The sequence below is a fragment of the Pseudomonas sp. 5Vm1k genome (assembly GCF_056161485.1).
In genome coordinates this window covers 1-455242 of the sequence record NZ_JBSPCZ010000001.1, presented here as the reverse complement: position 1 = coordinate 455242, position 455242 = coordinate 1, and the positions used below count along the sequence as shown (strand labels likewise).

412 protein-coding genes, 1 tRNA gene, 1 other RNA gene, 1 pseudogene and 1 riboswitch are annotated in these 455242 nt (G+C 59.9%); of the genes and pseudogenes, 218 read left to right on the top strand and 197 right to left on the bottom strand.

Going from position 1 to position 455242, the window contains the following annotated elements:
• Positions 1–223 precede the first annotated feature (223 nt).
• The 6 genes from ACWIKB_RS02075 to ACWIKB_RS02050 all read right to left on the bottom strand — a co-directional run bounded on the left by ACWIKB_RS02075 (position 224) and on the right by ACWIKB_RS02050 (position 4916).
• The gene (locus ACWIKB_RS02075; RefSeq protein WP_475265118.1) at positions 224–802 is read right to left on the bottom strand and encodes a hypothetical protein; all 579 of its coding nucleotides are present in this window, start codon (positions 800–802) and stop codon (positions 224–226) included.
• Positions 803–863: 61 nt separating this feature from the next.
• Complete coding sequence (locus tag ACWIKB_RS02070; protein WP_475265117.1) at positions 864–2357, bottom strand: YifB family Mg chelatase-like AAA ATPase; 1494 nt, start codon at positions 2355–2357, stop codon at positions 864–866.
• A gap of 374 nt (positions 2358–2731) precedes the next feature.
• Positions 2732–2902 (bottom strand): hypothetical protein, encoded by a 171-nt coding sequence (locus tag ACWIKB_RS02065; protein ID WP_475265116.1) that lies wholly within the window; start codon positions 2900–2902, stop codon positions 2732–2734.
• 33 nt (positions 2903–2935) lie between these two features.
• Positions 2936–3472: an N-acetyltransferase gene (locus ACWIKB_RS02060; protein WP_475265115.1), complete on the bottom strand. Its 537-nt coding sequence runs from the start codon at positions 3470–3472 to the stop codon at positions 2936–2938.
• Between the two features lie 211 nt (positions 3473–3683).
• Positions 3684–4211, bottom strand: a complete 528-nt coding sequence (locus tag ACWIKB_RS02055) for a BRO-N domain-containing protein (protein WP_475265114.1) — start codon at positions 4209–4211, stop codon at positions 3684–3686.
• Between the two features lie 444 nt (positions 4212–4655).
• Complete coding sequence (locus ACWIKB_RS02050; RefSeq protein ID WP_054048512.1) at positions 4656–4916, bottom strand: accessory factor UbiK family protein; 261 nt, start codon at positions 4914–4916, stop codon at positions 4656–4658.
• Between the two features lie 415 nt (positions 4917–5331).
• On the opposite strand from ACWIKB_RS02050, the gene glnK reads away from it, so the two are divergent.
• The 4 genes from glnK (at position 5332) to sutA (ending at position 8110) form a co-directional block, all read left to right on the top strand.
• A complete protein-coding gene (gene glnK, locus ACWIKB_RS02045; RefSeq protein WP_002555808.1) occupies positions 5332–5670 on the top strand; it encodes a P-II family nitrogen regulator in 339 nt (112 codons plus the stop codon).
• 35 nt (positions 5671–5705) lie between these two features.
• Positions 5706–7043 (top strand): ammonium transporter, encoded by a 1338-nt coding sequence (locus tag ACWIKB_RS02040; RefSeq protein WP_475265113.1) that lies wholly within the window; start codon positions 5706–5708, stop codon positions 7041–7043.
• A 215-nt stretch (positions 7044–7258) separates the two neighbouring features.
• A complete protein-coding gene (locus ACWIKB_RS02035; protein WP_033060691.1) occupies positions 7259–7684 on the top strand; it encodes a secondary thiamine-phosphate synthase enzyme YjbQ in 426 nt (141 codons plus the stop codon).
• A gap of 102 nt (positions 7685–7786) precedes the next feature.
• Positions 7787–8110 (top strand): transcriptional regulator SutA, encoded by a 324-nt coding sequence (sutA, locus tag ACWIKB_RS02030; RefSeq protein WP_475265112.1) that lies wholly within the window; start codon positions 7787–7789, stop codon positions 8108–8110.
• Between the two features lie 478 nt (positions 8111–8588).
• Here the strand turns inward: sutA and ACWIKB_RS02025 are convergent, their stop codons facing one another.
• The 6 genes from ACWIKB_RS02025 to lptM are packed head-to-tail and all read right to left on the bottom strand — an operon-like array spanning position 8589 to position 13205.
• A complete protein-coding gene (locus ACWIKB_RS02025) occupies positions 8589–9296 on the bottom strand; it encodes an HAD family hydrolase (protein WP_475265111.1) in 708 nt (235 codons plus the stop codon).
• Positions 9293–10192, bottom strand: coding sequence for a tyrosine recombinase XerC (xerC, locus tag ACWIKB_RS02020; RefSeq protein ID WP_054048521.1), 900 nt, complete (start codon positions 10190–10192; stop codon positions 9293–9295). Before xerC ends, ACWIKB_RS02025 begins: the two co-directional genes overlap by 4 nt.
• 2 nt (positions 10193–10194) lie before the next feature.
• Complete coding sequence (locus ACWIKB_RS02015) at positions 10195–10920, bottom strand: DUF484 family protein (protein WP_475265110.1); 726 nt, start codon at positions 10918–10920, stop codon at positions 10195–10197.
• A gap of 13 nt (positions 10921–10933) precedes the next feature.
• On the bottom strand, positions 10934–11764 hold the full coding sequence (gene dapF, locus ACWIKB_RS02010) for a diaminopimelate epimerase (RefSeq protein ID WP_475265109.1): 831 nt from the start codon (positions 11762–11764) through the stop codon (positions 10934–10936).
• A 4-nt stretch (positions 11765–11768) separates the two neighbouring features.
• The gene (lysA, locus tag ACWIKB_RS02005; protein WP_475265108.1) at positions 11769–13016 is read right to left on the bottom strand and encodes a diaminopimelate decarboxylase; all 1248 of its coding nucleotides are present in this window, start codon (positions 13014–13016) and stop codon (positions 11769–11771) included.
• A gap of 12 nt (positions 13017–13028) precedes the next feature.
• A complete protein-coding gene (lptM, locus tag ACWIKB_RS02000) occupies positions 13029–13205 on the bottom strand; it encodes an LPS translocon maturation chaperone LptM (RefSeq protein WP_475265107.1) in 177 nt (58 codons plus the stop codon).
• Between the two features lie 329 nt (positions 13206–13534).
• Between lptM and cyaY the strand changes: the two genes are divergently transcribed.
• From cyaY to rnk, 3 genes are all read left to right on the top strand, one after another.
• Positions 13535–13867: an iron donor protein CyaY gene (gene cyaY, locus ACWIKB_RS01995; RefSeq protein WP_017341439.1), complete on the top strand. Its 333-nt coding sequence runs from the start codon at positions 13535–13537 to the stop codon at positions 13865–13867.
• Between the two features lie 4 nt (positions 13868–13871).
• Positions 13872–14090 carry a DUF1289 domain-containing protein gene (locus ACWIKB_RS01990; RefSeq protein WP_475265106.1) on the top strand — a complete coding sequence of 73 codons (219 nt, stop codon included), beginning with the start codon at positions 13872–13874 and terminating at the stop codon, positions 14088–14090.
• 293 nt (positions 14091–14383) lie between these two features.
• Complete coding sequence (gene rnk / locus ACWIKB_RS01985; RefSeq protein ID WP_475265105.1) at positions 14384–14794, top strand: nucleoside diphosphate kinase regulator; 411 nt, start codon at positions 14384–14386, stop codon at positions 14792–14794.
• Between the two features lie 6 nt (positions 14795–14800).
• On the opposite strand, the gene ACWIKB_RS01980 is transcribed toward rnk, so the two are convergent.
• The 3 genes from ACWIKB_RS01980 to ACWIKB_RS01970 all read right to left on the bottom strand — a co-directional run bounded on the left by ACWIKB_RS01980 (position 14801) and on the right by ACWIKB_RS01970 (position 18673).
• A complete protein-coding gene (locus ACWIKB_RS01980) occupies positions 14801–17647 on the bottom strand; it encodes a class I adenylate cyclase (RefSeq protein WP_475265104.1) in 2847 nt (948 codons plus the stop codon).
• A gap of 182 nt (positions 17648–17829) precedes the next feature.
• Positions 17830–18075, bottom strand: coding sequence for a TIGR02647 family protein (locus tag ACWIKB_RS01975; RefSeq protein ID WP_475265103.1), 246 nt, complete (start codon positions 18073–18075; stop codon positions 17830–17832).
• A gap of 313 nt (positions 18076–18388) precedes the next feature.
• The gene (locus tag ACWIKB_RS01970) at positions 18389–18673 is read right to left on the bottom strand and encodes a hypothetical protein (protein WP_007894899.1); all 285 of its coding nucleotides are present in this window, start codon (positions 18671–18673) and stop codon (positions 18389–18391) included.
• Positions 18674–18797: 124 nt separating this feature from the next.
• Between ACWIKB_RS01970 and ACWIKB_RS01965 the strand changes: the two genes are divergently transcribed.
• Positions 18798–19457 carry a glutathione S-transferase family protein gene (locus ACWIKB_RS01965; protein WP_475265102.1) on the top strand — a complete coding sequence of 220 codons (660 nt, stop codon included), beginning with the start codon at positions 18798–18800 and terminating at the stop codon, positions 19455–19457.
• A 124-nt stretch (positions 19458–19581) separates the two neighbouring features.
• On the opposite strand, the gene argH is transcribed toward ACWIKB_RS01965, so the two are convergent.
• Positions 19582–20976, bottom strand: a complete 1395-nt coding sequence (argH, locus tag ACWIKB_RS01960) for an argininosuccinate lyase (protein ID WP_123509691.1) — start codon at positions 20974–20976, stop codon at positions 19582–19584.
• A gap of 460 nt (positions 20977–21436) precedes the next feature.
• Between argH and ACWIKB_RS01955 the strand changes: the two genes are divergently transcribed.
• The 7 genes from ACWIKB_RS01955 to ACWIKB_RS01925 all read left to right on the top strand — a co-directional run bounded on the left by ACWIKB_RS01955 (position 21437) and on the right by ACWIKB_RS01925 (position 27954).
• Positions 21437–22183, top strand: a complete 747-nt coding sequence (locus tag ACWIKB_RS01955) for a LytR/AlgR family response regulator transcription factor (RefSeq protein WP_475265101.1) — start codon at positions 21437–21439, stop codon at positions 22181–22183.
• A 138-nt stretch (positions 22184–22321) separates the two neighbouring features.
• The gene (gene hemC, locus ACWIKB_RS01950; RefSeq protein ID WP_475265100.1) at positions 22322–23263 is read left to right on the top strand and encodes a hydroxymethylbilane synthase; all 942 of its coding nucleotides are present in this window, start codon (positions 22322–22324) and stop codon (positions 23261–23263) included.
• Entirely contained in the window at positions 23260–24027 is a 768-nt protein-coding gene (locus tag ACWIKB_RS01945; RefSeq protein ID WP_475265099.1) for a uroporphyrinogen-III synthase, read from the top strand. Before hemC ends, ACWIKB_RS01945 begins: the two co-directional genes overlap by 4 nt.
• A 16-nt stretch (positions 24028–24043) precedes the next feature.
• On the top strand, positions 24044–25186 hold the full coding sequence (locus tag ACWIKB_RS01940) for a uroporphyrinogen-III C-methyltransferase (protein WP_475265098.1): 1143 nt from the start codon (positions 24044–24046) through the stop codon (positions 25184–25186).
• Positions 25183–26421, top strand: a complete 1239-nt coding sequence (locus ACWIKB_RS01935; protein ID WP_475265097.1) for a heme biosynthesis HemY N-terminal domain-containing protein — start codon at positions 25183–25185, stop codon at positions 26419–26421. Before ACWIKB_RS01940 ends, ACWIKB_RS01935 begins: the two co-directional genes overlap by 4 nt.
• 345 nt (positions 26422–26766) lie before the next feature.
• Positions 26767–27318 (top strand): disulfide bond formation protein B, encoded by a 552-nt coding sequence (locus ACWIKB_RS01930; protein WP_475265096.1) that lies wholly within the window; start codon positions 26767–26769, stop codon positions 27316–27318.
• Between the two features lie 177 nt (positions 27319–27495).
• Entirely contained in the window at positions 27496–27954 is a 459-nt protein-coding gene (locus tag ACWIKB_RS01925; RefSeq protein ID WP_007899333.1) for an Rsd/AlgQ family anti-sigma factor, read from the top strand.
• A 62-nt stretch (positions 27955–28016) separates the two neighbouring features.
• Here ACWIKB_RS01925 and ACWIKB_RS01920 read toward each other — a convergent pair whose 3' ends face one another.
• Positions 28017–28682, bottom strand: coding sequence for an FKBP-type peptidyl-prolyl cis-trans isomerase (locus ACWIKB_RS01920; protein ID WP_475265095.1), 666 nt, complete (start codon positions 28680–28682; stop codon positions 28017–28019).
• Between the two features lie 192 nt (positions 28683–28874).
• On the opposite strand from ACWIKB_RS01920, the gene ACWIKB_RS01915 reads away from it, so the two are divergent.
• Positions 28875–30044, top strand: coding sequence for an AlgP family protein (locus ACWIKB_RS01915; RefSeq protein WP_475265094.1), 1170 nt, complete (start codon positions 28875–28877; stop codon positions 30042–30044).
• Here ACWIKB_RS01915 and ACWIKB_RS01910 read toward each other — a convergent pair.
• Complete coding sequence (locus ACWIKB_RS01910) at positions 30041–30505, bottom strand: TIGR02444 family protein (RefSeq protein WP_475265093.1); 465 nt, start codon at positions 30503–30505, stop codon at positions 30041–30043. The genes ACWIKB_RS01915 and ACWIKB_RS01910 overlap by 4 nt on opposite strands.
• Before the next feature lie 50 nt (positions 30506–30555).
• On the opposite strand from ACWIKB_RS01910, the gene ACWIKB_RS01905 reads away from it, so the two are divergent.
• The 3 genes from ACWIKB_RS01905 to ACWIKB_RS01895 all read left to right on the top strand — a co-directional run bounded on the left by ACWIKB_RS01905 (position 30556) and on the right by ACWIKB_RS01895 (position 33918).
• On the top strand, positions 30556–32466 hold the full coding sequence (locus ACWIKB_RS01905; protein WP_475265092.1) for an ATP-binding cassette domain-containing protein: 1911 nt from the start codon (positions 30556–30558) through the stop codon (positions 32464–32466).
• Positions 32466–33047 (top strand): mechanosensitive ion channel domain-containing protein, encoded by a 582-nt coding sequence (locus ACWIKB_RS01900; protein ID WP_475265091.1) that lies wholly within the window; start codon positions 32466–32468, stop codon positions 33045–33047. Before ACWIKB_RS01905 ends, ACWIKB_RS01900 begins: the two co-directional genes overlap by 1 nt.
• A 238-nt stretch (positions 33048–33285) precedes the next feature.
• Positions 33286–33918: a LysE family transporter gene (locus ACWIKB_RS01895; protein ID WP_475265090.1), complete on the top strand. Its 633-nt coding sequence runs from the start codon at positions 33286–33288 to the stop codon at positions 33916–33918.
• Positions 33919–34109: 191 nt separating this feature from the next.
• Here the strand turns inward: ACWIKB_RS01895 and ACWIKB_RS01890 are convergent, their stop codons facing one another.
• From ACWIKB_RS01890 to ACWIKB_RS01870, 5 genes are all read right to left on the bottom strand, one after another.
• A complete protein-coding gene (locus ACWIKB_RS01890) occupies positions 34110–34853 on the bottom strand; it encodes a penicillin-binding protein activator LpoB (protein WP_475265089.1) in 744 nt (247 codons plus the stop codon).
• A gap of 3 nt (positions 34854–34856) precedes the next feature.
• Complete coding sequence (gene lpoB, locus ACWIKB_RS01885) at positions 34857–35444, bottom strand: penicillin-binding protein activator LpoB (protein WP_475265088.1); 588 nt, start codon at positions 35442–35444, stop codon at positions 34857–34859.
• Between the two features lie 36 nt (positions 35445–35480).
• Entirely contained in the window at positions 35481–35852 is a 372-nt protein-coding gene (locus ACWIKB_RS01880; RefSeq protein WP_475265087.1) for a YcfL family putative periplasmic lipoprotein, read from the bottom strand.
• A gap of 15 nt (positions 35853–35867) precedes the next feature.
• Positions 35868–37262, bottom strand: a complete 1395-nt coding sequence (locus tag ACWIKB_RS01875) for a COG3014 family protein (protein ID WP_475265086.1) — start codon at positions 37260–37262, stop codon at positions 35868–35870.
• A gap of 206 nt (positions 37263–37468) precedes the next feature.
• Entirely contained in the window at positions 37469–38869 is a 1401-nt protein-coding gene (locus tag ACWIKB_RS01870) for a COG3014 family protein (protein WP_475265085.1), read from the bottom strand.
• Positions 38870–39022: 153 nt separating this feature from the next.
• Between ACWIKB_RS01870 and ACWIKB_RS01865 the strand changes: the two genes are divergently transcribed.
• Positions 39023–40921 (top strand): FTR1 family protein, encoded by a 1899-nt coding sequence (locus ACWIKB_RS01865; protein ID WP_475265084.1) that lies wholly within the window; start codon positions 39023–39025, stop codon positions 40919–40921.
• 115 nt (positions 40922–41036) lie between these two features.
• On the top strand, positions 41037–41492 hold the full coding sequence (locus ACWIKB_RS01860; RefSeq protein WP_163910725.1) for a YaiI/YqxD family protein: 456 nt from the start codon (positions 41037–41039) through the stop codon (positions 41490–41492).
• Between the two features lie 119 nt (positions 41493–41611).
• Here ACWIKB_RS01860 and elbB read toward each other — a convergent pair whose 3' ends face one another.
• Complete coding sequence (gene elbB, locus ACWIKB_RS01855; RefSeq protein ID WP_475265083.1) at positions 41612–42280, bottom strand: isoprenoid biosynthesis glyoxalase ElbB; 669 nt, start codon at positions 42278–42280, stop codon at positions 41612–41614.
• 115 nt (positions 42281–42395) lie between these two features.
• On the opposite strand from elbB, the gene ACWIKB_RS01850 reads away from it, so the two are divergent.
• Positions 42396–43631: a sterol desaturase family protein gene (locus ACWIKB_RS01850; RefSeq protein WP_475265082.1), complete on the top strand. Its 1236-nt coding sequence runs from the start codon at positions 42396–42398 to the stop codon at positions 43629–43631.
• On the opposite strand, the gene ACWIKB_RS01845 is transcribed toward ACWIKB_RS01850, so the two are convergent.
• On the bottom strand, positions 43612–44244 hold the full coding sequence (locus ACWIKB_RS01845; RefSeq protein ID WP_123509711.1) for a DedA family protein: 633 nt from the start codon (positions 44242–44244) through the stop codon (positions 43612–43614). The two genes, ACWIKB_RS01850 and ACWIKB_RS01845, sit on opposite strands and share 20 nt — an antisense overlap.
• A gap of 208 nt (positions 44245–44452) precedes the next feature.
• Between ACWIKB_RS01845 and hemB the strand changes: the two genes are divergently transcribed.
• On the top strand, positions 44453–45466 hold the full coding sequence (gene hemB, locus ACWIKB_RS01840) for a porphobilinogen synthase (protein WP_201198791.1): 1014 nt from the start codon (positions 44453–44455) through the stop codon (positions 45464–45466).
• Between the two features lie 18 nt (positions 45467–45484).
• Positions 45485–47707, top strand: a complete 2223-nt coding sequence (gene ppk1 / locus ACWIKB_RS01835; protein WP_475265081.1) for a polyphosphate kinase 1 — start codon at positions 45485–45487, stop codon at positions 47705–47707.
• Positions 47708–47878: 171 nt separating this feature from the next.
• Here ppk1 and ppx read toward each other — a convergent pair whose 3' ends face one another.
• The 5 genes from ppx to ACWIKB_RS01810 form a co-directional block, all read right to left on the bottom strand.
• Positions 47879–49381, bottom strand: a complete 1503-nt coding sequence (gene ppx, locus ACWIKB_RS01830) for an exopolyphosphatase (protein WP_475265080.1) — start codon at positions 49379–49381, stop codon at positions 47879–47881.
• A gap of 235 nt (positions 49382–49616) precedes the next feature.
• The gene (locus ACWIKB_RS01825) at positions 49617–50354 is read right to left on the bottom strand and encodes an amino acid ABC transporter ATP-binding protein (protein WP_475265079.1); all 738 of its coding nucleotides are present in this window, start codon (positions 50352–50354) and stop codon (positions 49617–49619) included.
• Entirely contained in the window at positions 50341–50991 is a 651-nt protein-coding gene (locus ACWIKB_RS01820; protein ID WP_475265078.1) for an amino acid ABC transporter permease, read from the bottom strand. The genes ACWIKB_RS01825 and ACWIKB_RS01820 overlap by 14 nt, the downstream gene beginning before the upstream one ends.
• Positions 50988–51656: an amino acid ABC transporter permease gene (locus ACWIKB_RS01815; RefSeq protein WP_213937898.1), complete on the bottom strand. Its 669-nt coding sequence runs from the start codon at positions 51654–51656 to the stop codon at positions 50988–50990. The genes ACWIKB_RS01820 and ACWIKB_RS01815 overlap by 4 nt, the downstream gene beginning before the upstream one ends.
• Positions 51657–51677: 21 nt before the next feature.
• Entirely contained in the window at positions 51678–52463 is a 786-nt protein-coding gene (locus ACWIKB_RS01810; protein WP_475265077.1) for a transporter substrate-binding domain-containing protein, read from the bottom strand.
• 255 nt (positions 52464–52718) lie between these two features.
• Here ACWIKB_RS01810 and ACWIKB_RS01805 point away from each other — a divergent pair, with 255 nt between their 5' ends.
• The 7 genes from ACWIKB_RS01805 to ACWIKB_RS01775 all read left to right on the top strand — a co-directional run bounded on the left by ACWIKB_RS01805 (position 52719) and on the right by ACWIKB_RS01775 (position 60924).
• Complete coding sequence (locus ACWIKB_RS01805) at positions 52719–53426, top strand: FadR/GntR family transcriptional regulator (RefSeq protein ID WP_475265076.1); 708 nt, start codon at positions 52719–52721, stop codon at positions 53424–53426.
• 120 nt (positions 53427–53546) lie between these two features.
• Positions 53547–53876 carry a thioredoxin TrxA gene (trxA, locus tag ACWIKB_RS01800; protein WP_003206727.1) on the top strand — a complete coding sequence of 110 codons (330 nt, stop codon included), beginning with the start codon at positions 53547–53549 and terminating at the stop codon, positions 53874–53876.
• A 243-nt stretch (positions 53877–54119) separates the two neighbouring features.
• Positions 54120–55379, top strand: coding sequence for a transcription termination factor Rho (rho, locus tag ACWIKB_RS01795; RefSeq protein ID WP_007942421.1), 1260 nt, complete (start codon positions 54120–54122; stop codon positions 55377–55379).
• Positions 55380–55525: 146 nt separating this feature from the next.
• Positions 55526–57529, top strand: coding sequence for an acyltransferase family protein (locus tag ACWIKB_RS01790; RefSeq protein ID WP_475265075.1), 2004 nt, complete (start codon positions 55526–55528; stop codon positions 57527–57529).
• Positions 57530–57598: 69 nt separating this feature from the next.
• Positions 57599–59065: a 4-hydroxy-3-polyprenylbenzoate decarboxylase gene (ubiD, locus tag ACWIKB_RS01785; RefSeq protein WP_475265074.1), complete on the top strand. Its 1467-nt coding sequence runs from the start codon at positions 57599–57601 to the stop codon at positions 59063–59065.
• Positions 59065–60033 (top strand): CDP-6-deoxy-delta-3,4-glucoseen reductase, encoded by a 969-nt coding sequence (locus ACWIKB_RS01780; protein ID WP_475265073.1) that lies wholly within the window; start codon positions 59065–59067, stop codon positions 60031–60033. The genes ubiD and ACWIKB_RS01780 overlap by 1 nt, the downstream gene beginning before the upstream one ends.
• Positions 60034–60255: 222 nt before the next feature.
• Entirely contained in the window at positions 60256–60924 is a 669-nt protein-coding gene (locus ACWIKB_RS01775; RefSeq protein WP_475265072.1) for a gamma-glutamylcyclotransferase, read from the top strand.
• Here the strand turns inward: ACWIKB_RS01775 and glpT are convergent.
• Together glpT and ACWIKB_RS01765 are read right to left on the bottom strand one after the other, a co-directional pair.
• Positions 60900–62249: a glycerol-3-phosphate transporter gene (gene glpT / locus ACWIKB_RS01770; protein ID WP_475265071.1), complete on the bottom strand. Its 1350-nt coding sequence runs from the start codon at positions 62247–62249 to the stop codon at positions 60900–60902. The genes ACWIKB_RS01775 and glpT overlap by 25 nt on opposite strands.
• Positions 62250–62530: 281 nt before the next feature.
• Entirely contained in the window at positions 62531–63508 is a 978-nt protein-coding gene (locus tag ACWIKB_RS01765) for an NADPH:quinone oxidoreductase family protein (RefSeq protein WP_054044635.1), read from the bottom strand.
• 150 nt (positions 63509–63658) lie between these two features.
• Here ACWIKB_RS01765 and ACWIKB_RS01760 point away from each other — a divergent pair, with 150 nt between their 5' ends.
• A complete protein-coding gene (locus tag ACWIKB_RS01760) occupies positions 63659–64069 on the top strand; it encodes a flagellar basal body-associated protein FliL (protein ID WP_475265070.1) in 411 nt (136 codons plus the stop codon).
• 115 nt (positions 64070–64184) lie between these two features.
• Here the strand turns inward: ACWIKB_RS01760 and ACWIKB_RS01755 are convergent, their stop codons facing one another.
• The gene (locus tag ACWIKB_RS01755) at positions 64185–64637 is read right to left on the bottom strand and encodes an EVE domain-containing protein (RefSeq protein ID WP_475265069.1); all 453 of its coding nucleotides are present in this window, start codon (positions 64635–64637) and stop codon (positions 64185–64187) included.
• A 195-nt stretch (positions 64638–64832) separates the two neighbouring features.
• On the opposite strand from ACWIKB_RS01755, the gene ACWIKB_RS01750 reads away from it, so the two are divergent.
• Complete coding sequence (locus ACWIKB_RS01750; RefSeq protein ID WP_007942433.1) at positions 64833–64985, top strand: hypothetical protein; 153 nt, start codon at positions 64833–64835, stop codon at positions 64983–64985.
• A 35-nt stretch (positions 64986–65020) separates the two neighbouring features.
• Here the strand turns inward: ACWIKB_RS01750 and ACWIKB_RS01745 are convergent, their stop codons facing one another.
• From ACWIKB_RS01745 to ACWIKB_RS01730, 4 genes are all read right to left on the bottom strand, one after another.
• The gene (locus ACWIKB_RS01745; protein WP_475265068.1) at positions 65021–65626 is read right to left on the bottom strand and encodes a 5-formyltetrahydrofolate cyclo-ligase; all 606 of its coding nucleotides are present in this window, start codon (positions 65624–65626) and stop codon (positions 65021–65023) included.
• An 86-nt stretch (positions 65627–65712) separates the two neighbouring features.
• Positions 65713–65891, bottom strand: a non-coding RNA gene (ssrS, locus tag ACWIKB_RS01740) — 6S RNA.
• Positions 65892–65921: 30 nt separating this feature from the next.
• Positions 65922–66239, bottom strand: a complete 318-nt coding sequence (locus tag ACWIKB_RS01735; RefSeq protein ID WP_007942435.1) for a cell division protein ZapA — start codon at positions 66237–66239, stop codon at positions 65922–65924.
• Entirely contained in the window at positions 66236–66445 is a 210-nt protein-coding gene (locus tag ACWIKB_RS01730; protein ID WP_007942437.1) for a TIGR02449 family protein, read from the bottom strand. The genes ACWIKB_RS01735 and ACWIKB_RS01730 overlap by 4 nt, the downstream gene beginning before the upstream one ends.
• A gap of 128 nt (positions 66446–66573) precedes the next feature.
• On the opposite strand from ACWIKB_RS01730, the gene ACWIKB_RS01725 reads away from it, so the two are divergent.
• The 9 genes from ACWIKB_RS01725 (at position 66574) to gcvH (ending at position 76168) form a co-directional block, all read left to right on the top strand.
• Positions 66574–67131, top strand: coding sequence for a YecA/YgfB family protein (locus ACWIKB_RS01725; protein WP_163910752.1), 558 nt, complete (start codon positions 66574–66576; stop codon positions 67129–67131).
• Positions 67132–67158: 27 nt separating this feature from the next.
• Positions 67159–68493 (top strand): Xaa-Pro aminopeptidase, encoded by a 1335-nt coding sequence (gene pepP / locus ACWIKB_RS01720; protein WP_475265067.1) that lies wholly within the window; start codon positions 67159–67161, stop codon positions 68491–68493.
• Positions 68490–69677 carry a 2-octaprenyl-6-methoxyphenyl hydroxylase gene (gene ubiH, locus ACWIKB_RS01715; RefSeq protein WP_475265066.1) on the top strand — a complete coding sequence of 396 codons (1188 nt, stop codon included), beginning with the start codon at positions 68490–68492 and terminating at the stop codon, positions 69675–69677. The genes pepP and ubiH overlap by 4 nt, the downstream gene beginning before the upstream one ends.
• Entirely contained in the window at positions 69670–70155 is a 486-nt protein-coding gene (locus ACWIKB_RS01710) for a DUF4442 domain-containing protein (RefSeq protein ID WP_054616997.1), read from the top strand. The genes ubiH and ACWIKB_RS01710 overlap by 8 nt, the downstream gene beginning before the upstream one ends.
• Positions 70156–70164: 9 nt before the next feature.
• Positions 70165–71382 (top strand): 2-octaprenyl-3-methyl-6-methoxy-1,4-benzoquinol hydroxylase, encoded by a 1218-nt coding sequence (locus ACWIKB_RS01705; RefSeq protein ID WP_475265386.1) that lies wholly within the window; start codon positions 70165–70167, stop codon positions 71380–71382.
• Between the two features lie 217 nt (positions 71383–71599).
• Positions 71600–72604 (top strand): extracellular solute-binding protein, encoded by a 1005-nt coding sequence (locus tag ACWIKB_RS01700; protein ID WP_475265065.1) that lies wholly within the window; start codon positions 71600–71602, stop codon positions 72602–72604.
• Positions 72605–72877: 273 nt separating this feature from the next.
• Positions 72878–74494 (top strand): ABC transporter permease, encoded by a 1617-nt coding sequence (locus ACWIKB_RS01695; RefSeq protein ID WP_475265064.1) that lies wholly within the window; start codon positions 72878–72880, stop codon positions 74492–74494.
• Between the two features lie 156 nt (positions 74495–74650).
• Complete coding sequence (gene gcvT / locus ACWIKB_RS01690) at positions 74651–75733, top strand: glycine cleavage system aminomethyltransferase GcvT (RefSeq protein WP_475265063.1); 1083 nt, start codon at positions 74651–74653, stop codon at positions 75731–75733.
• 51 nt (positions 75734–75784) lie between these two features.
• On the top strand, positions 75785–76168 hold the full coding sequence (gene gcvH, locus ACWIKB_RS01685; RefSeq protein WP_475265062.1) for a glycine cleavage system protein GcvH: 384 nt from the start codon (positions 75785–75787) through the stop codon (positions 76166–76168).
• Between the two features lie 116 nt (positions 76169–76284).
• On the opposite strand, the gene ACWIKB_RS01680 is transcribed toward gcvH, so the two are convergent.
• The gene (locus tag ACWIKB_RS01680; protein WP_475265061.1) at positions 76285–77424 is read right to left on the bottom strand and encodes a DegT/DnrJ/EryC1/StrS family aminotransferase; all 1140 of its coding nucleotides are present in this window, start codon (positions 77422–77424) and stop codon (positions 76285–76287) included.
• 154 nt (positions 77425–77578) lie between these two features.
• Here ACWIKB_RS01680 and gcvP point away from each other — a divergent pair, with 154 nt between their 5' ends.
• Positions 77579–80452, top strand: a complete 2874-nt coding sequence (gene gcvP / locus ACWIKB_RS01675; RefSeq protein ID WP_475265060.1) for an aminomethyl-transferring glycine dehydrogenase — start codon at positions 77579–77581, stop codon at positions 80450–80452.
• A 163-nt stretch (positions 80453–80615) separates the two neighbouring features.
• Here the strand turns inward: gcvP and ACWIKB_RS01670 are convergent, their stop codons facing one another.
• From ACWIKB_RS01670 to ACWIKB_RS01650, 5 genes are all read right to left on the bottom strand, one after another.
• The gene (locus tag ACWIKB_RS01670) at positions 80616–80933 is read right to left on the bottom strand and encodes a DUF2388 domain-containing protein (RefSeq protein WP_123403978.1); all 318 of its coding nucleotides are present in this window, start codon (positions 80931–80933) and stop codon (positions 80616–80618) included.
• 68 nt (positions 80934–81001) lie between these two features.
• On the bottom strand, positions 81002–81451 hold the full coding sequence (locus ACWIKB_RS01665; RefSeq protein WP_475265059.1) for an NfeD family protein: 450 nt from the start codon (positions 81449–81451) through the stop codon (positions 81002–81004).
• Positions 81452–81459: 8 nt separating this feature from the next.
• The gene (locus ACWIKB_RS01660; protein WP_054044604.1) at positions 81460–82380 is read right to left on the bottom strand and encodes an SPFH domain-containing protein; all 921 of its coding nucleotides are present in this window, start codon (positions 82378–82380) and stop codon (positions 81460–81462) included.
• Positions 82381–82485: 105 nt separating this feature from the next.
• Complete coding sequence (tfpB, locus tag ACWIKB_RS01655) at positions 82486–84270, bottom strand: type IV pilus assembly ATPase TfpB (RefSeq protein WP_475265058.1); 1785 nt, start codon at positions 84268–84270, stop codon at positions 82486–82488.
• Between the two features lie 114 nt (positions 84271–84384).
• Positions 84385–84723 carry a hypothetical protein gene (locus ACWIKB_RS01650; RefSeq protein ID WP_475265057.1) on the bottom strand — a complete coding sequence of 113 codons (339 nt, stop codon included), beginning with the start codon at positions 84721–84723 and terminating at the stop codon, positions 84385–84387.
• Positions 84724–84849: 126 nt separating this feature from the next.
• Between ACWIKB_RS01650 and ACWIKB_RS01645 the strand changes: the two genes are divergently transcribed.
• Positions 84850–85314, top strand: a complete 465-nt coding sequence (locus tag ACWIKB_RS01645) for an Lrp/AsnC family transcriptional regulator (RefSeq protein ID WP_121733342.1) — start codon at positions 84850–84852, stop codon at positions 85312–85314.
• A 97-nt stretch (positions 85315–85411) separates the two neighbouring features.
• On the opposite strand, the gene ACWIKB_RS01640 is transcribed toward ACWIKB_RS01645, so the two are convergent.
• On the bottom strand, positions 85412–86779 hold the full coding sequence (locus ACWIKB_RS01640) for a CYTH domain-containing protein (protein WP_475265056.1): 1368 nt from the start codon (positions 86777–86779) through the stop codon (positions 85412–85414).
• A 316-nt stretch (positions 86780–87095) separates the two neighbouring features.
• Here ACWIKB_RS01640 and argE point away from each other — a divergent pair, with 316 nt between their 5' ends.
• A complete protein-coding gene (argE, locus tag ACWIKB_RS01635; protein ID WP_475265055.1) occupies positions 87096–88265 on the top strand; it encodes an acetylornithine deacetylase in 1170 nt (389 codons plus the stop codon).
• Positions 88266–88534: 269 nt separating this feature from the next.
• On the top strand, positions 88535–89833 hold the full coding sequence (gene argA / locus ACWIKB_RS01630) for an amino-acid N-acetyltransferase (RefSeq protein ID WP_201198711.1): 1299 nt from the start codon (positions 88535–88537) through the stop codon (positions 89831–89833).
• Between the two features lie 168 nt (positions 89834–90001).
• Here the strand turns inward: argA and tauA are convergent, their stop codons facing one another.
• The gene (gene tauA / locus ACWIKB_RS01625) at positions 90002–90988 is read right to left on the bottom strand and encodes a taurine ABC transporter substrate-binding protein (protein ID WP_475265054.1); all 987 of its coding nucleotides are present in this window, start codon (positions 90986–90988) and stop codon (positions 90002–90004) included.
• A gap of 367 nt (positions 90989–91355) precedes the next feature.
• On the opposite strand from tauA, the gene ACWIKB_RS01620 reads away from it, so the two are divergent.
• From ACWIKB_RS01620 to ACWIKB_RS01585, 8 genes are all read left to right on the top strand, one after another.
• The gene (locus ACWIKB_RS01620; RefSeq protein WP_475265053.1) at positions 91356–92705 is read left to right on the top strand and encodes an OprD family porin; all 1350 of its coding nucleotides are present in this window, start codon (positions 91356–91358) and stop codon (positions 92703–92705) included.
• Positions 92706–93004: 299 nt separating this feature from the next.
• On the top strand, positions 93005–93643 hold the full coding sequence (locus tag ACWIKB_RS01615) for a peroxiredoxin (protein WP_475265052.1): 639 nt from the start codon (positions 93005–93007) through the stop codon (positions 93641–93643).
• Between the two features lie 330 nt (positions 93644–93973).
• Positions 93974–94567: an NADPH-dependent FMN reductase gene (gene ssuE, locus ACWIKB_RS01610; protein WP_475265051.1), complete on the top strand. Its 594-nt coding sequence runs from the start codon at positions 93974–93976 to the stop codon at positions 94565–94567.
• Positions 94568–94668: 101 nt separating this feature from the next.
• On the top strand, positions 94669–95634 hold the full coding sequence (locus tag ACWIKB_RS01605) for a sulfonate ABC transporter substrate-binding protein (protein ID WP_054044583.1): 966 nt from the start codon (positions 94669–94671) through the stop codon (positions 95632–95634).
• 25 nt (positions 95635–95659) lie between these two features.
• The gene (gene ssuD, locus ACWIKB_RS01600) at positions 95660–96808 is read left to right on the top strand and encodes an FMNH2-dependent alkanesulfonate monooxygenase (protein ID WP_054044581.1); all 1149 of its coding nucleotides are present in this window, start codon (positions 95660–95662) and stop codon (positions 96806–96808) included.
• A gap of 9 nt (positions 96809–96817) precedes the next feature.
• Positions 96818–97600: an aliphatic sulfonate ABC transporter permease SsuC gene (ssuC, locus tag ACWIKB_RS01595; protein WP_054044580.1), complete on the top strand. Its 783-nt coding sequence runs from the start codon at positions 96818–96820 to the stop codon at positions 97598–97600.
• Positions 97597–98400, top strand: coding sequence for an aliphatic sulfonates ABC transporter ATP-binding protein (gene ssuB, locus ACWIKB_RS01590; RefSeq protein WP_475265050.1), 804 nt, complete (start codon positions 97597–97599; stop codon positions 98398–98400). Before ssuC ends, ssuB begins: the two co-directional genes overlap by 4 nt.
• Before the next feature lie 35 nt (positions 98401–98435).
• Positions 98436–98651 (top strand): TOBE domain-containing protein, encoded by a 216-nt coding sequence (locus ACWIKB_RS01585; RefSeq protein ID WP_003229256.1) that lies wholly within the window; start codon positions 98436–98438, stop codon positions 98649–98651.
• Positions 98652–98827: 176 nt separating this feature from the next.
• Here ACWIKB_RS01585 and ACWIKB_RS01580 read toward each other — a convergent pair whose 3' ends face one another.
• Entirely contained in the window at positions 98828–99466 is a 639-nt protein-coding gene (locus tag ACWIKB_RS01580; protein WP_475265049.1) for a TetR/AcrR family transcriptional regulator, read from the bottom strand.
• Positions 99467–99685: 219 nt separating this feature from the next.
• Positions 99686–101062, bottom strand: a complete 1377-nt coding sequence (locus ACWIKB_RS01575) for a glutamine synthetase family protein (protein ID WP_123404014.1) — start codon at positions 101060–101062, stop codon at positions 99686–99688.
• A 278-nt stretch (positions 101063–101340) separates the two neighbouring features.
• On the opposite strand from ACWIKB_RS01575, the pseudogene ACWIKB_RS01570 reads away from it, so the two are divergent.
• From ACWIKB_RS01570 to ACWIKB_RS01535, 8 genes and pseudogenes are all read left to right on the top strand, one after another.
• Positions 101341–101658, top strand: a pseudogene (locus tag ACWIKB_RS01570) (gamma-glutamyl-gamma-aminobutyrate hydrolase family protein); the annotation flags it as partial.
• A gap of 99 nt (positions 101659–101757) precedes the next feature.
• Complete coding sequence (locus ACWIKB_RS01565) at positions 101758–103116, top strand: glutamine synthetase family protein (protein ID WP_475265048.1); 1359 nt, start codon at positions 101758–101760, stop codon at positions 103114–103116.
• Between the two features lie 58 nt (positions 103117–103174).
• Complete coding sequence (locus ACWIKB_RS01560; protein WP_475265047.1) at positions 103175–104539, top strand: aspartate aminotransferase family protein; 1365 nt, start codon at positions 103175–103177, stop codon at positions 104537–104539.
• Positions 104540–104723: 184 nt separating this feature from the next.
• Positions 104724–105818, top strand: a complete 1095-nt coding sequence (locus ACWIKB_RS01555; protein WP_475265385.1) for a polyamine ABC transporter substrate-binding protein — start codon at positions 104724–104726, stop codon at positions 105816–105818.
• Between the two features lie 188 nt (positions 105819–106006).
• On the top strand, positions 106007–107104 hold the full coding sequence (locus tag ACWIKB_RS01550; protein ID WP_475265046.1) for a polyamine ABC transporter substrate-binding protein: 1098 nt from the start codon (positions 106007–106009) through the stop codon (positions 107102–107104).
• A 74-nt stretch (positions 107105–107178) separates the two neighbouring features.
• Positions 107179–108321, top strand: a complete 1143-nt coding sequence (locus tag ACWIKB_RS01545; RefSeq protein ID WP_123404026.1) for an ABC transporter ATP-binding protein — start codon at positions 107179–107181, stop codon at positions 108319–108321.
• A gap of 35 nt (positions 108322–108356) precedes the next feature.
• Entirely contained in the window at positions 108357–109238 is an 882-nt protein-coding gene (locus tag ACWIKB_RS01540; protein WP_475265384.1) for an ABC transporter permease subunit, read from the top strand.
• The gene (locus ACWIKB_RS01535; RefSeq protein WP_123597445.1) at positions 109235–110125 is read left to right on the top strand and encodes an ABC transporter permease subunit; all 891 of its coding nucleotides are present in this window, start codon (positions 109235–109237) and stop codon (positions 110123–110125) included. The genes ACWIKB_RS01540 and ACWIKB_RS01535 overlap by 4 nt, the downstream gene beginning before the upstream one ends.
• A gap of 138 nt (positions 110126–110263) precedes the next feature.
• On the opposite strand, the gene ACWIKB_RS01530 is transcribed toward ACWIKB_RS01535, so the two are convergent.
• Positions 110264–110905 carry an HD domain-containing protein gene (locus tag ACWIKB_RS01530; RefSeq protein WP_475265045.1) on the bottom strand — a complete coding sequence of 214 codons (642 nt, stop codon included), beginning with the start codon at positions 110903–110905 and terminating at the stop codon, positions 110264–110266.
• A gap of 305 nt (positions 110906–111210) precedes the next feature.
• Between ACWIKB_RS01530 and ACWIKB_RS01525 the strand changes: the two genes are divergently transcribed.
• Entirely contained in the window at positions 111211–112176 is a 966-nt protein-coding gene (locus ACWIKB_RS01525; protein WP_475265044.1) for a GlxA family transcriptional regulator, read from the top strand.
• 137 nt (positions 112177–112313) lie between these two features.
• On the opposite strand, the gene ACWIKB_RS01520 is transcribed toward ACWIKB_RS01525, so the two are convergent.
• The gene (locus ACWIKB_RS01520) at positions 112314–112655 is read right to left on the bottom strand and encodes a carboxymuconolactone decarboxylase family protein (protein ID WP_475265043.1); all 342 of its coding nucleotides are present in this window, start codon (positions 112653–112655) and stop codon (positions 112314–112316) included.
• 110 nt (positions 112656–112765) lie between these two features.
• Here ACWIKB_RS01520 and ACWIKB_RS01515 point away from each other — a divergent pair, with 110 nt between their 5' ends.
• A complete protein-coding gene (locus tag ACWIKB_RS01515; protein WP_475265042.1) occupies positions 112766–113671 on the top strand; it encodes an AraC family transcriptional regulator in 906 nt (301 codons plus the stop codon).
• A 113-nt stretch (positions 113672–113784) separates the two neighbouring features.
• Here ACWIKB_RS01515 and ACWIKB_RS01510 read toward each other — a convergent pair whose 3' ends face one another.
• Together ACWIKB_RS01510 and ACWIKB_RS01505 are read right to left on the bottom strand one after the other, a co-directional pair.
• Positions 113785–116196: a penicillin acylase family protein gene (locus ACWIKB_RS01510; protein ID WP_475265041.1), complete on the bottom strand. Its 2412-nt coding sequence runs from the start codon at positions 116194–116196 to the stop codon at positions 113785–113787.
• Between the two features lie 103 nt (positions 116197–116299).
• Entirely contained in the window at positions 116300–116878 is a 579-nt protein-coding gene (locus ACWIKB_RS01505; RefSeq protein WP_475265040.1) for a DUF6436 domain-containing protein, read from the bottom strand.
• A 96-nt stretch (positions 116879–116974) separates the two neighbouring features.
• Here ACWIKB_RS01505 and bipL point away from each other — a divergent pair, with 96 nt between their 5' ends.
• Positions 116975–117922, top strand: a complete 948-nt coding sequence (gene bipL / locus ACWIKB_RS01500) for a phospholipase BipL (protein WP_475265039.1) — start codon at positions 116975–116977, stop codon at positions 117920–117922.
• A 105-nt stretch (positions 117923–118027) separates the two neighbouring features.
• Here the strand turns inward: bipL and ACWIKB_RS01495 are convergent, their stop codons facing one another.
• On the bottom strand, positions 118028–118774 hold the full coding sequence (locus ACWIKB_RS01495; RefSeq protein ID WP_475265038.1) for a DUF2059 domain-containing protein: 747 nt from the start codon (positions 118772–118774) through the stop codon (positions 118028–118030).
• Positions 118775–118882: 108 nt separating this feature from the next.
• Between ACWIKB_RS01495 and ACWIKB_RS01490 the strand changes: the two genes are divergently transcribed.
• Together ACWIKB_RS01490 and ACWIKB_RS01485 are read left to right on the top strand one after the other, a co-directional pair.
• Positions 118883–119515 carry a 2OG-Fe(II) oxygenase gene (locus ACWIKB_RS01490; RefSeq protein WP_475265037.1) on the top strand — a complete coding sequence of 211 codons (633 nt, stop codon included), beginning with the start codon at positions 118883–118885 and terminating at the stop codon, positions 119513–119515.
• A 2-nt stretch (positions 119516–119517) separates the two neighbouring features.
• A complete protein-coding gene (locus tag ACWIKB_RS01485) occupies positions 119518–120024 on the top strand; it encodes a 2-thiouracil desulfurase family protein (RefSeq protein ID WP_475265036.1) in 507 nt (168 codons plus the stop codon).
• A gap of 119 nt (positions 120025–120143) precedes the next feature.
• Here ACWIKB_RS01485 and ACWIKB_RS01480 read toward each other — a convergent pair whose 3' ends face one another.
• Positions 120144–120731, bottom strand: a complete 588-nt coding sequence (locus ACWIKB_RS01480) for a transporter substrate-binding domain-containing protein (protein ID WP_475265035.1) — start codon at positions 120729–120731, stop codon at positions 120144–120146.
• Positions 120732–120866: 135 nt separating this feature from the next.
• Here ACWIKB_RS01480 and ACWIKB_RS01475 point away from each other — a divergent pair, with 135 nt between their 5' ends.
• Positions 120867–121292 carry a DUF4399 domain-containing protein gene (locus ACWIKB_RS01475; RefSeq protein WP_475265034.1) on the top strand — a complete coding sequence of 142 codons (426 nt, stop codon included), beginning with the start codon at positions 120867–120869 and terminating at the stop codon, positions 121290–121292.
• A gap of 75 nt (positions 121293–121367) precedes the next feature.
• On the opposite strand, the gene serA is transcribed toward ACWIKB_RS01475, so the two are convergent.
• Positions 121368–122597, bottom strand: a complete 1230-nt coding sequence (gene serA, locus ACWIKB_RS01470) for a phosphoglycerate dehydrogenase (RefSeq protein ID WP_475265033.1) — start codon at positions 122595–122597, stop codon at positions 121368–121370.
• 206 nt (positions 122598–122803) lie between these two features.
• Between serA and ACWIKB_RS01465 the strand changes: the two genes are divergently transcribed.
• The 4 genes from ACWIKB_RS01465 to ACWIKB_RS01450 all read left to right on the top strand — a co-directional run bounded on the left by ACWIKB_RS01465 (position 122804) and on the right by ACWIKB_RS01450 (position 127197).
• A complete protein-coding gene (locus tag ACWIKB_RS01465; RefSeq protein WP_475265032.1) occupies positions 122804–124198 on the top strand; it encodes an FAD-binding oxidoreductase in 1395 nt (464 codons plus the stop codon).
• A 38-nt stretch (positions 124199–124236) separates the two neighbouring features.
• On the top strand, positions 124237–124902 hold the full coding sequence (locus ACWIKB_RS01460; protein ID WP_475265031.1) for a fumarylacetoacetate hydrolase family protein: 666 nt from the start codon (positions 124237–124239) through the stop codon (positions 124900–124902).
• A gap of 270 nt (positions 124903–125172) precedes the next feature.
• Positions 125173–126102 carry an SdiA-regulated domain-containing protein gene (locus tag ACWIKB_RS01455; RefSeq protein ID WP_475265030.1) on the top strand — a complete coding sequence of 310 codons (930 nt, stop codon included), beginning with the start codon at positions 125173–125175 and terminating at the stop codon, positions 126100–126102.
• A 177-nt stretch (positions 126103–126279) separates the two neighbouring features.
• Complete coding sequence (locus ACWIKB_RS01450; RefSeq protein WP_475265029.1) at positions 126280–127197, top strand: SdiA-regulated domain-containing protein; 918 nt, start codon at positions 126280–126282, stop codon at positions 127195–127197.
• A 119-nt stretch (positions 127198–127316) separates the two neighbouring features.
• On the opposite strand, the gene rpiA is transcribed toward ACWIKB_RS01450, so the two are convergent.
• Positions 127317–127988 (bottom strand): ribose-5-phosphate isomerase RpiA, encoded by a 672-nt coding sequence (gene rpiA / locus ACWIKB_RS01445; RefSeq protein ID WP_123509777.1) that lies wholly within the window; start codon positions 127986–127988, stop codon positions 127317–127319.
• A gap of 302 nt (positions 127989–128290) precedes the next feature.
• Here rpiA and ilvA point away from each other — a divergent pair, with 302 nt between their 5' ends.
• Both ilvA and ACWIKB_RS01435 read left to right on the top strand, forming a co-directional pair.
• The gene (ilvA, locus tag ACWIKB_RS01440) at positions 128291–129805 is read left to right on the top strand and encodes a threonine ammonia-lyase, biosynthetic (protein ID WP_475265028.1); all 1515 of its coding nucleotides are present in this window, start codon (positions 128291–128293) and stop codon (positions 129803–129805) included.
• A gap of 39 nt (positions 129806–129844) precedes the next feature.
• Positions 129845–130270, top strand: coding sequence for a DUF2269 domain-containing protein (locus ACWIKB_RS01435; protein ID WP_475265027.1), 426 nt, complete (start codon positions 129845–129847; stop codon positions 130268–130270).
• 85 nt (positions 130271–130355) lie between these two features.
• On the opposite strand, the gene ACWIKB_RS01430 is transcribed toward ACWIKB_RS01435, so the two are convergent.
• Positions 130356–131012: a histidinol-phosphatase gene (locus tag ACWIKB_RS01430; protein ID WP_475265026.1), complete on the bottom strand. Its 657-nt coding sequence runs from the start codon at positions 131010–131012 to the stop codon at positions 130356–130358.
• A gap of 143 nt (positions 131013–131155) precedes the next feature.
• On the opposite strand from ACWIKB_RS01430, the gene ACWIKB_RS01425 reads away from it, so the two are divergent.
• Together ACWIKB_RS01425 and ptsP are read left to right on the top strand one after the other, a co-directional pair.
• A complete protein-coding gene (locus tag ACWIKB_RS01425; protein WP_007897732.1) occupies positions 131156–131635 on the top strand; it encodes an RNA pyrophosphohydrolase in 480 nt (159 codons plus the stop codon).
• A 22-nt stretch (positions 131636–131657) separates the two neighbouring features.
• A complete protein-coding gene (gene ptsP, locus ACWIKB_RS01420) occupies positions 131658–133937 on the top strand; it encodes a phosphoenolpyruvate--protein phosphotransferase (RefSeq protein ID WP_475265025.1) in 2280 nt (759 codons plus the stop codon).
• A gap of 161 nt (positions 133938–134098) precedes the next feature.
• Here ptsP and ACWIKB_RS01415 read toward each other — a convergent pair whose 3' ends face one another.
• Entirely contained in the window at positions 134099–134845 is a 747-nt protein-coding gene (locus ACWIKB_RS01415) for an NRDE family protein (RefSeq protein WP_475265024.1), read from the bottom strand.
• Between the two features lie 133 nt (positions 134846–134978).
• Between ACWIKB_RS01415 and ACWIKB_RS01410 the strand changes: the two genes are divergently transcribed.
• From ACWIKB_RS01410 to ACWIKB_RS01400, 3 genes are all read left to right on the top strand, one after another.
• Positions 134979–135761, top strand: coding sequence for a sulfite exporter TauE/SafE family protein (locus ACWIKB_RS01410; RefSeq protein ID WP_054044506.1), 783 nt, complete (start codon positions 134979–134981; stop codon positions 135759–135761).
• Positions 135762–135844: 83 nt separating this feature from the next.
• Entirely contained in the window at positions 135845–136657 is an 813-nt protein-coding gene (lgt, locus tag ACWIKB_RS01405; protein ID WP_123509784.1) for a prolipoprotein diacylglyceryl transferase, read from the top strand.
• A 50-nt stretch (positions 136658–136707) separates the two neighbouring features.
• A complete protein-coding gene (locus tag ACWIKB_RS01400) occupies positions 136708–137679 on the top strand; it encodes a thymidylate synthase (RefSeq protein ID WP_121733222.1) in 972 nt (323 codons plus the stop codon).
• A 126-nt stretch (positions 137680–137805) separates the two neighbouring features.
• Here the strand turns inward: ACWIKB_RS01400 and cadR are convergent, their stop codons facing one another.
• Entirely contained in the window at positions 137806–138255 is a 450-nt protein-coding gene (cadR, locus tag ACWIKB_RS01395; RefSeq protein WP_475265023.1) for a Cd(II)/Pb(II)-responsive transcriptional regulator, read from the bottom strand.
• A gap of 85 nt (positions 138256–138340) precedes the next feature.
• Between cadR and ACWIKB_RS01390 the strand changes: the two genes are divergently transcribed.
• From ACWIKB_RS01390 to ACWIKB_RS01355, 8 genes are all read left to right on the top strand, one after another.
• Complete coding sequence (locus ACWIKB_RS01390; protein WP_475265022.1) at positions 138341–140629, top strand: heavy metal translocating P-type ATPase; 2289 nt, start codon at positions 138341–138343, stop codon at positions 140627–140629.
• 16 nt (positions 140630–140645) lie between these two features.
• Positions 140646–141509, top strand: a complete 864-nt coding sequence (locus tag ACWIKB_RS01385) for a LysR family transcriptional regulator (protein WP_008026094.1) — start codon at positions 140646–140648, stop codon at positions 141507–141509.
• Between the two features lie 275 nt (positions 141510–141784).
• Entirely contained in the window at positions 141785–142861 is a 1077-nt protein-coding gene (locus tag ACWIKB_RS01380) for a putative 2-aminoethylphosphonate ABC transporter ATP-binding protein (protein ID WP_475265021.1), read from the top strand.
• Positions 142861–144585, top strand: coding sequence for a putative 2-aminoethylphosphonate ABC transporter permease subunit (locus ACWIKB_RS01375; RefSeq protein WP_475265020.1), 1725 nt, complete (start codon positions 142861–142863; stop codon positions 144583–144585). The genes ACWIKB_RS01380 and ACWIKB_RS01375 overlap by 1 nt, the downstream gene beginning before the upstream one ends.
• Before the next feature lie 51 nt (positions 144586–144636).
• Positions 144637–145662 carry a putative 2-aminoethylphosphonate ABC transporter substrate-binding protein gene (locus ACWIKB_RS01370; protein ID WP_475265019.1) on the top strand — a complete coding sequence of 342 codons (1026 nt, stop codon included), beginning with the start codon at positions 144637–144639 and terminating at the stop codon, positions 145660–145662.
• Between the two features lie 127 nt (positions 145663–145789).
• On the top strand, positions 145790–146923 hold the full coding sequence (locus ACWIKB_RS01365; protein ID WP_475265018.1) for a TIGR03364 family FAD-dependent oxidoreductase: 1134 nt from the start codon (positions 145790–145792) through the stop codon (positions 146921–146923).
• Positions 146923–147489, top strand: a complete 567-nt coding sequence (locus tag ACWIKB_RS01360; protein WP_475265017.1) for a phosphonate degradation HD-domain oxygenase — start codon at positions 146923–146925, stop codon at positions 147487–147489. Before ACWIKB_RS01365 ends, ACWIKB_RS01360 begins: the two co-directional genes overlap by 1 nt.
• 85 nt (positions 147490–147574) lie before the next feature.
• Complete coding sequence (locus ACWIKB_RS01355) at positions 147575–147997, top strand: hypothetical protein (protein ID WP_475265016.1); 423 nt, start codon at positions 147575–147577, stop codon at positions 147995–147997.
• 144 nt (positions 147998–148141) lie between these two features.
• On the opposite strand, the gene ACWIKB_RS01350 is transcribed toward ACWIKB_RS01355, so the two are convergent.
• Together ACWIKB_RS01350 and ACWIKB_RS01345 are read right to left on the bottom strand one after the other, a co-directional pair.
• Entirely contained in the window at positions 148142–149506 is a 1365-nt protein-coding gene (locus tag ACWIKB_RS01350; RefSeq protein WP_475265015.1) for a GTPase/DUF3482 domain-containing protein, read from the bottom strand.
• Entirely contained in the window at positions 149499–150869 is a 1371-nt protein-coding gene (locus tag ACWIKB_RS01345; protein ID WP_475265014.1) for a DUF2868 domain-containing protein, read from the bottom strand. Before ACWIKB_RS01345 ends, ACWIKB_RS01350 begins: the two co-directional genes overlap by 8 nt.
• An 85-nt stretch (positions 150870–150954) precedes the next feature.
• Between ACWIKB_RS01345 and ACWIKB_RS01340 the strand changes: the two genes are divergently transcribed.
• On the top strand, positions 150955–151467 hold the full coding sequence (locus tag ACWIKB_RS01340) for a dihydrofolate reductase (RefSeq protein WP_475265013.1): 513 nt from the start codon (positions 150955–150957) through the stop codon (positions 151465–151467).
• Between the two features lie 94 nt (positions 151468–151561).
• Here ACWIKB_RS01340 and ACWIKB_RS01335 read toward each other — a convergent pair whose 3' ends face one another.
• Positions 151562–152953 (bottom strand): L-cystine transporter, encoded by a 1392-nt coding sequence (locus ACWIKB_RS01335; RefSeq protein WP_475265012.1) that lies wholly within the window; start codon positions 152951–152953, stop codon positions 151562–151564.
• A 237-nt stretch (positions 152954–153190) separates the two neighbouring features.
• Here ACWIKB_RS01335 and ACWIKB_RS01330 point away from each other — a divergent pair, with 237 nt between their 5' ends.
• The 4 genes from ACWIKB_RS01330 (at position 153191) to ACWIKB_RS01315 (ending at position 158617) form a co-directional block, all read left to right on the top strand.
• Positions 153191–154258 (top strand): HAD family hydrolase, encoded by a 1068-nt coding sequence (locus ACWIKB_RS01330; RefSeq protein WP_475265011.1) that lies wholly within the window; start codon positions 153191–153193, stop codon positions 154256–154258.
• Between the two features lie 208 nt (positions 154259–154466).
• The gene (locus ACWIKB_RS01325) at positions 154467–155000 is read left to right on the top strand and encodes an RNA polymerase sigma factor (protein WP_475265010.1); all 534 of its coding nucleotides are present in this window, start codon (positions 154467–154469) and stop codon (positions 154998–155000) included.
• Positions 154997–155989, top strand: coding sequence for a FecR family protein (locus ACWIKB_RS01320; RefSeq protein WP_475265009.1), 993 nt, complete (start codon positions 154997–154999; stop codon positions 155987–155989). Before ACWIKB_RS01325 ends, ACWIKB_RS01320 begins: the two co-directional genes overlap by 4 nt.
• A gap of 150 nt (positions 155990–156139) precedes the next feature.
• The gene (locus ACWIKB_RS01315; protein WP_475265008.1) at positions 156140–158617 is read left to right on the top strand and encodes a TonB-dependent siderophore receptor; all 2478 of its coding nucleotides are present in this window, start codon (positions 156140–156142) and stop codon (positions 158615–158617) included.
• A gap of 212 nt (positions 158618–158829) precedes the next feature.
• On the opposite strand, the gene ilvD is transcribed toward ACWIKB_RS01315, so the two are convergent.
• The 5 genes from ilvD to ACWIKB_RS01290 form a co-directional block, all read right to left on the bottom strand.
• Entirely contained in the window at positions 158830–160671 is a 1842-nt protein-coding gene (ilvD, locus tag ACWIKB_RS01310; protein ID WP_123404122.1) for a dihydroxy-acid dehydratase, read from the bottom strand.
• A 257-nt stretch (positions 160672–160928) separates the two neighbouring features.
• Positions 160929–162134 (bottom strand): MFS transporter, encoded by a 1206-nt coding sequence (locus tag ACWIKB_RS01305; RefSeq protein ID WP_475265007.1) that lies wholly within the window; start codon positions 162132–162134, stop codon positions 160929–160931.
• A complete protein-coding gene (locus ACWIKB_RS01300; RefSeq protein WP_475265006.1) occupies positions 162127–163092 on the bottom strand; it encodes a diiron oxygenase in 966 nt (321 codons plus the stop codon). The genes ACWIKB_RS01305 and ACWIKB_RS01300 overlap by 8 nt, the downstream gene beginning before the upstream one ends.
• Positions 163089–164165 carry a SagB family peptide dehydrogenase gene (locus ACWIKB_RS01295; RefSeq protein ID WP_475265005.1) on the bottom strand — a complete coding sequence of 359 codons (1077 nt, stop codon included), beginning with the start codon at positions 164163–164165 and terminating at the stop codon, positions 163089–163091. The genes ACWIKB_RS01300 and ACWIKB_RS01295 overlap by 4 nt, the downstream gene beginning before the upstream one ends.
• Before the next feature lie 436 nt (positions 164166–164601).
• Positions 164602–165798 (bottom strand): class I SAM-dependent rRNA methyltransferase, encoded by a 1197-nt coding sequence (locus ACWIKB_RS01290; protein WP_475265004.1) that lies wholly within the window; start codon positions 165796–165798, stop codon positions 164602–164604.
• A gap of 339 nt (positions 165799–166137) precedes the next feature.
• On the opposite strand from ACWIKB_RS01290, the gene ACWIKB_RS01285 reads away from it, so the two are divergent.
• The 3 genes from ACWIKB_RS01285 to ACWIKB_RS01275 are packed head-to-tail and all read left to right on the top strand — an operon-like array spanning position 166138 to position 168169.
• Entirely contained in the window at positions 166138–166953 is an 816-nt protein-coding gene (locus ACWIKB_RS01285; RefSeq protein ID WP_475265383.1) for an HDOD domain-containing protein, read from the top strand.
• 25 nt (positions 166954–166978) lie between these two features.
• Entirely contained in the window at positions 166979–167791 is an 813-nt protein-coding gene (mutM, locus tag ACWIKB_RS01280; RefSeq protein ID WP_475265003.1) for a bifunctional DNA-formamidopyrimidine glycosylase/DNA-(apurinic or apyrimidinic site) lyase, read from the top strand.
• Between the two features lie 54 nt (positions 167792–167845).
• A complete protein-coding gene (locus ACWIKB_RS01275; protein WP_475265002.1) occupies positions 167846–168169 on the top strand; it encodes a multidrug transporter in 324 nt (107 codons plus the stop codon).
• A 153-nt stretch (positions 168170–168322) separates the two neighbouring features.
• Here ACWIKB_RS01275 and ACWIKB_RS01270 read toward each other — a convergent pair whose 3' ends face one another.
• The 5 genes from ACWIKB_RS01270 to ACWIKB_RS01250 all read right to left on the bottom strand — a co-directional run bounded on the left by ACWIKB_RS01270 (position 168323) and on the right by ACWIKB_RS01250 (position 173036).
• A complete protein-coding gene (locus ACWIKB_RS01270) occupies positions 168323–168574 on the bottom strand; it encodes a YfhL family 4Fe-4S dicluster ferredoxin (RefSeq protein ID WP_038358877.1) in 252 nt (83 codons plus the stop codon).
• A gap of 170 nt (positions 168575–168744) precedes the next feature.
• Positions 168745–169224, bottom strand: a complete 480-nt coding sequence (gene coaD / locus ACWIKB_RS01265) for a pantetheine-phosphate adenylyltransferase (protein WP_007945531.1) — start codon at positions 169222–169224, stop codon at positions 168745–168747.
• Positions 169225–169339: 115 nt separating this feature from the next.
• Positions 169340–170935: a GMC family oxidoreductase gene (locus tag ACWIKB_RS01260; protein ID WP_475265001.1), complete on the bottom strand. Its 1596-nt coding sequence runs from the start codon at positions 170933–170935 to the stop codon at positions 169340–169342.
• Between the two features lie 96 nt (positions 170936–171031).
• Complete coding sequence (locus ACWIKB_RS01255; RefSeq protein WP_475265000.1) at positions 171032–171577, bottom strand: twin-arginine translocation pathway signal protein; 546 nt, start codon at positions 171575–171577, stop codon at positions 171032–171034.
• A gap of 28 nt (positions 171578–171605) precedes the next feature.
• Entirely contained in the window at positions 171606–173036 is a 1431-nt protein-coding gene (locus ACWIKB_RS01250; protein WP_475264999.1) for a coniferyl aldehyde dehydrogenase, read from the bottom strand.
• A gap of 146 nt (positions 173037–173182) precedes the next feature.
• Here ACWIKB_RS01250 and ACWIKB_RS01245 point away from each other — a divergent pair, with 146 nt between their 5' ends.
• Together ACWIKB_RS01245 and ACWIKB_RS01240 are read left to right on the top strand one after the other, a co-directional pair.
• Complete coding sequence (locus tag ACWIKB_RS01245) at positions 173183–173854, top strand: TetR/AcrR family transcriptional regulator (protein WP_475264998.1); 672 nt, start codon at positions 173183–173185, stop codon at positions 173852–173854.
• Positions 173855–173887: 33 nt separating this feature from the next.
• Entirely contained in the window at positions 173888–174742 is an 855-nt protein-coding gene (locus ACWIKB_RS01240; RefSeq protein WP_475264997.1) for a sulfurtransferase, read from the top strand.
• A gap of 129 nt (positions 174743–174871) precedes the next feature.
• On the opposite strand, the gene ACWIKB_RS01235 is transcribed toward ACWIKB_RS01240, so the two are convergent.
• The 7 genes from ACWIKB_RS01235 to ACWIKB_RS01205 all read right to left on the bottom strand — a co-directional run bounded on the left by ACWIKB_RS01235 (position 174872) and on the right by ACWIKB_RS01205 (position 183177).
• Complete coding sequence (locus ACWIKB_RS01235) at positions 174872–175711, bottom strand: AraC family transcriptional regulator (RefSeq protein ID WP_475264996.1); 840 nt, start codon at positions 175709–175711, stop codon at positions 174872–174874.
• A 3-nt stretch (positions 175712–175714) separates the two neighbouring features.
• Entirely contained in the window at positions 175715–176713 is a 999-nt protein-coding gene (locus ACWIKB_RS01230) for a hydrolase (protein WP_475264995.1), read from the bottom strand.
• Between the two features lie 74 nt (positions 176714–176787).
• On the bottom strand, positions 176788–178266 hold the full coding sequence (locus tag ACWIKB_RS01225; protein WP_475264994.1) for a M16 family metallopeptidase: 1479 nt from the start codon (positions 178264–178266) through the stop codon (positions 176788–176790).
• Positions 178259–179602 carry a M16 family metallopeptidase gene (locus ACWIKB_RS01220; protein WP_475264993.1) on the bottom strand — a complete coding sequence of 448 codons (1344 nt, stop codon included), beginning with the start codon at positions 179600–179602 and terminating at the stop codon, positions 178259–178261. The genes ACWIKB_RS01225 and ACWIKB_RS01220 overlap by 8 nt, the downstream gene beginning before the upstream one ends.
• Positions 179603–179724: 122 nt before the next feature.
• Positions 179725–180339 (bottom strand): 16S rRNA (guanine(966)-N(2))-methyltransferase RsmD, encoded by a 615-nt coding sequence (rsmD, locus tag ACWIKB_RS01215; protein ID WP_163910917.1) that lies wholly within the window; start codon positions 180337–180339, stop codon positions 179725–179727.
• On the bottom strand, positions 180339–181829 hold the full coding sequence (locus tag ACWIKB_RS01210) for a M16 family metallopeptidase (protein ID WP_475264992.1): 1491 nt from the start codon (positions 181827–181829) through the stop codon (positions 180339–180341). Before ACWIKB_RS01210 ends, rsmD begins: the two co-directional genes overlap by 1 nt.
• Positions 181822–183177 (bottom strand): M16 family metallopeptidase, encoded by a 1356-nt coding sequence (locus ACWIKB_RS01205; RefSeq protein WP_475264991.1) that lies wholly within the window; start codon positions 183175–183177, stop codon positions 181822–181824. Before ACWIKB_RS01205 ends, ACWIKB_RS01210 begins: the two co-directional genes overlap by 8 nt.
• A gap of 344 nt (positions 183178–183521) precedes the next feature.
• Here ACWIKB_RS01205 and ftsY point away from each other — a divergent pair, with 344 nt between their 5' ends.
• The 4 genes from ftsY (at position 183522) to rpoH (ending at position 187712) form a co-directional block, all read left to right on the top strand.
• On the top strand, positions 183522–185057 hold the full coding sequence (gene ftsY / locus ACWIKB_RS01200) for a signal recognition particle-docking protein FtsY (RefSeq protein ID WP_475264990.1): 1536 nt from the start codon (positions 183522–183524) through the stop codon (positions 185055–185057).
• A complete protein-coding gene (gene ftsE, locus ACWIKB_RS01195) occupies positions 185054–185725 on the top strand; it encodes a cell division ATP-binding protein FtsE (protein ID WP_201190075.1) in 672 nt (223 codons plus the stop codon). The genes ftsY and ftsE overlap by 4 nt, the downstream gene beginning before the upstream one ends.
• Positions 185722–186744 (top strand): permease-like cell division protein FtsX, encoded by a 1023-nt coding sequence (gene ftsX / locus ACWIKB_RS01190; protein ID WP_475264989.1) that lies wholly within the window; start codon positions 185722–185724, stop codon positions 186742–186744. Before ftsE ends, ftsX begins: the two co-directional genes overlap by 4 nt.
• 113 nt (positions 186745–186857) lie before the next feature.
• Positions 186858–187712, top strand: a complete 855-nt coding sequence (gene rpoH, locus ACWIKB_RS01185) for an RNA polymerase sigma factor RpoH (protein ID WP_003176698.1) — start codon at positions 186858–186860, stop codon at positions 187710–187712.
• Positions 187713–187910: 198 nt separating this feature from the next.
• On the opposite strand, the gene mtgA is transcribed toward rpoH, so the two are convergent.
• Positions 187911–188633, bottom strand: coding sequence for a monofunctional biosynthetic peptidoglycan transglycosylase (gene mtgA, locus ACWIKB_RS01180; RefSeq protein ID WP_475264988.1), 723 nt, complete (start codon positions 188631–188633; stop codon positions 187911–187913).
• Positions 188634–188707: 74 nt separating this feature from the next.
• Here mtgA and ACWIKB_RS01175 point away from each other — a divergent pair, with 74 nt between their 5' ends.
• The 4 genes from ACWIKB_RS01175 to trmB all read left to right on the top strand — a co-directional run bounded on the left by ACWIKB_RS01175 (position 188708) and on the right by trmB (position 191203).
• Complete coding sequence (locus ACWIKB_RS01175; RefSeq protein WP_475264987.1) at positions 188708–189079, top strand: DUF423 domain-containing protein; 372 nt, start codon at positions 188708–188710, stop codon at positions 189077–189079.
• Between the two features lie 181 nt (positions 189080–189260).
• Complete coding sequence (thiS, locus tag ACWIKB_RS01170; protein ID WP_165557463.1) at positions 189261–189461, top strand: sulfur carrier protein ThiS; 201 nt, start codon at positions 189261–189263, stop codon at positions 189459–189461.
• Between the two features lie 212 nt (positions 189462–189673).
• On the top strand, positions 189674–190468 hold the full coding sequence (locus tag ACWIKB_RS01165) for a thiazole synthase (RefSeq protein ID WP_008068101.1): 795 nt from the start codon (positions 189674–189676) through the stop codon (positions 190466–190468).
• 9 nt (positions 190469–190477) lie between these two features.
• On the top strand, positions 190478–191203 hold the full coding sequence (gene trmB / locus ACWIKB_RS01160; protein WP_475264986.1) for a tRNA (guanosine(46)-N7)-methyltransferase TrmB: 726 nt from the start codon (positions 190478–190480) through the stop codon (positions 191201–191203).
• Between the two features lie 132 nt (positions 191204–191335).
• Here trmB and ACWIKB_RS01155 read toward each other — a convergent pair whose 3' ends face one another.
• The 10 genes from ACWIKB_RS01155 to ACWIKB_RS01110 all read right to left on the bottom strand — a co-directional run bounded on the left by ACWIKB_RS01155 (position 191336) and on the right by ACWIKB_RS01110 (position 198347).
• Positions 191336–191659, bottom strand: a complete 324-nt coding sequence (locus tag ACWIKB_RS01155) for a DUF3392 domain-containing protein (RefSeq protein WP_475264985.1) — start codon at positions 191657–191659, stop codon at positions 191336–191338.
• Positions 191660–191681: 22 nt separating this feature from the next.
• Positions 191682–192887, bottom strand: a complete 1206-nt coding sequence (gene hemW, locus ACWIKB_RS01150; protein WP_475264984.1) for a radical SAM family heme chaperone HemW — start codon at positions 192885–192887, stop codon at positions 191682–191684.
• On the bottom strand, positions 192884–193480 hold the full coding sequence (rdgB, locus tag ACWIKB_RS01145) for an RdgB/HAM1 family non-canonical purine NTP pyrophosphatase (RefSeq protein ID WP_475264983.1): 597 nt from the start codon (positions 193478–193480) through the stop codon (positions 192884–192886). The genes hemW and rdgB overlap by 4 nt, the downstream gene beginning before the upstream one ends.
• Entirely contained in the window at positions 193477–193911 is a 435-nt protein-coding gene (locus ACWIKB_RS01140) for a DUF4426 domain-containing protein (protein WP_475264982.1), read from the bottom strand. Before ACWIKB_RS01140 ends, rdgB begins: the two co-directional genes overlap by 4 nt.
• Positions 193912–193937: 26 nt before the next feature.
• Complete coding sequence (metW, locus tag ACWIKB_RS01135; RefSeq protein ID WP_403023057.1) at positions 193938–194558, bottom strand: methionine biosynthesis protein MetW; 621 nt, start codon at positions 194556–194558, stop codon at positions 193938–193940.
• A 7-nt stretch (positions 194559–194565) separates the two neighbouring features.
• Positions 194566–195705, bottom strand: coding sequence for a homoserine O-succinyltransferase MetX (metX, locus tag ACWIKB_RS01130; RefSeq protein WP_475264981.1), 1140 nt, complete (start codon positions 195703–195705; stop codon positions 194566–194568).
• Between the two features lie 181 nt (positions 195706–195886).
• Positions 195887–196183, bottom strand: a complete 297-nt coding sequence (locus tag ACWIKB_RS01125; protein ID WP_475264980.1) for a DUF167 domain-containing protein — start codon at positions 196181–196183, stop codon at positions 195887–195889.
• Entirely contained in the window at positions 196183–196770 is a 588-nt protein-coding gene (locus tag ACWIKB_RS01120; protein ID WP_475264979.1) for a YggT family protein, read from the bottom strand. The genes ACWIKB_RS01125 and ACWIKB_RS01120 overlap by 1 nt, the downstream gene beginning before the upstream one ends.
• A 24-nt stretch (positions 196771–196794) precedes the next feature.
• The gene (proC, locus tag ACWIKB_RS01115; protein WP_475264978.1) at positions 196795–197613 is read right to left on the bottom strand and encodes a pyrroline-5-carboxylate reductase; all 819 of its coding nucleotides are present in this window, start codon (positions 197611–197613) and stop codon (positions 196795–196797) included.
• Positions 197614–197648: 35 nt separating this feature from the next.
• A complete protein-coding gene (locus ACWIKB_RS01110) occupies positions 197649–198347 on the bottom strand; it encodes a YggS family pyridoxal phosphate-dependent enzyme (protein WP_475264977.1) in 699 nt (232 codons plus the stop codon).
• A 56-nt stretch (positions 198348–198403) separates the two neighbouring features.
• Here ACWIKB_RS01110 and ACWIKB_RS01105 point away from each other — a divergent pair, with 56 nt between their 5' ends.
• Entirely contained in the window at positions 198404–199438 is a 1035-nt protein-coding gene (locus tag ACWIKB_RS01105) for a type IV pilus twitching motility protein PilT (RefSeq protein ID WP_427631106.1), read from the top strand.
• 109 nt (positions 199439–199547) lie between these two features.
• On the opposite strand, the gene ACWIKB_RS01100 is transcribed toward ACWIKB_RS01105, so the two are convergent.
• Positions 199548–200168: a C40 family peptidase gene (locus ACWIKB_RS01100; RefSeq protein WP_475264976.1), complete on the bottom strand. Its 621-nt coding sequence runs from the start codon at positions 200166–200168 to the stop codon at positions 199548–199550.
• A 250-nt stretch (positions 200169–200418) separates the two neighbouring features.
• On the opposite strand from ACWIKB_RS01100, the gene ACWIKB_RS01095 reads away from it, so the two are divergent.
• Positions 200419–200853 (top strand): NINE protein, encoded by a 435-nt coding sequence (locus tag ACWIKB_RS01095; RefSeq protein ID WP_475264975.1) that lies wholly within the window; start codon positions 200419–200421, stop codon positions 200851–200853.
• A gap of 141 nt (positions 200854–200994) precedes the next feature.
• On the opposite strand, the gene ACWIKB_RS01090 is transcribed toward ACWIKB_RS01095, so the two are convergent.
• The 7 genes from ACWIKB_RS01090 to gshB form a co-directional block, all read right to left on the bottom strand.
• Entirely contained in the window at positions 200995–202266 is a 1272-nt protein-coding gene (locus ACWIKB_RS01090) for a dihydroorotase (RefSeq protein ID WP_475264974.1), read from the bottom strand.
• Positions 202263–203267, bottom strand: a complete 1005-nt coding sequence (locus ACWIKB_RS01085; protein ID WP_253433241.1) for an aspartate carbamoyltransferase catalytic subunit — start codon at positions 203265–203267, stop codon at positions 202263–202265. The genes ACWIKB_RS01090 and ACWIKB_RS01085 overlap by 4 nt, the downstream gene beginning before the upstream one ends.
• Positions 203268–203294: 27 nt before the next feature.
• Entirely contained in the window at positions 203295–203798 is a 504-nt protein-coding gene (pyrR, locus tag ACWIKB_RS01080) for a bifunctional pyr operon transcriptional regulator/uracil phosphoribosyltransferase PyrR (protein WP_475264973.1), read from the bottom strand.
• A gap of 81 nt (positions 203799–203879) precedes the next feature.
• Complete coding sequence (gene ruvX / locus ACWIKB_RS01075; protein ID WP_005792259.1) at positions 203880–204317, bottom strand: Holliday junction resolvase RuvX; 438 nt, start codon at positions 204315–204317, stop codon at positions 203880–203882.
• On the bottom strand, positions 204317–204889 hold the full coding sequence (locus tag ACWIKB_RS01070) for a YqgE/AlgH family protein (protein WP_475264972.1): 573 nt from the start codon (positions 204887–204889) through the stop codon (positions 204317–204319). Before ACWIKB_RS01070 ends, ruvX begins: the two co-directional genes overlap by 1 nt.
• 181 nt (positions 204890–205070) lie before the next feature.
• Positions 205071–205970: a TonB family protein gene (locus tag ACWIKB_RS01065; RefSeq protein WP_475264971.1), complete on the bottom strand. Its 900-nt coding sequence runs from the start codon at positions 205968–205970 to the stop codon at positions 205071–205073.
• Between the two features lie 77 nt (positions 205971–206047).
• Positions 206048–207001, bottom strand: a complete 954-nt coding sequence (gshB, locus tag ACWIKB_RS01060) for a glutathione synthase (protein ID WP_054044396.1) — start codon at positions 206999–207001, stop codon at positions 206048–206050.
• Between the two features lie 225 nt (positions 207002–207226).
• Here gshB and pilG point away from each other — a divergent pair, with 225 nt between their 5' ends.
• The 6 genes from pilG (at position 207227) to ACWIKB_RS01030 (ending at position 217218) form a co-directional block, all read left to right on the top strand.
• The gene (gene pilG / locus ACWIKB_RS01055) at positions 207227–207631 is read left to right on the top strand and encodes a twitching motility response regulator PilG (RefSeq protein WP_008152601.1); all 405 of its coding nucleotides are present in this window, start codon (positions 207227–207229) and stop codon (positions 207629–207631) included.
• A 57-nt stretch (positions 207632–207688) separates the two neighbouring features.
• Positions 207689–208054, top strand: coding sequence for a twitching motility response regulator PilH (gene pilH / locus ACWIKB_RS01050; protein ID WP_007897961.1), 366 nt, complete (start codon positions 207689–207691; stop codon positions 208052–208054).
• A gap of 10 nt (positions 208055–208064) precedes the next feature.
• Positions 208065–208619, top strand: coding sequence for a chemotaxis protein CheW (locus ACWIKB_RS01045; protein WP_475264970.1), 555 nt, complete (start codon positions 208065–208067; stop codon positions 208617–208619).
• A gap of 146 nt (positions 208620–208765) precedes the next feature.
• A complete protein-coding gene (locus ACWIKB_RS01040; protein ID WP_475264969.1) occupies positions 208766–210823 on the top strand; it encodes a methyl-accepting chemotaxis protein in 2058 nt (685 codons plus the stop codon).
• Between the two features lie 52 nt (positions 210824–210875).
• A complete protein-coding gene (locus ACWIKB_RS01035; protein WP_475264968.1) occupies positions 210876–216770 on the top strand; it encodes an Hpt domain-containing protein in 5895 nt (1964 codons plus the stop codon).
• Complete coding sequence (locus tag ACWIKB_RS01030) at positions 216763–217218, top strand: chemotaxis protein CheW (protein WP_475264967.1); 456 nt, start codon at positions 216763–216765, stop codon at positions 217216–217218. The genes ACWIKB_RS01035 and ACWIKB_RS01030 overlap by 8 nt, the downstream gene beginning before the upstream one ends.
• A gap of 237 nt (positions 217219–217455) precedes the next feature.
• Here ACWIKB_RS01030 and ACWIKB_RS01025 read toward each other — a convergent pair whose 3' ends face one another.
• Positions 217456–217827 carry a DUF6124 family protein gene (locus tag ACWIKB_RS01025; protein ID WP_475264966.1) on the bottom strand — a complete coding sequence of 124 codons (372 nt, stop codon included), beginning with the start codon at positions 217825–217827 and terminating at the stop codon, positions 217456–217458.
• A 444-nt stretch (positions 217828–218271) separates the two neighbouring features.
• On the opposite strand from ACWIKB_RS01025, the gene ACWIKB_RS01020 reads away from it, so the two are divergent.
• The 11 genes from ACWIKB_RS01020 (at position 218272) to madM (ending at position 226751) form a co-directional block, all read left to right on the top strand.
• Complete coding sequence (locus tag ACWIKB_RS01020; protein WP_475264965.1) at positions 218272–218901, top strand: transcriptional regulator; 630 nt, start codon at positions 218272–218274, stop codon at positions 218899–218901.
• Positions 218864–219289, top strand: a complete 426-nt coding sequence (locus tag ACWIKB_RS01015) for a hypothetical protein (RefSeq protein WP_475264964.1) — start codon at positions 218864–218866, stop codon at positions 219287–219289. Before ACWIKB_RS01020 ends, ACWIKB_RS01015 begins: the two co-directional genes overlap by 38 nt.
• 236 nt (positions 219290–219525) lie before the next feature.
• Positions 219526–221196 carry a malonate decarboxylase subunit alpha gene (gene mdcA / locus ACWIKB_RS01010; protein ID WP_123514700.1) on the top strand — a complete coding sequence of 557 codons (1671 nt, stop codon included), beginning with the start codon at positions 219526–219528 and terminating at the stop codon, positions 221194–221196.
• On the top strand, positions 221197–222048 hold the full coding sequence (locus ACWIKB_RS01005; protein ID WP_475264963.1) for a triphosphoribosyl-dephospho-CoA synthase: 852 nt from the start codon (positions 221197–221199) through the stop codon (positions 222046–222048).
• On the top strand, positions 222048–222347 hold the full coding sequence (locus tag ACWIKB_RS01000) for a malonate decarboxylase subunit delta (protein WP_475264962.1): 300 nt from the start codon (positions 222048–222050) through the stop codon (positions 222345–222347). The genes ACWIKB_RS01005 and ACWIKB_RS01000 overlap by 1 nt, the downstream gene beginning before the upstream one ends.
• Entirely contained in the window at positions 222340–223194 is an 855-nt protein-coding gene (locus ACWIKB_RS00995; protein WP_475264961.1) for a biotin-independent malonate decarboxylase subunit beta, read from the top strand. The genes ACWIKB_RS01000 and ACWIKB_RS00995 overlap by 8 nt, the downstream gene beginning before the upstream one ends.
• Positions 223191–223979: a biotin-independent malonate decarboxylase subunit gamma gene (mdcE, locus tag ACWIKB_RS00990; RefSeq protein ID WP_475264960.1), complete on the top strand. Its 789-nt coding sequence runs from the start codon at positions 223191–223193 to the stop codon at positions 223977–223979. Before ACWIKB_RS00995 ends, mdcE begins: the two co-directional genes overlap by 4 nt.
• Positions 223973–224593 (top strand): malonate decarboxylase holo-ACP synthase, encoded by a 621-nt coding sequence (locus tag ACWIKB_RS00985; protein WP_475264959.1) that lies wholly within the window; start codon positions 223973–223975, stop codon positions 224591–224593. Before mdcE ends, ACWIKB_RS00985 begins: the two co-directional genes overlap by 7 nt.
• Entirely contained in the window at positions 224590–225501 is a 912-nt protein-coding gene (mdcH, locus tag ACWIKB_RS00980; RefSeq protein ID WP_475264958.1) for a malonate decarboxylase subunit epsilon, read from the top strand. The genes ACWIKB_RS00985 and mdcH overlap by 4 nt, the downstream gene beginning before the upstream one ends.
• Before the next feature lie 67 nt (positions 225502–225568).
• Complete coding sequence (madL, locus tag ACWIKB_RS00975; RefSeq protein ID WP_475264957.1) at positions 225569–225985, top strand: malonate transporter subunit MadL; 417 nt, start codon at positions 225569–225571, stop codon at positions 225983–225985.
• Between the two features lies 1 nt (position 225986).
• The gene (gene madM, locus ACWIKB_RS00970; protein WP_054616914.1) at positions 225987–226751 is read left to right on the top strand and encodes a malonate transporter subunit MadM; all 765 of its coding nucleotides are present in this window, start codon (positions 225987–225989) and stop codon (positions 226749–226751) included.
• A 187-nt stretch (positions 226752–226938) separates the two neighbouring features.
• Here madM and ACWIKB_RS00965 read toward each other — a convergent pair whose 3' ends face one another.
• Complete coding sequence (locus ACWIKB_RS00965) at positions 226939–227859, bottom strand: LysR family transcriptional regulator (RefSeq protein WP_475264956.1); 921 nt, start codon at positions 227857–227859, stop codon at positions 226939–226941.
• Positions 227860–227934: 75 nt separating this feature from the next.
• Here ACWIKB_RS00965 and ACWIKB_RS00960 point away from each other — a divergent pair, with 75 nt between their 5' ends.
• Both ACWIKB_RS00960 and trhA read left to right on the top strand, forming a co-directional pair.
• On the top strand, positions 227935–228336 hold the full coding sequence (locus ACWIKB_RS00960; protein WP_475264955.1) for a hypothetical protein: 402 nt from the start codon (positions 227935–227937) through the stop codon (positions 228334–228336).
• A gap of 54 nt (positions 228337–228390) precedes the next feature.
• Positions 228391–229008: a PAQR family membrane homeostasis protein TrhA gene (gene trhA, locus ACWIKB_RS00955; protein ID WP_054044362.1), complete on the top strand. Its 618-nt coding sequence runs from the start codon at positions 228391–228393 to the stop codon at positions 229006–229008.
• A gap of 128 nt (positions 229009–229136) precedes the next feature.
• On the opposite strand, the gene ACWIKB_RS00950 is transcribed toward trhA, so the two are convergent.
• Together ACWIKB_RS00950 and ACWIKB_RS00945 are read right to left on the bottom strand one after the other, a co-directional pair.
• Complete coding sequence (locus ACWIKB_RS00950) at positions 229137–229856, bottom strand: 16S rRNA (uracil(1498)-N(3))-methyltransferase (protein ID WP_475264954.1); 720 nt, start codon at positions 229854–229856, stop codon at positions 229137–229139.
• Positions 229857–230008: 152 nt separating this feature from the next.
• Positions 230009–231415, bottom strand: coding sequence for an adenosylmethionine--8-amino-7-oxononanoate transaminase (locus tag ACWIKB_RS00945; RefSeq protein ID WP_149659701.1), 1407 nt, complete (start codon positions 231413–231415; stop codon positions 230009–230011).
• 221 nt (positions 231416–231636) lie between these two features.
• On the opposite strand from ACWIKB_RS00945, the gene ACWIKB_RS00940 reads away from it, so the two are divergent.
• The 3 genes from ACWIKB_RS00940 to ACWIKB_RS00930 all read left to right on the top strand — a co-directional run bounded on the left by ACWIKB_RS00940 (position 231637) and on the right by ACWIKB_RS00930 (position 234846).
• Complete coding sequence (locus ACWIKB_RS00940; protein ID WP_475264953.1) at positions 231637–233400, top strand: flavin monoamine oxidase family protein; 1764 nt, start codon at positions 231637–231639, stop codon at positions 233398–233400.
• 268 nt (positions 233401–233668) lie between these two features.
• A complete protein-coding gene (locus ACWIKB_RS00935) occupies positions 233669–234220 on the top strand; it encodes a cytochrome b (protein WP_475264952.1) in 552 nt (183 codons plus the stop codon).
• A gap of 32 nt (positions 234221–234252) precedes the next feature.
• Positions 234253–234846, top strand: coding sequence for a YceI family protein (locus ACWIKB_RS00930; RefSeq protein WP_407010199.1), 594 nt, complete (start codon positions 234253–234255; stop codon positions 234844–234846).
• Positions 234847–235103: 257 nt separating this feature from the next.
• On the opposite strand, the gene ACWIKB_RS00925 is transcribed toward ACWIKB_RS00930, so the two are convergent.
• The 4 genes from ACWIKB_RS00925 to ahcY all read right to left on the bottom strand — a co-directional run bounded on the left by ACWIKB_RS00925 (position 235104) and on the right by ahcY (position 240673).
• The gene (locus tag ACWIKB_RS00925; protein WP_475264951.1) at positions 235104–236990 is read right to left on the bottom strand and encodes a DEAD/DEAH box helicase; all 1887 of its coding nucleotides are present in this window, start codon (positions 236988–236990) and stop codon (positions 235104–235106) included.
• Positions 236991–237213: 223 nt separating this feature from the next.
• The gene (locus ACWIKB_RS00920) at positions 237214–238029 is read right to left on the bottom strand and encodes a substrate-binding periplasmic protein (protein WP_475264950.1); all 816 of its coding nucleotides are present in this window, start codon (positions 238027–238029) and stop codon (positions 237214–237216) included.
• 207 nt (positions 238030–238236) lie between these two features.
• Positions 238237–239082 (bottom strand): methylenetetrahydrofolate reductase [NAD(P)H], encoded by an 846-nt coding sequence (gene metF, locus ACWIKB_RS00915; RefSeq protein WP_475264949.1) that lies wholly within the window; start codon positions 239080–239082, stop codon positions 238237–238239.
• 181 nt (positions 239083–239263) lie between these two features.
• Complete coding sequence (gene ahcY / locus ACWIKB_RS00910) at positions 239264–240673, bottom strand: adenosylhomocysteinase (RefSeq protein WP_401327723.1); 1410 nt, start codon at positions 240671–240673, stop codon at positions 239264–239266.
• Positions 240674–240696: 23 nt separating this feature from the next.
• Positions 240697–240799, bottom strand: a riboswitch (S-adenosyl-L-homocysteine riboswitch).
• Positions 240800–240997: 198 nt separating this feature from the next.
• Between ahcY and ACWIKB_RS00905 the strand changes: the two genes are divergently transcribed.
• Positions 240998–241402 (top strand): acyl-CoA thioesterase, encoded by a 405-nt coding sequence (locus tag ACWIKB_RS00905; RefSeq protein WP_403022924.1) that lies wholly within the window; start codon positions 240998–241000, stop codon positions 241400–241402.
• A gap of 177 nt (positions 241403–241579) precedes the next feature.
• Positions 241580–242461: a formate/nitrite transporter family protein gene (locus tag ACWIKB_RS00900; protein ID WP_475264948.1), complete on the top strand. Its 882-nt coding sequence runs from the start codon at positions 241580–241582 to the stop codon at positions 242459–242461.
• Here ACWIKB_RS00900 and ACWIKB_RS00895 read toward each other — a convergent pair whose 3' ends face one another.
• Both ACWIKB_RS00895 and ACWIKB_RS00890 read right to left on the bottom strand, forming a co-directional pair.
• On the bottom strand, positions 242462–243727 hold the full coding sequence (locus ACWIKB_RS00895) for a cation:proton antiporter (protein ID WP_475264947.1): 1266 nt from the start codon (positions 243725–243727) through the stop codon (positions 242462–242464).
• 180 nt (positions 243728–243907) lie between these two features.
• The gene (locus ACWIKB_RS00890) at positions 243908–245077 is read right to left on the bottom strand and encodes an MFS transporter (protein ID WP_475264946.1); all 1170 of its coding nucleotides are present in this window, start codon (positions 245075–245077) and stop codon (positions 243908–243910) included.
• Between the two features lie 285 nt (positions 245078–245362).
• Between ACWIKB_RS00890 and ACWIKB_RS00885 the strand changes: the two genes are divergently transcribed.
• The gene (locus tag ACWIKB_RS00885) at positions 245363–246196 is read left to right on the top strand and encodes an EamA family transporter (protein ID WP_348122430.1); all 834 of its coding nucleotides are present in this window, start codon (positions 245363–245365) and stop codon (positions 246194–246196) included.
• Between the two features lie 40 nt (positions 246197–246236).
• A complete protein-coding gene (locus tag ACWIKB_RS00880) occupies positions 246237–246620 on the top strand; it encodes an MAPEG family protein (RefSeq protein WP_475264945.1) in 384 nt (127 codons plus the stop codon).
• Between the two features lie 128 nt (positions 246621–246748).
• Here ACWIKB_RS00880 and mltA read toward each other — a convergent pair whose 3' ends face one another.
• On the bottom strand, positions 246749–247927 hold the full coding sequence (gene mltA, locus ACWIKB_RS00875; RefSeq protein WP_475264944.1) for a murein transglycosylase A: 1179 nt from the start codon (positions 247925–247927) through the stop codon (positions 246749–246751).
• A 128-nt stretch (positions 247928–248055) separates the two neighbouring features.
• Between mltA and ACWIKB_RS00870 the strand changes: the two genes are divergently transcribed.
• Entirely contained in the window at positions 248056–248505 is a 450-nt protein-coding gene (locus ACWIKB_RS00870) for a c-type cytochrome (protein WP_475264943.1), read from the top strand.
• A 130-nt stretch (positions 248506–248635) separates the two neighbouring features.
• Here the strand turns inward: ACWIKB_RS00870 and ACWIKB_RS00865 are convergent, their stop codons facing one another.
• The 4 genes from ACWIKB_RS00865 to ACWIKB_RS00850 form a co-directional block, all read right to left on the bottom strand.
• Positions 248636–249031 carry a DUF1090 domain-containing protein gene (locus ACWIKB_RS00865; protein WP_475264942.1) on the bottom strand — a complete coding sequence of 132 codons (396 nt, stop codon included), beginning with the start codon at positions 249029–249031 and terminating at the stop codon, positions 248636–248638.
• 99 nt (positions 249032–249130) lie between these two features.
• Positions 249131–250804, bottom strand: coding sequence for an NAD-dependent DNA ligase LigB (gene ligB, locus ACWIKB_RS00860; protein WP_475264941.1), 1674 nt, complete (start codon positions 250802–250804; stop codon positions 249131–249133).
• Between the two features lie 244 nt (positions 250805–251048).
• Positions 251049–252239, bottom strand: coding sequence for a methionine adenosyltransferase (metK, locus tag ACWIKB_RS00855; protein ID WP_475264940.1), 1191 nt, complete (start codon positions 252237–252239; stop codon positions 251049–251051).
• 18 nt (positions 252240–252257) lie between these two features.
• A complete protein-coding gene (locus ACWIKB_RS00850; protein ID WP_475264939.1) occupies positions 252258–253253 on the bottom strand; it encodes an ArsR/SmtB family transcription factor in 996 nt (331 codons plus the stop codon).
• A gap of 273 nt (positions 253254–253526) precedes the next feature.
• Between ACWIKB_RS00850 and tkt the strand changes: the two genes are divergently transcribed.
• The 7 genes from tkt (at position 253527) to ACWIKB_RS00815 (ending at position 260690) form a co-directional block, all read left to right on the top strand.
• Positions 253527–255524 (top strand): transketolase, encoded by a 1998-nt coding sequence (gene tkt / locus ACWIKB_RS00845; RefSeq protein ID WP_475264938.1) that lies wholly within the window; start codon positions 253527–253529, stop codon positions 255522–255524.
• A 187-nt stretch (positions 255525–255711) separates the two neighbouring features.
• Positions 255712–256776, top strand: coding sequence for an erythrose-4-phosphate dehydrogenase (gene epd / locus ACWIKB_RS00840; protein ID WP_475264937.1), 1065 nt, complete (start codon positions 255712–255714; stop codon positions 256774–256776).
• Positions 256777–256793: 17 nt separating this feature from the next.
• Entirely contained in the window at positions 256794–257957 is a 1164-nt protein-coding gene (locus tag ACWIKB_RS00835) for a phosphoglycerate kinase (protein WP_475264936.1), read from the top strand.
• A gap of 34 nt (positions 257958–257991) precedes the next feature.
• The gene (locus tag ACWIKB_RS00830) at positions 257992–258216 is read left to right on the top strand and encodes a hypothetical protein (protein ID WP_475264935.1); all 225 of its coding nucleotides are present in this window, start codon (positions 257992–257994) and stop codon (positions 258214–258216) included.
• Positions 258217–258272: 56 nt separating this feature from the next.
• The gene (locus tag ACWIKB_RS00825) at positions 258273–258605 is read left to right on the top strand and encodes an MliC family protein (RefSeq protein WP_123514773.1); all 333 of its coding nucleotides are present in this window, start codon (positions 258273–258275) and stop codon (positions 258603–258605) included.
• Positions 258606–258875: 270 nt separating this feature from the next.
• Positions 258876–259940: a class II fructose-bisphosphate aldolase gene (gene fba, locus ACWIKB_RS00820; protein WP_054044249.1), complete on the top strand. Its 1065-nt coding sequence runs from the start codon at positions 258876–258878 to the stop codon at positions 259938–259940.
• Between the two features lie 246 nt (positions 259941–260186).
• On the top strand, positions 260187–260690 hold the full coding sequence (locus ACWIKB_RS00815; RefSeq protein ID WP_475264934.1) for a hypothetical protein: 504 nt from the start codon (positions 260187–260189) through the stop codon (positions 260688–260690).
• A 222-nt stretch (positions 260691–260912) separates the two neighbouring features.
• On the opposite strand, the gene ACWIKB_RS00810 is transcribed toward ACWIKB_RS00815, so the two are convergent.
• Positions 260913–261266: a hypothetical protein gene (locus ACWIKB_RS00810; protein WP_475264933.1), complete on the bottom strand. Its 354-nt coding sequence runs from the start codon at positions 261264–261266 to the stop codon at positions 260913–260915.
• 178 nt (positions 261267–261444) lie between these two features.
• On the bottom strand, positions 261445–262113 hold the full coding sequence (locus tag ACWIKB_RS00805; protein WP_475264932.1) for a polysaccharide lyase family 7 protein: 669 nt from the start codon (positions 262111–262113) through the stop codon (positions 261445–261447).
• 322 nt (positions 262114–262435) lie between these two features.
• Here ACWIKB_RS00805 and ACWIKB_RS00800 point away from each other — a divergent pair, with 322 nt between their 5' ends.
• The 3 genes from ACWIKB_RS00800 (at position 262436) to ACWIKB_RS00790 (ending at position 265477) form a co-directional block, all read left to right on the top strand.
• Positions 262436–264559, top strand: coding sequence for a putative bifunctional diguanylate cyclase/phosphodiesterase (locus ACWIKB_RS00800; protein WP_475264931.1), 2124 nt, complete (start codon positions 262436–262438; stop codon positions 264557–264559).
• Positions 264560–264604: 45 nt separating this feature from the next.
• Entirely contained in the window at positions 264605–265096 is a 492-nt protein-coding gene (locus ACWIKB_RS00795) for a M48 metallopeptidase family protein (protein ID WP_475265382.1), read from the top strand.
• A gap of 84 nt (positions 265097–265180) precedes the next feature.
• On the top strand, positions 265181–265477 hold the full coding sequence (locus ACWIKB_RS00790; RefSeq protein ID WP_123404302.1) for a winged helix-turn-helix domain-containing protein: 297 nt from the start codon (positions 265181–265183) through the stop codon (positions 265475–265477).
• Positions 265478–265599: 122 nt separating this feature from the next.
• On the opposite strand, the gene ACWIKB_RS00785 is transcribed toward ACWIKB_RS00790, so the two are convergent.
• A complete protein-coding gene (locus tag ACWIKB_RS00785; protein WP_475264930.1) occupies positions 265600–266052 on the bottom strand; it encodes a GNAT family N-acetyltransferase in 453 nt (150 codons plus the stop codon).
• A gap of 257 nt (positions 266053–266309) precedes the next feature.
• On the opposite strand from ACWIKB_RS00785, the gene ACWIKB_RS00780 reads away from it, so the two are divergent.
• On the top strand, positions 266310–267047 hold the full coding sequence (locus ACWIKB_RS00780) for a substrate-binding periplasmic protein (RefSeq protein ID WP_475264929.1): 738 nt from the start codon (positions 266310–266312) through the stop codon (positions 267045–267047).
• 158 nt (positions 267048–267205) lie between these two features.
• On the opposite strand, the gene yccS is transcribed toward ACWIKB_RS00780, so the two are convergent.
• The 9 genes from yccS to betI form a co-directional block, all read right to left on the bottom strand.
• Complete coding sequence (gene yccS, locus ACWIKB_RS00775) at positions 267206–269389, bottom strand: YccS family putative transporter (protein ID WP_475264928.1); 2184 nt, start codon at positions 269387–269389, stop codon at positions 267206–267208.
• Between the two features lie 234 nt (positions 269390–269623).
• Complete coding sequence (locus tag ACWIKB_RS00770; RefSeq protein WP_054044241.1) at positions 269624–270802, bottom strand: BaiN/RdsA family NAD(P)/FAD-dependent oxidoreductase; 1179 nt, start codon at positions 270800–270802, stop codon at positions 269624–269626.
• Between the two features lie 158 nt (positions 270803–270960).
• Positions 270961–272346: an ATP-dependent RNA helicase DbpA gene (gene dbpA / locus ACWIKB_RS00765; protein ID WP_054044240.1), complete on the bottom strand. Its 1386-nt coding sequence runs from the start codon at positions 272344–272346 to the stop codon at positions 270961–270963.
• 57 nt (positions 272347–272403) lie between these two features.
• Positions 272404–273831, bottom strand: coding sequence for a multidrug transporter subunit MdtD (gene mdtD, locus ACWIKB_RS00760; RefSeq protein ID WP_475264927.1), 1428 nt, complete (start codon positions 273829–273831; stop codon positions 272404–272406).
• A 155-nt stretch (positions 273832–273986) separates the two neighbouring features.
• Positions 273987–275336, bottom strand: a complete 1350-nt coding sequence (locus tag ACWIKB_RS00755; protein ID WP_475264926.1) for a TldD/PmbA family protein — start codon at positions 275334–275336, stop codon at positions 273987–273989.
• Positions 275336–276778 (bottom strand): TldD/PmbA family protein, encoded by a 1443-nt coding sequence (locus ACWIKB_RS00750; RefSeq protein WP_475264925.1) that lies wholly within the window; start codon positions 276776–276778, stop codon positions 275336–275338. The genes ACWIKB_RS00755 and ACWIKB_RS00750 overlap by 1 nt, the downstream gene beginning before the upstream one ends.
• 266 nt (positions 276779–277044) lie before the next feature.
• A complete protein-coding gene (gene betA / locus ACWIKB_RS00745; RefSeq protein ID WP_475264924.1) occupies positions 277045–278748 on the bottom strand; it encodes a choline dehydrogenase in 1704 nt (567 codons plus the stop codon).
• 216 nt (positions 278749–278964) lie between these two features.
• Positions 278965–280437: a betaine-aldehyde dehydrogenase gene (betB, locus tag ACWIKB_RS00740; RefSeq protein WP_475264923.1), complete on the bottom strand. Its 1473-nt coding sequence runs from the start codon at positions 280435–280437 to the stop codon at positions 278965–278967.
• Between the two features lie 111 nt (positions 280438–280548).
• Positions 280549–281142 carry a transcriptional regulator BetI gene (betI, locus tag ACWIKB_RS00735; RefSeq protein ID WP_475264922.1) on the bottom strand — a complete coding sequence of 198 codons (594 nt, stop codon included), beginning with the start codon at positions 281140–281142 and terminating at the stop codon, positions 280549–280551.
• Positions 281143–281521: 379 nt separating this feature from the next.
• Here betI and ACWIKB_RS00730 point away from each other — a divergent pair, with 379 nt between their 5' ends.
• Complete coding sequence (locus ACWIKB_RS00730; RefSeq protein WP_475265381.1) at positions 281522–283471, top strand: BCCT family transporter; 1950 nt, start codon at positions 281522–281524, stop codon at positions 283469–283471.
• Positions 283472–283672: 201 nt separating this feature from the next.
• Here ACWIKB_RS00730 and choV read toward each other — a convergent pair whose 3' ends face one another.
• The 3 genes from choV to ACWIKB_RS00715 all read right to left on the bottom strand — a co-directional run bounded on the left by choV (position 283673) and on the right by ACWIKB_RS00715 (position 286707).
• Positions 283673–284851 (bottom strand): choline ABC transporter ATP-binding protein, encoded by a 1179-nt coding sequence (choV, locus tag ACWIKB_RS00725; protein WP_054044233.1) that lies wholly within the window; start codon positions 284849–284851, stop codon positions 283673–283675.
• A complete protein-coding gene (gene choW / locus ACWIKB_RS00720; RefSeq protein ID WP_475264921.1) occupies positions 284848–285693 on the bottom strand; it encodes a choline ABC transporter permease subunit in 846 nt (281 codons plus the stop codon). The genes choV and choW overlap by 4 nt, the downstream gene beginning before the upstream one ends.
• A gap of 66 nt (positions 285694–285759) precedes the next feature.
• Entirely contained in the window at positions 285760–286707 is a 948-nt protein-coding gene (locus tag ACWIKB_RS00715) for a choline ABC transporter substrate-binding protein (protein WP_475264920.1), read from the bottom strand.
• 435 nt (positions 286708–287142) lie between these two features.
• Between ACWIKB_RS00715 and ACWIKB_RS00710 the strand changes: the two genes are divergently transcribed.
• Both ACWIKB_RS00710 and gbdR read left to right on the top strand, forming a co-directional pair.
• The gene (locus ACWIKB_RS00710; protein ID WP_475264919.1) at positions 287143–288519 is read left to right on the top strand and encodes an L-serine ammonia-lyase; all 1377 of its coding nucleotides are present in this window, start codon (positions 287143–287145) and stop codon (positions 288517–288519) included.
• A gap of 518 nt (positions 288520–289037) precedes the next feature.
• The gene (gbdR, locus tag ACWIKB_RS00705) at positions 289038–290141 is read left to right on the top strand and encodes a choline metabolism transcriptional regulator GbdR (protein ID WP_017341204.1); all 1104 of its coding nucleotides are present in this window, start codon (positions 289038–289040) and stop codon (positions 290139–290141) included.
• A 100-nt stretch (positions 290142–290241) separates the two neighbouring features.
• On the opposite strand, the gene ACWIKB_RS00700 is transcribed toward gbdR, so the two are convergent.
• From ACWIKB_RS00700 to choX, 6 genes are all read right to left on the bottom strand, one after another.
• Complete coding sequence (locus tag ACWIKB_RS00700) at positions 290242–290505, bottom strand: hypothetical protein (RefSeq protein WP_415771914.1); 264 nt, start codon at positions 290503–290505, stop codon at positions 290242–290244.
• 372 nt (positions 290506–290877) lie between these two features.
• Entirely contained in the window at positions 290878–292041 is a 1164-nt protein-coding gene (locus ACWIKB_RS00695) for a gamma-butyrobetaine dioxygenase (protein WP_475264918.1), read from the bottom strand.
• Positions 292042–292054: 13 nt separating this feature from the next.
• Positions 292055–292531 (bottom strand): thioesterase family protein, encoded by a 477-nt coding sequence (locus ACWIKB_RS00690; protein ID WP_475264917.1) that lies wholly within the window; start codon positions 292529–292531, stop codon positions 292055–292057.
• 235 nt (positions 292532–292766) lie between these two features.
• A complete protein-coding gene (locus ACWIKB_RS00685) occupies positions 292767–293732 on the bottom strand; it encodes an L-carnitine dehydrogenase (protein WP_133835668.1) in 966 nt (321 codons plus the stop codon).
• Between the two features lie 213 nt (positions 293733–293945).
• A complete protein-coding gene (cdhC, locus tag ACWIKB_RS00680) occupies positions 293946–294833 on the bottom strand; it encodes a 3-dehydrocarnitine:acetyl-CoA trimethylamine transferase CdhC (protein WP_223485444.1) in 888 nt (295 codons plus the stop codon).
• An 89-nt stretch (positions 294834–294922) separates the two neighbouring features.
• Positions 294923–295867 (bottom strand): choline ABC transporter substrate-binding protein, encoded by a 945-nt coding sequence (choX, locus tag ACWIKB_RS00675; RefSeq protein ID WP_475264916.1) that lies wholly within the window; start codon positions 295865–295867, stop codon positions 294923–294925.
• A gap of 209 nt (positions 295868–296076) precedes the next feature.
• Between choX and ACWIKB_RS00670 the strand changes: the two genes are divergently transcribed.
• Complete coding sequence (locus ACWIKB_RS00670) at positions 296077–297021, top strand: GlxA family transcriptional regulator (RefSeq protein ID WP_475265380.1); 945 nt, start codon at positions 296077–296079, stop codon at positions 297019–297021.
• A gap of 127 nt (positions 297022–297148) precedes the next feature.
• Here ACWIKB_RS00670 and ACWIKB_RS00665 read toward each other — a convergent pair whose 3' ends face one another.
• A complete protein-coding gene (locus tag ACWIKB_RS00665) occupies positions 297149–297565 on the bottom strand; it encodes a DUF3010 family protein (RefSeq protein WP_475264915.1) in 417 nt (138 codons plus the stop codon).
• Between the two features lie 251 nt (positions 297566–297816).
• The gene (locus tag ACWIKB_RS00660; protein ID WP_475264914.1) at positions 297817–298218 is read right to left on the bottom strand and encodes a lysozyme inhibitor LprI family protein; all 402 of its coding nucleotides are present in this window, start codon (positions 298216–298218) and stop codon (positions 297817–297819) included.
• Positions 298219–298449: 231 nt separating this feature from the next.
• On the opposite strand from ACWIKB_RS00660, the gene ACWIKB_RS00655 reads away from it, so the two are divergent.
• The 12 genes from ACWIKB_RS00655 (at position 298450) to ACWIKB_RS00600 (ending at position 317013) form a co-directional block, all read left to right on the top strand.
• Positions 298450–299427 (top strand): dipeptidase, encoded by a 978-nt coding sequence (locus ACWIKB_RS00655; protein WP_008033250.1) that lies wholly within the window; start codon positions 298450–298452, stop codon positions 299425–299427.
• A gap of 78 nt (positions 299428–299505) precedes the next feature.
• Positions 299506–300036: a DUF5943 domain-containing protein gene (locus ACWIKB_RS00650; protein WP_475264913.1), complete on the top strand. Its 531-nt coding sequence runs from the start codon at positions 299506–299508 to the stop codon at positions 300034–300036.
• A 15-nt stretch (positions 300037–300051) separates the two neighbouring features.
• A complete protein-coding gene (gene dgcA / locus ACWIKB_RS00645; protein WP_475264912.1) occupies positions 300052–302112 on the top strand; it encodes a dimethylglycine demethylation protein DgcA in 2061 nt (686 codons plus the stop codon).
• 163 nt (positions 302113–302275) lie between these two features.
• Complete coding sequence (gene dgcB, locus ACWIKB_RS00640; RefSeq protein WP_475264911.1) at positions 302276–304225, top strand: dimethylglycine demethylation protein DgcB; 1950 nt, start codon at positions 302276–302278, stop codon at positions 304223–304225.
• On the top strand, positions 304225–305445 hold the full coding sequence (gene etfA / locus ACWIKB_RS00635; RefSeq protein ID WP_475264910.1) for an electron transfer flavoprotein subunit alpha: 1221 nt from the start codon (positions 304225–304227) through the stop codon (positions 305443–305445). Before dgcB ends, etfA begins: the two co-directional genes overlap by 1 nt.
• 15 nt (positions 305446–305460) lie before the next feature.
• On the top strand, positions 305461–306231 hold the full coding sequence (gene etfB / locus ACWIKB_RS00630; protein ID WP_403022794.1) for an electron transfer flavoprotein subunit beta: 771 nt from the start codon (positions 305461–305463) through the stop codon (positions 306229–306231).
• Positions 306232–306356: 125 nt separating this feature from the next.
• Positions 306357–306923, top strand: a complete 567-nt coding sequence (locus ACWIKB_RS00625) for an N-acetyltransferase family protein (RefSeq protein WP_475264909.1) — start codon at positions 306357–306359, stop codon at positions 306921–306923.
• A gap of 1246 nt (positions 306924–308169) precedes the next feature.
• A complete protein-coding gene (locus ACWIKB_RS00620; RefSeq protein WP_475264908.1) occupies positions 308170–311622 on the top strand; it encodes a GMC family oxidoreductase N-terminal domain-containing protein in 3453 nt (1150 codons plus the stop codon).
• A gap of 158 nt (positions 311623–311780) precedes the next feature.
• Entirely contained in the window at positions 311781–313649 is a 1869-nt protein-coding gene (locus tag ACWIKB_RS00615) for a c-type cytochrome (RefSeq protein ID WP_475264907.1), read from the top strand.
• Positions 313650–313676: 27 nt separating this feature from the next.
• Positions 313677–314924 (top strand): metallophosphoesterase family protein, encoded by a 1248-nt coding sequence (locus ACWIKB_RS00610; RefSeq protein WP_475264906.1) that lies wholly within the window; start codon positions 313677–313679, stop codon positions 314922–314924.
• A gap of 464 nt (positions 314925–315388) precedes the next feature.
• Complete coding sequence (locus ACWIKB_RS00605) at positions 315389–316159, top strand: hypothetical protein (protein ID WP_475264905.1); 771 nt, start codon at positions 315389–315391, stop codon at positions 316157–316159.
• A 77-nt stretch (positions 316160–316236) separates the two neighbouring features.
• Positions 316237–317013, top strand: a complete 777-nt coding sequence (locus ACWIKB_RS00600; protein ID WP_475264904.1) for a hypothetical protein — start codon at positions 316237–316239, stop codon at positions 317011–317013.
• A 68-nt stretch (positions 317014–317081) separates the two neighbouring features.
• Here ACWIKB_RS00600 and gbcA read toward each other — a convergent pair whose 3' ends face one another.
• On the bottom strand, positions 317082–318377 hold the full coding sequence (gbcA, locus tag ACWIKB_RS00595; protein WP_475264903.1) for a glycine-betaine demethylase subunit GbcA: 1296 nt from the start codon (positions 318375–318377) through the stop codon (positions 317082–317084).
• Between the two features lie 284 nt (positions 318378–318661).
• Here gbcA and gbcB point away from each other — a divergent pair, with 284 nt between their 5' ends.
• A complete protein-coding gene (gbcB, locus tag ACWIKB_RS00590; protein ID WP_475264902.1) occupies positions 318662–319762 on the top strand; it encodes a glycine-betaine demethylase subunit GbcB in 1101 nt (366 codons plus the stop codon).
• Positions 319763–319908: 146 nt separating this feature from the next.
• Here the strand turns inward: gbcB and ACWIKB_RS00585 are convergent, their stop codons facing one another.
• Positions 319909–320733, bottom strand: coding sequence for an SDR family oxidoreductase (locus ACWIKB_RS00585; protein ID WP_475264901.1), 825 nt, complete (start codon positions 320731–320733; stop codon positions 319909–319911).
• Positions 320734–320968: 235 nt separating this feature from the next.
• The gene (locus ACWIKB_RS00580) at positions 320969–322009 is read right to left on the bottom strand and encodes a threonine aldolase family protein (protein WP_475264900.1); all 1041 of its coding nucleotides are present in this window, start codon (positions 322007–322009) and stop codon (positions 320969–320971) included.
• A 131-nt stretch (positions 322010–322140) separates the two neighbouring features.
• Here ACWIKB_RS00580 and ACWIKB_RS00575 point away from each other — a divergent pair, with 131 nt between their 5' ends.
• The 8 genes from ACWIKB_RS00575 (at position 322141) to fdhA (ending at position 332419) form a co-directional block, all read left to right on the top strand.
• Positions 322141–322857, top strand: a complete 717-nt coding sequence (locus ACWIKB_RS00575; RefSeq protein WP_475264899.1) for a TraX family protein — start codon at positions 322141–322143, stop codon at positions 322855–322857.
• Between the two features lie 276 nt (positions 322858–323133).
• Positions 323134–324387: a serine hydroxymethyltransferase gene (gene glyA / locus ACWIKB_RS00570; protein ID WP_054044206.1), complete on the top strand. Its 1254-nt coding sequence runs from the start codon at positions 323134–323136 to the stop codon at positions 324385–324387.
• A gap of 23 nt (positions 324388–324410) precedes the next feature.
• Positions 324411–325661 (top strand): sarcosine oxidase subunit beta, encoded by a 1251-nt coding sequence (locus ACWIKB_RS00565; protein ID WP_007947735.1) that lies wholly within the window; start codon positions 324411–324413, stop codon positions 325659–325661.
• A gap of 14 nt (positions 325662–325675) precedes the next feature.
• Positions 325676–326005 carry a sarcosine oxidase subunit delta gene (locus ACWIKB_RS00560; RefSeq protein WP_054044205.1) on the top strand — a complete coding sequence of 110 codons (330 nt, stop codon included), beginning with the start codon at positions 325676–325678 and terminating at the stop codon, positions 326003–326005.
• On the top strand, positions 326002–329019 hold the full coding sequence (locus tag ACWIKB_RS00555; protein ID WP_475264898.1) for a sarcosine oxidase subunit alpha: 3018 nt from the start codon (positions 326002–326004) through the stop codon (positions 329017–329019). Before ACWIKB_RS00560 ends, ACWIKB_RS00555 begins: the two co-directional genes overlap by 4 nt.
• Positions 329020–329223: 204 nt before the next feature.
• Positions 329224–329856 carry a sarcosine oxidase subunit gamma gene (locus tag ACWIKB_RS00550; RefSeq protein WP_290026588.1) on the top strand — a complete coding sequence of 211 codons (633 nt, stop codon included), beginning with the start codon at positions 329224–329226 and terminating at the stop codon, positions 329854–329856.
• A 296-nt stretch (positions 329857–330152) separates the two neighbouring features.
• The gene (gene purU, locus ACWIKB_RS00545; protein WP_054044202.1) at positions 330153–331010 is read left to right on the top strand and encodes a formyltetrahydrofolate deformylase; all 858 of its coding nucleotides are present in this window, start codon (positions 330153–330155) and stop codon (positions 331008–331010) included.
• A gap of 209 nt (positions 331011–331219) precedes the next feature.
• Positions 331220–332419, top strand: coding sequence for a formaldehyde dehydrogenase, glutathione-independent (fdhA, locus tag ACWIKB_RS00540; protein ID WP_007947729.1), 1200 nt, complete (start codon positions 331220–331222; stop codon positions 332417–332419).
• A gap of 214 nt (positions 332420–332633) precedes the next feature.
• Here the strand turns inward: fdhA and ACWIKB_RS00535 are convergent, their stop codons facing one another.
• From ACWIKB_RS00535 to ACWIKB_RS00525, 3 genes are read right to left on the bottom strand one after another with little or no spacing between them, the layout of a single operon-like run.
• Positions 332634–333308: an anti-sigma factor gene (locus ACWIKB_RS00535; RefSeq protein ID WP_475264897.1), complete on the bottom strand. Its 675-nt coding sequence runs from the start codon at positions 333306–333308 to the stop codon at positions 332634–332636.
• Positions 333305–333949, bottom strand: a complete 645-nt coding sequence (locus ACWIKB_RS00530; RefSeq protein WP_475264896.1) for a sigma-70 family RNA polymerase sigma factor — start codon at positions 333947–333949, stop codon at positions 333305–333307. The genes ACWIKB_RS00535 and ACWIKB_RS00530 overlap by 4 nt, the downstream gene beginning before the upstream one ends.
• 55 nt (positions 333950–334004) lie before the next feature.
• Positions 334005–334598, bottom strand: a complete 594-nt coding sequence (locus ACWIKB_RS00525; protein ID WP_475264895.1) for a fasciclin domain-containing protein — start codon at positions 334596–334598, stop codon at positions 334005–334007.
• A gap of 336 nt (positions 334599–334934) precedes the next feature.
• Between ACWIKB_RS00525 and ACWIKB_RS00520 the strand changes: the two genes are divergently transcribed.
• Positions 334935–335492 carry a DUF2780 domain-containing protein gene (locus ACWIKB_RS00520; RefSeq protein ID WP_475264894.1) on the top strand — a complete coding sequence of 186 codons (558 nt, stop codon included), beginning with the start codon at positions 334935–334937 and terminating at the stop codon, positions 335490–335492.
• Position 335493: 1 nt separating this feature from the next.
• On the opposite strand, the gene ACWIKB_RS00515 is transcribed toward ACWIKB_RS00520, so the two are convergent.
• Positions 335494–336381, bottom strand: coding sequence for an acyltransferase (locus tag ACWIKB_RS00515; RefSeq protein WP_475264893.1), 888 nt, complete (start codon positions 336379–336381; stop codon positions 335494–335496).
• Between the two features lie 298 nt (positions 336382–336679).
• Here ACWIKB_RS00515 and rloA2 point away from each other — a divergent pair, with 298 nt between their 5' ends.
• Genes rloA2 through creC form a run of 3 tightly spaced genes read left to right on the top strand, consistent with a single transcriptional unit; the run spans position 336680 to position 339353 of the window.
• The gene (gene rloA2 / locus ACWIKB_RS00510) at positions 336680–337186 is read left to right on the top strand and encodes a retropepsin-like aspartic peptidase RloA2 (RefSeq protein ID WP_475264892.1); all 507 of its coding nucleotides are present in this window, start codon (positions 336680–336682) and stop codon (positions 337184–337186) included.
• 59 nt (positions 337187–337245) lie between these two features.
• Positions 337246–337926 (top strand): two-component system response regulator CreB, encoded by a 681-nt coding sequence (gene creB, locus ACWIKB_RS00505; protein WP_475264891.1) that lies wholly within the window; start codon positions 337246–337248, stop codon positions 337924–337926.
• The gene (gene creC, locus ACWIKB_RS00500; protein WP_475264890.1) at positions 337926–339353 is read left to right on the top strand and encodes a two-component system sensor histidine kinase CreC; all 1428 of its coding nucleotides are present in this window, start codon (positions 337926–337928) and stop codon (positions 339351–339353) included. The genes creB and creC overlap by 1 nt, the downstream gene beginning before the upstream one ends.
• On the opposite strand, the gene ACWIKB_RS00495 is transcribed toward creC, so the two are convergent.
• Positions 339341–340369: an acyltransferase family protein gene (locus ACWIKB_RS00495; RefSeq protein WP_475264889.1), complete on the bottom strand. Its 1029-nt coding sequence runs from the start codon at positions 340367–340369 to the stop codon at positions 339341–339343. The genes creC and ACWIKB_RS00495 overlap by 13 nt on opposite strands.
• Before the next feature lie 238 nt (positions 340370–340607).
• On the opposite strand from ACWIKB_RS00495, the gene creD reads away from it, so the two are divergent.
• Entirely contained in the window at positions 340608–341978 is a 1371-nt protein-coding gene (gene creD, locus ACWIKB_RS00490) for a cell envelope integrity protein CreD (protein WP_475264888.1), read from the top strand.
• Entirely contained in the window at positions 341975–342175 is a 201-nt protein-coding gene (locus ACWIKB_RS00485) for a hypothetical protein (RefSeq protein ID WP_475264887.1), read from the top strand. Before creD ends, ACWIKB_RS00485 begins: the two co-directional genes overlap by 4 nt.
• Here ACWIKB_RS00485 and ACWIKB_RS00480 read toward each other — a convergent pair.
• From ACWIKB_RS00480 to ACWIKB_RS00445, 8 genes are all read right to left on the bottom strand, one after another.
• Entirely contained in the window at positions 342172–342801 is a 630-nt protein-coding gene (locus ACWIKB_RS00480) for a glutathione S-transferase (RefSeq protein ID WP_475264886.1), read from the bottom strand. The two genes, ACWIKB_RS00485 and ACWIKB_RS00480, sit on opposite strands and share 4 nt — an antisense overlap.
• Before the next feature lie 178 nt (positions 342802–342979).
• Positions 342980–343159 (bottom strand): hypothetical protein, encoded by a 180-nt coding sequence (locus ACWIKB_RS00475; protein ID WP_475264885.1) that lies wholly within the window; start codon positions 343157–343159, stop codon positions 342980–342982.
• The gene (locus ACWIKB_RS00470; RefSeq protein WP_475264884.1) at positions 343156–344286 is read right to left on the bottom strand and encodes a PepSY-associated TM helix domain-containing protein; all 1131 of its coding nucleotides are present in this window, start codon (positions 344284–344286) and stop codon (positions 343156–343158) included. The genes ACWIKB_RS00475 and ACWIKB_RS00470 overlap by 4 nt, the downstream gene beginning before the upstream one ends.
• A 72-nt stretch (positions 344287–344358) precedes the next feature.
• A complete protein-coding gene (locus tag ACWIKB_RS00465) occupies positions 344359–346785 on the bottom strand; it encodes a TonB-dependent siderophore receptor (protein WP_475264883.1) in 2427 nt (808 codons plus the stop codon).
• A 217-nt stretch (positions 346786–347002) separates the two neighbouring features.
• Positions 347003–347974 carry a FecR domain-containing protein gene (locus tag ACWIKB_RS00460; RefSeq protein ID WP_475264882.1) on the bottom strand — a complete coding sequence of 324 codons (972 nt, stop codon included), beginning with the start codon at positions 347972–347974 and terminating at the stop codon, positions 347003–347005.
• Positions 347971–348489 carry an RNA polymerase sigma factor gene (locus ACWIKB_RS00455; protein WP_475264881.1) on the bottom strand — a complete coding sequence of 173 codons (519 nt, stop codon included), beginning with the start codon at positions 348487–348489 and terminating at the stop codon, positions 347971–347973. Before ACWIKB_RS00455 ends, ACWIKB_RS00460 begins: the two co-directional genes overlap by 4 nt.
• Before the next feature lie 222 nt (positions 348490–348711).
• Entirely contained in the window at positions 348712–349419 is a 708-nt protein-coding gene (locus ACWIKB_RS00450; protein WP_475264880.1) for a 3'-5' exonuclease, read from the bottom strand.
• Positions 349416–351350: a putative nucleotidyltransferase substrate binding domain-containing protein gene (locus tag ACWIKB_RS00445; RefSeq protein ID WP_475265379.1), complete on the bottom strand. Its 1935-nt coding sequence runs from the start codon at positions 351348–351350 to the stop codon at positions 349416–349418. Before ACWIKB_RS00445 ends, ACWIKB_RS00450 begins: the two co-directional genes overlap by 4 nt.
• Positions 351351–351609: 259 nt before the next feature.
• Between ACWIKB_RS00445 and ACWIKB_RS00440 the strand changes: the two genes are divergently transcribed.
• On the top strand, positions 351610–352056 hold the full coding sequence (locus ACWIKB_RS00440; protein ID WP_475264879.1) for a response regulator: 447 nt from the start codon (positions 351610–351612) through the stop codon (positions 352054–352056).
• A 182-nt stretch (positions 352057–352238) separates the two neighbouring features.
• Here the strand turns inward: ACWIKB_RS00440 and ACWIKB_RS00435 are convergent, their stop codons facing one another.
• A complete protein-coding gene (locus ACWIKB_RS00435) occupies positions 352239–354416 on the bottom strand; it encodes a malate synthase G (RefSeq protein WP_475264878.1) in 2178 nt (725 codons plus the stop codon).
• A gap of 591 nt (positions 354417–355007) precedes the next feature.
• Here ACWIKB_RS00435 and ACWIKB_RS00430 point away from each other — a divergent pair.
• Positions 355008–355526 (top strand): glycine cleavage system transcriptional repressor, encoded by a 519-nt coding sequence (locus ACWIKB_RS00430; RefSeq protein WP_192416792.1) that lies wholly within the window; start codon positions 355008–355010, stop codon positions 355524–355526.
• A 231-nt stretch (positions 355527–355757) separates the two neighbouring features.
• Here ACWIKB_RS00430 and rarD read toward each other — a convergent pair whose 3' ends face one another.
• From rarD to ACWIKB_RS00405, 5 genes are all read right to left on the bottom strand, one after another.
• Positions 355758–356645, bottom strand: a complete 888-nt coding sequence (rarD, locus tag ACWIKB_RS00425; protein WP_475264877.1) for an EamA family transporter RarD — start codon at positions 356643–356645, stop codon at positions 355758–355760.
• Positions 356646–356823: 178 nt separating this feature from the next.
• Entirely contained in the window at positions 356824–357798 is a 975-nt protein-coding gene (locus ACWIKB_RS00420; protein ID WP_213940244.1) for a serine/threonine protein kinase, read from the bottom strand.
• 148 nt (positions 357799–357946) lie between these two features.
• Complete coding sequence (locus ACWIKB_RS00415; protein WP_475264876.1) at positions 357947–359848, bottom strand: PhoX family protein; 1902 nt, start codon at positions 359846–359848, stop codon at positions 357947–357949.
• 58 nt (positions 359849–359906) lie between these two features.
• Positions 359907–360671, bottom strand: a complete 765-nt coding sequence (locus ACWIKB_RS00410) for a TOBE domain-containing protein (protein WP_475264875.1) — start codon at positions 360669–360671, stop codon at positions 359907–359909.
• A 183-nt stretch (positions 360672–360854) separates the two neighbouring features.
• Positions 360855–361595, bottom strand: coding sequence for a double zinc ribbon domain-containing protein (locus ACWIKB_RS00405; protein ID WP_475264874.1), 741 nt, complete (start codon positions 361593–361595; stop codon positions 360855–360857).
• A gap of 91 nt (positions 361596–361686) precedes the next feature.
• On the opposite strand from ACWIKB_RS00405, the gene bioB reads away from it, so the two are divergent.
• The 7 genes from bioB (at position 361687) to ACWIKB_RS00370 (ending at position 368763) form a co-directional block, all read left to right on the top strand.
• Positions 361687–362742, top strand: coding sequence for a biotin synthase BioB (gene bioB / locus ACWIKB_RS00400; RefSeq protein WP_054044178.1), 1056 nt, complete (start codon positions 361687–361689; stop codon positions 362740–362742).
• A gap of 147 nt (positions 362743–362889) precedes the next feature.
• Entirely contained in the window at positions 362890–364068 is a 1179-nt protein-coding gene (bioF, locus tag ACWIKB_RS00395) for an 8-amino-7-oxononanoate synthase (RefSeq protein ID WP_475264873.1), read from the top strand.
• Complete coding sequence (locus ACWIKB_RS00390) at positions 364061–364792, top strand: alpha/beta fold hydrolase (RefSeq protein WP_475264872.1); 732 nt, start codon at positions 364061–364063, stop codon at positions 364790–364792. Before bioF ends, ACWIKB_RS00390 begins: the two co-directional genes overlap by 8 nt.
• Positions 364785–365597: a malonyl-ACP O-methyltransferase BioC gene (gene bioC, locus ACWIKB_RS00385; RefSeq protein ID WP_475264871.1), complete on the top strand. Its 813-nt coding sequence runs from the start codon at positions 364785–364787 to the stop codon at positions 365595–365597. The genes ACWIKB_RS00390 and bioC overlap by 8 nt, the downstream gene beginning before the upstream one ends.
• Complete coding sequence (gene bioD, locus ACWIKB_RS00380; protein ID WP_475264870.1) at positions 365594–366274, top strand: dethiobiotin synthase; 681 nt, start codon at positions 365594–365596, stop codon at positions 366272–366274. Before bioC ends, bioD begins: the two co-directional genes overlap by 4 nt.
• A gap of 109 nt (positions 366275–366383) precedes the next feature.
• Positions 366384–366680: a pyrroloquinoline quinone biosynthesis protein PqqE gene (locus tag ACWIKB_RS00375; RefSeq protein WP_475264869.1), complete on the top strand. Its 297-nt coding sequence runs from the start codon at positions 366384–366386 to the stop codon at positions 366678–366680.
• A gap of 277 nt (positions 366681–366957) precedes the next feature.
• On the top strand, positions 366958–368763 hold the full coding sequence (locus ACWIKB_RS00370) for a phenylacyl-CoA dehydrogenase (protein WP_475264868.1): 1806 nt from the start codon (positions 366958–366960) through the stop codon (positions 368761–368763).
• Positions 368764–368779: 16 nt separating this feature from the next.
• On the opposite strand, the gene ACWIKB_RS00365 is transcribed toward ACWIKB_RS00370, so the two are convergent.
• Complete coding sequence (locus ACWIKB_RS00365; protein WP_475264867.1) at positions 368780–368995, bottom strand: hypothetical protein; 216 nt, start codon at positions 368993–368995, stop codon at positions 368780–368782.
• Between ACWIKB_RS00365 and ACWIKB_RS00360 the strand changes: the two genes are divergently transcribed.
• From ACWIKB_RS00360 to ACWIKB_RS00345, 4 genes are all read left to right on the top strand, one after another.
• On the top strand, positions 368994–371102 hold the full coding sequence (locus ACWIKB_RS00360) for a cytochrome-c peroxidase (RefSeq protein WP_475264866.1): 2109 nt from the start codon (positions 368994–368996) through the stop codon (positions 371100–371102). The genes ACWIKB_RS00365 and ACWIKB_RS00360 overlap by 2 nt on opposite strands.
• Before the next feature lie 326 nt (positions 371103–371428).
• Positions 371429–372715, top strand: a complete 1287-nt coding sequence (locus ACWIKB_RS00355) for a GGDEF domain-containing protein (RefSeq protein WP_475264865.1) — start codon at positions 371429–371431, stop codon at positions 372713–372715.
• Positions 372716–372805: 90 nt separating this feature from the next.
• A complete protein-coding gene (locus ACWIKB_RS00350) occupies positions 372806–374602 on the top strand; it encodes an acyl-CoA dehydrogenase C-terminal domain-containing protein (protein WP_475264864.1) in 1797 nt (598 codons plus the stop codon).
• A gap of 254 nt (positions 374603–374856) precedes the next feature.
• Positions 374857–376635 carry an acyl-CoA dehydrogenase C-terminal domain-containing protein gene (locus tag ACWIKB_RS00345; RefSeq protein WP_475264863.1) on the top strand — a complete coding sequence of 593 codons (1779 nt, stop codon included), beginning with the start codon at positions 374857–374859 and terminating at the stop codon, positions 376633–376635.
• Positions 376636–376862: 227 nt separating this feature from the next.
• Here ACWIKB_RS00345 and ACWIKB_RS00340 read toward each other — a convergent pair whose 3' ends face one another.
• Positions 376863–377783, bottom strand: coding sequence for a LysR family transcriptional regulator (locus ACWIKB_RS00340; protein WP_475264862.1), 921 nt, complete (start codon positions 377781–377783; stop codon positions 376863–376865).
• A gap of 169 nt (positions 377784–377952) precedes the next feature.
• On the opposite strand from ACWIKB_RS00340, the gene ACWIKB_RS00335 reads away from it, so the two are divergent.
• Positions 377953–379236 (top strand): aspartate aminotransferase family protein, encoded by a 1284-nt coding sequence (locus ACWIKB_RS00335; RefSeq protein ID WP_475264861.1) that lies wholly within the window; start codon positions 377953–377955, stop codon positions 379234–379236.
• 207 nt (positions 379237–379443) lie between these two features.
• Positions 379444–379602 carry a YqaE/Pmp3 family membrane protein gene (locus tag ACWIKB_RS00330; protein WP_007904205.1) on the top strand — a complete coding sequence of 53 codons (159 nt, stop codon included), beginning with the start codon at positions 379444–379446 and terminating at the stop codon, positions 379600–379602.
• Between the two features lie 123 nt (positions 379603–379725).
• Here the strand turns inward: ACWIKB_RS00330 and ACWIKB_RS00325 are convergent, their stop codons facing one another.
• From ACWIKB_RS00325 to ACWIKB_RS00280, 10 genes are all read right to left on the bottom strand, one after another.
• The gene (locus tag ACWIKB_RS00325) at positions 379726–381552 is read right to left on the bottom strand and encodes a S9 family peptidase (RefSeq protein WP_475264860.1); all 1827 of its coding nucleotides are present in this window, start codon (positions 381550–381552) and stop codon (positions 379726–379728) included.
• Entirely contained in the window at positions 381518–382672 is a 1155-nt protein-coding gene (gene pqqE, locus ACWIKB_RS00320) for a pyrroloquinoline quinone biosynthesis protein PqqE (protein ID WP_475265378.1), read from the bottom strand. Before pqqE ends, ACWIKB_RS00325 begins: the two co-directional genes overlap by 35 nt.
• 4 nt (positions 382673–382676) lie before the next feature.
• Positions 382677–382952, bottom strand: coding sequence for a pyrroloquinoline quinone biosynthesis peptide chaperone PqqD (pqqD, locus tag ACWIKB_RS00315; protein WP_475264859.1), 276 nt, complete (start codon positions 382950–382952; stop codon positions 382677–382679).
• On the bottom strand, positions 382949–383701 hold the full coding sequence (gene pqqC, locus ACWIKB_RS00310; protein ID WP_475264858.1) for a pyrroloquinoline-quinone synthase PqqC: 753 nt from the start codon (positions 383699–383701) through the stop codon (positions 382949–382951). Before pqqC ends, pqqD begins: the two co-directional genes overlap by 4 nt.
• Positions 383702–383829: 128 nt before the next feature.
• Complete coding sequence (gene pqqB, locus ACWIKB_RS00305; RefSeq protein ID WP_054044159.1) at positions 383830–384741, bottom strand: pyrroloquinoline quinone biosynthesis protein PqqB; 912 nt, start codon at positions 384739–384741, stop codon at positions 383830–383832.
• Positions 384742–384814: 73 nt separating this feature from the next.
• Entirely contained in the window at positions 384815–384889 is a 75-nt protein-coding gene (gene pqqA / locus ACWIKB_RS00300; protein ID WP_009045898.1) for a pyrroloquinoline quinone precursor peptide PqqA, read from the bottom strand.
• 157 nt (positions 384890–385046) lie between these two features.
• Complete coding sequence (gene pqqF / locus ACWIKB_RS00295) at positions 385047–387479, bottom strand: pyrroloquinoline quinone biosynthesis protein PqqF (protein ID WP_475264857.1); 2433 nt, start codon at positions 387477–387479, stop codon at positions 385047–385049.
• A 48-nt stretch (positions 387480–387527) separates the two neighbouring features.
• Positions 387528–388322: a carbon-nitrogen hydrolase family protein gene (locus ACWIKB_RS00290; RefSeq protein ID WP_475264856.1), complete on the bottom strand. Its 795-nt coding sequence runs from the start codon at positions 388320–388322 to the stop codon at positions 387528–387530.
• 12 nt (positions 388323–388334) lie between these two features.
• Complete coding sequence (locus ACWIKB_RS00285; protein ID WP_401326162.1) at positions 388335–390017, bottom strand: flavin monoamine oxidase family protein; 1683 nt, start codon at positions 390015–390017, stop codon at positions 388335–388337.
• A 259-nt stretch (positions 390018–390276) separates the two neighbouring features.
• The gene (locus tag ACWIKB_RS00280) at positions 390277–390738 is read right to left on the bottom strand and encodes an Lrp/AsnC family transcriptional regulator (protein ID WP_475264855.1); all 462 of its coding nucleotides are present in this window, start codon (positions 390736–390738) and stop codon (positions 390277–390279) included.
• Between the two features lie 182 nt (positions 390739–390920).
• Between ACWIKB_RS00280 and ACWIKB_RS00275 the strand changes: the two genes are divergently transcribed.
• Both ACWIKB_RS00275 and ACWIKB_RS00270 read left to right on the top strand, forming a co-directional pair.
• Positions 390921–393272: a glucose/quinate/shikimate family membrane-bound PQQ-dependent dehydrogenase gene (locus ACWIKB_RS00275; protein WP_475264854.1), complete on the top strand. Its 2352-nt coding sequence runs from the start codon at positions 390921–390923 to the stop codon at positions 393270–393272.
• Between the two features lie 200 nt (positions 393273–393472).
• On the top strand, positions 393473–394018 hold the full coding sequence (locus tag ACWIKB_RS00270; protein WP_475264853.1) for a hypothetical protein: 546 nt from the start codon (positions 393473–393475) through the stop codon (positions 394016–394018).
• 221 nt (positions 394019–394239) lie between these two features.
• Here ACWIKB_RS00270 and ACWIKB_RS00265 read toward each other — a convergent pair.
• The 5 genes from ACWIKB_RS00265 to rpsU form a co-directional block, all read right to left on the bottom strand.
• Positions 394240–394316, bottom strand: a tRNA-Ile gene (locus tag ACWIKB_RS00265).
• Positions 394317–394331: 15 nt separating this feature from the next.
• The gene (locus tag ACWIKB_RS00260; protein WP_475264852.1) at positions 394332–398078 is read right to left on the bottom strand and encodes a bifunctional diguanylate cyclase/phosphodiesterase; all 3747 of its coding nucleotides are present in this window, start codon (positions 398076–398078) and stop codon (positions 394332–394334) included.
• Between the two features lie 122 nt (positions 398079–398200).
• Complete coding sequence (gene rpoD, locus ACWIKB_RS00255) at positions 398201–400051, bottom strand: RNA polymerase sigma factor RpoD (RefSeq protein ID WP_123410550.1); 1851 nt, start codon at positions 400049–400051, stop codon at positions 398201–398203.
• Between the two features lie 67 nt (positions 400052–400118).
• Positions 400119–402098, bottom strand: a complete 1980-nt coding sequence (gene dnaG, locus ACWIKB_RS00250; RefSeq protein ID WP_475264851.1) for a DNA primase — start codon at positions 402096–402098, stop codon at positions 400119–400121.
• Between the two features lie 483 nt (positions 402099–402581).
• The gene (gene rpsU / locus ACWIKB_RS00245; protein ID WP_002551877.1) at positions 402582–402797 is read right to left on the bottom strand and encodes a 30S ribosomal protein S21; all 216 of its coding nucleotides are present in this window, start codon (positions 402795–402797) and stop codon (positions 402582–402584) included.
• Positions 402798–402996: 199 nt separating this feature from the next.
• On the opposite strand from rpsU, the gene tsaD reads away from it, so the two are divergent.
• Positions 402997–404022 (top strand): tRNA (adenosine(37)-N6)-threonylcarbamoyltransferase complex transferase subunit TsaD, encoded by a 1026-nt coding sequence (tsaD, locus tag ACWIKB_RS00240; protein WP_475264850.1) that lies wholly within the window; start codon positions 402997–402999, stop codon positions 404020–404022.
• Between the two features lie 35 nt (positions 404023–404057).
• Here the strand turns inward: tsaD and plsY are convergent, their stop codons facing one another.
• Positions 404058–404627: a glycerol-3-phosphate 1-O-acyltransferase PlsY gene (gene plsY, locus ACWIKB_RS00235; RefSeq protein ID WP_475264849.1), complete on the bottom strand. Its 570-nt coding sequence runs from the start codon at positions 404625–404627 to the stop codon at positions 404058–404060.
• A gap of 74 nt (positions 404628–404701) precedes the next feature.
• Between plsY and folB the strand changes: the two genes are divergently transcribed.
• Together folB and folK are read left to right on the top strand one after the other, a co-directional pair.
• On the top strand, positions 404702–405058 hold the full coding sequence (gene folB, locus ACWIKB_RS00230; RefSeq protein ID WP_008051601.1) for a dihydroneopterin aldolase: 357 nt from the start codon (positions 404702–404704) through the stop codon (positions 405056–405058).
• Entirely contained in the window at positions 405049–405567 is a 519-nt protein-coding gene (gene folK / locus ACWIKB_RS00225; RefSeq protein ID WP_475264848.1) for a 2-amino-4-hydroxy-6-hydroxymethyldihydropteridine diphosphokinase, read from the top strand. The genes folB and folK overlap by 10 nt, the downstream gene beginning before the upstream one ends.
• Positions 405568–405675: 108 nt before the next feature.
• Here folK and ACWIKB_RS00220 read toward each other — a convergent pair whose 3' ends face one another.
• The 11 genes from ACWIKB_RS00220 to ACWIKB_RS00170 all read right to left on the bottom strand — a co-directional run bounded on the left by ACWIKB_RS00220 (position 405676) and on the right by ACWIKB_RS00170 (position 419845).
• Positions 405676–406905 carry a multifunctional CCA addition/repair protein gene (locus tag ACWIKB_RS00220; RefSeq protein ID WP_475264847.1) on the bottom strand — a complete coding sequence of 410 codons (1230 nt, stop codon included), beginning with the start codon at positions 406903–406905 and terminating at the stop codon, positions 405676–405678.
• A 63-nt stretch (positions 406906–406968) separates the two neighbouring features.
• The gene (locus ACWIKB_RS00215) at positions 406969–408531 is read right to left on the bottom strand and encodes a SpoVR family protein (RefSeq protein WP_054044145.1); all 1563 of its coding nucleotides are present in this window, start codon (positions 408529–408531) and stop codon (positions 406969–406971) included.
• A complete protein-coding gene (locus tag ACWIKB_RS00210; RefSeq protein WP_475264846.1) occupies positions 408528–409799 on the bottom strand; it encodes a YeaH/YhbH family protein in 1272 nt (423 codons plus the stop codon). The genes ACWIKB_RS00215 and ACWIKB_RS00210 overlap by 4 nt, the downstream gene beginning before the upstream one ends.
• A gap of 204 nt (positions 409800–410003) precedes the next feature.
• Entirely contained in the window at positions 410004–411926 is a 1923-nt protein-coding gene (locus ACWIKB_RS00205; protein ID WP_054044143.1) for a PrkA family serine protein kinase, read from the bottom strand.
• 296 nt (positions 411927–412222) lie between these two features.
• Positions 412223–412552, bottom strand: coding sequence for a thiosulfate sulfurtransferase GlpE (glpE, locus tag ACWIKB_RS00200; protein ID WP_475264845.1), 330 nt, complete (start codon positions 412550–412552; stop codon positions 412223–412225).
• Positions 412553–412585: 33 nt separating this feature from the next.
• Positions 412586–413467: a symmetrical bis(5'-nucleosyl)-tetraphosphatase gene (locus tag ACWIKB_RS00195; protein WP_475264844.1), complete on the bottom strand. Its 882-nt coding sequence runs from the start codon at positions 413465–413467 to the stop codon at positions 412586–412588.
• Complete coding sequence (apaG, locus tag ACWIKB_RS00190; protein ID WP_054044140.1) at positions 413467–413847, bottom strand: Co2+/Mg2+ efflux protein ApaG; 381 nt, start codon at positions 413845–413847, stop codon at positions 413467–413469. The genes ACWIKB_RS00195 and apaG overlap by 1 nt, the downstream gene beginning before the upstream one ends.
• A gap of 122 nt (positions 413848–413969) precedes the next feature.
• Entirely contained in the window at positions 413970–414788 is an 819-nt protein-coding gene (gene rsmA, locus ACWIKB_RS00185; RefSeq protein WP_054044139.1) for a 16S rRNA (adenine(1518)-N(6)/adenine(1519)-N(6))-dimethyltransferase RsmA, read from the bottom strand.
• The gene (gene pdxA / locus ACWIKB_RS00180; RefSeq protein ID WP_475264843.1) at positions 414785–415774 is read right to left on the bottom strand and encodes a 4-hydroxythreonine-4-phosphate dehydrogenase PdxA; all 990 of its coding nucleotides are present in this window, start codon (positions 415772–415774) and stop codon (positions 414785–414787) included. The genes rsmA and pdxA overlap by 4 nt, the downstream gene beginning before the upstream one ends.
• Positions 415771–417093: a peptidylprolyl isomerase SurA gene (gene surA, locus ACWIKB_RS00175; RefSeq protein ID WP_475264842.1), complete on the bottom strand. Its 1323-nt coding sequence runs from the start codon at positions 417091–417093 to the stop codon at positions 415771–415773. Before surA ends, pdxA begins: the two co-directional genes overlap by 4 nt.
• Positions 417068–419845, bottom strand: a complete 2778-nt coding sequence (locus ACWIKB_RS00170; protein ID WP_475264841.1) for an LPS-assembly protein LptD — start codon at positions 419843–419845, stop codon at positions 417068–417070. Before ACWIKB_RS00170 ends, surA begins: the two co-directional genes overlap by 26 nt.
• A gap of 130 nt (positions 419846–419975) precedes the next feature.
• On the opposite strand from ACWIKB_RS00170, the gene ACWIKB_RS00165 reads away from it, so the two are divergent.
• The 3 genes from ACWIKB_RS00165 to ACWIKB_RS00155 are packed head-to-tail and all read left to right on the top strand — an operon-like array spanning position 419976 to position 422432.
• Complete coding sequence (locus ACWIKB_RS00165) at positions 419976–420995, top strand: aminoglycoside phosphotransferase family protein (protein WP_475264840.1); 1020 nt, start codon at positions 419976–419978, stop codon at positions 420993–420995.
• Entirely contained in the window at positions 420992–421663 is a 672-nt protein-coding gene (gene murU, locus ACWIKB_RS00160) for an N-acetylmuramate alpha-1-phosphate uridylyltransferase MurU (RefSeq protein ID WP_475264839.1), read from the top strand. The genes ACWIKB_RS00165 and murU overlap by 4 nt, the downstream gene beginning before the upstream one ends.
• Before the next feature lies 1 nt (position 421664).
• On the top strand, positions 421665–422432 hold the full coding sequence (locus tag ACWIKB_RS00155; RefSeq protein ID WP_475264838.1) for a TerB family tellurite resistance protein: 768 nt from the start codon (positions 421665–421667) through the stop codon (positions 422430–422432).
• Positions 422433–422550: 118 nt separating this feature from the next.
• Here the strand turns inward: ACWIKB_RS00155 and ACWIKB_RS00150 are convergent, their stop codons facing one another.
• Positions 422551–423543, bottom strand: coding sequence for an alpha/beta hydrolase family protein (locus ACWIKB_RS00150; protein WP_475264837.1), 993 nt, complete (start codon positions 423541–423543; stop codon positions 422551–422553).
• A gap of 73 nt (positions 423544–423616) precedes the next feature.
• Between ACWIKB_RS00150 and ACWIKB_RS00145 the strand changes: the two genes are divergently transcribed.
• The 10 genes from ACWIKB_RS00145 (at position 423617) to trpE (ending at position 436309) form a co-directional block, all read left to right on the top strand.
• Positions 423617–426013: a PAS domain-containing sensor histidine kinase gene (locus ACWIKB_RS00145; RefSeq protein WP_475264836.1), complete on the top strand. Its 2397-nt coding sequence runs from the start codon at positions 423617–423619 to the stop codon at positions 426011–426013.
• 142 nt (positions 426014–426155) lie between these two features.
• Positions 426156–426785, top strand: a complete 630-nt coding sequence (locus tag ACWIKB_RS00140) for a response regulator (protein ID WP_003210977.1) — start codon at positions 426156–426158, stop codon at positions 426783–426785.
• Between the two features lie 431 nt (positions 426786–427216).
• Positions 427217–428341, top strand: a complete 1125-nt coding sequence (locus tag ACWIKB_RS00135; protein WP_054044130.1) for an ABC transporter ATP-binding protein — start codon at positions 427217–427219, stop codon at positions 428339–428341.
• 49 nt (positions 428342–428390) lie between these two features.
• The gene (locus ACWIKB_RS00130) at positions 428391–429434 is read left to right on the top strand and encodes an ABC transporter substrate-binding protein (protein WP_475264835.1); all 1044 of its coding nucleotides are present in this window, start codon (positions 428391–428393) and stop codon (positions 429432–429434) included.
• A 263-nt stretch (positions 429435–429697) separates the two neighbouring features.
• A complete protein-coding gene (locus ACWIKB_RS00125) occupies positions 429698–430945 on the top strand; it encodes an ABC transporter permease (protein ID WP_475264834.1) in 1248 nt (415 codons plus the stop codon).
• A gap of 12 nt (positions 430946–430957) precedes the next feature.
• Positions 430958–431782 carry an ABC transporter permease gene (locus ACWIKB_RS00120; RefSeq protein ID WP_133835769.1) on the top strand — a complete coding sequence of 275 codons (825 nt, stop codon included), beginning with the start codon at positions 430958–430960 and terminating at the stop codon, positions 431780–431782.
• 219 nt (positions 431783–432001) lie between these two features.
• Positions 432002–433150, top strand: coding sequence for an iron-containing alcohol dehydrogenase (locus ACWIKB_RS00115; protein WP_475264833.1), 1149 nt, complete (start codon positions 432002–432004; stop codon positions 433148–433150).
• Between the two features lie 116 nt (positions 433151–433266).
• On the top strand, positions 433267–433941 hold the full coding sequence (gene rpe, locus ACWIKB_RS00110; RefSeq protein ID WP_475264832.1) for a ribulose-phosphate 3-epimerase: 675 nt from the start codon (positions 433267–433269) through the stop codon (positions 433939–433941).
• Complete coding sequence (locus ACWIKB_RS00105; protein WP_475264831.1) at positions 433938–434756, top strand: phosphoglycolate phosphatase; 819 nt, start codon at positions 433938–433940, stop codon at positions 434754–434756. Before rpe ends, ACWIKB_RS00105 begins: the two co-directional genes overlap by 4 nt.
• 71 nt (positions 434757–434827) lie before the next feature.
• Positions 434828–436309 carry an anthranilate synthase component I gene (gene trpE, locus ACWIKB_RS00100; RefSeq protein WP_475264830.1) on the top strand — a complete coding sequence of 494 codons (1482 nt, stop codon included), beginning with the start codon at positions 434828–434830 and terminating at the stop codon, positions 436307–436309.
• A 196-nt stretch (positions 436310–436505) separates the two neighbouring features.
• Here the strand turns inward: trpE and estP are convergent, their stop codons facing one another.
• Complete coding sequence (gene estP / locus ACWIKB_RS00095) at positions 436506–438416, bottom strand: esterase EstP (protein WP_475264829.1); 1911 nt, start codon at positions 438414–438416, stop codon at positions 436506–436508.
• A 407-nt stretch (positions 438417–438823) separates the two neighbouring features.
• Here estP and ACWIKB_RS00090 point away from each other — a divergent pair, with 407 nt between their 5' ends.
• The 4 genes from ACWIKB_RS00090 to ACWIKB_RS00075 all read left to right on the top strand — a co-directional run bounded on the left by ACWIKB_RS00090 (position 438824) and on the right by ACWIKB_RS00075 (position 442156).
• Positions 438824–439417 (top strand): aminodeoxychorismate/anthranilate synthase component II, encoded by a 594-nt coding sequence (locus tag ACWIKB_RS00090; protein ID WP_007906885.1) that lies wholly within the window; start codon positions 438824–438826, stop codon positions 439415–439417.
• A 9-nt stretch (positions 439418–439426) separates the two neighbouring features.
• Entirely contained in the window at positions 439427–440476 is a 1050-nt protein-coding gene (trpD, locus tag ACWIKB_RS00085; RefSeq protein WP_054044121.1) for an anthranilate phosphoribosyltransferase, read from the top strand.
• Positions 440473–441309 (top strand): indole-3-glycerol phosphate synthase TrpC, encoded by an 837-nt coding sequence (gene trpC, locus ACWIKB_RS00080; protein WP_475264828.1) that lies wholly within the window; start codon positions 440473–440475, stop codon positions 441307–441309. Before trpD ends, trpC begins: the two co-directional genes overlap by 4 nt.
• 145 nt (positions 441310–441454) lie before the next feature.
• Positions 441455–442156 carry a lipoate--protein ligase family protein gene (locus ACWIKB_RS00075; RefSeq protein ID WP_475264827.1) on the top strand — a complete coding sequence of 234 codons (702 nt, stop codon included), beginning with the start codon at positions 441455–441457 and terminating at the stop codon, positions 442154–442156.
• On the opposite strand, the gene crp is transcribed toward ACWIKB_RS00075, so the two are convergent.
• A complete protein-coding gene (crp, locus tag ACWIKB_RS00070) occupies positions 442153–442797 on the bottom strand; it encodes a cAMP-activated global transcriptional regulator CRP (RefSeq protein ID WP_054044118.1) in 645 nt (214 codons plus the stop codon). The two genes, ACWIKB_RS00075 and crp, sit on opposite strands and share 4 nt — an antisense overlap.
• Positions 442798–443044: 247 nt before the next feature.
• Here crp and ACWIKB_RS00065 point away from each other — a divergent pair, with 247 nt between their 5' ends.
• Positions 443045–443467, top strand: a complete 423-nt coding sequence (locus ACWIKB_RS00065; protein WP_007941657.1) for an OsmC family protein — start codon at positions 443045–443047, stop codon at positions 443465–443467.
• A 239-nt stretch (positions 443468–443706) separates the two neighbouring features.
• Positions 443707–444501, top strand: a complete 795-nt coding sequence (gene speD, locus ACWIKB_RS00060; protein WP_475264826.1) for an adenosylmethionine decarboxylase — start codon at positions 443707–443709, stop codon at positions 444499–444501.
• Positions 444502–444663: 162 nt separating this feature from the next.
• Here speD and coq7 read toward each other — a convergent pair whose 3' ends face one another.
• The 6 genes from coq7 to hemJ form a co-directional block, all read right to left on the bottom strand.
• Entirely contained in the window at positions 444664–445311 is a 648-nt protein-coding gene (gene coq7 / locus ACWIKB_RS00055; RefSeq protein ID WP_475264825.1) for a 2-polyprenyl-3-methyl-6-methoxy-1,4-benzoquinone monooxygenase, read from the bottom strand.
• A 208-nt stretch (positions 445312–445519) separates the two neighbouring features.
• Positions 445520–445858 carry a histidine triad nucleotide-binding protein gene (locus tag ACWIKB_RS00050; RefSeq protein ID WP_007947975.1) on the bottom strand — a complete coding sequence of 113 codons (339 nt, stop codon included), beginning with the start codon at positions 445856–445858 and terminating at the stop codon, positions 445520–445522.
• 81 nt (positions 445859–445939) lie between these two features.
• Positions 445940–446728, bottom strand: coding sequence for an SDR family NAD(P)-dependent oxidoreductase (locus ACWIKB_RS00045; RefSeq protein ID WP_475264824.1), 789 nt, complete (start codon positions 446726–446728; stop codon positions 445940–445942).
• Between the two features lie 62 nt (positions 446729–446790).
• The gene (locus ACWIKB_RS00040) at positions 446791–447777 is read right to left on the bottom strand and encodes a DUF805 domain-containing protein (RefSeq protein WP_475264823.1); all 987 of its coding nucleotides are present in this window, start codon (positions 447775–447777) and stop codon (positions 446791–446793) included.
• 92 nt (positions 447778–447869) lie between these two features.
• Entirely contained in the window at positions 447870–448838 is a 969-nt protein-coding gene (locus tag ACWIKB_RS00035; protein ID WP_475264822.1) for an NAD(P)H-dependent flavin oxidoreductase, read from the bottom strand.
• 34 nt (positions 448839–448872) lie between these two features.
• Entirely contained in the window at positions 448873–449301 is a 429-nt protein-coding gene (hemJ, locus tag ACWIKB_RS00030) for a protoporphyrinogen oxidase HemJ (protein WP_475264821.1), read from the bottom strand.
• Between the two features lie 135 nt (positions 449302–449436).
• Between hemJ and argC the strand changes: the two genes are divergently transcribed.
• The gene (gene argC, locus ACWIKB_RS00025; RefSeq protein WP_475264820.1) at positions 449437–450471 is read left to right on the top strand and encodes an N-acetyl-gamma-glutamyl-phosphate reductase; all 1035 of its coding nucleotides are present in this window, start codon (positions 449437–449439) and stop codon (positions 450469–450471) included.
• A 167-nt stretch (positions 450472–450638) separates the two neighbouring features.
• Entirely contained in the window at positions 450639–450989 is a 351-nt protein-coding gene (gene erpA / locus ACWIKB_RS00020) for an iron-sulfur cluster insertion protein ErpA (RefSeq protein ID WP_007947969.1), read from the top strand.
• Positions 450990–451056: 67 nt separating this feature from the next.
• Here erpA and ACWIKB_RS00015 read toward each other — a convergent pair whose 3' ends face one another.
• On the bottom strand, positions 451057–452148 hold the full coding sequence (locus ACWIKB_RS00015) for an anhydro-N-acetylmuramic acid kinase (RefSeq protein WP_475264819.1): 1092 nt from the start codon (positions 452146–452148) through the stop codon (positions 451057–451059).
• A 3-nt stretch (positions 452149–452151) separates the two neighbouring features.
• A complete protein-coding gene (locus ACWIKB_RS00010; protein WP_475264818.1) occupies positions 452152–453570 on the bottom strand; it encodes a peptidoglycan DD-metalloendopeptidase family protein in 1419 nt (472 codons plus the stop codon).
• 211 nt (positions 453571–453781) lie between these two features.
• Here ACWIKB_RS00010 and tyrS point away from each other — a divergent pair, with 211 nt between their 5' ends.
• Entirely contained in the window at positions 453782–454981 is a 1200-nt protein-coding gene (gene tyrS, locus ACWIKB_RS00005; protein WP_475264817.1) for a tyrosine--tRNA ligase, read from the top strand.
• Positions 454982–455242 lie beyond the last annotated feature (261 nt).

The window sequence follows — 455242 nt, the reverse complement described above, 5'->3', positions numbered from 1 at the left end:
ATTTCAGGTTTGGTTGGTATAAAACCGATGTTCCTTATTTCCGATCTAATCTATGTAATAGATGACGTACTCCGCGTATTTCTCATCGGCGTTGAAGCTGTAACGCAATGAAAGAGAAAACTCCTTCTCCTTGAGTTTCACAAACGAATTATTGTCGTCGTAACTCCAGGAAAATTCACCCCGCTCGGTTCTCGCGGTGAGTGCTTTGATGAAATCGAAAAATCTAGGCGGCAGCATATTGGCGCCCTCTGGCTGGGTTAACCTTTTCTAGGTTTTCTTTGATGTTTTCAAGATTGTGGTGAAGATGGATTCTGACCGGCTTTTCGAGCGGAGAGTTTGCTGTCGCGAAAACTCCTTTTCTGATACTGATTTCAGTTTCTCCAAGGATAGTGTCAATCCTCTCGAACTCCTGACCTGTACCGGGTATTTTGGCAAACAGAATCCTGAAATGCTGATAGCACTTCAGCGCCAATGGATAGTTTTCGGTGTCTACATAACCTGCTGTTTCATTGAGCGTCGCAATGCATTCACTGACGGCTGAGGCGCCCTCTACGGCTTTTGCATCCTTAAGTATTCTGTCCGCTTCTGCACTGATACTGCGTGAGTAACGAACAGTGTGCAGAACTTCGGATATTGAAATGATGAGTGCGACGATCGTAATTACAGTGCCAATGTAGGAAAAGTTGTTCAGGGTCGTCGGGGAGCCAACAACTATTTCCTGCTGTAATAGCGCCGCCCATACGATAGCAATGCTTATCAGGCAATAGACGAATCTTATCCAATGACTTCTTAGTAACTCCATGTATTACTGACGCTCTCTCTGATAGTGATCTGTATGAATTATTTATGGTGATGCCCACCGGTTAAGCTGAAGTGGGTCGATATTGCAACGCCTCTGCCAGATGCTCGCGAGTAATCCCGTCGACCTGTTCAAGATCCGCCAAGGTGCGAGCGACCTTGAGCAGTCGGTGGGCCGCTCGCAGCGACAAAGTCAGTCGTTCACAAGCGGATTCCAGCCAATTTTCATCGGCTGTGGATAACTTGCAGTGCCGACGCAGGCCCGGCAGATCCAGGAATGCGTTGGCGCAGCCTTGGCGTTTGTGTTGCCGCTCCCTTGCGTCGGCAACCAGTGCTGCGGCGGTGGTTGTGTCGTCGCCGGGTTTGGGCAATGGATTCAACGCCGTGGCTTCCCGGGCGACGGTCAGGTGCAGGTCGATGCGATCCAGCAGCGGCCCGGAGAGTTTGTTGCGGTAGCGCTGGACCATGTCCGGCGTACAACTGCATTTGCCGCTGGGTTCGCCAAGATATCCACAGGGGCACGGGTTCATCGCTGCGACCAGTTGGAAGCGTGCCGGGAAACGCACGCGGTCCTTGGCGCGGGATATCACGATGTGCCCGGACTCCATGGGCTCCCTTAAAACTTCCAGGACCTTGCGATCAAACTCCGGCAGTTCATCAAGGAACAGCACGCCGTGGTGGGCGAGGGTGATTTCTCCGGGTTGCGGTCGTGATCCGCCACCGACCAGTGCAGGCCCGGAAGCTGAGTGGTGGGGTTGGCGAAACGGTCGTTGCGGCCAATGACTCAGCGGCACGCAACTGGAGACCGATTGAATCGCCGCTACTTCCAGTGCCTCATTCTCGGCCAGCGGTGGCAAGAGCCCGGGCAATCGGCTCGCCAGCAGGGTTTTCCCCGTCCCGGGCGGTCCGCTGAACAACAAGTTATGCGCGCCTGCCGCCGCAATTAGCAGCGCACGCTTGGCTGACATTTGGCCCTGCACCTCATTCAAATCGGGATAAGGCATGCTGGCGTACAGCAAGCCATTGGATACGTAGGGCTCAATCGGTGTGTGTCCGTTGAAGTGCGCAACCGCTTGAAGCAAATGATCCACCGCGATCACCTTCAACCCCGACGCGAGGCACGCCTCCTCGGCATTCTCTCGCGGCACCACCAGTATCCGACCGGCCTTGCGTGCTGCCAGCGCTGCGGGGAGCACACCGCGAACGGCCCGAACCGCGCCGGATAACGCCAATTCACCAAGGCACTCCACGTCATCCAGGGTCAACGTCGGCACCTGCACGCTGGCGGACAAAATCCCCAGGGCAATCGCCAGATCGAACCGTCCGCCGTCCTTCGGCAAATCCGCAGGCGCGAGATTCAATGTGATGCGCCGCGCCGGAAATTGCAGCCCCGAATTGATGATCGCGCTGCGTACCCGGTCCTTGCTTTCTTTCACCGCAGCCTCCGGCAAACCGACCATGGTCAGTGATGGCAGACCGTTGGCCAGATGGACTTCGACGGTAACGGCGGGCGCATCTACACCAATCTGGGCGCGGCTATGGACGATGGAGAGGGACATGGTCGTTCCTTGAGCTTCACGGGAACCGCTTCCTGCGGTTTGTGAAGGGTAGCCGGGTCGTGCGGCGGCGCAGGTGCCAAACTTTCGCAGGATGTTGCGAGTGTCTTTCTGGTGGGGAAAGCTTAGGGCGTGGGGAGTGCGGACGTAATCAGTCGCGGGATGAGGTTGTTGTAGGACGTTGCCTAGAGTGATGAAGGATGTCGGCGAAAGCTGAATCGGAGGCGAAAAAAAACCGCCTTGAGTTGGCGGTTTTTTTATTTGCAGGCTTCGGTGAGGCCGAGGCCTGCGTATCCTCAACAGATACACCCACGACGGGAAGCCTATTCAAATTTGATCAGCCAGGCAAGCGTGGACTCTGCCCGGCGCAGCGAAGCTCAGGCTCTCACACCGGCAAGCAAGCCCGGAGGCTCAAGTTCTTTGCCGCGAGCTGCGCCTACTTCAAGAAAGCGCCGTTGATTCGCAGACACGTTACCGGCTAAACGGAGCGCCTCGGTATGAAATTCATAAGCTAACAACAGCTTGGCTTTTCGTTTTTTTTGGTTCATAGACACCTCGTGTGTCTTGATCATGAGTTGATGTTATTGGCCATCCACGTAAATGACAAGGCGGTTGGTATCGTCAAAATTGAATCCGAGCTCCTGATAGTAAGAGACAACGTTAGGGTCAGGATCCTGTATCTCTATCTCTTTGCAGCCCAGCATCCGTGCATAAAATTCTGTTGCCAATAAGGCCATTGGGGCGACCCAGCCGCGAAGTGGATGGGTTTCATCCGGGTGCCCCTGTAAAAGGATGATCTTTATGCGGACAGTGCTTCTTCTTGGGGTCGCATAGCACAGGCCACATAGTTTCTGTGCATGCCAGATCGCCAAATCGAAACCCTTGGCATCCTTACACTTCCAGTCCTGGACGCTATCCCATGGATACAGTACTGCTTCTGTCCACAGATGAGAGGCATCAATCGCAGCAGGGGTAATAGGATCAAACCTGATTACTGACGGATCTATCTCTAGACTTTGGGCTACACAGTTTATGAGGAAGGTTTTGTGCGCCAGTTTTCGTGCATTCGATTTATGAGTTTGGTCGCGGAGTTCCGTAGCCTTTCCTTTTCTTCTCATCGCTCGTGTTCTGTCGGAAGCAGGGCGATGAAGATAGAGGGCTGGAGTGTGGTCACGTAATCAGGCGCGGGAGCCGCGTCCTGTAGGACCGTACTTAGATCATCGAAGGGCTTTAGATGAAAAGTGCTCAGATGTAGGAAATGGCAGCGTTAGCAGTGGGCTAATGCTGCCAGAAGACATACTCCTGCAGTTTGTATTGTGCTGTTTGTTCTTAAAGCGATTGCAACACTCGCGAAGCACGCTTCCACCAAGGCGCACTCACCGCACGCCGTGGCTGTTCACCCTCCAGCAGCATATGCGGAACATCCTGCAACCGAATCCACGGCTGGTTATTCCAGTGCAGCAAACTCAGTGACATCTCTGGCCAATTCAGCAGGCTCAATATCGGGCGTTCGGTTGAGGTCGGTTGCTGGGCGTCTCTGAGGGCTGGCACCACGTCGTGGGTCAGCCATTCGCGCAGGCCTCGGTATTCGGGGCAGTAGTGGTAGACCAACAGGGCGTAGACGCCGGATTCGCTGATGAGCAGGGTGTTTTCGACGGTGCCGTGGATGAGCATCTGCGCAGTTTGATGTTGGTCGGGGTCGAGTTTGCGGACGGCGCGTTCGTCGAGGAACAGGCGCAGGAGTCGGCCCTGGTCACGGGCGCTGAACCAGGGTTGGTTCTCGAGGAGGAGGGCGTGGAGGTAGAGTTTGTGGCGGGTGAAGACGTGTGGAATTAGATATGTGTCATCGCTATTCATTGATACAGCTCCTTTTGCTAAAGAGGCTGCCGTCAATCGTCGCCAAACAATTGGGTGGCAGCTGTACGCGGGTTGGCGAACCGGAGCAAAAGGAACCCGGCAGACCCGAAGGTCTCCCACGCACAGCCGCCATGATTCGATGTGGCGGAGGTGAACCCGCCGTCGATGGTCGTCGTACGCCTTAAGCTTCCAGGTCGCCAAACCCAGTGCTGAACATTCAGCAGAAGGTGAGCTTAGGAGTCTGGATTTCACGGCGCTATCGGACGGCGGTGGTGATCTTTGTAGGACGTTGCCGAGATGTTTGCAGGGCTGAGGATCAAAAGATCGCAGCCTTCGGCAGCTCCTACAGGGGGGTGGTCTTTACAGTGTGGGAGGGCTGGTTTACCGAGGCGACTCATTCGCGGGCAAGCCTTGCTCCTACAGGGGAACGCATCTTTAGCTGGGTTACTCGGTCGGCGGGTTGAGCTTTGCTTCCAGCTCCGCGACCTTCGCCTCAAGGCTTTCCAAGCGTGCTCGAGTGCGGGCGAGTACGACCATCTGGCTATCAAACTCTTCCCGGCTTACCAGATCCAGTTTGCTGAAGCCGCTCTGCAGCAAAGCCTTGAACTGGCTTTCGATTTCGCTTTTCGGCAGCGGGGTTTCGCCGCTGAAGAGGCGGGAGGCGGTGCCGCTCAGGGCGTCGAGGAAGTCTTTGGGCGCGAGCATGGGAAAGGTCCTGGAAACAATGGCGGGCAGTGTATCACGCAGTGTCTATAGTCAAATCCGACGGCTGCGATGCACGCTTTTCGCGCAGGCGGACGGACGGCAACGCACTGTTGTTGTGCGTAATGTCATCGGCAGATGTGGGAAGTGGCTTGCAGCAGCGGCCAAAGGATTGAATTCAGTAGGTTTTGGCGAGATGGCAAGCTTTCTGCTTAGTCGCTAGTGACCCATGCACTGATGCAGTCGCTGTGACGAATGCAGTGCGCCACGCGGAACGGGGAAGTTTCGCACGGAGTGGTTAGCTGGCGTCGGACGGGCAGGTTGGGCCGACGATGCGTTACAAAGCCAGGCACTGCGCTTAGACTTGAGTCGGGTTTGTTTTCCTGGGGCAAGTCCACCAATTCGGGAGAGAGTTTTCATGAAGCTAGTCACTGCCATCATCAAGCCGTTCAAACTGGACGATGTACGCGAGTCGTTGTCCGAGATCGGCGTGCAGGGCATTACCGTTACTGAGGTCAAAGGCTTCGGTCGGCAGAAGGGTCACACCGAGCTGTATCGCGGCGCGGAGTACGTGGTCGATTTTCTGCCCAAGGTGAAGATTGATGTCGCCATTGACGACAAGGATCTTGACCGGGTTATCGAGGCGATAACCAAGGCAGCCAACACCGGCAAGATCGGTGACGGCAAGATCTTCGTGGTCAATCTGGAACAGGCGATTCGCATCCGTACCGGCGAAACCGATACCGACGCAATCTAAGCCGCCACAAACCCAACGCCCCAGGAGAAAACAATATGACTCTGCGTAAATTCGCAGGGCTAGGAGCCCTGTTGTCCATCGTAATGCCCGGCCTGGCTTTGGCGGCAGATCCGGTGGCGCCTCCAGTCCTCAATTCCGGCGATACCGCCTGGATGTTGACCTCGACTGCCCTTGTGCTGTTCATGACCATTCCTGGCCTCGCGCTGTTCTACGGCGGCATGGTTCGGTCCAAAAACATTCTTTCCGTGATGATGCAGTGCTTCGCCATTACCGGTCTGATCACCATCCTGTGGTTCATTTATGGCTACAGCATGGCGTTCGATACCACGGGGATGGAAGCCAACGTCGTCAACCTCAACTCCTTTGTCGGCAGCTTTGCCAAGGCCTTCCTCGCAGGCATCACGCCTGCCAGCATTACTGGCCCGGCGGCGCTGTTCCCTGAGGCAGTGTTTGTTACCTATCAGATGACCTTTGCGATCATCACCCCGGCGCTGATCGTCGGTGCGTTCGCAGAGCGGATGAAGTTCTCCGCGATGCTGGTGTTCATGGGCGTCTGGTTCACCCTGGTTTACGCGCCAATCGCGCACATGGTCTGGAGCGGTCCGGGTTCGCTGTTGGGCGACTGGGGCGTGCTCGACTTCGCGGGCGGCACCGTGGTTCACATCAACGCCGGTGTGGCGGGTCTGATTGCCTGCCTGGTGCTGGGCAAGCGTAAAGGCTTCCCGACCACCCCGATGGCTCCGCACAACCTCGGTTACACCCTGATGGGCGCGGCGATGCTGTGGGTTGGCTGGTTTGGCTTCAACGCCGGTTCCGCTGCTGCGGCCAACGGCACTGCCGGTATGGCGATGCTGGTCACCCAGATCGCAACCGCTGCCGCTGCACTGGGCTGGATGTTCGCCGAGTGGATCACTCACGGCAAACCAAGTGCACTGGGTATCGCGTCTGGTGTGGTCGCCGGTCTGGTCGCCATTACACCGGCTGCTGGCACCGTGGGCCCGATGGGCTCGCTGATCATCGGTCTGGCGGCAGGCGTGGTGTGCTTCTTCTGCGCCACCACCCTGAAACGCAAACTCGGCTATGACGACTCCCTGGACGCCTTCGGCGTGCACGGTATCGGCGGTATCCTCGGCGCAATCCTCACTGGTGTGTTCGCTGCTCCGTCCCTGGGTGGCTTCGGCACCGTCACCGACATCGCCGCACAAGTCTGGATTCAAACCAAAGGCGTGGGCTTCACGGTGATCTACACCGCGATCGTCACCTTCATCATCCTCAAGGTCCTGGACGCCGTCATGGGTCTGCGTGCCACCGACGAAGAAGAAGCGGTTGGCCTCGATCTGGCACAACACAACGAACGCGGCTACAACTTGTAAGACGCGCACGAAAAAAACTTGCCCGGCTTGCCGGGCATTTTTTTGTCCGGGATTTGTCATTAAGGAGGTAGCTGAAAGGTTTTTTCCTACGGCTTATGTCGTGTTTACGGCGAGCGTTTTTCTGAGGCGAAAAACTTACAGCAATGCAGGAATATTAGGGCCTTTGTTTTTTCCCAGAGCGCGCTAGAATGCGCCCCGAACGTGCGGAGAACTGTATGTGGCAACAGACTCTGATTACCCTGCGGGCAAGGCCCCGGGGCTTTCATCTGGTAACGGACGAGTTACTCGCCGGCTTGCCTGAACTCAAGGCGTGCCGGGTCGGTCTGTTGCATTTGTGGCTGCAGCATACCTCGGCGTCGTTGACCATCAACGAAAACGCCGATCCGGCGGTACGTCGCGACTTCGAACGATTTTTCAATCGTCTGATCCCACAAGGAACAGACGGCTATGAGCATAACGACGAAGGCCTGGACGACCTCCCGGCGCACTTCAAGGCCAGCGTGCTTGGCTGTCAGCTCAGTTTGCCGATATCGGCAGGCCGACTGGCGTTGGGGACCTGGCAAGGCGTTTATCTGGGCGAGCACCGTGATTTTGGCGGTGCCCGTAAAGTCCTCGCCACCGTGCACGGTGAAGGGGCATAAGTCGCTGGTTGCCAGCGGCTGTTGATTTTTTTCCGGCGGCCTTCGACAGATGGCGAAGCTGGGCTATAACTAATCTGCTTTTCGCAAGTCATGAGGTAGAACATGAGCGACGATGATCTGGAAAACGACGACCTCGAAGTAGGCGACGAAGACGAGGCCGAAGAAGGCCTGGAAGCAGCAGCGGAAGACGTTGCTGACGACGACGGCGGTGATACGCCGGTTCCGACCGCCAAAGGCAAGGCCAAGGCTGCTGTGTCAGTCGATGAGCTGCCAAGCGTCGAAGCCAAAAACAAGGAACGCGACGCCCTGGCCAAGGCCATGGAAGAGTTCCTGGCCAAAGGTGGCAAGGTGCAGGAAGTGGAGGCCAATGTGGTCGCCGATCCGCCCAAGAAGCCTGACAACAAGTACGGCAGCCGGCCTATCTAAGCGCCTGCTACTTGCTTGCTGAAAAAGCCCGCCGTCGCTGCGGGCTTTTTCATGGGCAAAATAAAAGTCGCCTGCGCAACACAACCCCTGTGGGAGCGGGCTTGCTCGCGAAAGCGGTGTGTGAGTCGATATCAATGTTGACGGATAGGGCCTCTTCGCGAGCAAGCCCGCTCCCACATTTGATTGTTGGCGTTCACAAAATCTGTGTTCGAAACAGGTCCCCTGCAGGAGCGAGGCTTGCCCGCGAAGGGGCCGCCGTATTCAGCATATGTGGTGGCTGATACTCCGCTTTCGCGAGCAAGCCCGCTCCCACATTTGATTGTTGGCGTTCACAAAGTCTGTGTTCGAAACAGGTCCCCTGTAGGAGCGAGGCTTGCCCGCGAAGAGGCCATCACATTCAGCAGCTGTGGTGGCTGATCCACCGCTTTCGCGAGCAAGCCCGCTCCCACAGGGTGTTACACACCCACAGGGGTTTGTGTCAGGCCGAGGCTGCGTTCCAACGGGCTAAAAGCGCCGGCAGATCGGTCAGGCTACGAATCTCCGCATCCGGCAAACGATCCGCTTCCCAGGCCTTGCCCGTCGGGTTGAACCAGATTGCGCGCAAGCCTGCCTGTTGGGCGCCAGCGATGTCATCGCCGGGATGATCACCAATGTGCGCCGCCGTCTCGGCCGTCGCACCACCACGCTGCAATGCCTCATGAAACAGGCGCGCATCGGGTTTGGCGATGCCGATGTCTTCGGCGCACAACGCAAATTTGAAGTAATCCGCCAGGCCCAAACGACGGACATCGGCGTTGCCATTGGTGACCACGCCGAGGGCGTAGTGGTTGGCCAGGGTCTCCAGGGTCGGCTGCACTTCCGGGAAAATTTGCAACTGATGGCGGGCGTGCAAAAACACTTCGAAGCTCTGATCCGCCAGGTCCGAAGCCTGGTCGTGATCGTAGCCAGCCTCTTCCAGTGCATGGAATAGCACGCGCCGGCGCAGGGCGCTGATGCGGTGCTTGAGGCCCGGTTCGTTGCCCAGCACCCGCTCACGAATGGCCCACAAATGCTCCACCGGCACCGCGCCCAGGTTCGGTGCGTGCTCGGTCAGCCATTCACGCAAGGTGGCTTCGGCGCTGACGATCACCGGGGCGGTGTCCCACAGGGTGTCGTCGAGGTCGAAGGTGATCAACTGGATTCTCATGACTCATCGCCTTTGATTCGTTTGGCCCGCGGATGGGCGCTGTCGTAGACCGTTGCCAGGTGCTGGAAATCCAGGTGGGTGTAGATCTGGGTGGTCTTGATGTCCGAGTGGCCGAGCAGTTCCTGCACCGCGCGCAGGTCCTGGGAGGACTCCAGCAAGTGGCTGGCGAAGGAGTGCCGCAGCATGTGCGGATGCAGGTTTTGTCCCAGTTCGCGTTCGCCGGCGGCTTTTACCCGCACCTGAATCGCCCGTGGGCCGAGGCGCCGGCCTTGCTGGCTGACGAAGACCGCGTCGTCTGCCGGGTTGGTCATGGCGCGCATAGGCAGCCACAGTTCCAGCGCTTCACGCGCTTTTTTGCCCACTGGCAGCAGCCGGGTCTTGCTGCCCTTGCCGAGCACCTGAACCATGCCGTCGGCCAGATCGAGTTGATCCAGATTCAGCCCGGTCAGCTCCGAAAGCCGCAAGCCCGAGGAATAAAACAGCTCCAGAATTGCCTGATCTCGACGCGCCAGGAAGTCATCCTCAACCGCGCCTTCCAACAGTTGCAATGCGCGGTCAGTGTCGAGGGTTTTCGGCAGGCGCCGTTCACCCTTGGGCGGCGCCAGGCCGTTGGCCGGGTCGTGATCGCACAGGCCTTCGCGATTCAGGTAGTGATAGAGCCCGCGCACCGCCGACAACAAACGCGCCAGGCTGCGGGACGATTGGCCTTGTGAATGCAGGCGCGCGATCAGGCTGCGCAAGCGCTGAATATCGAGCGCGGCCCAACTGCTGATGTTTTGTTTGACGCACCAGCCCAGCACTTTGTCGAGGTCGCGACGGTAGGCGTACAGCGTGTGGGGCGACACCTGCCGCTCACTGCGCAGGTGTTCGCAGTAAGCGTCCAGTTGTCGTTCCACGGTCAGCGTACCGAGCGCAGGGAGTTGTTGACCCGTGGCAACACGCGGCCCATGACTTCGGCGATGTAGCTCAAGAACAGCGTGCCCACCGAGCTTTTGTAGTGCTGGGGATCGCGGCTGGCGATGGCCAGAACGCCATGGATGCCTTGATGGCTGATGGCGACGACGGCGGTGGAGCCGATCTGCTTGCGTTGTTCTTCGCCGAACAGGAAGTCCAGCTCGTGTTCACGCAGGCTGCCACTGACGCTTTTGTCTTCCGAGAGCAGGCCACCGATAGCCGTTTGCGCTTCGGCGTGCGTGGCCCAGCGACCCACCGGCATGGGGTTGTCGCCCAGCAGGATGAGGCTGACGAAAGGCACCTGGAAGTCCTGGCGCAGGCTGTCTTCGACGCTGATCACCACGTCTTCCAGGCTGGCGGCATCCATCAGCGCGAGAATCAGGCGGCGGGTCTTGTCGAAGAGGCGATCGTTGTCGCGGGCCACATCCATCAAGTGCGACAGGCGATGACGCAACTCGATGTTACGGTCGCGCAGAATGGTCATCTGGCGTTCGACCAGCGAAATGGTGTCGCCGCGCTGGTGCGGAATACGCAAGGCCGGGAGCAGTTCTTCGTGCTCGATGAAGAAATCCGGATGAGCCTCCAGGTACGCGGCAATCGCCGCCGCCTCAAGGCTTTCGGAAGGAGATTCGTCGGGCTGTAGGGCGGGGACCTGGGGCTTATCTTTCATGGATTTGGCTCTCTCAAAGACGCACTTGTCCTTCATATACGCGCACTGCCGGGCCGGTCATCATGACCGGTTGGCCTGGGCCTGCCCATTCAATGGACAGACGCCCGCCGGGCAGGTCGATCAATAGCGGTGAATCCATCCACCCCTGGCTGATCGCGGCCACTGCAGCAGCACAGGCGCCGGTGCCGCAGGCCTGGGTTTCCCCGGCTCCGCGTTCCCAGACGCGCAACTGCGCACGGTTCCGGTCGATGACCTGGAGAAAACCGACATTGACCCGCGCGGGGAAGCGCGGATGGTGTTCGATTTTCGGACCCAGTTCATGCACCGGTGCGTTGTTGATGTCGCTGACTCGCAGCACGGCATGGGGGTTGCCCATGGACACTGCCGCCAGTTCCACCGTAGCGCCGTCGACTTCGAGCTGATAGCTCAAGGCCTGACCTTCGGCTTCGAACGGGATGTCGGCCGGCACCAGACGCGGTGCGCCCATGTCGACGCTGATCTGGCCGTCGCTGCGGATATCCAGCTCGATGATGCCGCTTTTGGTCTCGACGCGAATCTGCCGCTTGGCGGTCAGGCGCTTGTCGAGCACGAAGCGGGCGAAGCAGCGCGCACCGTTGCCGCACTGTTCCACTTCGGAACCGTCGGAGTTGAAGATCCGGTAACGGAAATCCACGTCCGGGTTGCTTGGCGCTTCGACGATCAGCAACTGGTCGAAACCGATACCGGTATGCCGATCGCCCCATTGCTTGGCGTGCTTGGGCAGAATGTGCGCGTGCTGGCTGACCAGGTCGAGGACCATGAAGTCATTGCCCAGGCCGTGCATCTTGGTAAAACGCAGCAGCATGGTTTTACTCCGGCAGCAGGCTTTCGCCAGCAAACAACTCGGCTACCGTCTCACGGCGACGCACTTCAAATGCCTGATCACCGTCCACCAACACTTCGGCGGTACGCCCGCGGGTGTTGTAGTTGGAGCTCATGACAAACCCGTAGGCACCGGCCGAATGCACGGCCAGCAAGTCGCCTTCTTCCAGGGCCAGCTCACGCTCCTTGGCCAGGAAGTCGCCGGTCTCGCAGATCGGCCCGACGATGTCGTAGGCGCGCGCCGCGGTATCGCGAGGGCGCACGGCGGTGACGTCCATCCAGGCCTGGTACAGCGCCGGGCGGATCAGGTCGTTCATGGCTGCATCGACAATGGCGAAGTCTTTGTGTTCGGTGTGCTTGAGGTACTCGACCTGAGTCAGCAGCACGCCGGCGTTGGCGACGATGTAGCGGCCCGGCTCGAACACCAGCGCCAGCTCGCGACCTTCGCAGCGCTCGCGCACGGCTTTGATGTAGTCGGCCGCCAGCGGCGGCTCTTCATCGCGATAACGTACGCCGACGCCACCACCGAGGTCGATGTGCCGCAGGTAAATGCCGCACTCGCCGAGACGATCGATCAAGCCCAGCAGGCGATCGAGAGCGTCGAGGAACGGTGGCAGGCTGGTCAGTTGCGAACCGATGTGGCAATCGACGCCAAGCACTTCCAGGTTAGGCAGTTGCGCGGCGCGGATGTACACGTCTTCGGCATCAGCAATGGCGATGCCGAACTTGTTTTCTTTAAGGCCGGTGGAAATGTACGGGTGGGTGCCGGCATCGACGTCCGGGTTCACGCGCAGCGAGATTGGTGCGCGAACACCCAGCTCGGCGGCGACAACCTGCAGGCGTTCCAGCTCATCGGTGGATTCGACGTTGAAGCAATGCACGCCGACTTCCAGGGCGCGACGCATGTCTTCACGGGTCTTGCCGACACCGGAGAACACGATCTTGTCAGGGCTGCCGCCAGCGGCCAGCACACGTTCCAGTTCACCACGGGAGACGATGTCGAAACCGGCGCCGAGACGGGCCAGGACATTCAGTACACCGAGGTTGGAGTTGGCCTTGACCGCAAAACATACCAGGTGCGGCACACCGGCCAGTGCATCGGCATACGCCAGGTACTGGGCTTCGATGTGGGCGCGGGAGTAGACATAGGTCGGCGTGCCGAAGCGTTCGGCGATGGCGGACAGGGCCACGCCTTCCGCGAACAGCTCACCGTCACGGTAATTAAAAGCGTCCATGGCGTTCCCTTATTATTGGTAGACGTCGTGCTTGTGTGCTTTGGAAGCAGGCTGCTGTTGCGACGACTTGGCCTGCTCGGCAGGATCCTGGTTGTCGTCAGGCAGGTACAGCGGGCCTTTTTGACCACAGGCCGACACAAGGCAGGCAACCGCGAGGAGCGCGGCAAGGGAAGAGATCAGGCGCTTCATGGCGAAATCCTTGAAAATGCGTTAATTGCGCCGGAGTATACCGGCCACCCGGCAGCTTGCCTATGTAACGCGGCTCCCGTCCGGCGGGCCTTGGCCCGATGTCGACAGTTATGTGCAATCCATTGTGGGAGCGGGCTTGCCCGCGAATGCGGCGGTTCAGTCAACAAAGATGTCGGATGTGCCGGCCCCTTCGCGAGCAAGCCCGCTCCCACAGGGACCGCGTTTGATGTATCGATATCGACGCTTGGTCGTTATCCTTTGCAATCACCGGGGCTCGCCCGTATCTTGCGGCGCTTGAGCGTGATCAGACACTTTTTGAGGTTCCTGCAATGAGTTTGACCGAAGCCCGTTTCCACGACCTGGTCGATGCCACCCAGCAATCGCTGGAAGATATTTTCGACGAGAGTGACCTGGATATCGATCTGGAGAGCTCGGCCGGTGTGCTCACCGTCAAGTTCGAAAACGGCAGCCAGTTGATCTTCAGCCGCCAGGAACCGCTGCGCCAGCTGTGGCTGGCCGCAGTGTCCGGCGGGTTCCACTTCGACTATGACGAAGAGAGCGAACGCTGGATGTGCGACAAGAGCGAAGAGCAGCTGGGTGAAATGCTTGAGCGCATCGTCAAGCAGCAAGCCGGCGCCGAATTTGATTTCGAAGGTCTATAGGACTGTGACCGAGCCTGCACCTGTTCGTCCGCCCAAGCCGCTTTACAGCAACGTCAGCGCGGCGGTGCCTTCGCCGTGCAGCGGTGTGTGCCGGCTGGATGAACAGAAGGTCTGCCTGGGGTGTTTTCGCCATGTCGAAGACATCCGCGAATGGCGCTCGGCGGATGATGATCGGCGTCGGGTCATTTGTGCCCAGGCTGCTGACCGCAAGAGTAACGGTTAACTTCCCTCCCCGGGCTGTACGCTATTTTCCTCGGAGCTGCCGAAGGCTGCGATCTTTTGATCTTCCTTCGGCGCCCCCCGAAAGATCAAAAGATCGCCGCCTTCGGCAGCTCCTACAGGGGCATGCGCAGATTGCGGATAGCGATTGCGCAGGCCGTCCGGTGCCGGCTTGTATATTTATTGAGCTGTGATAGTGTCCGGAAACGCCTCAACCCATCGAGGCTCGTGAAAACCCCGCCTTTTTCTGGCGGGGTTTTGCTTTTTTTGTGCAGAAGAAAGGAGTCTGCCCGGATCATGACCGTACCTTCCATCACCCTTACTCGTCTGGACGTACAACGTCTGGAGCGCCTGATCGACAGCCTGGATGACACGCTGCCAGGCGTTATCGCGCTGCAAACCGAACTGGATCGCGCCGATACACTGGTCGGTCACGATGAAGTGCCCGCCGATGTCGTGACCATGAACTCGCGCGTGCATTGCCGCGAAGAAATCAGTGGCAAGGACTATCACCTGACGCTGGTTTATCCCAAGGATGCCAATGCCGACGAAGGCAAGATTTCCATTCTGGCGCCGATGGGCAGCGCCCTGCTGGGCTTGAAAGTCGGTCAACACATCGACTGGCCCGCGCCGGGCGGCAAGACGTTGAAACTGACCCTGCTGGAAGTTGAATCGCAGCCGGCCCATGGCGGCGACTTCCCGGAATAACTCCCCTCAGACCTGCTCGAGCGCTTCGTTCAACGCGCGCTCCAGGTCAGCCTTGTAGCGCAGATACAGATTGCTTGAACTCTGCCCATCACCGAGCAGGCCCGAGAGGTCCAGGTCGGTGATGTAGCAGCGGTAGCGTTCAGTTTCGCGACGCTGATCGATGATCTCCCGGGCGACGACCGTAAACAGCTGATCGCCAAACTCCAGTTCCGAAAACTCCCGTTGATTGCAATACAACGTGACCTGCACCTGGCCCGGTGCGGCTTTGCCGATGATCGCCTGGACGTCGTAGAACGGTTTGTTGACCGGGGTTTGCGGCGCCGGCCGCGCCTCGACCCGACGTGCTCGCCCGGGGCCGGACGGCAATAGTTGGTAATACAACGTGTCGAGGCTCAACGGCTGGGCGGCGTCCATCGGTAGCAAGGCGTCCCGGCGATACAGGATCGATTGCAGAAAACGTTGCAGTGGCACCAGCAGGCTTTGCTCGTCGTGATAGGGCAGGCGCTGCTGCCACAGCGCGTTGAACTCATCCAGCACATACAGATCGGCCTGTTGCTCGTTGATCCGGTAGAACACCTGAATGCACTCGGGCTGGCCCATCGGCAACAGCAGCGCGAGGTCTTGCTCTTCGAGCGCCATTGGGTCCAGGTGCAGCGGGCTGTAGCTCGCGAGCTCCTCACCCAAATAGTCGAACAGGGCTGGCAGGGTGGCGAGGGCGATATGGTTGACCTGGCCGGGCACCAGTTCCAGTACGTGGTAATGCTGCTGGACCTGAATCAGGTAGCGATGATTGAGTTTGCTCAACAGCAGGTTTTGCGCGGTATCGAGGATTTCTTCGACCCGCCGTGCAATGAACTGCGCGCGGTTGTGGCAGAAGCAGCGCACCCGCAAGCGCGGCTGATCCAAGCCTTTTGGAAGGTTGTTGAGGTAATCGCGCAGGCAATCGAGCAACGCGTGAGGGCCGTCGTAGCGGCTGACCAGCACTTCATTCCAGCTGTTAAGCGTGACCTGGTCCAGGGTCAGCACCAGGTTTTCCCGTACACCGGCGTAACTCAGGGAGTCGGTGCGCTCGGTGGTCATCAGGATATTCAGGTCGCGATGGTGCTTGAGCGGATCGACGCCAACGTTCACCAGGATCAACACTTCGCTCGGTACAGCCGCGCGCAGCAACGGTTCCTCGGCAACGGTGGTCAGGGGCAGGGCGACGCTTTGTTGCAGGCTGCCGAGCAGGTTGAACAATTCGAACTCGCTCAAATCGCTGCTGCCCGGGTGCAAGGCCAGGCGGGTGCTGCTGTCGATCACGCCATTGCGATGGCTCCAGGTCAGCAATTCGAGCAATTCGCGGCTGCGCTTGATCGGGGCGAAATGCTCCCACTCGTGGGCGGCGAGGCTGCCGTTGTACAACCCCCATTGGGTTTGTCCCGGTTCTTTCTTGTTCGGGGCCTGCACCAGGGTCAGGGTGTCTTCGGCCAGGTCCGGGGCGATGCCCGGGTTGATGAACTCGACCTTGTCGGCTTTGCGCTCGAACGCCGCGTACAGCCGTCGGCCGAGTACGTTGAGGTCGCGCTTGTTGATCAGGCTGACGGTTTGCTCGGTACGCGCAAACTGGGTCAGAAAGCGGTAGCTGTAATTCAGTTCGTTGACCAAGGCCCGGCGTTCGGCGCTGACCTGGCGGACTTTCCACTGGCTACGGCTATCGAGCAGCGCCAGTTGTCGTTGATCCCAATGCCATTCGCTGGCCAGGCGCTCCAGCAACGAGCGCTGCCAGCTCTGGGTGCGACTGCTGCTGCCAGTGAGTTTGCGATTAACCTTGAGGTACAGCGCGCGGCGCACCAGTTCCAGGCGTTCGGGTTCGCCACGGGCGGTCAGGTATTCCTCGATGCGCCGGTAGACGACGATGTACGGGTCCAGCTCATCAAGGTCCAGCCGATTGGCAAATACTGCCTGTTTGAAGCGCAGGCTCAGGCAATGAACCTTGGGGTGTTCGCTGGCATAAACCTCGATCAACAACAGCTTGAGCACCGATTTGTAGGGCGACTCGATGCCCTTGAACAATTGCCAGAGCCCGGCGCCGATGAACTCTCCCGGTGGAATGTGCGCAAGATGCCCCAGGTCGAGGGTTTCGTCGGCGCGAATGAAACGCTTGGAAATCAGCGTGTGGGTGTATTGGTGGTAGCCCGACTCTTCGTAGACCGGCACCAGCCACCAGATCGGCGTGCGCCCGGCCAGCCAGATCGCGGTGCGGTAGAACTCGTCCAGCAGCAAGTAGTGCTGGGTGGTCCCACAGTCTTCAGAACTCAGTTGTGTATCGCGCTCGCCGCGCATGAAACGGGTCGGGTCAATCAGGAAGAAATGCGCCTCGGCACCCTGGCTGGCTGCCCAGGTTTCGAGCAACTGGCACTTTTTGCGTAGTTCCGTCAGTTCGCTTTCGCTCAAGTCCGGGCCGTGGCACACCCACACGTCCATGTCGCTCTGATCGGCTTGGGCCAGGGTGCCGAGGCTGCCCATCAGAAACAGGCCATGAATCGGTCGCGGCGGATTGCTGCCGTGGCGTGGCTTGTAGGAAAACGAACGGGTCAGGCGCTGGGCTTCGGCGAGGGTGCTGGTATCGGGCTCGTAATTCGACAGCCCGGCCGGCGTGCTGCCGGAAACGTAACCTGGCAACAACGGGTGATTGACGTGGAAAAACAGCGGCAGCAGGGTCAACACCCCTTGCTGGCGCGTCGACAACCCTTCCATGGCCCGGGCCATGCGGCCCTCGTTGAGCTTGAGAAAACGTGCGCGCAACTGGCTGAGGACCTTGCGGTCGATTCCCTCGTCCAGATCGGGGCGGATTTCGTGGGTGCGGGTCATGTCAGCTCAAACCGGCTCGCGAAGCTCGGACGTTGGGGTCTGCGGATGAGGGGCAGTTTAGCGCCTCGGCCCCGGGACTTTTAAGCTGAATTTGTGTTTCTGGCGTCAGATTTCTATCGCCAGGCGACAGACTGCCCGCGGAAATCCCATGGCAGGGGTTCCCGTGGGCAATGTGGGGATGCTCAGGCTGTTTCCTGGACGCTCAGAATAGTCAGAACGGTTTGTACATTTTGCGCTGCGTCACGACCCAGGCTGGTCAGGTAACCGCCATCGGGCTGGTCGATCAGATCTTTTTCGTACAGGCGGCGGGCGGCGGCAATAGCCTTAGGGGCAGCGGTCTGATGAATTTTCAAACCTTCCTGGGAACTGTCCAGGTTGAAGAGGGCAAGGATTTCCAGTTCGGCAACCAACTCAGGGGTAAGCGACATAAGGACTCCAGACTTTCTAGGAATTAGACGATAGCGCCCCTAAGGTGAGCCCACTCGCGCGGCATGTCCAGTGCTTGCATCAGGGTTTTTTCGCCTCGGGAAACATTCCCCGGCGGGTGGTGCGGCGGCGGGGTGTTACCAGTGTAGACAGGGTCTGGAGAAAGGCAGGAAGGATGGGTGACAAATTGTGTTTGTGGCGAGGGAGCTTGCTCCCGTTCGGCTGCGAAGCAGTCGCAAAGTTTTTGGGGCCGCTGCGCGACCCAGCGGGAGCAAGCTCCCTCGCCACAGAAGCCCGCGCCCATCGGGTTTGTCCTTACTTCTTTTCTGGCGGCAGCTCTGGCAACGCGCGCAGGGCGGTTTCGTACCATTCGGTATTGAACGCGCGGTCTTCTTCGAGGATCGCGTCGATTTCCACTGCCAGCACGTGGGCCATCAGGTTGAGGATTTCTTCACGCTCGTATCCCACCAGGGTCAGCTTGTTGAAGGTCGCCTTGGCGGCTGGCGGGTTGTCGCTTTCGATCTGGTTTTCGATCGCTTCGATCAGGGTGTTCTCGGCGAACTCTTCTTCGTCGATCTCGATATCAGTTGGCTCGCTCATGGCAGGCTCCTCAAGTTAAGGCGGCCAGTTTACCTGCATTCAGCGCTGTGATGCTGCTGGCAAGAAATGCCCCGGCGTTCTATAAACAGACACTGCCAACCCCGCACGGCCTGGAGGCTTTGTGATGCTCAAGCTTTATGGATTTTCCGTCAGCAACTACTACAACATGGTCAAACTGGCGCTGCTGGAGAAGGGACTGCCGTTCGAAGAAGTGCTGTTTTTCCCAGGGCCGAGCCCTGAGGCATTGGCCATCAGCCCGCGCGGCAAGGTGCCGGTGTTGGGCGTTGACCAAGGTTTCATCAACGAAACCAGCGTAATCCTCGAATACCTCGAACAAAGCCAGAAAGGCACGCCGCTGCTGTCGAGCGAGCCCTTTGAGCGAGCGCAAGCTCTGGCGCTGGCCAAGGAAATCGAGCTGTACATCGAATTGCCGGGCCGCGCCTGTTATGGCGAAGCCTTTTTCGGCTCGCCCGTGCCGGACGCGATCAAGGACAAGTCTAAAGTCGAATTGCTGCTGGGCTTTGCCTCGCTGGGCAGGCACGGCAAGTTCGCCCCTTATGTCGCGGGTGACAGCCTGAGCATTGCGGATTTGTATTTCCTCTACAGCGTGCCCCTGGCCTGTGCGGTCGGGCAGAAGCTGTTCGGGATCGACCTGTTGGCCGAGATGCCGGCGGCCAAGGCGTTGCTGGAACGTCTGGAGCAGAATCCGCATGTGCAGCGGATTGCAGCGGACAAGGAAGCGGCGATGCCAGCGTTTTTGGCGATGGTCGCGTCCAAGAAGTAGGTTTTTGGGGGCGTCTTTTAAACCGCATTCGCGAGCAAGCCCGCTCCCACAGTGGATCTTTGGTGTTCACATACTCTGTGTTCACCATCAGTCTAATGTGGGAGCGGGCTTGCTCGCGAAGCTTTTAGCGGCTGGCGAGCAGCGCCTGACCGCGAACTACAGCCTTCTTGACCTGTGCCGGCGCAGTCCCACCAATATGGTCACGGGCATTCACCGAGCCTTCCAGGGTCAGCACGGCAAACACGTCCTGATCGATCTGGTCGCTGAACTTGCGCAGTTCTTCCAGGCTCATTTCCGCCAGGTCCTTGCCGCTCTCTACGCCGTACTTCACCGCATGGCCGACGATTTCGTGGCAGTCACGGAACGGCAGGCCACGGCGCACCAGGTAGTCCGCCAGGTCGGTGGCGGTGGAGAAACCGCGCAGCGCCGCTTCACGCATCATCGCGTGCTTGGGCTTGATCGCCGGGATCATGTCGGCAAAGGCCCGCAGCGAGTCGCGCAGGGTGTCGGCGGCGTCGAACAGCGGCTCTTTGTCTTCCTGGTTGTCCTTGTTGTAGGCCAGCGGTTGGCCCTTCATCAAGGTCAGCAGGCCCATCAGTGCGCCGAATACGCGACCGGTCTTGCCGCGAACCAGCTCCGGCACGTCCGGGTTTTTCTTTTGCGGCATGATCGAGCTGCCGGTGCAGAAGCGGTCCGGCAGATCGATGAACTGGAATTGCGCGCTGGTCCACAGCACCAGCTCTTCGGAGAACCGCGACAAGTGCATCATCGCGATGCTCGCGGCCGAGCAGAATTCGATAGCGAAGTCACGATCGGAAACGTTGTCCAGAGAGTTGCCGCCGACGGCGTCGAAGCCCAGCAATTGAGCCGTGAATTCACGGTCGATCGGGTAAGTCGTGCCCGCCAGCGCGGCGCTGCCCAGCGGCATGCGATTGGTACGCTTGCGGCAGTCGACCAGGCGCTCGTAGTCGCGGCTGAGCATCTCGAACCAGGCCAGCATGTGGTGCCCGAAGGTCACCGGCTGCGCGGTTTGCAGGTGGGTGAAGCCCGGCATGATGCTGCCGGCTTCGCGCTCGGCCTGTTCCAGCAAACCTTTTTGCAGGCGGGTGATTTCGGCCAGGATCAGGTCGATCTCGTCACGCAGCCACAGGCGGATGTCGGTGGCGACCTGGTCGTTACGGCTGCGGCCGGTGTGCAGCTTTTTACCGGTCACGCCGATGCGGTCGGTCAGGCGCGCCTCGATGTTCATGTGCACGTCTTCGAGGTCGATGCGCCAGTCGAACTGGCCGGCCTCGATTTCACCCTGGATGGTCTTCAGGCCATCGGTGATGCTGTCGCGCTCGGCATCGGTCAGCACGCCGACCTTGGCCAACATGGTGGCGTGGGCGATCGAGCCCATGATGTCGTGGCGATACAGGCGCTGGTCGAAAGTGACGGAGGCGGTGAAGCGGGCGACGAAGGCGTCGACGGGTTCACTGAAGCGGCCGCCCCAGGACTGATTGGTCTTGTCAGTGCTCATGAATTCGCTCGTATCGGCTTGAAGAAAGTTGGCGTTGAACGCTGGGGCGGATAATAACAGGGTTGCCAATCCTGTCGCTGACACTGGTCGATACGTTTTTTTCTCATGCGTCGGCCCATACTCGGGGTAATGCCAGAAGGAATTACGCAACGATATTTTTCATTTGAGCAATATCGCGCCGGCAACCGTCTACAGTTGGACAGTAGGAACAGCGCACTTCTGTGCGTTGCCGCTGCCTATAAAAAGAGGGGGTGTTCGTATTGTGTATCAGCAAACCCTACGGCGATGCCTCGCCAACGCGGGCCTGGGCCACCAATCGCCCGGCAGATGAAAATTTAGCCGCCGGTCTCGCGGCACTTTTTGGCCCTCGCGCCAGTCTTAGCGTGGATCGCGGTGACGGATGTCACTTCACCTGTCTACGCTATCCTTGTGCGAGACTCACGCAGGAATCCAGCGCAATATGAATGTCCTGATCGTTGATGACGAACCCCTAGCCCGCGAGCGCCTGAGCCGAATGGTCGGCGAACTCGAGGGATACAGTGTCATGGAGCCCGGCGCCACGAACGGCGAAGAGGCGCTGGCGCTGATCGACAGCCACAAGCCGGATATCGTCTTGCTCGATATCCGCATGCCGGGCCTTGATGGCCTGCAAGTGGCTGCACGGTTGTGCGAGCGCGAAACCCCGCCCGCTGTGGTGTTTTGCACCGGCCCTGATGATTTCGCCGTAGAAGCCTTGCAGGCCAGCGGCGTTGGATATCTGGTCAAGCCAGTGCGAACCGAGTTGTTGCTCGAGGCCTTGAAGAAGGCCGAGCGGCCCAATCGGATCCAGCTCGCCGCCCTGACTCGCCCGGCTGCCGAAACCGGCAGCGGCCCCCGCAGCCACATCAGTGCCCGTACCCGTAAAGGCATTGAACTGATCCCGTTGGGTCAGGTGGTCTACTTCATTGCCGACCACAAATACGTGACCTTGCGCCACGAAGGCGGCGAAGTGCTGCTGGACGAACCGCTCAAGGCCCTTGAAGACGAATTCGGCGACCGTTTCGTGCGGATCCACCGCAACGCCCTGGTCGCCCGCGAACGCATCGAACGCCTGCAACGCACACCCCTGGGGCACTTCCAGTTGTTCCTCAAGGGCCTGAATGGCGATGCGCTGATTGTCAGCCGGCGTCACGTGGCGGGCGTGCGCAAGATGATGCAACAGCTTTAATCCGCCATTTACAGGCGGATCCCACACCCGATTGCCGGACGTTGAGGGCCAGGGAGGCCGAGCAGTTCCTGATACAAGTCAAAGTGGATTTGGCTGAGCTGTTATTATCTGCCGTATCTATTCAGTACGGATTGATCCATGTCCTCTCGCGAAATCCGCATCGCCACCCGTAAAAGTGCGCTGGCCCTCTGGCAGGCCGAATACGTCAAAGCTCGCCTGGAACAGGCCCATCCGGGTTTGCTGGTGACGCTGGTGCCCATGGTCAGTCGCGGCGACAAGCTGCTCGACTCGCCACTGTCGAAAATCGGCGGCAAGGGCCTGTTCGTCAAAGAACTGGAAACCGCACTGCTGGAAAACGAAGCCGACATCGCCGTGCACTCGATGAAAGACGTGCCGATGGACTTCCCTGAAGGTCTCGGTCTGTTCTGCATCTGCGAACGCGAAGACCCGCGCGATGCCTTCGTTTCCAACACCTACGCCAGCCTGGATGAGTTGCCGCAAGGCAGCATCGTCGGCACGTCGAGCCTGCGCCGCCAGGCTCAGCTTTTGACCCGTCGCCCGGACCTGGAAATCCGCTTCCTGCGCGGCAACGTCAATACGCGCCTGGCCAAGCTTGATGCCGGCGAATACGACGCCATCATCCTCGCTGCCGCCGGTTTGATTCGCCTGGGTTTCGAAGACCGCATCACCTCGGCCATCAGCGTCGATGACAGCCTGCCGGCCGGTGGCCAGGGCGCGGTCGGGATCGAGTGCCGCAGCGTCGACAGCGAAATTCACGCCTTGCTGGCGCCGCTGCATCACCAGGACACCGCCACCCGTGTTACCGCCGAACGTGCCCTCAACAAGCATCTGAATGGTGGCTGCCAAGTGCCGATCGCCTGCTACGCCGTGCTTGAAGGCGAGCAGATCTGGTTGCGTGGTTTGGTGGGTGATCCGAGCGGTGGCCTGCTGCTCAACGCCGAAGCCCGTGCGCCGCGTGGTGACGCCGAATCCTTGGGTGTGCAAGTCGCCGAAGACCTGCTGAACCAGGGCGCTGGTGACATTCTGAAAGCGGTCTACGGCGAGGCAGGTCACGAGTGACTGGCTGGCGACTGCTGCTGACGCGCCCCGCGGATGAGTCGGCAGCGCTGAGCAGTGTGTTGGCCGAGAGCGGGATTTTCAGCAGTTGTCTGCCGCTTTTGGAGATAGAACCGATTGCCACCTCTGACACAATGCGCGGGGTGATCCGGGAGCTGGATCATTACTGTGCAGTGATTGTGGTGAGCAAACCGGCTGCCAGGCTCGGCATCGATCTGCTCCGCCAGCAATGGCCACAGCCACCGCAGTTGAAGTGGTTCAGTGTGGGCGCCGCGACGGCACAAATCCTCGAGGATTTCGGGCTCGATGTGAGCTGTCCGGTCGATGGCGATGACAGCGAAGCCTTGCTTGATCTTCCCGTGTTGCGCGAGGCTATTGCCCGGCCCGATCCGCGCGTGCTGATCATGCGCGGGGAGGGCGGCCGCGAGTTGCTGGCTGAGCGTTTGCGTGAGCTTGGTGCTAGTGTCGAGTATCTGGAGTTATACCGTCGTGGCCTGCCGCAGTACGCGACGACTGCACTGCCGGACCGGATCGAAGCGGAACGCTTGAACGGGCTGGTGGTCAGCAGTGGACAGGGTTTCGAGCACCTGCACCAGTTGGCCGGCGATGCCTGGCCGCGTTTGGCGCAGTTGCCGTTGTTTGTTCCAAGCCCAAGGGTCGCCGAGCTGGCACGTGCTGCCGGGGCTCAAACAGTTGTGGATTGTCGTGGCGCGAGTGCCACGGCTTTGCTGACGGCGTTACGGGAGCAACCCGTACCCGTTCTCTAATGCAAAGGATGGATACGTGAGCGAAACAGTCTTGCCTAAAGATGATGTGCAACCGGTGCTTGATGCCCCCGTTGAAACTCCACCACCTGCTGCGGTGCAGCGTAGAGGCAATGGACTCGCAATCGTCGCCCTGTTGCTGGGCGCGGCCGGTGTGGCCGTCGGCGGTTGGGGAGTGTGGCAAGTGCGCCACCTGCAAGCCAATACTCAGCAGCAGTTAAGTGAAGTCCAGGCGCTGAATGATCAGGCCCAGAGCCTCAAGCTCAATGATCAACGCCTGACCGCACGCCTCGAACAACTGCCAGCCGCCGATGAGCTGGAAGACCGCCGCCGTCTGGTGACGCAGTTGCAGGGCGATCAGCAACGCTTGAATCAGAAGCTGGAAACCGTCCTGGGCGCCAGCCGCAAGGATTGGCGTCTGGCCGAGGCCGAGCACTTGCTGCGTTTGGCCAGCCTGCGTCTTTCGGCGTTGCAGGACATCAGCAGCGCTCAAGCGTTGGTGCAAGGCGCCGATGAAATTCTCCGCGAACAGAACGATCCCGGCGCTTTCGCCGCTCGTGAGCAAGTGGCCAAGACCCTGCTGGCCTTGCGCAGCACCGAGCAGCCAGACCGCACCGGGTTGTTCCTGAAACTGGGTGCCTTGCGCGATCAGGTGATCAACCTCACCGAACTGGCGCCGGAGTACAAGGACCGTGGCGAATCCCTATTGGGCCTGACCGCCGATGGCGACGGTGCCAGTCGTTGGGCGCAATGGTGGGACGAGGTCTCGCGCTACATCCGCATCGACTTCAATGCCGACAAAAATGTTCGCCCGTTGCTGGCTGGGCAGAGCCTGAGCCAGGTGCGTCTGGCCTTGAGTCTGTCGCTGGAGCAGGCGCAGTGGGCCGCGCTCAATGGCCAGGCGGCGGTGTATACCCAGGCGCTGACTGAGGCGCGGGATGTGCTCAAGGGTAATTTCAACCCGGACAATCCACAGAGCAAAGTGATGCTTGAGCAGGTTGCTGATCTGAGCACACAACCGGTCACCGTCATCACGCCGGACCTGACCGGCACGTTGAGCGCAGTCCAGGCGTACCTGGAGCGGCGCAATGTCAGTGCCGAGGATTCGATCAAACCGCTGGCCAAACCTACCGCGAACACTGCGCAGGAGGCCACGCCATGAAACGCCTCTATGTGATCCTGTTCCTGGTCATCGCTGCCGCCGCAGTGCTGGGGCTGGCGATTGCCGAGCATTCCGGTTACGTGCTGATCGCCTACAAGAGCTTCCGCTACGAGTCGAGCCTGTGGGCGACCCTGGCTTTGGTGGCGGTGCTGTGGCTGGTGTTCTGGGGTATCAAGGCGTTGGTCGAACTGGTAACGACGTCCGGTGGCGTGGTCAATCCCTGGTCGCGGCGTAATCGCAGTCGCCGGGTGCAAGTGGCGATTGAGCATGGTCAGCTGGATTTGGCCGAGGGTCGTTGGGCCAGTGCCCAGCGCCATCTGCATCGGGCCGCGGAAGCCGAGCGTCAGCCACTGCTGTATTACCTCGGTGCGGCCCGCGCCGCCAACGAACAAGGTCATTACGAGGAATGCGACAAGCTGCTGGAGCGCGCCCTTGATCGCCAACCCCAGGCCGAGTTGGCGATTGCCTTGAGTCACGCGCAATTGCAGACCGATCGCGGCGATACCGACGGCGCTCTGGCGACCCTGGAAGCCATGCACGAGCGTCATCCGCATAACGTGCAGACCCTGCGTCAGTTGCAGCGCCTGCATCAGCAGCGGGGCGACTGGTCGGCGGTGATTCGCCTGCTGCCGGAACTGCGCAAGGACAAGGTGCTGCCCCCGGCGGAACTGGTTGAACTGGAACGTCGCGCCTGGGGCGAAAACCTCAACCTGGCGGCCCATCGCGAAGAAGACGGCTCGGTCGGGTTGCAGTCGCTCACCCGTGCCTGGCAACAGCTCAGCAATGCGCAGCGCCAGGAACCGCAACTGGTACTGGCTTATGCCGAACAACTGCGGCAGTTGGGAGCACAGGTCGAAGCCGAAGAGATTCTGCGTGCAGCGCTCAAGCGCAAGTACGACAGTCACCTGGCACGCCTCTACGGTCTGGTACGCGGCAGCGATCCGGCGCGGCAGTTGCAAACCGCCGAGGGCTGGCTCAAGGATCATCCGGCTGATCCGAGCCTGCTACTGACTTTGGGTCGCCTGTGTCTGCAAAGCAGTCTGTGGGGCAAGGCCCGGGATTATCTGGAAAGCAGCCTGCGCATGCAGCGCAACCCGGAAGCCTGTGCGGAACTGGCCAGGCTGCTGGCGCAACTGGGCGATACCGAGCGCAGTAACCAGTTGTTCCAGGAAGGCCTTGGCCTGCTGGACGAACGTCTGTTGGCGGCGCCGTTGCCGATACCCGCACGAGTCTGATCACCGCAACCCTGTGGGAGCGAGCTTGCTCGCGATAGCAATCTTACATTCAACATGTGTGTCGCCTGTTGATCCGCTATCGCGAGCAAGCTCGCTCCCACAGGTTCGGCGCCTTGTCTGACTCATTTAGGGCAAGCCCCTCGCCACAAAAATCGCATCCCCATCCCTCGCGTTTAGCTGATGTAGTCCACGGTCGGCATAGTCCTACAAGGGGTTACATCAAATCCTCTCGCTCCTGTCGGGAATTCCCTACACCTCTGGTGAAGTGTCCGTGGTGGCCTGCCTTGAAAGGCTGACGCGCTTTCCTCTACCGTAACCGCCTGTCTCTACTGTTACGGATTAGCCATGTCTTTGGCCTGCTCACGCTCCTTGTTTTTCATGGCTTTCACCGCAGGTGCCCTGGTCTTGGGCGTTTCCTATTACCTGGAATATGTCGTCGGGCTCAAACCGTGCGGGTTGTGTTTGTTGCAACGGGCTTGCCTGTCGCTGCTCATGGTTGTTTGCCTGGTGGCTTCAGTGCATGGCCCACGGCGATTCGGTTCTTTCGTCTACTGGCTGTTGGGATTGGCCGCCAGCCTGGGTGGAACTGTGGCGGCGTGGCGGCAGGTGTTGTTGCAGAGTGATCCGCAGCAGCAACTGTCGGTCTGTTCGCCCAATCTGGACGACGTGTTCGGGAACTTGCCCTGGATGTGCATCGTAAAACGGCTGTTCAAGGGCGTCACCGATTGCACCGAGATCTCATGGACCTTGTTTGATCTGAGCATTCCGGAATGGAGTCTGCTGTTCTTCGTCGCGATGCTGATCCTGGCGATTTATCAGTTGCTGCGCCATGTCTGGATCGCCTGTCTGCGACCGCCCAGCGGCGAGTCGTCGCACCGGCCTATGGCGGGTGATTAAACACTTGTATGAACTTTATCTCCTGCGTACCTTGAAGCCATTGTCGTGCGGGCATAATCTGGCCCGCACGTGTCATTGGAATTATGTTGCTCGATGACGCTCTGCCTGGCCGATTCTTGACCTTCAAGAGTGCGACAGGTGTAGAGCAGCATGACCCACAAGGGAAGAGAGATCACCATGCTCGAAAGTTGTCAGAATGCTCAGGAACGCTGGGGTGGAGTGCATCTGCTGATCGACCGCTGGTTGCAGGAGCGTCACGAACTGGTTCGGGCCTATGATGCTCTCGGCGCCAAGCCTGAGGCTCTGGGCGAAAATCGCAAACCGTTGCAGGAATTCTGCGGCGTGCTGGTCGACTACGTATCGGCGGGGCATTTCGAAATCTACGAACAGCTCACGGGTGAAGCCAAGGCGTTCGGTGATACTCGTGGTCTTGAGCTGGCCGAGACGATCTACCCGCGCATCGACGTCATCACCGAGAAGCTGCTCGCGTTCAACGACCTGTGCGATGCAGGCAAATGCGTCGCGGAAAAATTCAAGGAGCTGGGTGGCCTGTTGCATGAACGCTTCGAGTTGGAAGATTGCCTGATCGAAGTACTGCACACCGCTCACAAGGAAGAGGATTCGGTTCAGGCCTGAACCTCTTCTGTGCAAGACCCAAAAAACGGTGCGCTATGCGCGCCGTTTTTCGTTTCCGCGATTCAGCTTGTGGCGCCGCGCAATTCAACTTCGAACACCAGCGGTGTGAACGGCGCGATCAGGTCGCCGGCCCCGTCGGCACCATAGGCCTGGGCTGATGGAATCACCAGACGCCACTTCGCGCCCACTGGCATGTTTTGCAGCGCACTGCGCCAGCCCGTAATCACGCTGTCGAGACTGAACCACTGCGGCTGGCTGTTCTGATCGAACACCGTGCCGTCGGGCAAGCGACCGATGTACAACACCTGAACCTTGCCGTTAGGTCCCGCCTTGGCACCGGTGCCAGGCGTCAGCTCGGTCATCAACACGCCATCGGCCAATTCACGAACGCCGGGCCGGGCTTTTTCCTCGGTAAGAAAACGTTGTTCTTTTTCCAGGGCTTCTTCGGTTTGCGGCGCCGGTGTTTGCAAGGCGACCTGGGCTTCGTGGTCGGCAAGGATCTGCTCGATCTGCGCGTCTTTCAGCGCCAGGGGTTTGCCTTGATAAGCTTGCTGCAAACCTTCGACCAGCGCTTGAAGCTGCAAGTCCGGAACCTCCTGGCGCAAGCGTTCACCCAAGCTTGCGCCGAGGCTGTAAGCGAGATCGTGAGCGTCATTTTCGGCGGTTTTTTCCGCGGCTTGAACGACGGAAAAACACACCAGCAGGGATAAAAAAAGGTAACGCGACATGGGCACTCTCCGACCTGAGATGCGGAGGATTATGCCAGTGAGAATGCGTTGAACGGTGAACTGCTTTTGCGCAGACGCAGAACATTTTCGATCCGTTGCAACGCAACGCTTTGGATAGTGTCAACATGACCTAGCGGCGGTGTCAGCAGAGGTCTAGTATGAGCCGCATTCACGTCAGCCAGGAGGTAAACCATGTCGGCCACCAAGAAGCCTGTAAATACTCCGTTGCACTTACTCCAACAACTCTCGGGCAGCCTGCTCGAACATTTGGAAACCGCTTGTTCCCAAGCCTTGGCTGATGCTGAAAAACTGCTCGCCAAGCTGGAAAAGCAGCGCGGAAAAGCGCAAGAAAAACTGCACAAATCCCGTACCAAATTGCAGGACGCTGCGGCGGCCGGCAAAGCCAAGGCACAAGCCAAGGCGAAGGACGGCGTCAAGCAACTCGAAGACCTGCTCGATGCCCTCAAGGATCGTCAGTCCGAGACTCGCTCCTACATTCTGCAACTCAAGCGTGATGCTCAAGAAAGCCTGAAACTGGCCCAGGGCGTCGGTCGCGTACAAGAGGCTGTCAGCAAGGCGTTGTCCCTGCGTTCGGCCAAGCCAGCTGCGGCACCTGCCAAGAAAGCCGCTGCCAAACCGGTTGCTGCAAAAGCAGCCGCCAAGCCTGCTGCCAAACCGGCCGCTAAAGCGCCGGCCAAAGCCGCAGCAAAACCTGCAGCGAAAAAACCAGTCGCGGCCAGTGCTGCGAAACCAGCTGCTAAAACGACTGCTGCCAAGCCAGCTGCCGCCAAACCAGCCGCTGCAAAAACTGCTGCTGCCAAACCGGCTGCAGCGAAAACCGCAGCTGCTAAACCCGCTGCAAAAGCCGCCGCTAAACCAGCCGCCAAACCGGCTGCTAAACCAGCTACCAAAACCGCAGCAGCGAAACCGGCCGCCAAACCAGCCGCGAAGCCAGTAGCTGCAAAAGCCGCTGCAAAACCAGCAGCTAATCCAGCGGCAAAACCTGCTGCTAAAACTGCAGCCGCTAAGCCAGCTGCCAAGCCTGCCGCCGCAAAACCTGCTGCTGCAAAACCAGCTGCCAAGCCAGTCGCTGCTAAACCAGCTGCCGCCAGCGCTGCCAAACCGGCTGCCGCGAAACCGGCTGCCAAGCCAGCCGCTAAGCCTACTGCTGCGAAACCTGCTGCAAAACCAGCGGTGAAAAAACCAGTCGCCGCCAAACCGGCTACCGCGCCAGTCGCCAAGCCTGCCACCCCGGCTCCAGCAGCATCGCCTGCTCCAGCCGCTACTACCTCGACAGCGACCGCAGCACCAACCCCGGCTGCCGCGTCGAGCACTGCCAACACCCCAACCAGCGCTTCCTAAGTGCCGGTTACCGCGACGCGCAGCTGATGCAGCGCGTCGCGGTCCAGGTTGGCGGCGCCTGCCGCCACACCTTCCAGCCAGGCCGATGGTTCGGTCGTCTCACTTTGCGGCCAACTTTGGGCCGTACGCTCCAGTTGCAACAGCAGATGCCGTTCCGATTCCAACTCCAGTGTCTTGATTTGTTCGCGTAATGCGTTGAGCCCAACGTCATCAGCGGCAGCGGCTTTCCATTGCGTGCGTAAAGCCCGTAACGGTTGCACGACATTCACTTCCCAAGGCCCGGCTACCTGATACAACGCCTGCAAGCGTTGCTCGGTGCAGCCCACGCCGCGTTGCTCCAGCCACAGCCCACACAGCAAAAGGCAGACATTCGCCCCCGCCGACTGTAATTGCAGGCACAGCTCTTCAACGCCAGGACGGGCGTAAGTGCCAAGGGAAAAGCTCCACAGGTCAGAGGACATAGTGCTACTCGCGCCAGTTGCGAGCGAAGCTGGTAGACTCCGCCGCCATTATGATTCGACTTCAGAACCTGACTTTACAGCGTGGCCCGCAACGTCTGCTAGAAGACGCCGAGCTGACCCTGCACGCCGGCCACAAAGCCGGCCTCATCGGTGCCAACGGCGCCGGCAAATCGAGCCTGTTCGCCTTGCTCCTGGGCGACCTGCACCCGGATTCGGGTGATTGCTTGCTGCCGGGCGACTGGCGCATCGCCCACATGCGCCAGGAGATCGACACCCTCGATCGCATCGCGGTCGACTACGTGCTCGATGGCGACCTGCGCCTGCGCGAGGTGCAACGCGACCTCGCCGCGGCCGAAGCGGCCCACGACGGTGCCGCTCAGGCCCGCCTGCACGCCGAACTCGACAGCGCCGACGGTTACACCGCCGACGCCCGGGCCCGCAAGTTGCTTGCCGGTCTTGGGTTCACCAACGATCAGATGGATCGCCAGGTCGGAGATTTCTCCGGTGGCTGGCGGATGCGTCTGAACCTGGCGCAGGCATTGATGTGCCCCTCGGACCTGTTGCTGCTCGATGAGCCGACCAACCACTTGGACCTCGACGCCATCATCTGGCTTGAGGAGTGGCTCAAGAGCTATCCCGGCACCTTGATGCTGATTTCCCACGACCGGGACTTCCTCGATGCCGTGGTCGATCACGTGGCCCACGTCGATCAGCGCAAGATCACTCTGTACCGTGGCGGCTACAGCGCCTTCGAGCGCGCCCGTGCCGAACGTCTGGCCCAGCAACAGCAGGCTTACGAGAAGCAGCAGGCGCAACGTGCGCACATGGAAAGCTACATCGCCCGCTTCAAGGCCCAGGCCACCAAGGCCCGTCAGGCCCAGAGCCGGATCAAGGCGCTGGAGCGGATGGAAGAGTTGTCCGCCGCCCACGTCGATTCGCCGTTCGACTTCGTGTTCCGCGAATCGCACAAAATCTCCAGCCCGTTGATTGATATCTCCGACGCTCGACTGGGTTACGGCGAGCGTGCGGTGCTGGAGAAGGTCAAGCTGCAACTGACCCCCGGCGCACGCATCGGTTTGCTCGGCCCTAACGGTGCCGGTAAATCGACGCTGATCAAAAACCTCGCCGGTGAACTCGAGCCGTTGTCCGGTCGCCTGACCCGTGGCGAGAACACCGTGGTTGGCTATTTTGCCCAGCATCAACTGGATTCGCTCGACTCCAAGGCCAGCCCGTTGTTGCACATGCAACGCCTGGCGCCGACCGAGCGCGAGCAGACCCTGCGCGACTTCCTCGGTGGTTTCGACTTCCGCGGTGCGCGTATCGATGAACCGGTGCTGAATTTCTCCGGTGGCGAAAAGGCTCGTCTGGCGCTGGCGTTGATCGCCTGGGGCCGGCCGAACCTGCTGCTGCTCGACGAACCGACCAACCACCTGGACCTGGAAATGCGCCTGGCGCTGACCATGGCGTTGCAGGAATTCAGTGGTGCGGTATTGGTGGTCTCCCACGATCGCCATTTGCTCAAAAGCACTACCGACAATTTCTATCTGGTGGCGGACGGCAAGGTCGAAGAGTTCGACGGCGACCTGGAAGACTACACCCGCTGGCTGGTGGACTATCGCCAGCGCAACGCGCCGGTCAGCAACACGCCGGTGAACCCGGACAAGACCGACAAGAAGGCCCAGCGCCAGGCCGCTGCTGCGTTGCGTCAGCAACTGGCACCGCACAAGCGCGAAGCCGACAAGCTCGAAGCCGAGTTGGGCAAGCTGCACGAGAAACTGGCGAAGATCGATGCCAGCCTCGGCGACAGCGATATCTATGAACCGGCGCGCAAGAATGAACTGCGTGATCTGCTGGCCGAACAAGCCAAGCTGAAGGTGCGTGAAGCGGAGCTGGAAGAGTCCTGGATGGAAGCCCTCGAACTGCTGGAAAGCATGCAGGCGGAGCTGGAGGCGCTGTCCTGATGGACGCCTTCAAGCTGCCACTGCCTGCGATGTGGGTCGAGCCGATCTGGCTCGGCGTGCAAATCCTGCTGATCCTGCTGGCGGGTTACCTGGCCCAGCGCTTCGTCGCCAAAGGCCTGACTCGCCTGGGCGAACGCTACCCGTTTCCGCCGCAACTGCTGATGCCGCTGCGCGGAGGTTTGCGCTGGTTGATCATGGGCAGCGCGTTGATCTTCGTGCTGGAACGCCTCGGTGTCTCGGCCACGGTGCTCTGGACCGCGTTGTCCGGTTTCGTGGCGGTGGCCGCAGTGGCGTTCTTCGCCATGTGGAGTGTGCTGTCCAACCTGCTGTGCGCAATCCTGATCTTCACCGTCGGCCCGTTTCGCATCGGTGATGTGGTCGAATTGGTGGACACCCTCGACAAGCCCGGCGTCAAAGGCCGAGTGGTGGCGATCAATCTGCTGTTTACCACGCTGATCGAAGCCGAAGAGGCCGGGACTGGCAGTGCCATGGTGCAAGTGCCTAACAGCCTGTTCTTCCAGCGCTCGGTTCGGCGGTGGCGGGGGAGTGATGTGTTTCCTTCCAGCGGCTTTGAGAAGTAAGACTTCTGTTGCCTGACCCATTGCCTTCGCGAGCAAGCCCGCTCCCACAGTAGATCAATGTTGTTCACCTATTGGGTGTTCGCTGAAGATCCCATGTGGGAGCGGGCTTGCTCGCGAAGAGGCCCTCACAGCCGCAAACACTGGTCGCCTGTCCCCCTGTCCTACAAAAAATCGGTAGTCATCCGCCCAAAGCCGCATTAGCTTAGACGTCTGTCACGAGTCTGAGTCGAGGTGTGCGATGGTGCTTCAAACATGGCTGGCGTTTTTTGCCGCCTGCTGGGTGATCAGTTTGTCTCCCGGTGCCGGCGCGATTGCGTCGATGTCCAGCGGCTTGCGATATGGTTTTTGGCGCGGTTACTGGAACGCCCTGGGCCTGCAACTGGGCCTGGCGGTGCAGATTGCGATTGTCGGCTTGGGTGTGGGGGCCATTCTCACGGCTTCGGCGACGGCGTTCTACGCGATCAAATGGTTCGGCGTGGCGTATCTGGTTTACCTGGCGGTCAAGCAATGGCGAGCACTGCCCAGCGATATGAGCGACGACGGTGCGGTGCGGCAGATTGGCAAGCCGATGGCTCTGGTGTTCCGAGGATTCCTGGTGAACATCAGCAACCCCAAGGCATTGGTGTTCATGTTGGCGGTGTTGCCGCAGTTCATAGATCCCCATGCGCCGCTGCTGGCTCAGTACCTGATCATTGGCGTGACCATGATCTGTGTCGACCTGATCGTCATGGCCGGTTACACAGGGCTGGCGGCCAAAGTGTTGCGACTGTTGCGCACGCCCAAGCAGCAGAAACGCATGAACCGCACGTTTGCCGGGTTGTTCATTGGCGCTGCGGCGTTCATGGCAACGCTGCGTAAAGCGGTGGTGTAAAACCGTCAGGCACAAAAAAGGCGACCTCTACAGGTCGCCTTTTTCGTTTGCCTTGCACTCATTGTGGCGAGGGAGCTTCTGTGGCGAGGGGGCTTGCCCCCGTTGAGGTGCGAAGCGCCTCCATAATGGGACCGCTACGCAGTCCAACGGGGGCAAGCCCCCTCACCACAGAAGCCCCTCGCCACAGGGGTTCAGCGCAGGATTACCGGCGCTGTATCCCGAGGCAGGTTGTTGCGCTGCGGGGCTTGCCCCGGCTGTTCATAACTGGGACCACCGAGCTGTTGGCTCAGTTGCCCGGCCACGTCTTCGCCCAAGGCCTTGGAAACGTCACGCACCACCCGAGGGCGGTTCAGCGAAATCTTGATGTCCCGGCCATTCACCAGTTTGGTGTCCTGGCCTTCGCCCATCGCCGTGAAGGCCGAGGTGATTTCGAAGGTCTTGGTGTTGATCAGACTGAAATCCGCCACTAGGGTCAACGCCAGCACCGCCGAATAGCTGTCGGTGTTCGCCAGCTCGTTCATGTCCTGGGTGAAGTCGATGTCCGACACCGTGCCGAATAGCACATAGTCCGCGCCCTTGAAGTTGCCAGCCTTGATCCGCTTGATCACATCGTAGATGTCACCCTTGGACGAAGCCGTGTAAGGCGTGCCCTGAATCAGCTGGAACATGCCGGTACGCAGGATTTCACCCTTGATGTCGCCAGTGAATTTACGCAGCTCGGCCTGTTCGATGTAGCTGGTGGTGGCTTCGATCTCGTTGTAGTTCGACGAACCGCTGGAGCTGTAGTAACCCTCGCGGTAATTGTTCTGCGCCGAGACGATGTGGATGTACTGCTCCACCCGCTCCTGGTACGCCAGATCCGTGACTGCAACTTTCGGGGCCGCTTGCACGCTGAACGCGCAAGCCAGGGCCATCATGCCAATCCATGCGCGCATTGATTAACGCTCCGTGGTTTTGCGAATCTCTTTTTCGTCCATCCACTCGGCCAGACCGCTTTCAACGTCGATCAATTGCAGGCTGAATTTGTAGAAGACGTCCTTGTAGTCGCTGCTGCGCTTGACGATCGAGCTGATCGAGCCTTCGATGCGGTACTTGGCTGCGATCATGTTGCCGGTCTTGGCGACAGTGCTTTTCTTGTACAGGCCGCTCTGGTTTTGCAGCTTGAGCTGGTCAACCTGGCTCTGCATCGCGTTGTTGTCGCTAGCGAAGCGCGCGACACCGGTCTTCATCAATTGAGTCTTGATGCTGGTGGTGATTTCGCGGGTATCGATGTACTCGCTGGTCTTGTTCTTCACGTCGTAGACCTGAACCACCGGGCGGCCCTGCATGATGCCGGACTGGGCGAGGGAACGGGTCATGGCCTCGGCGATCATCTGCAGGTCGGTGGAACCGAACTCGTTGGTCACGGTTTCCACAGCCTTGGTGTCACCGTAGCTGATGTTCTTGCTGCCCAGGGTAGGCGAAGTGTTGGCGCAACCGCTGGCCAGGAGGGCGAGGACGGCGATGAACGAAAAGCGTGCAAACATGGGAATGCTCTCTAGAACTGAACGAATAGGGTCGGTTTAAGGCGTCTTGATTTCGAGACGGAAATCCACGGCTTTGGCAGTCGGCGCAATGGCCTGGATGAAACTGGTCTGCTCGCCGTACATCATCTGGCTTTTCCAGGTTTCTTCTTCCGCGACCGGGAAACCCTCAGGGCCGAGCCAGGCGAAACGGTAATAGAAGGTCTTGTTGTTGAAGCTGGTGTTGCTCAGCTGCACATTGACCGTCTGGAAGCCGTTTTCCCGGGCGACGCGCATGGCGCCGACCACGATGTTCTTGAGCTTGCCCATGGCCACGACTTTACTGGCGGCACTGCCTGGCTCCGGCGGTGGCGGGGTGGCGCACCCGGCCAACAAGGCCAGGGCGACTAAGGCGATGAGTTTGAAGCGCATGCAAAGACTCCGTTCTTAAGGTTGTTTGAGGCTGGCCACGGCGGTCGGGTTGGCGTTCGGGATCACGTGTGCGGCCAGGCCGCTGGCGAATACCTGACTACCCACGGCGCGCAAAGTGATGACCTGATAACGCTGATCCACAGTGACCTTGACCACCGAGCCGCCCACGGCGCTCGGCAGGGTGACTTGGTGCTCACCTTTCTTCAAGCGCAGACGCACCACCTGGGTGTTGTCCGGCAGGGTGCGCCACGTACGGGTATCGGCACCTTCCAGCACGGCTGAAGAAATACCCACCGCCAGGCCGGCCAGCGGATTGGTTTCGTTGATCTTCTTCTGGGCCACGCCTTTGGTCACGGCACGCACGGTGGTGCGCAGGATGATGCCCGGCATGTCGTCACGCAATGCGCGGCGGGACATGGCGGTGGTGCTGTTGAGTTGCGTCAGGTTCAACTGCTGACCGTCCACGCCGATCTGGGCGAAAGGTGCGGTGGAGGTGTCTGGCTTGATGATCGGGAACGACAGCGGGGTGATCACCAGATTACCGCTGATTGGCAATGGCAGCGGGACGCGGATCGAATCACGGGACGGCGCCAGGCCGCTCTGCACAACGATCAGAATATCGCTGTCGTCAGTCTTGACCGGCTTGTCGAGGTTGACCAGTGCCTGTTCCAGCAGCGGGGTGTTCGGGCGCAGTTCGGCGGCCTTGCGGTAACCCGGCGCGGCGAGGTCTTTTTCACCCAGGGCTTCGTAGACGAAACCAGCCAGGTAATGGCTGAACGCACTCTGGTAGCTGTTTTTCAGGCTGACCACGTCAGGTGCGTCGAGGCTGGCGACCGGGTAACCCTGCAAGTCTTTGTACTGGGTCTTGATGCCTTCTTTCTCGGCCTCGTCTTCGCTCTTGAGGTATTCCTTGTCCCGCAGATCGGCGATCACCGCTTCGCGTTCGTGGGTCTTCTTGATCGACATGCGCGCGCCGTCGAAGTCATTCACCGCCAGCAGGTTGAGCGCCATCTGGGTGGTCAGCATGACTTTTTCGTAGTCGTAGCCTTCGTAGCGGCGGACCTTGTCGTTGACCAGGAAGCTACCGAACTGTGCCAGGTATTTGTCGGTATCGAGCTTGACCGAGTCTTCCCATTTGCCCACCACCTGATCGGCGCTGGTCCAGGCATTCTGGCTGCCGGACAGATCGCCCTTGGCGCGCAGCAGTTCACCTTTCTCGAAGTAATAGAGCAGGTCTTTGTCCGGGCCGGCGTTGTTCTTTTCGAGCATCGTCAGCGCCGCATCGACATTGCCGGCGGCGAGTTGCTGGTTGGTTTGTGCCAGTTCGGTGTCGTAGTTGCGAAAAGCCGAGCAGCCGGAGAGCAAAGTGACCGCGCTGAGAGCGATCGAGGTAAGGGCACGAGAGGCCATAGGGGGTACTTCTTCCCTGAGTATAAGCAGCCGCACATGCTGGTCGGGCTGTTGGGACCTATCGGCAGGGAGACTGGCGTCCTGCCAATTCCTCATGAAAGAGGAGCTTAAATGCCGCCGCGTAATCGCAAGGGCGCGGCATTATATGCGCGGATGCTGGCTATGTAATGGCTTTTTAGTTACATATTTTCACAACGTGCCACTACTTATTTCAGGCCGGATACCACGGTGCTGTCTGGCGCAGAGGAAGGTTCGAAAGCCACGCCGTTGCTGAAGATCCGCCCACCCAGTGCTCGCAGGCCGATGACTTGATGGTTCTGATCGATGCGGATTTTCAGCGGCGCGGCGTCCGGAGCGTTGGGCAGGCTGATCAGGTGCTCGCCTTTTTTCAGGTGCAGACGCACCATTTGGGTGATGTTGGGCAAGGTGCGCCAGGTCCGGGTGTCCGCGTGCTCAAAGCCATCATGCTGCGTCACGTAGGAGGCTTTGCTTGGGTCGCGCCGGTTATCGGTACCCTGAACGTCAGCCGCCAGGAAGGCGCGATAGGCGGTGCGCTGAATAATGCCGGGCATGTCGTCGCGTAATGTCCGCAGCGACATGTCGGTGATGCTGTTGACGAGGATCAGTGGCTGTTTGCGCCCGTCGACGGTCATCTGTGTGAATGCCGGGGTCGAGGTGTCGGGCACCATCACCGGAAACGAAACGTTGGCGACGATGACCTGGCCGTCTTGCAGGCGAACCGGATAGGGCACCCGAACCGAACTGCGCGCCGGCGCCAGGCCGCTTTGAACAATGATCAACACATCACTTTCATTGGCTTTGGTGGCGGGTTTGTCGAGTCCGCGCAAGGCCTGTTGAAAGAAGGGCAGGTCGGGTCGCAACTCGATGGCCTGGCGATAACCGGGTGCCGCGAGGTCACGCTCGCCCAGCGCTTCATAGGTAAACCCGGCCAGGTAGTGGCTGAACGCGCTCTGATAGCCGTTCTTCAGCGCGATGACGGAGGGCGCATCGAGGGTGGCCACGGGGTAACCCTGAAGATCCTTGTAGTGCACGCGAACGCCCTGGGCCTTGGCTTGTTCCTCGACTTGCTCGTATTGTTTTTCCCACTGGCGGGCGATCAGTGCTTCGCGTTCGTGGGTTTTCTTGATATCGGCGCGGGCACCATCGAAGTCATTCACGGCCAGCTGGTTAAGGGCCATTTGCGTGGTCAGCATGACCTTTTCATAGTCGTAGCCATCGTAGCGACGCAGTTTGTCATTGATGATGCTGCCCCAATGATCGCCCATCGCGGAAAGAAGTTGAGTGCCGGTGGATTCAACGGTGTCCTGGCGCTGAATCACCATTTGCTCCGCGCTGCGCCAGGCCACCTGACTTTGCGCAAGCTCGCCGGCGGCACTCAGGACGGCACCTTTTTCGAAGTAATAGAGCAGATCCCGATCTTCTTGCGGGTTGTGCAGTTCCAGCAATTGGAGAGCGCCCTGCGGATTTCCAGCTTTCAACTGGTCAGTCGTTTGCGCCAGTTCCAGGTCGTAGTTGCGATAGGCGGCGCAACCGGTCAGTTGCAGGGTGAGGCTTAGCAACAGCGAGAAATAGAGGTGTGAGCGCATGGACGATGATTCTTCCCTGATCGGATACCGCGAGGAGATGGCAATTCGCCGCTGAATGTATACGCAGCCGCGCAGGAAATACCAACAAAGCTTGAGTGAAAGTCATTGGAAGTTAACAATGTGTTACTTCGTATTTCCCTTTGAGATTCATTCATGACTGCCTCCTCCCGTTTTCTGGCGTGGCTAGTGCTGCCGGTTATTGCGTTCTGCAGCCTCAATGCGCTGGCTGAAACCGCCGAAGGCGCGCCAAAAGCGCTGCATTTGCTCGACTACATTGGCGCCGACTACCCGGCAGCAGTCGAGGCCGGCAAGGTCATTGATGAGTCTGAGTATCGCGAACAGCAGGAGTTTCTGGGGGTTCTGAAAGGGGTGATCGCCGATTTGCCGGCCAGGCCCGAGCGTGCTGAATTGCAGCAAGGCGTCAGCAGCCTGGGCGCCGCAATTGCGGCTCACAAGGACAGCGCGGACGTGGTCCGTCAGGCCCGGCAGCTCGGTGCGGAGCTGGCGGTCGCTTATGAAGTCAGCCAGGCTCCGGTGATTACCCCGGACCCGACTCGCGGCGCGCCGCTGTATGCCCAGCAATGTTCGGTGTGCCACGGCGATGCAGGTGCCGGTGATGGCCCGGCAGGTGTGGGCATGACACCACCGCCGGCCAATCTGCGCGATGCAGTGCGACTGGATCGTTTAAGCCTTTACGCGATCTACAACACCTTGGGCATGGGCGTCGAAGGCACCGACATGCCGTCCTTCGCCGATCAGCTGGATGATCGTCAGCGTTGGGATCTGGCGACCTATATCGCTGGCTTCAGCGTCGATCCGGCGGCGGCGAAATCCGAAAAGACCTACAACATTGCCGACCTGGCCCGTCAGACACCCGCCGAAGTGCTGGCCGCCGAAGGTCCACAGGCCGTGGCGACTTTCCGCGCACAACGGGCGCAGCCGCCGCAGGTCAAGCGTGGCCCGGCGCAGTTGCTTGATTACACCGCAGCGACGCTGGACAAGAGCATCGCCGCTTACCGTGCGGGTGAGCACGATCAGGCCTACGACTTGTCGGTGGCGGCGTACCTGGAAGGCTTCGAACTGGTCGAAAGCTCCCTGGATAACGTCGACGCCAACGTGCGCAAAGACACTGAAAAATCCCTGATGGCGTACCGTCAGTCGTTGCAGGACGGTTTGCCGGTGGCTCAGGTTGAGCAGCGCCTGGACGCGGCCAAGTCCAAGTTGAAGGAATCCGCCGGCCTGCTGGGCAGCGATGGCTTGAGCTGGTCCCTGAGCTACATCTCCGGCTTGTTGATACTGCTGCGCGAAGGCCTGGAAGCGATCCTGGTACTGGCGGCAATCCTCGCGTTCCTGCGCAATACCGGCCAGCAATCGGCGGTGCGCAGCGTCAACGTCGGTTGGGGTTTGGCGCTGGTGGCCGGTTTGGCGACTTGGGCGCTGGCCGCTTACGTGATCGATGTGAGTGGCGCCCAGCGTGAACTGCTGGAAGGCTGCACCGCGCTGTTTGCCAGCGTCATGGTGCTGTGGCTGGGCGTGTGGATGCACGATCGTCGTCACGCGGCAGCCTGGCAGGATTACATCAAGAGCAGCCTGGTGGGCGGCGGCGGGCGTTTCGGTTTTGCGATCCTCGCGTTTTTCTCGGTGTACCGCGAATTGTTCGAAGTGATCCTGTTCTACGAAACCCTGTGGTTGCAGGCCGGTCCTGCCGGGCATAACGCGGTATTGGCGGGCGGCGCCACGGCGCTGGTGCTGTTGGTGGGCCTGGCCTGGGTGATTCTGCGCGGTTCGGCGAAGCTGCCGCTGGCGCTGTTCTTTGGCATCAACGCCGGGTTGTTGTGCGCGTTGTCGGTGGTGTTTGCCGGGCATGGCGTGAAAGCGCTGCAGGAAGCCGGGATCTTCGGCACCCGGCCGGTGCCATTCTTCGACTTCGACTGGCTGGGGATTCACGCGGACGCGTATTCGTTGAGTGCGCAGGCGGTGGCGATCATTGCGATTATCGTGCTGTACAGCCGCAGTCGCATGGCGGAGAAGCGGCGGATGCAAACGTCTTAAGTTCGCGTCGTCCCCATTCGCGGGCAAGGCTCGCTCCTACAGGATTCATGCGCCGGTCGCGTATAACCTGTAGGAGCGAGGCTTGCCCGCGAAGCTTTTAAGAGAGGAAAACACAATGCGTGTCTGGATCGATGCCGACGCCTGCCCACGGGCAGCCAAGGATCTGGTGGTGAAGTTCGCCCTCAAGCGCCAGTTCGAAGTGGTGCTGGTGGCTGGTCAGCCGCAGATCAAGCCGGGGCTGGCCCTGGTGAAGCTGATCGTGGTGCCCAGTGGCCCGGATGCGGCCGACGATTACCTGGTGGAACACGCAGTGCCCGGTGAGCTGGTGATTTGCAGCGATGTGCCGTTGGCCGATCGTTTGGTGAAGAAGGGCGTTTCGGCACTGGACCCGCGAGGCAAAGAGTTCGATGCGCAGAACATGGGTGATCGGCTGGCGGTGCGCAATCTGTTTACCGACCTTCGTGAACAGGGCCAGATGAGCGGCGGCCCCGCGCCGTTTGGCGAGCGGGAGAAACAGGCGTTTGCCAATGCGCTGGATCGGATTCTCACCCGGTTGACCCGTAAACCCTGAGCCAGACCGAAATCCCCTGTGGGAACGGGCTTGCTCGCGAAAGCGGTGTATCAGTCGACATTAGTATCAACTGAAAGGACGCTTTCGCGAGCAAGCCCGCTCCCACATTTTGGCCCGCGTTACACGTCGTTTTCGTGGGTCAGTTCGAGTACCCGGTCGACCAACTTGTTAATTCCCGACGCCGCCTCGCTGATCGTTTGCGCCAGCATATACGCCGGTGTACTCACCAATTTGCGCGCCTTGTCCTCGACAATGTCGCCCACGGCACAATCGGTGTGGGTGGCGCCCATTTTGTTCATGGCCGCCGCTGTGTCGGCATCGTTGCCGATGGTGCAGGTCACCCCCGGGCCGTAGATCTTCGCCGCCAGCGCTGGCGAGATGCAGATCAAGCCGACCGGCTTGCCGGCTTCGGCAAAGGCTTCAGTCAGGGCCAGGACGTCTGGCTGAACCGTGCAACCGGCGCCTTCCACCGCGAAGTTGGAAAGGTTCTTCGCCGCACCGAACCCGCCCGGCACGATCAGCGCATCGAAGTCTTCGACGCTGGCTTCGCGAATGTCCTTGATATTGCCCCGTGCGATACGCGCCGATTCCACCAGGACGTTGCGCGACTCGGGCATTTCTTCGCCAGTCAGGTGATTGATCACATGCAACTGCGAGATGTTCGGTGCAAAGCACTGCACCTGGGCACCGCGTTGGTCCAGGCGCAGCAAGGTGATCACGCTTTCGTGGATCTCGGCGCCGTCGTACACGCCACAGCCGGAAAGGATCACTGCAATTTTTTTGCTCATGGGCTTTTCTCCAGATTCATGGCGTTAAATGTCCACTAATTTGTCGCTCGTTGCCATAGGGTTAATGCGTGGCTACGCCTAGGATCAGTCATCACGATTCCGTTCAGGGTGCGTCATGAATTTCATTCTGTATGCGGTGCCGTTTTTCTTTGTGTTGATCGCTGCCGAGCTGCTGGCGGACCGTTGGCGCGGGGTCCGCAATTATCGCTTGGCCGACGCGATCAACAGCATCAGTACCGGCGTGTTGTCGACTACCACGGGGCTGCTGACCAAGGGGGTAGGGCTGCTGACGTATGCGTTTGCCCTTGAACATCTGGCGCTGTTCAAGCTCTCGGGCGACAGCGTCTGGGCCTGGGTCTTCGCCTTCGTTCTCTACGACTTCTGCTACTACTGGCTGCACCGCATGGGCCATGAACGCAACATCCTCTGGGCCGCGCATTCGGTGCACCACCAGAGCGAGGACTACAACCTCTCCACGGCCCTGCGCCAGACCAGCACAGGCTTTTTGCTGAGCTGGATTTTCTACCTGCCCATGGCCGTGCTCGGCGTGCCGCTGCTGGTGTTCGTCAGCGTGGCGGCGCTGAACCTGTTGTATCAATTCTGGGTGCACACAAAACACATTCCCAAGCTTGGCTGGTTCGAGTGGTTTTTCGTCACACCGTCCAATCATCGGGCTCACCATGCACAGAACGCTCTCTACATGGATCGCAACTACGGCGGGGTGTTCATTATTTGGGACCGTCTATTTGGCTCGTTCCAGGAAGAGGACGACAACGAGCCGGTGATTTTCGGCGTGACCACGCCGCTGGCGAGCTGGAATCCGTTGTGGGCCAACCTGCAGTTCTATGCGCAGTTGTGGGATGACGCGAAGCGGGCGCAGAGCAAGTGGGACAAGCTGCGGATCTGGTTCATGCGCACCGGTTGGCGCCCGGCGGACGTGGCGGCCAAGTACCCGATGAACAAGCCCGACCTGAGTCAGTTTCGCAAATTCGAAGTGCCGCTGGACGGACGTCAGCAGTTGTATGTGGCGTTGCAGTTCTGCGTCTACGTCGCCTTGGGCAGCTATTTGATGAACCTGGAGCAAAGTCTGTCGACCGCCGCGCTGGTGCTCGGCTGGAGTGCGGTGGCACTGGGTTTGTTTACGTTGGGCGTGGCCCTGGAGAATCGCCCGTGGGCGTTGAAGCTGGAGCTGCTGCGGCTGGCATCGAACCTGCCGCTGGTGTGGCTGGCGCCGATGGTCGGGCTGTGGCCGGCCAGCACAGTGGGCTGGGTCGGCCTGCTCAGTTACAGCCTGCTCAGCGGGATCGGTCTCTACTGCTGCAGAAACCGCTTCACTCGACTGGCGTCTTAGGTTCGCTGATCCGTGCTTGTTCAGCCTTCAGGGCTTGTTCGTCGGCGTAGATCTTCTTCGCCAGGCGAGCATTCTTGAAGCGCCGGCGCAGCCACAGGATCAGGCCCAATACCAGCAGGGCGCCGAGCACCCATAGCTCGTACTTCTTGACGCTGCCCAGCAAGCCTTCAAGCACGGCACCGAAGTGATAGGCCGCCGCCGCCAGGGCGCTGGCCCAGATCGCGGCACCAATCCCGTTCAGCAGCAAGTAGCGACCCGGCGGGTAGCCCGACAGGCCGATCGCCACCGGCATCACCGTGCGCAGACCGTAGACAAAGCGGAAGCTCAGGACCCAGATGTCCGGGTGCTTGCGGATATGCTCCAGCGCCCGGTCGCCCATCATCTGCCAGCGCGGTTTGCGCGCCAGTAATTTGCGGCCGTGCTTGCGCCCCAGGAAGTACCACAGCTGATCGCCGGCATAACTGCCGAAGAACGCCACGACAACCACCAGGTTGATGTCCATGTATCCGCGAAACGCGAGGAAGCCCGCGAGCACCAGGATGGTTTCGCCTTCGAAGAACGTGCCGAGAAAAAGGGCAAAGTAGCCGAAGTCATGCAGAAATTGTTGGAGCATTGTCTGGGTGCTGGCGAAATGAACGCGCAGCCTAACCCTTCGTGCACATTCATGAAAGTGTCCAAATGTGTCTCGACGTGAACAATTCCTACAACGACAATGGAATGCGGCTACGTGTCACGGGGGTAAGCACAACTGTCATGTCTTCGTCATAATGGCCGCTTATAACTGTCACGCTCGCCCGTCAGCGCGGGCTCAGGAGTCTGCCGTGAGCTTTACCCCCGCCAACCGTTTGTTTCCTGCAACCCGCCTGCGTCGCAACCGCCGTGATGATTTTTCGCGTCGACTGGTCCGTGAAAACGTTCTGACCGTCGATGACCTGATCCTGCCGGTGTTTGTGCTGGACGGTGAAAACCGTCGCGAAGCGGTGGCGTCGATGCCGGGCGTTGAACGCCTGACCATTGATCTGTTGCTGATCGAGGCGGCGAAGTGGGTCGAGCTGGGGATTCCGGCCGTGGCGCTGTTTCCGGTGACGCCGCCGGAACTCAAATCGCTGGATGCCGCCGAAGCCTGGAATCCCGAAGGCATTGCCCAGCGCGCCACCCGCGCCCTGCGTGATCGCTTCCCGGAGTTGGGTGTGATCACTGACGTCGCCCTGGACCCGTTCACCACCCACGGCCAGGACGGTATCCTCGACGAAGAAGGCTACGTGCAGAACGACATCACCGTCGACGCACTGGTCAAGCAGGCGCTGTCCCACGCCGCAGCGGGCGCGCAAGTCGTGGCGCCGTCGGACATGATGGACGGTCGCATCCAGGCGATCCGCGAAGCCCTTGAGCTGGCCGATCACGTCAATGTGCGGATCATGGCTTACTCGGCGAAGTACGCCAGCGCCTATTACGGCCCGTTCCGCGATGCGGTGGGGTCGGCGCTGAACCTGGGCAAGGCCAACAAGGCCTCCTATCAGATGGACCCGGCCAACAGCAACGAAGCCCTGCACGAAGTGGCGGCGGACTTGTCAGAAGGCGCGGACATGGTCATGGTCAAGCCAGGCATGCCGTATCTGGACATCCTTTACCGGGTCAAAGAAGAATTCAAAGTGCCGACGTTTGTTTACCAAGTCAGCGGCGAATACGCCATGCACATGGCGGCGATCCAGAATGGCTGGTTGAGCGAAGGGGTTATCCTCGAATCCCTGACCGCTTTTAAACGTGCAGGCGCAGATGGCATCCTGACTTATTTTGCCGTGCGCGCTGCCCAATTGTTACGAGAGCAAAAATAGCCCTCCCAGGAACATTCGATGAATACCGAAGGACTCTCTGAAGTTGCAGTAAAGGAAGCTCAAGCCGTGGTCGAGCAAATCGCCGAAACCCCGCCGGAGCTGGAGCCTACTCCACCCGCGGTGGTCATCGAGGCTGCGCCCGCAGTCCCGGCGATTGCCATTCCCGGCCTGGATGACAGCAGCTTGTACATCCATCGCGAGCTCTCACAACTGCAGTTCAACATCCGCGTGCTGGAACAGGCGCTGGATGAGTCCTATCCGTTGCTGGAACGGCTGAAATTCCTGCTGATCTTCTCCAGTAACCTGGACGAGTTCTTCGAAATTCGCGTGGCCGGCCTGAAGAAGCAGATCACCTTCGCCCGTGAACAGGCTGGCGCCGATGGCCTGCAACCGCATCAGGCCCTGGCCCGGATCAGCGAGCTGGTGCACGGTTATGTGGACCGCCAATACGCGATCCTCAACGACATTCTGTTGCCGGAACTGGAGAAGCATCAGGTCCGCTTCATCCGTCGCCGTCACTGGACGACCAAGATCAAAACCTGGGTGCGCCGTTATTTCCGCGACGAGATCGCGCCGATCATCACCCCGATCGGCCTCGACCCGACGCACCCGTTCCCGTTGCTGGTGAACAAGAGCCTGAACTTCATCGTCGAGCTCGAAGGCATCGACGCCTTCGGTCGTGACTCCGGTCTGGCGATCATCCCGGCGCCGCGTCTGCTGCCGCGTGTGATCAAGGTGCCGGAAGAGGTCGGCGGTCCTGGCGACAACTACGTGTTCCTGTCGTCGATGATCCACGCCCACGCCGATGACCTGTTCCAGGGCATGAAGGTTAAAGGCTGCTATCAGTTCCGCCTGACCCGAAACGCCGACCTGGCAGTCGATACTGAAGACGTGGAAGACCTGGCCCGCGCCCTGCGCGGCGAGTTGTTCTCCCGTCGTTACGGCGATGCGGTGCGTCTGGAAGTCGCCGACACCTGCCCGAAACACCTGTCCGACTACTTGCTCAAGCAGTTCAACCTGCACGAGACCGAGCTGTATCAGGTCAACGGTCCGGTCAACCTGACCCGTCTGTTCAGCATCACCGGCCTGGACAGTCAGCGTGCGCTGCAATACCTGCCGTTCACGCCGCAGATCCCGAAATTGCTGCAGAACAGCGAGAACATTTTCAGCGTGATCAGCAAGCAGGACATCCTGCTGCTGCACCCGTTCGAGTCGTTCACCCCGGTGGTCGACCTGCTGCGCCAGGCCGCCAAGGACCCACATGTACTGGCGGTCCGTCAGACCCTGTACCGTTCCGGCGCCAACTCTGAAATCGTCGATGCGCTGGTGGATGCCGCGCGCAACGGCAAGGAAGTCACGGCGGTGATCGAGTTGCGGGCACGGTTCGACGAAGAGTCCAACCTGCAACTGGCCAGCCGTCTGCAAGCGGCCGGTGCGGTGGTGATCTACGGCGTGGTCGGCTTCAAGACCCACGCCAAGATGATGCTGATCCTGCGGCGCGAGGCCGGCGAGATTGTCCGCTACGCGCACTTGGGTACCGGCAACTACCACGCGGCCAACGCCCGTTTGTACACCGACTACAGCTTGCTGACCTCGGATGACGCGTTGTGCGAAGACGTCGGCAAACTGTTCAGCCAGTTGATCGGCATGGGCAAGACCCTGCGCATGAAGAAGCTGCTGCACGCGCCGTTCACGCTGAAGAAGGGCATGCTCGACATGATTGCCCGGGAGACGCAGTTCGCCCTCGACGGCAAACCGGCGCACATTATCGCCAAGTTCAACTCGCTGACTGATCCGAAGATCATCCGTGCGTTGTACAAGGCCAGTCAGTCCGGGGTGCGTATCGATCTGGTGGTGCGCGGCATGTGCTGCCTGCGTCCGGGCATTCCGGGGGTGTCCCACAACATCCACGTGCGCTCGATCATCGGCCGCTTCCTGGAACACACCCGGGTTTTCTACTTCCTCAATGGCGGCGAAGAGCAGATGTTCCTCTCCAGTGCCGACTGGATGGAGCGCAACCTCGACAAGCGCGTCGAGACTTGCTTCCCGGTGGAAGGCAAGAAGCTGATCATGCGGGTCAAGAAAGAGCTGGAGCTTTATCTCACCGATAACACCCACAGCTGGAGCCTGCAGTCGGACGGTCGCTACATCCGCAACACCCCGACCGGCAACCAGAACCCGCGCAGTGCGCAGGCGACATTGCTGGAGCGGTTGGGTAGCCCGATTCTGGCCGTGCGTTAACACCGCAATACCTGTGGGAGCGGGCTTGCTCGCGAAAGCGGAGTGTCAGTCAATAGAGATGTCGACTGACACAATGCATTCGCGAGCAAGCCCGCTCCCACAAGGGGAATTGCATTGCCCGCTGAATCGCGGACATAAAAAAGGCCTTCCGAAGAAGGCCTTTTTGCGTTTTCAGCGAACGTTAAGTGTGAACCCAACCCGCGTTAGCCAATCCGCTTCCAGGGCGAAGTCGGCCTGGGTCAGTTGGTTTTCGTCCAGCCAGTTGGCCGGGAACAGCACATCCAGGCTGTCGCCGTTGGCGCGCAAGGTGACCTGGGGCATTTCCTGGGTGCCGCGGATGTGATGGAACAGGATCGCAAAGCGCAGCAGCACGCACAGGCGAATCAACTTGCTGCCATCACTGCCAAATTCGGCAAACTTGTCCCGGGGAATATTGCGGCGATGACCGCGCACCAGCAGTGCGAGCATTTGCTGGTCTTCGCGGGAGAATCCGGCCAGGTCCGAGTGCTCGATCAGGTAGGCGCCGTGCTTGTGGTAGTGATAGTGGGCGATGTCCAGGCCCACTTCATGGACCTTGGCGGCCCAGCCCAGCAACTCGCGCCAGACGCCATCGTCCAGGTCCCAGTCCTCGGCCACCTGATCGAAGGCATGCAGGGCTTTGCGTTCAACCCGCGCCGCTTGTTCCAGATCGACGTGGTAACGCTCCATCAGCGAGCTGAGGGTGCGCTCACGCACGTCTTCGTGATGATGACGGCCCAGCAGGTCGTAGAGCACGCCTTCACGCAGGGCGCCTTCACAGTGATCCATACGTTGCAGTTCGAGGGCATCGAAGATCGCTTCGAGAATCGCCAGGCCCGCCGGGAAGATCGCGCGGCGGTCAGGCTTGATGCCTTCGAAGTCGATTTTCTCGACATCGCCGAGTTTGATCAGCTTGCGTTTGAGCCAGGCCAGGCCAGTGGCATTCACTTCGCCGGTGCCGTGCCCGCCAGCCTTCAACGCCAGGCCGATGGCGCGGATGGTGCCCGAGGAGCCGATGGCTTCATCCCAGGTCAGGCGATGCAGGGCGTGTTCGATGCTCATGATCTCCAGCCGCGCTGCCGTGTAAGCCTGGGCGTAACGGGCCGGAGTGACCTTGCCGTCCTTGAAATAGCGCTGGGTGTAGCTGACGCAGCCCATTTGCAGGCTTTCGCGCAGCAGCGGCTCGAAACGCTGGCCGATGATGAATTCGGTACTGCCGCCGCCGATGTCGGCCACCAGGCGCTTGCCCGGGGTGTCGGCGAGGGTGTGGGAGACGCCGAGGTAGATCAGGCGCGCTTCTTCACGGCCGGAGATGACTTCCACCGGATGGCCGAGGATTTCTTCGGCGCGGTGGATGAATTCGGCACGGTTACGGGCTTCACGCAGGGCGTTGGTGCCAACGATGCGCACGGCGCCGGGCGGCATACCGTTGATCAGTTGGGCAAAACGCTTCAGGCAATCGAGCCCGCGCTGCATGGATTCTTCGTTGAGCTGGCGCTCGTCGTCGATGCCGGCGGCCAGTTGGACCTTTTCGCCGAGGCGCTCAAGAATACGGATTTCGCCGTTCTGGGCCTTGGCCACGACCATGTGAAAGCTGTTGGAGCCCAGGTCGATTGCGGCGATCAGGGACAGATTCTTGGCTTGGGATTGCGGCATGGTCAGGGGGTCTCGGTCGATAACCTCGACATCGTGCCACGATCAAACGCTGCCGCCAACGCGTAGGAGCTGCCGAAGGCTGCGATCTTTTACCGCGGGAATATTTGCGGTGCTGCTGATGGCCTCTTCGCGAGCAAGCCCGCTCCCACATTTAACCGAGTACCTCAGGAAGAACGCGGCCCACTGTGGGAGCGGGCTTGCCCGCGAAGGCGGCCTCCCGGTCACCGAAAATCCTTCAGACCGCCGCTTCAACCGTCCCGATAAAATTCGCCAACTCCGCCGTCTGCGGATTCGCGAACAGAATCTTCGGATCCCCCACCTCATGCACCTTGCCCTGATGCATGAACACCAACTTATCCCCAACCTCCCGGGCGAAGCGCATTTCGTGGGTGACCATGATCAGCGTCATCCCTTCCTTGGCCAATTGCCGGACCACGCTCAGCACTTCGTTGACCAGTTCCGGGTCCAGCGCCGAGGTGATCTCGTCGCACAGCAACACCTTGGGCGACATGGCCAGGGCACGGGCAATCGCCACGCGTTGCTGCTGGCCGCCGGACAAACGATCGGGGAACGCATCAAACTTCTCTCCCAGTCCAACCCGCTCCAGCATTTCTTTTGCCAGTTCTTTAGCTTTCGCCTTGGGAACTTTCTGAACCACTTGCGGCGCCAGCATCACGTTCTCGCCCACGGTCAGGTGCGGGAACAGGTTGAACTGCTGGAACACCATCCCGACTTTCTGCCGCAGGCTGCGCAGGTCGGCGCGGGCGGCATCGAGGTATTCGCCGTCGACTTCAATCACACCGTCGTTGATCGACTCCAGACCATTGAGGGTGCGCAGCAGAGTGGATTTGCCCGAGCCGCTGCGGCCGATAATTGCCACGACCTGGCCTTCCTCGACGCTAAGGTCAATGCCTTTGAGCACATGGTGGTCGCCGTAATATTTATGCAGGGCCGAAATTCTAAGCAGAGGCATGCAGTCTCCTTTCCAGGTAGCGCGCACTGAGGGACAAGGGGTAGCAGAGCAGGAAGTAACCGAGGGCGACGAGGCCGTAGACCATGAACGGTTCGAAGGTCGCGTTGGCGAGCATGCCGCCGGTCTTGGTCAGTTCGGTGAAACCAATGATCGAGGTCACTGCGGTGCCTTTGACCACTTGCACCGAGAAGCCCACGGTTGGCGCCACGGCGATGCGCAGGGCCTGCGGCAGGATCACGTAGCGCAATTGCTCCAGCGGGTTGAGCGCCAGGCTCGACGAAGCTTCCCACTGGCCGTTGGGGATCGAATCGACGCAACCGCGCCAGATCTCCGCCAGGTATGCGCTGGTGAATAGCGTCAACGCCACAGCCGCGGCCATCCAGGGTGAAATCTCCACGCCGGCCAACGCCACGCCGAAGAACACCAGAAACAGCTGCATCAACAGCGGCGTGCCCTGGAACAGTTCGATGTAGGTGCGGGCGAAGCTGCGGGGAAAACTCTTTTTCGAAATGCGCATGACCATGACCAGCAAACCGATCACGCCACCACCGATAAACGCCACCAGTGACAGCGCCAGCGTCCATTGCAGGCCTGTAAGCAGGTTGCGCACAATGTCCCAGAAGGTGAAATCGCTCATTGGCTGCTCCGCGAAATGTAGCGCCGGCCGATCCAGTTCAGCAGCTGGCGAATCAGCAGCGCCATGCACAGGTAGATCAGCGTGGTCAGGGCGTAGGTTTCAAACGCGCGGAAGTTGCGCGACTGAATGAAGTTGGCGGCGAAGCTCAACTCTTCGGTGGCGATCTGCGAACAGACCGCCGAGCCGAGCATGACGATGATGATCTGGCTGCTCAGCGCCGGCCAGACCTTGCCCAGCGCCGGCAGCAGGACCACGTGGCGAAAGGCTTCGAACCGGCTCATCGCCAGTGCGGCGGCCGCTTCCAGCTGTCCGCGAGGGATCGCTTGAATGCCGGCGCGGATGATCTCGGTGGAATAGGCGCCGAGATTGATCACCATCGCCAGCACGGCTGCCTGCCATTCGGAAATCTGCACGCCCAGGGACGGCAGGCCGAAGAAGATGAAAAACAACTGCACCAGGAACGGCGTGTTGCGAATCAACTCGACGTAGACCCCGAAGATCGCCGAGAACGGGCGAATGTTCCACGCCCGCACCAGCGCCCCGACAATGCCCAGGCCCACCCCGAACACCGCGCCGATGGCCGTCAGTTCAAGGGTGAACAGCGCACCGCGCAGCAACAGGTCGGTGTTTTGCACCACCGGTATAAAGTCGAACTGGTAAGCCATATTGAGTCTCCCGGCAGGCGATCAGAGATCGGCCGGCAGTGGCTCTTTCAGCCAGGTCAGGGCGTTTTTCTCCAGCGAACCGTCGGTCTTGGCGGTGGCGATGATCTGGTTGACCTTGTCCAGCAGCGCTGGCTCGTTCTTGTTCACACCGACATAGACCGGTGAATCCTTAAGCTTCACTTTCAGCGCGGGCACGCGTTTCGGGTTCTTCTCGCTGATCGCCACCATCACCACGTTGCCGCTGGCGATCAGGTCAACCTGGCCTGCGAGGTAGGCGGCGATGGTCGAGTTATTGTCCTCAAAGCGTTTGATGGTCGTGCCTTCGGGGGCGACTTTGCTCAGCTCGATGTCTTCGATGGCGCCACGGGTGACGCTGATGGTTTTGCCCTTGAGGTCGTCCAGGCCCTTGATCGCGGCGTCTGGCGGACCGAACACGGCGAGGTAGAACGGTGCGTAGGCGCGGGAGAAGTCGATGACTTTTTCGCGTTCAGGGTTTTTGCCGAGGCTGGAAATCACCAGATCGACCTTGCCGGTGGTCAGGAACGGAATGCGATTGGTGCTGTTGACCGGGGTCAGTTCGAGTTTGACCTTGAGCTGGTCGGCCAGCAGCTTGGCGGTGTCGATGTCCAGGCCGCGAGGTTTCATGTCCGGGCCGACCGAGCCGAAGGGCGGGAAGTCCTGGGGCACGGCGACCTTGAGGGTGCCGCGCTTGACCACATCCTCCAGGCCGTCGGCGTGGGCGGGTGCCTGGCTCAGCATCAGGCTGGCAAACAGGGCGGCGAGGAGGGCGCTGTAACGCTGGGTCATGTCAAATCTCCGAATCGGCGGAAGTGATTTCTGCGATTCGACAGAGCACGGGCCATGCCAACATCAGGATTGCGGGGTGGCAGGCCGCGGGTTTGCTGGTTTTGTTCGGTCTTACTGGTCTGAACAGTCAACTCGCGTTTCGCACCCCGATAGCGCATCCCCGGTGAACACCGAACCCCAGTGGGGCACGACTTGCCGGGCGCCCCGAATAGCTTTACAACTAGCCGCTCATTGGCCTGGTTCGTCTGAAAAACCATGAATTCGATCTCTCGCGCCGTACCTGAAGTGGCGCTGCAAGCCATCCGCAAATTGATTACCGAGCAAGGCTTCGGGCCGGGGGATGCCTTGCCTTCGCAACGGGACCTGGCAGTGCAATTGGGGGTCAGTCGGGCGTCCTTGCGCGAGGCTTTGTCGTCTCTGAGTGCGCTGGGCGTGATCAGTATCCAGCCGGGCAAGGGTGTTTTCGTGCAGTCGCCGGTGGATTTGCCTCGGAGCGATGCGGCGGCGAGTTGGCCGTTCGCGGCTCAGGCGTCGCCGCTGGATATCTTCCAGTTGCGCTATGCCCTGGAGGGTTTCGCGGCGGGGCTGGCGGCCGTGACGCTGAGTACTTTTGAGCTCGATGCCCTGGAAGACAATGTGGCCGCCATGCGCAACGAATTAAAGGCCGGCGACTTCGATGCGGCGGCGCGGCTGGACTTCGAATTTCACCGACGCATCCTGCTGGCCAGCGGTAATCAGGCGATGTTGAGCATCCTGACGGCAAGCGCCGACATCTTTCTGGAGAGCCAGAAGCTACCGTTCATCCGGGCCGAGCGGGCCATGGAAACCTGGCAGGAACACCGCAAAATCCTCCGCGCACTGGCGCGCAGAGGGTCCGTGGCGGCGCAGAAGGCGATGCAGGAGCATGTCCGCAATGCAGCATTGCGCACCGGAATTGCCTTCGTCGCTCCCGCCACCTCGTGACTTGAGCTATACCCAAACTCATGCGGCACCATAGCGAGACTCAATCATCTGCACCTTCCTGAACGAGGGAAGGGCGGCTATGATGGGCCACGTTTTTTTGCTTACAACCTGGAGACTTCCATGAGCAGCGATCTTATCAAACACGTTAGCGACGCTAGCTTCGAGGCCGACGTACTCAAGGCCGAAGGCGCTGTACTGGTCGACTACTGGGCTGAATGGTGCGGCCCTTGCAAAATGATCGCTCCTGTTCTGGACGAAATCGCTGAGACCTACAAAGGCAAGCTGACCGTTGCCAAACTGAACATCGACGAAAACCAGGAAACCCCGGCCAAGCACGGCGTACGTGGTATCCCGACCCTGATGCTGTTCAAGAACGGCAACGTGGAAGCGACCAAGGTTGGCGCGCTGTCCAAGTCGCAACTGGCTGCATTCCTCGACGCCAACATCTAAGTCGGCGACGTTGTATAAAAAGCCCCGCATATTGCGGGGCTTTTTGCATATTCAGGGCTAGACGCTCCGAAACTCAGGTGGTACATTCGGCCCCGCACTGGTTTCTCCACTGCCCCCTGCTAGCCGTCGCCGACGCACTCCTTTTCGAATAAGTACGCGATCCTGTCGCCTTCTCTGCGGCGCGGCCTCATTAAGCCAAAAGCTTAATTTCCCCCCCTCCATAAATGATTACGTCATTCCTATATGAATCTGACTGAACTCAAGCAAAAGCCGATTACCGAACTGCTCGAATTGGCCGAACAGATGGGCATAGAAAATATGGCCCGTTCGCGCAAGCAGGACGTGATTTTCTCCCTGCTCAAAAAGCACGCGAAAAGCGGCGAGGAAATCTCCGGTGATGGCGTGCTGGAGATTCTCCAGGACGGCTTCGGCTTCCTGCGCTCCGCTGACGCTTCCTATCTCGCCGGCCCAGACGATATCTACGTCTCGCCGAGCCAGATCCGTCGCTTCAACTTGCGCACCGGTGACACCATCGTTGGCAAGATCCGTCCTCCAAAGGAAGGCGAGCGTTATTTCGCGCTGCTCAAGGTCGACACGATCAACTACGATCGTCCCGAGAACGCGAAAAACAAGATTCTCTTCGAGAACCTGACCCCGCTGTTCCCGACCGTGCGCATGAAGATGGAAGCCGGCAACGGTTCCACCGAAGACTTGACCGGTCGTGTCATCGACCTGTGCGCCCCGATCGGCAAAGGCCAGCGCGGTCTGATCGTTGCACCGCCGAAAGCCGGCAAGACGATCATGCTGCAGAACATCGCCGCGAACATCGCACGTAACAATCCTGAAGTTCACCTGATCGTATTGCTGATCGACGAACGTCCGGAAGAAGTAACCGAAATGCAGCGCACCGTGCGCGGCGAAGTGGTTGCCTCGACGTTCGATGAGCCGCCAACCCGCCACGTGCAGGTTGCCGAAATGGTGATCGAGAAGGCCAAGCGCCTGGTCGAACACAAGAAAGACGTGGTGATCCTGCTCGACTCCATCACCCGTCTGGCTCGCGCCTACAACACCGTGATCCCGAGCTCCGGCAAGGTACTGACCGGTGGTGTCGATGCCCACGCCCTGGAGAAACCGAAACGTTTCTTCGGCGCTGCACGGAACATCGAAGAAGGCGGCTCGCTGACCATCATCGCCACCGCGCTGGTTGAAACCGGCTCGAAGATGGACGAAGTGATCTACGAGGAATTCAAAGGCACGGGCAACATGGAACTGCCTTTGGATCGCCGCATCGCTGAAAAACGTGTCTTCCCGGCCATCAACATCAACCGTTCCGGCACCCGCCGCGAAGAGTTGCTGACGGCCGACGACGAGTTGCAGCGTATGTGGATCCTGCGCAAGCTGCTGCACCCGATGGACGAAATCGCCGCCATCGAGTTCCTGGTCGACAAGCTGAAAACGACCAAGACCAACGACGAGTTCTTCTTGTCGATGAAGCGTAAGTAAGACGGTTTATAACCGCTAAAAATGGCGTCCTTCGGGACGCCATTTTTTTTGCAAAAAAAAGGGAGGTTTGCGACTAGGGTTGGTCAGTACAGAAACGAAATGGGTCGACGAGCCCAAAACTTTAATCTGACTGGCATTTTCTGTTTATGAGCACACTTGCTTATCGAAGGGATATCGACGGATTGCGGGCAATCGCCGTGATCGCGGTTGTGTTGTTCCATTTTGGTGTGCCTGGCTTTACCGGCGGCTTTGTCGGTGTCGACATCTTCTTTGTGATTTCCGGTTACCTGATCACCTCAATCATCTGGAACCAACGTCAGGCCGGGCGTTTCAGCTTCGTCGATTTCTGGGCTCGTCGTGCCCGGCGGATCCTGCCGGCGCTGTTTGTGATGATTCTCGCGGTGCTGGCGGTGGGCTGGTTCCTGCTGGCGCCTAAGGACTATGAAGAGCTGGGGCGCTCGGTGCGCTACCAGGTGATGTTCGTCTCCAACATCCTGTTCATGCGCCAGGATGGCTATTTTGATGTGGCTTCCGATCTCAAGCCGTTGCTGCACACTTGGTCGCTGGCGGTTGAAGAGCAGTTCTACATTGTCTTCCCGTTGCTCCTGACATTACTGTCGAGCCGCCTCAAGCACTGGCGACTGGCATTGTTCGGCGTGTTGCTGCTGTCGTTCGGGCTCAGCGTCTGGGCCGTCGCGCATCATCCGGAAAAAGCCTTTTTCCTGTTGCCGATGCGCGCCTGGGAGTTATTGGCCGGCGCCATGTTGGCGGTCGCGCCCAGAAGCCACTGGCGCCTCACTACGGCTGGGGCTCAAGCCGTCAGCCTGTTTGGGGGCGGGCTGATTCTGCTGGCGGTGTTCTGCTATGACAACAGCACGCCATTCCCCGGTGTCGCGGCGCTGTTGCCGACCCTCGGAGTGGTCGCGCTGATCTGGGCCAACGGCCATCGGCAGACGCTCGTTGGTGGGCTGCTGGCTAGCCGTGTGCTGGTCGGCCTCGGGTTGATTTCCTATTCCTGGTACCTGTGGCACTGGCCAGTCTTCGTGTTCGCCAGCTATGCCAGTGTCGATGAGTCGGGGCCAGTTGAGATCGCGGGGCTGATTCTGCTGACGCTGATGCTTGGGTATCTGTCGTGGCGCTTCGTCGAGACGCCGTTCCGCGAGCGTCGGTTGTTGGCGGGACGTCGACAGATCCTGGTCGCGGCCGGTTGCGGTGTGCTGGTGCTCGGCCTGGCCGGTCAGGCATTGCGCTGGACCGATGGCTTGCCCTCGCGCTTGTCGGATGAGGCGTTGCAGTACGCCAAAGGCAAGGAGTGGCGGCCGGAACTGATGCGCTGTCTGGCCGACGACAAAACCCCTGATGACAAGCTGTTTTGTCACTACGGAACGTCGGCGTCGACTGCCCCCCAGGCACTGGTCTGGGGTGACAGTCATGCCACGGCGCTGATCCCGGTCTTTGATGATGGGGCGCAAAAGCATGGTGTCAGCGTGATTCTCGCCAGTTCCCCGGGCTGCATTCCGGTCGAAGGGCTTGAACATGATCGGCAATGCGCCCGGTTCAATCGTCGTGTCGAGCAGGCCTTAAAGCCGCAATCGGTGGGTGATGTGGTGCTGGTCGCGCGCTGGAGCCTGTATCTCTATGGCGATGTGAAAGGCGATCTTGGCCATGTGCTGCGCGATTCCCATGGTCGTTATGATCGTCCCGCCGCTGAGCAACGGTTGGCTGAAGGCTTGCAGGCGACGATCCGGCAACTGCGCGCAGGCGGGCATCGTGTCTGGCTGGTCAAGGAAGCGCCGCTGCAACAGTTCAGCCCGCCTTATCGCCTGACTCGCTTGGCCATGTTGCATCGCCCGACCGATGACGTGGGCCTGGCGGTGACGGAGCACTTCAAGCGCCAGGCTTTCATCAGCCAGCTGTTCGCGCAAATAGCCGCCGCCAATTCAGGGGTAACCGTGGTGGATCCTGCACCGCTGCTGTGTGATGACGCGGGCCTGTGCCGGGTCGAGCTAAACGGGCATTCGCTGTATACCGACGACAATCACCTGTCGGAGATCGGCGCGCGGCTCGTGGCGCCGGTGCTTGAGCCACTGTTCAAGCGCTTGCAAGCCCAGGCGACACTGGGCAATGGCAGCGTGAATGCGGCCAAGTAAGCAGCGATAAGCTGCCAGCGGCCGGCAGAGCAGGTAGGATGTACGCCTATTTTACGGGTGCCATCATCAATGAAATTCAAGGATCTTCGGGATTTCGTGCAGCAGCTTGAGCAGCGCGGAGAGTTGAAACGCATCCATGTCCCTGTCTCTCCAGTGCTGGAGATGACCGAGGTCTGTGATCGCACGCTGCGTGCCAAAGGCCCGGCGCTGTTGTTCGAAAACCCGACCGGCTACGACATCCCGGTCCTCGGCAACCTGTTCGGTACCCCCGAGCGGGTGGCCATGGGCATGGGCGCCGAGGCGGTCAGCGAGCTGCGCGAAATCGGCAAGTTGCTGGCGTTCCTCAAGGAACCCGAGCCGCCGAAGGGCTTGAAGGATGCCTGGTCGAAGCTACCGATTTTCCGCAAGATCATTGCGATGGCGCCGAAAGTCGTCAAAGACGCGGTGTGCCAGGAAGTGGTCATCGAAGGTGACGACGTCGACTTGGCGATGCTGCCGGTGCAGACCTGCTGGCCTGGCGACGTCGGCCCGCTGATCACTTGGGGCCTGACCGTCACCAAAGGCCCGAACAAGGATCGCCAGAACCTTGGCATCTATCGTCAGCAAGTGATCGGCCGCAACAAAGTCATCATGCGCTGGCTGAGCCACCGCGGCGGCGCGCTGGATTACCGCGAGTGGTGCGAGAAGCATCCCGGCCAGCCGTTCCCGGTGTCTGTAGCCCTGGGCGCTGACCCGGCGACCATCCTCGGTGCCGTGACACCGGTGCCGGACAGCCTCTCCGAATACGCCTTCGCCGGCCTGTTGCGGGGTAACCGCACAGAACTGGTGAAGTGCCGTGGCAATGACCTGCAAGTGCCGGCCACCGCCGAGATCATCCTCGAAGGCGTGATTCATCCGGGCGAAATGGCCGACGAAGGCCCGTATGGCGACCACACCGGTTACTACAACGAAGTCGACAGCTTCCCGGTGTTCACCGTCGAGCGCATTACCCACCGGATCAAACCGATCTATCACAGCACCTACACCGGCCGTCCACCGGATGAGCCGGCGATTCTCGGTGTGGCGCTGAACGAAGTGTTCGTGCCGATCCTGCAGAAGCAGTTCCCGGAGATCACCGACTTCTACCTGCCGCCCGAAGGCTGCTCGTATCGCATGGCCATCGTGACCATGAAGAAGTCGTATCCGGGGCATGCCAAGCGGGTAATGCTCGGTGTCTGGTCGTTTTTGCGACAGTTCATGTACACCAAGTTCGTTATCGTCACAGACGACGATATCAACGCGCGCGACTGGAACGACGTGATCTGGGCTATCACCACGCGCATGGACCCCAAGCGCGACACGGTGATGATCGACAACACGCCGATCGACTACCTCGACTTCGCCTCGCCGGTCTCCGGCCTGGGGTCGAAGATGGGGCTCGATGCCACGCATAAATGGCCCGGCGAAACCACGCGCGAGTGGGGCCGGGTGATCGTCAAGGATGAAGCCGTTACAAAACGGATCGATGCCATCTGGAATCAGTTAGGAATAGATTGATGCGTGTAACCTTGCAGCCCTCCGGAGCAGTGCTTGAGATATTGCCCGGCGAGCGGATTCTCGATGGCGCGCGGCGGCTGGGCTATGAATGCCCGCAAAGCTGCCGCAACGGCAATTGCCACATCTGTGCGGCATTGCTAGTGGAAGGCCGGGTCGAACAGGCCGGCAATGTGCGTGACCACGGCGAGTTCTACACTTGCATAGCAGAGCCGCTGGAAGACTGCATCGTGCTGTGGGATGGCGTGCTCGCGCTGGGAGAACTGCCGGTGCGCAGCTTGTCGTGTCAGGTCATTGAATGCAGGGACGTTGGCGGGGATACCTTTCGGGTGCACCTGCGGGCGCCGGCCGGCAAGCCACCGCGTTATCACGCCGGTCAGTATTTGATGATCGAGCGCGAGAACGGCGAGAAATCCGCGTTCTCCCTGGCCTCGGCACCCCATGCCGGGCGTGACCTGGAAATCCACGTGCTGGCGCGCGAAAGCAGTGCGCTGAGCCTGATCGACCAGTTACAACGCAACGCCATGGTGCGCATTGAAATGCCCTTCGGTGATACCCACTTGGCCGAGCTGCCGGACGGGCCGTTGGTGTTGATCGCTGCCGGCACCGGCATGGGCCAGATCCACAGCCTGATCGAACATTGCCGCGCCACCGGTTTCAAACATCCGGTGCATCTGTATTGGGGCGTGCGCCGCCCTGAAGACTTTTATGAAATCGAACATTGGGACGAATGGCTGAAACTGCCCAATTTGTTCCTGCATAAAGTCGTCAGCGATCAATGCGGTTGGGAAGGGCGCTGCGGGATGCTGCATGAGGCGGTGTGTGAGGATTTTGCGGATCTGAAATCGCTGCATGTTTACGCCAGCGGCTCACCGGCCATGGTCTACGGCACGCTGGATGCGCTGGTCGAAGCGGGGATGGATGCTCATCAGATGCGCGCCGACGTGTTTGCGTACGCGCCGCGATCTTGATCCGCGATCTTGATCCGCGGTCCTGAATCGTTATAACTCCCTATATAGCCGATCGGTATTTATAGAATTATATAAATGCCGGTAGGTTATATGTCATATAGGCAATTATTTAAGAACTGTGCCATGGCACTTAAATTGCCTTAAAACTTATGTGCCTTATTGTTACAGCGGTGCGTTCTATTAAGTAATTCTTTATCCGCGGGGAGCTGAACGCTATTCGCCATGAGCGCCATTGAATCTGCTTTTCTGAACCTGGCTTACCCTCCGCGGCTCGATCTGGGGCCGCAGCTTACGCACGAACAATTGCTCAGCTCGATGCAATCGACCATGGCGCGCCACAAAGGTGGGCCGGTCTGGCTGTTCGCGTACGGCTCGCTGATCTGGCGCCCTGAATGTCCGGCAGTAGAACGCGTGCGCGGCCGAGTGCACGGCTATCATCGCGGTTTGTACCTGTGGTCCCACGAACATCGCGGCACGCCGGAAGTGCCGGGCCTGGTATTCGGTCTGGATCGTGGCGGCTCTTGCAGCGGTTTCGCTTATCGCCTTCCCGAAGAACAACTCGAAGCGTCGCTTTATGCGCTGTGGCAGCGCGAGATGCCATTCCCGTCCTATCGCCCACACTGGCTCAACTGCCGTCTTGAAGACGGAAGCCAGGTTCAGGCATTGGGATTTGTTTTGGAACGACACCTGCCCAGCTATGCCGGCAATTTGCCGGATCACGTGCTGAGCCAGGTGTTCGAAAGCGCTTGCGGGCGTTACGGCACCACTCGCGATTATGTCGAGCAGACCGCCAGCGCCCTGCGTAGCCACGCCATGCCAGACAAGAATCTGGAGGCGCGGCTCAAGCGCTGCAAATCAAAGGCCGATCAGGCGATTGCTTCGCGGGTCTGACTGGCGACTTGCTCGTGCCACAGGGTCGGTGCCAGGCAAACCATCGCCAGGATGCACGCACCGATCAACAGCACGAAACCGCCGTCCCAGCCGAAATGGTCCACGGTGTAGCCCATCGCTGCACTGGCCGCGACCGAACCACCCAGGTAACCGAACAGGCCGGTGAAGCCCGCAGCGGTACCGGCGGCTTTCTTCGGCGCCAGTTCCAGCGCTTGCAGGCCGATCAGCATGACCGGGCCGTAGATCAGGAAGCCAATCGAGAATAGCGCGACCATGTCGATGGTCGGGTTGCCGGCCGGGTTCAGCCAATACACCAGCGTCGCCACAGTCACCAACGCCATGAACACCATGCCGGTCAGGCCACGGTTGCCACGAAAGATCTTGTCCGACATCCAGCCGCACAGCAGCGTGCCCGGAATACCCGCCCACTCGTAGAAGAAGTAAGCCCAGGACGTCGTGTCGACGGTGAAGTGTTTGGCTTCTTTCAGGTAGGTCGGTGCCCAGTCCAGTACGCCGTAGCGCAGCAGGTAAACGAAGACGTTGGCCATGGCGATGTACCAGAGCATCTTGTTGCGCAGCACGTACTTTACGAAGATTTCCTTGGCGCTGAACTCATCTTCGTGGCTGGCGTCGTAGCCTTCCGGGTAATCGTTCTTGTACTGCTCGATCGGCGGCAGGCCGACCGATTGCGGGGTATCGCGCATGGTGACAAATGCAAACACCGCCACGCCCAGCGCTACCGCTGCCGGTACGTAGAACGCTGCGTGCCAGTCATTGAACAGGCCCATGCCCAGCAGGAACAACGGGCCGATCAAACCGCCACCGACGTTGTGCGCCACGTTCCACACCGACACCACGCCGCCGCGTTCCTTCTGCGACCACCAGTGCACCATGGTCCGGCCACTTGGCGGCCAACCCATGCCCTGGGCCCAACCGTTGATGAACAACAGGATGAACATCATGGTTACGCTGGAGGTTGCCCACGGCGCGAAACCGAAAATGAACATCACCCCGGCTGACACCAGCAAGCCGAACGGCAGGAAGTAACGCGGGTTGGACCGGTCGGACACCAGGCCCATCAAGAACTTCGACAGACCGTAGGCAATCGCGATCGCCGACATCGCCAAACCCAGCTGACCACGGGTGTAACCCTCGTCGATCAGGTACGGCATGGCCAGGGAGAAGTTCTTGCGCAGCAGGTAGTAACCCGCGTAGCCAAAGAAAATCCCGGCGAAGATCTGCCAGCGAAGGCGACGGTAGGTGCTGTCTATTTTTTCTTCAGGCAGGGCAGCCTGATGTGCGGCAGGTCGAAAGAAAGCAAACATTCAAGAGCTCCAAATTTCTTGTTTTGACTGCGGATGCGAATGTTACAGTTTCGTTACCGAAAATAGCACCGGTTCGCATTGGCAAAACAGCGGAAATGCTGGAGATCGTGTGTTCCTTTATGAACATGTCGCTCAGGTGTAAGCGTAGGACGGTGTAGGAAAGATTAATGGGTAAGCCTTCGTGCGGTTTTTCGGTCTAGAACAGGACAAGGTTTTGGGAAATGTCCTTCCTATAAAGAAGAAGCGATCCAGACTCTACGGTCCAGACCGCTTCATCCCTCTCAGCGAACCTGCACCACTACTTTCCCGACTGCTTTGCGCTGGCCGAGATCATTGATCGCTTGCGCCGCATTACTCAGCGGATATACCTGCGACACCAGCGGTTTCAGCTTGCCTTCGGCAAACCAGCCAAACAATTGCTGGAAGTTCGCCGCGTTGTCCTGGGGCTGGCGCTGGGCAAACGAGCCCCAGAACACACCGACCACCGCTGCGCCTTTGAGCAGGGCGAGGTTGACCGGGAATTCCGGGATGCGTCCGCTGGCGAAACCCACTACCAGCAGGCGGCCGTTCCAGGCAATGGCGCGCACGGCCTGATCGAACAGGTCGCCACCGACCGGGTCGTAGATCACGTCGGCGCCCTGGCCATCGGTCAGGCGTTTGATTTCGTCCTTGAGGCTGGTTTCGCTGTAGTTGATCAGTTCATCGGCGCCGGCAGCCTTGGCCACGGCGAGTTTTTCGGCGCTACTGGCGGCGGCGATCACACGGGCGCCCATGGCTTTGCCGATTTCCACGGCGGCCAGGCCGACACCGCCGGATGCGCCGAGCACCAGCAAGGTCTCACCCGGTTGCAGATTGGCGCGTTGCTTGAGGGCGTGCATCGAGGTGCCGTAAGTCATGCTGAACGCGGCGGCGGTGTTGAAGTCCATCGACGGCGGGATGGGCAGCACGTTGTAGCCCGGCACCGCGACCTGTTCGGCGAAGCTGCCCCAACCGGTCAGGGCCATGACCCGGTCACCGACCTTAAGATGGCTGACCTTTTCGCCTACTGCGCTAACCACGCCAGCCGCTTCGCCGCCGGGGGAAAACGGGAAGGGCGGCTTGAACTGGTATTTGCCCTCGATGATCAGCGTGTCCGGGAAGTTGACCCCGGCGGCGTGCACGTCCAGCAGGATTTCGTTCTTCTTCGCGACAGGACTGGCGACGTCTTCCAGCACCAGCGATTCGGCAGGGCCGAAGGCTTTGCATAGCACGGCTTTCATCAGGGCTATTCCTTTGGGAGTGATGGCCGATAAGTGTAGGTGTGTGAGTCGTTGGGTCAACGAGCATGCCCGGCCCTGATAGTCGGCCATAAGCTTGTGCTTGCGCGGCGGGTCGTTATGCTAGGCCGCAAACCGGATAAGGAGCGAATTGTGAAAGCGTGGATCATGTTGTTGCTGGCCCTGTCTCTGCCGATGGCAGCGATGGCCGAAGAAGCCGCTAAAGAAGGCGAAGCCCCGAAAGTCAGCTACCTCACCCTGAGCCCGCCGTTCGTGGGTAACTATGGGCTGGATGGCACGCCGAAGTTGAAGGTGTTCAAGGCTGACGTGGCGTTGCGGGTGACCGGTGAAGAAGCGGCCAAACTGGTGAAGGCCAATGAACCGTTGATTCGCAATCAACTGGTGGCGTTGTTCACCCAGCAGACCACCGAGGCGATGAACAGCATCGATGGCAAAGAAAAGCTGCGTCAGGAAGCGTTGAAGCAGACTCAACAAGTGATGAACGACGAAACGGGTAAACCGGTGGTTGAGGATTTGTTGTTTAACAACTTGATCATCCAGTAAGGCATTCGTTGTCCGGGCGGGCCTCTTCGCGAGCAAGCCCGCTCCCACAGGGAATCTGCGCAATCTTGTGGGAGCGGGCTTGCTCGCGAAGGCATTTACCCAGTCGCTGCAAGGTTCAAGGCCTTAGCGCAATCACCGCCGCCCATTGCTCAGCCGTAACCGGCATCACCGACAACCGCGACCCTTTCTGTACCAGTGGCATCTCGGCCAGCGCTGTCTGCTGCTTCAGATAATCCAGCTTCAGCACCTTGGCAAACGTCTCGACATGCGCGACATCAATCGCGCTCCAGGCGTTTTTCTCCGGCGAGGCCTTCGGGTCGTAGTAATGACTCTCAGGCTCCAGCGCAGTCGTGTCGGGATAGGCGGCTTCGATAATCTTGCCAATCCCGGCAATCCCGGGTTCCGGGCAGCTGGAGTGATAAAAGAAGAACTCGTCACCCACCGCCATCGCCCGCAAAAAGTTGCGTGCCTGATAGTTGCGAACCCCGTCCCAGCGCGCTTTGCCAAGCTTCGCGAGGTCGTTGATCGAGAGCTCGTCGGGCTCGGATTTCATTAGCCAATAAGCCATGGTTTTTGCTCCTTGCGAGGTGGGTGGGCAAGTTGTCGGGCAATTTTATGACAAACCGACAGTCGGTTGACGCCAGTGTTTGCGTGTCGGTTCACGTTGCCGCAAAATGCCGGCCTTCTAAGCTTGACGCTGCTGCACGGCCTACAACGGAAACCGCTGCTGTCATCGTGTTGATGTGCCTTTGGGGGGCAATCGATGAAACGCAAACCGGATTTACTATGGATTTTGGTTATTTTGTTCGGCCTCGGCGTCGTGACCACTGGCTATGCCCAAAGCTTGTGGAACAACAAGACCGACGCGCCAATCGAAATCGCGCAGCAACAACAGCCGTCAGCCTTCAAGCGTTGACCCTGTCTTCCTGACGCCGCTGATCCCGGTGGCGTCTACCCTGCGAAATACCACGCCTTGTCTGTCACCGTTCCTTGCAACGGCACATCCCAGCTCGCTTGAGCCAATCGTTCGACCTTCTGACATTCATGGGCCAGCCCCAACAGCGTCGGCTTGCGCCAGGTTTTGCGCCGTGCCAGATACGCCAGGCTGCGGTCATAGAAACCGCCGCCCATTCCCAAACGCCCGCCGACATCGTCAAACCCGACCAATGGCAACAACACCAGATCCAGCGCCCAGACCTTGCGTTGCCGGGCAAGGTTGGCCCGGGGCTCGAGAATGCGGAAGCGGTTGGGTTTGAGTTTTTCGCCAGGGCGAATCCGCTGGAACACCATTTTGGTTCGCGGCCAGGCGCTGAGCACCGGTAGATAGGTGGCTTTGCCTCGGCGTTGCGCGGCACGCAGCAACAGGCGCGGGTCGATTTCACCGTCGGTGGGCAGATACAGAGAGATATGTTTTGCGCGGCGAAACAACGGGTGCTGGGCCAGTTGCTTATAGAGCCCGCGAGCGGCCTGGCGCTGCTGACTGGGTGTCAGTGCGCGGCGGGCCTTGCGCAGCATGCGTCGAAGTTGCGGGCGGGGAAGCAGCGCAGGTTCGGTCATGGATTCGGGCTTCGGCAGTGCGAGTACACAAAGCGTACTCGTAAAAAAGCCGATGCCGGTATTTAAACCGGCATCGGACTGGAATCAGGCTCCCCGGATGAACCGCTGCTGACTTAGCCCTTGAACCCGAAAGTTCAAGGTGGAAGAAGCAGTAGGCTTTAAGGCTTTCCGTCTAGCGGACATGCACACCAGCCCAACGTGCAACTTCCAGGGTAGTGCGAATCGGCTCAGGGACATCGTCAACTGGCAAGCACCCCAGGGAGTGACGCGAGTATACCCCAAGCGGTCGCACGAATCAGCCCTTGGTGACGTCCGGATCGGTAGCGAGCACCAGATCGACGCGATCGAGCAAGTCGCGCACCTGCTCGCGGGTCGAACCGCTGGCCTGTACGTCCGGGCGTTCTTCCTTGTGCAGCAGGTCGTGGGTGATGTTCAGTGCGGCCATCACGGCGATGCGGTCGGCGCCGATGACTTTGCCGCTGCTGCGGATTTCGCGCATCTTGCCATCCAGGTAACGGGCGGCGCTCACCAGGTTGCTGCGCTCTTCCTGGGGGCAGATGATCGAATATTCTTTGTCGAGGATCTGCACGGTAACGCTATTGCTTGAACTCATGAGTCTTGCTCCAGGGCCTTGAGGCGCGAAATCATCGATTCGACCTTACGCCGGGCGATTTCGTTTTTTTCAATGAGGTGCGCGCGTTCCTCGCGCCAGGTTTTTTCCTGCGCTAATAGGAGTCCATTTTGGCTCTTTAGTTGCTCGACTCGGCTAATTAGCAGCTCGAGTCTTGCCATCAGCGCTTGCAGATCGGTGTCTTCCATTGTGTCCACTGAATTTGTGTCTGATGGGGGAAAGCTGCCGGACAGCCTTTAATAGTCTTGGCGAGTCTGTCGATGTAGGATACAAGGCCTTCATTCTAGACATAGCGCCGTCTGGCGCCTAGCTGCCCATGCCCATTCAGAATTCCCCGTACCAAGCCTTCGCCACCCTGCTGACTTCCAGCGGTCATAACGTCTCGCCTGCCGAACTGCACGGCCTGTTGCTCGGTCGCAGTTGCGCCGGTGCCGGCTTCGAAGCCGACAGCTGGCTGTCCGATGCCGGTGAGCTGCTCGAAGGCGAGCCACAAGACAACGTCCGCAACGCCCTGATCGGCCTGCAAGAGATGGTCAAGGGCGAGCTGACCGGTGACGACATGACCGTCGTCCTGCTGCTGCCAACCGACGATGCACCGCTGGCGGATCGCGCTGCCGCACTGGGCCAATGGTGCCAGGGCTTCCTCGCCGGTTTCGGCCTGACCTACCGCGACAATGCGCTGAGCACTGAAGCGACCGAGGTCCTGCAGGATCTGGCCGCCATCGCCCAGGTGCAAGACGCCCTGGAAGAGTCCGACGACGGCGAAAGCGACTACATGGAAGTCATGGAGTACCTGCGCGTCGCGCCGCTGCTGCTGTTCACCGAAACCAAGAAACCTGCCGAGCCGGCCGCTGCCAAACCGTCGTTGCATTAATCGCCTGCCAGGGAAAGCCATCTGCCCATGATTCATATCCCGAAATCGGAATACAGCCGTCGCCGCAAGGTCTTGATGGCGCAGATGGAACCCAACAGCATCGCGATTCTGCCCGCCGCCGCGGTCGCCATTCGTAACCGCGACGTCGAGCACGTCTACCGTCAGGACAGCGACTTCCAGTACCTCAGCGGTTTCCCCGAGCCTCAAGCCGTTATCGTTTTGATGCCGGGACGTGAGCACGGCGAATACGTGCTGTTTTGCCGTGAGCGCAACGCCGAACGAGAACTGTGGGACGGCCTGCGCGCCGGCCAGGAAGGCGCGATCCGCGACTTCGGTGCCGACGATGCGTTCCCCATTGCCGACATCGACGACATCCTGCCGGGCCTGATCGAAGGGCGCGACCGGGTGTATTCGGCCATGGGCAGCAACCCGGAATTCGACCGGCACCTGATGGACTGGATCAACGTGATCCGCTCTAAAGCGCACCTCGGCGCCCAGCCGCCGAACGAATTCGTTGCCCTGGATCATTTGCTTCACGACATGCGCCTGTATAAATCGGCGGCAGAAGTGAAGGTGATGCGCGAAGCCGCACGGATTTCCGCCCAGGCGCATATCCGCGCGATGCAGGCCAGCCGTGCCGGGTTGCATGAATTCAGCCTGGAAGCCGAGCTTGATTACGAGTTCCGCAAGGGCGGGGCGAAGATGCCGGCGTATGGCTCGATCGTCGCCTCGGGGCGCAACAGCTGCATCCTGCATTACCAGCAGAATGACGCGGTGCTCAAGGACGGCGACCTGGTGCTGATCGACGCCGGTTGCGAGATCGATTGCTACGCCAGCGACATCACCCGCACCTGGCCGGTCAGCGGCAAGTATTCAGCCGAGCAGAAGGCGATCTACGAGTTGGTGCTGGCGTCGCAAGAAGCGGCGTTCGCCGAGATCGCCCCGAACAAACACTGGAATCAGGCGCACGAAGCCACGGTCCGGGTGATTACCACCGGGCTGGTGAAGTTGGGTCTGTTGAAGGGCGATGTTGACGAGTTGATCGCCAGCGAAGCCTATAAAGCGTTTTACATGCACCGCGCCGGGCACTGGCTGGGCATGGATGTGCATGACGTCGGCGAGTATAAGGTCGGCGGCGAATGGCGCGTGCTGGAAGTCGGCATGGCGCTGACGGTGGAGCCGGGGATCTACATTTCCCCCGACAACCCGAACGTGGCGAAGAAATGGCGCGGCATTGGCGTGCGCATTGAGGACGACGTGGTAGTGACCAAGACCGGTTGTGAAATCCTGACGAAAGGCGTGCCGAAAACGGTCGCCGACATCGAGGCCTTGATGGCGCAAGCACGGACACAAGCGGCATGAGTCGAGTCAACCTGGCAATCATCGGTGGCGGCCTGGTCGGCGCGAGTCTGGCGTTGGCCTTGCAGGCCGGGGCCAAGGCGCGGGGCTGGAAGATCATGCTGATCGAACCGTTCGCCCCCGGTGATACCTATCAGCCGAGCTACGACGCCCGTTCTTCGGCGCTGTCCTATGGCGCCAAGCAGATTTATCAACGGTTGGGCGTGTGGCAGGAAATCTCCCGCCGCGCCGAGCCGATCAAGCAGATCCATGTGTCCGACCGTGGGCGTTTTTCCACGGCGCGACTGTCGGCGATGGAAGAGGGCGTTCCGGCGCTGGGTTATGTGGTGGAAAACGCCTGGCTCGGCCAATGCCTCTGGCAAGGCCTGGACAAGGACGTGGTCAGTTGGCGTTGCCCGGCGGAAGTCACCCGCATGGAACCGCTGACCGATGGCTATCGCCTGACCCTCAATGACGAAACCACTTTGGAATGCGACCTCGCGGTGCTCGCCGATGGCGGCCGTTCCGGTCTGCGTGAGCAACTGGGGATCGGCATCAAGAAGCGTCCGTATAACCAGAGCGCATTGATCGCCAACATCACCCCGAGCGAATCCCACAACGGCATGGCGTTCGAACGGTTCACCGATGAAGGCCCGATGGCGCTGTTGCCGTTGCCGGACAACCGCTGCGCGTTGGTCTGGACCCGTCTGGGCATGGACGCGCAACGGCTGGCGGCCCTCGATGAAAAGAGCTTCCTCAGCGAGTTGCAGGGCGTGTTCGGTTATCGCCTCGGCACGTTGAAACAGGTCGGCGCGCGGCACTTGTACCCGCTGACCTTGATCGAGGCCGAAGAGCAGGTGCGTCCGCATCTGGCGATTCTCGGCAACGCCGCTCACAGCCTGCATCCGATTGCGGGGCAGGGTTTCAACCTGTCCTTGCGCGATGCTCAGGCCTTGGCCGATGCATTGCTGGCCAGCGAAACCTCGCCCGGCGACTTCGCGACGTTGCAAGCCTATCGCGAACGCCAGCGCATGGATCAGAACCTCACCGTGGGCTTCTCCGATCAGGTCACGCGCCTGTTCGGCAGTACCCAGCCGCTGGTGTCCCTGGGCCGCAACATCGGCCTGCTTGGCCTTGATCTGTTGCCGCCGGCCAAACGCTGGTTCGCCCGGCAGGCCATGGGTTTGGGTACTCGCCCGGATGCTTAAGTGGCTGACTGCAAAATTCGGCAAGGCGCGCTTGATGCGCTGGGTCATGACGTTCTACCCGCCGTACCTCGGCGCCGGGGTGCGGGTTCGGCACATCAGCGATGACTTCCGGGACATCAAAGTGTCCATGGGCCTGGGCTGGTACAACCGCAACTACGTCGGCACCCAGTTCGGTGGCAGCCTGTATTCGATGGTCGATCCGTTCTACATGCTGATGCTGATGGAAAACCTCGGGCATCGGTACATCGTCTGGGACAAGGCTGCCGACATCGATTTCATTGCGCCGGGCAAAGGCCCGGTGTTCGCCCGCTTCAACATCGACGAGACCTTGCTCGACGAGATTCGCCGGCAGACGGCGAGTGGCGAAAAATACCTGCCGCAGTTGCAGGTCGATATTCACGACGGCGCCGGCACCTTGGTGGCGCGGGTCGAAAAAACCCTTTACGTGCGGCTCAAGCCGCAAGCGAGACAGGCTTAAAGCATGGAAATGCGCGCAGATCTGCTGATTGTCGGGGCCGGAATGGTCGGCAGCGCCCTGGCGCTGGCGTTGCAGGACAGCGGGCTGGAAGTCCTGCTGCTGGACGGCAGCCCGATGAGCGTCAAACCCTTCGATGCCCAAGCGACTTTCGAGCCGCGAGTGAGTGCCTTGTCTGCCGCCAGCCAGCGCATCCTTGAACGCCTCGGCGTGTGGGACGGCATCGCCAACCGGCGCAGCAGCCCCTACACCGACATGCACGTCTGGGACGGCAGCGGCACCGGGCAAATCCATTTTTCGGCGGCCAGTGTGCACGCCGACGTATTGGGCCATATCGTCGAAAACCGCGTGGTGCAGGACGCCTTGCTCGACCGCTTGCACGATTGCGACCTCGGCATGCTGGCCAATGCGCGCCTGGAGCAGATGCGCCGCTCCGGCGATGACTGGCTGCTGACCCTGGCCGACGGCCGCACCTTGCGCGCGCCGTTGGTGATCGCAGCGGACGGCGCCAACTCGGCGGTACGACGCCTGACTGGTGTCGCGACCCGTGAGTGGGACTATATGCACCACGCGATCGTGACCAGCGTGCGCAGCTCCAAACCGCATCAGATGACCGCTTGGCAGCGGTTCACCGATAACGGGCCGTTGGCTTTCCTGCCTCTGGAACGGGACGGTCAACAGGATTGGTGTTCGATCGTCTGGTCGACCACGCCGAGTGAAGCCGAACGCTTGATGGCGCTGGATGACGAAGGTTTCTGCCGCGAACTGGAACGGGCCTTCGAGGGGCGTTTGGGTACGGTGCTCAGCGCTGATCCGCGATTGTGCGTGCCGCTGCGTCAGCGCCATGCCAAGCGCTATGTGGCGGAAGGTCTGGCGCTGATCGGCGATGCGGCGCACACCATCCATCCGCTGGCCGGGCAGGGCGTGAACCTTGGTTTTCTCGATGCGGCGGTGCTGGCCGAAGTGCTGCTGCAAGCGGCGGAGCGCGGCGAACGCCTGGCGGACGTAAAAGTCCTCAGCCGTTACGAGCGTCGGCGCATGCCGCACAACCTGGCGCTGATGGCGGCGATGGAAGGCTTTGAACGGCTGTTCCAGGCCGATCCGCTGCCGGTGCGCTGGTTGCGTAATGCCGGGTTGAAACTGGTCGAGCAGTTGCCGGAGGCCAAGGCGTTGTTTGTGCGTGAAGCGCTGGGGTTGACCGGGGATTTGCCGGCGCTCGCCAAGGCTTGAGATTTTTTGCGTGGCTGATGTCCTCTTCGCGGGCAAGCCTCGCTCCTACAGGGTTTAGGTGATCCGTAGGAGCGAGGCTTGCCCGCGAAGGCGTCGGAACATCCAACGCACATCTCAACCTGTGCAACATCTGGTAACTCACCCGCAAACTGTTCGATTGAGCTGGCAAATGTGAGTCCTTATCATTTGGCCTCATTTTTCAATCGAGACCGCTCCCATGTTGGCACCGAAGCGTCTACTGACTGCGCTGGCCCTGACCCTGATCGGCAGCACCGCCGCCCAGGCCGCCGATGAGGTGGTGGTTTACTCCTCGCGTATCGACGAGCTGATCAAGCCAGTCTTCGATGCCTACACCGCGAAAACCGGTGTGCAGGTGAAGTTCATCACCGACAAGGAAGCGCCGCTGATGCAGCGCATCAAGGCCGAGGGCGAAAACGCCACCGCCGACCTGCTGCTCACCGTCGATGCCGGCAACCTCTGGCAGGCCGAGCAGATGGGCATCCTCCAACCGTTCACCTCGAAAACCATCGACACCAATATTCCGCTGCAATATCGCGCGTCGTCTCACGCCTGGACCGGCCTGAGCCTGCGGGCGCGGACCATTGCCTATTCCACGGATCGGGTGAAACCGGGTGAGCTGACCACTTACGAAGGTCTGGCCGACAAGCAATGGGAAGGTCGCCTGTGCCTGCGCACGGCGAAGAAGGTCTACAACCAGTCGCTGACCGCCACCATGATCGAAGTCCACGGCGCCGATAAAACCGAGCAGATCCTCAAGGGCTGGGTGAGCAACCTGTCCACCGACGTGTTCTCCGATGACATCGCGGTGCTGGAAGCGATCAACGCCGGGCAATGCGATGTCGGTATCGTCAACACCTACTACTACGGGCGCCTGCACAAACAGAAGCCGGACCTGGCGGTGAAGCTGTTCTGGCCGAACCAGGGCGACCGTGGCGTGCACGTCAACCTGTCGGGCATCGGCCTGACCAAACATGCGCCGCACCCGGAAGCGGCAAAGGCTCTGGTGGAGTGGATGACCACGCCGGAAGCACAGAAGATCTTCGCCGATGTGAACCAGGAATTCCCGGCCAACCCGGCGGTACAGCCATCGGCTGAAGTGGCGAGTTGGGGCAAGTTTGTCGCCGATACCTTGCCGGTGGAAATTGCCGGCAAGCGCCAGGCCGAAGCGATTCGCATGATGGATCGGGCGGGTTGGAACTGAGTTCGCCTGTATTGCTTTGTTGGTTTGAAGAGCCACCCCTCACCCCAGCCCTCCCGAAACGTCGGACCGCCCCAAAGGGGAGAGGGGGAAAGGGAGCAGATATTCGTCGTGTTCAGAACCTGAGCTCGACGCGATAGCTCAGGTCGCAATAGTTCGAAAGGCCAACTCGGTCAGTCCCCTCGCCCCTTTGGGGCGGTCCGACGTTTCGGGAGGGCTGGGGTGAGGGGGCGATCTTGACCCATGCACCACACTCACCGTCTCAGAGACCTTAACTTGGCCCACCCCGCCCAACGCCGCTGGTATCCCCTGGTCTTCGTCATCGCCGCGCTGGTCCTGCTGCCCCTGAGCGTGCTGTTTTTCTCTTGGCAAACCATCGATCAACAAATCTGGCCCCACCTCTGGGACACCCAGATGCCACGCCTGCTGGGCAACACCCTGACCCTGGTGCTCGGGGTTGGTGTCGGCGTGACGCTGTTGGGCGTAAGCCTGGCCTGGCTCACCAGCCTATGTGAATTCCCCGGCCGACGTTGGCTCGACTGGGCGTTGATGCTGCCGTTTGCGATTCCCGCCTACGTGTTGGCATTCGTCTTCGTCGGCCTGCTGGATTTCGCCGGCCCCGTGCAAACCCTGCTGCGCGAATGGTTCGGCACCGGGCTACGGTTGCCGAGAGTGCGTTCCACCGGCGGCGTGATCCTCGTTTTAGTGCTGGTGTTTTATCCCTACGTTTACCTGTTGGCGCGCACCGCGTTCCTGGCTCAGGGCAAAGGTTTGATGGAAGCGGCTCGGGTCCTTGGGCAATCGCCGTGGCAAGCGTTCTGGCGTGTTGCATTGCCCATGGCGCGCCCAGCCATCGGCGCTGGTGTGGCGCTGGCGTTGATGGAAACACTGGCGGATTTCGGCGCGGTGTCGGTATTCAACTTCGACACCTTTACCACCGCTATCTACAAGACCTGGTACGGCTTTTTCAGCCTCTCGACCGCCGCGCAACTGGCCAGCCTGTTGTTGCTGGTGGTGATGGTCGTGCTGTACGGCGAGCGTCGTGCACGTGGCGCCAATCGGGCGAGCAACGAGCGCCCACGGGTCAAGGCGCTGTATCACCTGCGCGGCTTCAAGGCGTTAGCAGCGATGAGCTGGTGCGGGCTGGTGTTCGCCTGCGCCTTCGTCATTCCGATGCTGCAACTGATCGTTTGGTTTTGGCAGCGCGGGCGCTTCGATCTGGATGAGCGTTACGCCGGGCTGATTGTCCACACCCTGTACCTGGGCGGCATGGCAGCGTTGATCACCGTCAGCGTGGCCTTGCTGCTGGCATTTGCCAGACGCCTTGCGCCGACCCGGGCGATCCGTTCCGGCGTCAGCCTGGCCAACCTTGGCTATGCCTTGCCCGGCTCGGTGCTGGCGGTGTCGATCATGCTGGCGTTCAGTTACCTGGACCGTGAACTGGTGGTTCCGCTGTCGGGTTGGCTCGGCGGCGCGGGTAAGCCATTACTGCTGGGCAGTTTGTCGGCGTTGTTGCTGGCCTATCTGGTGCGTTTTATCGCGGTGGCTTATGGGCCGCTGGAAAGCAGTCTGGCGCGTATACGGCCATCTTTGCCCGAAGCAGCACGTAGCCTTGGGGTCAGTGGGCCACGACTGTTTTTCAAAGTGTATCTGCCACTTTTGCTGCCCGGCACTTTGAGCGCTGCGTTGTTGGTGTTCGTCGATGTGCTCAAGGAAATGCCCGCGACCCTGCTGATGCGCCCGTTTGGCTGGGACACGCTGGCGGTTCGCATCTTTGAAATGACCAGCGAAGGCGAGTGGGCGAGGGCATCGTTGCCGGCGCTGACTCTGGTTCTGGTCGGGCTGTTACCGGTCATCGGATTGATTCGACGTTCGGCGCATCGAAACGCCTAGGTGCCAGTCCTACACCTTGCGGCTACAATGCGCGGCATTCGGTGCGGTCCGTCTGACAGATCAGGTAGCTGAAATCGGCTGAAGGCCTTCTATTTCAAGGCTTTCACCCCGTGCAGTGCTTGTCCGCACCTTCGCCACGCCCGGAAGGAGAAACCCATGGGACAGCGTACGCCTCTGTATGACCTTCATCTCGCTCTCGGCGCGAAGATGGTCGATTTTGGCGGTTGGGATATGCCACTGCATTACGGCTCGCAGGTCGAGGAACACCATCAGGTGCGCCGCGATTGCGGGGTTTTCGATGTATCCCACATGACCGTGATCGATGTCGACGGCCCCCAGGCCAAGGCCTGGCTCCAGCACTTGCTGGCCAATGACGTCGAACGCCTGCACAGCCCCGGCCGTGCCTTGTACAGCACCATGCTCAATGAGCGCGGCGGCATCGTCGATGACATGCTCGTCTACCGTCTCGAGGACGGTTATCGGCTGGTGGTCAACGCCTCCACCCGCGATCAGGACATGGCCTGGATGCAAGCGCATCTCGGCGACTTCAACGTACAACTCAATGAGCGTTCCGAATTGGCGATGCTGGCCATTCAAGGTCCCCACGCCCGGCACAAGATCGCCGAACTGGTGACCCAGTCCCGCGGTAACCTCATTCAGATACTCAAGCCTTTTGAAGGTCAGTTCGACGGTGACTGGTTTATCGCGCGCACCGGTTACACCGGCGAAGATGGCCTGGAAATCGTGTTGCCGGCCGATCAGGCGCCAGGCTTCTTCAACGACCTGGTGGGCGCGGGCATCTCGCCCATCGGTCTCGGCGCCCGGGATACCTTGCGTGTCGAGGCCGGGATGAACCTCTACGGTCAGGACATTCATCAAGATGTCTCACCGTTGGCCTCCAATATGGCCTGGAGCATTGCCTGGGAACCGGCCACTCGCCAGTTCATCGGTCGCGCGGCTCTGGAAGCCGAAAAGGCTAACGGCGTGCAGCACAAACTGGTCGGTCTGGTCCTTGAAGAGCGCGGGGTTTTGCGCGCTCATCAAGTCGTCCGTATAGCCGATGTTGGCGAAGGGGAGATCACCAGTGGTAGTTTCTCTCCTACGCTTAGCAAGTCGATTGCACTGGCGCGCGTGCCGATGGCGACAGCCGACCGCGCAGAAGTGGAAATCCGTGGCAAGTGGTACCCGGTCCGAGTGGTCAAACCGACCTTCGTACGCCATGGCAAAACCTTGATCTAAACCTTTTCTGGCGGGCAACGACCGCTGACATTTTTCTTGAGGACACAGAACATGAGCGATATCCCTGCCGACCTGCGTTTCGCCGAAAGTCACGAATGGGCGCGTCTGGAAGCCGATGGCACCGTCACAGTGGGCATCAGCGATCACGCTCAGGAAGCGTTGGGCGACGTGGTGTTCGTTGAGCTGACCGAAGTCGGCAAAGTGTTTGCTGCCGGTGATCAATCCGGTGTGGTTGAGTCGGTTAAAGCCGCCTCCGACATTTACTCCCCGATTGCCGGTGAAGTGATCGCGATCAACGAAGACCTGAGCGGTTCGCCTGAAGCGCTGAACACCGACCCGTACGGTGCCTGGATCTTCAAGCTCAAGCCAAGCAACCCGGCTGAGCTGGACAAGCTGCTGGACGCGGCAGGCTACAAAGCCGCTATCGGCGAATAATCTTCGCCCTGCAAAACCCCCATGTGGGAGCGGGCTTGCTCGCGAAGGCGGTGTGTCAGGCAACATGATTGCGACTGATACACCGCTTTCGCGAGCAAGCCCGCTCCCACAGGTTTTTACGGTTTTAGCACCGATTTGACCGCTGCCACCGACCGCTCGACATCCGCCTTGGTCATGCTCGTAAACATCGGCAGCGAAACAATCAGGCGACCGACCCGTTCGGCCACCGCAAACATGCCTTCCTTGAAACCGCGCTCGCGGTAAAGACTCAGCAGGTGGATCGGCGGGTAGTGATAACCGATGCCGACGCCCAGTGCCTGCATCTGCTCCATGAACGTGGCCCGCGCCGGTTGGCCGTCCTTGCGCTCAGGCAGCACCAGTTGGAACAAATGCCAGTTGCTGTTCTCGAAATCCGCCGGCGGCAGTTGAGCGCCATACTGCGTTTCGAAATCTTCACCGAAACATGCGAAGTAGTGCCGCGCCAGCTCGCGCCGATGAGCCGTGATCGCCTCGATATGAGCGAATTGCCCCAGGCCAATGGCCGCCGCGACATCGGTCATGTTGAACTTGCCGCCCAGCACATCCACGTCCAGACCATCGAAGCCGTTGCGGGTGACGCCCTGCAAGCGGTACTTCTCCGCCAGTCGCACTTCTTCAGGTGTGTTCAGCACCAGGCAACCGCCCTCCGAGGAGGTAACGTTCTTGTTCGCCTGGAAACTGAACGACACAAAGTCGCCCGTGGCGCCGATGCGTTGGCCATTCCAGCTCGAACCCAAGGCTTGTGCGGCGTCTTCGACAATCCGTAGCCCGTGTTTTTTGGCGATCGCGTACAGCCGATTCATGTCCACCGGCAACCCGGCGAGGTACACCGGAATGATCGCCTTGGTACGCGGGGTGATCGCGGCTTCCAGCTGATCCAGGTCGATGTTGCGGGTGACCGGGTTGATGTCGGCAAACACCGGCGTGGCGCCCACTTCCATAATCACGTTGGCGGTGGCGACCCAGGAAATCGGTGTGGTGATCACTTCATCGCCTGGCCCGATGCCGGCGATGCGCAGGGCAATTTCCATGGTGCAGGTGCCGGAGTTGAAGGTGCGCACCGGGCGCCCGCCAAAGAATTCCGACAGTTGCGCCTCAAAGGCCTGGACCTTGGGGCCGCTGGTGATCCAGCCCGAACGCAGAACGTCGCCGACCGCTGCAATCGTTGCTTCATCGATGACGGGTTTGGAAAACGGTAGAAATGGCAGTTGGCTCATAAGCAGTAGACACCCGATAGCGGACGTTAAGGAGGCGCCGAACATGATGATCCGGTTTGACCGAAGGCGCCACGCCATCCGCTCGGGTATCGGCTGCTATGCTGGTTTGACCGTGTTGCATCGACGTTGAGCGCCAGTCAAGAGAGAGCCCGTCATGTCCCAATTGCCGTCCTTGAGCCAGTTACGCGATCCCAATGCCTTCCTGCGCCGCCATCTGGGGCCCGATGCCGCCGAGCAGCAAGCGATGCTCGACAGCCTCGGTCTTGGTAGCCGGGTGGAGTTGATCGAACAGACCGTGCCGCCGGGCATTCGTCTTAATCGAGAACTGGACCTGCCTCCAGCTCTCGACGAAGAAGCCGCGCTGGCCAAGCTGCGCGGCTATGCCGAACAGAACCAGGTCTGGACCAGCCTGATCGGCATGGGTTATCACGGCACCCTCACGCCGACTGTCATTATGCGTAACGTGCTGGAAAACCCCGGTTGGTACACCGCGTACACGCCTTATCAGCCGGAGATTGCTCAGGGCCGGCTCGAAGCGCTGCTCAACTTCCAGCAACTGACCATCGACCTCACGGGCCTGGAACTGGCCAACGCTTCATTGCTGGATGAAGCCACTGCCGCGGCGGAAGCCATGGCCTTGGCCAAGCGAGTCGCCAAGTCCAAGAGCAACCTGTTTTTCGTCGACCAGAACTGCCATCCGCAGACCATCTCCGTGGTCCAGACCCGGGCCGAAGGCTTCGGTTTTGAGCTGATCGTCGACACTGTGGATAACTTGAAACAGCATCAGGTGTTTGGCGCATTGCTGCAGTACCCCGACACCCACGGCGAGATCCGCGATCTGCGGCCGCTGATCGATCATCTGCATGCCCAGCAGGCGCTGGCCTGTGTCGCGACCGATCTATTGAGCCTGTTGTTGCTGACGCCGCCGGGGGAATTGGGCGCTGACGTGGTGTTCGGTTCGTCCCAGCGGTTTGGTGTGCCGATGGGCTATGGCGGGCCACACGCGGCTTTTTTTGCCAGTCGCGATGAGTACAAACGGGCAATTCCGGGGCGGATCATCGGCGTGTCGAAAGATGCGCGCGGTAACGTTGCCTTGCGCATGGCCCTGCAAACCCGTGAGCAACATATTCGCCGGGAGAAGGCCAATTCGAACATCTGCACCGCCCAAGTGTTGTTGGCCAATATCGCCAGTTTCTATGCGGTCTACCACGGCCCGGAAGGGCTGAAACGCATTGCCCAGCGCGTGCATCGGCTGACCTGCATCCTCGCCGCCGGCCTGGAACGTCACGGCATTACCCGGCTCAACAAACAGTTCTTCGACACCCTGACCCTTGAAGTCGGTGGCGCTCAAACCGCGATCATCGAAAGCGCCCAGGCGGCGCAGATCAATTTGCGCATTCTCGGCCGCGGGCAATTGGGCCTGAGCCTGGATGAAACCTGCGACGAAATCACCGTGGCGAAGCTGTTCGATGTGTTCCTCGGTGCCGATCATGGGCTCAACGTCGACGAACTCGATGCTGAAAGCCTGGTTTGCGGCATACCCGATGCCTTGCTGCGATCCACACCTTATCTGCGTCACCCGGTGTTCAGCGCCCATCACAGCGAAACCGAGATGCTGCGCTACCTCAAACAACTGGAGAACAAGGACCTGGCGCTGAACCAGTCGATGATTCCGCTGGGCTCCTGCACCATGAAACTCAACGCCACCAGCGAGATGATCCCGATCACCTGGCCGCAATTCGCCAACCTGCACCCGTTCGTACCGAAAGAGCAGGCCGTGGGTTATGCGCTGATGATCGAGGAACTGGAGCGCTGGCTCTGCGCAATTACCGGTTTTGATGCGATCTGCATGCAGCCCAATTCCGGCGCCCAGGGTGAGTACGCCGGGTTACTGGCGATCCGCAAATACCACGAGAGCCGCCATCAAGGCGCCCGGGATATCTGTTTGATTCCTTCCTCGGCCCACGGCACTAACCCGGCCTCGGCGCAAATGGCCGGTATGCGCGTAGTGATCGTCGAGTGCGACGAGGCGGGCAACGTCGATCTGGATGACCTGAAGGACAAAGCTTCCGCTGCGGGGGACAAACTCGCCTGTTTGATGGCGACTTATCCTTCGACCCACGGTGTGTACGAGGAAGGCATCAGCGAAATCTGTGAAGTTATCCACAGCCACGGCGGCCAGGTTTACATGGATGGTGCCAACCTCAACGCCCAAGTTGGTTTGGCGCGGCCGGCGGACATCGGCGCCGACGTGTCGCACATGAACCTGCACAAAACTTTCTGCATTCCCCACGGGGGCGGCGGGCCGGGCATGGGGCCGATTGGTGTGCGGGCGCATTTGGCGCCGTTCGTGGCCAATCACCCGGTGGTGCCGATTGACGGGCCGCAACCGCTGAACGGCGCCGTCAGCGCCGCGCCGTGGGGCAGTGCGAGCATTTTGCCGATCAGCTGGATGTACATCGCCATGATGGGGCCGCAACTGGCGGACGCCAGCGAGGTGGCGATTCTGGCGGCGAATTACCTGGCGCAGCATTTGTCCGGCGCCTTCCCGGTGCTCTACACCGGGCGTAACGAGCGGGTGGCCCATGAATGCATTCTCGATCTGCGGCCGCTCAAGGTGTTGACCGGCATCAGTGAGGAGGACGTGGCCAAGCGACTGATGGATTACGGTTTCCATGCGCCGACGATGTCGTTCCCGGTGCCGGGGACGTTGATGGTCGAACCGACCGAGAGCGAATCCAAGGCTGAACTGGACCGTTTTATCGGTGCGATGCTGAGTATTCGTGCGGAAATCACCGAAGTGCAAAACGGTAACTGGGACGCCGAGGACAATCCGCTGAAGCGCGCACCGCATACACTGGCTGATATCACCGGAGTTTGGGAGCGGCCTTACACCATCGAACAAGCGGTGACGCCGGATGCGCACACCAAGGCGCACAAGTATTGGCCGGCGGTGAACCGCGTCGATAACGTCTACGGCGACCGCAATCTGTTCTGTGCGTGTGTGCCGGTGGATGATTACCGCTGACAACCCCGTCCTTGTAGGAGCGAGGCTTGCCCGCGAAAGCGATTTAACCTTCAACATTTATGTCGACTAATACACCGCTTTCGCGGGCAAGCCTCGCTCCTACAGATTTATGCGGGCAAAAAAATGCCGCTCATGTGAGCGGCATTTTTGTTCAGCAAGAAGCTTAGTCGGAGGCGACGGCATTCTTCGCCAGGATCGCATTCGCCAGTTCCATGTCCGTGGCTTGCAGGCCCGGGTTGTCGGCGCGGACTTTCTGCATCGCTGCTTCCAGGTAAGGGCCGCGGATGCCGCCGTCACTGGCGACGAAGCTGCCGGCATCGTCCTGGGCCGCGACGATCAGCTTGTGATCCTTGAACGTCAGGTAGGTCGAACCGGTGGTTGCACCGGATGAAATGACGTTACGCCAAAAGCTGTCGGCCATTGCTGAACCAACGGGCAGGGACAGCAAGGCAAGGGTAGCGACAGCAAGTTTGAGACGCATATGGGTGACTCCACTGGGGTTAACTACGGGGTTTGATCGTCATTTACCCAATCGAGTTCCATGACCGCTCAGTCAGCCGGTTCCACCAGCAGAATCGCCCCTTGCTGGCTGACCACGCGAACACGGCTACCCAGCGCGGCGTCTGGCCCGCGGGCCATCCACACGCCATCGGCGACTTTGATCTTGCCACGACCGTCGACAATCGCTTCATGCACCACGAAGGTTTTGCCGATCAGTTCCTGGCCGCGCAGGTTGAGGTTCGGCTGATCGCTCTCCCTCACGGCACTGCGCTGGCGTCGCCACCAATACAGCGCGGTGGCGATCGACAGTAGGCCGAACAGCAGGAATTGCAGCTCCCAGGACAGGCCGGGCAGCATAAAGGTCAGTACGCCAACCGCTGCCGCCGCCATGCCGATCCACAGCAGATAGCCACCGGCACCGAACACTTCGAGGATCAGCAGCACCGTGCCCAATGCCAGCCAGTCCCAGAACGACAAATGTTGCAGGAATGCCCACATGGCGCGCCTCAGGCTTTTTTGTTGTCGAACGTGGCTTTGACGATTTCGCCAATGCCACCGACCGCACCAATCATGGAACTGGCCTCAAGCGGCATCAGAATCACTTTGCTGTTGTTGGCCGACGCCAGTTTGCCCAGGGCATCAATGTACTTCTGCGCGACGAAGTAGTTCACCGCCTGCACGTTGCCGTTAGCGATGGCTTCAGACACCACTTTGGTGGCCTGGGCTTCGGCTTCGGCCTGACGTTCCCGGGCTTCGGATTCGAGGAAAGCGGCCTGACGACCACCTTCGGCTTCCAGGATCTGCGCCTGCTTCTTGCCTTCGGCAGTCAGAATCGCGGCGGCCCGCAGGCCTTCGGCTTCGAGGATTTGTGCGCGCTTGATCCGCTCGGCTTTCATCTGGCCAGACATCGCAGCCATCAGGTCCGCTGGCGGGCTGATGTCTTTGATCTCGATCCGGGTGATCTTGATGCCCCACGGTGCCGTGGCTTCATCGACCGTGCGCAGCAGCTTTTCGTTGATGTTGTCGCGCTGGCTGAGCATCGCGTCCAGCTCCATGGAGCCGAGCACGGTACGGATATTGGTTTGCAGCAGGTTGCGCACGGCGTGCTCGAGGTTGTTCACCTCATAGGCGGCCTGGGCAGTGTTGACCACCTGGAAGAAACACACCGCATCGATCTGCACCGTGGCGTTATCAGCGGTGATGACTTCCTGCGGCGGAATGTCCAGCACGCTTTCCATCACGTTGATCTTGCGACCGATACGGTCCATCACCGGAATGATGATGTTCAGGCCAGGCTTGAGGGTGTTGGTGTAACGGCCAAAACGCTCGACCGTCCACTGATAACCCTGAGGCACGACCTTGAAACCCATGAACAGAATGGCGACGACCAGGCCGACAAACAGTAAAAGCACACTACCGATCTGCATAACGATTCCCTGTTGATGTATTGGCGATGGCAGGAGTGTAGCGGCGCGGGTCGGCGAGCAGAACTGCTTAGTCATGCCTTGCATCATCAGGAGACATAAAAGGTTTCATTTCTGCTCGCTCTGCGGTGTCACCCGCAACACCTCCTCAATCGTCGTCAGCCCCGCCGCGACCTTCTGCGCTCCCGACAGCCGCAAACTGCGCATGCCTTCCTTGAACGCTTGGCGCCGTATCGCCAGCAAGTCGGTGTCGGGGGTGATCAGCGCTTTGACGCTGTCGGTCAGTTGCATGATTTCGTAGACCCCGGCGCGGCCGCGATAGCCGGTGTCGCGGCATTCCAGGCAACCGATGGCGCGGTGGGCATTGTTTGGCAGCGGTGCCTGCCAGGGACGGGTCAGGGTTTGCCAGTCCTCTTCGCCCAGGGTCAACGGCGCCTTGCAGTGTGGGCACAGGGTGCGGACCAGACGCTGGGCCATGACCCCAAGCACCGTGGCTTTGATCAGGTAATGCGGCACGCCGAGTTCCAGCAAACGGCTGATGGCGCTCGGCGCGTCGTTGGTGTGCAGGGTCGAGAGCACCAAGTGACCGGTGAGCGCGGCCTGGATTGCCATTTCAGCGGTTTCGAGGTCGCGGATCTCGCCGATCATGATGATGTCCGGGTCCTGCCGCATCAGTGCGCGCACGCCCGCAGCGAAGGTCAGGTCGATGTTGTGTTGGACCTGCATCTGATTGAAGGCCGGCTCGACCATTTCGATTGGGTCTTCGATGGTGCAGAGGTTGACCTCCGGCGTCGCGAGTTTCTTCAGGGTGGTATAGAGCGTGGTGGTCTTGCCCGAGCCGGTCGGCCCTGTCACCAGAATGATGCCGTTGGGCTGGCGGGTCATGTCCTGCCAGCGGCGCAGGTCATCGGTGGAGAAACCCAACTGATCGAAGTCCTTGAGCAACACTTCCGGGTCGAAGATCCGCATCACCATTTTTTCGCCGAACGCGGTGGGCAAGGTCGATAGCCGCAGTTCGACTTCGCCGCCATCCGGGGTCTTGGTCTTGACCCGGCCGTCCTGGGGTTTGCGCTTTTCCGCGACGTTCATCCGGCCCAGGCTTTTCAGGCGGCTGACGATGGCCATGGTCACCTGGGGCGGGAATTGATAGACGTTGTGCAACACGCCGTCGATGCGAAACCGCACGGTACCTTGCTCGCGACGCGGTTCGATGTGGATATCACTGGCCCGTTGCTGGAACGCGTACTGGAACAGCCAATCGACGATGTTGACGATGTGCGCATCGTTGGCGTCCGGCTCCTGATCACTGGCGCCGAGGTTGAGCAGTTGTTCGAAGTTGCCCAGGGTGCTGGTCTGCTGATCGGCATTGGTGGCGCCGGTGACCGATTTGGCCAGACGGAAAAACTCCACGCTGAAGCGCTGGATGTCCGCCGGGTTGGCCACAACGCGCTTGATCGGCAGCTTCAATACGTGGGTCAGGTCGGCTTCCCAACCCGTTACGTAAGGTTGGGCGCTGGCCACAGTCACAGCGTCGCGGTCGATGGAGACGGCGAGGATCTTGTGGCGCTGGGCGAAGGCGTAGGACATCAACGGCGTGATGGCCGCGACGTTGATCTTCAGTGGATCGATACGCAAGTAAGGCTGACCGGCCTGTTGCGACAGCCACAGGGTCAGGCTTTCCAGGTCGAGGTGTTTACCGGGACGGCTGAGGTCGTCGAGGTGCTGGCTGGCAATAAACTCCAACGGGTGCAACTGGCCATTGGCGGCATGCCGGCGTCGGGCGTTGAGCGCGAGTTCGGCGCAATCCTGGTTGATGAAGCCTTGGGCGACCAGCTCTCGCAGCAAATCATTGAGATCCAGCCAGCGGTCCTGAGTGGCAAGTTGAACGGACATGCGGGTTCCTTTTGAACAATCCTGCAAACAGCGATCTAGACCGCAGTGTGCAAAGGATAGTCGCGGAGCCGCTGACCGTTGGGCCACTACCCGACGAAGCCGTTTCCAGTTCTTTCAGCCCGCTGCTTGAGCCTGCCCGTCCCACGCAGCATCGGCGCTCTGCAGGTTCACCGAACAGACGCTGATCAGGTTACGAAGTTTTTCCGCAATCACTTCGGCGCGGTGCCAGCTCAGGCCGTCGATCACGATGTCGATCGACAGCAGATCGTCCATGCGTTGCACGTTGACCTGCTCCGGAGTCAGGAACTGCAAGGCGAACAGATTGAGTGCGCGACACAGCAAATCCGGTTCGGCCTCGGCCAGCAGTTGGTATTGCACGCGGCAATGGGTGTTGCCGGCGTTCCAGACATCGGCGCGGGTCGCTGGGGTATTCACGGCTTCTAAATGCGGCATGCTCAGTCTCCAAAATCACTGGAGGAATTTTTACATTCGGTGCGGGGCATTTCTTGGCTATGATCGAGCGTATTGGCGATTTATCGAATCGTTTGATTCAACAAGTGATCATTCAAGGGTTTTTCTATGCACGCCGAGCTGGATGGCTACGACCGCAAGATTCTCGCGTTGCTGCAAGAGGACGCTTCGCTTTCCAGCGCGCAGATCGCCGAACAGGTCGGGCTGTCGCAGTCGCCGTGTTGGCGGCGGATTCAGCGGATGAAGGAGGAGGGGATCATTCGCGGGCAGGTGACGTTGCTCGATCGCAAGAAAATCGGCCTGAACACGCAGATTTTTGCCGAGATCAAACTCAACGCTCACGGGCGTTCGAACTTTACCGAGTTCACCGAGGCGATTCGCGGCTTTCCCGAAGTGCTGGAGTGTTATGTGCTGATGGGGTCGGTGGATTTTTTGCTGCGGATTGTGACGGCGGACATCGAGGCTTATGAGCGCTTCTTTTTTGAGAAGCTGTCGATGGTGCCGGGGATTCAGGAAGTGAACTCGATTGTGGCGTTGTCGGAGATCAAGTCCACGACGAGTTTGCCGGTCTGAGGTTTTGCGGTGACCGTGCGGGCCTCTTCGCGAGCAAGCCCGCTCCCACAGGGGAATGCATTCCAATGTGGGAGCGGGCTTGCTCGCGAAGGCGGTATTACATACGCAGCAACAATTTCCAGGCACGATTCTGATACACGGCGATGGCCTGCTGCTTACGCGCATCCAGGGCTTCGTCGGTAATCGGCTCGTTGGCCAATTGCGCCAGTTTGTTCAGTTCACCGTACAGGCGATCCATTTCCGGGATATCCAGCACGCCACGGGCGTGGTGCATCCAGGCCTGGATGCGTTCGATGCGCGGCAGTTGCTCGGCCAGGTCTTCCGGCTGTTGCTGGTAGCGCTGCAATTGCAACGACGTGGCTTCCTCGCCCAGCAGGCGCGGCAACCAGTTAGCCAGTTGCGCAGCGCCCTGGCGATTGCCACGCACGTTGCGATCGGCAGCCCAGGTGCGCGCCAGCAACCAGCGCGAAGTGTTCAACGAGAACAGGCCCCAACGCGGGTCTTCCAGTTCTTCGAGGAACTGCTCCGGCGCGGCTTTACGCACGTCTTCGTCGTCCAGGCCAGCCTGAACCAGCGGACGCCAGTCTTCCAGCAAGGCGTCCAGCGCCACGCGCAGGTCGTGAGTCGACTGACGCGGTGCGGCTTGGCCGAGGCTGCTCAGCAACGCACGCAGTTCACCGAGGTTTTCGACCCAGTCCTGCAGCAAACGCCAGTGGCCATTGAAACGATACTGTTCAGCCAAACGCTGGCTGCTGCCCAGCAAGTGCCAGCTCAGGGCGGCGAAAGCGTCGTCCAGCGGCATTTCGGCGGTGATTTGCGGCGCAGGCAGGCTCAGCGAGTAGCTGTTGGCGTCATACAAACGATAGCCGCGCTCGGCTTTGCTGATGTCACACGGCATCAGGGCCAGAGTCGCGGCCAGTTCAGCGGCCAGTTCCAGCAGCGCGGCGGGTTCGCCTTCGCGCAGTTCCAGTTCCAGTTCGCAGATTTCTTCTTTCTGCTTGCCGACCACGACGTGACCGAAGTCCAGCGCGGCTTCGATGACCACTTTGGTCTTGCCACGGCCCCAAGCGATTTCCGCACGTTCGCGCACGAAATCGGTGGTGAAGATGGCTTTCAGAGTTTTCTTGTCCAGCTCCGCCAGCTCTTCAGGCCAGCATTCGCCGTCGAGTTTTTTCACGTCGAGCTTGGCTTTGGGCAGGTTCCAGTCGTATTCGTTACGCTCGGACAGACCGGCGACGCTCTGGCCGCGGGTCTTGAGGGTCTGAATCACTTCTTCGCCATCGCGGCGCAGGCGCAGGGCAACCTTGGCGCGGGCCAGGTCGCGCTCAGGCGTGTCGAAGTATTGGTTCATCAACTCACGGCGTTCCCAGCCACTTTTGTTGCGTTTTTTCAGGAGCGGGTGCTCGCGCAGGGCGGCGAGGGTTTCGCGGCTGACGCGGAGTTTGATTTCGGTTTCTTTCTGCATGGCCGGAAAATCCAGGATCGGGAGCGCAGCCGGGGGAATGTGTGGCTGCCAAGGTCGTGCAGTGTACAGGACTCAAGAGTTGTAGGGTCTGTTGACGCTTGGTGACGGCGGCGACGGCCCCCCTTGGCGCAGGGCGGCGTTGCTCGGAACTCGTTTGGGACAACCAAACCACGTTCCTCGCGCCTTGCCCTGCACCAAGGGGGGCTCCGTCGCCGCTCGTCACCAAGCGTCAACAGACCCTACCCGCGCCGCGGCGGTTTATTCCTGTCGCCGGATGGTTCTATGATGGACTTCAATTCGGGAGTTGGAGTCAGCGATGCCTTTGCCGTCCATGAAAGATCAGTTCGCTGCGCTGATCGCCGCGCCGTCCGTCAGTTGTACGCAGGCTAGCCTGGATCAGACCAATCGGCCGGTGATCGACTTGCTGGCGACCTGGCTCGGTGATTTGGGTTTTGCCTGCGACATCCAGCAGGTCAGCCCCGGCAAATTTAACCTGCTCGCCAGTTTCGGCTCCGGCCCTGGCGGTCTGGTGCTGGCCGGGCACAGTGACACCGTGCCGTTCGATGGCGCTTTGTGGCAGACCGACCCCTTGAAGCTGACCGAAGTCGACGGCCGCTGGGTAGGCCTTGGCAGTTGCGACATGAAGGGCTTTTTCGCGCTGGCCATCGAAGCGGTCATCCCGCTGCTCGACCAGCCGTTCAAACAGCCGTTGATGATCCTCGCCACCTGCGATGAAGAAAGCTCGATGTCCGGGGCCCGCGCCTTGGCCGAAGCCGGACGTCCGCTGGGGCGGGCGGCGGTGATCGGCGAGCCGACCGGGCTCAAGCCGATCCGCCTGCACAAGGGCGTGATGATGGAGCGCATCGACATCCTCGGGCAGAGCGGCCATTCCTCGGACCCGCGCCTGGGCCACAGCGCCCTCGAAGCCATGCACGACGCCATCGGCGAACTGCGTGGCTTGCGGCTGTTGTGGCAGCGCGAATTCCGCAATCCGCAGTTTGGCGTGCCGACACCAACGATGAATTTCGGCTGCATCCATGGCGGCGACAATCCCAACCGCATCTGCGGCCAGTGTTCGCTGGAATTCGACCTGCGACCGCTGCCGGGCATGGACCCCAAAGTCCTGCGTGCGGAAATTTTGGCGAGGCTCAAACCGGTTGCCGAACGGCATCAGGTGAAGATCGATTACGCGCCGCTGTTCCCCGAAGTGCCGCCGTTCGAGCAGGCCGAAGACGCGGAATTGGTCCGGGTCGCGGAAAAGCTCACCGGTCATCGCGCCGAAGCAGTGGCGTTCGGCACGGAAGCGCCTTATCTTCAGCGCCTTGGCTGCGAAACACTGGTGCTCGGCCCGGGCGATATCGCCTGCGCTCACCAACCGGGGGAATACCTCGAAATGTCACGTTTGCAGCCTACCGTGCATCTATTACGTCAATTGATTGAACATTACTGCCTGACACCGGCCAAAGCCTCGATGCCAGCCAGCTAAGCGAAACCCCATGTGGGAGCGGGCTTGCTCGCGAAGGCGGTCTTACATTCAGCATCAATGTTGACTGGTCTGGCCTCTTCGCGAGCAAGCCCGCTCCCACAGGGCTTTGTGTGTTGACTGACTGAACGGTATAAATTGCCGGTGTCCCAACCCGTATTCATGAGGAGAGCTCGCGTGTCGCCAAGCCTGTTCCGACGATAACCACCAGCCCGTTGTGCGTTTTATGGTTCACCCATTTTTTGGCTGCTATTTATTACAGGCCCAGGTTCATGCCCGAATACGTTAATTGGCTTCGTCACGCTTCTCCTTATATCAATGCCCACCGCGACTGCACGTTCGTCGTCATGCTGCCCGGCGACGGCGTGGAGCATCCGAACTTCGGCAATATCGTCCACGACTTGGTGCTGCTGCACAGCCTTGGCGTGCGCCTGGTGTTGGTCCACGGTTCCCGTCCGCAAATTGAAACCCGCCTTGCCGCACGTGGCCTGATTCCGCATTACCATCACGGCATGCGCATCACCGATGCCGCGACCCTGGAATGCGTGATCGATGCGGTCGGTCAGTTGCGCATCGCCATCGAAGCGCGTCTGTCCATGGACATGGCCTCGTCGCCGATGCAGGGCTCGCGCCTGCGGGTGGCCAGCGGCAACCTGGTGACGGCACGGCCCATCGGTGTGCTCGAAGGCGTCGACTATCACCACACCGGCGAAGTGCGCCGAGTTGATCGCAAGGGCATCAATCGCCTGTTGGACGAGCGCTCCATCGTGCTGCTGTCGCCGCTGGGCTACTCGCCGACCGGTGAAATCTTCAACCTCGCTTGCGAAGACGTTGCCACCCGCGCGGCCATCGACCTGGGTGCGGACAAACTGCTGTTGTTCGGTGCCGACCTGGGCTTGATCGATGAACACGGCCGCCTCGTTCGCGAGTTGCGCCCGCAACAAGTGCCGGCGCATCTGCAACGCTTGGGCAGCAACTATCAGGCTGAACTGCTGGATGCAGCGGCTGAAGCTTGCCGTGGCGGCGTGGCGCGCAGCCATATTGTCAGCTACGCCGAAGACGGCGCGTTGCTGACCGAACTGTTCACCCGTGACGGTGGCGGTACGTTGGTGGCTCAGGAACAATTCGAACTGGTGCGCGAAGCGGCGATTGAAGACGTCGGTGGTTTGCTGGACTTGATCAGCCCGCTGGAAGAGCAGGGGATTCTGGTGCGCCGTTCGCGGGAAGTGCTGGAGCGCGAGATCGAGCAGTTCAGCGTGGTCGAACGCGAAGGCATGATCATCGCGTGCGCGGCGCTGTATCAGATTGCCGATTCGGATGCCGGAGAGCTGGCCTGTCTGGCGGTGAACCCGGAGTATCGCCATGGTGGTCGCGGCGATGAATTGCTTGAACGCATTGAAACCCGGGCCCGGGCCCAGGGACTGAAAACCTTGTTCGTACTGACGACTCGCACCGCACATTGGTTCCGCGAGCGTGGCTTTGAACCAAGCAGCGTCGAGCGCCTGCCGTCGGCGCGGGCGTCTCTGTACAACTATCAGCGCAATTCGAAGATCTTCGAAAAAACCCTCTAAAAACACCGCACCCCCTGTAGGAGCGAGGCTTGCCCGCGAAGAGGCCATCACGGCTGACATAAATGTTGACCATGAAGACGCCTTCGCGGGCAAGCCTCGCTCCTACAGGTGGGTGGTGTTGATCGTTCCCACGCAGAGCGTGGGAACGATCATTACAAGAGGGTGGTGTTATTCGGTGACGAACTTCGCGCTCACATATGGCGAATAATCCGGCAGCACCGTTTCTACCTTGCCTTGCTCCTTCAAGAACTTCGCGGTTTCACCAATCGCCTTGGCCGTGCCGCCATCGAGCAGCGCGGTGGTCTGCTGCGCCTTGGCGTCAGGGAAGGTCGAGCCGGCCAGCAACTCCGGTACATCGACGGCGTTGGCGCCAGTCAGTTTGGCGATTTTCTGCACTGGCACCGAGTCGGCGGTCCAGCTGTCTTTATGAGCGGCATAGTCGGCGAACGAGTCCAGGGTGACCTTGGCGAATTTGGCTACCACCTCTGGATGTTTCTCGGCGTAGTCCTTGCGGGCGACCCAGACTTCGAAGGTCGGCGCACCCCATTGGCCCACCTGTGCCGCATCGGTCAAGGTCTTGCCGGTCTTGCGAATTTCCCCCAGCGCCGGCGACCAGACAAACGCGCCATCGATGTCGCCACGCTTCCACGCGGCGGCGATTTCTGCCGGTTGCAGGTTGACCACTTTGACTTTCGAGGCATCCAGCCCCCAGTGCTTCAACGCACCGAGCAGGCTGTAATGGGACGTTGAAACGAAGGGCGTGGCGATGGTCTTGCCGATCAGATCTTCCGGTTTATCGATGCCGCTGCCGTTGCGTACCACCAGCGCTTCGGCGGCGTTGATCTGCGCGGAAACGATGAAGGCCACGATTGGCAGGTTGCGCGAGGCCGCTGCGGCAAGAGGGCTGGAGCCGAGGTTACCGATCTGTACGTCGCCGGAGGCAATCGCGGTGACGACTTCCGGCCCACTGTTGAATCGGCGCCAGTCGATTTTCTGGCCCAGCGTCTTCTCGTAGACGCCATCGGCCTGGGGCACTTTGCTCGGATCGATGCCGGTCTGATAGCCGACTGTGAGGTTGGCCGCCTGAGCGCCTAAAGAAAATAAAACCGATATACAAACTGTAACAATTTGACTGGATAGTGCGCGTTTGGCCATGATGGCGTCGCCTTTTCGATAGGGATTGACGTATGTGGGATGCGCCAACGCTAATCGATCTAAAAAAAGGCTAATAAATACCGTTTAGTAATTAGCTTATGAGCCGATACCGGTTGTCCCGGTGCGGTTTTGTAGTGATGGGCTATATTCCATTACGATATGAAAAAGAATGAAATAATTCTTTTTGGGTTTATGAGGAATTCATTACCCTGCAGGGACCAAATCACTGCGGTTAGACCTTGGTCGTAGACACACAAGGTTACGATTGACTTGTCAGTCACGGTCTGGCGCTAATCGCGCATCTTAGGATCCAGGGCATTCGACCCGGGACCAGGAACACAAGAATTAGAAACGAGAGGAGCGAAACATGAATAAGTCCACCTTGGCCCTGGCTGTGGCCGTAGGGGTTTTGGCGCAGCAGGCAAGCGCCGCGGGGTTCATCGAAGACAGCAAGGCCACTCTGGGTCTGCGTAACTTCTACATCAACACCGATAACCGTGACAGCGCTGCTGGCTCGGCTGCCAACCAAAAGGCTGGCGTTCAGAGCAAAAACGAAGAATGGGGCCAAGGCTTTGACCTGCGCTTCATCTCCGGCTACACCCAAGGCACTGTTGGCTTTGGTGTTGATGCCATCGGCCTGTTGGGCATCAAGCTGGATTCGGGCGGCGGCACCAACGGCGCTACCGCTACTTCTTACGGCGGCACGGTTTTCCCAAGCAAGTCCAACGGCGAAGCGGTTGATGACTTCTCCAGCCTGGGCCTGACTGCCAAAGCCAAGATCTCCAAAACCGAACTGAAACTGGGTACTTTGCAGCCTAAGAACCCGGTTATCGTGACCAACGACGGTCGTCTGCTGCCGCAGACCTGGCAGGGTGGCCAGATCACTTCCAACGACATCACAGACTTGACGTTGGTTGGCGGTAAGATCGAGCAGGTTAAAGGTCGTAACTCCAGCAACAACGAGCAACTGTCGATCTCGGGTGCCAACAGCCCTACTTCGACCGGTCGCGACAGCAACAACTTCATCTATGCCGGCGGCGACTACAAGATCACCAAGGATCTGACCGCTCAGTACTACTACGGCAAGCTGGAAGACTTCTACAAACAGAACTTCCTGGGCCTGGTACACAACTGGTCCATCGGTCCTGGCGTCCTGAAATCTGACTTGCGTTACTTCAACAGCAAGGACGACGGTGCCAACGGCAACGACAAGAACTACTTCACCACCGGTTACTACGGCGGCACGGTCACCAAGGGTAAAGTCGACAACAACCTGTACAGCGGCCTGTTCCTGTACTCGGTTGCCGGTCACACCTTCGGTGGCGGTTACCAGGTCAGCAATGGCGACAGTGACTTCCCGTGGCTGAACCAGGGTGACGGCTCGTCGAACGGCACCATCACCGACATGCAGATCCAGAAGTTCGGCCGTGCCGGCGAACGTACCTGGCAAGGTCGCTACTCGTTTGACTTCGCCAAGGTTGGCCTGCCAGGCGCGACTGCCGGCATCGTCTACCTGCGTGGCGATAACATTGATAACGCTGCCGGTGACAAGACCGAGTGGGAACGCGATCTGACCCTGGCTTACGTTGTGCCAGAAGGTACGTTGAAAAACCTGGGCTTCATGTGGAAAAACGCCATGTGGCGTAACAACATCCCAGGCCAGCGCGACCAAGACGAAAACCGTCTGATCGTGAGCTACTCGATCCCGCTGTTGTAACAGCGCACTCTTGTAAGCCTGCGTTAAAAAAAGCCCCGCCCGGCACCTCGCCGGGCGGGGCTTTTGCGTTTTCAAGGCGGAGTCACCCCCGTAATCCCGCCCTGAAACTGCCCCTCTTTTGCAGCTACTCAAGGCCTTCTCGAACCTTGAGGGCGATGTTCGTCGCGATGGCCGGACAGGTCCAGTGAACAGATCTTTAATATTCATTTATGATCTAAATAAATCGATATTTATTCTTTTTAATTCATTCGGAATACAGGCACAGTTGAGCTCAACAAGCACTCACCAGGAGCAGCACCATGAGCCTCAGACTTGGCGATATCGCCCCCGATTTCGAACAGGATTCCAGCGCCGGCACCATCCGTTTCCACGAATGGCTGGGCGATAGCTGGGGCGTGCTGTTTTCCCATCCGGCGGACTTCACCCCGGTGTGCACCACCGAACTGGGCTTCACCGCCAAGCTCAAAGATGAATTTTCCAACCGGGGCGTCAAAGCCATCGCCCTGTCTGTCGACCCGGTGGACTCGCACCACAAGTGGATCGAGGACATCAACGAAACCCAGAATACAGTCGTCAACTTCCCGATCCTGGCCGATGCCGATCGCAAGGTCTCGGACCTGTACGACCTGATTCACCCGAACGCCAACGACACCTTGACCGTGCGCTCGCTGTTCGTGATCGATCCGAACAAGAAGGTTCGGCTGACCATCACTTACCCGGCCAGCACCGGTCGCAACTTCCATGAAATCCTGCGGGTGATCGACTCGCTGCAACTCACCGACAACTACAAAGTGGCCACCCCGGCCAACTGGCAGGACGGTGATGAAGTGGTGATCGTGCCGTCGCTCAAGGACGAAGACGAAATCAAGAAACGCTTTCCCAAGGGCTATCGCGCGGTGAAGCCTTACCTGCGCCTGACGCCACAGCCGAATCGCTAGACCATCCAATGCGGCGTGGCTGATGCCGCCTTCGCGAGCAAGCCCGCTCCCACAGTGGACCGCGTACCAATGTGGGAGCGGGCTTGCTCGCGAAGGGGCCCTGGCAAACACCGCAGAACCCGGATTTGAAACGCATCCACAAAGCAGGGGATTTCAGGCCGTTACGACGGCCTATTTTTTTGCCCGAAGAAACGTGCTCCGTATAGACCTACAAAGAATAACCAAATGAATAAATATGATTTATGGATATATAAATCACCTGTTAAGGTCACTCCATCGAAGCGAGATCGCACATTGCGAATCGCCCACAACGCTCAAGGAATTACCTGAATGCTGGTCGTCTCACTCGGTGGCAGCCCCAGCCAACGCTCTCGTTCCGGGGTGTTGCTGGAGCGTTCTCAACGCTGGTTGCAAGAACAAGGGGTGGAAGTGGTGAGTTATCAGGTACGGGACTTCCCGGCCGAAGACTTGCTGCATGCACGCTTCGACAGCCCGATGGTGATCGACCTGTTGCAACAGATTGAAAACGCCGATGGCCTGCTGATCGCCACGCCGGTCTACAAGGCGTCGTTTTCTGGCGCACTGAAAACCGTCCTGGACTTGCTGCCCGAACGCGCCTTGGACCACAAAGTGGTCTTGCCCATGGCTACCGGCGGCAGCATCGCCCATATGTTGGCGGTGGATTACGCGCTTAAACCGGTGCTGTCGGCACTCAAGGCCCAGGAAATGCTCCACGGGATTTTCGCCGTCGACAGTCAGATCGCTTACGGCGAAGGCAGTGCCCAGGCGCAATTGGCGCCGGAGCTGGAACAGCGACTGAATGAATCCCTGGCGCTGTTTTTCAGCGCGATGGCGCGACGGCCCAAGCCGATCGATCCAAACCTGTTGAATGAACGTTTATTGAGTGCTCGCTGGAGCATCTAAGCCAGCACTCAAACCACATCTGAATTCGAAGTACTCACCTTACTCAGCCGCCAACGGCCAAGCAGGTGCAGCCAAAACCCAACAGCAAATAGGAGAGCGCTATGCGCACTGTCATTTTGCGTCGTGGTCTGGTCGCTCTGTTTGTTGCGGCTGTGTCCTTCGGCGTTATTTCTCAAGCACAAGCCGAGACCCTGCGAATCGGTTACCAAAAGTACGGCACCCTGGTGCTGCTAAAGGCCAAGGGCACCCTGGAAAAACGACTCGCCGCTCAAGGTGTGGACGTGCAATGGACTGAATTCCCCGGCGGCCCGCAGTTGCTCGAAGGCCTGAACGTTGGCTCCATCGACTTTGGTGTCACCGGTGAAACGCCTCCGGTATTCGCCCAGGCGGCCGGTGCTGATCTGCTCTACGTCGCCTACGAACCGCCGGCGCCGCACAGTGAAGCGATTCTGGTGCCGAAGGACTCGACCATCAAATCCGTCGCGGACCTCAAGGGCAAGAAAGTCGTCCTGAACAAAGGCTCCAACGTGCACTACCTGCTGGTGCGTGCGCTTGAAGACGCCGGCCTCAAATACACCGACATCCAGACCGTATTCCTACCACCCGCCGATGCCCGCGCCGCGTTCGAGCGTGGCAGTGTCGATGCCTGGGTGATCTGGGACCCGTACCAGGCTGCCGCCGAGCAGCAACTGCAAGCACGCACCCTGCGTGATGGCCAAGGCATCGTCGACAACCATCAGTTCTACCTGGCGACCAAGCCTTACGCGCAGAAAAATCCCGAGGTGATCAAGACCCTCGTCGAAGAAGTGCGCGCCGTGGGCGAGTGGTCTAAAGCCAACCCGGAAGACGTGACCAAACAGGTTTCGCCACTGCTCGGCTTGCCGGCTGACATCACCCTGACCTCGGTAAAACGCCAGGGCTACGGCGCACTGTTCCTCACGCCTGAAGTGGTCGCCGCCCAACAGAAAATCGCCGACAGCTTCTACCAGCTCAAGTTGATTCCCAAGCCACTCAGCATCAAAGACGTGATCTGGACGCCACCGGCGGCCGTTGCCAAAGCGCAGTAATTCGAATTCCTAAGGAGACCACTCCATGAGCCTCAATATTTTCTGGTTCCTGCCTACCCACGGCGACGGCCATTACCTTGGCACCGCCGAAGGCGCTCGCGCCGTTGACCACGGTTACCTGCAGCAAATCGCCCAGGCAGCGGATCGCCTGGGTTTCGGCGGGGTGTTGATCCCCACCGGTCGCTCCTGCGAAGACTCGTGGCTGGTGGCCGCGTCGCTGATCCCAGTGACCCAGCGTCTGAAATTCCTCGTTGCCCTGCGGCCCGGGATCATTTCCCCGACGGTCGCGGCGCGGCAGGCGGCGACCCTGGATCGTTTGTCCGGCGGTCGTGCGTTGTTCAACCTGGTGACCGGCGGTGATCCGGATGAATTGGCCGGCGACGGTTTGTTTCTCAGCCACGAAGAGCGTTACCAGGCCTCGGTGGAATTCACCCGCATCTGGCGTCGCGTGCTGGAAGGCGAAACCGTCGATTACGACGGTCAGCACATCAGCGTGAAAGGCGCGAAGTTGCTCTATCCGCCGATCCAGCAACCGCGCCCGCCGTTGTACTTCGGTGGCTCTTCGGAGGCTGCTCAGGATTTGGCCGCCGAACAGGTCGAGATGGTCCTGACCTGGGGCGAGCCACCGGCCGCCGTCGCCGAGAAAATTGCACAAGTGCGGGCCAAAGCCGCGAAGCTCGGTCGCACCGTGCGGTTCGGCATTCGCTTGCATGTGATCGTCCGCGAAACCAACGAAGAAGCATGGGCAGCGGCGGATCGACTGATCTCCCACGTGGACGATGAAACCATCGCTCGGGCCCAGGCGTCGCTGTCGCGTTTCGACTCGGTCGGCCAGCAACGCATGGCCGCGCTGCACGGTGGCAGTCGCGACAATCTGGAAGTCAGCCCTAACCTGTGGGCCGGTGTCGGCCTGGTGCGTGGCGGTGCCGGTACGGCGCTGGTAGGCGACGGTCCGACCGTGGCCGCGCGGATGAAGGAATACGCGGATCTGGGCATCGACACGTTCATCTTCTCCGGTTATCCACACCTGGAAGAGGCGTATCGCGTCGCCGAGCTGCTGTTCCCGCACATTGACGTGCAGCGTCCGGAACAGCCTCAAGGCGCCAACTTCGTCAGCCCGTTCGGCGAGATGGTGGCCAACGATATCCTTCCCAAAGCCGCGTCCCAGAGCTGAGGCGCTGCCATGAAAAGAATTATCCACAACCTCGCGCCCTGGGCGTTGCCGGTGTTGTTGCTGGCGGTGTGGCAGTTGTCGGTGTCGGCGGGCTGGTTGTCGACGCGGATTCTGCCGGCGCCCATCGCAGTGATCGAGGCCGGCGTGAGCCTGGTGCGCAGCGGTGAAATCTGGACTCACCTGGCCATCAGCGGCTGGCGTGCGGCGCTCGGTTTCTCCATTGGCGGCGGCATCGGTCTGGTGCTTGGTTTCATCACCGGCCTGTCGAAATGGGGCGAACGCCTGCTCGACAGTTCGGTGCAGATGATCCGCAACGTGCCGCACCTGGCGCTGATTCCGCTGGTGATCCTGTGGTTCGGCATCGATGAGTCGGCGAAGATTTTTTTGGTGGCGCTCGGGACATTGTTCCCGATCTACCTGAACACGTATCACGGCATCCGCAACGTCGATCCGGCGCTGGTGGAAATGGCGCGCAGTTATGGTTTGTCTGGTTTCAGCCTGTTTCGCCAAGTGATTTTGCCGGGTGCGTTGCCTTCGATTCTGGTCGGTGTGCGTTTCGCCTTGGGCTTTATGTGGCTGACGCTGATCGTGGCGGAAACCATTTCCGCCAGTTCCGGCATCGGCTACCTGGCGATGAATGCCCGGGAGTTCTTGCAGACTGACGTGGTGGTGCTGGCGATTCTGTTGTACGCGGTGCTCGGCAAACTGGCCGACCTCGCGGCCCGTGGACTGGAGCGGGTATGGCTGCGCTGGCATCCGGCTTATCAAGTTGCCAAGGGAGGTGCCGCATGACCGCTCAACCTCCACGCCTGCTGCGCGGGATTCCGCTGGCGGTGCGCAAGCTGCAAAAGACCTTCGGTTCGCGGCAAGTGCTGCGCGAGATCGACCTGCACATTCCGGCCGGGCAATTCGTGGCCGTTGTCGGTCGTAGCGGTTGCGGCAAAAGCACCTTGCTGCGCTTGCTGGCCGGTCTCGACAAGCCCACGGGCGGCGAATTGCTTGCAGGCTCCGCACCGCTGAGCGACGCCCGGGAAGACACGCGATTGATGTTTCAGGAAGCGCGTTTGCTGCCCTGGAAAAAGGTGATCGACAACGTCGGCCTCGGGCTCAAAGGCAACTGGCGGCCACAAGCCCTGGAAGCGCTGGAGTCGGTGGGCCTGGCGGATCGCGCCAATGAGTGGCCAGCGGCCCTGTCCGGTGGGCAGAAGCAACGTGTGGCCCTGGCCCGCGCGCTGATCCACCAACCGCGCTTGCTGCTGCTGGACGAACCTTTGGGCGCCCTGGATGCCCTGACCCGAATTGAAATGCAGCAACTGATCGAACGGCTCTGGCAAAAGCACGGCTTCACCGTGTTGCTGGTGACCCACGACGTCAGCGAAGCGGTAGCGATTGCCGATCGGGTGATCCTGATCGAAGACGGCGAAGTCGGCCTTGACCTGCACGTGGAACTGCCGCGCCCTCGGGTTCGTGGCTCCCATCGTCTGGCGGCGCTGGAAACCGAAGTCCTCAATCGGGTGCTGTCACTGCCCGGCCAACCGCCGGAACCGGAACCTGTTTCACCACTGCCTACGCAACTGCGTTGGGCGCAATAACTCACGCCTCACCTCAACTGACAGGAATCAACATCATGACTATCAAAGCCATCAACGTTCGTAACCAGTTCAAAGGCTCGATCAAGGAAATCGTGCTGGGTGACGTGCTGTCGGAAATCGACGTACAGACCGCATCCGGCATCGTGACGTCGGTGATCACCACCCGTTCGGTGAAGGAGCTGGAACTGGTGGTCGGCAGCGAAGTGATCGCCTTCGTGAAATCCACCGAGGTGTCGATCGCCAAGTTGTAAGCGTGTGCGCAAACAACAACCCCGAAGGGTTTAAGCCCTTCGGGGGTTTTTTATGCGTGTGATTCAGTGAGTTCGGCGGTGCGGCCTTCGCGAGCAAGCCCGCTCCCACAGGGGAACGCATTTCAAATGTGGGAGCGGGCTTGCTCGCGAAGAGGCCAGTGAGGTCAGCACAGATCTCAGGCTGAAAGGGCGCGCTTGGGCAGGTATGGCGGCAGATAAAGGCCCAGATACGCATCAAACACCCGCATCCCTTCTTCAGCCATGCGCGGCGTGATCTGCCCGTGCTGCTGCACCGAGCGCGCATAGACGCGGTCGCCTAATTCCATGGCCAGCGCAAACACATCGACATCCAGCGGTAGCCTCGGCAGTTCGAAGTGATGATCGAACAGCTTGTGCATAAGGTCGCCCAGCTCGAGATCGTGTTGACGATCGGCCTGGGTCACTTCGGTCAGGCCGTGCTGCGCGAGGATCAACTGGCGGGCCGCAGCGTCTTCGTCATAGATATCGAGCATGCGTTGCTCGACCAGCCGCGACAGGTCGCGCCAATCGTGGAGCGCTTCGTGATCGATCGGTGCTTGCAGGCAGGCGCGAAACGCCGCGTGAACGTCGGCAGTCAGGGCTTCGAGCAGGGCCGGGACGCTGGCGAAGAAATGGTAGACCGAGGAGGGCGGGATTTCCGCGCGCTCGGCGACGCTGTAGATCGACAGGCTGGCCACGCCCTCGGCGGCCAGCAGCGTGCGGGCGGCATCAAGGATCGAATCGATCCGGGCCTGGCTGCGTGCGCGGGGTTTACGGATAGGGGCGGGGCGCGTCATTTGAGTCTCCTGCGGGGCAGGGGGCATTGTACGAGCAGGCATCTATGTTGTCTGCCAGGACGCCTTCGCGGGCAAGCCTCGCTCCTACAGGTTGTGCGCCATTTTTAAATTGGCGCACAACCTGTAGGAGCGAGGCTTGCCCGCGAACCGCCGCAGGTGGCCATAAAAAAACGCCGCAGGCTTTATCAGCCAACGGCGTTTCTTTTTTGCCGCAACCGCTTAAACGGTATGCAGGTACCAGTTGTACTCAAGGTCGGAGATGGAGTGTTCGAACTCCTCCAGCTCACTTTCCTTACAGGCCACGAAGATATCGATGTATTTAGGATCGATGTACTTGGCCATGACTTCGCTGTCGTCCAGCTCACGCAATGCGTCGCGCAGGTTGTTCGGCAGGCTTTGCTCGTTCTGCTCGTAGGAGTTGCCTTCTACGGGCGCGCCCGGCTCGATCTTGTTGGTCAGGCCGTGATGCACGCCTGCCAAAACCGAAGCCATCAACAGATACGGGTTGGCGTCGGCACCGGCTACACGATGCTCGATACGTACGGCATCGGACGAGCCGGTCGGGACGCGAATCGCCACGGTACGGTTGTCCAGGCCCCAGCACGGCGAGTTCGGCACGTAGAACTGTGCGCCGAAACGACGGTACGAGTTGACGTTCGGGCAGAGGAAAGCCATCTGCGCCGGTAGGGTCTCGAGCACACCGCCGATCGCGTGACGCAGTGCGGCGTTCTGCTCGGGATCCTCGCTGGCAAAAATATTCTTGCCGTCTCGGTCGAGAATCGAGATGTGGACGTGCAGACCGTTACCCGCCTGGCCTGGGTAAGGCTTGGCCATGAAGGTGGTGTCCATCTCATGGTCGTAGGCGATGTTCTTGATCAGGCGCTTGAGCAGTACCGCGTAGTCGCAAGCCTTGATCGGGTCGGCCACGTGGTGCAGGTTCACTTCGAACTGCGCCGGGGCACTTTCCTTGACGATGGCGTCGGCCGGGATGCCTTGCTCTTTCGCACCTTCCAGAATGTCCTGGAGGCAGTCGACGTATTCGTCGAGGTCGTCGATCAGGTAGACCTGTGTCGAATGCGGGCGTTTGCCGGAGATCGGCGAGCGCGGCGGTTGCGGTCGACCGTTCACGTTCTCCTGGTCGATCAGGTAGAACTCCAGTTCGAATGCGGCACAGATCGTCAGACCCATGTCATCGAACTTGGTCACGACTTGACGCAGGACTTCGCGAGGATCGGCGAAGAAAGGTTCACCTTCGATTTCGTGCATGGTCATTAACAGTTGCGCGGTAGGGCGCTTCTGCCAAGGTTCATTGCACAGGGTGTCGGGGATTGGATAGCAGATTCGGTCAGCATCGCCGATGTCCAGACCCAGGCCGGTGCTTTCCACCGTCGAGCCATTGATATCCAGAGCAAATAGAGAGGCCGGCAGGTTGATGCCTTTCTCGTAAACCTTGTGGAGGCTGGTGCGTTCAATGCGCTTGCCGCGCACCACACCATTCATATCCGCAATCAGAAGGTCAACGTACAGAACCTCAGGATGTTCCTTAAGGAACGCGTTCGCTTCGTTAAGCTGAACGGCACGCGGGGGTACCGACATGATGCAACACCTTTGTTGTTAAAAATATCAATCATTGATCTCTTCGGATTCCAGTCAACCCGAACGGCATGCCGAAGTCAAGCGAGGCCTTTTTTGCCCTAAAAAAGCGCTCGTGAGGCTTTTTTGAGGCACTTTGGGGCGTTTTTATGCCTTTGAACGCTTTGGCGCCCGCAGGCTTGAGCGGGCCGTGTTGTATTTTTTACGGGGGTGTTGTGTAAAAAAATGAACAAGGCTAAGCTCGATTCAAACCCATAACAGCAATAATACCGGGGTGCTTCATGTCTCGCCTGCCGTTAATCGGCGTCGCCGTCTGCTCTGGGCAGAACGGTCTGCATGCTTATCACATCAGTGGCGATCGTTGCGTTCACGCCAAAGCCCATAGTGCCAAAGGTGTGCCGTCGACTCTTCCTTCCCCGGTGGCCTCGCTGGCCCCGTCCGATATTCTGGACGGTCTGCACGACATTCTCTTTACCGACCTTACTCCCAATATAGAACCGTTTCACTTCAGTGGCCCGACCCATGCGTCGAGCCCTGCTCATGATTCTGCACGTCCGACTACGCTCTCCCTCACCCACGCCCTGGTCGCGGCGGGTGTTTGTGCGCGGCCCTTGCAGTGGCAATCTGTAACACGCGACGCCGATGCGTCAAACAACGCCTGACTTATAAGAGTCAGGAAACTCAGCCTAGAGGCATTTATGAGTAACAACCTCGACCAGCTCACCGATTGGTTGAAAGACCACAAGATCACAGAAGTCGAATGCATGATCGCCGACTTGACCGGGATCACCCGGGGCAAGATTTCGCCGACCAACAAGTTCATTGCCGAAAAAGGCATGCGCCTGCCCGAGAGCGTTCTGTTGCAGACCGTGACCGGCGACTATGTCGAAGACGACATCTATTACGAACTGCTCGACCCGGCCGACATCGACATGATCTGCCGGCCCGACCAGAATGCGGTGTTTCTGGTGCCCTGGTCCATCGAGCCGACCGCCCAGGTGATCCACGACACCTACGACAAGCAAGGCAACCCGATCGAGCTGTCGCCGCGCAACGTCCTCAAGAAGGTCCTGAAACTCTATTCCGACAGGGGCTGGCAGCCGATCGTGGCGCCGGAAATGGAGTTTTACCTGACCAAGCGCTGCGAAGACCCGGACTTCCCGCTGCAACCGCCGATTGGCCGTTCCGGTCGCCCGGAAACCGGTCGTCAGTCGTTCTCGATTGAAGCGGCGAACGAATTCGACCCGTTGTTCGAAGACGTCTACGACTGGTGCGAACTGCAGGAACTGGACCTCGACACGCTGATCCACGAGGACGGCACCGCGCAGATGGAAATCAACTTCCGTCACGGCGATGCCCTGTCCCTGGCCGACCAGATCCTGGTGTTCAAACGCACCATGCGCGAAGCCGCGCTCAAGCACGACGTGGCGGCGACCTTCATGGCCAAGCCCATGACCGGCGAGCCGGGCAGCGCGATGCACTTGCACCAGAGCATCATCGACATCGAGACCGGTAAGAACGTCTTCTCTAATGAAGACGGGACCATGAGCCAGTTGTTCCTGCACCACATCGGTGGCTTGCAGAAACTGATTCCGGAATTGCTGCCGCTGTTCGCCCCCAACGTCAACTCGTTCCGCCGCTTCCTGCCGGACACCTCGGCGCCGGTAAACGTGGAGTGGGGCGAAGAGAACCGCACCGTGGGCCTGCGTGTGCCGGATGCCGGGCCGCAAAACCGTCGGGTGGAAAACCGCCTGCCGGGTGCCGACGCCAACCCGTACCTGGCGATTGCCGCGAGCTTGCTCTGCGGCTACATCGGCATGGTCGAAGGCTTGAACCCGAGTGCGCCGGTGGTGGGTCGTGGCTATGAACGCCGCAACCTGCGCCTGCCACTGACCATCGAAGACGCGCTGGATCGCATGGAAAACAGCGCAACCATCGAGAAATACCTGGGCAAGAAATTCATCACTGGCTACGTCGCGGTCAAGCGGGCCGAGCATGAAAACTTCAAGCGCGTGATCAGTTCGTGGGAGCGGGAATTCCTGCTCTTCGCCGTCTGATACGCCGGGCGCTGCTGCTCTTGGCGGCGCCCTCTACTGGAATCTTAGGAGAATTCGCATGACCAGCAACAACCCGCAAACCCGTGAATGGCAAGCCCTGAGCAGCGATCACCACCTGGCCCCGTTCAGCGACTTCAAACAGCTTAAAGAGAAAGGCCCGCGCATCATCACCAGCGCCAAGGGCGTTTACCTCTGGGACAGCGAAGGCAACAAGATCCTCGACGGCATGGCCGGCCTGTGGTGCGTGGCGATCGGTTACGGTCGTGATGAATTGGCTGACGCCGCCGCCAAACAAATGCGCGAACTGCCTTATTACAACCTGTTCTTCCAGACCGCTCACCCACCGGTGCTGGAGCTGGCCAAAGCCATTTCCGACATCGCGCCTGAAGGCATGAACCACGTGTTCTTCACAGGTTCCGGCTCCGAAGGCAACGACACCATGCTGCGTATGGTCCGCCACTACTGGGCGATCAAGGGCCAGCCGAAGAAGAAAGTCATCATCAGCCGCAAGAACGGTTATCACGGTTCCACCGTGGCCGGCGCGAGCCTGGGTGGCATGACTTATATGCACGAACAAGGCGACTTGCCGATCCCGGGCATCGTCCACATCGCCCAGCCTTACTGGTTCGGTGAAGGTGGCGACATGAGCCCGGAAGAGTTTGGTATCTGGGCCGCCAATCAGCTGGAAGAGAAGATTCTGGAAGTCGGCGTGGACAACGTCGGTGCCTTTATTGCCGAGCCGATCCAGGGTGCCGGTGGCGTGATCGTGCCGCCAGACAGCTACTGGCCGCGCATCAAGGAAATCCTTGCCAAGTACGACATCCTGTTCGTGGCCGACGAAGTGATCTGCGGTTTCGGCCGTACCGGTAAGTGGTTCGGTTCCGATCATTACGATCTGAAACCCGACATGATGACCATCGCCAAAGGCCTGACGTCCGGCTACATCCCGATGGGTGGCCTGATTGTGCGTGATGACGTGGTGGCGGTGCTCAACGAGGGCGGCGATTTCAACCACGGTTTCACCTATTCCGGGCACCCGGTGGCAGCCGCGGTGGCGCTGGAAAACATCCGCATCCTGCGCGAAGAAAAAATTATCGAGCGCGTCCATGCCGAAACGGCACCCTATTTGCAAAAGCGTCTGCGGGAACTGAGCGATCACCCGTTGGTGGGGGAAGTGCGCGGCGTCGGCATGTTGGGGGCCATCGAACTGGTCCAGGACAAGGCCACTCGCAAACGTTACGAAGGCAAAGGCGTCGGCATGATTTGCCGCACCTTCTGCTTCGACAACGGCCTGATCATGCGTGCCGTGGGCGACACCATGATCATTTCCCCGCCACTGGTGATTACACCGGCGGAAATCGACGAGTTGGTGACCAAGGCACGCAAGTGTCTGGACCTGACCCTGAGTGCGTTGCAGGGCTAAGTGCTAGGCTCTGGGCGAGGTGTGCGGTCGACACTTCGCCCAGTGCAAATAAAGGATGGGTCTTTCCTTGAAAGCCTGCCTCGGAACTTGCCAGACTACCGGTTGTTCGGATGCCCAGTAACAGGCCGCTGAGCACGTGGTTAAAAAGAAAAATTGGAGCACTACCCACATGAAGGCATTAGGTATGAAGATAGCTGGCAAGACCCTCCTCGCCATGTCCCTGATGGGCGTGATGGCGGGTGCAGTACAGGCCGATGACAAGGTGCTGCACGTGTACAACTGGTCCGACTACATTGCACCGGACACCATCGCGAACTTCGAGAAAGAGTCCGGGATCAAGGTGGTGTACGACGTTTTCGACAGCAACGAAACCCTGGAAGCCAAGTTGCTGGCAGGCAAGTCCGGCTACGACGTCGTCGTGCCGTCGAACAACTTTCTTGCCAAGCAGATCAAGGCCGGGGTTTACCAGGAGCTGGACAAGTCCAAACTGTCCAACTACGGCAACCTGAACAAGTCGCTGCTTAAAGCGGTTTCCATCAGCGACCCTGACAACAAACACGCCTTCCCTTACATGTGGGGCTCGATCGGCATCGGTTACAACCCGGAGAAAGTCAAAGCCGCGTTGGGCGTCGACACCATCGATTCCTGGGACATCCTGTTCAAGCCTGAAAACATCGCCAAGCTCAAGGGCTGTGGTGTGAGCTTCCTCGATTCGCCGACCGAAATGCTGCCAGTCGCGCTGCATTACCTGGGCCTGCCAACCGACAGCCAGAAGAAAGAAGACATCAAGAAAGCTGAAGAGCTGTTCCTCAAGATTCGTCCTTCGGTCACCTACTTCCACTCGTCGAAGTACATCTCTGACCTGGCCAACGGCAACATCTGCGTAGCGGTCGGCTATTCGGGTGATGTGCAACAAGCCAAGTCCCGCGCTGCCGAAGCCGGTGACAAGGTCAAAGTCAGCTACGCCATTCCGAAAGAAGGCGCTGGCAGCTTCTACGACATGGTCGCCATTCCGAAAGATGCGGAAAACGTCGACGGTGCCTACAAGTTCATGAACTACCTGTTGCAGCCGAAAGTGATGGCCGACATCACCAACGCCGTGCGTTTCCCTAACGGTAACGCCGAAGCGACCCAGTTCGTGAACAAGGACATCACCTCGGACCCGGGCATCTACCCGACGGCCGACGTGCAGGCCAAGTTGTATGCGATTGCCGATTTGCCGGCAGCCACCCAGCGCGACCTGACCCGCAGCTGGACCAAGATCAAATCCGGTAAATAAGCCGGTTTGAGGCAACAACCTGTTGTCGCTGCCTGCGCGGTGGCGGCAACAGGAATAATTAAATGACAGAAAGTTTTGCTGGAATGGTTTATCGAGGGTAAGTTGCGCGCCGGTTTTGTTGCCAGGCAGCTACAGCTGTCATGTCACGCGGGGCAACTTGGGCCCAACTAATTTTAGAGGACCTCCACTTGCCTATTTTTTCTTTGTTGCGCAATGCCATGCTGGTCGGCGCGGGGCTGACACTTGCTGTCAGCGTCCAGGCTGCCCCCACTGTGCATATTTATAATTGGTCGGACTACATCGGTTCGACCACCCTGGCCGACTTCCAGAAAGAAACCGGCATCAAGCCGGTGTACGACGTGTTCGACTCCAACGAAACCCTGGAAGGCAAGTTGCTGGCCGGGCGTACCGGGTATGACGTGGTCGTGCCGTCCAACCACTTCCTCGGCAAGCAGATCAAGGCCGGCGCGTTCCAGAAGCTGGATCGGAAGTTGCTGACCAACTACGCCAATCTCGATCCAGTGCTGCTCAAGCGCCTGGAACAAAACGACCCGGGTAACCAGTACGCCGTGCCGTACCTGTGGGGCACCAACGGCATCGGTTACAACGTCGACAAGATCAAGGAAGTGCTCGGCGTCGACAAGATCGACTCCTGGGGCATGTTGTTCGAACCGGAGAACATCAAGAAGCTGCACAGCTGCGGCGTGGCGTTCCTCGATTCGGCCGATGAAATGATGCCGACGGTCCTCAACTACATGGGCCTGAATGCCAACAGCACTAACGAGGATGATTACAAGAAGGCCACCGCCAAGTTGCTCGCGGTGCGGCCGTACGTGACCTACTTCCACTCGTCCAAATACATCACCGACCTGGCCAACGGCGACATCTGTATCGCCATCGGTTTCTCCGGCGACATGTTCCAGGCCAAGGCCCGGGCCGCCGAAGCCGGCAAAGGCGTGAACGTCGCCTACACCATTCCGAAAGAGGGTGGGGCGTTGTGGTTCGACATGCTGGCGATTCCGAAAGACTCGGCCAACGTCAAAGAGGCGCATGCCTTCATCAACTATTTGCTCAAACCTGAAGTGATTGCCCAGGTCAGTGATTCGGTCGGCTATGCCAACCCTAACCCTGGCTCGGACAAGCTGATGGAACAGTCCATCCGCACCGACGAATCGGTGTATCCACCGCAGGCCGTGCTCGACAAGACCTATGTGTCGGTCGAGTTACCGCCGAATATTCAACGTTTGATGACCCGCAGCTGGACCAAGGTCAAGACGGGCAAATAGCTTCAAAGGCTCAAACTATCCAAGGTTGGCTCACCTTGAGCGAACTGCACTCTTTTTTTCTGGGAGTTTCGTAAATGGCAGTTGCCTCCGGCGCCTATAAGAAAGCCCTCGAGGGCGACCAATCACCTAAACAGGTGTTGGTCAAAATCGACCGGGTCACGAAGAAGTTCGACGAGACGATTGCCGTGGACGATGTGTCCCTGGAAATCAAAAAAGGCGAGATCTTCGCCCTGCTCGGCGGTTCGGGATCGGGCAAATCCACCTTGCTGCGGATGCTGGCAGGTTTCGAACGGCCCACGGAGGGGCGCATTTACCTCGACGGCGTCGACATCACTGAGATGCCGCCGTACGAGCGACCGATCAACATGATGTTCCAGTCCTACGCCTTGTTCCCGCACATGACCGTGGCGCAGAACATCGCCTTCGGCCTCAAGCAGGACAAGATCCCTGCCGCTGAAGTCGATGCCCGTGTCGCGGACATGCTCAAGCTGGTTCAGATGACGCAGTACGCCAAGCGCAAGCCGCATCAATTGTCCGGTGGCCAGCGTCAGCGTGTGGCCCTGGCGCGTTCGTTGGCCAAGCGCCCGAAACTGTTGCTGCTCGACGAACCGATGGGTGCGCTGGATAAAAAACTGCGTTCGCAAATGCAGCTGGAGCTGGTCGAGATCATCGAGCGCGTCGGCGTAACCTGCGTCATGGTGACCCACGACCAGGAAGAGGCCATGACCATGGCCGAGCGTATCGCGATCATGCATCTGGGCTGGATCGCCCAGATCGGCAGCCCGATCGACATCTACGAAACCCCGACCAGCCGCCTGGTCTGCGAATTCATCGGCAACGTCAACATCTTCGAAGGCGAAGTGATCGACGACGCCGAAGGTCACGCGACCATTACCTGCAAAGACCTCGACCGCCAGATCTACGTCGGCCACGGCATCAGCACCTCGGTGCAGGACAAGTCCGTCACCTACGCGATCCGTCCGGAAAAGCTGCTGGTTACCGCCGAAATGCCGACCTGCGAATACAACTGGTCCAGCGGCAAGGTGCATGACATTGCCTACCTCGGCGGCCATTCGGTGTTCTACGTCGAACTGCCGAGCGGCAAACTGGTGCAATCCTTCGTCGCCAACGCCGAGCGCCGTGGCCAGCGTCCGACCTGGGGCGATCAGGTCTACGTGTACTGGGAAGACGACAGCGGCGTGGTACTTCGCTCATGAACATGCGCAAATTCAAACGCCGCCTCAATCGAATAATTCCCGGTGGCCGCCAACTGGTCATCGGGGTTCCATTCATCTGGCTGTTCATGTTCTTCATGCTGCCGTTCTTCATCGTCTTGAAGATCAGCTTCGCCGAAGCCGACGTGGCCATCCCGCCGTACACCGAGATCTACAGCTTCATCGACCAGAAGCTCCAGGTGCTGCTGAACCTGGGCAACTACGCGATGCTCGGCGACGACGAGTTGTACATCGCCGCCTACCTCGGCTCGCTGAAGATGGCGCTGATCAGCACCGTGCTCTGCCTGCTGATTGGCTACCCGATGGCCTACGCCATTGCCAGCGCCCGTAAAGAGCTGCAAACGGTGCTGGTGCTGCTGATCATGATGCCGACCTGGACCGCGATCCTGATCCGCGTGTATGCGTGGATGGGCATCCTCAGCAACAACGGCCTGCTCAACGGTTTCCTGATGAGCATGGGCTGGATCGACGAACCGCTGCAGATCCTCAACACCAACCTCGCGGTCTATATCGGGGTTGTTTACTCCTATCTGCCGTTCATGATCCTGCCGCTCTACGCCAACCTGGTGAAGCACGACAACAGCCTGCTGGAAGCCGCCTCCGACCTGGGTTCGAGCACCTTCAACAGCTTCTGGAAGATCACCATTCCGCTGTCCAAAAACGGCATCGTCGCCGGCTGCATGCTGGTGTTCATTCCGGTGGTGGGCGAGTTCGTGATTCCGGAACTGCTCGGCGGTCCGGAAACCCTGATGATCGGTAAAGTGCTGTGGCAAGAGTTCTTCAACAACCGTGACTGGCCGGTGGCGTCTGCCCTGGCGGTGGTGATGCTGGCGATCCTGATTGTGCCGATCATTCTGTTCAACCGCAGTCAGGCCAAGGAAATGGAGGGCAAAGAATGAAGAACTTCCGTTTCTCAAGCCTGATGCTGGTGCTGGGTTTGCTGTTCATCTACGCGCCGATGCTGATCCTGGTGATCTACTCGTTCAACGCCTCGAAACTGGTGACGGTGTGGGGCGGTTGGTCGATCAAGTGGTACGTCGGCCTGCTCGACAACACCCAACTGATGGGCTCGGTGGTGCGCTCGCTGGAAATCGCCTGCTACACCGCGATTGCCGCGGTGGCGCTGGGGACGTTGGCGGCGTTCGTGCTGACCCGGATCACCCGCTTCAAGGGCCGCACGCTGTTCGGTGGTTTGGTCACCGCGCCGCTGGTAATGCCCGAAGTGATCACCGGTCTGTCGCTGTTGCTGCTGTTCGTGGCCATGGCGCAGATGATCGGTTGGCCACAGGAACGCGGCATCGTCACTATCTGGATCGCCCACACCACGTTCTGTGCGGCGTATGTGGCGGTGGTGGTGTCGGCTCGCTTGCGTGAGCTGGACTTGTCCATCGAAGAAGCGGCCATGGACCTCGGTGCCCGGCCGTGGAAGGTGTTCTTCCTGATCACCATTCCAATGATCGCGCCATCGTTGGCGGCGGGCGGGATGATGTCCTTCGCGCTGTCGCTGGATGACCTGGTACTGGCGAGCTTCGTGTCGGGTCCGGGTTCGACGACCCTGCCGATGGAAGTGTTCTCGGCGGTACGCCTGGGCGTGAAGCCGGAGATCAATGCGGTGGCCAGCCTGATTCTGCTGGCGGTGTCGATCGTGACCTTCCTGGTGTGGTTCTTCAGCCGCCGCGCCGAAGAAAGCCGCAAGCGTGCGATTCAGCAAGCCATCGAAGAAGGCGCTGCCGATTCCTGGAAGCAACCGGACGTGCGCCGGGCGCAGGCGCCAGAGGCGGCTTGAAGTGTCGGGTTGGCCACAACCACGTGGCCAACCCAAATCCCCTGTGGGAGCGGGCTTGCTCGCGAAAGCGGTGTGTCAGTCGATGGAGATGTCGACTGAGAGACCGTATTCGCGAGCAAGCCCGCTCCCACATTGGTTTTAGGCAGCCCAAGGGGATTTGCGGATGATCTCTACGAAGTTCATCGGTTTGAACCCCGGCTCGCTGTCCACCAGCACATCGGCATTCACTGTGCCGAACGTGGTGTCAGGCTTGTGCTTGAAGCCATTGGCGAACGCACACAGGATGCATTCCTTGAACCCTTCGCCGCGCGGGTGAGCATGCACCACCGCTTCGCGTTGCTCGGTCGGGAACGCTGCGTAATCAATCCCCAGCACATCCATCTCGACGCCAGCGGTAACCAGCGCCACATTCGGCCGCAGATGTTGCGGCACGCCCGGCGTGGTGTGCAAAGCAATCGACAACCACACCTGTTCGATATCGTCGTCGCTCAGCCCGTAAGGCTTGAGGAACGCTTTGGCGGCGTTGGCACTGTCGACTTCAAAACGCTCGTTATCGCTGCGCTGACCTTCCACCAGGCCCAGGTCGTGGAACATCGCGCCGACGTAGAGCAATTCCGGGTTGTAGGCCAGTTGCTTGCGCTGACCGCTCAAGGCTCCGAACAGAAATACCCGGCGTGAGTGGTGAAACAGCAGGTCGGATTCGACGTCGCGAATGTATTCAGTGGTGGCCTTGGCCAATGCGCTGTCGGGGATTTTGATACCGGCAATGATGCTGCTCATGGTGATTTCCTCGTGGGGAACGCCGTGGCGGCGCTGATGGGTAAAGTCTGTTCCCGCACCTGAAACTGGACAATCGATCCATGGCTGCGATCCCGGCCAATGAGCATGCATATCGCGCCAACCTCGCTTGTTGGGCTCGGATTGGCTAGGGTTGGAAGGTAAGTAAGGCCCCTGTGGGAGCGGGCTTGCTCGCGAAGGGGCCGTGTCAGTTGATACAGATGTCGACTGATACACCGCTTTCGCGAGCAAGCCCGCTCCCACAGGGTTTTGTGTTTGCCATAGATCCATTGAGGGCGTTTTGAGCCATGCAAAAAACCGTCGCCATCGTGGTGTTTTCCGGCGTGCAGTCCCTGGACGTCACCGGGCCTATGGATGTGTTCGCCGAGGCCAATCGCTTCCTTGCGCCGGAAGATCACTATCGGCTGGAAGTGATCGGCGTCGAGCGTGGGGTGATGCCGTGTTCCAACGGTCTGTCGCTGAACGCGCATCGGCATTTCAGCGAAGCACTGGATGCTTATGACTTGTTGCTGGTGGCCGGCGGGCCGCAGTTACCGTTCATGAATTTCGGCCCGACGTTCGACGCCTGGCTGCGGGATGCCTGCGCGCGGGCACAGCGCTTTGGTTCGATCTGCAACGGCGCGTTCATGCTGGCCCGGGCGGGTTTGCTCGAAGGCCGGACCGTCACCACCCATTGGGGCGATGCGACGGCGCTGGCGGCGTTGTGTCCGTCCACTCAGGTGGAGGCTGATCGTTTGTACGTGCAGGACGGCGAGCTCTACACCTCGGCCGGGGTGACGGCGGGGATCGATCTGTCGCTGTACTTGTTGGGGCGCGATCATGGTCCGGAAGTCGCGCTCAGCGTCGCCAAACGCCTGGTGGTGTTTACCCAGCGCTCGGGCGGGCAATCGCAGTTCAGTCCGTTCCTCACGCCTCACGCCGAACCAACCTCGGCGGTGGCGCTGGTGCAGCTCTACGTGCTCGCCAACCTTACCGGCGACTTGACCCTCGCCGACCTGGCCAACGCCGCGAACATGAGCGCGCGCAACTTTTCCCGGGTGTTCGCCAAGGAAGCCAAAGTGACCCCGGCGGAGTTTGTCGAGCGAGCGCGGGTGGATGCGGCGCGGGTGTTGCTGGAAAGCACGCGGTCGCCGCTGAAAACGGTGGCGTATCAGTGCGGGTTTCGTGATGCCCAGCATATGCGCAGCGTGTTCAACCGCCGGCTGGGCGTGACGCCGCAACAGTTCAGGCTGAACTTTGCGGCGATGGTGTGAGTAAGCATGGACCCTATGGGAACACTGCAAATCCCCTGTGGGAGCGGGCTTGCTCGCGAAGAGGCCGTGTCAGTCGATAGAGATGTCGACTGACAGACCGTATTCGCGAGCAAGCCCGCTCCCACAGGGATTGTGTTTCAACCTTTCAACGAGTCATACGCCTCAAGGGTGCGCAGCGAGTAGATGTACGCCGCCCCGGCATTCAGCGAAATCGCCGTGGCCAAAGTTGCCGCCACCTCTTCACGACTCGCCCCAGCCTTGATCGCCGCATCGGTGTGCGCCGCGATACAACCATCACAACGGGTAGTGATCGCCACCGCGATGGAAATCAGTTCGCGAGTCTTGGCATCCAGCACGTCATTTTCCGCAGCGGCTTCGCCGAGGGCCATGTAGGCGTTGACCATTTTCGGGTTGCTCTTGCCCAGTGCGCCAAAGGCTTTCTGGATGGTGGGCAGCAGTTCGGACCAGTTATTGAACATTGCGTTAACTCCTCAGCGGGTTGGGTGTACTGTTTCGACACGCTCAGTTTTGTCCTTTGGCGCGGTTCGGGTTTGTTCGATCCGCTCAGTCATTTCCTCGATGCGCTCAAATGAATCCGATCGATAAACTCATCACGCTGGCCAACGTGCGCGGCAGTCTGGACTTGCGCTGCCAGTTCCAGGGCGACTGGGCGCTGGCCCACGAGCAACAGGCGTTGGGCATGGCGCCTTATCACATCGTCCTGGCGGGCGACTGCCGTGTGGAATTCCCCGATGGCCAGCGCCTGCCCATGCGCGCCGGCGACATCCTGCTGCTGCCCGGTGGCACGCCCCACGTGATCCACAGCCCCGGAAAAACCGTAGCGCCCTCTGTGCAGAAGATCATCCGTGGTGGTGCGTTGCCTGTGCATCGCATCGGCGGTGCGAGTGTGGATCTGGACATGCTCTGCGGGACCTTTCACTACAACCGCGCCTCGCTGCTGTTTGCTTCGCTGCCCGCGTACTTGGTGATCCCCAGCGGCGCGCTTCCGGCTAATGGTCCGTTGCCGGCGTTGGTCGCGGTGTTGCGTGGTGAGGCGGAGGGCAATCAGGCGGGGGCGAAGTTCTTGCTCGACGCGTTGTCCCAGGCGTTGTTCACCCTGATGTTGCGGGCGCATCTGGCCACGCTGGGCCCGGCGAGTGGCACCCTGGCGCTGCTCGGCGACAAACGCCTGGGCCGCGCCTGGCAAGCGATGCTGGCCGATCCGGCCCATGAGTGGACCATCGAAAGCCTGGCCGAAACCGCGAACATGTCTCGGGCAACGTTTATGCGCTCGTTTGTGAAGGTGGCCGGGGTGTCACCGTGGGTGTTGCTGACGCAAGTGCGGATGGAATTGGCGTTCAGTTTGTTGAGCCAGTCGCATTTGGGCTTGAGCGATATTGCGTTGCAGGTGGGGTATCAATCACAAGCGGCGTTCAGCAAGAAATTCAAGGAGATTTATGGCGAGGCGCCGGGGAGGGTGCGGCGGGGGATTTAGAGGTGTGGTGTTTGGGAGGGCCTCTTCGCGAGCAAGCCCGCTCCCACATTGGAATGCATTTCAAATGTGGGAGCGGGCTTGCTCGCGAAGGCGTCGGCCCGGTCAATAAAAACCTATTGCGCAGCCCGCGACGGCAACAGTTTCAACGTACTCCGCGTATTCGCCGTCACTTCTTCATCACTGAAATGCGCCTGCAAGTACGTCCCTTCGATATACGCCTCCGCCTGATCGTCATAGTGACTGTCAAACGGCACGCCACTCTGGCCGACCGGGTTGATGGTCAGGCTATGAGCCGGGTCGGCGAAGTCGATCAGGCGCCGGGTCGACGGGCCATAAGTCACTGGCCAGGGCGCCGGGCCGATCCTGGCCGAGAGATTGTTCGGCACTTCGTGGGTGCCGGGCGCATCGAACGGGCCGACGTTGAAAATCCGGTCCAACGGCTTCTGCATTCCCAGCGGATGCCCATGAGTCAGCGTGTGCACCTTGCCCCACTGCCATTGCGCGAAATCTGCACCCAGCGTGGTCTTGAGGTGCGCGATGCTCGCCTGCCACGCCACTTTCACCGTGTCGGCGCGAGTTTCCTTGGCCGGGGTGTTGCGGTTGTCCCACCATGGCGAATCCGCGCTGGCGGCCAAGCGTGGCAGCGCCGCATCGATCACTCGGGTCGAGAGCAAGGTGTCGAAGAAATCATTGCCCAACTCATCGCGCATCGTCGCGTCGGTCAGGTTGAACAGGAACTGGTTGAACACCGTGGCGCTGATGGAATCCAGCGGGTAATCACCTGGCCACTGCGCCAGTTGCTCCACCAGTTTCAGTTCGGCCGGGTCGCGTACCACTTCACGCAATACCGGCAGCAACGGCGCCAACAGGCGCGGGCCGTAGGCGGTGGTGGTGCCCAGTTGCAGTTTCTGGTTGGCGTCGTTGTCCCAATTCACGTTCTTGTCGCTGAGCTGGCGATTAAGCTGCTGACCGCGATCGGCCAGGTTGTAGTAACCGGGGATTTCCATTCCCGTCGGCGAAACCGGCTGGAAGTTGGCCGAGACGATATAGCCCCGCGCCGGGTTCTCTTCCTGGGGGTTGGCGCTGAACGGGTAGAAGCCTTCCTTGTCTGCCTGATTACTGCTGCCGTCGAGGATGAAACCGGGTTTTACCCCGGCCGGACGCTTGGGCAGCAGGGCCGAGGCCCACCAACCGATATCGCCCTTGGCATTGGCATACACGATGTTCAACCCCGGTGCCTGCACCTTGGCTGCTGCGGCGCGGGCCTTGGCCAGGGTGTCGGCGCGGTTGAGCTGATAGAAACCTTCGAGGATTGGATTCGGCGTTTCGAGGAACGCCCACCACATCGCGACTGGCGTCTTGCCCGCTGCGGTGCCGAGCGCATCGTTGATGATCGGACCGTGGGGCGACTGGCGCAGGATCAGCGTCACCGGCGGCTGGCCCTTCACGGCGATCTGTTGCTCGGTGTTGACCATGTCCACCCATTTGCCGCGATACCAGACCTGATTCGGGTTGTCCGGGTTGACCTTCTCGGCGATCAGGTCCAGATCGTCGTTCTGGAACATGGTCAGGCTCCAGCCGAAATCCAGGTTGTGGCCGAGAAAGGCGAACGGCACCAGCGCCTGATGATGACCGTACAGCTCGAAACCCGGCGCCGACAGTTGCGCCTCGTACCACACCGATGGCACTGAGAAGCGAATGTGCGGGTCGCCGGCCAGCAACGGCTTGCCGCTTTTGCTGCGGTTGCCGGAGATGACCCAGGCGTTGCTGCCTTCGAACTGCGGCAGGCCGTTATCGGCCAGGGCTTGCTCGCTGAGGCGGGCGAGGGCGTTCAAGTCTTTCCAGTCGCCGGCGGCCAGCGCCGGGGCAGGTTTGGCGCGGGTCTTGGCCAGCACGCCTTTGGGCTGCCAGTCGAGGTCGAAGATGTTCAGGTAATCGGGACCCAACTGATCACGCACATACGTCATCAAGGGTTCGGTGCGAAACGCCGCAGCAAAGCTGTAGGCCATGTAGCCCGCGACGCTGATGCTGTCTTCGGCGGTGAAGGTGCGCTTGTGGATGCCCAGCACGTCGAACTCGATGGGCGCGGCGTGGGTGTCCTGATATTGGTTTATCCCGTCCAGATAGGCTTGCAGGGCCTTCCACGCCGGTGACTGACGATCCAGCGACGCCACATAGCTCTCGGCGCGCTCGCGGATGCGCAGGCTGCGGAACAGTTTGTCGGTGTCCAGCAGTTTCGGCCCGAGGATCTCGGCCAGTTCGCCACGGGCGAGGCGGCGCATGGCTTCCATCTGGAACAAGCGGTCCTGGGCGTGCACGTAGCCGAGGGCGCGGTAGAGGTCGGTTTCGTTATCGGCGCGGATGTGCGGCACGCCGCGCTCGTCGTAGCGCACGGTCACCGAACCTTGCAGGTGTTGCAGCTCCACCTGGCCCTGGCGCGTCGGCTGCTTGCTGTAGAGATACCCGCCAACCCCGATGGCGAGCACGACGATCAGCAAGGCAAGTACGGTCAGGACGCGTTTCATGGTGACTCCTTGTTCTTCTTCGATTGCCGCCCGTGTGGGCTGCAAACATGTAGCACAGACCTCCTGTGCCGGGCACTGCCGTCCTCGAATAGTCCGGAATGCCTTACTTCACTTCCACCGCCCACGGGCAGTAGCAACCGACCGCCAGCGTGTGGGTCGCACTCACCGCGCGACCTTCGTTCAGCGCTTGCAGGATCGGTTCGATAAAGCTGTTGTTTGAATTGCAGGTCAGGCCCTCGCTGTACGGGCCGAAATAGGCGAGCTTGCCGGCGCGGTCCCAGATCGCCACCGCCGGGCTGGCAGGGATTTGTTCGGAACCGGGCAGTACGGTGATGGTTTTCAGGTTGCTCAAGGTGCTCGGCAACTGGCCGTGGCTGCCGGGTTTTTGTACCGCATAAAACTCAACGCCCTGCGGTACATAGTGCTCAACCAGTTCGGTCAGGTGCTGCTGATTACCGACGTTGCACGGGCAGGCCGGGTCCCAGAAATGCACGAGGCGGATGGCGCCGGGGCCGGCCAGATCATCGGGCAGGCGCAGCGGATCGCCGGAGAACACCGCCGTGTGCTCGCTGAACGCCCGCAGGTAGCGACCCTGAAACCAGTCGTAAGCCGCCCACAGCACACCGGCACACACGAGGGCGAGCAGGCTGGCAAGCAGTGTTGTGCGGTAGGCCGGACGCATGGGTTTCAATCCTCGAAGGTCGCCCAGCTTGCCATGCTTGCCGCGACAGATGAATATCGCAGGCCCATAAAGTCTGTTTCGCGTTCTGGAATAACCATGCCTGCCACTTTCGATCCCGATCATTTGCGCGCCAGCCTGCGGCCATTGGCCGAGTGGCAGCCGTTGTCGACGGAGGGCCAGGCTTATCAAACGTTTTATGGACTGGATTTTCCCGGCCGCAGCTTGCGCCATGGCTTGGGGCGTTTCGAGGTCGATGGTTATGAGGTGGTCAGCCAGGTCTGGTGGCCGGAGCGGGTGAAGGCGACGCTGTTCCTGTTTCACGGTTTCTACGATCACACCGGGCTGTATCGGCATGTGATCGAGTGGGCGCTGGATCAGGGCTTTGCCGTGATCGCCTGCGACTTGCCGGGGCACGGATTGTCCAGCGGCGAACGCGCGAGCATCAAGGATTTCGCCGAGTATCAGGACACCTTGCAAGGCTTGTTCGCCGAGGCGCAGTCCCTGGATTTACCGCAGCCATGGCACTTGTGCGGGCAGAGCACCGGCGGGGCGATCGTGATTGATCATGTGCTCAACCAGGGGGCGGACAGTCCAGCCCAGGGCCAGGTGATCCTGTTGTCGCCGCTGGTAAGGCCCCGGGCCTGGGGCTGGTCACAGTTGAGTTATTACCTGCTCAAACCCTTCGTCAAAGGCATCGCCCGGCGCTTCAGCGAGAACTCCAATGACCCGGCGTTTTTGCCTTTTCTACAAGCCGATCCGCTGCAACCGCTGCGGTTGCCGACTGCGTGGGTGGGGGCGTTGGGCCGTTGGATCAAGCGGATCGAGTCGGCGGCGCACAGTCCGCGGCGGCCGCTGATCGTGCAGGGGCAGGCGGACATGACGGTGGACTGGGAACACAACCTTGAGGTGTTGAAAGCCAAGTTTGATCGGCCTCAGGTGCTGATGCTGCCTGAGGCGCGGCATCATTTGGCGAATGAGACGGTGGCGTTGCGGGAGGAGTATTTCGGGTTTTTGACGAAGCGGATTAAAGGCCGGAATCTTTAGCGTTTGTCAGGGCCTCTTCGCGAGCAAGCCCGCTCCCACATTGGAATGCATTTCAACAGGTGGGAGCGGGCTTGCTCGCGAAGGCGATCTACCCGACGCTGAAAATCATTGGTTAAGGTTCGTCTGCCCCACCGCCAACCCCGCCCGAATCGCCGCCAGCGCTGCCTGGTAATACGCCTTGCCTTCCGTTGACTCGGCAAACGTGGCGAACTCTTCCAGTTCGGTATCCGACAAGTCGCGATAAACGTAGAGCAGCGTGTTGTTGAGGTCAGCCCCAATCTGATCCATCAGGCGCTGGCGCTGTCCATTCAACATTCCAGGTGCCTGACCGCCACCGAGCAGCCCAGGAATCATTGAACTCAAGCTGTCCGCCGCCACGCCAGCAATTGCCAAGGTCACTTCGGCGCCGGCCTCGCGGGCGGGCAGGGCCTGGGCCAGGTGGCCAATGATCAGCAGGCGGGTGTCGCTGGCTTCAATCTTGGGCAAGCCCTTGGCGTTTTTCGCCAGTTGATCGCGACGGGTCGCCAGCAATTCGGCGGCGACGATTTTCTTGCCCAGCGGAGTCTGGAAGAACGCGAGAGCCGGTTTCGGGTCGGCGAGGGTCTTGCGCAGTTGCGCCTCGGCGCGCTGGTCCATGGCCTGGGGAGCGAAGCGCTGGTTGCTGTTGTTCACCAAGGCTTGAAACACGGCGGGTGGCAGGCTGTTCTGGTAGCGCTGCTGAGCGGCGGAGAGGGCGTCGTTGAAATGCGCGCGTTGATCTGGCCAACCGGCGACCTTATACAACTGGTCGTGGCCGTCTGCCCAAGCGGGCAAAACACAGAGCATCAACAGTGAAAAAAGCAAACGGCGCATAGGGACTCCTGTCAGCAGGCGACTATTCTCCGTGCGGTACAAGAACTTGTCGAGAATTCGTATCAGCCCGCTGCGCGGCTCTGTCGGATTTGCAGGCACAGGAATACTATGCGCGCCATGCAAATATCCTCTGATCACCCGCTGCTGTTACGTATCGTCGACGACTTGGCCGAACAGGGCTGGTCGCAGCAGAATATTTTCCTGCCTCTGGGTCTGACCCGGGAACTGGCGGCTGAGTGCCGTAAACGTGCGGCCGAGGGCGAATTGGCCCCGGCGGCGGTGGGCCGTGGGCCGACATCGGAGATTCGCGAAGGCATCCGGGGCGATCACATCCAGTGGCTCGAACCCGGCGAAACCGAGGCGTGCGATAGCTATTTGAGCTTGATGGACAGCCTGCGCGAGGCGATGAATCGCGGGTTGTTCCTCGGCCTGGAAGATTTCGAAAGCCACTTCGCCCTGTACCCGCCCGGTGCGTTCTACCTCAAGCATGTGGACCGTTTTCGTGACGACGACCGACGAATGGTTTCGGCGGTGATCTACCTCAACGACGGCTGGCTGCCCGAACACGGCGGCGAACTGCGCATGTACCTCAAGGACGGCGTTGAACACAATGTGGTGCCTACCGGCGGCTGCCTGGTGGTGTTCCTGTCGGGCGAAGTGCCCCACGAAGTCCTGCCCGCCACCCGGGATCGCCTGTCGTTGACCGGCTGGTTCCGCCGTCGCGGTAACGAGCCGTTCTGATCATGCAAAAGATTCTGGTTAGCCGCTGCCTGCTGGGCCACCGCGTGCGTTACGACGGCGGGGCGAGCGGGCCATTTGATCTGTTGGATCAATGGATCACCGAAAGTCGCGTGGTGCCGTTGTGCCCGGAAGTGGCGGGCGGCTTGCCGACGCCAAGGGCGGCGGCGGAGATCCCGGGTGGTCAGGGTAGGGACGTGCTGGATGGTCAGGCACCGGTGATTACCACCGAGGGCGAGGACGTCAGTGCGGAGTTTCTGTCGGGGGCATATCAGGCGTTGGAGTTGGTGCAGAAGCACGGCATCCGCATTGCTGTTTTGAAGGCTAATAGTCCGTCGTGTGGGAATTTGCTGACTTATGACGGGAGCTTCAGTGGTGTGAAGGTCGCCGGTGAAGGCGTGACGGCGGCGTTGCTCAAGCGTCATGGGGTTCAAGTGTTCAGTGAGCTGGAGTTGCCGCAAGCGGCGGCAGCGTTAGTCGCACAAGAACGGACCAACACAAAACCCCTGTAGGAGCTGTCGAGTGAAACGAGGCTGCGATCTTTTGATCTTGATCTTTTTAAAAGCAAGATCAAAAGATCGCAGCCTCGTTTCACTCGACAGCTCCTACAAGGTTACTCATCAGCCCGGAATCAGGGTTTGGGCTCTACACCCGTATCCGCCCCAAACCACTTCTGCGTCAACGCCTCCAACCGGCCATCCGCCTTGATCCGCTGCAATGCGTTGTCGAGGCTGGCGTGGAACGCCGGGTTACCTTTCTGGAACGGAATCGCCAGGCTCACCGGTTGGCTGGCCTTGGGCGCCTCTTCCTTCAACGTTTGTACCAGCAGCATCGATTGCGGCTGCTCTTCTTTTTGCGCGATCAATTGCGCATCGGTGTGGCTGTAGGGTTCGCTGAAGTCGAAACGATCCTTCAGATTCGGGGTCACTGCTATGTGGTTGATGGCGACGTCGTACTTGCCGGTTTCAACGCCTGGCAGCAGATCGCTGGCGTCGGTGACGACGAAGTCGGCGCGTACATCCAGTTCATTGGCCAGCAACTGACCCAACTCGACTTCGAAGCCAGTCAGTTTGCCGTCGTCCTTGAAATTGAAGGGCGGTGTATTAGCCTCAAGAGCAATACGCAGTTCGCCACGGTCAAATACATCGTCAATCAATTCGGCATGAGCCAAAGGGCTCAAAAGGGGTAGCAGGCAGATCAGGCCAGGCAAAAAACGCATGGTCACTCCTTTGAATTCATTATCGCGATGCTCTGGTTCAGGCTCGCTTTGCTATGGTTGTCGAGGTCCTTCGACAACGAATGGCCGTTAAGTTGTCTCGGCCACGCGGATTTTACGGAAAAACTGGAGAAGAGAATGAAAACGTTTATGTCACGAGCAGCATTGGCTGGCCTGTTGATGGGTGTGTCGGTGCTGGCCAGCGCCGCGACTCCGGCGCCCAAAGGTGCGCAAGTGTTCATCGTATCTCCCGAAGACGGCGCCACCGTCCCGGAAACCTTTACCGTCAAATTCGGTGTCAAGGACGTGGCCCTCGCCCCGGCCGGCGACGTCACCAAAAACACCGGTCACCACCACTTGCTGATTGATGTCAAAGAACTGCCAGCCGCCGGCGCGCCGATTCCGCTGGACGCCAACCACATGCACTTCGGCAAGGCGCAGACCCAGGCCGAGGTCAAACTGGCCCCGGGCAAGCACACCTTGCAACTGGAACTCGGTGACAGCGGCCATATGCCGTTCGATCCGCCAATCGTGTCGAAGAAGATCACCGTCAACGTTAAATGACCTGCTCGGAATAAAGAACCGCGCCCATGAAAAAGGAGCCCCTCAGGGCTCCTTTTTTTGTCGCTCAAGTCACTATCAGAACAATACGCGGCAACGAATGGTGCCGTTGATGTGCTGCAGTTTCTCTTGGGCGATTTCCGAGTAATCGGCGTCGACGTCGATCACGACGTAACCGACTTTCTCGTTGGTCTGCAGGAACTGACCGGAGATGTTGATACCGTTTTCGGCGAAGACCTTGTTGATCTCGCTCATCACACCCGGGATGTTCTCGTGGATGTGCAGCAGACGGTGCTTGCCAGGGTGAGCCGGCAGGGCCACTTCCGGGAAGTTCACCGACGATACGGACGTACCGTTGTCGCTGTACTTGACCAGTTTCTCTGCCACTTCCAGACCAATGTTGGCTTGCGCTTCAGCGGTGGAACCACCGATGTGCGGGGTCAGGATCACGTTGTCCAGGCCACGCAGCGGGCTTTCGAACTCTTCGTCGTTGGAGCGTGGCTCCACCGGGAAGACGTCGATGGCCGCGCCGATCAGGTGCTTGTCCTTGATCGCGTCCGCCAGGGCGTCCAGTTCGACCACGGTGCCGCGAGCGGCGTTGATCAGAATGCCGCCCTTCTTGATGGCGCGGATTTCCTTCTCGCCGATCATCCACTGGGTGGCGGCGGTTTCCGGAACGTGCAGGGTGACGATATCGGACATGCCCAGCAGCTCGGTCAGGTTACCGACCTGAGTCGCGTTGCCCAATGGCAGCTTGGTCACGGTGTCGTAGAAGAACACCTGCATGCCCAGGCCTTCCGCCAGGACCGACAGTTGTGTACCGATCGAACCGTAACCAACGATGCCGAGCTTTTTGCCACGGATTTCGAAGGAATTGGCCGCGCTCTTGATCCAGCCGCCACGGTGGCAGGAAGCGTTTTTCTCAGGGATGCCGCGCAGCAACAGGATCGCTTCGGCCAGCACCAGCTCAGCTACGGAGCGAGTGTTGGAGTACGGCGCGTTGAACACCGCGATACCGCGTTCGCGGGCAGCGTTCAGGTCAACCTGGTTGGTGCCGATGCAGAAACACCCTACAGCCACGAGCTTCTTCGCGTGATCGAAGATCTCTTCGGTCAGTTGAGTGCGAGAGCGAATGCCGATGAAGTGCGCATCAGCGATCTTTTCCTTCAGCTGGGCTTCCGGCAGAGAACCAGTAAGGTACTCGATGCTGGTATAGCCAGCCGACTTGAGAACGTCGACAGCCGATTGGTGGACGCCTTCGAGAAGAAGGAACTTGATCTTGCTCTTATCGAGAGAAGTCTTGCTCATCTGCGTAAACCTGTATCCCGGAGAAAAATGGCAGGGAAGGGCGCAGCCCAGAGCTGACCCGAACGGCAGGAACGCCGTCACCGCAGAATAGCCTTTGGGCACTACCCTGCGGGGTCGGTATGCTAGCATACGCACCCCGCTAAACACTCATTCCTGCGACGTGAAGCGTTCTCAGGATGACCATGAATTGTTCGAGAGTTCTGTCGATGACCAATCCTGCCCTGATTGAAGAGCTGAAGACCCTGGTTGAGCCTGGCAAGGTCCTGACCGATGCCGACTCCCTCAATGCTTACGGTAAGGATTGGACCAAGCATTTCGCCCCGGCCCCTACGGCCATCGTGTTTCCCAAGACCACCGAGCAAGTCCAAGCCATTGTCCGTTGGGCCAATGAGCACAAAGTTGCGCTAGTGCCGTCCGGCGGTCGCACCGGGCTGTCCGCTGCTGCAGTGGCCGCGAATGGCGAAGTGGTCGTGTCGTTCGACTACATGAACCAGATTCTTGATGTGAACCTCACCGACCGCACAGCCGTTTGTCAGCCTGGCGTGGTTACCGAGCACTTGCAGAACGTCGCTGAAGAAAAAGGCCTCTACTACCCGGTGGACTTCGCGTCGGCCGGTTCCAGTCAGATTGGCGGCAATATCGGCACCAATGCCGGCGGGATCAAGGTGATTCGCTACGGCATGACCCGCAACTGGGTGGCTGGCATGAAGGTCGTCACCGGCAAGGGCGATGTGCTGGAGCTGAACCGCGACCTGATCAAGAACGCCACCGGCTACGACCTGCGTCAGCTGTTCATCGGCGCGGAAGGCACCCTCGGGTTTGTGGTCGAAGCCACCATGCGCCTGGACCGTGCACCGAAAAACCTCACCGCCATGGTCCTCGGTACCACCGATTTCGACTCGATCATGCCGGTATTGCACGCGTTCCAAAGCAAACTGGACCTGACCGCGTTCGAATTCTTCTCCGACAAAGCCTTGGCCAAAGTCATGGGCCGCGGCGACGTTCCGGCACCGTTCGAAACCGATTGCCCGTTCTACGCGCTGCTGGAATTCGAAGCGACCACTGAAGAAGTGGCCAACCACGCTCTGGAAACCTTCGAGCACTGCGTTGAGCAGGGCTGGGTGTTGGACGGTGTGATGAGCCAGAGCGAAACCCAGCTGCAGAACCTCTGGAAACTGCGCGAATACATCTCTGAAACCATCTCCCACTGGACGCCGTACAAAAACGACATTTCGGTCACGGTATCGAAAGTCCCGGCGTTCCTGAAGGAAATCGACGCGATCGTCGGCGAACACTATCCGGACTTCGAAATCGTCTGGTTCGGCCACATCGGCGACGGCAACCTGCACTTGAACATCCTCAAGCCGGAAAACCTGAGCAAGGACGAATTCTTTGCCAAGTGCGCTACGGTGAACAAATGGGTGTTCGAAACCGTCGAGAAGTACAACGGTTCGATTTCCGCCGAACACGGCGTGGGCATGACCAAGCGTGACTACTTGACCTACAGCCGCTCGCCGGTTGAGATCGAGTACATGAAAGCCGTCAAAGCAGTGTTCGACCCGAACGGCATCATGAACCCGGGCAAAATCTTCGCGGTGTGAGCCGCGAGTTTTAAGAATCCATGAGGCAGGAGTCGGTAATGAGCTATCAGCACCAGTATGTCGACGGTACGCGTATTCACTTCCCGCTGGGAAAAGTGGTGTGCATCGGCCGTAACTATGCCGAGCACGCCAAGGAACTGGACAATCCGGTCCCGACCGAGCCATTGCTGTTCATCAAGCCGGGCAGTTGCGTGGTGCCGCTGGAAGGCGGTTTTGCCATTCCGACCGAGCGTGGTTCGGTGCACTACGAAGCGGAAATCGCCGTGTTGATCGGCAAGCCGTTGTCGACCAAACCGAGCCGCGAAGAAGTCCTCGACGCCATCTCCGGTTTCGCCCCGGCCCTCGACCTGACATTGCGAGACAAACAGGCCGAGCTGAAATCCAAGGGCCTGCCGTGGGAAATCGCCAAGTCGTTTGATGGCGCTGCAGTGATTGCACCGTTCGTGGTCGGCAGCACCTTCGCTGACCTGACCGACATCGGCATTCGCCTGACCATCAATGGCGAAGTGCGCCAGGATGGCAACAGCAAGGATATGCTCAACCCGATCGTGCCGATGATCCAGTACATGGCCGGCTGCTTCTCGCTGCAGGCCGGGGACGTGATCCTGACCGGTACGCCGGTGGGCGTTGGCCCATTGAATGTCGGTGATGACATCGTGCTGGAATTGCCGGGCGCCAGCAGCTTCACCAGCAGCGTTCGCTGATTCACGCATAACCCTCCTGTGGGAGCGGGCTTGCTCGCGAAAGCGGTGTGTCATTCAACGATGATGTTGACTGACCCATCGCTTTCGCGAGCAAGCCCGCTCCCACATTGGTTTGTGATCCTGCCCACAGTCCAAGTCTGCCCGCACATGGCTTTCCTGCCATTTCCCGTTTTTTTCACATCCTGTCTGGATAATTCCTCGGTTCCTGGCGTCTGAGCCTGCCCGTTTGTGCTATTACCCTTAGCCTGAATTTCTGGAACGCATCCCCTGATGGCCACGCAACCGCTCCCGACTCTGCAAACCCCTCGTCGTCCACGATTCCTGATGCGCTGGTATTACTGGCTGTTGCTGGTGATTGCGGCGGGTTATGGCCTGGCGTTTGCCATGCATTGGGATGACCGCGGTGTGCTGTGGGTGCGCGAGCGTCTGGAAACCCCGGCCGAGCGTCAGCAGAGTGTATGGCTGCCGGATTACCGCGCGGTGATCGACGCCAAGTTGCTGCCGGGCATGGAAAAGGACGAGGCGTCGGACCTGTCCTACGACCCGCAGACCAAAACCCTGTTCTCGGTCATGGGCAAGAACCCGTTCCTGGTCGAGCTGACCTTGCAGGGCGACGTGCTGCGCAAGATGCCGCTGGTGGGCTGGATCAACCCCGAAGGCGTGACGGTCATGGGCAATGGTCTGTTGGCCATCACCGATGAGCGCGAGCACATGCTGTCGATCATCAAGGTCGATGCCTCCACCCGCGAACTGCACCGCGAAGACTTCCCGAAATACGACCTGGGTCCGTCGAAAGACCAGAACAAGGCGTTCGAAGCCATCGTCTGGGACCCGCGCAACCAGCAACTGTTGCTCGGTGAAGAGCGTCCGCCAGCGCTGTTCAGCTGGAAAAGCGATGGCAGCCAGACCCTCAAGGGCGACAAGCAGAAGCTCGCCAGTAATGAACTGGACATCCGCAACCTGTCGGCCCTGGCCATCGACCCACGCACCGGGCACACCCTGGTGCTGTCCGCCGACTCGCACTTGTTGCTGGAGCTGGACGAGAAGGGTGAGCAGGTCAGCTTCATGACCCTGCTGGGTGGTTTCAACGGCCTGAAGAAAACCATTCCCCGCGCGGAAGGCGTGACCATGGACGAAGCGGGCACGCTGTACATGGTCAGCGAGCCGAATCTGTTTTATCGCTTCGAAAAACAGAAGTAACCGCTCGCTGCGCGGAACACACCTGTAGGAGCACGGCTTGCCGGCGAAGGCGTCCTTGAGATCGCCATCGCGAGCAGGCTCGCTCCCACAGTTGTGGTCCAAGGCCACTGGCCATTAAGCTTGAATTCAGATGGCCGTGGTATTTCATCCGCCCGCCCTGTTTTCGAGCTTGCCTGAATGCGTCGACTTGCCCGTCCCAAACCCCTGATTTTGCTCCTGTCAGTGATTGCGCTGATCGTGCTCGTCGCGGTCGGTCAGTACCTGCGCCTGTTTGAACGCGCCTGGTTCAATCTGCATACGCTATGGCAGCCGGTAAGCGAGCGTTCCATTGGCCTGGACCAGTATCGGGTGGTGATCGAGGCGCAAGTGATCGACGGGCTGGACGATGACGTCTCGGCGCTGACCTACGATCCGGTGCGCAAAAGCTTGTTCACGGTGACCAACAAAAATGCCGAGCTGATTGAGCTGTCCCTGGATGGCAAGATCCTGCGGCGTGTCTCGCTGATCGGCTTCGGCGATCCGGAAGCGGTGGAGTTCATCAGCGCTGACACCTACGTGGTCACCGATGAAAGCCAGCAGCGCTTGATCAAGATTCACCTGGAGAAGGACACCACTTTCCTCGACGCCGCTGACGCCGAGCAGATGACCCTCGGTGTGCACATGAGCGGCAACAAGGGTTTCGAAGGCCTGGCGTACGACTCGGTGGGCAAGCGCCTGTTTGTCGCCAAGGAGCGCGACCCGATGCTGATCTACGAAGTGCAGGGCTTCCCGCATTACAACCCGGAAAAATCCTACGCCGTACACGTCGTCAACAACCCCAAACGCGATGCCGGGATGTTTGTGCGAGACCTGTCGAGCCTGCAATACGACGAGCGCAGCGGCCACTTGATGGCGCTGTCCGATGAGTCGCGGTTGATCATGGAACTGGATGTGGATGGGCGACCGCTGAGCACGATGTCCCTGAACAAGGGGCGCCAGGGGCTGCAAAAGACTGTGCCGCAGGCGGAAGGGATTGCGATGGATGACGATGGCACGTTGTATCTGGTCAGCGAACCGAACCTGTTCTACACCTTCAAAAAACCAGCACAGCCCTAACCGACACTGTTATTCCCCGTAGGAGCGAAGCTTGCTCGCGAAGAGGCCATAACATTCAACATCTCAGTCGACTGTTACGGCCTCTTCGCGAGCAAGCTTCGCTCCTACGGGGTAATGCGTCAGGCCTTGAGGGTTTTCACGCCTTCACTCGTGCCCAGCAACAGCAAATCCGCCGGACGTGCCGCGAACAAACCGTTGGTGACGACGCCGACGATCGCATTGATCTGCGTCTCCAGCTCCACCGGGTTGGTGATCTGCATGTTGAACACGTCGAGGATGATGTTGCCGTTGTCGGTCAGCACTCCTTCACGGTAAACCGGGTCGCCGCCCAGTTTCACCAGCTCGCGGGCCACGTGGCTGCGGGCCATCGGGATCACTTCCACCGGCAGCGGGAACGCGCCGAGCACCGGCACCAGTTTGCTGCCGTCGGCGATGCAGATGAAGGTCTTGGCCACGGCCGCGACGATCTTCTCGCGGGTCAGGGCTGCGCCGCCGCCCTTGATCAGGTTCAGGTGCGCATCGCTTTCATCGGCGCCATCGACGTAAAACTCCAGGTCGCTGACGGTATTCAGTTCATACACCGGAATGCCGTGGCCCTTGAGGCGCGCGGCGGTGGCTTCGGAACTGGCGACCGCGCCATCGAAAGCGCCCTTGTGCTTGGCCAGTGCATCAATGAAGCAGTTGGCGGTGGAGCCGGTGCCGACACCGACGACGCTCTTGTCGTCGAGTTTCGGAAGGATGAAGTCGACGGCGGCCTGGGCCACTGCCTGTTTGAGTTGATCCTGGGTCATGCGGGCTCCGAAGCGGGCAAGGGGAGAACGGAAAGGCCGGCATTATAGGCTTCGGGGCGGGGAAGGTCATTGGCCGATTGGCAGGCCGTGACCATTACCTGCGACCGCTACCTGTAGGAGCGAGGCTTGCCCGCGAAAGCGATCTAACTGCCAACATTTATGTTGGATGTAACGACCCCTTCGCGGGCAAGCCTCGCTCCTACAGGTCCATGAAGTTAAAACCACCTGTTTAGTGTGGTCGCCCGCCCGAAAGCCGGGTTAGACTCCTTGGCCCTGCCCAACCCGCTCAGTGATGCTTTCCGATGCTCGAACAGTACGTCAAAAAGATCCTCACCTCGCGCGTTTATGACGTTGCCGTAGAAACCCCATTGCAGACTGCTCGCCAGCTCTCCGAGCGGCTGGGCAACAATATTTGGCTCAAGCGCGAAGACTTGCAGCCGGTGTTCTCGTTCAAGATTCGCGGCGCTTACAACAAGCTGACCCAGTTGAGCGATGAAGAACGTGCGCGCGGCGTGGTCACCGCGTCGGCGGGCAACCACGCGCAAGGCCTGGCCCTGGCGGCCAAGGTGTTGGGCGTGAAGGCGACCATCGTGATGCCCAAGACCACTCCCGAGATCAAAGTCGAAGGCGTGCGCTCGCGTGGCGGCAAAGTGGTGTTGCACGGCGATTCGTTCCCTGAAGCCCTGGCTTACTCGCTGAAACTGGTTGACGAAAAAGGCTACGTCTACATCCACCCTTACGACGATCCCCACACCATTGCCGGGCAGGGCACGGTGGCCATGGAGATTCTGCGTCAGCACCCTGGCCGTCTGGATGCGATTTTCGTCCCGGTGGGCGGCGGCGGTTTGATCGCCGGCATCGCGGCGTATGTGAAATACCTGCGCCCGGAAATCAAGATCATCGGCGTTGAACCGGACGACTCCAACTGCCTGCAAGCCGCTATGGCCGCCGGCGAGCGGGTGATTCTGCCGACCGTGGGCATTTTTGCCGATGGCGTGGCGGTGGCGCAGATCGGTCAGCACACCTTCGATATCTGCAAAGACTACGTTGATGACGTGATCACCGTCAGCACCGATGAAATTTGCGCGGCGATCAAGGATATCTACGACGATACCCGCTCGATCACCGAGCCTGCCGGCGCCTTGGGCGTGGCCGGGATCAAGAAGTACGTCGACCTGAATGGCGTCACCGGTCACACCTTCGTGGCCATCGACTCCGGCGCCAACGTCAACTTCGACCGCTTGCGCCATGTTGCCGAACGCGCCGAGCTGGGCGAAGGTCGCGAAGCCATCATCGCCGTGACGATCCCCGAGAAACCGGGCAGCTTCAAGGCGTTCTGCGAAGCCATCGGCAAGCGCCAGATCACCGAATTCAATTACCGCTACAACACCGGCAGCGAAGCGCACATCTTCGTTGGCGTGCAGACCCACCCGGACAACGATCCGCGCAGTGCGCTGATCGCCAGTCTGAGCGAGCAGGGTTTCCCGGTGCTGGACCTGACCGACAACGAACTGGCCAAGCTGCACATCCGCCACATGGTCGGTGGTCGCGCGGCGCATGTGGTCGATGAAGTGATTTTGCGTTTCGAATTTCCAGAACGTCCGGGTGCGCTGTTCAACTTCCTCAATAAACTGGGCGGGCGCTGGAACATTTCGATGTTCCACTACCGCAACCACGGCGCCGCGGATGGTCGCGTGGTTGCCGGTCTGCAAGTGCCCCACGAGGAACGTCATCTGGTGCCTGCGGCCCTGGAAGAAATCGGCTACCCGTACTGGGATGAAAGCGACAACCCGGCCTACAAACTGTTTCTCGGCTGAGCGGCTACGCTGATGGGCACGTCATAAGGAAATCGAACCATGGAAACGTTAACCGCCCTGAAAGTGGCGCATGTGGTGGCAACGGTGTTGCTGCTGGTGAGTGCGCTGGGGCTTGCGATCTGGGTCGGGCTGGCGCGGCGCAAGGGTGACGCAACGGCGGGAAGTCGCACGTTGCAGCGGCCTCGAGTGTTCGTCTGGCTGCTGATGGGCCTGGCGTTGCTGAGCATGCCGTTTACTGGCTGGTGGATGGTGCATCTGGTGGGTTGGCCGCTGGGGCAAACCTGGATTCTCGCCTCGAGCGTGCTCTACACCGTGGCGGCGCTGGCATGGTTCTGGTTGCTGGTGCGCCTTAACAAACTGCGCAAGGCGCCGGGTGGCGTGGGTAAATTTACCTTTGCGTTGGCGTTGTTCAGTTTTGTCTGTTTTATCGCGATTGCAGGGTTGATGGGCGCCAAGCCGGTTTAACCCTAAAAGATCGCAGCCTTCGGCAGCTCCTACATGGTTTTGCGTACACCCGTAGGAGCTACCGAAGGCTGCGATCTTTTGATCTTCAGTCGCGCAGAGACATCACCGGCCAACCGCGCTTCTGCGCTTCAGCCCGCAGATTCGGGTCCGGATCAACCGCCACTGGATTCGCCACCTGCTCCAACAATGGCAAATCATTCATCGAGTCGCTGTAGAAATAACTGTCTTCCAGCGAATACCCGGTCTCCTCCAGCCAGCGATTCAGCCGCGTCACCTTGCCTTCCTTGAAGCATGGAACGTCGGTGCTGCGCCCGCTGTAGCGACCATCAACCATTTCACATTCGGTGGCAATCAGGGTTTCAACGCCCAGACGCTGGGCGATCGGCCCGGTGACGAAGCGGTTGGTGGCGGTGATGATCACCAGTTTGTCGCCGGCTTCGCGGTGTTTGGCCAACAGGTCGAGGGCCTTGGGCAGCACGATCGGTTCGATGCAGTCGCGCATGTAGTCCAGATGCCATTGATCGAGGGTGGCCATCTCGGTGCGGCCGAGAATTTCCAGGCAGAAGTTCAGGTATTCGGCGTTATCCAGCTTGCCCGCCAAGTAGTCCTGATAGAACTCGTCGTTGCGCGCCTTGTAGGTCACGGCATCGAGAAAGCCGCGTTCGCACAGGTAATCGCCCCAGGCGTGGTCACTGTCACCGCCCAAAAGCGTGTTGTCCAAGTCGAATAAAGCCAGCCGCATTGCAGTTACTCGCTGAAAAGTCTGTAGAAAGGCGTCCAGAATACGGACTTTTCACAAGAGTGCACATAAGGTAGGCCGGCTCGTTGCTGCTATCACAACCTTTGTGGAACAATGCGGCGACATGCGTTTGCGAGGTTGTTGCCGTGATCGACCCCGATGGTTTCCGCCCCAATGTCGGGATCATTCTCACGAATGATGCCGGCCAGGTGCTATGGGCTCGCCGTATCAATCAAGATGCCTGGCAGTTTCCACAGGGTGGGATCAACCCCCAGGAGACGCCGGAAGACGCCTTGTACCGCGAGTTGAACGAAGAAGTGGGTCTTGAGCGCGAAGATGTTGAAATTCTCGCCTGCACCCGGGGCTGGTTGCGCTATCGTTTGCCGCAACGTCTGGTCCGTACCCACAGCCAACCGCTGTGCATCGGCCAGAAACAGAAATGGTTTCTCCTGCGCCTGATCTCCAACGAGCAGCGGGTGCGGATGGATTTGACCGGTAAACCGGAATTCGATGGCTGGCGCTGGGTCAGCTATTGGTATCCGTTGGGCCAGGTGGTGACATTCAAGCGCGAGGTGTATCGACGCGCTCTCAAAGAGCTTGCCCCGCGCCTTTTAGCGCGCGACTGACGACGGAGTTCGACCCCGAGCCATGCTCAATACGCTGCGCAAGATCGTCCAGGAAGTTAACTCCGCCAAGGATCTCAAGGCGGCGTTGGGGATTATTGTGTTGCGCGTCAAAGAGGCCATGGGCAGCCAGGTCTGCTCGGTCTACCTGCTTGACCCGGAAACCAACCGCTTCGTGCTGATGGCCACCGAGGGCTTGAACAAGCGCTCGATCGGCAAAGTCAGCATGGCACCCAACGAAGGTCTGGTTGGCCTGGTCGGCACGCGTGAAGAACCCCTGAACCTCGAAAACGCCGCGGATCACCCGCGCTACCGTTACTTCGCCGAGACCGGTGAAGAACGCTACGCCTCATTCCTCGGGGCACCGATCATTCACCACCGTCGCGTCGTCGGCGTGTTGGTCATTCAGCAAAAAGAGCGCCGCCAGTTCGATGAAGGTGAAGAAGCCTTCCTCGTGACCATGAGTGCGCAACTGGCCGGCGTTATCGCCCACGCTGAGGCCACCGGTTCGATCCGTGGTCTTGGCCGCCAGGGCAAAGGCATCCAGGAAGCCAAGTTCGTCGGCGTACCGGGTTCGCCCGGCGCGGCGGTCGGGACCGCGGTGGTCATGCTGCCGCCAGCCGATCTGGATGTGGTGCCGGACAAGACCATCACCGACATCGACGCCGAACTGGGGCTGTTCAAGACCGCCATCGAGGGCGTGCGCGCCGACATGCGTGCCCTGTCCGCCAAGCTCGCGACCCAGTTGCGTCCTGAAGAGCGCGCGCTGTTCGACGTTTATCTGATGATGCTCGACGATGCCTCGCTGGGCAGCGAAATCACCACCGTGATCAAGACTGGTCAATGGGCCCAGGGCGCGTTGCGTCAGGTGGTTACCGATCACGTCAATCGTTTCGAACTGATGGACGATGCTTACTTGCGCGAGCGCGCATCGGACGTCAAGGACCTTGGCCGCCGTTTGCTCGCCTATTTGCAGGAAGAGCGCCAGCAGAGCCTGGTCTACCCGGAAAAAACCATTCTGGTCAGCGAAGAGCTGACGCCGGCGATGCTCGGTGAGGTGCCGGAAGGCACGTTGGTCGGTCTGGTCTCGGTCCTCGGCTCGGGTAACTCTCACGTCGCGATCCTCGCTCGGGCGATGGGCATTCCGACGGTGATGGGCCTGGTCGACCTGCCATACGCCAAGGTCGACGGCATCGAATTGATCGTCGATGGCAATCGCGGCGAGGTCTACACCAACCCTAGCGACGTGCTGCGCAAACAGTTCGCCGAGGTGGTGGAAGAAGAGAAGCAACTGGCGCTCGGTCTCGACTCCCTGCGCGATCTGCCATGCGTGACCCTCGATGGCCACCGCATGCCGCTGTGGGTCAACACTGGCCTGCTCGCGGACGTAGCGCGGGCGCAGAAGCGTGGCGCTGAAGGCGTCGGTCTGTACCGCACTGAAGTGCCGTTCATGATCAACCAGCGCTTCCCGAGTGAAAAAGAACAACTGGCGATCTACCGCGAGCAACTCGCCGCGTTCCACCCGCAGCCAGTGACCATGCGCAGCCTGGACATCGGTGGTGACAAGTCGCTGTCGTACTTCCCGATCAAGGAAGACAACCCGTTCCTCGGCTGGCGCGGCATTCGCGTCACCCTCGACCACCCGGAAATCTTCCTGGTCCAGACCCGTGCGATGCTCAAGGCCAGTGAAGGCCTGAACAACCTGCGGATTCTGCTGCCGATGATCTCCGGCATCCATGAGCTGGAAGAAGCCCTGCACCTGATTCACCGGGCCTGGGGCGAAGTCCGCGACGAAGGCACCGACGTGCCGATGCCGCCGATTGGCGTGATGATCGAGATTCCGGCGGCGGTGTACCAGACCAAGGAGCTGGCGCGGATGGTGGACTTCCTGTCGGTCGGCTCCAACGACTTGACCCAGTATCTGCTGGCCGTGGACCGCAATAACCCGCGAGTGGCCGATCTCTACGACTACTTGCACCCGGCGGTGCTGCAAGCCTTGCAGAACGTGGTGCGTGATGCCCATGCCGAAGGCAAGCCAGTGAGTATCTGCGGCGAGATGGCCGGCGACCCGGCAGCGGCGGTGCTGTTGATGGCGATGGGCTTTGACAGCCTGTCGATGAACGCCACCAACTTGCCGAAGGTGAAGTGGATGTTGCGTCAGATCAACCTGAGCAAGGCCAAGGAATTGCTGGCGGAGTTGATGACCATCGACAACCCGCAAGTTATCCACAGTTCGCTGCAATTGGCGCTTAAGAACCTTGGGTTGGCGCGGATGGTTAATCCGGCTTCGGCCAAGACCCTCTGAAAGGCTGATCGCCCTGTGGCGAGGGAGCTTGCTCCCGCTGGAGTGCGAAGCGCTCCCAATCCGGCCAATGCGTTCTTTCAGAAAGATCGCATTGGCCGGTTTACGACTGCTCCGCAGCCGGACGGGAGCAAGCTCCCTCGCCACAATTTATATCCTGGCCTTTAAACCCTGATATCCACTTCCCCCAAATGCCCGCCATACGGCCCGAAACTCCTTTCGACCATATGCCTCGACCCGTCCGCCCGAACAATCAACGCCGTACTCGCCCGCGTCCCGTAAGTCGGGCTGGCAATAAACACACTCGACAATAAAGTCTCGGTGGCCAAACCCACCCCGGTATCCGGCAAATCGGCAAACGACGCTGTCTGCGAGTCAGCCAAAATAGCCAGCAACGCCTCAGGCTGCGGATCGTCCAGCAGTTCGCTCAACGCAGCCTTGGCCTTGAGCACTTTCGGCCACGGCGTATCCAGTCCCGCGTTCGATAATCCGTAGACCCCGGGCGCCAGCATCACCGCTTCGGTTTCCCGGGCATTGAAGTGCCACAACTCATTTGTGTTGCCGATCAACAGGTTAAACCCGGCATATTCCCGGGAACGGCTGACAACGTCGCCTAAATAGTCATCAATCGACACCTCGCCGCTCAAAAAGCCTGCCACCAGTTCACCGCGTGATCGAGGCGACGGCGGCTGATGAGGATCGCGAATATTGGTCAGGGCGGCGAATCGCCCGTTGGCCCCGACACCGAGCCAGGTACCGCCCGCTTCCAGGTCCCGGCCGGCATGCACATGGGGCGCGTGCGGCCATTGCGCCAGGGGCTGGGTAGGCCGGGCATAGAATTCGTCGCGGTTGGCCGCCACGATCAGCGGCTGGGCATGGCCCGGGCGCCAGGCGAAAACAATCAGGCACATAAGGTGGTCCTTGTGTGTTTTTTGCTCACTCTACGCAGACATTGCTCGCGCATCCATCGCCATCCAGTAGAGCTGGAGGCCATGCATCCGTTACCATGCCGCTCCTATTTTCGCGATGCATGGGAAGACGGCCATGGAATTTCTGCTCTATCTGGCGCTGGGCGCCTGTGCGGGCGTGCTGGCCGGGCTATTCGGGGTTGGCGGCGGGATCATCATCGTCCCGGTGCTGGTGTTCAGTTTCAAACTGCAAGGCTTCGATCCGTCGATCCTCACGCACCTGGCCGTCGGTACGTCCCTGGCGACAATCATTTTTACTTCGGTGAATGCGATCCGCGAGCATCACCGCCGTGGCGCCGTGCGTTGGCCGATTTTCGCCTGGATGACCCTCGGCATTCTGATCGGTGCCGGTTTCGGTGCGCTGACCGCCGAGGCGATCTCCGGCCCGCATTTGCAGAAGATCATCGGCGTATTCGCGCTGATAGTGGCGGTTCAGCTCGCGTTGGACTTCAAACCCAAGGCCAGCCGAACGGTGCCGGGCAAAGTCGGTCTGACCGTGGCAGGCAGCGTGATTGGCTGGGCTTCGGCGATTTTCGGGATCGGCGGTGGTTCGTTGACCGTGCCGTTCCTGACCTGGCGCAGCGTGCCGATGCAGCAAGCGGTGGCGACTTCATCGGCCTGCGGCTTGCCGATTGCCGTGTCCAGTGCATTATTTTTCATGATTCTGGGCTGGCACGATCCGTTGTTGCCAGCCCATAGTCTCGGTTTTGTTTATTTGCCGGCGTTGCTGGGGATCGCCCTGACCAGCATGTTCTTCGCCCGCTTCGGTGCGCGACTGGCGCACAACTTGTCGCCGCGCTTGCTCAAAAGACTGTTCGCCGCTTTGCTGTTCTGCGTGGGCCTGAATTTCCTGCTCTGACGCGGATCGCAATCCTGGCTTAATCCTGAGGTGACAGCGTCCCCCGGGAATTTTGAAGGTTTCAACTCTAACGAGGAGTCGCAATGCTGCCTTACCCGCAGATCGACCCGGTGGCCCTGGCCATCGGTCCGCTGAAAATCCACTGGTACGGTCTGATGTACCTGATCGGCATCGGCGGCGCCTGGCTGCTGGCGTCCCGTCGGCTGAACCGCTTCGACCCGACCTGGACCAAGGAGAAACTCTCCGACATGGTCTTCTGGATGTCGATGGGGGTCATTGTCGGCGGCCGCCTGGGCTACGTGTTGTTCTACGATCTGAGCGCGTACCTGGCCAACCCGACGCTGATTTTCGAAGTGTGGAAGGGCGGCATGTCGTTCCACGGCGGGTTTATCGGCGTGATGCTGGCGGCGCTGTGGTTCGGCAAGAAGAACAACAAGTCGTTCTTCCAGTTGATGGACTTTGTCGCACCGATGGTGCCGATCGGCCTGGGCGCCGGGCGCATCGGCAACTTCATCAACGCCGAGTTGTGGGGCAAGCCGACCGACGTGGCGTGGGCGATGATCTTCCCGCCGTTCAGCGATCCGGCGCAGCTGCCGCGTCACCCGTCGCAGCTGTATCAGTTTGCGCTGGAAGGCGTTGCGCTGTTCCTGATCCTCTGGCTGTTCTCGCGCAAGCCGCGGCCGACCATGGCGGTGTCCGGGATGTTTACGCTGTTCTACGGCATCTTCCGTTTCATCGTCGAATTCGTCCGTGTACCGGACGCGCAACTGGGCTATCTGGCTTGGGGCTGGCTGACCATGGGTCAGGTTTTGTGCGTACCGATGGTGCTCGCCGGTCTGTTCCTGATCTGGCTGGCTTATCATCGCGCCCCGGCGGCGCCAGCGGCGGCGGTATAAATTCGAATCCCGGGGGCGACGGCTCCCGGGTTCAAGGACACAGGTAACTCATGAAGCAATATCTCGATCTGGTGGCTCACGTCATCAAGAACGGCACCAAGCAAGCCAACCGCACCGGCGTTAACACCATCAGCTTCCCTGGCGCGATGCTGCGTTATGACCTGAAGGAAGGTTTCCCGGCGATCACTACGCGCAAGATGGCCTTCAAATCGGCCATCGGCGAGATGTGCGGTTTCCTGCGTGGCGTGAACAACGCCGCCGAATTCCGTGCGTTGGGCTGTAAGGTCTGGGACCAGAACGCCAACGAAAACGCGCAGTGGCTGGCTAACCCGTTCCGTCAGGGCGAAGACGACCTCGGCGAAATCTACGGCGTGCAATGGCGCAAATGGCCGGCGTACAAGCAGATTCCGGTCAGCAACAAAGCCGCCATCGAGCAGACTTTGAGCCAAGGCTATCGCCAGATCGCTGAAGGCGAAGAAGACGGTCAGGCCTATGTGGTGCTGTACAAGGCGATCGACCAGATCCGCCAATGCGTCGACACCATCATTAAGGACCCGGGCAGCCGCCGCATCCTGTTCCACGGCTGGAACGTTGCCCAGCTCGATGAAATGGCCCTGCCGCCGTGCCATCTGCTGTACCAGTTCCACCCGAATGTCGAGACCAAAGAGATCTCTTTGACCCTCTACATCCGCTCCAACGATCTGGGCCTGGGCACGCCGTTCAACCTCACCGAAGGCGCCGCGCTGCTGAGCCTGATCGGGCGCCTGACCGGCTACACGCCGCGCTGGTTCACCTATTTCATCGGTGATGCCCACGTTTACGAAAACCATTTGGACATGCTGAATGAACAGCTCACCCGCGAGCCGTTCCCGATGCCGAAACTGGTGATCAGTGAGCGTGTGCCGGCGTTTGCCGAGACCGGTGTTTATCAGCCGGAATGGCTGGAGCTGATCGAGCCGAGCGATTTCTCGCTTGAGGGTTATCAGCACCACGCGCCGATGACCGCGCCGATGGCGGTTTAAGCCTCAACACAGATCAAAATGTGGGAGCGGGCTTGCTCGCGAAAGCGGTGTGTCAGTCGATAGAAATGTTGCCTGACACACCGTATTCGCGAGCAAGCCCGCTCCCACATTGGTTATTGGGTGGTTTTAATGGCCGTGGCTGCGGCCCACGTGCGAATGCTCCACCTCCGTCGCCACAACCCCGCCGCTCACTTCCAACCGCTGCAAAATCCCGCATTGATCGATATCCGGCCCTTCGCTGCAGCGTTGGCGCAGGTCGAGCAGTTGTGTCTGCAACGCCAGCAAGCCGTCGATCCGGGCCTTGACGTGGTGGATGTGTTCATCGATCAGCGCGTTGACGCTTTGGCACTGGTCCTGCGGGCTGTCGCGCAGGGTCAGCAGGCTGCGGATTTCCTCAAGGGTCATGTCGAGGGTGCGACAGTTGCGGATAAACGTCAGGCGCTCGGCGTGGGCCTGGGTGTAGACGCGGTAGTTGCCATCGCTGCGGGCCGGCTCTGGCAGCAGGCTTTCGCGCTCGTAATAGCGGATGGTTTCCACGGCGCAGTCGGTCAGTTTGGCCAGTTCTCCGATCTTCATCGCGACAATCTCCAAAAGGTTGCTTGACCCTATAGTGGCTACAGGGTCTTTACTTGGCAACAGGCACCTTTATGGACGCAACCCGATGAGCGATTCCCTTCACACCCACAAGCCCGACGATGGGCACGATCACGATCACGATCACGATCACGATCACAGCCACAAGCTGCAGCCTGTGCAGAAGGCGCATGATCATGGGGGCCACGGGGATTCCTGCTGTTCCTCCAAAGTGGCGGCGCCGTCGCTGATCAAGTTGAGCGACAAGCCGACCGACGGCGCACGGCTGAGCAGTTTTCGCATCGACGCGATGGACTGCCCGACCGAGCAGACGCTGATCCAGAACAAACTGGGCAAGCTGACGGGTGTGCAGCAGCTGGAATTCAACCTGATCAACCGCGTATTAGGCGTGACTCACGACCTGCCGAGCACGGCGCCGATCATCGAGGCGATCAAGTCGCTAGGGATGGTGGCCGAGCCGATGGAGCAGGGTGTCGAAACGCCAGCGCCAACTCCTGAGAAAAAACACTGGTGGCCCTTGGCGCTGTCCGGTGTGGGCGCATTGGCGGCTGAAGTGATCCACTTCACCAACGCCGCACCGACCTGGGTCGTGGCAATCATCGCGCTGATTTCGATCCTCAGCGGTGGCCTGACCACTTACAAAAAAGGCTGGATCGCCCTCAAGAACCTCAACCTGAACATCAACGCGCTGATGAGTATCGCGGTCACCGGTGCAGTGTTGATCGGCCAATGGCCTGAAGCGGCAATGGTGATGTTCCTGTTCACCGTGGCCGAGTTGATCGAAGCCAAGTCCCTGGACCGCGCGCGCAACGCCATCGGCGGGCTGATGCAGATGACCCCGGAGCAGGCCACGGTGCAGCAGGCTGACGGTAGTTGGCTCGAACAGGACGTCAAAAGCATCGAACTGGGCGCCCGAGTGCGTGTGCGCCCGGGCGAGCGGATCGGCCTCGACGGCGAAGTCTTGTCCGGTACATCCACCATCGATCAGGCGCCGATCACCGGCGAAAGCCTGCCGATCGAGAAGACTGTGGGCGATAAAGTCTTCGCTGGCACCATCAACCAGGCGGGCTCGCTGGAATATAGCGTGACCGCTGCGGCGAACAACTCGACTTTGGCGCGGATTATCCATGCCGTGGAACAGGCTCAAGGCGCGCGGGCACCGACCCAGCGTTTCGTTGACCAGTTCTCGAAAATCTACACCCCAGCGGTGTTTGTCCTGGCCTTGGCCGTGGCAGTCATTCCGCCGCTGTTCATGGGCGCCGCGTGGTTCGACTGGATCTACCGGGCGCTGGTATTGCTGGTGGTCGCCTGCCCATGCGCGCTGGTGATTTCCACTCCGGTGACCATCGTCAGCGGCCTCGCGGCAGCGGCGCGCAAAGGGATTCTGGTCAAGGGCGGCGTCTATCTGGAGGGCGGTTACAAGCTCGATTACCTGGCCCTGGACAAGACCGGCACCATCACCCACGGCAAACCGGTGCAGACCGATTATCTGTCCCTCGACCCAACCGCCGATGCAACAGCGCCCGCGATTGCGGCAGCGTTGGCCGGTCGTTCCGATCACCCGGTGTCGCTGGCCATCGCCAACGCTGCGGTGGATAAACAATTTGCGCCGCTCGCTGTGGATAACTTCGAAGCCCTGGCCGGTCGCGGTGTGCGCGGCGAGATCAACGGTCAGGTCTACCACTTGGGCAACCATCGTCTGGTGGAAGAGCTGAACCTGTGCTCGCCGGCGCTGGAAGAGAAACTGTTTGCCCTGGAAAAGCAGGGCAAATCCGTGGTGCTGCTGCTCGACAAGTCCGGTCCGCTGGCGCTGTTCGCCGTGGCCGACACCGTCAAAGAGTCCAGCCGCGAAGCGATTCAACAGCTGCATGACCTGGGCATCAAAACCCTGATGCTCACCGGCGACAACGTTCACACCGCTCAGGCGATTGCTGCGCAAGTCGGTATCGACGAGGCCAAGGGTGACCTGCTGCCGACCGACAAACTGCAAGCCATCGAAGCACTTTATGCGAAAGGTCATAACGTCGGCATGGTCGGTGACGGTATCAACGATGCTCCGGCGCTGGCGCGGGCCGAGATCGGTTTTGCCATGGCCGCCGCCGGCACCGATACCGCCATCGAGACCGCTGATGTCGCCCTGATGGACGACGATTTGCGCAAGATCCCCGCATTCATCCGCCTGTCGCGGCAGACCTCGAGCATCCTCAAGCAGAACATTGCCCTCGCTTTGGTCATCAAGGCTATCTTTCTTGGGGTAACCTTTGCCGGGATCGCCACCATGTGGATGGCGGTGTTCGCCGACATGGGCGTGAGCCTGTTGGTGGTGTTCAATGGTTTGCGCCTGTTGCGCAAATAAGCGATGAGGAGCGGGTGTGCTGAGTGCCGAGCTGAAGGCGTTTTACATGGTGGCCCGCCTGGGCAGCATTACCCTGGCGGCGAAGAAGCTCGGCCTGAGCCAGCCCACCGTGACAACGCAGATTCGCAACCTGGAAAGCCAGTACTCGGTTGAACTGTTCTACCGTGGCGGCCGCCGCCTCAGCGTCAGTGACGAAGGCGCGCGGCTGTTGCCGATGGTCAAGACGCTGTTGCAACAAGAAGCCGATATCGAGTTTTTCCTGCGCAACAGCGGCCAGGTCCAGGGCACGCTACGCATTGCTGCCACGGCGCCGTATTACATCCTCGATTTGGTGAAGACCTTCCGCGAGCGCCTGCCGCAAGTGGAAGTGTCGGTGGAAATCGGCAATTCCCAGCAAGTACTCGAAGCGTTGGAGGATTACCGGGTCGATGTCGCCGCGTCTTCGCAATTGCTCGACGACGCACGGTTGATCCGCCGGGTGCTCGGCAGCGATCCGCTGGTGCTGGCGGTGCATCGCAATCATCCGCTGGCGGTGCACGACCATGTGCCGCTCAGCGCATTGGCCGGGCATACGTTGTTGATGCGCGAATCGGGCTCGACCACTCGGCGGCTGACTGAAGAATTGCTGGCCAGTGCCGGCGTGAGTTTCGGGCCGTTGCTGGAGATTGGCAGTCGTGAGTCGATTCGCGAGGCGGTGCTGCGCAATATCGGCATCAGCATCATTGCCCGGCAGGAAGTGCCCCATGATCCGCAGTTGCGGGTACTGACCATCGAGAATGCACCGCAGATTCCGGAATACCTGTATTGCCTGAAGGAAAGAAAAGGCGCGCGGTTGCCGGCGGCGTTTCTCGGGTTGGCGCAGGAAATGGCCCCCGCATAGATTCCTGTGGCGAGGGGGCTTGCCCCCGTTCGGCTGCGCAGCAGTCGTAAACCCATTAAATGCGGTATGCCTGAAAAAACACCCTCGCAGTTTTGGGGCCGCTTCGCGACCCAACGGGGGCAAGCCCCCTCGCCACAATTTCATCTGGCATAAGGCTGTGGATTTCTCTCAACCCAAATCCCCGAATACCACTATCAACCGTTTTTGCCTCGTTGCCACATGACCGACGCATTACAAACCTAGGATGGCCCTCATCTGCTTGATGAGGTCTGTCCATGAACCACTCGATCGCAACTGCCCTGACCAACCCCGGCGCGCCGATGAAAGTGCGTGGCGTGCAGAAACGCTTCGGCGCCTTCACCGCCCTGGATAACGTATCCCTCGATGTGGCGGCGGGTGAGCTGGTGTGTCTGCTCGGCCCGTCGGGCTGTGGCAAAACCACCTTGCTGCGCTGCATCGCCGGTCTGGAGAAACAGGACAGCGGCGAGTTGTACCTCGGCGAGCGCGACGTTTCCCACCTGGCGCCGCAAGCACGGGACTACGGCATCCTGTTCCAGTCCTACGCGCTGTTCCCCAATCTGACCGTCGAAGCGAACATTGCCTACGGCCTCGCCGGCAGTGGTCGCGATGAAGTGCGCAAACGTGTCGGTCAGATGCTGGAACTAGTCGGCCTGATCGGCAGTGAGAAAAAGTACCCCGGCCAATTGTCCGGCGGCCAGCAACAGCGAGTCGCCCTGGCCCGCGCTCTGGCCCCCGCGCCATCCCTGTTGTTGCTGGATGAACCGATGTCGGCCCTCGACGCTCGGGTGCGTGAGCACCTGTGCACCGAGCTGCGCCAATTGCAGCGCAACCTCGGCATCACCACGCTGATGGTCACGCACAATCAGGACGAAGCCATGCTGATGGCCGACCGCATCGCCGTGATGAACAACGGCAAGGTCGAGCAGTACGCCACGCCGCAGGAAATCTACGACCGCCCGGCCACACCGTTTGTGGCGGAGTTTGTCGGCCAGGGCAACTGGTTGCCGTTCCGCCGCAGCAGCGACAGCCACGCCCAAGTCGGCGGGATGAACATGCGCCTGGCCGACGGCAGCGCGAAAACCGCGTCGGGCCGTTTGTTCTGCCGCCCCGAAGCGATCAACGTCAACCCGCCGGTGCATGAAGAAAACCTGTTCCCGGCCAAGGTTCGTGAAATCACTTTTCTCGGCAATCGTTGCCGCATGAGCTTCGAACTCGATCAACTGCCGGGCCATCCGCTGCTGGCCGAACTCGCCCCGGAAGCCATGCCGCGCCTCGGCGCGCAGCAAATCATGGTCGCCTTGCCTCCGCGCAGCCTGCAGGTGTTTGCCTGATGAGCGCGAACCTCGCGCTGCCGATACCGCACAAGCAGGTTCGGCAGACCTCCCGCGCCGAGATTGGTGATCGGGTGTTCGTGGTCGGCGGCAAAGTGCTGTTGCTGGTGTTGCTGGGCATCGCGGTGTTGATGCCATTATTGGCAATCTTCTGGCGCGGCTTCAGCGCCGAAGCCGGGCAGGGCGGTGGTCTGGTCGCCGCCCGTGAATTGGTGACCAGCGAGAATTTCCACTGGTTGCTCGGCAACAGCCTGAAAGTTTCCCTCAGCGTCGCGGCGATTGTCGTACCGCTGGCCTACCTGTTTGCCTACGCCCTGCAACGCACGTTGATTCCGGGCAAAGGGATCTGGCGTGGCATGTCGTTGCTGCCACTGATGGCGCCGTCGATGCTGCCGGGGATCGCGCTGGTTTATCTGTTCGGCAACCAGGGCATGTTGCGCGGGTTGCTCTCGGACAATATCTACGGCTTCTGGGGCATTGTTCTGGGTGAGGTGATCTACACCTTCCCACACGCCTTGATGATTCTTCTGTCGGCGTTGTCCCTGGCGGATGCGCGACTGTTCGATGCGGCTTCGAGCATGGGCGCGAGTCCGGCGAAAGCTTTTCGCAGCATCACCTGGCCGGCGACTCGTCAGGCGGTGTTCGCCGCGTTCTGTCTGGTCTTTACGTTGACCATCACCGACTTCGGCGTGCCCGTGGTGGTCGGCGGCGACTATCAAGTGCTGGCGCTGGAAGCCTACAAAGCCGTGGTCGGCCAGCAACAATTCGGTCGTGGCGCATTGATCGGCATGGTCCTGCTGTTGCCGGCACTGTTCAGTTTCGGCGTCGATGCCTGGTTGCGTCGGCGTCACGGCGACTCCATGAGCGGCCGGGCACAAGTGTTCAAACCGGCGCCGTCGAAGCTGCGGGACGGTTGCTACCTGGCCATCGTGCTGCTGATCTGCGCGGTGTTGCTGCTGGTGTTCGGCATGGCGGTGTTCTCGTCGCTGGTGAAGTTCTGGCCTTACAACCTGTCGCTGTCGCTCAATCACTACCAGTTCAACGACACCGCGGGCGGCGGCTGGCTGGCCTATGGCAACAGCGTGAAGATGGCTTTGTGCACGGCGCTGATCGGCAGCGTGCTGATCTTCACCGGCGCCTACCTGATGGAAAAAACCAAGGGCCAGCGCGGACTGAACCTGACCTTGCGCATGCTCAGTTTCGTGCCGATGGCCGTGCCGGGCCTGGTGCTGGGCCTGGGTTACGTCTTCTTCTTCAACCTCAATGGCAACCCGCTGCATGTGCTCTACGGGACCATGGCCCTGCTGGTGGTCTGCACCATTGCTCACTATTTGACCACCGCACAAATGACCGCCACCACCGCGCTGCGCCAGCTCGACGCCGAGTTCGAAGCCGCCGCGTTGTCGCTCAAGGCGCCGCTGTACCGGCATTACCTGCGGGTCACCGTGCCGATCTGCCTGCCGGCGCTGCTGGACATCGTGCGCTACCTGTTCGTCTCGGCCATGACCACCGTTTCGGCGGCGATCTTCCTCTACAGCCCCGACACCATCCTCGCGGCGGTGGCGGTGCTGAACATGGACGACGCCGGCAACGTCGGCGGCGCGGCGGCAATGTCGACCCTGATTCTGTTCACCTCGGCGGGCGTGTCCCTGCTGCTGGCCTGGGCTTCGCGCGGTTTGCTGCGCCGCTCCCAGGCCTGGCGGCAGACCGCGCCTGGCAATTGATTCGCTGCTCCTAAAACCGAAAGCCCCTCAACTCAAAGACAGGAAAAGATCATGTTCAAGCCCCTGGCCCTGGCCGCTGCTGTCCTCACCGCTTTCAGCCTGAACGCCTTCGCGGCGAAAACCGAGTTGACGGTGTACACCGCCCTCGAAGCCGAACAACTGAAGACCTACAAGGACGCCTTCGAAAAGGCCAACCCGGACGTCGAGATCAAGTGGGTGCGTGACTCCACCGGGATCATCACCGCCAAGCTGCTGGCAGAAAAAGCCCGCCCACAAGCCGACGCCGTGTGGGGCCTGGCCGCGTCGAGCCTGGCGATCCTTGATCAGCAAGGGATGCTGCAAAGCTACGCGCCGAAGGACCTGGGCAAGATCGGCGGCAATTATCGCGACGCCGCCAACCCGCCAGCATGGGTCGGCATGGACGTGTGGGCCGCGACCATTTGCTTCAATACCGTCGAAGCCGAAAAGCAGGGCCTGACCAAACCGGTGAGCTGGCAAGACCTGACCAAGCCTGAGTACAAAGGCAAGATCGTCATGCCCAACCCGGCCTCGTCCGGCACTGGTTTCCTCGACGTCAGCGCCTGGCTGCAAACCTTCGGCGAGAAGCAGGGCTGGCAGTACATGGACGACCTGCACCAGAACATCGGCCAGTACGTTCACTCCGGTTCCAAGCCATGCAAACTCGCGGCGTCCGGTGAATTCCCGATTGGCATTTCCTTTGAATACCCGGCGGTTCAGCTGAAGCGTCAAGGCGCGCCGCTGGACATCATCCTGCCGAAAGAAGGCCTGGGCTGGGAGATCGAAGCCACCGCCGTGATCAAGGGCACGGCCCATGAAGACGCAGCGAAGAAACTGGCGGACTTCTCCGCGAGCCCGGCGGCGATGGAGCTTTATAAGGAGAACTTTGCGGTGCTCGCGCAGCCGGGCATTGCCAAGCCGCAGACCGAATTGCCGGCGGATTACGAGCAGCGTTTGATCAAGAACGACTTTGCCTGGGCGTCGAAGAATCGCGACGAGATTTTGACTGAGTGGCGTAAGCGCTATGACGGCAAGTCCGAGAAAGTGGTCGCCAAGTAAATCTTCGTAGGCTGACAGGGCCTCATCGCGAGCAAGCTCGCTCCCACAGGGGATGTGCGTCGATCACAAATCCAATGTGGGAGCGAGCTTGCTCGCGATAGCGGTCCTGAATTCAGGACATCTCTTAATGACCCAACACAACGACATGCTCATCGTCGGCGCCGGCATCCTGGGCCTGTCCCACGCCTACGCCGCCGCCAGACGCGGCCTCAAGGTCACGGTTTTCGAGCGCAGCGAAACCCCTTTGGGCGCCTCGGTGCGTAACTTCGGCCAGGCACTGGTCACCGGCCAGCCACCCGGCCCGATGCTCGAACTGGCCAAGACCAGCCGCGAAATCTGGGCTCAGTGGGCACAACTCGCCGGCCTGCACCTCAAACGCAACGGCTCATACCTGTTCGCCCGCACCGAAGCCGAAGAACACCTGCTGCAAGCCTTTTGCAATGGCCGCGCCGTGGAGCACAACTACAACGTCGAACTGCTGCGCGGCGCGGTGTTGCGGGATTTGTACGGCGGCCAGTTCAGCCATCACCGCGCTGCGTTGCACGGCGTGGACGATCAGCAACTGTATTCCCGCGAGGCGATTCCGGCGCTGATCGATTACCTGCGCCGCGAACTCGGTGTCGAGTTTCACTTTTCAACCCTGGTGCGCGACATCGAGCCGGGGCGTTTACACAGCACCGCCGGCAGCTTCAGTGCCGAGCAGATCATCGTCTGTTCCGGTCACGACTATCAGACCTTGCTGGCCGAGCCGATTGCCGCGCTCAATCCGCAAATCTGTCGCCTGCAAATGCTCCGCGCCCGGCCGCAGATCAATCTCAACCTGCAACATGCACTGCTCACCGGATTGAGTTGCGTGCATTACGGTGCATTCGCCGACTTGCCGGAAGCCGCGGCGGTGCAGGCGCAAATCCTGCGAGATGCGCCGCACTTGCACGACAACGGCATTCACCTGCTGATTAGCCCGACGCCCTATGGCGAGTTGATCATCGGCGACTCGCACCATTACGGCAGCGATCCTTCACCGTTCAACGCCGAGCAGGTGGACGACTGGATGATCGAATTGGCCGAACAGACGTTGGGTTGCCGGATTCAGGTGATCGAGCGTTGGCAGGGTGTCTATGGTTCGAAGGGGCCGGGACCGTTCTCGTTCCTGCGCCCGCAACCCGGCGTGAGCGTGGCACTGATGCACACCGGCGTTGGCATGAGCGTCGGGCCGGCGATGGCCGAGCGCAACGTCGCCCTGTTATTAGGAGAAGTGTGATGGCGAGTGTGGAGCGAGTGGTCGACGAGGTGTTCGCGCTGTACGAACGTTTTGGCGACTGCGATTACATCGGCGAACCCGTGTCGCAGATCGAGCACATGTCCCAGGCCGCCGAACTGGCCATGGCAGAAGGTTTCGACGATGAAGTGGTGCTGGCGGCGTTCTTTCACGACATCGGACATATCTGCGCCGAGGATGCCGAGAACATGGACGGTTACGGCGTGGTCAGCCATGAACGCCTTGGCGCGGATTACCTGCGCCGCGCCGGCTTCAGCGAACGCATGGCGCGGCTGGTGGAATACCACGTGCAGGCCAAGCGTTACCTGACACTCACGGAACCGGGGTACTACGAGCGCTTGAGCGAAGCCAGCCGCCGGACACTGGACTATCAGGGCGGGGTGATGACGGCGGCGGAGGCCGAGGCGTTCGAGCGTGATCCGTTATGTGAAGTCAGTTTGCGCATGCGGCAGTGGGATGAGCAGGCTAAGGAAATGTGGGTGCCAGTGCTGGATCTCGACATTTTGAAGCGCAAGGCGCTGGGGCTTTTGTCTGGCGTGGTGTGCTGAACCGTCTCACACAGATTTGGGAAACGTTGCATGGATCGTAGTGCGCCACAGGTTCATGCTGGGTTTTTCGCAGGGAGACGCATGGATGCGTTACTTGAACGTGATTGCCCAGGATCGAAACGGGGACGGTAAGGCCGATACGTTGCTTTATCGGTTTTATGAGGATGACCAGCTGCAGCGCGAGGCGACGGAGGCTGACCTTCGGCGGCTCAAGGTGTTTGGCAAAACCTATCTGAAATGCGCGTGGTTCAATGCTGGGGAAGGTGAGGAGCGGTATCTGCGGATCTTCTCGCAGAATCTTTCTGGCGACGGCACGCCGGAAATCGTCCATCTGCATTTTCATGAGGGGCCGGTGATTGTCTATAAGGCCGCGGCTCAGGATCTGGATAACGATGGTGGGCTGGAGTTGATACTGGCGTCGGATGTTGACAATGACGGGCGTTCGGATCGTACGGATCGGAGTCGGGTGACGGCGTTGGTGAAGCAGTTTTTGAAGGTGGGTTGGTAGCGGACAAACCGTGAGACCGAGTTGCGGCCTTCGCGGGCAAGCCTCGCTCCTACGGGATTTGTGTCGTTCACAAATGTTGCGTCCGACACCCCCCTTGTAGGAGCGAGGCTTGCCCGCGAAGACGCCCGCCCAGACACCGAAAATTCACAGCTGCTGCGCCAACCCCTCAACCTGTTCCTGCCTTTCCGCCTGACTCAACTTCGCCTGTGGATTCAGCGACGACCACTGCGGATGCGCCCGCGCCTTGTTCAACGCCTCGGGCAGCTTGCCTTCGCGCCAGGTCTTGTCCTGGGGCGTGGCCACCTGGATGCTGTCCATCGCCGCATGCCCGCGCTGGTTCAGGGCTTGCACCAACTGCCGCTGACGCAAGGCCAACAACCGCAGCACGCTGTCATCGACGGTCAGTTCGCGCTGACCCTTGATCTTGCCCAGCAAGCGACTGCCATAACTGCGGGCGGTTTGCAGTGCGCCGCCGGCGATAGCCCCGGCCAGCGCCGCGACGCCAAGGGTCAGGCCACCGACCAGCAGGTCCACACCTGCACCGGCTGCCGCGCCCGCCGCAATACCTCCGCCCACCCGCACCCCAAGTTGCTTGAGGGTTTCGGGATTGAACAGGTCATCGCCCCAACGGCCATCGAGCAGCGGCAAATCACTGGCGGCAGCATCCTGGGGGCGGAAGGCGTAGAGCTTGAGCAGGGCTTCGACGCAACGCTGTTCCCGTTGGCGCACGGCTTTGCGTAGTTCGCTGATCGCTTGTTGTTCCTGTTCGGCTTCGCTGCTGACGCTGCGGCGGCACGCGGCGCAGTCGATCAATAATTCGGCAATCAACCGCGCCGCACTCTGCTGACGGGCCTGGCGCTGGGCCTGTTGATCGGTGATCAGGCGTTCCAGTTGTGGACGGGCGTTTTCCAGCAGCAGCGCGAGGCTTTCATACAGTCGGCGTTCGCCATCTTCCGGCGGGGCCACGCTGTCGAACCGCACCAGCGCATGCAAACCCAATCGCGCCAATGCCTCACGCCAATCCGGCTCGCGATGATTGGCGCTGCTGACGAAATTCAGTACCGGCAGCAACGGTTTGCCGCAACTGGCGAGCACCTCCAGTTCATCGCGGTACTTGGCCAGCACCGGTTCACGGGCGTCGATCACATAGAGGCCGGCGTCCGAGGCCAGCAGTTGGCGCAACACCTTGGCTTCTTGTTCGAAACGCTGCCGGGCTTCGCTGCCCTCAAGGAATCGCGCCAGCCGCGCCGGGCCGTCGAGGCGTTCGCCCGGACGCTCCAGGCGTTCGAGGTAGTCGAGCAGGGCGATGGCATCTTCCAGGCCCGGCGTGTCGTAGAGATCGAGCAGTGGCTCGCCGTCCACTGACAGCCGTGCACCTTCAACGTGCCGGGTAGTGCTGGGCCGATGGGACACTTCGCCGAAACCGACGTCACGGGTCAGGGTGCGCAGCAACGACGTCTTGCCGACGTTGGTGTGGCCGACGACCGCGAGCTTCAAAGGCTTAGTCATGACCCGTCTCCAGCCAATTCATGGGCGCGCAATCGGCGAAGGGCAGTTCAAGTTGTTGCAGCGCCACGTGCCAGTCGCCAAGACGCTCGGCATCCAGCGCTTCGCCGGGCGGTGCTTGCAGCAGCCAGACGCGGGTGGCCGTGGCATTGCGCGCCAGTTCGGCGATCAACGCCAGGCTGCCGCGATCCGGCGAGCGGCGCGGGTCGCAAGCAATCGCCAGGCGTGCCGGGGGAAAGCGGCTCAGTTGTTCGAGGAGCTTGTGGCGCGATTCGCGGCTGTCGAGGATGCCGGCGTCGCTTACGGATTTCGGCAGTGGCGGCGGCCATGGGCGTTGGTCGTCCAGTTCGATGGCCACCAGCAGTGCCCCATCGCTTTGCAGATCACTGACGGCGCTTTCGACGCGGTGAAGCTGATCCGGAGCGGCATCGCTGATGCCCAGGCGTTCGCTGGTGGGCATCAGGCGTTCGCGCAATTGCGCGTAGCCAGGCAGGTTCAGGTCCAGGCGCAATCCAGCCTGACCGGTCTTCCAGCGCCACAGGCAAAACAGCGCCAGCAGCAGGCGCGGCAGCACGCCGTAAACCACCAACACGCCGACCAGCCAGGTCGCCCAGGCCTGGCGAGCGCTTTCGATATTGAGCGCGGTGTCGCCGCTGGCGCGAATCATCTCCACCGTCGGCACGTTGAAACCGAGCAGGGCCGGCAAGGCACCGAGGGCTTGGGTCATCGCCACAAAGGTGTCGGCGCTGAGCAGGGTAGTTTCCCAGACGAAGCCGTAGCGACGAGTCGCCATCAGCGTCAGCAGAATCGCCAAGGCACTGAGCATCGCCAACAGCCACAGGCTGTTGACCAAAACGCCGACGGCCCAGCGATTGAGTTTGTGCCGTTGCAGCAACAGCAACAGGGCCGGAGCCAGTTGCGCGGCTTTGGCGTCGCGAGCAAGTTTTTCGCTGAGCCACAGCCACAAGCGTCCGAGGGTGGCGCCATGTTCACCAGCGAACACCAGGCCTAAGGCCCAGCTCAGCAGCAGAATCAGGTTCAGCCCGAGCAAACTGCCCAAGGCCCAGAACACATTCACCGAGACTTGCCCGTCGCCCAGTGCAGCAAACGCCAGGCCGGCGCCACTCACCACGGCCAAAACTGCCAGTACCAAAAGCGCCAGTCGCGCACCTTGCAGCCAGTGCTTGAGGGCGCTGCTTAGTCCATCGCGCTCGGCGAGCCACAAGGCCCGGCGTTGAATGCGGGTCGGCAGGTCGCCGCCGGCATTGCGGGCCAGTCGGTTGGCTTCCAGATCGTCCAGAGGCCCGGCGTGTTCTTCGCGCAGGCGAATGGTTTCCGTCAGCCAGAGGTTATTCAGTTCAGTCACGCGGCATCCCGTCGCTTAAATGAACGGTGAGCATAACCGCTGTGGCGCTTATCGGGGAAAGGGAGGCTCTGGTATCCTCGCCGGCATGACTAAATCACTCCCCCTCAGCCTGATCGCAGCCCTCGGTGAAAACCGTGTGATCGGCGTCGACAACAGCATGCCCTGGCACTTGCCGGGGGACTTCAAATACTTCAAGGCCACCACCCTGGGCAAGCCGATCATCATGGGTCGCAAGACCTGGGATTCCCTCGGTCGTCCGTTGCCGGGCCGGTTGAACATCGTGGTCAGCCGTCAGGCGGATCTGGTGTTGGAAGGCGCGGAGGTTTATCCGTCGCTGGAGGCTGCGGTGGTTCGCGCCGAAGCCTGGGCGAAAGAGCAGGGCGTCGATGAGTTGATGCTGATTGGCGGGGCGCAGTTGTATGCCCAAGGCCTGGCACACGCTGATCGGCTGTACCTGACGCGCGTGGCGTTGAGCCCGGAAGGGGATGCATGGTTTCCGGAGTTTGATTTGAGCCAGTGGAAGTTGGTGTCGAATGTGCTGAATGCGGCGGAAGGGGATAGGCCGGCGTACAACTTTGAGGTGTGGGAAAAAGCCTAAAAGCTTCGCGAGCAAGCCCGCTCCCACATGGAGTACGCGTTCCAAAGTGGGAGCGGGCTTGCTCGCGAAGAGGCCCGCTCAGTCGCTGAAAATCTTAAGCCTGAGCCAACTCAGCATGCTCATCCGCATCCAGCAGTTCTTTATCCGTCTGCTGCATGATCTGGCTGGTAATCGCACCGGCGGTAATCGACCCACTGACGTTCAACGCGGTGCGGCCCATATCAATCAGCGGCTCGACCGAAATCAGCAACGCCACCAGTGACACCGGCAAGCCCATGGCCGGCAGTACGATCAACGCGGCAAACGTCGCGCCGCCACCCACGCCCGCCACACCGGCCGAACTCAGGGTCACAATCGCCACCAGCGTCGCGATCCACAGCGGATCGAGCGGGTTGATGCCCACGGTCGGCGCGACCATCACCGCCAACATCGCCGGGTACAGACCTGCACAACCGTTCTGGCCAATGGTTGCGCCGAACGAAGCGGCGAAACTGGCGATGGACTGCGGGATGCCCAGACGACGGGTCTGCGCTTCAATGCTCAGCGGAATGCTCGCTGCGCTGGAGCGGCTGGTGAAGGCAAACGTCAGCACCGGCCAGATCTTGCGGAAGAAGCGCAACGGATTAATCCCGGCCGCCGACACCAGCACACCGTGGATCACAAACATCAGCCCGAGGCCGATGTACGACACCACAACGAAACTGCCGAGTTTGATGATGTCTTGCAGGTTGGAACCGGCGACCACTTTGGTCATCAGCGCCAATACGCCGTACGGGGTCAACTTCATTACCAGACGCACCAGACGCATCACCCAGGCTTGCAGGGTGTCGATGGCGTTGATCACTTTCTGACCTTTCTCGACGTCATCTTTCAACAGTTGCAACGCGGCGACCCCGAGGAACGCGGCGAAGATCACCACGCTGATGATCGAAGTCGGCTTGGCCCGAGCCAGATCGGCGAACGGGTTCTGCGGGATGAACGACAGCAGCAACTGCGGCACATTCAGGTCAGCGACCTTGCCCGCGTAGTCGGTCTGGATGGTTTGCAGACGGGCCATTTCCTGGGTGCCGGCCACCAGACCTTCGGCGGTCAGGCCGAACAGATTGGTCAGGCCGATCCCGATCAGCGCCGCGATGGCGGTGGTGAACAGCAGCGTGCCGATGGTCAGGAAACTGATCTTGCCCAGAGATGAAGCGTTGTGCAGACGGGCCACGGCGCTGAGGATCGAGGCGAACACCAGCGGGATCACGATCATTTGCAGCAACTGCACGTAACCGTTGCCGACCAGATCGAACCAGCCGATCGAGGCTTTCAGCACTGGATTGCCGGCACCGTAAATGGCATGCAGCGCCACGCCGAACACCACGCCCAAGACCAGCGCGAGCAAAACCTTCTTGGCCAGGCTCCAGGAGGTGTGACGGGTTTGCGCCAGGCCAAAGAGCAGGGCGAGGAACACCAGCAGATTGAGAATCAGCGGCAGATTCATAGGGACTCCATAGACTTGTGCCAGCCACCTTCGTGTGTGACTGCGAACCGGCAAGCCTAACAGCTTGATATCTAATGAATTAATACCAAAAACAGAGGTGAACTGTCGTTTTTGGAATAAGCGCGTGTCGCAGGCAGGGATGCAGCTGGCGCGATGTGGACGCAAGCGGTCGCGGGCAGGCGGGAACTGTCACACTTTTTTGTTAGCGTCGATGTCTTTGAATCAGGGAGAAAGCCAATGAAGTTCGCACCGAAAATGCTCGTTGCCGCGCTGGGTTTAGGATTGGGCCTGAGCCTCGCCGGCCAGGTATTTGCCACAGATTTGAAGCACTGGCCAGCCGATCAGGCCAAGGCGCTGGACGCGATGATCGCGGCCAATGCCAACAAGGGTAACTTCGCGGTGTTCGACATGGACAACACCAGTTACCGCTACGACCTCGAAGAGTCGTTGCTGCCGTTCATGGAAAACAAGGGCCTGATTACCCGCGAGAAGCTCGACCCCTCCCTGAAACTGATTCCGTTCAAGGACACCGCCGACCACAAGGAAAGCCTGTTCAGCTACTACTATCGCCTCTGCGAAATCGACGACATGGTTTGCTATCCATGGGTCGCCCAGGTGTTTTCAGGCTTCACCCTGCAAGAGCTCAAGGGTTATGTCGATGAGCTGATGGCCTCCGGCAAACCGGTGCCAAGTACCTATTACGACGGCGATGTGGTCAAGACCATCGACGTCCAGCCGCCGAAAGTCTTCACCGGTCAGGCCGAGCTGTACAACAAGCTGATGGAAAACGGCATTGAGGTCTACGTGATGACCGCCGCCTCCGAAGAGCTGGTGCGCATGGTCGCGGCTGATCCGAAGTACGGCTACAACGTCAAACCGCAGAACGTGATCGGCGTGACCACGCTGCTCAAGGACCGCAAGACCGGCGAGCTGACCACGGCCCGTAAGCAGATCACTGCCGGCAAGTATGACGAGAAGGCCAACCTCGGCCTGGAACTGACGCCTTACCTGTGGACACCCGCGACCTGGATGGCCGGCAAGCAGGCGGCGATCCTGACCTATATCGATGAGTGGAAAAAACCGGTGCTGGTAGGCGGCGATACCCCGAGCAGTGACGGCTACATGCTGTTCCACAGTGTCGACGTGGCCAAGGGCGGTATTCACTTGTGGGTCAACCGCAAAGACAAATACATGACCCAGCTCAACGGCATGATGGCCAAGCACGCGGCGGCCCAGGCCAAAGAAGGGTTGCCGGTGACGGCGGACAAGAACTGGGTGATCGTGAAGCCTGAAGAGATTCAGTAAGACCCGGTCGGGGCTTTCGCGGGCAAGCCTCGCTCCTACGGGTTATGCGCCATTTATGAATTGGCGCCCATCCTGTAGGAGCGAGGCTTGCCCGCGAAGGCCATCACACAATTGCCGGGAAAGTCCTCAAAAAGATATCAATTGCGAATCACTCGCATCTTCTGCTAGCGTGCGCGCTCCTGAACGACCTCTCGATCAAGGTAGTGCTGTGCTCTCCTGGAATACGCAGATTGCCCGTCTGTTCGCCGAACAAAAGAAAGCCCTGGAAGCGTTTGTTATCCGCCGCACCGGCAGTGCCCAGGTGGCAGCCGATCTGACCCAGGAATCTTTCCTGCGCCTGGCGCGTCTCGAATCCGGCGAGAAAATCGACAACCTGCCCGCCTTTCTTTTCACCATTGCCAGCAATCTGGTGCGCGATCACCAGCGCCAGACGATTCGTCGTGAGCGCCTGGAAGCCGGTGAGCCCAGCGAAGACCTGCCTTGCAGCAGCCCGTCCGCGGTAGAACAGTTGTCCGCCTATCAGGATGAATCCTTGATGCGCGATGCCATTTCGGCACTGCCTGAGGCCACCCGACAGATTTTCCTGCTCTATCATGTCGACGAACATTCCTACCGGGAGATTGCCGAGCGTCTGGCCATCAGCCCACGTAGCGTCGAATACCAATTGCGTCGTGCGCTGATCGATTGTCGGGCCTTTATCCAGGCGCGGCTGGCGAACGATGACCGAGGTGCGCGGCCATGACTCGCGAACCCGTACCCGTGGAACCCCTGATGATTGAAACCGCAGCATCGGCAACCGCCGACGACCTGTTTGCCGAGGCGTCCGGTTGGTACTTCCGCCTCCAGGCCGAGGATGTGACCGCCATTGAACTGGATGCGTTTGCCGCATGGCTGGCTCAAGGCCCGGCACAGGATGATGCATGGCAGGAGGTTCAGGCGCTGCTCGGTGCCCTGCGTAAACCGGCGCGGGCGCTACGCGAGCAGGCGCAAGTGCGCTGGCGTAAGCCACGTGCTCGGCAATGGTCCGGGTGGGCGTGCGCCGCGGCGGTGTTGTTGATGATCGGGGTCGTGGCATTGCAAACCCCTTGGCTGGATCGCTTGCGCGCCGACTATGCGACGGGCACCGGCGAGACGCGTCGGGTTGAACTGGCCGATGGTTCTGCGCTTCAACTGAATACCGATACGGCCATTCAAATTCATATGAGCGCGGGCGAACGGCAAGTGCGCCTGTTAAGGGGCGAAGCCTGGTTCGAAGTGACCAAGGATGCTGCACGGCCGTTTGTCGTGGCCTCCGGTGATGGCTGGGTAAAAGTGGTCGGTACGCAGTTCAGCGTTGCCCGGCACACCGATGAAACCCGGGTGCAGGTTGCCCAGGGGCGCGTTGAAGTCAGTGCCGGCAGCGGTGAGCTGGTGTCTCTGGAGCCTGGCCGGGCGGTCGAGTACCGGGATCGGCAACTGACGGCAGTCCACAGTTTCGATCCGGCGGCCGGGTTTGCCTGGCGTCAGCGTCAGCTGGTCTTTCGTCAGCAACCGCTGTCCGAAGTGGTGGATGAGTTGAACCGCTACTGGTCAGGTCGCACCTTGGTGTTGGGTGATGGCTTGCGCGAGCGGCAAGTCTCCGGGGTCTTCGACATCGACAAGCCTGACGCCGTCGTCAAGGCGCTGGTCTACACCCTTCACTTGCGCGCTGATCACTACACCTCGTATTTACTGGTCTTGCGCGAGGGTTGAGGTGTCGCGTCGGCAGTAGGTGCAAATAATTCTCAAATAGTTTCAGGGTTTTCTTCCGGGTCGTCGTCCTTGATCACTGAGGCGTAAACAATAAGCACTCTCAAGTAGTGCCGCGCCGCAACACCGACTTCGATCATTGGGGAAACATCCATGGGACATCTGAATGCCGCCCGGCGCCTGCCCGGCCTGCCGACCTTGTTGACGCTGGCCCTGGGCATGACAGTTGCGGGCGGGCCGGTCTACGCACAGACCGCACCTGCCGCACAGGCCCAGCTCTATCGCTTCGAGATTCCCGCTCAGTCTCTGGACGCGGCGCTGGCTGCGTTTTCAGCCGTGACCCGTGTTCAAGTGCTGGTCTCGGCCGAAGTGACCCAAGGTGTGCAATCGCCAGGCCTGCGCGGCAGCTATGGCAAAGATGAAGCGTTGGCGCGGTTGCTCGGGGGCACAGGGCTGGAGGCGAGTTATATCGACAGTGACAGTGTGACCCTGGAAAAACGCCTGGCTACGGGGTCGGCAATGGAATTGGGCGCCACCAAAGTGAGTGCTCAGCGGCTGGGAGCTACCACCGAAGACAGTGGTTCCTATACCACCGGCGCCGTCACCATTGGTAAAAGCACTCAGAAGCTCAAAGACATCCCGCAATCGGTCAGCGTGCTGACCCGCAAGGCCATGGATGACCGCAACATCACCACCCTGACCCAAGCGGTTGAAGCCATCCCCGGCCTGAGTTCGATCAGGTCACCCGGCCCCGGCATGTTCATGTTTGCCCGTGGTTTCGACATTGAAGCACTGCAATACGACGGTGTGCCTGTCCCTCGCGACGTCTACGCGCTGGGCAGCTACATCACCGAAAACATGGTGATTTACGACCGCATGGAAGTCTTGCGCGGCGCGGCGGGCTTGCTTCAGGGCGCCAACAGCCCGGGCGGCGCGATCAACCTGGTGCGCAAACGCCCGCAAGCTGCACCGACCGTGACTTTGAGTGCCAAGGCCGGCAGTTGGGACCGTTATGCCTCGCAAGCGGATGTCGGTGGCCCGCTGAACGAAACCGGCACGGTGCGTGGCCGCGCGGTGGTCAACTATGAGAAAGGTCATTCGTTTTCCGATTACACCTGGAACTGGGAGCAGACCGTGTACGGCGCGCTGGACTTCGACTTGAGCGACGACACTGTGCTCGGCGTCGGCTTCAGCAACAAGAAAAGCCATGGCCGACCGTATTTCATCGCCTTGCCGCGTTACTCCGATGGTAAGCCGTTGGACCTGCCGCGCTCCACCTACACCGGCTCGACCTGGAACCGTTCGGTCAACGACCAGACCGCCGTGTACCTGGACCTGGAACACCACTTCAACGACAACTGGAAAATCAAGGCGTCGGCGATCGGGATGAACGAGTCCAACGAAGCGACGTATCAGTTCATCACCGGAGCCGTGCCCGTCGGTACGACAACAGGGCCGCGCTATGCGGATTACTCCACCGACTTCTACGGCAAAAACCGGGGCCTGGACGTTTTCGTCAATGGTGACTTCGAAGCCTTGTCGTTCAAGCAAAGCCTGGTGCTGGGCGCCAACTATTCGAAATACACCACCGATGACGCTTATGCCCGGGCGTTTTCGTCGGGCGTGGACATTACCGACATCGACCATCATCGTCCTGACCAGACTTTCGACAGCATCGCCGACAGCGCCAACCTGGCCGTCAGCACCTACGACGTTCGGCAGAAAGGCATTTACGGTTCGTGGAAGGTCAAGCTGACCGAGCCGCTGACCCTGATCCTCGGTGCGCGCACCAGTTGGTACGACTTCAAGTTTGATCAGGACAACTATTTCGCCCGTGAGCTGCAAGAGGGTGGCGAGAAAAGCTCGGTCAAGTCCAGCGGCAAGGTCACGCCATACGCCGGTCTGGTGTACGCGCTCAATGATGATTGGTCGGTCTATGGCAGCTACGCCGAAGTGTTCATCCCTCAGGTTCAGTTAACCAAGGAAAAAACCGCACTGCCGCCGGTTGAAGGCAAAAGCTACGAATTGGGCATCAAGGGTGAGTTGATGGATGGCCAGCTCAACACCTCGCTGGCGCTGTTCCGTTACATTCAAAACAATCGTGCGGTCACTGACTTCACCACCAACATCGAAACCGACGAGGCATGCAACGGTTGGTACTGCTCGACGGCATCGGGCAAGGTTCGCAGCCAAGGCATTGAAGCCGAGATCAGCGGTGAAGTCGCGCCGGGCCTGCAACTGGCCAGCAGCTACACCTACAACACCACCAAATTCCTCAAGGACCCGGAGCTTGAGGGCAAGGTTTTCTCCACCTTTACACCCATGCATATGCTGCGGATCTGGGGGGACTACACCTTGCCGGGAGACTTTAATAAAGTCAGCGTTGGTGCGGGAGTCAACGCGCAAAGCAGTACCGTCGGTTTTGATCGCAAGTTCGATCAGCCCGGTTTTGCAATCTGGAATTCGCGGGTTGCTTACGAGGCCAGCGATGAGGTGACGCTGGCGGTGAACTTCAACAACCTGTTCGACAAACAATATTTCATCCCGTCGTACAGCCAGGTCGCAGGCAACAACTACTTCGGCGATCCGCGCAACATGATGTTCAGTGTGACGTACAAACCGCAGTTCTGAAGGGAACGATCAACAGGAACTGTGTAAGGCCACACTATTGTGATCGACACAAATCCCCTGTGGGAGCGAGCCTGCTCGCGATAGCGTCGGGTCAGTCAATATCAATGCTGGCTGATCCACCGCCTTCGCGAGCAGGCTCGCTCCCACAGTTGTTCGAGGTGAACTCAAAAAAATGCCCCGCACTTGGCGGGGCATTTTTTCGACGGTAAGTATTACAGCCCGTCGAGCATCGCTTTGTTACGTACTGCACCCTTGTCGGCGCTGGTGGCCAGCAGGGCGTAGGCTTTCAGCGCGGTGGTCACTTTGCGTGGACGCTTCTCGACTGGCTTCCAGCCTTTTTGATCCTGCTCGACTCGGCGTGCGGCCAGTTCTTCGTCGCTGACCAACAGATTGATCGAGCGGTTCGGAATGTCGATCAGCACCTTGTCGCCATCCTGCACCAGACCAATCGCACCACCCGCAGCGGCTTCTGGCGAAGCGTGACCGATGGACAGGCCCGAGGTACCGCCAGAGAAACGGCCGTCGGTGAGCAGGGCGCAGGCTTTGCCCAGGCCTTTGGATTTCAGGTAGGACGTCGGGTACAGCATTTCCTGCATGCCCGGGCCACCTTTCGGGCCTTCGTAACGGATGATCACGATGTCGCCGGCCTTCACTTCGTCAGCGAGGATGCCGCGTACGGCGCTGTCCTGGCTTTCGAAAATCTTCGCGTTGCCTTCGAACACGTGGATCGACTCGTCGACGCCAGCGGTTTTCACCACGCAGCCATCAAGGGCGATGTTGCCGTACAGAACGGCCAGGCCGCCTTCTTGCGAGTAAGCGTGTTCGACACTGCGGATGCAGCCGTTTTCACGGTCGTCGTCCAGGGTTTCCCAACGGGTCGACTGGCTGAACGCGGTTTGCGTCGGGATGCCCGCAGGACCGGCCTTGAAGAAGTGGTGCACGGCTTCGTCGGTGGTCTGGGTGATGTCCCACTTGGCAATGCCTTCGGCCATGCTCTTGCTGTGCACGGTCGGCAGCTCGGTGTGCAACAGGCCGCCACGGGCCAGCGAGCCGAGGATGCTGAAGATCCCGCCGGCACGGTGCACGTCTTCCATGTGGTACTTCTGGATGTTCGGCGCGACTTTGCACAATTGCGGTACGTGGCGGGACAGACGATCGATGTCCTTCAGGTCGAAGTCGATCTCGGCTTCCTGGGCCGCGGCCAGCAAATGCAGGATGGTGTTGGTGGAGCCGCCCATGGCGATGTCCAGCGTCATGGCGTTTTCGAACGCCTTGAAGTTGGCGATGTTGCGCGGCAATACCGACTCATCGTTGTCGCCGTAGTAACGCTTGCACAGGTCGACGATGGTGCGGCCGGCTTGCAGGAACAGCTGTTCGCGGTCGCTGTGGGTGGCCAGGGTCGAACCGTTACCCGGCAATGCCAGGCCCAGGGCTTCGACCAGGCAGTTCATCGAGTTGGCGGTGAACATGCCGGAGCACGAACCGCAAGTCGGGCAGGCGCTACGCTCGTACTCAGCGACTTTCTCGTCAGAAGCGCTGGAGTCGGCGGCGATCACCATGGCATCGACCAGGTCGAGACCGTGGCTGGCCAGTTTGGTCTTGCCGGCTTCCATCGGGCCGCCGGAGACAAAGATTACCGGGATGTTCAGGCGCAAGGCGGCCATCAGCATGCCAGGTGTGATCTTGTCGCAGTTGGAGATGCAGACGATGGCGTCGGCGCAGTGGGCGTTGACCATGTATTCGACGGAGTCGGCGATGATCTCGCGGCTCGGCAGCGAATACAGCATGCCGTCGTGGCCCATGGCGATGCCGTCATCCACGGCAATGGTGTTGAATTCTTTCGCTACACCGCCGGCGCGTTCGATCTCGCGGGCGACCAGTTGGCCCAGGTCCTTGAGGTGGACGTGGCCCGGTACAAACTGGGTGAACGAGTTGGCAATGGCGATGATCGGCTTCTTGAAGTCGTCATCTTTCATCCCCGTAGCGCGCCACAGTGCGCGGGCACCGGCCATGTTGCGGCCGTGGGTGGATGTTTTCGAGCGGTAATCAGGCATGGAGCACTCCGGGCGGCTAATCAGGTATCAAAGGGGAGTGAGCTTCTATTGACGTCTGGAACACTCAGAAATGGCCGTGTGTCCGGAAGTTGCCGATGACTTTGCGGGATCGCCGCTTGCCTCAGCCTGAGCTCATAAACCCGCCGGGGGATGAATGGCGATGAATCCAGCGATTCTACACCGCTGGCGTCAGGAGGGAATGCCGGAAAGTGTGGATCCAGCGCTGACGCAGCGTGCAGGATGACGACTGGCAGCTTTCACCCGACCGCCAGTACCCGATGACGCCGGGTAATCAGTGCATTGAGGCCGATACCGGTAGCGCTCAACAACAGAAAACTGAATGCCAGGGTCGCCTGCAGGTCGGTGTTGCTCAGGTTGATGAGGGCGCTGATCAACCCACCGAAGATGAACACCAAAGTGTTGCCCGCCGCCGCTGACGTGCCTGCCTTGTCCGGAAAGACCTCCATGGCTTTGGAAGTGGCGACGGGGCGGGCGATGGTGGTGCCGGCGGTACAGATGATCATCGGGATCAACACGGTCAGGGTCGAGAGCCCCAGCAAGGTTGAAAGCATGAGCATCACCAGGCCCGAAAAGAAGATCAGGCCCAGGCCCACAATGATCTGTGTATTGGGGGCGATCCGCCCGCCGAGCAGACGGGCGACGATGCCGCCAATGATGTAAGCCAGACCATAGAGCAGCAACGTCAACGAGAACGCGTAGGGCGAGAGCTGCAACTGATCCATGAAGATCAGCGGCGAAATGACAATGAAGGAAAAATGGCAGGCAAAGGCAATCGCGGCAATCAACCAATAGCCAATAAACCCGGCGTCGCGGTAGACCACTCGGTATGACTGGACGATGCCTTGGCGCATGACGTGGGTGGGGCGCTGGTCTTCAAGAAAGAAACAGGCTTTCAGGAACACCGCGCCGGCCAGAGCGATGAAGGCCACAAAGCTTCCGGGCCAGTCCATGGCTTGTTGCAACAGAGTCCCGGCCAGGGGGGAAATGGAGATGAAAATCCCGCTGGCGGTCACCATGAGAATTCTCAGGCGGTCTCGCTCCTTACCTTCGAACAGGTCTTGAACCAGGGCCTGAGTGAGCACAAAACAGCCGCAGCCGATGGCCTGAACCACCCGGAACAACAGGAACCAGGAATATTCAGTGGAAAGCAGGCATCCCGCCGCGCCAATGATCGCAACTGCCATTCCCGCCAGCAGCAGTCCCTTGCGCCCGATGGCATCTGACAGCGGCCCGATCAGCAGTTGGGAAAGCGAAATGCCGACGGCGAACAGACTGATGGAAAAAGCAATGTCGGCCGGAGTGGTCCGAAAGTGTTCGGCCAGTGCTGGAAACGAAGGCAACAAGACATCCAGCGGAAACACTCCAAGCAACACCATGGTCATCAACAGGATGACCGCGGCGCGGCGCTTTTTGAGACTGACAGCAGATTTTCCTTCATCCATCGACAAGTCCTGCCTGCATGAAAAGTTGCTGGTTGTTGCGCAGGTCGAAGAACCCTGCGTTGCGTAAGGCCTGGAGCGTAGCACTAGCTCCTGAGCGGGCCCGCAAGACAACGGCTTGCGGGTCTGTCAGTCCGCCGAGGATGGCTGTAACACCAGCGCCATTCAGTCCTGCGCTGAACAGGCTTTCTTTCAACCATCGCGCATCGATTTCAAAGAACACCAGGATGATGTCCACGAGATGTTTGGCGGCGAATGTGCGTTGGCTGCTGGTCAGCGTCAGCCACAGGTAATGGAACACTTCCGAGAAATAGCGGCTGTGACGCGCTTCGTCCGTGAGGTGGTCCCTGAGCATCTCCTGAACGCTGGACACCAGCGTGTCACCGCAAACATCGAGCAACTCCTTGGCGATAATCGTCTCCGAGACGAAACCGATCAGAAACCAGGCCAGCGCCTTGTACCGGTCCGGCGTTTGGTCGATCAGGGCGTTGAGTCGGGTTATGCGTTGTGGCATCACCGGGCGCTGGGTGTTGCCGTAATGAGCGGCAATCTGCTCGGCGAGGCTGTTGGAGAACAGCGCGTGAAAGCCTTCATCGGTGTAGAGCTGCAAGGCGGCCGTTTTCATCCGCTGCGGAATGCTGATGTCCAGCTCGCCGTGGACGATGATTTCCACCGAACGATTAACGATGCGGTGTTCCAGCAAGGTCGTGTAGTCGAGGAAATACACCAGATGGTTGGCCGATAAGCGATGGATGACCGATTGGCCTGCCGCTTTGATGCTCGGGTGGCTGAGGTAGGGCACAAAGGCGGGCGGAAACCAGTGTCGCGTTTCCAGTTGCTGTTCCAGATCCGGTGGCAACAGGTAGGTGTGCGCGCTGGCTCGCACCGAGGCTCGGGTATTCCAGTCACCCAAGGTGAAACGCCGGGCCCAGAATTCCGGGAGAGCAGAGGAGCCGGTCATTGTTGCGTGCCCTCATTCAGCAGCGCTTTCAATTCCTCGCACATCACTTGCCCATCGCTCTGGCCACAGCCGACAAAAAACAGCGGTTGTTCCGCGCTGTTCTCAAGTCCCAGCAATGTTTCGACCTGATCGTCCGTCAGCGCCCCCGTCAGCCAGGTGCCCAAACCCAGTGCGGTGGCCACCAGTTGGAACGTCTGGGAAATATGACCGGCCTCGACGTAGGCCATCCGGTAAGCGCGGGAGTGTTGGTACTTCCACCACAGCTTGTCGAAGCGCGCGCTGATGAACAGGCCGATGGGCAGGTTATTGATGAAATGTTGCCCACACAGCAATTGACCCAAGGGCGAGTCGGGCAGTGGGTTGACGAAGCTCAGTGCATGATCGGCCGGATGGTAGGCGTAAAGCCCAGGTTCCAGTCCACTGACGTTTTGCACATGCAGAAAACCTTCGCAGGCATTCAGACCTCCACCCGAAGGGCTGCTGCGGCGCGCGGTCAAACCTTGCGCGACCGTCTCGTCGACATCGTCTTCGCGTTCTTTCAGGTAGCCGAGGGACAGATAAAGCAAGGTGCTGACCTCGGCGAGGGACATCGCTTTGCCGGTGAACGACCGGCAGGTCTTACGCAGAATCAGGGCATCGGCCAGGCTATCGGCCGGCAAGCCGGAGGGCTCGGGCAGGTTGATCAGTTCGCTGGCCGAGCGGTGGGCAAAATTGGAACCTGGTGCGCTGGAGGTCAATACGTCGTTGCAATGGTCCAGATAGTGTCTCGACCATTCATGGATATTCTGTGGAGTATATTCGCAAGGTATGTTCTTGGTGCCGATATGGAATATCTTCGATAGTTCATCCCAGCCCCATTCATTAGTGTCTTGTATTGATGTTGTCAGTATTCCGGTGTTCAGGAATTGAGTGTCTATTATGTTGAGGCTGTCGAATGACTCAGGGTTGTTGATAAGTTGGGCGAGTCGGGTTGAATACTCGAGATTAAGTTCGAACTGCTTATGGCTCCTATAATCCCAGACGATTTGTCCAGGTGTACGGGGCAGTATGAAGAGATGAGGGTTTATATGCATGACGGGCGGTTCGCTCTGGGCTGTGCCATAGAAAACGCTGGGTAAGCCGGCACTCCCCAGCGTCTCATTTACTTAACGGGCTTTAGGGGCAACCAGAAAAGCCAGGTTAGCGATTTTGTTGGTTTCCAGAGTAACTGCTTTCATGTTTTGAACTCCTTGTAAGTGATAGTGAGTGCCACTTCTTGGTGACAACTCAATCATAGTTTGTAATGAGTTCTTATCAAGGGGCAATTCGGTAGGATTGTTCCAATAATTTTGTGGGAGCTATCTTCATGTCAGGGGAAGTTTGTAGGTCTTAATCTTTAGAATAAAAGATGCAGGGAAACTTCCTGCACGTCAGTAGGACGGCAAGTGTAAGAAATAGAAGAATTCAGGGGGGAAGTCGTTGCTGGAAAGCAAACGGGGAGCCTGCTGGCTCCCCGTCAAACCCGCGTAATCAGCTGTTTGGCAGCAGGCGGCAGGTGATGCTCTTGATGTAGCGAGTCTCGGCAATCGCCGGGTGCACCGGGTGATCCGGGCCTTGGCCGCCTCGTTCGAGCATCTGGATGTTGCGATCCAGGTGACGGGCGCTGGTCAACAGGATGTTCTGCAGGTCATCTTCCGGCAGGTGCATCGAGCACGAAGCGCTGATCAGAATGCCGTCTTTGCTGAGCAGGCGCATGGCTTGCTCGTTCAGGCGACGATAGGCGCCTTCACCGTTCTTCATGTCTTTCTTGCGTTTGATGAAGGCCGGCGGGTCGGCCACGATCACGTCGAAACGCTCTTCGCTGGCTTTCAGCTCTTTCAGGGCTTCGAATACATCGCCTTCGATGCAGGTCATTTTCTCGGCGACGCCGTTCAGCGCGGCGTTGCGCTCGACACCGTCGAGGGCGAAGGCCGATGCGTCGACGCAGAACACTTCACTGGCGCCGAACGCGGCCGCTTGCACGCCCCAGCCGCCGATGTAGCTGTACAGGTCGAGAACGCGTTTGCCTTTGGCGTAAGGGGCCAGACGTGCACGGTTCATGCGGTGGTCGTAGAACCAGCCGGTTTTCTGACCCTGGATGACCGGCGCTTCGAATTTCACGCCGTTCTCTTCCAGCGCAACCCACTCCGGCACCAGGCCGAACACGGTTTCGACGTAGCGATTGAGGCCTTCGGCGTCACGGGCAGCGGAGTCGTTCTTGAACAGAATGCCGCTTGGCTTGAGCACTTGGGTCAGCGCCGCGATCACGTCTTCTTTATGAGCTTCCATGGTCGCCGAAGCGATCTGCACCACCAGGATGTCGCCGAAACGGTCGACAACCAGGCCTGGCAACAGGTCGGAATCGCCGTAGACCAGGCGATAGAACGGCTTGTCGAACAGGCGATCGCGCAGGGACAGGGCGACGTTCAGGCGATGCACCAGCAGCGATTTGTCCAGCGGCAACTTGACGTCGCGCGACAGCAGGCGCGCACAGATCAGGTTGTTCGGGCTCATGGCAACGACGCCCAGCGGCTTGCCGCTGGCGGCTTCGAGGATCGCCTGGTCACCGGGCTTGAAGCCGTGCAACGGGGTGGCAGCCACGTCGATTTCGTTGCTGTAGACCCACAAGTGGCCGTTTCGCAGGCGTCGGTCGGCGTTGGCTTTGAGGCGCAGGCTAGGCAGGGACATGACGTCGCTCCGGAAAAAAGAGCGGGAGTATAGCGTGTTGCGCAAGGCCCCGGCTCGGCAGATAGACCTGTGGCGAGGGAGCTTGCTCCCGCTCGGCTGCGCAGCAGTCGTGATTTTGGGCCGGCTTCGCCGTCCAGCGGGAGCAAGCTCCCTCGCCACAGAAGGTTGCACATCAGCCCCAGGAATGGCCGGGTATTGGATGAAATTTTCAGCGATCTGCCGGCCACTGTGTCGGATCCAACTTTATAAGGGTTAGAATCGGCGCCTGTCCCAGAGTGTGTACTTATGTCCCAAGAGCTGACTTCCGAACAGATTCAACAGTCCCTGCAAGGGATCAGCGTGCCGGCCCAGCCGCAGATCATGGTGGATCTGCAGATGGAGCAGTACATGCCCGATCCGGACCTGGAAGTGATCGCGAAGCTGATTGCCCAGGACCCGGGCCTCTCCGGGGCGTTGCTGAAAATCGTCAACTCGCCGTACTACGGCTTGAGCAACAAGATCGCCTCGATCCAGCGCGCGGTGAACCTGCTGGGCAGCCGTTCGATCATCAACCTGATCAACGCGCAGTCGATCAAGGGCGAGATGAACGACGACACCATCGTCACCCTGAACCGCTTCTGGGACACGGCTCAGGATGTGGCGATGACTTGCCTGACCCTGGCCAAGCGCATCGGCTCTCAGGCGGGCGACGAAGCCTATGCGCTGGGCCTGTTCCACGACTGCGGCGTGCCGCTGATGCTCAAGCGCTTCCCCGATTACATGAAAACCCTGGAAGAGGCCTACGCCAGCGCCAGCCCGGAAAACCGGGTCGTGGACACCGAGAACCGGGTGTACAACACCAATCACGCGGTGGTTGGTTACTACACGGCCAAGTCCTGGCGCTTGCCGGAACACATCAGCGCCGCCATCGCCAATCACCACAATGCCCTGGCGATCTTCAGTGACGAGACTTCGCGCAACAGTCAGCTGAAAAACCTGCTGTCGATCCTGAAAATGGCCGAGCACATTTGCGCGTCCTATCGGGTGCTGGGCAACCAGACTGAAGATCACGAGTGGGACAGCATTGGGCCGTTGGTGCTCGATTATGTCGGCCTCTCGGATTACGATTTCGAGACCCTCAAACAAACGATTCGCGACCTCGGCGCTCATCACTGAGTGTCCGGTATTTCCTGAGAACGCCATGCCCGAACTGCCAGAAGTCGAAACCACCCGCCGGGGCATCGCCCCGCACCTGGAAGGCCAGCGGGTCAGCCGGGTTATCGTGCGTGAGCGGCGTCTGCGCTGGCCGATTCCCGAAGACCTGGATGTGCGCCTTTCCGGCCAGCGCATCGTACTGGTGGAGCGCCGCGCCAAGTACCTGTTGATCAATGCCGAGGTTGGCACCCTGATCAGCCATTTGGGCATGTCGGGCAATCTGCGCCTGGTGGAAGTCGGCACGCCGGCGGCCAAGCATGAGCATGTGGACATCGAACTCGAATCTGGCCTGGCCCTGCGTTACACCGACCCGCGTCGGTTTGGCGCGATGCTCTGGAGCCTCGACCCGCTCAACCACGAGTTACTGATTCGCCTGGGACCGGAGCCGTTGACCGACCTGTTCGACGGCGAGCGATTGTTCCAGCAGTCCCGCGGACGCTCCATGGCGGTCAAGCCGTTCATCATGGACAACGCAGTGGTGGTGGGGGTCGGCAACATTTATGCGACCGAAGCATTGTTCGCCGCCGGTATCGACCCGCGCCGCGAAGCCAAGAGCATTTCCCGGGCGCGTTATCTGAAACTGGCGATCGAGATCAAACGCATCCTCGCCCATGCCATCGAGCGCGGCGGTACGACGTTGCGGGACTTTATCGGTGGCGACGGCCAGCCGGGCTATTTCCAGCAGGAACTGTTCGTCTACGGCCGTGGCAGTCAGCCGTGCAAAGTCTGCGGCACGGAGTTGCGTAGCGTGACCCTGGGCCAGCGCGCCAGCGTCTTTTGCCCGCGCTGCCAGAGCTGATAACTCCTACGGTCTATAGTCAGTGTTCTCACTGCCTAGCCGAAGGACCGTGCCATGAATTCGTTTCGAACCTTTGTCGTTGCCTTGTTGCTGAGCGTCGGTCTGCCGGCGCTGGCGGCTGAAAACGGCAGCGGCGACCCGCGTTACACCATCCAGAACCCACCGGCCTACGCCATGATCGGCGACTTGCTGATTGCCCGACCTTTGCTGGTGGCGGCAACGGTGATTGGTGCGGGGGTGTTTGTGGTGTCGTTGCCGTTTACCGCGCTGGGTGGCGGCATTGGCGATGCGGGGCAGGCGTTGGTGGTCGATCCGGCGAAAGCCGCGTTTGTGCGGTGCCTGGGGTGTATCGGGGAAGGGTTTGAACAGCGGGAATGAAGGCAGTTAGATTTTCGGTTTGGCGGATGGCGCCTTCGCGAGCAAGCCCGCTCCCACATTTGATCTGGGTTGTTAATCAGAGTGTGTGAACACAGCAGATCCCATGTGGGAGCGGGCTTGCCCGCGAAGGCGTCCTCACAGACGCCAAAAGACTCAAGCCTTGCCGGTAATGATCCGGTACTTCTCCATCAACTGTTCTTCAGTCTCTGGATGGGCTTCGTCCAGCGGAATGCAATCCACGGGGCAGACTTGCTGGCACTGAGGCTCGTCGTAGTGGCCGACACACTGGGTGCACAGGTTCGGGTCGATCACGTAGATCTCTTCGCCTTGTGAAATAGCGGCGTTCGGGCACTCGGGTTCGCAGACGTCGCAGTTGATGCAATCGTCGGTGATGATCAGGGACATGCTAACTCCAGCCAGGGCGGCAGGCCCGGGCGCAATAAACCAATGCGCGCAATTGTGCCGCATTGGCGCCCGCAGTGCACGCGGGCGCGATCAAGTGCAGGGGATCGCGGTCTGCGGTGGCTGCCAAAATTGAGGTGTCAGCCCACAAAGATCGCAGCCTTCGGCAGATCCTACTTCTTGAAGCGTTCGGTGAGGGCGTCCGCCACCGCTGGGTGGACGAACTTGGTGATGTCGCCGCCCAGGGCTGCGATTTCACGGACCAGCGTCGAGGAAATGAACGAATAACGCTCGGATGGGGTAAGAAACAGGCTTTCCACATCCGGAGCCAGTTGGCGGTTCATGTTGGCCAGCTGGAATTCGTATTCGAAGTCTGACACTGCGCGCAAACCACGCAGGAACACGTTGGCGTTCTTCTCTTTGGCGAAGTGCGCGAGCAGCGTCGAGAAGCCGACGACTTCAACGTTGGGCAGATGTTTAGTGACCTCGCGGGCCAGCTCCACACGCTGTTCCAGGGGAAACAACGGGTTTTTCTTCGGGCTGGCAGCGACGGCGATGATCACGTGATCGAACAGGCGCGCGGCGCGTTCGACCAGATCGCCATGGCCCTTGGTAATAGGGTCGAAGGTACCTGGGTACAACACTCGGTTCATCGCGTCGTCCTGGCGGGAGTCCGTTGGGGACTCGGATGGTATCGCAGCCTTCCCGGTCGGGAAAGTCGCCTTTTAGGTAAGAAAGCACTATAGACGATGGGAATAGTGCGGTTTTTCATGGGTTTTTCAGGCGATCTGCCAACGCTGTCGCCAGTTGCGCCGTCAGCCCGTACACCGACAATTGTGGGTTTGCGCCAATGCTGGTGGGGAACAGCGAGCCATCGTGGATCGACAGGTTGCTGAGCTGATGATGTCGACCAAGGCTATCCGTCACAGCGTTTTTCGGGTCTTCACCCATCGCGCAACCGCCCATCACATGAGCGCTGCCCAAGCGTGTGCGATACAGCTCAAGGCTCAAACCGTCGATCAGGGTGCGGGCCTCGGTAATGTTTTTTACATAGTGCGCGTCGGCGTGCATCGGCATCACCGCTTTGGCGCCACCGGCAAACTGGATCTCGGCCATGCTGTGGAACGCTCGACGCAAGCCGTCCCAGGCGTAGGGTGAAACCTGATAGTCGAGCACTGGCGTGTTATCGCCGCGCAACTCGACGTTGCCGCCAGGGCTGTCCGGGTGGAAACCGTCGCGCAGCAACGCGAGCATGGCGTGGGTGTGGGGCAGGTTTTCCATGTGCTGCGAGTTTTCCTGACCGAAACCGCCGAGCAGGGTCGCCGCCAGTGCCGGTTGCAGAGGAGGGACTTCGAGCTTGTAGGACATTTTGCCGGTGGTGCCGTCCTGCCATTGGAAATGGTCGGAATAGATCGACTGCGGCGCCCCGTAGAACGGATTGATCACCTCGTCGAATAGCCCTGCGGACATGTTTACCAAATGCAGGAACGTCCGGGTGCCCAGGCGTTTGTGCGGGTCGGGTGCGTCGGAGCGCAATAGCAGCGCGGGGCTGTTGATCCCGCCGCCGGCCAGCACGTAATGCCGCGCCTTGACCGTGATGCTGCGACCGGTGGGCGCGACGCAACGCTCGTCCATCGCCACGCAATGGAGGCCGGTGACCTTGCCGTCCTTGATCAACAGTTTCTCGGCACGGGCCAGGTAGAGCAGCTCGCCGCCCTTTTCCAGGGTCGCCGGAATGGTCGTCACCATCATCGATTGCTTGGCGTTGGTCGGGCAGCCCATGCCGCAGTAGCCGAGGTTCCAGCAGCCACGCACGTTGCGCGGAATAACGTGCCAGCTATAGCCGAGTTGCTCACAGCCTTTGCGGATCACGTCATTGTTGGCGTTGGGCGGAACCATCCACGGCGCGACACCCAGGCGTTGTTCCATTTTCTCGAACCACGGCGCCATCTCGGCGGGGCTGTGACCTTTGACGTCGTGCTCCTTGGCCCAGTGTTCCAGAGTCGGGTCCGGGGTGCGGAAGCTCGACGTCCAGTTGATCAGCGTTGTGCCGCCCACTGCACGACCCTGAAGAATGGTGATCGCGCCGTCCTTGCTCATGCGGCCGATACCTTCCTGATAGAGGCTGGTGTAGGCCTGGTCTTCGAGCATCTTGAAGTCGCTGCTGGTTTTCAGCGGGCCTTCTTCGATCAGCAGCACCTTGTAGCCGGCGGCGCTGAGGATTTCGGCTGTTGTGCCACCGCCGGCGCCGCTGCCGATGATCGCCACGTCGGCTTCCAGGGTCAGGTCCTGGGTCAATTGCGCGCCGTTGTAGGTTTTCCAGCCACGGGCCAGGCCTTCGCGGAACGGATCGGGTACGGGCATGTTCGGGTTCTCTTCTTATTTTGGATTCGGTGGTGAGGCGGCTGGCGGCAAGCCTTTGTAGGAGCGAGGCTTGCCCGCGAAGGGGGCGCCACGGTCTCAAACGGTGGGAGGCCCGGGATACCCGCAATGCGCCCAGGACTCCGCCCGGCTGTACCACGCCATCATCACCAGTTGCAGCAACGAGCTGTGCCCCATGCGCAGCAGGCTCAACGAACTGTTTTCCCAGCGATCAAGGAAGTGCCGGATCTCATCGGCGGAAGCATTTTCCCAACTGCCCCAGATCCCGGTCAGCGGCCCACGGGTCACGGCCATTCCGAGCACATCGAATAACTGCCGGGTCAGCTTGAGCATTTCCGGCGACAGGTGATTAAGGCCGTTATCCAGGGTTTTCAGGGTGCCATCGACGGCTGACGGCATTTTCTCGGTGGCCACGGCGCCGTCGAGCATGACCGGGATCAGCGCCCGCAAAAACAGCAGGTCGCCGCTGCGCAGAATCGCAAAACCGTCGGCGGAAATACTCGACGAGCAACCACTGAGACTCGCTCCCAACCCGGCCGTGGCCAGGAAGGCGCTGGCGCCCAGGCTGAATTTCAGCAAGCCGCGCCGTGACAGCGCGGGTGTATCGGACAGGCTTGGGCTCATTATTGTTATTACCCGGCGGTGAGAAGTGTTAGCGGATAAACAGTTTCTGAATCAGTTTTTGAATGGTTTTGCCGTACGGCGGGTAAATCAGCTTCGCCGCGTTGAAGCGCTGTTTGATCAGCACACCCTTGGCCTTGCTGAAGGTCAGGAAGCCTTCATGGCCGTGGTAATGGCCCATGCCCGAGGCACCGATGCCGCCGAAGGGCATGTCGTCCTGAGCCACATGCAGCAGCGTGTCATTCAGGCACACACCGCCGGAATGGGTTTCGTGGAGTACGCGATTTTGCTCGCGTTTGTCGTAGCCAAAGTAGTAAAGCGCGAGTGGACGAGGCCGTTGATTGATGTAGGCAAATGCCTGATCCAGATCGCTGTACGGCACGATCGGCAACAGCGGACCGAAGATTTCGTCCTGCATTACCGTCATGTCGTCGCTGACATTCAGCAGCAGGCTGTGGCCCATGCGCCGCCCTTGGCCCTGGTCGAACAACGGAATCAGCAGCGCGCCCTTGCTGGTGGCATCGCTGAGGTAGCCGTTGAGCCGCGCCAGTTGTCGGTCATTGATGATGGCGGTGTAGTCCGGATTGTCGGCCAGGGTCGGATAAAATCCGCGAACGGCCTGGCGATAGGCTTCGACGAAAGAACCGACACGCTCTTCGGGCACCAGCACGTAGTCCGGGGCCACGCAGGTTTGCCCGGCGTTGAGGGTCTTGCCGAAAGCGATGCGTTCGGCGGCGTCTTTCAGCGGCACGTCCCGGGAGACGATGGCCGGTGACTTGCCACCCAATTCAAGGGTCACCGGAGTCAGGTTTTCGGCCGCTGCGCGCATCACGTGTTTGCCGATGCTGGTGGCGCCGGTGAACAGCAGGTGATCAAACTTCAGCCGCGAGAACGCGACACCGATATCAGCCTCGCCCAGCACCACGCAGACCAGGTCTTGCGGAAACACCCGAGCGAGCAACTCCTTGAGCAGCAACCCGGTGGCAGGCGTGGACTCGCTGAGTTTGAGCATCACCCGGTTACCCGCCGACAACGCCCCCACCAACGGCCCGATGGCCAGGTACAGCGGGTAATTCCAGGGCACAATCACGCCGACCACGCCCAATGGTTGATAAACCACTTTGGCTGACGCCGGTTGAAAAGCGATGCCGACCTTGCGTCGAGAAGGTTTCATCCAGCTTTTGAGGTGGTGGCTGGCGTAATGAATGCCATGCAGGCTGGGCATCAGCTCGGCGAGCAGGGTTTCGTCGGCGCTGCGGTGACTGAAATCCTGGCTGATCGCATCGATCAGCGCCTGCCGTTCACTGCTCAACAGATCGCGCAACGCCTTGAGCCATTGTTGGCGTTGGCCGGCGGTTGGCATCGGGTTGGCGGCGTAAGCGGCGCGTTGCGCCTCGAACAAAGTCTGGAGCTCGTCCAACGGCTGCTGTAGGTTCTGCAAATAAGCAATGTCGGCGGACATGGTCGGCTCCGGATTTATTGTAATGAGAGACTTTTTAGAGTCTATGCTCTAGAAAGTCAAATGACTTCCTGGCGCGCCTTTGTTTTATCCACTCGTGGATAGGTCGTAAGATGCCCGTTATCGCACTCTGAATTAAAGCTCAAGCCATGGCCCCACGGATCAAAACCAGCGAGCGCATCGTGCAGAACAGCCTGGAGCTGTTCAATCAACAGGGCGAGCGCAGCATCAGCACCAACCACATTGCTGCCCATATGGAAATTTCCCCGGGCAACCTGTACTACCACTTCCCCAACAAGCAGGCGATCATCGCCGTGTTGTTCAGTGAGTACGAAGCTCTGGTAGACAGCTTCCTGCGTCCGCCCCAGGGCCGCGCCGCCACGGTGGAAGACAAGCGCTACTACCTCAAGGAGCTGCTGTCGGCGATGTGGCGCTACCGGTTCTTGCACCGCGACCTCGAACATCTGCTCGAGAGCGACCCGGACCTGGCCGCCCGTTACCGGCGTTTTTCCCAGCGCTGCGTGATCCAGGGCACGGCCATCTACGTCGGGTTCGTCGAGGCCGGCATCCTCAATATGGACCGCGTGCAGATCGAATCCCTGACTATCAATGCCTGGATCATCCTCACGTCCTGGGTGCGTTTCCTGTGCACCACGCGGGAAAACTCCAATCACTTGAGTGAGCAAGCAATCAAGCGCGGGGTGTATCAGGTGTTGGTGCTGGAGGCCGGGTTTGTCACCGATCAGGCGCGCGGCCAGGTCAACGCACTGTTCGAAGAGTTTTACGTGCCATTGGCCCAAGCCCTGGAAGAAGTGAAGTAGGATCAAACACCGACTTAAGCACAGGAGCCCGTTATGCCCATTGCGCAACTGATCAGCCCGCAAGCGTTGGACCTGAAAAAGGAGCAGCCGGGGCTGGTGATTCTGGATTGTCGTTTTGCCCTCGAAGACCCGGACTACGGTCAGCGCAGCTATGCCGAAGGGCATATCGCCGGGTCGAGCTTTGCCGATCTGGAGCGGGATCTGAGCGGGACGATCTTCAAGGGCGTCACCGGGCGTCATCCGTTGCCTGAGCCCGAAGACCTGATCGAACGCCTGCAAGCCTGGGGCATCAATGCTGACAGCGAAGTGGTGCTTTACGACGACGGTCCCGGTGCCTACGCGGCGCGTGCATGGTGGTTGCTGGCCTGGCTGGGCAAGCGCGATGGCGTGTTCATCCTTGATGGCGGGCTCAAGGCCTGGCACGCGGCCGGGTTGCCGTTGAGTCTTGATGCGCCTTCGGTTTTGCGTGGCACTTTCAGCGGTGCGCCGGATGCTTCGTTGTTACTCAGTGCCGAACAACTCCAGCAACGTCTCGGCCAACCGGCGCTGACCCTGCTCGACGCCCGCGCCTTGCCGCGCTTCAAGGGCGAAGTGGAACCGATCGACCCGATTGCCGGGCACATTCCCGGCGCGCAATGTGCGGCGTTCACCGAAAACCTGGGCGGTGATGGGCGCTTCCTGCCGGCCGATCAGCTCAAGCAGCGGTTTGCGGCGAAACTGGGTGATCGTTCGCCGACGGAGTTGGTGGCGTATTGCGGTTCCGGTGTGACGGCGTGCCACAACCTGTTTGCGTTGTGCCTGGCGGGTTATCCGTTGGGATCGTTGTATGCCGGGTCGTGGAGCGAGTGGATCAACGAGCCGGCGCGGGGCATCGCCATCGGCGAATAACCCACACAAACACAAATCCCCTGTGGGAGCGGGCTTGCTCGCGAATGCGGTGTGTCATTCAGCAAAGATGTTGACTGACACACCGCATTCGCGAGCAAGCCCGCTCCCACATTAGGTTCTGTGTCGGGCTCAATCTTCGGGTAACTGCCGAGCACTGCGATACGCCCCCGGCCCCACCCCGTAAACCTGCTTGAACTGTCGGCTCAGATGACTCTGATCCGCGAACCCCAACTGCGTGGCAACTTCCAGCGGCAAACACCCGCCCTGCAACAACGCCCGCGCCCGGGCGATGCGTTGTTGCATCAGCCAGGTGTGCGGCGGCATACCGGTGGCGCGGCGGAACACCCGGGCGAAGTGGAACGGCGACAGATTCACTGCCGCCGCCAGTTCTTCCAGCGAAGGTGGTGCCGCCAATTGCGAATGCAGTAAATCCTTGGCCAAAGTCACCGCCCGGTGTTCCTTGCCGGGTTTGCCGGCAATTGGCACCGCAGCATGACGTTGCAGCAGCGACAGCATCATCTCCCGCCAGACCGTTTGCTGTTGCAGCGCCGTGGACGGGCTCTCCAGCAAACGGTGCAACTGGCAGAAACCCTTCACCAGATCCGGATCGCGATACAGCGTGGCGCCAAACGCCGGCAACTCATTGGTCGGCAATTCCAGCTCGGCCAACAACGACAGAATCTGCCCGCTGTCCGGATAAAACGCCCGATACAACCAGCCGTCCTCCGTGCCTTTATGGCCGGTGTGCAGTTCGTCGGGGTTGATCAAAACGAGCGTGCCGCTACCCGCCAGGTGTTCGGCGCCGCGATAGCGATAACGCTGGGCGCCGGCCATGATCATGCCGATGACATAGCCATCATGCACGTGGGGCGCAAAACGGTGTTCGATGTAACGTGCGGATAACAGCTCGACCCCGGCCAGTGGCGCCGTTTGCCAGAAACGAATTGATTCGCCCTGATCGGAGTCCATGCCTTACTCGCGACCCGCGGCGGTCAGCCATTGGGGAATACGGCGTTCCAGGTAGTAACCCGGTTGTCTGAACGAACCGTCGACAAAACCCACATGCCCGCCCTTGGCCTGCAATTCGAATTGAGTGCAGGCGGACAGTTCATCGGCCTGCGGCAGGCTGTGGGGGAACACGAACGGATCGTCCGCCGCCTGAATGATCAGGGTCGGCGTGCGAATTTCTCCCAGGAAGTAACGACTGGAAGCGCGGCGATAGTAATCCTCGGCGTCCGCAAAGCCGTTCAACGGTGCGGTGACCCGGCCATCGAAATCCCAGAAGGTGCGCATGTTTTCCAACGAGCCCAGCGCGGCCAAGGCGGCCAAGCCATCCTCGCGTCCGTCATGTTGGAACTGACGCTGCTTGTTCTTGATGTAGGCCACCATCTCGCGCATGAAATGCGCCTGGTAGACCTTGGAAAATCCCTGGCCAATACGGTCGGCGCACTGATCGAGGCGAAACGGCACCGACACTGCCACGGCGCCGAGCACGCCGCTGTCGCTGCCGGCTTCACCCAAATGCTTGAGCAGCACGTTGCCGCCCAGGGAGTAGCCCACCGCATACAACGGCGCGAGCGGTCGTTTGGCTTTCAGGTGCTGGATGGCTTCGGCCAGGTCTTCACTGGCGCCGGAGTGGTAGCTGCGCGGCAACAGATTCGGTTCGCCCGAGCAACCGCGCCAGTTCAGCGCAACGCTGGCCCAGCCTTGATCCCCGAGGACTTTTTGCAGGCCCGCCACATAGGGCGAGTTCGACGAACCGGTCAGCCCGTGCAGCACCAGCACCAATGGCGCGTTGGCGGTATGCGGGCCGTGCCAGTCGAGGTCGAGGAAATCGCCGTCCTCAAGCCAAAGACGTTCACGTTCGCGTTCGATATGTGTGGTTTTGCGCCATAGCGGTCCCCACAAGGTTTGCAAGTGCGGGTTACTGAGCCCGAAGGCCGGGGTGAAGCGTTTACTGGGCGGGAGCACGATGTTTCTCTGAAAGGTAAAACAGTTGGCGGCAAGGCTGACAAGCCAGGCCCGGCCACCGATGTCCAAAGAAACTAACTTGCCACAAACCCCGTCTCGGCGCGACACATGCTCTGCGGCACTTTGCTGGCAGGCAGAGGCAACGGCAGTTGCTCCACGGTCGGGCCCAAGGTCACCACCCGCCATTGGTCCGCATCAAAGTGCCGGTTCAAGGCCTCTTTGATTTGCGCAACGGTCAACCCTTGAGCTTGTTCGACTGAAAAATCCAGATCAAGCGGCAAGTCATACTGGTTGATCGTGACCAGTCGGGAAAGAATCTGCGAATTGCTGGCGCTGTTGAGCACGCTGGTGCTGCGCAGTTGGCGCAGGGTGTCGTCGAGTTCCTGCTGGGTCGGACCCGTTTGCAAGTAATCGCGGTACATCGACTGCACCAGTTTCACCGCGCCATCGCTGAACTGCGGGCTGGTTTTCATACTGATGATGGCTGTGCCGCCCCCTTGCAGGAAAGCTGTCTTCAGTTGCACCACGTAGGTCAGTCCGCGTTTTTCCCTGAGTTCTGTCATCAATCGGGAAGAGACTTTCTGCCCGCCGAAAATCGTGTGGGCCACGGTCAGCGCTACGTAATCGGGATGTTGGCGTGTCACCCCAGGCTGGCCCAACAAAATTTGCGTCTGGGTCAAAGGGCGTTCTATATGGCGCGATGCTGTCGCGTCTTGTCGGCGCGGGACTGGCGTCACCGGTGCCATTTCGGCGCCGACGGGCAACGCATTGAAAACCTGCAAGCTCATGTTCTGGGCTTGTTCCAGCGTCAGGTCGCCGACCAGCGTGATCACCGCGTTAGCTCCGGCATAGGCTTGTCGATGAAACGCCTGGACCTGTTCCCGAGAGAGCAGCTCCACACTTTGTTCCGTACCGTAAATCGGCTGGGCATATGGGTGCCCCGGCAACAGCAGCTCATTCATGGCGTGGGCGATTTGTGAATCGGGGTCCTGCTGCCGGGCCTTGAGGAGATTGGTCAGTTCTTTTTTGACGTTGACCAACGCTTCCTCACTCAGCAATGGCTGGCCCAGGATCTGCGTAAGCAGCAACAGGGCCGGATCGCGCTGTTCGGCGGCCGACAAGCTGCGCAGGGAAAAGGAGGCGCGGTCCTGCTCGATGTTCATACCGAGTTTCGCCCCGAGGCCATCCAGGGTTTCCATGATCGCTGACAGGTCCTTGCCCGGCACACCTTCATTGAGCAGGCTGAAGGTTGCTGCCGCCAATCCGGGATGGGTGCCATCTTGCGCGCTGCCGGCAGGAAAGCTCACATGCAGGTCGAACATCGGCAGCTCCGGGGTGCGGATAAACAACACCTTGCCGCCGGAGGGTGATTTCCAGCCGTGAATTTTCAGGGCGCGCGGGGTGACTGCCTGTTCGTCCAGCTCTGCCAGGGATTGCAGGCGTGAGGGTTCGATAGCGGCAGGTTGCTGCGGCTCGGTGTCGGCCAAGGCGAGGCAGCCTTGCAGGCCACCCAGGACTAAGAGTCCCAGCGTCACGCAGGTGAATTTATTCATGGGTTTTCTCCACGAGAACATGGGCGGTGCTCAGGCGTTGGCGGGTCAGGTAGGTCTGCGCGACTTGCTGAATGTCTTGCGGGGTCACCTGGTTCAGTTCATTGACGTCCTCGTCCATCAGCCGCCCGGACAGGCCGATGCTCTCTAGCGCACCGAGGTGATCCGCCTGGTTTTCGATGGAATCGCGGTTATAGATTTGCCGGGCAATCAGCAACGTACGAGCGCGTTCCAGTTCGACGCTGTCGGGAGGGGTAGCCTTGAGTTCGTCGAGCAGCGTCCAGATCTGCACCTGTGCCTGTTCAAGGCTGGCGGTGCTTTGAGTGTTGAGCTGGGCGTTGAGGGTGAAAAGACTGTCGCCGCGATACAACGGGTTGTAACTGGATGAAATGCTCGAAAACAACCTTTCGGTAAATTGCAGGCGCTTATTCAGGCGGGCGCTGTTCGAGCCGGCCAGCAAGGTTTCGAGCAGTTGAAGTGCGTGTACCGAGCGACGGTTTTCGGCGCTGGCCAGGCTCGGAACGTTGAACGACATGCTCAGCCGAGGCGCCGAAATCGCCTGGTGCAGGATGATTTTGCGCTCGCCGGGTTCGGCCAGTTCCAGAGGGGGGCGGGTGGTGACAAATGGTTTGGCAGGGAGGGCGCCGAAGTAACGCTCGGCCAGGGGCTGGACGTTTTCCAGTGTCACGTCCCCGACAATAACGAGCGTGGCGTTACCCGGGGCGTAGCGGCTTTGATACCAGTGGCGCAGGTCGTCGGCGGTCAGGCGCTGCAAGTCGTGCATCCAGCCGATGACCGGTGCGCCGTAGCTGCTGGCCGGGAAGGCCAGGCGCGTGAGGCGCTCGTGTGCGACCCCTTCTGGATCATCGTCGACCCGAAACCGACGTTCTTCCTGAATGACCGCCAGTTCCGGAATGAAATCCTCGGCGCGCAGGTGCGCGGTGGACATCATGTCGGCCATCAACTCGAAAGCGACGCCCAGTTGATGCGGTTGCAGGGTCTGGTAGTAAGTGGTCACGTCCTTGTCGGTAAAGGCGTTTTGTGACGCGCCAAGGTTGTCCAGAATCGCCGAAGCTTCGCCGGTGCAGGTCTTGCTACTGCCCTTGTAAAGCATGTGTTCCAAGGCGTGAGACAGACCGGATTGCCCCGGCGATTCATCACTGGAGCCGACCTTGAACCAGAGTTGCGAAGTCACCACGGGCGCGCGATGGTCCTCACGCACCACGACTTTCAGGCCGTTGTGCAGAGTGAATTCGTGGGTCGGTTGTACGGGATCAGCCAGTGCCGTTAAGGGCAGTAGCCAGGAAAAGAGCAGCATCCTGCTGCGAGAGATGTTCATCCGTGTTCATCCTCAGTGGTTTACGGAGATTACGTAAACCACTGTGGATGTTCGGACGAGGCATTTGGCGGTAACTATTTACCGCACGGAATGCCTTGTTTCACGTCAGGCTGACGACGGGGTCAGCCTGCCAGCGGGCTACGCTGCCATAACGCGTAGTACACCCGTCCGGATTTCTGCTCCCGGTGCAGGCGCCAGTTGCCCGGCAAACCCAGCGCCGATGGGGCGTTTTCGCTTTCGGTGTAGACCCAGGCGTCATCGGCCAGCCACTGACGCTCTTCGAGCAAGGCACAAACACCTGGCAACAGGTCCTGGTTGAACGGCGGGTCGAGGAACACCACGTCGTACGCCGTCGCAGCCTGGGTTTCCAAGTAGCGCAACGCATCGGCGGTCTGTACCTGGCCGGTGGTGCAGCGCAGGGTGCCGAGGTGTTCCTTGATGCTGGACACCGCGATGTTGCTGGCATCCAGCGCCTGACCCATGGCGGCGCCACGGGACAACGCTTCAAGGAACAACGCGCCGCTGCCGGCAAACGGATCCAGCACCTTGGCCCCGGCGATGTACGGCGCGAGCCAGTTGAACAGGGTTTCACGCACCCGGTCCGGGGTCGGACGCAGGCCCGGCGCATCGGGGAAGCTCAGCTTCCGGCTGCCCCATTCGCCGCCGATGATGCGCAGTTGGTTCACGCCGTTATGCACGTTGTGAACAGGTTTTTTAGGACGCGATGGACTGGCCATTAATGCTCCGGAACCCCGAGCGGCTGCTCGGTGGGTTTATCAGATGGGGCCGGTAACGGCTTTTGCGGCACGGTCGGGCCAGCGGTGACGATGACCATTTTGTCCGTGCTCAGGTGTTTGTTCAGTGCGGCTTTCACCTGCTCGACGGTCAGGCTCTGGGACTGCTGCATGAAGTCTTCCAGATAGCTCAGCGGCAGGTTGTAGAAGCCCATGGCACCGAGTTGGCCGACGATATCGGCGTTGCTGGCGGTGGACAGCGGGAAGCTGCCGGCCAGTTCACGCTTGGCGTCGTCAAGTTCTTTCTGGGTCGGGCCGGTTTTAAGGTAGTCCGCGAGTACGTCCTGCACCAGTTTCAGGGTGCCTTCGCTCATTTCGGCGCGGGTCTGCAGGTTGATCATGAACGGACCACGGGCCTGCATCGGGGTGAAGCCCGAATAGATGCCGTAAGTCAGGCCACGCTTCTCGCGCACTTCGCTCATCAAGCGCGTGCCAAAACCACCGCCACCAAGGATCTGGTTGCCCATGGACAGTGCCGCGTAGTCGGGGTCATCACGGTCGATACCCAGTTGCGCGAGCATCAGGTTGGTCTGCTTGGACGGGAACTCGATGTGGCCGATGCTGGCCTTGGGCTCGACAGGTTGCGGGATTTTCGCCAGGGCCGGGCCTTTCGGCAGGGCGCTGGAGACTTGCGCGGCAATCGCCTCGGCCTCGGCGCGGGATAGATCGCCGACCAGCGCAATCACCACGTTGCCGGCGGCGTAGGCTTTCTCATGGAAGGCCCGCAGCTGCGCCAGGGTGATCGCCGGAACAGTTGTCGCCGTGCCGTCGCTGGAGTTGGCGTAAGGGTGATCGCCGTAAAGACGCTTCATCAGTTCGAGACCGGCCAGTTTGCCGGGGTTCTGCTTCTGGTATTCGAAACCGGCGAGCATCTGGTTCTTGATGCGTGCGAACGAGTCGGCGGGGAAGGTCGGCTTGCCGATGACTTCAGAGAACAACTGCAAGGCCGGTTCGCGTTTGTCCACGGCGCTCAAACTGCGCAGCGACGCCACCGCCATGTCTTTGTAGGCACCGTTGCCGAAGTCGGCGCCCAAGCCTTCGAAGCCCTGGGCGATGGCGCCGACATCCTTGCCGGCCACGCCTTCGTTGAGCATGGCGTTGGTCAACAGCGCGAGGCCAGGTGCGTTGCCGTCCTGGCTGCTGCCGGCGGCGAAGATCAGGCGCATGTCGAACATCGGCAGCTCACGGGCTTCGACGAACAACACCTTGGCGCCTTCGGCGGTGGTCCAGCTCTGCACATTCATGTTGCGATGGCTCGGAGCCTTGCCGTCGAGTTCAGCCAGGGATTGCAGTTTCTGGCTGGACTTGGCTTTGTCGAGGGCTTCGCTGGCCTTGGAATCGTCAGGGCGCAACAGGTAGACCGTTGCCGAACCGATCAATGCCACCAGGATCAGCCCGATCAGCGCCAGGCGCGGTTTTTTACGCTCACTCATGAGTCGTCTCCAGTGGAAGTACATGGGCGACGCTGAGACGTTCGCGGGTGAAATACAGCTTGGCGGCTTTCTGGATGTCTTCGGGGGTAACGCTTTCCAGATCGGCCAGTTCGGTGTCCATCAGTTTCCACGACAGACCGACGGTTTCCAGTTGGCCGATAGAGGTGGCCTGGCTGGTGATCGAGTCACGCTCGTAGACCAGGCCGGCAATGACCTGAGCCCGCACGCGCTCCAGCTCTTCAGCCGATGGCGCGGTGGTTTTCAGTTGTTCGAGCAACTTCCACAGACCGGCTTCGGCCTGGGCCATGGTTTTCTTCTTTTGCGTGTTCGGGCTGGCGGACAGGGTGAATAGGCTGTCACCACGGGTGTAGGCGTCGTAGCTCGACGAACCGCCGGACACCAGCTCTTCGCCGCGCTCCAGTTGTGTCGGGATGCGACCGCTGTAGCCGCCGTCGAGCAGGGCCGAGATCAGGCGCAAGGCATTCACCGAACGCTTGTCTTCAGCGGTGGCGATGCTCGGCACGTTGAAGGCCAGCATCAGGCTTGGCAGTTGGGTCTGCACATGCAGGGTGATCTGCCGTTCGCCGGGCTCGGCCAGTTCCAGCGGTATTTTCGCCGGTGGCACGTCGCGCTTGGCAATCGGGCCGAAGTAACGCTGGGCCAGGGCTTTGACTTCATCCGGGGTGACGTCGCCGACCACCACCAGCGTAGCGTTGTTCGGCACGTACCAGGATTTGTACCAGTTGCGCAGCTCTTCGACCTTCATGCGATCCAGGTCAGCCATCCAGCCGATGGTCGGCGTGTGATAGCCGCTCGCCGGGTAGGCCATGGCCTTGAAGCGTTCGTAGGCCTTGGACATCGGCTTGTCGTCGGTGCGCAGGCGACGTTCTTCCTTAATAACCTCAATCTCGCGGCTGAACTCGTCGGCCGGCAGCTTCAAGTTGGCCATGCGGTCGGCTTCCAGTTCGAAAGCCACGCCCAAGCGGTCGCGGGCCAGCACTTGGTAGTAGGCCGTGAAATCGTCGCTGGTGAATGCGTTCTCTTCGGCGCCGAGGTCGCGCAGGATCAGCGACGCTTCGCCGGGGCCGACTTTCTCACTGCCCTTGAACATCATGTGTTCCAGGGCGTGGGACAGGCCGGTCTGGCCCGGGGTCTCGTAGCTGGAGCCGACCTTGTACCAGATCTGGGAAACCACCACTGGCGCACGATGGTCTTCGCGCACGACGACCTTCAGGCCGTTGTCGAGGGTGAATTCGTGGGTGGGTTGTGGATCGGCAGCCAGGGCCGAGAGGGGCAGACAAACTGTGCTGAGCAGCAGGCCTGCAGCGCGGCGGGCTAGAGCATTCATACGTTTTTAAACCTGTTGAGCTGCCCGCTTGTTCTTAGCGTCAGCGGGCGAGAGGGTGCTAGGATACTGGTCCGTTTTGATGGCGGCCACGCCTGTGAGGCCTTTTATCGGCACGCAGGTTGTATGGGTTACCGGCAAAAGCTTTGAGTTTGTCAGCTAAACTCCGCGTTTTCGCCGACGATGCCGGTCCAGTCCTTCGTATTAGTCGACCTTTGAGGTGCCGTTGGCACCTCGACAAATAGTTGCGCGTGAACAAGCTGGGTGAATCGCAGTCTGTTCTGCATCGAATATTTATTTGCCGGGGCGCCCTTTGGCGCGTCGCTACCGTGAGATAGCCGTCCTCCATGTTTGGTTCCAACGACGACAAGAAGACCCCAGCTGCGGCTGGCGAGAAGAAAAGCCTGTTCGGATGGCTGCGCAAAAAGCCGCAGGAACCCGTCGTCGAACAGCCACAGCCCATTCCTGAGCCAGTGCTTGCGCCGGTAATAGAAGAAGAGCCGGCACCGATTGTTCTGCCGAGCGTCGAGCCGGTGTTGCAGCCAGTTGAGCCTGAGCCTGAGCCTCAAGTCGAAGTCGTGGCCGAGTTGCCGCTGACGCCAGCCCACGAGCCTTGGCTGACACTGCCCGTCGCGGAAGAGCCGGTGGCATTGGTCGAAGACGAGCAGGCGCCGCACGTGACGCCGCCGATTCCGGCCCCGATTGCGTTTACCCCTGAGCCGGTTCATATGCCCGTGATCGAGCCGGTCGTCGCGCCAGTGGTTGTGGTCGAGTCTGCGCCGGTTGTTCCAGAGCCTGTCGTGCCTGCATTCGTAGCGCCTGTCGTCGCGCCTGTTGCGCCGGTCGTTAAAGCGCCGGAGCCAGCGCCTGCACCGGTCGTCGCGCCTGTAGTTGCTGCACCTGTCGCCGTCGTCGAAACTCCAGCCGAGCCACCGCGCACCGAAGAAACCAAAGCCGGTTTTTTTGCTCGCCTCAAGCAAGGCTTGTCCAAGACCAGCGCCAGCATCGGCGAAGGCATGGCCAGCCTGTTCCTGGGCAAGAAGATCATCGATGACGAACTGCTCGAAGACATCGAAACCCGTCTGCTGACCGCCGACGTTGGCGTCGAGGCGACATCGGTGATCATTCAGCGCCTGACCCAAAAAGTCGCGCGCAAAGAGCTGGCCGATGCCGACGCACTGTACAAATCCCTGCAAGCGGAGCTGGCGGCGATGCTCAAGCCCGTTGAGCAACCGCTGAAAATCACTTCGCAGAACAAGCCGTTCGTGATTCTGGTGGTCGGCGTCAACGGCGCCGGCAAGACCACCACCATCGGCAAACTGGCGAAGAAGCTGCAACTGGAAGGTAAGAAAGTCATGCTCGCCGCCGGTGACACCTTCCGCGCGGCAGCGGTGGAGCAATTGCAGGTTTGGGGTGAGCGCAACAAGATTCCGGTGATCGCCCAGCACACTGGCGCTGATTCGGCTTCGGTGATCTTCGATGCCGTGCAGGCCGCCAAGGCCCGAGGCATTGATGTACTGATCGCCGACACCGCCGGTCGTCTGCACACCAAAGACAACCTGATGGAAGAACTGAAGAAGGTGCGCCGGGTGATCAGCAAACTCGACGCCGACGCGCCGCACGAAGTGTTGCTGGTGCTCGATGCCGGTACCGGCCAGAACGCCATCAACCAGGCCAAGCAGTTCAACCAGACCGTCCAGTTGACGGGCCTGGCGCTGACCAAGCTCGACGGCACCGCCAAGGGCGGAGTGATTTTTGCCCTGGCCAAGCAGTTTGGCTTACCAATCCGCTACATCGGCGTCGGTGAAGGCATCGATGACTTGCGTACCTTTGAAGCAGAACCCTTTGTCCAGGCATTGTTTGCCGAGCGGGAGCGTTCATGATCCGTTTCGAACAGGTCGGTAAACGCTACCCGAACGGTCACGTCGGCTTGCATGAGCTGAGCTTTCGAGTCCGTCGGGGCGAATTCTTGTTTGTCACCGGCCATTCCGGCGCCGGTAAAAGCACCTTGTTGCGGCTGTTGCTGGCCATGGAGCGTCCGACCACCGGCAAGCTGCTGCTGGCCGGGCAAGACCTGGGCACCATCAGCAACGCACAGATTCCTTACCTGCGTCGGCAGATCGGCGTGGTGTTTCAGAACCACCAATTGCTGTTCGATCGCACTGTGTTCAATAACATCGCACTGCCGTTGCAGATCCTCGGCCTGTCCAAGCCCGAGATCGCCAAGCGCGTGGATTCGGCCCTGGAGCGCGTGGCTCTCTCGGACAAGACCGATCTGTACCCAGGCGACCTGTCCACCGGTCAGCAACAGCGCGTCGGTATTGCCCGCGCCATCGTTCACCGCCCGGCCTTGCTGCTGGCGGATGAACCAACCGGTAACCTCGACCCGCGCCTGGCGGCCGAGATCATGGGTGTGTTCGAAGACATCAACCGTCTGGGCACCAGCGTCCTTATCGCCAGTCACGACCTGGCCCTGATCGCCCGTATGCGCCACCGCATGCTGACTTTGCAACGCGGTCGCTTGATCGGCGACGGGGAGGCTGGCGTATGAGTGCGACTCGCAGCCCCAAGGTTTCCGAGCGTGTGGCCCCGAAGGCTGCCGATCCGCAACCGCAAAAGAAAAAACGCGACGATGACGACGGCCCGGATTTCGCCACGCTTGTGCGCGCCTGGATCGAAAGTCATCGCGCCAGCCTGCTGGACAGCTTGCGCCGGTTGGGCAAACAGCCGATCGGCAGCTTTTTCACCTGCATGGTGATGGCGGTGGCCCTGAGTTTGCCCATGGGGCTGTCACTTTTGCTGAATAACGTCGAGCGCCTGGGCGGCTCCTGGCAGCGTGCGGCGCAGATTTCCCTGTACCTGGAACTGAATGCCAGTGCGGAACAGGGTGAGTCGCTGCGCGAGCAGATCAAAGGCATGCCCGGCGTCGCGGATGCTGAATATGTCGGCCGCGATCAGGCCCTGGAAGAGTTCCAGCAGCAGTCCGGTCTGGGTGAAGCGCTGAAGGAGCTGCCGGAAAACCCGCTGCCGGGCGTGGTTCTGGTGACCCCGAACGAAGTCGATAAGCCGACGCTTGAAGCATTAAGACAAAAACTTTCCGAGCTGCCGAAGGTACAGCAGGCACAACTTGATCTAGTCTGGGTCGAGCGTCTGGCCGCCATCCTCAAGCTGGGCGACCGATTTGTCTTCGGTCTGACCGTGCTTTTGGTGTCTGCATTACTTTTGGTGATAGGCAATACCATTCGTCTTCATATTGAAAACCGCCGCACAGAGATAGAAGTGATTAAACTCGTCGGCGGCACGGACAGCTATGTGCGACGTCCCTTTCTGTACATGGGCGCGCTTTATGGCTTCGGTGCCGGGATCCTGTCCTGGGGCGTATTGGCGTTCGGCCTGAACTGGCTGAACGACGCGGTGGTTGGATTGGCCGGCTTGTACGGCAGTAATTTTGCGCTGGCCGGAGTGCCAGTTGCCGATGGTCTGTCGCTCTTGCTTGGCGCGGTGCTGTTGGGTTATATCGGTGCATGGATTGCAGTCGCACGTCATCTCAGGGAGTTGGCGCCGAAGTAGTATCTTTTTGCGCGTATTGACCTTTCGGTTTTTATGGGAACTTGTCCTTTGGTTTCCGGTCAATTTTCGCAGTGCTGAACTGCACGAGTTATGTAAGTCGGAGGTTTTTTCGTATGACCACTTCTTTGCAACCTGCTTATGCTCTGGTCCCAGGCGCAAACCTGGAGGCCTATGTGCACACGGTGAACAGCATTCCATTGCTGACACCGGAGCAGGAGCGTGAACTGGCCGAGAGTCTCTATTATGAGCAGGATTTGGGGGCGGCTCGGCAGATGGTGCTCGCCCACCTGCGTTTTGTCGTACACATTGCCCGTAGCTATTCCGGCTACGGCCTGGCTCAGGCTGACCTGATCCAGGAAGGCAACGTCGGCCTGATGAAGGCTGTTAAGCGTTTCAACCCGGAAATGGGTGTGCGCCTGGTTTCGTTCGCTGTGCACTGGATCAAGGCGGAAATTCACGAGTTCATCCTGCGCAACTGGCGCATTGTGAAAGTCGCGACCACCAAGGCCCAGCGCAAGCTGTTCTTCAACCTGCGCAGCCAGAAGAAACGTCTGGCGTGGCTGAACAACGAGGAAGTCCACCGTGTGGCGGAAAGCCTCGGCGTAGAGCCGCGGGAAGTGCGCGAGATGGAAAGTCGCCTGACCGGCCATGACATGGCCTTCGACCCGGCCGCAGAAGCGGACGACGACAGCGCTTTCCAATCGCCGGCCAACTATCTGGAAGACCACCGGTACGACCCGGCCCGTCAACTGGAAGATGCCGACTGGAGCGACAACTCCAACCACAACCTGCACGAAGCGCTGGAAGTGCTGGACGACCGCAGCCGTGACATCCTCTACCAGCGCTGGCTGGCAGAAGAAAAAGCCACGCTGCACGACCTGGCGCAGAAGTACAACGTGTCGGCCGAGCGTATTCGTCAGCTTGAGAAGAGCGCGATGAACAAGCTCAAGTTGTCGATCGCCGCATAACCTGCGGGTTGGCAATAAAAAACGCCCCGATCAGTATCGGGGCGTTTTTGTTTCTGTGCTCAACACATAACCCCTGTGGGAGCGGGCTTGCTCGCGAATGCGTCGTGTCATCCAGCAATGATGTTGGCTGATGCACCGCATTCGCGAGCAAGCCCGCTCCCACAGGGGATCTTCAGTGATCAGGGGTATTGCGTTCAATCACTGAGCCCAGGGCGCGCGCCGCGAATCGTTGAGCCCCACCAGATAGCTATCGCCACCCAACTGACTCATCTGCTGTCGAATCCAACCGGCCCGGCGTGCGACGTAGTTGGTTGGATGGCTAGCACTCCATACCCTCGGGTTTGGCAGTACAGCGGCCAGCAAGCTCGATTGCTGACGGCTAAGACCTTTAGCGCTCACACCAAAGTGATGCCGTGCCGCCGCTTCAGCGCCAAACACGCCGTCATCCCACTCGACGCTGTTCAGGTACACCTCGAGAATCCGCTGCTTGGGCCATAACACTTCGATCAACCCGGTGAACCACGCTTCCAGGCCTTTGCGCAGCCAACTGCGGCCGGACCACAAAAACAGATTCTTCGATACTTGCTGGCTTAACGTGCTGGCGCCGCGAATCGTACCGCCGCGTTCGTTATGGGCAAACGCCGCTTGAATCGCGCCGAAATCGAAGCCCCAGTGTTCAGAGAACTTCTGGTCTTCGCCAGCAATCACCGCGACCTTCAGGTCGTCGGAGATCTGATCCCAAGGCTGCCAGGTGCGCTGCAGATCGATGGGTTCGCCGTCAAACCAGGATTCGACCTTGCGTTCGACCATCAGCGCCGTGCCCGGTGGTGGTACAACGCGAAAAATCAGAACCAGCAACACGCTGCCGCCCGCAAACCAGAGCAGGGCCTTTGTGAATCGTCGCAAAATTAAACGCAGCATAGAGATGGCTTGGCCGAACCCGTTGAGCGGGCCATTATACAGACCCTGTTGATCGAGTCTGACTGGAGTTCTTCATGCTGCGTGGCTTTCTGATGCTGGCCGCTTTCTTCGGCTTCACCGGCGTTGCCCTTGGCGCGTTCGCCGCCCATGGCTTGAAAAACCGTCTGACCCCCGAATACCTGGCGATTTTCCACACCGGCGTCACCTACCAACTGGTGCACACTCTCGCACTGTTGGGCGTGGCGCTGCTGGCCACGCAGATTCCGGGTCGCTTGATCACCTGGGCCGGCGCGTCGTTTGCCATCGGCATCCTGCTGTTTTCCGGCAGTCTGTATCTGCTGACGATCACTGGTGTGAGCAAGCTCGGTATCGTTACGCCCTTCGGCGGCCTGGCATTCCTGGTCGGCTGGTTCTGCCTGGGGCTCGCCGCCTGGCGCTTGAATTAACCTGTAGGAGCGAGGCTTGCCTGCGAAGACGTAGTGTCAGGCACCCTCTTCATCAACTGACACTACGCCTTCGCAGGCAAGCCTCGCTCCTACAAGGATCGTGTTTCAAGACGAATGGCTTGGGTCAGTCTGACCGATCGGGCTAGAATGCCAGCCCCTAAAAATGATGGCGGCTTCTTGCATGCGCATTCAGTTGAACGGCGAATCCCTTGAACTGCCCGACGGTGAAACCGTTGCGGCCCTGCTGACCCGTCTGGAATTGACCGGACGCCGGGTAGCGGTCGAACTCAATCTGGATATCGTCCCGCGCAGCCAGCATGCCGACACCACGCTGAATGACGGCGACAATGTCGAAGTGGTGCACGCCATCGGCGGCGGCTAGTCGCCAAACACTGTGAAAACTGCTGCATGCTGGGCGCCTTTGGCGCACGCAAGAAATACTGCGTTAAAAACAGGCTCGGAATGCTCATTTACAACCCGTAGACTCCGCTTCCTCGCCTGTTTTTGCCTTGTCTTTCCTTCGCTCGCGATGTTTTCACAGCGTTTGGTTAATAAGGAATTCTGCAAGAACCTCACCCCTACAGAGGATTTCCCATGAGCATCGTTCGTAGCGACAAGCCCTTCGTGCTGGCCGGTCGTACTTACCAGTCGCGTTTGCTGGTAGGCACTGGCAAGTACCGCGACATGGAAGAAACCCGCCTGGCCATCGAAGCCTCGGGTGCCGAGATCGTCACCTTCGCGGTGCGTCGCACCAACCTAGGCCAGAACCCGGGCGAACCGAACCTGCTCGAAGTCCTGTCGCCGGATCGCTACACCTTCCTGCCGAACACCGCTGGTTGCTTCGACGCTACCGAGGCCGTGCGCACCTGCCGTCTGGCCCGTGAGCTGCTTGGCGGCCACAACCTGGTGAAGCTGGAAGTGCTGGCGGACCAGAAAACCCTGTTCCCTAACGTGATCGAAACCCTCAAGGCCGCCGAAGTGCTGGTCAAGGAAGGTTTCGACGTGATGGTCTACACCAGCGATGACCCGATCATCGCCCGTCAACTGGCGGAAATTGGTGTTATCGCGGTCATGCCGCTGGCCGGTCTGATCGGCACGGGCCTGGGGATCTGCAACCCGTACAACCTGCAGATCATTCTCGAAGAAGCCAAGATTCCGGTGTTGGTGGATGCCGGTGTCGGCACCGCTTCCGACGCCACCATCGCCATGGAACTGGGTTGCGAAGCGGTGCTGATGAACTCGGCCATCGCCCATGCCCAGCAGCCGATCATGATGGCTGAAGCCATGAAACATGCGATCGTTGCAGGTCGCTTGGCCTACCTCGCCGGCCGCATGCCGAAAAAACTCTATGCCAGCGCTTCCTCGCCGCTGGATGGTCTGATCAAGTAAGAGCCATTGATGACTGAATCGAACGAAACGCCTATCCAGCCGGAAGAAGGCGAAGAGCGCCAACACCGCCGTATCAAGAGTTTCGTGATGCGCGCCGGACGCATGACCGAAGGCCAGCAAAAAGGTCTGGAACAGGGCACGCCGCTGTTCGTCCTGCCGCTGGCCGATGCGCCGGTGGACTTCGACCAGGTGTTCGGCCGCTCGGCACCGCGTTCGCTGGAAATCGGTTTCGGCATGGGCCATTCGCTGCTGGAAATGGCCGCAGCCTCGCCGGAGCAGGATTTCATCGGTGTGGAAGTTCACCGTCCGGGTGTGGGCGCGCTGCTCAATGGCGTGCTGACTCAGGGCCTGACTAACTTGCGGGTCTACGATTGCGACGCGATCGAAGTGCTCAACAATTGCGTCGCTGACAACAGCCTCGATCGTCTGATGCTGTTTTTCCCGGACCCATGGCACAAGAGCCGTCACCACAAGCGCCGTATCGTTCAGGCATCGTTCGCTGAACTGGTGCGCAGCAAGTTGAAGGTCGGCGGCATTCTGCACATGGCCACCGACTGGGAACCGTACGCCGAGTACATGCTGGAAGTGATGAACGTCGCGCCGGGCTACCGCAACCTCGCCGAAGACGGCAAATGCGTCCCGCGCCCGACCGAACGCCCGATCACCAAGTTCGAACGCCGCGGCGAACGACTTGGGCATGGCGTGTGGGACCTGAAGTTCGAAAAGCAGTCCTAAGCCCTACGCAATACCCCATGTGGGAGCGGGCTTGCTCGCGAAGGTGGTTGTTCATTCAACATCGATGTTGACTGACACGACGCCTTCGCGAGCAAGCCCGCTCCCACATTTGTTTTGTGGTGTGTTCGGGATTCAGCGGCGGTCTGCGACGACGCCGATCAGCACCAGCACCACCAACAACACCGGCGCCAGGCTGTAGTTGTTGAACTGGCTCAGGCCTTTGATGATCCATGGCGTGGCGTAGATCAATGCGACGCCGCTGCCGACCATGCACAGCAGGGCCATCATCGGGACGCGCAAGGCGCCGGCGAGGCCGCCCAGGCGTTGCTCGACCCAGCCTTTGATGTCCGAGCCAAACAGCACCAGCAGGCAGCCCACCAGGGCCAGAGAGATTTCCGACAGGTTGCTACGGCTCCAGCGGGACACGGTGGCGAGCAGGTCTAGGATCAGATCCATTGGTTTTCCCTTAAGGCTGAAATCAGCTCAGAAATGTCTGCAGCAAGTCATTGAGAAACAGTTGTCCGCGCTCGGTGGCCGCCAGACGTGACGGTTCGACCTGCAACAAGCCGCTTTGTTCGGCTTCCCGTCGACCTTCGGCGAGGCTTTCCAGGGGTAACCCGGTGCGTTCTGGATACAGCCGCGATTCGACGCCCTCGGTCAGGCGCAGGGCGTTCATCAGAAACTCGAACGGCAGCTCGTCGTTGGTCAGGGCTTTCTCGCCAGCCTTGAAGCTTTTAGCCGGGTTGAGGTAGTCCTTGGGCAAGCGGGTCTTCCAGGTTCGGACGATGCGCCCGTCCGGGTGACTGAGCTTGCCATGGGCGCCGGCGCCGATGCCGATGAAGTCGCCGAAACTCCAATAGTTGAGGTTATGCCGCGCCGGTCGACCGGGTTGGGCATAGGCCGAGACTTCGTATTGCGCGTAACCGTGCTCAGCCAGCAACGCCTGTCCGGCCTCCTGAATGTCCCACAACGTGTCGTCTTCAGGCAGCGTCGGCGGCTGGTTCCAGAACACCGTGTTCGGCTCCAGGGTCAGTTGATACCAGGACAGGTGGGTCGGCTTCAGGGCAATGGCCTGGCGCAGGTCGCTCAAAGCATCATCCAGGGACTGATCGGGCAAACCGTGCATCAGGTCCAGGTTGAAGTTGTCGAACCCGGCCTGACGGGCCATACCGGCGGCGCGTACCGCTTCGTCGCCGTTGTGGATCCGCCCCAGAGCCTTGAGTTTCTCTTCCTGGAAGCTCTGGATGCCGATCGACAAACGATTGATGCCCAGCGCGCGGTAGGCGACGAACTTCTCTTGCTCGAAGGTCCCGGGATTGGCTTCCAGGGTGATTTCGATGTCGCTGGCGAACGGAATCCGCTGTTCGACACCTTTGAGCAAACGGCCCAATGCTTGGGCGCTGAACAGGCTCGGCGTGCCGCCACCGAAGAAGATCGAGCTCAACTCGCGGCCGTAGACAGCGTGCAAATCCTGATCGAGGTCGGCCAGCAACGCGTCGACGTACTCTTCTTCCGGCAGCACGGGGCTGGCGGTGTGGGAGTTGAAGTCGCAATAAGGGCATTTGCGCACACACCACGGGATGTGGATGTACAGCGCCAGGGGCGGCAGCACTGGCAGCGCGGCCCGAGGCGATTGGGCGGCGCCGCCGAAGATCAGCGGCGACGCGGATGAGTCGTGGGTCATATCAAGCCTAGACGCTGGCGCAGCAGATCCATTGCACGGGCGCGGTGGCTGATGAGGTTCTTTTCGCTTGGGCTCAACTCGGCGCTGGAGCAATCGCGAGACGGCACCCAGAACAGCGGGTCGTAGCCAAAACCGTGCTCACCGCTGGCCGCCGGCAGAATGCGCCCCTGCCACAGACCTTCGCACAGGATCGGCAACGGATCGTCGGCATGTCGCACCAGCGCCAGGACGCAAACGAACTGCGCACCGCGCTCGGCTTCAGGCACGTCTTTCATAGCGTCGAGCAGCTTGGCGTTGTTCGCCGCATCACCCTTGCCGTCGGCATAACGAGCGGAATAGATCCCTGGCGCACCGCCGAGGAAATCCACTGCCAGCCCCGAATCATCGGCCAGCGCCGGCAGACCGGAGATGCGCGCGGCGTTACGGGCCTTGAGGATGGCGTTTTCAACAAACGACAGGCCGGTTTCTTCAGGCTCGACGCTGCTGAACTCGCCGATCGAGCGCAGTTGCACCGATTCGCCGAGCATGGCCTGGAGTTCCTTGAGTTTGCCGGCGTTATGGCTGGCCAGTACGAGTTGCGTGAAGTTCATCATTCGCCGGGGAAAAGCTCTTGGTTGAAATTGATGGTGTTGATTTTATCGCCGTTCTGGACCTTGATCTCGAACGTGCGGATTTCCTGCTGAGGCACTGGATACTGGGCGATGTAATAAATCGCGCCTTGTTCGGTGACCTGTTTGAAACTCAACGGCACACTTTGGCTGGTCAGGTCTTTGACCGTGCCGCTGACCTGAGCCATCAGCGGTTTGCCATCCTTGATGACCGACACATTGATCACGCCCTGGCTCTTGCTGCGGATCAGTTCAGCCGCTTTGGCGATGTCCGGTGTCAGGTAAGTGGAATTGAAGGTGTTGTAGTGCACCGTCACGTCGCCAAAGGTTTCCTGGCGCTCGCTCTTGATGATGTCGGCGGCCATGGCAGTGACGCTCAGGCAGGCAGTAAGTACAAACAGCGCTAGACGACCCATGATCGTTCTCCTTGGAATGTCGTGGTTCAGACCGCGACCTTGTGGTCTTGCAGCCCGGGGCTGCTGACGCGGTAGATACCGATCTCACCTAACAGATTAGGCCATAGCTTACTGGCCCACCCGTGTCGGTGCTGTTGATCCACGGCAAGCCGATCAATGACCTTCGCTTCACGTTCGCGGCACAGTTCTTCAAAGTCGCCGAAAGTGCAGAAGTGGATGTTCGGCGTGTTGTACCAGGTGTACGGCAGGAACTCGGACACCGGCATCCGGCCCTTGCTCGCCAGGTACCAGCGGCAGCGCCAGTGACCGAAATTGGGGAAGGTGATGATGCACTGGCGACCGACCCGCAGCATTTCGTCGAGGATTTTGTCCGGGTAGTGCACGGCTTGCAGGGCCTGGGTCATGACCACGATGTCGAAGCTGTTGCTGGCAAAGTTGCCCAGGCCCTTATCCAGGTCCTGCTCGATCACGTTGATGCCCTTGGCCACGCACTCGGCGATGTTGTCCGCGTCGTTTTCCAGGCCATAACCGGTGACTTGCTTGTTGTCCCGCAGCCAGGTCAGCAGTTCGCCGTCGCCGCAACCGAGGTCGAGCACACGGCTACCGGCGGGAATCCATTCCTGGATGATTTCCAGATCAGCTCTCATGGCTTACTCACAAACTAATTCGGTTCATGTAATTGCTAAACGCCTGCAGATAGCGCGGGATCGGAATCAGGAAGGCGTCGTGGCCTTGCGGAGCGTCGATCTCGAGGTAGCACACGTCTTTTTTGGCCGCCATCAGCGCGTCCACCAGTTCCCGGGAGCGGGCAGGGGAGAAGCGCCAGTCGGTGGTGAACGACATCACGCAGAACTTGGACGTGGCGCCGGCGAAGGTTTTCGCCAGATCATCGTCAAAGTTGGCTGCCGGGTCGAAGTAGTCCAGCGCTTTGGTCATCAGCAGGTAAGTGTTGGCGTCGAAACGCCCGGAGAACTCTTCGCCCTGATAACGCAGGTAGCTCTCGACCTGGAACTCGACGCTGTGGAAGTCGTAGTTGAGCTTTTCGCTCTTCAGGCCACGGCCGAATTTCTCGCCCATGGAATCGTCGGACAGGTAGGTGATGTGCCCGACCATCCGCGCGAGCATCAAGCCGCGCTTGGGGATCACGCCCGCTTCCTGGAACGAACCACCGTGGAACTCGGGGTCGGTGAGGATCGCCTGGCGCGCCACTTCGTTGAACGCGATGTTCTGTGCCGACAGCTTGGGCGCCGAGGCGATGGCCAGGCAGTGCCGTACGCGGTCGGGGTAAGTGATGGTCCACTGCAAGGCTTGCATGCCGCCGAGGCTGCCGCCGATCACCGCCGCCCACTGGCTGATGCCGAGCAGGTCGGACAGGTGCGCCTGGCTGTGCACCCAGTCTTCCACGGTCAGTACCGGGAAGTCGGCGCCGAATGGCTTGCCGGTCTCCGGGTTGATACTGCTCGGGCCGGTGGAGCCGTTGCAGCCGCCGAGGTTGTTGAGGCTGACCACGAAGAACTTGCTGGTATCGATCGGCTTGCCGGGACCGATGCAGCTGTCCCACCAACCGGGTTTACGGTCGTCGGGGCTGTGGAAACCGGCAGCGTGATGGTGACCCGACAAGGCGTGGCAGATCAGCACGGCATTGCTCGCCGTGGCGTTCAGCGTGCCGTAGGTTTCGTAGATCAGGTCATAAGCTGGGAGCGAACGGCCGCAGGCCAGGGCCAGGGGTTCACTGAAGTGCGCCACTTGCGGCGTCACCAGACCAACAGAATCGGCGGGAAAGGCAGTTGGCATCGACCCTGCTCTCGTTGAAATGAGGCGTAAGTCTAAAGACCGCTGCCTTTAGCAGCAAGCTAAGGCCCTAGCTGATTTTATTCAGTTGAATCGAGGTGCGGCATTCGCGAGCAGGCTCGCTCCCACAGGGGGACGCATTCCATTGTGGGAGCGAGCCTGCTCGCGAAGAGCGATGACGCGGTCAATCTGCCGGACGCACCAGATCAGGCAACTCCGGCAATTTCTTTGGCGAACAGATCCGCACTCGCTTCTGCCGGTTCAGCTCGCCGCTGATCAAGCTCACCTGGCTCTTGGAAACCCCAAACGACTTGGCCAGAAACGCCATTAAATACGCGTTGGCCTTGCCTTCAACCGGCGGCGCGGTCAGGCGGATCTTCAAGCGATCACCATGCAGCCCGCAGAAATCATCGCTGCGGGCTGCCGGTTGAAGGTGACATTCCAGAATCAGATCATCACCGTCCCAGCGAAAGTAGCTCATCAGATCAGGCCGAGCAGCCCTTGCGGCATGAACGCGTAGTACGCCAGGCGCGGGATCAGCCAGCTCTGCAGCAACTGGATCACGATAAACGCGAAGATCGGCGAGATGTCGAGGCCGCCCAGGTTCGGAATGATCCGACGGAACGGGGCGAGTACCGGTTCAGTAATCTGCGCGACCAACTCTGCACCCGGGTTGTGGCTGCCCGGGGCGACCCAGGACAGAATCACGCTGATGATCATCGCGTAGAACAGAATGTTCAAGAACAGCGCGAAGAGCGCGATCAGTGCCCACGGCACCAGGAACAGCCAGTCGACCTGGAACCCTTTGAGCGTCAGGATCACTGCAATCAGCAGCATCTGCACGATCAACGCCAGTACCAGCGACGACATGTCCAGCCCGAACATGCTCGGGATGACCCGGCGCAGAGGCTTGAGCAGCGGTTGAGTAGCTTTGACGATGAACTGGCAGAGCGGGTTGTAGAAGTTCGCCCGAACCAGTTGCAGGATGAAGCGCAACAGCACGATCAGCAGGTACAGGCTGCCCAGCGTCTTGATGATAAAAACGGCAGCGTCATTGAGTCCGAGCATCATTGATTCCTTTGTAAGAGCTGATTAGCGACCCAGTTGTTCGGCCATCTCGGCCGAGCGGTGTGCCGCGGCGCCGAGTGCTTTTTCTACCAGGGCTTCGAAGCCGCCGGCCTGGAACGATTTGATCGCTGCTTCCGTGGTGCCCGCAGGCGAGGTCACGCGACGACGCAGTTCCGCTGCATCCACGTCACTGGCCACCGCCATGTGCGCGGCGCCCAGTGCGGTTTGCACGGTCAGTTGGGCGGCGATGTCTGCGGGCAGGCCAAGTTTCACGCCTGCAGCGGTCATCGCTTCGATCAGCAGGAAGAAGTACGCCGGGCCCGAGCCGGAAACGGCGGTGACCGCGTCCAGTTGCTGCTCTTCGTTCAGCCACAACGCAATGCCGACGGCAGACAGCAGCTCCTCGGCTTGCTGGCGTTGCTCGGCGTTCACTTCGGCGGTGGCGAACAAACCGCTCACACCCTGGCGCAGCAACGCCGGGGTATTGGGCATGCAGCGCACAATCGGCTGGGCACCGAGCCAGTTGTTCATGCTGGCGCAGGTGATGCCGGCGGCAATGGAAACCACCAATTGATGCGGCTTGAGGCTTGGGCGAATGGCTTCGCACACGGCTTTCATCGCTTGGGGTTTGACCGCCAGAACGACCACGTCGGCGTCTTGAATCGCGTCGGCGTTGTCGGCGAATACTTCGATGCCGTGTTCAGCGCTCACGCGAGCACGGGTTTCTGCGCCCGGATCGCTGGCGCGGATGTGGGCCGCGTCCAGACCTTTGGCGCGCAGGCCACCGATCAGGCTGGCGGCCATGTTGCCGGCACCGATAAAGGCAATACGAGTCTTGCTCATGTCAGGTCCTTATAAAGAGAGGAGTCAGCCATTTCTCAAGGCTGGCCATGCATTTGTTGAGAGCTGCGAGCGCCAAACAGGGCTGTACCGATGCGGACCCACGTGGCGCCCATGGCGATGGCCGACTCGAGGTCGTGGCTCATGCCCATGGAAAGTGTGTCGAGCGGCAGTTCGAGGCTGGCTTGCAGGTGCTGCACAGCAGCAAAAGCGGCGTCCTGGGCGGCGCGATCTTCAGTCGGCTCGGGGATCGCCATCAACCCGCGCAACTTCAGGCGCGGCAGTTCGCTGATGGCCTTGGCCAGGGCCGGCAGGTCCGCCGGGGTGCAGCCGGACTTGCTGTCCTCTGCGCTGACGTTGACCTGGATGCAGATGTTCAGCGGCGGCAGATCGACAGGGCGTTGTTCGGACAAGCGTTGTGCGATTTTCAAACGATCCACGGAATGCACCCAAGCGAAGTGCTCGGCGATAGCGCGAGTCTTGTTCGATTGAATGGGGCCGATGAAGTGCCAGATCAAGGGCAGGTCGGCCAATTCGAGCTGTTTGCCCAAGGCTTCCTGCAGATAGTTCTCGCCAAAGTCCCGCAGCCCGGCGGCGTAGGCTTCACGCAGGGCTTCGGCGGGCTTGGTCTTGCTCACGGCCAGCAACTGGACGCTGTGCTCGTCGCGGTGCGCAGCTTGGGTCGCTGCCTGGATACGCGAACTAACCTGAAGGATGTTGTCTGCTATCGTGGACATCGAGAGGCGCCGGCGGTCTGAAGGTTCGCGGCATTCTACTGGAATTGAGGAGCGCTATGGATATCACTGAGCTGCTGGCATTCAGCGCCAAACAGGGCGCTTCCGACTTGCACCTGTCTGCCGGCTTGCCACCGATGATTCGCGTCGATGGCGATGTGCGGCGCATCAACCTGCCGGCCCTGGACCACAAACAGGTGCAGGAGTTGATCTACGACATCATGAACGACACCCAGCGGGTGGACTTCGAGAAGCATCTGGAAACCGACTTTTCCTTTGAAGTGCCTGGGGTCGCACGCTTTCGAGTCAACGCGTTCAACCAGAATCGCGGCGCCGGCGCGGTGTTCCGGACCATTCCGTCGAAGGTCCTGAGCATGGACGACCTCGGCATGGGAGATGTGTTTCGCAAGATTACCGAAGCCCCCCGGGGTCTGGTGCTGGTGACCGGCCCGACCGGTTCGGGCAAGTCCACCACCCTGGCGGCGATGATCGATTACCTGAACAACCATCGTCATCACCACATTCTCACCATCGAAGACCCGATCGAGTTCGTTCACGAATCGCGCAAATGCCTGATCAATCAGCGCGAAGTCCACCGCGATACCCGCAGTTTCGCTACCGCGTTGCGCTCGGCTCTGCGGGAAGACCCTGATGTGATTCTGGTCGGCGAGATGCGTGATCTGGAAACCATTCGTCTGGCCCTGACTGCGGCCGAGACTGGTCATCTGGTGTTCGGCACGCTGCACACCACATCCGCGGCGAAGACCATCGACCGGGTGGTGGATGTGTTTCCGGGGGATGAGAAGTCGATGGTGCGCTCGATGCTGTCCGAGTCGTTGCTGGCGGTCGTGTCGCAGACGCTGGTCAAGAAGATCGGCGGCGGACGGATTGCGGCGCACGAAATCATGCTCGGTACCTCGGCGATCCGTAACCTGATCCGCGAAGACAAGGTGGCGCAGATGTACTCGTCAATTCAGACCGGGGGCAACCTGGGGATGCAGACGCTGGATATGTGCTTGAAGGAGCTGGTGACCAAGGGCTTGATCAGCCGCGAGCATGCGCGGGAGAAGGCGCGGTCGCCGGATAATTTTTGAGGTCTTTGAAAAGCAAAAGATCGCAGCCTTCGGCAGCTCCTACAGGGAAACGCGAATCCCTGTGTAGGAGCTGCCGAAGGCTGCGATCTTTTGATCTTGCTTTAAACAATCAGCGCTGTACGACGCGTATCTGACCCGGTTCTTTCGGCAGAACCCGCTTGGCCACCACATAGTGACTTTCCCAATACGGCTTCTTCAACGTATCGATGGACACCGCTTTGCCACGGCGTGGAGCGTGGATAAAGCGGTCGTTGCCCAGGTAAATGGCAACGTGATTAACCCGACGGCTCTTGATGTTGAAGAAAATCAAGTCGCCCGGTTTCAGATCCGCACGATCGACCTTCTGGCCGTGACCGCTGGCCATGGCATTCGAGGTGCGCGGCAGGTCGAACGTAGCGTCGTTGAACGCATATTTCACCAGACCACTGCAGTCGAACCCTTTACTTGGGCTGCTGCCGCCCCAACGGTAAGGAGTACCGAGGACATTCACGGCGCGGCTCAATACGTTGCTGCTTTGCTTGGTCGCCATAGCCGGCACCAGCTTGCTATTGGCTTTGCTCAGTTGCGGAGCGTGTTTTGCGGTTTGCTTGTTTTTGCTCGATGGAGCAGAAACATGGGATTTCGGGGTGTAACCATTAACGTTAGGAAGACGTTGCTCACGATTGGTGGCGTGGGCGGCCAGTGGCATCAAAAGGCAAATGGTTAGCCATGTCTTGAAAAATGGACGCATTAGGCAAGGCTCATATGGGTTAGCGCGCAACTTTATAACAGCTTTTTTGACCCTTCCGAGGCCGTTGGTCGATTGGACCTTGGGGTCAACGGAACCAAATAAGCAGCGAGTTGACGCAATTGTCGGACAGAGTGCTTGTACTACAAGGCTTTGGCGGGAGTGAAGGTAGCATTTGCCATACGTCGGACGCCTGTAAAAAAGTCACAAAGAATTCAACAATATTTATCTATCGTGTGAATCGAGGACCTTCATGAACACCTATCAATCGCCCTCAACGCTTCAGGACACCCACAGCAAAGTGATCGGTTACCTGCTGTGGATTTTCGGTTTTACCGGGGCTCACCGCTTCTATTACGGCAAGCCGGTGACCGGGACGATCTGGTTTTTCACCTTCGGTTTGTTGGGTATCGGCTGGCTGATCGACCTGTTCCTGATCCCGGCGATGGACCGTGAGGCCGACCTGCGCTTTACCGCCGGACCAATTGAATACAGCGTGGCGTGGATTCTGCTGACGTTCCTTGGCGTGTTCGGCGTACACCGGATGTATCAGGGGAAGTGGCTCAGCGGTTTGTTGTACTTGGTGACGGGCGGGCTGTTCTTTCTGGGGGTATTGTTTGACTTCTGGACGCTCAATACCCAGGTTTCCGTGGTGAACACCATCAGTAACCGGGCTGCCTCCCGCTAAATCTGTGGCGAGGGGGCTTGCCCCCGTTGGGCTGCGCAGCGGCCCCAAAATCAGCAAACGCGGTGACTCAGAAAGGCCGCATTTACTGGTTTTACGACTGCTTCGCAGCCGAACGGGGGCAAGCCCCCTCGCCACAAGGTCTTACGCCTGGTGGCTAATCCGTCCATCCACCAGGGTGTAACGCACCACGCTCGGCAGGCTGTGGCCGATAAACGGGCAGTTCTCGCCTTTGGAAAGCCAGGTTTCACCCGCAACGGTGGAGGCCGCCGGGTCGAACAGCACGATATCTGCCGCGCCGCCCACCGCCAACTTGCCCGCTGGCAGGCGCAAGGCGTTGGCGGGGCCGGCACTCAAGCGCGACAGCAACGTCGGCAGATCGAGCAAACCATCTTCTACCAACGTCATCGCCAACGGCAGCAGCAGTTCAACGCTGCTGATCCCCGGTTCAGTCGCGCCGAACGGTGCCAGTTTGGCATCGCGCTCGTGGGGTTGGTGATGGCTGGAGATGGCCGAAACCACGCCCGATTTCACCGCCGCACGCAGGCCATCGCGGTCGGCGCGGGTGCGCAGCGGCGGCTGGACGTGATAGAGGCTGCTGAAGTCGATTAGCGCTTCATCGGTCAGGATCAGTTGATACAACGCCACATCGGCGGTCACAGGCAATCCACGGGCCTGGGCCTGAGCGATCAGGGCCACGCCGCGAGCGCTGGTGAGCTGGCTGAAGTGCGCGCGCACGCCGCTTTGCTCGACCAGCAACAGATCCCGGGCCAGGGCCACGGTTTCGGCGGTTTCGGGAATCCCCGGCAAACCAAGGAAACTCGCGGTCGGGCCTTCGTGGGCCAGGCCACCTTCGGCCAGGTCATGATCCTGGGAGTTGAAAATCACCGTGAGGTCGAACGTCGCCGCGTATTCCAGCGCCCGGCACAGGGTGCGGGTGTTGCGGAAGCTCTCCAGACCGTTGCCGAAGGCCACGCAGCCGGCGTCGCGCAGGGCAACGAGTTCTGCAAGCTGCTCGCCGTCCAGGCCTTTGCTCAGGGCGCCAATCGGGAACACCTTGGTGTTGCCGGCTTCGCGGGCGCGGTCGAGGATCAGTTCGGCCACGGCCGAGGTGTCCAGCACCGGTTTGGTTTTCGGCGGGCAGCACAAGCTGGTGACGCCGCCGGCGGCTGCGGCGCGGGTTTCGCTGGCAATCGAACCTTTGCGGCTGTAACCCGGTTCGCGCAGGGCGACGTTCAGGTCAACCAGGCCAGGCGCGGCCACCAGGCCTTTGGCATCAATGGTCTCGACCGGGACAAAACCGGCTGGAGCGGCACCGAAGGCGACAATCTTGCAGGCTTCAACATGGATATCGGTAACTTGATCCAGCCCCGAGGTTGGATCGATGACGCGGGCGCCGAGAATGCTGAGCTTCACTGGGCGTTCTCCTGCTCGAATTGGCGCTGGGCAGTCTGCCCGCTCATGGCCATGGACAGCACGGCCATACGAATCGCAATACCGTAGGTGACCTGATTGAGGATCACCGAGTGCGGGCCGTCGGCCACCGCCGACTCAATCTCCACCCCACGGTTGATCGGCCCCGGGTGCATGACGATGCAATCCGGTTTGGCCCCGGCCAGGCGTGCAGTGGTCAGGCCGAACAGGCGGTAGAACTCGCCTTCGCTCGGCAGCAGGCCGCCGGTCATGCGTTCCCGTTGCAGACGCAGCATGATCACCACGTCGACGTCTTTCAGGCCTGCGGCCATGTCGGTGTAGACCTTCACGCCGTATTGCTCGATGCCGATCGGCAACAGGGTTTTCGGCGCGATCACGCGGATGTCCGGGCAACCGAGGGTTTTCAGCGCGAGCATGTTGGAGCGCGCGACCCGCGAGTGCAGGATGTCGCCGACGATGGCCACCGAGAGGTTTTCGAAGCCGCCCTTGTGCCGACGAATCGTCAGCATGTCGAGCATGCCTTGGGTCGGGTGTGCATGACGGCCGTCGCCGCCGTTGATGATCGCGACTTGCGGGCACACGTGTTCGGCGATGAAGTGCGCGGCGCCGGAGTCACCGTGGCGCACGACGAACATGTCGGCGGCCATCGCTTCGAGGTTGCGCAAGGTGTCGAGCAGGGTTTCGCCCTTGCTCGCCGAGGACGTTGACACGTTCAGGGTGATCACGTCTGCCGAGAGGCGTTGGGCCGCCAGTTCGAAGGTGGTGCGGGTGCGGGTCGAGTTCTCGAAGAACACGTTGCACACGGTCTTGCCGCGCAGCAACGGGACTTTCTTCACCGCCCGGGCGCCGACTTCGAGGAACGAGTCGGCGGTGTCGAGGATTTCCGTCAGCAGCTCGCGGCGCAAACCGTCGAGCGAGAGGAAGTGGCGCAGCTGGCCCTGATCATTGAGCTGCAGCGGGCGCTTGGTTTCTAGAGGCGTCATCGCGAGGGGGACTCTCAATAGGGCGAATTAAAGGGCGAGATCTTGCAGTTCGAGTTTGAGCTCCGGGCCGGACAGCTTCACCCGTTCGTGGGCAGCCAGCGACAGGGTCGCGCCGACCACGTTCGGGCGGATCGGCAGCTCGCCGGCGTCCAGGTCCAGCAGGCACACCAGCGTCACGCTGGCCGGGCGGCCGTAGTCGAACAGTTCATTCATGGCGGCGCGGATGGTGCGGCCGCTCATCAGCACGTCGTCGATCAGCACCAGGTCCTGGCCTTCGATCTCGAACGGCAGGGCCGAAGGGCGCACTTGCGGGTGCAGGCCGTTCTGGCTGAAGTCGTCGCGGTAGAAGGAGACGTCCAGCGTGCCGAGCGGCGAGTCGCTGCCCAGTTCATCGAGCAACGCCTGGGCGACCCAGACGCCGCCGGTACGGATACCGATGTAGCGCGGTTCGCTGATGCCACGGTGTTCCAGGTGTGCCTTGAGACGGATCGCCATCTGGCTGATCAGTTCGGCGGGATTGGGCAGGCTCATGGTTGCTCCTTCTTGGGCCCGAGCCGGTGCGTGCGGGGTTTGGCTCGGGTTGTCGCTATAGAGAGACGTGGTGACGACTCTTCAGGATTCGAACAGTGCGGTGTTTTCGTCGAGCCAGCCTTGCAACAGCAGGGCGGCGGCGATGGCATCGACCGGGTTGTCGCGGTAACTGCCTTTTTGCCCGCCACGATCACGCCGCTCGCCTTTGGCCTCGAAAGTGGTCAGGCGTTCGTCGTGGGTATAGAAGGGCAGGTTGTATCGGCCGTTCAGGCGTCGGGCGAACTTCTCGGCCCGCAGGCACATGTCGCTGGGCGTGCCGTCCATGTTCAACGGCAGGCCGACCACCACGGCGTCGGGTTTCCATTCCTTGATCAGGGCTTCGACCTGATTCCAGTCGGGAATACCGTTTTGCGCCTTCAAGGTGCACAGCTCGCGGGCCTGACCGGTAATCACCTGGCCGACTGCTACGCCGATCTGTTTGGTGCCGTAGTCAAAACCCAGAATCAGTCGCAGGGCCATCAGGCGTGGCCCGCCTGGCTGGTCAGCAGGCTGAGATTGATCCCCAGGTGCCGGGCCGCCGCTTCGAGGCGCGATTCGCTGCTGGTGTTGAACAGGATGTCCGCGTCGTACGGGCAGGTCAGCCAGGCGTTATCGGCCAGCTCAGCTTCCAGTTGCCCGGCTTCCCAGCCCGCGTAACCGAGGGTGATCACACTTTTCGCCGGGCCGACGCCGTCAGCGATGGCAAACAGTACGTCTTGGGACGTGGACAGCGACAACTCGCCTTCCAGATCAACGGTCGCCTGAAAGGTTTTGCCCGACGGATGCAGGACAAACCCGCGATCGGTCTGCACCGGGCCGCCGATAAAGATCGGCACGTGCTGACAGAGCGCGGGCGGCTCGATGTCTGGGCGCAGTTGCTCGAGGATATCGGCCAGGTTCAGTTCTTGCGGACGGTTGACTACCAGCCCCATGGCGCCATTGGCCGTGTGCTCGACGATGTAGGTCAAGGTGTGCGCAAAGTTCGGGTCGGCCATGTGAGGCATGGCGATCAGGAAGTGATGCTTGAGGTAGCTGGGGCTGACGTTCTTCATGAGCGCTAGTGTGGCGTTGGAGGGGCGAACTGACAAGCTGGGGATGCCGCAATTTGGCAGCCAACCCCAATCAAATGTGGGAGCGGGCTTGCTCGCGAATACGGTGTGTCAGTCGATATGAATGTTGAATGACACTCCGCATTCGCGAGCAAGCCCGCTCCCACAGGGGATTTGCGGAGTGTCAGTTACTGGAGAGTTTGTCCCCGCGAGCAAATTTCCAGGTGCGGATGATTTCCAGTCGGTCGATATCCGACAAATCCCCGGTAAACGGCGAAAAAGGCGCTGCCAGCCGCACGATCCGCTGGGCTGCCTGGTCCAGCAACGGTTGCCCGGAGGATTCCAGCACCAACACTTCATACAGCGAACCATCGCGGTTGATCGAGACCATCAGGCGCAAATTGCCGTAGATCTGCTTGCGCCGCGCTTCGTCGGGGTAGTTAAGGTTGCCGATGCGCTCAACCTTCTTGCGCCATTCGTCCTTATACCAGGCACCTTTGTCGCGCATGGTCGAGGCCGCGCTCAAGCGGTGAATCCGCGGGCGCTTGGCGTACAGCTGTTGTTCGTTGGCCAGTTCCGCTTCCAGGCTGGCGATGTCGCTGGACAGCTGCGAGCTGTCGAACGTCGGCGCGGCCACGGCGGGTTTGGGCTCGGTCTTGGGTTCTTCATTTTTGGCGACGGCTTTTTTCGGCTTCGGCGCGATGGTCGTCACGGCTGCCTTGGGCGCGGCTTCCTGCACTTCAGGTTTGGCGGCCGGTGGCGGGGTGACTTTCTGCACTTTGTTGTCCTGGAACGGCGCGACCTCGGTGGTCTTGGGAATTGCCTTTTTATCCAGGGTGCCGCTGCCTTGCTGATTTTCCTGGGCGAGGAAGTCAGCCTTCTTGGGCTTGGTTTCGCTTTTGAAGGTAGCGAGGGTGATTTCCAGGGTTTTGCTGATCTGCTTGGGTTCGACCATCGAAAAGCCGACGCCCAACAGCAAGGCCAGGTGAATCAACGCCGCGAGAAACAGGGTAAAACCGAGGCGATCGGCCGGGCGCACGCCAGTATGGGCGAGTTCAGCGGGCAGATCGGACGGGAGCGTCATGACAAGAAAACCAACATCGCGTTTTTCACAAGCCGCGCATGATAACGCAATGTCGGTTTCATCTTGGGTGTTCTATATCAACGAGCCTTGAGCTTCTGATCGATGGCATCCATCAGCAGGCCGCCGATGTCGGTGCCGAACGCGTTATCAATCTCGCGAATGCAGGTCGGGCTGGTGACGTTGATTTCGGTCAGGTGCTCGCCGATCACATCGAGGCCCACGAACAGCAGGCCTTTCTCGCGCAGGGTCGGGCCGACTTGCGCGGCGATCCAGCGATCCTTGTCGCTCAGCGGACGGGCTTCGCCACGGCCACCGGCCGCGAGGTTGCCACGGGTTTCGCCAGCGGCAGGAATCCGCGCCAGGCAGTAATCCACCGGCTCGCCGTCGATCATCAGGATGCGCTTGTCGCCGTCCTTGATCGCCGGCAGGTAGGCCTGGCCCATGATCTGCTGGGTGCCCAACGCGGTCAGGGTTTCCAGAATCACCGACAGGTTCGGATCGCCAGCGCGGTGACGGAAAATCGAGGTGCCGCCCATGCCGTCCAGCGGCTTGAGGATCACATCGCCGTGCTTGGCGGCGAATTCACGCAACACGTCGGCGCGGCGGCTGACCACGGTCGGCGGCGTGCACTGCGGGAACAGCGTGGCGAACAGCTTTTCGTTGCAGTCACGCAGGCTCTGCGGTTTGTTGACCACCAGCACGCCCGCGCGCTCGGCTTGCTCCAGCAGGTATGTGGAGTAGACGAATTCCATGTCGAACGGCGGGTCCTTGCGCATCAGGATCACGTCCAGATCGCTCAGCAACGCGTCGGTCTCGGCTTCCAGTTCGAACCACTTCTCAGGGTTGGCGAAGACTTTCAGCGGCCGCATCCGCGCCCGTGCTTCACCTTCGCCCTGATACAAGTCCTTCTGTTCCATATAGAACAGTTCCCAGCCGCGCTTTTGTGCGGCCAGCAGCATGGCCAGCGAGCTATCCTTTTTATAGGAAATGCTGGCGATAGGGTCCATGACAATCCCGACGCGAACGCTCATGGGTTTTTCCTCGAAATGGGGTGGTCCGAATGGACGCGAAAAAGTGGCGTCAGAGTGGCGCTGAGTGTGTTCCCGGTCAAGGAAAAACCTCTGCGCGGGTCGGCCGATAGATTGGATTTGGAGACTGTGCTAAAAAGGTCGCCATGTCGCGCTGGCCCTTCAGTATCAAGGGTTTCGAGCCGTCAAACGGACAAATTGTTTCTCAAAGGCGACGGTAGAGCATTTATGGAACAGCATTCCAGCGCCTTGAAGGTCATGGTGATCGACGATTCGAAGACGATTCGCCGCACCGCCGAAACGCTGTTGAAAAACGTAGGCTGTGAAGTCATCACGGCCATCGATGGTTTCGATGCGCTGGCCAAGATTGCCGACAATCATCCGGGCATTATCTTTGTCGACATCATGATGCCGCGTCTGGATGGTTATCAGACCTGCGCTTTAATCAAGAACAACAGTGCGTTCAAGTCCACGCCAGTGATTATGCTGTCGTCCAAGGACGGGCTGTTCGACAAGGCCAAGGGGCGCATCGTCGGCTCCGACCAGTTTTTGACCAAGCCTTTCAGCAAGGAAGAACTGCTGAACGCGATCCAGGCCCATGTTCCGGGCTTCGCCGCCGTTTTGCCGCAGTAGGACACGCACAGTGACGCTCGGCCAGCGGGCCCGGCGTCGACAAGAATGGGGAAGACCATGGCACGTATTCTGATCGTCGATGATTCGCCGACCGAAATGTACAAACTGACCGGCATGCTGGAAAAGCACGGTCACGAAGTGTTGAAAGCCGAAAACGGCGCCGACGGCGTGGCCCTGGCCCGCCAGGAAAAACCTGACGCTGTGCTGATGGACATCGTCATGCCCGGCCTCAACGGTTTCCAGGCCACCCGTCAGTTGACCAAAGACCCGGAAACCGGGCACATCCCGGTGATCATCATCACCACCAAGGATCAGGAAACCGACAAGGTCTGGGGCACACGCCAGGGCGCCAAGGACTACCTGACCAAACCGGTCGACGAAGACACCCTGATCAAAACCCTGAACAACGTGCTGGCCGGTTGATCCCCGGGCCATGACCGAGTCGCTGACGGCTTTCGAACTGCTGCTGCAGATCGACCAGCGTTGTCGCGTGCTGGCGGCGGACTTGCCGTCCCAGCCGACCCGCCAGGACAGCTGGAGCGGCATTGGTTTTCGCCTGGGCGAGCACTGGTACGTCGCGCCCATGGGCGAAGTCAGCGAAGTCCTGCATGAACCGCGCTGCACCCAACTGCCCGGCGTCAAACCCTGGGTCAAGGGTGTGGCCAATTTGCGCGGGCGGTTGCTGCCGATCATGGATATTTGTGCCTTCTTTTCGGATAAAGAGCTTGGGCATGAGTTGTCGGCGGTGCGCAAGCAACGGCGGGTGCTGGTGGTGGAATACAAAGATGTGTTTGCCGGGTTGATGGTCGATGAAGTCTATGGCTTGCAGCACTTTGCCCAGGACAGCCTCGAAGCGGTGCCGCCGAGCGAATTGAACGGCGCGATTGGCGCGTTCGTGCAGGGCCGGTTCCAGCGTGAACAGAGCTGGCAAGTGTTCAGCCCGTTTGCGTTGGCGCAATCCCAGAGCTTCATGCATGTCGCGGTGTAACCGCCGACCCTTGTGGGAGCGGGCTTGCTCGCGAAGGCGTCGTGTCAGTCGACATCAATGTTGAATGAATGACCGCTTTCGCGAGCAAGCCCGCTCCCACAGGGTTCTCGGCAAGCTTCAAGGTGTTGGTTAACAGGCGAGGACCGATGACAAACGCAAAAACAGGCAAGCCAGAAGGGTCGCGCAGCCGTTCGCAGATCATCGTGCTGTTTATCGCGCTGATCATCTTCATCATGCTGCTGTTCGCCAACTTCGCTTACCTCAATACCCAGGCTACCTACGACAAGCAGTACATCGGCCACGCCGGTGAGCTGCGCGTGCTGTCCCAGCGCATCGCCAAGAACGCCACCGAAGCGGCCGCCGGCAAAGCTGCCGCGTTCAAGTTGCTCAGCGATGCACGCAACGACTTTGCCCAGCGCTGGGGTTACCTGAAAAAGGGCGACCCGAGCACCGGCCTGCCGCCCGCGCCGTCCACCGTGCGCCCGGAAATGCGCGCCGTGCAGCTGGATTGGGAACGCCTGCTGAAAAACACCGACGCCATTCTCTCCAGCGAACAGACCGTGCTGTCCCTGCACCAAGTCGCCGCAACCCTGGCCGAAACCGTGCCGCAGTTGCAGGTCGAGTACGAAAAAGTCGTCGAAATCCTGCTCCAGCGCGGTGCCCCGGCGGCGCAGGTGGCGATGGCCCAGCGTCAATCGCTGTTGGCGGAACGAATTCTCGGCGCGGTGAACACCGTGCTGTCCGGCGACGAAAACTCCCAGCAAGCCGCCGACGCCTTCGGCCGCGATGCCGCGCGTTTCGGCCAAGTGTTAACCGGCATGCTCCAGGGCAATCCGGCGCTGAAAGTCAGCCAGGTTGAAGACAAAGATGCCCGCGCCCGACTGACGGAAATCTCCGAGCTGTTCGAATTCGTCTCCGGCTCGGTGGATGAAATCCTCGAAACCTCCCCGGAGCTGTTCAAGGTCCGCGAATCGGCCACCAACATCTTCACCCTGTCGCAAACCCTGCTCGACGAAGCCTCGCACCTGGCCACCGGTTTCGAAAACCTGGCCGGCGGGCGCAACACCGACACCATCGGCGGCTACGTGCTGGGCTTGCTGGCGCTGATGTCGATCATCCTGATCGGCTTGGTGATGGTTCGCGAAACCAATCGTCAGTTGCAGGAAACTGCCGAGAAGAACGAACGCAATCAGAACGCGATCATGCGCCTGCTGGATGAAATCGAAGACCTCGCCGACGGCGACCTGACCGTGACCGCCTCGGTGACCGAAGACTTCACCGGGACCATCGCCGACTCGATCAACTATTCCGTGGACCAACTGCGCGACCTGGTGGCGACCATCAACCTCACCGCCGGCCAGGTCGCTGCCGCCGTGCAGGAAACCCAGGCCACCGCCATGCACCTGGCCCAGGCCTCAGAGCATCAGGCTCAACAGATCAGTGAAGCGTCCACGGCAATCAACGACATGGCCCAGTCCATCGACCAGGTCTCGGCCAACGCCGCCGAATCCTCAGCGGTGGCCGAGCGTTCGGTAGAAATCGCCAACAAGGGCAACGAGGTGGTGCACAACACCATCCACGGCATGGACAACATCCGTGAACAGATTCAGGACACCGCCAAACGGATTAAGCGTCTGGGCGAGTCTTCTCAGGAAATCGGCGACATCGTCAGCCTGATCGACGACATTGCCGACCAGACCAACATCCTCGCGCTCAACGCGGCAATCCAGGCGTCCATGGCCGGTGATGCCGGGCGCGGTTTTGCCGTGGTGGCCGACGAAGTGCAGCGTCTGGCCGAGCGTTCATCCGCCGCGACCCGACAAATTGAAACCCTCGTCCGGGCGATCCAGACCGATACTAATGAAGCGGTGATCTCCATGGAGCAGACCACCACCGAAGTGGTGCGCGGCGCGCGGCTGGCGCAGGATGCCGGTGTGGCCCTGGAAGAAATCGAAGGCGTATCGAAGACCCTCGCGGCGTTGATCCAGAGCATTTCCAACGCGGCGCAGCAACAGACGTCGTCGGCCGGCCAGATTTCCCTGACCATGAATGTGATCCAGCAGATCACCACGCAGACGTCGTCCGGCTCCACGGCGACCGCCGAGAGTATTGGCAACCTGGCGAAAATGGCCAGCCAGTTGCGGCGCTCGGTCTCGGGCTTCACCTTGCCGACCGAGCCCAAGCAGGCCACGGACAACGCTTGAACCGCCTGCGGGCGTATGAATTGCTGCTGTAGAAATAGAGAGCGGAGTGGTTATGGGTGATCGGCACGACTATGTGGCCCTCGAGTGGGTCAAAGGCGAGATTGCCGAAACGCTGAAGCAGGCTCATCAAGCGTTGGAGCAACTGCTGGATGACCCGCAGGCGACGCACGCGCTGAGTGAATGCCTGGCGTGCATCCATCAGGTTCACGGCAGTTTGCAGATGGTCGAGTTCTACGGCGCGGCCCTGCTCGCCGAAGAAATGGAGCAACTGACCGCTGCCCTGCAACAGAACCGCGTCAGTCATCGCGATGAAGCCATTCATCTGTTAAGACAGGCACTGGGTCAATTGCCCATCTATCTCGACCGGGTGCAAGGCGCACGCCGAGATTTGCCGCTGGTGGTGCTGCCGCTGATCAACGATCTGCGCAGTGCGCGCGGCGAAAGCCTGCTCTCGGAAACCAGCCTGTTCAGCCCGCAATTGCCGGACTTGCCGCCGCTGGATCAAGACGATCTGGCGTTGCTGGAGCCTGCGCAATTACCCAATGTGCTGCGCAAGTTGCGGCAAATGTTGCAGATGGCCTTGGTCGGTTTGCTTCGCGAGCAGGATGGCGAAACCAATCTGGATTACTTGACCAAAGTCTTCGCGAGGCTCGAAGCGCTGTGCGGTAACGCGCCGCTGAGCCCGTTGTGGCAGGTGGCGTCGGCGCTGGTCGAAGGCCTGCAAAAAGGCGCGATAGCCAACAGCCCGGCGCTGCGCAGCCTGTTCAAGGACGCCGACAAGGAACTCAAACGCTTGCTGGAACAGGGCATGGCCGGCGTCAATCAGGCGCCGCCGCCCGAGCTGCTGAAAAGCTTGTTGTTCTACATTGCCAAAGCCGAACATCCCACCGGGCAGATGCTGACCATGAAAGATCGCTACGGACTGGACGATGCGCTGCCCGACAGCGCGATGGTCGACGAAGAACGCGCACGCCTCGCCGGCCCCGACCGCGATGCCATGCGCTCGGTGCTCGCCGCGCTGTGCGAAGAGCTGGTGCGGGTCAAGGAGCGCCTGGACCTGTTCGTGCGCAGCGACCGCCAGCACACCTCGGACCTCGAAAGCTTGCTGGCGCCGCTGCGGCAAATCGCCGACACCCTGGCGGTGCTCGGTTTCGGGCAGCCGCGCAAGGTCATCATCGATCAACTGGCGGTGGTGCTGAGCCTCGCCCAGGGCCAGCGCGAACCCAATGACGCAATCCTGATGGACGTGGCCGGCGCCTTGCTCTACGTCGAAGCGACGCTGGCCGGGATGGTCGGCACCGTGGAACCGGAGAGCCCGGAAGAAAGCCGCCTGCCGACCACCGACCTGACCCAGATCCATCAGATCGTGATTCGCGAAGCGCGAATTTGCCTGCAGCAAGCCAAGGACATGATCGTCGACTACATCGACGCCGATTGGGATCGCCAGCAACTGCAACCGTTGCCGGCGTTGCTGACCCAGGTACGCGGTGCGCTGGCGATGATTCCGCTGACCCGTGCCGCGAGCTTGATCGAAGCCTGCAACGGCTTTATCCGCGAACACCTGCTGGTGGACACCGATCACCCTGGCTGGCAGCAACTCGACAGCCTGGCCGACGTCATCACCAGCATCGAGTATTACCTGGAACGTCTGAACGACGACCCGCAAGAGGCGGGCGAACAACTGCTCGACGTCGCTGAAAACAGCCTCGCATCACTCGGGTTTTTCCCCAGCGAAAAACTCGTGCCGGTGCTCGAAGACGTACTCAGCCCCAATGAAGCCCAGGTCATGCAAGACCTTCAGGAACTGGACGATCCCGAAACCGTGCAATCCCTGGCCGCGGTTTTAGCCAGCCCGGTTTCCGCCGTTAACCCGCCCGCCCTGAACACGCCGGGCAGCCTGTTGCCGCCGCCGTCGGGCGAAGAGCCGGTGGACGATGAGCTGCGGGAAGTCTTCCTCGAAGAAACCGACGAAGTCCTCGAAGTGCTGCATGAATACCTGCCACGCTGGTTGGCCAACGCTGGCGACACCGCTGCATTAAGCGAACTGCGCCGCGCCTTCCACACCTTGAAAGGCAGTGGTCGGATGGTCCGTGCGCTGGTGCTCGGTGAACTGGCCTGGACCATGGAAAACCTGCTCAACCGAGTGCTGGAGCACAGCGTCGAGCCGGGGCCGGCGGTGCAACAGTTGCTGACCGAGGCGCTGAACCTGCTGCCGGAACTCATCAGCGAATTTGCCGCCAATACCCAGCGCCAACGCGACGACGTGGATCGTTTGGCCGCTCGGGCCCATGCCTTGGCCAAAGGCGATGCATCGCTGTCCGACGAGGATACGCAAGACGTCGCGGCCCTCGATCCGTTGCTGCTGGAGATCTTCCGCAAGGAAGCCGAAACCCACCTTGCCAGCCTCAATCGCTTCCTTGATCAAGCCGCCGAACACGTGCCGCTGCAAGCCAGCGACGAGTTGCAGCGCGCCTTGCACACCCTCAAAGGCAGCGCCTCAATGGCCGGCGTGTTGCCGATTGCCGAACTGGCGGCGCCGCTGGATCAACTGGCCCGCGAGTACAAGGCGCACCTGATCGCACTCGATCTGGATGAAGTCGAATTGCTGTTGGAAGCTGAAGGGCTGTTTCGCCTCGGTTTGCGTCAGCTCAAGACCGATCCGCTGGCGGAGATTCCGGACGCCCGCTCGCTGATCGAACGCACCCACGCGCTGCTGGACGAACGCCTGCAAGCCATCCTCAGCGCGCCGAACCGGGCTCTGCGGGTCAAGCGCGATCCGCAACTGATCAACAACTTTCTGGCCCAGGGCATGGACATCCTGCTGGACGCCGAAAGCCTGTTGCAGCGTTGGCAGCAGCACCCCGGCGAGCGTCAGGAACTCAGCGCATTGCTGGACGAATTGACCACCCTCGGCGAGGGCGCGCACCTGGCCGATCTGCACCCGGTGGATGAACTGTGTGAAGCATTGCTCGACCTGTATGGCGCGGTGGAAGAGAGCAGCCTGGCGGTCAGCGACGCATTTTTCCATGAAGCGCAAAGTGCTCACGAAGCACTGATCAACATGCTCGACGAACTGGCCGCCGGCCAGGAAGTCAGCCCGCAACCGGAGCGCGTGCGGGCCTTGCGCGGGTTGCTCGATACCAGCCTCGACCCGTCGGCCATGGGGCTGATTCGCAGCGATGGCAGCCGCACCCTGAGCATTCGCGAACTCGGTAGCGCCACCGCTGAGCTTTCGCATACCGCGACCCAGGTTGAACACGACGACGAGATCGTTTCGATCTTCCTCGAAGAAGCCGTGGATATCCTCGAAAGCGCTGGCCAGGCCTTGCAGCGCTGGTTGAGCGACCCGGACAACGCCGCGCCGTTGTCGTCCTTGCAACGAGATTTGCACACCCTCAAGGGCGGCGCGCGGATGGCCGAGGTCGAGGCGGTCGGTAACCTGGCCCATGAGCTGGAAAACCTTTACGAAGGCTTGGTAGACCGTCGTTACAGCCACAGCGAAACCTTGGCGAAGCTGCTGCAAACCAGTCATGACCGCTTGGCGGTGCTGTTGGAACAGTTGCAAAACCAGAAAGCGTTGGGTGACCCGAACGAGCTGATCGACGCGATTCGCGAGTTTCGCCAAGGGAATACTGCCACCGCTGAAACCGTCGAGCCGGTTCACGAACATGATTCGCCGGGCCACGACCCGGAGCTGTTGGAAATCTTCCTCGAAGAAGGTTTCGACATCATTGAAAACTCCGGCGCAGCGCTGGTGCGCTGGCAGGCCGAGCCGTCGAACCGCCAGGAAGTCGAAACCCTGTTGCGCGACCTGCACACCCTCAAGGGCGGCGCGCGGATGGTGGAAATCGCCCCGATCGGCGACCTGGCCCATGAGCTGGAATTCCTCTACGAAGGCCTGTCCGCCGGGGTGCTGCAACCGACGGCGGCGTTGTTCTCGCTGTTGCAAAGTAGCCACGACCGGTTGGCGCAGATGCTCGACGCCACTCGCGCCGGCCAGCCATGCCCGCCGGCGGATCGGCTGATCGATGCGATCAAGAATTTCAGCCATCCTGCCGTTCCCGAAGCCCCGGTCGTCGCGCCGGTGGCTGCCAAGACTGAAGTGCCGACGCCAGAGGCTGGCGCCGACATGGTCAAGGTCTCGGCAGAGCTGCTCGACGATCTGGTCAACCTGGCCGGGGAAACCTCGATCTTCCGTGGCCGCATCGAGCAACAGGTCAACGATGCCCGCGTGGCCCTGAGCGAAATGGAAACCACCATCGAGCGGATGCGCGATCAACTGCGCCGCCTCGACACCGAAACCCAGGGCCGCATTCTCAGCCGTCAGCAAGTCGAAGCCGAACGCCTGGGCTACGAAGAGTTCGATCCGCTGGAAATGGACCGCCATTCGCAATTGCAGCAACTGTCCCGGGCGTTGTTCGAATCCGCCTCCGACTTGCTCGACCTCAAGGAAACCCTCGACCGGACCAATCAGGACGCGGAAAACCTGCTGCAACAGCAGGGCCGCATCAACACCGAATTGCAGGAAGGCCTGATGCGCACGCGCATGGTGCCGTTCGAACGGATGCTGCCGCGCTTGAAACGCATCGTGCGTCAGGTGTCCAGCGAGTTGGGCAAGGACGTGGAATTCGTCGTCGGCAACGCCGAAGGCGAGATGGATCGCAACGTGCTGGAACGCATGGCCGCGCCGCTGGAACACATGCTGCGCAACGCCGTGGACCACGGTTTGGAGTCCGCCGAGGTGCGGATCGCGGCGGGGAAACCGGCCCAGGGTCGTATCACGCTGGACCTGTCGCGAGAGGGCGGCGACATCATTTTCGACATCCGCGACGACGGCGCCGGTGTGCCGCTGGACGCGGTGCGGCGCAAGGCGATCAAGCGCGGCATGCTCGCGCCGGACAGCGACATCAGCGACCGCGACGTGCTGCAATTCATCCTGCAACCGGGTTTTTCCACCGCCGAGAAAATCACCCAGATTTCCGGGCGCGGCGTCGGCATGGACGTGGTGCATGAAGAGGTGCGGCAACTTGGCGGCAGCATGGTCATCGACTCGACACCGGGGCAGGGTGTGCATTTCCGCATTCGTTTGCCGTTCACCGTGTCGGTCAACCGCGCGTTGATGGTGCAGTGCTTTGATGATCAATACGCGATCCCGCTGAACACCATCGACGGCATCGTCCGCGTGTTGCCCAGCGAACTTGAAGGCCATTACCGCCTCGATCCGCCGACCTACAAATACGCCGGGCAACACTATGAACTGTGCTACCTCGGCGAACTGCTGAAAACCAGCACCCGCCCGAAACTGCTGGGCCAGAGCCTGCCGTTGCCGGTGTTGCTGGTGCAGTGCAACGAACGGCACATCGCGGTGCAGGTGGATTCGATGGCAGGCACGCGGGAGATCGTGGTCAAAAGCCTCGGCCCGCAATTTGCGGCGGTGCAGGGCTTGTCCGGGGCGACGATTCTCGGTGACGGGCGGGTGGTGCTGATTCTCGATTTGCTGGCGCCGATCCGCGCGATGCAGACCCGCGTGCCGCAACGGCCGGTGATGCAGGATGTCGAGGCCGAGCCGCACAAGCCGCTGTTGGTGTTGGTTGTGGACGATTCGGTGACCGTGCGCAAGGTCACCAGCCGTTTGCTCGAACGCCACGGCATGAACGTACTGACCGCCAAGGACGGGGTCGACGCCATGCTGCTGCTCGAAGATCACCTGCCTGACGTGATGCTGCTGGATATCGAAATGCCGCGCATGGACGGCTTCGAAGTCGCGACCCAGGTCCGCGCCGATGAGCGTTTGCAGCACCTGCCGATCATCATGATCACCTCGCGCACCGGCCAGAAACACCGCGACCGCGCCATGGCCATCGGCGTCAACGACTACCTCGGCAAGCCATACCAGGAATCGGTGCTGCTCGAAAGCATCGCCCTGTGGAGCAAAACCCATGCTTGAGCATCGCACCAGCAACCTCACCGGGCTGTTGCTGCCCCTGGCGGACCGCAATTTGATCCTGCCCAACGTTGCCGTCGCAGAGTTGATCGACTATCAGCCTGCGGCGTTCGACCTTGATACGCCACCGTGGTATTTGGGGCTGGTGACCTGGCGGGATCGGCAGATTCCGTTGCTCAGCTTTGAGTCGGCGTGTGGCCATAAAGTGGTGATTGGCGAGCGCGTGCGCATCGTCATCCTCAATGCCCTCGGCGGGCGACCGGAGTTGAAGTTCATTGCGCTGCTGGTGCAGGGAATTCCGCGGTCTTACAAGCTCGATAGCCAGTTGAGTTATGTGGATGTGCCGTTGTGTTCGTTGGAGCAAGCGGCGGTGCAGGTGGGGGAGCAAGTGGCCAAAGTGCCGGATTTGCTGGCGCTGGAAGAGTTGTTAGTGAATGCCGGGCTCGTCTGACGGGCCCCTTCGCGAGCAAGCCCGCTCCCACCTTTGAAATGCATTCCCCTGTGGGAGCGGGCGTGCGCGCGAAAGCGGAGTCTCAGCCACCATTGATGTTGAGTCCAATGGCCTCATCGCGAGCAAGCTCGCTCCCACATTGGATCTTCAGTGAACACAAATTGTGTGCACGACCGGCCCCCCCTGTGGGAGCGAGCTTGCTCGCGATGGCGGCCTCATGCACCACAAAATTATCGGCTAAACCTTACCCTCAGCCATCGCCTCATGGTGATCCAGCACCCGCTCCACCAACAGCTGCACACCGTCCGTCAAACGGCTGATCGCCAGGGCTACCGAACGGCGTGTGCCTTCCACATCGTCCGCCAAGTCCGCCGCAATTGCGCTGATTGACAGCAAGTCTTCGGAGGCACTGGCCAGCAGGGTTTCAGGGTTGTTGATATTCGGGGCAACGGCGAAGAGGTGGTATTTACGGCGCTTGGCCGGTTTTTCGTCAGCCGGGGGAAAGTAGTGGGCGAAGACGCGGTCGGCGGCTTCTTTCATTTTTTCTGTGTCTAGGGATGGTTTGGAATCGGTGCCGGATTCCGGGGGGTTGGGGGTAGCTTTGAACATAGTGAAGCTCCATTTAATGAGTTTTTTAGCTGCTCCATTAGGCTTCCAGGCGAAAGGGTGGCAGCTATGCGCGGGCTGGAAACCCGAGGTAAATGGACAAAATCCCGGCAGACCCGAAGGTCTCCCGCGCACAGCCGCCATAACGGAGAGCACTCATTAAAGGTGCGCAGCATACGATATGAAACGCGCTTTTGTGTCATTTACACTCCGGGTTTCCAAGCCCGGTCGCTGAGTTGCCAGCGACCCACAAACGATAACGATCAACGCAAAACCCCACCAGTCAGCGGCTTCCCGCATTGCTGTAGTCCGCGACGTCAGACTGCGTAGCCGCTGACCCTTCCATCGGCGCAACTTTTAAACACAAATCCCCATTTGGTTGCCAAAAGTTGAAGATTCCCAAAAAGGGACCTATCGTTCCCTTTTTGGGACTCTTCGGTTGTCACTGTGAAAAACCTTTCCCTCAGCGAAGCCTTGTTCACCACTACCCAGCAAAAAGTGCTGGGCTTGTTGTTCGGCAAACCCGACCAGAGCTTTTACGCCAACGAGATCGCCCGCTGGGCTCAAGTGGGTAAAGGCAGCCTCATGCGTGAGCTGGATCGGTTGCAGCAGGCCGGCGTGCTGACCCTGACCCGCCAAGGCAACCAGACCCACTACCAAGCCAATCCCGATTGCCCGATCTATGCCGAACTGCTGGGTATCGCCCGCAAAACCTTCGGCATCGCCGAGCCCCTGCGCCAGGCGCTGCAACCCTTCGCCGAACAGATCACCTGGGCCTTTGTGTACGGCTCCATCGCCAAGGATTCGGCAAACGCATCCAGTGACATTGATCTCATGCTGATCGGTGAAGGCCTGCACTACAGTGAAGTGATGGAGCGGCTCATGCCCCTGGAGGAGCAACTGGGCCGCGTCCTCAACCCGACGCTCTACACCCCCGGCGACTGGGCCGCAAAACTGGCGGCTGAAAACAGTTTTGTCGTGCGTGTGGCGCAGCAGGACAAGATCAATCTGATGGGGCAAAACCCTTTGGAGTCCAAGGATGGGCAGCAACGAGAATCTGGAGAACCTGTTACGTAGCGGAGGACTGAAAGCCGAACCGCCAGATCGCAAAGAATGCGAAGGGTTGATGCGTTCGGCGGTGGATCGATTGAAAGACGCGCAAACGGCTTCGCTGTCCTTTGCGAGCCGATTCGACTTGGCTTACAACGCTGCGCATGCCTTGGCTCTGACGGCACTTCGCTTGTGTGGTTACCGTTCGGATAAGCGATATCTGGTGTTTCAGTGCCTGGTTCACACGGCGGATATTGGCAAGGTGCAGGTTCGGTTGTTTGCCCTGTGTCATGAGCGACGGAACCTGGCGGAGTACGAAGGCTATATGGATGAAGATCCGGCGTTGTTGGCGCAGTTGTTGGAGAGTGCTGAGCAGCTTTTAATTCGAGTGCAGCAGCAGATGGCCGATTTGTGATGCTTTGTCATTGGAAGTTGTGGTGATTGTTCTGGCCCCTTCGCGAGCAAGCCCGCTCCCACATTGGAATGCGTACCCCTGTGGGAGCGGGCGTGCTCGCGAAGGCGTCCGCACTGGCAGCCGACCTCTTGAGCGGATCGTTACTCCAGCCGTAACGATCCGTCGCTCTGCTTGATTGATGCTCCACACCCAACCCTCCTAAGGTGACCCCACGACAGCGAACCCGTGGAGTGGTCATGACAACAACAATATCCCCCGACTCGCGATGGACGCGGCGGCGCAGCGAGAAGCAGCGGCGTCTTGAGTTGGTCAAAGGTTTTGCCGATGGTGTGGTGTTGCCCACCGACAAGATCGTCGCGGCGCTGGAGGCGTTGATTCTGCCCGGCGACCGCGTGGTGCTGGAGGGCAATAACCAGAAGCAGGCGGATTTCCTTTCGCGCTCCCTGGCCAAGGCTGATCCGGCCAAGCTGCATGATTTGCACATGATCATGCCCAGCGTCGGCCGTTCCGAGCACCTGGACCTGTTCGAACGCGGCATCGCCCGCAAGCTCGATTTCTCCTTCGCCGGCACCCAGAGCCTGCGCATCAGCCAGTTGCTGGAAGACGGTCTGCTGGAAATCGGCGCGATCCACACTTACATCGAACTCTATGCGCGGCTGGTGGTGGACCTGATTCCCAACGTTGTGCTCTCGGCCGGTTTCATGGCCGACCGCGCCGGCAACATCTACACCGGCCCGAGCACTGAAGACACTCCAGCGTTAATCGAACCGGCAGCCTTCAGCGACGGCATCGTCATCGTCCAGGTCAATCAACTGGTGGACGACGTCACCGACCTGCCGCGCGTGGATATCCCCGCGTCCTGGGTCGATTTCGTCGTGGTGGCGGACAAGCCGTTCTACATCGAACCGCTGTTCACCCGCGACCCACGCCACATCAAGCCTGTGCACGTGTTGATGGCGATGATGGCGATTCGCGGGATCTACGAAAAACACAACGTGCAGTCGCTGAACCACGGCATCGGTTTCAACACCGCCGCCATCGAATTGATCCTGCCGACCTACGGCGAATCCCTCGGCCTCAAAGGCAAAATCTGCCGCAACTGGACCCTCAACCCGCACCCAACCCTGATCCCGGCCATCGAAAGCGGATGGGTCGAGAGCGTGCATTGCTTCGGCACCGAACTGGGGATGGAAAACTACATCGCCGCCCGGCCCGACGTGTTCTTCACTGGTCGCGACGGCTCGCTGCGTTCCAACCGGATGTTCTGCCAATTGGCCGGGCAATACGCCGTGGACCTGTTTATCGGCGCGACCCTGCAAGTGGATGGCGACGGTCATTCTTCCACCGTAACTCGCGGACGCCTGGCCGGTTTCGGTGGCGCGCCGAACATGGGTCACGACCCACGCGGTCGCCGCCACGGCACGCCAGCCTGGCTCGACATGCGCCACGACGATGCGCCGGAAGCCTTGCTCGAACGCGGCAAAAAACTCGTGGTGCAAATGGTCGAGACGTTCCAGGAGGGCGGCAAACCGACCTTCGTCGAAACCCTCGACGCGGTGGAAGTGGCGCGCAAAAGCGGCATGCCGCTGGCGCCGATCATGATCTACGGCGACGACGTCACCCACCTGCTGACCGAAGAAGGCATCGCCTATCTGTACAAGGCGCGTTCGCTGGAAGAACGCCAGGCGATGATCGCCGCTGTCGCGGGCGTCACCGTGATCGGCATGCGCCACAACCCGAAAGACACCGCCCGTATGCGCCGTGAAGGCTTGATCGCCTTGCCCGAAGACCTCGGCATCCGCCGCACTGACGCCACCCGCGAACTGCTCGCGGCGAAAAGCGTGGCCGATCTGGTGGAGTGGTCCGGTGGCCTCTACAACCCGCCCGCCAAGTTCAGGAGCTGGTAAATGCACGCACTTAACCTGCAACCAAAAACACTGACCCTGGCTGATCGGCTGGCGGATTTGGCGGTGGACGCGCTGATCGACGAAGCGGACCTGTCGCCGAAACCGGCGCTGGTGGACCGTCGCGGCAATGGTGCCCACACCGATTTGCACCTCGGGCTGATGCACGCTTCGGCGCTGTCTCTGTGGCCGGCGTTCAAGGAAATGGCTGAAGCCGCCGTAGAGTTTGGCGAAGTCGGCTTGCCGTTGCGCGAAGCCCTTGGGCGGATTGGCCGGGAAGGGGAGCAAGCGATGCTCGCCACTACCAGCGGTGTGAATACTCATCGTGGGGCGATTTGGGCCTTGGGGCTGTTGGTTGCTGCCGCCGCACTTGAAAACACAAACGCCAGCGCGGTAACTCTGTGCGCCGCACGTTTGGCCTTGCTCGACGACCGCTACGCGCCACGTCCCTTGAGCCACGGCGCCCAAGTCGCCCAGCGCTACGGCGCACGCGGCGCCCGTGAAGAAGCGCAACTCGGCTTCCCTTCAGTCCTGCAACGCGCATTGCCCCAACTCCAGCGCAGCCGCGCCTTGGGCCATGGCGAACAGAACGCTCGCCTCGACGCCTTGCTGGCGATCATGACCCGACTGGCCGACACCTGCGTGCTCTACCGCGCTGGCGAAGAAGGCCTGCAAACCATGCAACTGGGCGCCCAAGCCGTGCTCGACGCGGGCGGCAGTGCCAGCCTCGGCGGTCGTCGTCGCTTGCATGAACTGGATGAACAACTAATCGCGTTGAACGCCTCGCCGGGCGGCGCTGCTGATTTGCTCGCCGCTTGCCTGTTCATCGACCGCATCGAATCCGGAGCTTTCTGATGGAAACCTTATCCTTTGAATTCCCCGCCGGGCAGCCGCCCCAGGGCCGGACGCTGGTGGGCTGTGTCGGCTCGGGCGATCTGGAAGTGCTGATCGAACCGGGGGTGGCCGGCAAGTTGACCATCCAGGTGCAGACCTCGGTGAATGGCGCCGAACAGCGCTGGCAGCATCTGTTTGCGCGGATGTTCGATGGCCAGACACCACCGGCGATGGCGATTGATATCCATGACTTCGGCGCGACCCCGGGCGTGGTGCGCTTGCGTCTGGAACAAGGTTTTGAGGAGATCGGCCATGACTGATCTCCTCCAGCCATCCCTACAAAGACGCAGCTTCGTCGAACTCGGTGCCCGGCAGCGGGCGAAAGCCTTGCTCGACGCCGGCACCTTCCGCGAATTGCTTGATCCGTTTCAACGAATCATGTCGCCGTGGTTGTCACGCCAAGGCGTGGTGCCGCAAGCCGATGACGGCGTGGTGATCGCCAAGGGCAGCATCGGTGGATTGCCGGTGGTGATCGCGGCGATTGAAGGCTCGTTCCAGGGCGGCAGCCTCGGCGAAGTCGGCGGGGCGAAGATGGCCGGCGCGCTGGAACTGGCGACGGAAGACAATCGCAAAGGCATTCCGACCCGCGCTGTGCTGCTGCTGGAAACCGGTGGCGTGCGCTTGCAGGAAGCCAATCTCGGGCTGGCGGCAATTGCGGATATTCATGCGGCGATTGTCGATTTGCGTCAGTACCAACCGGTGGTTGGCGTCGTCGCCGGCAGCGTCGGTTGCTTTGGCGGGATGTCGATTGCCGCCGGGCTGTGCAGTTATTTGCTGGTGACTCAGGAAGCACGGCTTGGTTTGAACGGTCCGCAGGTGATCGAGCAGGAAGCCGGGATTGAAGAATACGACTCCCGGGATCGTCCTTTCATCTGGAGCCTGACCGGTGGCGAGCAACGGTTCGCCAGTGGTTTGGTGGATCGGTATGCCGCCGATGACGTGGCGCAGATTCAGCTGCAGGTCAGTGAATTGCTCAAGCAAGGTTTGCCGGCGCAGCAGCGTAGCCAACAGTCCGAGCTGTTCCTGCAACGCTTGGCGCAACTGGATGCCGAGCCGCAAATCGAACCTTCGGTGGTTCGCGATCTGTATCAAGGAGAGGGCGCATGAGAGGTTTGAACTGGTTCAATGCTTTGAGTGCTGGCGCCAAAGCGGTCGAGGGTTTGCCGGCGTCGTTGAAAGTCGCCGACGGTTTTTTGGGTGATCAATCGGTGCGGTTTATCGCGGTGGTGACTGACCCCGAAAACCGCTTCGCCCGCGCCCGCAATGGCGAGGTTGGATTGCTGGAAGGCTGGGGTTTGGCCAAAGCCGTGGATGAAGTCATTGCGGCCGACAGCGATAAAACGCAAAAACGCGCCTTGATCGCCATCGTCGATGTCCCGAGCCAAGCCTATGGCCGCCGCGAAGAAGCTCTTGGGATTCATCAGGCGTTGGCCGGTGCGGCAGACAGTTATGCCCGCGCACGTTTGGCCGGTCACGCGGTGATCGGTTTGCTGGTGGGCAAGGCGATGTCCGGGGCGTTTCTCGCTCACGGGTATCAAGCCAATCGCCTGATCGCCCTGCGCGATCCGGGCGTGATGGTGCACGCGATGGGCAAGGCCTCGGCGGCGCGAGTGACCTTGCGCAGCGTTGAAGAACTCGAAGCCTTGGCCGCCAGCGTGCCGCCGATGGCGTATGACATCGACAGCTACGCGAGCCTCGGTTTGCTTTGGGAAACCTTGTCGGTGGAGCAGATTGAACAGCCGACGGCGCAGGATCTGACCCGCGTGACGGAATGCCTGAATCAGGCGATCACTGATGTCGCCGCAAAGGGTCGCGACCTGAGCAGTCGCCTGGGAGCAAGCAACCGCGCCGCGTCGAGCAAGGTTCGCGAACTGCTGAGAGCGCAGTGGTGAATACGTTTCTGGCCCACGACTTGCTCTGGGGCATGACCCCGGCGCAGTTGCCTGCGGATGCACCCGAGTGGGTGATTGAATCCCTCGGTGCCGGTCAGCCTGTGGTGGTTCGGCGTGCGTTGAGCGCGCCGGGTCAGGTCGCAGTCGGGGTGCGTGGGTCGTTGCGGGAACAGCGTTTTGCCACGGTGATGTCGGTCGATGCCATTCAGCGTCGGGTCAAACCGGAAGAGCTTTGCCATGTCTCGATTGATCGGGATCTGCCGGCCTTGCATGCCTTGGCGCAGCTGCGGGCGATGCTGGATGCCAGCGGTTGGGCCTGGGGTATCAGCGGTAGCGCCGGGTTTGAATTGGCCAGTGGTGTTGAGGCCTTACATGAGCGCAGCGATCTCGATTTGATCCTGCGCACACCGCAACCGCTGGGCCGTGAACAGGCTCGGGAGTGGGTGAACATTTTCGACGCCGCCGCATGCCAGGTGGACATGCAATTACAGACACCACACGGCGCCATCGCCCTGCGCGAATGGGCCGGGACTTCGCAGCGAGTCCTGCTGAAAAACGCCCGCGAAGCTTGCCTGGTGATCGATCCGTGGAACCCTCAGGAGCAAGCCGCATGAGCAGCCTGCTGGTGTTCCCCGGCCAGGGCGCGCAGCAGCCGGGCATGCTGCAGCGTTTGCCTCGGGAAACGGTGAGTGAGGCGAGTGACGTCCTGGGCGAAGACGCGTTGCTGCTGGATTCCGCCGAAGCGCTGAAGACAACGCGGGCGGTTCAGCTTTGCCTGTTGATCGCTGGCGTCGCGGCTTCACGGCAATTGCAGGTGCCGGCGGATTACGTCGCGGGATTGTCCATCGGCGCCTATCCGGCAGCGGTGGTGGCCGGCGCTTTGAGCTTCAGCGATGCGCTGCATCTGGTCAGCCTGCGCGGTGAGCTGATGCAACAGGCTTATCCACAGGGCTACGGCATGACAGCAATCATCGGTCTGGATTTATCCACCGTGGAAACATTGCTGGCGCAGGTTCACAGCGTTGATACGCCGGTGTACCTGGCCAATATCAACGCCGATAACCAGGTGGTGATTGCCGGCAGCGACGAAGCGATGAAAGCCGTGGCGCTATTGGCAAAAGGTTGCGGTGCAGGTCTGGCCAAACGCCTGGCCGTCAGCGTGCCTTCGCACTGTCCTTTATTGGATGCGCCAGCCAAAACCCTGGCCGAAGCCTTCGCCAAAGTGACACTCAAAACACCGACGATGGGTTATCTGAGCGGCAGTCGCGCCCGGCCCATCGTCAACCTTGAAGCCCTGCGCGATGACCTCGCTTTCAACATGTGCCGCGTCGTCGATTGGCGCGGCACCGTGCAAAGCGCCTACGAGCGTGGCGTGCGTTTACACATCGAACTGCCGCCCGGTGCGGTGTTGACCGGGCTGGCGCGCCGGGTGTTCGAGCAGGGCACCGTGATTGCCTTCGACGGTGCCCGGCTGGATACCTTGCAAGCGCTGTTGCGTGAGGAGGGAAGCCGCCAACCCTAGAACACCGACTCAGGCTTGCGAAGCACAAAAACAACAACTTCGACGATGCACTTTGAGGACTACAACAATGATTATTTACGGTGTGGCGCTGTTGGCGATCTGTACGCTGGCAGGGGTGATCATGGGCGATGCCCTGGGCATGTTATTGGGCGTGAAGTCCAACGTCGGCGGGGTCGGGATCGCGATGATCCTGCTGATCTGCGCGCGGTTGTACATGCAAAAGCGCGGCGGCATGACCAAGGATTGCGAGATGGGCGTCGGCTTCTGGGGTGCGATGTACATTCCCGTGGTGGTGGCGATGGCTGCGCAACAGAACGTCGTCACCGCTTTGCACGGCGGCCCGGTCGCCGTGTTGGCGGCCATCGGTTCGGTGGTGATCTGCGGCTGCACCATTGCCCTGATCAGTCGGACTCATAAAGGCGACCCCTTGCCCGATGAACCGGCGGAAGTGACCCCGCTCGGCACCCCAGTAGGAGGCCGCTGATATGTGGGAACTCATTGATAAAGGCCTGACCGCCAATGGTCTGGTCACCGCGTTCGCGTTCGTCGGCATCATCATGTGGGTGTCGGTGGTGTTGTCCAAACGCCTGACCTACGGACGGATTCACGGTTCGGCGATTGCCATCGTCATCGGCCTGGTACTGGCTTGGGTCGGCGGCACCATGACCGGCGGGCAAAAAGGTTTGGCGGATCTGTCATTGTTCTCCGGCATCGGTTTAATGGGCGGCGCCATGCTGCGGGACTTCGCCATCGTCGCCACGGCGTTCGAAGTGCAAGCCACCGAAGCGAAAAAGGCCGGGTTGGTCGGTGCGATTGCGCTGCTGTTGGGTACGGTGCTGCCGTTTATTGTCGGCGCGAGCATTGCCTGGGCCTTCGGTTATCGCGATGCGATCAGCATGACCACCATCGGCGCGGGCGCGGTGACGTACATCGTCGGACCGGTGACCGGGGCGGCGATTGGTGCCAGTTCGGATGTGGTGGCGTTGTCGATTGCTACCGGGTTGATCAAGGCGATTCTGGTGATGGTCGGCACGCCGATGGCGGCGAAATGGATGGGCCTGGATAACCCGCGTTCGGCGATGGTGTTTGGCGGGTTGGCCGGGACCGTGAGTGGTGTGACGGCAGGGCTGGCGGCGACGGATCGGCGGTTGGTGCCTTATGGGGCGTTGACGGCGACGTTCCATACCGGGCTTGGGTGTCTGCTTGGGCCTTCGTTGTTGTACTTCATTGTTCGGGGGATTGTGGGCTAGGGCTTTAGATCGACCCCTCTCCCTAACCCTCCCGAAACGTCGGACCGCCCCAAAGGGGCGAGGGGACTGACCGAGTTGTTCTTAGAGCTACATCGACCTGAAAAATCGAGGTGAACTCAGGATGCTGAAAAGCATGCGGTCTGCTCCCTTTCCCCCTCTCCCCTCTGGGGAGAGGGCTGGATCTCAGTCACACCACCACATTCCGATTCGCATACATCCGACACTCCGCCAACAACGCCAGCAAATTCGGATCGCGCTCCTTGGCCTTCAGGAACACCACGCCAATGTGCTGCTGCAACCGGTACTTTTCCTGCAACGGAATCAGCTTCACCCGGTTCTCATACACCGCCGCAATCCTCCCCGGTAGCAACGCATAACCCACCCCCGAGCTGACCATGCTCAGCAGGGTGAAGATGTCGTTGACCTGCATCGCCACTTTCGGCTCGAACCCCGCCTGCTTGAACACCCGGATCCCGTCCTGGTGCGTGGCGAAGCCCTGGGTCAGGGTGATGAAAGTTTCGTCGCGCACTTCCGCGAGGTCGACTTCGGCCCGTTGGGCAAACTTCGAATCCGCCGGGGTGGCGAGGAAGATGTCGTCGGAGAACAGCTGGATATGCTCGCAGTCCGGGTCGTTGACGCTGTCGTCCAGGGACACCAGGATCGCGTCGACTTCCATGTTCTTCAGCTTGTAGAGCAGGTCGATATTCGAGCCGAGGATCAAATCGATATTGAGTTCGCTGCGGCGAATTTTCAGGCCCATGATCAGCTGCGGCACGGTCTTCACCGTCAGTGAATACAGCGAGCCGAGCTTGAAGCGTTCAGCGGAAAACCCGGCGGCTTCACGGGTCAGGCGCACGGTTTCGACCACGTCCTGAATCAGCTTCTGCGCCCGTTCTTCCAGCACATAGGCGCTTTCCAGTGGCGTCAGGTTGCGGCCCTCGTGTTTGAACAGCGGGCAGCGCAGGGCACTTTCCAGGGAATGGATGGCGCGGTGCACGCTGACGTTACTGGTCTGCAACTCAGCGGCGGCACGGGCCAGATTGCCGGTGCGCATGAAGGCAAGGAACACCTCGAGTTTTTTCAGGGTCAACTCTTCGTCGATCAACATGGGCCGGACTCTTATTCGAATGGCTCGATTGTGCACGCATGTGAGTTCTTGTAGGAGCTATGTAGGAGCTGTCGAGTGAAACGAGGCTGCGATCTTTTGATCTTCGGCATCTTCGAGGGCGCTGTAGATCAAGGTCAAAAGATCGCAGCCTCGTTTCTCTCGGCAGCGCCTACGGGAATGGGGCCAGGCACGGTCAATGTAGGAGCTGCCAAAGGCTGCGATCTTTTGATCTTCGGCATCTTCGAGGGCGGCGGAAATCAAGATCAAAAGATCGCAGCCTCGTTTCTCTCGACAGCTCCTACGGGAATGGGGTCTGGCACGGTCAATGTAGGAGCTGCCGAAGGCTGCGATCTTTTGATCTTCGGCATCTTCGAGGGCGCCGGAAATCAAGATCAAAAGATCGCAGCCTCGTTTCTCTCGACAGCTCCTACGCAGCTTCTACAGGGAGATATGTGTCCTGAAACATTGCGCTTTTAGTCTCAAGGGCTGAGCCTTGCGCAATGCGGCAACGAATTTTGAGGTGAGCGATACATGTATCACGGGGAAAGATTGAACGCCTGGACGCATTTGGTCGGCGCAGTGGCGGCGACGGTAGGGGTGGTGTGGATGCTGGTGATCGCCAGCATGGACGGCAGCCCGTGGAAGATCGTCAGCGTGGCGATTTACGGGTTTACGTTGATGGTGCTCTACAGCGCCTCGACCGTGTACCACAGCGTGCGCGGGCGCAAGAAAGAGATCATGCAGAAGGTTGATCACTTTTCGATCTATCTGCTGATCGCCGGCAGCTACACGCCGTTCTGCCTGGTGACCCTGCGCGGGCCGTGGGGCTGGACGTTGTTCGGGATTGTCTGGGGGCTGGCGTTGATCGGCATCCTGCAAGAGATCAAGCCGCGGTCGGAAGCGCGGATCCTGTCGATTGTGATTTACGCGGTGATGGGCTGGATCGTGTTGGTGGCGGTCAAACCGCTGCTCGCGGCGCTGGGCAGCACCGGATTTGCGTGGCTGGCGTCGGGCGGGGTGTTGTACACCGTGGGGATTATCTTTTTTGCCCTGGACCATCGGCTGCGACATGCCCATGGGATCTGGCATTTGTTCGTGATTGCAGGGAGTTTGCTGCACTTTGTCGCGATATTGTTTTACGTCCTCTAGACCTGTGGCGAGGGGGCTTGCCCCCGTTCGGCTGCGCAGCAGTCGTCATCCAGGCAATGCGATGTGTGGTTGGAAAGATTAGGGCCGCTTCGCGACCCAACGGGGGCAAGCCCCCTCGCCACAGGGCCCTAGAAATCACCCCAAAGCTGCTGGGCAACCGCCAACGCGACAACCGGCGCAGTCTCGGTGCGCAACACTCGAGGCCCAAGCCGAGCGGCATGGAAACCGGCCCCTTTGGCCTGATCTACTTCAGCATCCGACAACCCACCCTCCGGGCCAATCAGGAACGCCAAGGTCGCAGGCTTAGCATGACTCACCAACGGCTCCGCCACCGGATGCAGCACCAACTTCAATTCAGCCTCGGTCTGCTTCAACCAGTCCGCCAGCAGCAGCGGCGGATGAATCACCGGCACCCGCGAACGCCCGCATTGCTCACACGCGCTGATCGCTACCTGACGCCAGTGCATCAGGCGTTTGTCGGCGCGTTCGTCCTTGAGGCGGACTTCGCAGCGGTCGGTGAAAATCGGGGTGATTTCGCTGACGCCCAATTCGGTGGCTTTCTGGATCGCCCAGTCCATCCGCTCGCCACGAGACAAGCCTTGGCCGAGATGGATCAACAGCGGTGACTCGACTTGGCCGATGAAGCTTTCATCGATCTGCACCACCACACGTTTCTTGCCGACTTCTACCAACGAACCACGAAACTCGTGGCCCGAACCGTCGAACAGTTGCACCGCATCACCCTCGGCCATGCGCAGCACGCGGCTGATGTAATGGGCCTGGGCCTCGGGCAACTCGTGCTCGCCGGTGCTCAGGGGGGCGTCGATAAAGAAGCGGGACAGTCTCATCTTGGGTCTCTGGAAAGGGTGTGAATCATCTGGATTTGTGTCGACTTCATTCGCGAGCAAGCCCGCTCCCACAGGGGGAATGCATTCCAAATGTGGGAGCGGGCTTGCTCGCGAAGGCGGCCCAGTCACCACAGCAGTTCAAGCAGGTTCAATCAGCCCGGATCGCGGAAGCCCGGGTGAAAATCTTCCGGCACCGACACGCTGACGCTATTGCGGGTCGCAATATCGATCCCTTCACTGGCCACTTCCGCCAAAAAGTCGATCTGCTCCGGGGTAATCACGTACGGCGGCAGGAAATACACCACGCTGCCCAACGGACGAAGTAAAGCACCGCGTTCCAGTGCGTGCTTGAACACTTTCAAGCCACGGCGCTCTTGCCACGGATAAGCTTCCTTGGTCGCTTTGTCCTTGACCATCTCGATGGCCAGCACCATGCCGGTCTGTCGCACTTCTGCGACGTTCGGGTGATCCACCAGGTGCGCGGTGGAAGTGGCCATGCGTTGGGCCAGGGCCTTGTTGTTCTCGATGACGTTGTCTTCTTCGAAAATATCTAAAGTCGCCAGGGCCGCCGCGCACGCCAGAGGATTGCCGGTGTAGCTGTGGGAATGCAGGAAGGCGCGCAGGGTCGGGTAGTCGTCGTAGAAGGCGCTGTAGACGTCATCGGTGGTCAGCACCGCCGCCAGCGGCAGGTAGCCGCCGGTCAGGGCCTTGGACAAGCACAGGAAGTCCGGGCGGATGCCGGCCTGTTCACAGGCGAACATCGTTCCGGTGCGACCGAAGCCGACGGCGATTTCGTCGTGGATCAGGTGCACGCCGTAGCGGTCGCAGGCTTCGCGCAGCAACTTCAGGTACACCGGGTGATACATGCGCATGCCGCCGGCGCCCTGGATCAACGGTTCCAGAATTACGGCAGCGACAGTGTCGTGGTTCTCGGCCAGGGTCTGTTCCATGGCGACGAACATGTTGCGCGAGTGTTCTTCCCAGCTCATGCCTTCGGGGCGCAGGTAGCAATCCGGGCTCGGCACCTTGATGGTGTCCATCAGCAGGGCTTTGTAGGTTTCGGTGAACAGCGGCACGTCGCCCACCGCCATCGCCGCCATGGTTTCGCCGTGGTAGCCATTGGTCAGGGTGACGAAGCGTTTCTTGTTCGGCTGGCCGCGGTTGAGCCAGTAGTGAAAACTCATTTTCAGCGCGACTTCAATGCACGACGAGCCGTTATCGGCGTAGAAGCACCGGGTCAGGCCTTCCGGGGTCATCTTCACCAGGCGTTCGGACAACTCGATCACCGGTTGATGGCTGAAACCGGCGAGGATCACGTGTTCCAGTTGATCGACCTGGTCCTTGATGCGTTGGTTGATCCGCGGGTTGGCGTGGCCAAACACGTTGACCCACCAGGAGCTGACGGCGTCCAGGTAGCGCTTGCCCTCAAAGTCTTCCAGCCAGATGCCTTCACCGCGCTTGATCGGGATCAGCGGCAGCTGTTCGTGGTCTTTCATCTGGGTGCAGGGGTGCCATAACACGGCCAGGTCCCGTTGCATCCACTGATTATTCAGGCCCATTTACAGTCTCCTCGAGGCGGTCCGCGGCAGGCGCGGGCAAACAATCGCGCAAGCCTATGCAATGCATCGCGCCGGGACAACCCATTGTGTCGATTGAGCTACTTTGTAAGGGGTGATAGACGTCGCTGGCGGCGTTTTGATGGCTGACGTATTCTTCGCGGTTCTTTGAGCCCTCTGGCTCGCAAAACCGCTTTTTCTCGTGTATTTCCGGAGTTCGCTGAATGTCTGCTGGTTGGCTGCGCGCCTGTGCGCTGGTGATGTTGGGGCTGTTCAGCGTTTCGGCGCTGGCCAAGGATAAAACCGCGATCGTGATCGGCGGCGGGCTTTCGGGCCTCACCGCGGCCTACGAGCTGCAAAACAAGGGCTGGCAGGTGACCCTGCTGGAAGCCAAGCCAAGCCTGGGTGGTCGCTCCGGCATGGCCACCAGCGAGTGGATCGGTAACGACAAGGCTCAGCCAGTGCTGAACAAGTACGTGTCGACCTTCAAGCTCGGCACCACGCCGGCGCCTGAGTTCGTGCGCACGCCTGGCTACTTGATCGATGGCGAATACTTTACCGCCGCCGACCTGGCAACCAAGCAACCAGCCACTGCCGAAGCGCTCAAGCGCTACGAAAAGACCCTGGATGACCTGGCGCGCTCGATTGCCGACCCGCAGAATCCGGCCGCCAACAGCACGCTGTTCGCCCTGGACCAGATCAACGTGGCCAACTGGCTCGATCGTCTGAACCTGCCGGCCACTGCCCGTCAGTTGGTGAATCAGCAGATTCGTACCCGTTATGACGAACCTTCGCGCCTGTCTCTGCTGTATTTCGCACAACAGAGCCGGGTGTACCAAGGCGTTTCCGACCGTGACCAGCGCGCTTCGCGCCTGATCGGTGGCAGCCCGGTGCTGGCCCAGGCCTTCGTCAAGCAACTGAAAACCATCAAGACCAACTCCCCGGTGTCGGCCATCACTCAGGACAAGGACGGCGTGACCGTCAAGGTCGGCAGCGTTGGCTATCAGGCGGATTACGTCGTTGTAGCCGTACCATTGCGCGCACTGAGCAAGATCATCATGACCCCGTCGCTGGATGCTCAGCACATGGGCGCGATCAAAGGCACCAACTACGGCTGGCGCGACCAGATCATGCTGAAGTTCAAGACGCCAGTGTGGGAAAGCAAGGCGCGGATGTCCGGCGAGATCTACAGCAACGCCGGTCTGGGCATGCTGTGGGTTGAACCTGCGCTGAAGGGTGGCGCTAACGTGGTGATCAACCTGTCCGGCGATAACGCCCGGGTGATGCAGGCTTTCGGCGACAAGCAGATGGTCGACCAGGTGCTGATTCGTCTGCACGCGTTTTATCCACAAGCTCGCGGTTCGTTCACCGGTTATGAAATCCGTCGCTACAGCACCGACCCGTCGATGGGTGGCGCTTACCTGGCCTTCGGTCCGGGCCAGATCAGCAAGTACTGGCGCCTGTGGGAGCGTCCGCTGCAACGTGTAGCGTTTGCTGGCGAACACACCGACACCTTGTACCCGGGCACCCTGGAAGGCGCATTGCGCACTGGTCAGCGTGCGGCCAGTCAGGTTGAAGACCTGGCGGCAGGCAAGTCGTTTGAACCAGTGAAGGTTGTTCCTGCAGCGACCGCAGCCGCGGCCGGCGCAGTGGCGGCGAAGAAAGGTAACTTCTTCACCAACCTGTTCGGTGGCTCGTCGGATGACGACAAGAAGCCAGAACCGGTCAAGGCGCCAGAACCAGTAGCTGCGCCAGAACCGGCGCCTGCTCCAGTGCCAACCCCGGCCCCAGCGCCGGTGGAAGCACCGAAGCCTGCGGCACCGGTGAAAGCCGAGCCTGCGAAAAAAGCGACCAAGCCTGCGGCTAAAAAGCCAGCGGCCAAAACCGACGCCAAAAAGGCACCGGCCAAGAAAGCTGCACCGGCGAAGAAACCAGCGGCCAAGCCTGCTGCAACGACACCGGCAGCGACTGATACCAAAGCGCAGTAAGGCTTTGAGTTGATAAAAAAGCGCGGCAGTGATGCCGCGCTTTTTTTATGCCTGAAGAAAACCGGTCTCCGGCATCGAATAAACTCGGTGACGCAGGTGTTCCTTAGTTGGACTTGGTGTTTTTTCACACATTGGCGTCTTTAATCTTTCCTTAACTAATCCCTAAGAGACTCTTGATCGTATTTCTCGATATTTCAAAGCGAAATTTTCCGCTTTAAATCGATAGATAACTCGATAGTCTTGGGCCAGCACTTACAGGGACTCGGCAATGCAACTACGAAACTCTACTTCTCGCTACGGCTGGGTCAGCATCTTCATGCACTGGGCCGTAGCGCTGACGGTGTTCGGTATGTTTGCCCTGGGTTTGTGGATGGTCGACCTCGGCTATTACGACCCTTGGCGTAAGGCAGGGCCGGATATCCACAAGAGCATCGGCCTGATCCTGCTGGGGGTAATGCTGTTTCGCGTGGTGTGGCGCTTGATTAGCCCACCGCCACCGACCCTGAGCAGTTACAGCCGCATGACGCGCCTGGGCGCCAAGTTCGGGCACGCCTTCCTGTATCTCTGTCTGTTTGCTGTGATGATTGCCGGTTACCTGATTTCCACCGCAGAGGGTGTCGGGATTCCGGTGTTTGACTGGTTTGAAGTGCCTGCACTGGTTTCCGGACTACCGGACCAGGCAGATACCGCGGGTGCTATTCATCTGTACCTGGCGTGGGCGCTGGTAATTTTTTCCGGTCTCCATGCGTTGGCAGCATTGAAGCACCACTTTATTGACCGTGATGTGACCCTCAAGCGAATGCTCGGTCGCAAAGCCTGAAATTCAACCTCGACTCCAAAAGGAAATAAAGCATGTTGAAAAAGACTCTCGCCGCTCTGGCAATCGGTTCGGCCCTGCTGTCCGCTAACGTAATGGCTGCTGACTACACCGTCGACAAGACTGGCCAGCACGCTTTCGTTGACTTCAAGATCAGCCACTTGGGCTACAGCTACATCACCGGTACCTTCAAGGATATCGACGGCAAGTTCAGCTTCGACGCTGCCAAGCCAGAAGACAGCAAGATCGAGTTCAACGTGAACACCGCCAGCGTTTTCACTAACAACGCTGAGCGCGACAAGCACATCTCCAGCAAAGACTTCCTGGAAGTGGATAAATTCGCCAAGGCGACATTCGTCTCCACCAGCGTTAAAACCACCGGCAAAAACGCCGATGGCAAAGTTACTGCTGATGTAGCCGGCGATCTGACTATCCACGGCGTGACCAAGCCAATCGTGGTCAAAGCCACGTTCCTGGGTGAAGGCAAGGATCCATGGGGCGGCTACCGTGCCGGCTTCGAAGGCACCACCAGCATCAAGCGTTCTGATTTCGGCAAGATGATGGACCTGGGTCCACAGTCTGATGCTGTTGATCTGTACATCACGTTTGAAGGTGTGAAAGCGAAATAACATTCGCCGCTTCAACAAAAACGCCCCCGATCTCGCGATCGGGGGCGTTTTTTATTGCCTGCCAAAATCCGCATGAGCGCGACATTTCCCCTGTGGGAGCGGGCTTGCTCGCGAAGGCATCGTATCAGTCACCATCTCAGTTAAATGACAGACCGCTTTCGCGAGCAAGCCCGCTCCCACAGGGGATGGGGGTTGTCTCTGGAAACAAAAATGCCCCGAATCTCGCGATCCGGGGCATTTTTTATTGCGGCGTTAAATCAACGATTGCGGGTCAGCAACGCTGGTTTCTCGCCGCGCGGGCGGCCTGGCAGTTGATCCAGTTGCTCAGGAGTCGGGAACCGATCGGTTTTCGACTCTTTATGGATGATCTTCGGTGCCGGGCCACGCGGGTTTTGCACGGCTGGTTCCGAACGAGGCTGGTCGTCACGGGCCGGGCGGCGGTTGCGGGACTCTTCGCGGCGGGCCTGACCGTCACGTGGAGCGCCGTTGCGTGGGCCGCTGCGCTTGGCTGGTGGCGTGCCGGTGGTGGCGCCGTCGCTGCTGCGCGGACCGCTTTGGCGACCCTGAGGCTTGCCGCCGGTGCGCGGAGTGCCAGCGCCAGCGCCTGCTGCCGCGCCTTGTGCCGGAGCACCCGGACGACGACCACGGCCCTGAGCCGGTTTGGCTTGAGGCACGTAGTCAACGCGGTTACCGAAGTTATCCACGTCGTCATCCAGGAACTCGTCCGGAGCACGGTCAGCAGCGGCAGCGCGTGGCGCCGGACGCTGTTGCTCGCGAGCCGGGGTACCTTCGCGTGGCTTGTGTTCACGGGCCGGGCGATCGCCGCGACCAGTGGCAGCAGGTGCTTTTTCCTTGCCGCCCTTGTCCTTGCCTTTGTCTTTACGGCCGCCGCCACCGCCAGTGCCGTTCGGACCGTCACCGCGCGGGCCACGTGGGTTGCGCGGGTTACGCACATCCGGACGCTCGCGGACTTCTGGCTTCTCGGCTTCTACAGCGCTGGAGTCGAAGCCCATCAGGTTGCCGTCGGCAATCTTCTGCTTGGTCATGCGCTCGATGCTTTTCAGCAGTTTTTCTTCGTCCGGGGCAACCAGCGAGATCGCCTCGCCCGAACGACCGGCACGGCCAGTACGGCCGATACGGTGCACGTAGTCTTCGTCGACGTTTGGCAGTTCGAAGTTGACCACGTGTGGCAATTGGTCGATGTCGAGGCCGCGAGCGGCGATGTCGGTGGCAACCAGGATGCGCACTTCACCGGCCTTGAAGTCGGCCAGGGCTTTGGTGCGAGCGTTCTGGCTCTTGTTACCGTGGATGGCGACGGCGCTCAGGCCGTGTTTGTCCAGGTACTCGGCCAGGCGGTTGGCGCCGTGCTTGGTGCGGGTGAAGACCAGAACCTGTTCCCAGGCGCCGGCGGTGATCAGGTGTGCCAGCAGCGAACGCTTGTGGCTGGCGGCCAGACGGAACACGCGTTGTTCGATACGCTCGACCGTGGTGTTCGGCGGCGTGACTTCGATGCGTTCCGGGTTGTGCAGCAGCTTGCCGGCGAGGTCGGTAATGTCTTTGGAGAACGTCGCCGAGAACAGCAAGTTCTGACGTTTGCTCGGCAAACGAGCCAAGACCTTTTTCACGTCATGGACAAAGCCCATGTCGAGCATGCGGTCGGCTTCGTCCAGCACGAGGATTTCCACGTGGGACAAATCGACGCTGCCTTGGCCGGCGAGGTCGAGCAGGCGGCCCGGGCAGGCCACCAGCACGTCAACACCGCGGGACATGGCCTGAACCTGAGGGTTCATGCCGACACCGCCGAAGATGCAGGCGCTGACGAACTTCAGGTCACGGGCATAGACCTTGAAGCTCTCGTGTACTTGAGCCGCGAGTTCGCGGGTAGGGGTCAGAACCAGTACGCGCGGTTGGCGCGGGCCGTGACGCTGGGATTTGTCCGGGTGACCGTTGGGGAACAACCGCTCCAGAATCGGAAGGGCGAAGCCGCCGGTTTTACCAGTACCTGTCTGTGCCGCGACCATCAGGTCGCGACCTTGCAACACGGCGGGAATGGCCCGCTGTTGCACCGGAGTAGGCTCGGTATAGCCCGCTGCCTCGATGGCGCGGACTAAAGCCTCGGAGAGACCGAGGGAAGCAAAGGACATGAGTAATCCTGTTTTAGTTAGGGCTTGGCCCAATGGGAGTCTTGCCTGGCGCGAATGGCGTTTAAGAGGAACGCAATCCCGTCCGGTCCTGCTGGGTTTCGAAGGCTCGTCTGGAGCGCTCGCGCGGGCTGAAAAGCTGCGCTGTAGCGGGGTCGAGATGCCTTGAACGATTCCGAGCGTCCGGGCGTGAGCCTGGCGGGAAGGCCGGAGTATAACAGAGCAATCACTGCGCGCCGCTTTCCTGCTGCTCAACGGTTTTTCCGCTGGTGGCGGAAGCACTTGTCGCCTGCACGACCGCGGCCGGACTGGCGCCATAGCGAGCGCTAAGCTCAGCATACGCGGGCTCGCGTTTGAAACGCTTGAGCTCGGCACCAAAACGCTGCACCAGCAAATCCATGCCAGCGTTGCGCCGAACCGCCAGATACTGGCTCTGGTGGCTGATAATCGTGGGGTTTTCGGTGATCTGATCGCGGATTTTCAATTCGTCGAGCAAATGCTGGCCGACCCGGCGATCAGTGATCAGTAGGTCGATCCGTCCGCGCAGCAGTTTGCCGAAGTTGGCTTCGTGGGTCGGCGCGGGTTCGCGGGTAAACAGTGTCGAGCCACTGAAGTCCTCGCTGTACAGATAACCCGGCGAGGTGCCGATGGTCAGGCCTTTCAGATCATTGAGCGTGCTGAACGGATGGGGCCGTTCGTTGGCGTAGAACATCACGAACTCGACTTCGGAGAGCGGTTCGCTGGGGTAGAGCAGGGTGGCGTCGCGTTCGTCGCTGTGGAAAATATCCAGCGCGCCGTCGGCCTGGCCGGTGTCGAGCATCGACAGGCAGCGCTTCCACGGCAGGAATTGCCATTCCACTTCGATCCCCAGGCGTTTGAAGACGATGGCGGTGGTTTCGTAGTCCAGGCCCAGGGATTTGCCGTTTTCCTCGTACACATAAGGCGCCCACGGTTCCGTGACAATGCGCAATTTCTCGCCCCGAGCGGCAAAGCTCAGGCAAGTGAAAAGAAGCACGGTCAGTAACTGCGTGATCAAAGGCATGGCTTGAGATTACGACGAGAAACCGTAAAGAGCCAGAAACTGGCCGCAGAAGCTCTATCTCAGTATGTTGCTGCACAATAAAAGGGCGTTGAAAGCAAAAGATCGCAGCCTTCGGCAGCTCCTACAGGGATTACACGTACCCAATGTAGGAGCTGCCGAAGGCTGCGATCTTTTGATCCTGCCTTTGTTTCGTTTTTTGCTTGTTTCTTACCGCGGCAACTTCAGGTTATTCCACACCGCCAGGCTCGGTTCAGCCTGGTTCAACGTGTAGAAGTGCAGCCCCGGAGCGCCACCTTGCAGCAGGCGTTCGCACATCTCGGTGATGACTTGCTCACCAAAGCCTTGAATGCTTTGGGTGTCGTCGCCGTAGGCTTCCAGTTGCTTGCGGATCCAGCGCGGGATTTCCGCACCGCAGGCATCGGAGAAGCGCGCGAGTTTGCTGTAGTTGGTGATCGGCATGATCCCCGGCACGATCGGGATGTTCACGCCCATCGCCCGTACACGCTCGACGAAGTAGAAGTAGCTGTCGGCGTTGAAGAAGTACTGGGTGATCGCACTGTCGGCGCCAGCGTTGGCCTTGCGCACGAAGTTGTTCAAATCGTCTTCGAAATTGCGTGCTTGCGGATGCATTTCCGGGTAAGCGGCAACTTCGATGTGGAAATGATCGCCGGTCTCTTCACGAATGAATTGAACCAGGTCGTTGGCGTGGCGCAGTTCACCGCTGGCCATGCCCATGCCCGAAGGCAGGTCACCGCGCAGGGCAACGATGCGGGTAATGCCGGCTGCCTTGTATTGCGTCAGCAGGCCACGCAGGTCGTCCTTGCTGTCGCCAACGCAGGACAAATGCGGTGCGGCAGGGACTTTGACTTCGCTTTCGAGCTGCAACACGGTGTTGATGGTGCGATCACGGGTCGAACCGCCAGCGCCATAGGTGCAGGAAAAGAAGTCGGGGTTGTAGGTTGCCAGCTGACGGGCAGTGGCCAGTAGCTTTTCATGCCCAGCATCGGTCTTGGTCGGGAAGAACTCGAAGCTGTAGCGACGGTCTTGGGACATGGTCATATCCTTGGAAACGCTTAAGCCTTGCAGGCGCTGCGCTTACTGTAGGAGCGAAGCTTGCTCGCGAATTCTGGCGCCGCGGTGTTTCAGGAACACCGTGGTGAAGCGTTCGCGAGCAAGCTTCGCTCCTACAGAGCGATGAGTCCGCCCCACAATGCAGGGCGGACATCAGGACCGATCAGTAGCGGTAAGCGTGCGGCTTGAACGGGCCTTCGACGGTCACGCCGATGTAGTCGGCCTGGGTCTTGGTCAGTTGAGTCACGACGCCGCCGAAACCGCGGACCATTTCCAGGGCCACTTCTTCGTCGAGTTTCTTCGGCAGTACTTCAACGGTCAGGCGCTCGGCTTTCTGGGCTGGCGACAGGTCGGCGTACTTTTGACCGAACAGGAAGATTTGCGCCAGAACCTGGTTGGCAAACGAACCGTCCATGATGCGGCTTGGGTGACCGGTAGCGTTACCCAGGTTAACCAGACGGCCTTCGGCCAGCAGGATCAGGTAGTCGTCGTTCTGGGCATCGAATGCGCCAGGGCCGGTACGGTGGATTTTGTGAACCTGTGGCTTCACTTCTTCCCATGCCCAGTTCTTGCGCATGAAAGCGGTGTCGATTTCGTTGTCGAAGTGGCCGATGTTGCAGACAACAGCGCGCTTCTTCAGGGCTTTGAGCATGTTCGAGTCGCAAACATTGACGTTGCCGGTGGTGGTCACGATCAGGTCGATCTTGCCCAGCAGTGCTTTGTCGATGCTTTCTTCGGTGCCGGTGTTGATACCGTCGATGAACGGCGAAACCAGTTCGAAACCGTCCATGCAGGCTTGCATGGCGCAGATCGGGTCGACTTCGGAAACTTTAACGATCATGCCTTCCTGACGCAGGGACTGGGCCGAGCCCTTGCCCACGTCACCGTAACCGATGACCAGCGCTTGCTTGCCGGACAACAGGTGGTCGGTACCGCGCTTGATCGCATCGTTCAGGCTGTGACGGCAGCCGTACTTGTTGTCGTTCTTGCTCTTGGTCACCGAGTCGTTGACGTTGATGGCAGGGATTTTCAGCTCGCCCTTGGCCAGCATGTCCAGCAGGCGGTGAACGCCGGTGGTGGTTTCTTCGGTGACGCCGTGGACGCGGTCCAGGATCGCCGGGTATTTCTTGTGCAGCAGCTCGGTCAGGTCGCCGCCGTCGTCGAGGATCATGTTGGCATCCCAAGGCGCGCCATCTTTCAGGATGGTTTGCTCAAGGCACCACTCGTACTCTTCTTCGGTTTCGCCTTTCCAGGCATACACCGCGATGCCGGCAGCGGCGATAGCAGCAGCGGCCTGGTCTTGAGTCGAGAAAATGTTGCAAGACGACCAGCGAACTTCGGCACCCAGGGCAACCAGGGTTTCGATCAGCACGGCAGTCTGAATGGTCATGTGGATGCAGCCGAGGATCTTGGCGCCTTTGAGCGGCTGCTCACCGGCGTACTTGCGGCGCAGACCCATCAGGGCTGGCATTTCGGATTCGGCGATGATGGTTTCGCGACGACCCCAGGCAGCCAGGGACATGTCGGCAACTTTGTAATCGGTAAAATCTGCAGGCGTGATAACAGCGCTCATGATGAGCCTCCATTCGTAATGTATGCGAATGGGCGCCGTTGTGCGTTTAGTGTCCGGTCGATGATGACCAGGCAACGCCCCATCCGAGCCTGACAGGTCGAACCTGCTGCAGCGCCCCTCGGACAGGTGGCGGGAAAACGGTATCAATGCAACGTTACCGTTTTGAAACGGAGGCGATTATAGCGGGCTATGCTGATCTTCCAAAGCCTTTCTGTTGATCAATCTCTGAACGGTAATCGAGACCATAGTCGATGCTTAATAGAGCTCTAGGTCGGGCTCTGCCATGATGGCGCCCATCATTCGGCAAGACGCTCAGGAGTGAACATGAATTTCCACACCCGCAAATGGGTAAAACCCGAAGACCTCAACCCCAACGGCACGCTGTTCGGCGGCAGCCTGTTGCGCTGGATCGACGAAGAAGCGGCGATCTACGCCATCGTCCAGCTGGGCAACCAGCGCGTGGTCACCAAGTACATTTCCGAAATCAACTTTGTCAGCGCCTCGCGCCAGGGCGACATTATCGAACTGGGCATTACCGCCACCGAGTTCGGCCGCACCTCGATCACCCTGACCTGCGAAGTGCGCAACAAGATCACGCGCAAAAGCATCCTGACGGTGGAAAGGATGGTCTTCGTCAACCTCGGTGAAGACGGCTTGCCGGCTCCGCACGGGCGGACCGAGATCCTGTACGTCAAAGACCAGTTCAAGGATGAAGTCGTCGGCGATTGAGATCGGCGGTGCTCCCTTCGCGAGCAAGCCCGCTCCCACAGAGGAACGCATTTCCCTTGTGGGAGCGGGCGTGCTCGCGAAGGCGGCCGGTAGGTCACCGTTGATTTAACGGGCCAGTGAACAGCTCCGAACCCAGCGTGTCGTACCTACATGACACGCCACCGGTTCCGGAGCTCCATGGACACTCAAAAAGACGGCAAGACCCCGAACCTCTCGGCTGAAGAACAGCACGACGTCGACAAGAACCAGCCGCCCCGTGCGGCGGTGTTGCATGAAATCATCCGCACCCAGGGCGATCAGGAACTGGAGCGCAGCGTAGCGGCGTTGTGGTGGTCGGCGCTGGCCGCCGGCCTGACCATGGGCCTGTCGCTGATGGCCATGGGGCTGCTCAACTCGCGTCTGCCGGACGGTGAAGGCTTCAAGGTCATCGCCAGTTTCGGTTACTGCGCGGGTTTCCTCGCGGTCATTCTGGCGCGCCAGCAGCTGTTCACCGAAAACACCCTGACGGCGGTGCTGCCGGTCATGACCAAACCCACACTGAGCAATTTTGGTCGGTTGATCCGCCTGTGGAGTGTGGTGTTATTTGGCAACCTGTGCGGCACGTTGCTGGTGGCCTATGTGATGCTGCACCTGCCGATTTTCGACTCCAAGACCGACCTGGCCTTCCTCGAGATCGGTCGCAAAATCATGGAAAACAGCGCCAGCCAGATGTTCGCCAAAGGCATCATCTCCGGCTGGATGATCGCCACCATGGTCTGGATGATTCCGTCCATGGAGAGCGCCAAGATGTGGATCATCATCCTCATCACCTATCTGATGGCGCTGGGGGATTTCACTCACATCGTGGTTGGTTCGGCCGAGGTCTCGTACCTGGTGTTTGCCGGCGAGTTGCCGTGGAAGGATTTCTGGCTGGTGTTCGCCGGGCCGACCCTGGCCGGGAACATCATCGGCGGCAGCTGCATCTTCGCGCTGATCAGTCATGCGCAGATCCGCAGCGAAAGCGGGCCGCCGAAGCAGGGCGCGGATCAGCAGCCCGATCCGCGCAAGCTCAAGAAGTAATCAGTGATGCCCGGCCTGTGCCGTTGGCGCAGGCTCATCCTTGGTGACGTGCTTGACCAGTTTGCCGATGCTCAAACCCTGCAACAGGATCGACGACAGCACCACGATGTAGGTGATGCTCAAGATCAGATCGCGCTCGGGGCCCAGCGGCAACGCCAGGGCCAGCGCCACCGAAACCCCGCCACGCAAACCACCCCAGGTCAGAATGCGGATCGTCCCGCGCGGAACGGTGCGCCAGCGCCGAAGCAGCAGAATGGCCGGGGCCACCGTCAGCAGGCGCGACAGCAGAATGGCCGCCGCCAGTAAACTCGCGGCCAGCACGTGTAGCCAATTGAACGGCAGCAGCAACAGTTCCATGCCGATCAGTGCGAACAGCAAGGCGTTGAGCATGTCATCGAGCAGCTCCCAAAAACCGTCCAGGTACTTTCGGGTCATGTCGTTCATCGCCAGGTTGCGACCCAGGTTGCCGATGATCAGGCCGGCGACCACCATCGCGATCGGTGCGGAAACGTGTAGCTCCGAGGCCATGGCCGAACCGCCGATCACCAGCGCCAGGGTCAGCATCACTTCGATCTGATGCTGCTCGATGCTCTTGATCATCAGGTACACCAGGTACCCGATCAGCCCGCCAAACAGCACGCCGCCAATGGCCTCGTGGACGAACAGCATGGCCGTAGCGCCGACCGTTGGGGTTTCGCCCAGTTGCGCGATGCCCAGCAGCACGGTGAACACCACCACGGCCGTGCCGTCATTGAACAGCGATTCACCGACAATCGTGGTTTTCAGTGGCTTGGACGCGTTGGCGGTCCGCAGCACACCGAGTACCGCAATCGGATCGGTGGGGGAAATCAGCGTACCGAACAGCAGGCAATAGAGGAAGCTCACGTGCCAGCCGAACAGGGCAAAAATGTAATAGGCGAGGCTGCCGATTACTGCTGTGGCGATCAACACACCGAACGTCGCCAACAGACCGATGGGCCAGCGGTAACTGCGCAAGTCGTTCAGGTTGACGTGCAGAGCGCCGGCGAACAGCAGGAAGGACAGCATCCAGTTCATCAGCAGATCACCGAAATCGATCTGGCCGATCAGTTGCTGTACACGTTCTTCGAGACCGGGATAACCGATGAAGCTCAGGCCTTGCAACAGCAGGGAAAACATCAGCGCGGTGACCATGACGCCGATAGTCGGCGGCAGGCCGATGAAGCGGAAGTTCACGTAGGTGAGGAGGGAGGTGAGGCAGATAAACGCAGCGACAAGTTCAAGCATCCGGGGTCCTTTGGATGGGAGGTGAGAAATGGGTTTCGGGCAGTTGCACCGAGTTGGTTTCTTCGCGAGCAAGCCCGCTCCCACATTGGATCTTCAGTGAACACAGATTTTGTGTATGACGGGGATCAAGTGTGGGAGCGGGCTTGCTCGCGAAAGCAATCTCCGGAACAACGCAATTATTCAGCCGGTCACATTGACCGCAGCCGCGCCACGACGTTGCAGGTAGATGTAGAAAAGCGCCGTCAGCACCGTCAAGCCACTGACCAGCGCGCCGGTCCACGGCAAGTCTGCCAGGTCCGCGCCACTGGCAACCACCAGCCCGCCAATCCAGGCGCCGGCGGCGTTGCCGAGGTTGAATGCACTCTGGTTCAACGTTGAACCCAGATTCGGCGCTTCATGCGCCTGATCGATAATCAGCAGTTGCAGGATCGGGCACAGGGCAAACGCAAAAATCCCCCACAGCACCAACGTAATCGCCGCCGGAATTGCCGAGTGGCTGGTCTGGCTGAACGCCGTCAACACCACGACGACAGCCAACGCCATGCCCACCAGGGAAGGCAGCAAGCGACTGTCGGCCAACCGGCCACCGAGCATGCTGCCCGCTGTCAGGCCAACGCCGAACAACAGCAGCATGATGGTCACACCGTGGGGGCTGACGCCGGTGATGTCTTGCAGGATCGGCGCGATATACGTGAACACGCTAAACAGGCTGGTGGACGCCAGAACGCTCATCCCCAAAGCCAGCAGCACGTTGACCTTGCCCAGCACCTTGAACTCGCTGGCCAGGTTGGCTTTGTCCATGGCGATGTCTTTCGGTAGCCAGACCCACTGGGCAATGGCCGCAATCACACCAATCACCGACACCGCCCAGAACGTCGAGCGCCAGCCGGCATACTGCCCAAGCGCCGTGCCCAATGGCACGCCGAGCACGTTCGCCAGGGTCAGGCCGGTGAACATCATGGCAATCGCCTGGGCCCGTTTGTTTGGGGCAACCAAACCTGCCGCGACCACGGAGCCGATGCCGAAGAACGCGCCGTGGCACAGCGCGGTGACCACCCGGGCGGCCATCAACGTCGCGTAATTCGGCGCCAACGCACACAGTATGTTGCCGAGGATAAACATCAACGTCATTCCCAGCAGCGTGGCTTTACGCGGCATGTTGGCGGTGCCGATTGCCAGGATCGGCGCGCCGAACACTACGCCCAAGGCGTAACCGGTGATCAGCAGGCCGGCGTGGGGAATGCTCACGGCGAGGTCGCGGGCAACATCGGGCAGCAAGCCCATGATGACGAATTCAGTGGTGCCGATGCCGAACGCGGCAACAGCGAGGGCAAGCAAGGCGAGTGGCATGCGCAAGGTCTCTGTCGGTAGTCTTGACGCTGTGATCAGGCATACGCATGCCGACGACCGTGCTCGATGAGCGCGGGCGGGGGCAGGAATTATTGGAATTAGTCTGTGCGCAACTGAGTGCGGCGTGGTCGCTTGCAGTATAAACAGCTGCGGACATATGGCGAATCAATTATCTGCCCCGCTTCGGGTAGGAGCACGGCTTGTCGGCGAAGGCGTTCTTGAGATTGCCTCCGCGGGCAAGCCTCGCTCCTACAGGGGTGGGGTGGGCAACAGAAGGAGTGTGCCGTGCTTGCAACAGCACTGGTGTTGGTGGCGGCGCTGTTGCATGCGGCGTGGAATACCTTGATCAAATTCAGCGCCGAGCGGTTGCTGGTAGTGGCCTGCATGGACAGTGTGGCGATGTTGTTTGTCGCCGTGATGCTGCCGTTCGTGAACTTGCCACCGATGGACATCTGGCCGTGGATTCTGGCGTCGGCGGCGTTTGAGTTGCTCTATCGATATCTGTTGATTCAGGCCTATCGGGTCGGCGACCTGGGCCTGGTTTATCCGCTGATGCGCGGCCTCTCACCGTTGGTGGTCCTGGCGCTGACGCTGATCTTCGCCGGGGAAGTGCTGACGAATCAGCAGATCTTCGGCATTTTGCTGATCCCGTTCGGCATGCTGTGCCTGCTCTGGCAGGGCGGTGGCGGTGCGCGATTGCCGTGGTCGATGTTGCCGGTGGTGGCGCTGATCGGCTTGTGCATCGGTTGTTACACCTTCATCGATGGTCAGGCGTTGCGGCGCTGGTCCCATCCGCTGGATTACCTGGTCTGGGTCACGTTGCTCAGTGCCTGGCCATTCCCGTTGCTGGCGTTGGTGCGCAAGCGGCCGGCGTTCATGCTGTTCTGGCGTGAGCAGTGGCGGCTGGGGCTGGCGGTCGGGTTTTGCGTGTTGTTCAGCTACGCTCTGGTGCTGTGGGCGATGCAACTGGGCTCGATTGCCGAAGCGGCGGCATTGCGCGAGATCAGTGTGATTCTGGTGGTGTTGTTCGGCATGCGCTACTTGAAAGAACCTTTCGGCCGGCCACGGCTCTTAGCCTGTGGGCTGGTGCTGATCGGCATGCTGGTGATGAAGTTTTGACCGGCGCTCGAATTTCTAAAATTGAAGAAGGGACTGCTTTATGACGGTTGCTCTGTGGTGCGTATTGATCGCGATTTTCCTGCCCTATATCTGCACGGCCGTCGCCAAGGCCAGTGGCGGATACAGGTTGCAAGACAACCATGATCCTCGGGACTTTCTCGAGTCGCTGAATGGTTTCGCCAGACGGGCACATGCGGCGCAGTTGAACAGCTTCGAAGTGATGCCGGCGTTTGCGGCTGCGGTGATCGTGGCGCACCTGGTGGGCACGGCGCAGTTGGTGACGGTCAACGTGCTGGCGGTGCTGTTTATCACCAGTCGTCTGCTGTACATCATTTGCTATCTGGCGGACTGGGCGATCTTGCGGTCGTTGGTGTGGTTTGTTGGGATGGGGTTGATTGCGAGTTTCTTTTTTGTGTCGGTCTGAGTCTGGCCGTTGAGTTTTTCGGCGTTATTGAGGGCCTCTTCGCGAGCAAGCCCGCTCCCACATTGGAACGCATTCCAATTGTGGGAGCGGGCTTGCTCGCGAAAGCTATCGAACGTCCAATAGATGACTCAAGGCTTCACCGCATCAGCCACCTGAGGAACTGTCGGCAACGCCGCACCCTTAGGCCACAACATCCAGATCTGCCCATGCTGTTTCATGTCGCCGGCCAGTTGCCCGGCCGCCTCGCCAGTGCCCCAGAACAGGTCCGCACGCACTTCGCCGGCAATCGCGCCGCCAGTGTCTTGAGCCGCAACCGGGCGTACCAGTGCACTGCCATCCGGTTTAGTGGTCGACAGCCACAACAGACTGCCCAACGGAATCACTTTGCGATCCACCGCTGCGCTGTAACCGGCAGTGAGCGGAACGTTCAGCGAGCCGCGTGGCCCTTCGTTGCTGTCCGGGTTCTGGGTGAAAAACACGTAGCTGGGATTGCTGCCGAGCAGTTGCGGAATGCGCGACGGATTGGCCTTGGCCCAGGTGCTGATGGCGCCCATGGTCACGTCTTCCTTCTTCAACTCACCCTGATCGACCAGCCAGCGGCCGATCGGCCGATACGGGTGGCCGTTCTGGTCGGCATAAGCGATGCGCAGCTGGCGACCACTGTCGAGCTGGATGCGACCGGAGCCCTGGATTTGCAGGAACTGCAGGTTCATCGGATCGGTCAGCCAGGCAACGACCGGTGCCTTGACCCCTTTGCTCTCAATGGTGGCGGCGTCGTCATACGGTTTGAGTACCCGGCCTTCAAGTCGACCGCGCAGGCGTTTGCCCTTGAGTTCCGGGTAAATGCTGTCCAGGGACACAATGATCATGTCCTCGGGCACGCCGTACACCGGAATGTTCGCCACTTCAGTCTGAGTCAGGCTTCCGGGGTAAACCGGTTCGTAGTAGCCGGTGATCAGGCCGTTGGGATTGTCGTTGGCGGCGCGAAGGCCGTAGACGTCCAGGTTCTGTTTGAGGAAACCACGAATCTCGCCAGCGGTTTGCGGCACATTGGCAGACGCTGCGCAGGTCGTGCCCCAGACCGGGTCCGCCTTGAGGCGTGTGCAGGCGCTGCGCCAGGAACCGAAGCCGGCCACCAGATCGTTGTCGGACACAGCCGGTAATGCTTCCCACGTGGCGCTGGTGTACGTGGCCAGTGCGTGGGTTTTCGGTGTGTTGTTTTCGCCGCCGGTGCAGCCAACGAGCACGGCTACCATCGGAAGGGTCCAGGCGAGGCGGGGGCGCCATGCCTTGAAACGGCTGTTCATGGAGTAATTCCTTTGACGGTTGCCTGAGTGCTCCATGCGCTCAGACAACCCTTATTGATAATAGGGCTATTGGTCTTTAACGATGACGCGAGGATACTGGCCGCCGTTCCCCGTGACCTGAAGCCACCATGACTCTTAAAAGACTCTCTGTTGTATTGCTGGCCTGCCTGACCTTGTCCGCCTGTGGCGGTGTCGACCCGAACTCTCCGCTGGGTCAGCGCAAGGCGATTTTCAAGCAAATGCTCAAGACCGGCGAAGACCTGGGTGGCATGTTGCGTGGTCGTATCCCGTTCGATGGGCCGAAATTCGCTGAAGGCGCGACGAAACTCGACGCTTTGTCCCATGAGCCGTGGAAACATTTTCCGCAGGTGCGTGAAGAAGATCACACCAGCGCCAAGGACAACGTGTGGCAGCAGCAGGCACGTTTCCAGGAAATGGCCCGCAACCTTGAAGGCGCCACCGGTGAATTGGTGATTGCCAGCAAGGTCCAGCCGTACAAGGCCAGCAACCTTGGGCCGGCGGTGCAGAAAGTCGAAGATGCCTGCAGTGCGTGCCATAAACAGTTTCGGGATCATTGATTTGCGGTGTTCTGGCTGACGTCTTCGCGAGCAAGCCCGCTCCCACCGGAGAATGCGTTCAAATGTGGGAGCGGGCTTGCTCGCGACGGCTGCCTGAAAATCGACACAAGTCTCCGAGTCTTACCTTTGCTTACTTATCCAGTTCATCCAACGCATCCTGCAATTCCTTGCGGGACTCGGCGAGTTTGTCTTTGCGTTTGTTGATCTTCTCGGCATCGCCTTTGCTCATGGCCTTGTCGAGATCGGCCTGACGCTTGCTGACTTCATGCTTGGCGTCGAGCACCTTGTTTTCCCGTTCCTTCTTCAAGGAGGCGTCAGTGCAGTGGGCGGTGACTTCGTCCAGGGCAGTCTGGAGGCCGGCCTGCTGATCGGCATTGCCGTGGCTCTTGGCCAACTCGATCTGGTTGACGATGCCCTGTTTCTTGGCTGCGCAGCCGGTCAGTTCCGGGATTTCTTCGGCGGCCATCAGTGGAGCGGCCATCACGCCACAAATGACCAACAGGGCGAGCGGTGAAAGAAGTTTCATAAAAGCTCCATGCGAAAGGGCAATCGGATCAATGTGGCAATGGGCTGTTTGAGCGCAGCGCCACCGTTGGGTTCCCGGGCTGACAGGCATTGTTGGTCGCTAAAAACCGTCAATGCCTGCCATACGTAATGTTTCACTCAAGGCCAGGACCTGCGGGTCGCGGAAAAACGCGCTCAATTGCGCCGCGCGACCCGGGCCGATACCCGCTTCGGTCTGCCATTGTTCGTTGCTGCGTTGCGCCAGGGCCTGCCATGAATCGGCGAGCTGCGCCTGGCCGGTCGGCGGCAAACCCAGCGCTTTGAGCCAGCGAGCGAAAGGACGTTGCCGGGCACTTTCAAAACTGTTCAGAAGACGAGCACTGCTGCGCTCGCCGAAGCCGTCAATGTTAGCAAGCTCTTGGGCATCGAGGGTCAACCAATCCAGCAGGCTGTTGAGGCGGCCTGTTTCGAGAAGTTTCTCCCAGGTGCCAGGACCGACGTGCGGCAGAGCCAAGCCCTGCTTGCCGCTGAGCCAGGTCAGTCGCGCAAGGAATTGACTCTCGCCCCCCGGTGTCGGTTGCCAGCAGCTCAAGTGGTGAAAGTCTGCTGCCAGCGGTGCGTTTATTTCCGGGCGTTCGGTGCTGCGCAGCACCACATCATCTAGCCTGGGGATGGTCAGGCCCGCGAGGCTGATGGCGACTTGATCGCCGGGACGAATGTCCAGTTGCTCCCAGCGTTGCAGGGAGCTGACGCTCACGCGCTTGATCTGCCGGTCATCGAGCTTCACCGGCAAAAGCTCCAGTACGGGTGTGATCCGCCCGGTCCGGCCGATCTTGAAGTTGACCTTGCGCACCTCGGCCAGTGCCTGGGCGAAAGGGTATTTCCAGGCGACGCTCCAGTAAGACGGCCGGGCTTGCCAGCGCTCGGCGGAGGGGCGTTGATCCTGGCGCAGGACGATGCCGTCGCTGGCGAATGGCATTGGGGAGCGATACCAGTGGTCGCGCCAGTGTTCGGCGTCGGCGAATGTATTGATCGGTTGGCTGTAGGTCTCGGTGGTCGGGAAACCCAACTTATTCAGCTCCGCCACCCGGGCAGGTAGGTTTGCCGGACCTTGGGGCCAGTCCCATACAAACAGTCCGATCCCGGCGGCCTGCTCGACACTCAACGATTTGCGCGCCATCAACCCGGCCACGGTGGCGCGGGCGTTGAGGCTCCCGGCCTGGGCTTGCACGTGATCGGTCAGGCGCCAATAGAGTTCGCCTTGCACCAGCAAATCCAGCGGTTTCACCAGTTGCCTGGGAATGGCGGCGATCTGGCGGGCGGAGGCGGTCCAGTCCTGGCCGTTGATTCCGTCGCCCCGACTGATCGCCTGATGCAGCAAGCCGTTGCGATAAATCAATGACACGGCCACGCCATCGACCTTGGGTTGAATCCAGACGTCCTTGCGGTCACGCAGCCAGATTTCTACTGCACGCTCATCGTGGAGTTTTTCCAGGCCGGTGTGGGTGATGGGATGAGGCACCTTGCCGCCCGCCGTTCGTAGCGGCTTGGCAGTAGCGCCGAGGTTGAAGCAGGTGCGCCATTGCGTAAGTCGGGCGTGGGACTGGTCGTAGAGTTCGTCGGCGATCAGTGAGTGGCCGTTGCGGTGGTAGCTGTCGTCCCAGCGGTCGATTTGCTGTTGCGCAGTGGTGATTTCGACCTGGGCGCGGGCGGCTGGCCAATCGGGGCAGTCGGCGGCGTTGGCGGTCAGGGATGCCAGCAGCAGGGCGAAAAACAGGCGCAGGTTGGGGAGCATCGAGAGCGTCCTTGCTCATTGGGATGCTTGAAAGGCTAGTCGGTCTTGCGGTTTGTGAGTCCGGGGTGTTTTTCGGGGTGTTTCGAGCGCGAAAGATCAAAAGATCGCAGCCTTCGGCAGCTCCTACAGTCGTACGTCGAGCCAATGTAGGAGCTGCCGAAGGCTGCGATCTTTTGATCTTCTTCCATGAAAAAGCCCCGCACGGCGCGAGCCGTACGGGGCTTTTGGTACCGCCAGGGAAGTCTTACAGGCCGGCAGCAGCGCGCAGCGAATCGGCGCGGTCGGTCTTTTCCCAAGTGAACGTGGTGAAAGTGTCTTCGCCCACAGTCTTGGTTTGCGGAGTGCGACCGAAGTGGCCGTACGCAGCGGTCTCCTGGTACATCGGGTGCAGCAGGTCGAGCATGGTGGTGATGGCGTATGGACGCAGGTCGAACACTTCGCGAACCAGTTTGACGATTTTGTCGTCGCTGATTTTGCCGGTGCCGAAGGTGTTCAACGAAATCGACGTAGGCTGGGCCACACCGATCGCGTAGGAAACCTGAATCTCGCAACGCTCGGCCAGGCCAGCCGCGACGATGTTCTTGGCCACGTAACGACCAGCGTAGGCGGCCGAACGGTCAACCTTCGATGGATCTTTACCGGAGAATGCGCCACCGCCGTGACGGGCCATGCCGCCGTAGCTGTCGACGATGATCTTGCGACCGGTCAGGCCGCAGTCGCCAACCGGGCCACCGATGATGAACTGGCCAGTCGGGTTGATGTGGAACTGGGTGTCTTTGGTCAGCAGTTCGGCAGGCAGCACGTGCTTGACGATCAGCTCCATCACGCCTTCGCGCAGGTCTTTGTACGACACTTCAGGATTGTGCTGGGTCGACAGAACAACGGCGTCGATACCAACAACCTTGCCGCCTTCGTAACGGCAAGTCACTTGCGACTTGGCGTCCGGGCGCAGCCAAGGCAGCAGGCCGGATTTACGGGCCTCGGCTTGCCTTTGCACAAGCTGGTGCGAGAACGTGATCGGTGCTGGCATCAGCACTTCGGTTTCGTTGCTGGCGTAGCCGAACATCAGGCCCTGGTCGCCAGCGCCCTGATCTTCAGGCTTGGCACGGTCAACGCCCTGGTTGATGTCAGGGGACTGCTTGCCGATGATGTTCATCACACCGCAAGTGGCGCCGTCGAAGCCGACATCGGAGCTGTTATAGCCGATGTCCAGAATGACGTTACGTACGATCTCTTCCAGATCGACCCAGGCCGACGTGGTGACTTCACCGGCGATGATTGCCACGCCAGTTTTAACCAGAGTCTCGCACGCCACACGGGCGAACTTGTCTTCAGCAATGATGGCGTCCAGCACCGCATCGGAAATCTGGTCGGCGATTTTGTCCGGATGCCCTTCAGACACGGACTCGGAGGTGAAGAGGGAGTATTCGCTCATCTCGATGTTTTCCTGAATTTACCGATGGTGAGTGTCGCCAGTCGGCCGCTGAAAATGGCGGACCTGGATCTGGAAACCATTGCGTAAGCCTACATAGAGGCTTTCCCCGGGAACGAGTCCCGCAGCGGTGGCCCAACGGGCCAAATCGTCCTGTTCAAACCCCAACCATAGATCACCGCAGGCCTCCCTGGCCCAACTCTGGTTGTGGCTACATAACTCTGTCACAAGCAGGCTACCGCCTGGTTGCAGCAAGCCGGCCATGTGCTTGAGCGCTTCGGCCGGCGCGGCAAAATGGTGCAGCACCATGTTCAGTACAACGCAATCGGCGGTAAGGCTCACACCATTCAGTGCATCGGCCAATTGCAGGCTGACATTAGTCAGCGTTTCACGTTCGCAGACCTGGCGCGCTAGCTCGAGCATCGCCGGGCTGTTGTCCAGCGCCGTGACCTGAGTGAAGCGGCGCGCCAGTTCCGGCAGAAAACCGCCGTCGCCGGGGCCGACTTCAATCGCCGTGGCGCCTTCGCTGAAACTCAGCTTGTCGAGCAGTGCCACCACGCTTTCGCGGTACTGCGGCAGGCCGGCGATCAGGTCTTGCTGGGCGCGAAACTTTTCCGCCACCCGTGAGAAAAAGTCCTGGCTGGCCGCTGCCCGTTGCCCATGGACCTGACCGATCCGCGACTGCACATCCGCAGGCAGGGTCAGGTTATCCACTTCTTCCAGCAAGGCCGCGTGCAGCTTGCCGCCCAGCAGGTCGGTGTGGGGCAGGGCGCGCCGGTAGAAAATCGCGTTGCCTTCACGGCGGGTAGCCACCAGGTCGGCCTGGGCCAACACCTTGAGGTGATGACTCATGCCCGACTGGCCAATGCCGAAGATCTGCGCCAGTTCCAGCACACCAAACGAATCGTTGGTCAGTGCGCGCAATACATTCAGCCGCAGAGGATCGCCGCCGGCCTTGCACAGGGCCGCCAGCTCATCGCAATCGTCATGTTGAATGGAAGGCACGCGTAAATTCATAAGGCCAGCAGTCTAGTGATGGTCAGAAAACCTCGCAAGAGCAATATCAAAAAGTTTTGATATTGCTCGATAGATGGCACTTCTTGAGAAAAGGGTCACTCTACAAACCGTGTGCGGAAAGGTTTCACCGGGCGAATGCGACTTTATCCACCGGAAAAACGCCTTCAGATGACTATCTGTCATTGCCCCGAGGCGGGTGGGTGAGGGAAAATGCTCGCCTTTTTTCCGTTTCGTTTTATTCACTCTCGATTCAATACCCTCAGGAGAACAGCGATGCCAAGCCGTCGTGAGCGTGCCAACGCCATTCGTGCCCTCAGCATGGATGCCGTGCAAAAAGCCAACAGCGGCCATCCCGGTGCCCCTATGGGTATGGCGGATATCGCCGAAGTACTGTGGCGTGACTACCTGAAGCACAACCCGAGCAATCCATCGTTCGCCGACCGTGACCGCTTTGTGCTGTCCAACGGCCACGGCTCGATGCTGATTTACTCGCTGCTGCACCTGACCGGCTACGACCTGTCGATCGAAGACCTGAAAAACTTCCGCCAACTGCACAGCCGCACCCCGGGTCACCCGGAATTCGGCTACACCCCGGGCGTTGAAACCACCACCGGTCCACTGGGCCAAGGCCTGGCCAACGCCGTGGGTTTTGCCCTGGCGGAAAAAGTCCTGGCGGCGCAGTTCAACCGTCCGGGTCACAACATCGTCGACCACCACACCTACGTGTTCCTGGGTGATGGCTGCATGATGGAAGGCATTTCCCACGAAGTCGGCTCCCTGGCCGGTACTTTGGGCCTGGGCAAACTGATCGCCTTCTACGATGACAACGGCATTTCCATCGACGGCGAAGTCGAAGGCTGGTTCACCGACGACACGCCAAAGCGTTTCGAAGCCTACAACTGGCAGGTGATCCGCAACGTCGACGGTCACGACCCTGAAGAAATCAAGATCGCCATCGAAACCGCGCGCAAAAGCGAGCTGCCGACGCTGATCTGCTGCAAGACCACCATCGGTTTCGGTTCGCCGAACAAGCAAGGCAAGGAAGATTGCCACGGCGCCCCATTGGGTGACGCGGAAATCGCCCTGACGCGCAAGGCACTGAACTGGAACTACGGGCCGTTCGAAATCCCGGCCGACATCTATGCCGAGTGGGATGCCAAGGAAAAAGGTCGCGCCGTCGAAGCCGAGTGGGATCAGCGTTTCGCTGCTTACTCCGCGGCATTCCCGACCGAAGCCAACGAGCTGGTCCGTCGTCTGAGCGGTGAACTGCCAGCTGACTTCGCGGAAAAAGCGTCTGCTTATATTGCTGAAGTCGCGGCCAAGGGCGAAACCATCGCCAGCCGTAAAGCCAGCCAGAACGCACTGAATGCCTATGGCCCGCTGCTGCCTGAACTGCTGGGCGGCTCCGCTGACCTGGCCGGTTCCAACCTGACCCTGTGGAAAGGTTGCAAAGGTGTCTCGGCTGAAGACGCCAGCGGCAACTACATGTACTACGGTGTTCGCGAGTTCGGCATGAGCGCGATCATGAATGGCGTGTCCTTGCACGGCGGCCTGGTGCCTTACGGCGCGACCTTCCTGATGTTCATGGAATACGCGCGTAACGCGGTGCGCATGGCTTCGCTGATGAAGAAACGCGTGGTGTTTGTCTACACCCACGACTCCATCGGCCTGGGCGAAGATGGCCCGACCCACCAGCCAATCGAGCAACTGACCAGCCTGCGCAGCACGCCGAACCTCGACACCTGGCGTCCAGCCGATGCCGTTGAATCGGCGGTGTGCTGGAAACTGGCGATCGAGCGCAAGGACGGCCCTTCGGCACTGATCTTCTCCCGTCAGAACCTGCAGCACCAGGAACGTGATGCCGGCCAGATTGCCGACATCGCCCGTGGCGGTTACGTGTTGAAGGACTGCGCCGGCGAGCCTGAGCTGATCCTGATCTCTACCGGTTCGGAAGTGGGCCTGGCGGTTCAGGCTTACGACAAGCTGACCGAGCAAGGTCGCAAGGTTCGCGTCGTTTCGATGCCGTGCACCAGCGTGTTCGATGCCCAGGACGCCGGCTACAAGCAAGCGGTTCTGCCGTTGCAAGTCAGCGCCCGTATCGCCATCGAAGCCGCTCACGCGGACTACTGGTACAAGTACGTGGGCCTGGAAGGCCGCGTTATCGGCATGACCACCTTCGGCGAGTCGGCGCCTGCGCCAGCCTTGTTCGAAGAGTTCGGCTTCACCCTGGAAAACATCCTGGGTCAGGCTGAAGAGCTGCTGGAAGACTAAAACACAGCGCGGTGGCCCTGGCTGCCGCGGTCCCCCGTAGGAGCTGTCGAGTGAAACGAGGCTGCGATCTTTTGATCTTGTTTTTTAAGATCAGGATCAAAAGATCGCAGCCTCGTTTCACTCGACAGCTCCTACGAGGACTGTGTTGTTAACGAGAATTTGTCTGCCTGCGTCCATCGAGAACCCCATGCCTCAACCGCGTCCCTACAAAGTTGCACTCAACGGCTACGGCCGGATTGGTCGTTGCGTCTTGCGTGCGTTGTTTGAGCGAGGCTCGACGGCTGGGTTTGAAATTGTCGCGATCAACGATCTGGCGGACATGGCCAGCATCGAATACCTGACACGCTTTGACTCCACTCACGGGCGTTTTCCCGGCGAAGTGCGGGTTGAGGACGATTGTCTGCATATTAATGGTGACTGCGTGAAGGTCCTGCGCAGTGCCACCCCCGAAGGCATCGATTGGGCGTCCCTGGGCGTCGATCTGGTGCTGGAATGCTCCGGCGCTTATCACACCCGTGAAGATGGCCAGCGTTTTCTCGACGCCGGCGCCCCGCGAGTGTTGTTTTCCCAGCCGATGGCCAGCGAAGCGGATGTCGACGCCACCATCGTCTACGGCGTGAACCAGGATTGCCTGACCGGCGACGAACTGCTGGTGTCCAACGCGTCCTGCACCACCAACTGCGGCGTGCCGTTGTTGCGCCTGCTGGATCAGGCCATTGGTCTGGAATACGTGTCGATCACCACGATCCACTCGGCGATGAATGATCAGCCGGTGATCGACGCCTATCACCACGAAGACCTGCGCCGCACCCGTTCGGCGTTCCAGTCAGTGATCCCGGTGTCCACTGGTCTGGCGCGCGGCATCGAACGCCTGCTGCCGGAACTTGCCGGGCGAATTCAGGCCAAAGCCGTACGGGTGCCGACGGTGAACGTGTCGTGCCTCGACATTACGATGCAAACCGTAAGCGACACCGACGCCACCGAGGTCAACCGGATACTGCGCGAGGCCGCCACCAGCGGTCCGCTTAAAGGCCTGCTGGCTTACACCGAGTTGCCTCACGCCAGTTGTGATTTCAACCACGACCCACATTCGGCCATCGTCGATGCCAGTCAGACCCGCGTTTCCGGCCCACGGCTGGTGAACATCCTGGCCTGGTTCGACAACGAATGGGGGTTTGCCAACCGAATGCTGGACGTTGCAGAGCACTACCTGCAAATAGCCGCTCCACTTTCTGTCTCTAAAAAACAGTAACTCAGGAATTGCGACCCATGACCGTGTTGAAGATGACCGACCTCGATCTGCAAGGTAAGCGCGTACTGATCCGCGAAGACCTCAACGTCCCAGTCAAGGACGGTGTGGTCACCAGCGATGCGCGTATCCTGGCCTCGCTGCCGACCATCAAGCTGGCCCTGGAAAAAGGCGCGGCCGTGATGGTCTGCTCGCACCTTGGCCGTCCGACCGAAGGCGAGTTCTCGGCCGAGAACAGCCTCAAGCCAGTGGCTGACTACCTGAGCAAGGCCCTGGGCCGCGAAGTGCCGCTGGTAGCCGATTACCTGGGCGGCGTTGACGTGAAGGCCGGCGACATCGTGCTGTTCGAAAACGTGCGCTTCAACAAAGGCGAGAAAAAGAACGCTGACGAACTGGCCCAGCAATACGCCGCCCTGTGCGACGTGTTCGTGATGGACGCCTTCGGCACCGCTCACCGTGCCGAGGGTTCGACCCACGGCGTGGCCAAGTTCGCCACAGTCGCTGCGGCTGGCCCGTTGCTGGCCGCTGAACTGGACGCACTGGGCAAAGCCCTCGGCGCTCCGGCCCAGCCAATGGCCGCCATCGTGGCCGGCTCCAAGGTGTCGACCAAACTCGACGTGCTCAACAGCCTGAGCCAGATCTGCAACCAGTTGATCGTCGGCGGCGGCATTGCCAACACTTTCCTGGCCGCAGCCGGTCACCCGGTCGGCAAGTCCCTGTACGAACCGGACCTGCTGGACACCGCCCGCGCCATCGCCGCCAAGGTCAGCGTGCCGCTGCCAGTGGACGTGGTGGTTGCCAAGGAATTCGCTGAAAGCGCCACGGCTACTGTAAAACTGATCGCCGACGTGGCTGCCGACGACATGATCCTGGACATCGGCCCACAGACCGCGGCGAATTTCGCCGAGTTGCTGAAGTCGTCCAAGACCATCCTGTGGAACGGCCCGGTGGGCGTGTTTGAATTCGACCAGTTCGGCAACGGCACCAAAGTCCTGGCCCAGGCTATCGCTGAAAGCTCGGCGTTCTCGATTGCTGGCGGTGGCGACACCCTGGCGGCCATCGATAAATATGGCGTTGCTGACCAGATCTCCTACATTTCCACCGGTGGTGGCGCATTCCTCGAATTTGTCGAAGGCAAAGTGCTGCCGGCCGTTGAGGTCCTGGAAAGCCGGGCCAAGGCCTGAGGCGACCCATTTGACCAGGCAAAGGAGTGTTCACATGGTCAAGACGATAGCGCTGTTGATCGTCGCGGTTTCGCTGGTGGCTTGCGGGAGTAACCCGAAAGCCAAACCGGAACCCGCGCCGTCTGCGCCGGCCGATAAAGGCTGTTACCAGGCGGACTGGCAGGCCGAAACCAACCCGGTGCTCAACAAGCGCTCCGGGCCGGATGGCCTGGACAAATACGAGACACAGACCCCGGCCAAGGAACATGGCTGCCCTTGACGGGTCTGACTCTTTACTCAAGGCCGGCAGCGTGTGCCGTCGGTCGAGGAACACGGATGAAAGGTTTTATCGCCGTCATGGCACTGGCACTGCTGGCAGGTTGCTCGAATTTCAACCTGTTCAACACGTCGGCACCGACGGACAACTGGACCACCTGGACCTGCGACAGCCAGGCGAAAGTGCTCTGGCGCTACACCGACGACAGCCGCAAGGAAGTCGACGTGCGCCTGGGCGGGGCCGATCAGGTCTACCGCTTGAAGCTTGAACCGGGCGCCGAGGGTTCGCTGTACAGCAACGACATGCTGGCGTTTCACGTAAAAGGTGAGGAAGGCCTGGTGTACTGGGTCGCCACCAATGATTTGATTGGCCGCGGTTGTAAAGCGCAGTAATTGACACACCACAGATCCAATGTGGGAGCAGATCCAAATGTGGGAGCGGGCTTGCTCGCGAATGCGGTGGGTCAGCTTGCATTGATGTTGAATGTGAAACCGCATTCGCGAGCAAGCCCGCTCCCACAGTGGATCTCTGTAGGTTCTTAAGACTTAGGCAACACCGAATGAGCGGACCGGACCAACCCCCGATCTGCAATAACTTGAATAGCCGCCGCCGCTACGGCAGGCTGGCACGATTAACGACCCAAACCGGGAGAGACACACACAATGGCACTTATCAGCATGCGCCAGATGTTGGACCACGCAGCCGAATTCGGCTACGGCGTTCCAGCCTTCAACGTCAACAACCTTGAGCAGATGCGCGCCATCATGGAAGCCGCTGACAAGACTGACTCCCCGGTGATCGTCCAGGCTTCGGCCGGTGCTCGCAAATACGCAGGCGCCCCGTTCCTGCGTCACCTGATCCTGGCGGCAATCGAAGAGTTCCCGCACATCCCGGTGTGCATGCACCAGGACCACGGCACCAGCCCTGACGTCTGCCAGCGCTCCATTCAACTGGGCTTCAGCTCGGTGATGATGGACGGTTCCCTGGGCGAAGACGGCAAGACCCCAACCGACTACGACTACAACATCCGCGTTACCCAACAAACCGTGGCCATGGCTCACGCCTGCGGCGTTTCGGTAGAAGGCGAGTTGGGCTGCCTGGGTTCGCTGGAAACCGGCATGGCCGGTGAAGAAGACGGCATCGGCGCCGAAGGCGTTCTGGATCACAGCCAAATGCTGACCGACCCGGAAGAAGCCGCTGACTTCGTCAAACGCACCCAGGTCGACGCCTTGGCCATCGCTATCGGCACCAGCCACGGCGCGTACAAGTTCACCAAGCCACCTACCGGCGACGTGCTGGCCATCGACCGTATCAAAGAAATCCACAAACGCATCCCGAACACCCACCTGGTGATGCACGGTTCTTCTTCGGTGCCACAAGACTGGCTGGCAATCATCAACCAGTACGGCGGCGACATCAAAGAAACCTACGGCGTACCGGTTGAAGAAATCGTCGAAGGCATCAAGCACGGCGTACGCAAGGTCAACATCGACACCGACCTGCGCCTGGCATCCACCGGTGCGATGCGTCGCCTGATGGCCACCAACCCGAGCGAGTTCGACCCGCGCAAGTTCTTCGGCGCGACTGTGACGGCGATGCGTGATGTTTGTATCGCTCGCTACGAAGCTTTCGGTACTGCCGGCAATGCTTCGAAGATCAAGCCGATCTCGTTGGAAGCGATGTATCAGCGTTACCTGAAAGGTGAGTTGAACGCTAAGGTTAACTGAAACACCGATCAAAAAAAAACGTGATCAGATTGGGTGAAAACTCAATGTGGTACGGTTAAAAGCAAATGCCCCGACTTGTCGGGGCATTTGCTTTTCTAAAGTCTGGAATATATAGGGATGGCTGCCTGATTAGATACTACAGGTCCGGTGGTGCTCGCTTTTGGTATGGAAAGTAAGAAAATTACTTCTTTCTGGTTAATTGAATAATTGCTTCGGTTGGTTGTTTTTTTCGTTGTTAGATGCCGATTGTTAATTGCAAAAAGATATAAATACCTGTCAGATATTACAGGTGTGCTGGCGCTGGCAGAAGCCTATTCTTTGAACTCACTCACTTGCTGGACGAAAAGAATGGAAACTAAAAATAGCGTTAGTGGCGAAGTTTCTGGTGAGCTGGACGTCATATTCAAACATCAAGACTATGGTGATCACGCGTTGAAGTTTGCGAGGCAGGGCCTCTTTTCTAGTAAGGACGGGTTCTTTCATATTACTCCAGGTTATAGGGAAATAGACGGGCACCTTTATTATATGGGGATTAAGTTTAGAACCGACCTTGAGGTTGGAAAGACCTACACCCTAGACCGAAATGATGAGCCCGTTACAGCACATTTGGAGATTGATAAAATTGAAGGTGATAAATATGCCAGTGGTACGTTTCGTTTGTCAAAGGGTGGGAATTATCCCGAGGGGGAATTCAAACTTTTTGAGGAAGGGGTCTTTTCAGTAGAGGGAACATTCATGTCGTTAGGGTAGGCGTGAGTAGTTGATGCTGGTCTGACGTCACACGGGAAAAGGGAACAGATTTATTTAATCGGTCCCCTCATCACAACTATCGTAATGGTCTATTTCGTTGGCACGTCCCGTGCTCTTTCTGTTATTCGCAATTTACGCCTCCAAAAGAGTCGGAATTAAAAAACACGCTAATAAAAACCCGCCGTCGTGCGGGTTTTTATTGGTTGAAGATTAGTGCGATGGTTAAGGCGTATCAAATCCACGCTTCTCAATCACTCTAAATACATCACCGACATCCCGGAGCAGGATCAAGGCGATGTTGGTGACGGTGTTGATGTCGTTTTCGGCGTAGTCCGGCAGGCTGGTGCAGGCCATCAGGTTGAGGTATTTGAGGACGGCGTTGAGGCGTTCGCTGACGCAGTTGTGCAGTTCGAGGATCGGGGCGTCGTTGTCGATGAGCAGGAGGGCGCATAACCCTTGTGGCGAGGGGGGTTGCCCCCGTTCGGTGGCGCAGCCGCCGCAAAACCGGGCGCTGCGGTGTGGCCGTAAGAATGCGATGGCAGGGTTGGGGGCTGCTTCGCCGTCGGACGGGAGCAAGCTCCCTCGCCACAAAGGCATCCTTCCCACAGATTTTTCGGAAGCACAGTGATTGAGATCGTTCCCAGGCTCTGCGTGGGAATGCCTCTACGGACGCTCCGCGTTCGGCTTTTGATGGGACGCAGAGCGTCCCGGGCTGCATTCCCACGCGGAGCGTGGGAACGATCAAACCAACGATTTATTTATCGTGATCAATATCCAGCTTGCTGAACGTTACTTTCCCACCTTCGCTGGTGTACCCGGTGTGGTCCTGCACATACACGCCGGCCTTGAAATACAGCGGCTTGTCGCGCCAGGTCGCGCTGATGTCCGAGTCCCACTGATAACCCGCCGCGCTAATACCCAATTGACCGCCAGGGCTCAGGTGAATGAGGTAGGAAAACTCCTGATCCAGCTTCACGCCGGTGGCGATGGTGATCACCCGGCCTTCGCCGTCATCCGGGTGCATGCGCACTTTGGCGACGATGTTGCCCGTTTGCGTGCCGGTCTTGAATTGATACTCAAGCTTGATCAAGGGTTTCTGGCTTTCATAGGCATGGATCTGGCCGATGACAATTTTGCCCGAGCTCGGCACCTGGTTGACCGCCAAGGTGGCGCGCAAGGAATTGTCGGCCTCCGGGTAGAGCCAGTTGCGCAGGGTGCCGTTGCTGTAGGTTTCGCGAAGTTCGGTGCGGGGGTATTTGGCGTTTTCGGTTTTGGAGCCGGTGACCGGGGACCAGAAGAACAGGGTGCCGGTGTCGGAGTGGAAGTATTGGTCCTTGAAACCGTTCACCAGTTTGGCTGTATCAACGGTGTACGGCGGATTGCCGACAGGAACACTGAGGTTCCATGTTGCGAGATCGATCATAGACAAAGCTTCCACGAATTCATGCTGCACGCCCGTGCCAAAAGCTCTAGCACGGGCCTTGGAGGGCAGTCTTTATAAGCGTAGTCGGCTTCTTTGTTAATGCCCGTCTGGCAGATGATTGACGTCAACATCCTGTCAAAAAGCCATCTTTCCCGGTTTCAGGGGGCTGTAGGCCTGACCGTTAGTCGGCTTATGGACGCTTTGGTTACATGATGGCGTGATGACACCTACTGCTTTTCCCGATCCGGGTCTAGAGTGAAGGCTCAGTATATGTCCGGTTTTCACGAGAAACCGGCCTGTCGCCCCGAACAAGAGAAGCAGCATGGAATGCGCGCAACCCACGCCAAGTGAAGGCAGCTCTGTCCTTTTGATTGTTGATGATTACCCTGAAAACCTGATCAGCATGCGCGCCTTGTTGCAGCGCCAGGACTGGCAGGTCATGACTGCGGCTTCGGGCTTCGAAGCATTGAGTTTGCTTCTTGAACACGAAATCGACCTGGTACTGCTGGATGTGCAGATGCCGGGCATGGACGGCTTCGAAGTCGCGCGGCTGATGCGCGGCAGCCAACGCACCCGCCTGACCCCGATCATTTTCCTCACTGCCAACGAACAGTCCCAGGACGCTGTGATCAAGGGCTACGCCAGTGGCGCGGTGGATTACCTGTTCAAGCCCTTCGACCCGCAGATTCTCAAGCCCAAGGTCCAGGCGTTGCTTGAGCATCAACGCAATCGTCGAGCGTTGCAGCGCCTGAGTCACGACCTGGAGGTCGCACGGGCCTTCAATGCCTCTGTGCTGGAGAACGCCGCCGAAGGCATTCTGGTGGTGGGTGAGGACGGTCTGATCCGTTTTGCCAACCCTGCGATGTCGCGACTGCTCAATGCAACGGTCAAGGACCTGCAGGGCCGGGAATTTCTGGATTTCCTGCAAAAACCGCACATTCCGATCTGGGCCGATTCCGACCTTTATAACGGCTACCAGCGTGGCGAAACTTCGCGGCTGCACGATGCACTGCTGCGCACGGCGCCGGGCCAGCAGGTGCCGGTGGCATTGTCCTGCGCGCCATTGCCCTCAGAGCAGCACGCGATGGTGGTGACGGTGCTGGACATGTCGGTGGTGCGTCATCTGCATCAGCAACTGGAATTTCAGGCGGTCACCGACCCGCTGACCGGGCTGCTCAACCGGCGGGGTTTTCACCAGACCGTAGAAAACCTGCTGCTGCGTGGCGAACGTTCCGACAGCGCCTGGGTGCTGCTGTACCTCGACCTGGATGGGTTCAAGCGGGTCAATGATTCTCTCGGCCACGATGCCGGTGACCGGGTGCTGCGCTGGGTGTCCGAGCAGTTGAAGGCTTGCTTGCGACCGTTCGACATCCTGGCGCGCATGGGCGGCGATGAGTTCACGGCGCTGCTGGACCTGGAGTTCCCCGAACAAGCGGCGAAGATTGCCGAGAAACTGATTGAGCGGGTGTCGATCTGTCAGCAGATCGAAGGCCTGGACATTGCCCTTGGCGCCAGCATCGGCATCGCCACTTACCCGGATTGCGGTTCTAACCTCGATGGTTTGCTACGGGCGTCGGACATTGCGATGTACGAAGCCAAGCGCGCCGGACGTCAGCAATATCGTTTTTATGATCACGAAATGAACGGTCGGGCGCGCTCGCGGCTGATGCTCGAAGAAAGCGTACGCACGGCGATTGAGAACCGCGATTTCAATTTGGTCTATCAACCGCAAGTTGCGATCAATGACGGGCAGATCCGCGGCTTCGAAGCATTGTTGCGCTGGCAGCACCCGAGTGTCGGGGATGTGCCGCCGGGATTGTTTTTGCCATTGCTGGAAGAGGCGCGCTTGATCAGTCGCCTCGGCAGCTGGATTTACCATCGCAGTGCCAAGCAGCGTAAAGCCTGGGAAACCTTGTTTGCCGAGGATCTGGTACTGGGGGTGAGTTTGAGCAGCACGCAGTTCGGCATGCCCAACCTAGTCACCGAATTGCGTCAGGTCCTGGAGCGCCATGAGCTGCAGCCGCGCCAGATAGAAGTCGAGGTCACCGAAGAAGCATTGATGATCAACCCCGATGAAACCCGCAAGCAGTTGCGCTTGCTGCGCAATCTGGGGGTAAGGGTGGCGCTGGATGACTTCGGCTCGGGTCCGTGTTCGCTGGCGCATCTGCGGGATCTGGAGCTGGACACCCTCAAACTCGACCGGCATCTGATCGCCCGGCTGCCGGAGTCAACACGGGATGCGTCGCTGGTGCGCACCGTGATCGATCTGTGCAAGCAATACGGTCTATTGGTGATCGCCGAAGGGGTGGAAACGCTGGCGCAATATGAGTGGTTGCAGGCCAACGGTTGTGAGTATGTGCAGGGGTTCCTGGTGGCGCGGCCAATGATGGCCGAGGATGCTGACGACTTTGTGCAACCCTTTGACTGGAGCGCGCTGCCCCGCTGAATTCGCTACACTGGCGACCTTTTCATGATTCATGTTGCCCGCCCAATGACCGCGTTGAAATACCTCCAGGCCTATCCCGCTGCATTGCAGGACCAGGTGCGCCAGCTGATCGCCGAGGGTCGGCTGGGCGACTACCTGAGCCAGCGTTACCCGCAAAAGCATGGCGTGCAAAGCGACAAGGCGTTGTACACCTACGCGTTGGATCTGAAGCAGGAATACCTGCGCAATGCTCCGGCGATCGACAAGGTGTTGTTCGACAACCGTCTGGACCTGACCCACCGCGCCCTCGGCCTGCACACCACGATTTCCCGGGTGCAGGGCGGCAAACTCAAGGCCAAGAAAGAAATCCGAGTCGCCTCGCTGTTCAAGGAGGCGCCGTCGGAGTTTCTGAAAATGATCGTGGTGCATGAGCTGGCGCATTTCAAAGAGTCGGATCACAACAAGGCGTTCTACAAGCTGTGCGAGCACATGTTGCCGGGGTATCACCAGGTGGAGTTTGATTTGCGGGTGTATCTGACTTGGCGGGATATGCAATAGAAGATCAAAAGATCGCAGCCTTCGGCAGCTCCTACGCGCCTGTGGGCGCTGCCGAAGGCTGCGATTTTTCAACGGAGCATACGGATGGACGTCAGCAAGACCAAAAGCAGCTTCTACCGCCGATTGTACGTGGCGTACCTGATCGACAGCGGGTTGGCCAGCAGCGTCCCGACCCTGACCGAAGTCACCGGCATGCCCCGGCGCACGGCCCAGGACACCATCGCGGCGCTGGCGGATCTGGATATCGTGTGTGAGTTCGAGCAGGAAGACGGCGCGCGCAACCATGCCGGGCGTTATCGGATTCGGGAGTGGGGGGCGATTGATCGAGGGTGGATCGAGCGCAATTTGCGGCAGATCAAAGCGGTGCTTGAGTATCCCTGAGGTTTTGTAGCGTCTGTGTTGACGCCTTCGCGGGCAAGCCTCGCTCCTACGATGCCCGCGACGTGCACAAATTATGCGGACAACCCAAACCTGTGGGAGCGGGCTTGCTCGCGAAGAGGCTCTTAAGACCGACGCATCCCGATATGCGGAATGCCATCCTCGACATACTCCTCACCCGCCACAACAAACCCGTAGCGCCCGTAATACCCCTGCAAATGCGCCTGGGCCGACAGATAAATCGGCATGTCAGGCCAGCGCTTTTCAGCCTGCTTCAACGCCTGTTCCATCATTTCATGCCCCAGCCCCTGGCCACGGCCTTCAGGCGCGGTCACCACTCGACCGATCACCACATCGCCGCCCTGCAACTCCGGGTCGAGCAAACGCAGATACGCTACCAAGCGCTCCCCATCCCAGCCCATCAAATGGCTGGTGTCACCTTCCAGATCCTGGCCATCGACATCCTGGTAAACACATTGCTGCTCGACGACAAACACTTCGGCGCGCAACTTCAAAATGGCATACAGCTGTTCTTTACCCAGATCGCTGTGATGTTTGCAGACCCACTCGATTGTCATCTTCACATTCCTTGAACAACGTCCTCCAGATACTAAGCGCCCTGACGAAAGATGTCTTGATGGCTGAGAAATCTGTGACAAAGGCCAAAATGCCATCATTCATTTCGCGCGGAGTTGTCTTCTTTGTGTAATCTGCAAACAAGCGCAGTGCAGTGGCTTCAATGAGCTAAGGTTTAGTACCGGCAGGCCGGTATCGGAGTCTTGGAGTTTTGGCTGAAAAACACGTCGGGCAGCCCGCCCGCTAAGGATTTTCTAGCATGCCGCGATTGCATCGAGCTTTTGCTTTGATTGGATTGCTGTTGCTGACTCAGACTGCGGCAGCGGAAAAGCTGCGTCTGGTGGCCGATGCCTGGCCACCCTTTACCGATGCCACGCTGGTCAATGGTGGCTTGGCCACGGACATTGTCAGCACCGCGCTGGCCCGGGCCGGTTATGCCAGCGACTTCGAGCAGGTGCCCTGGGCGCGTGCCCTGCTGGGCGTGGGCGAGGGCCGCTACGACGTGCTGGTCAACGCCTGGTACAACGACGACCGCACCAAGCTCGGACAATTTTCCGCGGAGTACCTGCTCAACCGCGTGCGCTTCATCAAGCGTAAAGACGCGCCGATCGAATACAACAACTTGCAGCAACTGCACACCTACCCGATTGCGGTGGTGCGCGGGTACGCCTATTCGCCGGAATTCGATGAGGATGCGGCGCTGCAGAAAATTCCTGTGCATAACTTCGCCATGGCCGTGCGCATGCTGGCGGCTGACCGGGTCAAGTTGACGCTGGAGGATGAGTTCGTCGCTCGCTATTACCTGGCCCGGGAATCGGCCAAGGTACGCAACTCGGTTGAGTTCCTGCCAAAGCCGCTGAGTGAAAACAGCCTGCACATCCTGGTCAGCCTGAAGAACCCGGAGCATGAGCAGATTGTGGCGGGTTTTGATCGTGAGATTGCGGCGATGAAGGCCGATGGGAGTTACGACCGGTTGATGAAGCAGCATGGGATGTGAGGTTTTGCTGATCCGGATTTAGCGGTGGGGCGAATGGCCCCTTCGCGAGCAAGCCTCGCTCCTACGAGGTTTGTGTCGTGCCGCAAATCGCGGGAACGAACCCAATCCTGTAGGAGCGAGGCTTGCCCGCGAAGGCGTCAGCCCGGCCAACGCGGAACTCAATCCTGGCTAGTATCCTTGATCAAATGCGCCGCCAGCGTCCGTAAAGGCCCCAACTGCCGGCAGATCAACGCCAACTGCGTCTGCACCAATCGCTGACCCTCATCAATCTCATCCGGCATCTGTTCCAGTTCGCTGGCCAGCGCCTCTTCAGCATCGCTCTGAATCGCGACCGGCAGCTTGCTCGCCAACCCTTGGGCGATCTCATCTATGCTCGCCGCCAGACTCACCCCGGCGCCGTCGATCAAATGCTCGCGCACATCCGGCGGCAGTTGCGTTTCACGGTGCGCGCCTAGCCCTGACAGGTAGCTCAGCAGCGTGTGGGACAACACCAGAAAGCGGAAACCGACATCCGCTTCCTTCCGGAAATGCCCCGGCTCCATCAGCATGTTCGCCAGCGTGGTCGACAGCGCCGCATCGGCGTTGTGCGCGTTGCGCCGGGCCAGGCGATACGCCAGATCATCACTTTTGCCGGCGGCGTATTGCTGCATGATCTGGCGCAGGTAAATGCTGTTGCAGGTCAGGGTGTTCGCCAGCACTTTGTTCAGGCGTCGGCCTTGCCAATCCGGCAGGAACAGGAATACCGCGAGCCCGGCGATCAGGCTGCCGAGCAAGGTATCGAACAGTCGCGGCAAGAACAGCCCGTAACCGTCCCCGACCTGGTTGAAGCAGAACAACACCATCAAGGTGATCGCCGCTGTCGCCAGGGTGTAGCGCGTGGTGCGGTTGATAAAGAACACCACCCCGGCGGCGATGGCGAAGCATGACTGGATCAATGGGCTCGGGAACAGGTCGAACAGCGCCCAGGCCAGGGTCAGGCCGATGGCGGTGCCGATGATTCGTTGCCCGAGTTTGCGCCGGGTTGCGCCGTAGTTCGGCTGACAGACAAACAGCGTGGTGAGGATGATCCAGTAACCCTGGGACGGGTGAATCAAATGCACCATGCCATAGCCGATGCTCAGCGCCAGCGGTAAACGCAGGGCGTGGCGGAACAGCAGCGAGGTTGGCGTCAACTGCGTGCGCAAGCGCAACCACACATCCTTGAGGTTGCGCGGCGAACGGTCGAGCAGGCTGCTGTCGGTGGCATCGGCGAGGGCGTCGGGGTTGCTCGCGTCGCTGAGCAAGCGGTCGAGGGTGCCGAGGTTGGCCGCCAGTGCACGCAAGGAGCGCAGCAGTCCGCGCCAGGCCGGATTGCTCTGGATGCGCAGGTGTTCGAGGGAGGCGTGCAGGTCGCTCAGGGCTTCGGCGAAGCTGGCGTCATAGACGAAGGGCTGGCGCATCTGGATCGATTCGGCCAGGGCGCGGCAGGCTTTGCCTTGCTGGCGCAGCAAGCGCTGGCAGCGGAACATCACGTCGCTGTGGAAGAACGCATCAGCCAGGGCGTTGTAAGGGTAGTGCGAGGAACTGGCGCGCTCGTGGATGTCCTGGGCGAGGAAGTAGAGGTTGAGGTAACGGCTGACTTTCGAGCCCGGCCGACCGTTGCCGACCCGGTGCAGGATGATTTCCTTGGCGACGTTCAGCGCTGCCACCACCCGGCCGTTTTGCTGGGCCAGTTCCAGGCGTCGTGCTTCCACGTCCATTTGCCGGATCGGCTCGAACAGCGACGATTTCAGCTTCAGGTACAAACCCAGTTCACGGAACAACCGCGCCAGGCTCTGCTGCACCGGCTGGTTGGAAAACATCGCCTGCCACAGCACCGAGAGCAATCCGTACCAGGCCGCACCGGCCACCAGCAGCACCGGTTCGTGCCAGAAATCGGTCACCGCGCCACCGCGCTGGTCCACGCCGATCATGGTGTAGACCGACAGAATCAACGTCGCCGAGGCAATCGCGCCATAGCGTTCACCGAGAGCGCCGAGCATGGTCAGGCCGAAAGCGGCCAGGGCGAGGGCGATGATAAAGATGACGGGGTAGGGGAACAGTAATTCGACGGAGAACGCGGCGATGCTGAAACACACCAGTGTCACGGCCAGCGCGTTGAGGCGGCCCTGCCAACTGTCGTCGGTCTCGGCCAGGGCGCTGGCGATAATGCCCAGGAACAACGGGATTAATAACCCCATTTCATCCTGATACCAACAAACGGCCATGCTGCCGGTCAGGGCGATGAACACCCGCACGCTGTAGCTGAATTTATCCAGCGCCCAGAGGCGACGCAGAGACTGACTAAATGGGGTCGATGACATGAAGTGCGAGGGCCTTCCGAGGCGATGACGCTAAATTGAGCCAGTAATGACGCCGACGCAATGGCGCCGATCACATCTGACAGCAAAATCTGTTCCCTTGATGGTTCTGTGTTGTCTGTTCGGACGCTTTCGCGGGCAAGCCTCGCTCCTACAGGTTCGTTTCATACGCAATATCGCGAACGATGCAAATCCGTAGGAGCGAGGCTTGCCCGCGAAGAACGATAACGCGGTCAATCAGACGAATTGCGCAGCCGCGTAACCCGAAGCCCACGCCCACTGGAAGTTGAAACCGCCCAGGTGCCCGGTGACATCCAGCACTTCGCCGATGAAGTACAGGCCAGGGCTTTTCAGCGATTCCATGGTCTTGGACGACACTTCATGGGTGTCGACACCGCCCAGAGTCACTTCGGCGGTGCGGTAGCCTTCGGTGCCGGCGGGGACGACTTTCCAGCTCGCCAGTTTTTCGGCGATGTCGGCAATTTCCGCGTGGGTGTATTGCTTCATCGGTTTGGACACGAACCAATTGTCCGCCAGCAGGTTGGCCATCTTCTTGGTGAAGATTTCTCCCAGCAAGGTTTTCAATTCGCTATTCGGACGTTCGGCTTGCTGCTGTTGCAGCCAGGTCGGCACGTCGTGGTCCGGCATCAGGTTGATTTCCACGGTGTCGCCGGATTCCCAGAACGATGAGATCTGCAAAATCGCCGGGCCGCTGAGGCCGCGGTGAGTGAACAGGATGTTCTCGCGGAAGCTTTGCTCGTTGCAGCTCACCAGACAATCCACCGAGGTGCCGGACAGCTCGGTGCACAACTCTTTCAGCTGATCGGTGATGGTGAACGGCACCAGGCCGGCGCGGGTCGGCAGCAGGTCGTGGCCGAACTGCTTGGCTACTTGGTAACCGAAACCGGTGGCGCCCAGGGTCGGGATCGACAAACCGCCGGTGGCGATCACCAGGGATTCGCAGGTCAACTGACCGAGGGTGGTGTCCAGCAGGTAACCGCTTTCGAGTTTTTCGATGGTCTGGATCGAGGTGTCCAGGTGCAGGCTGACGCCGACCTGATCGCACTCGTTGAGCAACATCTCGAGGATGTCGCTGGATTTGTTATCGCAGAACAACTGGCCGAGTTTCTTCTCGTGGTACGGCACGCCATGTTTGGCGACCATGCCGATGAAATCCCACTGGGTGTAGCGCGCCAGCGCGGATTTGCAGAAGTGTTCATTCTGCGAGAGGAAATTGCCCGGTTCGGTGTACATGTTGGTGAAATTGCAGCGGCCACCGCCCGACATCAGGATTTTCTTGCCGGCCTTGTTGGCGTGGTCGAGCAACATCACTTTGCGCCCGCGCCCGGCGGCGGTCAGCGCACACATCAACCCTGCGGCGCCAGCGCCAATGATCACGACTTCGGTAGAGCGCAAAACGGTGTCCTCACACAAAATTCAGATTCACCGACAAACCAATGTGGGAGCGGGCTTGCTCGCGAAAGCGGTGTGTCAGGCAACTTAATGCCAACTGACACTCCCTCTTCGCGAGCAAGCCCGCTCCCACATTTGATCTCTGTCAGCCAGAAGATCTCTTACAAAATGCGAACGCGCAACGAACGACCTTTGATCTTGCCGTCGTTCAGACGTTGCAGTGCCTGCTTGGCAATCCCGCGTTCCACGGCCACATACGCCTGGAAGTCGAAAATCGCGATCTTGCCGACCTGAGCGCCCGGAATACCGGCATCGCCCGTCAGAGCACCCAGAATGTCGCCCGGGCGAACCTTGTCTTTACGGCCAGCGCCGATGCAAAGCGTGCTCATCACCGGCAGCAGCGGTGCGCCGCCCTGGGAGGTGAGGTTGTCGATTTGATCCCAGCTCAACGGCGACTGTTGCAGCTTCTCGATGGCCTGGGCGCGGTGCGCTTCGGACGGGGCAACGAGGCTGATCGCGATGCCTTTCTCACCGGCGCGACCGGTACGGCCAACGCGGTGGATGTGGATTTCCGAGTCACGGGCCAGTTCGACGTTGATCACCATGTCCAGCGCATCGATATCGAGACCGCGCGCGGCGACGTCGGTGGCAACCAGTACCGAAGTACTGCGGTTGGAGAACATCGCCAGCACCTGGTCGCGGTCACGCTGTTCCAGATCGCCGTGCAGGCCGACGGCGGAAATGCCTTTGGAGGTCAGGTGATCAACGGTTTCCTGGACTTGCTGCTTGGTGAAGCAGAACGCCACGGTGGACGCCGGACGGAAGTGGCCAAGGACCTTGGTCACGGCGCTCATGCGTTCTTCCGGGGAAATTTCGTAGAAGCGCTGCTCGATCTGCGTGTCGTCGTGGAACGCTTCGGCCTTGACGATCTGCGGGTTGCGCATGAACTTCGCGGCGAGTTGCTTGATGCCCGTCGGGTAGGTGGCGGAGAACAGCAGGGTCTGGCGACGCTCAGGGGTCTGGGCAATGATTTCTTCGATGGAGTCGTAGAAACCCATGTCGAGCATGCGGTCGGCTTCGTCGAGGATCAGCGTGTTCAGGCCATGCAGCACCAGCGAACCTTTACGCAAATGCTGCTGGATGCGGCCCGGGGTGCCGACGATGATGTGCGCGCCGTGCTCCAGCGAACCGATCTGCGGGCCGAAGGACACGCCGCCACACAGGGTCAGGACCTTGATGTTGTCTTCGGCACGGGCCAGGCGACGGATTTCCTTGGCGACCTGGTCAGCCAGCTCACGCGTCGGGCAGATGACCAGCGCCTGGCAACCGAAGAAGCGCGGATTGATCGGGTTCAGCAGGCCGATACCGAAGGCAGCAGTCTTGCCGCTGCCGGTCTTGGCTTGCGCGATCAGGTCCATCCCCTTGAGGATCACCGGCAAGCTTTGCGCCTGGATCGGCGTCATCTGGGCATAACCGAGGGAGTCGAGGTTAGCCAGCATGGCGGCGGACAGCGGCAAAGTATTAAAAGCGGTGGCGATGGTGGTCACGGGACGGGCCTGCAAAACAAAATGTCGCGCAGTGTATCAGGCCCGTGGCCAATGGCCCTAAGGTTCGATGTGTTCTTCCGGACGCTTGACGCGCCGTCCGTCTTCCCGGGACAGCTGCGAGAAGATCGTCGCGGCCAGCATCGCCATGATTCCGACCGTCACGAAGGTCAGTTGGAACGCGCCCAGCACTGTCTCCACGCCATCGTTGCCGACCTCTGCGGTAAAGCCGCCGAGCAGGGCGCCAGCGCAGGCTACACCGAGGCTCAAGGACAATTGCGCCACCACCGACAGCAGACTGTTGCCGCTGCTTGCGCTGGCGTCGTCGAGATCGATCAGAGTCACGGTGTTCATCGCGGTGAACTGCAAGGAGTTGATCGCGCCGGCAATCGCCAGCATCACCAGCAGCAGCCAGTACGGCGTCTGCTCGCTGACCAGGCCCATGGCCGCCAGCATGATGCCCAACGCCAGGGTGTTGCCGGTCAGCACGATGCGGTAACCGAAGCGTTCGATCAGCGGCCGCGCCACGGACTTGGCGAACATCGCCGCAGCGGCCAGCGGCAACATGCTCATCCCGGCCTGGGACGGCGAATAACCCAACGCCACTTGCAGCAGCAACGGCACGAGGAAGGGCAGGGCACCGCTGCCCAGACGGGCGAACAGGTTACCGAGAATGCCGACGGCAAACGTCCGGGTCTTGAACAGCGACGGGGCGAACAGCGGATTCTCGATGTGCCCGGCCCGCAGCCAATACGCCGCCAGGCAGGCCATGCCGCCGAACAGCAGCAACATCACCCGCAGGTGCGGCAGGTGCAATTCGCCGAGGCCTTCCATGGCAATGGTGATCAGCACCATCGCCGCGCCGAACAGCAGAAAGCCGAGGCTATCGAAACGCGTGCGTTCGGTGCCGCGCAAATCCGGGATGAATTTCCACACGGCGTAGCAACCGATCACGCCGACCGGCAGGTTGATCAAAAAGATCCAGTGCCACGACAGGTACTGCACCATCCAGCCGCCGGTGGTCGGGCCAAGCAGCGGGCCGAGCAATCCGGGAATGGTGATGAAACCCATGATCCGCACCAGCTCCGAACGCGGGTAAGCCCGCAGCACCACCAATCGCCCGACCGGCAGCATCAAGGCACCGCCCAGGCCTTGGATAATCCGGGCGCCGATCAACATGGTCAGCGTGCTCGACAGTGCGCAGAGCAACGAGCCGATGCTGAACAGCAGGATCGCGCCGAAGAAGATCTTCTTGGTGCCAAAGCGGTCGGCGATCCAGCCCGAAGCGGGGATCAGCAAAGCGACGGTGAGCATGTAGGCGATGATCACGCCCTGCATGCGCAACGGGTTTTCCGCCAGGTCTTGGGCCATGGCCGGCAGGGCGGTGTTAAGGATGGTCCCGTCGAGGGATTGCATGAAGAAGGCAATGGCGACGACCCACGGCAACCAGCGGGCAGTGACAGCGTCGAGAGGCGGGCGGTTGGGCATGGGACCTCTTGCGGGAAAAGGGTTAATGCAATGTCATGGTGGGACACGGTCCATGTGGGAGCGGGCTTGCTCGCGAAAGCGGTGGATCAGTCAACATCGATGTTGAATTTGATGGCCTCTTCGCGAGCAAGCCCGCTCCCACAGGGTTTTTGTGTTTACAGGGTCAAGGTCAATCGGCTGACAAGAGCTCCCGGCAACAACGCCGACGCCGTTGCTCGCTGACTGTAAGTACTCGCCGACAGCAGCAACTCGCGCTCCTGGGTCAACGCTTCCAGCTGCGATCCAAGCAAACTGTAGGCACTGTCATCAAAACGCATGGTGCTCACTGGGGCCTGAATCTCGCCGTTCTCGACCCAGAACGTCGCAAACCGCGTCATGCCGGTCAGGCGTGCTGCCGGTTGGTCCGAGTAGTTCAGGTACCAGAGGTTGCTGATGTACAGCCCCGTGCCCAGTTGCTTGAGAATCTCCGCTTCGGGCAACCCGCCGGCGGCCATGTTCAGTGCGCTCGGCATTTCACCACCGCCGGCACCATTGGCCGTCAGGCCATATTCCGCGGCACTGCGTGAACTGACCATTTGCGCGCCGGCCTTGCCGGCGACGATCAAGCCCAAATCGCTGCGCGGATACCCTTCGCCGGAAAACGCCGGACTCAGGGAGCCGCTGACCTTCTCATCGATGGACACCAGTGGGCTGAACGAATGGTCGCCCGCGTAGAGTTTCTGCAACGGACTGTTCTTGCTGGCAATCGACTGCGCCGAGAAACCACCCCATCCGAGCATGTCCATGATTTCTTCCATGGCCGCCGGCGCGAGGTATGCGCGGTACTGACCTGGCGCCAAGGTGCGCAGCGGCCGACCGAGAAACGCCAACTGTTCGCGCGCCAGGGCAAAGCGTTTGGCAAAACCTTCGCTGTTCCAGTCGTGCCCGGCGTAGCTGGCCTTCACGGCCTGGCCATTTTCATGGAACAGACTGAAATCGAAGTTGAAGCTGTTGGCCTGATGCCAGCCGAACGCGCCCGAGGAGCTGGCGAAACCACGACTGATTGGTCCGGCAGCGTAGAAACCCACCAGGTCCAGACCTTCGGCCGCTTTGGTGATTTCGGCGACGACCTGCTCGGTGTCCGGGAGCGGATGGTCCTGCACGTTTTTGCTCTGCCAGCCATTGTGGTTGAGCAGCAGGTACGGGTCCGCTGGCAGCAACGGCAAGGTTTCGCGCAGCTGTTGCAGACCTTCGGCCAGGCGCTGGATATCGGTTTGCGCATCACCGGACAGCGTGATGTTCAGGTCGGCGTGGCGACCTTCGTTGATCAGTTTGAAACCGACGCTCGCTTGCTGCACTTGCCCGGCCTGACGGACCTTGGCGTGGTTGAAACGCACGAAGGCCGAGGACTCGGCGGCGTAGCTGAGGGTGAATTGTTCTGGTTCGTGAATCGCATCGCGCAACCACTGGACCAAAGCTTTGAATGCGTCAGCCTGATTTTTTGGGACGCTCTTAAAGTCAGTCATCAGGCGTCTCCCCCAAACACATCAACGTTGCTGAACACACAGGCCGGCGACGCATGGCCGACACGAATGACCTGGTTCGGTTCGCCCTTGCCGCAGTTCGGCGTACCCAGGACCTGAGAGGTGTCGGCGTTGCCGACGGCACTGAGGCTTTTCCAGAAGTGCGCGGAAATCGCCCGGTAGTTCGGGTTCTTGACCACGCCTTTGAGCTCGCCGTTTTCGATCAATTGGCCCCACTCGCAGCCGAACTGGAACTTGTTGCGCGCGTCGTCGATGGACCAGGAGCGATTGGTGCGCATCAAGATGCCGTGTTCGATGTTGCCGATCATCTGCTCCAGCGGTTGATCGCCAGCTTCGATATTCAGGTTGGCCATGCGGTCGATCGGTGGACGGTTCCAGCCGCAGGCGCGGCTGTTGGCCACGCCGTCCATGCCGGCACGGAACTGCGACAACGCGCCGCCCAGTGGACGTAGCAGCACACCTTCTTTGATCAGGAATTGCTTGCTCGCGGCTGTGCCGTCGTCGTCATGACCGTAACTGGCAAGCTGCTCGGGGATGTCCGGGTCGAAGGTCACGTTAAGCAGTTTGGAGCCGTATTGCAGGCTGCCAAAGTCCTCTGCCTTGACGAAACTGGTGCCGGCGTAATTGCGCTCATCGCCCAGGATGCGGTCGAGTTCCAGCGGGTGACCGATGGATTCGTGGATTTGCAGCATCATCTGGTCTGGCATCAGCAGCAGGTCACGCGGGCCTTGCGGGGTGTTCGGTGCCAGCAGCAGTTGCAGCGCCTGATCGGCGACTTTCGGGCCGGCGCCGACCAGGCCGCAGCGGCTGATCACATCGAAGCCGCCCTGTTGGCCGAAGTTCTCGCGGCCCAGGGTGCGGGTCTGGCTGTCGTTGCCGTCATAGGCGGTGACTTCCAGGCTTGGGTACACGAAACGCTGGGCCTGGCGCAGTTCGGCACCGGCGCTGCTGAGGTAGATTTGCTCGACGTTGGTGATGCCGATGCTAACTTCCCAATTCACCAGTCGCTCGTCCTTGGGCACGGCGGCGGATTCGGCGCCGAGCAGTTGGTAGCAGTCGCTCAGGGAGGGGAAGGGCTGGTCGAGGTTTGGCGATAGATAATCGGCACGGTCGCTGGAGACGATTTGCGTGCTCAGGTCGAGCAAGGCGTAAGGCTTGAGTCGGCGGGCTTGTTGCTCTGCCTTCTCCAGTGCGGCTTGCAGGCCTTGTTGCGACAGGTCGTTGGTCGCTGCGTAGGCTTCGACGCCGTTGACCCGAACAGTCAGCATTGCGCCCTCGTCTCGGCTCAGACTTGGCGGTTCGGCGACGTTCTTGCGAACCGAGAGGTATTGGCCGGACTCGCGTACATAACGCAGCGAAAAGAATTCAGCGCCCGTGCGCAAGGCAGCAAAGCGCTGCTTGAGCTGGGGGTGGAAATCGAACATTCGAGAACCTCCTTGGTCTGGAGAAGCGGCGTATCGGTACGGCGAGGGGGTGAAACGTTTGCGTGGCGCTAGATTAGGCCTGCGCGGGGGGTAGGATCAAGGGCGAAGCGGTGTAGGAAGGGATTACCGGGGTGTGTCAGAGGGTTGTGCAGTGTTTGTTCGGGCCCCTTCGCGAGCAAGCCCGCTCCCACATTGGATCTGTGGCGTTCACAAAACCAATGTGGGAGCGGGCTTGCTCGCGAAGGCAGCACCGCGGTGTAACGATCTTACTGTGCAGTAGGACTCACATCGCGCATCGGCTTGCCACGCACCGGTGCATCACCGGCCACGAAGTAGGCAGCCTTGCTACGCGGCAATGGCTGACGACCACGAATCTTGTCGGCGATTTTCTCGGCGATCATGATCGTTGGCGCGTTCAGGTTGCCGGTGGTGATGATCGGCATGATCGAGGCATCAACCACACGCAGGCTCTGCATGCCGTGTACACGGCCTTCAGCATCAACCACGGCCATGTCGTCGGTGCCCATTTTGCAGGAGCAGGACGGGTGGAACGCGGTTTCGGCGTGTTCGCGGATGAACTGGTCGAGCTGCTCATCGGTTTGCACGTCGATGCCCGGGCTGATTTCGCGGCCACGGAAGGCGTCCAGTGCAGGCTGTTGCATGATTTCACGGGTCAGGCGAATGCCGTCACGGAATTCCTGCCAGTCTTGCTCGGTGGCCATGTAGTTGAACAGGATGCTCGGGTACTCGCGCGGATCCTTGGACTTGGCCTGGATGCGCCCACGGCTTGGCGAACGCATGGAACCCATGTGCGCCTGGAAGCCGTGTTCTTTCACGCCGTTGCTGCCGTTGTAGTTAATTGCGACCGGCAGGAAGTGGTACTGGATGTTCGGCCAATCGAACTCTTCGCGGGTGCGGATGAAACCGCCGGCTTCAAACTGGTTGCTGGCGCCGATGCCGGTGCCGTTGAACAGCCACTCGGCACCGATGGCTGGCTGGTTGTACCAGAGCAGCGACGGGTACAGCGACACCGGTTGGGTGCAGGCGTATTGCAGGTACAACTCAAGGTGATCCTGCAGGTTTTCGCCGACGCCTGGCAGGTCATGGACCACCGGGATGTCGAGTTTTTTCAGCAGTTCGGCCGGGCCGACGCCGGAGCGTTGCAGTATCTGCGGCGAAGCGATGGCGCCGGAGCACAGCAGCACTTCTTTGCGGGCCTTGGCTTCAACGCGCTCTTCAGCGGCGCCGATCAGGTAGCGCACGCCGACCGCTCGCTTGCCTTCGAACAGAATCTTGTCGGTCAGGGCGTGGGTGACGATGGTCAGGGTCGAGCGCTTCTTGGCGACGTCCAGATAACCGCGAGCGGTGCTGGCGCGACGGCCGTTCGGCGTCACGGTGCGGTCCATCGGGCCGAAACCTTCCTGCTGGTAACCGTTCAGGTCTTCGGTGCGCGGGTAACCGGCTTGCACGCCTGCTTCAACCATGGCGTGGAACAGCGGGTTGTTGCCGGCTTTTGGCGTGGTCACGCTCACCGGGCCGTCGCCACCGTGGTAGTCGTTCGGGCCGATGTCGCGGGTTTCAGCCTTGCGGAAATACGGCAGGCAGTCGAGGTAGGTCCAGTTTTCCAGACCTGGCAGTTTCGACCAGTTGTCGTAGTCCATGGCGTTACCGCGGATGTAGCACATGCCGTTGATCAGCGACGAGCCGCCAAGGCCCTTGCCGCGACCGCATTCCATCCGGCGACCGTCCATGTGTGGCTCTGGATCGGTTTCGTAGGCCCAGTTGTAGCGACGGCCTTGCAGCGGGAACGCCAAGGCGGCCGGCATTTGCGTGCGGAAGTCGAAACGGTAATCCGGGCCGCCCGCTTCGAGCAGCAGGACGGTGACGCCTTCGTCTTCAGTCAGACGGGTCGCCAGAGTGTTACCGGCCGAGCCGGCACCGATGATGATGTAATCGTATTCTTGGGACATTAAATGCACCCTCTTTGAAGTTGGTCAGGTCGCGGGTCGCCTGAACGCCACGCAACCTGTGGCGAGGGGGCTTGCCCCCGTTCGGCTGCGCAGCAGTCGTAAAGTCAGCGACCGCGTTCTATCTGAAGACTTGCGGCGTCTGGAATGGGGCTGCTTCGCAGCCCAACGGGGGCAAGCCCCCTCGCCACAACGGCGTTCACTCCAGGCTTCGCGTGCTTAGAAAACCGAGGCGTAATCGCCCAGTTCGACCTGTACCGATTTGATGCGTGTGAAGTTGTTCAGCGAAGTGATGCCGTTCTCACGGCCCACGCCCGACTGCTTGTAGCCGCCGACCGGCATTTTCGCGTCGGATTCGCCCCAGGCGTTGATCCAGCAGATACCGGCTTCCAGTTGATGAATCACGCGGTGGGCGCGGTTCAGGTCCTTGGTGACGATGCCAGCGGCCAGGCCGAAGTCGGTGTCGTTGGCGCGACGGATCACTTCTTCTTCGGTGTCGTAGGTCAGGATGGCCATGACCGGGCCGAAGATTTCTTCGCGAACGATGGTCATGTCGTCGGTGCAATCGGTGAACACGGTCGGTGCCACGAAAGCGCCTTTGGCCAGGTCGCCTTCGGTCAGACGGGAGCCGCCGCACAGCACGCGAGCGCCTTCTTCCTTACCTTTGGCGATGTAACCCAGCACGCTTTCCATGTGGGCAAAGCTGACCAGCGGGCCGAAGTTGGTGTTCTCGTCTTCCGGGTTGCCGATGCGGATACGGGCAACACGCTCGGCGATCTTGGCTTCGAAAGCGGCTTTCAGGTGCGTCGGTACGAACACGCGAGTGCCGTTGGTGCAGACCTGACCGGAGCTGTAGAAGTTGGCCATCATCGCGGTGTCGGCGGCGCGATCGAGGTCGGCGTCGTCGAAAATGATCAGCGGGGATTTGCCGCCCAGTTCCATGGTCACTTCTTTGAGCGAAGAGCTCGAAGCGCTGGCCATGACCTTCTTGCCGGTGTCGGTGCCGCCGGTGAAGGAGATTTTTTCGATGCGTGGGTGCTCGGTCAGCCAGGTGCCGACTTCACGGCCACTGCCGGTCAGAACGTTGAACACACCAGCCGGAACGCCGGCTTCGGTGTAGATCTCGGCCAGTTTCAGGGTGGTCAGCGAGGTGACTTCGCTTGGCTTGAAGATCATCGCGTTACCGGCCGCCAGGGCTGGTGCGGATTTCCACAAGGCGATCTGGATCGGGTAGTTCCACGCGCCGATACCGGCCACGACGCCCAGCGGCTCGCGACGGGTGTAGACGAACGAAGTGGTGCGCAGCGGAATTTGCTCGCCTTCGATGGCGGGCACCAGGCCTGCGTAGTATTCCAGCACGTCAGCACCGGTAACGATGTCGACGTACTTGGTTTCGGAGTACGACTTGCCGGTGTCCAGGGTTTCCAGGGCGGCCAGTTCATCATTGCGCTCGCGCAGGATGTCTACGGCACGGCGCAGGATGCGCGAACGCTCCATGGCGGTCATGGCAGCCCAGATTTTCTGGCCCTTTTCGGCACTGACCACGGCGCGTTCGACGTCTTCTTTCGTCGCACGCTGTACTTTTGCGAGGACTTCACCGTTAGCCGGGTTGATGGCTTCGAAGGTGGCGTCGCTGCTGGCGTCGCTGTAGCCGCCATCGATGTAGAGTTTTTGCAGTTCGAAACGGGCCATATAGTCCTCGCAAGTGCATAAGTTGGTTGGCGGTGACCACTGGGGTGATGCCATAAGGTTGTGGCATCACCGATCAGTAGCCGTTCAGGGGCTGAGCGTTTTATGTGTGCTCTAACTCACCTGCTTGGCCAATTGGAAATCCATGTATTCGTAAGCGATCTGTTGCGCCTGCCCGGTGTCGAAAGCATCTCCCGACAGCGCGCCGCGCAACCACAAGCCATCAATGAGGGCTGCCAGGCCTCGGGCGGCGCTGCGCGCTTCAACGAGCGGCAACACACGGCGGAACTGGCAGCACAGGTTGGAATACAGACGGTGATCGTTGATCCGCTGCAACCTGTGCAAAGACGGCTGGTGCATGCTGGTGGCCCAGAAGGCCAGCCAGGTTTTCATTGCCGGGCCATTGACCTGGCTGGCGTCGAAGTTGCCTTCGATAATCACCTGCAAATGAGCCCGTGGGCTGTCATCTGCCAGCGCCTGGCGGCGCGCGGTGACGCTCTCGCTGAGGACGTTCATCAGATACCGCATCGTGGCGGCGATCAGGCCATTCTTGTCCTGAAAATAGTGACTGATGATGCCATTCGAGACACCGGCCAAACGGGCGATCAGCGCAATGCTGGCGTCCCCCATTCCGACCTGATCGACAGCCTGCAATGTGGCTTCGATCAATTGCTGGCGGCGGATGGGTTGCATACCGACCTTGGGCATCTTGCACATCTCCTTAGGCCTTCCGACGGACGAAAAACGTCTATCGGATTGAGGGCCAGTCTATTTTGTTTTGATTGAACGTTCAATCAACAAAGAATAAGATCTGCGACAATTCGTCGCTGCCTACAGGTTTTTCCTACGTGTAGTTGGCGGAAAAACGACATCTGAAAACGCTCGAAACCCCCGCGCGCTGGCGCTCTTGGGCTTCGGGCTTTTTTCGGGCTGTCTTTATATCACCCGCCGGTCGGCTGCCAACTAACCGATTGGTCGGGTAACGCGTTGCCTTGTGTTCTTCTCCCGCACTGCCCGGAGCATCTGTGCCATGAGTTCTGCCTCTCTAATAAAGACCCCACCCGAGAAGGTGACGGTCAACGGTTGGGTGTTCTACACCTCTACCGCGTTGATCCTGTTGTTGACCGCCATTCTGATCATTACCCCGCAAGAGGCCGGCAGATTGCTCGGTATTGCCCAGGCCTGGTTGTCCCGCAGCTTCGGCTGGTACTACATGGTGGTGATCGCCGCCTATCTGGTATTCGTCGTCGGTCTGGCGTTTTCGTCCTACGGCAAGCTCAAGCTGGGCAGCAAGGACGACACCCCGGACTTCAGCTATGGCGCCTGGGCGGGGATGCTGTTCTCCTCGGGTATTGGCATCTCGCTGCTGTACTTCGGTGCTTCCGAGCCGCTGGACCATTACTTCAACCCGCCCGAAGGCGTGGCCGCCAGCAACATGGCCGCGCGTCAGGCTGTGCAATTGACGTTCCTGCACTGGGGCCTGCATGGCTGGGCGATCTATGCACTGGTCGGTCTGGCCGTGGCGTACTTTGCTTACCGTCATAACCAGCCGCTGGCGTTGCGTTCGGCGCTGTATCCGCTGGTGGGCGAGCGTTGGGTCAAAGGCGCGGCCGGTCATGCGGTAGACGGCTTCGGCATGTTCGTGACCCTGCTGGGGCTGGTGACGAACCTGGGGATTGGTTCGCTGCAAGTGTCGTCGGGGCTGGAAAACCTGTTCGGCATGGAACACAGCAACACCAACCTGCTGATCGTGATCATCGTGATGAGCACCGTGGCGACCATCGCTGCCGTGTCGGGTGTGGAAAACGGCATTCGTCGTCTGTCCAACCTCAACATCGTGCTGTTCAGTGGCCTGCTGATTTTCGTGCTGCTGTTCGGCCCGACCCTGCACCTGCTCAATGGCTTCGTGCAGAACATCGGTGACTACCTGAACGGCGTGGTCCTGAAGACTTTCGACCTGTACGTGTACGAAGGCGACAGTGAGAAGTCCGACCGCTGGCTGGGCCTGTGGACCCTGTTCTACTGGGCGTGGTGGATTTCCTGGGCCCCATTCGTGGGCATGTTCATCGCGCGTATTTCCCGTGGTCGCACCGTGCGTGAACTGGTGGCCGGCGTGCTGCTGATCCCGCTGGGTTTCACCCTGGCGTGGCTGTCGATCTTCGGTAACTCGGCCCTGGACCTGGTGATGAACCATGGGGCGGTGGAGCTCGGGAAGACGGCGCTGGAACAGCCGTCCATGGCGATCTACCAGTTGCTTGAGCACTACCCGGCGTCGAAGATTGTGATCGGCGTGTCGATCTTTGTCGGTTTCGTGCTGTTCCTGACCCCGGCGGACTCCGGCGCGGTGATGATGGCCAACCTTTCCTGCAAGGGCGGCAACGTTGACGAAGATGCCCCGCACTGGCTGCGGATCTTCTGGTCGGCGGTGATCACCCTGGTAACCATCGGCCTGCTGTTCGCCGGTAACTTCGAAGCCATGCAAACCATGGTGGTGCTGGCCGGTCTGCCGTTCTCGGTGGTGCTGGTGTTTTTCATGTTCGGCTTGCACAAGGCGATGCGCCAGGACGTGCAGATCGAACAGGAGCAAGCGGAGCTGGCAGCGCGCGGTCGTCGTGGTTTCAGCGAGCGCTTGACCCAACTGGACCTGCAACCGAACCAGTCGATCGTTCAACGTTTCATGGACAAGCAAGTCAGCCCGGCGCTGGAAGATGCGGCGGTGCAATTGCGCGCCCAGGGTCTGGACGTGCAAACGTTGCTGGGCAAGTCCAAGCGTTGCATGGGCGTGCGCATCGAGATGGAAGAGGGCAACCCTTTTGTCTACGAAGTGAGCCTGGACGGCTACCTGGCGGCGGCGAGCGAGACGGTGTCGGCCGAAAGTGCCGATGAACCGCGTGCGCGCTACTACCGCGCCGAGGTGTACCTGCACAACGGCAGCCAGGACTACGACTTGATGGGCTTCACTCAGGATCAGATCACCCGTGACGTGCTCGATCAGTTTGAAAGCCATCGGCAACTCCTTGGCCGGGTGTATAGCTGATATTTGAAAGGGGCGCGGTGTTTCGGTCTGAAGCACCGCGTCGTGTTCTTCGCGAGCAAGCCCGCTCCCACATTGGAATGCATACCCCCTGTGGGAGCGGGCTTGCTCGCGAAGGGGCCATCAGCCACAACACTGAATGACCCGATATCCGCGTAAACAAAAACGCCGCGATCCTCTCGCGGCGTTTTTGTGTCTGTTGCCTTAGCCCAGGTTCTTGCCGAGCAGCGCGTGATACAGCTCACTGTCGCCGAGAATCCCCACCACTTTGTTGTTGTCGTGCAGTACCAGTTTGTTGCCGGTCTGGTAACGAATCTGCAGCGCATCGCGCATGCCGATGTTGGAGTCCACCAGCGTTGGCCGACGACCCAAACCTTCAACTGCTTGCCCAGGCACCCAGTTCTGCAGGTCGAGGGCCGCACCGTTCTGGCGTGCGCCCTTGATGGTGTTGCCTTCGGCCAGGTCCAGCCACGAATCGCCGCCCGGGTCCAGGCACACCGAACCGTTGATGCGTTTGCAGTTGTCCAGTGTGCGCATCAGGCTGCGACCGCACAGCACGTTCAGCGGGTTGGTGTGGGCCACGAAGGTCCGCACGTAATCGTCGGCAGGGTTCAGCACGATTTCTTCCGGCACGCTGTACTGCACGATTCGGCCGTCTTTCATGATCGCGATGCGGCTGCCGAGTTTCAGTGCTTCATCAAGGTCATGGCTCACGAAAACGATGGTCTTGTTGAGCTTGCTTTGCAGTTCCAGCAGTTCGTCTTGCAGGCCTTGGCGGATCAATGGGTCGAGGGCCGAGAACGGTTCATCCATCAGCAGGATGTCGGCGTCCATCGCCAGCGCACGGGCCAGGCCCACACGTTGCTGCATACCGCCGGAGAGTTCATCGGGTTTCTTGTTGCGCCACTGGGTCAGGCCTACCAGCTCAAGCTTGTCGTCCACCAGTTTGCGGCGTTCTTTCTCAGGGCGACCCTGCATTTCCAGACCGAAACTGATGTTCTCGCGCACCGTCAGCCAAGGCATCAGGGCGAACTTCTGGAACACCATCGCGATGCGCTTGGTGCGCATCATTTTCAGTTCTGCCGGGGTACAGGAAGCGATATCGATCTGTTTGCCTTCGTGCTCGACGAACAACTTGCCACGGCTGACGGTGTTGAGGCCGTTGATACAGCGCAGCAGGCTGGACTTGCCGGAGCCGGACAGGCCCATCAGTACGCAGATTTCGCCTTTTTCGATGTCCAGGCTGGCTTTTTCAACACCGACGATCTGCCCGGTTTTTTTCAGGATCTGATCGCGGGTCATGCCCTGGTCGAGGAGTTTGAGCGCCTCACGTGGATCTTTGGAGAAGATCACGTCGACGTCTTCGAAGCGAATAATGCTCATGCGTCACCCCCTACTTTAGCGTCGGGTTGTTTGCAGATACGGTCGAGCATGATCGCCAGCAGTACGATTGCCAACCCGGCTTCGAAGCCCAGGGCGATATCGGCGGTGTTCAGTGCGTTGACCACGGGTTTGCCCAGGCCGTCGGCGCCCACCAGTGCCGCAATCACCACCATCGACAACGACAGCATGATGCACTGGGTGATACCGGCCGCGATGCTTGGCATGGCGTGGGGCAGTTCGATACGCGAGAGCAGCTGACGGCGCGAACAGCCAAAGGCTTTGCCGGCGTCCATCAATTCTGCGGGAACATCACGGATGCCCAGGTAGGTCAGGCGGATCGGCGCGGCAATCGCGAACACCACCGTCGAGATCAGACCCGGGACCACACCCAGCCCGAAGAGGGTCAGGGTAGGAATGAGGTACACGAAGGTCGGCACGGTCTGCATCAGATCGAGCACCGGACGCATCAGTGTGTAGAACATCGGTTTGTGCGCGGCGACGATGCCCAACGGCACGCCGATGATCACGCAGACGAAGGTGGCAAACAGCACCTGGGCCAGGGTTTCCATGGTTTCCTGCCAATACCCCAGATTGAGGATCAGCAGAAAGGAGGCGATGACGAAAACGGTCAGCCCCCACTTTCGTTGAATGAAGTGTGCCAGTAGTGCGATGAGGCCGATCAATGCCAGCGGGTTGAACCAGGTCAGCGCGAACGTCACGCCGTGGATCATCGTTTCCAGTGTCACGGCGATTGCGTCGAAGGTGCTGGCGCCGTGTTGCGTCAACCATTCAACGAAGCCCGCGATGTACTGGCCTAAGGGGATTTTCTGATCAATCAGCATGGTAGTGAACGTCCGCATGCAAGGAAATAAACAGCCCGGACGGCCGAAGCCGTCCGGCGTAAGCGATTACTGCGCGAGCTTGGCTTTCACGGCCTCCAGGCCTGGTTTACCGTCAATGGTGGTCACGCCAGCGAGCCAGGTATCGAGCACCTGTGGATTCTTTTTCAGCCAGGCCTTGGCAGCTGCGTCAGGCTTCATCTTGTCGTCCAGGATGTTGCCCATCAGCGAACTTTCCATGTCTACGGTGAATTCCAGGTTTTTCAGCAGAGTGCCGACGTTGCTGCATTCCTGGGCGTAGCCTTTGCGGGTGTTGGTAGCTACCGTGGCCGCACCGAAGTCCGGGCCAAAGAAGTCATCGCCACCGGTCAGGTATTGAATCTTGAAGCGCTTGTTCATCGGGTGCGGTGCCCAGCCGAGGAAGACCACGGCGGTATCGCGTTTCTGGGCGCGATCGACCTGGGACAGCATCCCCGCTTCGCTGGACTCGACGACTTTGAAGCCGGCGTCTTTGAGGCCGAAGGCGTTCTTGTCGATCATGGTCTGGATCAGACGGTTGCCGTCGTTACCCGGCTCGATGCCGTAGATCTTGCCGTCGAGTTCTTTCTTGAATTTGGCGATGTCGGCGAAGTCATGCAGCCCTTTGTCGTACAGCGCTTGCGGCACGGCGAGGGTGTACTTGGCGCCGGTGAGGTTGGTGCGCACGACATCCACGGTGCCCGCGTCGCGGTAGGCCTTGATGTCGTTTTCCATGGTCGGCATCCAGTTACCGAGGAACACGTCCATGTTCTTGCCGTCGGCCAGGGACTTGTAGGTCACGGGCACGGAAATCATGGTGGTCTTGGTTTTGTAGCCCAGGGCGTCGAGGACAACGCTGGTGGTCGCGGTAGTCGCGGTGATGTCGGTCCAGCCGACATCAGAGAAGTTTACGGTGCTGCACTGAGCGGGTTCTGCGGCTTGAGCCAGTAACGGCAGACTCAGCATGGCGGCCAACAACAACGACGGGGAACCTTTCATGGGTGGACTCCTTGGTGTTTTTTTTGGCAGTGTTCCGACTGGACCACCGCACTTATAGGTTGCGGTTGGATGGCGTTTTGGAGACAGCTCTACCACGGCGCCTTGCAATCGAGTCGATACGATCATGTACCAGTGAAAATCTGACGCCTACAGGGTGCGTCGTAACCAGTACAGGGATGGTCGCATCCAGTGTCGGTGACGTCGTTTACAGATTTTTTCAGCCCCTTTTGCCCCTCTGATCCGCTAAAAAACGGCGAAAACGCAGCGTCAAAGACCCGCGGCGTTGGTGGACATGAGTGCGTCGGTGTGAGACGTCGAACGACACCACAAAAGCCTGATGATGCAGCCAATCTGGCGGATTGCAGCTTGAGCGTAGCAGCTCCGTCACTGGGCGCTTTTGCGTCCGGAGTGGGCACATCCAGGAGTTCGGCAGTAATGGCTATCAGCGTTTTCGACCTGTTCAAAATCGGCATTGGCCCTTCCAGTTCGCACACCGTCGGCCCTATGCGGGCCGCGGCGCTGTTCGTGCAAGGTTTGCGTGAGCAGGGTCTTTTGGAACAAGTAAGGCGGGTCGAAGTTCAGCTTTACGGGTCGTTATCGGCCACCGGCATCGGTCACGGCAGCGATAACGCCGTGATCATGGGGCTGATGGGCGAGTGGCCGGACGCGATTGATCCGTCGCAAATCGGCCTGCATATCGAAACCCTGCGCGAAACCCACACCTTGTTGCTCGACGGTCGTTTGTCGGTGCCGTTCATCTGGGCTCGCGACATGCGCCTGATCGATGAAAACCTGCCTTTTCACCCGAACGCCATGACATTAATTGTAGAAGGCGATCACGGTGAGCTGCACCGCGACACCTACTATTCGATTGGCGGCGGTTTTGTCGTCGATGAGGCGCAAGCGTCCAGCGGCGTGGTGGATCTGGATCGCACCGTTTTGCCATACGACTTCTCCAGTGCGGTGGAACTGCTTGAACTGTGCCAGAAGCACAACCTGCGCGTGGCCGAGTTGATGATGGCCAACGAAAAGGTCTGGCGCAGCGAGGACGACATCCGCGCCGGCCTGATGAAACTCTGGCGCGCCATGCAGGATTGCGTCGATCAGGGCCTCAAACACGAAGGCATCCTGCCCGGCGGCTTGAACGTGCGCCGGCGTGCGGCCAAGTTGCATCGCAGTCTGCAAGAGCTGGGCAAGCCCAACGTGATCGGCTCGACCTTGAGCGCCATGGAATGGGTCAACCTGTTCGCCCTGGCGGTCAACGAAGAGAACGCCGCTGGCGGGCGCATGGTCACGGCACCGACCAACGGCGCGGCGGGGATCATCCCGGCGGTGCTGCATTACTTCATGAAGTTCAGCGAGGCGGTGACGGACGCCAACGTGGTCGACTATTTCCTCAGTGCGGCAGCGGTGGGGATTCTCTGTAAAAAGAACGCTTCGATTTCCGGTGCCGAAGTCGGCTGTCAGGGCGAAGTCGGTTCGGCCTGCGCCATGGCGGCGGCCGGGTTGGCTGAGATTCTCGGCGCCACGCCGGAGCAGCTGTGCAACGCCGCGGAGATTGGCCTGGAACACAACCTGGGCCTGACCTGCGACCCGGTGGGTGGCCTGGTGCAAGTGCCGTGCATCGAGCGCAATGCGATTGCCGCGGTGAAAGCGATCAACGCGGCGCAGATGGCGTTGCGCGGGGATGGCCAGCACTTTATCTCGCTGGATCGGGTGATCCGCACCATGCGTGATACCGGTGCCGATATGCATGACAAATACAAAGAGACATCGCGCGGTGGGTTGGCGGTGAGCGCGGTGGAGTGTTGATTCTGTAAGACCGGGTCGCCCTCATTCGCGGGCACTCCTACAAGGGCCATACAAAACCTGTAGGAGCGAGGCTTGCCCGCGAAGAGGCCAGACCAGTCAAAACTGCGCGCTAAGTGAACACCGTAACAAAAACGCGCCACCTTTTAGCGCGTCGCAATCAGACAAGCGCCTCTCCCATGATCCGGGATCCAGTCTGGCCATTACCGCCTGTCACCTGTGCTTGTGGTGACACTCTTCTCCAGCACCTCGCAGCCCCTGTTCCCACAAGTGCTACCGATTTGCTCACACCCTGCAACACAGAGCATTTGCTCGACTTGATGGCACTTATAACCCCCACTCTGCGCACGGCTCATATAGACACGCCGCGACGTCGTTTTCAGGAGTTATTGAATGACCATTCAACTTTAGGCATGGCAATTGCTCTGTCATTACAAAGCCCGTCTCCCACGCGAGAACGATGGCAATAACAAGAGCCTCCGCCTGAGGCCATCACCCGCTTTGTGTGAGGAGATACTGCGATGACGACGTTCAACTCCGGGGCTCAACCCCAGAACCGTGCGCCTCAATCCATCGGCTTTCTGCTGCTGGACAATTTCACGCTAATTTCTCTGGCTTCCGCAGTAGAACCCCTGCGCATGGCCAACCAATTGTCCGGCCGCGAGCTGTATCGCTGGACCACCCTCACCGTTGACGGTGGCCAGGTCTGGGCCAGTGACGGTCTGCAAATCACCCCCGACGCCTCCATGCACAAAGCGCCGTCCATGGACACCATCATTGTCTGCGGCGGTATCGGCATTCAGCGCACCGTTACCCGTGAGCACGTGTCATGGCTGCAGAGCCAGGCGCGTCAATCCAAGCGTCTGGGCGCGGTCTGCACCGGTAGCTGGGCCCTGGCCTGCGCCGGCCTGCTGGACGGTTTCGATTGCAGCGTGCACTGGGAATGCCTGGCCGCGATGCAGGAAGCGTTTCCGCGCGTGGCCATGAGCACCCGGTTGTTCACCCTCGACCGTAACCGTTTCACCAGCTCCGGCGGCACCGCGCCGCTGGACATGATGCTGCACCTGATCAGCCGCGATCACGGGCGTGAACTGTCGGCTGCGATTTCGGAGATGTTCGTCTACGAGCGTATTCGCAACGAACAGGATCACCAGCGCGTGCCGCTCAAGCACATGCTTGGCACCAACCAGCCGAAGTTGCAGGAAATCGTCGCGCTGATGGAAGCCAACCTGGAAGAGCCGATCGACCTCGACGAACTGGCGGTGTATGTCGCCGTGTCGCGCCGTCAGCTGGAGCGGTTGTTCCAGAAATACCTGCACTGCTCGCCGTCGCGTTATTACCTGAAACTGCGCCTGATCCGCGCACGGCAACTGCTCAAGCAAACGCCGATGTCGATCATCGAAGTGGCGTCCGTGTGTGGCTTCGTGTCCACGCCGCACTTCTCCAAGTGCTACCGCGAATACTTCGGCATTCCGCCGCGTGACGAGCGCGTAGGGTCGAACACTACGCAACAGGTGGCGATGATGCCGTTGCCGCAAGCGTTGGTGCTGTCGCCGTTGTCCGGGCCGTTGTCGGCGTTGAGTCAGGCGCGTAATGAGTCGACTTTCGCCAGCGTAAGGCTCTAAAACCGCAGTGCCTTCATTCGCGAGCAAGCCCGCTCCCACATTGGATTGGTGAACGCCGCAGATCCAGTGTGGGAGCGGGCTTGCTCGCGAAGGCGTCCTCTTAGGCGCTACGACTCTGCTGATACTCCGCCAACGCCGGCAACAATTGCCTATCAATCGCCTGGCGCACGGCTGGCAGGATGGTCGCGCTGCTGGTGTACATCTGCTTGACCATCGTGCGCAGCACTATCGCCCGCTCATCGTTCAAACCCCGTACGGCACACTCGCAAGCCTGCTCGGCGGTGGCGCCGTTCGGCACTTGAAAACCCAACGATTTCAGCTGGCCCAGCAGGTCTTCCTGGTCAATCAAATCGGCGTGCATCATGACGCAATCCTTCTTCAGGGAACGGTGTCGTGGCTCGATTCTGGTAGGGGTACGGGATGGCGGCAAGGACGATTTGTCGCAATGGCCGAGATACCTATGAACAGGTCGTTTTCGGCTAACTTGCGAAGGCGGGGAGTGGGCACACTGGATTCAGCTGGCTACACGACGGTTTGGTCACCCTCGCGCAACGGCTCCTCAACAGTACCTTGTGCCTCGATCCTGTCACGGCTTGATCGGGGCTTTTTTTTGGCCTGTGTACCAAGCGGTTTTGTGTTGATTGATAGACCGCATTCGCGAGCAAGCCCGCTCCCACATGGGCTCACCGTGAACCCTGTGGGAGCGGGCTTGCCCGCGAATGAACGATGACGCGGTTTACCGTTGCAATACCAAAATCCGCGACAACAACTCGTCCCGATCCACATAACACCCCTGGAAATGCCGGGCGCCAGTGGCCGGGTCAAAGGCGTTACGCGCATGCAAGGTGCGGCGGTTATCGAAGCACCACAACTCCCCCGGCTTAAGCCGCGTCATCACCCGGAACCGCGCTTCGCGGGTCATGGCAATAAACCGCCGATACGCCCGATACAGCTTGGGCATGTCATCGATCGAAGCATCAAACGGCCCGCGCAGAAAGTTCGCCATGCGGATCTCCGACACCTGCCCCAGTGCATCCAGGGCGATGATCGGTGCCAGGCAGCGGTAGTCGCTGTGGCGATCCTTATTGCGAAACTCCACGGGGATTTCACACAAGGCCTGGAACGACTCCGGACTTTCCACTCGCAGCGCCTCGGCGATGGCAAAACCGTCGACGAAAATACTTTCGCCACCTTCGGCGTCATTGACCAGGCAATGCAGGAATTGCAGCCCCGGTTGCAACTCTCGGGTCGGCAAATCGCTGTGCAGTGGCAGGTTGAATGCGGTGTAGGCGTTGCTGTCGGCGTCGGCCTTGGATTGCACGTTGAACAGCACGCCGAAATTGCTCTCGCGGATGAAGGATATCCGCTGGGCGATCAGCTTCAACGAGCCGGGTTCGGTGGGCACGCCGCGAACCTGGGTCAGGCCGATATCCCGTACCGCCAACAGCCATTGCAGCAAGGCGTGGTTGTCGTTCATCAGGGCCTGATAGTCGAACACCGGAAACTGCAAATCGCTGTTCCACAGTTTGGATTTGGGTTTGCCAGCACGCCGTTCGGCGCGGGATTCGTCGTCGTAGGCATGGGCTCGTAACCAACCTGGATCGAAGCGGCTGAGATGACCGTCCTGCCAGTCAATGTGCAGACAGCCGTCGGCTTCGACATGTGTGGCGCCGGGTGTCAGGTCTTCAGGGGCATCGACGATTTCCAGCACTTGTTCGCGGGTCACGGTGTAGACACACAACGGGCACGGGCAGTTGTCCCGCAGCCATTGGTGATGAAAGGGGCTGACGCGACCATCGGCCCACGTCACTTGAACTTGATCCGCCAAGGTTTGCACGGCGGTTAACGCGCTGATCAACGGGTAGGTGCGGAAGTCGGCAAAAGCGGCGGCGGTGTTCATGGCGATCTCCTGGTTATTTTTTTGGGGGTAGTGCGATCACTCGGCCAACGTAGTCGGGAGTAGGCAGGTCGGTTTGTTCGGCGACGATGGCTTGCAGCTTGCCCAAGGTGTCTTCGCTGAACGGCGCGGAGCGCGGCCCGGCCAGGTCAACGTGCAGCAGCATTTGTTCGTTGCCAGCCAGCTCTTTGTCACCGCCCACCAGGTGCAGGCTGTGGTAGAGGTGCAGGCGTTTGCTGTCGTGGGCGATGATTTGGGTGTGCACTTCGACATCGGCGTCGAGCTTCACTTCGTGCAGGTAGTTGAGGTGCAGTTCGAGGGTGAACAGCGAGTTGCCGCTGGCTTCGCGGTTGTTGCTGTCCATCCCCAGGCGATCCATCAAGGCGTCGGTGGCGTAGCTGAAAATCAGCAGGTAGAAGGCATCGCGCAGGTGGCCGTTGTAGTCGACCCAGTCGGGGATGATTTTGGTTTGATAGGTGGTTAGAGCGGGCATGATTTTGGTTCCGGGCTTGGGAAATTGTTTGTGTTCAAGATCCACCCCTCACCCCAGCCCTCTCGAAACGTCGGACCGCCCCAAAGGGGAGAGGGGGGAAGGGGGCCGATCTCCATGCTTTTCAAAGCTTGAGTTCGACTCGATGTCTCAGGTCGATGTAGCTCCAAGAACACCTCGGTCAGTCCCCTCTCCCCCTTGGGGAGAGGGTGAGGGGTGGATCTCAAGCCGATCACTATCAGTCGGCAAACGCCATCCCATGCTTCTCTTTGGTGGTTTTCACCGCCTCCAGCACCGCCAGCAGGCAGTCATCACGATAGCGTTCCAGCGCTGAAATGCTGTGCGTCCCCAACTGATCGCTGGTGCCGTCCACCACATCATCAATCAACTTGTCAGTCAGCTCCGGCGCTGGCAGATAAGTCCAAGGCAACTGCAACGCCGGGCCGAATTGCGCCATGAAGTGCCGCATGCCCGCATCGCCACCCGCCAGGGTGTAGGTCAGGAACGTCCCCATGAACGACCAGCGCAACCCCGCGCCAAAGCGAATCGCATCGTCGATTTCGCCGGTAGTCGCCACGCCATCGTTGACCAGGTGCAGCGCTTCACGCCACAGCGCTTCGAGCAGACGGTCGGCGATAAAGCCTGGCACTTCCTTGCGCACGTGCAGCGGACGCATGCCCAAGGATTCGTAAACTTTGATCGCCGCTTGAATGGCTTCCGGCGCGGTGTTCTTGCCGCCGACCACTTCCACCAATGGCAGCAAGTAAACCGGGTTGAACGGGTGCCCGACCACGCAGCGTTCCGGGTGGGTCGAACCCTCGTAGAACTCGCTCGGCAACAGCCCCGAGGTGCTGGAGCCGATCAAGGCATTGGGCTTGGCCGCTGCGCTGATTTTGCCGTGCAGTTCCAGTTTCAGTTCCAGGCGTTCCGGGGCGCTTTCCTGGATGAAATCCGCATCGCGTACGCATTCTTCAATGGTCGCGACAAAGCGCAGGCGATCTTGCGAAGCGCCGGGCGCCAGGCCTTGTTTCTCCAGCGCGCCCCAGGCATTGGCGACCCGCTTGCGCAGCGCCGCTTCGGCACCGGGCGCCGGGTCCCAGGCCACCACGTCGAGGCCATGGGCGAGGGCGCGGGAGACCCAACCGCTGCCGATGACACCGCTGCCCAGCGCGGCGAAGGTTTTGATTTCGGTGATAAAGCTCATGGCGACTTCCTGAATGAATTCGGTGAACCCATGTGGGCCGAACCTTTGTGGCGAGGGGGCTTGCCCCCGTTGGGTCGAGTAGCGGCCCCAAATCCTGCAATCTCGGTGTGCCTGGCACACCGCATGCGATGATTTACGACTGCTTCGCAGCCGAACGGGGGCAAGCCCCCTCGCCACACAAGCCTCGCTCCTACAGGGGGTTATGTGTGTGGTTTAACCGCGCTTGGTCAGGCCCATTTTTGCCCGGCCTTCCGCCGGCGTCAGGACGCGTGCGCCGAGGCGGCTGAGGATTTCGCTGGCGCGCTCGACCAGTTGGCCGTTGGTTGCCAGTACGCCTTTGTCCAGCCACAGGTTGTCTTCCAGCCCGACCCGCACGTTGCCGCCCAGCAGCACCGCTTGTGCAGCCATCGGCATTTGCATACGGCCGATGCCGAATCCGGCCCAGACCGCGTCGGCCGGCAGGTTATCGACCATGGCTTTCATGGTGGTGGTGTCAGCCGGTGCGCCCCACGGGATGCCCAGGCACAGCTGGAACAGTGGGTTGTCGAGCAAGCCTTCCTTGATCATCTGCTTGGCGAACCACAGGTGACCGGTATCGAAAATTTCCAGCTCAGGCTTAACGCCCAGCTCTTGAATGCGTTTGGCGCCAGCACGCAGCTGCGCCGGAGTGGACACGTAAATCGTGTCGCCATCGCCGAAGTTCAGGGTGCCGCAATCCAGAGTGCAGATTTCCGGGAGCAATTCTTCAACGTGGGCCAGACGGGTCAGCGGACCGACCAGATCAGTGTTCGGGCCAAACTCCATCGGGTTCTCGCCGGCGCCGATTTCCAGGTCGCCGCCCATGCCGGCGGTGAGGTTGACGATGATGTCCACGTCCGCCTCGCGGATACGCTCCATCACTTCGCGGTACAGCGCGACGTCACGGCTGAACTTGCCGGTTTCGGGATCGCGAACGTGGCAGTGGACCACGGTGGCGCCAGCCTTGGCGGCTTCCACGGCGGCCGCAGCGATTTGTTTCGGGGTGACCGGCACGTGTGGGCTTCTGGCGGTCGTGTCGCCAGCACCGGTGAGTGCGCAGGTGATGATGACGTCGTGGTTCATTAGGCGGTTCCTGTTCTTTATGGGTATGGCAGGCGTGATTTAGCCGTCCGCAGCCCATACAGGGCTGCGAATCGGTGGTTCAATCGGGTTTATTTACTGGTCAATTGCAGGTTTTCAGCCGCTGGTTTGCCATCGAACGTGGTCACACCTTCGAGCCAGCGTTGCTTGTCTTGCGGGTGATCTTTCAGCCATTGCTTGGCCGACTCGAAGGCGTCCTTGTGATCCAGCAGCGGCTGCATCATCCGGCTCTCGTCTTCGGCGGTGTAGGTCAGGTTGCTCAGCAAGCGGCTGACGTTCGGACATTGCTGCGAATAGTTCGGCGCGGTAACGGTCCAGACCGTAGCCATGCCTTCGTTCGGGCCCAGGGCATCTTCGCTGCCGGTGAGGTAGGTCATCTTCACGTTGACGTTCATCGGGTGCGGCGCCCAGCCGAAGAACACGATCGCTTCGTTGCGCTTGGTGGCGCGAGTCACCGCCGAAAGCATCCCGGCTTCACTGGACTCGACCAACTGGAACTTGCCGAGGCCAAACTGGTTCTTGGCGATCATTTCCTTGATTTGGGTGTTGGCGCCCGAGCCAGGCTCGATGCCGTAGATCTTGCCGCCCAGTTCTTTTTCGAACTTGGCGATGTCGGCGAAGGTTTTCAGGCCCTTGTCGGCGAGGTAAGTCGGAACGGCGAGGGTGGCGCGGGCGTCTTTCAGGCTTGGCGATTCAAGCACTTTGAGCTGCTTGCCATCGACGAACGGGGTGATGGTCTGGGTCATCAGCGGGTTCCAGTAGCCCAGGAACATATCCAGGCGCTGGTCGCGGATCCCGGCGAAGATGATTTGCTGGGACGCGCTGGTTTGTTTGGTGTTGTAGCCGAGGCCATCGAGCAATACCTGAGTCATGGCGCTGGTGGCGATCACATCGGTCCAGTTCACTACACCCATGCGCACGTTCTGGCACGCGGCGGGGTCGGCGGCCATGACACTGGCGCTCAAGAAAGCGGTACCGCTGAGTGCAAGAACACAGCTGCTGATCAGTCGTTTCATGGTGGGTTCCTCGGCAGGTCGTTATTGTGGGTCCCGACATCTTCGTGCGCCGGTGATGCCAAGTTACGCAGCTATGCCCCCGTTAAAGCGCACTGCGGCGACCAGCTCTTGCACTGCAGCGACCTGCCCCCTTGAATGCCATCGACAAGTGGCGTATCAACGTCCACACGCTACCCGCCCTCACGTTACCCGCCAGTCGAGTGCGCTCCATGTCCCAGGATTTCTACTTCATGTTGATGCCGGGTTTCTCGGCCATCGGATTTATCTCGGCCATCGAGCCGCTGCGGGTCGCCAATCGCTTTCGCGGCGAGCTGTATCGCTGGCATGTATTGAGTGCTGATGGCGGTGCGGTATTGGCCAGCAACGGCATGTCGGTCAACGCCGATGCGGCGCTGGAACCGCTGAAGAAAGGTGCGACGCTGTTGGTGGTCGCCGGCTTCGAACCGCTGAAATTCGCCACCCCCGCGCTGGAGCACTGGCTGCGCCGACTGGACAACGAAGGCGTGACCCTTGGTGCCATCGACACCGGCAGCTTCATCCTCGCTGAAGCCGGCCTGCTGGACGGCCATCGCCTGACCCTGCACTGGGAAGCTATCGACGCGTTCAAGGAGTCTTATCCACAGCTCAGCGTCACTCAGGAACTGTTCGAAATCGACCGTCGCCGCATCACCTCGGCTGGCGGCACCGCCTCCATCGACCTGATGCTCGACCTGATCGGCCAGGCTCACGGACCGGAACTGGCGATTCAGGTCAGCGAACAATTCGTACTCGGGCGCATCCGCCCGCGCAAAGACCACCAACGCATGGAAGTCGCCACGCGCTATGGCATCAGCAACAAGAAGCTGGTGCATGTGATTGGCGAGATGGAACAGCACAGCGAACCGCCGCTGAGTACGCTGGAATTGGCGGAGTCGATCAAGGTGACACGGCGGCAGTTGGAGCGGCTGTTTCGGTTGCACCTGAACGACACACCGAGCAATTTCTACCTGCGATTACGCCTGGAAAAGGCGCGGCAGTTGTTGCGCCAGACCGATATGAGCGTGCTGGAAGTGAGCATTGCGTGCGGGTTTGAATCGCCGTCGTATTTCACCCGCAGTTATCGGGCGCGGTTTGAGCGGTGTCCGCGGGAAGATCGACGTACCGCAAAGGTCTGAGCCACACAAAAACCAATGTGGGAGCGGGCTTGCTCGCGAAAGCGGTGTGTCAGTCGAGATTTGAAGTGACTGACCCTCCGCCTTCGCGAGCAAGCCCGCTCCCACAGGGGGAAATTTGCTTGCGCTGTTACTTCTTCACCAACGCCGAACACGCCGCTTTATAAGCCTCATGCTGATACTTGTTCAGCGTCCCCGGCAGTTCAAAGTTGTGCTTTTTGGCCTGGGCATTGATCGTCTGCGGCGACAACAGCGTCACCTCGCAATTCTCCAGCAACTGAAAAATCCCTTCGATCTTGAACGTAGTCGGCCCGCCAGCGAACTCACCCTTCTTGCTGCGCTTCTTGATCGCAATCCGGTCAATGGAATTCTCACGCACAAACGACGCCACCTGCGCGGCGAAGACCTTGACATTGGCGGCCTCGTCGTCATCGTCCAGGGCGATTTTCTTGGTGGCCAGGGCGACGTGGCTAAGCGCCTGATCGTCGAGAGAGGCCACGGCGATGATCGCTTCGCTGCCTTTGATTTCGATGCCGCAGATGTTCATGGTCTGGCCTTGGAATTCGTTTGATTGGTGGCGATGGTCGCGCACCTTGGCTAAAGGGTCAAAGCCGATTGCCGGCTGCTGAGGACGGGGCGAAAAGATCGCAGCCTTCGGCAGCTCCTACAGGGAAATGCATGCAACGTAGGAGCTGCCGAAGGCTGCGATCTTGGCGACCTGAAGATCGGCGGAAAATAAAAGCCAGCTAATTGGCTCTTATCGCCGCTTAAGATTCTTAAGGGGCGCCACGTTGTCCATTATTCCTGCGAAATCGACTCCAAAAACTCCGACCTTTCATCACTCATCCGCGCCACGCAATCATTTTGCGCAATGGTGAAGGCCTTGCTACCGCTCGTCGCCGGGAAGGCTTCCACCGCGCAATCCGCATCACGGGTCTTCAACCATTGCTGCTGAGCAACCTTGAGTTTTTCCGTGATGTCGCTCAATTGCGCCTTGTTTTTGCCGTAAACCGACTGCAAGCGTTCGTTCAGGCCCTGGTAGTTGTCTTTGAGCAGGGTTTCGGCGGTGGTTCTGCTGTAGGCCGAGCATTCCAGGGTCTGGACGTCGTTTTCGACTGCGTCGCAGGGATTGTTGTCGGACTCTTCAGCCGCCTGTACGCCGGTCGCTATCAGTGCCAAAGCCAGGAAGATCGATTTCATTGCGTCGCCCTAAATCCAGTAAGCATCCAGTGATGCGCCGAATTCTGGCCCATGCGCAGGCCCTTGAACAGGTGCGTGATCGCTCCCGGCGACGACCCTTTGTCGCAGATTGACGCTTTCGGCAAACCCCCTGTCGTTTTTGCACCCGGCTGCCCCGGTCCTCAGGCATATGCTGGCCCCAAAGCGCCGGCACACGATTCGGCGCACGAATCGCTAATAGGGGACAGCCTGATGAGCCCAGCCGAATTGCACGCCGACAGCATCGTTATCGACGGGCTGATTATCGCCAAGTGGAACCGCGAGCTGTTTGAAGACATGCGCAAGGGCGGTCTGACTGCGGCCAACTGCACCGTGTCGGTGTGGGAGGGCTTCCAGGCCACCGTCAACAATATCGCCGCCAGCCAGAAGCTGATCCGCGAGAACAGCGACCTGGTGATTCCGGTGCGTACCACCGCCGATATCCGCAAGGCCAAGGAGCAGGGCAAGACCGGTATCCTCTTCGGCTTCCAGAATGCCCACGCCTTTGAAGACCAGATCGGCTATGTCGAGGTGTTCAAGCAGCTCGGCGTCGGTATCGTGCAGATGTGCTACAACACCCAGAACCTGGTCGGCACCGGTTGCTACGAGCGTGATGGCGGCCTGTCGGGCTTCGGTCGTGAAATCGTCGCCGAGATGAACCGCGTCGGCGTCATGTGCGACCTGTCCCACGTGGGTTCGAAAACATCTGAAGAAGTCATCCTCGAATCGAAAAAACCAGTGTGCTACTCCCACTGCCTGCCGTCGGGCCTGAAAATCCACCCGCGCAACAAATCCGATGAAGAACTGAAGTTCATCGCCGATCACGGCGGTTTCGTCGGCGTGACCATGTTCGCGCCATTCCTGGCCAAGGGCATCGATTCGACCATCGACGATTACGCCGAAGCCATCGAATACACCATGAACATCGTCGGCGAAGACGCCATCGGCATCGGCACCGACTTCACCCAGGGCCATGGCCAGGACTTCTTCGAATACCTGACCCATGACAAGGGCTACGCCCGCCGTCTGACCAGCTTCGGCAAGATCATCAACCCGCTGGGCATCCGCACCGTCGGCGAGTTCCCGAACCTGACCGAAACCCTGCTCAAGCGCGGCCACTCCGAGCGCGTGGTCCGCAAGATCATGGGCGAGAACTGGGTCAACGTCCTCAAGGACGTCTGGGGCGAATAAGCCACCGCATTTCTGAATCCTTTCCCCCGGCCGTCCGCGCCGGGGGCAAAACCCAAATTTTTCTGGAGTTAAGTTTCCATGGCCAAGATCGCCCCGCAATTGCCAATCGAAGTCGACAGCGAAACCGGTGTCTGGACCTCCGACGCCCTACCGATGCTGTATGTACCGCGTCACTTCTTCGTCAACAACCACATGGGCATCGAGGAAGTGCTGGGCGCCGAAGCCTACGCCGAAATCCTCTACAAGGCCGGCTACAAATCCGCCTGGCACTGGTGTGAGAAAGAAGCTGAATGCCACGGCCTGGAAGGCGTCGCGGTGTTCGAACACTACATGAAGCGCCTGTCGCAACGCGGCTGGGGCCTGTTCAAGATCCAGGAAATTGACCTCGACAAAGGCACCGCCAGCGTCAAGCTCGAACACTCGGCGTTCGTCTACGTGTACGGCAAGGTCGGGCGCAAGGTTGACTACATGTTCACCGGTTGGTTTGCCGGCGCCATGGACCAGATTCTTGAGGCTCGCGGCAGCAAGATTCGCACCGTTGCCGAGCAAGTCTACGGTGGCTCCGAAGAAGGCCACGACGACGGCCTGTTCACCGTCAAGCCGTTGTAAGTCGAGGAACCCGCCATGGCTTTCGAAGCAATGTTCCAGCCGATCCAGATCGGCAAACTGACCATCCGCAACCGCGTGCTCAGCACCGCGCACGCCGAGGTGTATGCCACCGACGGCGGCATGACCACCGACCGGTACGTCAAGTATTACGAAGAGAAAGCCAAGGGCGGGATCGGCCTGGCGATTTGCGGCGGTTCCTCCAGCGTGGCCATCGACAGCCCGCAAGGCTGGTGGAAATCGGTCAACCTGGCCGACGACCGGATCATCCCGCACTTCCAGAACCTGGCCGACGCCATGCACAAGCATGGCGCCAAGATCATGATCCAGATTACCCACATGGGCCGACGCTCGCGTTGGGACGGCGAGCATTGGCCAACCCTGCTGTCGCCATCGGGCATCCGTGAACCGGTGCACCGCGCGACCTGCAAAACCATCGAGCCGGAAGAAATCTGGCGGGTGATCGGTAACTACGCCAGCGCTGCGGCGCGGGCCAAGGCCGGTGGCCTGGACGGCGTTGAACTGTCCGCCGTGCACCAGCACATGATCGACCAGTTCTGGAGCCCGCGAGTCAACAAGCGTACCGACGAATGGGGCGGCAGCTTCGAGAACCGCATGCGTTTCGGCCTGGAAGTATTGAAGGCTGTGCGGGCGGAAGTCGGCCCGGATTTCTGTGTCGGCATCCGTTTGTGCGGTGACGAGTTCCACCCGGACGGCTTGTCCCACGAAGACATGAAGCAGATCGCCAAGTACTACGACGACACCGGCATGATCGACTTCATCGGTGTGGTGGGTTCGGGTTGCGACACCCACAACACCCTGGCCAACGTTATCCCCAACATGAGTTATCCACCGGAGCCGTTCCTGCATTTGGCCGCCGGTATCAAGGAAGTGGTGAAGGCTCCGGTGCTGCACGCGCAGAACATCAAGGACCCGAACCAGGCGACCCGTATTCTGGAAGGCGGCTACGTGGACATGGTCGGCATGACCCGCGCCCACATCGCCGACCCGCACCTGATCGCCAAGATCAAAATGGGCCAGGTTGACCAGATCAAACAATGCGTCGGCGCCAACTACTGCATCGACCGTCAGTACCAAGGTCTGGACGTGCTGTGCATCCAGAACGCCGCGACCTCCCGTGAATACATGGGCGTGCCACACATCATCGAGAAGTCGATCGGTGTGAAACGCAAAGTCGTGGTGGTCGGTGCCGGTCCTGCGGGGATGGAAGCCGCTCGTGTGTCGGCAGAACGTGGCCACGACGTGACCCTGTTCGAGAAGAAAGAATTTATCGGTGGGCAGATCACCACCGCCTCGAAAGCCCCGCAACGGGACCAGATCGCCGGTATCACTCGCTGGTTCCAACTGGAGCTGGCGCGCTTGAAAGTCGACCTGCGCCTGGGCGTGGCGGCCGATGCGGCGACCATTCTCGACCTGCGTCCGGACGTGGTGGTGCTTGCCGTTGGCGGTCATCCATTCCTGGAGCAGAACGAACACTGGGGCGCGGCGGAAGGCCTGGTGGTCAGCAGTTGGGACATCCTTGACGGCAAAGTTGCGCCGGGCAAGAACGTGCTGGTCTACGACACCATTTGCGAGTTCACCGGGATGTCCACCGCGGACTTCCTCGCCGACAAGGGCAGCCAGGTCGAGATCGTCACCGACGACATCAAGCCGGGCGTGGCCATCGGCGGTACGTCGTTCCCGACCTACTACCGCAGCATGTACCCGAAAGAAGTGATCATGACCGGGGACATGATGCTGGAGAAGGTCTACCGCGAAGGCGACAAGTTGGTGGCGGTGCTGGAAAACGAATACACCGGCGCCAAAGAGGAGCGGGTGGTGGACCAGGTCGTCGTCGAAAACGGCGTGCGTCCGGACGAAGAAATCTATTACGCGCTGAAGGACGCGTCGCGCAACAAGGGCCAGATGGACATCGAAGCCTTGTTCGCGATCAAGCCGCAGCCTTCGCTGAGCCAATCGGGTGACGGCTACTTGCTGTTTCGCATCGGCGACTGCGTGGCCCAGCGCAACACCCACGCGGCGATCTACGACGCCCTGCGGTTGTGCAAGGATTTCTAACGGCTTGTGGATAACCCTGTGGGAGCGGACTTGCTCGCGAAAGCGGCGGGTCAGTCGACATCGATGTTGAATGTCAGTCCGCCTTCGCGAGCAAGCCCGCTCCCACAGGAATCGAGCAAGGCATCTAGACCTGCAAGACCCCAGGTCTTTGGGAGCAACACCTATGTTGAACACCCTTCTTCCAATCCTGTTGTTCGCTGCCTTGGGCCTGGCTGTCCTGGGCGCGTTGCGGCGGGTGGCTATGTGGCGCCGGGGCCGTGCCTCGAAGGTCGACCTGATCGGCGGCCTGTTCGCCATGCCCAAGCGCTACATGGTCGATTTGCACCATGTGGTGGCGCGGGATAAATACATCGCCAACACCCACGTCGCCACGGCCGGTGGTGCGGTGGCGTCCATTGTGCTGGCGATACTGGTGCACGGTTTCGGCCTGCACAGTCGAATCCTCGGCGTTGCTCTGTTGATTGCCTCGGCGGTGATGTTCGTCGGTGCGATCTTCATGTTCTTGCGTCGTCGCAATCCCCCGGCTCGTCTTTCCAAAGGGCCATGGATGCGTTTGCCGAAAAGCCTGTTGGCGTTCTCCGCGAGTTTCTTCCTGTTGACCCTGCCGGTCGCCGGCATCCTCCCGGAAAACTTCGGCGGTTGGCTGGTGGCGGCGATTCTGGGCGTCGGTGTGTTGTGGGGCGTTAGCGAGTTGTTCTTCGGCATGACCTGGGGCGGGCCGATGAAGCACGCCTTCGCCGGTGCGCTGCACCTGGCCTGGCACCGTCGCGCTGAACGTTTTGGTGGGGGCCGTTCCACCGGTTTGAAACCTCTGGACCTGAACGACCCGACCGCACCACTGGGCGTGGAAAACCCCAAGGATTTCACCTGGAACCAACTGCTCGGCTTCGACGCCTGCGTGCAGTGCGGCAAGTGCGAAGCAGCCTGCCCGGCGTTCGCCGCCGGCCAGCCGCTGAACCCGAAAAAACTGATTCAAGACATGGTGGTCGGCCTCGCTGGCGGCACCGATGCCAATTTCGCCGGCAGCCCGTATCCGGGCAAAGCCATTGGCGAACACGCTGGCAATCCGCATCAACCGATCGTCAACGGTCTGGTCGATGCCGAAACCCTGTGGTCCTGCACCACCTGCCGCGCCTGCGTCGAGGAATGCCCGATGATGATCGAGCACGTCGATGCCATCGTCGACATGCGCCGTCACCTGACCCTGGAAAAAGGCGCGACCCCGAACAAGGGCGCCGAAGTCCTGGAAAACCTGATCGCCACCGACAACCCTGGCGGCTTTGCGCCGGGTGGGCGGATGAACTGGGCGGCGGATTTGAACCTGAATCTGATGAGCGAGAAGAAGTCCGTCGACGTGCTGTTCTGGGTCGGCGACGGTGCCTTCGACATGCGCAACCAGCGCACCTTGCGCGCCTTTGTCAAAGTGCTGAAGGCGGCCAAAGTCGACTTCGCGGTGCTCGGTCTTGAAGAACGCGACAGCGGTGACGTGGCCCGACGTCTGGGCGATGAAGCAACCTTCCAGTTGTTGGCCAAACGCAACATCCAGACCTTGGCCAAATACAGCTTCAATCGCATCGTCACCTGCGACCCGCACAGCTTCCATGTGCTGAAAAACGAATACGGCGCCTTTGACGGCAACTACCTCGTGCAGCACCACAGCACCTACATGGCCGAAATCATCGACGCTGGCGCCCTGAACCTCGGCCAGCACAAAGGCAGCAGCGTGACGTATCACGACCCGTGCTACCTCGGGCGCTACAACGGTGAATACGAGGCACCGCGCGAAGTGCTGCGTGCCCTCGGCATCGAAGTGAAGGAAATGCAACGCTCCGGTTTCCGCTCGCGCTGCTGCGGCGGTGGTGGCGGTGCGCCGATCACCGACATTCCGGGCAAGCAACGGATCCCCGACATGCGCATGGACGACATCCGCGAAACCGGTGCCGAATTGGTGGCAGTGGGTTGCCCACAATGCACCGCGATGCTCGAAGGCGTGGTCGAACCGCGTCCGCTGATCAAGGACATCGCCGAACTGGTGGCCGACGCGTTGCTCGAAGACGCTGCGCCGAGCAAGCCAAGCACCCCGGCCAAACGTGAACCTGCGGAGGCCCACTGATGAGCGACATTATCCGCCGCGACCCCCGCGCCGAATGGATTGCCCGTAACCGCTTGCACCCGCTGCACGCGGCGATGCAACCGGCGCAGCACAGCTGGATGGGGCCGAACGGCGTCATCCGCAAGAATCTGCATGGCATTGGTTTTATCGGCCCCAACGGCATCAAGCGCATCGACCGCAGTGGCGCGCAACAGGGTGGGGCGACCAAACGTTCCGCCGCTGTTGAAGTGCAATTGCCGCTGCATCAAGTGCCGGCGCCGGCGTTTTACATCAGCGTCGTACCGGACATGGTCGGTGGCCGCTTGAGCAGCCACGACCGTGATTTGCTCGGCCTCGCTCATCAACTGGCGGGCAAGGACGGCGCGGTGTTGGCCGTGGTCTTTGGCGAACATAAAGAAAACGCCTTCGCCACCGCAGGCGTCGACCGCTTGCTGGTGCTTGAGGGCGATCAGTTCAGCGGTTATGCACCGGAACAACGGGTGCAGGGCCTGCGGGCTGTGGATAACCAGTTCAGTCCGCGTCACTGGTTGCTGCCTGACAGTCGCAGCGGCGGTGGCGAACTCGGTCGGCGCTTTGCCGCTGCACTCGGCGAACGCCCGGCCACGCGGGTCTGGCAGGTCAAGGATCAGGAATGCATCGGCCGCGCCGGTGCTGGCTTGCAAGACCTTGCCCGCCCGGTTGCACGTTTGATCCTGGCTGCCGTCGAGTGTGCCGAGCCGGTCAGCGAAACCCGCCACGAAGCCTTGCCGGTGGAGTTATCCACAGCCGTGGTGCGCAGTCTGTCGCGCATCGAGGATTTGGGCGCGGTGGCGGTGGACCCGGCGGCGATTCCGATGGCCGAAGCGGAGTTCATCTTCTCCGGCGGCAACGGGGTCAAGGACTGGGGACTTTTCCACAGGACCGCCGAAGCGTTGGGCGCGACCGAAGGTGCATCCCGGGTGGCGGTGGACGATGGTTTCATGGCTCGCGACCGTCAGGTCGGCGCGTCCGGCACTTGGGTCACCGCACGGGTCTACGTGGCCGTGGGGATTTCCGGGGCGATCCAGCATCTGCAAGGCATTGGTGCTTGCGACAAGGTGGTGGCGATCAACCTCGATCCGGGCTGCGACATGATCAAACGGGCCGACCTGTCGGTGATCGGCGAGAGCGCCGAGATTCTTCAAGCCTTGATCGATGCGATGGCGGCTTATCGCAACGACGCCAAGCGCGATGCGGCTTAAGGGAAGGAAAAGGTCATGAGTACGAACGTCATCAGCCTGGTGTCCATCGGCGCCCACCCGACCTCCGGCCGGCCCCGCCGCGCCGAGCAGGACGCGCGCGCCGTGGAACTGGGCCTGCAACTGGCTGGGGATAACCTGCAAGTGCTGCATGCCGGCGACGTCGCGGAACCGGCGCTGCGTGCCTATTTGGGCATGGGCCTCGAACAACTGCATGTGCTGGAACAACCGCAAGGCGCCGACGCATTGCCGGCGTTGACTGCGTATTTGCGCGACGCCGGGGCTCAAGTGGTGCTCACTGGCAGCCAGGCGGAAACCGGTGAAGGCTCGGGCATGTTGCCGTTCCTGCTGGCGGAAAGCCTCGGCTGGCCGCTGGTGGTGGGGCTGGCTCAGGTGGAATCCATCGACGGCAATTCGGCCCTGGTGCTGCAAGCCTTGCCCCGTGGTCAGCGTCGTCGCTTGAAAGTGCGGCTGCCGTTCCTGGCGACTGTGGATAACGCTGCGCCGAAGCCTCGGCAAAGTGCCTACGGCCCGGCGCGGCGCGGGGTGTTGCAGGCTGATGAAGTCGAAGTCATCGACGATGAACTGTTGGCGGTCGCGACCCTGCAACCGGCCAAGCCACGGCCTAAACGCCTGAAAGTGATCAAGGCCAAGAGCGGCGCGGATCGCATGAAAGCCGCGACAGCCAAGGCCAGTGGTGGCGGTGGGCAAGTGCTCAAAGGCGTGACGGCGCAAGCGGGGGCTGAAGCCATCCTCAAATTGCTGATCGAAGAAGGCGTGGTTCGCTAACCGATCACCAACACCTATCTAAAAATGTGGGAGCGGGCTTGCTCGCGAAAGCGGTGTGTCAGCTGACATCAATGTTGAATGTCAGTCCACTTTCGCGAGCAAGCCCGCTCCCACAGGGGAAAGCAATGGCAGTGGAATTTCGTTCGGCCCTGCGCTCGGATGCGCGGGAGATTGCTCGCTTGTTTCAGATTTCATCAGAAGGCGCGGCAGATTACATCTGGAGCCAGCTGGCGCAGCCCGGCCAGGATTTGCTGGATGTCGGCGCCAGTCGCTACGCCCGTGACGACGTGGATTTTTCATATCAAAACTGCCTGATCGCCGAGGCCGAAGGCAACGTGGTTGGCATGTTGCACAGCTACGTGATGCGCCATGATCCCGAGGCCGCACCCGTCACCGATCCGGTGCTGGCGCCGTACGCCACGATGGAAATCCCCGACACCCTGTATATTTCGAGCCTGGCCCTGCATGAGGGCTGGCGCAATCAGGGCCTGGGCCAGCAATTCCTCGCTTACGCCTACGACCGTGCCAATCAGCTGGGCCTTAATGGCCTGAGCCTGATCGACTACGCCGCCAACACCGGTGCGCGGCGGTTCTATGAGCGGCATGGGTTTCGGGTTGTGGATACCTGCCAGATCACGCCGCATCCGATGATTCGGGTGACGGGGGAGGCGTATCTGATGTATCGCCCGTAAAGCCGAACCAAACCCCCTGTAGGAGCAAAGCTTGCTCGCGAAGAGGCCGTCACGTTCAATATTGTTGTCGCCTGACCTATCGCTATCGCGAGCAAGCTCGCTCCCACAATGGGTAGGCGGTGTGCACACCATTTGTGATCGACATAGGACCCCTGTGGGAGCGAGCTTGCTCGCGATGACGGACAGACATTCAACATCATTGTTGCCTGATATACCGCTTTCGCGAGCAAGCTCTGCTCCTACAGGTAGAGGAACATAAGACGTTTGTGGATTTATGCACAATCCCTGTTAGCGCTTCTGTGGATAACATGTTCACCCCTCGCTACACCCCATACAAACCAGGCCCTGCAAGCCTTCGTACAAAAAACAACCAGCCTAACCTACGGTTTTTTCGAGCTTTTTCTCGAGGATAACTTTGCTCGCGAGCCAATACTTGCCCCCAATCTCTGTTGGCGCTTCTGTGGATAAGATGTTCGCTGTCCGCTACAGGCCATACAAACCGGGCTTGTCAGGTGCTTGATCAAAAAACACTCAAATCACCGTTTTAAACCATTAAACCCCTCGTAAACCCCGATTTATCAAGGCTCCCCACGGTTTTCCATAGTTACGCCAAAGTTGCCCCCAAAGTCTGTTGGCGCTTCTGTGGATAAACTGTTCGCCATCCTCTACAGCCCATACAAACCGTGCTTCACAAGCCGCTGATCAAAAAACACCCAATCACCCCCGCAAACCCTGCTTCTGGATAAGTCACGGTTTTTCTTCATTATTTATCATCAAGTTTTCGTAAAAACCCACACTTGTCCCCATTAGCTGTGGGTGGAGGTGTGGATAACTTGTTCGCTAAACGCTGCAAGCCACGCCGTTTATAGCGCCGAACGCAATAGATCAGATTTCATACAGTTCTAAGGCGCTTCCTTGACTTCAAACTGACGCGTGTCTTCACTAACCAGTTACCAAGGACAGCCGCAACTTATCCACATCTGGTTCAGGGAGAACGTGTGATGGATAGCCAGACACACCGCTCGCACCCCATTCCCTGCTCGACCTGCGTCCCGGCCGTCGCGACTTCGCTGCGAAAGCGAATCCATCGCCGTGCCGCCAATCAGCGTGCGCGTCTATAGCGCCTGACTCTTTTCGATAACACCGCTTGCTGCCGCCGAATCCGTTCGGTGGCCAGGTACTCGTTCGTCCGTTGAAAGCAGGCAACCGCAGAGTTGCCCCATCCGCCTGATAGAGGGAAAGACCCATGACCCGGATCGCAACGCCCATCAGCGACATCAAGGAACATTACGACGTGATCGTCATCGGCTCCGGCTATGGCGGCGGGATCGCGGCTTCGCGCCTGTCCCGGGCCGGCAAGCGGGTTTGCCTGCTGGAGCGTGGCCGGGAGATGCAGCCCGGCGAGTACCCCAACACGATGATCGCGGCCACGGAAGAATTGCAGGTGCATGACCCGGACGGGCACATCGGCTCGCGCACCGGGTTGTTCGACCTGCACGTCAACGCCCAGCAGAACGTAGTGGTTGGGTGCGGACTCGGCGGGACGTCGCTGATCAACGCCAACGTCGCCCTGGAACCGGAACCCGGCGTATTCGACGACCCGCGCTGGCCACTCGCAGTGCGTGAACATCGCGACACCTTGCTCAAGGACGGTTACGCCCGGGCCCGGGAAATGCTCAAGCCCAATCCATATCCGAGCGCGTCACCGGTATTGCCCAAACTCGAAGCCAACAAAAAATCGGCGGATTACCTCAAGCAAGGCGCGCACTTCTACCGACCGCCGATCAACGTGACCTTCGACAAACTGCCGAACAACCTCAACCACGTCGGCGTCGAACAACTGCCGTGCAACCACTGTGGCGACTGCGTCTCTGGCTGTAACAACAAGGCCAAGAACACCACGTTGATGAACTACCTGCCGGACGCCTGGAACCACGGCGCGGAGATTTTCTGCCAGGCCGAAGTGCGGCATCTGGAGCGCGACGGCGATGGTTGGATCGTGCACTTCCAATACCTGGACAGCGGCCGCGAGAAGTTCTCGGCGCCGACGCTGTTCGTCAAAGCCGACATTGTGGTCGTTTCCGCCGGCACCTTGGGCTCTACCGAAATCCTCCTGCGCTCCCGTGACAAAGGCTTGTCCACGTCCAGCCAGCTCGGCGAAAACATGAGCGGCAACGGTGACATTCTCGGCTTCGGCCACAACTGCGAACAGCCGATCAACGGCATCGGTTTCGGCGCGCACCCGGCCAAGGAACTGCAGCCGGTCGGCCCGTGCATCACCTCGATCATCGACATGCGCACCGAAGGCGACTGGCGCAGCCGCATGGTTATCGAAGAAGGCTCGATCCCCGGCGCCCTCGGTCGGCCCATGGTGCCGAGCATGGCCGGGTTCGCCGAGCTGATCGGCAAAGCCACTGACGACAGCTTCACTGGCAAGTTGAAGTACAAGGAACGCGAAGCCGAAAGCTTCCTGCGTGGCCCGTATTACGGCGCGCTGCACAACATGCAGACGTACCTGATCATGAGTCACGACGACGGCAAGGGCCGCATGGTGCTCGACAGCAAGGATCAGCTGCGCATCGATTGGCCGGGCGTTGGCGAGCAAGAAAACGTCAAGCTCGGCAATGAGCGTCTGCACCTCAGCACCAAGGCGCTGGGCGGGGTATGGGTCGAAAATCCGATCTGGACCAAACTGCTCAAGCACAGCATCGTTTCGGTCCACCCGTTGGGCGGTTGCGTGATGGGTGAGGACGCGGGGCAGGGCGTGGTCAACCACAAGGGCCAAGTGTTCAGTGGCGCCAGTGGCACCGACGTGTACGCCGGTTTGTACGTGACTGACGGCGCGGTGATCCCGACGTCCCTGGCGGTCAATCCGCTGCTGACTATCTCGGCGGTGAGCGAGCGCAACATGGGATTACTGGCGGCTGATCGCGGTTGGACGATTGATTACACGCTGCCATCGGCACCGCGCAAACAAGTGACGCCGCCGACCCTTGGCGTGCAGTTCACCGAAACCATGAAGGGTTTCTTTTCCAAGGATTTCACCCAGCCACAAGGCACCGATCTCCCACTGTATGAAGCAGCGGCCAAACGTGGCGAATCGGAAAACTCGCCGATCGAATTCACCCTGACCATCACCGCCAACGACCTCAACCGCATGATCAAGGAGCCGGAGCACGCCGCGACGCTGGTTGGCACGCTGAATGCGCCTGGGCTGTCACCGCAACCGCTGACCGCCAGCAACGGTGTGTTCAACCTGTTCGAGCAGTACGAAGAACAGGTCGGCGTGCGCCACATGAAGTACGACATGAAACTGACCGCCGAGGACGGTCACGACTATTTCTTCAGCGCCTTCAAAACCGTGCCCGAAGACAACGGCGTGCTGAACATCTGGCACGACACCAGCACCCTCTACGTCACGCTGTATAACGGGCCGGACAAGACTGGCGCGGTAATTGGCTCCGGCGTGATGCACATCCACCCGACCGACTTCGCCAAGCAAATGACCACCATGAAGGTGCTCAATGCGCGCAACGAGCGCGAGCGCATCGAAGGGTTGGCGCGCTTCGGCAAGTTCTTCGCTGGCATCCTATGGGAGAGCTACGGCGGGGTGTTCGCGGGCGATATCTACTTCAATCCGGATGCGCCACCACGGCTGAAACGGCCACTGGATGCGCCGCCACCGAGCGTGCATTTCTTCCAGACCGAGGACAACGTCGAACTGCGCCTGACCCGATATCAGGGCGGCAGCAAAGGCCCGGTGATGCTGGTGCATGGCTTGGGCGTGGGCTCGAACATTTTTTCCACCGACACCATTCAGACCAACCTGTTGGAATTCCTGTGCAAGCACGAGTACGACGTGTGGCTGCTGGATTTGCGGGTGAGCATCCTGCTGCCTGCGAGCAAGAAGGAATGGAATGGCGACCAGATCGCCCAGTACGACTTCAAGGCGGCCATCGCGCAGATCCAGCAAGCGACCCAGGCGAAAGACGTGCAATGCGTGGTGCATTGCTACGGCGCAACGACGTTCTTTATGTCGCTGCTGGCCGGGTTGCAAGGTGTGCGCTCGGTGGTCTGTTCGCAGATTGCGGCGGATACCGTGGTGGCCACTGCGACAGGCCTGAAGGCCGGTTTGCACTTGCCGGGGATGCTCGATGCGATCGGGGTCAAATCCCTCACGGCCTACGCCGACAACAAGGAAAACTGGTTCAACAAACTCTACGACAAAGCCCTCAACGGCTACGCCCGGATCGAAGCCCAGGGCTACTGCACCAACCCGGTGTGCCACCGCATCACCTTCATGTACGCGTCGCTGTATCGCCACGACACCCTCAACGAAACCCTGCACGACAACCTGCATGAATTGTTCGGCGAATCGAACATGCAGACCTTCGAACACCTGGCGCTGATCGTGCGCAAAGGTCATCTGGTGAACTTCAAGGGCGAGGACGTCTACATGTCGCATTTCGATCGGCTGAGCATGCCGATCTGCTTCATCAGCGGTGCGGACAACCAGTGCTACCTGCCAGAAAGCACGCTCAAGACCTACGAGCGGGTGTGCAAGGTGCATGGGCCGGAACGCTATAGCCGGCAAGTGGTGCCGGGCTATGGCCATATCGACTGCATGTTCGGCAAGGACGCGGTGGTCGATGTGTACCCGATCATCCTGCAACACTTGGAAAAAACCGCTATCGGCTAGCACAAGTCCCCTGTGGGAGCGGGCTTGCTCGCGAAAGCGGTGGGTCAGTCAACAGTGATGTTGAAGCTGACGGCCCCTTCGCGAGCAAGCCCGCTCCCACAGGGATTGTGTGCACTCCACTGCTTGCGGTGTTCCGGAATAAAAAGGAAATGGATGATATGGACAGCTACATCCGCTGGTTTCAACGCTTCATCTGGCTAGGCATCGTGATGAATATGTTCTTCGCGCTGCCGGCCCTGTTCGCCCCGGCGCTGCTGACGTCGATGCTCGGCCTGCCGCCGCAACTCTCCGATCCCTGGCTGGAAAACGCCGGTATGTTGCTGGTCGGCATCAGCGTGTTCTACATGCCATCGGGTTTCAACGCGCCGCGCTTCGTGGTGCATTCGTGGTTGTGCGTGCTGTCGCGGTTGATCGCCGTGGCGTTCTGGATCTACCTGATCAATACCAGTAACCAGGCGACGGTGTTCGTGCCGATGTTCCTCGGTGATCTGAGCATGTTCCTGATCCTCGGGATCCTGCTGTACCTCGGCACCACGCCGGCCACCCGGCCATTGGCGTTGCTCTGCGACGGTTGGCGAGAATGGCGCGCGGGTTGGGCGCTGCACTGGCAAAGCCACGGCTTCAGGGTCGGCACGCTGATCGTGGTGCTGGTGCTCGGGTTTATTGGTTATGAAACCTGGTACCAGATGCTGCGGGTGGTGCCGGCGGAAAAATATGCCTCCGACGAAGACCATTACAAATACGCCGCCATCGGTCTCGGCATTGAAGCGCGGATCCCGTATTACCTGTTCGCCGTGCTGCCGCAGATGTGCCCGGAAAAACTGCCGAAACCCGGCGGCTATGAAGTGTTCGGCTTCCTCTTCGAAAACGGCAAGGACCTGCCCATCGGCATGGCCAAGCGGCAGATTGGCTACCCGACCGTGGAGCCGAATTGCGCCCTGTGCCACACCGGTTCCTACCGCGCGAATGCCGGCGACGTCGCCACACCGGTCGCCACCGCGCCGGCCAATACCCTGCAACTCCAGGCCTTCCAGTGGTTCGCCTACGATTGCGCAAGCGACCCGAAATTCACCACCGACGCGGTGATGACCGCGATCAACAGCAAATTCCAGCTCGGGTTTTTCGAGCGACTGTACAACCGCTACCTGATCATCCCGATGGCCAAGAGCGCGCTGCTCGCGCAGAAACAGGCCTACGCCTGGCAGAAGCTGCGTCCACCTCAAGGACCGGGGCGCACCGACACGTTCAACCCGACCAAAATGGTGGTGTTCGGCTTTCCGGATGACTCGACCATCGGCACCGTGGACTTGCCGCAAGTCTGGAACCAGAAACCCCGGGAGTCGCTGTACCTGCACTGGGACGGCAACAACAACGACATTCACGAGCGCAACTACGCGGCGGCGATGGCCGTAGGTGCGACGCCGGAATCGGTGCTGCCGGAAAGCTTCAACCGCGTGACCAATTGGTTGCTCGGCACCAAACCACCAGCCTGGCCGTGGGGGCTGGATCAGGCCAAGGTCGCCCAGGGCAAACCGATCTGGGACAAAAACTGCGCCGGTTGCCATGAATTCGGCCGCACCGACACCGGCCAGGTCACCACCAACATCGAAGAACTGGGCACCGATCCCCATCGGCTGGACTCGTTCACCACCGGTCTGGTGACCGCGTTCCACGGCTTCAAGAAACCGCCGTTCGACTTCAACGCCTATCGCAAGACCCAGAGCTACAGCAACACCCCCACCGACGGCATCTGGATGCGTGCGCCATACCTGCACAACGGTTCGGTGCCGACGCTGTGGGACTTGCTGCAACCACCGGAACAGCGGCCGCAGGTGTTCTTCACCGGGTCTGACGTCTACGACCAGGAAAAGGTCGGCTTCGTCACCAGCGGCGCGCAGGCCAAAGCTTCGGCGGATTTCAAATACGACACACGATTGGAAGGCAACCACAACAGCGGCCATCTGTATGGCACGCAGCTGTCGGACATCGATAAACGGGCGCTCATCGAATTCATGAAAACCCTGTGATCCCACTACGGATGGAGGAATGCCAACATGTCATTAGTCAGTCATTGGGAACATGAGTACGACAAAGTCAAAGTGCGCTTGCACGGGCTGTACACGCGACTGGAGATGTCGTGGAAAAAACTCATCAGCGAACTGGAACCCGAGGAATTCCAGGCCATTGTCGCGCTGCTGCAGCGCGGCCACGACCAGGCGCAATACGTGCTCAAGCACGGCGACTTGCCGGACGATGAACCGAGCGTGCCGTGGGAGTTGTCCCACGGCTTGTCGATCCTGCACATCGGCAACGCCACGCCGTTGCCGCAATCCACCGACGACTTGCAAACCCGGTTGCTCAAGGACGGCAGTCTGCTCGGTTGTCGCAAATGGGAACTGCTGGATTTGTTGTGGAGCGAGGCGCTGCTCAAGTGGATCGAAAACCTTCGGCATCACGCGCCGTTCGCGACCACTCCAGCGCTGATGAAAATGGACAGCGACGTGACCTTGGCAATTGCCGGCGACTGGGGCACGGGACCGTTCGACAGCCACGCCCCGGCGGTCGCGGTGGCCAACCAGATGCAACTGGCCCAGGCGGACTTCACCATTCACCTGGGGGATGTGTATTACGCCGGCACGCACTCCCAGGAAGACGTCGACATGGTCGGCTGGCCCATGGGCAAGCACGGCTCGTTCACGCTCAATTCCAACCACGAGATGTACAGCGGCGCCCATGGTTACTACAAGGAACTGGCCAAGCGCTTCCCGGCGCAGCAGGGCACCAGTTATTTCGCGTTGTACAACGACGACTGGGTGGTGATCGGGCTCGACAGCGCGTATGCCTCGGACGCGATCAACCTGTACATGGATGGCACGCTGAACAAGGAACAGATCGCCTGGATGAAAGACCTGCCCCAGCGCAAGAAAATCATGGTGCTCAGTCACCATCAGGGCTTTGATATCTCCGGGCACAACACCACGGCGCTGTTCAAAACGGTGTGTGATGCCTTGGGCCGTGAGCCGGATTATTGGTATTGGGGGCATTTGCACAACGGCATCTGCTACGCCGCTCAGGGCAGGCTGCATGCGCGGTGTGCCGGGCATGGGGCGATTCCGTATGGCAACGCCAGTGAACTGGATGGACATTCGCGGGTGTTGTGGTCGGAAACCCAGAATGCGCAGGATGAGGCGTACCCGCTGCGGGTGTTGAATGGTTATGTGAAGGTGCGGTTGGTTGGGGAGAACATCGAAGAGACGTTTATCGGTGAGGATGGGAGTGTGCGGTGGTCTTCCCGCCTATAGGAGGCGTGGAGAATGCTTTGGCGGTGCTGTGGATCGGTGCTTATGACACTGGCGCGCAGCCACCGCTGAAGTTATCGCCAATCTCCCTGAAATTAATGAAGATAACTTCCTATGAGTCTATAAAGGCACATTGACAGCTCACTACTCCGGGACTTTACTATCACTTGCAAAAAAAGCATTGGAAGGATTCCCACTGCGTACTCGCAATTCTCAAGGAGATAGAGAATGGAAACTTACCGCATGATCCTCGTTTGCATACCGCGCTTTCTCCGATATTTCCTGCCGCTGGCTTGAAACAATAGTTGCCGTCAAAAACCGATGGCGAGTTTCAATTATTTAAGTTGAATAAATATGGCCCGTAGTGAACCGCTCGCTGCCTGTGTGCGTGGTGCATTAGTGGGGCTGCCGACTCGGCTGCGGTAGAAGCGTGCGTAACTAACTTCTTAACAATATGGAGCATTGTCATGACTGTTATCGAATCTCATGTAGAACGTCTGGCCTGGATTTCCAACCTTGATATTCCGGAGGCGAGGGGAGTAAGTGCCCGCGAATTGTCAGCCACTGTTCGTGCAAATGCTGATGAAAATGGCGCCGCTGTTGTGAAGGGAAGTGTTGTTTCCTTTGTGTCCGGGCTCACCAACCAAGCCAGGGATGACGTACAAAACAGCACATTGTTGATGCAACTGGCGGCCGACAAAAAGTTTGATCCGGATAAACAGAAAGAAGATTGGTTCAAGTTTTATACCGACGGCCTGGCGAATCTCGGTTGGGGTCGTGTAGCGACCGCATACTCGGATTTTCAGCCAACCAATACAAATGTGACGATGGACCAGGTTGTTCTGGAAATTCTTGCCCAGGTCGTTGCACCGGAGTCGGCTCTTTATCTGGTGGTGTCTCAAACCTTCACGGCCTTGAAGAACAACCCAAATAATCAAGGTGCACTCAAGCTCTTTGATAACAGCAGCACCAAAAGCGGCACGGGGACCTTCCAGATTCTGCCGGTTGCCCAGGATGCGGGCGGCAACGTGATCATGGTGCTGACCTGCGTCAACGCGACCACCACCGTGCAAACCGGGAGCTTCCTGTTCTGGCACTGGAGTTCGTCGAGTTCAAGGATGTATCGGGCCGCACAGCAGATCGTCCTGAACGAGTCGGTGTATAAACAGGTACGCCAGGCCGTCATTGATAAGCTCGGCGATAACGCGAAGAACTTTGTCAAAGACCTCGACATTTAATTGACCTGATAGCGGCCCGACGATCATTCGTCGGGCTTGCTTTCTTTAACGTCATCATTATTCAAGGACGATTTGCCATGACTTTACCTGCCGCCGAAACTTATGTCGTTTCAGGTAATTTAATATCAGCCACACCTTCGGTCACAAACCAGACGGTGGTCGAAGATGTTTTTCATTCAAATCTGTTATGCCAAATGGCCGCAGATAAGAAATTCACATCGCGTTTTATTGATCCGGCTGCGTGGTTGGATTTTTATCGAACGGCGCTGGGGAATATGTTTTGGCAACTCATTAATCATAGTTCTATCAGCTACCCTATTCCCGCACTTGTTCGCTCACTTACTGTGATGAAAGTATTGGAGGCGACATTCTTCAAGACACTGGATCGGGACTTGGTTGATAGTATTGAAGAGAGTATCGGTCTATGGCTCGATTTGCCTGAGTCCAGTGCGCCATCGGTTTTGTTTAATGCCAAGACGCATACCGAACTCGTTTCTGGACAAGAATCCCCTGTGCCGCAAACGGTGTCTGTGGTTAATCTGCAAATCAGCGTCGTTCATGCGGGTAGTCGATTGTCTGTTTGCAGTGTTTATTTCAAGACGTCGGAGTCGGTGACGGCGGATATCTTTAATCAGAAGTTTGCGGTCAAGGACTTGTTGGGGAATGTCAGTGTCAGTTCGTTCAGGGCCGAGTTGATAGAATCAAGCTACGCCAGCATTAGGCAACAAATCATTGATAAGTTGGGCGAAAAAAACATCCGGGAAAATATCATGCTGATCCCGGCCAACCTGGTTCCTCCAGAAGTTCAGGCGAAAACAGGCTCCCGGCAATATCTGGACAGTCTGGATATTTGAATCGGCAGCAACGAGAAAAGGGCGCATGCGCCCTTTTTCGTTTAGTGCAGAAGAGGTCAACCGAGTCTTTAGCCCTGAACCGGAACCCCTTTGAGGTAAGGCGCAGGCTCGGCCCCAAGATTGTTCAACAGACGTTCGCTGTACCAATCCACAAAGTTCACCACGCCAAACTCGTAGGTCTTGGAGTAAGGCCCAGGTTGGTACGCGGTGGAGTTGATCCCGCGCTGGTTCTCTTCGGCCAGGCGACGGTCCTGGTCGTTGGTCGCGTCCCAGACCTGACGCATGCGGTCCACGTCGTAGTCCACGCCTTCAACCGCGTCCTTGTGCACGATCCACTTGGTGGTGACCATGGTTTCCTGGGCGCTGATCGGCCACACGGTGAACACGATGATGTGGTCGCCCATGCAGTGGTTCCACGAGTGCGGCAGGTGCAGGATGCGCATCGAACCGAGGTCCGGGTTCTTGATCCGGCCCATGAGTTTGGCGCAGCCCTGTTTGCCGTCGAGGGTCATCGACACAGTGCCCTTGAGCAGCGGCATGCGCACGATGCGGTTACGCAGGCCGAAACTGGCGTGGGCGTAAGGAATCTTCTCGGCTTCCCACGCAGCGGCAGAGGCGGCGACGTGGTCCTTGAACGCCTGGTCGGCGCGCGGGTCGGTGACGTCGTCCCATTCCAGCAGGGTTTTCAGCAGTTCCGGGTGCGACGCGTTGCAGTGGTAGCACTCGCGGTTGTTTTCCAGCACCAGTTTCCAGTTGGCCTTTTCCATCAAGGTGGTGGTAATCGCCACCTTGGTGTTCTCCATGTCGTACGGTTCCATGTAATGGTTCAGCGTAGACAGGAAGTCATCAATGGCTGGCGGGTTCTCCGACAGGCTGATGAAGATGTAGCCGCCAGCGGTCTTCACGTTCACTGGCTTGAGGCCGTATTGCTTCATGTCGAAGTCGGCGCCCATTTCGGTGCCGGCGAACAGCAGGCGACCGTCCAGCTCATACGTCCACTGGTGGTAATGGCAGACGAGTTTGGCGACTTTGCCTTTTTCACTGGTGCACAGACGCGAGCCACGGTGACGGCAAACGTTGTGGAACGCATGAATCACGCCTTCGGCGCCGCGAATCACGATGATCGGGTTCTTGCCGACTTGCAGGGTCAGGTAGTTGCCCTTGGTCGGGATTTCGCAAGCCATGCCGGCGATCAACCACTCTTTCTGGAAGATCTCCTGCATATCGATATCAAACAGCCGCTCGTCAGAGTAAAACGGCTGCGGCAGCGAGAAAGTGCGCTCGCGTTCTTGCAGCATCTGCGCGGTGGCCTTGCGTGCGGGTTCCAGCGGATCGCCCAGGCTGATATTTGCGGTGACGTCCATCGATTTGATCCTCAAGGCCATTCTGTGTGGCCGGCGAAAAGTGGCTAATCAGGTTTGCTACGCAAGGTGTAAAGAATCTGTCGTTGTGTGGAGCGAGTGTGGGGCCGGCGCACGCCAGAACCTTATCCATGGGCGACATGGCCCAATCTGTTCCCGACGCGCAACCCCCGGTAGTTGGGGGCTGGTCGCGATAAGTATGTGAATGTCGCAGATAGGTAAATGGGTGGCTCGCGCTATACGCAGAATCGCCAACATAAGGCCGACCATCGGCGGTGGAGAACAGCATGTCCAACAGCTTCCTGAATCCGGTAACCACCCAGACCTGGGCCAATGGTCGACACATCGTCCGTTGCGTCAAAGTCATCCAGGAAACCTGGGACGTGCGCACCTTCTGCTTTATGGCCGATCAGCCGATCCTGTTCTTCTTCAAGCCCGGGCAATTCGTGACCCTGGAGCTGGAAATCGACGGCGTGCCGATCATGCGCTCCTATACCATTTCCAGCTCGCCGTCGGTGCCGTACAGCTTTTCGGTGACGATCAAGCGCGTACCGGGCGGCAAGGTTTCCAACTGGCTGCACGACACCCTGCATGAAGGCCAGGAGCTGGCGGTGCACGGGCCGGTCGGGCTGTTCAACGCCATGGACTTCACTGCGCCGAAAGTCTTGTACCTCAGTGGCGGTGTCGGGATCACGCCAGTCATGTCCATGGCGCGCTGGTTCTACGACACCAACGGCAACGTCGACATGGTGTTTATCCACAGCGCCCGCTCGCCCAAAGACATCATTTACCACCGCGAGCTGGAACACATGGCGTCGCGGATCGACAACTTCAGCCTGCACCTGATCTGTGAGAAACACGGTCTGGGCGAGCCGTGGGCCGGTTATCGCGGCTACCTGAACCACAAGATGCTCGAACTGATGTCCCCGGACTTCATGGAGCGCGAAGTGTTCTGCTGCGGCCCGACGCCGTACATGAACGCGGTCAAACGCATGCTCGAAGCGGCCGGCTTCGACATGTCCCGCTATCACGAGGAATCCTTCGGCGCCACGCCACCGGAAGCCCGTGCCGATGCGGTGGAACAAGCCGAAATCGCTGCCGATGCGCCGGAAGTCGATCTGGCGGACCTGCATCAGGTCGAATTCATCTCGTCCGGCAAGAGCATTCGTGTGGCTCCGGGTGAAACCGTGCATGCGGCGGCGGCCAAGCTTGGTTTGCTGATTCCGAAGGCCTGCGGGATGGGGATTTGCGGGACGTGCAAGGTGTTGAAGCTGGGCGGCGAGGTCGAGATGGACCACAACGGCGGGATTACCGAGGAAGACGAAGCCGAGGGTTACATCCTGTCGTGCTGCAGCGTGCCGAAGGGCGATGTGCGGATCGAGTTCTGATAGCCGCCCAATAACCCTGTAGGAGCTGTGTAGGAGCTGTCGAGTGAAACGAGGCTGCGATCTTTTGATCTTGATCTTTAAAAAATCAAAGTCAAAAGATCGCAGCCTCGTTTCACTCGACAGCTCCTACAGGGTGTTGTGGATATTCAGTCGACAAACAGATCCGGCATCAGCTTGTCGGTAGAATCCGGTTCAAACCGATACCCCGCAAACTCCGTCACCCCGTGTTCCCGCAAAATCTCCTCATCAATCAACAACCGCCCGGTGATGCTGCGGCCATTGCTGTCCAGAATGATGTGCGCGGCATCCGCCATGATTGCCGGCGTTCGCGCATGTTTAAAGGATTCCCGCGAGCCAAGCTGAAACTCGATGGCAGCCGTGGCGATCATCGTCTGCGGCCATAGCGAATTAACGCTGATGCCGTAATTGGCGAATTCCTCACTCATCCCCAGCGTGAGCATGCTCATGCCGTATTTGGTCACGGTGTAGGGGCTGTATTGCGCAAACCATTTCGTCGCCAGATTCAGCGGCGGCGACAGGTTGAGAATATGGCCATTGGATTTTTTCAGATAAGGCAGGGCCGCCTGACTGCACAACAACACCGCACGGGTGTTGATCTGATGCATCAGGTCGAAGCGCTTGAGTTCAATGTGCTGAACCCCCGTCAACTTGATCGCCCCGGCGTTGTTGATCAGTGCATCAATCCCACCGAAATGCTCATTGGCCCGGGCCAGCGCCTCCCGCACCGCGACTTCATCGCGCACATCCACCTGCAACGCCAGCGCCTTGCCGCCTGCGTCTTCGACTTCCTTGGCCACACTGAAAATCGTACCGGGCAGCTTGGGATGCGCCTCGGCACTCTTGGCCGCAATCACAATATTGGCCCCGTCCCGCGCGGCCCGCAGCGCAATCTCGCGCCCAATGCCACGGCTGGCACCAGTGATGAACAGGGTTTTGCCTTGTAAGGACATGCGTGCGCTCCTGATTATTATTCTCTGAGCAAGTGGAATGGCTCGCCAGACAATGTAGACGAAGTCTTCAGGTATACGCGGTCACTGTGGCGAGGGAGCTTGCTCCCGCTGGGCTGCGAAGCGGCCCCAACTGCTGAGAATGCGGTCTGTCTGGCAGACCGCATTGGCTGGTTTTACGACGGCTTCGCCGCCGAGCGGGAGCAAGCTCCCTCGCCACAGGGGATCGGGTTGCTGCTTAGCGGGACATGACTTCGCGGATGTCTGCCGCCAATTCGCGTACGCGCTCTTCTTCGGTGTCCCACGAGCACATGAAGCGGGCGCCGCCGTTGCCGATGAAGGTGTAGAAGCGCCAGCCCTTGGCGGTCAGTGCGGCGATGGCCGGTTCCGAGAGTTGCAGGAACACGCCGTTGGCTTGCACAGGGAACATCAGTTCCACGCCTTGGATATCGCTGACCAGTTCTGCCAGCAGTTGTGCGCAGTGGTTGGCGTGTTTGGCGTATTTGAGCCAGGCGTGGTTTTCCAGGATGCCGACCCACGGGGCCGAGAGGAAGCGCATCTTCGAAGCCAGTTGCCCGGCCTGTTTGCAGCGGTAGTCGAAGTCTTCCGCCAGTTTGTGGTTGAAGAACAGAATCGCCTCGCCCACGGCCATGCCGTTTTTCGTGCCGCCGAAGCACAACACATCGACGCCGGCCTTCCAGGTCAGGTCCGCCGGAGAGCAACCGAGGAACGCGCAGGCATTGGAGAAGCGCGCGCCGTCCATGTGCAGGTTCAGGCCCAGCTCTTTACAGGTGACGCTGATGGCGCGGATTTCTTCCGGGGTGTAGACGCTGCCGACTTCAGTGGCTTGGGTCAGGGTCACGACGCGAGGTTTCGGGTAGTGGATGTCCTGGCGTTTGAGCGCCACTTCGCGGATCGATTCCGGGGTCAGCTTGCCGTTTTCGGTGCGAGCGACCAGCAGTTTGGAACCGTTGGAAAAGAATTCCGGCGCGCCGCATTCGTCGGTTTCGACGTGGGCGGTTTCCGAGCAGATCACGCTGTGGTAACTCTGGCACAGCGACGACAGCGCCAGCGAGTTGGCCGCAGTGCCGTTGAACGCGAAGAACACCTCGCAGTCGGTTTCAAACAGTTTGCGGAAATCGTCGGACGCGCGAGCGGTCCATTCATCGTCGCCGTAAGCGCGCTGGTGGCCGTGGTTGGCCTGTTCCATGGCTGCCCAGGCTTCAGGGCAGATACCGGAATAGTTGTCGCTGGCAAATTGTTGGCTCTTATCGGTCATGGCCTGATTCCGTGTTCAAGACCCTTATGGTGAAGCGTCTTGTGGTCAATGATGGTGCGCACTTTACCGAAGATCGTCCGGGGAGCACACGCGATGATGCTGTCAGAAAAACACACAGTTGACGGGCAATTATGCACATGACGCAAAGGGACGGCGCGCTGGATTTGCTCAAGTGGCTGGCGCTGCTGAGCATGGTGCTCGATCACCTGCGATATGTCGGTTACTCCGTCGATTTTCTATATGTACCGGGACGGTTGGCGTTTCCGTGGTTCTGCCTGGCGGTGGCGGCGAATCTGTCTCGGGCGCGTACAGCCACAACTGGCAGTCAGTGGCGCTACGTGGGTTGGTTGATTCTGTTTAGCGTAATCAGCGAAATCCCCTACCGGTTGTTCATTCCTGATCCCGACACGTTGAACGTGATGCCCACCTTGGCTCTGGGGCTGTTGGTGGCGCGTGGCTGGCAACAGCGAACGCTGCAATCGCGACTGCTGGCAGTCGCTGCGGTTTTAATCGCGGTGCTATTTCCGGAACGACTGATGTTCGGTTTCTTCGGTGTGCTGTTGCCGCTGGCGATGCTGCTGGTGATCCGCCGGCCCTGGTATTTCAGCCTGTTGCCGGGGTTGGTGTGCGTGGCGGCAAATCAGTGGCAGGTGCTGTATGCCGCAGCGCAGATGGGTAATGGCGCGGCGATTTTCGGGATTGCCGCTTGTCTGATTGCGCCGCTGGCTGGCGTGCTTCTGTTGCGACATGCCGGTCGTCTCAAGCCGCCGCCGATGCGGCGCTGGGCGTATGCGCTTTATCCGGTGCACTTCCTGCTGCTGCTCGCGCTACGTCAGGCAATCACCTAACCCCCTGTGGGAGCGGGCTTGCTCGCGAAGGCGTCGTGTCAGTCAACGCATGTGTTGAATGTCAGTCCGCATTCGCGAGCAAGCCCGCTCCCACAGGGGATCTCTGTCTGTTCGGGGAAGCCATTTCAGCCCATGTCGTAAACGCACCTTTGCGTGGCGTCCATAGGCATTTGACCTGTCTGCGCCGGTCATACCATCGCATCCAAAGGGCACTGCCGAAAGGTACGTGCCTCACCGAGACGAAAGGCGCACAAAGCCGCCGCTGGGAGAGACGCGATGTTCAGCAAGCAAGACCAGATCAAGGGCTACGACGATGCACTGCTGGCGGCGATGAATGCCGAGGAGCAACGCCAGGAAGATCACATCGAGCTGATCGCGTCAGAGAACTACACCAGCAAACGCGTCATGGAAGCGCAAGGCAGTGGCCTGACCAACAAATACGCCGAAGGCTATCCGGGCAAGCGCTACTACGGTGGCTGCGAGCACGTGGACAAGGTTGAAGCCCTGGCCATCGAACGCGCCAAGCAACTGTTCGGCGCCGATTACGCCAACGTCCAGCCGCACTCCGGTTCTTCCGCGAACAGCGCCGTTTATCTGGCCCTGATCCAGGCGGGTGACACCATTCTGGGCATGAGCCTGGCCCACGGCGGCCACCTGACCCACGGCGCGAAAGTGTCGTCCTCGGGCAAGCTCTACAACGCCGTGCAGTACGGCATCGACACCAAAACCGGGTTGATCGACTACGACGAAGTCGAACGTCTGGCCGTCGAGTGCAAGCCGAAAATGATCGTCGCCGGCTTCTCGGCTTACTCCAAGACCCTCGACTTCCCGCGTTTCCGTCAGATCGCTGACAAGGTCGGTGCGCTGCTGTTCGTCGACATGGCCCACGTTGCCGGTCTGGTCGCCGCCGGTCTGTACCCGAATCCGCTGCCGTACGCCGACGTGGTCACCACCACCACCCACAAGACCCTGCGCGGTCCACGTGGCGGCCTGATCCTGTGCAAGGCCAACGAAGAGATCGAGAAAAAGCTCAACTCCGCCGTATTCCCCGGCGCCCAGGGCGGCCCGCTGATGCACGTGATCGCTGGTAAAGCGGTGTGCTTCAAGGAAGCTTTGGAGCCTGGTTTCAAGGCCTATCAACAACAAGTGATCGACAACGCCCAGGCCATGGCCGGCGTGTTTATCAAACGCGGCTACGATGTAGTGTCCGGCGGTACTGACAATCACCTGTTCCTGGTCAGCCTGATCCGTCAGGGCCTCACCGGCAAAGACGCGGACGCCGCCCTCGGTCGCGCCCACATCACCGTGAACAAGAACGCTGTGCCGAACGATCCACAGTCGCCGTTCGTGACCTCGGGCCTGCGCATTGGCACCCCGGCGGTGACCACTCGCGGCTTCAAGGTTACCCAGTGCGTGACGCTGGCCGGCTGGATCTGCGACATCCTCGACAACCTCGGCGATGCCGATGTCGAGGCGAATGTCGCCCAGCAAGTGGCAGCCCTGTGCGCGGACTTCCCGGTTTATCGCTGAGCGCGGTTTTGGAGTAAATGACTATGCAACGCTATTCGGGCTTCGGCCTCTTCAAACACTCCCTCAGCCATCACGAAAACTGGCAGAAAATGTGGCGCACGCCGACCCCTAAAAAGGTCTATGACGTGGTCATCGTCGGCGGTGGCGGGCATGGTCTGGCGACCGCCTACTACCTGGCCAAGGAGCACGGCATCACCAACGTGGCCGTGGTCGAGAAAGGCTGGCTGGGCGGCGGTAACACCGCGCGCAACACCACCATCGTTCGCTCCAACTACCTGTGGGACGAGTCGGCGCACCTGTACGAACACGCGATGAAACTGTGGGAAGGCCTGTCCCAGGACCTGAACTACAACGTGATGTTCTCCCAGCGCGGCGTCTACAACCTGTGCCACACACTGCAAGACATCCGTGATTCCGAGCGTCGGGTCAGCGCCAACCGCCTCAACGGCGTGGACGGCGAATTGCTGGATGCCAAGCAAGTGGCCGACGAAATTCCGTACCTCGACTGCTCTAAGAACACCCGCTACCCGGTGATGGGCGCCACCGTCCAGCGCCGTGGCGGCGTGGCCCGTCACGATGCCGTGGCGTGGGGCTTTGCCCGTGCCGCTGACGCACTGGGCGTGGACCTGATCCAGCAGACCGAAGTCATCGGTTTCCGCAAGGAAAACGGCGTGTGCATCGGTGTGGAAACCAACAAAGGCTTCATCGGCGCCAAGCGCGTCGGTGTGGTGACTGCCGGTAACTCCGGGCACATGGCCAAACTCGCCGGTTTCCGTCTGCCGATCGAATCCCACCCGCTACAAGCGCTGGTGTCCGAGCCGATCAAGCCGATTATCGACAGCGTGATCATGTCCAACGCCGTGCACGGTTACATCAGCCAGTCCGACAAGGGCGATCTGGTGATCGGCGCCGGTATCGACGGCTACAACGGCTACGGCCAGCGCGGTTCGTACCCGGTGATCGAGCACACCATTCAGGCCATCGTCGAGATGTTCCCGGTGCTGTCCCGCGTGCGCATGAACCGGCAGTGGGGCGGCATCGTCGACACCACGCCGGATGCCTGCCCGATCATCTCGAAAACACCGGTGCCGAACATGTTCTTCAACTGCGGTTGGGGCACCGGTGGCTTCAAGGCTACACCTGGCTCGGGCAACGTATTTGCCGCAAGCCTGGCCAAGGGTGAAATGCACCCATTGGCCGCACCTTTCTCCATCGACCGTTTCCACAACGGTGCGTTGATCGATGAACATGGCGCTGCTGCGGTTGCCCACTAACAGGAGAAATCCCCATGTTGCATATCTTCTGTCCTCACTGCGGCGAGCTGCGCTCCGAAGAGGAATTCCACGCATCCGGCCAGGCGCACATCCCGCGTCCACTGGATCCGACTTCTTGCACCGACGAGGAGTGGGGCGACTACATGTTCTTCCGCGATAACCCTCGCGGTCTGCACCACGAGTTGTGGATTCACGCCGCCGGTTGCCGTCAGTATTTCAACGCGACCCGCGACACCGTGACCTACGAGATTCTCGAAACCTACAAGATCGGCACCAAGCCACAATTCACCGACAAGACCGATAGCTCGAAAGCGGCTACGACGGCTCTGGGAGAGAAGGTATGAGCCAGATCAATCGCCTGTCCAACGGCGGACGGATCGACCGCAACAAAGTGCTGAGCTTCACCTTCAACGGCCAGGTGTACAAAGGCTTTGAAGGCGACTCGCTGGCCGCTGCCTTGCTGGCCAACGGTGTCGACATTATCGGTCGCAGCTTCAAGTATTCCCGTCCGCGCGGCATCTTCGCCGCCGGTGCTGAAGAACCGAATGCGGTGCTGCAGATCGGCGCCACCGAAGCCACGCAAATCCCGAACGTGCGTGCCACGCAACAAGCGCTGTACCAAGGTTTGGTCGCCACCAGCACCAATGGCTGGCCGAGCGTGAACAACGACATGATGGGGATTCTCGGCAAGGTCGGCGGCAAGCTGATGCCGCCGGGCTTCTACTACAAAACCTTCATGTACCCGCAATCGTTCTGGATGACTTACGAGAAGTACATTCGTAAGGCCGCCGGTCTGGGCCGCTCGCCGACCGAGAACGATCCGGACACCTACGACTACATGAACCAGCACTGCGACGTGCTGATCGTCGGCGCCGGCCCTGCTGGCCTGGCCGCTGCATTGGCCGCTGCGCGTAGCGGCGCCCGTGTGATCCTCGCCGATGAGCAGGAAGAGTTCGGGGGCAGCCTGCTCGACTCTCGCGAAAGCCTCGACGGCAAGCCAGCCACTGAATGGGTCGCCAGCGTCATCGCCGAACTGAAAGACACCCCGGACGTGCTGCTGTTGCCGCGCGCCACGGTCAACGGCTACCACGACCATAACTTCCTGACCATTCACGAGCGCCTCACCGACCACCTCGGCGACCGCGCGCCGATTGGCCAAGTGCGTCAGCGTATCCACCGGGTTCGCGCCAAGCGTGTGGTCCTGGCGACCGGTGCTTGCGAGCGTCCACTGGTTTACGGCAACAACGACGTGCCGGGCAACATGCTCGCTGGCGCTGTTTCCACCTACGTGCGCCGTTACGGCGTGGCACCGGGTAAAAAACTGGTGCTGTCGACCAACAACGACCATGCCTACCGCGTGGCGCTGGATTGGCTCGATGCCAGCCTGCAAGTCGTCGCTATCGCTGACGCCCGCAGCAACCCGCGCGGTGCGCTGGTGGAAGAAGCCCGCGCCAAAGGCATCCGCATCCTGACCGGCAGTGCCGTGATCGAAGCTCGTGGCAGCAAGCATGTCACCGCTGCGCGCATTGCCGCGATTGATGTCAAAGCCCACGCCGTCACCAGTCCTGGTGAATGGCTGGATTGCGACCTCGTCGCGACGTCCGGCGGTTACAGCCCGGTGGTTCACTTGGCCTCGCACTTGGGCGGCAAGCCGACCTGGCGTGAAGACATCCTCGGTTTCGTACCGGGTGAAGCACCGCAGAAACGCGTGTGCGTCGGTGGCATCAACGGCGTTTATGGCCTCGGCGATTCGTTGGCCGATGGTTTTGAAGGTGGCGCTCGCGCTGCCAGCGAAGCCGGTTTCAGTGTGGTCGAAGGCACCTTGCCGAAAGCCCTGAGCCGTCTCGAAGAGCCGACCCTGGCGCTGTTCCAGGTGCCGCACGAAAAGAACACCGCACGGGCGCCGAAGCAATTCGTTGACCTGCAAAACGACGTCACCGCCGCCGCCATCGAACTGGCGACCCGCGAAGGCTTCGAGTCTGTCGAGCACGTCAAACGCTACACCGCGCTGGGCTTCGGCACCGATCAAGGCAAGCTCGGCAACGTCAACGGCCTGGCGATTGCCGCCCGTTCGCTGAACGTGACTATCCCGCAGATGGGCACCACCATGTTCCGCCCGAACTACACGCCGGTAACCTTCGGCGCCGTGGCCGGTCGTCACTGTGGGCACATCTTCGAACCGGTTCGTTTCACCGCGCTGCATCACTGGCACGTGAAAAATGGTGCGGAATTCGAAGACGTCGGTCAGTGGAAACGTCCTTGGTACTTCCCGAAAAACGGTGAAGACCTGCACACCGCGGTAAAACGCGAATGCAAAGCCGTGCGCGACAGCGTTGGCCTGCTGGACGCTTCGACCCTCGGCAAGATCGACATTCAAGGCCCGGATGCGCGTGAGTTCCTGAACCGCATCTACACCAACGCCTGGACCAAGCTCGACGTGGGCAAGGCGCGTTACGGTCTGATGTGTAAAGAAGACGGCATGGTCTTCGACGACGGCGTAACCGCTTGTCTCGCCGACAACCACTTTGTGATGACCACCACCACTGGCGGCGCTGCGCGCGTGCTGCAATGGCTGGAAATCTACCAACAGACCGAATGGCCAGACCTGAAGGTGTACTTCACTTCCGTGACGGATCACTGGGCAACCATGACCCTGTCCGGGCCGAACAGCCGCAAGCTGCTCAGCGAAGTCACCGACATTGATCTGAGCAACGAAGCCTTCCCGTTCATGACCTGGAAAGAAGGCCTGGTCGGCGGTGTGCCGGCGCGGGTGTTCCGGATTTCGTTTACCGGTGAACTGTCGTACGAAGTCAACGTGCAAGCCGACTATGCGATGGGCGTGCTCGAGAAAATCGTCGCGGCTGGCAAGCAATACAACCTGACCCCGTACGGCACCGAAACCATGCACGTACTGCGGGCCGAGAAGGGCTTCATCATCGTCGGCCAGGACACTGACGGCTCGATGACCCCGGATGACCTGAACATGGGCTGGTGTGTCGGTCGCACTAAACCGTTCTCGTGGATCGGCCAGCGTGGCATGAACCGCGAAGACTGCGTGCGTGACCAGCGCAAGCAACTGGTGGGCCTGAAGCCGATCGATCCGACCAAATGGCTGCCGGAAGGGGCGCAACTGGTGTTCAACACCAAGCAAACCATCCCGATGACCATGGTCGGCCACGTGACTTCCAGCTATGCGCACAACTCCCTCGGCTATTCGTTTGCCATGGGCGTGGTCAAGGGCGGCTTGAAGCGCCTCGGTGAGCGGGTGTTCGCACCGCTGGCCGATGGTAGCGTGATCGAGGCGGAGATTGTTTCTTCGGTGTTCTTCGATCCGAAGGGTGATCGCCAGAACATCTAGTGGCCTCGGGTCCTGTGGGCGGGCAGTTGCACCGAGTCGTCTGAGCGATTCGCGAGCAAGCCCGCTCCCACAGGGTCTGAGTCGTTAAGAGAATTTGAGTCAGGCATCAATCAATGTGGGAGCGGGCTTGCTCGCGAAGACGGCAGCCCAGTCACCACAAGGGTTGAGACCAACCGCACAACAGAATTCAGGAACAGGTGCTTTATGACCGCAGCCAATGTGTACCAACAACGCCCAACCACCGGGGCCAAGGCCGAGTCGTCGCTGCATCATGCCGACCTCGCCAGCCTGGTGGGCAAGGGCCGCAAAAACGCCGGCGTGATCGTGCGTGAGAAAAAACTCCTCGGCCACCTGACCATCCGTGGCGATGGCCACGATGCCGCGTTCAGCGCTGGCGTGCACAAGGCCCTCGGCATCGAATTGCCGGGCGCGCTGACCGTCATCGTCAAAGGCGAAACCAGTCTGCAATGGATGGGGCCGGATGAATGGCTGCTGATCGTGCCGAGCGGTGAAGAATTCGCCGCCGAGCAGAAACTCCGTGAAGCGCTGGGCGACCTGCACATCCAGATCGTCAACGTCAGCGGCGGCCAGCAGATCCTCGAACTGAGCGGCCCGAACGTGCGCCAGGTGCTGATGAAATCCACCAGCTACGACGTGCATCCGAACAGCTTCCCGGTGGGCAAGGCTGTCGGCACGGTGTTCGCCAAGTCGCAACTGGTGATCCGCCACACCGCCGAAGACACCTGGGAACTGCTGATCCGCCGCAGCTTCTCGGATTACTGGTGGTTGTGGTTGCAGGATGCGGCGGCTGAATACGGCCTAAGCGTCCAGGCTTAAAGCAGTTTGAGTTGGCCTTGTTATTGAGGCTGACTTTGGATCGACCCCTCACCCCAACCCTTCCGAAACGTCGGACCGCCCCAAGGGGGAGAGGGGAAAGGGGGCCGATCTTCAGTGTTTTCGATGTTTAGGTTCGACTTGGAAGCGCTTTTATAGGGCCTGAGCTCACCTCGGTGTTTCAGGTCGATGTAGCTCCAAGAACAACTCGGTCAGTCCCCTCGCCCCTTTGGGGAGAGGGTTAGGGTGAGGGGTGGATTTCCCTGACACCCAGCACAACGAACAGGAGTCACCGCACTATGAGCCGCGCCCCAGACACATGGATTCTGACCGCCGACTGCCCAAGCGTCCTCGGCACCGTGGATGCGGTGACCCGCTTTTTGTTCGAGCAGGGCTGCTACGTCACCGAGCACCATTCCTTCGATGACCGTCTCTCGGGTCGTTTCTTCATTCGGGTGGAATTCCGCCAGCCTGACGGCTTCGACGAACAGGCCTTCCGCGCAGGGCTTGAAGAACGTGGTGCCCATTTCGGGATGATCTTCGAACTGACCGCGCCGAACTACCGGCCAAAAGTGGTGATCATGGTCTCCAAGGCCGATCACTGCCTCAACGATTTGCTCTACCGCCAGCGCATCGGCCAGTTGTCGATGGACGTCGCCGCCGTGGTCTCCAACCACCCGGACCTCAAGCCGTTGGCGGACTGGCACCAGATTCCGTATTACCACTTCCCCCTGGACCCGAACGACAAACCGTCGCAAGAGCGTCAGGTGTTGCAGGTGATCGAAGAGTCCGGCGCCGAACTGGTGATTCTTGCCCGTTACATGCAAGTCCTGTCACCGGAGCTGTGCCGCAAACTCGACGGCAAGGCGATCAATATTCACCACTCCCTGTTGCCCGGTTTCAAAGGCGCCAAGCCGTATCACCAGGCCTACAACAAGGGCGTGAAACTGGTTGGCGCCACGGCGCACTACATCAACAACGACCTGGACGAAGGCCCGATCATCGCCCAGGGCGTGGAGGTGGTGGACCACAGTCATTACCCGGAAGATCTGATCGCCAAGGGGCGGGATATCGAAGGACTGACGTTGGCGCGGGCGGTGGGGTATCACATTGAACGACGGGTTTTCCTCAATGCCAACAGAACCGTTGTTCTTTAGATAGCTTTCGCGAGCAAGCCCGCTCCCACATGGGATTTGTGTCTGCCCACAAATCTCGGTCACACCAACGATCAACTGTGGGAGCGAGCTTGCTCGCGATGGCGGCATAACAAACAACACAAGACACACAGGCAATAACCCGAGCAATCAACGCGCCGCCGCTGTCTGGCGACGCGACCGCTACATAAAAACAACAGCGAGGTGAAAGCATGTCTGGCAATCGTGGTGTGGTGTATCTCGGCAATGGCAAAGTCGAAATACAGAAAATCGACTATCCGAAAATGCAGGACCCGCGCGGCAGGAAGATCAATCACGCTGTCATCCTGCGCGTGGTTTCCACCAACATCTGTGGTTCCGATCAGCACATGGTGCGCGGTCGTACCACGGCGCAAACCGGCCTGGTCCTGGGTCATGAAATCACCGGTGAAGTGATCGAGAAGGGCAGCGACGTCGAGAACCTGCAGATCGGCGATCTGGTGTCCGTACCGTTCAACGTGGCTTGCGGGCGCTGCCGCTCCTGCAAGGAAATGCACACCGGCGTCTGCCTCAGTGTTAACCCGGCCCGTCCCGGCGGTGCCTACGGTTACGTCGACATGGGCGACTGGACCGGCGGCCAGGCTGAATACGCGATGGTGCCGTACGCGGACTTCAACCTGTTGAAACTGCCGGACCGTGATCGCGCGATGGAAAAAATCCGCGACCTGACCTGCCTCTCCGACATCCTGCCGACCGGTTACCACGGCGCAGTGACTGCCGGCGTTGGCCCAGGCAGCACCGTGTACATCGCGGGCGCGGGGCCAGTCGGTCTGGCGGCTGCTGCTTCCGCTCGCCTGCTGGGCGCCGCGGTAGTGATCATCGGTGACGTCAACACTGTTCGCCTGGCGCATGCCAAGGCTCAGGGTTTTGAAATCGCTGACCTGTCCCTCGATACCCCTCTGCACGAGCAAATCGCTGCACTGCTGGGCGAACCTGAAGTGGATTGCGCCGTTGACGCCGTAGGCTTCGAAGCGCGCGGTCACGGCCATGACGGCGTGAAACACGAAGCGCCAGCCACCGTGCTCAACTCCCTGATGGGCGTGGTTCGCGTGGCGGGCAAAATCGGTATTCCGGGCCTGTACGTGACCGAAGATCCGGGTGCTGTGGATGCTGCCGCGAAAATGGGCAGCCTGAGCATTCGCTTCGGTCTGGGCTGGGCCAAATCCCACAGCTTCCACACGGGCCAGACGCCTGTGATGAAGTACAACCGCCAGCTGATGCAGGCGATCATGTGGGACCGCATCCACATTGCCGACATCGTGGGCGTGGAAGTCATCAGCCTGGATGACGCGCCACGTGGTTACGGCGAGTTCGATGCCGGTGTGCCGAAGAAGTTTGTGATCGATCCGCACAAGCTGTTCAGCGCGGCGTAAGGCTTCACGCAATGCAAAACGGCGACCTTCGGGTCGCCGTTTTTGTTGGAGAGAACACAACCCCTGTGGCGAGGGAGCTTGCTCCCGCTGGGGCGCGAAGCGGCCCTAAAACCATCCACAGAGATGAATCAGTTCTAACGCGGTGATCGGTTGACGACTGCTGCGCAGCCGAGCGGGAGCAAGCTCCCTCGCCACAAAAAGCTCATCAGCGCGTTCAAAGCGCCGCCAACGCCCCTTGATACAACACCGGCCCCGTCGGCTGCCCGGTCGGCGAGCCGCCCTTCGGTTCAAGACTCACCGCCAACGCAATCGGCTTGCCGATCAGTGCCTTCTGCGCCGCGCTCAGCTCAACCTTGCCTTTGCCCCCCGCCGGAATCACACCGAGGGAAATTGGCTTGCCGTCCGCCGGTATCGCCCACAACTCCAGACTTTGCTCCGGTGTGACGGCTGCCAACGTCAGCGGCTCGACGCTCAGGTAATTCTTGTGGGCTTCAACTTTCAACGCAGGTTGCGCGCTGGCGCTGAGCAGGGTGGCGCTGTAACGCGCATCGTCGCGGTTGTAGAGCATGCTCAGGAACACGACCACCACCAGCGAACACACCGCCGCTGTCACCCGCATCCAGTTCCAGAATGATCGCTTCTCTGGCACATGCAGTTCTTGCGGATCTATCCGCGCGGTGATGCCTTGCCACACGCGATCCGGCACCGGTTGCTCGGGCAATGCTTCGGTCAAACTGGTCAGACTGTCCCGCCAGTGTGCCAATTCAGCGCGCAGAGCTGCATCTTCCAGCAACAACTGTTCAAAACGTCGCCGAGCCGCCGCAGGCATCAAGCCGATGGCGTAGTCGGCGGCGAGGGCGCGGCGCAGGGGCGGGGTCTGGTAGTTCATGATTCAAGGCACCTGCGCAGGCGCTCCATGCCACGGCGTATCCAGGACTTGACCGAACCCAGCGGCGCGGCCAGGTGTTCGGCCAGTTCAGAGCAGGACAGCCCTTGAAAGTAGGCGACGGTGATCGATTGGCGCTGCATGCCTTCCAGGCTTTCCAGGCAGCGGTTCAAGGCGTTAGCCTCGCGGGTACTGTTGAGTAATTCGTGGGCCGATGGGCTTTCATCCACCAGCGCCAGTTCTTCCAGATCGGTCAACGGCCGGTCGCGGTGTTTACGCAACTGGTCGATGGCCTGGTTACGGGTGATGTTGATCATCCAGGTCAGCGGTGCCGACAGGTGCGATTCATAACGCGAGGCGTTGTTCCAGATACGCACGAAGCTTTCCTGCAACACTTCTTCGGCCAGGTCATGGCGGCCCATGAAACGCAGGGCGACACCATGCAAGCGCGGGCCGACGCTGCGGTATAGCGTCTCGAACGCGCGGCGATCCCCCAGTGAACACTGGGCCAGAAGCTGCCGGAGCTGATCGGTGTCGGCGATGGAAATAACGGTTCTCCAGGCAATCGAGGTAGCGACGGTGGGCTGCGAGCGGTGCCGGTTGCAGGCAGAGGTTAGTTCACGGCGCGCAGTTGTTCCATTCACGGGCGGACACCTCGGGAAAACGCCGGCCCCGATGCGCAGGGCCGGCGAGCACGGCTCAACCTTTGGGCATCAGCACCTTGTCGATGACCTGAATCACCCCGTTGGACTGATACACGTCGTAGGTGGTGATGTCGGCGACGTCGCCCTTTTCATCCTTGAGCGTGATGTTGTGCGGGCCGTTCATCATCACCCAGAGCTTGCCGCCAGCAACGGTGGTGAGTTCGGCCTTGCCGCCGCCGGCCTTGATCTTCGCGGCCAGGGTCATCATGTCGAGCTTGCCGGCGACGACGTGGTAGGTGAGGAGCTTGGTCAGGGTGGCTTTGTTTTCTGGTTTGAGCAGCGTATCCACCGTGCCGGCGGGCAGGGCGGTGAAGGCCGAGTTGACCGGGGCGAACACGGTGAACGGGCCTTTGCCTTTGAGGGTGTCGACCAGGCCGGCAGCTTTCACCGCAGCCACCAGCGTGGTGTGGTCAGCGGAGTTCACTGCGTTATCGACGATGTCTTTGCTCGGCATCATGCTTTGGCCGCCGACCATGACGGTGTCGTGGCTCATGTCTGCCGCTTGTACGGTGTTGAGGGCGAATCCGCCGCCAAGGGCCAGGGTCAGCAGGCTGGCAATCAACGGGGTTTTGATCGAAGTGCGTTTCATGGTGGTGATCCTTGTGGGGGAGAATCGGCCAGGAGTGTCTGTCCGTGCTTGATATACGCGGCGGGGTCTAGACTGGATGCAGCGCGCAGGCATTCTTTTTCAGTACGAAGCTCTGACGGCAACAATCGATCCTGTAGGAGCTGGCGAAGCCTGCGATCTTTTGATCTTGATTGTCGGCGGAGCTGACTGCGTTGAAGATCAAAAGATCGCAGCCTGCGGCAGCTCATAAAGCGCGACAGGCTCTCATGCCTGGGAACAATCCCCGGGGATGCCAGTCGAACGCACAGTTTTTCGCCGCCCATGGGTGGGCGGTTTATGCCTAAAGAGGTTGTCTCGATGAAGATTTCACGCGGTTTTGCACTGGCTTCGCTTATGACCCTGGCGGCCAGCCCGGTCTTCGCCGGGTTCAGCCTGGACGATGTGACCAAAGCGGCTTCGAGCATGCAGGGCGGTAATGCGGCCACTGCCGCCGCCCCGACGCAGGAAACCGCCGGTCTGCTCGGTGCGTTGACTTCTCAACTGAACGTCACCCCGCAGCAAGCCGTCGGCGGCACCGGGGCGATGCTGGGGCTGGCGAAGAATCAATTGAGTTCCACCGACTACTCGCAACTGGCCAAAAGCGTGCCGGGGCTGGACAAGCTCTCGGGTGGCGGTCAACTGGGCGCCTTGAGCGGGTTGCTCGGTTCGTCCGGTAAATCCGCAGGCCTGGAAAATGCCTTGGGCAACGTGAAGAACACCAATGACCTGAACTCTGCGTTCAGCGCATTGGGCATGGACAGCGGGATGGTCGGCCAATTTGCCCCGGTGATCCTCCAGTACCTAGGTGGCCAGGGCGTTGGCGGTCCATTGCTGGAAAGCCTGGGCGGAATCTGGGGCGCCGGTTCCGGTAGCTGATTCAGCGGCGCTCGGCGCGCAACGCGTCGATGCGCCGGTCCTTCTCGATCCAGAGCTGGTTGACCCAGTTCTGGACCGTTTCGCGAAACAGCGGATCATTTTCGTAATCCCCCTGCCACAACGCCGGGTCCAGTTCTCGGGTCTGGATGTCGATGATGACCTTCGGCACATTGCCGCTGATCAAATCCCAGAACCCCGGAATCGGCTGCTGCGGATACACCACGGTCACATCGAGAATGGCGTCCAGCTGTTCGCCCATCGCCGCCAGTACAAACGCCACACCGCCAGCCTTGGGCTTGAGCAGGTGGGTGAATGGTGATTGCTGCTGAGCGCTTTTTGCCGCGGTAAAACGTGTGCCTTCCAGATAATTCACCACCGTCACGGGCTGGCGCTTATACAACTGGCACGCCGCTTTGGTGATCTCCAGATCATGCCCGGCCAATTCAGGATTCTTCGCCAGAAACGCCTTGGTGTAGCGCTTCATGAACGGGTAATCCAGCGCCCACCAAGCCAGGCCGAGGAATGGCACCCAGATCAGTTCTTTCTTGAGGAAAAATTTGAAGAACGGCGTGCGCCGGTTCAGGGTCTGGATCAGTGCCGGGATATCGACCCAGGATTGGTGGTTGCTGATCACCAGGTACGAGGTATCAACCCGCAGGTCAGCGCCGCCGCGAATGTCCCATTGGGTGGGGATGCACAGGCGGAAGATCAGCTTGTCGATTTCGGCCCAGGTCTCGGCGATCCACATCACCGACCACGAGGCATAGTCGCGAAAGCGCCCGGGCAGGATCAGTTTGAGCAAGGCGAACACCATCAGCGGCCCGAACAGGACCAGGGTGTTGAGCAACAGCAGCAGGGTAACGAAACAGCCGGTGAGCAGGCGGCGCATAAGTAACTCTTGGAAGCATTTTGGCGCGCCATGATAAGCAGCTTCGGGCGACAGGCCAAATCGGGGGTGACGAATGTTTCACCTTTGAACGGTTATGCTCCCTGCCTGATGGAGATCCCTGTGGCGAGGGAGCTTGCTCCCGCTGGGCTGCGAAGCGGCCCAAATATTTTATGAGCGCTGCGCACTCAAGCGGGAGCAAGCTCCCTCGCCACAAAGGTTTGCGTTGGTCCAACTATCGTTGTTTTTTGCGGTCTAGAATTTGGCCTCTGCGCCCCTATTTCCCAAGGAAGCCCATTACGTGAAATCCCTCCTTGCACTGCTGACCCTCGTGGCCCTGCCGGTCATGGCCGCCGAGCCGACCCTGTACGGGCGTTACGAATACATCGCGCTGCCGGAAATCGGCGGTGAAGTCCTCAAGGCTAAAATGGACACCGGCGCCCTGACCGCGTCGCTGTCGGCCAAGGACATCGAAATGTTTACCCGTGACGGCGACGAGTGGGTGCGTTTCCGCCTCGGCACCAAGGACGCGAGCAACAAGGTCTACGAACACAAAATCGCGCGGATCAGCAAGATCAAGACCCGCTCCGAAGAAGACGAGGACGACAAGGACGAGGCCGCCCCCACCAAGCGTCCAGTCGTCGATCTGGAACTGTGCCTGGGCAACGTCAAACGCACGGTCGAGGTCAACCTCACCGACCGCAGCAGCTTCAACTACCCGCTGCTGATCGGCGCCAAGGCCTTGCGCGAATTCGGCGCGGCAGTGAACCCGGCACGGCGCTTTACCGCCGACAAACCCGACTGCTGATTGACGGGATGAGAGGCTTGGGCCACCGTTGCGCAACTTAACTGCCGTGCTCGGACGCCATGCCTCATATCCTGATTGTCGAAGACGAAGCGGCCATTGCCGACACGTTGATTTTTGCCTTGCAGGGCGAAGGCTTTACCACCACCTGGGTGAGCCTCGGTGCCGCCGCGCTTGAGCATCAGCGCCAGACCCCGGCCGACCTGATCATTCTCGACATTGGCCTGCCGGACATCAGCGGCTTCGAGACGTGCAAGCAGTTGCGCCGTTTCAGCGACGTGCCGGTGATGTTTCTCAGCGCCCGGGACGGCGAAATCGACCGGGTGGTGGGCCTGGAGATCGGCGCTGACGACTACGTGGTCAAGCCGTTCAGCCCTCGGGAAGTGGCGGCGCGGGTCCGGGCGATTCTCAAGCGCATGGCGCCGCGTATGGTGCCCGAGGTGACATCGGCGCTGTTTCGCATCGACAGCGAACGGGTGCAGATCACCTATCGCGGCCAGCTCCTGACCCTGACCCGCCACGAATTCCGTCTGCTGCAGTGCCTGTTGGAACAACCCGAACGAGTCTTTAGCCGCGAGCAGTTGCTCGATGCCCTTGGCGTGGCTGCCGATGCCGGTTACGAGCGCAGCATCGACAGCCACATCAAGAGCGTGCGCGCCAAGCTGCGGTTGGTGCAGGCCGGCGCCGAACCGATCCAGACCCATCGCGGCCTCGGTTACAGCTACAGTCCGGGGCATAGCTGATGGCGCTGGGAATCCGGATCTTCCTGGTCTATGTGCTGTTTATCGGCCTGACCGGTTACTTCGTGCTCAATACCGTGATGCAGGAAATCCGTCCCGGTATGCGCCAGTCCACCGAAGAAACCCTGGTGGACACCGCCAACTTGATGGCCGAGATCCTGCGCGACGACTTCAAGGCCGGCACCCTCAACCAGAATCACTGGCCGCAGCTGCTCAAGGCCTACGGCGAGCGGCAACCGAAGGCGAGCATCTGGGGTTTGCCGAAAAATCAGGTCAACCATCGCATCTACGTCACCGACGCCAAAGGCATTGTGGTGTTGGACTCCAGCGGCGCGGCGGTGGGCCAGGACTACTCGCGCTGGAACGACGTTTACCTGACCCTGCGCGGCGAATACGGCGCGCGCTCAACCCGCAGCGATCCTAATGATACGAGCTCCTCGGTGATGCACGTCGGCGCGCCGATTCGTGATAACGGTCAGATCATCGGCGTGGTCACCGTGGCCAAACCCAACAGCTCGCTGCAACCCTACGTCGATCGCACCGAACGGCGATTGGTCTTCTATGGCGCCGGTTTGATCGGCCTCGGTCTACTGTTTGGTGCGCTGTTGTCCTGGTGGTTGAGTGCGTCATTGCGGCGGTTGACTGCCTATGCGCAAGCCGTCAGTGAGGGCCGCCGGGTCGAGGTGCCGCATTATCGCGGCGGTGAACTGGAGCAACTGGCGACAGCGGTGGAGCAGATGCGCACACAGCTCGAAGGCAAGGCCTACGTCGAGCGTTATGTGCACACCCTGACCCATGAACTGAAAAGCCCATTGGCGGCGATTCGCGGCGCGGCGGAACTGCTGCAAGGCGAGATGCCACTGGCCCAGCAACAGCGTTTCGTCAGCAACATCGACAGCGAAAGTGCACGGATGCAGCAGTTGATCGAGCGATTACTGAACCTGGCGCAGGTCGAGCAACGCCAGGGACTGGAAGAGCGGATTGAAGTGCCGTTGGCCCCTTTGGTAGGCGAGCTGCTGGACGCTCAGGCGGCACGAATCGAAGGTAAGCAGTTGCGTATTGAACAAACGATTGCCCCGGATCTGGCGCTGATCGGCGAGCCGTTTTTGTTGCGTCAGGCGTTGGGTAATCTGCTGGAAAACGCCCTGGACTTCACCCCGGTTCAGGGCGTGTTGCGCTTCAGTGCCGAGCGAGTTGGGGAGCAGATTGAGTTCAAGTTGTTCAACCAGGCTGAAGCGATTCCTGACTATGCGTTGCCGCGATTGAGCGAGCGTTTTTACTCGCTACCGCGACCGGACAGTGGGCGGAAAAGTACCGGATTGGGGCTTAACTTCGTTGAAGAGGTGGTTAAGTTGCATGGTGGCCAACTGTGGGTCGGCAATGTGGACGGTGGCGTTGAAGCGCGGGTGAGCGTGCCTCAAGGTACTTGATCGACTCGGGGTGCCACCGGCACAGGTCTCAATTTTCGAAGTGTGTTCCGGTGGGCCAGGGCCAGTGCCGGCTGTTCGATAATCAGCCACGAAAGTGTTGCCAGGCCGATGACGATGAAGGCTGAAACGGCCATGGAGGGGAAAAAGGCCAGTTGTGTTTTATTGATGATCAATTGCTGGACGGGAAAGGCGTACAGGTAGATGCCATAGGAGATATCGAAGCGTCCCCTGATGGTTTTATCGACGTACAACAAACCCAGGCTGATCGTCGCCAGGCTGATCCCCAATGACGCCAGGACCCAGACCGCCGAAGTGCCCAGAGATAAAAACACCAGAAGACTGGCAACCACAAAGACCCCGATTTTTGTGCGCGCATTGTTGAAACGGTGTTTGTAAAAAGCGATCAACGACCCGGCGAAAAACGCGATGCCGGCGGCGCAGTAAACCAGAAACTTTTGCGCCAGCGCGTTCATTGGATAGTTGCCCAGGACATAGGTTGCCGCGCAAAACAGCAATAGCAGTGCCCAAGGTATCAAGGCGCTGCGATAAAGGGTCAAGGCCAGCGCCAGCAGAATATAAAAAGCAAATTCGATCTTTAACGTCCAGAGGCTTCCGTTAAAGGATTCGCTGAATATGAAGTCGTGGGTGAGTTCATCAATCGTTGCCCGCCCGAACACCGAAATCCGCAGAAAGTCGATGAAGGCTTCTTTCCCCGAAACATAGTCGCTGGCAAAAAATGCTCCGGCCACGTAGGTCATTACGAACGAGCAAACGATGAGTGCAGGAAAGATCCGTGCGACGCGCTTTACCAGATAACTTTGAACGCTGGTGGCATTCAAGTAACTGAGCGTTATCAGCAACCCGGAAATCGCAAAAAAGCAAAGAACCGCCACACCGCCCAGCGAGTTGTAACCCTCAATGGCGGGCTCGCTCGTACCTGCCAACACATAGTGATGGCTGACCAGGACCATAAGGGCGGCAAGGTGCCTGATCAGGTCAAACGAGTTGTTTCGCAATGGAGCACTCCTTGTCAGGCCTGGTTTGGACTAAACCAACGGCTACAATCCTGAATTGTGTTTGGCCGAGAATGTCTCCATGGAAGGTTTAAACACTTAGGGTCGGCCTTGAGGTTGCGCAGTGTGCCAAGGTAGAAACGGCTTTTGTAGGCATTTCTACACAATCCACACACAGCCTCCACGAAACGCCCACACAGCCCTCCCAGACTCTCCCTCATTCGAACAGGGAGAGACCCACATGAACCGTAACCTGACCATCAAGCTCGGGGCGATTGCCTTACTGATTCTGTTACTGCTGATTCCATTGCTGATGATCAACGGCGTGATCCAGGACCGTCAGCAACTGCGTGACGGTGTGCTTGAAGACATCGCCCGCAGTTCCAGCTACAGCCAGCAATTGAGTGGGCCGCTAATGGTGGTGCCGTATCGCAAAGTGGTGCGCACCTGGAAGCTCAACGAAAAAACCAATGAGCGTTACCAGGAAGTTGGCGAAGAGCGGGGCCGTTTGTATTTCCTGCCGGAGCGCTTCGAACTGGATGGCAACGTCCAGACCGAACTGCGTTCCCGGGGCATTTATGAAGCGCGGCTGTTCCACGCCGATAACCGCATCAATGGCCATTTCTCGATCCCGGAGCAGTTGGGGATCAAGGAAGACTTCGCCGACTATCAGTTCGACCAGCCATTTCTGGCGGTCGGTATCAGCGACATTCGCGGCATCGAGAACGCGCTGAAACTGGAACTCGATGGCCAGCGCCTGGACTTCGTTCCTGGCAGCCAGGTGGGTTTTTTGGGCGAGGGTGTGCATGTCATGCTGCCGGCGCTGGATGCAACGCAGGCCACGGAGTTGGCCTTCGGTTTCGATCTACGCCTCCAAGGTACCGGCCAGTTGCAAGTACTGCCGGTGGGCAAGACCAGCAAAGTGTCGTTTGCCGCCAACTGGCCGCACCCAAGCTTCATCGGCAACTACCTGCCGGCCCAGCGCGAAGTCACCGACCAGGGTTTCACTGCCAATTGGCAAACCTCGTTCTTCTCCACCAACCTGCAAGAAGCGTTGAACAGTTGCGTATCCGGCGCTGGTTGTGACGCGTTCAACGGTCGCAGCTTTGGCGTGAGCTTCATCGACCCGGTGGACCAATACCTGAAAAGCGATCGGGCGATCAAATATGCGCTGTTGTTCATCGTCCTGACCTTCGCCGGTTTCTTCCTCTTCGAAGTGCTGAAAAGCCTGGCAGTGCACCCGGTGCAATACGCACTGGTCGGCGTGGCTCTGGCGTTCTTCTACCTGTTGCTGCTGTCGCTGTCCGAGCACATTGGCTTTGCCCTGGCTTATCTGCTGTCGGCGAGTGGTTGTGTGTTGCTGATCGGCTTCTATGTCTGCCACGTGCTGCGCAGCGTGCGCCACGGCTTGAGTTTTTCGGCGGGGTTGGCAGCGTTGTACGGTTTGCTCTACGGCTTGTTGAGTGCCGAGGATTACGCGCTGTTGATGGGCTCGCTGTTGCTGTTCGGGTTGCTGGGTGTGTTCATGGTGCTGACCCGCAAACTGGACTGGTATGGGATCGGGCAGAAGTCGGCCAAGCCGTTGGTGTTTGATATGGGAGCGGTGGAATGAGCCGGTCGTTGGGGTTGCGCGAGGATCAGCGGGAAGGGGAGGTGTTGGCGACGCTGATTTTTGGGTTGTTTCCGTTAGATCCAGTGTGGTGCATTCGCGAGCAGGCTCGCTCCCACAATGGATTGCATGAACAACACAAAACCAATGTGGGAGCGAGCCTGCTCGCGATGAGGCCGGGACATTCGATGAAGCTCTAAACCTTAGGCATTGTCGCCAACATCGAAGCCCGCTGACTCACCTCAAAAAACCACTCGGCCAGCTTCGGATTCGCCGTGCGCCATTCCAGATCCGGATGGCGCAAGTCGAGGTAACCCAAGGCACATGCCACGCTAATCGCGGCTACGTCGAAATGGCTGGTCAGTTCGGCAATCGCATCCGCTTCGAGCAACGCCAGGGCACGGCGGATCTTCTCGCGCTGGCCGTCGAGCCACTGGTCCCAGTGTTTCTCCGGGGCGCGCAGGGCTTGTTCATAGCGAATCATCACCGCGGCGTCCATGATCCCGTCGGCCAGGGAGGCCAGGGTCAGGCGACGCCAGCGTGCCGAACCGTCGCGCGGGATCAGCGGATTGCCGACATGCTGGTGATCGAGGTAATCGAGGATCACCCGGCTGTCATGGATCACGTTGCCATCGGCCAGGCGCAGGGCCGGGATCTTGCCCAGCGGGTTGTCTTCGCAGAGCGCCAGGTCCGGGCTGACCGGCGTCAACTGGCTGAGTTGCAGGGCCACGCGGTCGGTCTGACCGGTCTCGTGCAGCAGCACCGTGACTTTGCGAACGAAGGGCGAAGCGGGGTTGTAGAACAGGGTCATGCTCGGGGCGGACATGGCAGCGTCTCGATCGGTGGCAGTGCGGGGCAGCATAGCGCGTTGATCCGATAGCTCAAGATCAGAAATGAACACAGGACCCCATGTGGGAGCGGGCTTGCTCGCGAAGGCGTCGTGCCAGTCAACATTGATGCTGAATGACACACCGCTTTCGCGAGCAAGCCCGCTCCCACAGGGACTAGTGGCGTTGCAACAATCCGCGCAAGGCGAGGCCTGCGGGAATGCCCAGGCCCAGCCAGCTCAAGGCATCCCAAACCCCATCCCCCAGCAATGCGGAGAACAACCCGGCGGCACTCAGCAGTGCAATCACCGTCGGGGTGGCGAAGACTTTCCAGAAATTCGACTGCCTGGGTTTCATTCCGGGCGCTCCACTTTGGTGAGCACGGGTTTCGCCGCTTTGCGCCGCACCACCCACAAATAAACCCCGCTGCCGAGCACGATGATGGTCAGCACATCCAGGGTCGCCCAGAGGATTTTCATCGGCATGCCGCCGTAATCGCCGAAGTGCAGCGGTTGCGACATGCCCATCGCGTCCATGTACCAGGGGCGCTCGGCCACGGCGGTGACCTTCAGAGTACTGGCGTCGATCAGCACGGGTGTCAGCAGGTGCGACGTCAGGTGCGTGCTGCCTTTCATGAACACCGCGTAATGGTGTTCGCTGGAGAAGCGCGTGCCGGGGAAGGCGATGAAGTCCGGCTGCATGTCCGGCGCGACTTCCTTGGCGATGTCGAGTAATCGGGTGGCGGGTGCCAGTTGTGTCAGCGGCGGCGCATCGCGGTAGGGCGCGACCATCGCGCTCAGGCTGTCGTTGCGCCACGCGGCGATCAGCAGGTCGGCGCAGGCGCTGATCACCCCGGTCACGCCGACTACCAGCGCCCAGGTCAGGGTCACTACGCCAATCAGGTTGTGCAGGTCGAGCCAGCACAGGCGCGTGGATTTGTCCTGGCGCACGGTGGCAAATTTCAAGCGGCGCATGAACGGCAGGTACAGCACTGTGCCGGAGACAATCGCCAGCACAAACATGATCCCCATGAATGCCAGCAACAACTTGCCCGGCAGCCCGGCAAACATGTCCACGTGCAGGCGCAACATGACCATCATCAGCCCGCCATTGGCCGAGGGCATTTCCAGCGCTTCGCCGGTGCGGGCATCGAGCATGAAGGTGTGGGACGAGTTGGGTTCGGTGCCGGCGGTTTTCGCCATGATCGCGATCACGCCGTTGGGGTCTTCATCGTCGTAGCCGAAATACTGCATGACTTCGCCGGGACGATGTTGTTCTGCGGCCAGCACCAATTGCTGCAAGTTCAGCTGCGGGGTATCGGCCGGCATGACCTTCAACTCGGCGGCATCGCCCAGCAGGTGGTCGATCTCGTGATGGAAAATCAACGGCAGGCCGGTCAATGCCAGCATCAGCAGGAAGACCGTACAGATCAGGCTGGTCCAAGTGTGGATGCAGGACCAGCGGCGGATGGTTTTGCTCTTCATTTCATGGCCTTCAGAAAGACCAAAGCCGTCCTCGAAGGACGGCCTGGTCGTGGCGCGTGTCAGGTCAGGCGATTACCACTTGTATGTGGCGCTGGCGACGACGCTGCGTTGGTCGCCGTAGTAGCAGTAGAAGCTGTCGCAAGTGGAGATGTAGTCCTTGTCGAACAGGTTGGTGGCGTTGACGGCCAGCGACGCGCCTTTGAGGCTGTTGTCCAGGCGGCCGAGGTCGTAATGAACCGAGGCGTCGAACACGGTGTAGGCGTCAGCCTTGCCCAGCCAGGTGTTGCCCTGGTCGCCGTAGGTGTTGCCGGTATAGCGAACGCCCGCACCCACGCCAAAGCCGTCCAGTACGCCGGTGTGCCAGGTGTAATCGGTCCACAGCGAGGCTTGCTGGTTCGGCATCAGCTGCAGGCGATTACCTTTGAAGTCGCCTTTTTGCACCTCCGACTTGGCCAGGGTGTATGCGGCGATGACCTTAAGGTTTTCGGTGACGTCGGAAACGGCTTCCAGCTCCAGGCCCTTGACCTTCACTTCGCCGGTCTGGCTGGTGATCGGGATGTCGGCCACTGTGGTGGTGACCGAGACGTTTTTCTGAGTCAGGTCATACACCGCGGCGCTCAACAAGGTGTTGCTGCCCGGCGGCTGGTACTTGATCCCCAGTTCCCACTGCTTGCCTTCCGTTGGCTTGAACGAGTCGGTCGGTGAGCTGCTGGCGTTGCTCGTTGGCTGGAACGATTCGGCATACGACAGGTAAGGCACGAAACCCGAATCAAAGACGTAGCTGATGGCCGCGTTGCCGCTGAATTTCTTGTTGCGATCAGTATTGGTCGCGTCTGCTTTGTTGAAATACGTGGTGGCGGTGTGAATCCAGTCTTCGCGACCACCGAGCGTCAGGCGCCATTGATCAAGCGCCATCTGGTCTTGAACGTACAGACCGGTCTGGTTGGTTTTCTGATCGTAGTCGTAGTACGCGGTGGAGCGCGCCGGACGCTCGATCGGCTGGCCATAAATCGGGTTGTTCACGTTGATGCTCGGAGCGGTGCCGAAGATCGAGGTGTAGTTGGAGTTGGTGCGCTGGTGATCCAGACCAATCAACAGGGTGTGGCGGATGTCGCCGGTTGCGAAGTCACCCTGGAAATTGTTATCCACGGCGAACTGGCTGATGTCTTCATCGACACTGGTGGTAGTGCGCCCGACGTTACCCTCGGCGTCGACCATTGTGTAGGGGTACGAACCGACCGTGACGGCCTGGAAGGACAGGTCGGTCTTGGTGTAGCGCAGGTTTTGTTTGAACTGCCAGACATCGTTGATGCGATGTTCAAACGCATAGCCCAGCGCGTAGTAGGTGCGGTCGTAGTATTCCCAGTCCGGGTCGCCGAGGTTTTTGTGGTGGGAAATATCACCGAACGGCATTTTGATCTTGGTGCCCTGTACCGGCAGGAACTGGCTGGTGATGCCGGTATCGTCACGGGTGAATTGCGTGAGCAGGGTGAACTTGGTGTCTTCGTCGATATTCCAGGTCAAGCTTGGGGCGATGTTGTAGCGCTTGTTGTCGATGTGGTCGATCTGCGTGTCGCTGTCGCGCACTACACCGCTCAAGCCGTAGAGGAAGCGACCTTCATCGTCGATCTTGCCGGTACTGGCGAAGTTGATCTGACGGTAATTGTCGCTGCCGTATTGCAGCTGGATTTCATTGCTCGATTCGGCGCTGGGACGTCGGCTAACCATGTCCAGCAGACCGCCCGGCGGGGTCTGGCCGTACACCGAAGAGGCCGGGCCACGCAGCAGGGCGATGCGGTCCAGGTTCCAGGTTTCCGCTTTCGGCATGGCGTACACGCCTTTGGGCAGCGGCAAGCCGTCGAGGAACTGGGTCGGCTCGAAACCGCGTACCCGCAGCCAGTCGGAACGGGTGTCGCTGCCGTAGCTGCTGGCCACGATGCCGGGCATGTAGCGCACGGCATCATCAAGGTTTTGGACCTTGCGGTCGTCCATCTGCTGACGGGTCGCGACGGAAATCGAACGCGGTGCTTCTACCAGTGCGGTGTCGGTTTTGGTGCCTGCGGCGGTACGCGTGGCCACGTAACCCTCGACCGGCCCCCAAGCGCTTTCGGCATTTCCTACGCCAATGACCGCGGTTTCCGGCAACGCCATGACGCCTTCGGGCACCGCCACCAGGCTATAAGTGCCGGTGCTGCTTTGTTCCAGCTGTAAACCGGTGCCGCGCAAGGCTTCACGCAAGGCGCCGGTGGCGTCGAACTGGCCGTTGACCGGCGCCGAGGTCTTGCCCGCCGCCAGGGATGGATTCAGCGACAGCGCCAGACCGGCCTGACTGGCGATCTGGTTCAGGGTGCTGGCCAACGGCGCGGCCGGCAGGTTGTAGGCGCGAACGCTGGACACCTGTTCAGCGGCGATCAGTTGGCTGCTGGCCAGAGGGGCACAAAGAGCAATGGCGACCGCCAGCAAACTGGGGCGCAACAAGGTGTCGAGCGAACGGGACATACAGCGGCTCCTGAATGGAAATATTTCTCAATTGCCTAGGTGCCGAACGAGAATGCAAAAGTGATAGGGCGGGATGAAAATAATTTCGATTCGTGATTTGCGGTGTGGTTGCTGGCCTCTTCGCGGGCAAGCCTCGCTCCTACAGGTCGGCGGCGCACCTCGGTACTTGTATGAGCGAGGCTTGCCCGCGAAGGCGCCGGCTCAGACACCAAAAATCTCAGGGTTTGACGTCAGCCTTCGCCACCGTCACCCACCACGGCGTGTGCTGCTCAATCTGCACCGGCAAGGTCGGCAGCAGCGCGCTCAGCGCCTTGTCGGTGTCATGCAGTGGGAAGCTGCCGGTGATCCGCAGGTCGGCAATCTCCGGCGCTACGCCCAAGTGCCCACGACGGTAGCGGCCGAGTTCATGCACCAGGTCTTCCAGGCGTGCGTTGTCTACGACCAGCATGCCGCGGGTCCAGGCGTCGGCGCCGAGGTTGAGCGCCACAATCGGCCCCAGGCCATTACTGCGCATCAGCACTTGCTGGCCTTCGCGCAGGATCTGTTCTTCCGGGCTCGACTCCGGGTGAGCCGCCACCGCCGATTGCAACACGCTCAGGCGCGTGCCTTCGTCTTCGCGCTTGACCAGGAACCGCGTCCCCAGGGCGCGCATGCTGCCTTCGCGGGTTTCGACGATAAATGGCCGGGCATCGCCATGGCCGGTTTCGACGAGGATTTCCCCTTCCTGAAGAATGATCCGCCGCTGCTTCTCATCGAAGCGCACATCCACGGCACTGTGGGTGTTGAGGTTGATCACGGTGCCGTCGGCCAGGCGCAGGGTGCGTTGCTCGCCGGTGGCGGTGCGCTGATCGGCCAGCCAATAGTCGACGGGCAGGAATCGATCACCGGCGAACAGCGCCAACCCGATCACCGCGACAATGCTGGCCAAGCCAGTGCCGAGCCTGCGCACCCGCCGCCGGATGCTTTCACGCGATTGCAGCAATGCCGTGCGAGCCGGGCCGTTGGCGACGCTGAAACGCTGGTCGAGCATGCCCAGTTGGCGCCAGGCGCGGGCGTGCTCTTCGTGGGCGGCGTGCCATTTGGCGAACTCTTCGCGTTCAATAGGGCTGCCGGAATCCAGCGACAATTGCCAGGCAATCGCGGCGTCCAGCACCTGTGCCGACACCGGTTTGGAACTGACTGGACTCATACCGGCTCACCGTACAAGGCGATGTAGCACTGGCGAATGCCCTGGGCCAGGTATTGCCGCACCCGTGGCACCGAGACGCCGAGTTTCTCGGCAATTTCGCCGTGGCTCAGGCCGTCGAGACGGTTATACAGAAACGCCGCCCGGGCCTTGCTCGACAGTTTGCCGAGCAGACGGTCGATGGCCTTGAGGTCTTCGAGGATCATTTGCTGCTCTTCCACCGACGGCTGCTCGCCTTCGGGAATCAGCATCAGTTCGGTGAGGTAGGCCTGTTCCAGCGCGGCACGGCGGAAATAGTCGAACAGCAGCCCCTTGGCAATCGCCACCAGAAACGCACGCGGTTCGCGAGGTTCCTTGAGTTCGTCACGACCGAGCAGGCGCACAAAGGTGTCCTGGCTCAGGTCTTCAGCCCGTTGCGGGCAGGCCACATTGCGTCGCAGCCAGGCCAATAGCCAGCCGCGATGGTCGCGATATAACGCACCAACGAGCTCACTGTGGGGGCTTTGGACTGACGACACGTAGCATCACCGATTGGGAAGTGTTAACTAACGAGAATTGTTCGCGATTGTGTCAGAGGTGGGGGAGGTACGCAATTGGCGCTGGTCGGGTGGTTTTGGGAGGGCGTTCAGTGAGACCGTGTCATCGTTCTTCGCGGGCAAGCCTCGCTCCTACAGGGGGAACGTATTTCTAATGTAGGAGCGAGGCTTGCCCGCGAAGGCGCCAGGACAGGCGCCGGAGATTTAAAACGAAGGCGCCCGCTGCCGTCGTTTCCACTGGCTGATCCGCTGCTGCAAATTCAACGGGCTATGAATCTGTTGTTGCCGCGCCCGGCTGAACAAAATCAACGCCAGCTCTGCCGTGGCCAACGCATCGGCACTGGCGTTATGCCGTTCAAAGACTTCGAGTTTGAACCAGTCAATCCACTCATCCAGCCCGGCCTCGCGGATATTCGCCTGGGGGCAGAGCAGTGGCGCGATGTCCGCCACGTCCAGAAACGGATGCTGCAACTTGTAGCCCAGATGATCTTTCAACGCGCGCCCGAGCATGTGCTGATCAAACGGCGCATGAAACGCCAGCACCGGGCTGTCGCCAAGGAACTCCATGAATTCGAGCAACGCCTCGGCCGGGTCGCTGCCGGCGGCGATGGCACTGGGCCCCAGACCATGGATCAACATGCTCGGCGCCAGTTTCATATCGACACATTGCAGGGTGCGTTCGAATTGCTGACTGAAATCGATCGCGCCATCCTCGATCACCACCGCGCCAATGGACAACACCCGATCCTTGTTCAGGTTCAGCCCGGTGGTTTCCAGGTCGAGCACTACCCAACGCTGCTCGCGCAGGCTGCATTCGCTCAGCCCGGCGCCGACCGGCAAGCGCTGCAGACGCTGTTGCAGATCATCCGGTAGCAGCGGGGTCGCCGGGCGCAACCATGAAAACAGGCTCATAGCTGATACCGCAGGGTCAGGCTGCTTTGCAGGCGTTGGGCCTGGCGCAGGGATTCACGCAGGATGCGCCGGTCCAGATGATTGAGGCTGTCGGGATCGACGCGATTGGAGTAGGGCAAGTTCTCGCGGGTTTGTAGCTGATGTTGCTGCATACGGGTTTGCTGGATGAAGTGATAGGCCTCTTCGTACGCCGCGCCGTCCAGCCGGTCGATGACCTCTTTATCCACCAGTTGCCGAAAGCGCTCCTGAGTGTTGTTGGCTTCGATGCCATTGGCCAGCGCCAGCAATCGGGCGCCATCCACAAACGGCGTCAGCCCCTGGACTTTCAGGTCCAGCGTGGCTTTCTCGCCATTCTTGCGCGCCAGCACGAACTCACGGAATCGTCCCACCGGAGGGCGATTGCGCAACGCGTTCTCGGCCATCATCCGCTGGAACAAGCGGTTGTCCGCCACCTGATCGAGAACCCCCCGACGCAGTTGCTCGCAGCCTTGCTCGTCGCCCCAGACCACCCGCAAGTCGAAATAAATACTCGAACCCAGCAGGTTCTCCGGCGTCGCCTCGCGGATAAACGCCGCGAACCGCCGCGCCCACTCGGCCCGGGACAAACACAGCTCGGGGTTGCCGGCCATGATGTTGCCCTTGCACAGGGTGAAGCCGCAGAGCGCCAGGCTGTGATTGATTTGCTGGGCGATGGGCAGCAACTTGCCGCGTATCTCGGCAGCGTGGGCCGCGTCCCGTGCCTCGAACAAAATGCCGTTGTCCTGATCAGTGTGCAGCGTCTGCTCGCGCCGGCCTTCACTGCCGAAACACAGCCAACTGAACGGCACCCCCGGGTCGCCTTTCTCGGCAAGGGTCAGCTCGATCACCCGGCACACGGTGTGGTCGTTAAGCAGGGTGATGATGTGGGTGATCTGGGTCGAGGACGCGCCGTGGGCCAGCATACGTTCGACCAATTGGCCGATTTCGCCGCGCAGTGCCACCAGGTTTTCGACTTTCTGCGCGCTGCGGATGGTCCGTGCCAGGTGCACCAGATCGACCCGTTGCAGGGAAAACAGATCGCGCTCGGACACCACGCCACACAGGCGTTGTTCCTTGACCAGGCAGACGTGGGCGATGTGCCGTTCGGTCATGGCAATCGCCGCGTCGAAGGCGCTGTGATCCGGGGTCAGGAAAAACGGCGCCCGGGTCATGTGGCCCTCGATGGCTTCGTTGAAGTCATTGATGCCTTGCGCCACCACATGGCGCAAGTCTCGCAGGGTGAAAATCCCCAGCGGCGCTTTCTGTTCGTCGACGATCACGATGCTGCCGACCTGTTGCTCGTGCATCAGGCTGACGGCTTCGCGCAGGGGCGTGGCCGGGCTGCACGTCACCGGATGACGCATGGCCAGCTCGCCCAACCGGGTGTTCAACGAGTACTGGGTGCCAAGCGTTTCCACGGCTTTTTGCTGGACTTGCTGGTTGACCTGATCCAGCAGACTGCTGACCCCACGCAAGGCGAAGTCGCGAAACGTACTCGACAGCGCGAACAGCTTGATGAACGCCAGTTTGTTCAGTTGCAGGCAAAAAGTGTCTTCGGCCGCAAGATGTTCAGTTCGGGTCGCACGTTCACCCAGCAGCGCGGCAAGGGGGAAGCATTCCCCCGTGGTGATTTCGAAGGTGGTTTCGGTGCCACCCTTGGCCGTGTGCGGGCGTTCGCCGACCACCCGGCCCTGCTTGACGATGTAGAAATGCTCAACCGGGCCGTCGGCGGGTTTGATGATGCTCTCGCCGGGAGCGTAGAAACGCAGCTGACATTGCTCCACCAAGTAGGCCAGGTGGGCGTGTTCCATCTGATTGAAGGGCGGGAAACGCTGGAGGAATTGCAAGGTGCCCTGAATGTTCTGCAACACCGCGGTTTTCCCTGCCTGGGTGAAGGCGTCCGCTTTACTCATCACTATTACCGCAGTCTTTTTTGAATTGTTGTTGTCGGATTGTTCAGCCATGGTCGGCCCCTGTGCGCAGGGTGCCCATTGGACGTAAGTCTAGGTAGGCGGTGGATATGGCTATATTTCGGAAATGCCCTACGCACATTGTGGGAAAACGTCTCACTTTTCCTCTAGGCAAAATATCCGACGAAGTGCACATTGAAGCTCTGCTTAGCGATGTCTGACCACTGTGCTAGGGGATTGAATAGAAAACGTAGAGAAAGCCATGTCCGACCACGATATTTTGAGTGACGCCGAGCGCGAGGCGCTCAGTGCGATCATGCTGGAGCCTGATCTTCCGCCGCAGCGGGTATTGATCGTCGATGACGACAAAGATGCCCGGGAGCTGTTATCGGAGATTCTGGCGCTGGATGGCATTCGCTGCATGACCGCCGCCAGTGGTGAGACCGCACTCAAGATGCTGGACGAGAAGCCCGCGATTGGACTGGTGATTACCGATCTGCGAATGGGGCATGTGGATGGCCTGGAATTGATTCGCCAAGTGCGTGAGTCGGTTCGGGCGGCCATGCCGATCATCATTGTTTCGGGCGATGCCGACGTGAAAGATGCCATCGCCGCCATGCATTTGAGCGTGGTGGATTTCCTGCTCAAGCCGATTGATACCGGCAAGTTGCTGGCGTTGGTCAAGCATGAGTTGGGGATGGAGCCCTAGATCGGCTCTCCGCATTCCCTGTGGGAGCGAGCTTGCTCGCGATGAGGCCATCACAGTCAATATCGATGTGACAGACCCGCCGCCATCGCGAGCAGGCTCGCTCCCACAGGGGAAAGCATTCGCAAATAAAAAGGCCCTGATCCGAAGATCAGGGCCTTTTTTTGTGCGGCATCAGCGCTCAGTTACAGGCCATTGGCAGCCTTGAACTCGCGACGACGACGGTGCAGAACCGGCTCGGTGTAGCCGTTCGGCTGCTTAGTGCCTTCAATCACCAGTTCGACCGCCGCCTGGAAGGCGATGTTGCTGTCGAAGTTAGGTGCCAGCGGACGGTACAGCGCGTCGTTGGCGTTCTGGCGGTCAACCACTGGCGCCATACGCTTGAGGCTTTCCATCACTTGAGCTTCAGTGACGATGCCATGACGCAGCCAGTTGGCGATGTGCTGGCTGGAAATGCGCAGCGTCGCACGGTCTTCCATCAGGCCGACGTCGTTGATGTCCGGCACTTTCGAGCAGCCCACGCCCTGGTCAATCCAGCGCACCACATAACCAAGGATGCCCTGGGCGTTGTTGTCCAGTTCGTTCTTGATCTGCTCTGCGGTCCAGCTCGGGTTAACGGCCAGCGGGATGGTCAGAATATCGTCCACCGAGGCGCGCGCACGTTTGGCCAGTTCGGCCTGACGGGCGAACACATCAACCTTGTGGTAATGCAGCGCGTGCAGTGCAGCGGCGGTCGGCGATGGTACCCAAGCGGTGTTGGCGCCGGCCAGTGGGTGAGCGATTTTCTGTTCGAGCATCGCCGCCATCAGGTCGGGCATGGCCCACATGCCTTTACCGATCTGGGCGCGACCTTGCAGGCCGGTGCTCAAGCCGATATCGACGTTCCAGTTTTCGTAGGCACCGATCCACTTCTCAGCCTTCATGTCGGCCTTGCGCACCATCGGGCCGGCTTCCATGGAGGTGTGGATTTCGTCGCCGGTGCGGTCGAGGAAACCGGTGTTGATGAACACCACGCGCTCGCTGGCAGCCTTGATGCAGGCCTTGAGGTTAACCGTGGTGCGGCGTTCCTCATCCATGATCCCGACTTTCAGGGTGTTGCGCGGCAGGTCGAGTACGTCTTCGATGCGCCCGAACAGCTCGTTGGTGAACGCCGCTTCTTCCGGGCCGTGCATCTTCGGCTTCACGATGTAGACCGAGCCGGTACGGCTGTTCTTGCGCGAGCTGGTGCCATTGAGGCTGTGGATCGCCGCGAGGCAGGTCACCAGACCGTCGAGGATGCCTTCCGGCACTTCGTTGCCATCTTTATCGAGGATCGCGTCGATGGTCATCAAATGGCCAACGTTACGTACGAACAACAGCGAACGACCGTGCAGGCTCAGCTCCTTGCCGTCGACGCCGGTGTAGGTACGGTCGGCGTTCATGGTGCGGGTAAAGGTCTTGCCACCCTTGGAGACTTCTTCCGACAGATCGCCCTTCATCAGGCCGAGCCAGTTGCGGTAGATCACCACTTTGTCATCGGCATCGACGGCGGCGACGGAGTCTTCGCAGTCCATGATGGTGGTCAGTGCGGCTTCCATCAGGATGTCTTTGATGCCGGCCGCGTCGGTCTGGCCGACCGGAGTGGTGGCATCGACCTGGATTTCGAAATGCAGGCCGTTGTTTTTCAGCAGGATCGCGGTCGGTGCGGCGGCGTCGCCGTGGAAACCGATCAACTGAGCGTCGTTGCGCAAGCCAGTGTTGCTGCCACCTTTAAGGGCGACCACCAGTTTGCCGTCAACGATCTTGTAGCCGGTGGAATCGACGTGAGTGCCGGCGGCCAATGGCGCTGCTTCATCGAGGAAAGCGCGGGCGAAGGCGATGACCTTGTCGCCGCGAACCTTGTTGTAGCCTTTACCTTTTTCCGCGCCGTCAGCTTCGCTGATGGCGTCGGTGCCGTAGAGCGCGTCATACAGCGAACCCCAGCGGGCATTCGAAGCATTGAGCGCAAAACGCGCGTTCATTACCGGCACCACGAGTTGCGGGCCGGCCATGCGGGCGATTTCGTCATCGACGTTTTGCGTCGTTGCGTGGAAATCGGCCGCTTCTGGCAGCAGATAACCGATGTCTTGCAGGAAGGCTTTATAGGCCACGGCGTCGTGTGGTTGACCGGCACGGGATTGGTGCCAGCCATCGATACGAGCCTGGAAATCATCGCGTTTGGCGAGTAGGGCTTTGTTCTTCGGCGCCAGGTCATGAATGACCTTATCGGCACCGGCCCAGAACTTATCGGCGGTGAGGCCGGTACCGGGAATGGCTTCGTTGTTCACGAAGTCGAACAGGACTTTGGCGACCTGCAGGCCACCGACTTGAACGTGTTCAGTCATTGCTTGCCTCACTCTGCTCAGCTATTTCGCTTTTCAGCTCTTCAATTTTGACAATGAAGCCTCTGGCCATTTAAACCACAAACCCGTCCGCCAGTACATGCCCTTGCGGGCGGCTGGGTTCGGTCCAATCAACGGCTTGGAGGCCTTGCTGACGGGGCTTTCAGGGTTGCGAGTGTGCCGGTGGCAGACATCGATCCAACATTATGTAGTGCGCGCTGCGGCATACTACATGATGAATTGCGCTTGTGAAAATTAGACTAATTACGTCGTTCTGCGACCCCATGACGCATTGCAGTCATGTCGGGGAACGGGATGTTCTCAAAAAACTATTGGATTGTTCCAGTTAAATATAAAAACTTGTACACATAATCTTTGGTGCACTGCTATGGGGCTCTGCATTTGTTGGCTCAATGCTGACCTTTTGTGGCGAGGGGGCTTGCCCCCGTTGGGACGCGAAGCGGCCCCCATGTTTTTCAGATCAACCTTATTAACCGCTTTTGCGACTGCTTCGCAGCCGAACGGGGGCAAGCCCCCTCGCCACAAACAACCCTTGCCTATACTTCTCTTTCTATAACAAAAGAGGGCTGCGCCATGGACCACCTTGTACTCACCGTATTCGCGCCGGACAAGCCAGGGCAGGTCGAGCGCATTGCCCAATGTATCGCCGAGCATGGCGGTAACTGGCTGGAAAGCCGCATGTCGCGCATGGCCGGGCAGTTCGCCGGGATTCTTCGGGTGGGCGTGCCGGCCGAAGCCTACGACGAATTGGTCGATGCCCTACAAGCGTTGTCCACCCATGGTATTCGCGTACTGATCGCTGAAAGCGGCATCGAACAATCCTGCACCTGGAAGCCGATCGCAATGGAGTTGGTAGGTAATGACCGGCCGGGGATCGTGCGCGACATCACGCGCTTGTTGAGCGAGCAGGGGGTGAACCTGGAGCGTCTGGTTACCGAAGTGCGCCCGGCGCCGATGAGCAGCGAACCGCTGTTCCACGCCGAGGCGATTCTCGCGGTGCCGCTGACCTTGTCCCTGGACGTGCTGCAATCGCGACTGGAAACCCTGGCCGATGACTTGATGGTTGAATTGGTACTGCGCAGCGATCCCTGACACCAGCGGTGTCTGACAGTGTTATCCAAGTTAAACGTGCACCTGCCTGTGGATAACCTGTAGAGACACCCCGCCAGGCCACGCCGGCCGGGGCTCTTCCGGATCTGATCAAAAAACCAGCAGTTTCAACAAGTTGCGCACAAACGCCGGGGATCACGCTGTGGATAACCTTGGGAAGGATTGATGCAGGCCACGAAGAACGTGGCCTGTGGAGGTTTGTACGTTTTCTGATCAGTTGCGGCGGCGCATGCTGATCACTGCATCGACGCTGTAAACCGCCAGGCCGGCCCAGATAAAGATGAACGCCACCAGTGTGCTGGACGACAGGTGTTCACCAAACAGCAGAACGGCTTGCAGCAGCACCAGTGTCGGTGCCAGGTACTGGAGAAATCCGAGGGTGGTGTAGGGCAAATGCCGTGCAGCGGCATTGAAACAGACCAGCGGCACCAGCGTTACCGGGCCGGCCGCCACCAGCCACCAGGCTTGGGACGTCGTCCAAAACTCGGGTTGCGCGCTGGTGGCTGTTTGATTGAACAGCAACCAAGCGATGGCAATCGGCACCAGCATCCAGGTTTCGACTACCAACCCCGGCAACGCCTTGACCGGCGCCTGTTTGCGGATCAGCCCGTAGAAGCCGAAAGTCAGCGCCAGCACCAACGACACCCACGGCAGACTGCCGACCTGCCACACCTGTTGCGCCACGCCAACCGCGGCCAGACCCACCGCCAGCCATTGCATGCGCCGCAGTCGTTCGCCGAGGATCAGCATCCCCAGCAGCACGTTCACCAGCGGATTGATGTAATAGCCGAGGCTGGCTTCAAGCATGCGTCCGTTGTTCACCGACCAGACGTAGGTCAGCCAGTTGGCCGCGATCAGGGTGCCACTCAGGGCCAGGATCGCCAGGCGCTTCGGGTTGTCACGCAATTCGCGCCACCAGCCCGGATGCTTCCAGACCATCAGCAGCAAGGCACCGAACAACGCGGACCAGAGCACCCGGTGGATGATGATTTCTACGGCCGGCACCGAGGCGATGGCTTTGAAGTAGATGGGGAAAAGTCCCCAGATGATGTAGGCAGTGAGGCCCAGGATGTACCCGCGACGCGGGTTGGCAGCTTGCATGCAGAATCCTTGCTTAGGCAGCTAACAAAGAGGGGATTGTAAGGAGATTTGTCGGAATGGTCGCGGACCAATGTGGGAGCGGGCTTGCTCGCGAATGCGGTGGGTCAGTCAACATATTTGCCGAATGACCCACCGCATTCGCGAGCAAGCCCGCTCCCACAGGGGGGATCAGGGTGTGTTAGAAGAGTTTTAGCGGTTCTTCATTCAGCGCGGACAACTGTTCGCGCAACGCCAACACCTGATCGCCCCAATACCGCTCGCTGCCGAACCACGGAAAACTATGCGGGAACGCCGGGTCATCCCAACGCCGCGCCAACCAGGCGCTGTAGTGCATCAGGCGCAATGCCCGCAGCGGTTCGATCAGCGCCAGTTCCCGCGGGTCGAAGTCATGAAACTCGTTGTAACCGTCCATCAATTCCGACAACTGACCGAGACATTCCTGACGATCCCCGGCCAGCATCATCCAGATGTCCTGCACTGCAGGGCCCATGCGACAGTCGTCGAGGTCGACGATGTGGAACATCTCGTCGCGGCACATCATGTTGCCGGGGTGGCAATCGCCGTGCATGCGGATGTTCTGGTGCGGCGTGGCCTTGTAGACCTCTTCCACGCGCTTGAGCAGGTCGCGGGCCACGGACTCGTAGGCCGGCAGCAGGCTTTTCGGTACGAAATTGCCTTCGAGCAAGGTGTTCAGCGAATCGTGTCCGAAGTTTTTCACGCCCAGTGCTTCACGGTGGTCGAACGGCTTGGTCGCGCCGACGGCGTGCAGGCGTCCGAGCAATTGGCCCAGGCGATACAGCTGATCCAAATTGCCTGGCTCTGGCGCGCGGCCGCCACGGCGAGGAAACAGGGTGAAGCGGAACCCGGCGTGTTCATGCAGGCTGGCACCGTTGTGAATCATCGGCGCGACCACCGGCACGTCGCATTCGGCGAGTTCGAAGGTGAACTGGTGTTCTTCGAGAATCGCTTCGTTGGTCCAGCGCTGCGGGCGGTAGAACTTGGCGATCAGCGGCTCGGAGTCTTCGATGCCGACTTGGTAGACGCGGTTCTCGTAGCTGTTGAGCGCCAGAATGCGCGCGTCGCTGAGAAAGCCGATGCTTTCGACGGCATCGAGCACGAGGTCTGGGGTGAGGGTTGCAAACGGGTGGGCCATGCTGACTCCTGCGCGCAGCAGGCTGCCGCGTCCGGCCAAGCATGGTAGCGCAGACGGGGCTTCTTTAGGGGGATCGTTCCCACGCAGAGCGTGGGAACGATCATGAGTAAACCCTGTAGGAGCGAGGCTTGCCCGCGAAGAGGCCGGATCAGGCGCCGACGACCCCGCCGTCCTCACGCGTGATGGCCATCACCGAAGACCGCGGCTTGCCGTTCGGCAAATGCTCAGGGAACGTCGAACCACCGTTCTCCCCCGGATGCTGAATCCCGACAAACAGGGTTTTCTGATCCGGCGAAAAGCTGATCCCCGTCACCTCACAACCAATCGGCCCGACCATGAAGCGGCGGATTTCCCCGGTCACCGGGTCGGCGCAGAGCATCTGGTTGTTGCCCATGCCGGCAAAATCCCCGGCATTGCTCGAATCGCCATCGGTGAGAATCCACAAGCGCCCGGCCTTGTCGAAACCCAAGCCGTCCGGGCTGTTGAACATGTTCTGTGGGGTGATGTTCGACGAACCGCCCTTCGGCGTGCCCGCATGCACGCCCGGATTGCCGGCGACCACGAACAAGTCCCAGGCAAAGCTTTTCGAACCGTGATCATCGCGGTCGGTGCGCCAGCGCAGGATCTGCCCGTAAACGTTTTTCTCCCGCGGGTTTGGCCCGCCGACCGGTTGGCCGTCTTCGCCGCGTTTGGCGTTGTTGGTCAGGGTGCAATAAACCTGGCCGCCCTTGGGGCTGACGACGATCCATTCCGGGCGGTCCATGCGCGTGGCGTTGACCACGCTGGCGGCGAGGCGCGCGTGAATCAGTACTTCGGCCTGGTCGGCAAAGCCGCTGCTGGCGTCGATGCCGTTTTTGCCGTGGGTCAGTTCGATCCACTGGCCCTGGCCTTTCGGGTGATCGGCGTTGCCGTCGCCCGCGTCGAAGCGCGCCACGTATAAGGTGCCGTGGTCCAGCAAGTCGCGGTTGGCCTTGGGATTGCGGTGGTTGATCCTGTCGCGGCTAACGAATTTGTAGATGAACTCGCCGCGTTCATCGTCGCCCATGTAGACCACGGCGCGCCCGTCATTGGTCTGCGCCAGGGCGGCGTTCTCATGCTTGAAGCGGCCCAGGGCGGTACGTTTGACCGGGGTCGACTGCGGGTCGAACGGGTCGATTTCCACCACCCAGCCGTGACGGTTGAGTTCGTTGGGATTCTTCGCCAGGTCGAAACGCGGGTCGTGTTGATGCCAGTTGATGTCCTTGCTGGCAGCCACGGCACCATAGCGTTTTTGTGCAGCATCGAATTTCAGGTCGGGGTTGCTGCTGCCGAAGCAGTCGGTGAAGTTCTCTTCGCAGGTCAGGTAGGTGCCCCACGGCGTTTTGCCGTTGGCGCAGTTCTGGAAAGTGCCGAGGACTTTCTTACCGCGCTTGTCGGCGCTGGTTTTGAGCAATTCGTGACCGGCGGCCGGACCGCTAAAACGCAGCGGTGAATTACCGTGGATGCGCCGGTTATAGCGCGAGCCCTGGACGAATTCCCACTGACCACGGCGACGCTGTACTTCGATCACCGACACGCCTTCACAGGCCAGGGCCTTGCGCACATCTTCCGCCGATTGCGGCATGCCGCCGTGGGGATAGAGGTAGCGATAGTTGGTGTATTCGTTGTTGATCGCCATCAGCGCGCGGTCGTTGTCGCCGGGGAAGGCGAACAGGCTCATACCGTCGTTGTTGTCGCCGAACTGGACTTCCTGAGCCTGGGCGGTGCCGTTGCCGCTGGGGTCGAAGGCCGGACCGTTTTTCTGCAAGGGCTGGCCCCAACTGATCAACACCGAAGACTTGTAGCCGGGCGGCAGGGTGATGGCGTCGCTCGTGGCGGCGGCGATGCTGTTGAAACCCAGCAGTTTGCTGGAGCCGGCGCTGACACTGGCGGCCAGCACGCTGCGACTCAGCAGGTTGCCGCCGAGGAACATCGCCGCACCGCAGAGGGCGCCGGCGCTGATGAAGCCACGACGGCTGAGGCCGACCATTTTTTCCAGGTCGGTGGGTTGGTGCTCTTCTAATAGGCTCACATCAGGCTCCCTGCGGGTTTTTGCAGTCACCTTAATGAGCGTCAGTGAAGGTTTTGTTTCAGAGCGGCGTGCCGAGCAGGACGTTGGACGGCGAAAATTGCACCCGCACCGGCTGGCCGACGGCAAGGCCGGAGGTTCTTAAATGCAGCGGCTCGGCCAAGGCGCAGAGTGTCTGGCCATTCGGCAGGCCGATGCGCACTTCACTGGGGCCGTCTTCGGCGTCGAGAATTTCCTCGAGCGTGCCTTTCAGGCAATTGTTGCCAGGTGTTTCTGCTTGATCGATACCCAATAATTCCAGCCAACCGGCCTTGATCAGTGCGACTACCTCGGTGCCGGTTTGCAGCTCCAGGCGCAGAGTGCTGTCGTGGGTGATCTGCGCATCGATGCTCAAGCCTTCGGCCAGTTCCAGACGGATACGGTCGTTGCGACCCTGGGATTCAATCGCCGCGACCTTGCCGTGCAGTTGATTGCGCGCGCTGGTGCGCAGCATCAATCGACCGAGCAGGTCCAGATCACTGGCATCTTCGGCGGCTTCCAGCACCTGGGCCTGCAGAGCTTGCAGCTTTTGATACAGACGCAACACTCGTTCACCTTCGCTGGACAACTTGGCGCCACCGCCGCCCTTGCCGCCGACGCTACGCTCCACCAGCGGTTTTTGCGCAAGGTTGTTCAACTCGTCGATGGCGTCCCATGCCGCCTTGTAACTGAGGCCTGCGCTTTTCGCGGCGCGGGTGATCGAGCCTTGTTCGGCGATGTGTTGCAGCAGGGCGATGCGCTGCGGGCGGCGGACAATGTGCTGGGACAACAACGTAGGCAGGGACATGGTGGGTGCTTTGAGCGGTGGCAATGGGAGGACGTTGGCGGCTTGGACGGCGGGAGTCAAGTCGGTGCGCAATCCCTGTGGGAGCGAGCTTGCTCGCGATGAGGCCATAACATTCAATATGTATGTCGAATGTACTGACGCCATCGCGAGCAAGCTCGCTCCCACAGGGTTTGTGTTCTCAAGTCAAAACGTGTCGCCGGGTTTGGGGGTTCTGGCCAGGCAATAGACATCGACCCGTGCCGCACCGGCGTCCATCAACAAACGCGCCAGGGTTTGCGCGGTCGCACCAGTGGTCAGCACGTCGTCGATCAGGGCCAGATGACGGCCCGTGACAGACGCGCCGGGTGCGAGGGCGAAGGCGTTGCGCAAGTTTCGCCTGCGGGCATCGGCTTTCAGTTCCTGTTGGGCACTGGTGTCTTGAATCCTTAGTAGCAGCGTTTCATCGCAAGGAATGTCCAGCTTTTCACTGAGCCACCGCCCGAGCATCGCCGCTTGATTAAAACCCCGCTGACGCAGGCGTTTGGTAGCCAACGGCACAGGAATCAGCAGATCGGGTCGCTCCAGGTCTTCATCGAAACGATGTTGCAAGAACTGCGCGAGAAGTTCGCCGAGCAAGCGGCCAAATGGCCACTTCGCGTTGTGTTTGAAGCGAGTGATCAGGGCGTCTACCGGAAAGTTGTAGGTCCAGGGCGCCGCGACTCGCTCGAAGGCCGGCGGTTGTTGAAGGCATTGGCCGCAGGTCAGGCCGGAGGCGGGCAGTGGGAGGGCGCAGGTCTGGCAGTGATCGCCGAGCCAGGGCAGTTCGGTTTCGCAGGCGGTGCAGATCGGTGTGGCGTCATCGGCAGGCTCTGAACAGAGCAAGCAGGATTGTTTGTTTTTTAACCAGATGTAAACCGGTCCTTTGTATCGTGGTTGACAGCGCATCGCTCTTCCTTAAATATGCCGAACATCCGTGTCGCGCCTGTGGGTATTCCATTCCCCAGCCGCTTGCCAAGCATAAATCAAGGAAACGCCCATGAGCGCCAGCACCTCTGCAACCCTGCGTCATGACTGGTCTTTGGCCGAAGTCAAAGCACTCTTCGTTCAGCCATTCAACGACCTGCTGTTTCAAGCGCAGACGGTGCACCGCGCGCATTTCGACGCCAACCGGGTCCAGGTTTCCACGCTGCTGTCGATCAAGACCGGCGCCTGCCCGGAAGATTGCAAATATTGTCCGCAGTCCGGTCACTACAACACCGGCCTGGAAAAAGAAAAACTGATGGAAGTGCAGAAGGTCCTCGAAGAGGCCGCTCGCGCCAAGGCTATCGGTTCGACCCGTTTCTGCATGGGCGCGGCGTGGAAGCATCCGTCGGCCAAAGACATGCCTTACGTGCTGGAAATGGTCAAAGGCGTGAAAGCCATGGGCCTGGAAACCTGCATGACCCTCGGTCGCCTTGATCAGGACCAGACCGTCGCTCTGGCTGACGCCGGTCTCGATTACTACAACCACAACCTCGATACGTCGCCTGAGTTCTACGGCAGCATCATCACCACTCGCACCTATGGCGAGCGCCTGCAAACCCTGGCCTACGTGCGTGAATCGGGGATGAAGATCTGCTCCGGCGGCATTCTCGGCATGGGCGAGTCCCTCGACGACCGCGCCAACCTGCTGATCCAACTGGCCAACCTGCCAGAGCATCCGGAGTCGGTGCCGATCAACATGCTGGTGAAAGTCGCCGGCACGCCGCTGGAAAACGCCGATGACATCGACCCGTTCGACTTCATCCGCATGCTGGCTGTCGCCCGTATCCTGATGCCGCAATCCCACGTACGCCTGTCCGCCGGTCGCGAAGCGATGAACGAGCAGATGCAGGCCCTGGCGTTCTTCGCCGGTGCCAACTCGATTTTCTACGGCGACAAACTGCTGACCACCGCCAACCCGCAGGCTGACAAGGACATGCAACTGTTCTCGCGCCTGGGCATCCTGCCGGAAGCGCGTGAAGAGCACGCCGATGAAGTGCACCAAGCGGCCATCGAACAGGCGTTGGTTGAGCAGAAGAGCAGCGAGCAGTTCTATAACGCCGCCGTCTGACCCAATACAAATCCAATGTGGGAGCGGGCTTGCTCGCGAATGCGGAGTTTCAGTCACCATCCATGCTGGATGTGACGGCCCCTTCGCGAGCAAGCCCGCTCCCACATTGGGATTGGGTGCATACCCATATTGATCTTCGAGGTCTGCATGTCTTTCGATCTCAGCGCGCGCCTTGCTGCCCGTCGTGCCGACAATCTCTATCGCCAACGCCCGCTGCTTGAAAGCCCGCAAGGCCCGGAAGTGGTGGTCGATGGTCAGCCGTTGCTGGCGTTCTGTAACAACGACTACCTGGGCTTGGCCAATCACCCGCAAGTGATCGAAGCCTGGCGCGCTGGCGCGTCCCGTTGGGGCGTCGGCGGCGGGGCTTCGCATTTGGTCATCGGCCACAGCACGCCACATCATGAGTTGGAAGAAGCGCTGGCCGATCTCACCGGTCGGCCACGTGCGCTGCTGTTCACCACCGGTTACATGGCCAACCTCGGCGCGGTGACCGCGCTGGTCGGGCAGGGCGACACGGTGCTGGAGGACCGGCTCAATCACGCGTCGTTGCTGGATGCCGGTTTGTTGTCCGGTGCGCGCTTCAATCGTTACCTGCACAACGACGCAGTCAGTCTGGCCAAGCGTCTGGAGAAGGCCACTGGCAATACGCTGGTGGTCACCGATGGCGTGTTCAGCATGGACGGCGATATCGCCGACCTGCCGGCGCTGGCCCGGGAAGCCAAGGCCAAAGGCGCATGGCTGATGGTCGATGATGCCCACGGTTTTGGTCCGTTGGGCGCCCATGGTGGCGGAATCGTCGAGCATTTTGGTTTGAGTCAGGAGGACGTGCCGGTGTTGGTCGGCACCCTCGGCAAGGCCTTCGGTACCGCCGGTGCATTTGTCGCGGGCAGCGAAGAGCTAATCGAAAGCCTGATCCAGTTCGCTCGTCCCTACATCTACACCACCAGCCAACCACCGGCGCTGGCTTGTGCGACGCTGAAAAGTCTCGAATTACTGCGCAGCGAGCATTGGCGACGCGAGCACCTTAATGTGCTGATCCGTCAATTTCGTCGAGGTGCCGAGCAGATCGGCCTGGAACTCATGGACAGCTTTACACCGATCCAGCCAATCATGATCGGCGATGCTGGCCGTGCAGTTCGACTGTCGCAGATGCTGCGCGAGCGCGGCCTGATGGTGACCGCGATCCGTCCGCCCACCGTGCCGGCCGGCAGCGCTCGTTTGCGGGTGACCTTGACCGCTGCCCACAGCGAAGCGCAGGTGCAGCTATTGTTAAATGGACTGGCCGATTGTTTTGCACAACTGGGACCGGAGCCAAGCCATGCGTGATCGACTGATTCTGCTGCCCGGTTGGGGCCTCGGGATTTCGCCGCTGGAGCCGTTGGCGGCAGCCTTGCAAGGCCTGGATGAACACCTGCGAGTCGAGATCGAGCCGTTGCCGGAACTGGAGTCGGGCGATCTGCAGGAGTGGCTCGATGAACTCGATTCGACCGTGCCTCAGGATGCCTGGCTCGGTGGCTGGTCACTCGGCGGCATGCTCGCCTCCGAGCTGGCGGCGCGGCGCGGTGATCGCTGCTGCGGTTTGCTGACCCTGGCGAGTAACCCTTCGTTTGTCGCCCATGAGCAATGGCCGAGCGCGATGCCCGGTGAGACCTTCGATGCGTTTCTGGCCGGCTGCGGCGCCGATCCACGCATGACCTTGAAACGCTTTTCGCTGCTCTGCGCCCAAGGTGCCGAAGACCCACGCGGGCTGTCGCGACTGTTGCTCGGCGGCGCGCCGCATACCTCGCCACAAGTCTTGATGAGCGGCCTCGAAGTACTCGCGCAACTGGATACCCGACAAGCGCTGCAAGCGTTTCGTGGCCCACAACTGCATCTGTTCGCCGGCCTCGACGGACTGGTCCCGGCCGAAGCGGCGGGGGACTTGCTGGCCTTGTTACCGGATGTCGAAATCGGCCTGATCGAACAGGCCAGCCACGCGTTTCTTCTGGAAGATCCCCACGGTGTGGCGGGGGCGATCCAGGCCTTTTTGCATGAGTCCGGTGATGACTGATTTATCTCTTTCCAACCTCCCTGGCGGTTTGCCCGACAAGCGTCAGGTGGCCGCATCCTTTTCCCGCGCGGCGGCCAGCTACGACAGCGTGGCTGAGTTGCAACGGGATGTTGGTAGCGAGTTGTTGCGCCGTTTACCTGAAGGTTTTTTGCCTGCGCGCTGGCTGGACCTGGGTTGCGGCACCGGTTATTTCAGTCGTGCGCTGGGTGAGCGTTTTCCTGCGAGTCACGGCATTGCGCTGGATATCGCTGAAGGCATGCTCAATCACGCCAGGCCATTGGGTGGTGCCGCACACTTTATCGCTGGCGATGCCGAGCGATTGCCGCTGCAGGATTCGACCTGTGACCTGATCTTTTCCAGCCTCGCGGTGCAATGGTGTTCGGACTTCGCCTCGGTGCTCAATGAAGCGTATCGAGCATTAAAACCGGGCGGTGTTTTCGCGTTTGCTAGTCTGTGTGTCGGCACGCTGTACGAATTACGTGACAGCTGGCGTCAGGTGGATGGCATGGTGCACGTCAACCGCTTCCGCGAGTTCGAGACTTATCAACAGCTGTGCGCGGCCAGTGGCTTGCAGGTTGTCAGTCTGCAAACCTGTCCACATGTGCTGCATTACCTGGATGTGCGCAGCCTGACCCATGAGCTCAAGGCGTTGGGGGCGCATAACCTGAACCCTGGTCGGCCGGGCGGTTTGACCGGCAGGGCGCGGATCCTCGGCCTGGTCGAGGCGTATGAGCATTTTCGTCAGGCAAAAGGACTGCCGGCGACTTATCAAGTGGTTTATGCCGTGTTGGAGAAACCCTTATGAGCGCAGCCTATTTCATCACCGGCACCGACACTGATGTCGGCAAAACCACCATTGCTGCAGGTTTGCTGCATGCCGCGCGGTTGGCAGGTTTGAGCACGGCGGCGGGCAAACCGGTGGCCTCTGGTTGTGAAGTAACCCCCAAGGGTTTGCGCAACGCCGACGCGTTGGCGTTGTTGGCTCAATGCTCGGTGCCGCTGACTTATACACAGGTCAATCCGGTGGCGTTCGAACCGGCGATTGCGCCGCATCTGGCCGCACGGGAGGCGGGCATTGTGTTGACGGTGCAGTCGTTATTGACGCCGATGCGCGAGATTCTGGATATGAACGCGGACTTCACGCTGATCGAAGGCGCTGGTGGCTGGCGCGTGCCGTTGGCGGATCAGGATAATTTGTCAGACTTGGCGATAGCGTTGGATCTGCCGGTGATTCTGGTGGTCGGCGTGCGGCTGGGTTGCATCAATCATGCGCTGCTGACGGCTGAAGCGATTGCTAATGATGGTCTGCAGTTGGCTGGATGGGTGGCCAACATCATCGAACCGAAGACCTCGCGCCTGGAGGAAAACCTCGCGACGTTGGCCGAGCGGATACCCGCACCGTGCCTGGGCCGGGTGCCGAAACTCAAGTCGGTAACGGCGGAGGCGGTGGCCGAACATCTTCAGCTGGATTTGCTCGATTAATGTTTTTGCCTATGACAAGGCACTGTGCCATTAGTGTTTTTGTCGGGTGTTTTGCTGGCGCGTCTGCTTCAATGGCCGCTGTTGATCCTTTATCAGGACGAGTTCTCCCATGGAAATCTCAGGAAGCACCGCTTTTTATGCCGGTCTGAGCACTATTCAGACAGGGCAGAACCGTGTCGATCAGGCTGCCGGCCAGATCGCCAACACCACCATTGAGCGTTCGCAGACCAGCCAGTCTTCCGAAGCCCAAGTCGATCGTCTGCGTTCAGTGGACCGTAGCCAGGAATCAGACCTGGCCAGCAATATGGTCGAGATGTCTCAGGGCAAGTTTCAAGTGGAGCTGGGCGCGAAAGTCGCCAAGGCTTCCGATGAGATGCTTGGGACGTTGATTGATACCTACGCTTGATCGCTAGCTGAATCCACTACTCCAACGCCGCGAATCTTCGCGGCGTTTTTCTGCGTAAGTCCTTCTCCCTCAACTAATCTTTCCTGCATGGCCTGTTGCTTTGTCGACGGCGGCGCGCGGCTGTGTGGCCGTTGTGCACGCTCGATGATGACGAACGGCAAAAGATCGGCGCTTGACAAGATTTAGGCGTAAACGTATGTTTCAAACAACTGTTTGACCGCCACAACAAATCAACGCGGTCGTTCATTCCCGGTTACATCAGCAGAGGTTTATCGCTATGCCTGACTACAAGGCCCCCTTGCGTGATATTCGCTTCGTTCGTGACGAACTGCTCGGCTACGAAGCGCACTATCAGAGCCTTCCGGCTTGTGCAGACGCAACTCCAGACATGGTTGACGCCATTCTTGAAGAAGGCGCCAAGTTTTGTGAGCAGGTATTGGCTCCGCTGAACCGCGTGGGTGACACCGAAGGCTGCACTTGGAGCGAGTCCGGCGTTAAGACCCCGACTGGTTTCAAAGAAGCCTACAAACAATTCGTCGAAGGCGGCTGGCCAAGTCTGGCTCATGACGTAGAGCACGGTGGCCAAGGCCTGCCGGAGTCTCTGGGTCTGGCGGTCAGCGAAATGGTTGGCGAAGCCAACTGGTCGTGGGGCATGTACCCAGGCCTGTCGCACGGCGCGATGAACACCATTTCCGAGCACGGTACGCCTGAGCAGCAAGAGGCTTACCTGACCAAACTGGTTTCCGGTGAGTGGACCGGCACCATGTGCCTGACCGAACCGCACTGCGGCACCGACCTGGGCATGCTGCGCACCAAGGCTGAACCTCAGGCCGACGGTTCCTACAAAGTTTCCGGCACCAAGATCTTCATCTCGGCCGGTGAACACGACATGGCCGACAACATCGTCCACATCGTGCTGGCCCGCCTGCCGGATGCACCGGCTGGCACCAAAGGCATCTCGTTGTTTATCGTTCCCAAGTTCATGCCGAACGATGACGGTTCGATCGGCGCTCGCAACGCTGTGACCTGCGGTTCCCTGGAACACAAAATGGGCATCCACGGTAACGCCACTTGCGTGATGAACTTCGATGGGGCCACCGGTTACCTGATCGGCCCGGCGAACAAAGGCCTGAACTGCATGTTCACCTTTATGAACACCGCTCGCCTGGGCACCGCGCTGCAAGGCCTGGCTCACGCCGAAATCGGCTTCCAGGGTGGCCTGAAATACGCTCGTGATCGCCTGCAAATGCGCTCGCTGACTGGCCCGAAAGCGCCGGAAAAAGCCGCTGACCCGATCATCGTGCACCCAGACGTACGTCGCATGCTGTTGACCATGAAAGCGTTCGCCGAAGGCAACCGCGCAATGGTTTACTTCACCGCCAAACAGGTCGACATCGTCAAATACGGCGTGGACGAAGAAGAGAAGAAAAAAGCCGACGCACTGCTGGCTTTCATGACTCCAATCGCCAAAGCCTTCATGACTGAAGTTGGCTTCGAGTCCGCCAACCACGGCGTGCAAATCTACGGCGGTCACGGTTTCATCGCCGAGTGGGGCATGGAGCAGAACGTTCGCGACAGCCGCATTTCGATGCTGTACGAAGGCACCACCGGTATCCAGGCACTCGACCTGCTGGGCCGTAAAGTGCTGATGACCCAAGGCGAAGCTCTGAAAGGCTTCACCAAGATCGTCCACAAGTTCTGCCAGACCAACGAAGGCAACGAAGCGGTCAAAGAGTTCGTCGAGCCATTGGCTGCGCTGAACAAAGAGTGGGGCGAACTGACCATGAAGGTCGGCATGGCCGCCATGAAAGACCGCGAAGAAGTCGGCGCGGCCTCCGTGGACTACCTGATGTACTCCGGTTACGCCTGCCTGGCCTACTTCTGGGCTGACATGGCGCGCCTGGCTGCCGAGAAACTGGCTGCCGGCACCACCGAAACGGCGTTCTACACCGCCAAGCTGCAGACCGCGCGCTTCTACTTCCAGCGCATTCTGCCGCGTACCCGCACTCACGTAGTCACCATGCTGTCGGGCGCCAACAACCTGATGGACATGAAAGAAGAAGACTTCGCACTGGGCTACTAAGCCTTAGCGCAACTCTTCAAAAAAGCCGCTGTTCCTTTGGGAGCAGCGGCTTTTTTTTGTCTTGATTTCGAGCCCCCATTGTTGGGCCCCATTCCCCGGTATTAATCCCCCGAAACAATCGCATTGACCGGGTAAAACCCGACAGGCCGGGCCTTTCACGTGCTGGCAGATTAATTGCAAAACCGCTGACAACCTCAAATTGAATCGACAATATCGTCAGGGTGGAGCGCATGAACATCGTCCGAATAGTTGGTTTGGCCTGCCTGTTCGTGTTGCCCGTCCAGGGCGCTCTAGCCGCGACAGCCCCAGAAGTTGATGTTCCCGCCCCGGAGATACCCACCCTGCAATCACTGCACGGCTTGACGCCGCCCGATCCGTCGGGAACCGAAGGCGGACGCAAAGTCGATTTGATGACTGACTACGTCCTCAACCGCTCGGCGGCGGTCCTGTTGGGCAAGGCGTTGTTCTGGGACATGGAGATCGGCAGCGATGGTTCGACCGCTTGCGCGTCCTGCCACTTTCACGCCGGGGTCGACCACCGGATCACCAACCAGATCAACCCTGGTCAGGCAAACACCAATGCGAACGTAGCGTCGATCTTCAACAAGCCGTTCGTAGCGTCTGACATTCCCGGCGACGTAGCTTCCTATTTGACCAAGTCCGGCGGCAAGGGCGGGCCGAACTACACGCTGAAGAAAACCGACTTCCCGACCCATGTGTTGGCCGATCCACTGGATCGTAATTCGCCGATCCTCTATTCCACCGACGACGTGATCGGCTCCCAAGGCGTGTTCGACGCCAACTTCGTCAAACCGCATCAGCCGCGTTTCGACAAGTGCACGCAACAACCGGACGGTATTTTCCAGGTCGGCGGCATCAACGTCCGTCGTAGCACCGGGCGTAATGCTCCGACGGTAATCAACGCCGCATTCAACGTGCGAAATTTCTGGGATGGTCGTGCGAACAATGTGTTTAACGGCTTCTCACCGTTCGGCAATCGTGACCCCGATGCCGGGATTTTTGTTACCGCTGATCGTAGCGGCGTGGCGACCAAGGTGCGACTGGCCCTCAAGGATGCCTCGGCGGCTTCGCAGGCCGTGGGGCCTCCGGGCAGCCCGGTGGAAATGTCCTGCGGCGGGCGCACCTTTGCGGATATCGGCCGGCGCATGCTCGACACGCTGATGCTCAAGCAACAACGGATTTCTTCAACCGACTCGGTGCTGGCCTCGGTTTCCGGTGCGCGCCGGCCGACTTACCGTGAACTGATCAAGGCTGCGTTCCAGCCTAGATTGTGGAATGCCACGCAACAGGTGTTGCTGGGCGATGCGCCGTACACTCAGATGGAAGCCAACTTCCCGCTGTTCTTCGGGCTGGCGATTCAGATGTACGAATCCACTCTGATCTCGGACCAAGCCCCGCTGGATGCTTATTTGCAGGGTAATCAGCAGGCAATGAGTGCCCAGCAGGTACAAGGCATGAACCTGTTCCTCGGCAAGGGCAAGTGCATCAGTTGCCACGGTGGCGCGGAGCTGACCAACGCCGGCAGCCGCTTGCTGTTCCATCCTCGTGAGCGCATCGAACGCATGTTGATGGCTGACAACCTCACCACGCTTTATGACAACGGCTTCTACAACACCGGTGTGCGTCCGACGTCGGAAGACCTGGCGCTCGGCGGCTCGGACGCGTGGGGCAATCCTTTGTCCTTCACCCGTGAGTACAACACCCTGTTGCAAGGCGGCAACGTGCCTGACCCGTTGGACGTCGATGTCTGCACATTCGAAACGCCATTGAGTGCGGCATTGCCCTGCGACGCAACGCTCAAACCCAATGTCGGTTTCCGCGATGCTGTCGATGGCGCCTTCAAGACGCCGACGCTGCGCAATATCGCGCTGACCGGGCCGTATTTCCACAACGGCAGCCGGGCGACGCTGAAACAGGTCATGGAGTTCTACAACCGCGGCGGCGACCGGCGCGGTGAAGATGCGAGCAACACCAGCGGCTTCGAACATCCGTCGGCGAATCAGCACAACGCTTCCAACCTTGATCCGGACATGACTTCGCTGAACCTGACCCCCGATGAGGTGGATGCGCTGGTGAAATTCATGGAGGTCGGGCTGACAGACCCACGTGTTGCTTGGGAACAGGCGCCGTTCGATCATCCGTCGCTGGTCATTCCGCAAGGTCACGTGGGAGACGAAAACGCGGTGACAGCGCGGCCCGTCAGTCCGAAGATTTCAACCCGACAGGCGCTCGATGCCCCGATTTCGCTCAAACCCATCGGCGCAGAAGGTCGCAGCGTCAGTGAGGGGCCGTTGCAGCCGTTCTATAACGATCTTTGAAGTGCTCAATATTTGTGGCGAGGGGGCTTGCTGTGGCGAGGGAGCTTGCTCCCGCTGGGCCGCGAAGCGGCCCCTGTCATGAACACAGCCGATTTTCATCAGGTGTACTGAGTGGGCCAGTTTGCGCCTGCTTCGCAGCCGAGCGGGAGCAAGCTCCCTCGCCACAGGTTTGACTCCCATTAAAAAACCTCGATAGCCCCCTAAGAAAGTCAGCATTTGTGCCGTTAAAGAGACGTTCACGTGACCTGCATCACATTTCGTGTGCTTAATCGTGCGCATTGCAGGCACAATGCCATCAATTGTTATGCCGGGTCGGAGCTTTACCCTTGCCGCGTTCTTCCGCTGTACGTTTCAGTCATTTTTTGCCCTCATTACTGCTGTTGCTTGCTGGGCTTTCGGCTGCGTACATCAAGGATCTCAACGTCTTCTTCACCTCGCTGTTCAACGTGCTGCCCACCCTGGTGCTGTTGCTCGGCGGTGCTTACTGCGCGGTTTACCGACGCCAGCGCGAACTGTTTCTGATGGTCACCGTGTACATCGCCTACTTCCTGCTCGATACCCAGACCGACTATTACCGTGACAACGGCAAAGTGCGCGAAGACGCTGCGGTGGTGTTTCACCTCTGCTGTCTGCTGCTGCCGTTGTTGTTCGGCCTGTTCGCGGCGTGGCAGGAACGCACTCACTTGTTTCAAGACATGGTGGCGCGCTTTGCCGTGTTGCTGGCGTTCGGCAGTGTTGCGCTGGGCCTTGAACAAAGTTACCCACAGGCGCTGCTGATGTGGCTGTCGGAGATCCGCTGGCCTGCGTTGCATGGCGCGTGGATGAGCCTGATCCAGTTGTCCTACCCGGTGTTTATCGCTTCGTTTGTACTGCTGGCGTGGCAATACTGGCGCAACCCGAGACCCTTGCACGCCGCGCAACTGGTGGGTTTGCTGGGACTGTTCTGGATGTTGCCGAAAACCTTCATCCTGCCGTTCACCCTGAACATCATGTGCAGCCAGGTGATGCTGATGATTGCCGCAGCCGTTGCCCACGAAGCCTATCAAATGGCTTTCCGCGACGAACTCACCGGTTTGCCGGGCCGCCGTGCTTTGAACGAACGCATGCAGCGGCTGGGGCGCAATTACGTGCTGGCCATGAGCGACGTCGATCACTTCAAGAAATTCAACGACACCCACGGTCATGATGTCGGCGATCAGGTGCTGCGACTGGTTGCCAGCAAGCTGTCGAAAATCAGCGGTGGCGGTAGGGCGTATCGCTACGGTGGTGAGGAATTCGCCCTGGTGTTTGCGGGCAAGACGCTTGAAGAGTGCATGCCACACCTGGAAGTCATCCGCGAATCGATTGCGTCCTACAACATTCAATTGCGCAACCCGGACCGCCCTCAAGACGACCAGCAAGGTCGCCAGCGCCGGGCCGGTTCCGGCGCTTCCAGCGTGTCCGTCACGGTCAGTATCGGCGTCGCCGAACGCCTGGAGCAGCGCACGCCGGAACAAGTGCTCAAGTCCGCCGACGAGGCGCTCTACAGCGCCAAGGGCGCCGGGCGCAACTGCGTAGTCGCCTTCGGTCAAAGCCGCCGTGGCGCGGTGCGCATGGACGCCGCTGCAGGTTGAGTGATGACGGCGCATTCAGCGTCTGGACTGTGATTGTGAGGCGTGGTGCGCGGCAGTAGGTTTGAGCAATCTGCTGCCGGAGAAACGACCATGCCTGAGTACAAAGCTCCCCTGCGCGACATGCGCTTCCTGATCGATCACGTCTTCGACTTTCACAGCAACTACGCCGCACTGGGGGCGACCGACGCCAGCCCGGACATGGTCAATGCGATCCTCGAAGAAGGCGCCAAATTCTGTGAGAACGTTCTCTCACCGCTGAATCGCAGCGGTGACGAAGAGGGCTGCCATTTCGACAACGGCGTGGTGACAACGCCTACAGGTTTCAAGCAAGCCTTCGCACAATATGTGGAGGGCGGCTGGCATGGCCTGGCGGCTGATCCGGTGTATGGCGGCCAGGGTTTGCCTCTTTCGCTGGGACTGGTCATCAGCGAGATGATTGCCTCCAGCAACACCTCTTGGGGCATGTACCCCGGTCTGACCCATGGGGCGATGTCGGCGATTCACGCCCACGGCACCGAAACGCAAAAACAGACCTACCTGAGCAAACTCACCGCCGGCCAATGGACCGGCACCATGTGCCTGACCGAAGCCCATTGCGGCACCGACCTGGGCATCATCAAGACCCGCGCTGTGCCCCAGGCCGACGGCAGCTACGCGATCTCCGGCAGCAAGATTTTCATCTCGGCCGGCGAACACGACATGAGCGACAACATCATTCATTTGGTGCTGGCCAAACTGCCGGATGCCCCGGCCGGGACCAAGGGCATTTCACTGTTTATCGTGCCTAAATTCCTGCCCGATGCCGAAGGTGAAGCGGGCGAGCGCAATGGCGTGTCCTGTGGCTCCATCGAACACAAAATGGGCATCAAGGCCTCGGCCACCTGCGTGCTCAACTTTGATGAGGCCAAGGGCTTCCTGATCGGGGAAGCCAACAAGGGCCTCAATTGCATGTTCACCATGATGAACCATGCGCGCCTGGGCACCGGCATGCAGGGCTTGTGTCTGGGTGAGGCGAGCTTCCAGGGCGCGATCAAATACGCGAATGATCGTTTGCAAATGCGTTCGCTGACCGGTCCCAAAGCGCCGGAAAAAGTCGCCGACCCGATCATCGTGCATCCCGACGTGCGCCGGATGTTGCTGACCATGAAAGCCTTCAACGAAGGCAATCGGGCGCTGACTTATTTCACCGCGCAGTTGCTGGATGTTGCGCATCTGAGCGCGGACGCAACGGCGCGCCAGGAGGCCGAGGACTTGTTAGCGTTCCTGACGCCGATCTGCAAAGCGTTCATGACCGACACCGGGCTGGAAGTGACCAACCATGGCATGCAGGTATTTGGCGGTCACGGATTCATCCGCGAGTGGGGCATGGAGCAGTTGGTGCGCGACTGTCGGATTGCGCCGATCTACGAAGGCACTAACGGCATTCAGGCGCTGGACCTGCTGGGGCGCAAAGTCCTTGGCAGCCAGGGCAAATTGTTGCGTGGCTTTACCAAAATCGTTCACAAGTTCTGCGCTGCAAATGCCGAGCATCCACAACTCGGCAGCTTTGTCGCTCAGCTCAATGGTTTGAATCAGCAGTGGGGCGACGTGACTACCAAGATCGGCATGGCCGCGATGAAAAATCCGGATGAGGTCGGCGCGGCGTCGGTGGATTACTTGATGTACAGCGGTTACATCATCCTCGGCTACCTGTGGCTGCGTATGGCACTGGTGGCTCAGGCGCAACTCGACGCAGGCAGCGGCGATGCCGATTATTGCCAGGGCAAGCTGGCGACCTGCGAGTTTTATTTCAAGCGATTGCTGCCACGTACAGCCGCTCATCGGGCGGCGATCGAGGCGGGGAGTGAGTGCTTGATGAAGTTGCCGGCGGAGTTGTTTGCGCTTTAATTGTATTTAAGAGCTTCGCGGGCAAGCCTCGCTCCTACAAGTCGGTGTCGTACGCACATGGCGTTACCGACATGGACCTGTAGGAGCGAGGCTTGCCCGCGAATGCGTTTCGGCAGACACACAATTGCAATGACTAAACATTACAAATCAGTCATGAGCTGACCCTATGTGTCGTAAAAGTTGTTGGGTTACACTCGACCCCAACGAAAACACCATTCCTACGAATCACCCGTTTAGATCCTGCGAGGTTTGCCATGGCTGACTACAAAGCGCCCCTGCGCGATATGCGCTTCGTCCTCAATGAAGTTTTCGAGGTCGCCAAACTCTGGGCCGAGCTGCCGGCGCTGGCCGATACCGTCGATGCCGAAACAGTCGAAGCCATTCTCGAAGAAGCCGGCAAGGTCACCAGCAAAAGCATCGCGCCCCTGAGCCGTGCAGCTGACGAAGAAGGTTGCCATTGGGTGGACGGTGCCGTCACCACGCCGGCAGGTTTCCCACAGGCTTATCAGACGTACGCTGAAGGCGGTTGGGTGGGTGTCGGTGGCGACCCGGCCTACGGCGGCATGGGCATGCCCAAGGCTGTTTCGGCTCAGGTTGAAGAAATGGTCAACTCCGCGAGCCTGTCGTTTGGCCTGTATCCGATGCTGACGGCCGGTGCCTGCCTGTCGATCAACGCTCACGCCAGCGACGAGCTGAAAGCCGCGTATCTGCCGAACATGTACGCCGGCGTCTGGGCCGGCTCCATGTGCCTGACCGAGCCGCACGCCGGTACAGACCTGGGGATCATCCGCACCAAGGCCGAACCTCAGGCCGACGGTTCCTACAAAGTCAGCGGCACCAAGATCTTCATCACCGGCGGCGAACACGACCTGACCGAAAACATCATTCATCTGGTGCTGGCCAAGCTGCCGGACGCGCCGGCCGGTCCGAAAGGCATTTCGCTGTTCCTGGTGCCGAAGTTCATGGTCAATGCCGATGGCAGCCTGGGCGCGCGTAACCCGGCCAACTGCGGCTCGATCGAACACAAAATGGGCATCCAGGCGTCCGCGACCTGCGTGATGAACTTCGACGAAGCCGTGGGTTACCTGGTCGGCGAGCCGAACAAAGGCCTGGCGGCGATGTTCACCATGATGAACTACGAGCGTTTGGGCGTTGGTATTCAAGGCCTGGCCACCGGCGAACGCTCCTACCAGAACGCCGTTGAATACGCCCGCGATCGCCTGCAAAGCCGTTCGCCGACTGGCGCGCAGAACAAAGACAAAGTCGCTGACCCGATCATCGTCCACCCGGACGTGCGTCGCATGCTGCTGACCATGAAAGCTTCGAACGAAGGCGGCCGTGCCTTCTCGACGTACGTGGCGATGCAACTCGACACCGCCAAGTTCAGCGAAGACGCGATCACGCGCAAGCGTGCGGAAGATCTGGTTGCGCTGCTGACGCCAGTGGCCAAGGCATTCCTGACCGATCTGGGTCTGGAAACCACCGTTCACGGCCAGCAGGTGTTCGGTGGCCACGGTTACATCCGTGAGTGGGGCCAGGAGCAACTGGTTCGCGATGTGCGCATCACCCAGATCTACGAAGGTACCAACGGCATTCAGGCGCTGGACCTCGTAGGACGCAAGATCGTCGGCAGCGGCGGGGCGTTCTACAACCTGTTCGCCGACGAGATTCGTCACTTCACCGCGACGGCCAGCGCTGACTTGGCGGAGTTCACCAAACCGCTGAACGACGCAGTGACCACCCTCGATGAGCTGACTTCGTGGCTGCTGGATCGGGCGAAAAACAACCCGAATGAAATCGGTGCGGCGTCGGTCGAATATCTGCAAGTATTTGGATACGTTTCCTATGCCTACATGTGGGCATTGATGGCCAAGGCAGCCTTCGGCAAAGAGGCGCAGGACGATTTCTACGCGAGCAAACTCGGCACCGCGCGGTTCTATTTCGCCCGTCTGTTGCCGCGTATTCACTCGTTGAGCGCGTCGGTTAAGGCCGGTAGCGAATCGCTGTTCCTGCTGGACGCATCGCAGTTCTGACCCTGTTACGTCATGTAAGCATTCTCTTACATGACGTACTGCTGTTTTCCCATATGCGCGGATTGGATCCAGAGCTAATCTACTTCACATGGACGTCGCGCAGGAAGCGCAAAGCAACAACACGGACACGTAGGATTCTGCCAGGACGGCGGAGTGAAATGGATGTCAGGGAAACAGTCTGCAAAGCCCCGCTTCGGCGGGGTTTTCTTTTGCCTGCAGAAAAGTGCTCAAACCATTGTTGCCGGGCCTTTCAAACGGTCATCGGGTCCATTCAGCACTTCCTCCAGCAACGTCTGCAACAAGGCCATCGAGGCTTGCTGCCGTTGCACATCTCGACACACCAACCCGACTTTCAGCGGCACGCGCGGCTCGGTCAGCGGTTTCCACAGCAGTTCATGGTTGCCATGAGCCTTTTGCGAGCGCCCCGGCAGGACCGTGGCCAACCGGGTGTGGGGCAAACTGTCGAGAATCCCCGCCATATTATTCAATTCAGCCTGTACCTGCGGCCGTCGTCCCAGGCTGGCCAGTTGCGCTTGCCAGATCTGCCGCAGCTGGAATTCTTCGCCCAATAGCAACATCGGCAATTCCGCAGCCTGACTCATGGAGACTTTCTTGAATTCTCGCAGTGGATGATCCGCCGGGATGACGAGGGTCAGTTCATCTTCGTACAGCATCACGCCATGCAGCCCCGGCTGGCGGGGTGGCAGGTAGCTGATGCCGATGTCCAGAGAACCGTTGAGCAAACGCCGTTCGATCTCCAGGCCGGTCAATTCATAAATTTGCACCACCAGATGCGGTTGCGCCTTGCGCACCCTTTCAAGCATCTGCGGCACCAGGCTGGTGTGGACGGTCTGCAACACGCCGATGGCCAGGGTCCGCAGCGCCTGCCCCTTGAAGTTGCCCAGCGCTTCCCGTGCCCGTTGCAAGCCATCGAGCAGCGGCAGTGCGTGGTTGTACAACGTGTGAGCCGCCAGGGTCGGCAACAAGCGTTTGCTACTGCGTTCGAACAGGCTCACATCAAGGTTCTGTTCGAGGTGACGGATCTGTTGTGAAAGCGCCGGCTGGGAGATGGATAGTCGCTCCGCGGCCCGGCCCACATGGCCCTCTTCGTAGACCGCGACGAAATAACGCAGTTGCTTGAAATCCATAAGTAATACTTATCGAAAATGCTGTGAAATCGAAATGGCTCAGTGCCGTGCGTGCGCCTAGTCTAACCGCATTCACAAGGCTTACAGGGCCGGAAAGCGCGATGAATACCGTTTACCTTGGTGGTGTTTACATAGGAAAGACAAAAAACCTCAAACGAGGTTTTTTGGGATGAATCTGTTTAGTCTGCGGCGCAATTCACCCAGCCTTGATGACTTGGTCATGGATGCTTCATTGCCGTCTCGCAGTGACAACCTTTCCAGCGAGTGCCTGATGCCCAGTGTCGAGCGTCCATCGCAGATTTTTGTGCGAGGCCAGGGCTCATGGCTGTGGGACAACGATGACCGCGCTTATCTGGATTTCACCCAGGGTGGTGGGGCCAACAGCCTGGGCCACAGTCCTTCAGTATTGGTTAACGCGATTTCCGATCAGGCCCGGGCGTTGATCAACCCCGGCTTCGGCTTGCATAACCACGGCATGCTCAACCTTGCCGAACGCCTCTGCGCCAGTACCGGCAGCGACAAGGCCTACCTGCTCAACAGTGGCAGTGAAGCCTGTGAGGCGGCGATCAAACTGGCCCGCAAGTGGGGTCAACTGCATCGCGGTGGGGCTTCGCGGATCATCGTGGCCAACCAGGGTTGCCATGGCCGTAGTCTCGGGACGATTTCGGCGTCGGACAGTTCGACGCTGACCAACCGATTCGAGCCGCAGTTGCCGGGGTTCAGTCATATTCCCTTCAATGACCTGCCTGCCTTGCACGCGGCCGTGGACGCCCGGACCGTGGCGATCATGCTTGAGCCAATCCAGAGCGATGCCGGGGTGATCCCGGCCGACGAGCATTACCTTAAGGGTGTCGAGCGCTTGTGTCGCGAGTTGGGCATCCTGCTGATCCTCGATGAAGTCCAAACCGGGATCGGCCGCTGCGGCAGCTTGCTCGCGGAACAATCCTACGGTGTGCGGGCCGATATCGTCGTACTTGGCAAAGGCCTGGGCGGTGGCGTGCCGCTGGCAGCGTTACTGGCCCGGGGCGAGGCGTGCTGCTTCGACGTCGGTGAAATGACCGGTACCCATCACGGCAATGCACTGATGACCGCTGCCGGCCTGGCTGTGCTCGATAGTGTGCAGGACAAAGGGTTTCTTGATCATGTGCAGCAAACTGGGCACTACCTTGGCGAAGGCCTGAGGCGCCTGGCCCATCGCTACGGACACGGCGAACTGCGCGGACAAGGGCTGCTCTGGGGACTAACCCTGTCCGAAGATTCAGCAGCAGCGGTCGTCAAAGCCGCATTCCACGAAGGCTTGCTGCTCAACGCCCCGCAACCCGACTGCCTGCGCTTCACCCCAGCCCTCACCGTCAGTAAGGCCAACATCGACGAGATGCTCCTGCGCCTGGCCCGCGCATTTTCCCGCGTGCGCACCGCGCAACTGCAATGCCGCAAAGGGATTGCCGTCTGATCAGAGCCGTCCTACACGAATTCCCGAACCGTCTCGCGGTAATAACGCATCGCCCCATTCCTGATTCTTTTGGTGTGGGGCGTTTTTTTGTCTCTGGATTCATCGGGATACGGGCATCAACCCGCGACTCGGACTGAACCCTGACGAATGGCACGGGTCGATTGGTTGTGTGGCTCGTGCGAGCCAACATCAATCAGGAGCTGACCCATGGACTTTATTCGAATCATCATCGCCATTCTGTTGCCGCCCCTGGGTGTGTTTCTGCAAGTCGGTTTTGCCGGGGCGTTCTGGCTGAATATTCTGCTGACGCTGTGCGGTTACATTCCGGGGATCGTGCATGCGGTGTACATCATTGCCAAGCGCTGAGTTTCGCGGCGTCAGGTAGATCGCTTTCGCGGGCAAGCCTCGCTCCTACAGAGGATTGCGATAAATGTGGGAGCGAGCTTGCTCGCGAAGGGCGCCCCGCTATTCATGCGCCTGACGCCGCCTTCAGTCCGTCAATTCCATCACCCGCCGATAAAACAACCACTCCTGCTCCAGCGCATGCGCCTGGTTACCCGCCTTGCGAAACCCATGACGCTCGTCCGCGTAGTAGTGGGCTTCAACCAGAATGCCGTTGTCTTCCAGCGCCGTGACCATGTCGCGGGTTTGCTGCGGCACCACCACGGCATCCAGCTCGCCCTGAAAGAAAATCACCGGCACCGAGATGTTGCTCGCGTGCAATAACGGTGTTCGGGCGGCGTAACGTTCGGCGTCCTGCTCGGGATCGCCGATCAACCAATCCAGATAATCGCCTTCAAATTTGTGCGTTGCCCTGGCCAGTGCAACCGGATCACTGACGCCATACAGGCTGGCCCCGGCGCGGAAGACCTTGTGAAAGGCCAATGCGCAAAGAGTCGTGTACCCGCCGGCGCTGCCGCCGCGAATGAAGGCCTTGTCGCCGTCGATCAATCCACTCTCGGCGAGATAATCGACCACGGCACAGGCATCTTCGACATCCACATCGCCCCAGCTCAAGTGCAGCGCCTGGCGATAATCCCGACCATAACCGCTGCTGCCGCGGTAGTTGAGGTCGGCCACGGCGAAGCCCCGTTGCGCCCAATACTGGATGCGCGGGTCGAGCATCGGGTAGCAAGCCGAGGTCGGTCCGCCGTGGATGAACACCACCAGCGGCGGTTTCGCCTCACCAGTCATCGCCGGGTAAAAGAAGCCATGGGCTTCGCCCGAGCCGCTGGGGTAGCGCAGGGTCTGCGGACGGCTGATCTGTTCGGCGGGCAACGGTGCGATGCCTCCAGCCAGTACCTTGACCTGTCGCGTATTGCGGTCAATGGCAATCACCGCCGAGGAACTGACCGGCGAGCCTGCGATGCCGTAAATAAACTGTTCATCCAGTGCGAGACTTCGGAAACGGCTGTAATCCCCGGTGAAGTCCTCAGGTGTGTCGCCGCAAAGACCCAGACGACCAAATCCACCTTCGGTCCAGCTCGCCAAATAGCGGTTTGCGCCAAGCGGCAACCAGGTACTGCCACCGAGTTGCCATGGCGCTGGGCCGTGATCAGCCGCAGCACTGGTCAGCGGGCTCAATCCTTCAGCTGATTCCACCCACGGTTGCCAAAAGCCGCCGCGATCCGTCAGGCAATACAAGCGACCACCGTCGTCGAAACGAGGCTGTTGCAGCGATTCTTGAGCTCTATCGCCCGCTACGCAGCGGGGTTGCCCAAAACCACCCTCGTTCTGGCGCTCGGCAATCATCAAGCGGGTCGCGGTCCACGGTTGATCTGGCCGGCTCCACTCGATCCAGGCCAGGCGTCGGGCATCCGGACTGAGCGTCGGTGCGGCGTAGAAGTCCGCGCCTTCGGCCAGTAAATGCCGCGCGCCGTCCGCCAGATCAATGGCCACTAGCCGATGCTGATCACGGTTTTCTTCAACCGCCAGCACCTGACCATTCGCAAACTGCAGATCACCGTAACGGTAGCCACTCGACGTCAGCACTTCAGGCGTCTCGCCTTTCAGCGATTGCCGATACAGCTGTTGATCCGCCTCGTTGACGAAAACAATCCCGTCATCCGTCAGACAAAACGCCCCGCCGCCATATTCGTACACGCGGCTGCGCGCACTGAACCCCGGCGGCGTCAGGCACGTGGCCTGGCCGTCGTGCCAATGCCAGATCCGGCAAGCGGCGTCCTCGGGACGGTATTCGTTCCAGAACACGCCATGACGGCCGACCAGCAACTCGGCAAAGTCGATGCCGGCCGCGACGGCCCTGATGGCGCTGAAGGGTTCAGCTTTTGGCGATGAGGCGTGAGTTTCGTTCATTGCGAAAGGCCAGTTGTTCAATGGTTTGGGTCGCGTGCTCGGCTTCTTCGCGGGCCTGGAGAATCACGCCGTGATGTTCCGATTTACTGCACACCGGGTCGGCATTGCTGGCGTCACCCGTGAGCATGAACGCCTGGCAGCGACAGCCACCGAAGTCCTTCTCTTTTTCATCGCAGGAGCGGCACGGCTCAGGCATCCAGTCGTAACCGCGAAAGCGGTTGAAGCCGAACGAGTCGTACCAGATGTGCTGCATGCTGTGGTCGCGCACGTTGGGAAACTGTACCGGCATCTGTCGGGCGCCGTGACAGGGCAGGGCTGTTCCGTCCGGTGTGACTGTCAGAAAAATACTGCCCCAGCCGTTCATGCAGGCTTTCGGGCGTTCTTCGTAGTAGTCCGGGGTGACGAAAATCAGCTTGCACGGATGCCCTTCGGCTTCCAGTTTGGCGCGGTATTCATTGGTGACGCGTTCGGCGCGCACCAGTTGTTCCTTGGTCGGCAACAGGCCAACCCGATTGAGCTGTGCCCAACCGTAGAACTGGCAAGTCGCGAGCTCGACGAAGTCTGCCTCAAGGGCGATGCACAGCTCGATAATCCGGTCGATCTTGTCGATGTTGTGCCGATGGGTCACGAAATTCAGCACCATCGGATAACCGTGGGCCTTCACTGCGCGGGCCATTTCCAGCTTCTGGGCGAAGGCTTTTTTCGAGCCGGCCAGCAGGTTGTTCACCTGTTCGTCACTGGCCTGGAAACTGATCTGGATATGGTCCAGGCCAGCCTTCTTGAAGTCGCTGATTTTCTGCTCGGTGAGGCCGATGCCGGAGGTGATCAGGTTGGTGTAGAAGCCCAACTTGCGTGCCTCGGCAATCAGCTCGGCGAGGTCCTGGCGCACCAACGGTTCGCCGCCGGAAAACCCCAGTTGCGCCGCGCCCATCTCCCGCGCTTCGCGGAACACCTTGATCCACTGCTCGGTGCTGAGCTCTTTACCCTGCTCGGCGAAATCCAGCGGATTGGAGCAGTACGGGCATTGCAGCGGGCAGCGGTAGGTCAGTTCGGCCAGTAGCCACAGCGGCAGGCCGATTTCGGGTTTTGGCGGTAACGTGGGCGGTAACTTGTCCGACACAGAATCAGGCAAGTTCGATCCAGTGCTGAGCACGGGCGACCTCCATGAATTGCTCGATGTCTTCAGCGAGCTCGGGCACGCCAGGAAATTGCGCGTCGAGTGCGGCGATGATTGCCGCGACATCACGTTGACCGTCGATCAAACCACCGATCAGCGCGGCGCTTTCATTGAGTTTGATCATGCCTTCCGGGTACAGCAGCACATGGCCTTTTTGCGCCGGCTCGTACTGGTAACGGTAGCCGGTACGCCAGGTTGGGGTTTTGCTGCGATCGAAACTCATAAGGTGATTCCTTTATGCCAGACCCGTTGCTCGGTCACGCTGTGATACGGCGGGCGATTCAGCTCGTAGGCCATGGTCATGGCATCGAGCATGCTCCAAAGAATGTCCAGTTTGAACTGGAGAATTTCCAGCATGCGCTCCTGGCCTTCCCGCGTCGTGTAGTGCTGCAAGGTGATCGCCAGCCCGTGTTCGACATCGCGGCGGGCTTGACCCAGGCGCGTGCGGAAATACTCGTAGCCAGCCGGGTCGATCCACGGGTAATGCTGCGGCCAGCTGTCGAGGCGCGATTGGTGGATTTGCGGTGCGAACAGTTCTGTCAGCGAGCTGCTGGCGGCTTCCTGCCAACTGGCCCGGCGGGCGAAATTGACGTAGGCGTCTACGGCGAAACGTACGCCGGGCAGCACCAGTTCCTGGGAGCGCAACTGATCCGGGTCGAGGCCAACGGCTTGGCCCAGGCGCAGCCAGGCTTCGATGCCACCGTCTTCGCCGGGGGCGCCGTCATGGTCCAGCAGGCGTTGAATCCATTCGCGACGGATCTCGCGGTCCGGGCAGTTGGCGAGGATCGCGGCGTCTTTCAGGGGGATGTTCACCTGATAGTAGAAGCGGTTGGCAACCCAACCCTGGATCTGCTCGCGGGTCGCCCGGCCTTCGTACATCGCCACGTGGTACGGGTGGTAGATGTGGTAATAGGCGCCCTTGGCCCGCAAGGCGGCTTCGAACTCGGCGGGGGACATTGCGGTGTCAGTCATTTCGGTTCTCCGGGTACGACCGGTTAATTCTTTGGTGTCTGATCTGAAGCTTCGCGGGCAAGCCTCGCTCCTACAGGGGAATGCGTTCCAAATGTAGGAGCGAGGCTTGCCCGCGAAGGGGCCATTAGCTACAACACAATACCCATGCCGTCATACGCCACCTCAACATTGCGCCGAACCAGCTCCGCCCGCTCCGGCGAATTCTCATCAAGAATCGGATTGGTGTTGTTGATGTGGATAAGTACTTTGCGCTGCTCGGGCAGTTGTTCCAGCACTTCCAGCATGCCGCCGGGGCCGTTCTGCGCCAGGTGGCCCATCTCCCGACCGGTGCGGGTGCCGACGCCACGACGCTGCATCTCGTCGTCATCCCACATCGTGCCGTCCACCAACAGGCAATCGCTGCTGGCCATGATCTCCAGCAGCGGCGCGTCGACCTTGCCCAGGCCCGGTGCGTAAAACAGTTTACCGCCGGTGCTCAGGTCTTCGACGATCAGGCCGATGTTGTCGCCCGGGTGCGGGTCGAAGCGGTGTGGCGAGTAAGGCGGCGCAGCACTGCGCAGGGGCAGCGGGGTGAAGCGCAGGTTCGGGCAGGCCGGGATGCTGAAACTCTGGTCGAGTTCGATGCGGTTCCAGTTCAGCCCGCCGTTCCAGTGGGTCAGCATGGTGAACAGCGGAAAACCGGTGCTCAGGTCTTCGTGGACCATGTCGGTGCACCAGACCTGATGCGGGCAACCTTCACGCAGGCTGAGCAGGCCGGTGGTGTGGTCGATCTGGCTGTCCATCAGGATGATCGCGCTGATCCCGGTATCCCGCAGGGCGCGGCCCGGTTGCATCGGGGTGAAGCTCTGGAGCTGGGCGCGGATGTCCGGCGAAGCGTTGCACAGCACCCAGTTCACGCCGTCATCGGAAATCGCGATGGACGACTGGGTGCGCGCCTTGGCATTCAGGCTGCCGTCGCGAAAGCCTGCGCAGTTCACGCAGTTGCAATTCCACTGCGGGAAACCACCGCCGGCGGCGGAACCTAGAATCTGGACAAACATGGCCGCTCCATCATTTTGAACACTGAAAATAAAAACGCCCCGGCAGACCGAGGCGCTGTACGACAAGACAAACTTAGCGGCTTGCGAAGTACATGGTGACTTCAAAGCCGATACGCAGGTCGGTGTAAGCAGGTTTGGACCAGGACATAAGAGTGCTCCTTTCAGGTGGATGGGACAGTTGAGACCTATACATATAGTCCACCTCCAGCCGGAGATGTTCAGATAGTTAGGTGGCTATGTTACTCAAAATTACAGAGCCGTTGCCCGTGAAACTTTGAGAAAGCTAATTGCAGCGTCGGTAATGATCATTTTGCCACTTGCCAGGGCGCACCCGGGCACGCATCACTGGCCAGACAGCGCCAGCCACCTTCGGCGTTGTTCAGGCGTCGGGCGGCGACGAGCAGTGCTTGGCGGTCGATCTTTAAAATTGCTTCAGGACGTTGCGTCAGGTAATCCGACGAGTGGCCGGCGAGTTTGGCCTGCCAGAGCAGTTCGGCGGCCTGGACGTTGGGCAAGGCGTGGTTGTCGAATTGATCAGCGAGGGCTTGGCGCTGTGCGAGGTAAGTCTCGTCGTCGAGGCCTTGAATCAGCTCGCCCAATTTGTTGAGGAAGTGCTGGATGTGTTCCAGCAAATCCACGGCGGCAACGCTCGGTGATTGCACGCCAAACAGCAACCCGGTCTGGCCGTTTATCTGGCGTAGTCCGCTGAACACCGCATAACCCAGTTGTAGCTCGACCCGCAGGCGCTGGTAGAACGGTGTCTGGATTAAATGGGCGAGCAGACGCCACTCAGCCTCGTCGGAGATTTCCTGAGTAGCGGTCGGACAGAACAGCAGCAGCGCGTGTTCGCTGGAGCCGGTGTCGACGCTGTTCCACACATGCTGTGAGTTGATTGAGGGCGGCGGTGTCAGTTGATTGTCCGCAACACCGGGAATACGACTCAGCGCAATACCCATGGCCGCTTGGGTCTGGGCGGACAGACCGACGGCCAGACCATCCCAACGAGCATTCGACCAGAGCTGTGGCAGGTCGGCTGAAACGGCGGAGTTTTCTAGACAACGCTCAGGCAGCACTTTGAGTAGCTGCCGAATCGGTATCAATGCAGGGCTTTTCGGTTCTGCCTGTGGGAAATCAGCATCAAGTTTTGTCAGAGCGGTCAGCGCGTGTTCGAGAACGGTCGGCATCGGCTCTTGCAGACCGGTCATCTTCAGAAGCCACTCATTGCCCGCTGCGCTGAAGGAAAAGTCCACACCGGCCTGACGAGCATCTTCGCGCAATGGCTGGAGATGGTTTTCCAGGCTCGACTGCAGCCGGCCATCCGGCGCCGAATCCAGGCGCCAGCGCAGGTAAATCGCGCCTTCATCGGTGTTGCCCGGCAGCGCGATGCTGAATTGCATCGACGAACGTTCACGACGACCGCGAGAGCGATCCTGGGCAAAGGTACGCAGGCCACGGTGGGCGCTGGTCTGGCCACGAATCAATCCGGCATTGGCGGCGGGCGCCTCGGAACGCAAAAACGGGTTAGGCGCAGGCATCTGCCATTCGCCCCTGAAGTTATCCACAGCGCCGATTTGTTGCAGGACTTCTTTGAGAGCTGTGACGCCTTGTTCGGATAACCCGGTTTCAAGCAGTTCGGCGTCACGTTGGGCCAGTTGCACGGCGCTGCTGACTAGTTGTTGGCGTAGCAGCAGGGCGCCGTACTCATCACGTAATTCGCTCCAGTCTTGCTGGGAGGCAAAGAACCCGAGCCAATCCATCAGTTGTTCGCGGATTGCTGTTGGCGTTGCATCGGCAGGCAGGGTGAACTTGATGTGCAGCAAGGCTTGCCCGGCGAACTGATACAGCGGAATGGCTTTCAGGCTATCCGCCAAACCGCTGTCTTGCAGTTTGACCAGAAGACCACCGGGTTTCGCGGCGTTCAGCCAGTGGCACAGGAACGCCAAGGCTTCGGGTGACGAGTCGGATAGCGCTTCGAAAGTGAACAGCAGATCCAGCCGCCGTTCTCCGACCTGTTGATAACTCTTGTCGGAAGAATCCATCAAGGTCGTGGGCATTGCCTGAGGGACTTTTTCCGCCGAAGCGATGGCAGTGGAAAACACCTGAGCCATCGCCCTCAGCTCATCCAGACTTTGCGGGCCCGCCAGGCTCAAGGTCATCTGCCCGGTTTGATAAAACCGCTGATAGAAGTCTTTCAACGCCTGCTGAAATTCAGGTTGCGGCACCGGCAGACTCTCGCGATTGCCGGCGTGGAACCCCCTTAGCGGGTGAGCCTTGGATAGTCCATCGAACAGCGCAATTTGCTGCTGCGCCGCGGCATCCTGGGACCAGGCCACAAATTCAGCCTGCAACACCTCCCGTTCCCGCAACTGATCGTCCAGATTCATACGCGGGTGAGCGAGCATGTCTGACAGACGCTCCAGCCCACCGGCGAAAGTCTGAGGTGGCAATTCAAAGAAGAAGTCAGTGGTGCGCTCGCTGGTGCGCGCATTCACCTGCCCACCATGACCCTGTACGTAGGCCATCAGCCCTTGCCCGGTAGGAAAACGCTCGGTCCCGAGAAACAGCAGATGCTCAAGAAAATGCGCCAGTCCGGGCCATGCCAGAGGTACATCATGACTGCCGGCAGCCACTCGCAACGCGGCGGCACTGCGTTTCAAATCGGGGGCATGACGCAGCGTCACCCGCAGGCCGTTGGCCAGGGTTTCAGTGTGGGGGCGGGGATGATTCAGCGCAGGCATGAGCACTTCCAGTACAGAGAAGCGCTAATGCTAGCGGATAACAGGGACTCAGCGCTTGTTCAGCGCGCCGTAAAGCTCAGGCCTGCGGTCAATCAGGTAGCGATTGGCTGCGCGAGAATCGACCATCAACTGCCGATCCAGCTCACCGACAATCAGCGCTTCATCCAGGCCCGCCTGCGCGATGCGGCTGCCATCCGGTGCGGCGATGCTGCTTTGACCGCAATAGTGGATTTCGCCTTCCTGGCCGCAGTAGTTGGCGTAAGCCACATAACACTGGTTTTCGAAGGCCCGGGCGCGGACGGTGACATCGGCGACGAAATCGAAGGGAATCATGTTCGCCGTCGGCACCAGAATCAGCTCGGCGCCGGCCAGGGCCAGGCGCCGGGCGTTCTCCGGGAACTCCATGTCGTAGCAGATCAGAAAGCCGAGCTTCCAGCCATTGAGCTCAACTAGCGGGAAATCATCCCCGCCAGCGCTGAACATCGAGTGATCAAGATCACCGAACAGGTGCGTCTTGCGGTAGTTGCACAGGCGTTCGCCATTCGCATCGATCAACTGCACCGAGTTGTAGATCTGGCCGTCTTCGGTGCGCTCGGGGTAGCCATACAGAATGGCGATCCCGGCAGTCTTGGCAATGCGCGCAATCTGTTGCGCCGATTCACCGTTATGCACCTCGGCGAGGACGCTGACCGCATCGACGCCGATGTTGTAGCCAGTCAGGAACATCTCCGGCACCACCAGCAAGTCGGCGCCTTTGGCCTCCAGCGCCAGTTGATGCAGGCGTTGCAGATTGCCGGCGACGTCCAGGGGCAGCGGTGGACATTGGTAAAGGGCTACGCGCATTTCGGATTCCTCTTACTCGGGCAGGGCGATCGGACCGATCTCGTTGAACACATCTCCTGGACCCGGGTTCTCGGCGTGAGTTTCACCGCCGAAGTGTTTCATGATGCCCCACACCGCGTTGAGCGAGGTCTGCACCGCGCCTTCAACCCAGGCCGGCGTCCACGAAACGTCGTCGCCGGCGATGAAAATTCCGCGCTGCTCGGCGGGCATCTCGTCCTGCATAAAGTGCGCATACATGCGCTGGTTGTAGCGATAGTGGCCGGGCAGGGCGCCTTTGAAGGCGCCGAGGAAATGCGGGTCGGCTTCCCAGGACACGGTGATCGGATCGCCAATGATCCGCGCGGCGATGTCGACTTTCGGGTAGATCTTCTTCAACGAATCCAGCGCCAGCTTCACGCGTTTTTCCACCGGGTGCGGCAGCATTTTCAACGCGTCGCTCATCCACGAATACGACAGGCAAATCACGCCCGGCTTGTCGTCGCCGTTGTCGAACAGGTAAGTACCACGGGTCAGGCGATCGGTGAGGGTCATGCTCATCAGGTCGCGGCCGGTTTCCGGGTCCTTGTCCTTCCAGAATGGGCGGTCGACCATCACGAAGGTTTTGGACGATTGCATATAGCGAGTGCGGTCGAGGGCCATCCACATCTTTTGCGAGAACAGAGTTTCATCGCATTCGATCTGGGTGGTCAGCAGCCAACTTTGGCAAGTGGTCAGTACGGCGGCGTATTCGCGGGTGTCGCCGTTGTTGTCGGTGACCGCAAAACGGCCGTCAGCGGCGTGGGCGATTTTTTTAACCCCGGAGCGCGGCGCGCCTCGATGCAAAGACTTGAGGCTGGTGCCTTCGGGCCAGTGTACGCAGCGTTCTGGTACATGGCGCCAGATGCCTTGCGGGACTTGCTCGACGCCGCCGACGACCAGGTGCTGGTGATCATCGCAATTGGTCATCACCACCCGGAAAATTTCCAGCATCGAGTTCGGGAAGTCAGAGTCCCAGCCGCCAGTGCCGAAACCAACCTGGCCAAATACTTCGCGGTGATGGAACGACAGCTTGGCAAAGGCTTTGGAGGTGGCGACGAAGTCGTAGAAGGTGCGGTCGTCCCACAGCGGAACCAGGGTGTTCCACAATTCTTTGAGGCGCGGCACGTCACGGTCACGGATCGCTTGCTGGATATCGGCGAACTGCGAACCGGCTTCCAGTGCATCCGCCCAGGCGTCAGCCACTTCCTGGAACAGTGCAGGAAGATCCGCCAGTTTCTGTGCGTAATGGGTTTTGCCTTCGATGTCGATCACCGTGCTGCCCGACGCGGGCGTCAGCGGGTTCGGAAAAGGCTTGGTCTGCAGGCCGAGTTTGTCGACGTAGTGATAGAACGCGGTAGACGATACCGGGAAGCGCATTCCACCCAATTCGGCGACGATTCCATCGGTCCCGTTGAACGCCTGAGAGCGCAGACGACCGCCCATCTTCGAGGCTTCGTAGACGACGGGTTTGAGGCCCAGCTTCATCAACTCGTAGGCCGCCACCAAACCGGCGATGCCTGCGCCGACAATCGCCACTTCGGCACCGTGGTTGTGCTCAGGAATGCTGCCCAGGCCGGCCGGGTGCTCGATCCAGTCGTCGAAGGCGAAAGGAAAGTCCGGGCCGAAAATGGTGACTGGTTTCTTACCGTCTGCAGGATGGCGATTGTTCTTGTTCATGGCTGACCTTGCTGGCGACCCGACGCGGAATGCGCGTCTGAGTATAGGAAAAGATGGCAGCCATTCTAGAGAGCGTAGAACACGTTAATAAGACGCAATGTGTCGTCGTTTTGCCAGTTAATTGATCAATATGACGATATAAAGCTACACACTGTCCATTGTGGGAGCGGGCTTGCTCGCGAATGCGGTGGGTCAGCCAACTGCAATGGTGACTGATGCGCCGCATTCGCGAGCAAGCCCGCTCCCACATGGACAGTGTCTAAACCGGCTGCCCCCGATCAATCTTGCTACTCAGGATGATCGAAGTCGTCGTCTTCTCCACCCCATCCACGCTGCCAATCTGATCCAGCAACTGATCCAGCTGCTCCGGCGAGTCCGTGCGTAACCACGCCACATAATCAAATTCGCCACTCACCGCACACAACTGCTGAACCTGAGCCATGGCACTCAGCCGGCGCAACACCTCTTTGCCGGAACGCGGTTGCACGGTAATCCCGACATACGCCTGCAACCCGCCATCGACCACACGCTGCCCGAGGCGCACGCCGTAACCGGTGATCACCTTGGCTTTTTCCAACCGCGACAACCGCGAAGTTACTGTTGTGCGCGCAATACCCAGTTGCCGGGCGAGCATGGCTACGCTTTCGCGGGCGTTGATTTGCAAAGCCGCGATCAATTGGCGGTCGATTTCGTCGAGCACGGGTGGACGGGTGTCAGACAAAGGGCTTCTCCAGCGGCATGCATCAATGGGCAGCATGTTACAGACACATCCCACACAGCGCTCGTAGCGGTTATTTGATCCTTGTTTTGTACCGTTCAGAACATTTTGCCTGCGACAAATTGCCATAAGTAACTAGGTAGTACATCATTTCGCCCTTGTCACAAATGGGGAAAACTTCCGACATGAATAATTCTGGGGCTGCCGCCGGCAGCAAATGGTTGCTGATGGGGCTGGGTGTCCTGATCGCGTTGATCGGACTTGGCCTGGCGGGTGGCGGTGGCTACCTGGTTGCTTTGGGCGGGAGTTGGTACTTCCTGCTGATGGGCCTGGCGATGCTGGTTTCCGGGCTGATGATTGCCCGGCGCAAGCCGCAAGGTGCGTGGTTGTACGGCCTGGCGCTGATCCTGACGGCGATCTGGGCGGTGTGGGACAGCGGTTTCGAATACTGGCCACTGGTTTCGCGTGTACTGACGTTCGCCGTGATTGGCCTGGCCGTCGCGCTGATTTATCCGACGCTGGTGCGCACGTCCGGAGCAACGGCAGGGCGTAGCGCTTACGGCTTGGCTGGCATTCTTGGCATTGGCGTCGTCGCGACGCTGGCCTACATGTTTGTGCCGACCCATGTAGTGAAAGCCAGCAGCGCACCCGCAGTAACGCCGGTCAAACCGGGTACTGAGCAGAAAGACTGGGCTCACTGGGGCAACACCACCGCCGGCAATCGTTTCGCGGCGCTGGACCAGATCAACAAAGGCAACATCGACAAGTTGCAGGTGGCCTGGACCTTCCATACCGGCGATATCCCGCAAAGCACCGGTGCGGGTGCTGAAGACCAGAACACGCCATTGCAAATCGGTGACACGGTCTACACCTGCACCGCTTACGGCAAAGTCTTCGCCCTGGACGCCGACACCGGGACCCAGCGCTGGAAGTTCGACCCCCAAGGCACCGCGCCGAATTGGCAGCGCTGCCGTGGTCTGGGCTATTCCGAGACGCCTGCGTCTTCGGACAACTCGCCAACTGCCTGTGCGAAACGTCTGTTTCTGCCGACCGGCGATGCTCGCCTGATCGCTATCAACGCCGACACCGGCAAGTCGTGTGAAGACTTTGGCGACAAAGGCACCGTCGACCTGAAAACCGACATGGGTGAAGTGAAACCGGGTTACTACCAGCAAACCTCGACGCCGTTGGTTGCCGGTAACGTGGTGATCGTCGGTGGCCGTGTGGCCGATAACTATTCCACCGGCGAACCACCGGGCGTGGTCCGCGCCTACGACGTGCGCAGCGGCGAGCTGGTGTGGGCGTGGGATCCGGGCAACCCAAACACCACCAAACGCCCTCCGGCTGGCGAAACTTACACCCGTGGTACGCCGAACGTCTGGTCGGCCATGTCCTACGACGCCAAACTCGGTCTTGTTTACCTGCCGACTGGCAACGCAACACCGGACTTCTTCGGCGGCCAACGCACGGCCTTCGATGACAAGTGGAACTCGTCCATCGTTGCCATCGATGTGAAAACCGGTCAGGTGCGCTGGCACTTCCAGACCACTCACCACGACCTCTGGGACTTTGACCTGCCGGCGCAACCGCTGCTCTACGATGTGCCGGACGACAAGGGCGGCACCCAGCCAGCCTTGGCGCAGGTCACCAAACAGGGCGAGATCTTCCTGCTCAACCGCGAAACCGGTGTGCCAATAGCCCGCGTTGAAGAACGCCCGGTGCCGCAAGGCAACGTGCCCGGCGAACGCTACTCGCCAACCCAGCCGTTCTCGGTGGACATGCCATCAATCGGCAACAAAACCCTGACCGAATCTGACATGTGGGGCGCCACGCCGTTCGACCAGTTGATGTGCCGCATCCAGTTCAAGGGCATGCGCCACGAAGGTGTCTACACGCCGCCGGGCCTTGATCGCGCGTTGCAATTTCCGGGCTCCCTGGGCGGCATGAACTGGGGCAGCGTCTCGGTTGATCCGAACACCAATTACATGTTCGTCAACGACATGCGCCTGGGCCTGGCCAACTACATGATCCCGCGCAACAAAATCGCCGCCGGGGCCAGCGGTATCGAAATGGGCGTCGTGCCACAGGAAGGCACACCGTTCGGCGCCATGCGCGAACGTTTCCTCTCGGCGGCGGGTATTCCGTGCCAGAAACCACCGTTCGGCACCATGTCTGCCATCGACCTCAAGACTCACAAACTGATGTGGCAGGTTCCGGTCGGCACCGTGCAAGACACTGGCCCGCTGGGCATCCGCATGCACTTGCAGATCCCGATTGGCATGCCGACCCTGGGTGCTTCGCTGGCGACTCAGTCAGGGCTGCTGTTCTTCGCCGGGACTCAGGATTTCTATCTGCGTGCTTTCGATACCGGCAATGGTAATGAGATCTGGAAGTCGCGTTTGCCAGTGGGGAGTCAGTCGGGGCCGATGACGTACGTCTCGCCGAAAACCGGTAAGCAGTACATTTTGCTCACGGTAGGTGGCGCGCGGCAGTCGTCGGATCGGGGGGATTATGTGATTGCGTATGCGTTGCCCTGAGAAAGGGGGGAATTGCAGATAACGAAAAGCCGCGCTATTGCGCGGCTTTTTTGCATTTCTTCAGATTCCACGGTACGTAAATCTCTTTCAGGTTGATTGGTGGACATCATTTTCGGAAGCGTCTGACATACACCGCGGCGGTCTTTTGTCGATCATTGATGCTTTCTCGTGACGTCGGGCCGTGATTCGAGGTCGGCGGAATGGAGACCGAAGTGACCGCCTATTTTCCAGTACTGACCATTAACAATCAGACTTACGATTTTGTTCACCTTGAACCATTCAAATTCACGATAGTGAGTCAGTTGGCCAAGCGTGATTTGCGTGTACATATCACCTTTTCGAGCCACTGTTTCAGCAAGGGCCATGACGCGCAGACTCATCCGGAAGGGGAACCAATCATTTTGGACAGTGCTGGACGCCCGCGCACTTTCTGTGCGATCCGTTATCGGCTGTCGTTGGAACTGCCTACAGTAATTCGGGGTTTGAACCACCCCCAGTCGAGGGTCCGTGAGACTGCGGCGCGGCGCAATTGGGCCCTCTCTATGACCATTCAGGACCCGGCCGGGCCTTACCACGTATTCTTTGAAATACGTCGAGCTGCAAAGGATAAGCCGCAAGAACTCAATCTAGTGGTTGAGAGTGCTTATCACCAGACCGGGCAGCCGCCGAGGCTGATGGGCAAGATCGGATTTATCTTGCTGTGCGGTAAGGTCTACATGCGTCAACCGAGCTCCACCAAACGCTAGGGGCGAAAACGAAAAAAGACGCCATAGGCGTCTTCTTCGATAGGGTAAAGCAGATCCGGACACCACTTGCGAACCGCCTTGCGCGGTTACGGCTTTCGCCGCTGGGAAGCGCTCAATCTCATCCGGTCAGTCGCTTCGACAGATCGAATCTAATGAAAGACGATTTTCACGTCAATCATTAAACTCTCAAGAAAGCCGCGCATCAGCGCGGCTTTTTTGTTTGGTGGGCCCACACGGACTTGAACCGTGGACCAAAGGATTATGAGTCCTCTGCTCTAACCAACTGAGCTATAGGCCCTCAGTAGGCCGCGGATTATAGCGACGGTTTCTCGGCTGTGCTATCCGAATAATCCGATACGGCTATACGAAGAAATGTCGCAGCGAATTCCTCGGGCGGTAATGGCAGGCTGACGATGTAGCCCTGGATCTGTTCGCAGCCTTCGGTGGCGAGGAATTCCTGTTGTGCCTGGGTTTCGACGCCTTCGGCGATGATGGTGAATTGCATGCTGCGGCCTAGCGCGATGATGGCCCGCACAATGGCTACGTCGTGGGGGTCATCCGGCAATCCGCGGACAAAAGACTGGTCGATTTTGAGGATGTCCAGCGGCAGGCGTTTAAGGTAGCTCAGGGAAGAATACCCAGTGCCGAAGTCGTCAATCGCCAGTTGTACGCCCAAACGTTTGAGTTGGTGCAGCACCGCCAATGCTTCTTCAGCCTGGCTCATGATGAAGTTTTCGGTAATTTCCAGTTGCAGAAAACCGGGCTTGAGACGGTTGTCCTTGAGCAGTTGTTCGATGCGGCCGAGCAGGTTCGGTTGGCGCAGTTGCGCGCCGGCGAGGTTGACCGACAGCGGGCCTAGGCTTTCATAAAGCTGATTCCATTCGAACATCTGCCGGCACGCGGTCTCGAGCACCCAATCGCCGATCTGCAGGATCATGCCGTTTTCTTCGGCCAGCGGTATGAAGTGCTCCGGAGGTACGTCGCCGAAAGTCGGGTGACGCCAGCGGATGAGCGCTTCGGCGCCGACCAGGCGATGGTCGTCGAGGCTGATCTTGGGTTGGTAGCAAAGGTGCAGCTCATTGCGCTCGATGGCGCGCCGCAGTTCATGTTCCAGCGCTACACGTTCACTGGCCTGGGCGGTGAGGTCGCGGGTGTAGCTTTCCACCCGGTTGCGGCCTTTCGCCTTAGAACGGTACATCGCCGCGTCGGCGTTTTTGACCAGCGTGGCGACGTCGCAGCCGTCCTTGGGGTACAGGCTGGTGCCGATGCTGGCGCTGATGAAAAACTCATGCTCGCCGGCCTGGAACGGCGCGGCGAAACAATTGAGCAATTTGGTAGCGATGTGGTCGGCATCGGTGGCTTGCTGCAGGCCGGGGAGCAAAATGATGAACTCGTCACCGCCCAGACGCGCGACGGTGTCGATGTCCCGCAGTTGTTCTTTGAGGCGCACGGCGATGCCTTTGAGCAGCAGATCGCCGACCGGATGACCGAGGCTGTCGTTGATGTGCTTGAAGCGGTCCAGATCGAGGAACAGCACCGCGCCCTGGCCACCGTTTTCCTGCTGGTTGTTGAGTGCGGTCAGCAGGCGGCTTTCGAACAGCGTGCGGTTCGGCAGGCCGGTGAGCGGGTCGTGGTGGGCCTGGTAATCGAGCTTGGCTTGGGCATGCTTGAGGCTGGAGATGTCCGCGAATACGGCGACAAAGTGCGTGATGAATTTGTCTTTGTTGCGCACAGCACTGATGGTCAGCCAGCTTGGGTACAGCTCGCCGTTCTTGCGCCGGTTGGAAATCTCGCCTTGCCAATGGCCTTCATCGGTCAATTGATGCCACATCGCCGCATAGAAAGCGCTGTCGTGCAGGCCCGAGGCGAGCAGGCGAGGGGTGTGGCCCAGTGCTTCGCTCTCGCTGTAACCGGTGATTTCGGTAAAGGCTCGGTTGACCGCGCTGATGTGTTGTTGGGTGTCGGTGATCAATACACCTTCGGCGGTGCTCTCGAAAACGGTGGCGGCCTGTTGCAGTTTTTCCTGCATCAGGTGCCGCTCGGTGATATCTCGGGCGATGGTCAGCATGCAGTCTTCGTCGCCGATCGGCAGTGGGCGGCTCGACACCTCGCAGAGGCGGATCTGCCCGTCGTTACGGCGGATGTGGCAGCTGAAATCCCGGACAAAGCCATCCCGGTGCAGCAGGTCGAGCATCTGTTTGCGTTCGTTCAGATTGACCCAGATACCCAAGTCCAGCGCCGAGCGATCCACTGACATCGCGCTGTTGAAGCCTGTAATGCGGCTGAAGCCCTCGTTGACCTCCAACAGCAGTCCATCGCTCTGCCGGGACAGCAGCAAGCCGTCAGGCGAGGCGTGGAAGGCTTTGGCGAACTTCTCCTCGGAAGTTTGCAGCTGCTGTTGGGTTTCCTTGAGCTGACTGATGTCGCGCACCACCACGACCAGCGCGGGCGTGGTGTCGAGATCGAAGGGCTCGGCGGAAATCAGGCCGGTAAACACCTGGCCGTTGTTGCGGCGAAAGGGCATTTCCAGGTTGCGGATGCTGCCGGCCTGCAACCGCTGCAACAAACCTGGGCCGACCCCTGGAATTCCCCAGATATTCAAATCGGTGGCGGTCTGACCGATGACGTCCACAGCTTTGAGCCCGATCTGCTCTTCGAACGCTTCGTTAACCTCCAGCAGGCAGCCATCGGAAAGCCGCGCAATCACCAGGATGTCCGGGCATTGCTGGAACACCGACGCAAATTTCTGTTCCGACAGGCGCAGTGCTTCTTCGGTGCGCTTGGCGTCGCTGATGTCGATCATCAGCCCGCGCAGCACCGGTTCATGGCCGTGTTCGATCAGGCTGACGATATCGCGCACCCACAAACAGCGACCATCGGCCGTGATGACCCGGTAGTCGACGCTGTGATCACGACCGGCCAGTACTTCGTGATCGCAAAAGGTCTGGGCCCGGGTCAGGTCTGCGGGGTGGATGATGTTGCGCCAGAAACCGGGGATCAGCCAATGGGACAGGGGATAGCCAAGCAGGTCTTCGGCGTGGGGCGACACATAGCTGTAGGTGAAATCGCTGATCCGTGCTTCCCAGGCAATGGCCGACAGACTCTCCACCAGCCCGCGATAGTGGTACTCGCTGCTGCGCAGTTCCTGTTCCAGGTCGACCCTGCGGGCAATTTCCGAGCTCAACCGACGGTTGATCCGGATAACCACCGCCAGCACGATCATCAGCAACAGCAGGCCCGGCAAGCCGTAAACCAACAAGTCGGACCAAAAAGTCCGATGATCAAGGACGTTCCCGACCCAGTGCTCCTGAATGGTGTTGATTTCGCTCGAACTCATGTCCGCCAGGACTTTATCGATGATACCGACGAGCATTTTGTTTTTCGGCGGCACCGCCATTGCCAATTGATAGCGATAGGGCGTTTCGCCGCTGACATAGAGCCCGTCGAGCTTGAGCTGGCGCAGGCTCCAGACGCTGGAGGCCAGATCGCCGACCACGGCGTCCACTTCATCGGTGGCCAGTGCCTGCAACGCCGAACTGACGTTGGGCATCGCCACCAGGTTCAGGTCCGGGTGGTGGGTGCGCAGCAGTTCGTGGGGTGCGTAGTTTTCCACGACGGCGATTTTCAGGCCGTACAAGTCTTCGATTTTGCGCGGCTGGGCACCGCCGACATGGGCGAGGATGACAATCGGAAAATCCAGGTAGGGGCGGGTGAACGACAGGTAAGTCTGGCGTTCGGGCGTTGACATGATGCCCGGCAACAAATCCAGCTTGCCCTGTTTGACCTGTTCCAGGACGACCGTCCAACTGACTGGCTCAATAGGGGTGAGCTTGATGTCCAGGCGTTGGCGGATCACGTTGATGTAGTCCGCTGCCAGGCCCTGGTAACGGTTCTGCTCGTCGCGGAACTCGAAGGGTGGCCAGGACGCATCGACACCCAGACGCAAGTCCGGGTGAGCCGCCAGCCAGCTACGTTCTTCGTCGGTCAGAGTCAGCGCGCCAGCCGTTGCGGTCCAGGTCATCATCGACAGCAAAAAAAGCACGGTCGGCAATCTGGGCATAACGGTCTCGTTATGGCTCGGGGGAATGTTTCGAGTGTAGACGGGCAATTCGGTGGGGGGGTAGTGCGGGGGATTTAATCTGCATAAAGCAAAACCCCCGGCCTGGGCCGGGGGTTTTGTGATCACTCGTCGAGGAAGGAGCGCAAATGCTCGCTTCTCGTCGGGTGGCGCAGCTTGCGCAGCGCCTTGGCTTCGATCTGACGAATCCGTTCACGGGTCACGTCGAACTGCTTACCAACCTCCTCGAGGGTGTGGTCGGTATTCATGTCGATACCGAAGCGCATGCGCAGAACCTTGGCTTCACGGGCAGTGAGGCCGGAGAGAACTTCGCGAGTCGCTTCTTTAAGGCTCTCAACGGTAGCAACATCGATTGGCGACTGCATGGTCGAGTCTTCGATGAAGTCACCCAAATGGGAGTCTTCGTCATCACCGATCGGGGTTTCCATGGAGATCGGCTCTTTAGCGATCTTCAATACCTTGCGGATTTTGTCCTCAGGCATTTCCATGCGTTCGCCCAGCTCTTCCGGGGTCGGTTCGCGACCCATTTCCTGCAACATCTGCCGGGAAATACGGTTGAGCTTGTTGATCGTCTCGATCATGTGCACCGGAATACGGATGGTGCGGGCCTGGTCGGCGATCGAGCGAGTGATCGCCTGACGGATCCACCAGGTGGCATAAGTCGAGAATTTGTAGCCGCGGCGGTATTCAAACTTGTCTACCGCTTTCATCAAGCCAATGTTGCCTTCCTGGATCAGATCGAGGAATTGCAGGCCACGGTTGGTGTACTTCTTGGCGATGGAGATCACCAGACGCAAGTTCGCTTCAACCATCTCTTTCTTCGCGCGGCGGGCCTTGGCCTCACCGATCGACATGCGACGGTTGATGTCCTTGATCTCGGCAATCGTCAAACCGGTTTCGGTTTGCAGCGCGATCAGCTTTTGCTGGCAACGAATGATGTCCGGTTGCAGGCGACCAATGGCTTCGGCGTATTTGCCTTTGCCCTTGGCCAAGCCGTCGGACCAGCTTTCGTCAACTTCATTGCCCGGGAACTGGCGCAGGAAGTCGGCACGCGGCATGCGCGCATCACGAACGCAGAGCTGCATGATCGCGCGCTCTTGCTGACGCAGACGATCCAGGGCACTGCGGACACGCTCGACCAGGCCTTCGAATTGCTTCGGAACCAGTTTGATCGGCATGAACAGCTCAGCCAGCAGCACCAGTTCGGCAATCGCCGCCTTGTTGCCACGACCGTGCTTCTTCAGCGCCTTGCGGGTGATCTCCATCTGATCGGAGACAGCGCCAAAACGCTGTGCTGCGATGACCGGATCCGGACCGCTTTCGGCTTCTTCTTCGTCGTCGGTGCTGGCTTCAGCTTCGTCGTCGTCGGTATCGTCATCCGCTTTCACGGCTTTCGGATCGACAGGCGGCGGCACTTCGGCTGCAGGCGGCGCAATGCCGTCGTCCGGGTCGATATAACCGCTCAGGACGTCAGACAGGCGACCACCTTCGGTGGTGACGCGAGTGTATTCGGACAGAATGTGGTCAACCGTGCCAGGGAAGTGCGCAATTGCGCCCATCACTTCACGGATGCCCTCTTCAATACGCTTGGCGATTTCAATTTCGCCTTCACGAGTGAGGAGCTCTACCGTACCCATTTCACGCATGTACATGCGCACTGGGTCGGTGGTGCGACCAATGTCGGTCTCGACCGCTGCCAACGCTGCTGCTGCCTCTTCGGCCGCGGCTTCGTCAGTATCGGCGTCGGCCAGCATAAGGGAATCCTTATCTGGCGCAACCTCGAATACGTTGATCCCCATGTCGTTGATCATGCGGATGATGTCTTCCACCTGTTCCGGATCTGAAATATCCTCCGGCAGGTGGTCGTTGACCTCCGCGTAAGTCAGGTAACCCTGCTCACGACCAAGTGTGATCAACTCTTTGATACGAGACTGCTGTTGCGCTTTTCCGGACATAACACCCTATCCACTGAAGGTCTTGGCGGGCAAAAAACAAGCCGAGGATTATACCTGAGCTATGACCTCACGCGCCAGTTGAGGTCGGGGTTGATACAGCCATATTGCGTTTTAATAGGTCGCGCATCTGATTTGCGATCTGATTTGCTTCCTCCGCGGTCAGTCCTGGCTGCCTTGCTTTGATGATTAGTGCGTCCAGGCTATCCGTGTGTTGAGTTGCCGATAACCTAGTAATGGTGTCTAAAAACTGTTGTTCAAGGTTGTCACCGTCAATCAGCCATTCCTTTTCCGCTAATGCCTTGAGCAAACGCCCCTGTTCGGTCCCGTGCCAACGGGCCATTAGCTGAATTGAGTTTAGCTTAGGATTTTTTTGCACCGCTCCGATCAGGGCCACCAGCAACTGAGCGTAGGTGTTGCTCTCATTGGCGAAGTGGTCGGCGGTTTCTACCTTGCCGGCCAGGTCCGGGTGATGGATCAGCGTGCGCAATGCGATCAGCGTTGGTGCTTCGACGGCAATCGGCGTGCGCGGGGCACTCGGTTGATCACGATCGCCACCACGCTTGCCATTCTTGTCCCAGGGCTTCTTGTCCCACTTCTTGCCGCCGGCGCCGGGTTTCTTCGGCGTCCATTCCTGCTGCGGCGCGTACATGTCTTGTGCTTGAGGCTGATGGTAGTCGCTGTAATCCGGCATGGCGTCGTAATCCATGCCTGGATCGTAAGCCGGCGGCGCGTCCTGAGGGGCGCTGTGCACCAGCTGACTGACGGCTTCGCCAGTCAGGCCGGTGATTTCGGTCAATCGTTGACGCATCAGGATACGCAGATTGGCGCCCGGCACTTTATCGATCAACGGCGCAGCGAGGGTGGCCATGTGGGCCTTGCCTTCGAGCGAGCGCGGGTCTGATTCCGCGGTCAGTTGTTCAAAGAAATAATCGGCCAGCGGTTGCGCGTGCTGATTGATCCGCGCGCGAAAGGCGTCTGTGCCTTCGGAGCGGACCAGCGTATCCGGGTCTTCGCCCTCTGGCAGGAACAAGAAACGCGCGCGCCGACCGTCTTGCAGGCACGGCAGCGCCGCTTCCAGTGCTCGCCATGCAGCGTTGCGGCCAGCCTGGTCGCCGTCGAAACAGAACAAAACGTTAGGCACGACGCGAAACAGTCGCTTCAAGTGCTCTTCGCTGGTCGCGGTGCCCAGGGTCGCGACGGCATTGCGCAGGCCTTGCTGGGCGAGGGCGATAACGTCCATGTAGCCTTCGACGACGATGATTTCGTCGAGGTTGCGGTTGTTCTTGCGGGCTTCATAAAGGCCGTAGAGCTCCTGGCCTTTATGGAATACCGGGGTTTCCGGTGAGTTCAGGTATTTCGGCTTGTCGTCGCCCAGTACCCGGCCACCGAAGGCAATGATGCGCCCGCGGCTGTCGCGGATCGGGAACATCACGCGATCGCGGAAGCGGTCATAGCGTTTGCCGGTTTCGGCGTTCTCGATCAGCAGGCCGGCATCGACCATGGCTTTCTGTTGCAGGGTGTCGCTGCTCAAATGCTTGAACAGATTGTCCCAGCCGGGCGGGGCGAAGCCGAGGCCGAAGTCTCGGGCGATTTCGCCGGTCAGGCCGCGACCTTTCAAATAATCCACAGCGGCTTTGCGCGATGGATGGCTTTTCAGGGCCTGCCGGTAAAAGTCGGCGGCCGCAGTGAGCAGCGGGTACAGCGGCGAATCGGTCGGCTGCCGCGGTTTATGCGGACGGCCGCTTTCTTCGCGGGGGATTTCCATGCCGGCGGCTTTGGCCAGTTCTTCGACGGCCTGGACGAAATCCAGGTTGTCGTGGTCCATCATGAAGCCGAGGGCATTACCGCCAGCGCCGCAGCCGAAGCAGTAATAGAACTGTTTGTCGGGGCTGACGCTGAAGGAAGGGGTTTTCTCTTTGTGGAACGGGCAGCAGGCAGTGTAATTCTTGCCGGCTTTTTTTATTTGCAGGCGCGAGCTGACCACGTCGACGATGTCGGTGCGGTTCAGAAGGTCGTCAATGAAGCTCTGGGGAATTAGCCCGGCCATGGCGTTCTCGTCATCTGCGCTGAAACGGATCCAAAACGAACGGCGAACGAGCGCGGGTCGTTGAAAGAGGCACACACGAATGTGGCTCGACCGGTGTCGTCTGCGTAATCGCTGTCGGGAAGTGTATCTGCCGAAAATCCACTGACGTTAGTACCATTCAGTATTCGACTATTTGAAAGTGTTGCGCTGAAAATCCGCTACGGCCAATCGATGGCCTCGGATAGCTCAATAAGCGGGCACGCAAGCAGGTGCCTTGGGCTGATCGTCGTAAGAGGAATCAGTGGGTGTGCTCGTCAGTAGCCTTGGAAGGCTCGTCAGAAAAGACGTGCACCGCTGGCAAAAGAGCCAGGTCTGACGCTGTGAAGCAGGTTTGTCCGAGTCGCATCTGCGGCGTAGACGGTGAAGCATCAAGCGTTTTACGCAAATGCCATAAGCCCGGCTGAGGGCCGGGCTTGGCAGAAGCTTGCTACGAACGTCTGTGTATTAGTACAGACGAACGGCGCGGCGCTGTTCGCGCTGTACTTTCTTGGCGTGACGCTTAACAGCGGCTGCTGCTTTGCGCTTACGCTCAGAAGTTGGCTTCTCGTAAAATTCGCGGCTACGAACTTCAGCCAGTACACCGGCTTTTTCGCAGGAGCGCTTGAAACGACGCAGAGCTACGTCGAAGGGTTCGTTCTCTTTTACTTTGACGGCTGGCATCCAGAGCTACCTTCATTCATTACCGGGGTCAACATCCTCGCGGCAAAAGAGCACTTGAAGACGTCGGTTTTTAAGGGTTGCGGATGTTAACTCCTCATCGACCGGAATGCAAAGCCTCTGATCGAAAACCGCTAGTCGGGGCATCCCATGGCGACTATTATGCGCGCCTTCGAATCTAGCCTAAACAAGGCGCAAACCCATGCTAGTACTGGGATTAGAAACCTCCTGCGACGAAACCGGTGTCGCATTATATGACAGTGAGCGCGGCCTGCTGGCCGACGCGCTGTTCAGCCAGATCGACCTGCATCGCGCCTATGGCGGTGTGGTGCCGGAGCTGGCCTCGCGTGATCACGTCAAACGCATGCTGCCCTTGATTCGTCAGGTGTTGGCCGAAGCTGACTGCGTGCCAACCGAGATCGACGCCATCGCTTATACCGCGGGCCCCGGCCTGGTCGGTGCGCTGTTGGTGGGGGCTTCCTGCGCCCAGGCGCTGGCCTTTGCCTGGGGCATTCCGGCCTTGGGCGTGCACCACATGGAAGGTCATTTGCTGGCGCCGATGCTGGAGCCGCAACCACCGGAATTCCCGTTCGTCGCTTTGTTGGTGTCGGGTGGTCATACACAGCTGGTTCAGGTCGACGGAATCGGCCAATACACGCTGTTGGGCGAGACCCTTGACGATGCCGCCGGTGAAGCGTTCGACAAGACTGCGAAGATGATGGGCCTCAATTATCCGGGTGGTCCGGAAATTGCGCGCTTGGCGGAGCAAGGGGTTGCAGGGCGTTTCACGTTCCCGCGTCCGATGTGCGATCGCCCTGGCCTGGCTTTCAGCTTCAGCGGCTTGAAAACCTTCGCCCTGAACACCTGGCAGCAATGCGTCAGCGCCGGGGACGACAGCGAGCAAGCCCGTTGCGACATCTCGCTGGCGTTCCAGCAAGCCGTGGTGGAGACTTTGACCATCAAGTGCAAGCGCGCCCTGAAAGCGGCAGGCATGAAGCGTCTGGTGATTGCTGGGGGCGTCAGCGCCAACAAGGCACTGCGCGACTCGCTGGAAAAAATGCTCGGTGACATGAAGGGCGACGTGTTTTATGCGCGTCCCGAGTTCTGCACGGATAACGGCGCGATGATTGCGTTTGCCGGTTGCCAGCGTTTGCAGGCAGGTCAGCACGAAAGCCTGGCGATCAGCGTGCAGGCGCGCTGGCCGATGGAGCAGTTGTCGGCCCTTTGATGACGTGAACGATGAGCGGCGCTCATGTGCGGTATTTAAAAATGCCGTTCGCGCCCTGCAAACAGGTCGCGTAGATTGCCGCGATGGCGCCAGACGATCAGCGCCGTGAGTGCGCTCATGGGTAGCAGTGCCGCCGGCTCTTGCCATGCGAGCAATGGCAGGGTCAGCGGTGTGGCGATCAGCGCCGCCAGTGAGCTGGTGCGGGTCAGGTAGAACGTCAGCAACCAGGCACAGACCGCCAGCAGAGCCGCCGGCGGGTAAAGGCCCAGCAACATGCCGGCCGCAGTGGCGACACCCTTGCCGCCGCGGAAGCGGAAGTACAGCGGGAACAGATGACCAATGACGGCATAAACGCCGATCCAGGCCTGTTCTTGTAGCGAAAGGCCGGCAACAGCGGCGATCAGTACGGGCAGCAAGCCTTTGCACAGGTCGCCGAGTAACGTCAGGACGGCGAGTTTCTTGCCGGCCAGGCGCAACATGTTGGTGGCGCCGGCATTGCCCGAGCCACTCATTCGCGGATCGGGATTACCGGTCAGGCGGCTGAGCAAAATGGCGAAGGACAGAGAGCCGAGCAGGTAGGCGAAGGTCGCCAATAACCAAAACATGCTAACTATTCCGGGCGAGGACGCCCTGATTCTAACGGCGCATTGCGCCCTTGTCGTGCAGCGGAGAAAAGTGCTTGGACAGAGTGTTTATCGAGGGCCTGGAAGTCGACACCGTAATTGGTGCCTACGACTGGGAGCGAGGCATCCGCCAGTGTCTGCGACTGGACCTGAGCTTCGCTTGGGACAATCGCCCGGCAGCGGCGGGTGACGACCTGACCCTGGCGCTCGACTACGCGAGCGTTTCGTCGCGTATCCAGGCGTTCGCCGAGCAGGCGCAGTTTCAACTCGTCGAGACGTTTGCCGAGCGCTTGGTTGAAGTCCTGATGAGCGAATTCAAGATCACCTGGATGCGCCTCAAATTGACCAAGCCGGGCGCGGTCCCGGCGGCCACCGGTGGCGTCGGCGTGGAGATCGAGCGCGGATGTCGCTGACTCAGGTGTACCTCGGGCTCGGTAGCAATATCGAGCGCGAATCCCATTTGCAGGCTGGCCTGGAAGCCCTGGCAGGTTTTCTGGTGGATATCCGCTGCTCGGCGGTCTTCGAAAGCCAGCCGGTGGGGATCAAGAGCGGTCCGTTTTTCAATTTTGTGGTGTCGGCGTTCACCGACCTGCCGCTGATAGAACTGGATCGTCGGCTGAAATTCATCGAGGCGGACAACGGCCGCTACGCGCCGGATCGCAAGGGTCTGCCGCTGGACATCGACGTGTTGTTGTTCGGTGATCTGGTGGGTAACTTCGATGGCTTGATTCTGCCCCGGGCAGAAATTCTGAAAAATGCCTTCGTGTTGTGGCCGTTGTCGCTGATTGCGCCGGACAGGGTGCATCCGGGCGTAGGCAAAAGCTTTGCGACCTTGTGGCGTGAAGCGCAGATTGATCAGGTGTTGGCGCCGGTGGCGTTTGAGTGGCGTGGCGAGCAGTTGACCCCTTCGAGTTTGTTGTGAGGCGGAAGACGCCTTCGCGGGCAAGCCTCGCTCCTACGGATTCGAGTCGTTTGCAAATTATGTAAACGACACCGCCCCTGTAGGAACGAGGCTTGCCCGCGAAGCTTTTCAGGCAGACGCCGCTTCTTTGTAGGCTTTCAGCGCCTTAAGCCGCTCACGCTTGATCGCCTCACCCAGCTCCGGCCCTTTGAAACCCTTCTCCAGCAACGGCTGCACCGCCACACTCCGCGCTGCATTCGCCGCCCCGCGCAAATAATCCGCCTGTGGATAACTTCTCTGCTCAAGACCTTTGCGTCCACGGGCATCCATTTCGCACGCCGCAATAAACTCCTCAAACCGCTGCGGTCGCCGATAGACGTCAAAACTCTGCAGCAACTCCAGCAACGTCGACGGCTTCAGTTCCAGGGCGCGATGTCCGTGGGTGTGATATTGGCCGACCAGCAATGCCAGTTCCTGACAATCCTTCGGCGCCTTGAAGCGTTCGTTGACTGCTTTGATCAGTTTCAGCCCCGTGTGCTCATGGGCGATGTGTCGCGGCCATTCCGCTTCCGGAGTCAGGCCTTTACCCAAATCATGTAGCAAGCACGCCCAGCGCACTGTCAGCGGTTGTTTGTGCAGCGCTGCTTGCTCCAGCACGCTCAAGGTATGCACGCCGGTATCGATTTCCGGGTGATGGGCTTCCGGTTGCGGGACGCCGAACAGCGCATCGACTTCCGGCATCAGCACCTTGAGTGCATCGCACGCGCGCAGCACCTCGATGAATACCTGTGGCTGATCTTCCATCAGGGCGCGGGAGATTTCCTTCCAGCTGCGCTCTGCCGTCAACGCCTCCAATTCACCGGAATCGCTGAGCTGACGCATTAACTCGAGGGTCTCGGGAGCGACGGTAAATCCTAGCCCGGCATAACGCGCAGCAAAGCGGGCAACGCGCAGTACCCGGAGTGGATCTTCGGCGAACGCGGGGGAAACGTGGCGAAGCAGGCGTGCATCAAGATCCCGCTGCCCATGATAAGGATCAGTCAGGTTTTGCTGATCGTCTTCGGCCATGGCATTGATCGTCAGGTCGCGCCGGATCAAGTCCTCTTCGAGGGTGACTTCGGGGCTGGCATGGAACGTGAAACCGCCGTAACCGCGCCCGCTTTTGCGTTCGGTCCGGGCGAGGGCGTACTCCTCACCGCTTTTGGGATGAAGAAATACCGGGAAGTCCGAGCCCACCGGGCGAAATCCCTTGGCGAGCATTTCTTCGGTGGTGGCGCCTACCACGACCCAGTCGATATCGGTGACAGGCTTGCCCAGCAGGCGATCGCGTACGGCGCCGCCAACTTTATAAATCTGCATAAAAAACCTCCGTTAGCTCGACAGAATAACCGTTGCGTCGAACTTCCGGAGGCAGAAACAGAATCAAAGATGAATGACAGCCAGGTCAAGCCGACCGTAATCCCCCTCGGCGTGTTCACTTCTGGGTGGGACGTGATGGACTTTCATCACTTGGTCGCCTTGCAGGGTTTCCAGGTGAATGTCGAAGCCCCACAGCCGATGCAGGTGCTTGAGCACTTCCTCGGTGGATTCGCCCAGCGGCTTGCGGTCGTGTTGCTGGTGACGCAAGGTCAGTGAGCGGTCGCCGCGGCGGTCAATGCTGTAGATCTGCACGTTGGGTTCACGATTGCCCAGGTTGTACTGAGCGGCCAGGGTTTCACGGATGGTCCGGTAGCCGGGCTCATCGTGAATGGCGGGGACCAGCAGATCGTCCTTCTGGTCATCATCGAGAATGCTGAACAGCTTCAGATCGCGGATCACTTGAGGCGACAGGTATTGCAGGATGAAACTCTCATCCTTGAAACTGCTCATCGCGAATTTGATGGTCGACAGCCAATCGGTACCGGCGATTTCCGGGAACCAGCGGTAATCCTCTTCCGTCGGGTGTTCACACATGCGCCGGATGTCCCGGTACATGGCAAAGCCCAAGGCATAAGGGTTGATGCCGCTGTAGTAGGGGCTGTCGAAGCCCGGCTGCATGACCACGCTGGTGTGGGACGTCAGGAACTCCATCATGAAGCCGTCGGTGACCAGGCCTTCGTCGTACAGGTCGTTCATCAGCGTGTAGTGCCAGAACGTCGCCCAGCCTTCGTTCATCACCTGGGTCTGGCGTTGCGGGTAGAAATACTGGGCGATCTTGCGCACGATCCGTACGATTTCGCGCTGCCACGGCTCCAGCAGCGGCGCGTGTTTTTCGATGAAGTACAGGATGTTTTCCTGAGGTTCGGCGGGAAAGCGCGCGTTGTCCTTGTCGCTGTACTTGTCCGCGCCTTTTGGAATGGTGCGCCATAGATCGTTGATCTGTTTCTGCAGATGCTCTTCACGATCCTTCTGCCGGCGACGTTCTTCTTCGGCGGAAATCGGATACGGACGTTTGTAACGGTCAACGCCGTAGTTCATCAGGGCATGGCAGGAGTCGAGCAGATCTTCCACGGCGTCGATGCCGTGGCGCTCCTCGCACTGCATGATGTACTGCTTGGCGAACACCAGATAATCGATGATCGAACTGGCATCGGTCCAGGTGCGGAACAGGTAATTGCCCTTGAAGAAACTGTTATGCCCATAGCAGGCATGGGCCACCACCAGCGCTTGCATGCAGATGGTGTTTTCTTCCATCAGGTAGGCGATGCACGGGTCCGAGTTGATCACGATCTCGTAGGCCAGGCCCATCTGACCGCGGGTGTAGGATTTCTCGGTGCTGAGGAAGTGCTTGCCGTAGGACCAATGGTGATAACCCAGCGGCATACCGACGGAAGCGTAGGCGTCCATCATCTGCTCAGCGGTGATCACTTCGATCTGGTTGGGGTACGTATCCAGGGCATAACGGGCCGCCAGGCGGCTGATTTCCTTGTCATAGGCCTGGATCAGCTCGAACGTCCATTCGGAGCCGGTGGAAATGGGTTGGCGCTTCTGCTCTTTGGCGGTCATGTCACTAACCTGCGCTGGAAGAGTTCACGGAAGACCGGGTAGATATCCCCGGCCGAGACCAGTTGCTGCTGGGCAAAAGTGTCAGAGAAGGCTTCGGCGATGCGTTCGTATTCGAACCACAGGGCCTGGTGTTCGCGCGGGGTGATCTCAACGTAAGTGTAGTACTGCACAAACGGCATGATCTGGTTGATCAGAATGTCGCGGCAGATCGGCGAATCGTCGTTCCAGTTGTCGCCGTCGGAGGCCTGGGCGGCATAGATGTTCCACTCGTTGCTCGGATAACGCTCGGCCATGATCTCCTGCATCAGTTTCAAGGCGCTGGAGACGATAGTGCCGCCGGTTTCCCGTGAGTAGAAAAACTCTTCCTCATCCACTTCGCGAGCGCTGGTGTGGTGGCGGATGAACACGACGTCGATCTTGTCGTAGTTTCGCTTGAGAAACAGATACAGCAGGATAAAGAAGCGCTTGGCGATGTCCTTGGTCGCCTGGGTCATCGAGCCGGATACGTCCATCAGGCAGAACATCACCGCTTTGGAGCTGGGGTTGGGCTGCTTGATGAGCAAGTTGTACTTGAGGTCGAACGTGTCGAGGAACGGCACCCGATGAATCCGCGCACTGAGTTTCTCGATTTCCGCTTCGATTTCCTGAATATCGCCGAAGTTGTCCGGTTCTTCCCGTCTGAGTCGGGCCAGTTCCTCTTTGGCGTCGCGCAACCGCGCACGGCTGCTGCCGGACAGGGCGATGCGGCGGGCATGGGCCGAGCGCAGGGTGCGGATGATGTTGATCCGCGACGGGTTGCCCTCGTTGCTGATGCCGGCGCGAACGGTCTTGAAGGTGTCGGTGCCGGTCAGGTTGCGTTTGACCAGGTTCGGCAATTCGAGGTCCTCGAACATGAATTCGAGGAATTCCTCTTGGGTGATCTGGAAGACGAACTCATCCATCCCTTCACCGGAGTTGCCGGCCTTGCCGGGACCTCTGCCGCCGCCACCTCCGGGTGGCCGGGCAATGTGCTCGCCGCTGGTGAATTCCTTGTTGCCCGGATGCACGACGGTCTGCTTGCCACCACGGCCGTGGTGAAGCACCGGTTCGTCGATGTCGCGGCCGGGAATACTGATTTGTTCGCCATGTTCCATATCGGTAATGGAACGCCGGCTGACCGCCTCTTCGACGGCCTTTTTGATGTGATCACGGTAACGCCGCAGGAACCGCTGGCGGTTCACCGTGCTCTTGTTCTTGCCATTGAGACGTCGGTCGATCACATAGCTCATGACTGCTCCTTAGAAGCTGTCCTGAAAGGGGCGAGCGGTTATGCAGCATCGGACCGGTGCCAAGGGATGATCACGCTCCCCCAAGCGCTTTTGGATACTGCCTGAACCTCGTTACCGACTTTCGAACACCTTCCAGAGGTCTGTGTAACAGAAAAACCGTGCACAGGCCTCTGGCTGACGACAACCGGTCTTACCGGCAGCGGGTTACTGTGATTTTCTGACCCGCAGGTACCACTCGGACAGCAGTCGTACCTGTTTGTCGGTGTAGCCGCGCTCGACCATCCTTGTGACGAAGTCGTTGTGCTTCTGCTGGTCCTCTTTGCTGGCCTTGGCGTTGAAGCTGATGACCGGCAGCAAGTCCTCGGTGTTGGAGAACATTTTCTTCTCGATGACCACCCGCAGTTTTTCGTAGCTGAGCCAGGTCGGGTTCTTGCCGTTGTTGTTGGCCCGTGCGCGCAGTACGAAGTTGACGATCTCGTTGCGGAAATCCTTCGGATTGCTGATGCCGGCCGGTTTTTCGATTTTCTCGAGTTCTTCGTTCAGGGCTACGCGGTTGAGGATTTCGCCGGTTTCCGGGTCGCGGTATTCCTGGTCCTGAATCCAGAAGTCGGCGTACAGCACGTAGCGATCGAAGATGTTCTGGCCGTACTCGCTGTAAGACTCGAGGTAGGCTGTCTGTATTTCCTTGCCGATGAATTCGATATAACGCGGTGCCAGGTATTCCTTGAGGAAACGCAGGTAGCGCTCGCGGGTCTCGGCCTGGAATTGTTCCTGCTCGATCTGTTGTTCCAGCACGTAGAGCAAGTGCACCGGGTTGGCGGCGATTTCGTGCGGATCGAAGTTGAAGACCTTCGACAGGATCTTGAACGCAAACCGGGTCGACAGACCGTTCATGCCCTCATCCACGCCGGCGTTATCGCGGTATTCCTGGATCGACTTGGCTTTCGGGTCGGTGTCCTTGAGGTTCTCGCCGTCGTACACGCGCATCTTGGAGTAGATGTTCGAGTTTTCCGGCTCCTTGAGGCGCGAGAGCACGGTGAACTGGGCAAGCATTTTCAGGGTGTCGGGCGCGCAATGGGCCTTGGCCAGAGAACTGTTGAACAGCAGCTTGTCGTAGATCTTCACTTCGTCACTGACCCGCAGGCAGTACGGCACTTTGACGATGTAGATCCGGTCGATAAACGCTTCGTTGTTCTTGTTGTTGCGGAAGGTGTGCCACTCCGATTCGTTGGAGTGAGCCAGCAGGATCCCGGTGAACGGAATCGCGCCCAGCCCTTCGGTACTGTTGTAGTTGCCTTCCTGGGTGGCGGTCAGCAATGGGTGCAGCACCTTGATCGGTGCCTTGAACATTTCGACGAATTCCATCAGGCCCTGGTTGGCCCGGCACAGCGCGCCCGAGTAGCTGTAGGCGTCGGCGTCGTTTTGCGGGAATTCTTCCAGTTTGCGGATATCGACCTTACCCACCAGCGCCGAGATGTCCTGGTTGTTTTCATCACCTGGTTCGGTCTTGGCCACGGCGATCTGATTGAGGATCGACGGATAGAGTTTCACCACGCGGAACTGGCTGATGTCGCCGCCGAATTCGGCCAGGCGTTTGGTCGCCCACGGCGACATGATGGTGTTGACGTAGCGCCGAGGGATGCCGAAGTCTTCCTCGAGAATCGCGCCATCTTCAGTGGCGTTGAATAGACCCAGGGGCGATTCGAATACCGGCGAGCCCTTGATGGCATAGAAGGGCACTTTCTCGATCAGCTGTTTGAGCTTTTCGGCCAGGGAGGACTTACCGCCGCCGACGGGACCGAGCAGGTAGAGGATTTGTTTCTTCTCCTCCAGGCCCTGAGCGGCATGGCGGAAATACGACACGATCTGGTCGATGCATTCTTCCATCCCGTGGAAGTCTTCAAAGGCCGGATAGCGGCGGATTACCTTGTTGGAAAAGATTCGCGACAGTCTCGAGTTGGCCGAGGTGTCGAGCAGCTCCGGTTCACCGATGGCCAGAAGCAGACGCTCGGCGGCGGAAACGTAGGCGCTGCGGTCCTTTTTGCACAGCTCCAGATACTCTTGCAGCGAGAGTTCTTCCTGGCGTGTGGACTCGAAGCGTTGTTGGAAGTGGCTAAAGATACTCATGACGTCACCTCGCTCGATACGTGGAGCCGACGCCGGATCATTCAGTCGATGCTGGCAGCCACTGGATATGCAGTCGCTGTTTACCCCCCAGAACTCTTTCGGAGCTGACTACCCCGAAAGCTACTCCCGATGACCCGCGCGCCGGTGTACCGGCTCTCCCCTGTTTTGGATGGCCTGCGCTTAAGGATAGTTGCTTATTCGGGAGGTAAAGGCGAGATACGTAATTAGTTGTGGCAGACCGTTCGTCTGCCACCGCGCGAGCCCACGGGGGCCGGGGCTTGCGCGTTACAAAAATATTATTCGGAAGTGCCTTGCGCAGTTTCCGCCGGATAAGTCGTGCGCCACAGCTCAAAACCGCCATCCATGCTGTAGACGTCGGAGAAGCCCTGGCTGATCAGGTACGCCGCTGCGTTCTGGCTGGAATTGCCGTGATAGCAGACCACTACCGTCGGTGCATCAAGGTCGGCGGCACGGATGAAATCCGAGATGGATACGTTGTCCAGATGCTTCGAGCCGGCGATGTGCAGCGCGGCGTACGTTTGTGGATCGCGGACATCGACCACCACTGCGCCTTGTTCGCGCAGGGCCTGGGCCTGTTCTGGGGGGATACGTTTGAATTCGCTCATGGCGGGCTCCTGTGGCTCGGCTGAAAGCGCAGTCTAGCGCTGGGCGCTGGCTGACGTTTGTACGGGAATAGATGGGGCGACTGACGGCTCGGCGTGACCCTGTTCATCACATTTGCAGGTCAGGCGCTCAAGGGTATCGACGTTCATCAGGGTCATCGCGCCACCCCAGACACAACCGGTGTCGAGGGCGAAGATGCCTGGCTCGTCGCATTTGCCTTCAAGGGCTGCCCAATGACCGAAGATGATCTTCAGGCCTTTGGTCTTGCGTTCCTTGTACTTGAACCACGGGGCGTAACCCGGTGGTGCAGTGTCGACGCCTTCCTTGCCCTTGAGATCGAGCTTGCCTTCGCTGGTGCAGAAGCGCATGCGGGTGAAATAGTTGGTGATCACCCGCAGGCGATCCACGCCGGTGAGGTCACTGTTCCATTTGTTTGGCTCGTTGCCGTACATGCCATCCAGATAGGGCGGGAACAGATTGTCATCACGTAGGGCGGCTTCGACTTCGCCGGCGCACTTCAAGGCTTTGCGCAGCGACCATTGTGGCGGTATGCCGGCATGAACCAGGGCAATGTCGCGCTGTTCGTCGTAGTGCATGAGTTTTTGCTGACGCAGCCACTCCAGCAGTTCCGCGCGATCAGGCGCTTCGAGGATTTCGCGAAGGGTGTCGTTTTTCTTCAAGCGTTCGATGTTGTGCCCGGCGGCGAGCAAGTGCAGATCGTGGTTGCCGAGCACGCACACCAACGATTCGCGGATGCTATAGAGGAAGCGCAAGGTTTCCAGCGACTGCGGCCCGCGGTTGACCAGATCACCCACGACCCAGAGTTTGTCCCGGGCAGGCTCGAAGGCTACTTGCTTGAGCAGGCATTGCAGCGGTTCGAGGCACCCTTGCAGGTCGCCGACGGCATACGTCGCCATCAGTGCAGGGCTCCGGGCACCGCCAGGCGGAATGGCGCGATTACGGCGTCGAAGTGCTTGCCGTCGTCGGCGATCATTTCGTAGGTGCCTTGCATGGTGCCGACCCGAGTGGTCATCACCGTGCCGCTGCTGTAGGTGTGGTTTTCACCGGCCTGGATCAGCGGCTGTAAACCCACCACGCCAGCACCGCGAACCTCTTCCACGTGCCCGTCACCGTCGGTGATCACCCAGTGCCGCGACAACAGCTTGGCCGGTAGCTCGCCATTGTTGTGCACGGTAATGGTGTAGGCGAAGGCAAAGCGGTTGTGCTCGGGTTGCGATTGTTCTGCCAGATAGCGAGTGACGACGCTGACGTCGACCTGATAACGAGGATCGGACATGCAAGAGGCCTTAAAAACGAAGCGGGACGCGGGGCGTAGCTGATGGGATCAGTCTAGGCCAAGTATCGGGTAGTAAACCAGACATCGCGTCTGGCGTCCCACCCGATAACGCTCATCGTCTGTCAGTCGGCGGCGGGCGCCTGCAGGACTTGTTCGCTGAGCTTGTCAGCCAGGCGCACGAAAGCGGCCAGGTCGAGTTGCTCGGGACGCAGGCTGCCATCGACGCCGGCGGCTTCGATCTCGTCGTTGCTCAGCAGCAACTTGAGGGTGTTGCGCAGGGTCTTACGGCGCTGGTTGAAGGCTTCGCGCACGACGCGCTCCAGCAGCTTGTGATCCTTGGCCGGGTGCGGCAGTACATCGTGAGGCACCAGGCGGACGATGGCCGAATCGACTTTCGGCGGCGGATTGAACGCACCCGGACCAACGTTGAACAGGTGTTCTACCCGGCAGTGGTACTGAACCATGATCGACAGACGACCCCAGTCACCACCACCAGGGCCAGCCGCCAGACGCTCGACCACTTCCTTTTGCAGCATGAAGTGCATGTCGCGAATGATGCCGGCGTTGTTCAGCAGGTGAAAAATCAGCGGCGTGGAGATGTTGTACGGCAGGTTGCCGACTACACGCAGGCTGTTCGGCGCGGCATTCAGGCTGTTGAAGTCGAACTTCAGCGCGTCGCCCTGGTGCAGGTTGAAATTGCTCTTGTCGGCGAATTGCTGGTTGAGGATCGGGATCAGATCCTTGTCCAGCTCCACTACGTCCAACTGCGCGCCACTGTTGAGCAGGCCTTGCGTCAGTGCGCCCTGGCCCGGGCCGATTTCCAGCAGGCGGTCTTCGGGTTTGGCGCGAATGGCGCGGAGGATGCGGTCGATAACACCGGCATCGTGCAGGAAGTTCTGGCCAAAGCGTTTGCGCGCCTTGTGTTGGTAATGCTCAGTCATAAACGGGTCTCGGCCATCTGGTAGGCGGTTTCCAGGGCGACTTGCAGGCTGCCGGTGTCGATTTTGCCGCTACCGGCCAGGTCCAGGGCTGTGCCGTGGTCCACCGATGTGCGGATGATCGGCAAGCCGAGGGTCACGTTGACTGCCGCGCCGAAGCCTTTGTATTTCAGCACCGGCAGGCCCTGGTCGTGGTACATCGCCAGCACCGCGTCGCAGTGCTCCAGATATTTGGGGGTAAACAGAGTGTCGGCGGGCAGGGGGCCACGAAGGTCCATGCCCTCGCCGCGCAGGCGCTCTAAGGTGGGTTCGATGATGTCGATTTCTTCATGGCCCAGGTGTCCGCCTTCACCGGCGTGGGGGTTGAGCCCACAGACCAGGATGCGTGGCTGGGCAATGCCGAATTTTTCTTGCAGGTCGGTGTGCAGAATCCGCGTCACCCGTTCCAGACGCTCCGGGGTGATTGCATCGGCAATCTCACGAAGGGGCAGGTGGGTGGTGACCAGTGCCACGCGCAATCCGCGGGTGGCGAGCATCATCACCACTTGTGCGGTATGGGTCAGGTCGGCGAGAAATTCCGTGTGCCCGGAAAAGGCGATCCCGGATTCATTGATCACGCCCTTGTGCACCGGAGCGGTGATCATCCCGGCGAAATGCCCTTCCATGCAGCCTTGGCCGGCACGGGTCAGGGTTTCCAGGACGAACGCCGCATTGGCCTTGTCCAGCTGTCCGGCGGTGACCTTGGCGTTGAGCGGGGTATCCCAGACATACAGGCTGTTGGCTGGCGCAGGAACGTCCGGCCAGTTGTCCGGGGTGACCGGCAGCAGGTCGACAACCACGCCCAGCTGCGCGGCCCGCTCGATGAGCAGGTCGCGGCTGGTAATGGCAATCAGAGGATGTGGCTGGGCTTGCGAGGCGAGCAGCAGGCACAGGTCAGGACCTATGCCGGCCGGTTCACCGGGTGTCAGCGCGAAACGCTTGGGTTTCACTGCGCTGCCTGGTCTGCACCAGGGAGTTTGATCTCTACGTACGCTTCGTCACGGATCTGACGCAGCCAGGTTTGCAGCTCTTCGTCGTATTTGCGGTTACGCAGTACGGTCATCGCTTGCTGCTCACGGGCCTGGGTGGTGCTGTCGGTGGCGCGACGGCCAAGGACTTCCAGGACATGCCAGCCATATTGGGTCTTGAACGGCTTGGACAGCTGACCTTGCGGGGTCTTGGCCATCACTTCGCGGAATTCAGGAACCACGGCGTTCGGATCGATCCAGTTCATGTCGCCGCCGTTGAGGGCGGAACCCGGGTCTTCCGAATAGCTTTTCGCCAGATCGCCGAAATCTTCGCCCGCTTCAATACGGGTATAGAGCGATTGAGCCAAAGCCTTGGTTTTTTCTTCGTCGCGAATCGGGCTCGGTTTGACCAGAATGTGACGCACGTGCACTTCGTCACGCATCTGAGTCGCGCCGCCACGCTTGTCGAGGATCTTCAAAATGATGAAGCCGCCCGGAGTGCGCATTGGCTGAGTGATGTCGCCGACAGCCATGGTGCTCAGCATGCGATCGAACGGAGGTGGCAACTGAGCGGCTTTACGAAAGCCCATGTCGCCGCCTTCCAGTGCGGTTTCGCTGGCGGATTTGGCGATTGCCAACTGACCGAAGTCAGCGCCTTGCTTGAGTTGCTGGTACACCGCGTCCGCTTGTTTGGCGGCAGCCTGAATCGCGTCGGAGTTGGCGCTTTCCGGCGTAGGGATCAGGATGTTGGCCAGACGAAACTCTTCGGACAGCTGCATTTTGCCCAGGTCGGAAGCGAGGAAGTTCTTCACTTCCTGCTCGGAGACCTGGATGCGCTCTGCCACCCGACGCTGACGTACACGGCTGATGATCATCTCGCGGCGAATCTGGTCACGCGCGTCGTCGTAAGACAGACCATCGTGAGCCAGGGCTGCGCGGAATTGATCGATCGACATGTTGTTGCGCTGGGCAATGGTGCCGACAGCCTGGTTCAGTTCTTCATCGGTAATGCGGATGCCGGAACGTTCGCCAATCTGCAGTTGCAGGTTTTCAACGATCAGACGCTCCAGTACCTGCTGATCCAGCACGCTGGTCGGCGGTACGGCAGCGCCGCGTTTGGCGATGGTTTGCTGAACTTCGTGGACCCGTTGGTCCAGTTGGCTCTGCATGACCACGTCGTTGTCGACGATGGCCACCACTTTGTCGATGGACTGTACCGCGGCATTAGCCGCGGTACCCAGGAACAGCGCGCCCAGTACTAGCGGGCGCAGACAATCAGAAAGCTTGGTCTTCACGTTCACGATAACCTTGAATGCCTTTGTCGAGGAAGCTCTCTACTTTGGCGCCAGTGAGGCCGCCGAGTCCCTTCAGAACAATTTGGAGGAAGACGCCATGGTCGCCTTTTTCGTTTTGCGGGGCTTCTTGACTGAACTCGTCATAGGAAACCCAGTAACGGTTGATCAGGCGCAGTTTCCAGCAGCAGTTGTCGTACTCGAAACCACCGAAGGCTTCCAGGGTACGGTTGCGGTTGTAGTCATACTGCCAGCGGCTGATGGCGTTCCATTGCGGCACGATCGGCCACATCACCGAGAAGTCGTGCTGCTTGATTTTGTAGTAGTCCTTCACGAAGCCAGGTTGACCCTCGACGCCGTAGTCACCGCCGCCCACCGACCACTTACCGGTGTTCTGGTCGTAACGGACCTGGTCATTGCGATAGCGATAACCGGCGTTGATGATCTTGTTCGGGTTGTCTTCAGGCTGGTAGTGGAACATCGCGCTACCCGAACGCGGGCTGCGGCTGTCCGGATCCCAGTTGTAGTCGGCCGTGGTGCGCCAATCGCGGTTCCAGCGGTATTCGTATTCCAGGGCGTATGGAGAAACGTTGGAATGCGCATCGTCGCGGGTTTTTGCATCGATACCCGGCAACTGGACTTCGCGGTCCTTGAAGTACATGGCCTGACCAACGCTGATGCGTTGACGTTCGAAGCCGTCGTCTTCGATCCAGCGGTTGGTGATGCCCAGGGACAACTTGTTCTCATCGCCAACACGGTCGGAGCCAGAGAAGCGGTTGTCACGGAATAGCGACGCGTAGTTGAAGGTGTATTCGCCGGTGTCGAATACTGGAATGTCGGTCTGGTCTTTCTCAGGTACGTAGAGATAGTACAGGCGCGGTTCCAGGGTCTGGCGATAGTTCGTGCCGAACCAGTTGGTTTTTCGATCGAAGTACAGGCCACTGTCGATGCTGGCGATTGGCACGCCACGGTTTTGACTCCGGTTGAAACTCTCGCCCGCGAGCAGAGTGTCTTTACCTTTCTGATCAAGATCCAGATCATATTGGGTGTACTGGTACTTGAGCGTTGGCTTCAGGAAGCCATAAGTCGCGTTCAGCGGCAGGCTGACGGCAGGAGCGAGGTTCAGCCGATTACCGTTGGCGCGCGCCAGACCGGCAACGTTGGTGTCCAGACGATTGGAGACGTTGCCGTCTTCATCGGTGAAGGTGCCGGTCTTCAGATCCCGATCAAAGCGTACGACTTCAGTGTTGTACTTGAAATCCAGGCCGCCTGGGTGATACGGCAGCGCACCATTAAAGGTGATTTGCGGCAAGCGATCATAAGGAGTGATGTTCGAAACGGTTGCCAGTTGATAAGCCTGGGCATTGACCGCTGCGGTGTAGTTGTCACCACGGTACGTAACAGAACCCTGCTGATTCACATAGTCCGCGCTTTTCACGCCAATCTGGTCAGTCTGCAGGTCCTGGAAATAATACGGATCGCTGATCTTGGTGTAGTCGACCTGCGTGAACACGCGCGAGTCGAGGCCACCCTTGTGCTGCCAGTTGTACATGTAGCGGGTTTTTTCGTAGTCGGTCTGCTTGCTGCGATCAGTGTCGTCATCGTTCAGGTATGCGGCACCGAACTGACCTTCGCTGGACTTGGTCAGGTAACGGAACTCGCCTTCCATCAACAAGCCGTGCTTGCTCATGTAACGCGGGTACAACGTGGCATCGTAGTTCGGTGCCAGGTTGAAGTAGTACGGCGTGACCAGCATGAAGCCGGTATCGCTGCCGGTGCCGATGGTCGGCGGCAGGAAACCGGATTGACGACGGTCGTCGATCGGGAAGTAGATGTACGGCGTGTAAAGGACCGGAATGTCCTTGACCCGCAGCGTCACGTTGGTCGCGGTACCGAAACCGGTGGCCGGGTTCAAGGTGATGTTGTTGCCCTTGAGCTGCCAGGCGTTGCTGTTCGGTTCGCACGTGGTGTACGTACCATCCTTGAGGCGGATGATCGCGTTTTCGGCACGTTTGGCGTACAGCGCGTTACCGCGGATACGGGATTTGTGCATCACGTATTCGGCGTTATCGACCTTGGCTTCACCGGTGTCGAGCTGCACGTCGGCGTGGTCGCCCACGATCAGCGCGCCATTGTCGCGAACCCGGACGTTGCCGTTCAGTTCGCCACGGCTCTCGGCCTGGTACAGGCTGGCTTCGTCGGCTTCAACCTGCATGCTGCCTTGGCGCATGACGACGTCACCGGCCAGCGTACCGATCTGATCTTCGGTGTTATAGCGCGAGGCCTTGGCGCCGATAAAGGTCGGAGTGTCACTTTTATTCGTCTTGTCATTCATGCCCGGACGAATTGGTTCGATATAGGAACCAGAGCAGTAAGGACCGGTTTCGGCCAACTGCGCAGCAGTGAGCTTCTCGCGCGGAACCCAGTCGAGGTGACTGTAGTCTGCGCTACGGGACTTCAGACCACGGCCCTTGGCTTCGGTAACCAGCACAGGCTTGGCGCCAGTGTCTTCGCTGGAGCCGTTTTGGGCCGGAGCTTCGCCGTTCGCGGTGACTGCTGCGCTGCCGTCATGGACGGGCCGCGGCGGCAATGCAGCTGCCGGCGACTTGGGCGCACAGTCCCAGGCACCCGAAGCAGAGACTGAGCAGTCATACTGTTCCGCGGCGACCACGTAGGAAGTGGCTAGGGGTTGCAGGGCCAGCAGACTGCCGGTAACCAACAACGGAAATTTTTTACGAAACGCGGGGGATTTCAATGCCATCTTATTAGTCCGGGCTTCCTGCGTGCCATCTGCCCGCGGTGTGGGCCGCACGCCTCTCGATGGTCTGAAAAAGATGCTGGATAATAAAGCATGACCCGCTTGACGGCTAGCGCCGTCGGAGACCCTTGTAATGCCTGACCAAGATGTACGCTTGCAACACCTGAAAGTTTGGCTCGATGAACAATTGGCGACCCTCTTTGCAGAGCAAGGCTGGGGTGCTGTACCCCCGGCCACGTTGACTGCGGCCAGTAGCGACGCGAGTTTCCGACGCTATTTCCGCTGGGAAGGCGAGGGCAAAAGTTTTGTCGTGATGGATGCTCCACCGCCTCAGGAAAACTGCAAACCCTTCGTGGATATTGCTTTTCTGCTGGCGAAATCCGGAATTAATGTTCCGAAAATTTACGCTGAAGACCTTGAACGCGGTTTTCTTCTGCTCAATGACCTGGGCAACAAGACGTATCTGGACGTGATCGACAGCGAAAACGCCGACGATTTGTTCAAGGATGCCCTACAGGCATTGTTGGCATTTCAGCAGTTGCCGATGGTGGCGCCGTTGCCAAGTTACGACGTGGCACTTCTGCGTCGTGAACTGGAACTGTTCCCCGAGTGGTACGTGAAGCAAGAGTTGGGCATCGAGTTTGACGCCGCTCAGCAAACCCTCTGGCAGCAGGTCAGCGACCTGTTGATCGACAGTGCCCTGGCCCAGCCAAAAGTACTGGTGCATCGCGACTACATGCCACGCAACCTGATGCTCAGTGAGCCGAATCCGGGTGTGCTGGATTTCCAGGACGCGGTCTATGGTCCAGTGACCTACGACGTGACTTGCCTGTTCAAGGATGCATTCCTCAGTTGGCCGGAAGAGCGCGTGCACGCCTGGTTGCAGGATTACTGGCAACAGGCCGGTGCGCTGGGCATCCCGGTTCAGCCTGACTTCGAAGAGTTCCGCCGTGCCAGCGACCTGATGGGCGTGCAGCGTCACTTGAAAGTGATCGGCATTTTCGCGCGCATCTGTCACCGCGACGGCAAGCCGCGCTACCTCGCCGACGTGCCGCGTTTCTTTGCTTATATAGAGGCAGTGATTGCCCGTCGTCCCGAATTGGCGGAGCTGGATGTGCTGCTGGCCAGTCTGCGTGCTGGAGCTAGTGCATGAAGGCAATGATTCTGGCCGCGGGCAAAGGCGAACGCATGCGCCCGCTGACCCTGACCACGCCCAAACCGCTGGTGCGTGCCGGCGGTGTGCCGTTGATCGAGTATCACCTGCGCGCCTTGGCGGCCGCCGGGTTCAGCGAGATCGTGATTAACCACGCCTGGCTTGGTCAGCAGATCGAAGACTATCTGGGCGATGGCTCGCGCTATGGCGTCAGCATTCAGTATTCGCCGGAAGGTGAGCCGCTGGAAACCGGTGGCGGGATATTCCGCGCACTGCCGTTGCTGGGCGATGAAGCGTTTGTGGTGGTCAACGGCGATATCTGGACCGATTACGACTTCAACGCGTTGCGCCAACCGATTGCCGGGCTGGCTCACCTGGTGCTGGCGGACAATCCGGCTCATCACCCTGCGGGGGATTTCGTTCTGATCGACGGACAAGTGCGCGATGGGCAACCGGACGCCAAAACCCTGACCTACAGCGGCATCGCCGTGCTTCACCCGAAGCTGTTCGAGGGTTGCTCAGCCGGCGCTTTCAAATTGGCGCCGCTGTTTCGCAAAGCCATGGCTGCGGGGCAAGTGACGGGTGAACGCCTGGACGGGCACTGGGTGGATGTCGGCACCTACGAGCGCCTGGCCGAAGCCGAAACTCTGATAGAAGCGAGCCGCTGACATGTTGTGGCCAGGGACTCTGATCGGAGCCGGAGCGGGCTTTGCCATAGCCAGCATTCCGGGGGCCATGCTCGGCGCGTTGTTGGGACAGGCGCTAGACCGGCGCCTGCATCTGCAAAGCTGGGCGCATTTGCGTGAAAAACTCGGCGGGCGACCGGTGTTGCGCAACGATGAACTGTTGTTCGTGTTGCTGGGCCGGCTGGCCAAGTGCGACGGGCGCGTGGTGGATGGGCATATCCAGCAGGCCCGCCAAGAGATGCGCTCACTGGACATGACCGAATCGGCGCAGCGTCGCGCCATTGCCGCGTTTAATCGTGGCAAAACCGGGCACGACCGGTTGCGCGGTTATCTACGGCGCTTGAGTGCTCAGCCGCATGCCGCCGAAGGCGTACTGCGCGCCTGTTGGCGGATGGTCTGGGCTGATGGTCGCGCGGGCGCCAGTGAGCGTGAGTTGTTGGCTCAATGGGGCAAATGGCTGGGATGGACGCCGCAACAGGTACTGGCGTTGGCCCATGATTATGAACCGCAGAAACGTCCGCAAGTCAGCAGCGCCGTGACCTATCAGGACGCCATGCGGTTATTGGGTGTGTCGGCTACCAGTGAGCCGGCGCAGATCAAGCGGGCGTATCGGCGTCTGCTCAGTCGTCATCATCCGGACAAAATTGCCGGTTCGGGGGCGACGGCGTTGCAGGTGCGTGAGGCGACGGACAAGACGCGCGAGTTGCATAACGCCTATACGTTGATCAAGGAACGGCGGGATTTTCGCTAGCAGCATTTAATTTGTGTTGTTAGTGAGGCCGCCTTCGCGGGCAAGCCTGTTGGGGTCCAGTTTTTTTGGACCACTCTGTAGGAGCGAGGCTTGCCCGCGAAAGGGGCGACTCGGTCTATCACTCCGCCACAGGCTTCGGATTCAACCACCCGCGCACCCGGCGAAACAGTTGCTCTTGCTCAGCCTTGGCATTGCCCGGCAACGCCTTGAGCGATACCTGGCTGAACGCCGAATTCTTCAAGCGTTTACTCGCCTGCAACCGCTCAAGCGCGGCATTGCGATCCAGCGGCTTGTCCATATAGAAGAGGTCGGCCGTCGGCAGTTTCAAGGTCGGGGTCAGTTCGGCCAGGGCGGGTTTGCCTGTCACCGGCGTCTGCGCCGCGACCATCACGAACTTCTCCACTTGCGAAGGCTGCTTTTCGCTCAGGTAGCGTGCGGCCCAGTAAGCCCCGGTGCCATGTCCCAACACCACGATGCGCCGAGCGCTTTGCTGTTCTGCAAAAGCGATCGCGGCATCGATGCGGGCGAAGATTCGCTCGGCGTCGGCCTTGGCCTGTTCCTCTGTGGTTTCAGCGATGGCTTTATCGGCGACATCCGCTTCACCACCGGCTGCTTGCTCAATGGGCGGGGCGGTGGTCGAGTCCTTGCTGCCGGTTTCTGCAGCTTTGGGCGCTGGCGCCGCTTCGACGATACGTGGCGCAATGGCATCGCTTTGCAGGTCTGGCAAGGTGATACTCAGGCTGCTCCACTCGGCGTCCGGCAATTTGTTGCGCAAAGGGCTGATTGCTTGCGGCCAGTCAACGGTTTCACCGGCGCCGGGGATGATAATCACCGCGCCTTTGGGCTCGGCGGTATTGGCCGGTTTCCACAGGGCCAGAAACGTATCGGCGCCGGCCTGAAGCTGTTGCTGTTCGTGGGCTGGGACTTGTCGCTCCAGTGCGGTCGCTTCTTCCTGACTACGCTCAAGCAGCGGCTGACGTTCGACCGGTTTTGCTTCGGCGGATTTTTCCGCAGTGGCAGGAGCAGGGTCGGCGGCCTCGACGGAAAAGGCGCAAGGCAGGATCAGCGACAGGCACAATGCTGGCAGTGCCAGGCGGTAGACAGGGGGCATCGGATATTCCAGGCCAGAAGTTATTCCGGCAGCCTAATGGGTTGGTCAGTATTTGTCAGTGTGTGAGACTTCAATGATGCGTTTTCGCTGCCTGTGGGTTATCGGCTGTTTGTGGTTTCCCTTGATGGGCTGGGCGGCGCCCGCGCCCCCGGCGCACGTTGCTCAGTTGTCGACGGCCCAGCAGCAATGGCTGGCGGAGCATGGCGAATTGCGCGTCGGCCTGGTGTTGCAGGCGCCCTATGCGCAATACGATCGCCGCTTGCAACGCTTGTCCGGAGTCAACGTCGAGCTGATGAAGTGGCTGGCCAAGGCGCTCAAAGTCGAGCTCAGCTGGCGCAACTTTCCCGACGTGGAGCAACTGGAAGCCGCGGTCCGCGAAGGTGAAGTCGATATCGCCCCGGGACTGACCCAAACCCCCGGCGGGCTCAGGCTTTGGCAGTTTTCCGATCCGTACATGCGCGTGCCGCAACTGGTGGTCAGTGACCAGAAGGGCGCCGGTGTGGTGGAGCTGGAAAAACTCGACAGCCAGACCCGCGTCGCCGTGCGCATGCCCAGCGCCACCGCCGATTACCTGCGCAGTAACTTTCCACATCTGAATCTGCAAGGCGTGCCAATCGAGCGCCAGGCGTTGCAGTTGCTGTTGAGTCAGCAGGCCGGTTACGCGGTGGTCGACGAGGCGCAACTGGGGCGTTTATCCGCCGAACCCGAGTTCGCCGGGCTGGTGGTCGTAGGCGATATTGGCTTGCCGCAATTGCTGCGGGTGGCCACGCGCCGGGACTGGCCGGAGCTGGCCGGCATCGTCGAAAGTGCGCTGCGAGCGATCCCGGCAAAGGATCTGGAGCAACTGCACAGCCAATGGCTGCAACCGAAATATCCGCGGCTGTCCGAGTCGCCGGGATTCTGGCAAAACCTTTGCCTGTTGCTGGCGTTGCTGTTGCTGAGCAGCCTGGCCATCGTGTTCTGGCAGCGGCGCCAGCAACACAGTCTGGAGCAGCGGCTGCTGGCGGCGCGAGAGGACATCGCCCTGCGCCAGGCCAGCGAAGAAGCGCTGCGCCTGACCCAGTTTTCTATTGATCAAAGTACCGTCGGCATTCTGTGGGTCAACTGGGACAGCCATGTGCGCTACGCCAACCGCGCCGCTGAAAGCATGCTCGGCTATCCGCCCGGCGGGATTATCGACCGTCCCTTGATCGACTTCGAGCCCGGCCTGCACATGGACCGCTGGCTGAACCTGTGGAAACGCGCGCGGGCCAGCGAAGAGGGGCCGCAAAGTTTCGAAACCAACTGTGTTCGGGCTGACGGCAGCGTTCTGCCAGCGGATGTGTCGTTGAGCTTCCTGCGGTTTCGCGATGGCGAATACCTGGTGGTGTACCTCAATGACGTCACCGAACGCCGTCGTGCCCTGGCTGCTTTGCAGGAAAGCGAGGCACGGCTGCAAGGGATTGCCGCCAACGTTCCGGGATTGGTCTTTCGCCTGGAGCGGGCGCCGGTGACCGGGCAAATCGATTTTGCCTACATCAGCGAAGGCAGCGAGAGCCTGGTCGGTTATTCGCCGGCGACCCTGGCCCATCGGGATAAAGGACTGCGCAGCCTGGTGCACCCGGACGACAAGGCCAGTTATCACCAGACGCAGGATCATGCGCTGGACACGGACAGCGACTGGTCGTGGCAAGGGCGGATTCTGACGCGTTCGGGTGAAGAGCGCTGGGCCGAGATCAAAGCGATTACCCGGCGGCTGGAGGACGGCGCGTATGTCTGGGACGGGATCGTCTGGGACATCAGCGAGAGCAAGCGCATCGAGTTGGAACTGGCCAGTTCCCGGGAGCAACTGCGCGAGTTGTCGGCGCACCTGGAGAGCGTGCGGGAAGAGGAAAAGGCCCGTATCGCCCGGGAAGTCCACGATGAACTGGGGCAGATGCTGACCGTGTTGAAACTGGAAACCTCCATGTGCGAATTGGCCTACGCCCAGCTCGATCCGGGTCTGAACGAACGCTTGAACAGCATGAAGCGCCTGATCGCCCAACTGTTTCAACTGGTGCGGGACGTGGCCACGGCGTTGCGGCCACCGATTCTCGATGCCGGGATCGCCTCGGCCATCGAATGGCAGGCCCGGCGTTTCGAGGCGCGTACACAGATTCCGTGCCTGGTGCAGGTGCCGGAGAATCTTCCGGTGCTCAGCGATGCCAAGGCGATTGGCTTGTTCCGCATCCTTCAGGAAGCGCTGACCAATGTCATGCGCCATGCCCAGGCGCATACTGTCGAACTGACATTGACGCTGGAAGGCGATGAGTTGTGCCTGACCGTCAGCGATGATGGCGTAGGATTTGTCGCCGCTACGGGTCGGCCGACGTCGTTTGGCGTGGTGGGCATGCGTGAGCGGGTGTTGATCATGGGCGGGCAGTTATCGCTTGAGAGTGAGCCGGGGGAAGGCGCGACGCTAAGTGTGCGAGTGCCTTTGGATGAGGTTTGATGGTTTTTTGGTGTCTTTGCTGACGTCATCGCGAGCAAGCTCGCTCCCACAAGGGATTTGGGTTGAGACATCGATCTCTGGCGCACCCCACTCACTGTGGGAGCGAGCTTGCTCGCGATAGATTTTCAATCTGGAGAAAAACGTGATCCGTGTACTGGTAGCCGAAGACCACACCATCGTCCGCGAAGGCATCAAGCAATTGATCGGCCTGGCCAAGGACTTGCTGGTGGTGGGGGAGGCGAGCAATGGCGAGCAGTTGCTCGAAACCCTGCGTCATGTGCCCTGCGAAGTGGTGCTACTGGACATCTCCATGCCCGGGGTCAATGGGCTGGAGGCGATTCCACGGATTCGCGCATTGAACAATCCGCCGGCGATCCTGGTGCTGTCGATGCACGACGAGGCGCAAATGGCCGCCCGGGCGTTGAAGGTTGGTGCTGCTGGCTATGCCACTAAGGACAGTGATCCGGCGCTGTTGCTGACGGCGATCCGCAAGGTCGCGGCGGGCGGGCGCTACATCGACCCGGACCTGGCCGACCGCATGGTCTTTGAAGTCGGCCTGACCGATTCGCGACCGCTGCATTCATTACTCTCGGAGCGCGAGTTCTCGGTGTTCGAGCGCCTGGCTCAGGGCGCCAACGTCAACGACATCGCCCAGCAACTAGCCCTGAGCAGCAAAACCATCAGCACCCACAAGGCGCGGCTGATGCAGAAGCTCAACATCACCTCCCTGGCGGAATTGGTGAAATACGCGATGGAACACAAACTTCTCTGAAAACGCCGATTCCTACTGACTCACTGCATTCCCCCTGTGGGAGCGGGCTTGCTCGCGAAGGGGCCATGTCAGTCGACATCAATATTGCCTGACACGCAATCCTGTCGGAGCGAGGCTTGCCCGCGAAAGCGTCAGCACATTCAACATCAATGTGGACTGACACACCGCCTTCGCGGGCAAGCCTCGCTCCTACAGGGATCGCGTCGGCATATCCATTTGCGACACCCCGCAACCCCGCTTTTGCCTGTCCTCATGGCTTGTAACTGACCACTTGCCGCTGCGCTTACCAAAACGCGCCATCTTTGTAGGGCAATCCCTACCCCCAACCTTCCATCCGGCTGAGGCGATTCTCTCCTGCGCCCCGATTTGCGTGGTCCCCAGCGTCCACTAGGCTTAGTCCACAAGCAGTCATCAACAACAAAGGTGTGGGTATGAGCCAGGTCGATTCAAGTGCAGGGGCCAATGACATTCTGGTCAGCTTTCGTGGAGTGCAAAAAAGCTACGACGGCGAGAACCTGATCGTCAAAGACCTCAACCTGGACATTCGCAAAGGCGAATTCCTCACCTTGCTCGGGCCGTCCGGCTCCGGCAAGACCACCAGCCTGATGATGCTCGCCGGTTTCGAAACCCCGACCGCCGGGGAAATCCTGCTGGCCGGGCGCTCCATCAATAACGTGCCGCCGCACAAGCGCGACATCGGCATGGTGTTCCAGAACTACGCGCTGTTCCCGCACATGACCGTGGCCGAGAACCTGGCGTTCCCGCTGACCGTGCGCGGCTTGAACAAGAGCGATGTCAGCGACAAGGTCAAGAAAGTCCTGAGCATGGTCCAGCTCGATGCGTTCGCCCAGCGTTACCCGGCGCAACTGTCCGGTGGTCAGCAGCAGCGTGTGGCATTGGCCCGTGCGTTGGTGTTCGAACCGCAATTGGTGCTGATGGATGAACCCCTCGGTGCGCTGGACAAACAACTGCGTGAACACATGCAGATGGAAATCAAACACCTGCACCAGCGCCTCGGCGTGACCGTGGTCTACGTGACCCACGACCAGGGCGAAGCCCTGACCATGTCCGACCGGGTGGCGGTGTTCCACCAGGGCGAGATCCAGCAGATCGCCCCGCCGCGCACCCTCTACGAAGAACCGAAGAACACCTTCGTGGCCAACTTCATCGGCGAGAACAACCGTCTCAACGGCCGCTTGCACAGCCAGACCGGCGACCGCTGCATCGTCGAGCTGGGGCGCGGTGAAAAGGTTGAAGCGCTGGCGGTCAACGTCGGCAAGACCGGCGAACCGGTCACGCTGTCGATTCGCCCGGAACGCGTGAGCCTCAATGGTTCGAGCGAATCCTGCGTCAACCGCTTCTCAGGAAGGGTGGCGGAATTCATCTATCTGGGCGACCACGTCCGGGTTCGCTTGGAAGTCTGCGGCAAGACCGACTTTTTCGTGAAACAACCAATTGCCGAGCTCGATCCCGAGCTGGCGGTTGGCGACGTGGTACCGCTTGGCTGGCAGGTTGAGCACGTCCGCGCGCTCGACCCACTTCTAGAGGCGCATTAATCGCCCCCCGCAATACCAACACCAACCCTGCACGTGGAGAGAACAATAAATGTTGAGATCCCTGAAATTAACCGCTTTGGTCATGGGCATGATCGGTGCGGCGCACGCGATGGCGGCGGGTCCGGACCTGACCGTGGTGTCTTTTGGCGGGGCGAACAAGGCGGCGCAGGCCAAAGCCTTCTACGCACCGTGGGAAGCGGCGGGCAACGGCAAGATCGTCGCGGGCGAATACAACGGTGAAATGGCCAAGGTCAAAGCTATGGTCGACACCAAGAGCGTGTCCTGGGACCTGGTAGAAGTTGAATCGCCAGAACTGTCCCGTGGTTGCGACGAGGACATGTTCGAGCAGCTCGATCCGAAGTTGTTCGGCAAGACTGAAGACTACGTCAAAGGCGCGATCCAGCCGTGCGGCGTGGGCTTCTTCGTGTGGTCGACCGTGTTGGCCTACAACGCCGACAAATTGGCTTCCGCACCGACTAGCTGGGTCGATTTCTGGGACACCAAGAAATTCCCGGGCAAGCGCGGCCTGCGTAAAGGCGCCAAGTACACCTTGGAATTCGCTCTGATGGCCGACGGCGTTGCGCCGAAAGACGTCTACAAAGTGCTGGCCGGCAAAGATGGCCAGGACCGCGCGTTCAAGAAACTTGATGAGCTCAAGCCAAACATCCAGTGGTGGGAAGCCGGCGCGCAACCGCCGCAATACCTCGCTTCCGGTGACGTGGTCATGAGTTCGGCCTACAACGGCCGGATCGCCGCCGTGCAGAAAGAAAGTAACCTGAAAGTGGTGTGGAACGGCGGGATCTACGACTTCGACGCGTGGGCGATTCCAAAAGGCCTGGATAAAACCCGTGCCGAAGCGGCGAAGAAATTCATCGCGTACTCCGTGATGCCGCAGCAGCAGAAGACCTACTCGGAAAACATCGCTTACGGCCCGGCCAACACCCAAGCCGTACCGTTGCTGGCCAAAGACGTGTTGAAAGACATGCCGACCACCCCGGAAAACATCGCCAACCAGGTGCAGATCGACGTCAGCTTCTGGGCTGACAACGGCGAGCAACTGGAACAGCGCTTCAATTCCTGGGCTGCGAAGTAACTAGAGGGCTCGCCCTCCTGTGAGGGCGAGCTTTTGTGTTGGGGATTTGTGTGGTGAAGAGATTTATGTGGTGAGGGGATTTATCCCCGTTGGGTCGCGAAGCGGCCCCAAAACCTGCGACTACAGAGTTTCAGGTACACCGCATTCATCGGATTTGCGACTGCTACGCAGCCGAGCGGGGATAAATCCCCTCGCCACACAAGCTCCCTCGCCACAAGTTCGCTCCCACTTCAACGATTGATCAAAGATTTCCGGAGTACGCCATGGCCACCGCCATTCCCCTGAACGCGGGCACTGACCCCACCTTGAAGCAGCGGCTCAAGCACGCCGAGCGGATCAACCGCTGGAAAGCACAAGCCTTGATCGCGCCATTGGTGCTGTTCCTGTTGCTGGTGTTCCTGGTGCCGATCGTGGCGCTGCTCTACAAAAGTGTCGGTAACCCGGAAGTGGTCGGCGGCATGCCGCGCACCGTGACGGCTATCGCCAGTTGGGATGGCCGAGGCCTGCCCGCTGAACCGGTTTACAAGGCTGCCAGCGAAGACCTCGCTGAAGCGCGCAAAAACCAGACCTTGGGCGACTTGTCCAAGCGCTTGAACATGGAGTTGGCCGGCTACCGCAGCCTGCTGACCAAAACCGCCCGCGCCTTGCCGTTCACCACCGAACCGGCCTCTTATAAAGAAGCGCTGGAAGGTCTCGATGAACGTTGGGGTGATCCGGCCTATTGGCAGGCCGTGCGGCGCAACACCAGCAGCATCACGCCTTACTACTTGCTGGCGGCGGTCGATCACCGGATCGACGACCTCGGCGAAGTGGCCCCGGCCACCCCGGATCAAGCGATCTACCTCGACATCTTCGCCCGCACGTTCTGGATGGGCCTGGTCATCACCGTGATCTGCCTGTTCCTGGCCTATCCATTGGCCTACCTGCTGGCGAACCTGCCATCGCGCCAAAGCAACCTGCTGATGATTCTGGTGCTGCTGCCGTTCTGGACGTCGATCCTGGTGCGCGTTGCTGCGTGGATTGTGTTGCTGCAGTCCGGCGGGTTGATCAACAGCGGCCTGATGGCCATGGGCATCATCGATAAGCCGCTGGAACTGGTGTTCAACCGCACCGGGGTTTACATCTCGATGGTGCACATCCTGCTGCCGTTCATGATCCTGCCGATCTACAGCGTGATGAAAGGCATCTCGCCGACTTACATGCGTGCCGCGATTTCCCTCGGCTGCCACCCGTTCGCCAGCTTCTGGCGGGTGTATTTCCCGCAGACCTATGCCGGTGTCGGCGCCGGTTGCCTGTTGGTGTTCATCCTCGCCATCGGCTACTACATCACTCCGGCGTTGCTGGGCAGCCCGAACGATCAGATGGTCAGTTACTTCGTCGCCTTCTACACCAACACCAGCATCAACTGGGGTATGGCGACCGCACTCGGTGGGCTGCTGCTGTTGGCGACCGTGGTGCTTTATCTGATTTACAGCTGGCTGGTGGGCGCCAGTCGCCTGCGCCTGAGCTAAGGGGAGAATGAAATGCTGAGTCCTTATATGTCGCCCATCGAACGGGTGTGGTTCTACAGCTTGCGGATTCTCTGCGGCCTGGTTTTGTTGTTCCTGATCCTGCCGGTGCTGGTGATCATTCCGCTGTCGTTCAACTCGGGCAGTTTCCTGGTGTACCCGCTGCAAGGCTTCTCGCTGCACTGGTATCAGGACTTCTTCGCTTCGGCGGAATGGATGCGCTCGCTGAAGAACAGCATCATCGTCGCCCCGGCGGCCACGGTGCTGGCGATGGTCTTCGGCACGCTGGCGGCGATTGGCCTGACCCGCGGGGACTTCCCGGGCAAGGCGCTGGTGATGGCGTTGGTGATTTCGCCAATGGTGGTCCCGGTGGTGATCATTGGTGTGGCGAGTTATCTGTTCTTCGCCCCGTTGGGCCTGGGCAACAGCTTTTTCTCGCTGATCGTGGTGCACGCAGTGTTGGGCGTGCCGTTTGTGATCATCACGGTGTCGGCGACGTTGCAGGGTTTCAACCACAACCTGGTGCGTGCTGCTGCCAGCCTCGGGGCTTCACCGCTGACGGCATTCCGCCGGGTAACTTTGCCGTTGATCGCGCCGGGCGTGATTTCCGGGGCGCTGTTTGCCTTCGCCACCTCGTTCGATGAAGTGGTGGTGACGCTGTTCCTCGCCGGCCCCGAACAAGCGACCTTGCCACGGCAGATGTTCAGTGGCATCCGCGAAAACCTCAGCCCGACGATTGCGGCTGCGGCGACGCTGCTGATTGCCTTCTCGGTGATCCTGTTGCTGACCCTGGAATGGTTGCGTGGCCGCAGCGAGAAACTGCGTACCGCGCAGGTTTGAAGTCGTACGCGGTCAAATGTGGGAGCGGGCTTGCTCGCGAAAGCGGTCTTTCAGTCACATGGATGTTGGATGTGCTGACGCTTTCGCGAGCAAGCCCGCTCCCACAGTGGTTTTGTGCGGCAGTCGCGATGTTTGGTCATTCATTGGCTGAATAACAGACAAACCCCAATCCCCAGCTACTATTGTGCCCAGCTCCCCTAACGATAAGAGGCTGCGCACATGAGTCTTTCCTCTTTCAAAATTGCCCACAAACTGATCACCGGCGCCGCTGCCATCGAGCAACTGGCCGCCGAGCTGACTCGCCTGGATGTCGATAACCCGCTGATCGTCACTGATGCCGCCCTGGTCAAGTCCGGCACGGTCGAGCTGGCGCTGGCGCATCTGGGTGATCGCACCTACGAAATTTTCGACCGCGTACTGCCCGACCCAGAAATCGCCATCGTTGAAGACTGCATGCGCGTGTACCGCGAAGGCGGGCATGACGGGTTGATTGGCTTGGGCGGCGGCAGCGCCATCGACATCGCCAAGAGCGTGGCGGCCTACGCCGGTTATCACGGCGCGCTGGAAGATTTGTTCGGCGTCGATCAGGTACCGCGCAAAGGCCCGCCGCTGATCGCCATCCCGACCACCGCCGGCACCGGTTCGGAAGTCACCAACGTGGCGATCCTCTCCGACAAGCTCGCGCAGTTGAAGAAAGGCATCGTCAGCGACTATCTATTACCGGACGTTGCATTGGTCAGCCCGCAAATGACTCTGACTTGCCCGCGCAGTGTCACCGCCGCCAGCGGCGTCGATGCGCTGGTGCATGCCGTCGAGTCTTATCTGTCGCTGAATGCCTCGGCAATCACCGATGCCCTGGCCATCGGCGCAATCAAGCTGATCACCCAGGCGCTGCCCAAGGCCTACGCCAACCCGGCCAACCTGCAAGCCCGCGAAGACATGGCCACCGCCAGCCTGATGGCCGGCATGGCGTTCGGCAATGCCGGGGTCGGCGCGGTGCATGCGTTGGCATATCCGTTGGGTGGGCGCTACAACATTGCGCACGGCGTCAGCAATGCATTGCTGCTGCCGTATGTCATGACCTGGAACAAGTTGGCCTGTGTAGAGCGCATGCAGGATATTGCCGAGGCCATGGGCGTGAAAACCGCTCATCTCAGCGCCACCGATGCCGCGGACAAAGCCGTGGAGGCAATGACCGCATTGTGCCTGGCGGTGGAAATCCCCCTGGGCCTGCGCAGCTTCGGCGTACCTGAAGACGCGATCCCGGCGATGGCCGTGGAGGCGGCGGGGATTGAGCGCTTGATGCGCAATAATCCGCGCAAATTGAGTGCTGTCGATATCGAGAAGATCTATCGGGCGGCGTACTAGAGCCTGCCGTCACTTAATGATTGTAGGCAGGCCCAATCATCGCGGTCACAGTGCGCGCGTCAAAGCATGAGGTATACAATGCGCGCCATCGTGATTTTGCTCAGAAAAGGTGCGTCATGCAGCCCTTCGTAATTGCTCCGTCGATTCTCTCCGCCGACTTCGCCCGCCTGGGTGAAGAAGTGGATAACGTCCTTGCCGCTGGCGCCGACTTCGTGCACTTCGATGTCATGGACAACCACTACGTACCCAACCTGACCATCGGCCCGATGGTCTGCGCGGCACTGCGCAAGTACGGCGTGACCGCGCCGATCGACGCACACTTGATGGTCAGCCCGGTGGACCGCATCGTCGGTGACTTCATCGAGGCTGGCGCGACTTACATCACCTTCCACCCGGAAGCCACGCAACACGTCGACCGCTCGCTGCAACTGATCCGCGAAGGCGGCTGCAAATCCGGCCTGGTGTTCAACCCGGCGACTCCGTTGAGCGTGCTCGAGTACGTGATGGACAAGGTCGACATGATCTTGCTGATGAGCGTCAACCCGGGCTTCGGCGGGCAGAAGTTCATTCCTGGCACCCTCGACAAACTGCGTCAGGCCCGCGCGCTGATCGATGCCTCCGGTCGCGACATTCGCCTGGAAATCGACGGCGGCGTGAATGTGAACAACATTCGCGAAATCGCCGCTGCGGGCGCCGACACCTTTGTGGCTGGCTCGGCGATCTTCAATGCGCCGAACTACCAGGAAGTGATCGAGAAGATGCGCGCCGAGCTGGCGCTGGCTCGTCCATGAGTGGCTTTGAGCAGCTGTTCCCGGGGCGCCTGCCGCGGCTGGTGATGTTCGATCTGGATGGCACGTTGATCGATTCGGTCCCCGACCTCGCGGTTGCCGTGGATAACATGCTGCTCAAGATGGGCCGCGAACCCGCCGGCCTCGAGTCGGTGCGCGAGTGGGTCGGCAACGGCGCGCCGGTGCTGGTTCGCCGTGCGCTGGCCGGTGGCATCGACCATTCGACGGTCGATGACGGCGAGGCCGAAGGCGCGCTGGAGATTTTCATGGAGGCTTACAGTGAGAGCCATGAACTGACCGTGGTCTATCCCGGCGTACGCGATACCCTGAAGTGGCTGCACAAGCAGGGCGTTGCGATGGCGCTGATCACCAACAAGCCGGAGCGCTTTGTCGCGCCGCTGCTGGATCAGATGAAAATCGGCCGTTACTTCAAATGGATCATCGGCGGCGACACCTTGCCGCAAAAGAAGCCTGACCCGGCGGCGCTGTTTTTCGTGATGAAAATGGCCAATATTCCGGCCTCACAATCGTTGTTTGTCGGCGATTCGCGCAGCGATGTGCTGGCGGCGAAAGCGGCGGGGGTCAAGTGTGTGGCCCTGAGTTATGGCTACAACCATGGCCGGCCGATTGCCGAAGAGTCACCGGCGTTGGTGATCGACGATCTGCGCAAGCTAATTCCCGGTTGCCTGGACCCGGCCGCTGAGATAACGTTGCCCGACGCTCTTCAATCCCCTGCTGGAAATCCCATCGTGGTGGTCACTCGCAAACTCTGGATGAAAGTCATCAAGGCCCTGGCCCGCTGGCGTTGGCGCGCCTGACTTGTTCCTGGCCGGTATCCCGGCGCGTTTGCATACCTGACTGTTAGACCCTCAAGCCACGAGGCTACCCCATGATCCGCGAAGAATTCCTGCGTTTGGCCGCTGCCGGCTACAACCGTATCCCGATGGCCTGTGAAACCCTGGCCGACTTCGACACGCCGTTGTCGATCTACCTGAAACTGGCTGACCAGCCCAACTCCTACTTGCTGGAGTCGGTACAGGGCGGCGAGAAATGGGGCCGTTACTCGATCATCGGCCTGCCGTGCCGCACCGTGCTGCGGGTTCACGATCACCACATCAGCGTGACCCACGACGGCGTCGAGATCGAAAGCCACGAAGCCGAAGATCCGCTGGCCTTCGTCGAAGAATTCAAAGCCCGCTACAACGTCCCGACCATCCCCGGCCTGCCGCGCTTCAATGGCGGTCTGGTGGGTTACTTCGGTTATGACTGTGTGCGCTATGTGGAGAAGCGTCTGGGCAAGTGCCCGAACCCGGATCCGTTGGGCGTGCCGGACATTCTGTTGATGGTTTCCGACGCAGTGGTGGTGTTCGACAACCTCGCCGGCAAGATGCACGCGATTGTCCTGGCCGACCCTGCGCAGGCCGATGCCTTCGAGCAAGGCCAGGCTCGCCTGGAAGCGTTGCTGGAACAACTCCGTCAGCCGATCACGCCACGTCGCGGCCTGGATTTCAGCAAGCAACAATCCGCTGACCCGGTGTTCCGTTCGAGTTTCACCCAGGACGATTACGAAAAAGCTGTCGACACCATCAAGGAATACATCCTCGCCGGTGACTGCATGCAGGTCGTGCCGTCCCAGCGCATGTCGATCGACTTCAAGGCTGCGCCAATCGATCTGTACCGGGCGCTGCGCTGCTTCAACCCGACGCCTTACATGTACTTCTTCAACTTCGGCGACTTCCATGTCGTCGGCAGTTCGCCGGAAGTGCTGGTGCGGGTCGAAGACAACCTGATCACCGTGCGCCCGATTGCCGGCACCCGCCCCCGCGGGGCCAACGAAGAGGCCGATCTGGCGTTGGAGAAAGACTTGCTGTCGGACGACAAGGAGATTGCCGAGCACTTGATGCTCATCGATCTCGGTCGTAACGACACAGGCCGGGTCTCGGAAATCGGCTCGGTGAAGCTCACCGAGAAAATGGTCATCGAGCGTTATTCCAACGTGATGCACATCGTGTCCAACGTCACCGGGCAACTGAAGGCCGGGCTGACGGCGATGGATGCACTGCGAGCGATTCTGCCGGCGGGCACGTTGTCCGGCGCGCCGAAGATTCGTGCGATGGAAATCATCGACGAGCTGGAACCGGTCAAGCGTGGCGTCTACGGCGGTGCTGTCGGTTACTTTGCCTGGAACGGCAACATGGACACCGCGATTGCGATTCGCACCGCAGTGATCAAGGACGGCGAACTGCACGTGCAGGCCGGTGGCGGCATCGTCGCTGATTCGGTGCCGGCGCTGGAATGGGAAGAAACCCTGAACAAACGCCGCGCGATGTTCCGTGCCGTGGCATTGGCCGAGCAAACCCCGGACGCTTGAGTTCTGCTGCGAGCTTTTATTCCCACTGATTGCACTGATCCTGTGGGAGCGGGCTTGCTCGCGAAGGCGTCGTGTCAGGCGACATGTGTGCTGACTGACACTCCCTCTTCGCGAGCAAGCCCGCTCCCACAGGGATTTCACCAGCATAAAAAAACGCGGCGCCTGTGAGGGCGCCGCGTTTTTTATGGCCTGCGATTTAGAAGTCCAACGCCACTCCAACGTTAATGCCTTGCTGGGTAAAGTCATCATCCTTGCGAATGTCATAACTGGCCCGCAATGCCAAATCCCTGGTGAGGTTATGACTCACGCCCAAATTCAGGCGGTTCAGGTTGGTCTGCGGGGTATAGCCGGCCAGGGTGTAACGGTTGTTCGGCAGACTGTTGAGGTTCATGGTCACATCCTGGGTATCGTCGTTGTACTCGCGCTCGTGGGCCAGTTCACCAAACACCTGAGTCTGCGAAGTGATCTGGTACTTGCCCTGCAGGCCAATGCCAAGACGCCGGGAGATGCGCGACTGGTCATCGAACGTCAACGCGGTGGAGTCAGCGCCATCTTCTGAGTAACCATCGACTTCAACCTTGGCGAAATCAGCGCTGACAAACGGCGACAGGTGCCATGGGCTGGTTGCTTCTGGTGCGATGTCGTAACCCAGGCGACTGCTGAAGGCCAGTACATAGCCGTCGGTATCGCCTTTTTCCCCGCGTTCGTTGACCCCCAACTGGAATTTACGTTTGAGGCTATCGTAATCCAGATGCCCGGCGGTCACTGCCGCGTCACCCCACCAGCGGTTCTGCTGGTACTGGGCGAAAGCTGTACCCATATAAGTGTTGAGCTTGTAGTCCGAATCGTTATCGCCGGCTTCAAGTTTTTGATTGTAGAAACCAGCCGCCAGGCCAACGCGCCATGCGTCGTTCAGCCGGTAGCTGCCACCGATGTTCAGGTTGGCACCATTGCCGTCAGCACTGGCGCCACTGCGCTGGCTGTCGAAATCCTGGTGTTGGCCGCCGGCGGCGACAATCGCGCGCCATTGACCCACGCCTTGCCAGTTTTCCCAATCCGCCAGCCATTGGTTGCGCAACTCATCCTGATGCGAGCGCAACGTGCCCTGGGCCATTTGTGGCAACAGGGTTGCTTCCCATGGTGCGGACAGCAGCGAGTAGGCGTAATCGGCAATCAGGCGTTGCCCGGCCTCGGTCGGGTGCACCGAGTCGTTGTAGATCAGCTTGGTCGGGTCCGGGGTGGCGCTGTTGATCCCGTAGCGGGCGTTCTCGGTGCAACTGTTGCCGCTGAAGCAGGTGGCGCTCAGGTTCTGGTCAGTAGCCAGGCCGAACTGCCCCGGATTGGCAAACGTCTCTTTGAGCAGTACCGGAATGTTCAGCGGGATGATGTTGGCGTTGATGCCTTGCAGTTGGCTTACCAGTTCAGTGTTGAACTGGCTGCTGAGTTGGGAAGTGAAGGCTTGCAGCGGAGTGCCGTTGAACGCCGGGGTGAAACCGATATCCGGCAGCAACCAGACCATGACGTAACGTGCGCCGGCCTGTTGCAGGGTTTGTACGCTGCTGGCCAGGCGATCGGCGGCGGCGCTGGCTTGGGGCAGGCTGGTCACGCGGCCCTGAAGGAAATCGTTACCACCGCCCGAGAGGTAGTACAGCGCATTCGGGTCGGCGCGGAAGTTGTTCGACGGCAGATAGCCCGCACGGGTGCGTTCGCCCGTGGCGGAGGTGCTGGTGATCGAATCGAGAATCTGGTCGGTGCGATAACCGCCGACCGCCCAGTTGTTGCCATCGGGCAGGCCTTCGTTGGCACGTACCGCCGAGGAGGATGACGCTGTCTGGTCCGGCGTGAACCCCAGTTTTCCGCCCAGTATCTGAGTGGCGTTGAGCGAACGGACTTCACCGCTGCCATCCAGATAGACCGGGCCGGTGCGGTTGGTGAAGCGCTCGGTTGCCCCGGCAGGCCCACCGGTGTCGGCAAATGTCCCGGCATCGTTGAGGCTGTCGCCGAAGACGACGAAATTCGTGTAAGGATTGGGCGCCGCATTCGCCTGGGCGCAGGCCATGGCGAGCAGGCAACTGGCGAGCGGTACAAACAACGTCTGTTTGATCATGTGCAAGTCCGTTTATTTATTGTTGTAGTGAACGAAACGACAGTACCAAAAACTTCCGGCCTTTTGCCATCTGTCGCTAACCCTTCATTTGTTTCGCGAGCCTTCGCGTGCGCCATATTGCACGCTCTGCCCAGCTAAGTTACTGTGCCAAGACGTATGAATGAGACCTTTCCCGTGTTGATCATCAGCAAACTCCTGGATCAAGTCATCAAGGCACACGCCCGCTGGCGTTGGCGCGCCTGAATTCTTTTGCCGGCCTCGCCGGACCTGTACCGCTTTGCCTTCTTTACCTGTATGAAATGCCGCTTTGCTGGCGCCACTCCAGCACCTGACAAAGCGCAGCACACTGCGGGTAATCATTCGAAGGCTGTCTTAAAAGTCAGTGAATTCAAGAGGTTCCCCACGCCATGTTGCTGATGATCGATAACTACGACTCCTTTACCTACAACGTTGTGCAGTACCTTGGTGAGCTCGGCTCCCAGGTTAAAGTCGTGCGCAACGACGAACTCACCATTGCTGAAATCGAAGCCCTCAACCCTGAGCGCATCGTCGTGTCCCCCGGTCCTTGCACGCCGACCGAAGCCGGTATCTCCATCGAGGCGATCAAGCACTTCGCCGGCAAACTGCCGATCCTCGGCGTCTGCCTTGGCCACCAGTCCATCGGCCAGGCCTTTGGCGGTGATGTGGTGCGCGCCCGTCAGGTCATGCACGGTAAGACTAGTCCGGTATTCCACGAGGACAAGGGCGTTTTCGAAGGCCTGAACCGGCCGCTGACGGTCACTCGTTACCACTCGCTGATCGTCAAGCGCGAAACCCTGCCTGACTGCCTGGAGCTGACCGCCTGGACCCAGCTCGAAGACGGCTCGGTCGACGAGATCATGGGCCTGCGCCACAAGACGCTGAACATCGAGGGTGTGCAATTTCACCCTGAATCGATCCTCACCGAGCAGGGCCACGAGCTGTTCGCCAACTTCCTCAAACAAACCGGCGGCACGCGCTAAGGACTTTTCATGAACATCAAGACAGCCCTGGGCCGTATCGTCGATCACCTCGACCTCAGCACCGATGAAATGCGCGATGTGATGCGCGAAATCATGACCGGGCAATGCTCGGACGCGCAGATCGGCGCGTTCATGATGGCCATGCGCATGAAGAGCGAAAGCATCGACGAAATCGTCGGCGCCGTGTCGGTCATGCGTGAGCTGGCAGACAAGGTTGAGCTCAAGACCCTCGACGGCGTCGTTGATGTGGTTGGCACCGGCGGTGACGGTGCGAATATCTTCAACGTTTCGACCGCGTCTTCCTTCGTGGTCGCAGCGGCTGGTTGCACCGTGGCCAAACACGGTAACCGTGCAGTCTCGGGCAAGAGCGGCAGCGCCGATCTGCTGGAGGCGGCCGGGATCTACCTGAACCTGACGCCGGTCCAGGTGGCGCGCTGCATCGACAACGTCGGCATCGGTTTCATGTTTGCCCAGACTCACCACAGCGCCATGAAGTACGCCGCCGGCCCGCGCAAGGATCTTGGCCTGCGTACCCTGTTCAACATGCTCGGCCCGCTTACGAATCCGGCCGGCGTGAAACATCAGGTGGTGGGCGTGTTCACCCCGGCGCTGTGCCGGCCATTGGCCGAAGTCTTGCAGCGTCTGGGCAGCAAGCATGTGCTGGTGGTGCACTCGAAGGATGGCCTGGACGAATTCAGTCTGGCCGCGCCGACCTTTGTCGCGGAACTGAAGAATGACCAGATCACCGAGTATTGGGTCGAGCCGGAAGACCTGGGCATGAAGAGCCAGAGCCTGCACGGCCTGGCGGTCGACAGCCCGGCCGCTTCCCTCGAACTGATCCGCGATGCCCTGGGCAAGCGCAAGACCGAGAACGGCCAGAAAGCCGCCGAGATGATTGTGCTCAATGCCGGTGCCGCACTGTATGCCGCTGACCACGCAACAAGTTTGAAAGAGGGCGTTGCCCTGGCGCACGACGCGCTGCACACCGGCCTCGCTCGGGAGAAACTCGAGGAGCTGGGTGCGTTTACCGCGGTATTTCGAGTGGAGAATGAGGGATGAGTGTACCGACGGTTCTGGAAAACATTCTGGCTCGCAAGGTCCAGGAAGTTGCCGAGCGTAGCGCCCGTGTCAGCCTGGCCGAGCTGGAAAGCCTGGCCAAGGCAGCCGATGCCCCCCGTGGTTTTGCCAAGGCACTGATCGCCCAGGCCAAACTCAAGCAGCCGGCGGTGATTGCCGAGATCAAAAAAGCTTCGCCGAGCAAGGGCGTGATCCGCGAGAACTTCGTTCCCGCCGACATCGCCAAAAGCTACGAGAAGGGCGGCGCCACCTGCCTCTCGGTGCTCACCGATATCGACTACTTCCAGGGTGCCGATGCATATCTGCAGCAGGCTCGCGCGGCGTGCAAGCTGCCGGTGATCCGCAAGGATTTCATGATCGATCCATACCAGATCGTTGAAGCCCGAGCCTTGGGTGCTGACAGCGTACTGTTGATTGTCTCCGCACTGGACGACGTGAAAATGGCCGAACTGGCCGCCGTGGCGAAAAGCGTCGGCCTCGATGTGCTGGTCGAAGTCCACGACGGCAACGAGTTGGAGCGGGCCTTGAAAACCCTCGATACGCCATTGGTCGGCGTGAACAACCGCAACCTGCACACCTTCGACGTCAGCCTGGAAACCACCCTCGACCTGCTGCCGCGTATTCCTCGTGATCGCCTGGTGATTACCGAGAGTGGCATTTTCAACCGCGCCGATGTTGAGCTGATGGAAATCAGCGACGTGTACGCGTTCCTGGTTGGTGAAGCGTTCATGCGCGCAGAAAGCCCTGGGACTGAACTGCAGCGGTTGTTCTTCCCTGAGCGTGGTTCTGCTGTGAGTGGTTCTACACTCGACTGAACAAAGCATCGCGAGCAAGCTCGCTCCCACAGTGCCTGGTGGTGGACACAAAATGTGTGAGCACCCTTGATTAAATGTGGGAGCGAGCTTGCTCGCGATGACGGCATAAGACGCACCATAGACTTAACGTCCGACGGAATACCTTATGACCCTGATCACCTCGCTGACCACCGAAGCCGGCCTCCTCGCCGAACAGGATCTGCTGGCTTCCGTCTGCACCGGTAACTCAGAATTCAGCCTGCTGTTCTGGCAACCCAATGACCGCGCCTTGGTCATGCCGCGCCGCTTGAATCGCCTGCCTCAATTCGAATCCGCCTGCGAAGTATCGGCCGCCGCTGGCTGGCCAGTGCTGCTGCGCGAAACCGGCGGCGAGCCGGTTCCGCAATCGTCTTCAACCATCAACATCGCACTGGTCTACGCGCCGCCCCGCAGTGAAGGCGACCAGAATCGAATCGAAACCGCCTATCGCCGACTCTGCGACCCGATTTGTCAGCTGCTGGATGAACTCGGCGGCACTTCATCATTGGGCGAAGTCGAAGGAGCCTTCTGCGATGGTCGTTTCAACGTCAACCTTGACGGCCGCAAGATGGTTGGCACCGCCCAACGCTGGCGCCAGAGCAAGGGTGGCACGCGTCCGGTCGGGTTGGTGCACGGGGCCTTGTTGCTGGATAACGAACGGGAGTCGATGGTTGCGGCGGTTAACCGCTTCAATGAGGCGTGCGGCCTGGAACAACGGGTTCGCGCCGAAAGCCACATCGCCCTGCATGAAAAGTTCGCCGCACCGGATGCGCTGGAACGCCTCGACGCGCTGTACCGCCAGTTGCTGACGGAAATGTTCGAGGCTTAGCGCGTTCCGAAGACCACCATGGTCTTGCCTTTGACGTCCACCAGGTTGCGTTCTTCAAGATCCTTGAGCACGCGACCGACCATCTCCCGGGAACACCCGACAATCCGCCCGATTTCCTGACGGGTTACCTTGATCTGCATGCCATCCGGATGAGTCATGGCGTCCGGCTGCTTGCACAACTCCAGCAGGCAGCGGGCAACGCGACCGGTTACGTCAAAGAACGCCAGGTCGCCGACCTTGCGCGTGGTATTGCGCAGACGCTGTGCGATTTGTCCGCTGAGTACGTAAAGAATGTCTGGATCTTGCTGGGACAATTCACGGAATTTCGCGTAGCTGATTTCCGCGACTTCGCATTCGACCTTGGCCCGAACCCAGGCACTGCGTTCCTGTTCCAGGCCAGCCTGTTCAAACAACCCAAGCTCACCGAAGAAGTCCCCGGCATTCAGGTAGGAGATGATCATCTCGCGGCCATCGTCGTCCTCGATCAGGATGGTGACCGAGCCCTTGATGATGAAGAACAACGTGTCCGAGCGGTCGCCGGCACAGATGATGTTGCTTTTGGCCGCATAGCGACGGCGCTGGCAATGCATCAACAGTTTGTCGAGGTTCTTGATTTTGGGTGTGGGGGTAATAGCAACCATGGTTGTATCCCGAAAAGACTGCACGGTGTGTTTGATTTTTTTGTGGGAGCTGAAGCCTGCGATTTTTTCATTCGCTTGATAACTGGTCATGCGCCAGTGAATTGGCGCCAGCTTAACAGACACATTCCTACAAGATTTGAGAATTTACCTACGAGATTGGCACGCCAGTCCTAGGAAGGCGAGGCGCTGTCATTGCAGGGCCCTGTGCTAAGCTGGCGACCCTTTTTTAGACAGTGGAGTCTTGGCGATGAAGGCACGCATCCAATGGGCTGGCGAAGCCATGTTCCTCGGTGAATCCGGTAGCGGTCATGTCGTGGTCATGGATGGTCCGCCGGACGCCGGTGGCCGTAACCTGGGTGTACGCCCGATGGAAATGCTGCTGCTGGGTGTCGGCGGCTGCAGCAATTTCGATGTGGTCAGCATCCTCAAGAAGTCCCGCCAGGCCGTCGAGAGCTGCGAAGCTTTCCTTGAAGCCGAGCGCGCGACTGAAGATCCGAAGGTCTTCACCAAGATCCATATGCACTTCGTGGTCAAGGGCCGTGGCTTGAAAGAAGCCCAGGTCAAACGCGCGATCGAACTGTCCGCCGAGAAGTATTGCTCTGCCTCGATCATGCTCGGCGCAGCTGGCGTAGCTATTACGCACGACTACGAAATCATCGAACTCGGTTGATTCGACATTCAACTATCATAAAAGCAGTGCAGACTCTGGCGATCGATAGCTGACGTCTGCATAATGCGCCACTTTTTTCAGGGTCGTGGCCCGTCACCCGACAGGCCCCGCATCCGAACAGACAACCAAAATCGCCATCGCGAAGAGGTGTTAACCGTCCTACGCAGCTGCGTTGTTCGCATCTGACGGGCATGCTTGATCACGCGGCCCGGGCCGCAATACATAGAGAGTTTTTAACGGTGAAAAGCAAACTCAAGCTCCACGGGTTCAATAACCTGACAAAGACCTTGAGCTTCAACATCTATGACATCTGCTACGCGGAAACCCCGCAAGACCAGCAGGCTTACGTCGAGTACATCAATGAAGAGTACAACGCGAAGCGCCTGACGCAGATCCTCACAGAAGTTGTCGATATCATTGGTGCCAACATCCTGAACATCGCCAGTCAGGACTATGACCCACAGGGCGCCAGCGTCACGATTCTGATCTCTGAAGAGCCGGTAACCCCGACCGACAGCCAGATCGAAGAGTCCCCGGGCCCGTTGCCCGAGATTATCCTGGCCCACCTCGACAAGAGCCACATCACGGTGCACACCTACCCGGAAATCCATCCGGTGGACGGTATCGCGACGTTCCGTGTAGACATTGACGTGTCGACGTGTGGTGTCATTTCACCGCTTAAAGCACTCAACTTCCTGATTCACCAGTTCGATTCGGACATCGTGACCGTGGATTATCGCGTGCGCGGTTTCACCCGTGACGTTGAAGGCAAAAAGCACTTCATCGACCACGAAATCAATTCGATCCAGAACTACCTCTCCGAAGACACCCGCGACAGTTACCAGATGACTGATGTGAACGTGTATCAGGAAAACCTGTTCCACACCAAAATGCTGCTGAAGAACTTCGAACTGGATAACTACCTGTTCGGCGACGCCACCAACAGCCTGTCCACTGAGCAACGCGCCCAGGTGACCGACCGTGTGAAACACGAAATGCTGGAAATCTTCTACGCACGCAACATGCCGAGCTAAGATTTTCGAGCACAAAAAAAGGCGACTACCTCACGGCAGTCGCCTTTTTTATTGGTCTCGCAGAGCTCCTGTAGGAGCGAGGCTTGCCCGCGAAAGCGGTCGGTCATTCAACAATGATGTCGACTGACACTCCGCTTTCGCGAGCAAGCCCGCTCCCACAATTCAGATCCGATAAGTACTCTTGGTCATCACCTTGGCCAACAGACTCATCCCGAACTTCACCGGTGCAGGGAAGCGGAAACCCCCAGCCTCCAGCGCACTCTGCGCGTGATGTTCTTCATCAATGCGCATCTGCTCAAGAATCGCTCGGGACTTTTCGTCTTCCGCCGGCAGTTGCTCAAGGTGTTCGTTCAAGTGTTTACACACCTGATGCTCGGTAGCCGCAACGAAACCCAGGCTGACCTTGTCGCTGATCAACCCGGCCACAGCCCCGATCCCGAACGACATGCCATAAAACAGCGGATTCAGAATGCTGGTGTGGCTGCCCAACTGGTGGATGCGTTGTTCACACCAGACCAGGTGGTCGATTTCTTCTTCAGCGGCATGCTCCATGGCCGCGCGCACTTGCGGCAGCTTGGCGGTCAGGGCCTGGCCCTGATACAGCGCCTGGGCGCAGACTTCGCCGGTATGGTTGATGCGCATCAGGCCGGCGACGTGCCGGGTGTCTTCGTCGCTCATTTGCGTTTCCGGCTGCACGATGGCTGGCGACGGACGGTACGGCTGACCACTGAAAGGCAGCAGGGTACGCATCGCAGCATCGGCTTGCAGCAGAAGACGGTCAATCGGCGAGTAGTGACGTTGGGTAGTCATGCTGACCTCCGGGAGGAATCTCGGCGGCCAGTTTAACCGAATCGGCCGGGGAAGGTTTGCGCTGGGTCATTGGAGCACCGCGATCTGTAGGAGCAAGGCTTGCCCGCGAATGGAGTCAACGCGGTCACTCAGATAGACCGTGTTTTCGTTCTTCGCGGGCAAGTCGGGTCGCCGCACCGCCCGCTCCTACAAAGGGCAGGGCGGTGAATCAGCCCGGCGGCCAGTGCATCTGGCGTTGACCCAGTACGTGCATATGAATGTGATAGACAGTCTGCCCACCTTCTTCATTGCAGTTCATGACAACGCGGAAACCTTTTTCGCAACCCAGCTCCAGCGCCAGGCGTTGGGCCGTGAACAGAATGTGCCCGGCCAGAGCCTTGTCTTCTTCGGTCAGGTCATTGAGGGTGCGCACCGGTTTCTTCGGGATCACCAGAAAATGCACCGGTGCCTGTGGGGCGATGTCGTGGAAGGCCAGTACCTGGTCGTCCTCGTAAATGATCTTGGCCGGGATTTCCCGGTTGATGATCTTGGTGAACAGAGTATCCACAGCTGTTTTCTCCGTTGTTTAGGCTGGCCTGAGTGTACCCATGGGGTAGACCCGAGCCCAGCCATTTACCTTCAAGGGTATTCAGCGCGGGCAATAGGCCTTGTTGACCATGCCGGCGATTGTCCGGGTCAGCCATCGTGAGCCGAGTCGGGGCAGGAAGGCGAACCAGCGATTCAACCTTCCGGGAATAATGATGGCGCGATTTTTTGCCAAGGCCCGCACGGTGTACAGCGCGACTTCTTCCGGGCTCATCAGCAGCCGGCTGTCAGTCACTTTTGCGGTGTCCAGTTGCGCCGTGTGGAAAAACGCGGTGCGGGTTGGCCCTGGGCAGAGCACCGACACCTTCACCGCGCATTTCTTCAACTCGACGCGCAGGCCCTCGGAAAAGTGCAGCACATAAGCCTTGCTCGCGTAGTAAGTGCTCATCCACGGGCCGGGATGGAATGCCGCCACCGAGGCCACATTCAAAATCTGCCCGCCACCCTGCAAGGCCATGCTGTTGCCGATGGCGTGACACAAGCGGGTGAGGGCAAGGATGTTCACCTCGATCAGGTCTTGCTCGGTCATCCAGTCCTGGGCCAGAAAAGGGCCGCAGGTGCCAATACCGGCGCAATTCACCAGCAGGTCGATCTGTCGGTCACCTTCCTCCAGTTCCAGCAGAAACCCGGACAGCCTTAACGGCTCGCCCAGATCGCAGGCGCGGAATAACACCTCAACGCCAAAACGTTGAGTCAGTTCAATCGCAATACTTTCCAGCTGATCACGTTGTCGGGCCACCAGAATCAAGCTGTGGCCGCGCCGGGCCAGCGCTTCGGCCATCGCAAGGCCGATGCCGCTGGAAGCGCCAGTGATCAGAGCGTAACGGGTCATGCAGTTCTCCATCGCAACAGCTCCGCGCCGGCGACGCAGGTGTCACGGGCGGGGAGCGCTGTTCATTCTTTCGCAGAGTCTACAGGGGGCTGGGCTTCTTCGGCTGCTTCAGCTGCATCGTCGGCTGCATTTGGTGCTTGTTCAGCCTCGTCTGCCGGCTCTGCTTCGACTTCGTCGGTGGTGACCGAGCCGCTGTCGTAACTGGTTTCGGCGGCGTTTTCGTACTCTTGCTGGATGGCCGTGATGCCGCCGGCTAGCGCCCCGATGAGGAGGATCGCAATAAAAGCGACCCAGAGCGAAGACAGTACCTTGACCGCCGTGCTGTTCGGCGGCGGTGGTGCGCCGTACTGATTGGCGGTGGGGTTACCCGGAACCGCCATGATCACGAACGGGAAGACGCTGCCCACGAACGGCACAAGGTTCAGGAGCCACAGCCACCCGGACCAACCGCAGTCATGCAGGCGCTGGACACTGAACTGAATACTGACGAACCCCAGCGCCACCAGGAGAATAAAGGCTACCAGACCGCCAAGAATCAGGCCGGCGGTCGAGTCTGCGCTGAGCAAAGCGAGGCCGAAAACGGCAAGCACGATGCCCGCAGCCAGCGTTACCAGGGTCAGGGCCATCGTCCAGGCCAGAAAACGCAAGCGGCCGATACGCCCCTCGAAGCTAAACGGCTTAAGGGTGGCGAATGCCGGCAAGGCTTCACCGACAGTTGCCCGTGGCGGGGCATACGGCGATTGAGGGTCTGCCGATATCGTTTGGTAATTGGAGAGGGGATGTTCGTGAACGTCGGCAAGGTTCAGCTCGATCGATGGCTCGGCTTCGATTCGCGCATCGATGCCGGTTTTCGTCAGCGCCTGGAGATAGGATTGCGCGTCAAGCTGCGACAGGTCGCGTTTGAGCGTAACCGTTCGGCCACTGAAGAGTCGTTCGATGGCGGCAACGTCACTTTTGAACAGTTCTGCGAGATTGAGTTTGGCGGTAGTGACGTCAACACCTGGCAGAAGAGCGCCGTCGAAGACGATCTTGAAACGGTTTTCGCTCATGTCCGAGGCATCCTTGTCGCGCAGGGTTGGAAAAGGGGTGTTGCGGTCGAGCAGTGTAAGGCCAGCCGAGAGTGGCTGGCCAAGTTTTACAGTCAGCGCGGCCAGCGTTTGGGTAACTGCGCCGCCAGTTCCAGCGCATTGCGGTACTCAGCATCCAACCGTGCGACCAATTGATCGACACTCGGCAGGTCATCGATTTCCCCAACACCCTGACCGGCAGACCACACGGTTTTCCAGGCTTTGGCTTCATCGCTTATAGGCTTGAGTTTGGAGCCGAAGTTCACTTCGCCTTTGCCTTGCAACGCGGCCATGTCGAAACCGGCCGCCTCCAGGCTCTGGCGCATGAAGCTCGCCGGTACGCCCGACACCGCTGGAGTATGCACGATGTCTGCGGCTCGGGAAGTCAGCAACATCTCTTTGTAGGCGTCAGGCGCATGACTTTCCGTGGTGCCGATAAATCGCGTACCGAAGTAGGCCAAATCCGCGCCGAGCAATTGCGCGGCGAGAATCTCGTGGCCGTGGTTCAGGCAGCCGGCCAGCAGCAAGGTTTTGTCGAAGAACTGGCGGATCTCGGCGATCAGTGAGAATGGGCTCCAGGTCCCGGCGTGCCCACCGGCACCAGCGGCCACGGCGATCAAACCGTCGACGCCCGCTTCGGCAGCTTTCTCGGCGTGACGACGCGTCGTCACGTCATGAAACACCAGGCCGCCATAACTGTGTACAGCATCGACCACTTCTTTCACGGTGCCGAGGCTGGTGATCACGATCGGCACTTTGTGCTCGATGCAAATCGCAAGGTCTGCCTGCAGTCGTGGGTTGGTGTTGTGGACGATCAGGTTCACCGCGTAGGGCGCCGGGTTATCCAGCGTCGCGAGGCCTGCTTCGATCTCTTCCAGCCAGGCCTTGAAGCCGCTGCTCTCGCGCTGGTTCAACGCAGGAAAGCTGCCCACGACACCATTTCGGCAGCAGGCCAGCACCAATTGAGGATTGGAAATCAGGAACATCGGCGCTGCCACTACGGGCAGACGCAGACGTTGTTCGAGCAGAGCGGGCAGCGACATTGGAAGTACCCCGATAAAGTGTGGCGTATTGGATTTAGAACGGCCGAACCACGACCAGAATTACGATTGCCAGCAATATCAGAACCGGCACTTCATTGAACCAGCGATAAAAGACATGGCTGCGGGTGTTTTCGCCACGGGCAAAACGTTTTACCTGGGCGCCACACATGTGGTGGTAACCGATCAGGATCACGACGAGGGTCAACTTGGCGTGGATCCACGCACCCTGGCTGAAGATACTCAGGTTGAGATAGATCAGTGCGATGCCGAAGATCAGGGTGGCGATCATCGCCGGCCCCATGATGCCCCGGTACAACTTGCGCTCCATGATGCTGAAGCGTTCCTTGCTGACGGTGTCTTCGCTTTGCGCGTGATAAACGAACAGGCGCGGCAGATAAAACAGGCCGGCAAACCAGCAGACCATGCTGACGATATGAAGCGCTTTGAGCCACAGATAAAGCATTTTTAGTTATTCCCAGGTTCACGGTAGCCCGAATAGTAGAGGCTTGAGCCGCCGCACGTCACCTTGGCGGTTGTCGCAGGCGCGCGCGGCCCCTATTATCGACGGCTTTCCAGTGGGTTCGTTGAGGGCAGGTTTATGGTCAAGGTCGGTATCGTCGGCGGCACGGGTTACACAGGTGTCGAACTGCTGCGTCTGTTGGCGCAGCATCCGCAAGCTGAAGTGGTAGTGATCACTTCCCGATCCGAGGCCGGTCTGGCCGTGGCTGACATGTACCCGAACCTGCGAGGCCACTACGACGGCCTGGCGTTCAGCGTTCCGGACATCAAGACCCTGGGCGCCTGCGACGTGGTGTTCTTCGCCACGCCTCACGGTGTTGCTCACGCCCTGGCCGGTGAACTGCTGGCTGCCGGGACCAAGGTCATCGACCTGTCGGCAGACTTCCGCCTGCAAGACGCCGATGAGTGGGCCAAGTGGTACGGTCAGCCGCACGGTGCGCCGGAGTTGCTGGAAGAGGCGGTTTACGGCCTGCCGGAAGTCAATCGCGAGCAGATCAAGCAAGCGCGCCTGATCGCCGTGCCGGGTTGCTATCCGACCGCTACGCAATTGGGTTTCCTGCCGTTGCTCGAAGCGGGCCTGGCGGACACTTCCCGTCTGATCGCTGACTGCAAATCCGGTGTCAGCGGTGCTGGCCGTGGTGCGGCCGTAGGTTCGCTGTACTCCGAGACGTCGGAAAGCATGAAGGCTTACGCCGTCAAAGGTCACCGTCATCTTCCGGAAATTCGCCAGGGGCTTCGTCGCGCTTCGGGCAAGGACGTCGGCCTGACCTTCGTTCCGCACCTGACGCCGATGATTCGCGGCATTCACTCGACGCTGTACGCGACCGTCGTCGATCGCTCGGTGGATCTGCAGGTGCTGTTTGAAAAGCGTTATGCCAACGAACCGTTCGTCGATGTGATGCCGGCTGGCAGCCATCCGGAAACCCGCAGCGTACGCGGTGCCAACGTTTGCCGTATTGCCGTGCATCGTCCGCAAGATGGTGATCTGGTGGTGGTGTTGTCGGTGATCGATAACCTGGTCAAAGGCGCGTCGGGCCAGGCAGTGCAGAACCTGAACATCCTGTTCGGCCTGGATGAACGTCTGGGTCTGTCCCATGCGGGCATGCTGCCGTAAGGCTTTAACCCGTTCGGCAAAAAGGCCCTTGGAAGGGCCTTTTTGCATTTCGTGCTGGCAATGGGTTCGATTGATATACCGTAACAATAGTTGACCAATTTTCTAGGAGAAGCGGATAATGCCCGTCATCACGCATTATGGCGGCGTAACGCCGGGAGATAGTTAGCATGAGCGTCGAATCCTTCACCCCCACGGCTTTGCAATTCACCCACGGTGCCGCGCACAAGGTGAAGAGCCTGGTCGATGAAGAGGGGAATGATCGCTTGAAGCTGCGCGTATTCGTTACGGGCGGTGGTTGTTCAGGTTTCCAGTACGGCTTCACCTTCGATGAAGAAGTGGCCGATGACGACACCATCGTCGAGCGCGAAGGCGTGAGTCTGGTGGTTGATCCGATGAGCTTCCAATACCTGGCGGGTGCCGAGGTGGATTATCAGGAAGGTCTGGAAGGTTCGCGTTTCGTCATCAAGAATCCGAACGCCAGCACGACCTGTGGTTGCGGCTCTTCGTTCTCGATCTGATCGCGCATCACCGAATTACAAAGCGCCGCAGGGCTTCACAGTCCTGCGGCGTTTTGCTGTCCGGGATTCAAACGGGATAGATGGCGCCGAGCACGCGCAAGCCGCGAGCGCCGGTGACGCTCGGGCGGTTGGCAGCGATGCCCTCGAGGCAGCAATGAGCCAGCCAGGCGAAGGCCATCGCTTCTACCCAGTCCGGGTCTACGCCGTATGCCTTCGTGCTGCTGACGTTGGTGTTTGGCAGCAGACTCGCCAAACGGGCCATCAGCGTAGCGTTGTGCGCGCCACCACCGCAGACCAGCAATTCTCGGGTATCTGATTGCGCGCTTTGCAATGACTCGATGATGGTCAGGGCGGTCAGTTCGAGCAGAGTCGCCTGTACGTCTTCAGCCGCGAAGCCGGGTAAGTGCGACAGGTGCTGCGTTAGCCACGGAAGGTTGAATACTTCGCGGCCGGTGCTCTTTGGGCCTTTGGTCACGAAAAATGGGTCGCTGAGCAACTCGCTCAACAAGGCCGGCTCAACCTTGCCGCTGGCCGCCCATTGGCCGTCGCGATCGAAATTGTCGCCTCGCTGCTGGTGAATCCAGGCATCCAGCAGCACATTCCCCGGGCCGCAGTCGAATCCGGCTACAGGCTTGCCTGGCTCGATCAGGCTGAGGTTGCTGAAACCGCCAACGTTAAGTACCGCACGATTACCCGGTCGCTCTTCGAACAAGGCTTCGTGAAAAGCTGGAACCAGTGGCGCGCCCTGGCCGCCGGCAGCTACGTCGCGGCTGCGGAAGTCACTGACCACGCTGATGCCGGTCAGCTCGGTCAGCAGCGCCGGGTTACCGATTTGCACGGTGAAGCCGCGTGCCGGTTCGTGGCGAATGGTCTGGCCGTGGCTGCCAATCGCGCGAATGTCTTCGGGTTTCAGGTTTTGTTGGTCGAGGAGGGCGTGGATGCCCTGTGCGGCCAGTTTCACCCAGTTTTGTTGGGCGATGGCGGAGCGGGCAATCTCATCCGGGCCGCTGGCGCACAAGCCAAGCAGCTCGGCGCGCAGGGATTCAGGCATGGGGATGTAGTGCGTGGCGATCAACTTGATCGCCGGGGCTTGCTCGATCAGCGCAATGTCCAGTCCATCAAGACTGGTTCCGGACATCACACCTATATAGAGCGCCATGGCTTAGCGTTTGCTCGAGGCCAGCATGGTGGCCTTCTCTTGGTCCATCCGCGCCATCAGCGGCTGACTTTGCGCAAGGAAACGTGCGCGCTCGGCCTTGGCGATCGGATCAGCCATTGGCAGTTTCTGGCCCAGTGGGTCGACGTGGACGCCATTGACCTGGAATTCATAGTGCAAGTGCGGTCCGGTGGACAGGCCGGTGGTACCAATGTAACCAATCACCTGGCCTTGCTTGACGTTACCGCCAGTCTGAACACCTTTGGCGAAACCCTGCATGTGGCCATACAGCGTACGGTAGGTGTTGCCGTGCTGGATGATAATGGTGTTGCCGTAACCGCCGCGGCGACCGGCCAAAAGTACTTTGCCGTCACCGGTAGCCTTGATTGGCGTACCGCGTGGTGCCGCGTAATCGACGCCTTTGTGGGCGCGGATCTTGTTCAGGATCGGATGCTTGCGGCCCATGGAGAATTTCGAGCTGATACGGGCGAAGTCCACCGGGGTACGGATGAACGCCTTGCGCATGCTGTTGCCATCAGCGGTGTAATAGCTGCTATTGCCTTGTTTATTGGTGTAACGCACGGCGGTGTAGGTCTTGCCGCGGTTGGTGAAGCGGGCGGAAAGGATTGGGCCATTGCCGACAGCCTTACCGTTGACGACCTTCTGCTCGTAGATCACGTCGAACTCGTCACCTTGGCGAATATCCTGGGCGAAGTCGACGTCGTAACCAAATACGCTGGCCATGTCCATCGTCAGGCTGTGGGACAGGCCGGCGCGAGCGGCGGACTGCGACAGCGAGCTGTTGATCACGCCATGAACATAGGCGGAGCGCACGGTCGGTTTGGCGGTAATTCGGTTGAATACATAACCCTTGCTGTTCCTGGTCAGGGTGATGCTTTCTAGGTCGCTGACCTTGCTGTGCAGGTTAGTCAGTTGGCCTTCAGGGTTCAGTTCGAATTCGAGCTTCTGGCCGTGCTTGAGCTGGCTGAACTGCTTGGCCTGCTTGTCGCTGGCGAGGATTTCGTGCACTGACGCGGCTGGCAGGCCGACTTTTTCGAACAGGGTGGAGAGCGTGTCGCCTTTGCCAACGATTACTTCTTTGTGGTTGGGGCCTTTCTTCGGTTCAACCACCGGCGCAGGTGCGGCCTGGGCGGTTTCCTTGGTGTCTTCGGCGCTGTCTTCGATCTGTGCGAAAGGGGAAGCTGCTGGCTCATTTGTGGCTTGGACGGCTTCGGCAGCGTCTTGATCTTGTGTCAGTTGTTCAGCAGGACTCTCCAGTTCAAGGCTCAGGGTCGTCTTTTTGGCTTCAACATCACTGGAAGGGAATACCAGGAGCGCCAGGCTGAGAAGGGCGGCGATGCCACTTGCGGCAAGCAGGTGGGTCTTCGGGTAAAGCGGGGGCGCTTTAGACGGTTCTGTGGTCATAGGTAATTTTTGACTTTGAAAAGATGAATTGGAAAAGATGAATGACATGATGAAGATGAAATAACTGTATAAAATATAACCAAATCATCTCTGAAGCAAGCCTGCGGATGCTCTGTTCGTGGATTGGCGTGCGTGCGCCGGGCAAAACTTGTATTTGGTGCGCGATCTTGTATGGTTGGTTCCCTTTGAATCTGAGCCTTGCGGGTCTGTTATGAAGTCGGTTGAAGAGCAGCTAGCGCTGATTAAACGTGGTGCGGAAGAACTGTTGGTCGAGTCCGAGCTGATCGAAAAGCTCAAGCGTGGCCAGCCGCTACGTATTAAGGCAGGCTTCGATCCGACTGCGCCGGATTTGCACCTGGGTCACACGGTGCTTATTAATAAGCTGCGCCAGTTCCAGGAATTGGGGCACCAGGTGATCTTCCTTATAGGGGACTTCACCGGGATGATCGGTGATCCGAGTGGCAAGAGTGCTACCCGTCCTCCGCTGACCCGTGAGCAGGTTCTCGAGAATGCCGAGACCTACAAGACTCAAGTCTTCAAGATTCTGGATCCGGCCAAAACCGAGGTGGCGTTCAACTCCACCTGGATGGACCAGATGGGGCCGGCCGATTTCATTCGCCTGACCTCGCAATACACCGTGGCTCGCATGCTCGAGCGCGATGATTTCGATAAGCGCTACACCACCAACCAGCCCATCGCCATTCATGAGTTCCTCTATCCGCTGGTTCAGGGTTATGACTCGGTTGCCTTGCGCGCGGATGTCGAGTTGGGCGGCACGGATCAGAAGTTCAACCTGTTGATGGGGCGTGAGCTACAACGTGGTTATGGTCAGGAGCCACAGTGCATTCTGACCATGCCGTTGCTCGAAGGTCTGGATGGTGTGAAGAAGATGTCCAAGTCGCTGGGCAACTACGTCGGCATCCAGGAAGCGCCGGGTGTTATGTATAGCAAGCTGGTTTCCATTCCGGATGCGCTGATGTGGCGCTATTTCGAGTTGCTCAGCTTCCGCTCCATGGATGAGATCAATGCATTCCGGGCTGATGTCGAGGCGGGTGCCAATCCGCGGGACATCAAGATCAAGCTGGCTGAAGAGATCGTTGCGCGTTTCCATGGTGAAGAGGCTGCGGCCAATGCCCACCGTGCGGCGGGTAACCGTATGAAAGAAGGCGAGCTGCCGGATGATCTGCCAGAGATCGAATTGATCGCTGCCGAAGATATGCCGATCGCTGCTGTCCTTAATAAGGCGGGTCTGGTGAAGAACTCGGCCGTGGCGCGGGATCTCCTGAATTCGGGTGGTGTGCGTATAGATGGCGAGGTTGTCGATCGCACCTTTATATACGTACTGGGCACGACCCATGTTTGCCAGGCCGGAAAGAAGGCATTTGCGCGTATTACGCTCAAATCCGAATAAACCTGAAATCAGGGGTTGACGGCAGATTCTGGAAGTCTATAATTCGCCCCACTTCCGGCGCAGTCGAAACGGAAAACTCCTTGGTAAACAAAGAGTTACGCAGGTTTCGGCAGCAGGTTGCTTCAGTTCATCGAAGCCCGAAAGGAGTTGAAAAAGAGGTGTTGACAGCAGCGAGTAACGCTGTAGAATTCGCCTCCCGCTAACGAGAGATCGAAAGCGCAAGTGGTTGAAGTTGCAGAGGAAACTTTGAAAACTTCTGAA

Excerpts from the sequence above, each read along its gene's own strand:
- trmB (WP_475264986.1), top strand. The coding sequence starts at position 190,478 with ATGACTGAATCGAACGAAACGCCTATCCAGCCGGAAGAAGGCGAAGAG.
- ACWIKB_RS01705 (WP_475265386.1), top strand. The coding sequence starts at position 70,165 with ATGCGCGCAGATCTGCTGATTGTCGGGGCCGGAATGGTCGGCAGCGCC.
- ACWIKB_RS02035 (WP_033060691.1), top strand. The coding sequence starts at position 7,259 with ATGTGGCAACAGACTCTGATTACCCTGCGGGCAAGGCCCCGGGGCTTT.
- ACWIKB_RS00325 (WP_475264860.1), bottom strand. The coding sequence starts at position 381,552 with ATGAACGAAACTCACGCCTCATCGCCAAAAGCTGAACCCTTCAGCGCC.
- ACWIKB_RS01140 (WP_475264982.1), bottom strand. The coding sequence starts at position 193,911 with ATGGGTCGTCTAGCGCTGTTTGTACTTACTGCCTGCCTGAGCGTCACT.
- ACWIKB_RS00130 (WP_475264835.1), top strand. The coding sequence starts at position 428,391 with ATGTTGAGATCCCTGAAATTAACCGCTTTGGTCATGGGCATGATCGGT.
- ACWIKB_RS01895 (WP_475265090.1), top strand. The coding sequence starts at position 33,286 with ATGGTGCTTCAAACATGGCTGGCGTTTTTTGCCGCCTGCTGGGTGATC.
- ACWIKB_RS01585 (WP_003229256.1), top strand. The coding sequence starts at position 98,436 with ATGACTATCAAAGCCATCAACGTTCGTAACCAGTTCAAAGGCTCGATC.
- ACWIKB_RS00515 (WP_475264893.1), bottom strand. The coding sequence starts at position 336,381 with ATGCGCCGCCTGCTCACCGGCTGTTTCGTTACCCTGCTGCTGTTGCTC.
- ahcY (WP_401327723.1), bottom strand. The coding sequence starts at position 240,673 with ATGAGCGCTGTTATCACGCCTGCAGATTTTACCGATTACAAAGTTGCC.
- ACWIKB_RS00275 (WP_475264854.1), top strand. The coding sequence starts at position 390,921 with ATGAATAATTCTGGGGCTGCCGCCGGCAGCAAATGGTTGCTGATGGGG.
- ACWIKB_RS00360 (WP_475264866.1), top strand. The coding sequence starts at position 368,994 with ATGAACATCGTCCGAATAGTTGGTTTGGCCTGCCTGTTCGTGTTGCCC.
- cyaY (WP_017341439.1), top strand. The coding sequence starts at position 13,535 with ATGAGTTTGACCGAAGCCCGTTTCCACGACCTGGTCGATGCCACCCAG.
- ACWIKB_RS00445 (WP_475265379.1), bottom strand. The coding sequence starts at position 351,350 with ATGAGTAAAGCGGACGCCTTCACCCAGGCAGGGAAAACCGCGGTGTTG.
- ACWIKB_RS00105 (WP_475264831.1), top strand. The coding sequence starts at position 433,938 with ATGAGTGGCTTTGAGCAGCTGTTCCCGGGGCGCCTGCCGCGGCTGGTG.
- ppx (WP_475265080.1), bottom strand. The coding sequence starts at position 49,381 with ATGCCGCAATCCCAAGCCAAGAATCTGTCCCTGATCGCCGCAATCGAC.
- ACWIKB_RS01935 (WP_475265097.1), top strand. The coding sequence starts at position 25,183 with ATGAAACGCCTCTATGTGATCCTGTTCCTGGTCATCGCTGCCGCCGCA.
- ACWIKB_RS00795 (WP_475265382.1), top strand. The coding sequence starts at position 264,605 with ATGACCGCGTTGAAATACCTCCAGGCCTATCCCGCTGCATTGCAGGAC.
- argA (WP_201198711.1), top strand. The coding sequence starts at position 88,535 with ATGCCCGAATACGTTAATTGGCTTCGTCACGCTTCTCCTTATATCAAT.
- ACWIKB_RS01380 (WP_475265021.1), top strand. The coding sequence starts at position 141,785 with ATGAACCACTCGATCGCAACTGCCCTGACCAACCCCGGCGCGCCGATG.
- ACWIKB_RS01040 (WP_475264969.1), top strand. The coding sequence starts at position 208,766 with ATGACAAACGCAAAAACAGGCAAGCCAGAAGGGTCGCGCAGCCGTTCG.
- ACWIKB_RS00535 (WP_475264897.1), bottom strand. The coding sequence starts at position 333,308 with ATGAACTACCAGACCCCGCCCCTGCGCCGCGCCCTCGCCGCCGACTAC.
- ACWIKB_RS01745 (WP_475265068.1), bottom strand. The coding sequence starts at position 65,626 with ATGACCGAACCTGCGCTGCTTCCCCGCCCGCAACTTCGACGCATGCTG.
- ACWIKB_RS00805 (WP_475264932.1), bottom strand. The coding sequence starts at position 262,113 with ATGATCGATCTCGCAACATGGAACCTCAGTGTTCCTGTCGGCAATCCG.
- ilvA (WP_475265028.1), top strand. The coding sequence starts at position 128,291 with ATGCTCGAACAGTACGTCAAAAAGATCCTCACCTCGCGCGTTTATGAC.
- ACWIKB_RS00345 (WP_475264863.1), top strand. The coding sequence starts at position 374,857 with ATGGCTGACTACAAAGCGCCCCTGCGCGATATGCGCTTCGTCCTCAAT.
- ubiD (WP_475265074.1), top strand. The coding sequence starts at position 57,599 with ATGAAATTCAAGGATCTTCGGGATTTCGTGCAGCAGCTTGAGCAGCGC.
- ACWIKB_RS00585 (WP_475264901.1), bottom strand. The coding sequence starts at position 320,733 with ATGTCCTTACAAGGCAAAACCCTGTTCATCACTGGTGCCAGCCGTGGC.
- ACWIKB_RS01255 (WP_475265000.1), bottom strand. The coding sequence starts at position 171,577 with ATGAGCCCAAGCCTGTCCGATACACCCGCGCTGTCACGGCGCGGCTTG.
- epd (WP_475264937.1), top strand. The coding sequence starts at position 255,712 with ATGCCTCAACCGCGTCCCTACAAAGTTGCACTCAACGGCTACGGCCGG.
- ACWIKB_RS01355 (WP_475265016.1), top strand. The coding sequence starts at position 147,575 with ATGCGTTACTTGAACGTGATTGCCCAGGATCGAAACGGGGACGGTAAG.
- ACWIKB_RS01120 (WP_475264979.1), bottom strand. The coding sequence starts at position 196,770 with ATGCTCGGACTCAATGACGCTGCCGTTTTTATCATCAAGACGCTGGGC.
- ACWIKB_RS01365 (WP_475265018.1), top strand. The coding sequence starts at position 145,790 with ATGACCCAACACAACGACATGCTCATCGTCGGCGCCGGCATCCTGGGC.
- ACWIKB_RS00685 (WP_133835668.1), bottom strand. The coding sequence starts at position 293,732 with ATGAGCTTTATCACCGAAATCAAAACCTTCGCCGCGCTGGGCAGCGGT.
- ACWIKB_RS01755 (WP_475265069.1), bottom strand. The coding sequence starts at position 64,637 with ATGGCTTATTGGCTAATGAAATCCGAGCCCGACGAGCTCTCGATCAAC.
- ACWIKB_RS00920 (WP_475264950.1), bottom strand. The coding sequence starts at position 238,029 with ATGCCTTTGATCACGCAGTTACTGACCGTGCTTCTTTTCACTTGCCTG.
- ACWIKB_RS00485 (WP_475264887.1), top strand. The coding sequence starts at position 341,975 with ATGAGCCGGTCGTTGGGGTTGCGCGAGGATCAGCGGGAAGGGGAGGTG.
- ACWIKB_RS00390 (WP_475264872.1), top strand. The coding sequence starts at position 364,061 with ATGCGTGATCGACTGATTCTGCTGCCCGGTTGGGGCCTCGGGATTTCG.
- thiS (WP_165557463.1), top strand. The coding sequence starts at position 189,261 with ATGCGCATTCAGTTGAACGGCGAATCCCTTGAACTGCCCGACGGTGAA.
- ACWIKB_RS00660 (WP_475264914.1), bottom strand. The coding sequence starts at position 298,218 with ATGAAATCGATCTTCCTGGCTTTGGCACTGATAGCGACCGGCGTACAG.
- ACWIKB_RS01495 (WP_475265038.1), bottom strand. The coding sequence starts at position 118,774 with ATGCGCCGTTTGCTTTTTTCACTGTTGATGCTCTGTGTTTTGCCCGCT.
- mdtD (WP_475264927.1), bottom strand. The coding sequence starts at position 273,831 with ATGCCCAACCGCCCGCCTCTCGACGCTGTCACTGCCCGCTGGTTGCCG.
- ACWIKB_RS01955 (WP_475265101.1), top strand. The coding sequence starts at position 21,437 with ATGAATGTCCTGATCGTTGATGACGAACCCCTAGCCCGCGAGCGCCTG.
- ACWIKB_RS00580 (WP_475264900.1), bottom strand. The coding sequence starts at position 322,009 with ATGACCGATAAGAGCCAACAATTTGCCAGCGACAACTATTCCGGTATC.
- trhA (WP_054044362.1), top strand. The coding sequence starts at position 228,391 with ATGTATCACGGGGAAAGATTGAACGCCTGGACGCATTTGGTCGGCGCA.
- glpE (WP_475264845.1), bottom strand. The coding sequence starts at position 412,552 with ATGAGCGAATTCAAACGTATCCCCCCAGAACAGGCCCAGGCCCTGCGC.
- ACWIKB_RS01730 (WP_007942437.1), bottom strand. The coding sequence starts at position 66,445 with ATGGAAGACACCGATCTGCAAGCGCTGATGGCAAGACTCGAGCTGCTA.
- ACWIKB_RS01270 (WP_038358877.1), bottom strand. The coding sequence starts at position 168,574 with ATGTCCCTGATCATCACCGACGATTGCATCAACTGCGACGTCTGCGAA.
- madM (WP_054616914.1), top strand. The coding sequence starts at position 225,987 with ATGTGGGAACTCATTGATAAAGGCCTGACCGCCAATGGTCTGGTCACC.
- ACWIKB_RS01845 (WP_123509711.1), bottom strand. The coding sequence starts at position 44,244 with ATGCTCCAACAATTTCTGCATGACTTCGGCTACTTTGCCCTTTTTCTC.
- ACWIKB_RS00575 (WP_475264899.1), top strand. The coding sequence starts at position 322,141 with ATGCACATGACGCAAAGGGACGGCGCGCTGGATTTGCTCAAGTGGCTG.
- glpT (WP_475265071.1), bottom strand. The coding sequence starts at position 62,249 with ATGTTTGCTTTCTTTCGACCTGCCGCACATCAGGCTGCCCTGCCTGAA.
- ACWIKB_RS01660 (WP_054044604.1), bottom strand. The coding sequence starts at position 82,380 with ATGCAGATCGGTAGTGTGCTTTTACTGTTTGTCGGCCTGGTCGTCGCC.
- ACWIKB_RS00465 (WP_475264883.1), bottom strand. The coding sequence starts at position 346,785 with ATGTCCCGTTCGCTCGACACCTTGTTGCGCCCCAGTTTGCTGGCGGTC.
- etfB (WP_403022794.1), top strand. The coding sequence starts at position 305,461 with ATGAGTACGAACGTCATCAGCCTGGTGTCCATCGGCGCCCACCCGACC.
- ACWIKB_RS01575 (WP_123404014.1), bottom strand. The coding sequence starts at position 101,062 with ATGTCGGTACCCCCGCGTGCCGTTCAGCTTAACGAAGCGAACGCGTTC.
- ACWIKB_RS00655 (WP_008033250.1), top strand. The coding sequence starts at position 298,450 with ATGAGCCCAGCCGAATTGCACGCCGACAGCATCGTTATCGACGGGCTG.
- ACWIKB_RS00405 (WP_475264874.1), bottom strand. The coding sequence starts at position 361,595 with ATGCGCTGTCAACCACGATACAAAGGACCGGTTTACATCTGGTTAAAA.
- ACWIKB_RS01665 (WP_475265059.1), bottom strand. The coding sequence starts at position 81,451 with ATGTGGGCATTCCTGCAACATTTGTCGTTCTGGGACTGGCTGGCATTG.
- yccS (WP_475264928.1), bottom strand. The coding sequence starts at position 269,389 with ATGTCATCGACCCCATTTAGTCAGTCTCTGCGTCGCCTCTGGGCGCTG.
- ACWIKB_RS00520 (WP_475264894.1), top strand. The coding sequence starts at position 334,935 with ATGAAGATTTCACGCGGTTTTGCACTGGCTTCGCTTATGACCCTGGCG.
- ACWIKB_RS00690 (WP_475264917.1), bottom strand. The coding sequence starts at position 292,531 with ATGCCCGCTCTAACCACCTATCAAACCAAAATCATCCCCGACTGGGTC.
- ACWIKB_RS01175 (WP_475264987.1), top strand. The coding sequence starts at position 188,708 with ATGCTGCGTGGCTTTCTGATGCTGGCCGCTTTCTTCGGCTTCACCGGC.
- ACWIKB_RS01110 (WP_475264977.1), bottom strand. The coding sequence starts at position 198,347 with ATGTCCACGATAGCAGACAACATCCTTCAGGTTAGTTCGCGTATCCAG.
- pqqF (WP_475264857.1), bottom strand. The coding sequence starts at position 387,479 with ATGCCTGCGCTGAATCATCCCCGCCCCCACACTGAAACCCTGGCCAAC.
- ACWIKB_RS01340 (WP_475265013.1), top strand. The coding sequence starts at position 150,955 with ATGACTAAATCACTCCCCCTCAGCCTGATCGCAGCCCTCGGTGAAAAC.
- ACWIKB_RS00930 (WP_407010199.1), top strand. The coding sequence starts at position 234,253 with ATGTTGAAAAAGACTCTCGCCGCTCTGGCAATCGGTTCGGCCCTGCTG.
- ACWIKB_RS01860 (WP_163910725.1), top strand. The coding sequence starts at position 41,037 with ATGCGTGTCTGGATCGATGCCGACGCCTGCCCACGGGCAGCCAAGGAT.
- rdgB (WP_475264983.1), bottom strand. The coding sequence starts at position 193,480 with ATGATGAACTTCACGCAACTCGTACTGGCCAGCCATAACGCCGGCAAA.
- ACWIKB_RS01305 (WP_475265007.1), bottom strand. The coding sequence starts at position 162,134 with ATGGATGAAGGAAAATCTGCTGTCAGTCTCAAAAAGCGCCGCGCCGCG.
- ACWIKB_RS01300 (WP_475265006.1), bottom strand. The coding sequence starts at position 163,092 with ATGACCGGCTCCTCTGCTCTCCCGGAATTCTGGGCCCGGCGTTTCACC.
- ACWIKB_RS00700 (WP_415771914.1), bottom strand. The coding sequence starts at position 290,505 with ATGATGCACGCCGATTTGATTGACCAGGAAGACCTGCTGGGCCAGCTG.
- ACWIKB_RS01220 (WP_475264993.1), bottom strand. The coding sequence starts at position 179,602 with ATGAACATCTCTCGCAGCAGGATGCTGCTCTTTTCCTGGCTACTGCCC.
- ACWIKB_RS00905 (WP_403022924.1), top strand. The coding sequence starts at position 240,998 with ATGAATTTCCACACCCGCAAATGGGTAAAACCCGAAGACCTCAACCCC.
- coaD (WP_007945531.1), bottom strand. The coding sequence starts at position 169,224 with ATGAACCGAGTGTTGTACCCAGGTACCTTCGACCCTATTACCAAGGGC.
- ACWIKB_RS00220 (WP_475264847.1), bottom strand. The coding sequence starts at position 406,905 with ATGCAGATTTATAAAGTTGGCGGCGCCGTACGCGATCGCCTGCTGGGC.
- ssuD (WP_054044581.1), top strand. The coding sequence starts at position 95,660 with ATGAGCCTCAATATTTTCTGGTTCCTGCCTACCCACGGCGACGGCCAT.
- rarD (WP_475264877.1), bottom strand. The coding sequence starts at position 356,645 with ATGCAAGCTGCCAACCCGCGTCGCGGGTACATCCTGGGCCTCACTGCC.
- purU (WP_054044202.1), top strand. The coding sequence starts at position 330,153 with ATGAGCCGCGCCCCAGACACATGGATTCTGACCGCCGACTGCCCAAGC.
- ACWIKB_RS00850 (WP_475264939.1), bottom strand. The coding sequence starts at position 253,253 with ATGAATTTACGCGTGCCTTCCATTCAACATGACGATTGCGATGAGCTG.
- ACWIKB_RS00165 (WP_475264840.1), top strand. The coding sequence starts at position 419,976 with ATGCCTGACCAAGATGTACGCTTGCAACACCTGAAAGTTTGGCTCGAT.
- rsmA (WP_054044139.1), bottom strand. The coding sequence starts at position 414,788 with ATGACTGAGCATTACCAACACAAGGCGCGCAAACGCTTTGGCCAGAAC.
- ACWIKB_RS02025 (WP_475265111.1), bottom strand. The coding sequence starts at position 9,296 with ATGAGAATCCAGTTGATCACCTTCGACCTCGACGACACCCTGTGGGAC.
- ACWIKB_RS00550 (WP_290026588.1), top strand. The coding sequence starts at position 329,224 with ATGACCGCAGCCAATGTGTACCAACAACGCCCAACCACCGGGGCCAAG.
- ACWIKB_RS00835 (WP_475264936.1), top strand. The coding sequence starts at position 256,794 with ATGACCGTGTTGAAGATGACCGACCTCGATCTGCAAGGTAAGCGCGTA.
- ACWIKB_RS01790 (WP_475265075.1), top strand. The coding sequence starts at position 55,526 with ATGAGCACACTTGCTTATCGAAGGGATATCGACGGATTGCGGGCAATC.
- ACWIKB_RS02015 (WP_475265110.1), bottom strand. The coding sequence starts at position 10,920 with ATGAAAGATAAGCCCCAGGTCCCCGCCCTACAGCCCGACGAATCTCCT.
- ACWIKB_RS00670 (WP_475265380.1), top strand. The coding sequence starts at position 296,077 with ATGTCCCAGGATTTCTACTTCATGTTGATGCCGGGTTTCTCGGCCATC.
- ubiH (WP_475265066.1), top strand. The coding sequence starts at position 68,490 with ATGAGTCGAGTCAACCTGGCAATCATCGGTGGCGGCCTGGTCGGCGCG.
- trpD (WP_054044121.1), top strand. The coding sequence starts at position 439,427 with ATGAACATCAAGACAGCCCTGGGCCGTATCGTCGATCACCTCGACCTC.
- ACWIKB_RS00270 (WP_475264853.1), top strand. The coding sequence starts at position 393,473 with ATGGAGACCGAAGTGACCGCCTATTTTCCAGTACTGACCATTAACAAT.
- creB (WP_475264891.1), top strand. The coding sequence starts at position 337,246 with ATGCCTCATATCCTGATTGTCGAAGACGAAGCGGCCATTGCCGACACG.
- ACWIKB_RS01100 (WP_475264976.1), bottom strand. The coding sequence starts at position 200,168 with ATGCGTCCATTTTTCAAGACATGGCTAACCATTTGCCTTTTGATGCCA.
- choV (WP_054044233.1), bottom strand. The coding sequence starts at position 284,851 with ATGAGCATTATTCGCTTCGAAGACGTCGACGTGATCTTCTCCAAAGAT.
- ACWIKB_RS01095 (WP_475264975.1), top strand. The coding sequence starts at position 200,419 with ATGAACACCTATCAATCGCCCTCAACGCTTCAGGACACCCACAGCAAA.
- ftsE (WP_201190075.1), top strand. The coding sequence starts at position 185,054 with ATGATCCGTTTCGAACAGGTCGGTAAACGCTACCCGAACGGTCACGTC.
- tkt (WP_475264938.1), top strand. The coding sequence starts at position 253,527 with ATGCCAAGCCGTCGTGAGCGTGCCAACGCCATTCGTGCCCTCAGCATG.
- ACWIKB_RS00135 (WP_054044130.1), top strand. The coding sequence starts at position 427,217 with ATGAGCCAGGTCGATTCAAGTGCAGGGGCCAATGACATTCTGGTCAGC.
- ACWIKB_RS00450 (WP_475264880.1), bottom strand. The coding sequence starts at position 349,419 with ATGAGCCTGTTTTCATGGTTGCGCCCGGCGACCCCGCTGCTACCGGAT.
- ACWIKB_RS01615 (WP_475265052.1), top strand. The coding sequence starts at position 93,005 with ATGAGCCTCAGACTTGGCGATATCGCCCCCGATTTCGAACAGGATTCC.
- ACWIKB_RS00410 (WP_475264875.1), bottom strand. The coding sequence starts at position 360,671 with ATGTCCCTGCCTACGTTGTTGTCCCAGCACATTGTCCGCCGCCCGCAG.
- ACWIKB_RS01580 (WP_475265049.1), bottom strand. The coding sequence starts at position 99,466 with ATGACGCGCCCCGCCCCTATCCGTAAACCCCGCGCACGCAGCCAGGCC.
- bioC (WP_475264871.1), top strand. The coding sequence starts at position 364,785 with ATGACTGATTTATCTCTTTCCAACCTCCCTGGCGGTTTGCCCGACAAG.
- dnaG (WP_475264851.1), bottom strand. The coding sequence starts at position 402,098 with ATGGCCGGGCTAATTCCCCAGAGCTTCATTGACGACCTTCTGAACCGC.
- dapF (WP_475265109.1), bottom strand. The coding sequence starts at position 11,764 with ATGCTGCTGCGTTTTACCAAGATGCACGGCCTGGGCAATGACTTCATG.
- ACWIKB_RS01465 (WP_475265032.1), top strand. The coding sequence starts at position 122,804 with ATGACCAATCCTGCCCTGATTGAAGAGCTGAAGACCCTGGTTGAGCCT.
- coq7 (WP_475264825.1), bottom strand. The coding sequence starts at position 445,311 with ATGACTACCCAACGTCACTACTCGCCGATTGACCGTCTTCTGCTGCAA.
- trxA (WP_003206727.1), top strand. The coding sequence starts at position 53,547 with ATGAGCAGCGATCTTATCAAACACGTTAGCGACGCTAGCTTCGAGGCC.
- ACWIKB_RS01390 (WP_475265022.1), top strand. The coding sequence starts at position 138,341 with ATGAGCGATTCCCTTCACACCCACAAGCCCGACGATGGGCACGATCAC.
- glyA (WP_054044206.1), top strand. The coding sequence starts at position 323,134 with ATGTTCAGCAAGCAAGACCAGATCAAGGGCTACGACGATGCACTGCTG.
- ACWIKB_RS01025 (WP_475264966.1), bottom strand. The coding sequence starts at position 217,827 with ATGTTCAAAGCTACCCCCAACCCCCCGGAATCCGGCACCGATTCCAAA.
- gbcA (WP_475264903.1), bottom strand. The coding sequence starts at position 318,377 with ATGGACGTCACCGCAAATATCAGCCTGGGCGATCCGCTGGAACCCGCA.
- ACWIKB_RS01850 (WP_475265082.1), top strand. The coding sequence starts at position 42,396 with ATGAATTTCATTCTGTATGCGGTGCCGTTTTTCTTTGTGTTGATCGCT.
- ACWIKB_RS00830 (WP_475264935.1), top strand. The coding sequence starts at position 257,992 with ATGGTCAAGACGATAGCGCTGTTGATCGTCGCGGTTTCGCTGGTGGCT.
- pyrR (WP_475264973.1), bottom strand. The coding sequence starts at position 203,798 with ATGAGCCTGCCCAATCCCGCCGAACTGATCAGCCAGATGGCGATCCGT.
- ptsP (WP_475265025.1), top strand. The coding sequence starts at position 131,658 with ATGCTCAATACGCTGCGCAAGATCGTCCAGGAAGTTAACTCCGCCAAG.
- ssuB (WP_475265050.1), top strand. The coding sequence starts at position 97,597 with ATGACCGCTCAACCTCCACGCCTGCTGCGCGGGATTCCGCTGGCGGTG.
- ACWIKB_RS00155 (WP_475264838.1), top strand. The coding sequence starts at position 421,665 with ATGTTGTGGCCAGGGACTCTGATCGGAGCCGGAGCGGGCTTTGCCATA.
- ACWIKB_RS01475 (WP_475265034.1), top strand. The coding sequence starts at position 120,867 with ATGAAAACGTTTATGTCACGAGCAGCATTGGCTGGCCTGTTGATGGGT.
- rpsU (WP_002551877.1), bottom strand. The coding sequence starts at position 402,797 with ATGCCAGCCGTCAAAGTAAAAGAGAACGAACCCTTCGACGTAGCTCTG.
- ACWIKB_RS01460 (WP_475265031.1), top strand. The coding sequence starts at position 124,237 with ATGAGCTATCAGCACCAGTATGTCGACGGTACGCGTATTCACTTCCCG.
- ligB (WP_475264941.1), bottom strand. The coding sequence starts at position 250,804 with ATGCTCCCCAACCTGCGCCTGTTTTTCGCCCTGCTGCTGGCATCCCTG.
- cadR (WP_475265023.1), bottom strand. The coding sequence starts at position 138,255 with ATGAAGATCGGAGAACTGGCCAAACTGACCGACTGCGCCGTGGAAACC.
- sutA (WP_475265112.1), top strand. The coding sequence starts at position 7,787 with ATGAGCGACGATGATCTGGAAAACGACGACCTCGAAGTAGGCGACGAA.
- ACWIKB_RS01505 (WP_475265040.1), bottom strand. The coding sequence starts at position 116,878 with ATGCGTCCGGCCTACCGCACAACACTGCTTGCCAGCCTGCTCGCCCTC.
- fba (WP_054044249.1), top strand. The coding sequence starts at position 258,876 with ATGGCACTTATCAGCATGCGCCAGATGTTGGACCACGCAGCCGAATTC.
- ACWIKB_RS01225 (WP_475264994.1), bottom strand. The coding sequence starts at position 178,266 with ATGAATAAATTCACCTGCGTGACGCTGGGACTCTTAGTCCTGGGTGGC.
- ACWIKB_RS00260 (WP_475264852.1), bottom strand. The coding sequence starts at position 398,078 with ATGCCCAGATTGCCGACCGTGCTTTTTTTGCTGTCGATGATGACCTGG.
- ACWIKB_RS01970 (WP_007894899.1), bottom strand. The coding sequence starts at position 18,673 with ATGAGCGAGCCAACTGATATCGAGATCGACGAAGAAGAGTTCGCCGAG.
- ACWIKB_RS00940 (WP_475264953.1), top strand. The coding sequence starts at position 231,637 with ATGTCTGCTGGTTGGCTGCGCGCCTGTGCGCTGGTGATGTTGGGGCTG.
- ACWIKB_RS02040 (WP_475265113.1), top strand. The coding sequence starts at position 5,706 with ATGACTCTGCGTAAATTCGCAGGGCTAGGAGCCCTGTTGTCCATCGTA.
- argH (WP_123509691.1), bottom strand. The coding sequence starts at position 20,976 with ATGAGCACTGACAAGACCAATCAGTCCTGGGGCGGCCGCTTCAGTGAA.
- gcvH (WP_475265062.1), top strand. The coding sequence starts at position 75,785 with ATGAGCGATATCCCTGCCGACCTGCGTTTCGCCGAAAGTCACGAATGG.
- erpA (WP_007947969.1), top strand. The coding sequence starts at position 450,639 with ATGAGCGTCGAATCCTTCACCCCCACGGCTTTGCAATTCACCCACGGT.
- ACWIKB_RS01155 (WP_475264985.1), bottom strand. The coding sequence starts at position 191,659 with ATGGATCTGATCCTAGACCTGCTCGCCACCGTGTCCCGCTGGAGCCGT.
- elbB (WP_475265083.1), bottom strand. The coding sequence starts at position 42,280 with ATGAGCAAAAAAATTGCAGTGATCCTTTCCGGCTGTGGCGTGTACGAC.
- ACWIKB_RS00330 (WP_007904205.1), top strand. The coding sequence starts at position 379,444 with ATGGACTTTATTCGAATCATCATCGCCATTCTGTTGCCGCCCCTGGGT.
- ACWIKB_RS01205 (WP_475264991.1), bottom strand. The coding sequence starts at position 183,177 with ATGAATGCTCTAGCCCGCCGCGCTGCAGGCCTGCTGCTCAGCACAGTT.
- crp (WP_054044118.1), bottom strand. The coding sequence starts at position 442,797 with ATGGTTGCTATTACCCCCACACCCAAAATCAAGAACCTCGACAAACTG.
- rsmD (WP_163910917.1), bottom strand. The coding sequence starts at position 180,339 with ATGGCCAGTCCATCGCGTCCTAAAAAACCTGTTCACAACGTGCATAAC.
- ACWIKB_RS01515 (WP_475265042.1), top strand. The coding sequence starts at position 112,766 with ATGAATCCGATCGATAAACTCATCACGCTGGCCAACGTGCGCGGCAGT.
- ACWIKB_RS01105 (WP_427631106.1), top strand. The coding sequence starts at position 198,404 with ATGGATATCACTGAGCTGCTGGCATTCAGCGCCAAACAGGGCGCTTCC.
- ACWIKB_RS01335 (WP_475265012.1), bottom strand. The coding sequence starts at position 152,953 with ATGAATCTGCCGCTGATTCTCAATCTGCTGGTGTTCCTCGCCCTGCTC.
- ACWIKB_RS01880 (WP_475265087.1), bottom strand. The coding sequence starts at position 35,852 with ATGCGCTTCAAACTCATCGCCTTAGTCGCCCTGGCCTTGTTGGCCGGG.
- ACWIKB_RS01965 (WP_475265102.1), top strand. The coding sequence starts at position 18,798 with ATGCTCAAGCTTTATGGATTTTCCGTCAGCAACTACTACAACATGGTC.
- ACWIKB_RS01450 (WP_475265029.1), top strand. The coding sequence starts at position 126,280 with ATGCGTCGACTTGCCCGTCCCAAACCCCTGATTTTGCTCCTGTCAGTG.
- ACWIKB_RS00075 (WP_475264827.1), top strand. The coding sequence starts at position 441,455 with ATGACCCTGATCACCTCGCTGACCACCGAAGCCGGCCTCCTCGCCGAA.
- ACWIKB_RS00150 (WP_475264837.1), bottom strand. The coding sequence starts at position 423,543 with ATGCCCCCTGTCTACCGCCTGGCACTGCCAGCATTGTGCCTGTCGCTG.
- ACWIKB_RS00800 (WP_475264931.1), top strand. The coding sequence starts at position 262,436 with ATGGAATGCGCGCAACCCACGCCAAGTGAAGGCAGCTCTGTCCTTTTG.
- ACWIKB_RS01005 (WP_475264963.1), top strand. The coding sequence starts at position 221,197 with ATGCACGCACTTAACCTGCAACCAAAAACACTGACCCTGGCTGATCGG.
- tyrS (WP_475264817.1), top strand. The coding sequence starts at position 453,782 with ATGAAGTCGGTTGAAGAGCAGCTAGCGCTGATTAAACGTGGTGCGGAA.
- ACWIKB_RS00090 (WP_007906885.1), top strand. The coding sequence starts at position 438,824 with ATGTTGCTGATGATCGATAACTACGACTCCTTTACCTACAACGTTGTG.
- ACWIKB_RS01710 (WP_054616997.1), top strand. The coding sequence starts at position 69,670 with ATGCTTAAGTGGCTGACTGCAAAATTCGGCAAGGCGCGCTTGATGCGC.
- ACWIKB_RS00825 (WP_123514773.1), top strand. The coding sequence starts at position 258,273 with ATGAAAGGTTTTATCGCCGTCATGGCACTGGCACTGCTGGCAGGTTGC.
- ACWIKB_RS01910 (WP_475265093.1), bottom strand. The coding sequence starts at position 30,505 with ATGTCCTCTGACCTGTGGAGCTTTTCCCTTGGCACTTACGCCCGTCCT.
- ACWIKB_RS01765 (WP_054044635.1), bottom strand. The coding sequence starts at position 63,508 with ATGAAAGCCGTGCTATGCAAAGCCTTCGGCCCTGCCGAATCGCTGGTG.
- ACWIKB_RS00350 (WP_475264864.1), top strand. The coding sequence starts at position 372,806 with ATGCCTGAGTACAAAGCTCCCCTGCGCGACATGCGCTTCCTGATCGAT.
- ACWIKB_RS00625 (WP_475264909.1), top strand. The coding sequence starts at position 306,357 with ATGGCAGTGGAATTTCGTTCGGCCCTGCGCTCGGATGCGCGGGAGATT.
- ACWIKB_RS00870 (WP_475264943.1), top strand. The coding sequence starts at position 248,056 with ATGACTCTTAAAAGACTCTCTGTTGTATTGCTGGCCTGCCTGACCTTG.
- ACWIKB_RS00460 (WP_475264882.1), bottom strand. The coding sequence starts at position 347,974 with ATGAGTCCAGTCAGTTCCAAACCGGTGTCGGCACAGGTGCTGGACGCC.
- ACWIKB_RS00790 (WP_123404302.1), top strand. The coding sequence starts at position 265,181 with ATGGACGTCAGCAAGACCAAAAGCAGCTTCTACCGCCGATTGTACGTG.
- ACWIKB_RS01375 (WP_475265020.1), top strand. The coding sequence starts at position 142,861 with ATGAGCGCGAACCTCGCGCTGCCGATACCGCACAAGCAGGTTCGGCAG.
- fdhA (WP_007947729.1), top strand. The coding sequence starts at position 331,220 with ATGTCTGGCAATCGTGGTGTGGTGTATCTCGGCAATGGCAAAGTCGAA.
- ACWIKB_RS01415 (WP_475265024.1), bottom strand. The coding sequence starts at position 134,845 with ATGTGCCTGATTGTTTTCGCCTGGCGCCCGGGCCATGCCCAGCCGCTG.
- ACWIKB_RS01290 (WP_475265004.1), bottom strand. The coding sequence starts at position 165,798 with ATGTCCCTGCCTAGCCTGCGCCTCAAAGCCAACGCCGACCGACGCCTG.
- betA (WP_475264924.1), bottom strand. The coding sequence starts at position 278,748 with ATGTCCCAAGAATACGATTACATCATCATCGGTGCCGGCTCGGCCGGT.
- argE (WP_475265055.1), top strand. The coding sequence starts at position 87,096 with ATGCCTTTGCCGTCCATGAAAGATCAGTTCGCTGCGCTGATCGCCGCG.
- rpiA (WP_123509777.1), bottom strand. The coding sequence starts at position 127,988 with ATGACCCAGGATCAACTCAAACAGGCAGTGGCCCAGGCCGCCGTCGAC.
- lysA (WP_475265108.1), bottom strand. The coding sequence starts at position 13,016 with ATGGACGCTTTTAATTACCGTGACGGTGAGCTGTTCGCGGAAGGCGTG.
- ACWIKB_RS01915 (WP_475265094.1), top strand. The coding sequence starts at position 28,875 with ATGTCGGCCACCAAGAAGCCTGTAAATACTCCGTTGCACTTACTCCAA.
- rpe (WP_475264832.1), top strand. The coding sequence starts at position 433,267 with ATGCAGCCCTTCGTAATTGCTCCGTCGATTCTCTCCGCCGACTTCGCC.
- ACWIKB_RS01825 (WP_475265079.1), bottom strand. The coding sequence starts at position 50,354 with ATGCCTCTGCTTAGAATTTCGGCCCTGCATAAATATTACGGCGACCAC.
- mltA (WP_475264944.1), bottom strand. The coding sequence starts at position 247,927 with ATGAACAGCCGTTTCAAGGCATGGCGCCCCCGCCTCGCCTGGACCCTT.
- bioF (WP_475264873.1), top strand. The coding sequence starts at position 362,890 with ATGTCTTTCGATCTCAGCGCGCGCCTTGCTGCCCGTCGTGCCGACAAT.
- ACWIKB_RS00900 (WP_475264948.1), top strand. The coding sequence starts at position 241,580 with ATGGACACTCAAAAAGACGGCAAGACCCCGAACCTCTCGGCTGAAGAA.
- glnK (WP_002555808.1), top strand. The coding sequence starts at position 5,332 with ATGAAGCTAGTCACTGCCATCATCAAGCCGTTCAAACTGGACGATGTA.
- mtgA (WP_475264988.1), bottom strand. The coding sequence starts at position 188,633 with ATGCTGCGTTTAATTTTGCGACGATTCACAAAGGCCCTGCTCTGGTTT.
- ACWIKB_RS00965 (WP_475264956.1), bottom strand. The coding sequence starts at position 227,859 with ATGTTGATCGACGAAGAGTTGACCCTGAAAAAACTCGAGGTGTTCCTT.
- tfpB (WP_475265058.1), bottom strand. The coding sequence starts at position 84,270 with ATGTCCGTTCAACTTGCCACTCAGGACCGCTGGCTGGATCTCAATGAT.
- ACWIKB_RS01000 (WP_475264962.1), top strand. The coding sequence starts at position 222,048 with ATGGAAACCTTATCCTTTGAATTCCCCGCCGGGCAGCCGCCCCAGGGC.
- pqqC (WP_475264858.1), bottom strand. The coding sequence starts at position 383,701 with ATGACTGACACCGCAATGTCCCCCGCCGAGTTCGAAGCCGCCTTGCGG.
- hemW (WP_475264984.1), bottom strand. The coding sequence starts at position 192,887 with ATGACCCACGACTCATCCGCGTCGCCGCTGATCTTCGGCGGCGCCGCC.
- ACWIKB_RS01925 (WP_007899333.1), top strand. The coding sequence starts at position 27,496 with ATGCTCGAAAGTTGTCAGAATGCTCAGGAACGCTGGGGTGGAGTGCAT.
- ACWIKB_RS01545 (WP_123404026.1), top strand. The coding sequence starts at position 107,179 with ATGGCAGTTGCCTCCGGCGCCTATAAGAAAGCCCTCGAGGGCGACCAA.
- ACWIKB_RS01210 (WP_475264992.1), bottom strand. The coding sequence starts at position 181,829 with ATGAGTGAGCGTAAAAAACCGCGCCTGGCGCTGATCGGGCTGATCCTG.
- ACWIKB_RS01810 (WP_475265077.1), bottom strand. The coding sequence starts at position 52,463 with ATGACCCAGCGTTACAGCGCCCTCCTCGCCGCCCTGTTTGCCAGCCTG.
- creD (WP_475264888.1), top strand. The coding sequence starts at position 340,608 with ATGAACCGTAACCTGACCATCAAGCTCGGGGCGATTGCCTTACTGATT.
- ACWIKB_RS01555 (WP_475265385.1), top strand. The coding sequence starts at position 104,724 with ATGAAGATAGCTGGCAAGACCCTCCTCGCCATGTCCCTGATGGGCGTG.
- ACWIKB_RS01045 (WP_475264970.1), top strand. The coding sequence starts at position 208,065 with ATGACCGAGTCGCTGACGGCTTTCGAACTGCTGCTGCAGATCGACCAG.
- ACWIKB_RS00480 (WP_475264886.1), bottom strand. The coding sequence starts at position 342,801 with ATGTCCGCCCCGAGCATGACCCTGTTCTACAACCCCGCTTCGCCCTTC.
- cdhC (WP_223485444.1), bottom strand. The coding sequence starts at position 294,833 with ATGAACCACGACGTCATCATCACCTGCGCACTCACCGGTGCTGGCGAC.
- ACWIKB_RS02060 (WP_475265115.1), bottom strand. The coding sequence starts at position 3,472 with ATGAGAAGAAAAGGAAAGGCTACGGAACTCCGCGACCAAACTCATAAA.
- ACWIKB_RS01015 (WP_475264964.1), top strand. The coding sequence starts at position 218,864 with ATGGGCAGCAACGAGAATCTGGAGAACCTGTTACGTAGCGGAGGACTG.
- ACWIKB_RS02055 (WP_475265114.1), bottom strand. The coding sequence starts at position 4,211 with ATGAATAGCGATGACACATATCTAATTCCACACGTCTTCACCCGCCAC.
- ACWIKB_RS00210 (WP_475264846.1), bottom strand. The coding sequence starts at position 409,799 with ATGAGCTATGTGATCGACCGACGTCTCAATGGCAAGAACAAGAGCACG.
- choX (WP_475264916.1), bottom strand. The coding sequence starts at position 295,867 with ATGAAACGACTGATCAGCAGCTGTGTTCTTGCACTCAGCGGTACCGCT.
- ACWIKB_RS00715 (WP_475264920.1), bottom strand. The coding sequence starts at position 286,707 with ATGAAAGGTTCCCCGTCGTTGTTGTTGGCCGCCATGCTGAGTCTGCCG.
- ACWIKB_RS02070 (WP_475265117.1), bottom strand. The coding sequence starts at position 2,357 with ATGTCCCTCTCCATCGTCCATAGCCGCGCCCAGATTGGTGTAGATGCG.
- ACWIKB_RS01030 (WP_475264967.1), top strand. The coding sequence starts at position 216,763 with ATGCTTGAGCATCGCACCAGCAACCTCACCGGGCTGTTGCTGCCCCTG.
- ACWIKB_RS01370 (WP_475265019.1), top strand. The coding sequence starts at position 144,637 with ATGTTCAAGCCCCTGGCCCTGGCCGCTGCTGTCCTCACCGCTTTCAGC.
- ACWIKB_RS00215 (WP_054044145.1), bottom strand. The coding sequence starts at position 408,531 with ATGACCGCCAAAGAGCAGAAGCGCCAACCCATTTCCACCGGCTCCGAA.
- ACWIKB_RS01400 (WP_121733222.1), top strand. The coding sequence starts at position 136,708 with ATGAAGCAATATCTCGATCTGGTGGCTCACGTCATCAAGAACGGCACC.
- gbcB (WP_475264902.1), top strand. The coding sequence starts at position 318,662 with ATGTCCAACAGCTTCCTGAATCCGGTAACCACCCAGACCTGGGCCAAT.
- ACWIKB_RS00620 (WP_475264908.1), top strand. The coding sequence starts at position 308,170 with ATGACCCGGATCGCAACGCCCATCAGCGACATCAAGGAACATTACGAC.
- betI (WP_475264922.1), bottom strand. The coding sequence starts at position 281,142 with ATGCCCAAGGTCGGTATGCAACCCATCCGCCGCCAGCAATTGATCGAA.
- ACWIKB_RS01905 (WP_475265092.1), top strand. The coding sequence starts at position 30,556 with ATGATTCGACTTCAGAACCTGACTTTACAGCGTGGCCCGCAACGTCTG.
- ACWIKB_RS01485 (WP_475265036.1), top strand. The coding sequence starts at position 119,518 with ATGCAAAAGATTCTGGTTAGCCGCTGCCTGCTGGGCCACCGCGTGCGT.
- ruvX (WP_005792259.1), bottom strand. The coding sequence starts at position 204,317 with ATGGCCCTGCGACTGATTCTGGGTTTTGACTACGGCACCAAACAGATC.
- ACWIKB_RS01295 (WP_475265005.1), bottom strand. The coding sequence starts at position 164,165 with ATGCATATAAACCCTCATCTCTTCATACTGCCCCGTACACCTGGACAA.
- trpE (WP_475264830.1), top strand. The coding sequence starts at position 434,828 with ATGATCCGCGAAGAATTCCTGCGTTTGGCCGCTGCCGGCTACAACCGT.
- ACWIKB_RS00560 (WP_054044205.1), top strand. The coding sequence starts at position 325,676 with ATGTTGCATATCTTCTGTCCTCACTGCGGCGAGCTGCGCTCCGAAGAG.
- pqqB (WP_054044159.1), bottom strand. The coding sequence starts at position 384,741 with ATGTTTGTCCAGATTCTAGGTTCCGCCGCCGGCGGTGGTTTCCCGCAG.
- ACWIKB_RS00440 (WP_475264879.1), top strand. The coding sequence starts at position 351,610 with ATGTCCGACCACGATATTTTGAGTGACGCCGAGCGCGAGGCGCTCAGT.
- dgcA (WP_475264912.1), top strand. The coding sequence starts at position 300,052 with ATGGCTTTCGAAGCAATGTTCCAGCCGATCCAGATCGGCAAACTGACC.
- ACWIKB_RS01330 (WP_475265011.1), top strand. The coding sequence starts at position 153,191 with ATGAAGTTCGCACCGAAAATGCTCGTTGCCGCGCTGGGTTTAGGATTG.
- mutM (WP_475265003.1), top strand. The coding sequence starts at position 166,979 with ATGCCCGAACTGCCAGAAGTCGAAACCACCCGCCGGGGCATCGCCCCG.
- ACWIKB_RS01085 (WP_253433241.1), bottom strand. The coding sequence starts at position 203,267 with ATGACGCCTCTAGAAACCAAGCGCCCGCTGCAGCTCAATGATCAGGGC.
- pepP (WP_475265067.1), top strand. The coding sequence starts at position 67,159 with ATGATTCATATCCCGAAATCGGAATACAGCCGTCGCCGCAAGGTCTTG.
- ACWIKB_RS00665 (WP_475264915.1), bottom strand. The coding sequence starts at position 297,565 with ATGAACATCTGCGGCATCGAAATCAAAGGCAGCGAAGCGATCATCGCC.
- serA (WP_475265033.1), bottom strand. The coding sequence starts at position 122,597 with ATGAGCAAGACTTCTCTCGATAAGAGCAAGATCAAGTTCCTTCTTCTC.
- ssuC (WP_054044580.1), top strand. The coding sequence starts at position 96,818 with ATGAAAAGAATTATCCACAACCTCGCGCCCTGGGCGTTGCCGGTGTTG.
- ACWIKB_RS00610 (WP_475264906.1), top strand. The coding sequence starts at position 313,677 with ATGTCATTAGTCAGTCATTGGGAACATGAGTACGACAAAGTCAAAGTG.
- ACWIKB_RS02075 (WP_475265118.1), bottom strand. The coding sequence starts at position 802 with ATGGAGTTACTAAGAAGTCATTGGATAAGATTCGTCTATTGCCTGATA.
- mdcH (WP_475264958.1), top strand. The coding sequence starts at position 224,590 with ATGAGCAGCCTGCTGGTGTTCCCCGGCCAGGGCGCGCAGCAGCCGGGC.
- etfA (WP_475264910.1), top strand. The coding sequence starts at position 304,225 with ATGAGCGACATTATCCGCCGCGACCCCCGCGCCGAATGGATTGCCCGT.
- ACWIKB_RS01640 (WP_475265056.1), bottom strand. The coding sequence starts at position 86,779 with ATGCAGAAAGAAACCGAAATCAAACTCCGCGTCAGCCGCGAAACCCTC.
- ACWIKB_RS00045 (WP_475264824.1), bottom strand. The coding sequence starts at position 446,728 with ATGACCCGTTACGCTCTGATCACTGGCGCTTCCAGCGGCATCGGCCTT.
- ACWIKB_RS00600 (WP_475264904.1), top strand. The coding sequence starts at position 316,237 with ATGACTTTACCTGCCGCCGAAACTTATGTCGTTTCAGGTAATTTAATA.
- ACWIKB_RS02050 (WP_054048512.1), bottom strand. The coding sequence starts at position 4,916 with ATGCTCGCGCCCAAAGACTTCCTCGACGCCCTGAGCGGCACCGCCTCC.
- estP (WP_475264829.1), bottom strand. The coding sequence starts at position 438,416 with ATGATCAAACAGACGTTGTTTGTACCGCTCGCCAGTTGCCTGCTCGCC.
- ACWIKB_RS00340 (WP_475264862.1), bottom strand. The coding sequence starts at position 377,783 with ATGGATTTCAAGCAACTGCGTTATTTCGTCGCGGTCTACGAAGAGGGC.
- ACWIKB_RS00195 (WP_475264844.1), bottom strand. The coding sequence starts at position 413,467 with ATGGCGACGTATGCCGTCGGCGACCTGCAAGGGTGCCTCGAACCGCTG.
- proC (WP_475264978.1), bottom strand. The coding sequence starts at position 197,613 with ATGAGCAAGACTCGTATTGCCTTTATCGGTGCCGGCAACATGGCCGCC.
- ACWIKB_RS01430 (WP_475265026.1), bottom strand. The coding sequence starts at position 131,012 with ATGCGGCTGGCTTTATTCGACTTGGACAACACGCTTTTGGGCGGTGAC.
- choW (WP_475264921.1), bottom strand. The coding sequence starts at position 285,693 with ATGCTGATTGATCAGAAAATCCCCTTAGGCCAGTACATCGCGGGCTTC.
- ACWIKB_RS00145 (WP_475264836.1), top strand. The coding sequence starts at position 423,617 with ATGATGCGTTTTCGCTGCCTGTGGGTTATCGGCTGTTTGTGGTTTCCC.
- ACWIKB_RS01275 (WP_475265002.1), top strand. The coding sequence starts at position 167,846 with ATGAATTCGTTTCGAACCTTTGTCGTTGCCTTGTTGCTGAGCGTCGGT.
- ACWIKB_RS00710 (WP_475264919.1), top strand. The coding sequence starts at position 287,143 with ATGGCTATCAGCGTTTTCGACCTGTTCAAAATCGGCATTGGCCCTTCC.
- ACWIKB_RS00880 (WP_475264945.1), top strand. The coding sequence starts at position 246,237 with ATGACGGTTGCTCTGTGGTGCGTATTGATCGCGATTTTCCTGCCCTAT.
- ACWIKB_RS01530 (WP_475265045.1), bottom strand. The coding sequence starts at position 110,905 with ATGAGCAGCATCATTGCCGGTATCAAAATCCCCGACAGCGCATTGGCC.
- ACWIKB_RS00120 (WP_133835769.1), top strand. The coding sequence starts at position 430,958 with ATGCTGAGTCCTTATATGTCGCCCATCGAACGGGTGTGGTTCTACAGC.
- pilG (WP_008152601.1), top strand. The coding sequence starts at position 207,227 with ATGGAACAGCATTCCAGCGCCTTGAAGGTCATGGTGATCGACGATTCG.
- bioD (WP_475264870.1), top strand. The coding sequence starts at position 365,594 with ATGAGCGCAGCCTATTTCATCACCGGCACCGACACTGATGTCGGCAAA.
- lgt (WP_123509784.1), top strand. The coding sequence starts at position 135,845 with ATGCTGCCTTACCCGCAGATCGACCCGGTGGCCCTGGCCATCGGTCCG.
- ACWIKB_RS01645 (WP_121733342.1), top strand. The coding sequence starts at position 84,850 with ATGCACGCCGAGCTGGATGGCTACGACCGCAAGATTCTCGCGTTGCTG.
- ACWIKB_RS00750 (WP_475264925.1), bottom strand. The coding sequence starts at position 276,778 with ATGTTCGATTTCCACCCCCAGCTCAAGCAGCGCTTTGCTGCCTTGCGC.
- ACWIKB_RS00890 (WP_475264946.1), bottom strand. The coding sequence starts at position 245,077 with ATGCCACTCGCCTTGCTTGCCCTCGCTGTTGCCGCGTTCGGCATCGGC.
- ACWIKB_RS00865 (WP_475264942.1), bottom strand. The coding sequence starts at position 249,031 with ATGAAACTTCTTTCACCGCTCGCCCTGTTGGTCATTTGTGGCGTGATG.
- dgcB (WP_475264911.1), top strand. The coding sequence starts at position 302,276 with ATGTTGAACACCCTTCTTCCAATCCTGTTGTTCGCTGCCTTGGGCCTG.
- ACWIKB_RS01435 (WP_475265027.1), top strand. The coding sequence starts at position 129,845 with ATGGAAACGTTAACCGCCCTGAAAGTGGCGCATGTGGTGGCAACGGTG.
- murU (WP_475264839.1), top strand. The coding sequence starts at position 420,992 with ATGAAGGCAATGATTCTGGCCGCGGGCAAAGGCGAACGCATGCGCCCG.
- trpC (WP_475264828.1), top strand. The coding sequence starts at position 440,473 with ATGAGTGTACCGACGGTTCTGGAAAACATTCTGGCTCGCAAGGTCCAG.
- ppk1 (WP_475265081.1), top strand. The coding sequence starts at position 45,485 with ATGAATACCGAAGGACTCTCTGAAGTTGCAGTAAAGGAAGCTCAAGCC.
- ftsX (WP_475264989.1), top strand. The coding sequence starts at position 185,722 with ATGAGTGCGACTCGCAGCCCCAAGGTTTCCGAGCGTGTGGCCCCGAAG.
- hemC (WP_475265100.1), top strand. The coding sequence starts at position 22,322 with ATGTCCTCTCGCGAAATCCGCATCGCCACCCGTAAAAGTGCGCTGGCC.
- ACWIKB_RS00615 (WP_475264907.1), top strand. The coding sequence starts at position 311,781 with ATGGACAGCTACATCCGCTGGTTTCAACGCTTCATCTGGCTAGGCATC.
- ACWIKB_RS01620 (WP_475265053.1), top strand. The coding sequence starts at position 91,356 with ATGAATAAGTCCACCTTGGCCCTGGCTGTGGCCGTAGGGGTTTTGGCG.
- tauA (WP_475265054.1), bottom strand. The coding sequence starts at position 90,988 with ATGGCCAAACGCGCACTATCCAGTCAAATTGTTACAGTTTGTATATCG.
- ACWIKB_RS00285 (WP_401326162.1), bottom strand. The coding sequence starts at position 390,017 with ATGAACAAGAACAATCGCCATCCTGCAGACGGTAAGAAACCAGTCACC.
- ACWIKB_RS01165 (WP_008068101.1), top strand. The coding sequence starts at position 189,674 with ATGAGCATCGTTCGTAGCGACAAGCCCTTCGTGCTGGCCGGTCGTACT.
- ACWIKB_RS01315 (WP_475265008.1), top strand. The coding sequence starts at position 156,140 with ATGGGACATCTGAATGCCGCCCGGCGCCTGCCCGGCCTGCCGACCTTG.
- gshB (WP_054044396.1), bottom strand. The coding sequence starts at position 207,001 with ATGAGCGTTCGCGTCGGGATTGTCATGGACCCTATCGCCAGCATTTCC.
- ACWIKB_RS01235 (WP_475264996.1), bottom strand. The coding sequence starts at position 175,711 with ATGGACTCCGATCAGGGCGAATCAATTCGTTTCTGGCAAACGGCGCCA.
- ACWIKB_RS00375 (WP_475264869.1), top strand. The coding sequence starts at position 366,384 with ATGGAAATCTCAGGAAGCACCGCTTTTTATGCCGGTCTGAGCACTATT.
- ACWIKB_RS01805 (WP_475265076.1), top strand. The coding sequence starts at position 52,719 with ATGAATTCGATCTCTCGCGCCGTACCTGAAGTGGCGCTGCAAGCCATC.
- rnk (WP_475265105.1), top strand. The coding sequence starts at position 14,384 with ATGACCGTACCTTCCATCACCCTTACTCGTCTGGACGTACAACGTCTG.
- ACWIKB_RS00015 (WP_475264819.1), bottom strand. The coding sequence starts at position 452,148 with ATGGCGCTCTATATAGGTGTGATGTCCGGAACCAGTCTTGATGGACTG.
- lpoB (WP_475265088.1), bottom strand. The coding sequence starts at position 35,444 with ATGTTTGCACGCTTTTCGTTCATCGCCGTCCTCGCCCTCCTGGCCAGC.
- ACWIKB_RS00525 (WP_475264895.1), bottom strand. The coding sequence starts at position 334,598 with ATGAAACGCACTTCGATCAAAACCCCGTTGATTGCCAGCCTGCTGACC.
- ACWIKB_RS00205 (WP_054044143.1), bottom strand. The coding sequence starts at position 411,926 with ATGAGTATCTTTAGCCACTTCCAACAACGCTTCGAGTCCACACGCCAG.
- ACWIKB_RS00065 (WP_007941657.1), top strand. The coding sequence starts at position 443,045 with ATGAAGGCACGCATCCAATGGGCTGGCGAAGCCATGTTCCTCGGTGAA.
- ACWIKB_RS00035 (WP_475264822.1), bottom strand. The coding sequence starts at position 448,838 with ATGTCGCTGCCCGCTCTGCTCGAACAACGTCTGCGTCTGCCCGTAGTG.
- apaG (WP_054044140.1), bottom strand. The coding sequence starts at position 413,847 with ATGTCCGATCCTCGTTATCAGGTCGACGTCAGCGTCGTCACTCGCTAT.
- ACWIKB_RS00695 (WP_475264918.1), bottom strand. The coding sequence starts at position 292,041 with ATGAACACCGCCGCCGCTTTTGCCGACTTCCGCACCTACCCGTTGATC.
- ACWIKB_RS01735 (WP_007942435.1), bottom strand. The coding sequence starts at position 66,239 with ATGAGTTCAAGCAATAGCGTTACCGTGCAGATCCTCGACAAAGAATAT.
- rpoH (WP_003176698.1), top strand. The coding sequence starts at position 186,858 with ATGACCACTTCTTTGCAACCTGCTTATGCTCTGGTCCCAGGCGCAAAC.
- ACWIKB_RS00010 (WP_475264818.1), bottom strand. The coding sequence starts at position 453,570 with ATGACCACAGAACCGTCTAAAGCGCCCCCGCTTTACCCGAAGACCCAC.
- ACWIKB_RS01520 (WP_475265043.1), bottom strand. The coding sequence starts at position 112,655 with ATGTTCAATAACTGGTCCGAACTGCTGCCCACCATCCAGAAAGCCTTT.
- ACWIKB_RS00755 (WP_475264926.1), bottom strand. The coding sequence starts at position 275,336 with ATGACTGACTTTAAGAGCGTCCCAAAAAATCAGGCTGACGCATTCAAA.
- ACWIKB_RS01480 (WP_475265035.1), bottom strand. The coding sequence starts at position 120,731 with ATGCGTTTTTTGCCTGGCCTGATCTGCCTGCTACCCCTTTTGAGCCCT.
- ACWIKB_RS00365 (WP_475264867.1), bottom strand. The coding sequence starts at position 368,995 with ATGCGCTCCACCCTGACGATATTGTCGATTCAATTTGAGGTTGTCAGC.
- plsY (WP_475264849.1), bottom strand. The coding sequence starts at position 404,627 with ATGTTTTGGTTATTGGCGACCTTCGCCTACCTGCTCGGCTCTCTGTCC.
- ACWIKB_RS01780 (WP_475265073.1), top strand. The coding sequence starts at position 59,065 with ATGCGTGTAACCTTGCAGCCCTCCGGAGCAGTGCTTGAGATATTGCCC.
- metX (WP_475264981.1), bottom strand. The coding sequence starts at position 195,705 with ATGCCAACTGCCTTTCCCGCCGATTCTGTTGGTCTGGTGACGCCGCAA.
- pqqD (WP_475264859.1), bottom strand. The coding sequence starts at position 382,952 with ATGAGTTTCGATCGCAGCAAAACCCCAACCTGGCGTACCGGCTACCGT.
- ACWIKB_RS01725 (WP_163910752.1), top strand. The coding sequence starts at position 66,574 with ATGCCCATTCAGAATTCCCCGTACCAAGCCTTCGCCACCCTGCTGACT.
- ACWIKB_RS00430 (WP_192416792.1), top strand. The coding sequence starts at position 355,008 with ATGGACCACCTTGTACTCACCGTATTCGCGCCGGACAAGCCAGGGCAG.
- folK (WP_475264848.1), top strand. The coding sequence starts at position 405,049 with ATGTCGCTGACTCAGGTGTACCTCGGGCTCGGTAGCAATATCGAGCGC.
- tsaD (WP_475264850.1), top strand. The coding sequence starts at position 402,997 with ATGCTAGTACTGGGATTAGAAACCTCCTGCGACGAAACCGGTGTCGCA.
- ACWIKB_RS01875 (WP_475265086.1), bottom strand. The coding sequence starts at position 37,262 with ATGGCCTCTCGTGCCCTTACCTCGATCGCTCTCAGCGCGGTCACTTTG.
- ACWIKB_RS00605 (WP_475264905.1), top strand. The coding sequence starts at position 315,389 with ATGACTGTTATCGAATCTCATGTAGAACGTCTGGCCTGGATTTCCAAC.
- ftsY (WP_475264990.1), top strand. The coding sequence starts at position 183,522 with ATGTTTGGTTCCAACGACGACAAGAAGACCCCAGCTGCGGCTGGCGAG.
- ACWIKB_RS00950 (WP_475264954.1), bottom strand. The coding sequence starts at position 229,856 with ATGAGACTGTCCCGCTTCTTTATCGACGCCCCCCTGAGCACCGGCGAG.
- ACWIKB_RS01865 (WP_475265084.1), top strand. The coding sequence starts at position 39,023 with ATGACTGCCTCCTCCCGTTTTCTGGCGTGGCTAGTGCTGCCGGTTATT.
- ilvD (WP_123404122.1), bottom strand. The coding sequence starts at position 160,671 with ATGCCTGATTACCGCTCGAAAACATCCACCCACGGCCGCAACATGGCC.
- ACWIKB_RS01975 (WP_475265103.1), bottom strand. The coding sequence starts at position 18,075 with ATGTCGCTTACCCCTGAGTTGGTTGCCGAACTGGAAATCCTTGCCCTC.
- ACWIKB_RS01350 (WP_475265015.1), bottom strand. The coding sequence starts at position 149,506 with ATGACTAAGCCTTTGAAGCTCGCGGTCGTCGGCCACACCAACGTCGGC.
- ACWIKB_RS00040 (WP_475264823.1), bottom strand. The coding sequence starts at position 447,777 with ATGAGCGAAAACCGTTTCAAGATCGTCTTCGACGGCGCTCTTCTGCCA.
- ACWIKB_RS00475 (WP_475264885.1), bottom strand. The coding sequence starts at position 343,159 with ATGAAACCCAGGCAGTCGAATTTCTGGAAAGTCTTCGCCACCCCGACG.
- hemJ (WP_475264821.1), bottom strand. The coding sequence starts at position 449,301 with ATGCTTTATCTGTGGCTCAAAGCGCTTCATATCGTCAGCATGGTCTGC.
- gcvP (WP_475265060.1), top strand. The coding sequence starts at position 77,579 with ATGTCCCAATTGCCGTCCTTGAGCCAGTTACGCGATCCCAATGCCTTC.
- ACWIKB_RS00435 (WP_475264878.1), bottom strand. The coding sequence starts at position 354,416 with ATGACTGAACACGTTCAAGTCGGTGGCCTGCAGGTCGCCAAAGTCCTG.
- bipL (WP_475265039.1), top strand. The coding sequence starts at position 116,975 with ATGCCTGCCACTTTCGATCCCGATCATTTGCGCGCCAGCCTGCGGCCA.
- ACWIKB_RS01535 (WP_123597445.1), top strand. The coding sequence starts at position 109,235 with ATGAAGAACTTCCGTTTCTCAAGCCTGATGCTGGTGCTGGGTTTGCTG.
- ACWIKB_RS01775 (WP_475265072.1), top strand. The coding sequence starts at position 60,256 with ATGAGCGCCATTGAATCTGCTTTTCTGAACCTGGCTTACCCTCCGCGG.
- ACWIKB_RS01900 (WP_475265091.1), top strand. The coding sequence starts at position 32,466 with ATGGACGCCTTCAAGCTGCCACTGCCTGCGATGTGGGTCGAGCCGATC.
- ACWIKB_RS00470 (WP_475264884.1), bottom strand. The coding sequence starts at position 344,286 with ATGAAGAGCAAAACCATCCGCCGCTGGTCCTGCATCCACACTTGGACC.
- argC (WP_475264820.1), top strand. The coding sequence starts at position 449,437 with ATGGTCAAGGTCGGTATCGTCGGCGGCACGGGTTACACAGGTGTCGAA.
- ACWIKB_RS01920 (WP_475265095.1), bottom strand. The coding sequence starts at position 28,682 with ATGTCGCGTTACCTTTTTTTATCCCTGCTGGTGTGTTTTTCCGTCGTT.
- ACWIKB_RS00115 (WP_475264833.1), top strand. The coding sequence starts at position 432,002 with ATGAGTCTTTCCTCTTTCAAAATTGCCCACAAACTGATCACCGGCGCC.
- ACWIKB_RS01410 (WP_054044506.1), top strand. The coding sequence starts at position 134,979 with ATGGAATTTCTGCTCTATCTGGCGCTGGGCGCCTGTGCGGGCGTGCTG.
- ACWIKB_RS01750 (WP_007942433.1), top strand. The coding sequence starts at position 64,833 with ATGAAACGCAAACCGGATTTACTATGGATTTTGGTTATTTTGTTCGGC.
- ACWIKB_RS00555 (WP_475264898.1), top strand. The coding sequence starts at position 326,002 with ATGAGCCAGATCAATCGCCTGTCCAACGGCGGACGGATCGACCGCAAC.
- ACWIKB_RS01890 (WP_475265089.1), bottom strand. The coding sequence starts at position 34,853 with ATGCGCGCATGGATTGGCATGATGGCCCTGGCTTGCGCGTTCAGCGTG.
- ACWIKB_RS01650 (WP_475265057.1), bottom strand. The coding sequence starts at position 84,723 with ATGCCGCATTTAGAAGCCGTGAATACCCCAGCGACCCGCGCCGATGTC.
- ACWIKB_RS01035 (WP_475264968.1), top strand. The coding sequence starts at position 210,876 with ATGGGTGATCGGCACGACTATGTGGCCCTCGAGTGGGTCAAAGGCGAG.
- ACWIKB_RS00995 (WP_475264961.1), top strand. The coding sequence starts at position 222,340 with ATGACTGATCTCCTCCAGCCATCCCTACAAAGACGCAGCTTCGTCGAA.
- ACWIKB_RS01065 (WP_475264971.1), bottom strand. The coding sequence starts at position 205,970 with ATGACGCTCCCGTCCGATCTGCCCGCTGAACTCGCCCATACTGGCGTG.
- ACWIKB_RS01525 (WP_475265044.1), top strand. The coding sequence starts at position 111,211 with ATGCAAAAAACCGTCGCCATCGTGGTGTTTTCCGGCGTGCAGTCCCTG.
- ACWIKB_RS01680 (WP_475265061.1), bottom strand. The coding sequence starts at position 77,424 with ATGAGCCAACTGCCATTTCTACCGTTTTCCAAACCCGTCATCGATGAA.
- ACWIKB_RS00650 (WP_475264913.1), top strand. The coding sequence starts at position 299,506 with ATGGCCAAGATCGCCCCGCAATTGCCAATCGAAGTCGACAGCGAAACC.
- ACWIKB_RS01565 (WP_475265048.1), top strand. The coding sequence starts at position 101,758 with ATGAGTAACAACCTCGACCAGCTCACCGATTGGTTGAAAGACCACAAG.
- mdcE (WP_475264960.1), top strand. The coding sequence starts at position 223,191 with ATGAGAGGTTTGAACTGGTTCAATGCTTTGAGTGCTGGCGCCAAAGCG.
- rpoD (WP_123410550.1), bottom strand. The coding sequence starts at position 400,051 with ATGTCCGGAAAAGCGCAACAGCAGTCTCGTATCAAAGAGTTGATCACA.
- ACWIKB_RS01700 (WP_475265065.1), top strand. The coding sequence starts at position 71,600 with ATGTTGGCACCGAAGCGTCTACTGACTGCGCTGGCCCTGACCCTGATC.
- ACWIKB_RS01820 (WP_475265078.1), bottom strand. The coding sequence starts at position 50,991 with ATGAGCGATTTCACCTTCTGGGACATTGTGCGCAACCTGCTTACAGGC.
- ACWIKB_RS00945 (WP_149659701.1), bottom strand. The coding sequence starts at position 231,415 with ATGGGCCTGAATAATCAGTGGATGCAACGGGACCTGGCCGTGTTATGG.
- ACWIKB_RS01260 (WP_475265001.1), bottom strand. The coding sequence starts at position 170,935 with ATGCCCGTACCCGATCCGTTCCGCGAAGGCCTGGCCCGTGGCTGGAAA.
- ACWIKB_RS01815 (WP_213937898.1), bottom strand. The coding sequence starts at position 51,656 with ATGGCTTACCAGTTCGACTTTATACCGGTGGTGCAAAACACCGACCTG.
- ACWIKB_RS01980 (WP_475265104.1), bottom strand. The coding sequence starts at position 17,647 with ATGACCCGCACCCACGAAATCCGCCCCGATCTGGACGAGGGAATCGAC.
- ACWIKB_RS01510 (WP_475265041.1), bottom strand. The coding sequence starts at position 116,196 with ATGAAACGCGTCCTGACCGTACTTGCCTTGCTGATCGTCGTGCTCGCC.
- lptM (WP_475265107.1), bottom strand. The coding sequence starts at position 13,205 with ATGAAGCGCCTGATCTCTTCCCTTGCCGCGCTCCTCGCGGTTGCCTGC.
- ACWIKB_RS01670 (WP_123403978.1), bottom strand. The coding sequence starts at position 80,933 with ATGCGTCTCAAACTTGCTGTCGCTACCCTTGCCTTGCTGTCCCTGCCC.
- ACWIKB_RS00370 (WP_475264868.1), top strand. The coding sequence starts at position 366,958 with ATGCCTGACTACAAGGCCCCCTTGCGTGATATTCGCTTCGTTCGTGAC.
- ACWIKB_RS01125 (WP_475264980.1), bottom strand. The coding sequence starts at position 196,183 with ATGAGCTACTTTCGCTGGGACGGTGATGATCTGATTCTGGAATGTCAC.
- ACWIKB_RS01240 (WP_475264997.1), top strand. The coding sequence starts at position 173,888 with ATGCCCATTGCGCAACTGATCAGCCCGCAAGCGTTGGACCTGAAAAAG.
- creC (WP_475264890.1), top strand. The coding sequence starts at position 337,926 with ATGGCGCTGGGAATCCGGATCTTCCTGGTCTATGTGCTGTTTATCGGC.
- ACWIKB_RS00290 (WP_475264856.1), bottom strand. The coding sequence starts at position 388,322 with ATGCGCGTAGCCCTTTACCAATGTCCACCGCTGCCCCTGGACGTCGCC.
- ACWIKB_RS00785 (WP_475264930.1), bottom strand. The coding sequence starts at position 266,052 with ATGACAATCGAGTGGGTCTGCAAACATCACAGCGATCTGGGTAAAGAA.
- ACWIKB_RS01605 (WP_054044583.1), top strand. The coding sequence starts at position 94,669 with ATGCGCACTGTCATTTTGCGTCGTGGTCTGGTCGCTCTGTTTGTTGCG.
- madL (WP_475264957.1), top strand. The coding sequence starts at position 225,569 with ATGATTATTTACGGTGTGGCGCTGTTGGCGATCTGTACGCTGGCAGGG.
- ACWIKB_RS00925 (WP_475264951.1), bottom strand. The coding sequence starts at position 236,990 with ATGTCCTTTGCTTCCCTCGGTCTCTCCGAGGCTTTAGTCCGCGCCATC.
- betB (WP_475264923.1), bottom strand. The coding sequence starts at position 280,437 with ATGGCCCGTTTCGAACTGCAAAAACTCTACATCGATGGCGGCTACAGC.
- bioB (WP_054044178.1), top strand. The coding sequence starts at position 361,687 with ATGAGCGCCAGCACCTCTGCAACCCTGCGTCATGACTGGTCTTTGGCC.
- rho (WP_007942421.1), top strand. The coding sequence starts at position 54,120 with ATGAATCTGACTGAACTCAAGCAAAAGCCGATTACCGAACTGCTCGAA.
- ACWIKB_RS01870 (WP_475265085.1), bottom strand. The coding sequence starts at position 38,869 with ATGCGCTCACACCTCTATTTCTCGCTGTTGCTAAGCCTCACCCTGCAA.
- gcvT (WP_475265063.1), top strand. The coding sequence starts at position 74,651 with ATGGGACAGCGTACGCCTCTGTATGACCTTCATCTCGCTCTCGGCGCG.
- ACWIKB_RS02065 (WP_475265116.1), bottom strand. The coding sequence starts at position 2,902 with ATGAACCAAAAAAAACGAAAAGCCAAGCTGTTGTTAGCTTATGAATTT.
- ACWIKB_RS00420 (WP_213940244.1), bottom strand. The coding sequence starts at position 357,798 with ATGGCCCACCCGTTTGCAACCCTCACCCCAGACCTCGTGCTCGATGCC.
- ACWIKB_RS01070 (WP_475264972.1), bottom strand. The coding sequence starts at position 204,889 with ATGAAGAACGTCAGCCCCAGCTACCTCAAGCATCACTTCCTGATCGCC.
- metF (WP_475264949.1), bottom strand. The coding sequence starts at position 239,082 with ATGTCCCAAGACCGTCGCTACAGCTTCGAGTTCTTCCCGACCAAGACC.
- ACWIKB_RS00780 (WP_475264929.1), top strand. The coding sequence starts at position 266,310 with ATGCCGCGATTGCATCGAGCTTTTGCTTTGATTGGATTGCTGTTGCTG.
- ACWIKB_RS00935 (WP_475264952.1), top strand. The coding sequence starts at position 233,669 with ATGCAACTACGAAACTCTACTTCTCGCTACGGCTGGGTCAGCATCTTC.
- ACWIKB_RS01250 (WP_475264999.1), bottom strand. The coding sequence starts at position 173,036 with ATGTCCGCCGACATTGCTTATTTGCAGAACCTACAGCAGCCGTTGGAC.
- ACWIKB_RS00895 (WP_475264947.1), bottom strand. The coding sequence starts at position 243,727 with ATGCTTGAACTTGTCGCTGCGTTTATCTGCCTCACCTCCCTCCTCACC.
- ACWIKB_RS01245 (WP_475264998.1), top strand. The coding sequence starts at position 173,183 with ATGGCCCCACGGATCAAAACCAGCGAGCGCATCGTGCAGAACAGCCTG.
- ACWIKB_RS00565 (WP_007947735.1), top strand. The coding sequence starts at position 324,411 with ATGCAACGCTATTCGGGCTTCGGCCTCTTCAAACACTCCCTCAGCCAT.
- ACWIKB_RS00170 (WP_475264841.1), bottom strand. The coding sequence starts at position 419,845 with ATGGCATTGAAATCCCCCGCGTTTCGTAAAAAATTTCCGTTGTTGGTT.
- ACWIKB_RS01360 (WP_475265017.1), top strand. The coding sequence starts at position 146,923 with ATGGCGAGTGTGGAGCGAGTGGTCGACGAGGTGTTCGCGCTGTACGAA.
- ACWIKB_RS01455 (WP_475265030.1), top strand. The coding sequence starts at position 125,173 with ATGGCCACGCAACCGCTCCCGACTCTGCAAACCCCTCGTCGTCCACGA.
- ACWIKB_RS01930 (WP_475265096.1), top strand. The coding sequence starts at position 26,767 with ATGTCTTTGGCCTGCTCACGCTCCTTGTTTTTCATGGCTTTCACCGCA.
- ssuE (WP_475265051.1), top strand. The coding sequence starts at position 93,974 with ATGCTGGTCGTCTCACTCGGTGGCAGCCCCAGCCAACGCTCTCGTTCC.
- ACWIKB_RS01320 (WP_475265009.1), top strand. The coding sequence starts at position 154,997 with ATGACTCGCGAACCCGTACCCGTGGAACCCCTGATGATTGAAACCGCA.
- mdcA (WP_123514700.1), top strand. The coding sequence starts at position 219,526 with ATGACAACAACAATATCCCCCGACTCGCGATGGACGCGGCGGCGCAGC.
- pilH (WP_007897961.1), top strand. The coding sequence starts at position 207,689 with ATGGCACGTATTCTGATCGTCGATGATTCGCCGACCGAAATGTACAAA.
- metK (WP_475264940.1), bottom strand. The coding sequence starts at position 252,239 with ATGAGCGAATACTCCCTCTTCACCTCCGAGTCCGTGTCTGAAGGGCAT.
- metW (WP_403023057.1), bottom strand. The coding sequence starts at position 194,558 with ATGAGAGCTGATCTGGAAATCATCCAGGAATGGATTCCCGCCGGTAGC.
- ACWIKB_RS01490 (WP_475265037.1), top strand. The coding sequence starts at position 118,883 with ATGCGCGCCATGCAAATATCCTCTGATCACCCGCTGCTGTTACGTATC.
- ACWIKB_RS00125 (WP_475264834.1), top strand. The coding sequence starts at position 429,698 with ATGGCCACCGCCATTCCCCTGAACGCGGGCACTGACCCCACCTTGAAG.
- ACWIKB_RS01560 (WP_475265047.1), top strand. The coding sequence starts at position 103,175 with ATGACCAGCAACAACCCGCAAACCCGTGAATGGCAAGCCCTGAGCAGC.
- ACWIKB_RS00335 (WP_475264861.1), top strand. The coding sequence starts at position 377,953 with ATGAATCTGTTTAGTCTGCGGCGCAATTCACCCAGCCTTGATGACTTG.
- gbdR (WP_017341204.1), top strand. The coding sequence starts at position 289,038 with ATGACGACGTTCAACTCCGGGGCTCAACCCCAGAACCGTGCGCCTCAA.